Annotated in this window: 400 protein-coding genes, 1 tRNA gene, 5 pseudogenes and 1 riboswitch (2 of these 407 running past the window's edge); of the genes and pseudogenes, 237 read left to right on the top strand and 169 right to left on the bottom strand. The window is 62.5% G+C overall.

Annotation, left to right across the window (positions count from 1 at the left end; all coding sequences use genetic code 11):
- The 9 genes from ruvC to WDS16_RS10325 form a co-directional block, all read left to right on the top strand.
- Positions 1-438, top strand: partial view of a crossover junction endodeoxyribonuclease RuvC gene (gene ruvC, locus WDS16_RS10365; protein WP_338892524.1) — the 3' portion only. Its footprint begins 192 nt before the window's first position; only the last 438 of its 630 coding nucleotides appear in the window; its start codon lies off the left edge, out of view; its stop codon occupies positions 436-438.
- On the top strand, positions 435-1043 hold the full coding sequence (gene ruvA, locus WDS16_RS10360) for a Holliday junction branch migration protein RuvA (protein WP_338892523.1): 609 nt from the start codon (positions 435-437) through the stop codon (positions 1041-1043). The genes ruvC and ruvA overlap by 4 nt, the downstream gene beginning before the upstream one ends.
- 41 nt (positions 1044-1084) lie before the next feature.
- Positions 1085-2116, top strand: coding sequence for a Holliday junction branch migration DNA helicase RuvB (gene ruvB, locus WDS16_RS10355; RefSeq protein WP_338893329.1), 1032 nt, complete (start codon positions 1085-1087; stop codon positions 2114-2116).
- A 128-nt stretch (positions 2117-2244) separates the two neighbouring features.
- A complete protein-coding gene (gene yajC, locus WDS16_RS10350; protein WP_338892522.1) occupies positions 2245-2652 on the top strand; it encodes a preprotein translocase subunit YajC in 408 nt (135 codons plus the stop codon).
- A 155-nt stretch (positions 2653-2807) separates the two neighbouring features.
- A complete protein-coding gene (gene secD / locus WDS16_RS10345; protein ID WP_338892521.1) occupies positions 2808-4535 on the top strand; it encodes a protein translocase subunit SecD in 1728 nt (575 codons plus the stop codon).
- Between the two features lies 1 nt (position 4536).
- On the top strand, positions 4537-5730 hold the full coding sequence (gene secF, locus WDS16_RS10340; RefSeq protein ID WP_338892519.1) for a protein translocase subunit SecF: 1194 nt from the start codon (positions 4537-4539) through the stop codon (positions 5728-5730).
- A complete protein-coding gene (locus WDS16_RS10335; protein ID WP_338892517.1) occupies positions 5730-7442 on the top strand; it encodes an ABC transporter substrate-binding protein in 1713 nt (570 codons plus the stop codon). The genes secF and WDS16_RS10335 overlap by 1 nt, the downstream gene beginning before the upstream one ends.
- A complete protein-coding gene (locus WDS16_RS10330; RefSeq protein ID WP_422395775.1) occupies positions 7409-7996 on the top strand; it encodes an adenine phosphoribosyltransferase in 588 nt (195 codons plus the stop codon). The genes WDS16_RS10335 and WDS16_RS10330 overlap by 34 nt, the downstream gene beginning before the upstream one ends.
- A gap of 193 nt (positions 7997-8189) precedes the next feature.
- Positions 8190-10454, top strand: a complete 2265-nt coding sequence (locus WDS16_RS10325) for a RelA/SpoT family protein (protein ID WP_338893328.1) — start codon at positions 8190-8192, stop codon at positions 10452-10454.
- A 226-nt stretch (positions 10455-10680) separates the two neighbouring features.
- On the opposite strand, the gene WDS16_RS10320 is transcribed toward WDS16_RS10325, so the two are convergent.
- Positions 10681-11469: a peptidylprolyl isomerase gene (locus WDS16_RS10320; protein ID WP_338893327.1), complete on the bottom strand. Its 789-nt coding sequence runs from the start codon at positions 11467-11469 to the stop codon at positions 10681-10683.
- Positions 11466-12323: a peptidylprolyl isomerase gene (locus tag WDS16_RS10315; protein WP_338893326.1), complete on the bottom strand. Its 858-nt coding sequence runs from the start codon at positions 12321-12323 to the stop codon at positions 11466-11468. Before WDS16_RS10315 ends, WDS16_RS10320 begins: the two co-directional genes overlap by 4 nt.
- 219 nt (positions 12324-12542) lie before the next feature.
- Here WDS16_RS10315 and WDS16_RS10310 point away from each other — a divergent pair, with 219 nt between their 5' ends.
- The 3 genes from WDS16_RS10310 to WDS16_RS10300 are packed head-to-tail and all read left to right on the top strand — an operon-like array spanning position 12543 to position 15137.
- A complete protein-coding gene (locus WDS16_RS10310) occupies positions 12543-13235 on the top strand; it encodes an MBL fold metallo-hydrolase (protein ID WP_338892514.1) in 693 nt (230 codons plus the stop codon).
- A gap of 2 nt (positions 13236-13237) precedes the next feature.
- On the top strand, positions 13238-14509 hold the full coding sequence (gene hisS, locus WDS16_RS10305) for a histidine--tRNA ligase (RefSeq protein ID WP_338892513.1): 1272 nt from the start codon (positions 13238-13240) through the stop codon (positions 14507-14509).
- The gene (locus WDS16_RS10300; protein ID WP_338892511.1) at positions 14499-15137 is read left to right on the top strand and encodes a hypothetical protein; all 639 of its coding nucleotides are present in this window, start codon (positions 14499-14501) and stop codon (positions 15135-15137) included. Before hisS ends, WDS16_RS10300 begins: the two co-directional genes overlap by 11 nt.
- A gap of 4 nt (positions 15138-15141) precedes the next feature.
- On the opposite strand, the gene WDS16_RS10295 is transcribed toward WDS16_RS10300, so the two are convergent.
- Positions 15142-15609 (bottom strand): DUF3237 family protein, encoded by a 468-nt coding sequence (locus WDS16_RS10295; RefSeq protein WP_338892510.1) that lies wholly within the window; start codon positions 15607-15609, stop codon positions 15142-15144.
- A 110-nt stretch (positions 15610-15719) separates the two neighbouring features.
- Between WDS16_RS10295 and WDS16_RS10290 the strand changes: the two genes are divergently transcribed.
- A complete protein-coding gene (locus WDS16_RS10290; protein WP_338892509.1) occupies positions 15720-16751 on the top strand; it encodes an Rv2578c family radical SAM protein in 1032 nt (343 codons plus the stop codon).
- Between the two features lie 6 nt (positions 16752-16757).
- On the opposite strand, the gene WDS16_RS10285 is transcribed toward WDS16_RS10290, so the two are convergent.
- Positions 16758-17693, bottom strand: coding sequence for a KPN_02809 family neutral zinc metallopeptidase (locus WDS16_RS10285; RefSeq protein ID WP_338892507.1), 936 nt, complete (start codon positions 17691-17693; stop codon positions 16758-16760).
- Between the two features lie 174 nt (positions 17694-17867).
- On the opposite strand from WDS16_RS10285, the gene aspS reads away from it, so the two are divergent.
- Positions 17868-19664, top strand: coding sequence for an aspartate--tRNA ligase (gene aspS, locus WDS16_RS10280; protein WP_338892506.1), 1797 nt, complete (start codon positions 17868-17870; stop codon positions 19662-19664).
- 76 nt (positions 19665-19740) lie between these two features.
- On the opposite strand, the gene WDS16_RS10275 is transcribed toward aspS, so the two are convergent.
- The 3 genes from WDS16_RS10275 to WDS16_RS10265 all read right to left on the bottom strand — a co-directional run bounded on the left by WDS16_RS10275 (position 19741) and on the right by WDS16_RS10265 (position 22653).
- The gene (locus WDS16_RS10275; RefSeq protein WP_338892505.1) at positions 19741-20733 is read right to left on the bottom strand and encodes a hypothetical protein; all 993 of its coding nucleotides are present in this window, start codon (positions 20731-20733) and stop codon (positions 19741-19743) included.
- Positions 20734-20932: 199 nt separating this feature from the next.
- Positions 20933-21922, bottom strand: a complete 990-nt coding sequence (locus WDS16_RS10270) for a hypothetical protein (RefSeq protein ID WP_338892504.1) — start codon at positions 21920-21922, stop codon at positions 20933-20935.
- A 146-nt stretch (positions 21923-22068) separates the two neighbouring features.
- Entirely contained in the window at positions 22069-22653 is a 585-nt protein-coding gene (locus WDS16_RS10265; RefSeq protein WP_338892502.1) for an RDD family protein, read from the bottom strand.
- Between the two features lie 206 nt (positions 22654-22859).
- Between WDS16_RS10265 and WDS16_RS10260 the strand changes: the two genes are divergently transcribed.
- From WDS16_RS10260 to aroB, 13 genes are all read left to right on the top strand, one after another.
- Positions 22860-26261 carry a transglutaminase family protein gene (locus WDS16_RS10260; protein ID WP_338892500.1) on the top strand — a complete coding sequence of 1134 codons (3402 nt, stop codon included), beginning with the start codon at positions 22860-22862 and terminating at the stop codon, positions 26259-26261.
- Positions 26262-26379: 118 nt separating this feature from the next.
- Positions 26380-29061, top strand: a complete 2682-nt coding sequence (locus tag WDS16_RS10255) for a circularly permuted type 2 ATP-grasp protein (protein WP_338892499.1) — start codon at positions 26380-26382, stop codon at positions 29059-29061.
- Entirely contained in the window at positions 29058-29954 is an 897-nt protein-coding gene (locus tag WDS16_RS10250) for a transglutaminase family protein (protein WP_338892497.1), read from the top strand. The genes WDS16_RS10255 and WDS16_RS10250 overlap by 4 nt, the downstream gene beginning before the upstream one ends.
- 122 nt (positions 29955-30076) lie before the next feature.
- The gene (locus tag WDS16_RS10245) at positions 30077-31237 is read left to right on the top strand and encodes a kinase (RefSeq protein ID WP_338892495.1); all 1161 of its coding nucleotides are present in this window, start codon (positions 30077-30079) and stop codon (positions 31235-31237) included.
- A gap of 4 nt (positions 31238-31241) precedes the next feature.
- A complete protein-coding gene (locus WDS16_RS10240; protein ID WP_338892493.1) occupies positions 31242-32654 on the top strand; it encodes a replication-associated recombination protein A in 1413 nt (470 codons plus the stop codon).
- A gap of 64 nt (positions 32655-32718) precedes the next feature.
- Complete coding sequence (gene alaS / locus WDS16_RS10235) at positions 32719-35388, top strand: alanine--tRNA ligase (protein ID WP_338892491.1); 2670 nt, start codon at positions 32719-32721, stop codon at positions 35386-35388.
- Positions 35389-35390: 2 nt separating this feature from the next.
- Positions 35391-35948: a Holliday junction resolvase RuvX gene (gene ruvX / locus WDS16_RS10230; RefSeq protein ID WP_338892489.1), complete on the top strand. Its 558-nt coding sequence runs from the start codon at positions 35391-35393 to the stop codon at positions 35946-35948.
- Positions 35945-37255, top strand: coding sequence for an endolytic transglycosylase MltG (locus tag WDS16_RS10225; protein ID WP_338892488.1), 1311 nt, complete (start codon positions 35945-35947; stop codon positions 37253-37255). Before ruvX ends, WDS16_RS10225 begins: the two co-directional genes overlap by 4 nt.
- 3 nt (positions 37256-37258) lie before the next feature.
- On the top strand, positions 37259-38068 hold the full coding sequence (locus WDS16_RS10220; RefSeq protein ID WP_338892486.1) for a shikimate dehydrogenase: 810 nt from the start codon (positions 37259-37261) through the stop codon (positions 38066-38068).
- Positions 38069-38160: 92 nt separating this feature from the next.
- The gene (locus WDS16_RS10215; RefSeq protein ID WP_338892485.1) at positions 38161-38613 is read left to right on the top strand and encodes an A24 family peptidase; all 453 of its coding nucleotides are present in this window, start codon (positions 38161-38163) and stop codon (positions 38611-38613) included.
- 12 nt (positions 38614-38625) lie between these two features.
- On the top strand, positions 38626-39813 hold the full coding sequence (aroC, locus tag WDS16_RS10210; RefSeq protein WP_338892483.1) for a chorismate synthase: 1188 nt from the start codon (positions 38626-38628) through the stop codon (positions 39811-39813).
- Positions 39810-40346, top strand: coding sequence for a shikimate kinase (locus WDS16_RS10205; RefSeq protein ID WP_338892482.1), 537 nt, complete (start codon positions 39810-39812; stop codon positions 40344-40346). The genes aroC and WDS16_RS10205 overlap by 4 nt, the downstream gene beginning before the upstream one ends.
- A gap of 9 nt (positions 40347-40355) precedes the next feature.
- Positions 40356-41468: a 3-dehydroquinate synthase gene (aroB, locus tag WDS16_RS10200; RefSeq protein WP_338892480.1), complete on the top strand. Its 1113-nt coding sequence runs from the start codon at positions 40356-40358 to the stop codon at positions 41466-41468.
- A 58-nt stretch (positions 41469-41526) separates the two neighbouring features.
- Here aroB and WDS16_RS10195 read toward each other — a convergent pair whose 3' ends face one another.
- Entirely contained in the window at positions 41527-42159 is a 633-nt protein-coding gene (locus WDS16_RS10195; RefSeq protein WP_338892478.1) for a B-4DMT family transporter, read from the bottom strand.
- Positions 42160-42265: 106 nt separating this feature from the next.
- Between WDS16_RS10195 and WDS16_RS10190 the strand changes: the two genes are divergently transcribed.
- The 19 genes from WDS16_RS10190 (at position 42266) to WDS16_RS10100 (ending at position 62441) form a co-directional block, all read left to right on the top strand.
- Positions 42266-43369 carry a Xaa-Pro peptidase family protein gene (locus WDS16_RS10190; RefSeq protein ID WP_338892476.1) on the top strand — a complete coding sequence of 368 codons (1104 nt, stop codon included), beginning with the start codon at positions 42266-42268 and terminating at the stop codon, positions 43367-43369.
- A gap of 47 nt (positions 43370-43416) precedes the next feature.
- A complete protein-coding gene (efp, locus tag WDS16_RS10185; protein WP_338892474.1) occupies positions 43417-43980 on the top strand; it encodes an elongation factor P in 564 nt (187 codons plus the stop codon).
- Between the two features lies 1 nt (position 43981).
- Positions 43982-44515: a transcription antitermination factor NusB gene (gene nusB, locus WDS16_RS10180; protein ID WP_338892472.1), complete on the top strand. Its 534-nt coding sequence runs from the start codon at positions 43982-43984 to the stop codon at positions 44513-44515.
- Positions 44516-44631: 116 nt separating this feature from the next.
- A complete protein-coding gene (gene pyrR / locus WDS16_RS10175; protein ID WP_338892471.1) occupies positions 44632-45213 on the top strand; it encodes a bifunctional pyr operon transcriptional regulator/uracil phosphoribosyltransferase PyrR in 582 nt (193 codons plus the stop codon).
- Positions 45210-46154, top strand: coding sequence for an aspartate carbamoyltransferase catalytic subunit (locus WDS16_RS10170; protein WP_338892469.1), 945 nt, complete (start codon positions 45210-45212; stop codon positions 46152-46154). The genes pyrR and WDS16_RS10170 overlap by 4 nt, the downstream gene beginning before the upstream one ends.
- Positions 46154-47455, top strand: a complete 1302-nt coding sequence (locus tag WDS16_RS10165) for a dihydroorotase (RefSeq protein ID WP_338892467.1) — start codon at positions 46154-46156, stop codon at positions 47453-47455. Before WDS16_RS10170 ends, WDS16_RS10165 begins: the two co-directional genes overlap by 1 nt.
- 2 nt (positions 47456-47457) lie before the next feature.
- Positions 47458-47970 (top strand): transporter, encoded by a 513-nt coding sequence (locus WDS16_RS10160; RefSeq protein WP_338892466.1) that lies wholly within the window; start codon positions 47458-47460, stop codon positions 47968-47970.
- Positions 47967-49100, top strand: a complete 1134-nt coding sequence (carA, locus tag WDS16_RS10155; RefSeq protein ID WP_338892465.1) for a glutamine-hydrolyzing carbamoyl-phosphate synthase small subunit — start codon at positions 47967-47969, stop codon at positions 49098-49100. The genes WDS16_RS10160 and carA overlap by 4 nt, the downstream gene beginning before the upstream one ends.
- Entirely contained in the window at positions 49100-52441 is a 3342-nt protein-coding gene (gene carB / locus WDS16_RS10150; protein WP_338892463.1) for a carbamoyl-phosphate synthase large subunit, read from the top strand. The genes carA and carB overlap by 1 nt, the downstream gene beginning before the upstream one ends.
- A complete protein-coding gene (gene pyrF, locus WDS16_RS10145; RefSeq protein ID WP_338892462.1) occupies positions 52438-53262 on the top strand; it encodes an orotidine-5'-phosphate decarboxylase in 825 nt (274 codons plus the stop codon). The genes carB and pyrF overlap by 4 nt, the downstream gene beginning before the upstream one ends.
- Before the next feature lie 158 nt (positions 53263-53420).
- Entirely contained in the window at positions 53421-53741 is a 321-nt protein-coding gene (gene mihF, locus WDS16_RS10140) for an integration host factor, actinobacterial type (RefSeq protein ID WP_068376129.1), read from the top strand.
- Between the two features lies 1 nt (position 53742).
- Positions 53743-54336 carry a guanylate kinase gene (gene gmk, locus WDS16_RS10135; protein WP_338892461.1) on the top strand — a complete coding sequence of 198 codons (594 nt, stop codon included), beginning with the start codon at positions 53743-53745 and terminating at the stop codon, positions 54334-54336.
- A gap of 79 nt (positions 54337-54415) precedes the next feature.
- Entirely contained in the window at positions 54416-54721 is a 306-nt protein-coding gene (rpoZ, locus tag WDS16_RS10130) for a DNA-directed RNA polymerase subunit omega (protein ID WP_068376118.1), read from the top strand.
- A gap of 22 nt (positions 54722-54743) precedes the next feature.
- Positions 54744-55982, top strand: a complete 1239-nt coding sequence (gene coaBC, locus WDS16_RS10125; protein ID WP_338892459.1) for a bifunctional phosphopantothenoylcysteine decarboxylase/phosphopantothenate--cysteine ligase CoaBC — start codon at positions 54744-54746, stop codon at positions 55980-55982.
- A 107-nt stretch (positions 55983-56089) separates the two neighbouring features.
- Entirely contained in the window at positions 56090-57307 is a 1218-nt protein-coding gene (gene metK / locus WDS16_RS10120; protein WP_338892458.1) for a methionine adenosyltransferase, read from the top strand.
- Positions 57253-59325: a primosomal protein N' gene (locus tag WDS16_RS10115; protein ID WP_338892456.1), complete on the top strand. Its 2073-nt coding sequence runs from the start codon at positions 57253-57255 to the stop codon at positions 59323-59325. Before metK ends, WDS16_RS10115 begins: the two co-directional genes overlap by 55 nt.
- Before the next feature lie 100 nt (positions 59326-59425).
- Positions 59426-60058 carry a PadR family transcriptional regulator gene (locus tag WDS16_RS10110; RefSeq protein WP_338892454.1) on the top strand — a complete coding sequence of 211 codons (633 nt, stop codon included), beginning with the start codon at positions 59426-59428 and terminating at the stop codon, positions 60056-60058.
- A 44-nt stretch (positions 60059-60102) separates the two neighbouring features.
- Positions 60103-61026 carry a methionyl-tRNA formyltransferase gene (fmt, locus tag WDS16_RS10105; protein WP_338892453.1) on the top strand — a complete coding sequence of 308 codons (924 nt, stop codon included), beginning with the start codon at positions 60103-60105 and terminating at the stop codon, positions 61024-61026.
- Entirely contained in the window at positions 60981-62441 is a 1461-nt protein-coding gene (locus tag WDS16_RS10100; protein WP_422395824.1) for an RsmB/NOP family class I SAM-dependent RNA methyltransferase, read from the top strand. Before fmt ends, WDS16_RS10100 begins: the two co-directional genes overlap by 46 nt.
- Here the strand turns inward: WDS16_RS10100 and WDS16_RS10095 are convergent.
- A complete protein-coding gene (locus tag WDS16_RS10095) occupies positions 62434-63711 on the bottom strand; it encodes an HNH endonuclease (protein WP_338892449.1) in 1278 nt (425 codons plus the stop codon). The two genes, WDS16_RS10100 and WDS16_RS10095, sit on opposite strands and share 8 nt — an antisense overlap.
- 296 nt (positions 63712-64007) lie before the next feature.
- On the opposite strand from WDS16_RS10095, the gene WDS16_RS10090 reads away from it, so the two are divergent.
- The 16 genes from WDS16_RS10090 (at position 64008) to ppc (ending at position 80787) form a co-directional block, all read left to right on the top strand.
- Positions 64008-64472 (top strand): hypothetical protein, encoded by a 465-nt coding sequence (locus WDS16_RS10090; RefSeq protein ID WP_338892448.1) that lies wholly within the window; start codon positions 64008-64010, stop codon positions 64470-64472.
- 310 nt (positions 64473-64782) lie between these two features.
- Positions 64783-65460 carry a ribulose-phosphate 3-epimerase gene (rpe, locus tag WDS16_RS10085; RefSeq protein ID WP_338892447.1) on the top strand — a complete coding sequence of 226 codons (678 nt, stop codon included), beginning with the start codon at positions 64783-64785 and terminating at the stop codon, positions 65458-65460.
- Complete coding sequence (ribD, locus tag WDS16_RS10080; RefSeq protein ID WP_338892446.1) at positions 65460-66524, top strand: bifunctional diaminohydroxyphosphoribosylaminopyrimidine deaminase/5-amino-6-(5-phosphoribosylamino)uracil reductase RibD; 1065 nt, start codon at positions 65460-65462, stop codon at positions 66522-66524. The genes rpe and ribD overlap by 1 nt, the downstream gene beginning before the upstream one ends.
- An 8-nt stretch (positions 66525-66532) precedes the next feature.
- Positions 66533-67147 (top strand): riboflavin synthase, encoded by a 615-nt coding sequence (locus WDS16_RS10075; RefSeq protein ID WP_338893325.1) that lies wholly within the window; start codon positions 66533-66535, stop codon positions 67145-67147.
- Positions 67148-67224: 77 nt separating this feature from the next.
- Positions 67225-68478, top strand: a complete 1254-nt coding sequence (locus WDS16_RS10070) for a bifunctional 3,4-dihydroxy-2-butanone-4-phosphate synthase/GTP cyclohydrolase II (RefSeq protein ID WP_338892445.1) — start codon at positions 67225-67227, stop codon at positions 68476-68478.
- On the top strand, positions 68475-68972 hold the full coding sequence (gene ribH, locus WDS16_RS10065) for a 6,7-dimethyl-8-ribityllumazine synthase (protein ID WP_338892443.1): 498 nt from the start codon (positions 68475-68477) through the stop codon (positions 68970-68972). Before WDS16_RS10070 ends, ribH begins: the two co-directional genes overlap by 4 nt.
- Positions 68969-69424, top strand: coding sequence for a PH domain-containing protein (locus tag WDS16_RS10060; RefSeq protein WP_338892441.1), 456 nt, complete (start codon positions 68969-68971; stop codon positions 69422-69424). Before ribH ends, WDS16_RS10060 begins: the two co-directional genes overlap by 4 nt.
- Before the next feature lie 10 nt (positions 69425-69434).
- Positions 69435-71537: an excinuclease ABC subunit UvrC gene (gene uvrC, locus WDS16_RS10055; protein WP_338892439.1), complete on the top strand. Its 2103-nt coding sequence runs from the start codon at positions 69435-69437 to the stop codon at positions 71535-71537.
- Complete coding sequence (rapZ, locus tag WDS16_RS10050; RefSeq protein ID WP_338892437.1) at positions 71534-72418, top strand: RNase adapter RapZ; 885 nt, start codon at positions 71534-71536, stop codon at positions 72416-72418. Before uvrC ends, rapZ begins: the two co-directional genes overlap by 4 nt.
- Positions 72415-73428 carry a uridine diphosphate-N-acetylglucosamine-binding protein YvcK gene (locus WDS16_RS10045; protein WP_338892435.1) on the top strand — a complete coding sequence of 338 codons (1014 nt, stop codon included), beginning with the start codon at positions 72415-72417 and terminating at the stop codon, positions 73426-73428. The genes rapZ and WDS16_RS10045 overlap by 4 nt, the downstream gene beginning before the upstream one ends.
- Entirely contained in the window at positions 73419-74402 is a 984-nt protein-coding gene (gene whiA / locus WDS16_RS10040) for a DNA-binding protein WhiA (RefSeq protein ID WP_338892433.1), read from the top strand. The genes WDS16_RS10045 and whiA overlap by 10 nt, the downstream gene beginning before the upstream one ends.
- Before the next feature lie 119 nt (positions 74403-74521).
- On the top strand, positions 74522-75541 hold the full coding sequence (gap, locus tag WDS16_RS10035; RefSeq protein WP_068368482.1) for a type I glyceraldehyde-3-phosphate dehydrogenase: 1020 nt from the start codon (positions 74522-74524) through the stop codon (positions 75539-75541).
- A gap of 4 nt (positions 75542-75545) precedes the next feature.
- Positions 75546-76757: a phosphoglycerate kinase gene (locus tag WDS16_RS10030; RefSeq protein ID WP_338892431.1), complete on the top strand. Its 1212-nt coding sequence runs from the start codon at positions 75546-75548 to the stop codon at positions 76755-76757.
- 6 nt (positions 76758-76763) lie between these two features.
- Positions 76764-77549, top strand: coding sequence for a triose-phosphate isomerase (tpiA, locus tag WDS16_RS10025; protein ID WP_338892430.1), 786 nt, complete (start codon positions 76764-76766; stop codon positions 77547-77549).
- A 126-nt stretch (positions 77550-77675) separates the two neighbouring features.
- Entirely contained in the window at positions 77676-77909 is a 234-nt protein-coding gene (secG, locus tag WDS16_RS10020) for a preprotein translocase subunit SecG (RefSeq protein WP_338892428.1), read from the top strand.
- A 46-nt stretch (positions 77910-77955) separates the two neighbouring features.
- The gene (gene ppc, locus WDS16_RS10015) at positions 77956-80787 is read left to right on the top strand and encodes a phosphoenolpyruvate carboxylase (RefSeq protein ID WP_338892426.1); all 2832 of its coding nucleotides are present in this window, start codon (positions 77956-77958) and stop codon (positions 80785-80787) included.
- 224 nt (positions 80788-81011) lie between these two features.
- On the opposite strand, the gene pgl is transcribed toward ppc, so the two are convergent.
- Genes pgl through tkt form a run of 5 tightly spaced genes read right to left on the bottom strand, consistent with a single transcriptional unit; the run spans position 81012 to position 87446 of the window.
- A complete protein-coding gene (gene pgl, locus WDS16_RS10010; RefSeq protein ID WP_338892425.1) occupies positions 81012-81758 on the bottom strand; it encodes a 6-phosphogluconolactonase in 747 nt (248 codons plus the stop codon).
- Complete coding sequence (gene opcA / locus WDS16_RS10005) at positions 81751-82659, bottom strand: glucose-6-phosphate dehydrogenase assembly protein OpcA (protein ID WP_338892423.1); 909 nt, start codon at positions 82657-82659, stop codon at positions 81751-81753. Before opcA ends, pgl begins: the two co-directional genes overlap by 8 nt.
- Entirely contained in the window at positions 82656-84212 is a 1557-nt protein-coding gene (gene zwf, locus WDS16_RS10000; protein ID WP_338892422.1) for a glucose-6-phosphate dehydrogenase, read from the bottom strand. The genes opcA and zwf overlap by 4 nt, the downstream gene beginning before the upstream one ends.
- Before the next feature lie 3 nt (positions 84213-84215).
- The gene (gene tal, locus WDS16_RS09995; protein ID WP_338892421.1) at positions 84216-85340 is read right to left on the bottom strand and encodes a transaldolase; all 1125 of its coding nucleotides are present in this window, start codon (positions 85338-85340) and stop codon (positions 84216-84218) included.
- Positions 85341-85346: 6 nt separating this feature from the next.
- Entirely contained in the window at positions 85347-87446 is a 2100-nt protein-coding gene (gene tkt, locus WDS16_RS09990; RefSeq protein ID WP_338892420.1) for a transketolase, read from the bottom strand.
- Between the two features lie 274 nt (positions 87447-87720).
- Here tkt and WDS16_RS09985 point away from each other — a divergent pair, with 274 nt between their 5' ends.
- Positions 87721-88734 carry a heme o synthase gene (locus WDS16_RS09985; protein ID WP_338892418.1) on the top strand — a complete coding sequence of 338 codons (1014 nt, stop codon included), beginning with the start codon at positions 87721-87723 and terminating at the stop codon, positions 88732-88734.
- 16 nt (positions 88735-88750) lie between these two features.
- On the opposite strand, the gene WDS16_RS09980 is transcribed toward WDS16_RS09985, so the two are convergent.
- Positions 88751-89716 carry a quinone oxidoreductase gene (locus WDS16_RS09980; RefSeq protein ID WP_338892416.1) on the bottom strand — a complete coding sequence of 322 codons (966 nt, stop codon included), beginning with the start codon at positions 89714-89716 and terminating at the stop codon, positions 88751-88753.
- 73 nt (positions 89717-89789) lie between these two features.
- On the opposite strand from WDS16_RS09980, the gene WDS16_RS09975 reads away from it, so the two are divergent.
- Positions 89790-90173: a hypothetical protein gene (locus tag WDS16_RS09975; protein ID WP_338892414.1), complete on the top strand. Its 384-nt coding sequence runs from the start codon at positions 89790-89792 to the stop codon at positions 90171-90173.
- Between the two features lie 115 nt (positions 90174-90288).
- Here WDS16_RS09975 and WDS16_RS09970 read toward each other — a convergent pair whose 3' ends face one another.
- From WDS16_RS09970 to mptB, 4 genes are read right to left on the bottom strand one after another with little or no spacing between them, the layout of a single operon-like run.
- Positions 90289-91248, bottom strand: a complete 960-nt coding sequence (locus WDS16_RS09970; RefSeq protein WP_338892412.1) for a heme A synthase — start codon at positions 91246-91248, stop codon at positions 90289-90291.
- Between the two features lie 55 nt (positions 91249-91303).
- The gene (locus WDS16_RS09965; protein WP_338892410.1) at positions 91304-92104 is read right to left on the bottom strand and encodes an ABC transporter permease; all 801 of its coding nucleotides are present in this window, start codon (positions 92102-92104) and stop codon (positions 91304-91306) included.
- Positions 92101-93063 (bottom strand): ABC transporter ATP-binding protein, encoded by a 963-nt coding sequence (locus WDS16_RS09960; RefSeq protein ID WP_422395774.1) that lies wholly within the window; start codon positions 93061-93063, stop codon positions 92101-92103. The genes WDS16_RS09965 and WDS16_RS09960 overlap by 4 nt, the downstream gene beginning before the upstream one ends.
- On the bottom strand, positions 93060-94787 hold the full coding sequence (gene mptB / locus WDS16_RS09955; RefSeq protein WP_338892408.1) for a polyprenol phosphomannose-dependent alpha 1,6 mannosyltransferase MptB: 1728 nt from the start codon (positions 94785-94787) through the stop codon (positions 93060-93062). Before mptB ends, WDS16_RS09960 begins: the two co-directional genes overlap by 4 nt.
- 168 nt (positions 94788-94955) lie before the next feature.
- Here mptB and WDS16_RS09950 point away from each other — a divergent pair, with 168 nt between their 5' ends.
- The 7 genes from WDS16_RS09950 to WDS16_RS09920 are packed head-to-tail and all read left to right on the top strand — an operon-like array spanning position 94956 to position 101437.
- Positions 94956-95792 carry a metalloregulator ArsR/SmtB family transcription factor gene (locus tag WDS16_RS09950; protein ID WP_338892406.1) on the top strand — a complete coding sequence of 279 codons (837 nt, stop codon included), beginning with the start codon at positions 94956-94958 and terminating at the stop codon, positions 95790-95792.
- 53 nt (positions 95793-95845) lie between these two features.
- Positions 95846-97252: a Fe-S cluster assembly protein SufB gene (gene sufB / locus WDS16_RS09945; RefSeq protein ID WP_422395823.1), complete on the top strand. Its 1407-nt coding sequence runs from the start codon at positions 95846-95848 to the stop codon at positions 97250-97252.
- On the top strand, positions 97253-98482 hold the full coding sequence (gene sufD, locus WDS16_RS09940; protein WP_338892403.1) for a Fe-S cluster assembly protein SufD: 1230 nt from the start codon (positions 97253-97255) through the stop codon (positions 98480-98482).
- A gap of 30 nt (positions 98483-98512) precedes the next feature.
- Positions 98513-99289, top strand: a complete 777-nt coding sequence (sufC, locus tag WDS16_RS09935; RefSeq protein WP_338892401.1) for a Fe-S cluster assembly ATPase SufC — start codon at positions 98513-98515, stop codon at positions 99287-99289.
- Between the two features lie 2 nt (positions 99290-99291).
- Positions 99292-100581 carry a cysteine desulfurase gene (locus WDS16_RS09930; RefSeq protein ID WP_338892399.1) on the top strand — a complete coding sequence of 430 codons (1290 nt, stop codon included), beginning with the start codon at positions 99292-99294 and terminating at the stop codon, positions 100579-100581.
- A gap of 1 nt (position 100582) precedes the next feature.
- Positions 100583-101047, top strand: a complete 465-nt coding sequence (gene sufU, locus WDS16_RS09925) for a Fe-S cluster assembly sulfur transfer protein SufU (RefSeq protein WP_338892397.1) — start codon at positions 100583-100585, stop codon at positions 101045-101047.
- 12 nt (positions 101048-101059) lie between these two features.
- Positions 101060-101437: a metal-sulfur cluster assembly factor gene (locus WDS16_RS09920; protein ID WP_338892395.1), complete on the top strand. Its 378-nt coding sequence runs from the start codon at positions 101060-101062 to the stop codon at positions 101435-101437.
- Positions 101438-101443: 6 nt separating this feature from the next.
- Here the strand turns inward: WDS16_RS09920 and WDS16_RS09915 are convergent, their stop codons facing one another.
- From WDS16_RS09915 to WDS16_RS09905, 3 genes are read right to left on the bottom strand one after another with little or no spacing between them, the layout of a single operon-like run.
- Positions 101444-102388 carry a Ku protein gene (locus WDS16_RS09915; protein WP_338892393.1) on the bottom strand — a complete coding sequence of 315 codons (945 nt, stop codon included), beginning with the start codon at positions 102386-102388 and terminating at the stop codon, positions 101444-101446.
- 51 nt (positions 102389-102439) lie between these two features.
- Positions 102440-103558, bottom strand: coding sequence for a lycopene cyclase family protein (locus WDS16_RS09910; RefSeq protein WP_338892391.1), 1119 nt, complete (start codon positions 103556-103558; stop codon positions 102440-102442).
- Positions 103555-104343: an SDR family oxidoreductase gene (locus WDS16_RS09905; RefSeq protein WP_338892389.1), complete on the bottom strand. Its 789-nt coding sequence runs from the start codon at positions 104341-104343 to the stop codon at positions 103555-103557. Before WDS16_RS09905 ends, WDS16_RS09910 begins: the two co-directional genes overlap by 4 nt.
- A gap of 175 nt (positions 104344-104518) precedes the next feature.
- Here WDS16_RS09905 and WDS16_RS09900 point away from each other — a divergent pair, with 175 nt between their 5' ends.
- Entirely contained in the window at positions 104519-106150 is a 1632-nt protein-coding gene (locus WDS16_RS09900) for an ABC-F family ATP-binding cassette domain-containing protein (protein ID WP_338892387.1), read from the top strand.
- 173 nt (positions 106151-106323) lie between these two features.
- Positions 106324-106557: a helix-turn-helix domain-containing protein gene (locus WDS16_RS09895; protein WP_068368392.1), complete on the top strand. Its 234-nt coding sequence runs from the start codon at positions 106324-106326 to the stop codon at positions 106555-106557.
- Here WDS16_RS09895 and WDS16_RS09890 read toward each other — a convergent pair.
- Entirely contained in the window at positions 106554-107129 is a 576-nt protein-coding gene (locus WDS16_RS09890) for a helix-turn-helix domain-containing protein (RefSeq protein WP_338892385.1), read from the bottom strand. The two genes, WDS16_RS09895 and WDS16_RS09890, sit on opposite strands and share 4 nt — an antisense overlap.
- Before the next feature lie 122 nt (positions 107130-107251).
- Positions 107252-110062 (bottom strand): aconitate hydratase, encoded by a 2811-nt coding sequence (locus WDS16_RS09885; RefSeq protein WP_338892384.1) that lies wholly within the window; start codon positions 110060-110062, stop codon positions 107252-107254.
- Positions 110063-110387: 325 nt separating this feature from the next.
- On the opposite strand from WDS16_RS09885, the gene WDS16_RS09880 reads away from it, so the two are divergent.
- The 8 genes from WDS16_RS09880 (at position 110388) to WDS16_RS09845 (ending at position 119196) form a co-directional block, all read left to right on the top strand.
- Positions 110388-110939 carry a DUF6676 family protein gene (locus tag WDS16_RS09880; protein WP_338892382.1) on the top strand — a complete coding sequence of 184 codons (552 nt, stop codon included), beginning with the start codon at positions 110388-110390 and terminating at the stop codon, positions 110937-110939.
- A gap of 418 nt (positions 110940-111357) precedes the next feature.
- The gene (locus WDS16_RS09875) at positions 111358-112851 is read left to right on the top strand and encodes an NlpC/P60 family protein (RefSeq protein ID WP_422395773.1); all 1494 of its coding nucleotides are present in this window, start codon (positions 111358-111360) and stop codon (positions 112849-112851) included.
- 145 nt (positions 112852-112996) lie between these two features.
- Positions 112997-114388 carry an AAA family ATPase gene (locus WDS16_RS09870; protein ID WP_338892380.1) on the top strand — a complete coding sequence of 464 codons (1392 nt, stop codon included), beginning with the start codon at positions 112997-112999 and terminating at the stop codon, positions 114386-114388.
- Positions 114385-115377 carry a DUF58 domain-containing protein gene (locus WDS16_RS09865; RefSeq protein ID WP_338892378.1) on the top strand — a complete coding sequence of 331 codons (993 nt, stop codon included), beginning with the start codon at positions 114385-114387 and terminating at the stop codon, positions 115375-115377. The genes WDS16_RS09870 and WDS16_RS09865 overlap by 4 nt, the downstream gene beginning before the upstream one ends.
- Positions 115374-116366, top strand: a complete 993-nt coding sequence (locus tag WDS16_RS09860; RefSeq protein ID WP_338892377.1) for a VWA domain-containing protein — start codon at positions 115374-115376, stop codon at positions 116364-116366. Before WDS16_RS09865 ends, WDS16_RS09860 begins: the two co-directional genes overlap by 4 nt.
- A 66-nt stretch (positions 116367-116432) precedes the next feature.
- Entirely contained in the window at positions 116433-117155 is a 723-nt protein-coding gene (gene fabG1, locus WDS16_RS09855; protein WP_338892375.1) for a 3-oxoacyl-ACP reductase FabG1, read from the top strand.
- Positions 117156-117203: 48 nt separating this feature from the next.
- Entirely contained in the window at positions 117204-118028 is an 825-nt protein-coding gene (gene inhA, locus WDS16_RS09850) for an NADH-dependent enoyl-ACP reductase InhA (RefSeq protein ID WP_068368688.1), read from the top strand.
- A 103-nt stretch (positions 118029-118131) separates the two neighbouring features.
- Complete coding sequence (locus tag WDS16_RS09845) at positions 118132-119196, top strand: ferrochelatase (protein ID WP_338892373.1); 1065 nt, start codon at positions 118132-118134, stop codon at positions 119194-119196.
- On the opposite strand, the gene WDS16_RS09840 is transcribed toward WDS16_RS09845, so the two are convergent.
- A complete protein-coding gene (locus WDS16_RS09840; protein ID WP_338892372.1) occupies positions 119193-120014 on the bottom strand; it encodes a hypothetical protein in 822 nt (273 codons plus the stop codon). The two genes, WDS16_RS09845 and WDS16_RS09840, sit on opposite strands and share 4 nt — an antisense overlap.
- Before the next feature lie 75 nt (positions 120015-120089).
- Between WDS16_RS09840 and WDS16_RS09835 the strand changes: the two genes are divergently transcribed.
- The 3 genes from WDS16_RS09835 to WDS16_RS09825 are packed head-to-tail and all read left to right on the top strand — an operon-like array spanning position 120090 to position 122573.
- On the top strand, positions 120090-120899 hold the full coding sequence (locus tag WDS16_RS09835) for a DUF3097 domain-containing protein (RefSeq protein ID WP_338893322.1): 810 nt from the start codon (positions 120090-120092) through the stop codon (positions 120897-120899).
- 41 nt (positions 120900-120940) lie between these two features.
- Positions 120941-121372 carry an NfeD family protein gene (locus tag WDS16_RS09830; RefSeq protein ID WP_338893321.1) on the top strand — a complete coding sequence of 144 codons (432 nt, stop codon included), beginning with the start codon at positions 120941-120943 and terminating at the stop codon, positions 121370-121372.
- Between the two features lie 4 nt (positions 121373-121376).
- Positions 121377-122573: an SPFH domain-containing protein gene (locus WDS16_RS09825; RefSeq protein ID WP_338892371.1), complete on the top strand. Its 1197-nt coding sequence runs from the start codon at positions 121377-121379 to the stop codon at positions 122571-122573.
- A 7-nt stretch (positions 122574-122580) separates the two neighbouring features.
- On the opposite strand, the gene WDS16_RS09820 is transcribed toward WDS16_RS09825, so the two are convergent.
- The 3 genes from WDS16_RS09820 to WDS16_RS09810 are packed head-to-tail and all read right to left on the bottom strand — an operon-like array spanning position 122581 to position 124479.
- On the bottom strand, positions 122581-123126 hold the full coding sequence (locus WDS16_RS09820) for a hypothetical protein (protein WP_338892370.1): 546 nt from the start codon (positions 123124-123126) through the stop codon (positions 122581-122583).
- Positions 123123-123749, bottom strand: coding sequence for a hypothetical protein (locus WDS16_RS09815; RefSeq protein ID WP_338892369.1), 627 nt, complete (start codon positions 123747-123749; stop codon positions 123123-123125). The genes WDS16_RS09820 and WDS16_RS09815 overlap by 4 nt, the downstream gene beginning before the upstream one ends.
- Positions 123750-123780: 31 nt before the next feature.
- The gene (locus WDS16_RS09810; protein WP_422395772.1) at positions 123781-124479 is read right to left on the bottom strand and encodes a TVP38/TMEM64 family protein; all 699 of its coding nucleotides are present in this window, start codon (positions 124477-124479) and stop codon (positions 123781-123783) included.
- 171 nt (positions 124480-124650) lie between these two features.
- Between WDS16_RS09810 and WDS16_RS09805 the strand changes: the two genes are divergently transcribed.
- Genes WDS16_RS09805 through meaB form a run of 3 tightly spaced genes read left to right on the top strand, consistent with a single transcriptional unit; the run spans position 124651 to position 129821 of the window.
- On the top strand, positions 124651-126525 hold the full coding sequence (locus tag WDS16_RS09805) for a methylmalonyl-CoA mutase family protein (protein ID WP_338892366.1): 1875 nt from the start codon (positions 124651-124653) through the stop codon (positions 126523-126525).
- Between the two features lie 2 nt (positions 126526-126527).
- Positions 126528-128810, top strand: a complete 2283-nt coding sequence (scpA, locus tag WDS16_RS09800) for a methylmalonyl-CoA mutase (RefSeq protein ID WP_338892364.1) — start codon at positions 126528-126530, stop codon at positions 128808-128810.
- A 3-nt stretch (positions 128811-128813) separates the two neighbouring features.
- Complete coding sequence (meaB, locus tag WDS16_RS09795) at positions 128814-129821, top strand: methylmalonyl Co-A mutase-associated GTPase MeaB (RefSeq protein WP_338892362.1); 1008 nt, start codon at positions 128814-128816, stop codon at positions 129819-129821.
- Between the two features lie 26 nt (positions 129822-129847).
- Here meaB and WDS16_RS09790 read toward each other — a convergent pair whose 3' ends face one another.
- The 6 genes from WDS16_RS09790 to WDS16_RS09765 all read right to left on the bottom strand — a co-directional run bounded on the left by WDS16_RS09790 (position 129848) and on the right by WDS16_RS09765 (position 135909).
- A complete protein-coding gene (locus WDS16_RS09790) occupies positions 129848-130891 on the bottom strand; it encodes a nucleoside hydrolase (RefSeq protein WP_338892360.1) in 1044 nt (347 codons plus the stop codon).
- Positions 130888-132153 (bottom strand): saccharopine dehydrogenase family protein, encoded by a 1266-nt coding sequence (locus WDS16_RS09785; RefSeq protein WP_338892358.1) that lies wholly within the window; start codon positions 132151-132153, stop codon positions 130888-130890. Before WDS16_RS09785 ends, WDS16_RS09790 begins: the two co-directional genes overlap by 4 nt.
- Before the next feature lie 19 nt (positions 132154-132172).
- Complete coding sequence (locus WDS16_RS09780; RefSeq protein WP_338892356.1) at positions 132173-132553, bottom strand: DUF2784 domain-containing protein; 381 nt, start codon at positions 132551-132553, stop codon at positions 132173-132175.
- Positions 132554-132569: 16 nt separating this feature from the next.
- A complete protein-coding gene (locus WDS16_RS09775; protein WP_338892354.1) occupies positions 132570-134066 on the bottom strand; it encodes a glutamate-cysteine ligase family protein in 1497 nt (498 codons plus the stop codon).
- Positions 134067-134155: 89 nt separating this feature from the next.
- Entirely contained in the window at positions 134156-135553 is a 1398-nt protein-coding gene (locus tag WDS16_RS09770; RefSeq protein ID WP_338893320.1) for an SDR family NAD(P)-dependent oxidoreductase, read from the bottom strand.
- 267 nt (positions 135554-135820) lie between these two features.
- Positions 135821-135909, bottom strand: a tRNA-Leu gene (locus WDS16_RS09765).
- Between the two features lie 113 nt (positions 135910-136022).
- Between WDS16_RS09765 and WDS16_RS09760 the strand changes: the two genes are divergently transcribed.
- Together WDS16_RS09760 and WDS16_RS09755 are read left to right on the top strand one after the other, a co-directional pair.
- The gene (locus WDS16_RS09760; protein WP_338892352.1) at positions 136023-137384 is read left to right on the top strand and encodes a M20/M25/M40 family metallo-hydrolase; all 1362 of its coding nucleotides are present in this window, start codon (positions 136023-136025) and stop codon (positions 137382-137384) included.
- A gap of 17 nt (positions 137385-137401) precedes the next feature.
- Complete coding sequence (locus WDS16_RS09755) at positions 137402-137929, top strand: YbhB/YbcL family Raf kinase inhibitor-like protein (RefSeq protein WP_338892351.1); 528 nt, start codon at positions 137402-137404, stop codon at positions 137927-137929.
- A gap of 57 nt (positions 137930-137986) precedes the next feature.
- Here WDS16_RS09755 and WDS16_RS09750 read toward each other — a convergent pair whose 3' ends face one another.
- From WDS16_RS09750 to WDS16_RS09740, 3 genes are all read right to left on the bottom strand, one after another.
- A complete protein-coding gene (locus WDS16_RS09750) occupies positions 137987-139054 on the bottom strand; it encodes a quinone-dependent dihydroorotate dehydrogenase (RefSeq protein WP_338892349.1) in 1068 nt (355 codons plus the stop codon).
- Positions 139055-139066: 12 nt separating this feature from the next.
- Positions 139067-139288, bottom strand: coding sequence for a DUF5703 family protein (locus WDS16_RS09745; RefSeq protein ID WP_338892348.1), 222 nt, complete (start codon positions 139286-139288; stop codon positions 139067-139069).
- Between the two features lie 76 nt (positions 139289-139364).
- Positions 139365-140393, bottom strand: a complete 1029-nt coding sequence (locus tag WDS16_RS09740; protein ID WP_338892346.1) for a hypothetical protein — start codon at positions 140391-140393, stop codon at positions 139365-139367.
- A 150-nt stretch (positions 140394-140543) separates the two neighbouring features.
- On the opposite strand from WDS16_RS09740, the gene WDS16_RS09735 reads away from it, so the two are divergent.
- Complete coding sequence (locus WDS16_RS09735) at positions 140544-140915, top strand: hypothetical protein (protein ID WP_338892344.1); 372 nt, start codon at positions 140544-140546, stop codon at positions 140913-140915.
- Here WDS16_RS09735 and WDS16_RS09730 read toward each other — a convergent pair.
- The 4 genes from WDS16_RS09730 to WDS16_RS09715 all read right to left on the bottom strand — a co-directional run bounded on the left by WDS16_RS09730 (position 140912) and on the right by WDS16_RS09715 (position 144789).
- On the bottom strand, positions 140912-141742 hold the full coding sequence (locus WDS16_RS09730) for a heme ABC transporter ATP-binding protein (RefSeq protein ID WP_338892342.1): 831 nt from the start codon (positions 141740-141742) through the stop codon (positions 140912-140914). The genes WDS16_RS09735 and WDS16_RS09730 overlap by 4 nt on opposite strands.
- Positions 141733-142779, bottom strand: a complete 1047-nt coding sequence (locus WDS16_RS09725; protein WP_338892340.1) for an iron ABC transporter permease — start codon at positions 142777-142779, stop codon at positions 141733-141735. The genes WDS16_RS09730 and WDS16_RS09725 overlap by 10 nt, the downstream gene beginning before the upstream one ends.
- On the bottom strand, positions 142779-143795 hold the full coding sequence (locus tag WDS16_RS09720; RefSeq protein WP_338893319.1) for a heme/hemin ABC transporter substrate-binding protein: 1017 nt from the start codon (positions 143793-143795) through the stop codon (positions 142779-142781). The genes WDS16_RS09725 and WDS16_RS09720 overlap by 1 nt, the downstream gene beginning before the upstream one ends.
- Before the next feature lie 61 nt (positions 143796-143856).
- Complete coding sequence (locus WDS16_RS09715) at positions 143857-144789, bottom strand: aldo/keto reductase (RefSeq protein ID WP_338892339.1); 933 nt, start codon at positions 144787-144789, stop codon at positions 143857-143859.
- Positions 144790-144990: 201 nt separating this feature from the next.
- Here WDS16_RS09715 and WDS16_RS09710 point away from each other — a divergent pair, with 201 nt between their 5' ends.
- From WDS16_RS09710 to mshC, 5 genes are all read left to right on the top strand, one after another.
- Entirely contained in the window at positions 144991-145833 is an 843-nt protein-coding gene (locus WDS16_RS09710) for an undecaprenyl-diphosphate phosphatase (protein ID WP_338893318.1), read from the top strand.
- A 26-nt stretch (positions 145834-145859) separates the two neighbouring features.
- Positions 145860-146540 (top strand): histidine phosphatase family protein, encoded by a 681-nt coding sequence (locus tag WDS16_RS09705; protein ID WP_338892338.1) that lies wholly within the window; start codon positions 145860-145862, stop codon positions 146538-146540.
- Between the two features lie 74 nt (positions 146541-146614).
- Positions 146615-147208: a DUF3090 domain-containing protein gene (locus tag WDS16_RS09700; RefSeq protein WP_068368609.1), complete on the top strand. Its 594-nt coding sequence runs from the start codon at positions 146615-146617 to the stop codon at positions 147206-147208.
- A gap of 35 nt (positions 147209-147243) precedes the next feature.
- The gene (locus WDS16_RS09695) at positions 147244-148029 is read left to right on the top strand and encodes an SCO1664 family protein (protein ID WP_338892335.1); all 786 of its coding nucleotides are present in this window, start codon (positions 147244-147246) and stop codon (positions 148027-148029) included.
- 44 nt (positions 148030-148073) lie between these two features.
- The gene (gene mshC, locus WDS16_RS09690) at positions 148074-149315 is read left to right on the top strand and encodes a cysteine--1-D-myo-inosityl 2-amino-2-deoxy-alpha-D-glucopyranoside ligase (protein WP_338892333.1); all 1242 of its coding nucleotides are present in this window, start codon (positions 148074-148076) and stop codon (positions 149313-149315) included.
- Positions 149316-149336: 21 nt separating this feature from the next.
- Here mshC and WDS16_RS09685 read toward each other — a convergent pair whose 3' ends face one another.
- The 8 genes from WDS16_RS09685 to WDS16_RS09650 all read right to left on the bottom strand — a co-directional run bounded on the left by WDS16_RS09685 (position 149337) and on the right by WDS16_RS09650 (position 161887).
- On the bottom strand, positions 149337-150566 hold the full coding sequence (locus tag WDS16_RS09685) for a DUF2399 domain-containing protein (RefSeq protein ID WP_338892332.1): 1230 nt from the start codon (positions 150564-150566) through the stop codon (positions 149337-149339).
- Positions 150556-154746, bottom strand: coding sequence for a TIGR02680 family protein (locus tag WDS16_RS09680; RefSeq protein ID WP_338892330.1), 4191 nt, complete (start codon positions 154744-154746; stop codon positions 150556-150558). The genes WDS16_RS09685 and WDS16_RS09680 overlap by 11 nt, the downstream gene beginning before the upstream one ends.
- Positions 154747-156126 carry a TIGR02678 family protein gene (locus WDS16_RS09675; protein ID WP_338892328.1) on the bottom strand — a complete coding sequence of 460 codons (1380 nt, stop codon included), beginning with the start codon at positions 156124-156126 and terminating at the stop codon, positions 154747-154749.
- Entirely contained in the window at positions 156123-157625 is a 1503-nt protein-coding gene (locus WDS16_RS09670; protein WP_338893317.1) for a TIGR02677 family protein, read from the bottom strand. The genes WDS16_RS09675 and WDS16_RS09670 overlap by 4 nt, the downstream gene beginning before the upstream one ends.
- Before the next feature lie 78 nt (positions 157626-157703).
- Positions 157704-158033: a Rieske (2Fe-2S) protein gene (locus tag WDS16_RS09665; RefSeq protein ID WP_338892327.1), complete on the bottom strand. Its 330-nt coding sequence runs from the start codon at positions 158031-158033 to the stop codon at positions 157704-157706.
- Positions 158030-160519, bottom strand: a complete 2490-nt coding sequence (gene nirB / locus WDS16_RS09660) for a nitrite reductase large subunit NirB (protein WP_338892326.1) — start codon at positions 160517-160519, stop codon at positions 158030-158032. The genes WDS16_RS09665 and nirB overlap by 4 nt, the downstream gene beginning before the upstream one ends.
- Entirely contained in the window at positions 160519-160866 is a 348-nt protein-coding gene (locus tag WDS16_RS09655) for a molybdopterin oxidoreductase (protein WP_338892325.1), read from the bottom strand. Before WDS16_RS09655 ends, nirB begins: the two co-directional genes overlap by 1 nt.
- A gap of 106 nt (positions 160867-160972) precedes the next feature.
- Positions 160973-161887, bottom strand: a complete 915-nt coding sequence (locus WDS16_RS09650) for a PAC2 family protein (protein ID WP_338893316.1) — start codon at positions 161885-161887, stop codon at positions 160973-160975.
- 172 nt (positions 161888-162059) lie between these two features.
- Here WDS16_RS09650 and metH point away from each other — a divergent pair, with 172 nt between their 5' ends.
- The 4 genes from metH (at position 162060) to hisG (ending at position 167531) form a co-directional block, all read left to right on the top strand.
- A complete protein-coding gene (metH, locus tag WDS16_RS09645) occupies positions 162060-165629 on the top strand; it encodes a methionine synthase (RefSeq protein WP_338892324.1) in 3570 nt (1189 codons plus the stop codon).
- Complete coding sequence (locus WDS16_RS09640; protein ID WP_338892322.1) at positions 165622-166338, top strand: HAD family phosphatase; 717 nt, start codon at positions 165622-165624, stop codon at positions 166336-166338. The genes metH and WDS16_RS09640 overlap by 8 nt, the downstream gene beginning before the upstream one ends.
- Positions 166335-166616: a phosphoribosyl-ATP diphosphatase gene (locus WDS16_RS09635; RefSeq protein WP_156520128.1), complete on the top strand. Its 282-nt coding sequence runs from the start codon at positions 166335-166337 to the stop codon at positions 166614-166616. Before WDS16_RS09640 ends, WDS16_RS09635 begins: the two co-directional genes overlap by 4 nt.
- 63 nt (positions 166617-166679) lie before the next feature.
- Positions 166680-167531, top strand: a complete 852-nt coding sequence (gene hisG / locus WDS16_RS09630; RefSeq protein WP_338892319.1) for an ATP phosphoribosyltransferase — start codon at positions 166680-166682, stop codon at positions 167529-167531.
- A gap of 2 nt (positions 167532-167533) precedes the next feature.
- Here hisG and WDS16_RS09625 read toward each other — a convergent pair whose 3' ends face one another.
- The gene (locus WDS16_RS09625; RefSeq protein ID WP_338892317.1) at positions 167534-168349 is read right to left on the bottom strand and encodes a thioesterase family protein; all 816 of its coding nucleotides are present in this window, start codon (positions 168347-168349) and stop codon (positions 167534-167536) included.
- Positions 168346-169215 (bottom strand): RecB family exonuclease, encoded by an 870-nt coding sequence (locus tag WDS16_RS09620; RefSeq protein WP_338892315.1) that lies wholly within the window; start codon positions 169213-169215, stop codon positions 168346-168348. The genes WDS16_RS09625 and WDS16_RS09620 overlap by 4 nt, the downstream gene beginning before the upstream one ends.
- Before the next feature lie 121 nt (positions 169216-169336).
- Between WDS16_RS09620 and WDS16_RS09615 the strand changes: the two genes are divergently transcribed.
- A complete protein-coding gene (locus WDS16_RS09615) occupies positions 169337-170215 on the top strand; it encodes a tRNA (adenine-N1)-methyltransferase (protein ID WP_338892313.1) in 879 nt (292 codons plus the stop codon).
- A 1-nt stretch (position 170216) separates the two neighbouring features.
- Here the strand turns inward: WDS16_RS09615 and WDS16_RS09610 are convergent, their stop codons facing one another.
- A complete protein-coding gene (locus WDS16_RS09610) occupies positions 170217-170702 on the bottom strand; it encodes a hypothetical protein (protein ID WP_338892311.1) in 486 nt (161 codons plus the stop codon).
- A gap of 184 nt (positions 170703-170886) precedes the next feature.
- Here WDS16_RS09610 and arc point away from each other — a divergent pair, with 184 nt between their 5' ends.
- The 5 genes from arc to prcA all read left to right on the top strand — a co-directional run bounded on the left by arc (position 170887) and on the right by prcA (position 176205).
- Positions 170887-172659: a proteasome ATPase gene (gene arc / locus WDS16_RS09605; protein WP_338892309.1), complete on the top strand. Its 1773-nt coding sequence runs from the start codon at positions 170887-170889 to the stop codon at positions 172657-172659.
- Between the two features lie 105 nt (positions 172660-172764).
- Positions 172765-174264, top strand: a complete 1500-nt coding sequence (gene dop, locus WDS16_RS09600; protein WP_338892308.1) for a depupylase/deamidase Dop — start codon at positions 172765-172767, stop codon at positions 174262-174264.
- Between the two features lie 95 nt (positions 174265-174359).
- Positions 174360-174554, top strand: a complete 195-nt coding sequence (locus WDS16_RS09595) for a ubiquitin-like protein Pup (protein WP_019666269.1) — start codon at positions 174360-174362, stop codon at positions 174552-174554.
- Positions 174551-175459: a proteasome subunit beta gene (prcB, locus tag WDS16_RS09590; RefSeq protein ID WP_422395771.1), complete on the top strand. Its 909-nt coding sequence runs from the start codon at positions 174551-174553 to the stop codon at positions 175457-175459. Before WDS16_RS09595 ends, prcB begins: the two co-directional genes overlap by 4 nt.
- The gene (gene prcA, locus WDS16_RS09585; protein WP_338892300.1) at positions 175456-176205 is read left to right on the top strand and encodes a proteasome subunit alpha; all 750 of its coding nucleotides are present in this window, start codon (positions 175456-175458) and stop codon (positions 176203-176205) included. Before prcB ends, prcA begins: the two co-directional genes overlap by 4 nt.
- 59 nt (positions 176206-176264) lie before the next feature.
- On the opposite strand, the gene WDS16_RS09580 is transcribed toward prcA, so the two are convergent.
- On the bottom strand, positions 176265-177713 hold the full coding sequence (locus tag WDS16_RS09580) for a bifunctional phosphatase PAP2/diacylglycerol kinase family protein (RefSeq protein ID WP_338893315.1): 1449 nt from the start codon (positions 177711-177713) through the stop codon (positions 176265-176267).
- Positions 177714-177820: 107 nt separating this feature from the next.
- Between WDS16_RS09580 and pafA the strand changes: the two genes are divergently transcribed.
- The 8 genes from pafA (at position 177821) to WDS16_RS09540 (ending at position 185256) form a co-directional block, all read left to right on the top strand.
- On the top strand, positions 177821-179179 hold the full coding sequence (gene pafA, locus WDS16_RS09575) for a Pup--protein ligase (protein WP_338892298.1): 1359 nt from the start codon (positions 177821-177823) through the stop codon (positions 179177-179179).
- A 32-nt stretch (positions 179180-179211) separates the two neighbouring features.
- Positions 179212-180201, top strand: coding sequence for a YafY family protein (locus tag WDS16_RS09570; RefSeq protein WP_338892296.1), 990 nt, complete (start codon positions 179212-179214; stop codon positions 180199-180201).
- 119 nt (positions 180202-180320) lie between these two features.
- Positions 180321-181094 (top strand): site-specific integrase, encoded by a 774-nt coding sequence (locus WDS16_RS09565; RefSeq protein ID WP_338892294.1) that lies wholly within the window; start codon positions 180321-180323, stop codon positions 181092-181094.
- A gap of 1 nt (position 181095) precedes the next feature.
- Positions 181096-181557 carry a hypothetical protein gene (locus WDS16_RS09560; RefSeq protein WP_338892292.1) on the top strand — a complete coding sequence of 154 codons (462 nt, stop codon included), beginning with the start codon at positions 181096-181098 and terminating at the stop codon, positions 181555-181557.
- A 36-nt stretch (positions 181558-181593) separates the two neighbouring features.
- Positions 181594-182049, top strand: a complete 456-nt coding sequence (locus tag WDS16_RS09555; protein ID WP_338892290.1) for an Lsr2 family DNA-binding protein — start codon at positions 181594-181596, stop codon at positions 182047-182049.
- 136 nt (positions 182050-182185) lie between these two features.
- Positions 182186-182494 (top strand): hypothetical protein, encoded by a 309-nt coding sequence (locus tag WDS16_RS09550; protein WP_338892288.1) that lies wholly within the window; start codon positions 182186-182188, stop codon positions 182492-182494.
- Positions 182495-182787: 293 nt separating this feature from the next.
- Entirely contained in the window at positions 182788-184035 is a 1248-nt protein-coding gene (locus WDS16_RS09545; protein WP_338892286.1) for a hypothetical protein, read from the top strand.
- A gap of 717 nt (positions 184036-184752) precedes the next feature.
- Positions 184753-185256 (top strand): hypothetical protein, encoded by a 504-nt coding sequence (locus tag WDS16_RS09540; protein WP_338892284.1) that lies wholly within the window; start codon positions 184753-184755, stop codon positions 185254-185256.
- A 30-nt stretch (positions 185257-185286) separates the two neighbouring features.
- On the opposite strand, the gene istB is transcribed toward WDS16_RS09540, so the two are convergent.
- Complete coding sequence (gene istB / locus WDS16_RS09535) at positions 185287-186090, bottom strand: IS21-like element helper ATPase IstB (RefSeq protein WP_338887200.1); 804 nt, start codon at positions 186088-186090, stop codon at positions 185287-185289.
- On the bottom strand, positions 186087-187718 hold the full coding sequence (istA, locus tag WDS16_RS09530) for an IS21 family transposase (RefSeq protein WP_338887198.1): 1632 nt from the start codon (positions 187716-187718) through the stop codon (positions 186087-186089). Before istA ends, istB begins: the two co-directional genes overlap by 4 nt.
- Before the next feature lie 166 nt (positions 187719-187884).
- Here istA and WDS16_RS09525 point away from each other — a divergent pair, with 166 nt between their 5' ends.
- From WDS16_RS09525 to WDS16_RS09510, 4 genes are all read left to right on the top strand, one after another.
- Positions 187885-188991, top strand: coding sequence for a hypothetical protein (locus tag WDS16_RS09525; protein WP_338892282.1), 1107 nt, complete (start codon positions 187885-187887; stop codon positions 188989-188991).
- A 21-nt stretch (positions 188992-189012) separates the two neighbouring features.
- Complete coding sequence (locus WDS16_RS09520; protein ID WP_338892280.1) at positions 189013-190764, top strand: hypothetical protein; 1752 nt, start codon at positions 189013-189015, stop codon at positions 190762-190764.
- 63 nt (positions 190765-190827) lie between these two features.
- Positions 190828-191975 (top strand): IS3 family transposase gene (locus tag WDS16_RS09515; RefSeq protein ID WP_422395690.1). Its coding sequence is split into 2 segments (ribosomal slippage): positions 190828-191095 and positions 191095-191975, totalling 1149 coding nucleotides; the frame shifts between segments, so codons are not numbered across the junction.
- A gap of 13 nt (positions 191976-191988) precedes the next feature.
- Positions 191989-193065, top strand: coding sequence for a hypothetical protein (locus tag WDS16_RS09510; RefSeq protein ID WP_338892278.1), 1077 nt, complete (start codon positions 191989-191991; stop codon positions 193063-193065).
- A 14-nt stretch (positions 193066-193079) separates the two neighbouring features.
- Here the strand turns inward: WDS16_RS09510 and WDS16_RS09505 are convergent, their stop codons facing one another.
- Positions 193080-193661, bottom strand: a complete 582-nt coding sequence (locus tag WDS16_RS09505) for a hypothetical protein (protein ID WP_338892276.1) — start codon at positions 193659-193661, stop codon at positions 193080-193082.
- A gap of 113 nt (positions 193662-193774) precedes the next feature.
- Between WDS16_RS09505 and WDS16_RS09500 the strand changes: the two genes are divergently transcribed.
- The 5 genes from WDS16_RS09500 to WDS16_RS09480 all read left to right on the top strand — a co-directional run bounded on the left by WDS16_RS09500 (position 193775) and on the right by WDS16_RS09480 (position 199739).
- On the top strand, positions 193775-194743 hold the full coding sequence (locus WDS16_RS09500) for a YafY family protein (protein WP_338892274.1): 969 nt from the start codon (positions 193775-193777) through the stop codon (positions 194741-194743).
- A gap of 122 nt (positions 194744-194865) precedes the next feature.
- A complete protein-coding gene (gene tatA, locus WDS16_RS09495; protein ID WP_338892272.1) occupies positions 194866-195141 on the top strand; it encodes a Sec-independent protein translocase subunit TatA in 276 nt (91 codons plus the stop codon).
- Between the two features lie 66 nt (positions 195142-195207).
- Positions 195208-196152 (top strand): twin-arginine translocase subunit TatC, encoded by a 945-nt coding sequence (tatC, locus tag WDS16_RS09490; protein WP_338892270.1) that lies wholly within the window; start codon positions 195208-195210, stop codon positions 196150-196152.
- Between the two features lie 9 nt (positions 196153-196161).
- On the top strand, positions 196162-198885 hold the full coding sequence (locus WDS16_RS09485) for an RNA helicase (protein WP_338892269.1): 2724 nt from the start codon (positions 196162-196164) through the stop codon (positions 198883-198885).
- Positions 198882-199739, top strand: a complete 858-nt coding sequence (locus WDS16_RS09480; RefSeq protein ID WP_338892266.1) for a DUF4333 domain-containing protein — start codon at positions 198882-198884, stop codon at positions 199737-199739. Before WDS16_RS09485 ends, WDS16_RS09480 begins: the two co-directional genes overlap by 4 nt.
- 14 nt (positions 199740-199753) lie before the next feature.
- On the opposite strand, the gene WDS16_RS09475 is transcribed toward WDS16_RS09480, so the two are convergent.
- Positions 199754-200725 carry a 5'-3' exonuclease gene (locus WDS16_RS09475; protein ID WP_338892264.1) on the bottom strand — a complete coding sequence of 324 codons (972 nt, stop codon included), beginning with the start codon at positions 200723-200725 and terminating at the stop codon, positions 199754-199756.
- 27 nt (positions 200726-200752) lie between these two features.
- On the opposite strand from WDS16_RS09475, the gene WDS16_RS09470 reads away from it, so the two are divergent.
- A complete protein-coding gene (locus WDS16_RS09470) occupies positions 200753-201898 on the top strand; it encodes a Xaa-Pro peptidase family protein (RefSeq protein WP_338892262.1) in 1146 nt (381 codons plus the stop codon).
- On the opposite strand, the gene WDS16_RS09465 is transcribed toward WDS16_RS09470, so the two are convergent.
- A complete protein-coding gene (locus WDS16_RS09465) occupies positions 201888-202292 on the bottom strand; it encodes a TIGR03618 family F420-dependent PPOX class oxidoreductase (protein WP_338892261.1) in 405 nt (134 codons plus the stop codon). The two genes, WDS16_RS09470 and WDS16_RS09465, sit on opposite strands and share 11 nt — an antisense overlap.
- A gap of 23 nt (positions 202293-202315) precedes the next feature.
- Here WDS16_RS09465 and WDS16_RS09460 point away from each other — a divergent pair, with 23 nt between their 5' ends.
- Genes WDS16_RS09460 through WDS16_RS09450 form a run of 3 tightly spaced genes read left to right on the top strand, consistent with a single transcriptional unit; the run spans position 202316 to position 205022 of the window.
- Entirely contained in the window at positions 202316-203077 is a 762-nt protein-coding gene (locus WDS16_RS09460; RefSeq protein WP_338893314.1) for an SDR family NAD(P)-dependent oxidoreductase, read from the top strand.
- A complete protein-coding gene (cbiE, locus tag WDS16_RS09455) occupies positions 203056-204282 on the top strand; it encodes a precorrin-6y C5,15-methyltransferase (decarboxylating) subunit CbiE (protein WP_338893313.1) in 1227 nt (408 codons plus the stop codon). The genes WDS16_RS09460 and cbiE overlap by 22 nt, the downstream gene beginning before the upstream one ends.
- Positions 204261-205022 carry a cobalt-precorrin-6A reductase gene (locus WDS16_RS09450; RefSeq protein WP_338892259.1) on the top strand — a complete coding sequence of 254 codons (762 nt, stop codon included), beginning with the start codon at positions 204261-204263 and terminating at the stop codon, positions 205020-205022. The genes cbiE and WDS16_RS09450 overlap by 22 nt, the downstream gene beginning before the upstream one ends.
- On the opposite strand, the gene WDS16_RS09445 is transcribed toward WDS16_RS09450, so the two are convergent.
- From WDS16_RS09445 to WDS16_RS09430, 4 genes are read right to left on the bottom strand one after another with little or no spacing between them, the layout of a single operon-like run.
- Positions 205019-206506: a precorrin-2 C(20)-methyltransferase gene (locus tag WDS16_RS09445; RefSeq protein ID WP_338892257.1), complete on the bottom strand. Its 1488-nt coding sequence runs from the start codon at positions 206504-206506 to the stop codon at positions 205019-205021. The genes WDS16_RS09450 and WDS16_RS09445 overlap by 4 nt on opposite strands.
- Complete coding sequence (locus WDS16_RS09440) at positions 206503-207129, bottom strand: precorrin-8X methylmutase (protein ID WP_338892255.1); 627 nt, start codon at positions 207127-207129, stop codon at positions 206503-206505. The genes WDS16_RS09445 and WDS16_RS09440 overlap by 4 nt, the downstream gene beginning before the upstream one ends.
- 31 nt (positions 207130-207160) lie before the next feature.
- A complete protein-coding gene (gene cobG, locus WDS16_RS09435) occupies positions 207161-208297 on the bottom strand; it encodes a precorrin-3B synthase (RefSeq protein ID WP_338892254.1) in 1137 nt (378 codons plus the stop codon).
- Between the two features lie 10 nt (positions 208298-208307).
- On the bottom strand, positions 208308-209705 hold the full coding sequence (locus WDS16_RS09430) for an alanine--tRNA ligase-related protein (protein ID WP_338892253.1): 1398 nt from the start codon (positions 209703-209705) through the stop codon (positions 208308-208310).
- A 174-nt stretch (positions 209706-209879) separates the two neighbouring features.
- Between WDS16_RS09430 and cobN the strand changes: the two genes are divergently transcribed.
- Genes cobN through WDS16_RS09415 form a run of 3 tightly spaced genes read left to right on the top strand, consistent with a single transcriptional unit; the run spans position 209880 to position 215526 of the window.
- Positions 209880-213485: a cobaltochelatase subunit CobN gene (cobN, locus tag WDS16_RS09425; protein WP_338892252.1), complete on the top strand. Its 3606-nt coding sequence runs from the start codon at positions 209880-209882 to the stop codon at positions 213483-213485.
- A 15-nt stretch (positions 213486-213500) separates the two neighbouring features.
- Positions 213501-213878 carry a PPOX class F420-dependent oxidoreductase gene (locus WDS16_RS09420; RefSeq protein WP_338892251.1) on the top strand — a complete coding sequence of 126 codons (378 nt, stop codon included), beginning with the start codon at positions 213501-213503 and terminating at the stop codon, positions 213876-213878.
- 22 nt (positions 213879-213900) lie between these two features.
- Positions 213901-215526 (top strand): amidohydrolase, encoded by a 1626-nt coding sequence (locus WDS16_RS09415; RefSeq protein WP_338892250.1) that lies wholly within the window; start codon positions 213901-213903, stop codon positions 215524-215526.
- On the opposite strand, the gene WDS16_RS09410 is transcribed toward WDS16_RS09415, so the two are convergent.
- Positions 215518-216117, bottom strand: coding sequence for a TIGR03086 family metal-binding protein (locus WDS16_RS09410; protein WP_338892249.1), 600 nt, complete (start codon positions 216115-216117; stop codon positions 215518-215520). The two genes, WDS16_RS09415 and WDS16_RS09410, sit on opposite strands and share 9 nt — an antisense overlap.
- Before the next feature lie 61 nt (positions 216118-216178).
- On the opposite strand from WDS16_RS09410, the gene WDS16_RS09405 reads away from it, so the two are divergent.
- Positions 216179-217126: a YafY family protein gene (locus WDS16_RS09405; protein WP_338892247.1), complete on the top strand. Its 948-nt coding sequence runs from the start codon at positions 216179-216181 to the stop codon at positions 217124-217126.
- Here the strand turns inward: WDS16_RS09405 and WDS16_RS09400 are convergent.
- Positions 217108-217746 carry a hypothetical protein gene (locus WDS16_RS09400; RefSeq protein ID WP_338892245.1) on the bottom strand — a complete coding sequence of 213 codons (639 nt, stop codon included), beginning with the start codon at positions 217744-217746 and terminating at the stop codon, positions 217108-217110. The genes WDS16_RS09405 and WDS16_RS09400 overlap by 19 nt on opposite strands.
- Positions 217747-217845: 99 nt before the next feature.
- Between WDS16_RS09400 and WDS16_RS09395 the strand changes: the two genes are divergently transcribed.
- A complete protein-coding gene (locus tag WDS16_RS09395; RefSeq protein WP_338892243.1) occupies positions 217846-218277 on the top strand; it encodes an SgcJ/EcaC family oxidoreductase in 432 nt (143 codons plus the stop codon).
- Positions 218278-218363: 86 nt separating this feature from the next.
- Here WDS16_RS09395 and WDS16_RS09390 read toward each other — a convergent pair whose 3' ends face one another.
- From WDS16_RS09390 to WDS16_RS09380, 3 genes are read right to left on the bottom strand one after another with little or no spacing between them, the layout of a single operon-like run.
- Entirely contained in the window at positions 218364-219722 is a 1359-nt protein-coding gene (locus tag WDS16_RS09390; RefSeq protein ID WP_338892242.1) for a metallopeptidase TldD-related protein, read from the bottom strand.
- Positions 219719-221275, bottom strand: coding sequence for a TldD/PmbA family protein (locus WDS16_RS09385; protein WP_338892241.1), 1557 nt, complete (start codon positions 221273-221275; stop codon positions 219719-219721). The genes WDS16_RS09390 and WDS16_RS09385 overlap by 4 nt, the downstream gene beginning before the upstream one ends.
- Entirely contained in the window at positions 221257-222024 is a 768-nt protein-coding gene (locus WDS16_RS09380; RefSeq protein ID WP_338892239.1) for a TSUP family transporter, read from the bottom strand. The genes WDS16_RS09385 and WDS16_RS09380 overlap by 19 nt, the downstream gene beginning before the upstream one ends.
- A 17-nt stretch (positions 222025-222041) precedes the next feature.
- On the opposite strand from WDS16_RS09380, the gene WDS16_RS09375 reads away from it, so the two are divergent.
- From WDS16_RS09375 to WDS16_RS09345, 7 genes are all read left to right on the top strand, one after another.
- Entirely contained in the window at positions 222042-223202 is a 1161-nt protein-coding gene (locus WDS16_RS09375) for a sensor histidine kinase (protein ID WP_338892237.1), read from the top strand.
- A gap of 15 nt (positions 223203-223217) precedes the next feature.
- The gene (locus WDS16_RS09370) at positions 223218-223877 is read left to right on the top strand and encodes a response regulator transcription factor (RefSeq protein ID WP_338892235.1); all 660 of its coding nucleotides are present in this window, start codon (positions 223218-223220) and stop codon (positions 223875-223877) included.
- 81 nt (positions 223878-223958) lie between these two features.
- On the top strand, positions 223959-224444 hold the full coding sequence (locus WDS16_RS09365) for an FxsA family protein (RefSeq protein ID WP_338892233.1): 486 nt from the start codon (positions 223959-223961) through the stop codon (positions 224442-224444).
- 17 nt (positions 224445-224461) lie between these two features.
- Positions 224462-226057 carry an amidohydrolase gene (locus WDS16_RS09360; protein WP_338892231.1) on the top strand — a complete coding sequence of 532 codons (1596 nt, stop codon included), beginning with the start codon at positions 224462-224464 and terminating at the stop codon, positions 226055-226057.
- Positions 226047-227600, top strand: a complete 1554-nt coding sequence (lnt, locus tag WDS16_RS09355) for an apolipoprotein N-acyltransferase (protein ID WP_338892229.1) — start codon at positions 226047-226049, stop codon at positions 227598-227600. Before WDS16_RS09360 ends, lnt begins: the two co-directional genes overlap by 11 nt.
- A gap of 687 nt (positions 227601-228287) precedes the next feature.
- The gene (locus WDS16_RS09350) at positions 228288-255098 is read left to right on the top strand and encodes a non-ribosomal peptide synthase/polyketide synthase (RefSeq protein WP_338892227.1); all 26811 of its coding nucleotides are present in this window, start codon (positions 228288-228290) and stop codon (positions 255096-255098) included.
- A 96-nt stretch (positions 255099-255194) separates the two neighbouring features.
- A complete protein-coding gene (locus WDS16_RS09345) occupies positions 255195-255794 on the top strand; it encodes a hypothetical protein (RefSeq protein WP_338892225.1) in 600 nt (199 codons plus the stop codon).
- A gap of 28 nt (positions 255795-255822) precedes the next feature.
- Here the strand turns inward: WDS16_RS09345 and pabB are convergent, their stop codons facing one another.
- The 3 genes from pabB to WDS16_RS09330 form a co-directional block, all read right to left on the bottom strand.
- The gene (gene pabB, locus WDS16_RS09340; protein ID WP_338892223.1) at positions 255823-257886 is read right to left on the bottom strand and encodes an aminodeoxychorismate synthase component I; all 2064 of its coding nucleotides are present in this window, start codon (positions 257884-257886) and stop codon (positions 255823-255825) included.
- Positions 257887-257894: 8 nt separating this feature from the next.
- Positions 257895-258212 (bottom strand): chorismate mutase, encoded by a 318-nt coding sequence (locus tag WDS16_RS09335; protein ID WP_338892221.1) that lies wholly within the window; start codon positions 258210-258212, stop codon positions 257895-257897.
- 295 nt (positions 258213-258507) lie between these two features.
- Positions 258508-258846 carry an RNA polymerase-binding protein RbpA gene (locus tag WDS16_RS09330; protein WP_338892220.1) on the bottom strand — a complete coding sequence of 113 codons (339 nt, stop codon included), beginning with the start codon at positions 258844-258846 and terminating at the stop codon, positions 258508-258510.
- A gap of 150 nt (positions 258847-258996) precedes the next feature.
- Between WDS16_RS09330 and WDS16_RS09325 the strand changes: the two genes are divergently transcribed.
- Positions 258997-259320 carry a hypothetical protein gene (locus WDS16_RS09325; protein WP_338893312.1) on the top strand — a complete coding sequence of 108 codons (324 nt, stop codon included), beginning with the start codon at positions 258997-258999 and terminating at the stop codon, positions 259318-259320.
- A 7-nt stretch (positions 259321-259327) separates the two neighbouring features.
- On the opposite strand, the gene WDS16_RS09320 is transcribed toward WDS16_RS09325, so the two are convergent.
- Entirely contained in the window at positions 259328-260224 is an 897-nt protein-coding gene (locus WDS16_RS09320; RefSeq protein WP_338892218.1) for an MBL fold metallo-hydrolase, read from the bottom strand.
- 97 nt (positions 260225-260321) lie between these two features.
- Here WDS16_RS09320 and WDS16_RS09315 point away from each other — a divergent pair.
- The 3 genes and pseudogenes from WDS16_RS09315 (at position 260322) to WDS16_RS09305 (ending at position 263657) form a co-directional block, all read left to right on the top strand.
- Positions 260322-261249: pseudogene (locus WDS16_RS09315) on the top strand (IS5 family transposase).
- A 27-nt stretch (positions 261250-261276) separates the two neighbouring features.
- Complete coding sequence (locus tag WDS16_RS09310; protein ID WP_338892216.1) at positions 261277-263109, top strand: phage holin family protein; 1833 nt, start codon at positions 261277-261279, stop codon at positions 263107-263109.
- 92 nt (positions 263110-263201) lie between these two features.
- A complete protein-coding gene (locus WDS16_RS09305) occupies positions 263202-263657 on the top strand; it encodes a tellurite resistance TerB family protein (protein ID WP_338892213.1) in 456 nt (151 codons plus the stop codon).
- Positions 263658-263677: 20 nt separating this feature from the next.
- Here the strand turns inward: WDS16_RS09305 and WDS16_RS09300 are convergent, their stop codons facing one another.
- The 3 genes from WDS16_RS09300 to WDS16_RS09290 all read right to left on the bottom strand — a co-directional run bounded on the left by WDS16_RS09300 (position 263678) and on the right by WDS16_RS09290 (position 266954).
- Positions 263678-264541 (bottom strand): aldo/keto reductase, encoded by an 864-nt coding sequence (locus tag WDS16_RS09300; protein ID WP_338892211.1) that lies wholly within the window; start codon positions 264539-264541, stop codon positions 263678-263680.
- A gap of 61 nt (positions 264542-264602) precedes the next feature.
- Positions 264603-265616 (bottom strand): GGDEF domain-containing protein, encoded by a 1014-nt coding sequence (locus WDS16_RS09295; RefSeq protein ID WP_338892209.1) that lies wholly within the window; start codon positions 265614-265616, stop codon positions 264603-264605.
- 648 nt (positions 265617-266264) lie between these two features.
- Positions 266265-266954, bottom strand: coding sequence for a GntR family transcriptional regulator (locus tag WDS16_RS09290; RefSeq protein ID WP_338892207.1), 690 nt, complete (start codon positions 266952-266954; stop codon positions 266265-266267).
- Positions 266955-267114: 160 nt separating this feature from the next.
- On the opposite strand from WDS16_RS09290, the gene WDS16_RS09285 reads away from it, so the two are divergent.
- The 9 genes from WDS16_RS09285 to WDS16_RS09245 all read left to right on the top strand — a co-directional run bounded on the left by WDS16_RS09285 (position 267115) and on the right by WDS16_RS09245 (position 275578).
- Positions 267115-267999: a fumarylacetoacetate hydrolase family protein gene (locus WDS16_RS09285; protein ID WP_338892205.1), complete on the top strand. Its 885-nt coding sequence runs from the start codon at positions 267115-267117 to the stop codon at positions 267997-267999.
- An 11-nt stretch (positions 268000-268010) separates the two neighbouring features.
- Positions 268011-268931, top strand: a complete 921-nt coding sequence (locus WDS16_RS09280) for a VOC family protein (protein WP_338892203.1) — start codon at positions 268011-268013, stop codon at positions 268929-268931.
- 25 nt (positions 268932-268956) lie between these two features.
- Positions 268957-269394 (top strand): cupin domain-containing protein, encoded by a 438-nt coding sequence (locus tag WDS16_RS09275; protein WP_338892201.1) that lies wholly within the window; start codon positions 268957-268959, stop codon positions 269392-269394.
- Positions 269391-269702 carry a hypothetical protein gene (locus WDS16_RS09270; RefSeq protein WP_338892200.1) on the top strand — a complete coding sequence of 104 codons (312 nt, stop codon included), beginning with the start codon at positions 269391-269393 and terminating at the stop codon, positions 269700-269702. Before WDS16_RS09275 ends, WDS16_RS09270 begins: the two co-directional genes overlap by 4 nt.
- Positions 269703-269879: 177 nt before the next feature.
- Positions 269880-271544 (top strand): sodium:solute symporter family protein, encoded by a 1665-nt coding sequence (locus WDS16_RS09265; protein ID WP_338892199.1) that lies wholly within the window; start codon positions 269880-269882, stop codon positions 271542-271544.
- Positions 271545-271565: 21 nt separating this feature from the next.
- The gene (locus WDS16_RS09260; protein ID WP_338892197.1) at positions 271566-271931 is read left to right on the top strand and encodes a hypothetical protein; all 366 of its coding nucleotides are present in this window, start codon (positions 271566-271568) and stop codon (positions 271929-271931) included.
- 192 nt (positions 271932-272123) lie between these two features.
- A protein-coding gene (locus tag WDS16_RS09255) for an IS3 family transposase (RefSeq protein ID WP_422395690.1) occupies positions 272124-273271 on the top strand; the annotation gives its coding sequence in 2 pieces (ribosomal slippage) (positions 272124-272391 and positions 272391-273271; 1149 coding nt in all).
- A gap of 79 nt (positions 273272-273350) precedes the next feature.
- Complete coding sequence (locus WDS16_RS09250; protein WP_338892196.1) at positions 273351-274286, top strand: zinc-dependent alcohol dehydrogenase; 936 nt, start codon at positions 273351-273353, stop codon at positions 274284-274286.
- A 146-nt stretch (positions 274287-274432) separates the two neighbouring features.
- Positions 274433-275578 carry a Gfo/Idh/MocA family oxidoreductase gene (locus WDS16_RS09245; RefSeq protein WP_338892194.1) on the top strand — a complete coding sequence of 382 codons (1146 nt, stop codon included), beginning with the start codon at positions 274433-274435 and terminating at the stop codon, positions 275576-275578.
- 24 nt (positions 275579-275602) lie between these two features.
- On the opposite strand, the gene WDS16_RS09240 is transcribed toward WDS16_RS09245, so the two are convergent.
- Positions 275603-275761, bottom strand: a complete 159-nt coding sequence (locus WDS16_RS09240; RefSeq protein WP_338892193.1) for a hypothetical protein — start codon at positions 275759-275761, stop codon at positions 275603-275605.
- Between the two features lie 77 nt (positions 275762-275838).
- On the opposite strand from WDS16_RS09240, the gene hisD reads away from it, so the two are divergent.
- The 4 genes and pseudogenes from hisD to WDS16_RS09220 all read left to right on the top strand — a co-directional run.
- Positions 275839-277158, top strand: coding sequence for a histidinol dehydrogenase (gene hisD / locus WDS16_RS09235; protein ID WP_338892191.1), 1320 nt, complete (start codon positions 275839-275841; stop codon positions 277156-277158).
- 88 nt (positions 277159-277246) lie between these two features.
- Positions 277247-277984, top strand: coding sequence for an SDR family NAD(P)-dependent oxidoreductase (locus tag WDS16_RS09230; RefSeq protein WP_338892190.1), 738 nt, complete (start codon positions 277247-277249; stop codon positions 277982-277984).
- A 125-nt stretch (positions 277985-278109) separates the two neighbouring features.
- Positions 278110-279037 (top strand): annotated as a pseudogene (locus tag WDS16_RS09225) (IS5 family transposase).
- A 22-nt stretch (positions 279038-279059) separates the two neighbouring features.
- Positions 279060-279170 (top strand): annotated as a pseudogene (locus tag WDS16_RS09220) (NAD(P)(+) transhydrogenase (Re/Si-specific) subunit alpha); the annotation flags it as partial.
- A 220-nt stretch (positions 279171-279390) separates the two neighbouring features.
- Here the strand turns inward: WDS16_RS09220 and WDS16_RS09215 are convergent.
- Positions 279391-280611 (bottom strand): IS110 family transposase, encoded by a 1221-nt coding sequence (locus tag WDS16_RS09215; RefSeq protein ID WP_338886216.1) that lies wholly within the window; start codon positions 280609-280611, stop codon positions 279391-279393.
- A gap of 487 nt (positions 280612-281098) precedes the next feature.
- On the bottom strand, positions 281099-281887 hold the full coding sequence (locus WDS16_RS09210) for a siderophore-interacting protein (RefSeq protein WP_338892188.1): 789 nt from the start codon (positions 281885-281887) through the stop codon (positions 281099-281101).
- A gap of 400 nt (positions 281888-282287) precedes the next feature.
- Between WDS16_RS09210 and WDS16_RS09205 the strand changes: the two genes are divergently transcribed.
- Entirely contained in the window at positions 282288-282935 is a 648-nt protein-coding gene (locus WDS16_RS09205; RefSeq protein ID WP_338892186.1) for a CatB-related O-acetyltransferase, read from the top strand.
- A gap of 92 nt (positions 282936-283027) precedes the next feature.
- Here WDS16_RS09205 and WDS16_RS09200 read toward each other — a convergent pair whose 3' ends face one another.
- Entirely contained in the window at positions 283028-284170 is a 1143-nt protein-coding gene (locus WDS16_RS09200) for an IS630 family transposase (protein WP_338890234.1), read from the bottom strand.
- Between the two features lie 100 nt (positions 284171-284270).
- On the opposite strand from WDS16_RS09200, the gene WDS16_RS09195 reads away from it, so the two are divergent.
- Positions 284271-284618: a hypothetical protein gene (locus tag WDS16_RS09195; RefSeq protein ID WP_338890235.1), complete on the top strand. Its 348-nt coding sequence runs from the start codon at positions 284271-284273 to the stop codon at positions 284616-284618.
- A 12-nt stretch (positions 284619-284630) separates the two neighbouring features.
- Here the strand turns inward: WDS16_RS09195 and WDS16_RS09190 are convergent, their stop codons facing one another.
- From WDS16_RS09190 to WDS16_RS09180, 3 genes are all read right to left on the bottom strand, one after another.
- Positions 284631-286268: a cation:proton antiporter family protein gene (locus WDS16_RS09190; protein ID WP_338892184.1), complete on the bottom strand. Its 1638-nt coding sequence runs from the start codon at positions 286266-286268 to the stop codon at positions 284631-284633.
- Positions 286269-286431: 163 nt separating this feature from the next.
- On the bottom strand, positions 286432-286950 hold the full coding sequence (locus tag WDS16_RS09185) for a DinB family protein (protein WP_338892183.1): 519 nt from the start codon (positions 286948-286950) through the stop codon (positions 286432-286434).
- Positions 286951-286985: 35 nt separating this feature from the next.
- Entirely contained in the window at positions 286986-287345 is a 360-nt protein-coding gene (locus WDS16_RS09180) for a MerR family transcriptional regulator (RefSeq protein ID WP_338892181.1), read from the bottom strand.
- Between the two features lie 75 nt (positions 287346-287420).
- On the opposite strand from WDS16_RS09180, the gene WDS16_RS09175 reads away from it, so the two are divergent.
- Positions 287421-288209 carry an alpha/beta hydrolase gene (locus WDS16_RS09175; RefSeq protein ID WP_338892180.1) on the top strand — a complete coding sequence of 263 codons (789 nt, stop codon included), beginning with the start codon at positions 287421-287423 and terminating at the stop codon, positions 288207-288209.
- A gap of 4 nt (positions 288210-288213) precedes the next feature.
- Here WDS16_RS09175 and WDS16_RS09170 read toward each other — a convergent pair whose 3' ends face one another.
- The 4 genes from WDS16_RS09170 to WDS16_RS09155 all read right to left on the bottom strand — a co-directional run bounded on the left by WDS16_RS09170 (position 288214) and on the right by WDS16_RS09155 (position 291165).
- Positions 288214-289395, bottom strand: coding sequence for a phytanoyl-CoA dioxygenase family protein (locus WDS16_RS09170; protein ID WP_338892179.1), 1182 nt, complete (start codon positions 289393-289395; stop codon positions 288214-288216).
- Between the two features lie 160 nt (positions 289396-289555).
- Positions 289556-290524, bottom strand: a complete 969-nt coding sequence (locus WDS16_RS09165) for an NAD(P)-dependent alcohol dehydrogenase (protein ID WP_338892178.1) — start codon at positions 290522-290524, stop codon at positions 289556-289558.
- Positions 290525-290533: 9 nt separating this feature from the next.
- Positions 290534-290752 carry a helix-turn-helix transcriptional regulator gene (locus WDS16_RS09160; protein WP_338892175.1) on the bottom strand — a complete coding sequence of 73 codons (219 nt, stop codon included), beginning with the start codon at positions 290750-290752 and terminating at the stop codon, positions 290534-290536.
- On the bottom strand, positions 290746-291165 hold the full coding sequence (locus WDS16_RS09155) for a hypothetical protein (protein WP_338892173.1): 420 nt from the start codon (positions 291163-291165) through the stop codon (positions 290746-290748). The genes WDS16_RS09160 and WDS16_RS09155 overlap by 7 nt, the downstream gene beginning before the upstream one ends.
- A gap of 234 nt (positions 291166-291399) precedes the next feature.
- Here WDS16_RS09155 and helR point away from each other — a divergent pair, with 234 nt between their 5' ends.
- Entirely contained in the window at positions 291400-293559 is a 2160-nt protein-coding gene (helR, locus tag WDS16_RS09150; protein ID WP_338892171.1) for an RNA polymerase recycling motor ATPase HelR, read from the top strand.
- Positions 293560-293574: 15 nt separating this feature from the next.
- Here helR and WDS16_RS09145 read toward each other — a convergent pair whose 3' ends face one another.
- The 3 genes from WDS16_RS09145 to WDS16_RS09135 form a co-directional block, all read right to left on the bottom strand.
- The gene (locus WDS16_RS09145; RefSeq protein ID WP_338893311.1) at positions 293575-293928 is read right to left on the bottom strand and encodes a VOC family protein; all 354 of its coding nucleotides are present in this window, start codon (positions 293926-293928) and stop codon (positions 293575-293577) included.
- 98 nt (positions 293929-294026) lie between these two features.
- On the bottom strand, positions 294027-294584 hold the full coding sequence (locus tag WDS16_RS09140) for a hypothetical protein (protein WP_338892170.1): 558 nt from the start codon (positions 294582-294584) through the stop codon (positions 294027-294029).
- Positions 294585-294604: 20 nt separating this feature from the next.
- On the bottom strand, positions 294605-294937 hold the full coding sequence (locus WDS16_RS09135) for a hypothetical protein (protein ID WP_338892169.1): 333 nt from the start codon (positions 294935-294937) through the stop codon (positions 294605-294607).
- On the opposite strand from WDS16_RS09135, the gene WDS16_RS09130 reads away from it, so the two are divergent.
- Positions 294936-295730, top strand: a complete 795-nt coding sequence (locus WDS16_RS09130; RefSeq protein ID WP_338892168.1) for a HugZ family protein — start codon at positions 294936-294938, stop codon at positions 295728-295730. The two genes, WDS16_RS09135 and WDS16_RS09130, sit on opposite strands and share 2 nt — an antisense overlap.
- A 19-nt stretch (positions 295731-295749) precedes the next feature.
- Here the strand turns inward: WDS16_RS09130 and WDS16_RS09125 are convergent, their stop codons facing one another.
- The 8 genes from WDS16_RS09125 to WDS16_RS09090 form a co-directional block, all read right to left on the bottom strand.
- On the bottom strand, positions 295750-296157 hold the full coding sequence (locus WDS16_RS09125) for an MmcQ/YjbR family DNA-binding protein (RefSeq protein WP_338892166.1): 408 nt from the start codon (positions 296155-296157) through the stop codon (positions 295750-295752).
- Positions 296158-296241: 84 nt separating this feature from the next.
- Complete coding sequence (locus WDS16_RS09120; RefSeq protein WP_338892164.1) at positions 296242-297060, bottom strand: ATP-binding cassette domain-containing protein; 819 nt, start codon at positions 297058-297060, stop codon at positions 296242-296244.
- Between the two features lie 3 nt (positions 297061-297063).
- Positions 297064-298122 (bottom strand): ABC transporter permease, encoded by a 1059-nt coding sequence (locus WDS16_RS09115; protein ID WP_338892163.1) that lies wholly within the window; start codon positions 298120-298122, stop codon positions 297064-297066.
- 60 nt (positions 298123-298182) lie between these two features.
- Positions 298183-299217, bottom strand: coding sequence for a substrate-binding domain-containing protein (locus WDS16_RS09110; protein ID WP_338892161.1), 1035 nt, complete (start codon positions 299215-299217; stop codon positions 298183-298185).
- 155 nt (positions 299218-299372) lie between these two features.
- Entirely contained in the window at positions 299373-300698 is a 1326-nt protein-coding gene (locus WDS16_RS09105; RefSeq protein WP_338892159.1) for a hypothetical protein, read from the bottom strand.
- Entirely contained in the window at positions 300695-301129 is a 435-nt protein-coding gene (locus WDS16_RS09100; protein WP_338893310.1) for a hypothetical protein, read from the bottom strand. Before WDS16_RS09100 ends, WDS16_RS09105 begins: the two co-directional genes overlap by 4 nt.
- A complete protein-coding gene (locus tag WDS16_RS09095) occupies positions 301129-301326 on the bottom strand; it encodes a hypothetical protein (protein WP_338892157.1) in 198 nt (65 codons plus the stop codon). Before WDS16_RS09095 ends, WDS16_RS09100 begins: the two co-directional genes overlap by 1 nt.
- Complete coding sequence (locus WDS16_RS09090; protein WP_338892155.1) at positions 301323-303221, bottom strand: hypothetical protein; 1899 nt, start codon at positions 303219-303221, stop codon at positions 301323-301325. Before WDS16_RS09090 ends, WDS16_RS09095 begins: the two co-directional genes overlap by 4 nt.
- Before the next feature lie 260 nt (positions 303222-303481).
- On the opposite strand from WDS16_RS09090, the gene WDS16_RS09085 reads away from it, so the two are divergent.
- Positions 303482-304873, top strand: coding sequence for an NAD(P)/FAD-dependent oxidoreductase (locus tag WDS16_RS09085; protein ID WP_338892153.1), 1392 nt, complete (start codon positions 303482-303484; stop codon positions 304871-304873).
- A 30-nt stretch (positions 304874-304903) separates the two neighbouring features.
- On the opposite strand, the gene WDS16_RS09080 is transcribed toward WDS16_RS09085, so the two are convergent.
- The 9 genes from WDS16_RS09080 to WDS16_RS09040 all read right to left on the bottom strand — a co-directional run bounded on the left by WDS16_RS09080 (position 304904) and on the right by WDS16_RS09040 (position 312494).
- Positions 304904-305278 (bottom strand): metalloregulator ArsR/SmtB family transcription factor, encoded by a 375-nt coding sequence (locus WDS16_RS09080; RefSeq protein ID WP_338892151.1) that lies wholly within the window; start codon positions 305276-305278, stop codon positions 304904-304906.
- Positions 305275-305937, bottom strand: coding sequence for an urease accessory protein UreD (locus tag WDS16_RS09075; protein ID WP_338892149.1), 663 nt, complete (start codon positions 305935-305937; stop codon positions 305275-305277). The genes WDS16_RS09080 and WDS16_RS09075 overlap by 4 nt, the downstream gene beginning before the upstream one ends.
- Positions 305927-306619 (bottom strand): urease accessory protein UreG, encoded by a 693-nt coding sequence (gene ureG, locus WDS16_RS09070; protein ID WP_338892147.1) that lies wholly within the window; start codon positions 306617-306619, stop codon positions 305927-305929. The genes WDS16_RS09075 and ureG overlap by 11 nt, the downstream gene beginning before the upstream one ends.
- 35 nt (positions 306620-306654) lie before the next feature.
- Positions 306655-307296 carry an urease accessory protein UreF gene (locus tag WDS16_RS09065; RefSeq protein ID WP_338893309.1) on the bottom strand — a complete coding sequence of 214 codons (642 nt, stop codon included), beginning with the start codon at positions 307294-307296 and terminating at the stop codon, positions 306655-306657.
- An 11-nt stretch (positions 307297-307307) separates the two neighbouring features.
- A complete protein-coding gene (locus tag WDS16_RS09060) occupies positions 307308-309029 on the bottom strand; it encodes an urease subunit alpha (protein WP_338892145.1) in 1722 nt (573 codons plus the stop codon).
- Positions 309029-309661, bottom strand: a complete 633-nt coding sequence (locus tag WDS16_RS09055; RefSeq protein WP_338892143.1) for an urease subunit gamma — start codon at positions 309659-309661, stop codon at positions 309029-309031. The genes WDS16_RS09060 and WDS16_RS09055 overlap by 1 nt, the downstream gene beginning before the upstream one ends.
- 94 nt (positions 309662-309755) lie before the next feature.
- Positions 309756-311027, bottom strand: a complete 1272-nt coding sequence (locus WDS16_RS09050) for a DUF6986 family protein (RefSeq protein ID WP_422395770.1) — start codon at positions 311025-311027, stop codon at positions 309756-309758.
- 4 nt (positions 311028-311031) lie between these two features.
- On the bottom strand, positions 311032-311433 hold the full coding sequence (locus WDS16_RS09045; RefSeq protein WP_422395822.1) for a PaaI family thioesterase: 402 nt from the start codon (positions 311431-311433) through the stop codon (positions 311032-311034).
- A 299-nt stretch (positions 311434-311732) separates the two neighbouring features.
- Positions 311733-312494 carry a hypothetical protein gene (locus WDS16_RS09040; protein WP_338892140.1) on the bottom strand — a complete coding sequence of 254 codons (762 nt, stop codon included), beginning with the start codon at positions 312492-312494 and terminating at the stop codon, positions 311733-311735.
- A gap of 209 nt (positions 312495-312703) precedes the next feature.
- Here WDS16_RS09040 and WDS16_RS09035 point away from each other — a divergent pair, with 209 nt between their 5' ends.
- The 3 genes from WDS16_RS09035 (at position 312704) to WDS16_RS09025 (ending at position 316166) form a co-directional block, all read left to right on the top strand.
- Positions 312704-314179, top strand: a complete 1476-nt coding sequence (locus WDS16_RS09035; protein ID WP_338892139.1) for an iron chelate uptake ABC transporter family permease subunit — start codon at positions 312704-312706, stop codon at positions 314177-314179.
- Between the two features lie 107 nt (positions 314180-314286).
- Entirely contained in the window at positions 314287-315279 is a 993-nt protein-coding gene (locus WDS16_RS09030) for a FecCD family ABC transporter permease (RefSeq protein ID WP_338892138.1), read from the top strand.
- Positions 315276-316166 (top strand): ABC transporter ATP-binding protein, encoded by an 891-nt coding sequence (locus WDS16_RS09025; protein WP_338892136.1) that lies wholly within the window; start codon positions 315276-315278, stop codon positions 316164-316166. The genes WDS16_RS09030 and WDS16_RS09025 overlap by 4 nt, the downstream gene beginning before the upstream one ends.
- 2 nt (positions 316167-316168) lie before the next feature.
- Here WDS16_RS09025 and WDS16_RS09020 read toward each other — a convergent pair whose 3' ends face one another.
- Positions 316169-318676 carry a bifunctional lysylphosphatidylglycerol flippase/synthetase MprF gene (locus WDS16_RS09020; protein ID WP_338893306.1) on the bottom strand — a complete coding sequence of 836 codons (2508 nt, stop codon included), beginning with the start codon at positions 318674-318676 and terminating at the stop codon, positions 316169-316171.
- 104 nt (positions 318677-318780) lie between these two features.
- Positions 318781-320082 carry an alpha/beta hydrolase gene (locus WDS16_RS09015; RefSeq protein ID WP_338892134.1) on the bottom strand — a complete coding sequence of 434 codons (1302 nt, stop codon included), beginning with the start codon at positions 320080-320082 and terminating at the stop codon, positions 318781-318783.
- A 193-nt stretch (positions 320083-320275) separates the two neighbouring features.
- On the opposite strand from WDS16_RS09015, the gene WDS16_RS09010 reads away from it, so the two are divergent.
- From WDS16_RS09010 to gndA, 4 genes are all read left to right on the top strand, one after another.
- Positions 320276-320692, top strand: a complete 417-nt coding sequence (locus tag WDS16_RS09010; protein ID WP_338892132.1) for a BlaI/MecI/CopY family transcriptional regulator — start codon at positions 320276-320278, stop codon at positions 320690-320692.
- Between the two features lie 24 nt (positions 320693-320716).
- A complete protein-coding gene (locus WDS16_RS09005; protein ID WP_338892129.1) occupies positions 320717-321679 on the top strand; it encodes a M56 family metallopeptidase in 963 nt (320 codons plus the stop codon).
- Between the two features lie 263 nt (positions 321680-321942).
- A complete protein-coding gene (locus WDS16_RS09000; protein ID WP_422395769.1) occupies positions 321943-323607 on the top strand; it encodes a DEAD/DEAH box helicase in 1665 nt (554 codons plus the stop codon).
- Positions 323608-323759: 152 nt separating this feature from the next.
- Positions 323760-325211 carry an NADP-dependent phosphogluconate dehydrogenase gene (gene gndA / locus WDS16_RS08995; RefSeq protein ID WP_338892127.1) on the top strand — a complete coding sequence of 484 codons (1452 nt, stop codon included), beginning with the start codon at positions 323760-323762 and terminating at the stop codon, positions 325209-325211.
- Positions 325212-325305: 94 nt separating this feature from the next.
- Here gndA and WDS16_RS08990 read toward each other — a convergent pair whose 3' ends face one another.
- Positions 325306-325953, bottom strand: coding sequence for a DUF4262 domain-containing protein (locus WDS16_RS08990; RefSeq protein ID WP_338892125.1), 648 nt, complete (start codon positions 325951-325953; stop codon positions 325306-325308).
- 22 nt (positions 325954-325975) lie between these two features.
- On the opposite strand from WDS16_RS08990, the gene WDS16_RS08985 reads away from it, so the two are divergent.
- The 10 genes from WDS16_RS08985 to WDS16_RS08940 all read left to right on the top strand — a co-directional run bounded on the left by WDS16_RS08985 (position 325976) and on the right by WDS16_RS08940 (position 338424).
- A complete protein-coding gene (locus WDS16_RS08985; RefSeq protein WP_338892123.1) occupies positions 325976-327265 on the top strand; it encodes a DEAD/DEAH box helicase in 1290 nt (429 codons plus the stop codon).
- Positions 327262-328128, top strand: coding sequence for a DMT family transporter (locus tag WDS16_RS08980; protein WP_338892121.1), 867 nt, complete (start codon positions 327262-327264; stop codon positions 328126-328128). The genes WDS16_RS08985 and WDS16_RS08980 overlap by 4 nt, the downstream gene beginning before the upstream one ends.
- Before the next feature lie 18 nt (positions 328129-328146).
- On the top strand, positions 328147-329583 hold the full coding sequence (locus WDS16_RS08975; protein WP_338892119.1) for a GuaB1 family IMP dehydrogenase-related protein: 1437 nt from the start codon (positions 328147-328149) through the stop codon (positions 329581-329583).
- 129 nt (positions 329584-329712) lie between these two features.
- Positions 329713-329895, top strand: a complete 183-nt coding sequence (locus WDS16_RS08970; protein ID WP_338892117.1) for a hypothetical protein — start codon at positions 329713-329715, stop codon at positions 329893-329895.
- Between the two features lie 2 nt (positions 329896-329897).
- Positions 329898-331280 carry a hemolysin family protein gene (locus WDS16_RS08965; protein WP_338892116.1) on the top strand — a complete coding sequence of 461 codons (1383 nt, stop codon included), beginning with the start codon at positions 329898-329900 and terminating at the stop codon, positions 331278-331280.
- Positions 331273-332373 (top strand): hemolysin family protein, encoded by a 1101-nt coding sequence (locus WDS16_RS08960; RefSeq protein WP_338892114.1) that lies wholly within the window; start codon positions 331273-331275, stop codon positions 332371-332373. Before WDS16_RS08965 ends, WDS16_RS08960 begins: the two co-directional genes overlap by 8 nt.
- Positions 332374-332375: 2 nt before the next feature.
- Positions 332376-333305: a 3-methyladenine DNA glycosylase gene (locus WDS16_RS08955; RefSeq protein ID WP_338892112.1), complete on the top strand. Its 930-nt coding sequence runs from the start codon at positions 332376-332378 to the stop codon at positions 333303-333305.
- Between the two features lie 51 nt (positions 333306-333356).
- Positions 333357-335531 (top strand): malate synthase G, encoded by a 2175-nt coding sequence (locus WDS16_RS08950; protein ID WP_338892109.1) that lies wholly within the window; start codon positions 333357-333359, stop codon positions 335529-335531.
- A gap of 22 nt (positions 335532-335553) precedes the next feature.
- Positions 335554-337281 carry a substrate-binding domain-containing protein gene (locus tag WDS16_RS08945; protein ID WP_338892107.1) on the top strand — a complete coding sequence of 576 codons (1728 nt, stop codon included), beginning with the start codon at positions 335554-335556 and terminating at the stop codon, positions 337279-337281.
- 3 nt (positions 337282-337284) lie between these two features.
- On the top strand, positions 337285-338424 hold the full coding sequence (locus WDS16_RS08940; RefSeq protein ID WP_338892106.1) for a metallophosphoesterase: 1140 nt from the start codon (positions 337285-337287) through the stop codon (positions 338422-338424).
- Between the two features lie 24 nt (positions 338425-338448).
- Here the strand turns inward: WDS16_RS08940 and gcvP are convergent, their stop codons facing one another.
- From gcvP to WDS16_RS08880, 12 genes are all read right to left on the bottom strand, one after another.
- Positions 338449-341301 (bottom strand): aminomethyl-transferring glycine dehydrogenase, encoded by a 2853-nt coding sequence (gcvP, locus tag WDS16_RS08935; protein ID WP_338892105.1) that lies wholly within the window; start codon positions 341299-341301, stop codon positions 338449-338451.
- Between the two features lie 182 nt (positions 341302-341483).
- Positions 341484-341581, bottom strand: a riboswitch (glycine riboswitch).
- Between the two features lie 13 nt (positions 341582-341594).
- Positions 341595-342278, bottom strand: coding sequence for a MerR family transcriptional regulator (locus WDS16_RS08930; protein ID WP_338892104.1), 684 nt, complete (start codon positions 342276-342278; stop codon positions 341595-341597).
- Between the two features lie 270 nt (positions 342279-342548).
- Positions 342549-343022 carry a bifunctional nuclease family protein gene (locus tag WDS16_RS08925; protein ID WP_068374407.1) on the bottom strand — a complete coding sequence of 158 codons (474 nt, stop codon included), beginning with the start codon at positions 343020-343022 and terminating at the stop codon, positions 342549-342551.
- Between the two features lie 130 nt (positions 343023-343152).
- The gene (locus WDS16_RS08920; RefSeq protein WP_338892101.1) at positions 343153-343890 is read right to left on the bottom strand and encodes a MerR family transcriptional regulator; all 738 of its coding nucleotides are present in this window, start codon (positions 343888-343890) and stop codon (positions 343153-343155) included.
- Positions 343887-344384 carry an oxoglutarate dehydrogenase inhibitor Odhl gene (odhI, locus tag WDS16_RS08915; protein WP_068374352.1) on the bottom strand — a complete coding sequence of 166 codons (498 nt, stop codon included), beginning with the start codon at positions 344382-344384 and terminating at the stop codon, positions 343887-343889. The genes WDS16_RS08920 and odhI overlap by 4 nt, the downstream gene beginning before the upstream one ends.
- A gap of 194 nt (positions 344385-344578) precedes the next feature.
- Positions 344579-344983 (bottom strand): glycine cleavage system protein GcvH, encoded by a 405-nt coding sequence (gene gcvH / locus WDS16_RS08910; RefSeq protein ID WP_338892098.1) that lies wholly within the window; start codon positions 344981-344983, stop codon positions 344579-344581.
- Between the two features lie 46 nt (positions 344984-345029).
- Positions 345030-345761 carry a DUF881 domain-containing protein gene (locus WDS16_RS08905; protein WP_338892096.1) on the bottom strand — a complete coding sequence of 244 codons (732 nt, stop codon included), beginning with the start codon at positions 345759-345761 and terminating at the stop codon, positions 345030-345032.
- A gap of 6 nt (positions 345762-345767) precedes the next feature.
- Positions 345768-346088 (bottom strand): small basic family protein, encoded by a 321-nt coding sequence (locus WDS16_RS08900; protein WP_338893304.1) that lies wholly within the window; start codon positions 346086-346088, stop codon positions 345768-345770.
- An 89-nt stretch (positions 346089-346177) separates the two neighbouring features.
- The gene (locus tag WDS16_RS08895; RefSeq protein WP_338892095.1) at positions 346178-347014 is read right to left on the bottom strand and encodes a DUF881 domain-containing protein; all 837 of its coding nucleotides are present in this window, start codon (positions 347012-347014) and stop codon (positions 346178-346180) included.
- On the bottom strand, positions 347007-347627 hold the full coding sequence (locus WDS16_RS08890; RefSeq protein ID WP_338892094.1) for a CDP-alcohol phosphatidyltransferase family protein: 621 nt from the start codon (positions 347625-347627) through the stop codon (positions 347007-347009). Before WDS16_RS08890 ends, WDS16_RS08895 begins: the two co-directional genes overlap by 8 nt.
- A gap of 87 nt (positions 347628-347714) precedes the next feature.
- Positions 347715-348335: a CoA pyrophosphatase gene (locus WDS16_RS08885; protein WP_338892093.1), complete on the bottom strand. Its 621-nt coding sequence runs from the start codon at positions 348333-348335 to the stop codon at positions 347715-347717.
- 28 nt (positions 348336-348363) lie between these two features.
- Entirely contained in the window at positions 348364-348771 is a 408-nt protein-coding gene (locus WDS16_RS08880; RefSeq protein ID WP_338892092.1) for a nitroreductase family deazaflavin-dependent oxidoreductase, read from the bottom strand.
- 346 nt (positions 348772-349117) lie between these two features.
- Here WDS16_RS08880 and WDS16_RS08875 point away from each other — a divergent pair, with 346 nt between their 5' ends.
- From WDS16_RS08875 to WDS16_RS08865, 3 genes are read left to right on the top strand one after another with little or no spacing between them, the layout of a single operon-like run.
- Positions 349118-350257: a M4 family metallopeptidase gene (locus WDS16_RS08875; RefSeq protein ID WP_338892091.1), complete on the top strand. Its 1140-nt coding sequence runs from the start codon at positions 349118-349120 to the stop codon at positions 350255-350257.
- A 35-nt stretch (positions 350258-350292) separates the two neighbouring features.
- The gene (locus WDS16_RS08870; RefSeq protein WP_338892089.1) at positions 350293-350610 is read left to right on the top strand and encodes a protealysin inhibitor emfourin; all 318 of its coding nucleotides are present in this window, start codon (positions 350293-350295) and stop codon (positions 350608-350610) included.
- Complete coding sequence (locus tag WDS16_RS08865; RefSeq protein WP_338892087.1) at positions 350607-351377, top strand: PIG-L family deacetylase; 771 nt, start codon at positions 350607-350609, stop codon at positions 351375-351377. Before WDS16_RS08870 ends, WDS16_RS08865 begins: the two co-directional genes overlap by 4 nt.
- 34 nt (positions 351378-351411) lie before the next feature.
- Here the strand turns inward: WDS16_RS08865 and WDS16_RS08860 are convergent, their stop codons facing one another.
- Together WDS16_RS08860 and gabT are read right to left on the bottom strand one after the other, a co-directional pair.
- The gene (locus WDS16_RS08860) at positions 351412-352866 is read right to left on the bottom strand and encodes an NAD-dependent succinate-semialdehyde dehydrogenase (protein WP_338892085.1); all 1455 of its coding nucleotides are present in this window, start codon (positions 352864-352866) and stop codon (positions 351412-351414) included.
- A gap of 1 nt (position 352867) precedes the next feature.
- On the bottom strand, positions 352868-354232 hold the full coding sequence (gabT, locus tag WDS16_RS08855) for a 4-aminobutyrate--2-oxoglutarate transaminase (RefSeq protein ID WP_338892084.1): 1365 nt from the start codon (positions 354230-354232) through the stop codon (positions 352868-352870).
- Positions 354233-354364: 132 nt separating this feature from the next.
- On the opposite strand from gabT, the gene WDS16_RS08850 reads away from it, so the two are divergent.
- The gene (locus WDS16_RS08850; RefSeq protein ID WP_338892082.1) at positions 354365-355876 is read left to right on the top strand and encodes a PucR family transcriptional regulator; all 1512 of its coding nucleotides are present in this window, start codon (positions 354365-354367) and stop codon (positions 355874-355876) included.
- Between the two features lie 14 nt (positions 355877-355890).
- Here WDS16_RS08850 and WDS16_RS08845 read toward each other — a convergent pair whose 3' ends face one another.
- Entirely contained in the window at positions 355891-357267 is a 1377-nt protein-coding gene (locus WDS16_RS08845; protein ID WP_338892081.1) for an MCE family protein, read from the bottom strand.
- 187 nt (positions 357268-357454) lie between these two features.
- On the bottom strand, positions 357455-358390 hold the full coding sequence (locus WDS16_RS08840; protein WP_338892079.1) for a CPBP family intramembrane glutamic endopeptidase: 936 nt from the start codon (positions 358388-358390) through the stop codon (positions 357455-357457).
- 183 nt (positions 358391-358573) lie between these two features.
- Here WDS16_RS08840 and WDS16_RS08835 point away from each other — a divergent pair, with 183 nt between their 5' ends.
- The 3 genes from WDS16_RS08835 to katG all read left to right on the top strand — a co-directional run bounded on the left by WDS16_RS08835 (position 358574) and on the right by katG (position 362223).
- Complete coding sequence (locus WDS16_RS08835) at positions 358574-359419, top strand: DUF4436 family protein (RefSeq protein WP_338892077.1); 846 nt, start codon at positions 358574-358576, stop codon at positions 359417-359419.
- 90 nt (positions 359420-359509) lie between these two features.
- Positions 359510-359935: a Fur family transcriptional regulator gene (locus tag WDS16_RS08830; RefSeq protein ID WP_338892075.1), complete on the top strand. Its 426-nt coding sequence runs from the start codon at positions 359510-359512 to the stop codon at positions 359933-359935.
- A 53-nt stretch (positions 359936-359988) separates the two neighbouring features.
- A complete protein-coding gene (gene katG, locus WDS16_RS08825; RefSeq protein WP_422395768.1) occupies positions 359989-362223 on the top strand; it encodes a catalase/peroxidase HPI in 2235 nt (744 codons plus the stop codon).
- A gap of 62 nt (positions 362224-362285) precedes the next feature.
- Here the strand turns inward: katG and WDS16_RS08820 are convergent, their stop codons facing one another.
- Both WDS16_RS08820 and WDS16_RS08815 read right to left on the bottom strand, forming a co-directional pair.
- On the bottom strand, positions 362286-363311 hold the full coding sequence (locus tag WDS16_RS08820) for a Gfo/Idh/MocA family oxidoreductase (RefSeq protein ID WP_338892073.1): 1026 nt from the start codon (positions 363309-363311) through the stop codon (positions 362286-362288).
- A 292-nt stretch (positions 363312-363603) separates the two neighbouring features.
- On the bottom strand, positions 363604-364167 hold the full coding sequence (locus tag WDS16_RS08815) for a dihydrofolate reductase family protein (RefSeq protein WP_338892072.1): 564 nt from the start codon (positions 364165-364167) through the stop codon (positions 363604-363606).
- Positions 364168-364367: 200 nt separating this feature from the next.
- Between WDS16_RS08815 and WDS16_RS08810 the strand changes: the two genes are divergently transcribed.
- Positions 364368-365321, top strand: coding sequence for a ferritin-like domain-containing protein (locus WDS16_RS08810; RefSeq protein WP_338892071.1), 954 nt, complete (start codon positions 364368-364370; stop codon positions 365319-365321).
- Positions 365322-365414: 93 nt separating this feature from the next.
- Here the strand turns inward: WDS16_RS08810 and WDS16_RS08805 are convergent, their stop codons facing one another.
- The 3 genes from WDS16_RS08805 to WDS16_RS08795 all read right to left on the bottom strand — a co-directional run bounded on the left by WDS16_RS08805 (position 365415) and on the right by WDS16_RS08795 (position 368165).
- Positions 365415-366686, bottom strand: a complete 1272-nt coding sequence (locus WDS16_RS08805; RefSeq protein WP_338892070.1) for an MFS transporter — start codon at positions 366684-366686, stop codon at positions 365415-365417.
- A gap of 38 nt (positions 366687-366724) precedes the next feature.
- Entirely contained in the window at positions 366725-367363 is a 639-nt protein-coding gene (locus WDS16_RS08800) for a GyrI-like domain-containing protein (RefSeq protein WP_338892069.1), read from the bottom strand.
- A 136-nt stretch (positions 367364-367499) separates the two neighbouring features.
- A complete protein-coding gene (locus WDS16_RS08795; protein ID WP_338892067.1) occupies positions 367500-368165 on the bottom strand; it encodes a TetR/AcrR family transcriptional regulator in 666 nt (221 codons plus the stop codon).
- A 70-nt stretch (positions 368166-368235) separates the two neighbouring features.
- On the opposite strand from WDS16_RS08795, the gene WDS16_RS08790 reads away from it, so the two are divergent.
- The 7 genes from WDS16_RS08790 to WDS16_RS08760 all read left to right on the top strand — a co-directional run bounded on the left by WDS16_RS08790 (position 368236) and on the right by WDS16_RS08760 (position 378135).
- Positions 368236-369942 (top strand): ABC transporter ATP-binding protein, encoded by a 1707-nt coding sequence (locus WDS16_RS08790; RefSeq protein ID WP_338892065.1) that lies wholly within the window; start codon positions 368236-368238, stop codon positions 369940-369942.
- Positions 369939-371669 carry an ABC transporter ATP-binding protein gene (locus WDS16_RS08785; protein ID WP_338892064.1) on the top strand — a complete coding sequence of 577 codons (1731 nt, stop codon included), beginning with the start codon at positions 369939-369941 and terminating at the stop codon, positions 371667-371669. Before WDS16_RS08790 ends, WDS16_RS08785 begins: the two co-directional genes overlap by 4 nt.
- Entirely contained in the window at positions 371666-372655 is a 990-nt protein-coding gene (locus tag WDS16_RS08780) for an ABC transporter substrate-binding protein (protein ID WP_338892062.1), read from the top strand. The genes WDS16_RS08785 and WDS16_RS08780 overlap by 4 nt, the downstream gene beginning before the upstream one ends.
- A gap of 126 nt (positions 372656-372781) precedes the next feature.
- Complete coding sequence (locus WDS16_RS08775; RefSeq protein ID WP_338892060.1) at positions 372782-374131, top strand: NAD(P)/FAD-dependent oxidoreductase; 1350 nt, start codon at positions 372782-372784, stop codon at positions 374129-374131.
- Entirely contained in the window at positions 374128-375042 is a 915-nt protein-coding gene (locus WDS16_RS08770; protein ID WP_338892058.1) for a fumarylacetoacetate hydrolase family protein, read from the top strand. Before WDS16_RS08775 ends, WDS16_RS08770 begins: the two co-directional genes overlap by 4 nt.
- Before the next feature lie 159 nt (positions 375043-375201).
- A complete protein-coding gene (locus WDS16_RS08765; RefSeq protein WP_338892057.1) occupies positions 375202-376401 on the top strand; it encodes a serine hydrolase domain-containing protein in 1200 nt (399 codons plus the stop codon).
- Positions 376402-376521: 120 nt separating this feature from the next.
- Positions 376522-378135, top strand: a complete 1614-nt coding sequence (locus tag WDS16_RS08760) for a DASS family sodium-coupled anion symporter (protein ID WP_338892056.1) — start codon at positions 376522-376524, stop codon at positions 378133-378135.
- 28 nt (positions 378136-378163) lie between these two features.
- Here the strand turns inward: WDS16_RS08760 and WDS16_RS08755 are convergent, their stop codons facing one another.
- Positions 378164-378871, bottom strand: a complete 708-nt coding sequence (locus WDS16_RS08755; protein ID WP_338892055.1) for an enoyl-CoA hydratase-related protein — start codon at positions 378869-378871, stop codon at positions 378164-378166.
- Positions 378872-378994: 123 nt separating this feature from the next.
- Between WDS16_RS08755 and WDS16_RS08750 the strand changes: the two genes are divergently transcribed.
- From WDS16_RS08750 to WDS16_RS08735, 4 genes are all read left to right on the top strand, one after another.
- A complete protein-coding gene (locus WDS16_RS08750) occupies positions 378995-379270 on the top strand; it encodes a hypothetical protein (protein WP_338892054.1) in 276 nt (91 codons plus the stop codon).
- A gap of 226 nt (positions 379271-379496) precedes the next feature.
- Positions 379497-381563 (top strand): AMP-binding protein, encoded by a 2067-nt coding sequence (locus WDS16_RS08745; protein ID WP_338892052.1) that lies wholly within the window; start codon positions 379497-379499, stop codon positions 381561-381563.
- A 193-nt stretch (positions 381564-381756) separates the two neighbouring features.
- Positions 381757-383046 carry a YhgE/Pip domain-containing protein gene (locus tag WDS16_RS08740; RefSeq protein ID WP_338892050.1) on the top strand — a complete coding sequence of 430 codons (1290 nt, stop codon included), beginning with the start codon at positions 381757-381759 and terminating at the stop codon, positions 383044-383046.
- Positions 383015-384751 carry a hypothetical protein gene (locus tag WDS16_RS08735; protein ID WP_338892048.1) on the top strand — a complete coding sequence of 579 codons (1737 nt, stop codon included), beginning with the start codon at positions 383015-383017 and terminating at the stop codon, positions 384749-384751. The genes WDS16_RS08740 and WDS16_RS08735 overlap by 32 nt, the downstream gene beginning before the upstream one ends.
- Positions 384752-384766: 15 nt before the next feature.
- Here WDS16_RS08735 and WDS16_RS08730 read toward each other — a convergent pair whose 3' ends face one another.
- Positions 384767-385186 carry a hypothetical protein gene (locus WDS16_RS08730; protein ID WP_338892047.1) on the bottom strand — a complete coding sequence of 140 codons (420 nt, stop codon included), beginning with the start codon at positions 385184-385186 and terminating at the stop codon, positions 384767-384769.
- Positions 385187-385346: 160 nt separating this feature from the next.
- On the opposite strand from WDS16_RS08730, the gene WDS16_RS08725 reads away from it, so the two are divergent.
- Positions 385347-386228, top strand: a complete 882-nt coding sequence (locus WDS16_RS08725) for a sensor domain-containing diguanylate cyclase (RefSeq protein WP_338892045.1) — start codon at positions 385347-385349, stop codon at positions 386226-386228.
- Positions 386229-386237: 9 nt separating this feature from the next.
- Here WDS16_RS08725 and WDS16_RS08720 read toward each other — a convergent pair whose 3' ends face one another.
- Both WDS16_RS08720 and WDS16_RS08715 read right to left on the bottom strand, forming a co-directional pair.
- A complete protein-coding gene (locus WDS16_RS08720; protein WP_338893302.1) occupies positions 386238-386996 on the bottom strand; it encodes an SDR family oxidoreductase in 759 nt (252 codons plus the stop codon).
- A 47-nt stretch (positions 386997-387043) separates the two neighbouring features.
- Entirely contained in the window at positions 387044-389845 is a 2802-nt protein-coding gene (locus tag WDS16_RS08715) for an AAA family ATPase (RefSeq protein ID WP_338892043.1), read from the bottom strand.
- 146 nt (positions 389846-389991) lie between these two features.
- Here WDS16_RS08715 and WDS16_RS08710 point away from each other — a divergent pair, with 146 nt between their 5' ends.
- The gene (locus WDS16_RS08710) at positions 389992-390657 is read left to right on the top strand and encodes a response regulator transcription factor (protein ID WP_338892042.1); all 666 of its coding nucleotides are present in this window, start codon (positions 389992-389994) and stop codon (positions 390655-390657) included.
- A gap of 7 nt (positions 390658-390664) precedes the next feature.
- Here the strand turns inward: WDS16_RS08710 and WDS16_RS08705 are convergent, their stop codons facing one another.
- Complete coding sequence (locus WDS16_RS08705; protein WP_338892041.1) at positions 390665-391033, bottom strand: response regulator transcription factor; 369 nt, start codon at positions 391031-391033, stop codon at positions 390665-390667.
- Between the two features lie 72 nt (positions 391034-391105).
- On the opposite strand from WDS16_RS08705, the gene WDS16_RS08700 reads away from it, so the two are divergent.
- From WDS16_RS08700 to WDS16_RS08680, 5 genes are all read left to right on the top strand, one after another.
- Entirely contained in the window at positions 391106-392932 is a 1827-nt protein-coding gene (locus WDS16_RS08700; protein ID WP_338892039.1) for a sensor histidine kinase, read from the top strand.
- 132 nt (positions 392933-393064) lie between these two features.
- Positions 393065-393886 (top strand): alpha/beta hydrolase, encoded by an 822-nt coding sequence (locus WDS16_RS08695; protein ID WP_338893301.1) that lies wholly within the window; start codon positions 393065-393067, stop codon positions 393884-393886.
- 67 nt (positions 393887-393953) lie between these two features.
- The gene (locus WDS16_RS08690) at positions 393954-394133 is read left to right on the top strand and encodes a hypothetical protein (RefSeq protein WP_338892037.1); all 180 of its coding nucleotides are present in this window, start codon (positions 393954-393956) and stop codon (positions 394131-394133) included.
- Positions 394130-394483 (top strand): UBP-type zinc finger domain-containing protein, encoded by a 354-nt coding sequence (locus WDS16_RS08685; RefSeq protein WP_338892035.1) that lies wholly within the window; start codon positions 394130-394132, stop codon positions 394481-394483. The genes WDS16_RS08690 and WDS16_RS08685 overlap by 4 nt, the downstream gene beginning before the upstream one ends.
- 47 nt (positions 394484-394530) lie before the next feature.
- A complete protein-coding gene (locus WDS16_RS08680) occupies positions 394531-396177 on the top strand; it encodes an MFS transporter (protein ID WP_338892033.1) in 1647 nt (548 codons plus the stop codon).
- A 43-nt stretch (positions 396178-396220) separates the two neighbouring features.
- On the opposite strand, the gene dacB is transcribed toward WDS16_RS08680, so the two are convergent.
- Both dacB and WDS16_RS08670 read right to left on the bottom strand, forming a co-directional pair.
- The gene (gene dacB / locus WDS16_RS08675; RefSeq protein ID WP_338892031.1) at positions 396221-397702 is read right to left on the bottom strand and encodes a D-alanyl-D-alanine carboxypeptidase/D-alanyl-D-alanine endopeptidase; all 1482 of its coding nucleotides are present in this window, start codon (positions 397700-397702) and stop codon (positions 396221-396223) included.
- A 137-nt stretch (positions 397703-397839) separates the two neighbouring features.
- Positions 397840-398463 carry a TetR/AcrR family transcriptional regulator gene (locus WDS16_RS08670; protein ID WP_338892030.1) on the bottom strand — a complete coding sequence of 208 codons (624 nt, stop codon included), beginning with the start codon at positions 398461-398463 and terminating at the stop codon, positions 397840-397842.
- A 118-nt stretch (positions 398464-398581) separates the two neighbouring features.
- On the opposite strand from WDS16_RS08670, the gene WDS16_RS08665 reads away from it, so the two are divergent.
- From WDS16_RS08665 to WDS16_RS08655, 3 genes are read left to right on the top strand one after another with little or no spacing between them, the layout of a single operon-like run.
- Entirely contained in the window at positions 398582-399217 is a 636-nt protein-coding gene (locus WDS16_RS08665) for a VOC family protein (protein WP_338892028.1), read from the top strand.
- 41 nt (positions 399218-399258) lie between these two features.
- Positions 399259-400185 carry a fumarylacetoacetate hydrolase family protein gene (locus WDS16_RS08660; protein ID WP_338892027.1) on the top strand — a complete coding sequence of 309 codons (927 nt, stop codon included), beginning with the start codon at positions 399259-399261 and terminating at the stop codon, positions 400183-400185.
- A complete protein-coding gene (locus tag WDS16_RS08655; protein WP_338892026.1) occupies positions 400182-401966 on the top strand; it encodes an FAD-dependent monooxygenase in 1785 nt (594 codons plus the stop codon). Before WDS16_RS08660 ends, WDS16_RS08655 begins: the two co-directional genes overlap by 4 nt.
- A 29-nt stretch (positions 401967-401995) precedes the next feature.
- Here the strand turns inward: WDS16_RS08655 and WDS16_RS08650 are convergent, their stop codons facing one another.
- On the bottom strand, positions 401996-402661 hold the full coding sequence (locus WDS16_RS08650) for a GntR family transcriptional regulator (RefSeq protein ID WP_338892025.1): 666 nt from the start codon (positions 402659-402661) through the stop codon (positions 401996-401998).
- Positions 402662-402777: 116 nt separating this feature from the next.
- Here WDS16_RS08650 and WDS16_RS08645 point away from each other — a divergent pair, with 116 nt between their 5' ends.
- From WDS16_RS08645 to WDS16_RS08630, 4 genes are read left to right on the top strand one after another with little or no spacing between them, the layout of a single operon-like run.
- The gene (locus WDS16_RS08645; protein ID WP_338892024.1) at positions 402778-404019 is read left to right on the top strand and encodes a sarcosine oxidase subunit beta family protein; all 1242 of its coding nucleotides are present in this window, start codon (positions 402778-402780) and stop codon (positions 404017-404019) included.
- 14 nt (positions 404020-404033) lie between these two features.
- On the top strand, positions 404034-404312 hold the full coding sequence (locus tag WDS16_RS08640; RefSeq protein WP_338892022.1) for a sarcosine oxidase subunit delta: 279 nt from the start codon (positions 404034-404036) through the stop codon (positions 404310-404312).
- The gene (locus tag WDS16_RS08635; RefSeq protein WP_338892020.1) at positions 404309-407173 is read left to right on the top strand and encodes a 2Fe-2S iron-sulfur cluster-binding protein; all 2865 of its coding nucleotides are present in this window, start codon (positions 404309-404311) and stop codon (positions 407171-407173) included. Before WDS16_RS08640 ends, WDS16_RS08635 begins: the two co-directional genes overlap by 4 nt.
- Positions 407166-407744, top strand: coding sequence for a sarcosine oxidase subunit gamma (locus WDS16_RS08630; protein WP_338892019.1), 579 nt, complete (start codon positions 407166-407168; stop codon positions 407742-407744). Before WDS16_RS08635 ends, WDS16_RS08630 begins: the two co-directional genes overlap by 8 nt.
- Positions 407745-407766: 22 nt before the next feature.
- On the opposite strand, the gene purU is transcribed toward WDS16_RS08630, so the two are convergent.
- The 3 genes from purU to WDS16_RS08615 all read right to left on the bottom strand — a co-directional run bounded on the left by purU (position 407767) and on the right by WDS16_RS08615 (position 410610).
- Entirely contained in the window at positions 407767-408612 is an 846-nt protein-coding gene (gene purU / locus WDS16_RS08625) for a formyltetrahydrofolate deformylase (RefSeq protein ID WP_338892017.1), read from the bottom strand.
- Between the two features lie 138 nt (positions 408613-408750).
- Positions 408751-409929: an acyl-CoA dehydrogenase family protein gene (locus tag WDS16_RS08620; RefSeq protein ID WP_338892015.1), complete on the bottom strand. Its 1179-nt coding sequence runs from the start codon at positions 409927-409929 to the stop codon at positions 408751-408753.
- A gap of 129 nt (positions 409930-410058) precedes the next feature.
- Positions 410059-410610 (bottom strand): TetR/AcrR family transcriptional regulator, encoded by a 552-nt coding sequence (locus tag WDS16_RS08615; protein WP_338892014.1) that lies wholly within the window; start codon positions 410608-410610, stop codon positions 410059-410061.
- A gap of 182 nt (positions 410611-410792) precedes the next feature.
- Between WDS16_RS08615 and WDS16_RS08610 the strand changes: the two genes are divergently transcribed.
- On the top strand, positions 410793-411092 hold the full coding sequence (locus tag WDS16_RS08610; RefSeq protein WP_338892012.1) for a hypothetical protein: 300 nt from the start codon (positions 410793-410795) through the stop codon (positions 411090-411092).
- A 72-nt stretch (positions 411093-411164) separates the two neighbouring features.
- Entirely contained in the window at positions 411165-411731 is a 567-nt protein-coding gene (locus WDS16_RS08605; protein WP_338892011.1) for a dihydrofolate reductase family protein, read from the top strand.
- Between the two features lie 126 nt (positions 411732-411857).
- On the opposite strand, the gene WDS16_RS08600 is transcribed toward WDS16_RS08605, so the two are convergent.
- Complete coding sequence (locus tag WDS16_RS08600) at positions 411858-413840, bottom strand: TerD family protein (protein ID WP_338892009.1); 1983 nt, start codon at positions 413838-413840, stop codon at positions 411858-411860.
- A gap of 447 nt (positions 413841-414287) precedes the next feature.
- Here WDS16_RS08600 and WDS16_RS08595 point away from each other — a divergent pair, with 447 nt between their 5' ends.
- From WDS16_RS08595 to fbaA, 7 genes are read left to right on the top strand one after another with little or no spacing between them, the layout of a single operon-like run.
- The gene (locus WDS16_RS08595; protein ID WP_338892007.1) at positions 414288-415289 is read left to right on the top strand and encodes a substrate-binding domain-containing protein; all 1002 of its coding nucleotides are present in this window, start codon (positions 414288-414290) and stop codon (positions 415287-415289) included.
- An 8-nt stretch (positions 415290-415297) separates the two neighbouring features.
- Positions 415298-416293: an ABC transporter permease gene (locus WDS16_RS08590; protein WP_338892005.1), complete on the top strand. Its 996-nt coding sequence runs from the start codon at positions 415298-415300 to the stop codon at positions 416291-416293.
- Complete coding sequence (locus WDS16_RS08585) at positions 416290-417072, top strand: ATP-binding cassette domain-containing protein (protein WP_338892003.1); 783 nt, start codon at positions 416290-416292, stop codon at positions 417070-417072. Before WDS16_RS08590 ends, WDS16_RS08585 begins: the two co-directional genes overlap by 4 nt.
- Positions 417050-417997 carry a PfkB family carbohydrate kinase gene (locus WDS16_RS08580; RefSeq protein ID WP_338892002.1) on the top strand — a complete coding sequence of 316 codons (948 nt, stop codon included), beginning with the start codon at positions 417050-417052 and terminating at the stop codon, positions 417995-417997. The genes WDS16_RS08585 and WDS16_RS08580 overlap by 23 nt, the downstream gene beginning before the upstream one ends.
- 7 nt (positions 417998-418004) lie before the next feature.
- Positions 418005-418655: a nucleoside/nucleotide kinase family protein gene (locus WDS16_RS08575; protein ID WP_338892001.1), complete on the top strand. Its 651-nt coding sequence runs from the start codon at positions 418005-418007 to the stop codon at positions 418653-418655.
- Between the two features lie 36 nt (positions 418656-418691).
- Positions 418692-419693 (top strand): LacI family DNA-binding transcriptional regulator, encoded by a 1002-nt coding sequence (locus WDS16_RS08570; protein WP_338892000.1) that lies wholly within the window; start codon positions 418692-418694, stop codon positions 419691-419693.
- A 36-nt stretch (positions 419694-419729) separates the two neighbouring features.
- Positions 419730-420752, top strand: coding sequence for a class II fructose-bisphosphate aldolase (fbaA, locus tag WDS16_RS08565; RefSeq protein ID WP_338891999.1), 1023 nt, complete (start codon positions 419730-419732; stop codon positions 420750-420752).
- Positions 420753-420837: 85 nt separating this feature from the next.
- On the opposite strand, the gene WDS16_RS08560 is transcribed toward fbaA, so the two are convergent.
- Entirely contained in the window at positions 420838-421206 is a 369-nt protein-coding gene (locus tag WDS16_RS08560) for a helix-turn-helix domain-containing protein (protein WP_338891998.1), read from the bottom strand.
- A 79-nt stretch (positions 421207-421285) separates the two neighbouring features.
- Between WDS16_RS08560 and WDS16_RS08555 the strand changes: the two genes are divergently transcribed.
- Positions 421286-421696 (top strand): RidA family protein, encoded by a 411-nt coding sequence (locus WDS16_RS08555; protein ID WP_338891997.1) that lies wholly within the window; start codon positions 421286-421288, stop codon positions 421694-421696.
- Positions 421697-421716: 20 nt separating this feature from the next.
- On the opposite strand, the gene WDS16_RS08550 is transcribed toward WDS16_RS08555, so the two are convergent.
- The 6 genes from WDS16_RS08550 to benA all read right to left on the bottom strand — a co-directional run bounded on the left by WDS16_RS08550 (position 421717) and on the right by benA (position 431917).
- Complete coding sequence (locus WDS16_RS08550; RefSeq protein WP_338891995.1) at positions 421717-422964, bottom strand: benzoate/H(+) symporter BenE family transporter; 1248 nt, start codon at positions 422962-422964, stop codon at positions 421717-421719.
- Positions 422961-424310, bottom strand: coding sequence for an aromatic acid/H+ symport family MFS transporter (locus WDS16_RS08545; protein ID WP_338891994.1), 1350 nt, complete (start codon positions 424308-424310; stop codon positions 422961-422963). Before WDS16_RS08545 ends, WDS16_RS08550 begins: the two co-directional genes overlap by 4 nt.
- A gap of 152 nt (positions 424311-424462) precedes the next feature.
- The gene (locus tag WDS16_RS08540; RefSeq protein ID WP_338891992.1) at positions 424463-427165 is read right to left on the bottom strand and encodes a helix-turn-helix transcriptional regulator; all 2703 of its coding nucleotides are present in this window, start codon (positions 427163-427165) and stop codon (positions 424463-424465) included.
- Positions 427166-427225: 60 nt separating this feature from the next.
- A complete protein-coding gene (gene benC / locus WDS16_RS08535; protein WP_338891990.1) occupies positions 427226-429958 on the bottom strand; it encodes a benzoate 1,2-dioxygenase electron transfer component BenC in 2733 nt (910 codons plus the stop codon).
- Positions 429959-429990: 32 nt separating this feature from the next.
- A complete protein-coding gene (gene benB, locus WDS16_RS08530) occupies positions 429991-430530 on the bottom strand; it encodes a benzoate 1,2-dioxygenase small subunit (protein ID WP_338891988.1) in 540 nt (179 codons plus the stop codon).
- A gap of 1 nt (position 430531) precedes the next feature.
- Positions 430532-431917: a benzoate 1,2-dioxygenase large subunit gene (gene benA / locus WDS16_RS08525; protein WP_338891986.1), complete on the bottom strand. Its 1386-nt coding sequence runs from the start codon at positions 431915-431917 to the stop codon at positions 430532-430534.
- 207 nt (positions 431918-432124) lie between these two features.
- On the opposite strand from benA, the gene WDS16_RS08520 reads away from it, so the two are divergent.
- The 4 genes from WDS16_RS08520 to catC are packed head-to-tail and all read left to right on the top strand — an operon-like array spanning position 432125 to position 435354.
- Positions 432125-433054 (top strand): LysR family transcriptional regulator, encoded by a 930-nt coding sequence (locus WDS16_RS08520; protein WP_338891984.1) that lies wholly within the window; start codon positions 432125-432127, stop codon positions 433052-433054.
- Positions 433051-434154, top strand: a complete 1104-nt coding sequence (locus tag WDS16_RS08515) for a mandelate racemase/muconate lactonizing enzyme family protein (protein ID WP_338891982.1) — start codon at positions 433051-433053, stop codon at positions 434152-434154. The genes WDS16_RS08520 and WDS16_RS08515 overlap by 4 nt, the downstream gene beginning before the upstream one ends.
- 43 nt (positions 434155-434197) lie before the next feature.
- A complete protein-coding gene (gene catA / locus WDS16_RS08510) occupies positions 434198-435064 on the top strand; it encodes a catechol 1,2-dioxygenase (protein WP_338891981.1) in 867 nt (288 codons plus the stop codon).
- A gap of 5 nt (positions 435065-435069) precedes the next feature.
- A complete protein-coding gene (catC, locus tag WDS16_RS08505) occupies positions 435070-435354 on the top strand; it encodes a muconolactone Delta-isomerase (protein ID WP_338891979.1) in 285 nt (94 codons plus the stop codon).
- A 93-nt stretch (positions 435355-435447) separates the two neighbouring features.
- On the opposite strand, the gene WDS16_RS08500 is transcribed toward catC, so the two are convergent.
- The 13 genes and pseudogenes from WDS16_RS08500 to WDS16_RS08440 all read right to left on the bottom strand — a co-directional run bounded on the left by WDS16_RS08500 (position 435448) and on the right by WDS16_RS08440 (position 444063).
- Positions 435448-435735: a hypothetical protein gene (locus WDS16_RS08500; RefSeq protein ID WP_338891977.1), complete on the bottom strand. Its 288-nt coding sequence runs from the start codon at positions 435733-435735 to the stop codon at positions 435448-435450.
- A 399-nt stretch (positions 435736-436134) separates the two neighbouring features.
- Positions 436135-436734, bottom strand: a complete 600-nt coding sequence (locus WDS16_RS08495; protein WP_338891976.1) for an AAA family ATPase — start codon at positions 436732-436734, stop codon at positions 436135-436137.
- 6 nt (positions 436735-436740) lie between these two features.
- Positions 436741-437019: an acyl carrier protein gene (locus WDS16_RS08490; protein WP_338891975.1), complete on the bottom strand. Its 279-nt coding sequence runs from the start codon at positions 437017-437019 to the stop codon at positions 436741-436743.
- Positions 436946-437476 (bottom strand): 3-oxoacyl-[acyl-carrier-protein] synthase III C-terminal domain-containing protein, encoded by a 531-nt coding sequence (locus WDS16_RS08485; RefSeq protein WP_338893300.1) that lies wholly within the window; start codon positions 437474-437476, stop codon positions 436946-436948. The genes WDS16_RS08490 and WDS16_RS08485 overlap by 74 nt, the downstream gene beginning before the upstream one ends.
- Positions 437477-437509: 33 nt before the next feature.
- A pseudogene (locus tag WDS16_RS08480) lies at positions 437510-437653 on the bottom strand (3-oxoacyl-ACP synthase); the annotation flags it as partial.
- A 10-nt stretch (positions 437654-437663) separates the two neighbouring features.
- A pseudogene (locus WDS16_RS08475) lies at positions 437664-438591 on the bottom strand (IS5 family transposase).
- 26 nt (positions 438592-438617) lie between these two features.
- Positions 438618-439043, bottom strand: coding sequence for a hypothetical protein (locus WDS16_RS08470; RefSeq protein WP_338891973.1), 426 nt, complete (start codon positions 439041-439043; stop codon positions 438618-438620).
- Entirely contained in the window at positions 439040-439747 is a 708-nt protein-coding gene (locus tag WDS16_RS08465; RefSeq protein WP_338891971.1) for an AAA family ATPase, read from the bottom strand. The genes WDS16_RS08470 and WDS16_RS08465 overlap by 4 nt, the downstream gene beginning before the upstream one ends.
- 28 nt (positions 439748-439775) lie before the next feature.
- Entirely contained in the window at positions 439776-440759 is a 984-nt protein-coding gene (locus WDS16_RS08460; RefSeq protein ID WP_338891969.1) for an AvrD family protein, read from the bottom strand.
- Positions 440760-440777: 18 nt separating this feature from the next.
- Positions 440778-441887 carry an NADH:flavin oxidoreductase gene (locus WDS16_RS08455; RefSeq protein WP_338891967.1) on the bottom strand — a complete coding sequence of 370 codons (1110 nt, stop codon included), beginning with the start codon at positions 441885-441887 and terminating at the stop codon, positions 440778-440780.
- On the bottom strand, positions 441884-442552 hold the full coding sequence (locus tag WDS16_RS08450) for an NADPH-dependent F420 reductase (protein WP_338891965.1): 669 nt from the start codon (positions 442550-442552) through the stop codon (positions 441884-441886). The genes WDS16_RS08455 and WDS16_RS08450 overlap by 4 nt, the downstream gene beginning before the upstream one ends.
- 14 nt (positions 442553-442566) lie before the next feature.
- Positions 442567-443037: a nuclear transport factor 2 family protein gene (locus WDS16_RS08445; RefSeq protein WP_338891962.1), complete on the bottom strand. Its 471-nt coding sequence runs from the start codon at positions 443035-443037 to the stop codon at positions 442567-442569.
- A 39-nt stretch (positions 443038-443076) separates the two neighbouring features.
- A complete protein-coding gene (locus WDS16_RS08440) occupies positions 443077-444063 on the bottom strand; it encodes an LLM class flavin-dependent oxidoreductase (RefSeq protein WP_338891960.1) in 987 nt (328 codons plus the stop codon).
- Here WDS16_RS08440 and WDS16_RS08435 point away from each other — a divergent pair.
- On the top strand, positions 444020-445084 hold the full coding sequence (locus WDS16_RS08435; RefSeq protein ID WP_338885902.1) for an IS630 family transposase: 1065 nt from the start codon (positions 444020-444022) through the stop codon (positions 445082-445084). The genes WDS16_RS08440 and WDS16_RS08435 overlap by 44 nt on opposite strands.
- On the opposite strand, the gene WDS16_RS08430 is transcribed toward WDS16_RS08435, so the two are convergent.
- The 4 genes from WDS16_RS08430 to WDS16_RS08415 form a co-directional block, all read right to left on the bottom strand.
- Complete coding sequence (locus WDS16_RS08430; RefSeq protein WP_338891958.1) at positions 445067-445309, bottom strand: LLM class flavin-dependent oxidoreductase; 243 nt, start codon at positions 445307-445309, stop codon at positions 445067-445069. The two genes, WDS16_RS08435 and WDS16_RS08430, sit on opposite strands and share 18 nt — an antisense overlap.
- A 44-nt stretch (positions 445310-445353) precedes the next feature.
- On the bottom strand, positions 445354-446019 hold the full coding sequence (locus tag WDS16_RS08425) for a thioesterase II family protein (protein ID WP_338891956.1): 666 nt from the start codon (positions 446017-446019) through the stop codon (positions 445354-445356).
- 188 nt (positions 446020-446207) lie between these two features.
- Complete coding sequence (locus tag WDS16_RS08420; RefSeq protein ID WP_338891954.1) at positions 446208-446990, bottom strand: helix-turn-helix transcriptional regulator; 783 nt, start codon at positions 446988-446990, stop codon at positions 446208-446210.
- Between the two features lie 81 nt (positions 446991-447071).
- Positions 447072-448490 (bottom strand): MFS transporter, encoded by a 1419-nt coding sequence (locus WDS16_RS08415; RefSeq protein ID WP_338891953.1) that lies wholly within the window; start codon positions 448488-448490, stop codon positions 447072-447074.
- 164 nt (positions 448491-448654) lie between these two features.
- Between WDS16_RS08415 and WDS16_RS08410 the strand changes: the two genes are divergently transcribed.
- Positions 448655-448990 (top strand): helix-turn-helix transcriptional regulator, encoded by a 336-nt coding sequence (locus tag WDS16_RS08410; RefSeq protein WP_338891951.1) that lies wholly within the window; start codon positions 448655-448657, stop codon positions 448988-448990.
- A gap of 12 nt (positions 448991-449002) precedes the next feature.
- Here the strand turns inward: WDS16_RS08410 and WDS16_RS08405 are convergent, their stop codons facing one another.
- From WDS16_RS08405 to WDS16_RS08390, 4 genes are all read right to left on the bottom strand, one after another.
- Complete coding sequence (locus WDS16_RS08405) at positions 449003-449380, bottom strand: hypothetical protein (protein WP_338891950.1); 378 nt, start codon at positions 449378-449380, stop codon at positions 449003-449005.
- Positions 449381-449510: 130 nt separating this feature from the next.
- Entirely contained in the window at positions 449511-449675 is a 165-nt protein-coding gene (locus WDS16_RS08400) for a hypothetical protein (RefSeq protein ID WP_338891948.1), read from the bottom strand.
- Positions 449676-449967: 292 nt separating this feature from the next.
- Positions 449968-450561 (bottom strand): SMI1/KNR4 family protein, encoded by a 594-nt coding sequence (locus WDS16_RS08395; RefSeq protein ID WP_338891946.1) that lies wholly within the window; start codon positions 450559-450561, stop codon positions 449968-449970.
- 114 nt (positions 450562-450675) lie between these two features.
- On the bottom strand, positions 450676-451161 hold the full coding sequence (locus tag WDS16_RS08390; RefSeq protein ID WP_338891945.1) for a hypothetical protein: 486 nt from the start codon (positions 451159-451161) through the stop codon (positions 450676-450678).
- A gap of 158 nt (positions 451162-451319) precedes the next feature.
- Between WDS16_RS08390 and WDS16_RS08385 the strand changes: the two genes are divergently transcribed.
- The 10 genes from WDS16_RS08385 to WDS16_RS08340 all read left to right on the top strand — a co-directional run.
- Positions 451320-451865: a hypothetical protein gene (locus tag WDS16_RS08385; RefSeq protein ID WP_338891943.1), complete on the top strand. Its 546-nt coding sequence runs from the start codon at positions 451320-451322 to the stop codon at positions 451863-451865.
- 263 nt (positions 451866-452128) lie between these two features.
- Positions 452129-452425: a DUF503 domain-containing protein gene (locus WDS16_RS08380; protein WP_338891941.1), complete on the top strand. Its 297-nt coding sequence runs from the start codon at positions 452129-452131 to the stop codon at positions 452423-452425.
- Between the two features lie 271 nt (positions 452426-452696).
- Complete coding sequence (locus tag WDS16_RS08375; RefSeq protein ID WP_338885902.1) at positions 452697-453761, top strand: IS630 family transposase; 1065 nt, start codon at positions 452697-452699, stop codon at positions 453759-453761.
- Positions 453762-454437: 676 nt separating this feature from the next.
- Entirely contained in the window at positions 454438-454911 is a 474-nt protein-coding gene (locus WDS16_RS08370) for a DIP1984 family protein (protein WP_338891938.1), read from the top strand.
- Positions 454912-455143: 232 nt separating this feature from the next.
- Entirely contained in the window at positions 455144-456406 is a 1263-nt protein-coding gene (locus WDS16_RS08365) for a hypothetical protein (RefSeq protein ID WP_338891936.1), read from the top strand.
- A gap of 128 nt (positions 456407-456534) precedes the next feature.
- Complete coding sequence (locus tag WDS16_RS08360; protein WP_338891934.1) at positions 456535-456963, top strand: hypothetical protein; 429 nt, start codon at positions 456535-456537, stop codon at positions 456961-456963.
- A gap of 137 nt (positions 456964-457100) precedes the next feature.
- Complete coding sequence (locus WDS16_RS08355) at positions 457101-458111, top strand: hypothetical protein (RefSeq protein WP_338891932.1); 1011 nt, start codon at positions 457101-457103, stop codon at positions 458109-458111.
- 600 nt (positions 458112-458711) lie between these two features.
- Positions 458712-459005 (top strand): hypothetical protein, encoded by a 294-nt coding sequence (locus tag WDS16_RS08350; RefSeq protein ID WP_338891931.1) that lies wholly within the window; start codon positions 458712-458714, stop codon positions 459003-459005.
- A gap of 277 nt (positions 459006-459282) precedes the next feature.
- A complete protein-coding gene (locus tag WDS16_RS08345; RefSeq protein ID WP_338891929.1) occupies positions 459283-460590 on the top strand; it encodes a barstar family protein in 1308 nt (435 codons plus the stop codon).
- 404 nt (positions 460591-460994) lie between these two features.
- Positions 460995-461373 (top strand): IS3 family transposase gene (locus tag WDS16_RS08340; RefSeq protein ID WP_422395690.1). Its coding sequence is split into 2 segments (ribosomal slippage): positions 460995-461262 and positions 461262-461373, totalling 1149 coding nucleotides (it continues 769 nt past the right edge of the window); the frame shifts between segments, so codons are not numbered across the junction.

The following is a 461373-nucleotide window of genomic DNA, read 5'->3' as shown; positions in this document are numbered from 1 at the left end:
GTTGCCATCGAGCGAGTATTCGCTCAGCACAACGTTCGAACCGCGATGGGAACCGCGCAAGCGGGCGGAGTCATCGCCCTTGCGGCGGCCCGCCGGGGGATAGACGTGTGTTTTCACACCCCGAGTGAGGTGAAGGCGGCTGTCACCGGAAACGGTAGTGCCGACAAGGCTCAGGTCACCGCGATGGTGATGCGCATTCTCGGTTTGCAGACGGCGCCGACTCCCGCGGACGCTGCCGACGCGCTGGCGCTGGGAATCTGCCATTGCTGGCGTGCTCCCATGATCGCCAGAATGGCCCAGGCCGAGGCGATGGCCGCAGAGCAGAAGCGGAAGTACGAGGCGCGTCTGGCCGAGGAACGCAAGACCAGGGCTGCTGCAGCGAAGAAGCTCGACAGCGCCACCAAGCTGAAAGCAAGGAAAGAGGCGGGCGCCCGATGATTGCGTCGATTCGCGGGGAAGTCCTCGAGATTGCCCTCGACCACGCCGTTCTCGAAGCGTCGGGAGTCGGCTACCGAGTCAACGCGACACCGGTGACGCTCGGAACACTCACTCGCGGTTCGGAGTCGAGGCTCCTGACGACGATGATCGTGCGTGAGGACTCGATGACTTTGTACGGGTTCGAGGACAGTGAGTCGAGGGATTTGTTCTCGCTGCTGTTGACGGTGTCCGGCGTCGGTCCACGAATCGCGATGGCAACGTTGGCGGTACTCGACCCCCATGCGCTGCGCACTGCCCTCGCGGACAGCAACATCACCGCCCTGACGCGAGTGCCCGGCATCGGCAAGCGCGGAGCCGAGCGCATGATCGTCGAACTCAGAGACAAGGTCGACGCCATTGTCGGCGGATCAGGCGCGATGTCTCTTCCATCGGGTTCGACCGGTGGGAACCCGGTTCGCGACCAGATCGTCGACGCGCTCACTGGTCTCGGCTTCCCGCCCAAGCAGGCCGAGGATGCCACGGATGCAGTTCTGGCCGCTCAGCCGGACGCGACCACCTCGGCAGCGTTGCGGTCGGCCCTCGCCTCTCTGGGTAAGAGCAAGTGAGCGACGCCGCAGAGTCCGAGGAATCGCAGTTGAGCGCCGAGATGATCTCGGACGACGGCGACGTCGAGACGAGTCTGCGGCCGAAGTCGTTGACCGACTTCATCGGGCAACCTCGAGTGCGAGAGCAACTCCAGCTCGTCCTGACCGGAGCCAAGCTGCGGGGCAGCACTCCCGATCACATCCTGATGTCCGGCCCGCCAGGCCTGGGCAAAACGTCGATGGCCATGATCATCGCTCAAGAGCTCAACACGTCGCTGCGGCTCACGTCGGGACCCGCCCTCGAGCGCGCCGGGGATCTCGCGGCGATGCTCAGCAATCTGGTCGAGGGTGACGTGCTGTTCATCGATGAGATCCATCGAATCGCACGCCCGGCTGAGGAAATGCTCTACCTGGCCATGGAGGACTTTCGGGTCGACGTGGTCGTGGGGAAGGGACCGGGTGCTACGTCGATTCCGCTCGAGGTCGCTCCCTTCACTCTCGTCGGAGCCACCACGAGGTCCGGTGCCCTCACCGGACCGCTGCGTGATCGCTTCGGGTTCGTCGCGCACATGGATTTCTACGAGCCCGAGGAGCTGGAGAAGATCCTGCTGCGTTCGGCCGGGATTCTGGGCGTCCCCATCGACAAGGAAGGCTGCGCCGAGATCGCCGGACGGTCGCGTGGCACTCCTCGGATCGCAAACCGTCTCCTCCGCAGAGTCCGCGACTACGCCGAGGTTCGCGGCGACGGAACGGTGACGAAGCAGACCGCGCAGGAGGCACTCGTGGTCTACGACGTGGATCAACTCGGTCTGGACCGCTTGGACCGGGCTGTTCTGAGCGCCTTGATCAGAAGCTTCGGCGGTGGGCCCGTCGGAGTATCGACTCTCGCGGTAGCGGTCGGCGAAGAGCCGGCGACGGTAGAGGAAGTCTGCGAACCGTTTCTGGTGCGCGCGGGGATGGTTGCCCGAACGCCGCGGGGGCGTGTCGCCACAGCGGCAGCATGGACGCATCTCGGTCTCGTCCCGCCGCCGGACCTCGCGATAGGTGGCATTTCCGTGCGAACCAACGAGGCTCAGCAGGGATTATTCGAATAATCTGCTGATAAACAGCGGGAGCCGGACAGATCACCGGTGAGGTAATGGCACACTAGAACCAATGCCCGGCACTTAATCACTGCCGAGACGACACGCCAACCGACACGATTTTAGGACTGACGTACAAGATGGAACTGCTATTTCCGCTGCTGATCGTGGCACTGCTCGTACCGATGTTTCTCAACGTTCGCAAACAGAAGAGAGTCCTTGCCGACACTCAGGCGTTGCAGAACTCGTTGAAGGTCGGCGACGAGGTCGTGACGACCGCCGGACTGTATGCCCGGGTAGTCCTGGTAGAAGAAGACACCGTCGACCTCGAGGTCGCGGACGGAATCATCACCACGTGGTCGCGTGCCGTGGTACGTGAGGTCCTTCCCACAGACATCGACGAGTCGACCGAGGTCGACCAGTTCGTCGCACCCGACGACCTGTCCGGTGTGGAAGGTGCGGGACCGTCGTTGGAGAAGAAGAGCCATACTGAGCCCGTCGCCGACGAGACGGTCGAGCAGAGCGCGCGTCGCCTAGACAAAGAGTGACCGAAAGATGACCGCAACCGCTGTCGGACACGTTCCGGCAGCGGTTTCGCGTGCGGGGGCCAGGGTGTCCGTTTTTCCCTGATCGGCGTACCCAGTCCTTCCTGATCGTCAACCGTCGTCACAATCGTCAATTGCCAAGAGGAGAATCACAGACCGTGGCAACTTCAAGCGGATCGGTGCATCCATCCCGCTATCTCGCCGTCTTCGGCGTCCTGATGGCCGTTGTGTATGCACTGGTCTTCTTCACCGGAGACAAGTCGCCCACACCCAAGTTGGGCATCGATCTCGAGGGCGGCACTCGGGTCACGCTGACCGCGCGGACCCCGGATGGCAGCGCACCGAGCCGCGAGAGTCTGGCGCAGGCGCAGCAGATCATCACCACCCGCGTCGACGGTCTCGGTGTCGCGGGGTCCGAGGTTCTCATCGACGGTGAAAACCTCGTCATCACGGTGCCCGGAGACGACAGCTCTCAGGCGAGGACACTCGGTCAGACCGCCCGCTTGTTCATCCGACCGGTCATCAAGGCCGCCCAGCCCACGGCGGGCGCGCCTGCCGGTCAGGCACCAGCGGAGGTACCCGCCGGTGAGACCCCCGCTGCTGAGACACCAGCGCCGGCAGGTGACGCGGTGCCGCAGGGACGTCCGTTCCCAGCCCAGGACCCCAGCACGATCGAGCCGGCGCCAGCCGTAGACGAGCCTGCTGCGGAAGAACCCGCTGCGGAGCAGCCGGGAACCGAAGCCCAACAGACGGCCGACGACATAACCGAAGCGAAGGCGCTGCGGCAGAGCGAGGACCAGCAGGTTCAAGAGGCCGCTCTTGCAACCATCGATTGCAACGCACCGGATCCTCTGCAAGGCAACGACGATCCGACCCTGCCTTTGGTGGCGTGCTCTACCGATGGGACAGCGGTTTATCTGCTCGCGCCGAGCATCATCGACGGCCAGCAGATTTCGGATGCGACCTCGGGATTCAACACCCAGCAGTCCCGCCACGAGGTGAGCCTGAGTTTCGATTCCGAGGGCAGCAACACGTGGGCGAAGTTCACCGCCGAGAACATCGGTAGCCAGGCCGCGTTTACACTGGACTCCAAGGTCGTCAGTGCACCGCAGATTCAGGGAGCGACGCCGGCAGGCAGCGCAACGTCCATCACCGGTCAGTTCACGGCGCAGGGAGCGTCCGAGTTGGCGAACACGCTGAAGTACGGCTCGCTGCCGCTGTCGTTCGCGTCCTCGGAAGCAGAAACGGTGTCCGCGACCCTCGGCCTCGCCTCGCTCGACGCGGGACTTCTCGCCGGCGCAATCGGTTTGGCGCTCGTGCTCCTGTACTGCCTTGCGTACTACCGCGCGCTCGGCTTCTTGACGGCGATGTCGCTGGTATTGGCCGGTGCGATGGTCTACGGCATCCTGGTGCTGCTCGGACGGTGGATCAACTTCACGCTCGACCTGGCAGGCATCGCCGGACTGATCATCGGCATCGGCATGACCGCGGACTCTTTCGTCGTGTTCTTCGAACGCATCAAGGACGAGATCCGTGAAGGCAGAAGCTTCCGTTCGGCGGTACCGCGAGGCTGGACGCGTGCTCGAAAGACGATCCTGTCCGGCAATGCGGTCAGCTTCATCGCCGCAGTCGTGCTCTACGTGCTGGCCGTCGGCCAGGTTCAGGGCTTCGCGTTCACTCTCGGTCTGACCACCGTCCTCGACGTTGTCGTGGTGTTCCTGGTGACCTGGCCTCTCGTCCACCTTGCTTCGAAATCGAAGTTCTGGTCGAAACCTGGGGTAAACGGATTGGGAGCCGTCGCCCAGATTGCGCAGGAGCGCAAACGCTCCGCCGCGCGAACGATGGCACGCAAAGCAGCAGCCGATGCATCGACGACGGGGGCCTGAGATGTCCGATTCTTCACAGAAGTCCACCGGCACAGGTTCTGCGTTGCTCGAGGACTCAGGGGTCGACCAGAGCGCACAGCCGACGCATAGTTGGCTGTCGCGGCTGTACACCGGAACGGGTGCCTTCGAGGTCGTCGGTCGCAGGCGGTTCTACTACACGCTGACCGGCGTCATCGTGCTGATCTGCCTCCTGAGCATGGTTGTTCGGGGATTCACGCTCGGTATCGACTTCGAGGGTGGTACCAAGATCCAAGTGCCGGCAGACGGCAGCATCACGTCCGAGCAGGTCGAGACGGTGTTCACCGACACCCTCGGTTTCGGTCCGGAGGCGGTGCAGACTGTCGGGTCGGGAGCTGCGGCGACTGTTCAGGTGAGATCCGAAGCGCTCGAGGCCGATCAGGTGGATCAGGTCCGAAACGCACTGTTCGAGACCTTTCAACCGGTGGACAGCACCGGAACGGCGTCGCCGAACGCCATCAGTTTCTCCGACGTCAGCGAGACCTGGGGCGGTCAGATCACCCAGAAGGCCCTGATCGCACTGCTGGTGTTCCTGGTGATCGTGAGTATCTACATTGCGATTCGATACGAACGAGACATGGCGATCGCCGCGCTCGCTGCGTTGTTCTTCGACCTCCTCGTTACCGCCGGTGTCTATTCGCTTGTCGGGTTCGAAGTCACACCTGCGACGGTCATCGGGTTGTTGACGATTCTCGGTTTCTCGCTGTACGACTCGGTCATCGTCTTCGACAAGGTCGAGGAAAACACTCGCGGAATTTTGCACCTGCATCGAAAGACCTACGCAGAGCAGGCGAACCTGGCCGTCAACCAGACTCTGATGCGCTCGATCAACACCACCGTCATCGGAGTTCTTCCCGTTCTCGCGCTCATGGTCGTCGCGGTCTGGCTTCTCGGTGTCGGAACTCTGAAGGACCTGGCACTGGTCCAGCTCGTAGGCATGATCGTCGGCGCTTATTCGTCGATCTTCTTCGCGACGCCACTTCTAGTCACCATCAAGGAAAAATGGGGACCGGTTTCCGTGCACACCAAGAAGGTTCTGGCCAAGCGCGCCGAGGCTGCCACCAGAGCAGGGTCGACGGGACTCGTCACTGCAGGCTCCGGCGTAGCAGCTGATGCGCCTGTCACACCGCGGGTCGGATCGCGGCCGACCGGGAAGCGCACCAAGAAGAGGCGTTGATGAACGTTCCAGTCGTGAGGTCGCGGGCGACGGCAGCTGCGGTGGCTGCCGGCGTCGCTGCCGGCGCCCTCGTGGGGTGCTCGTCGACGGATGACCAGGTGCCGTCCATCGGTTACGCCATCGACAACGCGCTGACCACCTACAACGCGCAGACCGTCGACGGCGCGGCATCGGGTGCCAGACAAGCCTTTCCTCGGGTCCAAACAGGCTTCAGCTACCTGGGGCCAGAAGGGGAAGCGCTCTCCGACAACGACATCGGTGGGGTTGCAGTCGTACCGGCAGACGTTCTGACGGTCAGCTACACAATCGCCCCGCAGGCTACCTATTCCGACGGCGTTCCGATGACATGCGATGACCTCGTCCTTACCTGGGCAGCGAACAGTGGCCGATTCGTCGCGGGCGAGAACGACCTTCCGCTGTTCGATTCGGCATCGAGCGCCGGGTACTCCGACATCGACCGCGTCGACTGCGTATCCGGAAGCAAGGAAGCCACGGTCGTCTTCCGTGCGGGCCGCAGCTACGAAGGGTGGCGAAGTCTGTTCGGTGCCACCGAACTGCTCCCCGCGCACGTAGTTGCCAGGGTCGCCGATGTCCCCAACGTCGTCGATCCGATTCAGACGGGAGACCTTGCCGCTGTCGGTCGTATCGCGGATTTCTGGAACGTCGGCTGGACTTTGACACCCGGGCAGGTGGATACGACGCTGCTGCCGTCGAATGGGCCGTACAAAGTCGATTCCTACGGCGAGGACGGCGGCCTCGTTCTCGTAGCGAACGACAAATGGTGGGGCGTTCCACCCGAGACCGAGCGGATTGTCGTGTATCCCAAGGGCACCGATGTGCAGGCGCAGGTGGACGCAGGTGACCTCGAAGTCATCGACCACGGCGCCGGCGGAACGATGCCTTCCGATGGATTCGAGCGCACCGACTACCCGTCGCACGGCGTCGAACAGTTGACTCTCGCCACCAGCGGCATGTTGGCGCCAGCTGCGGCACGACGAGCCCTCGCGCTCTGCGTACCGAGGGCGCAGCTGTTCGAAGAAGTCGGTCATCCCGGCTTCGACGAGCCCGCCGGAATCGGCTCCGGTCTCGTCGATTCCAGACTGGTTCAATCGAACACGTTGCTGTACGGACCGGTTGCAGCCACAGCCGACGGCCGGTATCGCGAACCTGACACTGGTGCATCCACTGCGGAATTGAACGGCGCGAACCTCGATGGAATCACCGTCCGGATCGGCTACCTAGCCCCCGACCCGAGACGGTCGGAGATCGTCGCCGATATTGCTGCGGCGTGTGCCCCCTCCGGTGTCGTCGTCGAAGATGCCAGTTCGCCCGAGTTCGGCCCAGGCGCACTGCGCGCTGGCGCCGTCGACGCGGTACTCGGCTCGACTGCCTCGGCCACTGGGCCTGCCGGAGCGGTGTCGGACGAAGCCGCGCGCTACAGCCTGCGCAGCGGCGTCGGCAGCAATATCGGGGGATACGTCAACGGCCGGGTCGATGCCATCATCGACCGACTTGCCGTCGAGACCGATGACGCCTCTGCGCTGTCCCTTGCCACTGAGGGCGAGCGGATCTTGTGGAACGACATGCCGTCGTTGCCGTTGTTCAACCAACCGCGCAGTCTGGCCGCGGCAGAGGGAATGAGCAACGTCGTCGCGAATCCGACGATCGCCGGTGTGGGATGGAACATGGATCGGTGGATACTTCACCGGTGAGCACCCAACCCTTCTCGCCCGAATCAGGTCTCGTCGCAGCCGCCACCGACAACATCGATCGGCTCGTTCGGTGGGCAGACGACTTTCCTGTCGATGGCGTTCGATTCGCAGATCTGACGCCGGTGTTCGCCGATTCGGACGGGCTGTCCTCGGTTGTGGCCGCGTTGGCGACCGCCGGATCGGGAGCCGATCTCGTGGCAGGTATCGATGCGCGCGGGTTTCTGTTGGGCGCAGGCGTCGCGCTCACGCTCGGCACCGGGGTCCTCGCAGTGCGCAAGGCCGGAAAATTGCCACCGCCCGTGGTCTCGCAGAGTTATCAACTCGAGTACGGCTCCGCTGAGTTGCAGATCCCGGAGGCCGTCGACGTGTCCGGCCGGAAGGTGTTGGTCATCGACGATGTACTGGCCACAGGCGGCACTGTCGCAGCCACCGTCGAACTACTCCGCACTCGCGGAGCGGACATAGTGGGAGCTGCGGTTGCCCTCGAGATATCGGCACTCGGCGGCCGGGGCAAGTGCGTGGGCTACCCGCTCGTCTGCCTCCGCCAGGTATGAGGACTAAAGTTGATCACTACTGCATTCGACGGCGGCGCGTGAGCCACGAGAGCAGCCAACGCGGCAGGAGGCGATCACTGTGACCCGTTACGTCGACCAACCCTTGCCTGATCGACCCTCGTCGGACACCGAGGCGGACTCCACCAACGAAGTGGCTGCCGAACCGGCTACTCAGGCCGAGAGCCGGAGCGCGATGTCCGCGGTTCCGACCTCCGCGTCACGTCGAGTTCGAGCACGTCTGGCTCGGCGAATCACCGCCGGCCGCAACGCCGCGGTCAAACCGGTGCTGGAACCATTGGTCAGCCTGCATCGCGAGTTGTACCCCAAAGCGGATCTGGCTCTGTTGCAACGCGCGTACGACGTCGCGGACGAGCGGCACGCCACTCAGATGCGGAAGTCGGGCGATCCGTACATCACGCATCCACTTGCGGTGGCCAGTATCCTCGCCGAGCTCGGCATGGACACCACGACGCTCGTCGCCGCCTTGCTGCACGACACCGTCGAGGACACCGGATACTCGCTGACTCAGCTCACCGAGGAGTTCGGCGAAGAGGTCGCCCACCTGGTCGACGGCGTGACCAAGCTCGACAAAGTCGTGCTCGGGACTGCTGCCGAGGGCGAGACCATTCGCAAGATGATCATCGCGATGGCCAGGGATCCGCGGGTCCTGGTCATCAAGGTCGCCGATCGTCTGCACAACATGCGCACGATGCGGTTCCTGCCGCCGGAGAAACAGGCGCGTAAAGCGAAGGAAACCCTCGAAGTCATCGCTCCGCTTGCGCATCGCCTCGGTATGGCGACGGTCAAGTGGGAGCTCGAGGACCTCGCGTTCGCGATCCTGCACCCCAAGAAGTACGACGAGATCGTTCGCTTGGTCGCAGACCGTGCACCCTCCCGCGACACCTACTTGGAGAAGGTCAGGGCAGAGATCAACGCATCTCTGTCGGCGTCGCGGATCAGTGCTGTCGTGGAGGGTAGGCCGAAGCACTATTGGTCGATCTATCAGAAGATGATCGTCAAGGGCCGCGATTTCGACGACATTCACGATCTCGTCGGAGTTCGAATTCTGTGCGACGAGATACGTGACTGCTACGCGGCAGTCGGCGTCGTGCACTCGTTGTGGCAGCCGATGGCGGGTCGATTCAAGGACTACATCGCCCAACCGCGGTACGGGGTCTACCAGTCGTTGCACACCACCGTCGTCGGCCCGGAAGGCAAGCCTCTCGAGGTTCAGATTCGGACGAGGGACATGCACCGAACTGCGGAGTTCGGAATCGCAGCGCACTGGCGATACAAAGAAACCCGCGGCAAGCACGGCAGTGACAACGCCGAAGTCGACGATATGGCGTGGATGCGTCAGCTACTCGACTGGCAGCGTGAGGCTGCAGATCCGGGTGAATTCCTCGAGTCGTTGCGCTACGACCTCGCGGTGAAGGAGATCTTCGTCTTCACCCCGAAGGGTGACGTGGTGACGCTGCCTGCAGGTTCGTGTCCCGTCGACTTCGCCTATGCCGTCCACACCGAGGTCGGGCACCGGTGTATCGGTGCCCGGGTCAACGGCAGACTCGTTGCGCTGGAACGGACTCTCGACAACGGCGAAGTGGTCGAGGTATTCACCTCCAAAGCTGTCACTGCTGGTCCGAGCCGTGATTGGCAGGGATTTGTCGCCTCTCCGCGGGCGAAGACGAAGATCCGTCAGTGGTTTGCCAAAGAGCGGCGTGAAGAGGCGCTCGAAGCAGGCAAGGACGCCATCGCGAAAGAGGTACGCCGCGGCGGGCTCCCATTGCAACGGCTCATGAACGCCGAGTCGATGTCCACCATTGCCCACGAGCTGCGCTACGTAGACGTGTCGGCGCTGTATACCGCGGTAGGCGAAAGTCATGTATCGGCGCAGCACGTCGTGCAGCGGTTGGTTGCCCACCTGGGCGGGGTCGGAGACGTCGAAGAAGAACTGGCGGAGCGGTCGACTCCGTCGACGATCCCGATGCGTCCTCGCCAGGTCGGCGATGCGGGCGTCCTTGTCTCGGGGATGGAGGGCGTTGTCGCGAAGCTCGCGAAGTGCTGCACGCCGGTGCCAGGGGACGAGATACTCGGCTTCGTCACTCGCGGGGGATCGGTCAGCGTGCACCGGACGGACTGCACCAACGCCAAGTCGCTCGGCGAGCAGTCCGAACGGTTCGTCGACGTCGAGTGGGCGCCGTCGGCATCGTCGGTGTTCTTGGTTGCGATTCAGATCGAGGCCCTCGATCGGCACCGGTTGTTGTCCGATGTCACCAAGGCGTTGGCTGACGAGAAGGTCAACATTTTGTCGGCCTCGGTCGCGACGTCGGGTGACCGAGTGGCGATCAGCAAGTTCACGTTCGAGATGGGCGACCCCAAGCATCTGGGCCACGTTCTCAACGTCGTCCGCAACGTCGAGGGCGTCTACGACGTGTATCGACTCACCTCTGCTGCGTAGGGCGGCTCCGCCGCCAGTGGCACGGTTAAGTGCATTGGGCGGGCTGTTGCTTTTTGAAGCCAACCGGTTCTGAGGACCGCGAACTAACGCTCTCAGATCGACGGAGAGTGGTTCGAGGGATCAAATCACTCTCCGTCGATTGGCCAACAGTCGTGATTCTCAGGCTTGGCTTTCATTTTGCAACAGCCCGTGGGGTGCACTCAACCGTGCCACTACGGTGTAGCCGCTACGTCGTCACGCTCTGAAGTGTGACCTCTGCGTTCGGCGGTCCATCGTTGCCCGGTGTCGATACGCCGGCCGCGGCTACGGCGTCGAGTGTCGCCAGGCCTTCCTCGTCGATCGTGCCGAACACCGTGTACTGCGGTGGGAGCACCGAGTCCTCGTAGACCAGGAAGAACTGGCTGCCGTTCGTGTCCGGGCCGGCGTTGGCCATCGCGACGGTGCCGCGCGGGTAGACGACCGGTTCGGATGCCGCAGGATCGCCGACGGGGTATGCGGTGGTCGGGTACTCGTTCGCGAATTCGTATCCCGGACCGCGGTTGCCTTGGCCGGACGGATCGCCGCACTGGAGTACTTCGAGTCCCTCGGTGGTGGTCAGACGGTGGCAAATCGTTTCGTCGAAGTATCCCTGCGACGCGAGCGAGGTGAAACTGTTGACCGTGCACGGGGCCTCGGCGCGATCGAGCGTCAGGCCGATCGGACCCTGGCTGGTCGTGATTGCCACGTCGACCGTTCCGACCGTCGACACGCCGTCGGTTGCAGGTGCTGTGTTGTCCCTGATCGCAGGCGTGGCCTCCGGGTACTCGCACGTGGTGGACGAGGCCTCGGGTTCAGAAACCGGAGGGAGGACACCGAACTGACTCATATCGAGTGGTGGCGCAGTCGTGGTCGGCGCCGCGCTGGTCGTGGACTGTGTAGTACTTGTCGTCGCGGTGTCCGACGCGTTCGAAGAACAGCCGGCGAGGAGGAAGACTGCGACTCCTGTCGCTGCGAGAAGCGTTGTAGTCCGCATCAGAAGTCGCTCACCATGCTGGTGATGTCCACCGGGAGGGCGGGCTTGCCGTCCGATGCGCCGCCTTCGACGCCGCCTGCGGCAACCTTGTCCAAGGTTTCGAGACCGGTCTCGTCGATAGTGCCGAACACTGTGTACGCCGGGGGGAGAGTGGAGTCGCCGTAGACCAGGAAGAACTGACTACCGTTCGTCCCAGGTCCTGCGTTGGCCATCGCAATGGTGCCGCGGGGGTAGGAGATCGGCTCACCGGCCGCAGGGTCGCCCTCGGCGTACTGATCGGCCGGGAACTCGTCGGCGAACTGGTAGCCAGGACCGCCCATGCCCGTTCCTGCAGGATCGCCGCATTGGAGAACCTGCAACCCGGCGCCCGTTGTCATTCGATGACAGCTCGTGCCGTCGAAGTAGCCCTGATTGGCCAGCGATACGAAGCTGTTCACGGTGCACGGAGATTGCGGGTTGTTCAGCGTGAGGCCGATGTTGCCCTGTGACGTCGCCATGCTGTAGCTCAAGGCCTCCTCGCTCGTCGGGATCCCGTCGGTGCGCGGTGGGGTGTTCTCCTTCGAAGCAGGCTGAGCGGACGCCGGGTACGCGCAGTCGACAGTCTCCGGAAGTGGCTCGGCGCGACCGTCTGCGATCAGAGTGTCACCGCTCGGCGTCTCGGATGCCGTCGTCTCCGGTTCGTCACTGCCGCGAGTGAGGGCGAAGACCACTGCAACGGCGCCCACTACGACGACGAGTCCCAGCACTGATCCGGCGATGGTCAGCTGTTTGCGCTTCTTCGCTCGCTCGGCTCGACGTTCGAGTTGTCGCTCGAGTTTTCGCTTCGCCGCTTCGCGCCGCTGCTCGTTGCTGGGCAATTGACGTGTCCTCCCGCTTGTGACGTTCACCGACTCGTTGATCGCCTCTGCGCCGGTCGGCGAGCCGGAACCGACCGTGAGTGAGTGTGCCATTACATCCTGAGAGCATTCTGACGGGCATCGGCCTTCGGCGCCCGTCCGGACACTGGCGACGGGCAGGTGAACACCATGCAACTACTCTGTCGATGACCTTGCCGTACCGAATTAGGAGCTACTGCTGTGCTCGTCACCGGATTCCCGGCGGGAATGTTCCAGACCAACTGCTACGTGCTTGCTCACGATGGCGCGGACGAGTGTGTGGTGGTCGATCCAGGGCAGGACGCGACCGAGCCGCTCTTTCGGTTCTTGAACGAGTCCGGTGTCACACCGGTCGCGGTTCTCCTCACCCACGGGCACCTGGACCACACATGGTCGGTGGAACCGGTATGCGAGAAGTTCGGTATCCCCGCATACATCCATGCCGAAGACCGATACATGTTGTCGGACCCGATTCGAGGCACCGGCCCGGCGTTGGCAGCACTGTTGGGCGACACCGAGTTCGCCGAGCCGGACGAGGTCGCGGAGTTGGTCGACGGTTTTTCGCTCGACCTCGCCGGCATCACGTTCGGCGTCGTACATACACCCGGCCACACGCAGGGTTCGGTGGTGTTCACCGTCGATGTCGACACTCCGGACGGGACACTGGCAGTGGCGTTGACCGGGGACACCTTGTTCGCGGGCTCGATCGGACGTAGCGACCTTCCAGGTGGGAACCACGATCAGTTGCTGCGTTCCATTGCGGGTTCGCTGTTGCCGCTCGCCGACGACACGGTGATCCTGCCCGGCCACGGCGGCCAGAGCACCATTGGTCAGGAACGTGCGTCGAATCCCTTTCTCGTTGGACTCTCGGGTACCGAACAGGGAAAACTGTGACCGTGAGCAAGCTGAGTACATTTTCTGCGCCCAAGGGTATTCCCGATTACTTTCCGCCGAACTCGGCAGAGTTCGTCGCCGTCCGCGAGGGACTGCTGGCCGCTGCCCGCAATGCGGGATACGGCCACATCGAACTTCCGATCTTCGAGGACACCGGGCTGTTCGCTCGCGGTGTGGGCGAGTCGACCGATGTGGTCAGCAAGGAGATGTACACCTTCGCCGATCGTGGCGACCGGTCGGTCACACTTCGCCCCGAGGGCACTGCAGGCGTCATGCGCGCGGTGATCGAGCATGGACTGGACCGTGGGGCGCTCCCGGTCAAACTTGCGTATGCGGGTCCGTTCTTTCGCTACGAACGGCCACAAGCGGGGCGCTACCGTCAACTTCAGCAAGTGGGTGTCGAGGCGATCGGTGTCGATGATCCCGCGATCGACGCGGAAGTGGTGGCCATCGCAGACGCAGGTTTCCGCAGTCTCGGGCTGAGCGATTTCCGGCTCGAGATCACCTCGCTCGGTGACGACACTTGCCGTCCGCAGTACCGTGAACTCCTCCAGCAATTCCTGTTCGCCCTGCCGCTGGATCCAGAGACACGTAAGCGCGCCGAGATCAACCCGCTGCGCGTGCTCGACGACAAGCGTCCCGAGGTTCGCGAGATGACGGCGGATGCGCCACTCATGTTGGACCACCTGTCGGAGACGGCGAAAGCACACTTCGACGAGGTGATCGGTCACCTCGATGCGCTGGGAGTTCCGTACGTCGTGAATCCGCGGATGGTGCGCGGCCTCGACTACTACACCAAGACGACGTTCGAGTTCGTGCACGACGGTCTCGGCGCTCAGTCCGGCATCGGTGGCGGAGGGCGGTACGACGGGTTGATGGCCCAGTTGGGTGGCCAAGAGCTGTCCGGCATCGGCTTCGGGCTCGGTGTGGACCGCACGATGCTTGCCCTGGCAGCAGAAGGCAAGTCCGCGGGCACGAGCGCCCGGTGCGCCGTGTTCGGGGTGCCGTTGGGAAGCGATGCGAAGGCGCGGGTCGTCGCGATCGCGGGTGCGCTACGGGCAAAGGGAATCAGTGTCGACATGGCGTACGGGAACCGCGGCGTCAAGGGCGCGATGAAAGCCGCGGACCGTTCCGGCGCTCGATTCGCACTAGTGCTCGGAGACAAGGAAATTGCCGACGAGGTGGTTGTCGTCAAAGATTTGTCGACGGGGGAGCAGCGTGAGGTCCCGCTGGCGGAGGTCGTGTCGCACCTGGAGGTGAACCTTGCCGGCTGACGGCTCCACCGGTGAGCGTGTCGAACTCGATCTCGTTCCGGTCGATCTGATCGCACCGCGATTGAAGAAGGTTGCGATCGGTGCGGTCGTCGTCGGTCTTGTGATCGGCGCGATCGCAAGCCTGTTCCTGCCCGTGGCAGTTGCGGTTGTTCTCGGCGTCGTTGTCGCCGTGCCGACGGCAGGTTCGGCGTGGATTGGGCTGAGGCGTCGAACATGGTTGAGTGACAACAAGATCCATGTTCGCGGTGGATTCCGGACCACGCATCTTTCGGTGGCCGAGCTGGTATCCGCCGAGGTGCAGATCCGAACGGCGAGGATCGACCAGATCTCGCTGCGACTGTACGACGGAAGCACGAAGGCGACCATCGCACTCGCGCTCTACACCAAGGGCGGCGGTCGTGAGTTGCCGATCCTGTCGCTTCGTAAGCTCGCCGACGCGCTCTGGACCAGCGAGCTCGTTCCTGCCGCTGCCGTCGCATCGGTCCTGGTAGATCAGCTCAAGGCCGAGGCTCGGGATGCGGGACTCGACGAGCGTCCGCTCTATCGCGCCGTTCAGTTGGTACGGGAAGCAGGGCGAACGCCCCTGGCCACGTTGACCGATCGGGAGGTCGCCGGCCTCACGAGCTGACGGCTCACGTCACCAGAAATGCGTCGATCACGACGGCCTGGGCGGATCTGGATCCCGAAGTCACCACGAGTGCGCGGTTGAGATACGTGAACTGGGGAGCCGACGTCGAGATGTCAAGGGTGCCACGAAAGTAGTAGGTGGCAGGGTCGACGTCCTCGGTTCCGCTCAGAGACTCGATGACGTCGGCCGGCCCGAACTGCAAACCTCTGTACGTCAGCGAGAGATAACCCCCGTCAGCGAGTTCCAGCGTCAGCTCGGTGGTGAACTCGGTGCAGCCGTCGGGCCGCGTGATCCCTACTATGGACGACGATCCGGCCAGTGTTCCCTCGATGTCGGGGCCCGGTGCTGCGCCGCCGAGAATCGGTGTCACCACGCGCTCGCCCGCAGGAACGGTTCCGACGTCGATCGGAACGCCGAGGGTGAGTCCGAGTCGCAGTATCGGTTCGAGGGTGGGCGCGATGGGGGCAGTCACGTGTGATGTCTCCTAAGGAAGTTCGGACTCTGCCCACACGCTATCGTGCGGCTGTTGCGCCCACTTCCTCGCGCCTTGACATGTTCTAGAACAGATGTTCGACTGTGCGTATGCGATGGTCCGGTCAGACACTCGACGCCGCGGACGAGGGCGCGCTGCCCGGCCTGGAGCGTTCGGGTCTGGTTCGCAGCGTACAAACGCCGGAATTCGAGGGCATCACTTTCCACGAAGTGCTGTGCAAGAGTGCCCTCAACAAGATTTCGAGCGACACGTCGCTTCCGTTCAGTTGGACCATCAATCCTGCTCGAGGGTGTTCACACGCGTGTCGGTATTGCTTCGCGCGCCCGACCCACGAGTACCTGGATCTGGACTCCGGCAAGGACTTCGACTCTCAGATCGTCGTGAAGACGAATATCGCGGCGGTTCTTCGCAAAGAACTGGCCCGCAGATCCTGGAAACGCGAACCTGTCGCTCTCGGCACCAACACAGATCCCTACCAGCGGGCGGAAGGGCGATATCGACTGATGCCCGGCATCATTCGAGCATTGGCCGAATCGGGTACCCCGTTCTCGATACTGACCAAGGGAACATTGCTGCGGCGTGACTTGCCCCTGTTGGCGCTCGCCGCCAGGCAAGTAGACGTGCACATCAGCATCAGCCTTGCCATCCACGATGCCGACCTGCAGAAGCAACTCGAGCCCGGCACGCCTAGTCCGCGTGCGCGGCTCGACCTCATTCGTGCCGTACGCGAGGCGGGTTTGCCGTGCGGGGTTCTTGTAGCGCCGGTCATCCCGTTCCTCACCGACGGCGCGCGGCAGTTGGACGGCCTTCTCGAGGCTCTCGCGGATGCGGGCGCCACCTCCGTGACCGCGATGCCTATGCATCTTCGTTCTTCGACGAAGGACTGGTTCATGTCATGGCTGGCGGAGAACCATCCAGCACTCATGCGTCGCTATCGCCAGCTGTACGGCCAGGGTGCCTACGTCACTCCCGAGTACACAACGTGGCTGAGAGGGAGAATCGATCCGTTGTTGGAGCGGCACGGCTTCGGCGTCGACGATCTCAGGTCGATGCCGGAGAACGTGCCTGCCGAGCCGGAAGTGGCCGAGCGGGCCCGTGATCCTGCTTTGACGCTGTTCTGAGGCCGGCTACCGGGGGAGGGCAGGCGGGCTGTCGAGATTCCGGGCCGAGAACGTGTCGCACGCCGACACCTGGCCGGTTCTGTAGCCGGTGAGGAACCACACCTGACGCTGATCCGAAGACCCATGGGTCCATCCTTCGGGATTGACTCTCCCACTCGACGCCTCCTGAATCCGGTCGTCACCAACCGAGGACGCGGCAGAGAGCGCGTCACGGATATCGGAGTCGGTGAGGGGTTCGAGAAACGGCTCGCCCGTATTCGGGTCCGGTATCACCGCGGCGTGATGCGCCCAGATGCCTGCATAGCAATCGGCCTGCAATTCGACGCGTACAGCTCCCGATTCGGCGCCCTGTGGGTCGGCCTGCGCGCGTCCGATGTCACCGAGCTGATTCTGGATGTGATGGCCCACTTCGTGTGCGACGACGTACTCCTGTGCGAGCGGACCGCCGCTCGAGCCGAATCGGTCGACGAGAACCTGGAAGAAGCTCGTGTCGAAGTAGGCGGTGGAATCCGCGGGACAGTAGAAGGGACCTACGGCGCTGGTGGCGTTCCCGCAGCCGGTGCTGATCGATCCGCTGAACAGTTCGACCTCCGGCTGAACGTAGGCGACGCCTGTCTGCGGTCCGAGTTCGGACTCCCAGACGGTGTCGAGGCTGCCGACGGTGAAGTTGACGCGGCAGTCGACCTGGGCGTTGGCCTGCGCGCCCGTCTCGCAGTTCTCCAGGGTGCCGCTCCCTGAGTCGTACTGGCCGCTGTTGTCGGTGCTACCGCTCAGTTGTCCGAGGATGGAACCGGGGTCACCACCGAACAGCAGGGCCAGGACCAGAATGACGAGTCCACCGGCGCCGCCGCCCAGCGCGATTTTGCCGCCTTTGCCGCCCCTGCCGCTTCCCCCGACCGAGACTCTGCCGGGCTGCATCCGAGCGCCTTCTCTGAACGTCATGTCTCGTTTTCCTTCCAAGGGAACGTGGCCATGCGCGAAATCCGAGGCCCGCTCGACGTCTGTCGAGTAGCAGCTTCCCATGCCGTGGTGGGATCGCGTTCACGGTCTCGACACCTCCTCCGTAGGATCGGTGACCGACGAACACGCTTTTTGGCATTTTGTGAAAGGAAACCAGTGCTGCGCACCCACCTCGCCGGCTCACTTCGATCCGAGCACGTCGACCGAACAGTTACCTTGACGGGTTGGGTTGCGCGTCGCCGCGATCACGGCGGAGTTATCTTCATCGACCTGCGCGACGCATCCGGTGTCTCGCAGGTGGTGTTCCGTGAGGGTGAGGTGGCCGAGAAGGCTCACCGTCTCCGCGCGGAATACGTCGTCAAGGTCACCGGCACGGTCTGCCAGCGTCCTGACGGCAACCAGAACTACGAGATTCCGACCGGTGCGATCGAGGTCGACGCATCCGACATCGAGGTTCTCTCCGAAAGCGCGCCTTTGCCCTTCCAGCTCGACGATCAGCCGGGTGAAGAAGCTCGCTTGAAGTATCGATACCTCGATCTCCGTCGTGAAGGTCCCGGCCATGCCATTCGGCTACGTTCGCATGTCAATGCGGCCGCGCGCGGTGTGCTCGCCCATCACGAGTTCGTCGAGGTCGAAACCCCGACCTTGACGCGATCGACGCCTGAAGGCGCTCGTGACTTCTTGGTGCCGGCACGCCTGCAACCGGGCAGCTTCTATGCCCTGCCGCAGAGCCCGCAGCTGTTCAAGCAGCTGCTGATGGTCGGCGGGATCGAGCGGTACTACCAGATTGCACGCTGCTACCGCGACGAGGACTTCCGCGCGGACCGGCAGCCCGAGTTCACTCAGCTCGATGTCGAGATGAGCTTCGTGACGCAGGACGACGTCATCCTGCTCGCCGAAGAAATTCTCGCCGCCGTGTGGAAGCTCGTCGGTCACGAGTTCACGACTTCGATACCCCGCATCACGTACGCCGAGGCCATGCGTCGATACGGTTCGGACAAGCCGGACCTTCGGTTCGACATCGAGCTGACGGAGTGCACGGACTTCTTCTCCGATACCGAGTTCCGGGTCTTCCAGGCGCCGTACGTCGGTGCGGTCGTCATGCCCGGTGGCGCGTCGCAGCCGCGCAAGCAGCTCGACAAGTGGCAGGAGTTCGCCAAGCAGCGTGGCCACAAGGGCCTGGCATACGTTCTCGTCGGTGAAGACGGAACGCTCGGCGGCCCGGTCGCAAAGAACCTGACCGACACCGAGCGTGACGGCATAGCGGCACACGTCGGCGCGAAGCCCGGGGACGCGATCTTCTTCTCCGCCGGCCCGATCAAAGCGTCGCGAGCTCTGCTGGGCGCAGTGCGCGGAGAGATCGCGCGCAAGCTCGACCTGATCGATCCCAAGGCGTGGGCGTTCGTGTGGGTCGTCGACGCTCCGCTGTTCGAACCTACGTCCGACGCCACCGCCAGTGGCGACGTGGCGGTCGGCTCTGGAGCGTGGACCGCTGTGCACCACGCCTTCACCTCGCCGAAGCCCGAGTCGATGGAGACGTTCGACACCGATCCGGGCTCTGCGTTGGCCTACGCATACGACATCGTGTGCAACGGCAACGAGATCGGTGGCGGCAGTATTCGTATCCATCGCAAAGACATTCAGGAACGCGTGTTCGCGATTATGGGTATCGGCAAGGTGGAGGCGCAGGAGAAGTTCGGCTTCCTGCTCGACGCCTTCAGTTACGGCGCGCCCCCGCATGGCGGAATCGCGTTCGGCTGGGATCGAATCACCGCACTACTGGCGGGCGTGGATTCCATCCGCGAGGTCATCGCATTCCCGAAGTCCGGTGGAGGCGTCGACCCTTTGACCGACGCGCCAGCGCCGATCACGCCGCTGCAGCGCAAGGAGTCCGGCATCGATGCCAAGCCGGAGAAGAAGGACGACAAGCCGGCGGCGCCCGAGGATCAGTAGCTCAGTGCACCAGTGCCCCCGGAATCGAGAGAGATTCCGGGGGCACTGGTGTATGCCGAATTGTCGGTTCAGCGAATCAGGTTGCAGGTGAAACGGTTCCGCCCGTCAGAACGCGGTACGCGTAGGTCGTGGCAATCATGGTCACCGGCACGGTGAAGATGAGCCCGATACCGCACAGGACTGCGCCGACCAGGTTGATTCCGATCAACGCCAGATAGAGCAGAGCCAATTGCCCTGGGCTCGATCCGAGAAGCCGCACGTTCGCGACTACCGCTGACCAGGCCGACATTCCGCGATCGAGGATGAACTGCACGGCGAACCAGATCGCGATGCCCAACACGAGGCTGATCGCCAAGGACACGAACGGGTCGACGGTGTTCACCACGCCTGAGATCACGGCGGTGACGACCGCGAACAGTGCGAGCTGACCGATATTGGGAAGCCGCCAGAATTCCCCGAAACCGGGCCGGACGCCGTCGATTTCGAGAAGCGCCCCACGAATGAGAACTGCACTGGCCAGGAATCCGAGAATGCCTGCAACAAAGGTCATCACCACGGTGCCGACCGAGAAACCGGTGCCGTCTCCGGCCGATGCAAACGTCGAATCCTCGATGTTCTCGGACGCTATCAACGTAGTGAGCACCACTGCCACCGCGATGATGTAGAAGGCGACCAGCACGCCTCCGAACAACGCCATGAACGCGAGCCACACGCCGATGTTGGCGACGAACTTCTTCCACCCGTAGGTCAATGCAGCACCCACACTGAGCGTCGTTGGCTGGGGTCCGTACTGCTGAGACCCGTACTGCTGGGGTCCCGGCGGGAACTGGCCGTATCCCTGCGGATAGCTCGGGTACCCGCCCGGTGGTGGGAAACTGCCGGGCGGCGGTGGGTAGTTGCCGGGCGGCGGTGGATATCCACCCTGTTGGTATGGGTGCTCCGCTCGTGGTCCGTACGGCCCCTGGGGCTGACCTGCGCCCGGCGCAGGTGGATACGGCTCAGGTCGATGGTCGGGTGAGTTCTGCTGTGGGTTGTGGCCACTGCCCCCGCTGGAGTGGTCGTTCAACATTTCCCTCTCGCTTGGATCGAGCACGCGACTGGCGGTACTGCATTCGCGCTAACGAACCATACGGTGTGAGGCTCCGGTTGGATACCGTCCGGTCTTGTCGGATCGTCGAGGGCAGTTCGAGAAGAAAGCCGACCCCGGATCGGCGATGATCGCGGGGTCGGCTCCGATGACTTCGTGGGAAATCAGACGCCGTGGGGAATTAGACGCCGGCTGTGCGCGACACGATGCGGTACGCGTACGTCGAGGCGATGATCGTGATGGGAATCGTCACGAGCAACCCGAGGCCGCAGGGGATAGCTCCCAGGATGTTGATGCCTACGAGCGCGAGTGCAAGAACGAACAACGTACCCGCATTCGATGAGATCGCCCGAAAGCTGGACTTGATCGCTGTAATCGCGTCCTCGTTGCGGTCGATGACGAATTGCAGAGTCCACCAGGTCAGGAACGTCAGAATGATCCCGGGGATGATCAGGAGCACAAAACCGACCGTCACCATGATCGCGACGAGAATGCTGGCAATGACGATCGACGCGACGTTGGCGAACTGGAAGAAGGACCCGATTGCGGGCTTGTTTCCATCGACCTCGTGGAGCGCGCCTCGAATCAGCGCAGCGTTGATGAGGTAGCCGACGATGGCACCGATCAGTGTGCCGAGAATTCGCCATAGGCTGAACGTCTCGGACAGGTCCGAAGTCGAACCGCCGAAGCCACCGAATATCAAGTTGATGACGATCTGGATAACCGCGGCGATCAGGACGATGCCTACCCAGACGCCGGCGTTGTCCTTGAACTTGTTCCAACCGAAGGAGATTGCGTCACCGACACTCAACGTCGGCGGAAGGCCGGCACCGAAGCCTGCGCCCCCGTAGCCCGCAGCGCCGTAGTTGCCGGGAGGTGGCGGGTAGTTGCCGGGAGGTGGTGGGTAGCCCCCGCCCTGGGGCGGGTAGTTGCCGGGAGGTGGGTAGTTGCCGGGAGGAGGCGTTCCACCCGGAGGTGGGTAGTTGCCGGGAGGTGGCGGGTAGTTGCCGCCCGGAGGTGGGTAGTTCCCGGGAGGAGGGTTTCCACCCGGAGGTGGGTAGTTCCCCGGCGGCGGATATCCGCCGGCTGGTGGGGGCGTCTGCGGCTGTCCGCTCGGGTCGGGTTCGGGTCCATCGCCGTACCGCGGTCCGGTGGGTGGGTTCTCGCTCACGTTGGTCTCCTGGTCGGTGGATGTCGACGAATTGTGCGCGCTCGATGTGCTCGGAGAGGGTGGTCTGGGGTGAATCGGCGGGTGAAAACGCATACAAGCGGACCACCGAGAACTCTCGATTGGTCCGCTTGCATGGGACTAACAGATCATTTGACGCTGATGACCTGGGTTCCGCCGGCGATCTCGTCGTGCTTGCCCTGCTTTGTGGGGCTCGAGTTGATGGTTACCGCGATTACGATGTACGCGACCAACACCAAGAAACCACCGAGGATCGGAACGATGTTCAGCAGCAGGAAGGCATTGCGCTTGGCTGCCTCCGCCTGAGTCGGGTTCCCGCCCGCCGCGCCGACGGTACGCAGGCCCAGAAGTTGCTTGCCGAACGTCTGTCCACGCGAGGATTCGAGGAACACGAAGTAGGCGAATCCGAGGAGGGCGGTCACCAGTCCGAGGATCCACTGCCCGATGAAACCGCCGGGCGCGATGGCATAGATGATGAACGCGACGATCGCGATGATGATTCCGTCGATGAACCGTGCTCCGAAACGGATGCCGAGGCTTCCGGGCTGTGCCCCACCGGGGAGCTGCGATCCCGCACCGTACCCGGCATTTCCTGCGACTGGGGGCGGCGGATAGTTGCCGGGGGGCGGGTAGCCCGATGCCGGATTCTGCGGATACTGGGGTTGGTTCGGATCGGAACCGTACTGAGGTCCGGTGGGTGGTTGCTCGCTCACGAAATTCCCCTTGGCTGGAAAGTTAGATGTGCTTTGGTCGAATTTGTCGATTTCTCGCTGAGCGAACCGCACGGGGAAGAGTGTGTCAAGCGCTACACGGCTTACATCGGTGCACGTTTCGGACACAATTTTCGCCGAGCGGTAGCGGCAGGTGACCTCTAAGGTTGGTGGTTCTTACCCATTCGAGATTTTGTTAGGGGCTCGCCGTGGGCATCAAGGTCGCGCTGGAACACCGGACCAGCTACTCGTTCGATCGCATGGTTCAGGTGCATCCGCACGAGATCCGGTTGCGGCCGGCACCGCATTCGCGCACACCCATCGAGGCATACTCGCTGAAAATCGAGCCTGCTGAGCACTTCATCAACTGGCAGCAGGACGTTTTCGGCAATTTCCTGGCGCGTGTGGTGTTTCCGGAACGCACGGATCACATGTCCATCACCGTCGGTCTCGTCGCAGACATGGCCGTCATCAATCCGTTGGATTTTTTCGTCGAGGATTGGGCCGAACACTTCGGTTTCTCGTACGACAAAGCCGATCTGCCGGATTTGGAGCCGTATCTCCGGCCGGTGGACGAAGCTGACGAGGGCACCGGGCCGGGACCGGTTGTATCGGCGTGGGTCGAAAAGCTCGAGGCAGCGGTCCGTGAACGCGGAGACAAGCTGCGCACCATCGACTTTCTGGTCATGGCGAATCAGGCGGTGCTGGGTGACGTCGGTTATTCCGTTCGGATGGAGCCCGGAGTTCAGACTCCCGATCACACCCTGACGACCGCTGTCGGATCCTGCCGCGACTCGGCTTGGCTGCTGGTGTCGATACTGCGGCAGATGGGGCTCGCCGCGCGATTCGTGTCCGGCTATCTGGTGCAGTTGGCGTCGGATATCAAGTCCCTCGACGGTCCCTCGGGACCCGCGGCCGACTTCACCGACCTCCATGCCTGGACCGAGGTATATCTTCCGGGCGCGGGTTGGGTCGGCATGGATCCGACATCGGGCTTGTTCGCCGGAGAAGGTCACATCCCGCTGTCGGCGACGCCGCATCCGTCGACGGCGGCTGCCATTTCCGGTGCCACGAGCAAGTGCAAGGCCGAGCTCGACTTTTCCAACACGGTCGTGCGGGTCCACGAGGACCCCAGGACAACGCTTCCGTACACGCAGGAGCAGTGGGAGGCGATCAAGGCGACAGCCGCCGTTCTCGACGACCGAATGGACGCGCAGGACATCCGATTGACGGTCGGCGGGGAGCCGACCTTCGTGGCTATCGAGAACCAGGACGCTCCCGAGTGGAACACCACCGCAGACGGCCCGCACAAGCGTCTGCTGGCATCCGCACTGGCGGAGCGACTGCGAACGATCTACGCACCCGACGGACTCGTCCAACGGAGCCAAGGCAAGTGGTATCCGGGTGAGCCGCTCCCGCGGTGGCAGGTCGGACTGTTCTGGCGCACCGACGGTGAATCGCTGTGGCATGACTCCGATCTGATCGCAGATCCCTGGTTGCCCGAGGACGAGCGACCCGCGGACGTCGATCCCTCGTCGTCCCGCGCTCTGGTGGAGAAGTTGGTCGAAGGACTCGGACTCCCAGTCGAACAGGCGCGGCCGGCATTCGAGGATCCGCTGGTGCGACTCCTCGATCTCGTTCGGCAACCGTACGGCGACCCACCAGCCGACGGTGACGACCTCGATCCGGGATCGGACACGGCGGAGGCGCGCGCTGCGTTGCTGGCCAAACTCGACTCCACGACCGACGAACCGGCGGCATTCGTGCTTCCGATCAGTCGAACGCCGGACGGCAATGGCTGGCAGAGCGCCGACTGGACGTTGCGGCGTGGTCGAATCGTTCTGCTCGAGGGAGACTCGCCTGCGGGTCTTCGGCTACCACTCAGCGCGATTTCCTGGACGGGTGGTCCGCCTGAGAATCCGGCCGATCCGACCGCGCCGAAGGAACCCTTGCCGAGTCGGCAGATGACGCAGCGGCCGCCGAGGCCTGTGGATCCGGTGGAGGCGCGCCACGCGCGTCTGGTCGAATCCAACGCAGCCGCAGCGGGATCGGTCGGTGGACACGATGTCACGGCGCTCGTGTCCGAGGTTCGTGACGGAATTCTCCATGTGTTCATGCCACCGATGAATCGGTTGGAAGACTTTCTCGAACTGGTCGAGCGAGTCGAGAATGCTGCCGCGGCGATCGACACACCAGTCGTCATCGAAGGGTATGGGCCGCCGTCGGATCCGCGTATCCAGACTCTGACCGTCACGCCGGATCCCGGCGTCATCGAAGTCAACGTGCAGCCGTCGTCGTCGTGGGCCGAACAGAACGACCTGATGGAGACTCTGTATCGCGAGGCGCGGTTGTCACGACTGAGCACCGAGGGCTTCGACAACGACGGTACGACTCGCGGAACAGGTGGCGGCAACCACATCACGCTGGGCGGTATCACTCCGTCCGATTCGCCGGTCCTTCGTCGCCCGGACCTTCTGGTGTCGTTGCTGACGCACTGGCAGAGACACCCTTCGCTGTCATACCTGTTCTCAGGGCGTTTCATCGGCACCACCTCCCAGGCCCCCCGAGCCGATGAGGGACGCGAGGAAGCCCTGTACGAGCTCGAGGTCGCGTTCAGCGAGATCGAGCGCCTCACCGCATCGGACCGTACGGCGTCGCCGTGGGTGGTGGATCGTGCTTTGCGACACCTGCTCACCGATATCACTGGAAATACACACCGAGCCGAATTCTGTGTCGACAAACTCTACAGTCCCGACAGCACACGCGGCAGGCTCGGATTGCTCGAACTCCGTGGATTCGAGATGCCGCCGCATCACCAGATGGCCATGGTGCAGTCGCTTCTCGTTCGATCGCTGGTGTCGAGGTTCTGGGATTCTCCGCTGAAAGCGCCTTTGATCCGTCATGGTGCCAACCTGCACGGCCGGTACATGCTGCCGCACTTCGTCATAGGCGATATCGGCCGGGTCGCGGAGGATCTTCGTGAGCATGACATCGAATTCGACACCAGCTGGCTCGACCCGTTCACCGAGTTCCGGTTTCCTCGAATCGGCACGAGCGTGATCGGCAACGCCGAGCTCGAACTGCGCGGTGCAATCGAGCCATGGAACACGCTCGGTGAGGAGTCCACCTCGTCGGGAACGGCACGGTACGTCGACTCGTCCGTGGAGCGCATACAGGTGAAGATCGCGGGCGCGGACGAGGGGCGCTACATGGTCACCTGCAATGGCGTGCCGGTGCCCATGCTTCGGACCGATCGTCAGGACGTACAGGTGGCAGGTGTCAGGTATCGGGCGTGGCAGCCGCCTAGCGCGTTGCATCCGACCATCGAGGTCCAAAGCCCACTCCGATTCGACCTCATCGAAAAGCAGACCGGCCGTGCCGTCGGCGGCTGCAGCTACCACGTGGTGCACCCCGGTGGTAGGTCGTACGACGGTCCTCCCGTGAATGCGGTGGAGGCAGAAGCACGCCGCAACGGTCGGTTCGAGGAGGGTGGGTTCACCTCCGGGAAAGTGGACGTAGCAAGATTGCTCGAGATGCATGCTCGACAATCGATCGACGTCACGGCTCCCGGAATGTTGGATCTTCGGCGCACTGGTGTGTACGCCAGGTAGTGGTGGCGCGATCGAACAACGAGTCGGACACGGTGACGACCACCGGCTGCTTGCGTGAAACCACCGTTTGGTGACCGGAAGCAGCCGTCAGTCGCCCGACGGAAGGAATGACGACTCGATGGTGCCCGTGGATGCGGTGGACTACGGCACGGCTGCCGGGGGAGGTGACTCCGGGACTTCTCAGCCGAGGACCGTGGATGCGCTTGCCGCGTACCGCAATCGAACTGGGTCAATCCCCGGCGTCGGTCGCCGTCACGACGAGCTGCTCGCCGCCGACGGCTCAGTCCGCCCGCACTGGGCGGAGTTGGTCGCCGGACTCGAGGAGTCGGGGCGAGGCGGGGAGCGCGCCTTGCAGTCGCGAGTACGCGGCCTCGTCGATGATCACGGCATCACCTACAACCCCATCCCGGCGGACGGTTCGGACAGTGTCGCGGCGCCGGTACGGTGGGGCCTCGACGGTATTCCACTGGTTCTGGGCGCCGACGACTGGGACAGTCTCGAACGAGGTCTCGTACAACGTTCCAGGCTGTTGGACGCTTTGTTGACGGACCTGTACGGGCCTATGAGGACTGTGTCGAAGGGCTTGATACCGCCGGCTCTGGTGTTCGGTGATCCCGGGTACATCCGTGAGGCGCACGGCATCACCATTCCTGGGCCGAGGCAGCTGTTCATCCATGCTGCCGACGTGGGTCGTGGCGCCGACGGTCGTTTTCGCGTCGTGGCGGACCGGACTCAGGCGCCGTCGGGTATCGGATATGCCCTCGCGGATCGACGGGTGATGTCGCGAGCAACTCCGGAACTGTTCCAGGACACCAACCCGCGGCCACTGTCGACGTTCGCACGCGCAGTGCGTCTGGCTCTGATCGATGCGGCTCCGGCCGCGGCCGAGGATCCCGTTGTCGTCGTCCTCAGCCCTGGCTCTCACTCCGAGACAGCCTTCGATCAGGCCTACCTAGCGACTGTCCTGGGTTTTCCCCTCGTGGAGAACGCGGATCTGGTCGTTCGCGACGGCTGCCTGTGGATGCGATCGCTCGGCAGGCTACGCCGTGTGGATGTCGTCCTGCGTCGTGTCGACGCCGAATTCACCGATCCACTCGACCTGCGACCGGACTCCAGGTTGGGGGTCGTAGGCCTCGTCGAGGTTCTACGACGCGGCGCGGTCAGCATGGTCAACACCCTCGGCAGTGGTGTCCTCGAGAACCCTGCGCTTCCGCCGCTGCTACCTGCGCTGTGTCGGGCGCTTCTCGACGAGGATCTGCTTCTGGAATCGACACCTGCCACGTGGGGTGGGGAACCTCACGGGGTGTCTCGACTGGTGTCGCGGGTGCGATCACTCGTGTTCCGTTCGGTCACCACTCGCGAGACCGTAGTAGGACACGACCTGGACGACGCAGCTGCGGACGCGTTCGCCGGGCGTCTTCGAGCGCAGCCGTGGACGTGGGTCGGACAGGAGGTGCCTGAGTTCTCCGTCGCACCGGCCGGATCCGGATTCGGCGGCACCATCGGCGCTGCCGAGGTCGGAATCAGGCTGTTCAGCGTCGCACAGCGCGCGGGATACATGCCGATGAACGGCGGGCTCGGGCAGGTGCTCGTCACGTCACCGGTCGCCGAACCGTTGATCACGGTCGCGTCGAAAGACGTATGGGTACGTTCGGCGGAACGGGTTACTCCTGCCGATTCGGCTCCGAACACCCCGCCCGCATCCGCCGAGGAGCTGCCGCACTACGCGGCGGCGTCGAACGTCGATGTGGTCAGTTCTCCTCGTGTGCTCGGCGACCTGTTCTGGTTCGGCCGTTACAGCGAACGTGCCGAGGACATGACTCGTCTTCTCATCGCAGCTCGCGAGCGGCACCAGGACTACCGCTCGATGCCGTGGCTCGACGGCAGCGACAGTCTCCCGATACTCCTCGAAGCAGTGACTCGCGTCTCGGGTGCGGGACCGGGGTTCTTGGTCGAGGCCACCAGGGCCGACGCGGTGACCGAGTTTCGATCGCTGACCCTCTCGATCGACCGTCTCGGGTCGGTTGCACAGTCCGTGGATCGGCTGCAGCAGGCTGCCCGGGGCGTTCGCGACCAGCTCTCCAACGACACTTGGGCGGTGCTGAGCCGTATCGACACTGCATTGGACGAGTTGTCTGCCTCCAGTGCCGCGGACGGCGCTCAACTCGCCGCGACTCAGTCGGCCGTGCTCCGCGGACTTCTGTCGTTGTCCGGTCTCGCGGCGGAGTCGATGGTGCGCGACCCAGGGTGGTACCTGATGGACTGCGGTAGGCGGATCGAGAGAGGTCTGCAATTGACCGCGCTGCTGTCGGCAACGCTCAGCCACGCACTGACGCCGTCGACGGAACAGGCGGTCATCGATTCGGTGTTGTCGGCCGCTGAATCGTCGGTCATATACCGCCGCCGCAACCGCGGTCGCGCCCGGCCTGCGGCAGTTGCCCAACTGTTGCTGTTCGACGAAGGCAACCCGCGCTCGCTCGTCTATCAACTCGCCCGCATCAAGGACGATCTCGGCGCACTGCCCGATGCGTCGGGAACCTCCCGCGGTGAAAAACTCGTCGAGCAGATCGCAGTTCGGCTGCGGCGTATCGACCCAGGTGACTTGGAATCGGTCGATGCCTCCGGCAGGCGGGTCGAACTGATCGAACTGGTCGACGGCATTCACCGACAACTCGAGGAACTCTCTCGTGTCGTCCTGGCTACGCATATGGTTCTGCCCGGCGGTACACAACCACTGTGGGGCACGGTTGGCAGGCGGCAGAAGCAATGGAACGGCACGAAGAACGGTGACCGGGCATGAGCAGGCGCTACCGGATTCGGCACATCACGACCTACACCTACTCGGATCGGGTGACTTCTTCCTATGGCCGCGGTTTCCTCGCGCCGCGCGAGTTCGACGGCCAGCGGTGCCTCGACAAGTCGGTGGAGGTCGAACCGGCGCCGACCGATCAGTCCTTCGGAGTGGACGTCTACGGCAACGAGGACGTCTATTTCCATGTCAACACCGACCACGAGAAGCTCGTCGTGACCGCGGACTCGGTCGTCGAAGTCGACGCGCCGAATGAGGCAGATCGACTTCTGGGCGCCACCACACCGTGGGAAGTGGCGAGACCGCAGGCACCAGGCGACTACACCGCGGACGGTAGCCGGGCGGCGGCAGTCGAATTCGTTCTCGATCTCGTCTCACCCGAGATCACCGACGCGGTCGCCGATTACGCCGCCGCCAGTTTCGCACCGGGGCGTCCGCTGCGCGATGTCGTGGTCGATCTGACGCATCGCATCTTCACGGACTTCACCTATCAATCGGGGTCGACGACGGTCTCTACCACGGTGGCCGACGTGCTGGAAGCCCGGTCTGGCGTGTGTCAGGACTTCGCGCGCCTGGCGATCGCGTGCTTGCGATCGCAGGGACTGGCCGCACGGTACGTCTCCGGCTACCTCGCGACCGAACCACCGCCGGGCAAAGAGAGAATGATCGGCGTCGACGCCACCCATGCGTGGGCTGCGGTGTGGACCCCCGACGACAAGTGGCTCGCGTTCGACCCCACCAACGACCAACTCGTCGACGAGCGCTACGCAACGGTGGCCTGGGGTCGCGACTACGCCGATGTCCCGCCGTTACGTGGCGTCATCTACACCGAGGCGGAGGAGAGCACTATTTCGGTGTCCGTGGACGTAGCGCCGATCGCATGATGCGTGTCAGGGGTGGTCCACACCGCCGTGACGAAATCGGTATAGACGTTTCCCCAGGTCGATCTGAAAATGGTCGGTGAGGCGGCCCAGTCCGTCGTACCTACCGGGTACCTTGGAGTCCGATGACCGCAACATTGGCAGACCCTGTCTCAGAGGTAGTAGCCGCCGCTCAGCAGCTACTCACCAGGCGAACCGGCGCACCCGTCACGTTGGTGGATCCCGTCGATCTCGGAGGAAGTGGCCAGGCGACCGTTCTTCGCGTTCGAGTGTCGGAAAATCCGTTTCAACTCCCGCGAACCTTGGTGATCAAGCAGGTCCGCGACGCAACCGACGAGTCGGCGCCGGGTGCCGAGATCGGCGGTCCGTCCGCGTTCCTCCGCGAGGCTGCGTCGTACCAGTTCGCCAACGCACTGGCCACCGACAGCAGGCCAGGGCCGGAATTGCTTGCCTACGACCTCGGGGCCCGATTGCTCGTCCTCAGCGACCTGGGTGATGCAAGTCCGATCACTGCATTGTTGAAACACTCGGACGCGGCGTCGGTGACCAATTCCTTGATGGCGATGGCACAGGCGCTCGGGCGCATGCACGCCGCGACGGTCGGCCGTGAAGACGATTTCGCGGCGCTGCTACGCCGCGTGGGCCTTCCCGATTCTGCTGACGGAATTTCGGCGCAGATCTCGGACGCGTTGGCAGTGGTGCCGCGAATGCTCGCGGACGACCTAGGTGTCGACGACGTGCCCGACGCGCTACTCGAACGCGTCGCGCGCAGCGGAAGACTGTTCGCACACGGCGCATTCCGCGCGTTCAGCCCATCGGATCTGTGCCCGGACAACATCATCGTCAACGACGAGGGTGTGCGATTCCTCGACTACGAATGGGGTGGGTTCCGGGACGCCACCCTGGACATCACGTACGCGCTCGCCTCGTTCCCCGGATGCCTGTGCCATTTCGACCTGTCGGCCGCCCGCGCCCAGGCGATGATCGATGCGTGGCGTTCCGAAGTCGTCGGAATCTGGCCGCATCTCGCCGACGACACGGTGCTTGCAGCCAAGATTCTGGACGCCGAGCTGATCTGGGTGTGGCTCACCACTTACTGGTTCCTGCCGAACGATCACACCCGCATCGCCGCAGCACGTGCCCACCATCTATCCGTCCCGCGTTCGGATGCACTTGTCTCCAGGTGGACCGTGCTGGTCGATCAGGCGACGCGAACCGGGGACTCCGATGTCGCCGAGTTCGCGCGTCGGGTCGTTGGAGCCCTGGAGACGAAATGGGAACACTGACCCTGTGAGTACAGGTTTCGGAGCCGGATTCGACAACGAAGCAGACGAGCACGGCCTGTTCGACGCTCCTGAGGACGCGGCCAACGGTTCGACAAGCGGTGCAACCCACCTCGACGAACCATCAGCACAGTCGCGTCCGTATGTTCGCCCGGAAGCGCCGTTGGCAGTGCGAATGCGTCCCATGACGCTCGACGAGGTCGTCGGGCAGGGTCATCTGCTGGCGCCCGGAGCACCGCTTCGACGGCTCGTGGACGGTTCGGGTGCGTCTTCTGTGATGCTCTACGGCCCTCCTGGAACCGGGAAGACGACGTTGGCGTCATTGATCTCCGGGGCCACCGGGCGCAAGTTCGAAGCCCTCTCGGCGTTGTCGGCTGGAGTGAAGGAGGTGCGAGGTGTCATCGATCTGGCTCGCCGACGTCTCACCGCCGGCGAGCAGACCGTGCTCTTCATCGACGAAGTGCACCGTTTTTCCAAGACTCAGCAGGATGCGCTACTCGCTGCGGTAGAGAATCGGATCGTGCTGCTGGTCGCAGCGACGACGGAAAATCCGTCGTTCTCGGTGGTCTCACCGCTTCTGTCTCGTTCTCTCGTGTTGCAGTTGCATCCTCTGAGCTCCGCGGACATCGAAGTGCTGCTCACCCGCGCGGCCAACGATCCCCGTGGGCTGAACGGTGCGGTGTCGATCGCTGAGGATGCGATGGAGCATCTGGTACGGCTCGCTGCCGGAGATGCTCGACGCGCACTGACCGCGCTCGAAGCCGCTGCGGGAGCGGCAACCGGATCGACACTCGACTTGGCGACGGTCGAAGCCAGTGTCGACAAGGCTGCTGTCCGCTACGACCGCGACGGCGATCAGCACTACGACGTGATCAGTGCGTTCATCAAGTCGATCCGTGGCTCGGATGTCGACGCCGCATTGCACTACTTGGCGCGCATGATCACGGCGGGTGAGGACCCTCGCTTCATCGCCCGGCGGCTCGTGGTGCACGCGAGTGAAGACGTCGGTATGGCAGATCCGACTGCACTTCAGACCGCGACCGCAGCGGCGACCGCCGTACAGATGATCGGTATGCCCGAAGCTCGGCTGGCGCTGGCGCAGGCAACCATTCACCTGGCGACGGCACCCAAATCAGGAGCTGTCATCGCTGCACTCGGCGCAGCCATGGCCGACGTGTCCGCTGGAAAGTCCGGCGCAGTCCCACCGCACCTGAGAGACGGTCACTACAAGGGCGCCGAAGGGCTCGGCAATGCGGTCGGATACAAATACCCGCACAACGATCCAGGTGGGGTGCTGCGGCAGCAGTATCCACCCGACGAGCTCGTCGGCGTCGACTACTACGAGCCGACCGATCACGGCGTCGAGCGCGAGATCGGCCCCAGAGTGGGCAAGCTCCGTCGAATAGTGCGGGGTAGCTGAGCGTAGATCGTCGCCGTTCGTGGGGACTGCACGAGGCGTAGCCGGCGCGCGTTAACCTGTACCTGTGCAGACCCATGACATCCGCAGGCGTTTCCTCGACCACTTCGTGAAAGCTGGGCACACCGAAGTCCCAAGCGCCTCGTTGGTGCTCGACGACCCGAACCTGCTGTTCGTCAATGCGGGCATGGTGCAGTTCGTTCCGTACTTCCTCGGTCAGCAGACCCCGCCCTTCGCGCGGGCGACCAGTGTTCAGAAGTGCGTCCGCACACTGGATATCGAGAACGTCGGAATCACGACGCGCCACAACACCTTCTTCCAGATGGCCGGAAATTTCTCCTTCGGTGACTACTTCAAGCGTGACGCGATCTCGCACGCGTGGTCCCTGCTCACCGGAAGCGTCGAGGCCGGTGGCTACGGGTTCGACCCGGAGCGGATCTGGGTCACCGCGTATCTGGACGATGACGAAGCCATCGAGTTGTGGAAGGAAATCGCCGGAATTCCCGACGAGCGCATTCAGCGACGGGGAATGGTCGACAACTACTGGTCGATGGGGATTCCCGGACCATGTGGTCCCTGTTCGGAGATCTACTACGACCGCGGTCCCGAATTCGGAGTCGATGGAGGTCCCGAGGCCGACGAGGACCGGTACATCGAAATCTGGAACCTCGTCTTCATGCAGAACGAGCGTGGACAGGGAATCAGCAAGGACGACTTCGAAATTCTGGGCCCGCTGCCGAAGCAGAACATCGACACCGGCATGGGCGTGGAACGCGTCGCATTCCTTCTTCAGGGTGTCGACAACGTGTACGAAACCGACCTGGTGCGTCCGGTCATCGCCAAGGCCGAAGAACTGAGCGGTCGACGGTACGGCACCGACCATGACGATGATGTCCGATTCCGGGTTATCGCCGACCATGCACGAACAGCAGCGTTGCTGATCTCCGACGGTGTGAACCCCGGCAACGACGGTCGCGGCTACGTGCTGCGCCGACTTCTCCGCCGCATCGTCCGATCGGCACGGCTTCTCGGTGCGCCCGATCAAGTCATGGCTCAACTGATCACCGTCGTCCGCGACACGATGGCCGAGTCCTACCCCGAGTTGGTAGCGGGATTCGACCGCATTCTCAACGTGTCCGTCGGTGAGGAGGCTGCCTTCCTCAAGACACTGACGTCCGGATCGAAGTTGTTCGACACCACTGCCGAGACCGTCAAGTCCGCCGGCGGCCGGACCATCCGCGGCGCAGACGCTTTCGCGCTGCACGACACCTACGGTTTTCCGATCGATCTGACGCTCGAAATGGCATCGGAAGCGGGACTGACAGTCGACGAGGCCGGTTTCCGCGCGCTGATGGCGGAGCAACGTCAGCGAGCGAAGGACGATGCGCGCTCCCGCAAACACGCGCACACCGATCTGTCGGTGTACAAGGACTTCGTCGATCGCGGTGCGACCGAGTTCACCGGATTCGAGGAACTGTCCACCGAGGCCACCGTTCTCGCGCTGATCTCCGGCGGGGTTCGCGTCCCGACGGCAACTGCGGGGGAGTCCGTGGAGGTCATCCTTGACCGGAGCCCGCTGTACGCGGAGTCGGGTGGACAGATTGCCGACATCGGCTCGATCACTGCACCGGGGCTGGCAGTGAAGGTGAACGACGTCCAGAAGATCGCGAAGAAGGTCTGGACGCACAAGGTAACCGTCGAGTCGGGACAGGTCACCGAAGGCGACATCGTGCGGGTCGACGTCGATCCGGCGTGGCGCAAGGGTGCGACCCAAGGACACTCGGGTACTCACATGGTGCATGCCGCGTTGCGGCAAGTACTCGGACCCAACGCAACGCAAGCCGGCTCGCTGAACAAGCCTGGTTACCTACGGTTCGACTTCTCGTGGCAGGGCGGATTGTCCGAGACGCAGCGAAACGACATCGAAGCAGTGACGAACGACGCCATCGGCGCCGACTATGCAGTCAATACGTCCGTCACCGATCTCGACAGCGCGAAGGCGATGGGCGCGATGGCGCTATTCGGCGAAAACTACGGGGACGAGGTCCGCGTCGTCGAGATCGGCGGACCGTTCTCGATGGAGCTGTGCGGTGGTACGCACGTGCAACACTCCTCGCAGATCGGTCCGGTCACTCTGCTGGGTGAGTCATCGGTGGGGTCGGGGATACGGCGTGTCGAGGCATTCGTCGGGCTCGATTCGTACCGCTACCTGGCGAAGGAAAGGGCCTTGCTGGCCGGTGTCGCTTCGTCGTTGAAGGTGCCGACCGACGAGGTTCCGGCGCGCATCGAGACTCTCGTGGAGAAACTGCGGCAAGCGGAGAAGGAGTTGGAGGCAGTCAAGGCGGCATCGGTGTCGGCTTCTGCCGGTGACCTTCTCGGGGGAGCCGAGCGAATCGGCAGTGTTCGCGCTGTCATTGCCACGGCGCCCGACGGGGTGGGCGGCAACGAACTGCGAGGACTCGCCTCCGACCTTCGTGGCCGGATGGGGAACGACCCGGCAGTCGTCGTCTTGTTCGGATCTGTCGACGGCAAAGTCCCGTTCGTCGTGTCCGCGAATACTGCAGCGCAGGATGCGGGTGTGAAGGCTGGCGAACTCGTGGCAAGCTTCGGTCCCGCGATCGGCGGCCGGGGTGGCGGCAAGGGGGACTCCGCGCAGGGATCAGGCTCGAACCCGGACGGGGTCGCGGAGGCGATGACCGCGGTGCGGGCACGTATCGCCGACGTGGCAACCACCTGATCGTGAACGATTCCGCACCCCGACCCGCCGTCAGCAGTGCTCCGGATCGGCCAGGGGCCGATGATCCAGGACCCGGCCGAAGGATCGGTATCGACGTCGGAAGCGTCCGGATCGGTGTTGCATCGTCCGACCCCGGTGGAATCCTCGCGACGCCGGTGGAAACGGTCCCGCGGACGAAAGCCAAGGGTTCCAGGTCTCCCGACGTGCTTCGTGTGGCGTCCATAGTCGAGGAATACGACGCTGTCGAGATCGTCGTCGGACTGCCCCGGACCTTGCGGGGAGAGAGCGGTTCGGCGGTGGACGCCGCTGCGGGCTTTGCTCGCGCTCTGGCCAAGCAGGTGCCGGGTATACCGATCCGAATGGCTGACGAGAGGCTGACCACGGTGACGGCGACGCGAGCGCTGCGTGAGAGCGGCGTCCGCGCGAAGTCACAGCGAGGCGTTATAGATCAAGCCGCAGCGGTGGCCATCCTTCAAGGGTGGTTGGACGAGCGGTCCTCCCACCTCGCTGCGCAGAAGAACCTGGCAGAGCAGGGTCACATCCCGGAGGTCGGCGAGTGAACAACAGACAGTACGAGGACGAGGCGCACACCGATCCGATCGGATACCGAACCGGTGAGGGCAGCGAGTTCCACCGTGCAGTCCATAGTGCGGAGCCGGCAGAAGTCGGACGCAGCCGGGCAGCGACGCGGCACGCTCGCGCCGCCGTCAGTAGGAAGAGGCGCGGGCGCATTCTGGGCGTTGTCCTGGGTCTGATCGTCGTTCTCGTGGTCGCCGGGGGAGGTTTTTTCGTGTTCGACAGGCTGTCCGGTGGCCCGGCGGCTCCGGATGATTTTGCGGCAGGTTCCTCGGGTGACTCCGTCGTCGTGCGCGTGCACCCAGGTGATACGGCTCAGCAGATCGGTGCCGAAGCAGTCGAGAAGGGCGTGGTGGCGAGCGCTGATGCGTTCATGGGCGCAGCTGTCCAGAACGCCGACATAGCGTCGGTGCAACCTGGCTACTACCTGATGCCGAGCAACATTCCTGCCTCGCAGGCGGTCAACACCCTCGTCGACCCGTCGGCGCGGGTGGGAAGCGTCGTCATCTCCGAAGGACGGCAGTTGCACGACGCCCGCGACGTCAACACCGACGCCGTCAAGAAGGGCATCTACACCCTGCTGTCGGAAGCAAGCTGCATCGACACCACCGGTAGCGGAACGCCTACCTGCATCTCGTACGACGAGTTCAACGCGGCCGGTGGAGTGGACGACCCCTCCGCACTCGGCGTGCCGGACTGGGCGAGTGATCGCGTTCGCGGTGTGCCAGATCGCGATCGACAGCTGGAAGGGTTGATCGCGGCAGGGAGCTGGGACATCGACCCGTCCGCGTCTGCAAGCGACATCCTGAGACAGCTGGTGTCGGAGAGCGCACAGACGTACGAGGACACCGGAATCCTGACTGCCGGCGCGGATTCGGGACTCGACCCGTATCAGACGCTGGTGGCAGCATCGTTGGTCGAACGAGAGTCGCTGCCTGCCGACTTCAGCAAAGTTGCTCGCGTGATCGTCAATCGTCTCGCTGAACCGCAGAAGCTCGAATTCGACTCGACGGTCAACTACTCGCTCGACACCACCGAAGTCGCGACTACCGACGCGGATCGCGCCACGGTGACCCCGTGGAATACCTATGCGATGGAGGGTCTCCCTGCCTCGCCCATCGCCTCGCCCAGCGTTGCCGCAGTCGAGGCCGTAGAAGCTCCGGCAGACGGGGACTGGTTGTACTTCGTGACCATCAACCAGGCGGGCGAGACGCTGTTCACCCGCAGTTACGACGAGCACCTGGCCAACATCGGCAAGGTCGAGGCCGGTTTCCTCGACAGCGGACGCTGACCGGTGCATGCGGCAGTACTCGGGAGCCCGATAGAGCATTCGAAATCTCCGCTCCTACACCGCGCTGCCTACGCAGCTCTCGGGCTTACCGGGTGGACCTACGAGCGCATCGAGTGCACGGCGCAAGAGCTTCCCCACCTCGTCGGTGGTCTCGGTCCGGACTGGATCGGTCTGTCGGTCACGATGCCGGACAAGGTTGCTGCCCTCGAGTTCGCCGATGAACGTACCGATCGTGCGGTTTTGGCGGGTTCGGCGAACACCCTCGTCCGGACGACGCGTGGGTGGCGGGCTGACTGCACCGATGTCGACGGCGTCAGCGGAGCGCTCGTCGAGAATGGAGTTCTCGACCTGTCGGGCAGTGCGGTGACCGTTGTCGGTGCCGGTGGAACGTCGCGGCCGGCGCTCATTGCACTGGCGGGTCTCGGTGCGGCGTCGGTGACCGTCGTTGCGCGGTCCGTCGAACGGGCGCGAGAGACGCTCGCATGCGCGGAAGCGGTAGGTCTCGTCACCGAATTCCTGCAGATGGACGACCCCTCGCTCGCGGACGTCGCTGCACGATCGTCCGTGCTTGTCAGTACAGTGCCCGCGGCAGGTGCGGCACCCTGTGCGAGCGCCCTTGGACACGCACCGATCGTCCTGGACGCAATCTACGACCCGTGGCCGACACCGCTGGCCGACGCTGTCCACGCCCGCGGCGGCCAGGTCGTCTCCGGACTCGCGATGCTCCTCAACCAGGCGTACGGACAGGTGGAGCAATTCACCGGGTACCCGGCGCCGAAGGAATGGATGCGAGCGGCAATCGCTACTAGGTGATTTTGTCCACAGGGCGGGGACTTGTCCACAGGGCAATACCTGACCGTTGTTTCCTTCGGTAGCAGTACCGGACGGTGCCTCACCATACGAGGATGGCGTGGACACTGGTGGCGGACGGCAACGTGGCGGTCGTGTTGTTCTCGATGTGGTGCGTGTGGCTGAGCTGGATCGACGTCGTATCGCGTCGTCTCCCGAACGCGCTGACCGGCATCGGAGCCGTGAGCCTTCTCGCCTACTCCTACGCCATCGATGCTGCCTTGGCAGCGCTGTCGGGCGCGGTCCTGCTGTCCTGCTGTTATCTCGCAGTACACCTCTGTCTCCCTGCAGCGTTCGGTGCGGGCGATGTGAAGCTCGCATTCACGTTGGGAGGTGTCGCAGCATTGGCAGGTACGGACGCGTGGGTGGCTGCCGCCCTGATTGCACCGCTGCTCACGGGCGCCGCGGGTATCGCCCTCATGGCAACCGGACGGGGCAACGCAACTGTGCCCCACGGACCGTCGATGTGCGCGGCGACCCTGCTGGCATCGGCTGTCGTCCCGACATGAAAAGATGATCGCGTGCTGCGCTGGATAACTGCCGGAGAATCTCACGGCCCTGCTCTCGTGTCCGTCCTCGAAGGGATGATCGCGGGCGTCGAGGTGACCTCCGAGGACATTGCCAACCAACTCGCCCGTCGACGACTCGGCTACGGCCGAGGCGCGCGGATGAAGTTCGAGGCGGACAAGGTCACCATCATCGGCGGCGTGCGACACGGACTGACGATGGGCGGGCCCATCGCCATCGAGGTCGGCAATACCGAATGGCCCAAGTGGGAGCAGGTCATGTCGTCCGACCCCGTCGACGAGAGCGTGTTGGCGGACCTCGCCCGCAACTCCCCGTTGACGCGGCCGCGACCGGGCCACGCGGACTACTCGGGGATGTTGAAGTACGGCTTCGACGACGCCCGTCCGGTGCTCGAGCGGGCAAGCGCGCGTGAGACCGCAGCGCGCGTCGCGATCGGTACCGTGGCGCGCCGGTTCCTGAAGCAAGCCTTCGGTGTCGATGTCGTGTCTCACGTGATCTCCATCGGTGCGTCCGACCCGTATGTCGGTCCGCCGCCGTCTGGCGAAGATCTCGACGTCATCGATGCGAGCCCCGTGCGCGCGTTCGACAAGGCGGCCGAAGAGTCGATGATCGCCGAGATCGAGTCGGCCAAGCGCGACGGCGACACTCTCGGCGGGATCGTGGAAGTTGTCGTGCACGGTCTGCCGGTCGGACTGGGCTCGTTCGTCAGTGGCGAGCGTCGTCTCGATTCGCGACTTGCCGCTGCCCTCATGGGAATTCAGGCCATCAAGGGCGTCGAGGTCGGGGACGGGTTCGAGACTGCTCGGCGGCGGGGAAGCGCAGCACACGACGAGATCACGCCTGGTCCCGACGGAATACTGCGTTCGACGAACCGCGCAGGCGGACTCGAAGGTGGCATGACCAACGGTGAAGCACTGCGGATCCGTGCAGCGATGAAGCCCATCTCGACCGTTCCGCGCGCGCTGGCGACCGTGGACATGACGACCGGCGAGGAAGCGGTGGCCATCCACCAGCGCTCGGACGTCTGTGCCGTGCCGGCAGCGGGCGTCGTTGCCGAGACGATGGTGGCGCTCGTGGTTGCGCAGGCCGCATTGGAGAAGTTCGGCGGCGATTCGTTGGCGGAAACGACCAGCAATGTCGACCACTACGTGAAGGGCACAGCCGCCCGACCACCGCGATGACTCCGTACGCGGTTCTGATCGGACCGCCCGGTGCCGGCAAATCCACCATCGGACGCAGGGTGGCCGCTGCGCTCGAACTGGAACTGTGCGACACCGATGCCTTGATCGAGCGCAGAACCGGGCGCACGATCGCTGAAATCTTTGCGCACGATGGGGAGCCTACTTTTCGCAGTATCGAGGAGCAGATCGTCGCCGAAGCGCTGGCTACCCACACCGGTGTCGTCTCGCTCGGCGGAGGATCCATTTTGTCCGAGCGGACCCGAGCGCTCCTGGAACCACTGCCGGTGGTCTACCTGGAGATCAGCGTGGCCGAAGGACTCAGGCGAACGGGTGCCAACTCGTCCCGACCCCTTCTTGCCGGGCCCGATCCGCGGGCCAAGTACCAGCACCTGATGCGAACCCGTCGGCCGTTGTACCGCTCGGTCGCGGCGATCCGAGTGCGAACGGACGGCCGCAGTCCGGCACGTGTGGTCGGGCAGGTCGTCGCGAAGTTGAAGCACTACCACGAGAAAGCAGGAAGCCCCAATGGATGAGCTGAACCGATGACCGAACCAGTACGAGTCATGGTGGAATCGGCCGCGCCGTACCCGGTGATCATCGGCAGGGGACTGTTGACCGATCTGGTCGCTGAACTCGCGGGTGTGCGAACCGTCGCGATCTTCCACCAGCCGCCGCTGGCGGATACCGCCGAAGCGGTCCGGGAGGCGTTGGCAGCTCAGGGGATCGACGCGCATCGCATCGAAATTCCCGACGCCGAGGACGGCAAAGAACTGGCCGTTGCCGGCTTCTGCTGGGAAGTTCTAGGCCGAATCGGTCTGACCCGCTCGGATGCCATCGTAAGCCTGGGCGGCGGCGCTGCGACCGACCTTGCCGGGTTCGTGGCCGCGACGTGGATGCGCGGAGTCAAGATCGTGCATGTGCCGACGACCTTGCTCGCGATGGTCGACGCGGCGGTCGGCGGAAAGACCGGCATCAACACCGAAGCAGGCAAGAATCTCGTCGGTTCGTTCCACGAACCGGCTGCAGTCTTGATCGATCTGGCAACACTCGAGACCGTTCCACGGAACGAGATCGTCGCTGGGCTCGCCGAGGTCATCAAGACCGGATTCATCGCGGACCCGGTGATACTCGATCTGATCGAAGCCGATCCCGAGGCTGCGCTCGATCCGACCGGCACGGTTCTGCCGGAGCTGATTCGTCGGTCCGTCGAGGTCAAGGCGCGGGTAGTCGCAGCCGACCTGAAGGAGTCGAACCTCCGCGAGATCCTCAACTACGGCCACACCCTCGGCCACGCCATCGAGCGCAGAGAGCGCTATCGGTGGCGTCATGGAGCTGCGGTGGCGGTCGGACTGGTTTACGCGGCAGAGCTCGGCAGGCTCGCTGGTCGGCTCGACGACGCCACCGCAGATCGGCACCGCTCGATACTCGAATTGGTCGGTCTGCCCGTCGGCTACGACGGTGATGCGTTCGGCGACTTGCTGAAGGGAATGCAGACGGACAAGAAGAACCGAGCTGGAATGCTGCGATTCGTCGTACTCGACGGTCTGGCCAAGCCCGGTCGATTGGAAGGCCCGGATCCGTCGCTTCTCGTCGCTGCGTACTCGGCTATCGCCAAGGACGACACTGGGTCATCGTCGACTGGAATCTTGCTCTAGGGACTAGGCGTGGGTGGAAATCCATGCGGCGCATGGATTTCCACCCACCTTGTCGGTCTCAGGAATTGTCGCGGTGCTTCGTGGCATTCCCGCGAGGCTCGGGCGCGTCGGGATCGACAGCACGAAATACCTCGGTATCGGAGTTGTCGCCCGACCACTGGGGCTCCTGAGCGGGAATCGTCGCAGCTGATGCAGAACCGGCTCCGACGAGGTGACGATCGTGGCGTTCTTTCTCCCGCTTCGCGTCCGACGCCGCCAACTTCTTCTTCGCGTCCCGACCTGCCAGGAGGCGTCCGAGGAAGACAGAAATCGTCGCCGGGATGAAGATCACCAGAATGGTGAAGGCGGCGCCGGAGGTCAGCTCGAAGAACAAGGAGTTCTGACCGACGCTGAAGTCGACGATCAATTGCACGAGCCAGGTGATCAACCCCGCCGCTAGGCCTCCGAGCGCTGCGGCCTTGAGCCACACCATCGTCAGGTCTTCGCCGTATTCGGGGTCGGGGTTCTTTCGACGGTCTCGGATACCGTCGAGCCCCGCCCACACCACGACCGCAAGCAACACTGCTGCCATCCCGAGCCACCGAAGCTGAGATCCGTGCAGCGGCCACTGCGTTACAGCGACGCCCAGAAGGATCCTCACCGCCACGTTGATCAAGCACATACCGATTCCGCGTACCACCCACCCTGTCATGGGGCACAGCCTATCCATACGAGGCGCGTGATGTGGGCGACCCCACAGAACCTGGGGTCGCGGTTTCGGTCATGGCTGTGCAACTCCACAACGGTACGTTGTACGAATGCCTGTAGATCACAGCAGTAGACGCGCTGCCCTTCGTCGCAGCATGGAATCGAACGATCTCGACGCCATGTTGGTGACCGACCTGCTCAACATTCGCTACCTCACCGGTTTCACCGGCTCCAACGCTGCTCTGATCGTGTCGGCGCACGACTCGCCCGACCGAGAGGACAACACCGTCGTCTGCACAGACGGTCGCTATCTGACGCAGGTCGCCGAACAGGTACCCGATCTGCGCGCTGTCATCGACAGGTCGTCTGCGGCGTATCTGTTGAGCAGCGATGTGACGCCGCGGCCGGGTTCGGTCGGATTCGAGTCGCACGTCGTGACCGTCGACCAACACAGAGTGTGGAGCGACATCGAACCCCAGGCGACGCTCGTGCGTGCACCCGGTCTCGTCGAGGAACTGCGGATGGTCAAGGACGAGCACGAGGTCGGACTGCTTCGGGACGCATGCCGTGCGGCCGACGACGCTTTCGCGGTGTTGATCGAACGAGGTGGCATCGCTGTCGGACGAACCGAACTCGACGTCGCCCGCGAGTTGGAGGCTTTGATGGTCGAGCACGGCGCCGACGGCATTTCGTTCGAGACCATCGTCGCAGCGGGTCCGAACTCTGCGGTACCGCATCACCGTCCCACCGCTGCAGTGTTGGCAGCCGGGGACTTCGTGAAGTTCGATTTCGGTGCGCTCGTCGGCGGCTACCACTCGGACATGACACGCACAGTGGTGCTCGGCACCCCGCAACAGTGGCAGACAGACCTGTACTCGTTGGTGCAGCGCGCACAGACCGCCGGCCGCGAGGCGCTCGCGCCCGGCGTGAGCACAGCGTCCGTCGATGCAGCCTCGCGGTCGGTGATCGAGGACGCCGGCTACGGAGAGTACTTTCTGCACGGACTCGGGCACGGCGTCGGACTCGAAATCCACGAAGCGCCGGGAATCGCGAAGACGAGCACCGGTACACTGCTGTGCGGTGCAGCTGTGACCGTCGAGCCGGGTGTGTACTTCTCGGGACGCGGAGGCGTGCGGATCGAAGACACGCTCATCGTTCGCGACGACGGTCCTGAGCTGCTGACCATGACCACCAAGGAACTTACTCTCGTGTGACGCACGGCGGTTCCTGCACACGAGAACACGAGGAGACGTAAAAGACTGTGGCTTCCACCAGTGATTTCAAGAATGGTCTCGTCCTCAGCATAGAGAATCAGCTGTGGACGATCATCGAGTTTCAGCACGTCAAGCCGGGCAAAGGCCCCGCCTTCGTGCGCACCAAACTCAAGAACGTGCTGTCGGGCAAGGTTGTCGACAAGACCTTCAACGCCGGAGTCAAGGTCGAGACCGCCACGGTCGACCGTCGCGACATGACGTACCTGTATCACGACGGTAGCGACTTCGTCTTCATGGACGGCGACACCTACGATCAGATCTCGATCACCGAAGCAGTCGTCGGTGACGGTGCTCGATTCATGCTCGAGAACATGCAGGTCCAGGTCGCCACGCATGAGGGCGTACCGCTGTACGTCGAGTTGCCGGTCACCGTCGAACTGGAGGTCAAGCACACCGATCCCGGTCTGCAGGGTGACCGTTCGACGGGCGGAACCAAGCCTGCGACTCTGGAAACCGGTGCCGAGGTGTCGGTGCCCCTGTTCATCAACACCGGCGACAAGCTGAAGATCGATTCGCGTGACGGCAACTACCTCGGGCGTGTGAACTCCTAAGGTGTCGTCGAAGAATTCGTCGAAGAAGAGTGCGGCGCGCAGCGAGAACGAGCCGGTCAAGAAGCTCGGTGCGCGGCACAAGGCACGTAAGCGGGCCGTGGACTTCCTGTTCGAGGCCGAAGCCCGTGATGCCGATCCGGTGCATTTGGCGAAGGAGCGAATCGAGCTGGCCCGCGCCGATGATTCGATTGCCCCGGTCAGTGAGTACACGGAGACTCTGGTCAGCGGCGTTGCGGAGAACCTCGACCGTCTCGACAGCGTGATCTCAGACCACCTCAACGATTGGACCTTGAACCGTCTGCCGGCGGTCGACCGAGCTATCCTGCGCGTTGCGGTGTGGGAACTCTTCCACGCAACCGACGTACCGCCGGTCGTAGCGGTCGACGAGGCCGTCGAGCTCGCCAAACAGTTGTCCACCGACGATTCGCCGTCGTTCGTCAACGGCGTCCTCGGCCAGATCGTGTTGGTGGCCCCTCAGGTCCGGGCAGCCGCCGCAGCTGTGTCCTCGCGCAGCGACGACGCCGTCGACGAGTAATTCGCCTCACGCGACGCTCCCCGAATGAGACGTTCGGGGAGCGTCGTTGCTAGGCTGGTGCACTGTCAGACATCCTTTAACGATCCGTCCAGAGAGGCGGAGAAGGAGGTCGTAGTTTGCCTGCGTCCGAACCACCGCCCAGCTCGTCTCGCGAACTTCTGTCCGCCGCTGATGTAGGCCGGACCATCGCGCGGATGGCGCATCAGATCATCGAGAAGACCGCGCTCGACTCAGCCGACGCACCTCGGGTGGTCCTGCTGGGAATTCCTACCCGCGGCACAACTCTCGCCGAGCGACTCGCCGAGCGTATCGACACCTTCTCCGGGATCAAGCCGCCGGTCGGCTCCCTCGACATCACGCTCTACCGCGATGATCTTCGCGGTAAGCCCCACCGCCCGCTCGAACGCACCTCGGTCCCCTCCGGCGGGGTCGACGATGCTCTGGTCGTGCTGGTCGACGACGTTCTCTTCTCCGGCCGTACGGTGCGCTCGGCGTTGGACGCGCTGCGCGATCTGGGTCGTCCGCGCGCAGTCCAGCTGGCAGTGCTGATCGATCGGGGTCATCGAGAGCTTCCGCTCCGAGCCGATTACGTGGGCAAGAACGTCCCAACCGCCCGTACCGAAGACGTGTCGGTGCAACTCGTCGAGCACGACGGACACGACGGGGTCAGCCTGGCCGCTACGAGGGAAGCCAAGTGAAGCATCTGCTGTCCGTATCCGATCTCACTCTCGAATCGGCGACCGAACTGCTCGACGAAGCCGACCGGTTCGAGCAGGCGCTGCTTGGCCGCGAGGTGAAGAAGCTCCCGACTCTGCGGGGCCGAACCGTCATGACGGTGTTCTTCGAGAATTCGACGCGGACGCGGGTGTCCTTCGAGGTCGCAGGCAAGTGGATGAGTGCCGATGTGATCAACGTCAGCGCGAGCAGCTCGTCGGTGTCGAAGGGCGAGTCTCTTCGCGACACCGCGATGACCCTGCGCGCAGCAGGCGCCGACGCGCTCGTCGTGCGGCATCCGGCGTCAGGTGCTGCCCACCAGATCGCCCAGTGGACAGCTGGACAGGGCGACGGCGGTGGACCGGCGGTGATCAATGCCGGCGACGGTACACACGAACATCCCACGCAGGCGCTGCTCGATGCGTTGACGCTGCGTCAGCGCCTCGGATCGATCGCCGGTAAGCGCGTCGGGATCGTCGGCGACATCCTGCACAGCCGGGTCGCTCGGTCGAACGCGATTCTGTTGTCGACTCTCGGTGCCGAGGTAGTACTCATCGCGCCCCCGACGTTGTTGCCCGTCGGTGCGTCGATGTGGCCGGTCCGGGTGTCGCACAACATCGACGCTGAGCTACCGGCACTCGATGCCGTACTGATGCTGCGGGTGCAGGCAGAGCGTATGAACGGTGGGTTCTTTCCGTCACCCAAGGAGTACTCCATAACGTACGGGTTGTCCCAGAAGCGGATGGATCTGCTGCCTGAGCACGCAGTCGTGCTGCACCCGGGTCCGATGCTGCGCGGGATGGAGATCGCGTCCTCGGTAGCTGATTCTCCCAGAACTGCAGTCCTACAACAGGTTACGAACGGGGTTCACGTGCGCATGGCGGTTCTGTTCCGATTGCTCGTCGGTTCGGACGGGGGTGCCTGATGAGCGTGCTGCTGAAGGGCGTACTCGTCTACGGCGAAGAACCCGCAACCGACGTACTGATCGACGACGGCCAGATAGCTTCGATCGGGCCCGATCTCGACCCCGGTGACGCAGAGGTCGTCGAAGGCCATGGTCAGATTCTGCTCCCCGGTTTCGTCGACCTGCACACGCACTTGCGTGAACCCGGCCGCGAGGACACCGAGACCATCGCGACCGGTTCTGCCGCTGCCGCGCTCGGTGGCTATACCGCAGTGTTCGCCATGGCCAACACCTCGCCGGTTGCCGACTCTGTCGTCATCACCGACCACGTGTGGCGACGGGGCCAGGAGGTCGGCCTGGTCGACGTGCACCCGGTCGGCGCAATCACCGTCGGGCTCGGCGGCACACAGCTCGCCGAGATGGCGACGATGGCGGCCGGAGTCGGCAAGGTGCGGATGTTCTCCGACGACGGCAAATGTGTCGACGACCCGCTGATCATGCGACGAGCTCTCGAATACTCCAGTTCGCTGGGCGTGCTCATCGCACAACATGCCGAGGAACCACGCCTCACGGTCAATGCGATCGCGCACGAGGGGCCGACGGCTGCCCGTCTCGGGCTCGCCGGATGGCCGAGGGCGGCCGAGGAGTCTATCGTCGCCCGCGATGCTCTGCTCGCGCGCGACGCCGGAGCGTCCGTACATATTTGTCACGCGTCGACCGCCGGCACCGTCGAGTTGCTGAAGTGGGCTCGCGGGCAGGGCATTTCGATCACTGCGGAGGTAACGCCCCATCACCTTCTGCTGGACGATTCGAGGCTCGAGACATACGACGCGATCAACAAGGTCAACCCGCCGTTGCGCGAGGCGTCGGACGTCGACGCGCTGCGGCGCGGTTTGGCGGACGGCACGGTCGACTGTGTCGCGACGGATCACGCTCCGCACGCCGAGCAGGACAAGTGCTGTGAGTTCGCGCAGGCCAAGCCCGGCATGCTCGGATTGGAAACGGCGTTGGCGATCGTCGTCCAGACGATGGTCGAACCGGGATTGCTGGATTGGCGCGGGGTTGCGCGCGTGATGAGTGAGCGCCCGGCCCAGATCGTCGGACTATCCGATCAGGGCAGACCCATCGAGGTCGGCGAGACTGCGAACCTCGTCCTCGTCGATCCGTGCGCATCGTGGACGGTCGTCGGCAAGAAACTGGCGAGCATCTCCGACAACACCCCATTCGAGTCGATGACGTTCTCGGCGAAGGTCACCACGACTCTTCTTCGCGGACGAATCACCGCTCGCGACGGCGTCACTCGGTCCAAGGTCGGTGACTGAGGGTGGACAGAATTCTCATCGTCATCGGCTTCATCGTCTTCTGGATCGCCATGATCGGCCTCATCTTCTGGGGTTGGCGCGGGCGTCAGAAGCGTCAGGCCGAATCCATCGGCTCCTTCCCGGAGGTGCCCGCCGACCTCGGCGAGACGCTCATCGAGGTCTCGACCGGGCTCTACGTCGGCAGCACGATCGCGCCGAGCTGGCAGGACCGAATCGCCGTCGGTGACATCGGACACCGCGCGACCGCGGAACTGTCGCGGTACACCGCAGGCATTCTGCTCACGCGCACGGGCGAGTCCACCATCTGGATTCCGCAGACGTCGGTGCGCGCGATCCGAACCGAGCGAGGGCTGGCAGGCAAAGTCATGAGTAAGGACGGACTGCTCGTGATCCGCTGGGTTCTCCCGTCCGGAACCGAGATCGACACAGGATTTCGAGCAGATGACAAGCTCGTCTACCCCGAGTGGGTAGACCCGGACACACATACGAACGACTCGAAGGAGACAACCGCGTGAGCAGCGCAGTTCTTGTTCTGGAGGACGGCCGGATATTTCGCGGCACTACCTTCGGAGCCCAGGGCCGGACGCTCGGAGAAGCCGTGTTCTGCACCGGGATGACCGGCTACCAGGAGACTCTCACCGACCCCAGCTACCACCGTCAGATCGTCGTCGCCACGGCGCCTCAGATCGGCAACACCGGCTGGAATCAAGAGGATGGCGAAGCCTCCAGCGCGCAGGATCCCAACAAGATCTGGGTTGCAGGTTACGTCGTACGCGATCCCGCGCGGCGCACGTCGAGTTGGCGAGCAACGGGATCGCTCCAGGATCAGCTCGAAGCTCAAAACGTCGTCGGAATTGCAGGTATCGACACGCGCGCGTTGGTTCGACACCTCCGCACCCGCGGCTCCATGCGTGCCGGGGTGTTCTCCGGTGACTCCCTCGGCACCGAGGGCGAGATGCTCGAGCAGGTGCTCGGCCAGCCGTCGATGCTCGGCGCCGATCTGGCCGGCGAGGTCACGACCGCTGTCGGCTACACCATCGAGCCGGCCGATACGGCCCGTTTCACCGTTGTCGCAGTCGATCTCGGGATCAAGACGAACACCCCACGTATGTTCGCCGAGCGCGGTATCCGCGTCCATGTCGTCCCCTCCGCCACCAGCGTCGAGCAGATCCTCGACCTGAATCCCGACGGAGTCTTCCTGTCCAACGGCCCCGGGGACCCGGCGACTGCGGATGCGAATGTCGCCTTGACCCGCGAGGTACTGGAACGGAAACTGCCGCTGTTCGGTATCTGCTTCGGCAATCAGATCCTCGGTCGTGCGCTCGGACGTTCGACCTACAAGATGAAGTTCGGACACCGAGGCATGAACATCCCGGTGATCGAGCACACCACCGGACGTATTGCCATCACCGCGCAGAATCACGGATTCGCGCTCGAAGGCGAAGCCGGTGAAGAGTTCGACACCGATTTCGGACGCGCCCGAATCAGCCACACATGCGCGAACGACGGCACCGTCGAGGGCGTCGAACTTCTCGACGGCCGTGCCTTCTCCGTTCAGTACCACCCCGAGGCCGCGGCCGGTCCACACGACGCCGCGTACCTCTTCGATCGGTTCACATCAGTGCTCGAGGGAGTTGACAAGTAATGCCACGCCGTACAGATCTGGGACACGTCCTGGTCATCGGCTCAGGACCGATCGTCATCGGACAGGCCTGTGAGTTCGACTACTCCGGAACCCAGGCTTGCCGGGTGTTGCGTGAGGAGGGCTTGCGGGTGAGCCTCGTGAACTCGAATCCGGCGACCATCATGACGGATCCGGAGTTCGCCGACGCCACGTACGTCGAGCCGATCACCGCCGACTTCATCGAGAAGATCTTCGCCCGCGAGGCGCTGCAAGGTAATCCCGTCGATGCTGTTCTGGCCACGCTCGGTGGTCAGACTGCGCTCAATGCTGCTGTCGCACTGCATGAGCAGGGGATTCTGGAGAAGTACGACGTCGAGCTGATCGGCGCCGACTTCGACGCCATTCAGCGCGGTGAGGATCGGCAGAAGTTCAAGGACATCGTCGCGAAGGTCGGTGGAGAGTCGGCCAAATCGGCTGTCTGCTACACGATGGACGAGGTTCGCGCGACGGTTGCCGAACTCGGGTTCCCCGTCGTGGTTCGGCCGTCGTTCACGATGGGCGGGCTCGGCTCGGGGCTGGCCTACAACGACGCCGACCTGACCCGCATCGCCGGTGGCGGCTTATCGGCATCGCCGACGGCAAACGTCCTGATCGAGGAGTCGATCCTCGGTTGGAAGGAATACGAGCTCGAGCTCATGCGTGACGGCCGCGACAACGTGGTCATCGTCTGTTCCATCGAAAACGTGGACCCTGTCGGTGTGCATACCGGTGACTCGGTGACCGTCGCGCCGGCGATGACGCTCACCGACCGCGAATATCAGAAGATGCGTGACCTCTCGATCGACATCCTCCGTGAGGTCGGTGTCGACACCGGTGGCTGCAACATCCAGTTCGCGATGGATCCGGCCGACGGTCGACTCGTCGTCATCGAGATGAACCCGCGGGTGTCGCGGTCCTCGGCGTTGGCGTCCAAGGCGACCGGTTACCCGATCGCGAAGATGGCCGCCAAGCTCGCCATCGGATACACCTTGGACGAGATCGTCAACGACATCACCAAGGAAACCCCGGCCTGCTTCGAGCCGACTCTGGACTACGTAGTCGTCAAAGCACCGCGCTTCGCGTTCGAGAAGTTCCCCGGCGCCGACGGCACCCTGACCACGACGATGAAGTCCGTCGGTGAGGCGATGTCCATCGGCCGCAACTTCACCGAGGCGTTCGGCAAGGTGATGCGTTCGCTGGAGACCAAGCGCGCGGGTTACTGGACCGGCCCCGAGGTGGAGGCAGAAAGTCTCGACGCGTTGCTCGAGGATCTCAGCGTCCCGCAGGACGGTCGCATGTATGGGATCGAGAAGGCATTCGCACTCGGGGCGACTTTGGAGCAGCTGTTCGACGCCACCAAGATCGACCCGTGGTTTCTCGACCAGTTTCAGCAGATCCATGAACTCGGCAACGAACTCCGCGCGGCGACCGACTTCGACGAAGCTCTGTTGCGTCAAGCGAAGTATCACGGCTTGTCGGATCGCCAGATCGCTGCGCTGCGACCGGAACTGGGCGGCGAGGACGGCGTGCGCGCACTGCGTGATCAGCTCGGAGTGCATCCGGTCTACAAGACGGTCGACACCTGCGCTGCCGAGTTCGAGGCGAAGACCCCGTACCACTACGGCACGTACGAGCTGGACCCCACAGCCGAGTCCGAGGTCGCCGAGCAGCGTGAGCGGGACAAGGTCCTCATCCTCGGTTCCGGCCCGAACCGAATCGGTCAGGGCATCGAGTTCGACTACTCCTGCGTCCATGCGGCACAGACGTTGTCGGAGGCCGGCTACGAGACCGTCATGATCAACTGCAACCCCGAGACCGTCTCGACCGATTACGACACCGCGGACCGCCTCTACTTCGAACCGTTGACGTTCGAGGACGTGCTCGAGGTGTACCGGGCGGAATCGGCGTCCGGCACGGTGGCCGGCGTCATCGTCCAGCTCGGTGGCCAGACCCCGCTCGGCCTCGCCAAGCGATTGAAGGCCGCGGGTGTGCCGATCGTCGGTACCAGTCCGGAGGCGATCGATCTCGCGGAAGATCGCGGGGAGTTCGGGCGGGTTCTCACCGAAGCCGGATTGCCGGCACCGAAGTTCGGTACGGCGACGACGTTCGACGGCGCTCGCGAGATCGCAGGCGGCATCGGCTACCCCGTGCTGGTCCGTCCGTCCTACGTTCTCGGCGGACGCGGAATGGAGATCGTGTACGACGAGGCATCGCTCGCGGACTACATCTCGCGCGCAACCGAGATCTCGGACGACCGTCCGGTGCTCGTCGACAGGTTCCTCGAAGACGCCGTCGAAATCGATGTCGATGCTCTGTGCGACGGTACCGAGGTCTACCTGGGTGGCGTCATGGAGCACATCGAAGAGGCCGGGATTCACTCCGGTGACTCGGCATGCGCGCTTCCGCCGATCACGTTGGGCCGCTCCGACATCGAGAACGTCCGTCGCTCGACGGAGCTGCTGGCAAAGGGTATCGGCGTCAAGGGTCTGCTCAACGTTCAATACGCGCTCAAGGACGACATCCTGTACGTGCTCGAGGCGAACCCGAGGGCGAGCCGCACGGTCCCGTTCGTGTCCAAGGCAACGGCAGTGCAGTTGGCGAAAGCCTGCGCCCGCGTCATGTTGGGCGAGTCGATCGCCGACCTACGCGCGAGCGGAATGCTCCCCGCCGAGGGAGACGGCGGCACGACGCCGCTCGGCGCTCCGATCGCCGTCAAGGAAGCTGTGTTGCCGTTCAACAGGTTCCGACGTGCGGACGGTACCGGAGTGGACACGTTGCTGAGTCCGGAAATGAAGTCGACGGGCGAGGTCATGGGTATCGACGCCGACTTCGGTACTGCATTCGCAAAGAGTCAGACGGCGGCCTACGGCTCGCTGCCCGCGTCGGGTGCCGTGTTCGTGTCCGTCGCGAACAAGGACAAGCGTTCGCTGATCTTCCCGGTCAAGCGGCTCGCGGACCTCGGTTTCACGATCCTGGCCACCGAGGGCACCGCCGAGGTGCTGCGGCGAAACGGAATCACGTGCGAGCAGGTTTACAAGCAGTCCGGAGAAGAGGTGCCCGAAGGTGCCGTCACCATCGTCGACCGGATCCTTGCCGGAGATATCGCGATGGTGATCAACACGCCGTACGGTAATTCCGGACCGCGCGTCGACGGGTACGAGATCCGCAGCGCAGCCGTCGCGCAGAACATTCCGTGCATCACGACCGTGCAGGGCGCATCGGCGGCAGTGCAGGGTATCGAGGCCGGCATTGCCGGAGACATCGGTGTGCGGTCGTTGCAGGATCTGCATGCGGTACTCACGGCAGGAGTGGGACAGGCATGAGTGCGCAGGGATGGCTGGATCGGCTCCGCGCGGCGACGTCCGCTCGTGGGCGTCTGTGCGTGGGGATCGATCCGCATCCTGCGTTGCTCGAACAGTGGGGTCTGCCGAGCAACGCCGACGGGCTCGAGAAGTTCGCCGAGATCTGTGTGGAAGCGTTCGTGGGCGAGATTGCGGTGGTCAAGCCTCAGGTCGCATTCTTCGAGGCTTACGGCAGCCCCGGGTACGCCGTGCTCGAACGGACCATCTCGGTGCTGCGCGACGCCGGAACGCTCGTGATCGCCGATGCGAAACGCGGCGATATCGGCAGCACCATGAGCGCGTACGCGCAGTCGTGGCTCGGTGCGGACTCTTCATTGTCCTCGGACGCCGTGACGGTCTCGCCGTACCTGGGCTTCGATTCGCTGAACGAGACGATCGCGCTGGCCGAGGCGGGCGGTAGGGGAGTGTTCGTCCTGGCCCGCACCTCCAACCCCGAGGGGGCTTCGCTACAGCAGGCGATCACGACCGGTCGCACCGTCGGTCAATCGATCGTCGACGCGGGGGCCGCGGTCAATTCGAACGGTTCGGCAACTGTTGGCTTGGTTGTCGGCGCGACCCGCGATCACGGTCTGGATCTGTCGGGTTTCACCGGACCGATCCTCGCTCCTGGACTCGGAGCGCAGGGCGCCAGTGTCGAGGATCTGGCTCAGATTTTCGATGGCTCACTGAAGTTGCTGCTGCCCAATTCTTCTCGAGGTGTTCTCCGCGCCGGTCCCTCGGTCGGAGCGCTTCAGGATGCGGCCAGGACCCTCCGGGACGAGATCGAAGCAGCGCTGCCATAGATGATCGCTGATCTGCCCCCGGCCACGGGGGTGGGTTCGCGGTCGGGCCGATGCGTCGGTACCGTCGCTGTAGTTGCTGGTAACCGCTGGTCTTTCAGCAGCGACGTGCACCACAACCGATGAGTGCATTGTTCACCGACGAACGATACGGAGGAAACGTGGCGCTTCCCCAGTTGACCCCAGAGCAGCGTGCTGCCGCTCTCGAGAAGGCGGCTGCTGCCCGCAAGGTCAGGGCCGAGCTCAAGGAGCGTCTCAAACGAGGCGGCACTGATCTCAAGCAGGTGCTCGCGGACGCCGAGACCGACGAGATCATCGGCAAGATGAAGGTGTCGGCGCTGCTGGAGGCTCTGCCGAAGGTCGGCAAGGTCAAGGCCCAGGAGCTGATGACGGAGCTGGAAATCGCGTCGTCTCGGCGTCTGCGCGGCCTCGGCGACCGACAACGCAAAGCTCTGTTGACCAAATTCGATTTCGAAGCCTGAGATGACACACGACCCGTCACCGCACGGGAGGGGCAGACTGATTGTCTTGGCAGGTCCTTCCGGTGTCGGTAAGTCCAGCGTCGTTCGAGTCCTCCGGCGGGTGCTGCCCGAACTGTGGTTCAGCGTGTCCGTCACCACGCGCGCACCGCGGCCGGGCGAAATAGACGGTGAGGACTACCACTTCGTCACGTCGGAGGAGTTCGACCGGATGATCGAAGCGGACGAATTGTTGGAGTGGGCGAGTGTGCACAGCGGTCTGCACCGCTCCGGTACCCCGGCTGCTCCCGTCGAAAAGGCATTGAACGAGGGCAAGCCGGTACTGCTCGAGCTCGATCTTGCCGGTGCGCGTGCGGTCCGCATCTCCAAGCCGGAGGCGACGCTCGTGTTCATGGCGCCGCCGACGTGGGACGATCTGGTCCACCGATTGACCTCCCGGGCCACCGAGGAAGGTGCCGTGACCGAGCGCAGACTCGAGACCGCGAAGGTCGAGTTGGCAGCGCAGGAAGAGTTCGACACGGTCATTGTCAATACCGATGTCGACCATTCGTGCGAAGAGTTGGTATCCTTGTTGGTCGGTAGGTCGTCGGTCGGTTGATTCCGGCTTTTGTGACGTCCCGAATAGTCGCCGAACAGCGTTTTCGCAGCACCAACGATGCAATTTCAGGAGATCAACAGTGAGCAGCACTTCAGTGGCCGGTTCCGACTTCGACGCGCACAGCGCACTCCCGGCTTACGACACGCCGCTCGGTATCACCAACCCACCGATCGACGAGCTCCTCGCTCGGACGTCGTCGAAGTACGCGCTGGTGATCTACGCAGCCAAGCGTGCGCGCCAGATCAACGATTACTACAACCAGCTCGGTGACGGCATCCTCGAGTACGTCGGACCGCTCGTCGAGCCCGGCCTCCAGGAGAAGCCGCTGTCGATCGCGCTGCGCGAGATCCACGAAGACCTGCTCGAGCACACCGAAGGCGAATGAGAATCGGTAAGGACTAGAGCCGTTGCGCGTAGTCGTCGGAGTGGGCGGCGGTATTGCCGCCTACAAGAGTTGTTCCCTCATCCGTAGCTTCACCGAGAACGGTCATCACGTTCGCGTCGTGCCCACCCAGTCCGCTCTGGAGTTCGTGGGCCGGGCAACCTTCGAGGCGCTGTCCGGAAGCCCGGTTCACACGGGTGTTTTCTCCGACGTGCCGGAGGTGCCGCACGTCCGTCTGGGCAAAGAAGCGGACCTCCTCGTCGTTGCGCCCGCGACTGCGGACCTGATGGCTCGCCTTGCTGGTGGCCGGGCAGACGACCTGCTCGCTGCCACACTGCTCACCGCTCGCTGCCCGGTGCTGCTCGCTCCGGCGATGCACACCGAAATGTGGGAGCACCCTGCGACGGTCGCCAACGTCGAAACGTTGCGCAGCCGCGGGGTCACTGTGCTCGAGCCTGCGTCGGGACGGTTGACGGGCCGCGACACCGGTGCCGGGCGTCTACCTGAGCCCGACGAGATCTACGGTCTCGCGATGCTCCTCGCTGAACGCGCCGATGCACTGCCTCGGGATCTGGTCGGGCGCAAGCTCGTCATCACCGCAGGTGGAACCCGCGAACCCCTGGATCCTGTTCGGTTCCTCGGCAACAGAAGTTCGGGCAAACAGGGGTATGCGCTCGCTCGGGTCGCGGCGCAGCGCGGCGCCGACGTGACGCTGATTGCAGGCTTCACGACCGAACTCGCCGATCCGGCAGCCGTCGACGTGGTCCGTGTAAAGACCGCGCAGCAGATGCAGACGGTGGTTCGTAAGTTCGCTCCGGATGCCGACGCGATCGTCATGGCCGCTGCCGTGGCCGATTTTCGCCCGGCAACAATCGCAGGAAGCAAGATCAAGAAGGGTGCGAACGAGCCGGACTCGATCCCGCTGGTACGAAACGACGACATTCTTGCGGGTCTCGTCGATGCGCGGACGGCCGGAGAGATCGAATCATCGACTGTCATAGTCGGTTTCGCAGCCGAGACCGGTGACGAACACGGCGATGTGCTCACCTACGCGCGTGCAAAGCTCGCGAGGAAGGGCTGTGATCTCCTCGTGGTGAACGCAGTCGGCGACGGCAAGGCCTTCGAGGTCGACCACAACGACGGTTGGCTTCTGGGCTCCGACGGTTCCGAGGCCGCACTGGGCGAGGGATCCAAAGCTTTGCTCGCTGGTCGAGTACTCGATGCGGTGGTCGCTGTCTTCGAGTCGGCTTCGAATCAGCGGTGATTTCAAAGGTGCACACGCGCTGTGCGCACGACTAGTGTCTATATGCGCCGCGCGTCCCCAACAACTTGGCCGAAACGAATGCGATGACACACGTCGAGAGGAAATCCGTGAGCAAGCCCGGCAGTCGGCTCTTCACCAGTGAATCGGTGACAGAGGGTCACCCAGACAAGATCTGTGACGCGATCAGCGACTCGATTCTCGATGCACTGCTCGCCGACGACCCCCGGTCACGAGTCGCCGTCGAGACCTTGGTCACTACCGGGCAGGTCCATGTCGCGGGCGAGGTCAATACGACTGCATGGGCGGACATCCCCAAGATCGTCCGCGAGAAGGTCCTCGAAATCGGGTACGACTCGTCGGCCAAGGGATTCGACGGCAATTCGTGTGGGGTCAACGTCGCAATCGGCGCGCAGTCGCCTGAGATCGCTCAGGGCGTCGACAATTCCCACGAAGCGAGAGTCGAGGGTCTGTCCGACGACGAGATCGACCGTCAGGGTGCAGGCGACCAAGGACTGATGTTCGGCTACGCCAACACCGACACCCCCGAGCTGATGCCGCTGCCGATTGCTCTGGCGCATCGGTTGGCGCGTCGACTCACCGAGGTTCGCAAGAGCGGTGTGCTGCCGTACCTACGTCCGGACGGCAAGACCCAGGTGACCATCGAATACGACGGCGACAGGGCAGTTCGTCTCGACACCGTCGTGGTGTCCACACAGCATGCAGCCGACATCGACCTCGACAACCTGCTGACCCCCGACATCCGTGAAAAGGTGCTCGGAGCGGTCCTCGCCGAGCTCGACGTACCCACTCTGGACACGTCGAACGTTCGACTTCTTGTCAATCCCACCGGCAAGTTCGTCCTCGGCGGACCCATGGGCGACGCGGGACTGACAGGCCGCAAGATCATCGTCGACACCTACGGGGGCATGGCGCGCCATGGTGGCGGAGCGTTCTCGGGCAAGGATCCGTCGAAGGTCGACCGTAGCGCCGCGTACGCGATGCGCTGGGTCGCCAAGAATGCCGTCGCTGCTGGCCTTGCGGACCGCATCGAAGTGCAGGTTGCCTACGCAATCGGCAAGGCAGCTCCCGTCGGGCTGTTCGTGGAGACGTTCGGCACCGAGAAGACCGACCCGGCGCGTATCCAAGCTGCCATTTCCGAGGTCTTCGATCTACGTCCGGGCGCGATCATCCGCGACCTCGATCTGCTTCGTCCGATCTACGCGCAAACCGCTGCGTACGGCCACTTCGGTCGTACGGATATCGATCTGCCATGGGAGTCGACCGACCGGGCCGACAAGCTTCGCGCGGCCGCGGGACTCGCCTGAGCGGGGTAACTTCAGCGGCAGCACCCGAGCTTCCCATTGCTCGGGTGCTGCCGCTTTTGCCTCTCCCGCACCTCGACCGCGAGTTCGACTACCTCGTTCCCGCGCAGTTCGACTCCGATGCGAAACCTGGTGTTCGCGTTCGCATTCGGTTCGCCGGCAGGCTCGTCGACGGCTACATTCTCGAGCGTGCGGCGACCAGTGACCACACTGGCAAACTCGGCTTTCTCGACCGTGTCGTGTCATCGGAACGGGTGCTGACCCCCGAGATCACCGAGTTGGTGTCCGCGGTGGCGCATCGGTACGCGGGTACCAGAGCCGATGTCCTGAGATTGGCGGTGCCACCGCGGCACGCGAAGGTGGAATCAGAACCTGTTGCGGAGCTGCCCACCATCACCGCGCCCACAGACGTCACCGGGTGGGATCGGTACACCCACGGCGGCGCGTTCGTCGATGCTGTTCGCGCCAATCGAAGTCCCCGCGCGGTGTGGCAGGCGCTCCCCGGTGAGGACTGGCCTCGCCGCATCGCCGAGATCGCTGCAGTCACGGCAAGTTCCGGACGCAGTGCGGTCGTAGTCGTTCCCGATCAACGTGATCTCGACCGGATGACGGCTGCGTGCGAGTCGGTGGTGGGAGCGGATTCGGTGGTCGCGTTGTCGGCTGGCCTCGGCCCTGCGAAACGCTACCGTCGGTGGCTCGCGGCGTTGCGCCGTGAGGTTTCGATCGTTGTCGGTACCCGAAGTTCGGTGTTCGCACCGGTGCAGAACCTGGGGCTGATGGTGTTGTGGGACGACGGTGACGACGGATATGCCGAGCCACGGTCGCCGTATCCACATGCCCGCGAGGTTGCGCTTCTGCGTGCGCATGGAACCGGGTGTGCGGTCGTGCTCGCCGGGCACGCCCGAACCGCAGAAGCCGAGGCTCTCGTCGACGCCGGTTGGGCACACGACCTTCTCGCGCCCAGAGAGACGGTGCGTGCACGTCAACCTCATATCGTGGCCTTGGCGGACAGCGATCACGCGTTGGCTCGGGATCCAGGTGCACGCGCCGCCCGATTACCTGCAATCGCATTCGAAGCGGCTCGTGCGGCGCTGAAGGACGGCCTTGGCGTTCTCGTCCAGGTTCCTCGCGGCGGGTACGTTCCGTCGCTGGCATGCGGCAAGTGTCGCAATCCGGCGCGATGCCGACGATGCAACGGGCCTCTGTCGCTACCGTCGGCTCCGGGCGCCGACGGGGCAGGTAGCCCCACGTGTCGATGGTGTGGAATAGCGGACACGAACCACAAGTGCACCGTCTGCGGTTCGCGGACGCTTCGCGCCGTCGTGATCGGTGCGCACCGCACTGCAGAAGAACTGGGCCGCGCGTTTCCTGGTGTGCCGGTGCACACTTCGGGTGGTGCGTCGGTTCTGGACTCGGTGGCGCCCGGTCCGTCGCTGGTGATTTCCACGGTGGGTGCGGAACCGAGGACTCCTGGCGGTTACGGCGCGGCACTGCTTCTGGACGGTTGGGCGTTGCTCGGCCGCGCGGATTTGCGCGCTGCCGAGGAGACGCTGCGACGATGGATGACCGCGGGCGCGCTCGTTCGGTCGGGTGCGGACGGTGGGCGAGTCGTCGTCGTGGCCGAATCGGAGATCCCGACGGTTCAGGCGCTTGTGCGGTGGGACCCGGTCGGCCATGCACGCAGCCAGCTCGACGAACGAGTCGAGGTCAGATTTCCGCCCGCCGTCCACGTCGCAGCCATCGATGGAACGACTGCCGCAATCACGGCTCTGGTCGATAACACTGCGCTGCCGGAGGACACCGAGATCCTTGGGCCGGTCGAGCTTCCCGAGGGACAGCGGCTGCCTGCGGGTGGCGGTGAGGACAGGATTCCGGGAGACGTGCAGCGAATTCTGCTCCGAGTACCTCGTCGGGACGGCGGCGCCCTGGCTCGAGCGTTGGCCGACTCGCAGGCTGCGAGCAGCGCGAAGAAGAACACCGAAGCAGTCCGGGTGCAGATCGACCCGATCAGAATCGGCTGACGTAGCGGCGTAGCTGGCTGCCGGCCGACGACGCAGGCTTGTCAAAGATGCATTGTCGATATATCGTCAATATGTCCAAGCAACTATGAAGGAGACGGACATGGATAACTTTTACGAAGCACAACGGTGGCCCTGGGCAGGAGGCGAGCAGCCTCACCCACATCGACGCGGCAGGCACGGCGGTCACGGAGGGCCGGGGGGATTTGGAGTAGGTGGCAGTCTCGGGCGCGGCAGAGGAAGAGGAGGGCGTGGCCGTCGGGGAGACGTACGGGCGGCCGTTCTGCTCCTGCTCGACGAGTCGCCGATGCATGGCTACGAGCTCATCCAGCAAATCGTGTCCAAGAGTGACGGTGCATGGAAGCCGAGTCCGGGCTCCATCTATCCCGCTCTGTCGCAGCTCGAAGACGAGGGTCTGGTCCTCATCGAGAAGGTGGAGGGTCGCAAGACTGCTCGTCTGACCGAGGCAGGTCGGAAGTTCGTCGACGAACACCGCGCAGATCTCGGGTCGCCCTGGGACGACGTTCGCAGCAGTGTCGGCGGTGATGCCATGGACCTTCGCGGGCTGATCGGTCTGTTGATGGGCGCGGCTGGGCAGGTTGCCGCAGTGGGAACGACAGACCAGGTGAAAGCGGCGAGTGAGGTACTGACGGACGCTCGGCGACGCCTGTATCGGATCCTGGCGGAGGAGGATCGGCCCGACTCGGACTCGACCGACCGAGGATCCTTAGAATAGGTGGTTCGTGATAATCCGTTCTACTTATTCGTGGGAGTCCACTGGTGCGAGTTGTGTTCGCAGGTACGCCTGACCCGGCAGTTCCGTCGCTGAAGCGACTGATCGAGTCGGATAGGCACGAAGTGGTCGCCGTGGTCACGCGTCCCGACGCAGCTGCAGGGCGTGGGCGACGAGTCAGTCGCTCACCCGTCGGCATCCTCGCGGATGAGCACGGCATTCCGGTACTGACCCCTGACCGACCGTCCGACCCGCAGTTCCTCGAAGCACTCACCGAGCTCGCCCCAGACGTCTGCCCGGTAGTCGCGTACGGTGCGTTGCTGCCGCGTCCGGTGCTGAACATCCCGAAGTTCGGATGGATCAATCTCCACTTCTCCCTCCTGCCTGCCTGGCGCGGTGCGGCACCGGTGCAGGCTGCCATCGCCGCAGGGGACGACGTCACCGGTGCGTCCACGTTTCTGCTCGAGCAAGGCATGGACACCGGTCCGGTCCTGGGGGTGGTCACAGAGTCCATCAAGCCCACTGATACTGCCGGGGATCTTCTCGCCCGGCTCGCCGTCAGCGGCGCTGAGCTGCTGACCGCCACACTGGATGCAATTGAATCGGGAGAAGCGTCGGCCATCGCTCAATCCGAGGATGGCGTGTCCTATGCGCACAAAGTGACCGTGGACTCGGCTCGAATCGATTGGTCTTCCTCTGCTGCCGCAGTCGATCGGCATGTTCGCTCGGTGACCCCAGCACCTGGTGCATGGACGACGATCGGCGACATTCGGCTGAAGGTTGCGCCGGTGGCGCACTCCGACGTGGTACTCGAACCCGGCCGCATCGTGGTCAGAAAAGACGGTGTGTTCGTGGGAACGGCGACCAACGCCGTGTCGCTCGGTGACATCCAGCCACAGGGCAAGAAATTGATGAACGCACTCGACTGGGCACGTGGTGCCCGTCTGACCGAAACGGCGGTAGCCCTGTGAACAAGCGGCCGGCATCTCGGAGTGCGAAGGGTAACCGCCCCGAACGCGGCAACGGTCCATCGTCCGCGCCGCCCGTCGACAAGGCCAGGTTGGCTGCCCGCGATGTATTGAAGGCTGTCCGTGAGCGCGACGCGTACGCGAACCTGGTACTCCCTGGGCTGCTGCGCGACCGCAAGCTGGACACTCGCGATGCCGCGCTGGCTACCGAGCTTGCGTACGGTGCGTCGCGTGCACGTGGCCTCCTCGACGCGGTGATCGAAAGCGGTTCGGGTCGAGCGATTTCCGAGATCGACGGGGGACTGCTCGACATTCTGCGTCTGGGTGCCTATCAGTTGCTTCGCACGAGGGTCGCTCCGCACGCGGCGGTAGCAACGTCCGTCGATCTGACGCGCGCTGAATTCGGCAGCGGCAAAGCCGGTTTCGTCAATGCCGTACTCAGGCGAGTGTCCGAGAAGACCGCTGGTCAGTGGGTGGACGAACTCGCTCCGGACGCGGCCAAGGATCCGGTCGGACATCTCGCATTCGAACACGCACATCCCAAGTGGATTGCGCAGGCCTTCGCGGACGCTCTCGGTGCCGATGCAGCCGAACTCGCCGATGTTCTCGAAGCTGACGACACCAGGCCCGCAGTGCATCTGGTCGCCCGCCCCGGCGAGATTTCGGCCGAGGAGTTGGCACTCGTCACCGGCGGTGAGGAGGGGCGATACTCGCCGTATGCGGTGTATCTCGACGGTGGTGACCCGGGGAAGCTGGACGCGGTGCGTGACGGTCTGGCGGGAGTGCAGGACGAGGGAAGTCAACTTGTCGCACGCGCACTGACGCTTGCGCCCCTGGATGGACCTGACAGCGGCCGCTGGTTGGATCTGTGTGCAGGGCCAGGCGGAAAAGCTGCATTGCTCGGTGCAATCGCCGAAATCGACGGCGCACATGTAGACGCTGTCGAACCGACCCCGCATCGTGCAGAGCTCGTTCGCAAGACGACCAAGTCCTTGCCGGTCACCGTGCACGTCGTCGACGGCCGTGACACCGGGCTCGACGGCGGATACGACCGTGTTCTCGTCGATGCGCCGTGCACCGGACTCGGTGCCCTTCGGCGACGTCCCGAGGCCCGTTGGCGCCGGGAGGCGAAGGACGTCGCCGCCCTCGTCTCCCTGCAGAGGGAGCTTCTTGCGTCGGCGTTGAAGCTCGTTCGGCCGGGTGGTGTCGTCGTGTATTCGACGTGCTCGCCGCATCTTTCGGAAACCGTGGCCGTCATTGCGGACGCAATTCGTCGGTACGGTGCCCTCGAGCTCGACACCCGGACTCTGGTGCCTGAGGTTCCCGGCGTCGGTGATGGACCTTCGGTGCAATTGTGGCCGCACCGGCACGGCACGGACGCCATGTTCATGGCGGCCCTGCAGCGGCCTGTCAGCTAGCTCTACGTTCCACATCGAGCGGCCTCGGCGTCGGATCGGCGGTGGAGCGATATCGATGACCGGTCGGGGTCAGCAGTTCGAAGGAGTGCAGCTGTCCTGGTGTGCCGTCGGTGCGTGCGGACCATCCGGGCGTCTCCTTGGTGTAGTTGCAGGCTTCGCACAGGCCGGCGCCGTTGTGTTCGCTCGTCGCACCGCCTGCGTGATGTGGGGTGATGTGGTCGTGGTGTCGAATCGGGGCGTTGCAGTACGGCGTTCGGCACCATCGGTCTCGGAGATCGATCAAGGTGGCCAGGGATTTCGGGAAAGCCCGCGCGGTCGACTCCATGGCGGTGACGGAACCAGAGCTGGGTTTGCTGTACAGCCTGCGTAGCGTCACCGCAGCGTCGTTCTCGATCGCGTCCGCTACGACGTCACGGGCCAGTGCCGCCGGGATCGGGCCGTACCCGTGCGCGTGTGCCGGCTCGTGTCCTCCCGCCAACAACGCTTCGTCGGAGATCACGATGACGACTCCCACGGGCACGGTTGTCGCTGTGGCCGCGCCGGTGCACCTTTCGACGAGGAGGTCGGCCATGATCTGGTTCTTGCTGCGTTCGACGACATCGTGGGTGCAGATGATGGTGTCGGCGTCTCGACTGAGCGTGGCGTGTACCGCCACTGCGTCTTTCATCGGCAACAAGGCGGTCAGGTATGCCATCGAATCCGGTGCGGGCCGCGAGGTGACTGCACGCTGACCTGGTGCCTTCTTGGCGCGTTCCACTATGGCAGCGCAGTCTCGCTCGACGGCCAAGGCATAGGCTTTGCCACGAACTCTCTTGTCTCCCAGTCCACGTAGCGTTTCAGGGTCGGCGCACAGTTGCTCGTCGATGTAGCGACGGTCCTCTCGGTCGAGGCAGATGATCTCTTTGATTATCAACGATGTGCGCCATTCGTTCAGGACGCCCGTTCGTAGCAGTTCCAGCGCGTTTGGCATGTCATCGACCAGCATCCGGGCTTGGCCGAGCAGATGACCTCCACGATTCGGGGATTCCCTGCGAGCCAACGCAATCTGCGCAGAAACCCCCTTGGACAATCGTTCGTTGGGAACGCCGCGACGTCTACGTTCGTCGCGCACCGCGTTCTCGAAATCGATACTGATCACCGCCTGGGCGGCGCATACCGCTGATTTCAAGCCCTCGAGTGCACTGATCTGGTCGATGCGCTCGACGTTGGAAACGTCTGGATTGATTTCTCGAACTGCTACCGCGAACGCTGCAATGCCTGAGCTGTCCACAATTCGCCCCCTTCGAATGTATGTTCGAGTTTAGCAAAGAGGCTGGGCTGCAGCAAGTTTCATCGCTGTGAATGCATATTCATAGCTTCAGGGTCGGCGTCTGCTAGCCATACAGGTGGTCGGTGAGGATGGCGCGATGACTGCGAGTTGTTCGGACGAGTGTGCACCCGGCTGGACATGCGAGTATTGGTCGATGAGTAGTTGGCGGCAACAAGTCGCTGTGCGACGGCGTGTTCTGGGTCAGCTCGAGTATGAGTAGGCAGACGATCCGGGTGTGGTTGACGAGCTTGTGTGCGGTGGCAGCAGTGGCAGCACTCGCCGTTTCTCTCGTGGTCGGCTATCGCGACGATCAGACGAGCGCATGTTCACCAGTCGATCCGGGACTCAGTGAGATGATCGCGAGTCGTTCGACAAACGACCCCGTCAACTTCACCGTCGCCGTGGCGGTCGAGAACTCGTTCGCCCGAGGAGCGTCGAAGAACTACGAGCGCTACTTCGTCGTCGCCATGCAGTTCGCTAGCGCCGACGGCGTGCTCCGCGAGGGAATCTGGGGAGTAGGTACGAATCAGCCGGAAGCGACCAACAGCCTCGTGACTCTGCGTCGCGATCCCGATGGGGCCTCAGCATCTATCACCTCGATCGACTCCGAAGCGCAGGCGTTCACCGACTGGTCGAACGGCCAGGTCATCATCGATCCCGTTGGTGCTTCGGTGTTGGAGGCCAGAGAATGTTTGCACGAAGCAGTTGCAGCGACTATCTAGGTCCTCTGGGATCAGGCTCCTGTCCCGGGCGGAGCGCTGCTATTTGTAGAACACCCACCAGGTGACGAACGATGCGGCAACGACTACAAGCAACAACAAGACTGCGTTGGACCAGTAGACACCACCGCTCAACCAGTAATGCTGCATCGACCTGCATCCTTCTCTCGCTCGATCGGACTGTTCTAGCGTAAACCGGACCAAGCGGCCGAGGACACCAGTCGTCCGATCATGCACATGCCATCGAAGCAGCAATGGCCCAACCGTCAGGTCAGAGGCAGAGTCCGTCGAAAGACGCACTAGGCTCGTAACCGTGGCAGCCCCGATGATCGCACCGTCCATTCTTTCCGCCGACTTCGCTCGCCTGGGCGAGGAAGCCGAGGCCGTAGCCGGCTCGGACTGGCTTCACGTCGATGTCATGGACGCACACTTCGTGCCGAATCTGACGCTCGGGCTTCCCGTGGTGCAGAGCTTGCTGAAGGCGACCGACATCCCGCTCGATTGCCACCTCATGATCGAGGACCCGGCGCGGTGGGCGCCGCCGTACGCCGAGGCCGGTGCGTACAACGTGACGTTCCACGCGGAAGCGACCGACGATCCGATCGCAGTCGCGAAGGATATTCGCGCGGCAGGCGCGCGGGCTGGCCTGAGCGTCAAGCCGGGAACCCCGATCGAGCCGTATCTCGAGATCCTTCGGGAATTCGACACGTTGCTCGTGATGAGTGTCGAGCCAGGGTTCGGCGGCCAGTCGTTCATGCCCGAGGTGCTGAGCAAGGCGCGTGCCGTTCGCAAGCTCGTCGACGCCGGTGAATTGACGCTGGTCGTGGAGATCGACGGCGGGATCAACACCGACACCATCGAGCAGGCAGCCGAGGCCGGAATCGACTGCTTCGTCGCGGGTTCTGCGGTGTACGGCACTGCGGATCCAGCCGCCGCCGTCCGGGCTCTTCGAGCCAAAGCCGCTGGGGCGTCCAAGCACCTGTCGCTCTGATGGTGACGGACGGCCGCGTCAGTGAAGGCGACGCGATGGCGATCGCCATCGAAGCCTCCGAAGCGGCACGAGGCCGAACGAGTCCCAATCCGCCGGTCGGCGCAGTCGTTCTCGATGCCGACGGTGTCGTCGTCGGAGTCGGTTCCACCCGTCCGCCTGGCGGGGCGCACGCAGAAATCGTTGCGTTGCAGAGAGCAGGGGAGAAGGCGCGTGGCGGCACCGCGGTAGTGACGTTGGAGCCGTGCAACCACACCGGCCGTACCGGTCCGTGTTCTCAGGCCCTCGTCGAAGCGGGAATCGCCCGGGTTGTCTACGCTGTGTCCGATCCGAATCCCCTGGCCAGAGGCGGCGCCCGGACGCTCGAAGGCGCAGGAGTGGACGTCGAGTCGGGGCTGGGGGCCGATGCCGCCGAGCAGGGCCCGTTGAGGGCCTGGTTGCACAAGCAGCGAACCGGCCGTCCTCACATCACCTTCAAGTACGCCGCCAGCCTCGACGGTCGAAGCGCGGCGCAGGATGGCACGAGTCAATGGATCACCGGCCCCGACGCTCGAGCCCATGTCCACGCGCAGCGAGCCAAGCTCGACGCCATCATCGTGGGGACCGGGACCGTCGAGGCCGACGATCCGCTGCTGACTGCGCGCTTTCCCGACGGGTCGAATTCGCCTCATCAGCCAGTTCGGGTCGTCGTAGGTGAACGCGACATTGCTGCGTCTGCGCGCATTCGCAACGCCGATGCCCCCACGACGTTCCTGCGCACCCGCGATCCGCAAGTCGTGATCGATGCGCTGGCCGAGCACACCGACGTTCTGCTCGAAGGTGGCCCCCGACTGGCAGGTGCGTTCCTTGCCGCAGGCCTCGTCGACCGCGTCGTGGCGTACATCGCCCCGGTCGTCCTGGGCGCCGGGTCCGCAGCGGTGGAGAATGCGGGAGTCGGAACAATCTCCGACGCCAAGAGGTTCTCGATCGAGAGCGTTGCCGTACTCGGGTCGGACGTCGTCGTCAGCGCGGTTCCCATCCGAGAAGGTGCAGTCCGCGAGCCAGACCGGCTCGCCGAAGAGAAGTGAGAACAACAGTGTTCACCGGAATAGTCGAAGAACTCGGCGAGATCGTCGGCAAAGAAGACCTCACCGACGCGGCACGTTTCACCGTCAAGGGCCCGATTGTGACCTCGGATGCCGGTCATGGGGATTCCATCGCAGTCAACGGCGTCTGCCTCACGGTCGTCGATGTCCTGGCCGACGGCGCGTTCACCGCTGATGTCATGCAGGAGACGCTGAATCGGTCGAGCTTGCAACGTCTGGAGGTCGGCAGCCGGGTCAACCTCGAACGCGCGGCATCCCTCGGCAGCAGGCTCGGTGGTCATCTCGTGCAAGGTCACGTCGACGGAACGGGCACCGTCGTGAGCCTCGCGCCCTCCGCGAACTGGACTGTCGTGAGGGTCGCGATGCCGACGTCGGTCGCCCGGTACGTCGTGGAAAAGGGATCGATCACAGTCGACGGAGTGTCGTTGACGGTGTCGGGCCTCGGTCAGGACGACAACGCCGAACACTGGTTCGAGATCTCGTTGATTCCCACCACACTCGACCTGACCACATTGGGCCGTTCCGACGTCGGAACCCCGGTCAATCTCGAGGTCGACGTTATCGCCAAGTATGTCGAGCGACTGCAGACCCTCGCCGCAGACTAGGTGTGCCGGAAAGTACTGTGAAGATGTATCTGCACCGCATATTCCGGGTCCAGAACAAGACGTATGGAGCGTAGGACGTGACTAGGTTCGACAGTATCGAGCGTGCGGTCGCCGACATAGCCGCAGGTAAAGCGGTGGTGGTAGTCGACGACGAAGATCGCGAAAACGAAGGCGATCTGATTTTCGCAGCAGAGAAGGCAACACCCGAGCTCGTGGCGTTCATGGTGCGCTACACCTCCGGTTACCTCTGTGTACCGCTGTCGGGCGAAGATTGCGATCGCCTCGGTCTGCCGCCGATGTTTGCCACCAACCAGGACAAGCACGGCACGGCGTACACCGTCACCGTCGACGCACGAGAAGGAATCGGTACCGGAATCTCGGCGTCGGACCGTGCCGCGACGATGCGGCTTCTCGCCGATGCGAACACGGGCGCGAACGACTTCACCCGGCCGGGCCACGTCGTTCCACTGCGGGCCAAGGAGGGCGGAGTGCTTCGCCGACCCGGCCATACCGAGGCAGCCGTCGATCTCGCGCGCATGGCAGATCTACGTCCGGCGGGGGTCATCTGCGAGATCGTCAGCCAAAAAGACGAAGGCGCGATGGCACAGACGGACGAGCTTCGGGTGTTCGCCGACGATCACGACCTGGCGCTGATCTCCATTGCCGATCTCATCGCATGGCGTCGCAAACACGAGAAGCACGTCGTGCGTATCGCCGACGCTCGAATCCCGACCGCACATGGCACCTTCCGAGCCGTCGGATACCAGAGCGTCTACGACGAGGTCGAGCACGTAGCACTGGTACGCGGCGACATCGCGGGTCCCGACGGCGACGGTAGTGACGTCCTCGTACGAGTTCACTCCGAATGCCTCACCGGCGATGTGTTCGGTTCGCTCCGCTGCGACTGCGGACCTCAGCTGGATGCGGCCCTCGACATGATCGCGCAGGAGGGACGCGGCGTCGTGTTGTACATGCGTGGACACGAGGGACGCGGAATCGGATTGCTGCACAAGTTGCAGGCCTACCAATTGCAGGATGCCGGTTCGGACACCGTCGATGCCAACCTCCAGTTGGGGCTGCCCGCCGATTCCCGGGATTACGGAATCGGCGCACAGATACTCGTCGACCTCGGTATTTCCTCGATGCGACTGCTGACGAACAACCCGGCCAAGCGCGTCGGACTCGACGGGTACGGACTGCACGTCACCGAACGTGTCCCGATGCCGTTGCGGGCCAACGCGGAAAACTTGACCTATCTGCGCACGAAGCGAGATCGTATGGGGCACGATCTCGTCGGTCTCGACGACTACGAAAGCGGACGGCTCTCGTGAGCGGCGAAGGCGAACCGAGACTCGAATTCGACGGAGCCGCAGGCCTCAAGATCGCCATCGTCGCCGGTCAGTGGCACCGAACCGTATCCGAGGCTCTCCTCGACGGCGCACAGAAGAAGGTCGCCGAAGCCGGCGTCACCGATGTGACGGTGGTGCGGGTCGCAGGCGCCATCGAGCTACCCGTCGTCGCGCAGGCTCTCGCACGTGATCACGACGCGGTCATCGCGCTCGGTGTCGTCATCCGTGGCGGCACCCCACACTTCGAGTACGTGTGTGACGCCGTGACAGCCGGTCTGACACGAGTGTCTCTCGACGAGAGCACACCCGTCACCAACGGTGTCCTGACCACCGACGACGAGCAGCAGGCACTCGATCGCTCGGGCCTGCCTGGTTCGAAGGAGGACAAGGGAGCACAAGCGGCGGCTGCGGCGATCGACACCGCGTTGACGCTCAAGCATCTGCGCCAACCGTGGACGAACCAGGACTTTCGATGAGCGGCCGCGACTGGGATCTCGAGGTTCGTTCGAAGAAGTCCGCCAGGTACGCAATCGCCGCCGCAGTGCTGCTCGTCGTGGCGCACACGACGGTTGCAATCCTGCTGCGTGTATCGCCGACCGGGGTCTACTTCAGGACTGCGGACCAAGTCGCGATGGCCGGAATCGGCTTCCTGCTCGCCGGAGTCGCTCTGCTACTTACTCGACCACGGGTCCGTGTGGGGAAGAGCGGCGTCGCGGTACGAAACATTTTCTCCGAGCGGCTCATCGAGTGGGATCTCGTGCGTGGGCTGTCCTTCCCGGACGGAGCGATGTGGGCGCGAGTCGATATCCCCGACGACGAGTTCATACCGGTGATGGCCATCCAGTCGAACGATCGCGACCATGCCGTTGCTGCCGTTCGCACCTTCAGGTCGTTGGAGGCCAAGTACTCCGTCGGACCCAACGACTAGCCTGGGTTTCGTGTCCGATCCAGCTACATATCGCCCGGCGACCGGAACCATCCCGGTCGAACCCGGCGTGTACAAATTTCGTGATCCCCATGGACGCGTGATCTACGTCGGCAAGGCCAAAAGCCTGCGAAGCCGCCTCAATTCGTATTTTGCCGACATCGCCTCGCTCCATCCTCGTACCCGTCAGATGGTCACCACCGCGGCATCGGTCGAGTGGACGGTCGTCACCACCGAGGTCGAGGCACTACAACTCGAGTACAACTGGATCAAGGAGTTCGACCCCCGGTTCAACGTTCGGTACCGGGACGACAAGAGCTATCCGATGCTCGCGGTCACGATGAACGAGGAATACCCCAGACTCTTCGTGTACCGCGGTCCGCGCCGCAAAGGAGTGCGGTACTTCGGTCCGTACGCGCACGCGTGGGCTATTCGCGAGACACTGGATCTGCTGCTGAGGGTTTTTCCGGCACGCACTTGTTCGACCGGGGTTCTCAAGCGTCACAAGCAGATCGGTCGGCCCTGCCTTCTCGGATACATCGACAAGTGCTCGGCGCCGTGCATCGACCGAGTGACCGCCGACGAACATCGACGGATAGTCGAGGACTTCTGCGACTTCCTGTCCGGCAAGACCGACAAACTGGTTCGGCAACTCGAGAAGAAGATGCAGGACGCGTCGGAGAATTTGGACTTCGAGACGGCTGCACGGTTGCGCGACGATGTCGGTGCACTGAAGCGAGCACTCGAGAAGCAAGCCGTGGTGCTCGGTGACGGCACCGATGCCGATCTCGTTGCGTTCGCCACCGATCCGCTCGAGGCGGCCGTCCAGGTGTTCCACGTCCGCGGTGGCCGTGTGCGAGGTCAGCGCGGATGGGTTGTGGAGAAAGCTGGTGAGGTCGTCGAGACACGACGCGACGATCAGTCGGATCTACCGGCTCTCGTCGAGCAATTCCTGACCCAGTTCTACGGACAGGAGGCCGCGCTGTCTTCCCAGACCCCGGGCAATGAGGACGGCAGTTCCAATGCGGTGCCGAAGGAAGTTCTCGTGCCCGTGCTGCCGGCCAATGCGGACGAAGTGCAGCTGTGGCTTTCCACGCTTCGCGGATCGAACGTGCAGTTGCGGGTGCCGCAGCGCGGCGACAAGAAGGCGTTGGCTGAAACCGTCGAGCGCAACGCCAAAGAGGCTCTGCAGCAACACAAATTGAAGAGGGCCGGTGACTTCACATCCAGGTCCGCTGCGCTGCAGGGGATCCAGGAAGCGCTCGATCTCGATTCCGCGCCCCTACGTATCGAGTGCATCGACATTTCGCATGTTCAGGGGACCGATGTGGTCGCCTCGCTCGTGGTGTTCGAAGACGGCCTGCCACGCAAGAGCGATTATCGGCACTACGCCATCAAGGAGGCTGCTGGGGACGGTCACTCCGACGATGTCGCGAGTATCGCCGAGGTGACCCGTCGCCGATTCCTACGACACAGCTCGGATGCCGGCGAAGCCGACTCGGGTGGCGATCTGTCTCCCGAAGCGTCGCTGGACCCGCAGACCGGCCGTCCTCGTCGCTTCGCGTATCCGCCGAATCTGTTCGTCGTGGACGGCGGCGCACCTCAGGTGGCCGCTGCTGCCGAGGTGCTCGACGAGCTGGGCGTGACGGATGTCGCCGTCGTCGGGCTCGCGAAGCGTTTGGAAGAGGTATGGGTGCCCGGCGAATCCGATCCAGTCATTCTGCCCAGAACAAGTGAATCGCTGTACTTGCTGCAACGAGTGCGCGACGAGGCGCACAGATTCGCCATCACCTTCCATCGCAGTAAGCGCTCTCGGCGGATGACTGCATCGGCTCTCGATTCGGTTCGGGGACTGGGGGAGACCCGGCGTACCGCGTTGGTAACCCACTTCGGGTCTGTCGCCAACTTGAAACAGGCGACGATCACCGAGATCACCGAGGTTCCCGGGATCGGCGAAACCACCGCCAAAGCAGTTCTCGATGCCCTCGGCGCCGGTGACCCGGAAGCCGGACAGGAGGTAGGTTTGGCCACGTCGCTTCCGCAGGTGGGCAATGATGACGTCGAGCAGGTTCGGGGTCGGCCCGAGACAACTTCGACAGGGCAGGCGTTCACGTGAGCGAATCGGACAATATCGAGGTCGCCCTGGTTACGGGACTGTCGGGCGCCGGACTCCGTACGGCAGCCAAGGTTCTGGAGGATCTGGGCTGGTACGTCGCAGACAACCTACCTCCCGAACTCATTTCCAAGATGATCGATCTGGGGCTGGAGTCCGAGCCGCGAATCGAGCGGCTCGCGCTGGTCATGGACGTGCGCAGTCGGCTGTTCACCGGTGATCTCGGTTGGGTAGTGCGCGAGCTGGACACGAAGGGCGTGCGCAATCGGGTTCTGTTTCTCGACGCGACCGATGCCGTTCTGATTCAGCGGTTCGAGTCCAATCGTCGAAGCCATCCGTTGCAGAACGACGGCCAGGACGGAACCTTGACCGAGGGCATAGCGGCGGAGCGGGAACGTCTGGCCCAGGTCAAGGCGGCCGCCGATCTTGTCATCGACACCACGTCTCTGTCGGTGCATCAGCTCAGGCGCAGGGTGGAGGCATCGTTCGGCGGAACGGACGCTGCCATGATCGGTGTGACGGTGCAATCGTTCGGGTTCAAATACGGCTTGCCGATCGATTCCGATCTCGTCTGCGACGTCCGATTTCTGCCGAACCCTCACTGGGTTCCCGAATTGCGCGAGCACACCGGGCGGGAGGCGGCGGTTCGTGACTACGTACTCGGTCAGGACGGTGCCCAGGACTACCTGGAGACCTACCACCACCTTCTGCAACTGACGGTCGAGGGGTACCGCAGAGAGGGCAAGAGTTACATGACCGTGTCGGTTGGATGTACCGGTGGCAAGCACCGGAGTGTGGCCATGACCGAAGCGCTGGCAGCCATGCTCGATCGGCACGACGATCTGTCCGTGCGCGTCTTGCACCGAGATGTGGGCCGCGAATGACTGGATCGACACGCTCCGGAATGAAGGTTGTCGCACTGGGTGGCGGCCACGGTCTGTACGCGACGCTCAGCGCCGCTCGGATGCTCGCATCGGACGTGACTGCCGTCGTCACCGTTGCCGACGACGGCGGATCGTCGGGACGCCTCCGAACCGAGCTCGGAATGCTCCCACCGGGCGACCTCCGAATGGCATTGGCGGCGTTGTCGTCGGAGGAACCGCGGACTCGGATGTGGGCCGACGTGATGCAACACCGGTTCGGCGGGTCGGGCGCATTGGCGGGCCATTCCGTCGGCAACTTGATCCTCGCAGGGCTCACCGAAGTGCTCGGGGACACGGTGCTGGCGCTGGACGAGGCAGCGCGGCTGCTCGGAATCGACGGGCGAGTGGTGCCGATGGCGCCCATACCGCTCGACATCGAGGCGGATGTGTCGGGACTGGAAGAAGACCCGCGAGTCAGCCGAGTCATCCGCGGTCAGGTCGCGGTAGCGACGACCCCTGGAAAGGTCCGACGCGTTCGACTGCTGCCGTCGGATCCACCTGCGACCCCGGAGGCGGTGGCGGCAATCGCGGCCGCCGATCTCGTGGTACTCGGACCTGGGTCGTGGTTCTCAAGTGTGATTCCCCACGTTCTCGTACCGGAGCTGCTCACCGCGCTCGATCGGTCCTCGGCGCAGAAGGTACTGGTCCTCAATCTCGCTCCGGAGCTCGGCGAGACCACTGGATTCTCCGCGGAACGACATCTGCACGTACTGTCCCAACACGCACCCGAATTCGGCGTCGACCATGTGGTGGTCGACTCGGCGTTCGTGCCTCCCGGCGGCGAGCGCGAACATCTCGCGCGCGCGGCGGCACGCTTGGGCGCCGAGGTCGTGTACGTCGACGTCGCCGAATCGGGTACTCACGCTCATCATTTCGGAAAGTTGGCTGCGGCCCTCGGTAGCATCGTCTCTTCACAGGGAGATGCCGCGTCGAGTGTGCCGCGCAGAGAGGGGATCACTTCGTGGCCATGACAGCGGAGGTGAAGGACGAGCTGAGCAGGCTCGCGATCACTCAGGTGAGTTGTAGACGAGCCGAAGTTTCGGCTCTTCTGCGGTTCGCCGGTGGGCTTCACATCGTTGCCGGACGAGTCGTGGTGGAGGCAGAGGTCGACCTCGGTTCGATCGCTCGACGTCTACGCCGGGAGATATTCGACCTGTACGGGTACTCCTCCGACGTGCATGTTCTCAGTGCCGGCGGACTGCGCAAGAGTTCTCGGTACGTGGTACGTGTTGCCAAGGACGGCGAGGCTCTCGCGCGGCAAACAGGGCTGCTCGACATGCGTGGACGACCGGTTCGAGGTCTCCCGGCTCAGGTGGTCGGTGGGACGGTCGGCGACGCCGAAGCGGCGTGGCGCGGCGCCTTTCTGGCGCATGGATCGCTCACCGAGCCCGGCCGGTCCTCGGCGCTCGAGATCAGCTGCCCCGGTCCGGAGGCCGCCCTGGCGCTCGTCGGAGCGGCTCGCAGGCTCGGGGTTGCGGCAAAGGCTCGCGAGGTGCGGGGAACAGATCGAGTCGTGGTGCGCGACGGTGAGGCAATCGGCGCACTGCTGACACGGATGGGCGCGCAGGACACCCGGCTGGTGTGGGAGGAACGCCGCATGCGACGAGAAGTTCGAGCGACCGCGAACCGGCTCGCCAACTTCGACGACGCCAATCTGCGGCGATCGGCTCGCGCAGCAGTCGCAGCAGCGGCGAGGGTCGAACGGGCGCTGCTGATACTCGGGGAAGACGTACCCGATCATCTTGCCGCTGCCGGTTCGCTTCGGGTCCAGCACCGGCAGGCGTCTTTGGAAGAGCTCGGGCAACTCGCGGATCCACCCATGACGAAGGATGCCGTCGCCGGACGAATCCGGCGGCTGTTGTCGATGGCGGATCGGAAAGCGAAGGACACGGGTATTCCGGACACCGAGTCCGCAGTCACCGCTGAGTTGCTCGACGAGGCTTGAACCACAGGTTGCGGGTGATGCGCGCGCAACCGCAGCTCGACCACTAGGGTGGAAACCGCATGTGGGGATGTACCTACGTGCAGAACACGAAAATTGGTTCAACAACTTAGGAGCGAACAGTGACGATCCGGGTAGGCGTGAACGGCTTCGGCCGCATCGGACGCAACTTCTTCAGAGCGGTCGATGCGCAGAAAGCACTGGGCACCACCGACATCGAGATCGTGGCTGTCAACGACCTGACCGACAATGCGACGCTCGCTCACCTGCTGAAGTACGACTCCATCCTCGGCCGTTTGCCGTACGAGGTCTCGCTCGACGGTGACGACACCATCGTCGTCGGCGATCAGCGCATCAAGGCCCTGGCGCACCGCGGACCGTTGAACGAGCTTCCGTGGGGCGAGCTGGGCGTCGATGTCGTCGTCGAGTCCACCGGTATCTTCACCGATGCGGCAAAGGCCAAGGGGCACCTCGACGCCGGCGCCAAGAAGGTCATCATCTCGGCTCCGGCCAAGGGTGAGGACATCACGATTGTCATGGGCGTCAACGACGACAAGTACGACGGCAGCCAGAACATCATCTCCAACGCCTCGTGTACCACCAACTGCCTCGGCCCCATCGCCAAGGTGCTCGACGACGAGTTCGGCATCGTCAAGGGCCTGATGACGACGATCCACGCATACACGCAGGACCAGAACCTGCAGGACGGCCCGCACAGCGACCTCCGTCGTGCGCGTGCAGCTGCCCTCAACGTCGTGCCGACCGGAACGGGTGCAGCCAAAGCGATCGGCCTGGTTCTCCCGCAGCTGCTCGGCAAGCTCGACGGATACGCACTTCGGGTTCCGATCCCGACGGGTTCGGTCACCGACCTCACGGCGAACCTGAAGAAGTCCGCTTCGGTCGAAGAGATCAACGCTGCGATGAAGGCCGCTGCCGAAGGCCCGCTGAAGGGCATTCTGAAGTACACCGAGGATCCGATCGTGTCCTCGGACATCGTCACCGATCCGCATTCGTCGATCTTCGATGCAGGCCTGACCAAGGTCATCGACGACCAGGTCAAGATCGTGTCCTGGTACGACAACGAGTGGGGCTACTCCAACCGCCTCGCAGACCTCATCGGACTCGTCGGAAAGTCTCTCTGATCACATGGCAGTCAAGACTTTGCAGGACTTGATCGACGCGGGCGTGTCCGGTCGCGCGGTGCTCGTGCGCTCGGACTTCAACGTCCCGATCGAGAACGGTGTCATCACCGATCCCGGTCGGATCGTCGCGTCGCTCCCCACGTTGAACGCGTTGCTCGACGCCGGCGCCAAGCTGATCGTCACCGCGCACCTCGGCCGGCCGGACGGCAAGCCGGATGCGAAGTACTCGTTGGCTCCGGTGGCATCGAAGCTTGCCGAGCTACTCGGACGCCATGTCCAGTTGGCGGGCGACGTCGTCGGTCAGGATGCCCAGGCTCGCGCCGAAGGTCTCACCGACGGCGACGTGTTGCTGCTCGAGAACATTCGATTCGATCCTCGCGAAACCAGCAAGGACGAAACTGAACGAGCGAAGCTGGCAGCCGAGTTGGTCGCACTGACCGACGGTGAGGGCGCATTCGTGTCCGACGGCTTCGGCGTCGTGCATCGCAAGCAGGCGTCGGTGTACGACGTAGCGCAGTTGCTGCCGTCGTACGCGGGTGGCCTGGTGGCCACCGAGGTCGACGTGCTCGCCAAGCTCACCGAGGATCCGGCCCGCCCGTATGCGGTGGTTCTCGGCGGTTCGAAGGTGTCGGACAAGCTCGGTGTCATCGAGGCGCTGGCTCCGAAGGTCGACACCCTCGTCATCGGCGGGGGCATGGCCTTCACATTCCTTGCAGCGCAGGGCTATTCGGTGGGTTCCTCGCTGCTGCAGGAGGATCAGATCGACGTCTGCAAAGACTTGCTGGAGCGCTTCGGCGACGTCATCCACCTGCCGGTGGACATCGTCGTCGGTGACAAGTTCGCCGCGGACGCAGAAGCGAAGACGGTCGAAGCGTCGGCGATCGAAGACGGTTGGATGGGTCTGGACATCGGACCCGAATCGGTCCGCCGATTCAGTGTTGTGTTGTCCAACGCCAAGACGATCTTCTGGAATGGCCCTGCGGGCGTGTTCGAGTTCGAGAAGTTCGCAGCTGGAACCAAAGGCATCGCAGAGTCGATCGTCGGTGCAACGGCGAAGGGCGCATTCAGTGTCGTCGGTGGTGGCGATTCAGCCGCAGCCGTTCGGGCGCTCGGACTGCCGGACGACGGTTTCTCGCACATCTCGACCGGGGGAGGCGCGTCGCTCGAGTACCTCGAGGGCAAGCAGCTTCCCGGTCTCGCTGCATTGGAAGGCTGATCGACCATGGCACGTAAGCCGCTCATCGCAGGCAACTGGAAGATGAATCTGAATCACCTCGAGGCAATCTCGCTGGTGCAGAAGATCGCTTTCTCGCTGCCGGCGAAGTACTTCGACAAGGTTGACGTGACGGTCATCCCGCCGTTCACCGATATCCGTAGCGTGCAGACGCTGATCGAGGGCGACAAGCTTCTGCTCACCTTCGGTGCGCAGGACGTGTCGGCCCACGATTCGGGCGCGTACACCGGCGAGATCAGCGGCGCGATGCTGGCCAAGCTCGGCTGCACCTTCGCCGTGGTCGGACATTCCGAGCGTCGTACATTGCACAGCGAGGACGACGCTGCAGTACTGGCCAAGACGAAGGCCGCGCTCAAGCACGGCTTGACCCCCATCGTGTGCATCGGTGAGGGCCTCAACATCCGCGAGGCCGGTGAGCATGTGTCCTACAACGTGGCGCAGCTCCGCGGGTCGCTGGCAGGGTTGTCCGCCGACGACATCTCGAAGGTCGTCATCGCGTACGAACCCGTCTGGGCTATCGGCACTGGGCGGGTTGCCAGCGCGTCGGACGCACAGGAAGTGTGCTCGGCGATTCGTGAAGAATTGAAGACCCTTGCCTCCGCTGATGTCGCTGCGGGTGTTCGTATTCTCTACGGCGGCTCGGTCAACGCCAAGAACGTCGGCGAGATCGTCGGCCAGCCGGACGTAGACGGCGCACTTGTCGGTGGCGCCTCGCTCAAGGCGGACGAGTTCTCGACGCTGTCGGCTATCGCCGCCGGTGGGCCTCTGCCCTGATCAGCAATATAGGCCGGAAGTAGCTCGACGCTGCCGTGTCACGTGCCCGTGAGGGGCGTGGCACAGCAGCGTGCGCGCGGCAGGTAGGCTGTCATGGGTTGTGAGCTGAATCGATGTGAGGCGGATATGGATCTGTTCCTGGATATTTTGCTGGTAGTCACCAGCCTGGCGCTCATCCTGCTGGTGCTGCTGCACCGGGGTAAGGGCGGCGGCCTGTCCAGTCTGTTCGGTGGTGGTGTTCAGTCGTCGCTGTCGAGTTCTACCGTCGTCGAGAAGAACCTCGATCGGTTGACCATCTTCACAGGCATCGTCTGGCTCATTGCGATTCTCGGAATCGGTCTCGAGATCAAGTTCTCCTGACCTCCCTCGGACTGCGTCCGGGGTTCACGTGCACGATAATCGATTCATGAGCGAAACCCCTTTCGAGTCGGCCGGATCTCCGGCGTTCGTCACCCCAACGGCACACGGCCGCGAGTTGACCGAACCGCTCCGGGAAGACATCCGCTATCTCGGCGGAATTCTCGGCGAGATCATTCGCGAACACGAGGGCGACGAAGTCTTCGAACTGGTCGAGCGTGCTCGTGTCGAATCGTTCGCGGTTCGTCGTTCCGAAGTCGGACGTGACGATTCCCTCGGCATCTACTCCGATGTCGAAGTAGCCCGGGCAATCCCGCTGATTCGGGCCTTCAGCCATTTTTCCCTCCTCGCAAATCTTGCCGAGGATCTGCACCGTGAGCGTCGACGCGCCATCCACCTCGACCGCGGGGATCCGCCGCAGGACAGCAGTCTCGACGCCACGTGGAACAAGCTCGATGCCGCGAATCTGACCAGGACGCAGGTCGCCGAAGCGCTGACCGATTCGCTTGTCGCGCCGGTGATCACAGCACACCCGACCGAAACTCGCCGTCGCACGGTGTTCGATGTGCAGTCCAAGATCACCGAACTCATGCGCAGGCGCGAGGTTGCGACCTCAGCGCACTCGGCGGGTGGTCCTCGGGCCGCGAAAGAGCTTGCCGTCATCGATGCGTCGATTCGCCGTCAAGTGTTGACGTTGTGGGAGACCGCGTTGATCAGGCTCTCGCGCCTCCGTATTCAGGACGAGATCGAGGTCGGCCTCCGCTATTTCGAGACCTCGCTGTTCGATGTCATTCCTGCACTCAACGCCGACGTCAGGGAGGCGCTGAGGCAGCGATGGCCGGAGGACGATCTCCTTCCGCGGCCGATCCTGCGGCCCGGTTCGTGGATCGGTGGTGACCGCGACGGAAACCCCAACGTCACCGCTGACGTTGTACACACTGCAACCCATCAAGCAGGCTTCGCCGCCTTCTCGCGCTATCTCGATGAATTGGTAGCGCTGGAGAAGGAACTGTCGATGTCTGTTCGTCTGGTATCGGTCACTGACGAATTGGCCACTCTCGCAGCAGAATCCGGAGATCCAGACGATCGGCGCAACGATGAGCCGTATCGAGTGGCCGTGCGTGGTATCCGTGCCAGGCTCACCGCGACGGCCCTGAAGGTCCTCGATTCGGTGCCCGTCGCAGGACTCGATCTGGGCTCGACTCCCTACACCGCGCCCCAGGACGTACTCGATGATCTCGACACGATCGACCGGGCCTTGCGTGCCGACGGTGATGCTCTGATCGCAGACGACAGGCTGCTGTCGCTTCGCCAATCGGTGGAGACGTTCGGATTTCACCTGCAGGCCTTGGACATGCGACAGAACTCGGAAACCCACGAGGAAGTGGTCGCCGAGCTGTTGGCGTGGGCGGGCGTGCATCCAGATTATGTGTCGTTGGCCGAAGACGAGCGTGTCGCTGTCCTCTCGCGTGAACTCACGACGCGTCGACCGCTCGTCGGCCCGACCGCAGAGCTGAGCGAACTCGCTGCCAAGGAACTGGGCATCGTGCGCGCGGCGAAGGAAGCGATCGACCACCTGGGTCCCGACACGATTCAGAACTACATCATCAGCATGTGCCAGTCGGTCAGCGACATGCTCGAGGCCGCGCTGCTTCTCAAAGAAGCGGGAATTTTCGATCCCGGCGTCGATGGCACGGCACCCACGTCGACGGTCGGTGTCGTCCCGCTGTTCGAAACCATCGAAGATCTACAGCAAGGTGCTGCCACTCTCGTAGCTACGCTCGATGTTCCCGTCTACCGTGCCTTGGTTGCAGGCCGCGGCATGAACCAGGAAGTCATGCTCGGATACTCCGACTCCAACAAGGACGGTGGCTACCTCGCGGCGAACTGGGCGCTCTATCGTGCCGAGCTCGACTTGCTGGAGGCTTCTCGCAAGACCGGAATCAGGTTGCGGCTCTTCCATGGTCGCGGCGGTACGGTCGGTCGCGGCGGTGGACCGAGTTACGACGCCATCCTTGCGCAGCCTCCTGGCGTCGTGCAGGGTTCGCTTCGGCTCACCGAGCAGGGCGAGATCATTGCCGCCAAGTACGCCGAGCCGTCCATGGCTCGTCGAAACCTGGAATCGCTCGTCGCGGGCACGCTGGAGTCGACACTGCTGGACGTCGAAGGTCTCGGCGACGGAGCCGAACCCGCCTACGAGGTCCTCGACGACCTGGCGGCCAAAGCACGTGCGGCATACGGCCGTCTGGTTCACGAGGAGCCTGGTTTCGTCGAGTATTTCCGCACGTCCACCCCCGTCGCCGAGGTGGGGGAGTTGAATATCGGAAGCAGGCCCGCCTCGCGTAAGCCGACGAATTCGGTGTACGACCTCCGCGCAATTCCGTGGGTGATGTCGTGGAGTCAGTGCCGCGTGATGCTGCCGGGCTGGTACGGCACCGGATCGGCGTTCGCGGAGTGGGTCGACGGCGACGACGCCAAGCTTGCCGTGTTGACCGACCTGTACCGGAAGTGGCCGTTCTTCCAGACTGTGCTGTCCAATCTTGCGCAGGTGATGGCGAAGTCGGATCTCGGGATCGCTGCTCGGTACGCCGAGCTCGTTCCGGACGAGGAGTTGCGCCGGCGAATCTTCGGAATGATCGAAGCCGAACACGCCAAGACCATCGACATGTACCTGAAGATTACCGGGTACTCCCGGTTGCTCGAGGACAATTCCTCGCTCGAACGATCGGTCCACAACCGGTTCCCGTACCTCGAACCGCTCAATCAGATGCAGGTCGAGATGCTGCGGCGCTACCGAGCTGGCGACGACGACGAGCGCGTCAAGCGTGGAATTCTGCTCACGATGAACGGCCTCGCGACGGCGCTGAGGAACAGCGGTTAGTCCGATCCTCTGCGTTGAATGGAACCGGACGGTTGCCGGCCGCGTCCAAAGAAGTATGAGGCAATGCACCGACAGCGCAGGGGGATGGCGCGACGGAACCGCCTACCGCGGGCAGGGTAGGCGGTTCGTCAGGTCCAACACCGCGCACGAAGAACGCTGCGAGGGTGACGACGCAGAACAGCAGCGAAGAGATATCGACGGAGCGGAACCGAATTAGCGGCGTGCTATTTCTTGTCGAGCTTCGATGCAGCGGCGGTGTCCAGGAACCACACAGTCGATTCGGACCCGACCGCGCCGGCCGACGGAACGTCGTCCGAATCGGCTCCGCCCACTGCTGATGCAACGGCGTCGGCCTTGTTCGCCCCCGACACGAGCAACCACACGTGTTGGGCCCGGCGGACAGCAGGGAGCGTCAACGTGATTCGAACCGGAGGAGGCTTGGGGGAGTCCTCGACCGCGACTACATATCGGTGCTGCTCACGCACTGCATCAGTATGTGGGAACAGCGAATTGATGTGGCCTTCGCCTCCCATTCCGAGGAGGTGAATGTCGAACGCTGGAGTGTGCTCGCCGCTCGAACGTGACCCGAGAACCTGTGCGTACGCCGCCGCGGCCACCTCAGGATCACTCCCGTGCGGGCCGTCGGACGCGGCCATCCGAAAGACACGATCCGGGTGCACGCCGACGTGATCGAGCAACGCCTCCGACGCCTGAACCTCGTTGCGCTCGGGATCACCCGAGGGCAGGAAGCGTTCGTCGCCGAAAAAGATGTCGACGTTGCCCCAGTCGATGGCTCCCGAGTCCGCGCGAAGAGCTTCCAACAGCGCGATCCCGGTTCCACCACCCGTGAGCACGACGGACGCCGAACCACGCTCGGCCTGGGCCGACGTCACAACCTCTACGAATCGAGATCGAGCGGCGTCGACCAACGCCTGCGCGTCCAGAAACTGAAGAACCGATGTCTTACTCATAACTCACTTTCGACAGTCCGTTCAAAGCCAGCTCGTAGATCTCGTCGGTGTCGAGACGACGCAACTCCTCGGCGAGGCATTCACGCGTCCCTCGCCGCGCCAGAGCTACTTCCGCGTCCGGTTGACCGGTACGACGCAGCGTCGCGGTCTTGCCGGTCTGCGGACGAGTGATCGAGATACTCGTGGTTTCGCGCTGCAGCTCGACCCGAAGCTCCCCGGTTCGACGATGGACTTCGATTCCGAGCTTCGCTGCAAGCCAACCGGCGAGGATGTCGAGAGCTGGCTCCTCACTGAGGCCGGATACCGTTGCGGACAACACCTTCTCGTGCGGAGCCTGATCGAGCGCAGTCGCGAGAAGACCACGCCAATAAGTGATTCGGCTCCACGAGAGGTCGGTGTCACCGTGGTTGTAGCTGGACAGGCGACTCTTGATCGCCGCAGTGGTGTCGGGCGCGTTCGTCGCATCAGTGATTCGACGAATGGCCAGGCGTCCCAACGGATCCTTGGCTGGAATTTCGGGCGCCTCGTCCGGCCACCACGCAACGATCGGCGTATCCGGCAGAAGAAACGGAATCACCACACTGTGTTCGTGGTTGGCCAGCTCGCCGTTGAGGCGCAACACCACAACCTCGGATGCACCGGCGTCGCCGCCGACTCGAATCTGCGCATCGAGACTGGACTCCGCGGAGCTGTCACCGTGCGTCAGGACGATGACCCGGCAGGGGTGTTCGCGACTTGCCTCGTTCGCCGCAGCGATGGCGCGTTCAGCCTTGCCCGAGTCTCGGCTGGCCACGATGAGCGTGAGTACCCGGCCGATGGTGACAGCGCCCCCCGACTCGCGCAGTTCGACCAACTGTTTGCCGACCTCGGCCGTCGTGGTGGCGGGAATGTCGACAATCACGGCCTTCTCCATTCTCGTCCGGTGCGTTCCATCATTTCGTCGCCCGACGACGGACCCCAGGTTCCGGCCTCATAAGGTTCGGCGGTACCGCCCGAAGCCCAGAATTCGAGAATCGGGTCGAGGATCTTCCACGACAGCTCGACCTCGGCGTTGACCGGGAACAGTGATGGTTCACCGAGCAGGACGTCGAGAATCAAGCGTTCGTACGCCTCGGGTGAGGATTCGGTGAACGCTTGTCCGTAGCTGAAGTCCATGCTGACGTCACGCACCTGCATGCTCGAGCCGGGCACCTTGGAACCGAACCGCATGGTGACACCCTCGTCGGGCTGAACCCGGATGACGAGAGCGTTCTGACCTAGTTCCTCGGTCATCGTGGCGTCGAACGGCAGGTGTGGTGCGCGTTTGAAGACCATGGCGATCTCGGTGACACGACGCCCAAGGGCTTTGCCGGTTCGTAGGTAGAACGGCACCCCGCCCCAGCGGCGAGTGTCCACCTCGAGTGTGATGGCTGCGTAGGTCTCGGTGTTGGATTCGGCGTCGAATCCCTCTTCCTCCTTGAGCCCCTTGACCTTCTGGCTTCCCTGCCATCCCGCTGCGTACTGCCCACGCGCTGACGTCTGATCCAACGGTTCGGCCAGTTTGGTGGCGGACAGAACCTTGATCTTCTCCGACTGAAGCTCGGACGGGCTGAAGCTGACAGGTTCTTCCATGGCCGTGATCGCCAGAAGCTGTAGCAGATGGTTCTGGATGACGTCGCGTGCGGCACCGATGCCGTCGTAATACCCTGCACGACCGCCCAATCCGATGTCCTCGGCCATCGTGATCTGCACATGGTCGACGTAGTGAGCGTTCCAGATCGGATCGAAGAGCTGATTGGCGAACCGCAACGCCAGAATGTTCTGGACGGTCTCTTTGCCGAGGTAGTGGTCGATGCGGAACACCCGGTCTTCCGGAAACACACGGTTCACCACCGCGTTGAGTTCCTTGGCGCTCGCCAGGTCATGGCCGAACGGCTTCTCGATCACCACGCGTCGCCACTTGTCGTCTTCACTCCGAGCTAGACCGGAACGCGAAAGTTGCTCCAACACAACAGGAAACGCGCCAGGCGGAATGGATAGATAGAAGGCGTGATTGCCGCCGGTGCCGCGAGTGGAGTCCAGCTCGGCGAGCGTCGACGCGAGCGTGTCGAAGGCGGCGTCGTCGTCGAAGGATCCCTGGACGAATCGGAATCCCTCGGCGAGGGTGTCCCAGACTTCTTCACTGAACGGGGTGCGCGCGTGATCCCGCACCGAATCGTGCACGATCTTGGCGAAATCCTGATCTGCCCAGTCCCGGCGGGCAAAACCGACCAGGGCGAAACCGGGGGGCAGAAGCCCCCGGTTCGCCAGGTCGTACACCGCAGGCATGAGCTTCTTTCGTGCCAGATCGCCTGTGACACCGAAAATTACCAGGCTGCATGGTCCGGCAATTCGAGGGAGACGCTTGTCACGAGGGTCACGGAGCGGGTTGTGCCACTCCGCATGATCCTTGAGGTTCGAGTCTGCGGCGCTCACGTATCAGCTCTTCTGGCTCGCTTGGCGAAGCTGCTCGCCAGTGGCCTCCAGCAGTTCGTTCCACGATGCCTCGAACTTCTCGACGCCTTCGTTCTCGAGGGTGACGAAGACGTCGGTGATGTCGATGCCGATCGCCGACAACTTGTCGAAGACCTCCTGGGACTCGACGCCCTTGCCCGAGATGGTGTCGCCCGTGACCTCGCCGTGGTCGGCGACGGCGTCGAGTGTCTTTTCCGGCATGGTGTTGACAGTGTTGGGGGACACCAGGTCGGTGACATACAGCGTGTCCGGGTACGCAGGATTCTTCACACCCGTCGATGCCCAGAGCGGACGCTGTGGGCGCCCACCGGAGCCGGCGAGCTCGTGGAAGCGAGGCCCGACCTCGAACGTCTGCTGGTACGCGACGTACGCCAGCCGCGCATTGGCCAATGCAGCCTTGCCCTTGAGCGCTTCGGCGTCGGGCGTCCCGATCTTGTCGAGTCGTGCGTCGATTTCGGTATCGACACGCGAGACGAAGAACGATGCAACCGAGTGGATCTTGTCGAGGTCGTGTCCGGCTGCCCGAGCAGCTTCGAGACCATCCAGGTACGCGCCGATGACGGCCTCGTAGCGCTCCACGGAGAAGATCAGTGTGACGTTGACGCTGATGCCCTCGCCGATCACCTTCGCGATCGCCGGGATGCCCGCCTCGGTAGCCGGGATCTTGATCAGCACGTTGGGACGGTCGACGATCTTCCACAGCTCGATTGCCTGAGCGATCGTCTTGTCGGTGTCGTGAGCCAAACGTGGGTCGACCTCGATCGAGACCCGGCCGTCGACTCCCGCCGACGACTGGAAGACCGGAGCGAAGATGTCGCAGGCGTTGCGTACGTCGTCGGTCGTGACGGTACGGATCGTGGCATCCACGTCGGCCCCGCGCTCGGCCAACTCGTTGACCTGTGCGTTGTAGGCATCACCCTTGCTGAGTGCTGCCTGGAAGATCGACGGGTTCGTCGTCACACCGACGACACTCTTTGTGTCGATCAGTTCCTGCAGGTTGCCGGACGAGATGCGGTCGCGAGAGAGATCGTCGAGCCAGACGGATACGCCTGCTGCGGACAGATCTGCGAGGTTCTTGTTCTGAGTCATTGGGGGTTATCCCTTCACATTGGTGATCGAGCGCTGCGCGGCCGCGGTCACGGCCTCGGCAGTGAATCCGAACTCACGGAAGAGCGTCTTGGCGTCCGCGGATTCGCCGTAGTGCTCGAGGGAGATGATCTCGCCGAAGCCGCCGACGATCTTCCACCACGGCATCGCGATGCCGGCTTCGATCGACACACGAGCCTTGACGGTCGGCGGGATGACCTGGTCGCGGTAATTCTGATCCTGGCTTTCGAACCATTCGACGCACGGCATCGACACGACACGCGCAGCAATTCCCTGTGCTTCGAGTTGCTTCTGCGCCTCGACGGCGTACTGCAATTCGGACCCGGTGCCGATGAGCACGACGTCGGGTGCTGCCTTGGAGGACTCGGAGAGGATGTAGCCGCCCTTCGATACACCCTCGTAGCTCGTTCCCTCAAGAATGGGGATGCCCTGACGCGTCAGAGCCAAACCGACAGGACCGCTGCTGCTGGATCGCGCGAGAACCGCCTGCCACGCGTAGGCAGTCTCGTTTGCGTCACCTGGGCGAACCACCGACAGGTTTGGGATGGCGCGCAGCGCGGCGAGGTGCTCGACCGGCTGATGCGTCGGACCGTCTTCACCGAGTCCGATGGAGTCGTGAGTCCAGACGTAGATGGGATCGATGTCCATCAACGACGCCAACCGGACTGCCGGACGCATGTAGTCGCTGAACTGCATGAACGTGCCGCCGTAGGCGCGGGTCGGTCCGTGCATGACGATGCCGGACAGAATTGCGCCCATTGCGTGCTCGCGAATGCCGAAGTGCAGCGTGCGACCGTAGGGCTCGGCATCCCAGTCGTCTGTCGAGATCGACGTGGGACCGAACGACTTCGCTCCCTTGATCGTGGTGTTGTTGCTACCGGCAAGGTCGGCGGATCCGCCCCACAGCTCGGGTAGGACCGGTCCCACGGCATTGAGGACCTCGCCGGACGCCGCGCGGGTTGCGATGGCTTTGCTGCCCGGTTCCCAGGTAGGGAGGACGTCGGTCCAGCCCTCGGGGAGGTCTCCGGCCGTCAGTCGGTCGAGAAGCTGCTTGCGCTCGGGCTCGCGTACGGCCCAGGCGTCGAATTCGGTGTTCCACTCGGCGTGCGCCTTGCGTCCGCGTTCGGTGAGCGCACGGGTGTGCGCGATGACCTCGTCGGTGACCTCGAACTTCTTCTCCGGGTCGAAACCGAGGGCCTTCTTGACCTTCTCGATTTCCTCGTCGCCGAGTGCAGCGCCGTGCACTGCACCGGTGTTCATCATGGTCGGTGCGGGGAAACCGATGATGGTGCGCAGAACGATGATCGACGGCTTGTCGGTGACGGCCTTGGCCGCCTCGATGGCTTCCTCGATCGCAGTGACGTTCTCGCCGCCTTCCACTACCTGAACGTGCCAGCCGTACGCCTCGTAGCGCGCGGCCGTGTTCTCCGACAGTGCGATGTCGGTCGAGTGTTCGATCGAGATCTTGTTGTCGTCGTAGAACAGGATCAGGTTGCCGAGCTGCTGCGTTCCGGCCAGCGACGAGGCCTCGGAGGTGATGCCCTCCTCGATGTCCCCGTCGGAAGCGATGACGTAGATGAAGTGGTCGAACGGGCTGTCTCCGAGGGCGGGCTCGGGATCGAACAGTCCACGCTCACGTCGCGATGCCATCGCCATACCGACTGCCGAGGCCAATCCCTGGCCGAGAGGGCCGGTGGTGATCTCGACGCCGTCGGTGTGGCGGAATTCTGGGTGGCCGGGAGTCTTCGACTTGTAGGTGCGCAACGACTCGATGTCGATCAATTCGAGACCGAAGCCGCCCAAGTACAGCTGCAGGTAGAGGGTCAGGCTCGAGTGACCGCACGAGAGAACGAATCGGTCGCGACCGATCCAGGTGGTGTCGGTCGGATCGTGACGCATCGTGCGCTGAAAGAGCGTGTAGGCGAGCGGCGCCAGGCTCATTGCGGTGCCGGGGTGACCGTTGCCGACCTTCTGTACCGCATCCGCCGCGAGGACTCTGACGGTGTCGACCGCCCTGGTGTCCAGGTCCGTCCAGTCGCTGGGGTGGTGCGCCGTGGTGAGGACGTCAATATCGTCTGTGATCGACACGAGCAGAGATCTCCTGACATTGGTACGAGTGAGGCCGTAACGCGACCGATCGCGATGTGGATCTTTCGCGTCCGCTACCAGCCTAGTTCCGTCCGCGCCCGCTGTCGTGCCTTCCCCCCATTGGACGGCTGCAACGCACTTTGGGTGCCCTGAGAATTGGAGACGGGGTACTCGACGTCTACCATCGCCTGTAGTAGTGCGCGCCGCACCGATGATCGGTGGAGATGTGCGCGCTGACGATCATGTGTGTTTCGAGCCCGTGCAAGGAGACGTAGTGCGAATTGGGCAGCAGCCGGGCGGCCACGGATTCGCAGGCGGCCCTGGTCATCCCGACGACCACGAGCTCGAGGACTTCGGCGACGATGGTGCTCCCGTGAAGTCGGCGCCGCGCCGGGCGCTTGCCCTGGTCATGGCCTATATTGCCTTGACCAAGCCGCGAGTCATCGAACTTCTGCTCGTCACAACCATCCCGGCGATGCTGTTGGCCGATCGCGGCCAGGTGCAGCCGGGCCTCATTCTGACGACGCTGTTCGGCGGCATGCTTGCTGCAGCAAGTGCGAACTGCCTCAATATGGTTGCGGACGCAGACATCGACAAGGTCATGGCTCGTACCGCGAAACGACCGCTCGCGCGCGGTGCGATGCCGGTCTCACACGCGTTCGTGTTCGGTGTGACGCTCGGGATCGTGTCGTTCTTCTGGCTGTGGGCCACCACGAACCTGCTCAGTGGAATCCTCGCTGTCGTCACCATCTGCTTCTACATCTTCGTATACACACTCGTTCTCAAGCGTCGGACGTCGCAGAACGTGGTGTGGGGTGGTGCGGCCGGCTGTATGCCCGTGATGATCGGCTGGTCTGCAGTGACCGGAACGATCGGCTGGCAGGCCGTGGTGATGTTCATGGTCATCTTCCTGTGGACCCCACCTCATACCTGGGCTCTCATGCTTCGGTACAAGGAGGACTACCAGGCGGCGAATGTGCCGATGCTGCCTGCGGTGGCGTCGGAGACCAAGGTCACCAAGCACATCGTGGTGTATGCATGGGCCACTGTCGCCGCGACTCTTGCGCTGGCTCCCGGGTCGGGTGTGATCTACGCCGTCGTGGCACTGGCGTCGGGGATCTGGTTCCTCGTAGTAGCGCATCGACTCTATGCAGGGGTGCGGGCCGGGACCCCGGTCAAACCTCTCAAGCTCTTCATTCTGTCCAACGAATACCTGGCGCTGGTGTTCTGCGGTCTTGCAGTCGATTCCGTCCTAGGTTGGGACACTCTCGCCCAGCTGTTGACCTGAGGCGCGTACTCGAGGATCAGGGGATCAGCACGATGGACCCTGTCGTACGACGCGCTTCGAGGTCTTCGTGCGCAGCAGCGGCATTCGCCAGCGGATAGCGTGCGCCGACTCGGATGTCGAGAGTGCCGTCGGATACCGCCTTGAACACCTCACCCGCACGCCATTCCAGTTCACTGCGGTCACGAACGTAGTGGGCAAGTGTAGGGCGCGTCAGGAAGAGTGAACCTGCCGGGTTGAGTCGCTGCGGGTCGAACGGCGGCACTGGACCACTCGCAGCACCGAACAGCGCAAGTGTTCCGCGGATGCGCAACGACGCCAGGCTTTGCTCGAAAGTCGCAGCGCCGACACCGTCGTAAACGGCGTGGACACCCTCCCCGTGGGTGAGTTCGCGGACCCGTGCGGCGATGTCGTCGTCGTACCGCACTACATCGAATGCGCCTGCGGTGCGCGAGAGTTGTTCCTTCTCGTCCGTGGATACGGTGCTGACGACCCGGACACCCCGAGCGACCGCAAGCTGGGTCAAGATCAGCCCGACGCCACCTGCGCCGGCATGGACGAGGACGGTCTCACCGGACCGCGCCGGGTAGGTCGACCGGATCAAATAGTGCGCAGTCATGCCCTGGAGCAGCGTCGACGCGGCCTGATCGGCAGGCACACATTCAGGCACTGCCACGGCGCCGCGCGCGGGGACCAGGACTTGCTCGGCATAGCTGCCGGGGGCGCTCGCCCAGGCGACGCGCTGGCCGACGAAGAACTCACTCACCTCGGCGCCGACATGCTCTACGACGCCGCATCCCTCGTCACCCGGCACATAGGGAAGTTCACGGCTGTACAACCCACTGCGGAAGTACGTGTCGATGAAGTTGACTCCTGCCGCCTCGACCCGGACGAGCAGTTCTCCTGGCCCGGGGACCGGCTCTGGAAGGTCGACCGTAGTCATCACCTCGGGGCCACCGGGTTCGCGAATCTCCACTGCGCGCATGCTCCCGTTCTACACGGGCGACAAATGCGGGTAGCGGCGCGGATGAAGTTACCGGCGGGTATCCTTCCCAGGTATGGCGACCGAAGCAGAGAACACGACATCGGACACGGACGCGGGCACCGACACCGCGGTGAAGGTTCCGCCCCATGCATTGTCCGCGATCAAGGCATTCGTCGGCGAACACGGTGGCACCGGGAACGTGGTCATCCAGCCGATCGGCCGTGTGGGCACACGGGTGACTCTCGTCGGCGCCGATGGCGTTCTCGGTGATCAGGTCGTGGAGAACAACGACATTGCCCACGCACTCGTCGACGCGGTTGGGGGACTTACCGAGTCGGAATGGGATCGCGAGCTTGTCAGCTCGGTGAACCCTGCTCCCGGGCACTACCGCAAGATGGCTGGGTGGGTTGCTCGACAGACGCGATTCCCCAAAGCGCGCAATGCTGCGATGGAATAGAGCTCGAGGAAAAAAATAGTTCGGCACTTCAGGGAACCGTTGGACGGCTTGTTGCGTCGAAACATATGGAGAGGTAGTCGGTCGTCTGAGGGGGAGACCGGCTACCTCTCCTCTTTCACGCTCTGCTCGGCTCGACCGATGGCGTTCGCACTCGGCATGCGGCCCACACGGCTGCCGTTGCGGCGGTGCACGCTCCGGCTCCCGCAACGTGCACCGCGACCAGCGCGGCGGGCACGTCGGTCAAGTACTGAACGATGCCGACGAGCGACTGCGCGAGAACAATTGCGACGACGATCTTCAAGCGTCTCTTGACTATTTCCGGAGCCTTGACGGCGTAGAGCGCAAATCCGAGGCCGATCAGCAACGCGAGATATCCCACCAAGAGTTGTGAGTGCAGGTGGACTAGCGTCACGACCTCCACCTGGAAGCGGGGGACCGGTTCATCGATGCTCTTGTCTCCGGCATGCGGGCCGGCCCCGGTCACCATCGTGCCTGCGATGAGAACACCGGCGAGCAGTATTCCCGACAGCCCGGTGAGAAGTCGCAGAGGTTCGGGAACCGTCTTGGTCACCAGCAAGTCGGAATCGCGTTCACAGATCTTGAAGTACAGCAATGTCGCCAACCACACCATCGCCATCGATGCGACGAAGTGGATCGCAACGGTCCACCACAGTAGGCCGGTGAGCACAGTGACTCCACCGAGAATGGCTTGTACGACGGTGCCGAGGGGCATCAGCCACGCAAAAACGAGGACCCCGCGGCGACGGCGGGCGCGAGTGACCGCGAGCACGACCGCGGCGGCCGCGAGTACCACGACGAACGTGAGCAGCCGATTTCCGAATTCGACGGCTTGGTGCAGGACCGGAACTTCGGAGACACCGACGGGTGTGAAGCTGCCTGGAAAGCACTGCGGCCACGTCGGGCACCCGAGACCGGACGCGGTGACCCGAACGATCGCTCCGGTCACGGCTATCCCGCCCTGGGTGAGGATCACGATGATCGCCAGGATCTTCTGCATCCGCAACGACGGCAGTGGCAATCGGTCGACTAGACGCAGGAACACTCGATACAGCACGTGACGATGGTAAACGGCGATCAACTACACGCTGTCGTTGACCCCGTCTGCCTGTTCAGGTGAACCGGAACGTGCGGACCGCGAGCCAGCCGCACAGAAGCGCCCACCCGGTGAGGACAGCGATCCCGAACCAGTCGAGCGAGCCGGTCACGGCTTGCCCGAGCGCTTCGGCCAGGGCGCCGGACGGCACAAGGCGAGCAATGGTGTGTAGTGCGGAGGGTAGGTCCTCGGCTAGCACGACGAGCGAGCCGATCCCCAGCATGACGAACCAGAGGATATTCGCGAGCGCGAGAACGATCTCGGCCCGCAGAGTGCCGCCGAGCAGCAGGCCCATTGTCGCGAACGTCACGGTCCCGAGTGCGATCACCACTGCACCCAGAAGTAGCCCAGCCGCGGCGGGGCGCCAGCCGAGTGCAAGGCCGATCGACCCCAGCACGACCGACTGCAACACGACGACCAGCAGTACGGCGGCTGCCTTGCCCCCGATGATTCCCCACTTTGGTAGCGGCGTCGCACCCAGACGTTTGAGCGCACCGTAGCGGCGGTCGAATCCGACTGCAATGGCCTGACCGGTGAAGGCCGTCGACATGACGGCCACCATCATCACGGCCGGAACGACCTGGTTCACCGGTTCGGTGCCCATCGCGCCCAGCGGTAGCAGCGTCAGCCCGACCAGGAGGGTGATCGGTATGAACATGGTGAGAAGGAGTTGTTCACCGTTGCGGAGCAACAGCTTCAATTCGAGGAAAGACTGCGCCGTCAACATGACCATCGGCGAACTGGGCTGCGGCTTCGGGGTGAAAAGTCCGACTTCGAAGCGATTGTCGGCCACCCGGACATCCCTGCGCGCCGTCATCGTCTCAGCTCCCTGCCGGTCAGTTCCAGAAATACGTCTTCCAGGCGCCGTTGGTCGACCTGGAGTTCGGTTGCCAGTACGTCTTGTTCGGCGCACCACGACGTGACGGTGACCAGGATCGGCGGCTCGATGACTCCCTCGATCACATACGACCCTGGAGTCTCTTCGATCGGGTGGTACCCCGCAGGGAGAGCCGCATCGAGCAGAGACAGCTCGAGGCGCGGAGGGGCGCTGAATCGCAACCGACCTTCGGCGCCTTGTTTGGTCAGCTCGGACGCTGTCCCGGAGGCAACGATCTTGCCGTGATCGATGATGACCAGTTCGTCGGCGAGTTGCTCTGCCTCGTCCATTAGGTGTGTGGTGATGAGGACGCTGACACCGTCACGGCGAAGTGCGTCGATCAACTCCCAGACAAGCAGCCGTGCCTGCGCGTCGAGCCCTGCGGTCGGCTCGTCGAGGAAGACCAGTTCAGGTCGGCCGACGATCGCGCAGGCCAGTGCCAGTCGTTGCTGCTGCCCACCGGACAGGCGTCGGTATGGGGTCTTGACTGCGTGCTCCAAGCCGAGACAGTCGAGAAGCCAATCGGGATCGAGCGGGTCGGCCGAGTACGACGCGACGAGTCGGAGCATTTCCCCGGCTTTCGCGCCCGGATACGCACCACCGCCTTGCAACATGACGCCGATGCGCGGGCGAAGCTGAGCGGATTGGGCGATGGGATCGAGACCCAGTACCCGGACCGTGCCCGAGTCCGGAGTGACGAACCCTTCGCACATCTCCACGGTCGTGGTCTTGCCTGCGCCGTTGGGACCGAGCAGTGCAAGTACCTGCGCTTGACCGACCTCGAGTCGGAGCCCGTCGACTGCCGGCACGCCGTCGTACGTCTTTCGTACGTCGGTCAACTGCACTGCGGGCTGGGTCGACGTCGACGCACCGCTTCTTCTCTGCGCACCGGCGATCACGAGGAACCAGCGTATTCCTCGCCCGCTCGGCCCGGCACCGGTGGTCCGGTCGTGCCGCGCCACGGCAGACGTGAGCGGGTGAGCAGAAACAGAATTCCAATGGTCAAGATGGTCATCACCGCAGCTTGAACGATCTGGAACGGCTGGTATTCGCTCCCGTTCGGCATCAGGATGACACTCACGATCGAGGAGAAGACGATTGCGGGTCCGCGGAATGCACGCGTCGTCGCCCACGCCGCGAGCGGCGTGACTGCCCACAGCAGATACCAAGGCTGGACCACCGGGAACAGCAGGACCACCGCGCCCAAAGTCACCCCGAGAGCGCCGACCGGATGCAGTCTTCCCTTCAGCACCGCAACCAGCATGCGCAACGCGACGAACCCGGCGACGACGGCGGCGATCGGACGAGTGAGTCCGAGCACAGCGGTCGTATGGTCTCCCAGCCCGAGAAGAACCCCTGCGAACCCGGTACCGAGACCGAGGATCGTCGGTATCGACATCCAGCTCCGCACGACGCCCGCCGTTCCGAGCGTGTTTATCCACCCGAAGCCCAACCCGCTGACGACGCTGACCCCGCCGATGATGACGATGCTGACGGCCCCGAGAAGTGCCGCAGACGACAGAACCGCCCGCGGCGTTCCGCCCCATCTCTTGGCAAGTGCCATTCCGACGAAACCGAGTGCGAGCAACGACGGAATCTTCACCGTCGACGACAACGCTATGAGACCGGCACCGGCTATCAGGAGCAGCAGTGGTTTTCCGTGCAGCGCCTTCGCGGATCCGATCGCACGCAGACCCAACTCGGTACCCGCCAGCATCAGGCCGATCATCAATGCCTCGTTGTGGATGCCCGCCACAAGGTGAAAAAGAAGGAGGGGGTTGGCGGCGCCGAGCCACAGCGCGCTGACCGAGGCGACACCACATCGACGTGCAAGGCGGGGAAGCGCCCACACGATCAGTGCGACGCCGGCCAGGGCGAGCAGGCGATGAAAGAAGATGCCGGCGACGATGTTCTCACCGGTCAACCAGGTGATTCCTCGACCCATCCAGAGAAATAGCGGGCCGTAGGGGGCCGGCGTGTCGCGCCAGATGTTCGGCACCGTACGAGTGAGGACGTTGTCGACGCCTAGGGCCCCAGCGGGGCCGATCGCATAGGGATCGAGTCCGCGTGCGGTGATCTCGCTCTGCGCGAGATACGAGTAGACGTCGCGGCTGAACATCGGGGGCGCAACACACAGCGGCAGAATCCACAAGAGGAGCGTCCGGTCCAGCTGAGAGCGCGTCAGCCGTCGGGGCACGTTGCCGTCGCGGAGCCGACCGACTGCGAATCTGCCGAGCAGCAGCCAGGCCAGCACTACCATCACCGTGCCGATCATCGTCACGGTCAGTGCGGTGGTCGCCATCCGAGAGGGCAGGCTGAGTATCCGAATACCGACGACGGGGTTCTGAAGCACCGGCTGTGCGCCTGCTCCGAGCGCACCGAGAGACATCATGATCGCTCCGGCGGCCCCGAAACGTCGGATTCCTCGCAGTTGCCCGGTCTCGGCTTCGTTCAGGCCGGGCGCTTCGGCCTCGTCGCCGTGAAGTACCGAAACACTCGAGGAGGGTTGGTTCGCATCGAGGCCGACGACCCGCCTGACGGCGTGGGTGACGCGCGCGCGAAACGGCGGTTCTGCGTCCGGCCGAGTCTCGTTGGAGTTCTGCTCGTCTGCGGTCGGTGGCACGTTGGCAGCGTAGCCGTGACCACTTCGAACCTCTGACGGCCATTCGCGATGGCGGGCTCGAGGAGATGTTCAACTCCCCACGAGCGCGAAGTATTCCCTGGTCCTGCCATCGGGTGAAGAAGGGCACCCTTGCTGGACCGGTGTCCACAATTCCGTCACACTGGTGTTGTGAAAACAGCAACGAGCTCTACGCGTGCGGATGGAAGTGTCGATGACGGCACGACTCCTCCGTCGGAAGTCGAGGCTGTGCTGAGTTCTTCTGCCGCTGGTCAGGGTACCGCGGGTCAGGAAGGACACACTCGTTCCGCCGTCGTGACGCTGCTTCTCGAAGAGGGTCCGATCACCGCATCGGATATCGGTAATCGGCTCGGCTTGAGCGCAGCAGGCGTTCGCCGCCACCTCGAAGCTCTCATCGACAACGGTGAAGCACGTATCGCGCCGGTGCGCGCACTCCGTCAGCGCGGCCGTGGCCGCCCCGCCAAGCACTTCCAGCTGACCGCCGTAGGGCGCAACAAGCTCGGCCACACGTACGACGACCTTGCCGGTGCCGCGATGCGTCAGCTTCGCAAGATCGGTGGTGACGCTGCAATCGAGACCTTCGCACGTCAGCGGGTCGATGCCATCGTGGCTGACGTCGAACCAGTGGACGGTGACCGCCCCGCCGACGTCGAGGAAGCCGCCGACCGCATTGCGGACGCATTCACCGCTGCTGGGTTCGCCGCATCGACGCGGGTCGTGGGCAACGGTGTCCAGATTTGCCAACACCACTGCCCGGTGTCACACGTCGCCGCAGAATTTCCCGAGCTCTGCGACGCGGAGCGTGCGGCGTTCACCGAGTTGCTCGGCACCCACGTGCAACGCCTTGCGACCATCGCGAACGGTGACTGCGCGTGCACAACTCACGTACCCCTCAACATGCCGACAAGACGATCCACCCCCTCCACAATGTCCGGTGCGCAGCCCCGCGCCGGAGAACGCACAAGCCTCCGGAAGGAGCTCGCATGACCGTCACACCAGATCAGGTGGCACCAGCAGCACCGATGACCCCCGCAGTGCCGATGACGCAGGACGAGACCATCGCCTCGCTCGGCACCTACGGCTACGGTTGGTCCGACTCGGACGCCGCCGGTGAAAGCGCGAAGCGCGGCCTGTCGGAAGCAGTCGTGCGGGACATCTCCTCCAAGAAGAGCGAGCCCGAGTGGATGTTGGAGGCTCGGCTCAAGGCGCTGAAGACCTTCGACCGCAAGCCGATGCCGAACTGGGGTTCCAACCTCGACGGAATCGACTTCGACAACATCAAGTACTTCGTTCGCTCCAGTGAAAAGCAGGCCGCGACGTGGGACGACCTGCCGGAGGACATCAAGAATACGTACGACAAGCTCGGCATCCCCGAGGCGGAGAAGCAGCGCCTGGTCTCCGGCGTCGCAGCTCAGTACGAGTCCGAGGTGGTCTACCACTCGATTCGTGAGGATCTCGAAGCGCAGGGCGTCCTGTTCCTCGACACCGACACCGCGCTCAAGGAGCAGCCCGAGCTGTTCCGCGAGTACTTCGGCACGGTTATTCCTGCCGGCGACAACAAGTTCTCCGCGTTGAACACAGCCGTGTGGTCGGGTGGCTCGTTCATCTACGTGCCGCCGGGTGTGCACGTCGACATCCCGCTGCAGGCGTATTTCCGGATCAATACCGAGAACATGGGTCAGTTCGAGCGCACGCTGATCATCGTCGACGAAGGTGCATACGTGCACTACGTCGAGGGTTGCACCGCACCGATCTACAAGTCGGACTCGCTGCACTCCGCAGTTGTGGAGATCATCGTGAAGAAGGGTGGTCGGTGCCGCTACACGACCATCCAGAACTGGTCGAACAACGTGTACAACCTGGTCACCAAGCGAGCCAAGGCCGAGGCCGGCGCCACGATGGAGTGGATCGACGGCAACATCGGGTCCAAGGTCACCATGAAGTACCCGGCTGTATGGATGACCGGCGAGTACGCGAAGGGCGAGGTTCTCTCCGTCGCGTTTGCCGGCCCGGATCAGCACCAGGACACCGGTTCCAAGATGCTGCACCTGGCGCCGCACACCTCGTCGAACATCGTGAGCAAGTCGGTGGCGCGTGGCGGAGGCCGCACGTCGTACCGCGGCCTGATCCAGATCAACAAGGGTGCATATGGTTCACGCTCGACAGTGAAGTGCGACGCGCTCCTCGTCGACACGATCTCGCGTTCGGACACCTACCCGTACGTGGATATCCGCGAGGACGATGTCTCGATGGGGCACGAGGCAACCGTGTCCAAGGTCAGCGATGATCAGCTGTTCTACCTGATGAGCCGTGGTCTGACCGAGGACGAAGCGATGGCGATGGTCGTGCGAGGTTTCGTCGAACCGATCGCTCGCGAGCTTCCGATGGAATACGCGCTCGAGCTCAACCGGCTCATCGAGCTTCAGATGGAAGGGTCGGTCGGATAAGTGAGTAATTCTCATACAGGAGTTCCACTCGACGGCGTGATCGGCGCCGTCACTGGCGAGAATCCGACCTCGGGCAGGGAAGACAAGTCGAAGCTCGTCGCCAACAAGGGTGCTCAGTTCACCTCCTACGACGTCGACGCCTTCGAAATTCCGTCCGGTCGCGATGAGCTGTGGCGCTTCACACCGCTGCGGCGGCTGCGTGGTCTTCACGATGGATCCGCGTCGGCCAGCTCGGCCGCCGATATCGCGGTGTCCGCACCCCAGGGTGTGACGATCGAGAAGGTCGGTCGTGACGACAAGCGTCTCGGCGTCGCCGGTGTCCCCGCCGACCGCGTCGCAGCCCAGGCGTATTCGGCGTTCGCCGAGGCGACCGTAGTGACTGTTGCGTCGGAGGTCGAGGTGGACGGGCCCGTCGACATCACGGTCACCGGACCCGGCGTCGATGCAGTCGCGTACGGGCACCTGCAGATTCGACTCGAGAAGTTCGCGAAAGCGACCGTGGTGATCGATCAGATCGGTAGCGGTACGTACGCCGAGAACATCGAGTTCGTCGTCGACGACAGTGCACACCTGACAGTCGTGCTGATTCAGGACTGGGAGACCGATGCTGTGCACGTGGGTGCGCATCATGCTCGCCTCGGTCGCGACTCGGTGCTCCGCCACTTCAACGTCAGCCTCGGCGGCGACCTGGTTCGCGTCAGTCCGACGGTGCACTACGACGCTCCGGGCGGCGACGCCGAGCTCTTCGGTCTGTACTTCGCGGATGCCGGTCAGCACCTCGAACAGCGGCTGCTGGTGGACCACACGGCTCCCAAGTGCAAGTCGAACGTGCTCTACAAGGGCGCACTTCAGGGTGAGACCGGACCGGGAAAGGTCGACGCACACACCGTGTGGATCGGGGACGTGCTCATTCGCGCGGAAGCCGAGGACACCAGCACGTTCGAGTTCAATCGCAATCTCGTCCTCACCGACGGCGCACGCGCGGACTCCGTGCCGAACCTCGAGATCGAAACGGGTGAGATCCTCGGTGCCGGACACGCAAGTGCCACCGGCCGATTCGACGACGAGCAGTTGTTCTACCTACGCGCTCGCGGAATTTCCGAAGAAGCGGCTCGCCGTTTGATCGTGCGCGGGTTCTTCCACGAGATCATCGACCGGATTCCGGTGGCCGCGGTACGCGAGCGACTCGACGCCGCCATCGAGACCGAACTCGCCATCACCGGCGCCTAGTCATACACACGAACTTCGTAAGGAAACGTCATGTCCACGCTTGAAATCCGCGACTTGCACGTCAGTGTCGCAAACTCTGACGCCACCGCAGATCCGATCGACATCCTCAAGGGAGTCGACCTGACGGTCAAGTCCGGCGAAACCCACGCCATCATGGGTCCCAATGGATCCGGCAAGTCCACGTTGTCCTATGCGATCGCTGGACACCCTAAGTACACCATCACCTCGGGGACCATCACCCTCGACGGCGAGAACGTTCTCGACATGAGTGTCGACGAGCGCGCTCGCGCAGGCTTGTTCCTCGCGATGCAGTATCCCGTCGAGGTGCCCGGCGTGTCGATGTCCAACTTCCTCCGCACGGCCGCCACTGCGGTGCGTGGAGACGCTCCGAAGCTTCGCCTGTGGGTCAAAGAAGTGAAGAACGCGATGGGCGAGCTGGAGATCAAGGACGAGTTCGCCGACCGTAGCGTCAACGAAGGGTTCTCCGGTGGAGAGAAGAAGCGCCACGAGATCCTTCAGCTCGGTCTGCTCAAGCCCAAGATTGCCATCCTCGACGAGACCGATTCAGGGCTCGACGTCGATGCGCTCCGCGTGGTGTCCGAGGGAGTCAACGCATACAAGGAGCGTGAGGACGGCGGAGTTCTGCTGATCACGCACTACACGCGAATCCTGCGCTACATCAAGCCGGACTTCGTACACGTCTTCGTCGGCGGCAAGATCGTTCAATCCGGCGGAGCAGAGCTCGCCGACGAGCTCGAGTCGAATGGCTACGCCGGATTCACGCAGGCTGCAACGACCGGAGCGTGACCATGGCCAGCCCTGCGCCAGCAGCCCTGCACGAGAGTGCATTCGACGTCTCGTCGGTCCGAGCGGATTTTCCGATTCTGGCTCGGACAGTACGCGATGACAAACCGCTGGTGTACCTCGATTCGGGTGCAACGTGTCAGCGTCCGGTGCAGGTGTTGGACGCCGAACGTGAGTTTCTTCTGACGTGCAACGCCGCTGTCCACCGCGGTGCGCATCAACTCGCGGAGGAAGCCACCGACGCGTACGAGGGCGCTCGCGCGCTCATCGGATCGTTCGTCGGTGCACATATCGACGAGTTGGTGTTCACCAAGAATGCGACCGAGTCGCTGAACCTGATCGCCTACGTTCTCGGAGACGATCGCTTCGACCGTCATGTCGGGCCCGGTGATGAGATCGTGATCACCGAGCTGGAGCATCACGCGAATCTGGTTCCCTGGCAAGAACTTGCTCGGCGTACCGGGGCGACCCTGCGCTGGTACGGCGTCACCGAGGACGGGCGGATCGACCTCGACTCGCTCGAGTTGACGGACGCGGTGAAGGTTGTCGCATTCACTCATCAGTCGAACGTCACCGGCGCCGTGGCACCTGTCGAGGAACTCGTGCGTCGTGCGCGTGCGGTGGGTGCGTTGGTTGTCCTCGACGCCTGCCAGTCGGTTCCGCACATGGCTGTCGACTTCCACGCTCTCGATGTCGACTACGCTGCGTTCTCCGGTCACAAGATGCTCGGACCGTCGGGCGTCGGTGTGCTGTACGGCAAGGCTGCGCTGCTCGATGCGATGCCTCCGTTCATCACCGGCGGGTCGATGATCGAGACCGTCACCATGGAAAAGACGACGTACGCGCCGCCGCCTCAACGATTCGAGGCAGGAGTGCCGATGACGTCGCAGGTCGTCGGGCTTGGCGCTGCAGTGCAGTACTTGGACAAGATCGGCATCGAGGCCATCGCAGCGCACGAGAAGTCGCTCGTGGCAGCAACTCTCGCCGAATTCGACGCAATCGACGGGCTCCGTGTGATCGGACCGAACGACAACGTGAACCGCGGTTCTGCCGTGTCCTTCGTCGTCGACGGTATCCACGCCCACGATCTCGGCCAGATCCTCGATGACGAGGGTGTAGCGATACGCGTCGGACACCACTGCGCGTGGCCACTGCACCGCTGGTTCGGTGTTGCAGCAACCGCGCGCGCGTCGTTTGCGCTGTACAACACCGTCGACGAGGTAGCGGTTCTCGCCGACGCGATTCGGCGTGCACAGCGCTTCTTCGGGGGGACCCGCAGCACAGGAGAGGCCTGACATGCGAATGGAACAGATGTACCAGGAAGTGATCCTCGATCACTACAAACATCCGCACGGGCGCGGCCTCCGTGAACCGTTCGGTGCCGAGGTCCATCACGTCAATCCGACGTGCGGCGACGAAGTGACACTGCGTGTTCACATCGACACCGATGGCATCGTCGCCGACGTCTCCTACGACGGCCAGGGATGTTCCATCAGCCAAGCGGCCACGTCCGTTCTCACCGACCAAGTGGTCGGGCACTCGGTAGAAAGAGCACTCGAAATCGTCGAAGCGTTCAGTGCGATGGTCGGGAGCCGGGGTAACGTCGAGGGGGACGAGGACGTCATCGGTGACGGGATCGCCTTCGCCGGAGTCTCGAAGTACCCGGCACGCGTCAAGTGCGCACTGCTCGGGTGGATGGCTTTCAAGGACGCAGTTGTTCGAATAGAAGAAGCTCTGCACGAAGAACCCGCACGATCGTAGAGGACTGCAAGCATGACCGAAACACCCGTTACAGGAACACCCGAGACCGCGCCGGTGTCACTCACCGCCGAAGAGATCAAGGTCCTCGAGGACCTCGAAGAGGCGATGCGCGACGTCGTCGATCCGGAACTCGGCATCAATGTCGTCGATCTCGGCCTGGTGTACGACATCAAGATCGACGACGAGGACGTCGTCACAGTCGACATGACCTTGACCTCGGCGGCCTGCCCGCTCACCGATGTCATCGAGGATCAGGCTCGTGGCGCCCTCGTGCGCAGCGGTCTGTGCTCCGACCTCAAGATCAACTGGGTCTGGTTGCCGCCATGGGGCCCGGACAAGATCACCGACGACGGCCGCGAGCAGCTCAGGGCGCTCGGCTTCACCGTCTGACGGATTTCAGGCGCCTTTGCGTTCGGCGGTCTTCTTGGCGGGTGTCTTCTTTGCCGGGGCCTTCTTTGCCGGTGTCTTTCTGGCCGCGGTCTTCTTGGCGGGTGTCTTCTTTGCCGGGGCTTTCTGCGCGTCCGTCTTCTCGGTCGACGCCGAACTCTTCGCGTTCTTGCCTGCCGCTTCCACACTTCGCTGCAAGGCCGCGACCAGGTCGACTACCTCCGCGTCTTCTCCGTCGTCGGAGGACTCTTCCTCGGTGCGGATGACCTTCTCACCACCGTTGGCGATCGTGTCGTCGATCAGTTTGCGAAGTTCGATCTGGTAGTCGTCGGTGTACTCGGTCGGATCGAAGTCCGAGGACATGCTCTCGACGAGCGACGTCGCCATCTTCACTTCCTGCGGGCGGGCGTCAGGCGCGTCGTCGAGTGACGGAAACTCCGCGGCGCGGACCTCGTCGGGCCAGAGCAGAGTCTGAATGACCAACACATCGTCCCGTACGCGTAGTGCAGCGAGCCGTGTCTTCTGCCGCAGCGTGAAATGAACCAGTGCTGTGCGTTCGGTCTCCATGAGCGTCTCGCGTAGGAGTACGTACGCCTTCGGTGACGACGAATCCGGCTCGAGGAAGTAGCTTTTGTCGAACAGGATCGGGTCGATCTGGTCGGTCGGGACGAATTCCAACACCGGGATCTCGTGCTTCTCGGCGGCTGGCAGCTTGTCGAAGTCTTCGTCGGTGATGATCACCCGTTCGCCGTCGGGGGAGTCGTACGCCTTGTCTATGTCGGCGAACTGCACCGACTTGCCGCATTCGGAGCACACGCGGTCGTATTTGATACGACCGCCGTCCTTCGCATGCACCTGGTGGAATCTGATGTCGTGTGTCTCGGTAGCTGAGTACACCTTCACCGGGACGTTGACGAGCCCGAAGGCGATCGAGCCCTTCCAAATGGAACGCATGGGGTTCATGATTCCCGAGATACGTGTCTCAGTCGACCCATAGCTCGAAATTCACCGCCCCAACACAGTCCTCGCGATGGCGAGACGAGCCGCGGACGGCAGGGCCGGAAACATCCTGGTCATGGCGAGCGCAGTACCCGTCGCATCGGATCGGCCGGACAGGTACGACCTCTGCAGTGCCACCGGCAGGTCGAAAAAGCTCGCGAAGAAGTGCGGCACCAACTCGGGATCGAGGCCGAGGGCGGTACGAAGCCCCAGATTCCGCAGACGCTGAACGGTCCACGTGGAGAACGTGCCGACATGTTTTCCTTGTCGTAGCGCGTCGACGACACTGTCCGCCGCCGCCAAGGAGGCAGCGACGCTGTATCCAGTTGCAGGATGCATCATCGATGATCGTGCGCCGAACCGCACCGAACCCTGATCGGAGCGTGTACGCGGTGGCGGTTGGACCGGAAAGCGGACTCGTTCGACAGGCTCGGTGCCGGACAGCGTCAATCCCCGATTCGCCAATCGCGTGTTCAGTCTTCGCTGCAGTTCCCGGTAGTGAAGTGGGGGTCTGCCGACCAGACAGGTCTCTTCGAGCAGCAGCTTGTGTCCGTCGAGCGGGACGGCATACAGAAAGCTGGGCACAGCCGAGGTCGCGGCGCCGTTGTCGTATCGCCAGTCCATGAACCACGCACCCGCGCCCTCCAGGAGCGGCTCGGCCTGCTCACGGTCGACCACGACGCCATACGCCGTCTGTTCCGCCAGTCCGGTCAGACCCATCGAACCCCGAGCATCGACGACGGTCCGGCCTCTCAGTTCCCGACCGTCGGTGAGGCGGACCGAAGTGGACGCCACCGACACGGCAGTGCCCGCCAGCACGCGAACCTTCTCGGTCTCCAGAGATTTTTGCAGCGCAGCTGTATCGAGTACGCAGTACGTCCGATCGATCGGTTGCCGCTTGGTCGTGAACGCGGCGGGCATGTCGGTGATGGAACCGACCACCGATGTCGGCAACCACTCCGGGAGTTCATCGGCCCAAGCAGAATAGGTCGGCGTCCATTGCCGATCCGGATGGGTATCGACGGCGATGACGTCCATGCCCGCGACCGAGGCTCGGTTGCTCAGGGCTCGGCCCGCCGGTCCGAGCCCTACGACAACGAGGTCGGCGGACAGCAGTCGGTTCACAGTCCGCCGGTTGCCAGCAGGCCGCCGTCGACTCTGATCGTTTCGCCGGTGATCCATGACGAAGAGTCGGACACCAGGAATCCGACAAGGCTAGCGACGTCCTCGGGAGTCCCGAGACGCTGCATCGGGTACACGGCAGCGGCCTTGTCCTCACCCGCCGCGACGAGAGCTTCGGCGAACTTGGTCTTCACGACGCCTGGCGCGACCGCGTTGACACGAATCGTGGGGCCGAGTTGCCACGCGAGTTCCTCGGTCAACCGGATCAAAGCGGCTTTGGACGCTCCATAGGCGGCGATGACGCCGGTCGAACGCAACCCGGCGACGCTCGCCAGGTTGACAACTGCGCCACCGTGCTGGCCCATCCATCCGCGATAGGCCTCCTGCACGAACCCGAGTGTCGCTACGACATTCGTGTCGAAGATCTTCTTGACCCCGTCGAGGTCAGCGTCCATGAGCGATCCGTACACCGGATTGATGCCGGTGTTGTTGACGAGGATGTCGAGGGAGCCCAACTGCTGAACCGTCCGATCGACTGCGTCGCGACGAGAGTCGGCGTCACCTGCGTTGCCCGGCAGATCCAGAACCTCGGCCCCGTCAGGGGCGCCCGCGAGCAGATCGCGTGCGGCCTCCGCGAGCGCTTCAGGCTTACGGGCGGTGATGGCCACTTTTGCGCCTCGGCTCAGCAGCTCGGCCGCAATTGCCTTGCCGATTCCGCGACTGGCTCCTGTGACAAGTGCAACTCGGCCGGTCAAATCCCTGTTGTGTGCAGTGTTCGCAGCGGTCATGCGCGAGACGTTACCGGTGTCACGGCTGTTCGTGTCCGGAGCACACCGTTGGAGGGGCTAAAATGAGTGGTTGCTTGGGACCCTGAACCATAGTCTTCTCTTTCTGGCAGCCAGCCAGTCGGGTTTTCGGCCCTGACACTTCTGCACTTCATCCGCAATCGCTAGGAGCCCCCGCGTGATCACCGCCACCGACTTGGAAGTTCGTGCCGGTGTCCGCACGTTGCTCTCGGCCCCGGGACCTGCGCTTCGCGTGCAGGCCGGCGATCGGATCGGGCTCGTCGGGCGCAACGGCGCAGGCAAGACGACGACCCTGCGCATCCTGGCAGGCGAAGGCGAGCCGTACGCAGGTTCGGTCGTCCGTACAGGCGATCTGGGCTACCTGCCTCAGGACCCGAAGGAAGGCGACCTCGACGTACTTGCCAAGGATCGTGTGTTGTCTGCGCGGGGTCTCGACACGCTTCTCCATAAAATGGAGAAGCAGCAGGCGCTGATGGCCGAGGTGGCCGATGAGGACCGACTCGATCGTGCGGTGCGCAAGTACGGCGATTTGGAAGAGCGATTCGCTTCCCTCGGCGGATACGAGGCCGAAAGTGAAGCGGCGCGCATCTGCAACAGTCTCGGACTCGCCGATCGCATTCTCGCGCAGCCCCTGCGAACGCTCTCCGGCGGACAGCGACGACGCGTCGAACTCGCCCGCATCCTCTTCGCTGCGTCCGACGGCAGCGGCGGACGCAGCGACACCACGTTGCTTCTCGACGAGCCCACCAACCACCTCGACGCGGACTCGATCACCTGGCTGCGCGGATTCCTTCAGAGTCACGAAGGCGGCTTGATCGTCATCAGCCACGATGTCGAACTGCTAGGCGACGTGGTCAACCGGGTTTGGTTCCTCGACGCCGTCCGCGGTGAAGCCGACATCTACAACATGAACTGGAAAAAGTACCTCGACGCACGCGCAACGGACGAGCAGCGTCGACGTCGCGAACGTGCAAACGCGGAAAAGAAGGCCGGCGCCTTGCGCGTTCAAGCCGCAAAGATGGGCGCCAAGGCCACCAAAGCTGTTGCAGCGCAGAATATGGCCAAGCGTGCAGACAAATTGATGGCCAACCTCGATGCCGAGCGGGTGTCCGACAAGGTTGCCCACATTCGCTTTCCCGATCCCGCACCCTGCGGTAAGACGCCACTCATGGCCAAGAACCTCACCAAGATGTACGGGTCACTCGAGATCTTCGCCGGCGTCGATCTCGCCATCGACAGGGGGAGCCGCGTAGTAGTCCTCGGTCTCAACGGTGCAGGTAAGACCACGCTGTTGCGGATCCTTGCAGGCACAGAGAAGGCCGACACCGGAGAGATCGAACCCGGCCACGGAATGCGCGTCGGATACTTCGCGCAGGAGCACGACACACTCGACGACAACGCGTCCGTGTGGGAGAACATTCGTCACGCAGCGCCCGACACCGGCGAGCAGGAACTGCGATCGTTGCTCGGGGCGTTCATGTTCACTGGACCTCAACTCGAGCAGCCGGCGGGGACGTTGTCCGGCGGCGAGAAGACACGTCTTGCTCTCGCCGGGCTAGTGTCCTCGGCTGCGAACGTGTTGTTGCTGGACGAGCCGACCAACAACTTGGATCCGATCTCACGTGAACAGGTCCTCGACGCTCTCCGTAGCTACAAGGGTGCGGTCGTTCTCGTCACTCACGATCCCGGTGCTGCCGAGGCACTCTCGCCCGAGCGCGTGATTCTTCTTCCCGACGGCACCGAGGACCACTGGTCGCAGGAGTACCTGGAGCTCATCCAGCTGGCGTGATCGCTACCGGATATTCAGCTGTTCGCCCGTGGAGGGGGTCTGTGTCATCTACCCTTTAGCACCAGGGGGGAATTCGGTGAGTGAAGAGCCACCGGGTCGGGATCGAAGGCTCCGCAAGCGGAGTTTCAGATCGCTCCGCGGGCTCCGCTCCAGCGTCGCTGACTGGAGGACCTATGGCGCGGTCGAATGCACCGTCGTACGTGAAAGGTGCTCGGATCACGGGTGATTCACGCGACCGACTGCAATCCACCCTCAAGGAACTCTACGAGGCCGGCGCCAGCATCAGATCGTTGGCAGACCGGACCGGGCGATCGTACGGATTCGTCCACAAGGTGCTCGCCGAGTCCGGTACCGTCCTGCGATCACGGGGCGGCCCGAACCGCAAGAAGGCGGGAGTACAGCCCTAGCTCGCCGAGTCCGGCTTTCGAACTGATTCCTCGACGAGATCGAGAACTGCGGACAGATTCTGTCCGCCCTGCCCCGACGCAATGCGTGCGACCAGTCCGTCGAGGATCAAGTCGAGATAGTCGACCATCACTTCCTGCGCCACGTCGTCGCGCAATCGACCTGCTGTCTTCTGACGCTCGAGTCGTGCGGCTGTTGCATCGGTGAGCTCGGCCGACTGCTCGGCCCAACTCCTTCTGAAGTCGAGATCGGTGCGGAGTCGTCGGGCGATCTCGAGCCTGGTACCGAGCCACTCGAATCGGTCTGGTTCCTCGAGCATGTCCCTCATAACCTGGACGAGACCTTGGTTCGATGCCACCTCGGCCATCCGACGCGCATCCTCCTGCGCGAGCGCGAGAAACAACCCATCCTTGTCCTTGAAGTGGTGGAAGATCGCTCCGCGGGACAACCCGGTAGCTTCTTCGAGGCGCCGAACCGTTGCGCCTTCGTATCCGAACTCGCCGAAGCATTTGCGTGCGCCGTCGAGGATTTCGCTCCGCCTCGCGGCCAATTGGTCTTCACTGACCTTCGGCACTGTGTGTTGTCCCCACTCTCGCTGAGATGTCCTTCGAATGACGATGGACCCGGAAGAGACATGTCTTTTCCGGGTCCATCGTCATCCGAGAAGGATCAGTACATCGAACTGGTAAAGCCCGATCAGCCCCTGATCATGTTGCGGAGCACGTACTGCAGGATGCCGCCGTTGCGGTAGTAATCGGCCTCGCCGGGGGTGTCGATACGGACGACTGCGTCGAATTCGACCGTGCTGCCGTCGGTCTTGGTAGCTGTGACAGCCATCGTCTTCGGCGTGATGCCCTCGTTCAGCTTCTCGACCCCGACGATGTCGAAGGTCTCGGTGCCGTCGAGCTTGAGCGACGCTGCGCTCTCGCCGACCGGGAACTGCAGCGGAACGACGCCCATGCCGATCAGGTTGGAGCGGTGGATACGCTCGAACGACTCGGTGATGACGGCCTTGACTCCGAGGAGCGAAGTGCCCTTCGCCGCCCAGTCACGCGAAGAACCCGAACCGTATTCCTTGCCGCCTAGTACGACGAGCGGGATGCCGGCGGCCTGGTAGTTCTGCGACGCGTCGTAGATGAACGACTGCGGTCCACCGTCTTGCGTGAAGTCGCGGGTGTAGCCACCCGAGACGTCGTCGAGGAGCTGGTTCTTGAGACGGATGTTCGCGAACGTTCCGCGAATCATGACCTCGTGGTTTCCGCGACGCGATCCAAGCGAGTTGTAGTCCTTGCGTTCCACACCGTGCGAATCGAGGTACTGCGCAGCAGGCGTGCCTGCCTTGATCGGGCCTGCGGGGCTGATGTGGTCGGTGGTGACCGAGTCGCCGAGCAGGGCGAGGACGCGGGCGCCCTTGATGTCCTTGACCGGAGCCGGATCCATCGTCATGCCGTCGAAGTATGGAGGCTTCCGCACGTAGGTGGACTTCGGATCCCATTCGAAGGTGTCACCCTCGGGAGTGGAGAGGTTCTGCCAACGGCTGTCGCCGGCGAAGATCGTCTCGTAGGACTTGCTGAACATGTCCCGGCTGATCGACGACTTGATCGTGTCCTCGATCTCCTGCGACGACGGCCAGATGTCCTTCAGGAACACGGGGTTGCCCTCGTGGTCGTTGCCCAGAGCGTCTGTCTCGAAGTCGAAGTCCATCGTGCCCGCGAGACCGTAGGCGATGACCAACGGAGGCGAGGCCAGGTAGTTCATCTTCACATCGGGGGAGATGCGGCCTTCGAAGTTGCGGTTGCCCGACAGTACTGCGGTGACCGACAGGTCGTTGTCGTTGATCGCCTTCGAGATCGGCTCGAGCAGCGGGCCGGTGTTGCCGATGCACGTCGTGCAGCCGTAGCCACCGAGGTAGTAGCCGAGCTTCTCGAGGTACGGCCACAGGCCGGCCTTCTCGTAGTAGTCGGTGACCACCTGCGAGCCGGGCGCCATGTTGGTCTTGACCCACGGCTTGGTCGAGAGGCCCTTGTCGACGGCGTTGCGGGCGAGCAGGGCTGCGCCGAGCATGACCGACGGGTTCGAGGTATTGGTGCACGAAGTGATACCGGCGACGACGACAGCCCCGTGATCGAGTACGAACTCGCCTGCTTCGTCGGTGATGACGCGAACAGGCTTGGTCGGGCGACCTTCGGAACCGTATGCAGCCGACCGCACGTCGACTGAATCTTCTTCCGCGAAGCTCAGCGATGCGGGATCGCTGGCAGGGAACGACTCGTTGAGGGCCTCGTCGAGCTTGCTGTCACCCTCGTGCGCCGGGTGGTTCTCCTCGACGTAGTTGTGGATGTCCTTGCGGAAGGCAACCTTGGAGTCGGACAACAGGATTCGATCCTGCGGACGCTTCGGCCCTGCGATGGACGGAACGACCGTGTTGAGGTCGAGCTCGATGTACTCGGAGTACACGGCTTCGTTCTCGGGGTCGTGCCACATACCCTGTTCCTTCGCGTACGCCTCGACGAGTGCGAGCTGCTCGTCGCTGCGGCCGGTGAGGCGCAGGTAGTTGATGGTCTCTTCGTCGATCGGGAAAATCGCTGCCGTAGAACCGAATTCCGGGCTCATGTTGCCGAGCGTGGCGCGGTTGGCCAGCGGAACCTCGGCTACGCCCTTGCCGTAGAACTCGACGAACTTGCCGACGACACCGTGCTTGCGCAGCATCTCGGTGGCGGTCAGAACGACGTCGGTTGCCGTGACGCCTGGCTGGATCTCACCGGACAGTTTGAAGCCGACGACGCGGGGGATGAGCATGGAGACGGGCTGGCCGAGCATGGCTGCCTCGGCTTCGATGCCGCCGACGCCCCAGCCGAGAACGCCGAGTCCGTTGACCATCGTGGTGTGCGAGTCGGTTCCGACGCAGGTGTCAGGGTATGCCTGGCCCTTGCGGGTCATGACGGTCGGTGCGAGGTACTCGATGTTGACCTGGTGGACGATGCCCATGCCGGGAGGGACCACTTTGAAGTCGTCGAATGCGCCCTGGCCCCAGCGCAGGAACTGGTACCGCTCGCCGTTGCGTTCGTACTCGAGGTCGACGTTGCGCTCGAGTGCGTCGGCGCGACCGAATACGTCGAGGATCACCGAGTGATCGATGACCATGTCTGCGGGGGAGAGAGGATTGACCTTGTTCGGGTCGCCACCAAGGGTAGTGACAGCCTCACGCATGGTGGCGAGGTCGACGACACAGGGGACACCGGTGAAGTCCTGCATGATGACACGTGCAGGTGTGAACTGGATTTCGATGCTCGGATCGGCCGAGGGGTCCCACGACGCGATCGAACGAATGTGGTCGGCGGTGATGTTGGCACCGTCTTCGGTGCGAAGGAGGTTCTCCGCGAGGACCTTCAATGCGTAGGGCAACTTCTCGGCGCCAGGCAAGGCCGACAGACGGAAGATCTCGTACGAGTTCTCTCCGACTTCGAGGGTGCCCTTTGCACCGAATGAATCATTACTGGCGGTCACTTCAGCTCCACTCGTCTTGAGGCACACCGCCGACAGGGCTGTGTCGACGGATGAAGCGAGACTCATCCTCGCGCAGCTTTCGCCGCGGGTGATCATCTCGTGGTCGAGTCTAACAGTACGCTTGTCCTGTTGAAACGAAGGGCAGCCTACATTGCAGTACGCTGCTTTCGCACTCCCGATTGTCGTGCAGTTCCGACACCTTCGCAATGCAGGGGAGCCTCACTCGAAGACGATCGCCTTCGGCTGGGTGCACGCGGCCGGTGCGACGAGTGACGTAGGGTTCGTCTCGCCCATAACGCGACGCTCTTCGACTGGAACTTCTGTGATGCCTGAACCGATACTCGCTTTCGTTCCCTTGTTGGCCGACGTGCCACCCGGGATCGACGTCGACGACATCGTGGCCGACGTAGCGGCGACGGGTGTCAGTGCGCCCGCATCGCTCGAAGGCGATCTGCAATCGGCCGTCGCCCGCGCCGAGGAGCATGGGATCGACCTGTCCATCATCGTGGTGGAACGAGATCCGCGGCACGACTCGCAGTTGCGCGACCTCGCGACCGCAGTGGGAGCCGAGGACGGTGGCACCGTGCTGGTGCTCAGCCCCGGCCAGGTCGGATCCTTCAGCGACAGTGTCAGCCGCGTGACCCTGGAGGCGGGACAGGATCGGACGTACACCGGAAATCCTGTGCTGGCCGCAGACAACTTCGTCGACACCTTGGTGGGCCCCCAGACTCCGTGGACGCTGATCACTGCCGTGGTGATTCTGATCGTCGCTGGGTGCGGTGCGGCCACCGCGTTCGCCAAGGTACGTCGCCGGGCGCGCGCGGAAGAGTCGAATCGAGTCCAGTCCACGACCCGTGAGACCACAGAGCCACACTGACGACCTGCTCGATCGATCTGCCCCCGACGTTTCCGTTTGTCGGGGGCATTTTTGTGTCCGACCGAAAAAAGTCGAAAAAACTGTTTCCGGCAAATGCCGAGATCAGCGCGTTTTCGCAGGTCGAATTACAAATGTGTCGTTTGTGACTGGAGTTTCCTTAGTGTGCAAAGTGTCGTACGGTGCCATTGGCACTGCTGGGGAAGGAGTGTCGCAGAGGGCACAGGTCTATCCGGGGCGACCCGGGAGGCCAGTGCTTCGGGTGTGGCTGACGTGGCACACCCGTCGTGTTGCTGCGCGCTTTCTCCCTGCCCGGCGAATGCGACGGTGACACCCGGATCGAGGTGTCGACGATCCGCTCGTCCGGCGTCGAAGCTTCCTCACAGGAGCATCGCGAGTGCCGGGACCGAGGGAGACATTTGTGAGGCGAAGGACATTCCGCGGCAGTCGCCGCAGCGCGTTCTCGAACACAGCTCGAGCACTGATATGTGCAGGTGTCGTCGTCGCACTGATGGGTGCGGTGTCCGGTACTGCGGCGGCCGTGCCGCCACCCCCTCCCAACCCGTCGGACTCCGACATAGCCGCGGCGGGTTCACGCGTCGACGAGCAACTCGGTGCAGTCGGTCAGCTGATCAACCAGGTTGCGGCGGCGAATCAGCAGCTTGCCCAGCTCGACGCCGAAGTCGCCATCAGGCGCGAGGACGTCAACAAGGCCCTGGTCGACCTCCAGAACGCGCGTGATGCCGCGGATATCGCAGCTCAGTTCGTCGTGACCGCCCAACAAGCCCTCGCCGACGCCGGCACGCAGATTCAAGCTGCTCAGCAGAAGTTCAACGAGTTCGCGGTCTCCAGCTACACCCAGGGAACGGGCGTGGCGTCGGTGTCCTCGTTCCTCGGGTCGAACGGGCCCGAGGACGTTCTCGACCGCGCGCAGGTGCTCAAGGTCCTGTCGAACAGCCAGAACGCTGTGCTCGACGGACTTCAGCGAGCACGCACCGAGCAAGCCAACAAGGATTCCGCAGCGCGCGAATCCAAGCAGCAGGCCGACGCCGCTGCAGCGGAAGCCGACGCGCAGAAGGTCCAGGCAGAGCAGGCCATTGCTACTGCCCGTGCCGCATTGCAAGCGCAGGCCGACCAGAAAGCCGCGATCGAATCGCAGCGAGATGCTGCGCAGAGTCAGCTTGACGTGGCGCGGACGGATGTCGCCGGTCTGGAAGGACAGCGCGTCGCGTACTCGGCGTGGGAGCAGCAAAAGGCTGCCGAGGACGCCGCCATTGCGGCAGCCGCCTCTGCAGCGCGCGACGCGGCCGTGCAGGCAGCTGCGCGAGTGGCAGCGAATCAGGCGGCTGCGGCCGCAGCCGCCGCGGCCGCAGCAGGGCAGCGATCGCACACCGACATCGACGGAACGGAGTCCGACTCGGAAACGGGCACGACGACGCCGACGACGCCGAAGAAGCCGCGCAGTTCCACCCAAACTCCGTCTGTGACCGGAAGTGCAGCAGTCGAACTGGCTATCGACCGCGGTATGTCACAGCTCGGCGTGCCCTACTCGTGGGGTGGCGGTGACGAGAACGGCCCCACGAAGGGAATTCGAGATGGTGGGGTTGCCGACAGCTTCGGCGACTACAACAAGGTCGGCTTCGACTGCTCGGGCCTGATGATCTACGCGTTCGCCGGACTCGGAATTTCGTTGCCGCACTACACCGGTTACCAGTACACCGCGGGCAAGCAAGTGCCGTCATCGGATATGAAGCGCGGAGACATGCTGTTCTACGGACCGAACGCCAGCCAGCACGTCGCGCTGTACCTGGGCGACGGCAAGATGCTGGAAGCGCCACAATCCGGCAGCGTCGTCAAGGTCTCGCCAGTGCGGTACGACGGGATGACACCGTACGCAGTTCGGATGGTTTCCTGACCCTTGGCCTCGCGTGCTCTCGGCTTAGGGAAGGTACGACTAGGCTCGCGAGCGAACGCCGGTAGCCTGGGGTGGGACTGTCGGCGCGTGTAGTTCATTGCCTTGAATCCAGGGGCAGCGGACCTGCAAGGACGTGCCCCCCAACATGTCGAGTGAAAGCGGTGGATTCTTGGTGGCATCACGTGACAGCAGTGTGTCGGACAGCAGCGTGTCGAATGGCAGCAGCGAGTCGAATGGCAGCACGTCGGACAGGGCTGGGGCCAAAGGCGGCAGCGCACCCGTGGGCGGTGGTTCGGGATCTGCGGACGTGACCGGGCTCGCCCAGGACGTTCAGATCCTCGAGAAGGCCGTCTACGAAGTGAAACGCGTGATCGTCGGTCAGGACCGACTGGTCGAACGCATCCTCGTAGGATTGCTGGCGCGTGGGCACGTTCTACTCGAAGGTGTTCCCGGTGTCGCCAAGACGCTGGCCGTGGAGACGTTTGCCAAAGTCGTCGGCGGGTCGTTCTCGCGGGTTCAGTTCACTCCTGACCTTGTGCCGACCGACCTCATCGGTACTCGTATCTACCGCCAAGGTCGTGAGGAGTTCGACACCGAACTCGGTCCCGTCGTCGCCAACTTCGTCCTTGCCGACGAGATCAACCGCGCTCCCGCCAAAGTGCAGTCCGCGTTGCTGGAAGTCATGGCCGAGCGGCACGTGACCATCGGCGGTAAGACCTTCCAGATGCCTGATCCGTTCCTGGTGATGGCCACTCAGAACCCGATCGAAAACGAAGGTGTCTACCCACTTCCGGAAGCACAGCGAGATCGGTTCCTTTTCAAGATCGTGGTCGACTATCCCTCGGTGGAAGAAGAACGCGAGATCGTCTACCGGATGGGAACTGCGGTCCCGACGCCGAAGCAAATTCTCGACCCCGAAGAGCTAGTTCGTCTGCAGACGGTGGCGAGCACAGTCTTCGTACACCACGCGCTGGTCGACTACGTTGTCCGCGTCATCGCCGCCACACGAACGCCGGAGCAGCTGGGCCTCGACGATGTCGCGAGCTGGATTGCCTACGGAGCGTCGCCCCGTGCGACGCTCGGAATCATCGCGGCCTCGCGAGCGCTGGCGCTGCTGCGTGGTCGTGACTACGTCGTTCCGCAGGACGTGCTCGAGGTGATTCCGGACGTTCTTCGCCATCGACTCGTGCTGTCGTACGACGCGCTTGCCGACGAGGTCACCCCCGAGGACGTCATTACGAGAATCCTGCAGACCGTCGGGCTCCCGCAGGTTGCCCCGCAAGCCGTGGTGGGTGCCCCGCAGCCTCCGCTTCCTCCGCAGGGGCAGCCGAATTACCAGGGTCACCCGAACCAGCACGGCCAGCCGAATCACCAGGGGCAATTTTCTTATCCGAACCAGCCTGCCGCTCCCGGCCAACAGCCCGGCCCGGGTCAGTTCGGCGGCAACGCAGCACCCCAGGGTCACAACGGCCCAGCGGCGCCTTCGCTCGACAAGTCGACAGTCAACGAGTCGACTGCAGGTAGCCAGAAGCAGTGAGCGGGGCATCAGCCGATGGTTCGGCAGGCCGTCACGACCCGAGACCGCCGTCGTTCCGAAGCGGTGAGCTGCGCGATCCATCTCTCGGGGCTGCCCTTCGGACCCTGGAACTGACGGTCCGTCGGCGCCTGGACGGTGTACTGCACGGGGACCATCTCGGACTGATACCAGGGCCTGGATCAGAACCGGGCGATGCCCGTGAATACCAACCAGGCGACGACGTCCGGCAGATGGACTGGTCCGTCACCGCGCGCACGACGCACCCTCACGTTCGCCAGTCCGTCGCGGATCGAGAGCTCGAGACCTGGATGGTGCTCGATCTGTCCTCGAGTCTCGATTTCGGAACCACCGGATGCGAGAAACGCGACCTTGCTGTTGCAGCGGCCGCAGCGATCACTCATCTGACCAGTGGCGGCGGAAACCGCATCGGTGCAGTCGTGGCCACCGGCGCGAAAACGACACGTATCCCTGCCCGCGGAGGACAGGCCCACAGGCAGGCGATGCTGCGCGAAATCGCCACGACGCCGAGCGCTCCCGACGGGGTGCGGGGGGATCTTCGAGGTGCCATCGAGTCGCTGCGACGACCTCAACGTCGCCGTGGTATGGCGGTGATCATCAGCGACTTTCTCGGCCCCATCGACTGGGAACGTTCGCTACGCGCGATCGCTGCGCGCCACGACGTCCTGGCCGTCGAGGTCGTCGACCCTCGCGACCTCGAGTTGCCCGACATAGGAGATGTGGTGCTGCACGACCCCGAATCCGGGCGCACCCGCGAATTCAGTACGACACCGCAGTTGCGTGCCGACTTCGCCGAGGCGGCGCATGCACATCGACAAGATGTCGAGCGGGTGTTGCGTCGATGCGGCGCCCCCCGGCTGACGCTTCGAACCGACGGTGACTGGATTGCGGATGTCGTGAGGTTCGTGTCCGCGCGTCGACATACCCTCGGTGCGAGCGCGGTCAACACGGCACGGGCGGGTCGCCGGTGAGCCTGTCGGACTTCGCCTCTCCCTGGTGGCTGCTCTTCCTGCTGGTCGTCGTTGCCCTTGTCGTCGGCTACGTGGTGGTCCAGCGTCGTCGGCAGAAGCACACGTTGCTTTTTTCGAACATGGAGCTGCTGGAAACTGTCGCGCCGACGCGTCCTGGGTACTGGCGCCACGTTCCGACAGCGCTGGTCCTGGTCGGGTTGATGTTCCTGACAGTTGCGCTGGCCGGTCCGACATCGGATCAGCGAGTCCCGCGCAATCGTGCGACGGTCATGCTTGTCATCGACGTGTCGTTGTCCATGGAGGCAACCGACGTCGAGCCGTCGCGCCTAGCCGCTGCGCAGGAGGCAGGAAAGTCGTTCGCCGACGGGCTGACTCCTGGAATCAACCTGGGGCTCGTCGCCTTCGCAGGCACTGCCTCGGTGTTGGTGTCGCCCACCGCCAACCGCGAGGCAACGAAGGCTGCGATCGACAAGCTGCAGCTGAGCGAACGGACAGCGACAGGCGAGGCGATCTTCACGTCGCTGCAGTCGATCGACACACTCGGAGCTGTGCTGGGTGGGGGCGACGCGGCTCCTCCTGCACGCATCGTTCTGTTGTCCGATGGAAAACAGACCGTTCCGGAGAACCCTGACGATCCTCGCGGGGGTTACACCGCCGCACGGTCGGCAGCGGAGAAGGACGTCCCGATCTCGACGATCTCGTTCGGTACCAGCTACGGCACCGTCGACATCGAAACCGAGTCGGGGTCCGAGCGTGTTCCGGTGCCGGTCGACGACCCCTCGCTTCGGGAGATCGCCGCCCTGTCCGGTGGAAGTTTCTTCACTGCGTCGTCACTGGAAGAACTTCGGGCCGTCTACGACACGCTCGAAGAACAGATCGGCTTCGAAATCACCCGCGGGGACGCGAGTAGGCCATGGTTGATTCTCGGAGTTCTTTTCACAGCAGCAGGATTGGGCACGGCACTGGTGCTGCGTCAAAGATTGCCCTGAATCGCTGTCACTACTCACCAGTAGGTTTCACTTTGTCATCGCAGAACGAACAGATAGGTTGCAGGCATGTCCAAACCCGACTTCATCGCCCGATCGGTACTCGTCACCGGAGGTAACCGAGGCATCGGTCTGTCCATCGCACAGCGTCTCGCCGCGGACGGCCACAAAGTTGCCGTCACCCATCGTGGTTCGGGAGTGCCGGACGGGTTGTTCGGGGTTGTCTGCGACGTGACGGACTCGGACTCCGTGGACAAGGCGTTCAAAGAGGTGGAAGAGAAGCACGGCCCTGTCGAGGTGCTGGTGTCGAATGCGGGAATCACCGACGACACACTCATCATGCGAATGAGCGAGGACCAGTTCTCGAAGGTCATCGATGCAAACTTGACCGGTGCGTTCCGCGTGGCCAAGCGAGCAAGTCGCTCGATGCTGCGCGCCCGCTACGGTCGCTTCATCTTCCTCGGCTCCGCAGTTGGTCTCATGGGAACGCCGGGCCAAGCGAACTACGCCGCCTCCAAGGCAGGCGTCATCGGTCTCGCGCGATCGCTGACGCGTGAGCTCGGTTCGCGGTCCATCACGGCAAACGTTGTGGCACCCGGCTTCATCGACACAGAGATGACTCAAGCGCTCGACGAGAAGTACCAGGAATTGGCCGTCAGTGCTATCCCTCTTTCTCGCAAAGGCAAGACCGAAGAAGTGGCAGGTGTCGTCAGTTGGCTGGCTTCCGAGGATGCGTCCTATGTTTCCGGCGCAGTAATCCCGGTCGATGGCGGACTCGGCATGGGCCACTGATTCATCGTCAAGATTTTCTCGTTTCTATTCGATCGTTAAGGAATGCACATGGGCGGACTGCTCGAAGGTAAGACAATTCTCGTGACCGGCATCATCACCGATGCATCGATCGCATTCCACGCGGCCGCGATGGCCCAGAACCAAGGTGCGAAGGTCATCATCACCGGCTTCGATCGGCTGCGGTTGATCGATCGGATCGCACAGCGCCTGCCGCAGCCGGTTCCCCCGGCGATCGAGCTGGATGCCACCAACGAGGAGCACCTCGCAGCGCTCGCTGACCGTGTGCGTGAACTTGCGCCTGAGGGCGTCGACGGAGTGCTGCACTCCATTGCTTTCGCGCCGCGCACGCTGATGGGACCAGGCGCTAAGCCTTTCCTCGAGGGCCCCGGCCCCGATGCTGCACGTGCGTTCGAAATCTCGGCGTGGAGCTACGCCTCGCTCGCCCGCGCTGTGCTACCCGTCATGAACGAGGGTGGATCGATCGTCGGTATGGACTTCGATCCTCGCACCGCGATGCCGTACTACAACTGGATGGGCGTGGCCAAGGCTGCGTTGGAATCGGTCAACCGCTACGTTGCCCGCGAGGTCGGAGAGGCGAAGCGTATTCGCTCGAATCTTGTTGCTGCTGGACCGATCCGGACGCTCGCAGCGAAAGCCATCGCAGGTACGGCTACCGGTGACGCGCAGAAGATGCAGCAGCTCAACGAGTATTGGGACGGCGCATCGCCGATCGGCTGGAACTACGACGATCCGACCGTGGTAGCCAAGTCGATCGTTGCGCTGTTGTCCGATTGGCTGCCCGGCACCACGGGTTCGATCATTTACGTGGACGGCGGTGCGAGTCACAACACGTACCTTCCCGACAACATGTAGTTTCCGCGCTCGGCGCCAAGATCGGCCCGGATGGACGGCAGTACTCGTCCATCCGGGCCGATGTGCGTGAAGGACTCCCGACAGCCGAGCGCACAATGGAAGCATGACGACGTCCACAGATTTCGACGCTCTACTGGTTCTCTCGTTCGGTGGCCCCGAAGAACCCGCACACGTCAGGCCGTTTCTCGAGAACGTCACGCGCGGGCGCGGTGTGCCACCCGAGCGACTCGACGCAGTCGTGGAGCACTACATGCATTTCGGGGGAGTCTCACCGATCAATGCACTCAATCGCGACATCATCGCTGCAGTCGAAGCCGAATTGGCTTCTGCCGGAATCGACCTGCCTGTCTATTTCGGCAACCGAAATTGGCACCCCATGGTCGAGGACACCGTCGCTGATATGGCTGCGAATGGCGTCGAACGTGCGCTCGTGTTTCCCACCTCTGCGTGGGGCGGATACTCGGGCTGCCGCCAGTACCACGAGGATCTAGCTCGTGCCCGTGAGTCCGTGGGTTCGAGCGCACCGGATCTTGTGAAGATTCGCCAGTACTACGACCACCCGCTGATGGTTGCAGCGTTCGCCGACGCCATCACCGCGGCACTCGACGAGCTTCCCGCCGAGCGAAGGGCAGGGGCTCGTCTGGTGTTCACTGCTCATTCGATCCCCGACGCGGCCGATGCGAACGCCGGCCCGCCTGCCGACGGCGGTCACCTCTACAGCCGCCAGGTCGCCGACGCGTCCGCACTCGCAGCAGCCGCTGCGGGGATCGACGAGTACGACCTCGTGTGGCAGTCGCGGTCCGGACCGCCGCAGGTGCCGTGGCTCGAGCCGGACATCTGCGATCATCTCGATGCGCTTGCGGACAAGGGCGTAGATGCGGTGGTCGTGTGTCCGATCGGCTTCGTGTCCGACCATCTCGAGGTCGTATGGGATCTCGATACCGAGGCCGAGGAGAAGGCAAAGGAACGTCGGATGGCATTTGCGCGGGCCTCGACCCCCGGTACCGATGAACGGTTCGCGAAAATGGTGGTCGAATTGGTACGTGAGCACGTCGCAGGCGCCGCGGCGCGGGGTATCGGTTCGGTTCCGAGCTACGGCGAGACGCTCAACGGCCAGCGGTGTGCGCTCGGGTGCTGTGAACAGCCAGTTCGGCCGACCCGAAACTAGGTGCGGGGCACGCTCGATGCGATCCCTGCGGCGACGGCACTCAACCGCGCCGAACGCACCGCTGCCCACAGTGGCCTGATCAGCTCTTCGCGAGCCATTGCTGCCGCCGCTGTGGGCGCCTCGGTCGGCGCGAACGTCCGTGCGACGGAGAGAATCGCCGAGACACGGTCGGCTGACTCCAGGACTCGCAGCGCTCGTTCAGGGACATCTACCGGGTAACGATGGCGCATCAGCTCAGACAACTCGTTCGCGATCCGGGTGCGGGCGTCGCCCCCGGTGCTTCTCGTGGGCAGAGACTGCATCGATCCGAGTGCGTCTGCCGCACCCCGAACGGCATCACGCATGGCGAATTCAGCCTCACCGAGCGAGAAGTCGTGTACGTAGTGGCTGAGTACGTCGACTGTGAACACAGTCCAGCGCATCACATCGGGGCCCTCGACGGTGGGTACGAAGGCGAGCCCGTCGGTGCCTGCGAGGCCGACCACTACGGCCTGGCCGGCGTTCAGTGCAGCACGCGCGAATCCGGTGCTCGGAGGGAGATTCTCGACAGCCCCCGGCCCGGGCAGAAGAAGTTCGATGACGGCGTCGGAGCTCGGGCTCGGGATCTGCGCGCGGATTGCCGTCAATACCGACGCGACGCCGTCTGCTCGTGGGCTCGGCCAGGACAGACCGGTGAGCTGAGCACTCGCTTCGTCGGCCGCGACGAGGAGGTGCATCGGAGCCCAGTCGGCCATGGCGTCGATGACGTCGTCGGGCGCGCTGACGCCCGCCAGCCACGAACTGGCCCACAGGGCGAGGCTTGCGCTTGGAGAACTCACGACTCCTGAGTTTAGGTCGGCGTGGCGCGGTGTGCTCGGTCACGGGGGTCGCTAAAGTCGTCGCCCGTGGCGGATATGTACGGCGGAGACATTCTTTCTGGGCACAGTCGAATGCGGAAGGTCCCTGCACCTCGGGTCCCCGCGGAGCGCGGCCTTGTTGTCGAGGATGCAGGTAGTGGTTTCTGCGGTGCGGTCGTCGGGTTCGAAAGGACCTATGACGGCGACTTCGTCAGGTTGGAGGATGCGGCTCGAACCACCCGGCTCTTCGCGCTTCGAGAAGCTGCATTTCTCATCGACGGCAAGCGGGTCACACTCGAACGTGCTGTGGCAGCGCCCAAGCCGAAAGGTGCCACTCGATCTGCATCCGGATCCACCAAGGTGGATGGGTTGCGGGCTCGTACGGCCCGCGCGAGTCGGATCTGGGTGGAGGGCGTTCACGACGCGGCGCTGGTGGAACGAGTATGGGGGCACGACCTGCGCGTAGAAGGTGTCGTCGTAGAACATCTGGAAGGTCTCGACAATCTGGGTGGGCGCCTCGCGGAATTCGAACCGGGGCCGAACCGTCGGGTAGGTGTACTCGTCGACCACCTGGTGACGGGATCGAAGGAATCCAAGCTCACGACGTCTCTCGGGCCACATGTTCTGGTCACGGGACATCCGTACGTCGATGTATGGGAAGCAGTGCGGCCGGGGGCAGTCGGCATCGCCGCGTGGCCGAAGATCCCCCGTGGACAGGACTGGAAGACGGGTATCTGTCGTGAGCTCGGTTGGGGTACCCCGAAGGAAGGGTGGCGGCATGTGTATTCGTCGGTCTCGAGCTTCCGGGATCTGAAGGCACCGTTGATCGGCGCGGTCGAACAGCTGGTCGATTTCGTGACGGAGTGAGATCCACCGTCCAGTGTCCGATTTCTGGTTAGATGGACATTGTGGCGGCGATCATCTGGCTCATTGCAGGAATTGCACTCGCGGCAGCCGAAGCGCTGACGGGAGATTTCTTCTTGCTCATGCTCGCCGGTGGTGCATTGGCAACAGCCGGTATCTCCGCCATCACGGACTTCCCGGTGTGGGCGGACGCCATCGTATTCGGACTCGTCTCACTCGTCCTTGTTCTGGGTGTAAGGCCGATTCTGTTGCGGCGCTTCGCATCTCCGCCTGCGCTCGCGACCAATGCCGCTGCGTTGACGGGCAAGAGTGCTGTTGTGCTGGAACAGGTTGCAGCGAATGAGGGTCAGGTCAAGCTCGGCGGCGAGGTGTGGACTGCACGTCCCCTCGACGAATCCGAGGTATATGCGCCGGGAACCACCGTGACCGTGATGGAAATAGACGGCGCTACAGCCGTCGTGTGGAGGGGACCGTAGTTTTATGGCAGCACTGATCGTTCTCGGCGTAATCGTTCTTCTCGTGGTCGTTCTCGTGGCCAAGTCCGTGTCGATAGTCCCGCAGGCCGAGGCCGCAGTGATCGAGAGACTCGGCCGGTACGTCCGGACCGTGTCCGGGCAGCTCACTTTTCTCGTTCCATTCGTCGACCGGATCAGGGCCAAGGTCGACCTTCGTGAGCGGGTCGTCTCCTTCCCTCCGCAGCCTGTGATCACCAAGGACAACTTGACGGTCTCGATCGATACCGTCGTGTATTTCCAGGTGACCAATCCTCAATCCGCGGTGTACGAGATCAACAACTACATCGTGGGCGTAGAGCAGCTGACCACCACGACACTTCGCAACGTTGTCGGCGGCATGACGCTCGAAGAGACGCTGACATCACGCGACTCGATCAACGGGCAGCTGCGGGTCGTCCTCGACGAAGCGACGGGACGATGGGGCCTGCGCGTTGCGCGGGTCGAATTGAAGAGCATCGATCCACCGCCGTCGATCCAGGAGTCGATGGAAAAGCAGATGAAGGCCGACCGTGAGAAGCGGGCCACCATTCTGACTGCCGAGGGCCATCGTGAGTCCGCGATCAAGACTGCCGAGGGCGACAAGCAGAGCCGAATCCTCGCAGCCGAGGGCGGCAAGCAGGCTGCCATCCTGACTGCCGAGGGCGAGCGCCAGTCGCGCATCCTTCGCGCAGAAGGCGACCGAGCAGCAAAATACCTTCAGGCCCAGGGCCAGGCAAAGGCGATCGAAAAGGTATTCGCGGCGATCAAGAACGGTAAGCCGACGCCGGAACTGCTTGCGTACCAGTACATGCAGACGCTTCCGCAGATGGCACAAGGTGATGCCAACAAGGTTTGGATGATTCCCAGTGACTTCGGTGATGCGCTGAAGGGCTTCGCCAAGACGCTGGGTGCACCGGGCGAAGACGGCGTCTTCCGTTTCGAGCCGAGCGCGAACACCGGCAACGACTCCGTATCTGTCGACGATTCCGAAGAGATCGCCGAATGGTTCGAAACCAAGACCGATCCAGCGGTGGCCGAGGCAGTCGCGGCTGCCGAGGCAGTTGCCAGAACTCCGGTCGACACTTCGCTGGCTCCCGACCCCAGTCTGACGAAAGGGTCCGATCTAGGGCAGCTGGGCGGACCATCGCCTGCACCTGCCTTCGAGACGGAGCCGGAGCGGTAGGCGTACTTCAGCTCACCAAGGCGTATCCGACACCGCACACTGCCGCTGCCCACACGACGCTGGTGAACGTTCCGATGATGAATTGTTCGGAAGCCGAGGTGGCGGCAGGATGTGTGGGCACAGTGTGCGTTTCGGCGGCGCGTAGCTCGGGGTAGCGGGCCAGGCCTTTGACGGCCAGCACGATTGCAATGCCCTCAGGCCATCCAGCGAGGATCGATGCTGCCACAGCAGTCCGCTCCAATACGCCGATTGTTCGACCGCCGTGAAGGGGGCCGGCACTGCCGTCGGGTTCGGGCGTTCCGTTTCGGCGGGCGAGGCGGAAGACAGCCGTCACGATCGCCGACCCTCCTGCCGCGGCGGCGATTACGGTCACGACGTAGGTCGCCGCCATGGCGACGCCGTGTACACGGTCGGCTTGCAGTCCCGTGACTGCGGCGATGCCCAGCAGCGTCGCCGACGCGAGTGCGGTGGTCCAGTGTGGGAGCGGTGGCCGGGACGGCAGAACCGACAGAGCTGCGGCGAGTGCGAGCAGTACGAGGGTGGCTACTGTCATGGGTTCTCCGATTTCGGTGTGCCGACACCGACGTCGGCGAGGAGGTGTGTGGCCAGTTGTCTTCCGTCCGCCTCGATGCTCCACCTCGCCACCGACAGTCTTTGAGACATCGCCTGCTTACTGATTCCCAGACGTTCGGCTGCTTGTGTCTGGGTAAGGCCGGCGGCCATCAGGTCAACCGCCTCGTGTCCCTGTTCCGTGCGATCGGTGATGAGAATCGCAACGAGTGCAAGCGCGGTTTCGGCGTCGCGACATCGACTCGCGCGATCTGCATCGGCCGTGTTGATTGCGACGCCACCCGGCGCGTTCTTGGCGCGCGTGACCGCCTCGCGTGCCGCCTCGAACGCCGCGCCGCGTCCTGCTCGGGTGGTTTTCGGCAGCGGCTCTTCGACCGCTCCGATCCCGATTCCTACACTCCAGGTTCGGAGTCGAACCAGTGTCAGTGCGATATCGATCACAGTGCAGGCGCCCGCACTGGTCCCTTCGACCACCGCTTGAACCTCGTCACCTGCGGTTCTGTCGAACGGCCGTAGTAGTGGAACGTTGTGCATCGAGTCGAGCAGCGACTCCACACGATCGACATCACGTCGGCTTCGCCGCTGGTCGACGGTCATCACGAACATCTGACAAGGCTATTGCGTTGATAGGGTGATTTCAAGTCTTATGGCTTGACTTTTCAAGATCAAGCTTCGGAGGCTGACCCGGTCGTTCGCGCCGTGCGGTCGAGATCCGCCAATCGATCACCAATCCGATAATGCCGACGGCTATGCACGAACCGGACAGCGCGAGCATCAACGGATCCGCATTTCCTCCCAGGGCATCGCCGAGGACGACGATTCCCACGGTTCCGGGCACGACGCCGACCGCCGTCGCAACCGCGAACGGCGTGACACGAATGGACGACACTCCACAGCAGTAGTTCACGACCGAGAACGGAACGGGGGCAATAAGACGCAGTGACCCCACTGCCAGCCACCCTCGCCTCGCGAGACTGTCGTCGATCATCCGAGCGGCGGGGTGGGTCATTCTTGTCGCGAACCACTCTCTTCCGACGACACGAACCATCACCAGAGCCAACACAGCACTGACGGTCGAGGCGCCGACGGTCACAGCGAGGCCGGTAACCGGACCGAACAGCACGCCCGCCGCCAGGGTGAACAGTGTGCGGGGAATCGGGGCTACGGTCGCAATTGCGTGTACCGCGAAGAACGCGAGCGGAAACGCCGGACCGATCGAATGGGACCATTCGCGCATCTGCTCGATCGACGGATGTGGCGCGAGCACTCCCACGAGTGCGAGGGTTACGAGGAGTGCGACGAGGCCGATCAGCCGTGGATCCCGAAAGCGCCTCATCACAACCACCGACACTACCGGTGAGCACCCGAGTGGCGAACGCCACGAAACCACCTCCTATGCAAACGTGAGGTGATCCTCACGATAGTGTCGAAGCAATCGCGGTTAACATCACAGAAGTCGCAATTTGTCGATCGACCGAAAGTCGATTGAGTCGAGGGAGCATTCACCGTGTCCGTTGCTTCACAAGAAGATGCTTCACAAGAGGACGCCGCACGAAGCGCATATGCAACGTGGCAGAAGGCGGTCGCCGGGGTTCTCGCGAAGTCGCGAAGAGTCGACATCGAGGATCTCCCGAGCGATCCCGAGCATTTGCTCGACACCATTACGTACGACGGGGTCACCATCCACCCGCTCTACGGCACACGAGACGAACACCCCGAGGCTCCACTGCCCGGCGCGTTTCCGTACGTCCGCGGCCGCGATGCCGCACGTGACGTGAACGCAGGTTGGAAGGTCAGTGCGCGATTCGGCGCCGGACAGTCCGACCCCGAGGCGGTCAATCAGTCGATCCTCGACGGATTGAACAACGGCGTCAGCGCTCTCTGGCTCTGCATCGGCGAATCCGACCTTCCAGTCGGTAATATCCAGCGCGCACTGAGTGGGGTTCTGTTCGACCTCGTACCGATCGTCCTCGACGCCGGGACGGATACGGTCGACGCTGCCGATGCCCTGCTGGAAGCGCTCGACGCCGTCGAAGGCGCGGACCGCTCCGCCATCGACGTCCGGCTCGGTGCGGCAACGTTGACATCGAAATTCTCCGGTCGCGGGGCACCTTCGTTGGACGCCGTCGTCGCACTGGCGCGTCAGTCGATCGAACGAACCGAACGGGTGCGTGCGATCACTGTCGACGGCACGGCCTTCCACAATGCGGGTGCGAGTGACACACAGGAAATCGGTGCAGCAGTCGCGGCAGGGTTGGAATACCTCCGCGCTTTGACCTCGGCCGGAGCGACGGCCGGTCAGGCCCTGAGCCAGCTCGAATTTCGGTTCGCTGCAACCGATGATCAGTTTCAGACGATCGCCAAGTTCCGTGCAGCGCGCATGGTGTGGGCGCGGGTGGCCCAAGTGGTCGGATCGCCGACCTTCGGAGGTGCACCGCAGCATGCGGTCACGTCGGAAGCGATGATGGCGCAACGTGATCCATGGGTGAACATGCTTCGCACCACGCTCGCGGCATTCGGTGCGGGCATCGGTGGAGCCGATGCAGTCACCGTCCTTCCGTTCGACGTGGCCCTCGACGGTGGTGCCGCGGGTGTGTCGAAGACGTTCTCGGCGCGAATCGCCCGGAACACGCAGCTGCTGTTGCTCGAGGAATCGCATTTGGGGCGCGTACTCGATCCCGGCGCCGGATCGTGGTACATCGAGCAACTCACGGACGAATTGGCCGAGACGGCATGGAAGTTCACCCAGAAGATCGAGGCCGACGGTGGATACCTGGCCGCGCTGGACTCGGGGTCGCTCGCTGCCTCGATCAACGAAGTGAAAACGGCACGCGATTCGGACATAGCGCACCGGCGAACACCTCTCACCGGTGTGAACGAATTCCCGAATCTCGCCGAGGCGCCCCTGCCTGCCAGCACTACGAGTTCCGTCGTGCACCGGTACGGCGCGGCATTCGAGGCGCTGCGGGACAGGTCCGATGCATATCTCTCAGAGCACGACGTCAGGCCGTTGGTACTGCTTGCGCCTATCGGTTCGGTAGCCGAGCACAACGTCCGTACGACCTTCGCGGCCAATCTCCTTGCTTCCGGCGGTATTCACACCGAAAACCCGGGTCCGTTGACCGCCGAGACCATTGCGGGCGCCGTCACCACCTCGGGCGCGCGAATCGCTGTCCTGTGTGGAACCGACAAGCGGTATGCGGCCGAAGCGGGAGCCGCGGTTGTTGCGCTACGCCAAGCCGGAATCGAGCGAGTCCTCCTCGCCGGGTCCGACAAGGTCCTCGCCGATGTCGTAGGCCCCGAGCGACCCGACGATTTCCTGACCGCCCAAGTCGACGCCGTTGCCGTCCTGACCGATCTTCTCGAATCCCTTGGAGCCTGACGATGACTACTCATGACTCCCGGACGTCACACATCATCGGCAGTTTCGCAGATGTGCCACTGAAGGATCCGCACACCCCGATGCCGACGGGACCGACCGAAGCGGACGTTTCCGCCCATATAGAGGCGGGCGCGGCGTCGAACAACTACACCACCGAGCAGGTGGTCTGGTCGACGCCGGAAGGCATCGACGTCAAGCCGGTCTTCACCAAGGCGGACCGCGACAGCGCCGAGGCAGAAGGCTACCCACTCGACAGTTACCCGGGCACTCCGCCGTTCGTACGCGGACCGTATCCGACGATGTACGTCAACCAGCCGTGGACGATCCGGCAGTACGCCGGATTCTCGACCGCGGCCGAGTCCAATGCGTTCTACCGACGAAATCTCGCCGCCGGGCAGAAGGGCCTGTCGGTCGCGTTCGACCTCGCGACGCACCGCGGCTACGACTCCGATCATCCGCGTGTACAGGGTGACGTCGGAATGGCCGGTGTCGCCATCGATTCCATCTACGACATGCGGCAGCTGTTCGACGGTATCGATTTGGGCAGTGTGTCGGTGTCGATGACGATGAACGGGGCGGTGCTGCCGATTCTGGCTCTGTACGTCGCCGCCGCTCAGGAGCAGGGTGTCGGTCCCGAGAAGCTGGCTGGGACAATTCAGAACGACATCCTCAAAGAGTTCATGGTGCGCAACACCTACATCTATCCGCCGAAACCCTCGATGCGGATCATCTCCGACATCTTCGCGTACACCAGCGCCGAGATGCCCAAGTACAACTCGATCTCGATTTCGGGCTACCACATCCAGGAAGCCGGAGCGACAGCCGATCTGGAGCTGGCATACACCCTCGCGGACGGTGTGGAGTACATCCGCGCCGGCCTCGACGCCGGGATGGACATCGACACGTTCGCTCCGCGCCTGTCGTTCTTCTGGGCGATCGGGATGAACTTCTTCATGGAGGTGGCCAAGCTTCGCGCCGGTCGTCTTCTCTGGTCCGAGCTGGTACAGAAGTTCGACCCGAAAAGTGCGAAGTCGCTTTCCTTGCGAACGCATTCACAGACATCGGGCTGGTCGCTGACAGCGCAGGACGTGTTCAACAACGTCGCTCGAACGTGCGTCGAAGCGATGGCGGCAACTCAGGGACATACGCAGTCATTGCACACCAACGCGCTCGACGAAGCGCTTGCACTGCCGACCGACTTCTCCGCGCGCATCGCGCGCAACACGCAGTTGCTGATCCAGCAGGAATCGAACACGGTCCGGCCGATCGATCCGTGGGGCGGATCGCACTACGTGGAGTGGCTTACCCATCAGCTGGCCAATCGCGCCCGGGCGCACATCGAAGAGGTCGAGGCAGCCGGCGGCATGGCTCAAGCGATCGGGGAGGGGATTCCCAAACTCCGCATCGAGGAAGCTGCCGCGCGTACCCAGGCACGTATCGACTCGGGGCGGCAGCCACTCGTCGGCGTCAACAAGTACGTGCCCGATGAGCCCGACACCATCGAAGTGCTCAAGGTCGAGAACTCCAAGGTGCGCCGCGAGCAGATCGAGAAGCTGGAACGGTTGCGGGCGGAACGCGACACCGATGCAGTCGAGGCAGCTCTGGCAAACCTGACCCGCGCGGCCGCGTCGACCGAGTCCGGCATGGAGAACAACCTGCTCCATCTTGCGATCGACGCTGCGCGCAAGATGGCCACCGTCGGGGAGATTTCCGACGCACTGGAGAAGGTGTACGGGCGCCACCAGGCCGAGATCCGGACAATCAGTGGTGTGTACCGCGACGAAGCAGGCAAAGCGAAGAACCTGACCCGAGCGACCGAGTTGGTCGAGCAGTTCGCCGAAGACGAAGGACGACGCCCACGCGTACTCGTCTGCAAAATGGGCCAGGACGGTCACGACCGTGGTCAGAAAGTCATCGCGACCGCGTTCGCGGACATTGGATTCGACGTCGACGTCGGCCCGTTGTTCCAGACGCCGGAGGAGGTCGCCCGTCAGGCAGCGGACAACGACGTCCACGTCGTAGGCGTCTCCTCGTTGGCAGCCGGTCACCTGACCCTGGTTCCCGCACTGCGTGAGGCGCTCGCAGCCGTGGATCGACCCGACATCATGATCGTCGTCGGCGGCGTCATCCCGCCGGGGGACTTCGACGAGCTGTACGAGGCAGGTGCCGCAGCGATCTTCCCCCCGGGAACAGTCATCGCCGACGCAGCTATAGGGCTGGTCGAGAAGTTGTCGGAGCAACTCGGACACCGTCCGAGTACGGACACCCACGAGGCATCCGCGTAAAGAATGACTGATCCGAAGAAGCCAGCAGGTCGGAACATCGACATCGACGCCGTGGCTGCGTCCGTGTTGGCCAACGAGAGATCAGGATTGGCCCGCGCAATCACTCTGGTCGAGTCGAGTCGTACCGACCACCGTGATCTGGCGCAGCAACTGCTGTTGCAGTTGCTGCCGAAGGCCGGTGGGTCGCACCGTGTCGGAATCACCGGCGTTCCAGGCGTCGGCAAGTCGACGTTCATCGACGCACTCGGCATGTACCTGATCGACAAGGGACACAAAGTCGCGGTGTTGGCGGTCGACCCCTCCTCTACCCGTACCGGTGGATCGATCCTGGGCGACAAGACGCGTATGGCGAATTTGGCCGTCCAGAAGAACGCGTACATTCGCCCTTCGCCTACGTCGGGCACACTTGGGGGAGTTGCTCGGGCGACGCGCGAGACGATCGTGCTACTCGAGGCGGCGGGATTCGACGTCATTCTCGTCGAGACGGTCGGTGTCGGGCAGTCCGAGGTGACTGTTGCGAACATGGTGGACTGCTTTGCGTTTCTCACGCTGGCGCGCACGGGCGATCAGCTACAGGGCATCAAGAAGGGCGTACTCGAACTCGCAGATCTGGTCGCGGTGAACAAGGCCGACGGCAAACATGCAGTGGAGGCGAAAAGTGCAGCGCGCGAACTCGCCGGTGCACTCCGCATGATCTATCCACACTATGCGATCTGGCAACCTCCGGTTCTGACGATGAGTGCGCTGGAAAAGACCGGGATGGACGAGTTCTGGGACACTGTGCTCAGACATCGGCAAGTGCTGACCGATGCAGGCGAGTTCGCCGAGAAGCGTCGTACGCAACAGGTCGACTGGACGTGGACGATGGTCAACGATCAGCTGCTACGCCGACTCGCACAGAACCCTGCCGTGAAAGCCATCCGATCGAGCGTAGAACTCCGTGTCCGCGACGGTTCGCTGACCGCTGCACTGGGAGCTCAGGAACTGCTCGATGCGTTCGATGGGGCATAGTGCGTTGGACGGGGCGTAGGGGAGTCTCAGTAGAGGCGGGACGCGAGCGCTCCGACCCGTTCGATCAGGTCGTCGAAGAACGCCGCGGGATCGGTTGTGGTTGCGACCACCGAGTTCTGGGGGCGCCCCCACATCCCGCGCCAGTCCGCCACCGTCGTTCCACGAGTCAACGTTCCGTCCAGTTCGACGTCCACCGTCGCCGGACGGACGGTCGCGATACCCGGGTTCAGTGCGACGGCGGCGGCGAACGGATCGTGCATGTGTGCGAGGAATCCCTGGTCGTGGTCGCGATGGAACTCCATGTAGAACCGCACGGCATCGGAAAAGTGGCGGACGAGCGGATTGGATGCGGTCGATCTCGTCGTCGACGAATCGGTCGCCGCCACGACCTCGGCGGGAGTGCTGCCGGCCCGAGCAGCGAGCCGCGCGACGTGCGCGGGAGTCATTTCGATGGTTTCGGTGATGTCGAGTGGGCAGATGATCGGTAGCCGGTCCTGTGGAAGGCCCGAGAATGCCGCGAACACCTCCGATGCTGCTTCCGGATCAACGGCAACATTCCATTCGCTGGTCGGCGTCGTGTTTCCTGGATGCTGGAACGCGCCACCCATCACCACCAGTCGCTTCAGCAGCTGCGGTAGCTCTGGCTCGACGCGAATTGCCGTCGCCAGATTCGTCAGCGGTCCGGTCACGAGCCCAGTGAGCTCACCCGGCCGTTCGCGCGCCAACTCCACCCATGCGGTGGCCGCATCGCGTTCGGACACCACGCGGGCCGAGCGCGGGAGTTCGGCGTACCCGATACCTTGTGGCCCGTGTGTGTCCTCGGTGGTCATCAGCGGAGCGACGAGTGGCGCTTGCGCGCCAAGGGTGACCTCGATATCGACGGCCCGGCACAAATCGAGCCACGCCAGGTTGTTGGCGGCAACCTGGTTCACCGGAACGTTGCCTGCGGTGGACGCGATCGACACGATCTCGGCCTCTGGACTGGCCAGAAGGTAGAGCAGCGCGAGTGAATCGTCGATTCCGGTGTCGACGTCGACGATCAGGGGGACCGAAACGGGGGTGTCGGTCAAGCTTTCTTCGCCCAGATCTCGAAACCGGCGTCGCGGAGCCGAGTCACCAAGGCATCACCGATCCCGGTCGCCGGGGTGAGAACGCCTGCCGCGTCGGGCAACTCACTTCGGTTGTGCACCAATGCGAGCGCGGATTCGCCGAGCATCACCGACGTGGCCTTGTACCCGGGATCCCCGGTAGCCTTCACTCGCGATCGGTAGTGGGCACCCGAGGTCGTAGTCGTGTACAGGTCCATGGTGAAGTGCCCACTGTCCTGCGCTTTGGGACTCGGCCCCTCTCCAGGCTTGGGCAGCACGCGATCGAGAATCTTCTTCGGCAGTACGGTCATGCCGACTACCAACGCGCCGAGGCCCGCTGACACAGCACCGGCGAAGACGGGCGATGCAATCGACGAACCGACGGACATCACTTCCCGATAGCGAAATTCCTTGCCGTAGGCCCATTCTCGCAGCGCATTGCTACGCCTGACGACGCGTGTGTTGTACGACGCCATGACGAACGGCGCCTTCCAGCCGCGTACGCCTGGCGCGATGTCCTTGCCGTTGACAAGTACGACGTCGGACTGACGGCCCAGGTCCGGTTCGAGTGACCGATCGGGACTCAAGGAGTAGGGACGTGCTGCGAGGCGGCGCAGTTTGCCGTCCTTCTTGACCTCGTCGATCTGGGTTCGCAGCGAATCGATGGTGCCGCCGCTCACCCCGCCGCGCATCGCGCTGACGACGAGTGTGGTGTCGGTGAGTTCGCCCGCTCCAGCGTCGGTGACAGCGGAGTACAGTACGTGCACCCCGATATCCGACGGAATCGAATCGAAACCGCACGAGTGGATGATTCTGGCACCGGTGCGCCGAGCGATCTCGTGGTTGGCGTCGATGCTCTTTCTGGCGAAGAGCACCTCACCGGTGAGGTCGACGTAGTCGGTGCCGGATTCCGCACACACCGTGGTCAGCGGTAAGCCGTACTTCGCGTACGGTCCGACAGTGGTGATCACGACGCGCGTGCTGACGGCCAGTGCACGGAGTGAGTCGATGTCGTTTGCGTCGGCCTCGACGAGCGGCCACTGCGCGGCACTGGCTGGTAGAGACTTTCTGACGGCCTCGAGCCGCGTCAGCGAACGACCGGCGAGAGCGACTTTCGTGTTCGCGGGCGCATGTTCGGCCAAGTACGCGGCAGTGAGACGACCGACAAATCCGGTGGCGCCGTACACCACGATGTCGTAGTCACGTTGCGTAGAAGTGCTGTCGGTCGGATCGGTCGAAGTCATGTACGGACACTAACGCGTATCACTTCGTGAGTCGAAGAGCCGAGCGTGAGCGCGATCGGATCACGAAAAATCCGGCCCAGGAAAGCAGGACAGCGCAGGCTGCAGTGAGTCGCACTGCGGCGAGCGCGCTGTCGGGGTAGATCACCCCGGTGAGGTAGTAGTCGATGAAACCGGTCGACGGGAGTGTTGCCCCGCCTGCATGCTGGCGCGCCCAGTTCTCCAGTGAGGTCAGCGGGCAGTCGATACCGACGACGATCGACGCGAAACCCCACGCGGCCGCACAGGCGTGCAGCCAGATCGTGCGTGGCCACCGCCACGCAACGAATCCACCTACGACGACGTAGCCGATGAATGCCAGGTGAAGCACCATCGTCACGTCCGCGAGCACTCGATAGAGCATGACCGAATCGTATGCCTCAGAACGACCACGTGTGCACTGGTCTGCCCTCGTGCATCAGCGTGAGGTAGTCGGACAGCATGCCTGCCAATGCGGACTCGCGGTCGTCTCCTGCGCGTTCCCGGGCGACGACGGCATCGCGTTGCCACACCGAGCCGGATCTCTTGCTCAGGCAACGGCCTTCGATCACACCCAGGTACCGATCTCGCACCGAGCTGTCGACGCCGTATGCGGCGAGCCCGGCGTCGGCCATCGGGAGCAACCGGCGGAGCACCAGCTCCTGGGGGCTCACCCAGCCCACCTCCGGCCAGTAGAGTCGAGAGCCGAAGCCGGAACGGGCCGCAGAGTGAAGGTTCTCGACGGCTGCGTCGTAGGACATCTGGGTCCACAGCGGACGGTCGGCATCGGCGAGGGTGCGGACCGTGCCGTAGTAGAACGCAGCGTCGGCAAGGGTGTCGATGATCGAAGGACCGGCGGGGAGCACTCGGTTCTCCAGCCGTAGATGATGGCTGCCACCGGAGCGGTCGTAGATCGGCCGATTCCATCGGTAGACCGTCCCGTTGTGCATCCTCAGCTCCGACAGATCGGGCGTACCACCCTCGGCGAGAACAGCTTTCGGATCCTCGTCGCTGCACACGGGAAGGAGTGCCGGGAAGTAGCGGGAGTTCTCCTCGAACAGGTCGAAGATCGACGTGATCCATCGTTCGCCGAACCACACCCGAGGCCGGACGCCCTGATTCTTGAGTTCTTGAGGCCTGGTGTCCGTCGCTTGTTCGAACAGCGGAATCCGTGTTTCGTGCCAGAGGGCACGGCCGGCGAAAAACGGTGAGTTCGCGGCGAGGGCTACTTGCACGCCGGCAAGTGCCTGTGCCGCATTCCAATACGAGGAGAACTCGTCCGGAGCCACCTGCAGATGGAGCTGCACCGAGGTGCACGCGGCCTCCGGGAGAATGGTGTCGGTGATCGTCGACAGTTCCTCGGCTGCCTCGGCGCCCGGCAGAGCGACACCGCTGATCTGAAGTTCGATGTCTTCGCCGCGAGCGGCGAATATCTGCTGGTTCAGGAGGCCATAGCGTGGGTTGGCCGACAGCCACCGGTGTTCGAAGTGCTCTTCGGACAGCGTAGGGAGCATTCCGATCATTGCCAGGCGACTGCCGGACTCGCGTGCGCGTGAGTCTGCAGCGTTCAGGGAGCGCCGCAGGTCGTCCTCGAGCTCTCGAACGCTGGTACCTCGCAGAGGCCGCGGCGCGACGTTGATCTCGATGTTGAACTGTCCGAGTTCGGTTTGATAGTCGGGATCGGCGATGGCGTCGAGCACCTTCGCATTCGCCATCGACGGTGCCATCTTCTCGTCGACGAGGTTGAGTTCGACTTCCATCCCGATCTTGGGCTCGCCGATCTCGAACGTCTCGTCCGCCAGCATGATCGCGAGTGCGTCCAGGCAGTCCTGCACCTTCTGCCTGAACTGGTGCCTGTCCTGCCGAGAGAACTTCCGCTGTTCGACGTCGTCGCCCATCTCTGCCCCACCGTTTCTTTCCCCGACGGTCACCCGAAGAAATGAAGGTATATCCGGCAGTATTGCAGGGCAAACGCCGTGCCATGGGGTTACCAGGGTGACGGGGAGAAGTCCTTGAGGAATTGACCGTGGACGTCGACGCCGAGTTCGCCCTGCACGATGGGGTCGTAGACACGCGCAGCACCGTCCACCAGGTCGAGGGGAGCGTGGAATCCCTCGCCTGCGAGCCGCATCTTCGTCGGATGCGGACGCTCGTCGGTGATCCACCCGGTATCGACCGCGCTCATCAGAATGCCGCTCTCCAGCATCTCCTTCGCACTCGTGCGGGTCAGCATGTTCAGTGCTGCCTTCGCCATGTTTGTGTGCGGATGTCCGGGCCCCTTGTACGCGCGGCTGAACTGGCCTTCCATCGCAGAGACGTTGACGACGTACTTGCGTCTTGCGGGCGACGCTTCCATTGCGGCGCGGAGCCTGGACACGAGAATGAACGGCGCGACCGAGTTGCACAGTTGCACTTCGAGTAGTTCCACGGGATCGACCTGCTCGACGGTGTGAATCCAGCTGTTCGTATCGGCGAGGTCCGGGACCAGCCCGCCCGCATCGATCGCGATTCCCTTCTCGATCCTTTCTGCAGTTGCCGAACCTGCAAGCAGTGCAAGGGAACTCACTGCCTCCGCCGACAGAGCATCGCCTGAGACTGCGCCGGTGTCGGAATGGGGCAGGGAACTCGCGAGCGATGCTGGATGTGCTTCGCTGGTCTTGCCGAACGTGATGACATCGGGCCGAGCACCCGACGGCAGTGCTTCGGATTCGGCATCGATCAACGCGCTGTAGGACCCGGGGGAGCGCTTCACCGTTTGCGCAGCGTTGTTGATGAGGATGTCGAGCGGTCCCTCGGCTGCGACGGAGTCCGCGAGGGCCACGACCTGCGCCGGGTCGCGTAGGTCGATGCCGACGATTCGTAGACGGTGCAACCAGGTATCGCTGTCGTCCATGGCGGAGAATCTGCGGATCGCGTCGCCAGGGAAGCGCGTCGTGATGGTCGTGTGTGCACCGTCACGTAGTAGCCGAAGAGCTATGTACATTCCGATTTTCGCGCGGCCTCCGGTGAGCAGGGCCCGTCGACCCGACAAGTCCGTTCGGGCATCACGCTTGCTGCGATTCAGTTCTGCGCAGTCGGGGCACAGTTGGTGGTAGAACGCATCGACGAGTGTGTAGCGCTGCTTGCAGATGTAGCAGGGCCTTGCGCGAATCAGCGTTCCGGCATACTCACCCGATGTTCGCGTCGTCAGCGACAGACCAGCGGTCTCGTCGTCGATCCGATTGGGTGAACCTGTTGCGGTCGACTCCACGACTGCTCGATCCGCTTCGGACTTAGCGTTTCGTGCTGCGATCCGCCGTGATCGTTTGAGGTCCTTGAACAGCTGGCCCGAGGCGCGTTGGACGACAATCGAATCTGGATGATTCTTGTCGAGGGCTCCTGCCATTCTCAGCACTCGCAAGCAGGTATTTAGATCAGCCGAATCGATGCCGGCCGAATGCCCGTCGGTTTCGGTTGAAGCCCTGCCGGATGAAGCTCCGCAGACTTCATCGACGTCGTACTCGGGCTCGGTCATCGGTTCGTCCTTCCAGGCGGTCACACAGCCGGTCGAGGACGACCGGGCTCACACAACGACCTAGGCCCCGATTCCAAAGGAACCGGGGCCTAGGTCGTCTGTCTCAACTCAGAACTTGCGGATCGAAATTTCGATCTCTGGTGTCCGAGGGGGGACTTGAACCCCCACGTCCGTTAATAGGACACTAGCACCTCAAGCTAGCGCGTCTGCCATTCCGCCACTCGGACCAGTTGCACACCTGCTCGCTGCGTGCTGGACAAAGATATACGACGGGTACCCGATCGCCCAAATCCGCACGTCAGTTCATCCGAAGGACTGCAATCGGTGGTAGGAAAGTGGAGTGTCTTCCGTTGAGAACTCCCCGAACGACCGTGTCCGTACGACTGCCCTCGACGAGGTCGTCGATCTCGTCAGTGCTCTGATCCGTTTCGACACCTCGAACACAGGCGAGTTGGAAACCACCAAGGGTGAGAAGGAGTGCGCCGAGTGGGTGGCGCTCAAGCTCCAGGAGGTCGGTTACGAGACCGAGTACGTCGAATCCGGCGCTCCGGGACGCGGCAACGTCTTCGCGACTCTGCCGGGTGCCGATCCGACACGCGGGACGCTCTTGATCCACGGTCATCTCGACGTCGTGCCCGCCGAGCCCGCGGACTGGAGCGTGCATCCGTTTTCCGGCGCCGTCGAGGGCGGCTACGTGTGGGGCCGTGGGGCGGTGGACATGAAGGACATGGTCGGCATGGCGCTGGCACTTGCACGCCAGTTCAAATCGAACGGAATCATCCCGCCCCGCCCGATCATGTTCGCGTTCCTCGCCGACGAGGAGAACGGGGGGAAGTGGGGATCGCACTGGCTGGTGCAACATCGACCCGACCTGTTCGAAGGCGTGACGGAGGCGGTCGGAGAAGTAGGCGGATTCTCGTTGACCGTAGCTCGACCGGATGGAACCGAGAAGCGTCTCTACATGGTGGAAACTGCCGAGAAGGGTCTCGGCTGGATGAAGCTCACAGCCAAGGCCCGCGCCGGACACGGATCGTTCCTGCACGACGACAACGCCGTGACCTATCTAGCCGAGGCGGTCGCGAAGTTGGGCAACCACACGTTCCCGCTGGTCATTTCCGATTCTGTCGCAGAATTTCTGGCCGCGGTGGCGGAGGAAACCGGTCTGGATTTCGACCCGGCGTCGCCTGATCTGGACGGAACTCTGCAGAAACTGGGAAGCATCGCGCGAATCGTCGGAGCAACGCTGAGGGATACCGCGAATCCGACGATGCTCGAGGCCGGCTACAAAGCGAACGTCATCCCGCAGTCCGCCGAGGCGGTGGTGGACTGCCGTGTCGTTCCGGGTCGGCAGGCAGAGTTCGAACGCGAGGTCGACGAGCTGATCGGCCCCAACGTCGAACGTGAGTGGATCACCAAGCTCGATTCCTACGAGACCACGTTCGACGGTCATCTCGTCGACGCGATGAACGACGCCGTCCTCGCACACGACGAGAACGGCCGTACGGTTCCGTACATGTTGTCCGGCGGAACAGACGCGAAGGCGTTCGCGAAGCTGGGGATCAGGTGCTTCGGTTTCGCTCCACTCAAACTTCCGCCCGAGCTCGATTTCGCGGCCCTGTTTCACGGCGTCGACGAGCGTGTTCCGGTGAGTTCGCTCGAGTTCGGTACACAGGTACTAGAACACTTCTTGCTGCACAGCTGATTCGAAAGGAACTGATCTTGACGTACGACCCATACGACGCGCTGCCCGATCTACCCTCGTTCGAACTGACGTCCGAGGACATCACCCCGGGATCGAAACTCGGTCTTCAACAGGTCAGCGGGATCATGGGCGCAGGCGGACACGACAATTCGCCGCAGCTGTCCTGGTCCGGCTTCCCCGCGGAGACGAAGAGCTTCGCGGTAAGCGTTTACGACCCCGACGCGCCGACGGCGTCCGGATTCTGGCATTGGGCGGTCGCGAACATCCCCGTGTCCACCACCTCCCTGGTCTCGGGGGCGGGCGACGACGGGGGCACCGGCATTCCCATCAGCGCTGTGACGCTGAAGAACGATGCGGGGCTGTTTCGCTACATCGGCGCAGCTCCGCCCGCAGGGCACGGACCGCACCGCTACATCGTTGCGGTGCATGCAGTGGACGTGGAGCGTCTCGAGGTCGACGAAACGGCCACCCCGGCGTTTCTCGGGTTCAACCTCTTCTCCCACGCCATCGCACGCGCGACGCTGACGGGTGTGTACGAAGCCTGAACAGCAACAGTGCCGAGGCCGTACGAGGGTTCACCCCGCGTACGGCCTCCGCGCGTGTCAGCGGTTCTCGCAACCGACAGCGTCGGCCAACGAGTCGAACCCTGCGGCCCGCGCACGTTGTGCGATGCCTCTGTTGAGCGAGCGCATCCAGAACGGGCCACCGTAGATGAAGCCCGTGTAGCCCTGGATCAGCGAGGCACCGGCGGTGATTCTCTGCCACGCTTGATCGGCGGTCTCGATGCCGCCGACCGAGATCAGAGCAATCTGCGTGCCGACTCGTCCGTAGAGCCGTCGTAGCACCTCGAGCGATCGGTCGGCCAGCGGTGCTCCCGACAGGCCGCCCATACCTGCGTCGTCGACAACGGCGGCAGGCGTGCGAAGGCCAGACCGTCCGATCGTCGTGTTGGTGGCGACGATTCCGGCGAGCCCGAGCTCGACGGCCAGGTCCGCGACAGCGTCGATGTCCTCGTCCGACAGGTCGGGTGCAATCTTCACCAACACCGGTACGGACGCGACTGCGAGCACAGCTGACAGGATGGGGCGCAGGGACTCGACGGCCTGTAGGTCGCGAAGCCCAGGGGTGTTGGGTGAGCTGACGTTCACGACGAGGAAGTCCGCGAGCGGTCCGAGGAGCGTTGCGCTCGCGGTGTAGTCGGCGGCGGCATCCGCAGCAGGCGTCACCTTCGTCTTGCCGATGTTGGCACCGATCGGAATTTCACCTCGACGGGTGCGCAGAACGTTGGCAGCTGCCCCTGCACCGTGATTGTTGAACCCCATTCTGTTGACCAGGGCCCGGTCGTCGGGGAGCCGGAACATTCGTGGCTGCGGATTGCCGGGCTGCGCCTGGGCGGTGACTGTCCCGATCTCGGCGAAGCCGAAGCCGAGGGCACCCCATGCGTCGACTCCGTCGGCGTTCTTGTCGAAGCCGGCGGCCAGCCCGAGGGGGTTGGGAAATTCGATCCCGAACACGGTGCTTCTCAGCACCGGATCCTTCACGACGAGCAGCCGAACCAACAACGACCGAAGCGGTGGAAATGCTGTCGCTGCTCGCATCGAACGGAACGCAATGTGATGAATGCGTTCCGGTGCGATCAGAAACATCAGTCGACGCAGTGCCTGGTACACAGTCCTTCTTTCCTACTTGATTCCCGGCTCCGGGATGTGCTGGCTGGTTTTCTTTCGTTTGAGCAGTACCTTGCGGCTTCCATCGGTGTAGAGCCGAACACGGGACAGTTCCCAGCCGCCGAACTCGGCCTGGATCGCCAACCGCATGGACGCGGTCACCCTGGTCACATCAGGCGGAAGCCGAAGCGGGACATACTCCCAGTCGTCGGAAGCGGACTCCCATTCGGCTGGCATTCGGTTTCGTGTGCTGTTGTTCTTCGACACCGTGGCCTCTCGCATCTTCTCGCGTGCTCGTGCTCGCCGATCGAATTCACATCGTGTCGCCCGGGGCGACTTTCTGGAGACCTTCTCCGACCGCCGAACCGACGTACAGGTCACCTGTCTCCGGATCGACAGCGATCGAGTCCGGCTGCCTTACCGTGGAGAACCTGCGGGTCTCGACAGGAATTCCGGTGTCAAGCGTGTATCCGACCACCTCGTTGTCTCCCGGAGTGCTTACCCACACGATGTCGGATTCGTCATCGTAAGTCAGCGCCCAGGGTTGCGCACCGACTGGAAAGCGCTGCCTCAGGAGCAAATCCTCGGACGAATAGACGACAAGCTCGCTTCCGGCCGCGTCGGTCACGAGGATCCGTCCGTACTCGTCGGTGTCTAACCGGGCTGCGCCCGTACCTGCGCGCAACGCCAAACCGAGGGATCCGCTGTCGACGTCGATCTGTGTCAGTGACGTCTGGTGGCGATCCAAGGCGGCGAGGCCGTACCGAGTCGAGGCCAAGGCATCGACCGACGACAAACCGGTGATGGTCTGTGATTCTTTCGTCTCGGTGTCGATGATGTGAATGGTGCCACCGTCGTCGCCGGTGGCGACGCGCCCGTCCTGGAGTCGTGCGGCGCTGAGGAGGGTTCCGTCCACGGAAACCGTCTGCACCTCCGAACTGCGGAGATCGACCATCGCCAGCTCGCCGTCCATCGGCAGCAGGAGCGATCCATCACCAGCTGGAACGATATCGGCGGGTGCAGAAGGGAGCGTCACGCTGCGCGGACGAGCGTCGATATCGTCGGCGTCGAACACCAGGAGCGTCGCCCGGGAGTCGTCGAGAGCAACCACAGAGCGCGTGCTCGCATCGAATGTGGTGAAATGCAGTCCGGAGGGGAAAGCAGTCACCGAACCACTCGGGGGAGTGGACAATTGCGGGGAATCGACTCCCGCCAACGGTTCGACACTCACCGAGTCGGGTTCGTCGGGAGAACTGTTGTCGGAGCACCCGGTCAGCAGCACACACGCCGATGCGGAAGCTACCGCGACAACAGTTCGCCACGGGGTACGTCGGTCTTTCATGGATCCGCCAGTTCCTTGATCGTTCGGGTTCGCCTTCGATGGTCGGTCCAGCCTGCCTGATCGGTTCGACGGAGACCGCGCCGGAGTACCTGATCTGAAACAGGCCGTGAAAGCTGTACCGTGTTCACGGGGAAACAACGAGGAGTTCAGTTGGTTGCCGAGGAAAGATTCAGCGCGGCCCCGTCGGGGCCGAAGTTCGACGTCGAGCAGGTCACCACCGGCGCGCAAGCGAGTGGGTTCGGCAGCACCGAGGACAATCGGCCCTTCGCCTTTCGCGTCTACAAGAGCACTCTCTACCTCGAAATCTATCGGGCCGACCTCCCGACACCGGTCCCGGACCAGTCGGATGTGACGGCGGTCTCCGAACAATCGGTGACCGAGATCGACCTCACCGACGAGCGGAGCATCGTGGCGGCAGTTCGAGATGCTGTCAGCAATGCCGACGATCTGATCGCTGGACCGAAGGAATCGGCTGTACGGTCGTTTCTCGGACGCGTTGGATCCGTCATCGAGAGCATCTAGTCGTCACGTACGGGCAGTACGAGCAGTCCTCCGGTCCGCGGATGGTCCAGCACCTCCACGCGGTGGTTGTACACCCGTGTCAACAGGTCGGCGTCGAGCACCTGCCGTGGAGGACCGAGCGCATCGAGGGATCCGTTGTCCAGGATGGCAATTCTGTGCGCGTATGCAGCGGCAAGCCCTAGATCGTGCAGGACGACGACCACCGCATCTCCCTGTGCGGCACGTCCACGTGCTACTTCCATCACCGCCTCCTGATGGCCGAGATCGAGCGCCGCAGTCGGTTCGTCCAACAGCAGGGTGGACGTTCGTTGCGCGAGCACTCGAGCGAGCGACACCCTGGCTCGTTCGCCTCCGGACAGGCTTGCGAACGCGCGATCTGCGAACACCGCCACGTCGCACTCGTCCATCGCCGATACCACCGCGTCGTCGTCGTCATCGGCGAACTCGGTTCCCTGCCAGGGCGAGCGGCCCATCCGGATCACCTGCTCGGCGGTGAACGAGAAACCGACCGTGTGTTGTTGGGGAAGAACTGCGCGTCGGCGGGCTGTGCGGACATTCGACCACTCGCGTAGCGGGCGGCCGTGCAACTCGACCGTGCCGGCGTGAGCGGGAAGCTCACCCGCGAGTACTGCAAGCAGTGTCGACTTGCCTGCGCCGTTAGGTCCGACCAGACCGAGAACCTCGCCTGCCACGATGTCGAGGTCGATCCCGTGCAGAATCGTCCGGCCGGACCGAACGGCATCCACTTTCCGCAGGCTCATGGTCACCGAGCCGTTGGTCACCGGCTGGAGAGAGTCGACGGTTCGCCTGAACGGGTTCATGCCCATCCGCCTTGTTTCGCACGTGTTCGACGCAGCATCCAGAAGAAGAACGGCGCACCGAGGAGCGAGGTGATCATGCCGAGGGGCATATCCACGTTGTCCACCAAGCTGCGTGCCAGGAGATCCGACGCGAGGAGCACCACTGCACCGCACAGTGCGCTGGCCGGAACGAGGGTGCGGTGCGCCGGCCCGAGCAGCATCCGCATGAGGTGCGGCACCACGAGCCCGACGAACAGAATGATGCCGGTGAACGCGACCGAGGACGCAACGAGTATCGCGACGACGACGATGGCGATCTGACGAAGGCCTTCGACGTTCACACCGAGGTGTCGCGCGACGTTTTCGCCGAGTGCGAGCAGATCGAGGCGTCGCGACAACGCGACCGATGCCCCGATTCCCACGGCGGCGAGCGGGGCGACCACCGACACGGCCTGCCAGGTGGCGCCGGCAAGGGAACCTAGCTGCCAGAACACGATCTGATCGCGTGCAGCAGGTGATGCGATGAACGTGAACAACGCGATCAACCCGCCCGCGAACGCGTTGATCGCGACACCCGTCAGGATCAGCGTGACCACTTCGGTTCGACCACCTCCGCGTGCAAGTGCATAGACGGCGATGGTCGTGATCAGTCCGCCGACAAACGCGGCCGTGGCCACCGACCACACACCAGCGAACGCGCCGCCGAGCACGAATACGGACGACGCCCCTACTGCCGCACCCGACGAGACTCCGATGATGCCCGGCTCGGCGAGAGGGTTCGCGAATACACCCTGCAGAAGAGCGCCAGCGCACCCCAGGCCTGCGCCGACGACTGCACCGAGGGCAATCCGCGGGAACCTGACCTGCCACAGCGTGACCTCGCCGCTCGGATGCGCGGGAATGGGTCCGATGTCGAGGCCGATCCGGTGGAGCACGCTACCCACGACCTCCCACGGAGTGGTCGGAACTTGGCCGACGCACGCCGAGAACACCGCGAGACCGAGACCGAGCACAAGGAGGGCAGCGAATACCGACACTGTGCGTGATCGTCTGTCGATCGACATCACTGCGCGGGGTCGTAGACGGCTCTGGCCAGGGCATCGAGAACCTTGCCGGTGTTGGGTCCGAAACTCAGGACGACTCCGTCCGCCATATCGACCACCCGCTCGGACCGGCCGGCCGGAGTCTGCGCGATTCCGGGTACCTGTTCGAGGCCGGAGATCCCGCCGATCGATTCCAAGCCACCGGTCATCATCAGAATGACGTCGGGAGCTGCTGCTATGAGGGCCTCACTGGTGATCGCCACGAACTGCTCGGACACCCCGGACGCGGTACCGGCATCGGTGGCACCGAGCGCCTCGATAAGCGCGTCTGCGCCGGATCCTGGGCCGGCCAGCATCTTGATGGCAGGTCCGCGCATGTACAGGAACGCGATCTTCAACGGTTCGCCGTCCGTCGGCGCGAGTGCGCGTGCAGCGGCGATCTCGGACGTGGTTCGTTCGGCGAGCCGATCACCCTGTTCCGGCACACCGAGCGCGGCAGCGACTGCCTCGATCTGGTCTGCTACACCGTCCAGCGAACGTGTTGGATCGAAATAGACCACGGCGATTCCCGCCGCGCGCAGTTGATCCTGAACTGCCCGGGGCCCGATGCTGGTGTCGGTGAGGACGACAGTCGGATCGAGAGCGAGGATTCCCTCCGCGCTCAGTGAGTGTCCCGTCGGTGTGACATCGGTGACGTCGGCTACCGCGGGAAACGAAGCTGAGGTGTCGCGCCCGACGAGATTGTCGCCGAGACCGAGCGCGTAGACCGTCGTCGTGAGCGTTCCGTATTGATCTGCCGCGACGATCCTGCTGGTGTCGGTGATCGTGACATCGACGCCGTCGAAGCTGCGCACCGTCACAGGAAGGGACGGCTCCGGCGACGCTGCGATGGGTTCCGGATCGGGGTCGGAGATCTCCGCGGTCCGTGGACCGAAGTCCTGGTCGGCTGTGGCGACCTCAGGTCCTGAGCAGGCGACGAGAGCGCAGATCGCCGTCGCGGCGATCGAGGCCTTCGCGATTCTCGCGAGGAACGTCATGCGACTCGGCAATTCTCGGGCTTCTTCGACGTCCACGGGGACAAGGTTAGCCTGTGCAGGGTCAGCTGCTGACGTCGTCCAATGCGGCGGCGATGGCGGGAGGAAGTTCCAGATCCTCGGAGACGAGGATGCCGGTCAACTGGGCCAGATCGCGGGCGCCGACTATTGCCGACGCGACACCAGGGCGGTCCCGAGCCCATGCCAGCGCCACGGTGAGCGGGGATGTCTTCAGCCCGCTGGCTGCGGTGACTGCGGCATCGACGACGTTGACAGCGGTGTCGGTGAGATATCCCGCGATCGCGTCCGCGTGTGCGTCGTCCGCGCCGCGCGAGTCGGCTGGAGTGCCCTGGCTGTACTTGCCGGTGAGGACGCCACCTGCCAACGGCACCGCGGCAAGAACTCCGACGCCATGATGGAGAGCAGCAGGAAGAAGTTCGTCCTCCACGCCGCGCGCCAGCAGCGAATACTCGGCCTGAGTGGCGACGATCCGACCGGAGCCTGCAGCGCCCGCCGCCGTCGCCAGCTGCCAGCCGAGGTATCCGCGTGCCCCGACGTAGCGCACCTTCCCGCTGGTGACTGCGTAGTCGAGGGTCGCCGCGACCTCCTCGACCGGGGTGTATCGATCCCAGGTGCCGATCTGCCACAGATCGAGATAGTCGGTTCCGAGCTCACGAAGAGTTGTCTCGAGCTGGTCGAGGAGCGCCCGCCTCGAACAATCGATCTTGTACCGGCCCTTGGCGGTCGTGATTCCAGCGGATCCGCTCACGATCAATTCGCGGCGGGGCACGACGTCGTCGAGGACTTCTGCAAGTACCCGTTGCGCGCGGCCTTCGCCGTACGACGGCGAGGTGTCGACGAGAGTGCCTCCGGCCTCGGCGAATGCCGACAGCTGGGCTGCAGCGTCATCGCCGTCGGTCCTGCTGCCCCAGCCGAGTGTTCCGAGACCCAGACGCGACACGCGTAGGCCGCTCGAGCCGACAGATCTCTGTTTCATGGTGTTCGAGGATTCCTCACGTATTTTTCGGGCCACGTATTTGCGGGCGCAGTGGCACCAGGTGAGCAGACTAGTGCGCGAGAGGCGGTCGTGCGAGCTTGCCGCGCCGCGCACCGATGGTCTCGGCCGGTACCGTGCGTCCTCGCCGGGTACGGTCGTGGCCGTGAATTATGTAGACGGTGCCTCGGCGGTGCGATTGTGATCGGCGAATCGATGACCTGGGTACAGGCGATTGTCCTCGGAGCGGTGCAGGGCCTGACCGAGTTCCTGCCCATTTCGTCGTCCGGCCATCTGCGCATCGTGTCGGAGGTGTTCTTCGGGGACGATGCCGGTGCCTCGTTCACGGCGGTGAGTCAACTGGGGACCGAGGCAGCGGTGCTGCTGTTCTTCTGGCGAGACATCGTTCGCATCGTGCGTGCGTGGTGCGTCGGTCTGCTCGACAGGACGAAGCGAGAACTCGATTATCGATTGGGTTGGTATGTGATCATCGCCACCATTCCAATCGGCATTCTCGGGTTGTTGTTCAAGGATCAGATTCGCACCGGTGCACGAAATCTGTGGCTCATCGCCACGATGCTCATCGTGTTCGCCATCGTCATCGCTGTCGCCGAGTACGTCGGAACCAAGCGCAGGCCGATCGAGAAGATCACGACGAAGGACGGTCTCATCATGGGTGCCGCACAGTGTCTGGCATTGATTCCGGGGGTCTCTCGTTCCGGCGCGACGACGAGCGCTGGCCTCTTCATGGGCCTCGAACGCGAGGCCGCGGTGCGATTTTCGTTCCTGCTGGCGATTCCGGCGGTCACCGCCTCTGGCCTGTTCTCGCTTCCCGACGCCTTCGAGCCGGCCGGAGAGGGCCTGAACGCATCAGGAGCTCAACTCGTCGTCGCGACGATCATTGCGTTCGCACTCGGCTACGCGTCGATCGCGTGGCTGCTGAAGTTCGTTGCGAATCACTCGTTGTACTGGTTCGTCGGGTACCGGATCGTGCTCGGTGTCGGAGTGATGGCGCTGCTGGCCGCCGGAGTCGTCTCGGCTACGTGAGCGCAGGCCGCAACTAGGGTGGTGTCATGACGGTGATCTTGCTGCGGCACGGCCGCTCGACTTCCAACACAGCAGGAACATTGGCAGGACGGTCGCTCGGCGTCGAGTTGGACGACAGAGGACACGAGCAGGCAGCTCTCGTTGCCGATCGCCTGGGTTCGTTGCCGATCGAAGAAGTCGTTCGTTCGCCCCTGCAGCGATGCGAGCAGACGGTTCAGCCCTTGTCCGAACGACGAGGATTGACACCTGTAGTGGACGACAGGTTGGTCGAGGTCGACTACGGATCATGGACCGGCCGAACGATAAAAGAACTTCTCGCCGAGCCGCTGTGGAAGGTCGTCCAGCAACACCCCTCGGCTGCAGTGTTTCCTGGCGGCGAGGGCTTGGCTGCAGTACAGGCGAGGGCGGTGTCGGCAGTCCGTGAGCACGACGCTCGACTTGCGGAGGAGTACGGACGCGACGTGCTGTGGGTTGCGTGCTCGCACGGAGACGTCATCAAGTCGATCGTCGCCGACGCCGTTGGATGTCATCTCGATTCATTTCAACGAATCGTGGCGGACCCGGCTTCGATCAGTGTGATCAGGTACACCACGACCAGACCGTTCGTAGTGCGCACCAACGACACGGGACTCGACCTGTCCGGATTGGTCGCGGCACCGGCAAAAGCCGAGTCCGACGCCGTCCCGGGTGGAGGTTCCGGGATGTAGCGCCGAGATAGCGGATAATGGAACTTCGAGGCCCCGAAGCGGAGGGTCCTCGAAAACGAAACGCAGGAGGTGCAATGCCACGCGCAATACATGTTTTCCGCACCCCTGATCGATTTGTCGCGGGAACCGTGGGCGAGCCGGGCGACCGATCGTTCTTCCTTCAGGCCGTCCACGACGCCCGTGTGGTGTCGGTGGCGCTCGAGAAGCAGCAGGTGCAGGTTCTCGCGGACAGGATGGGTCTGCTCCTGGAAGAAGTCCACCGTCGGTTCGGCGCGGACGTTCCTCCGGAAGAGACCGAGGTAGGCGACACCAGTCCTCTGCTGACCCCGATCGACACCGAATTCAGAGTCGGCACCATGGGGCTCGGTTGGGACGCCGATGCAGGCGCAGTGGTCGTGGAACTGTTGGCGGTGAGCGAGTCGGAGATCGACGAGTCCGTCGTGCTCGACGACACCGAGGAGGGGCCCGACGCGGTTCGTGTGTTCTTGACCCCGATTCAGGCGCGGGAGTTCGCTCTGCGTTCGGAGCGGGTCATCGCAGCCGGACGAGCACCGTGCCCGCTGTGTGGGCAACCGCTCACCCAGGACGGGCACATCTGCATCCGGACCAACGGCTACCGGCGCGACGCGACCTTCGGGTCGGCGGCAGAACTCGGCGACGAGCTTTGACCGAAGGCCGACCGCTGTTCGAGGGGCGGCACGCGATGGAGACTGGCGACCTCACGGTGGTCGGTCGAGTGGTGTCTGCAAGCAACGCGACGTTGGTGTGCGAGGCAGCGGCCGGAGAGAACGAGGCGCCGGTCCGGTGCGTCTACAAGCCCGTCAGGGGAGAGGTGCCGCTCTGGGATTTTCCGGACGGGACGCTTGCGGGCCGCGAAGTCGCATCGTACGAGGTATCCGACGCGCTCGGATGGGACGTCGTTCCGACGACGATTCTGCGGGACGGCCCGTTCGGTCCGGGCATGGTGCAAAGGTGGATCGACACACCGGAGCGGCACGGTGAGCACGGCGACCGAGTCGATCTCGTCGACATCTGCCGACCGGACCTCGTACCGTCCGGATGGATCCCGGTGTTGGAGGCGTACGACGGCGAGGGCCAGGAAGTTGCTCTCATTCATGCCGACGACCCACGACTGCAGCGCATGGCCGTTCTCGACATTCTCCTCAACAACGCGGACCGCAAAGGTGGCCACGCGCTGGAGGGTCTGGACGGGTACGTCTACGGTGTCGATCACGGCATCTGTCTGCATCACGACGACAAATTGCGGACGGTGCTGTGGGGTTGGGCAGGTGCAGCCGTCGACGATGCACTGATGGCAGACGTCGTCGCTTTCGTCGATTCGTTCGCCGATCGGGTCGAGCCACGAGTGCGTGGTCACATCACCGAATCGGAGACGGAAGCGTTGCTCGCACGCGCACGCGCGCTCGTGCAGAACCCGGTCATGCCGCAGCCTCGTTCCAGTAGACCGATACCGTGGCCCGCCTTCTGATCCCTCGGCCCGCCTTCTGATCCCTCTCGGATAGGCTCGAGCGCATGCATTCCTGGTCCGATACAACCGTTCCGTCGATCCCTGGTCAGGGGCCCCCGCTTCGGTTGTACGACACTGCTGATCGCCAAGTCAGACCGGTCACTCCCGGTGCCCGAGCGAAGATGTACGTCTGCGGAATAACGCCGTACGACGCCACCCACCTCGGCCATGCCGCCACGTACCTCACCTTCGATCTGATCAATAGATTGTGGCGCGACGGCGGACACGACGTGCACTACGTCCAGAACGTGACTGACGTGGACGACCCGCTGTTCGAACGCGCCAACAGAGACGGCGAGAGCTGGATCGCCCTCGGTAACCGCGAGATCCAACTGTTCCGCGAGGACATGGAAGCGCTCCGAATTCTTCCCCCGCGCGACTACATCGGTGCAGTCGAATCGGTCGACGAGGTCATCGAGTTGGTGGAAAAACTGATTGCGTCCGGTGCCGCATACGTCGTGGACGATGCCGAGTTCCCGGATGTCTATTTTCGAGCCGACTTCAACGCGGAGTTCGGTTACGAATCCGGCTACGACCGGGCGACGATGGACAAGTTCTTCGCCGAGCGCGGAGGAGATCCGGACAGGGCAGGTAAGCACGATTCGCTCGATGCGTTGCTGTGGCGTACCGAACGCGAGGGCGAGCCGTCGTGGCCCTCTCCGTTCGGTGCCGGCCGACCCGGCTGGCACGTCGAATGTGCCGCGATTGCACTGAACCGCATCGGCACCGGCTTCGATATCCAGGGCGGTGGAAGTGACCTCATTTTCCCGCACCACGAGTTTTCCGCCGCGCACGCCGAAGCGGCCACAGGTGGCGAGCGGTTCGCGCGGCACTACGTACACACGGGAATGATCGGTCTCGACGGCGAAAAGATGTCGAAGAGTCGTGGAAACCTGGTGTTCGTCTCGAAGCTGCGGGCGGCAGGCGTGGACCCGGCGGCGGTCCGACTCGGCTTGCTGTCCGGGCACTATCGCCAGGACCGGGCGTGGACCGACGAGGTCCTCGAGCGCGCGCACACCCGACTGTCGCTGTGGCGTGCTGCAGCTGTTCTCGATTCGGCTACCAGTGCGGACGACGTGATCATGCGGCTGCGGCAACACCTTGCCGATGATCTGGATACCCCCAAAGCACTCGACGCACTCGACGCCTGGGCCAGTTTCGCTGTGGAACGCGGGGGTTCGGACACCGCTGCACCTGGCGCGTTCGCCGATGCGGTCGACGCCTTGCTCGGCATTCCGCTGCGCTGAAGTACCAAGTCAGGCTGAGGTCTAGATCAGGTCGCGCAACAGGTCCGGGATCGAGCGTTCCTCCATCACTGCGCGGCCGGACTCATGCATGGCGACGGCGAGTGCCGGATCCCAGGGACTCGTCGTAGGGGCCCCTTTGAGCGGCTCGGAGTTCCGTGCGTCGAGGGCGTGGAGGTAGGACTCGCTGTCCATGCGCCATGGCTTCGCACCGTATCGCGCGATCGCACGCGAGGTCATGTGCAGCCCCGCCCAGTCGAAGTCGTTACGCCAGTACACTTCTGTCCCTGGCCTCAGGCCCGACAGTAGTTTGTGCACCGCAGCCGAGGGCTGGCCGTCCGTGCAGACGATGGTCGCCGAACCGGCAACAGATGTGCGCGCGGCCGCGGCGACGACGGCGATGTTCTCGCACACGAAGATTCGGTTCGCAGTGTTGGTGAGTGCTCCTCGTCCGATCATGTCGAGCGTGAGAGGGAACGGGATCCCTTCTGCCGCTGCCTCGTTCAGCCACTTGCCCACGATGTGGTCCTCGGCGACACGGTAGCGGAGAACGACGACGCGGCTCGAGAGCGCGTCTACCGACACGCCTGCGGTTTCCCAGAGCGACCGGATGCCGACCGGGTCGGCTGGACGCGGTACTCCCTCGCGAAGCGACAGTGCGTCGAGTACCAGTTTCGGTGCGCCACCGGATGACAGGGCCTTGGTATCACCGACGGCGAGTTCGGCGAGTTCGGTGAGTGAGAGCCCGTCGACGGGGAGAACGGCGAGCACGCGGGCGGCCGTTCGTAGGGAGTCGACTGCAACCCGACCGCCCAACGTTCCGTCTTGGTTGAGCAGTGATGACAGCCATCGATCGGCCCAGTCGCCGTGAGTGCTGTCGGCGAGGAGGGTTCGCGCCTCGGCGAGAGCACTGGCCTTGACTTCGGCCTTGTCGGCTGCCAGCCGCTTCTTGTCCTGAAGCGGGACTTCGGCGCCGAGGGTGTCGAGCAGGCCCAGGCCACCGTTGAGCGGATGGGCCAGCCACTCGTCGAAGCGCGCGAGATCGAGCCTGGTGGTTTTCGCGCGGCTGTGCAGGCCTGCATTGGATCGCGAGATCGCGCTACACAACCGCCACAATTCCGGGGGATCACCGAGATGAACGGTGATGTTTCCGCCCACCTTCAGCCAATTCGACTCCACCTTCTTGCGAGCAGCGGCCAGGAGAGCGTCGAGCTCGGCGGTGCCACGCCAACCGGCCGTACGGTCATCGGACAAATTCGAGACCACCTTCCGCTCGGGTGGGCACCCGTCTGGTGAGCGGCGAACCCAACGCGGCAGCGAGATCGGTGCCGTCGTGCTCGGCGAACAGCTCGCCGTTCTCCCACACCAACAATGCCGCACTGACGGTGTTCTCAGCCGTGGAATGCGCGAGATCGTAGTGTGCGCAACCGGGTACGTCGGAGTACGTGATCCACAGGTCGTACCCGGTCATGAACAGATCGAGATCGAACTGCACACTGAGACCGAGCAGCTCACTCCGTCCGTTGTCGTCGACGCCCGCGAACGCTTCGTCGAGGGCGAGTAGGCGAGGGGAATGCGGATCAGCCGAGGACAGCATCACGTGCGCGGCCGCGAAGAGCGGGAGATGCAGTGAGACCGATTGTTCGCCACCCGACAGCGCACTGTGCCTGGCCACAGTGAGGCGATCTTCGGTGCCGTCGCCACGGATGAGATTGAACGAGAAGACCCGCCAGCGGCGGTAGTCCAACGTCGACGCCAAGATCTCCGGATAGGACCGTTCGGGATGCGCGGCGCGCGCAATGCGAATCTCCGAAGCGAAGTGCGCGCGCATCGACGCGAGGTCGTCGGCGCCGAGTGAGGACGCGTCGCGGTCGAGCAATTTCGACACCTCGCGGGCGCCCTCCTCGAGATTGTCCGCGAGGATCCAGTGCACCCCGATGGTGTTGCCCGAGGACATCTTTCGCTGCTTCATCTCCGATGCCATCTGTGCGATGAGCTCGCGAGCGTCGACAGTGCGTTCGTGGATTTGCTGAGCCAATCCGGTGAGCAGCGCGTCCTCGAGGATACGGCGCTCATGTTCGGTCAGCAGCGTCTCCTGATTGGAGCGAGCTTCACCGATTCGATCCGCGAATTCGCCGATCGACGAATAGCCCTGTTCGTCCTGCACCCGCACGACGGTCAGTCCGTCGGGCGCATCCCACTGCAATCGGTAGTCCTGCCCCGACGACGCGAGCTGTGAGTCGAACTCCTGCAGCGCACTCGTCAGAGCCGTTCGAGTGCTCTTGCGATACGACTCGCTCGCCTTTACGGAACTCGTCGCCTCGTCCAACGCCGCGTGCAGCCGATGCACCGCCGGGGGGAGCACCTGTATCTCGTCGTCGGGAGATGTCGCGTTCTGGATGCGGTACAGGATTTGTTCGACGCTGAGCCACGCGGATTCGCTCGACGGCCAGGAATATACGTCGGAACTCGTGGATTGGCCCATGGGGACACCGAGGATGGTGAGGAGATCCTTGCGCGCGTACGGCGCCAATCGCGCGGCGTCGCCGATGCCCTCGGTCAGTGCAGCGCGCAGGCTCTCCTGCGCGGTGTTGCACGCCCCCTCGGCTTTACCGATGGCTTCACCGGCTTCCTTGTCCGCCTTCCGGGCCGCCCGCTGCTCGAGCTTGCTCGCCTCGATCTTCTCGCGAGCCTTCTCGAGATCGGCGTTGATCTGATCGGCGGTGGAGCCGAGCTTGTCGCTCAAGATCTCCAAACGCGTCACCTGCTGAAGGTAGTTCTCCTCGGCTATCGCCGCTTCTTCGGCGAGTTCCTCGGCAAGCCCGGTCGTCTCCTCCAACCGGTTCAATGCCTCGCGGGCGCGTTCGGCCTCGCGTACGTGCTCGCTTCGTCGACGAAGGACGAGCTCGCCCTGGTTCTGGAAGTGCCGAATTGCAGCTGCGAGCGAGTCGATCTCTCGCGCCGAGTGTGGCGTCCGGTGCGCGACCGCGGTGGTCCGCAGCTGCTTCTCCTTCGCGGACAGCTCTGCGATCGCCTGGTCGAGCTCGGCCGCGGCCGCAGTCGCACCCGCCTGGGACGTCCGCAACGCTCCGGCGGATTCGGTCACCGCTTTCTGAGCTTTGATGATTGCAGACGCCCGTGGAAGCTGTTTTGCCGCGACAGCAAGACCTCGAAGCAACTCCGCTGCTGCTCGTTCTTCCTCGCGTGCTGCGGTGGCCGATGCCTCCGTCGATTCGATGGAGGCATCCAGTTCGGCGATTCGAGCCGCACGGCGGCGTGCACGGGCGGTCGCACCGATGTACTCGGCATCGGGTTTGGTGTGACGTCCACGCTGGACTCCTTGCCAGAACCGTCCGTCTACGCCGATCGAGGTCACCGCGTCCTCGGCGGGTCCCAACGCGATCGAGGCGAGTACGTCGCGGACCAGAGATTCGGGAACACCTGTTCCCGGCTCGGGAGCGAGAACGTCGGACAGGGTACGGCCGGTCGGGCGTGCATCCTCCGGCGCAGGAACGAGGTACTGCTCTGAACGCATGGACTCGGGAACGTCCGTCGGCGATATCCAGCCGTCGAGCAGATTGGCCGCGTGGAGGGCGGATTCTATGCCTGCCGCTTCGGCTGGATCGACGCCGTCGACGAATCGGACCAGTTTCCACAGTGGTGCGCCGTCGCGATCGTCACGGGAAGAAGTTCGTGCGGCGAACGGCGGGGGAGCGTCGTCGTGCTGAGCGCTGACGAGGTCGCGTTCGGAACGCATGGACGCCAATTCCTCGACCAGGGCCGACGCGGTGACACCCGCCTCGGTGCGCCGACTGCGGACGGACTCGAGTCCTTCGGCCGACGCGTCGGCGAGGACGGCGTCGAGGCTCGGTGCATCGTCTTCACCGATGTGCGGCACCGCGGCGTCGAGAGCGTCGAATGCTGCCGCGGTGACACCCGCGGCCAGGTAGCGAGCCGAGTTCTCGGACCACCACGACCGCAGGGCCGAACTGTATTGCGCACGTGCAAGTTCCACGGAGGCTTCCGCCTCGATGACCGAGGCGCGGGCAGAATCCAGGAGTTCTTGGGCTCGGGCGGCACTCTTGTCCGCACGTGCACGTTCGGTGGACGCCTTCTCCACCGTGCCGAGAGCTTCGCGCACCGCGCGGACATCGCCGTCGCGCTCTTCGGCGTGCCCTCTCAACGCTGTGCTGAACTGGTCGGTACGCGCACTCGCAGGCATCGATGCCCATGCGATTCCGGCATCCTCCGCCGCGGTCTGCAGGTCGTCCTCCGCCCGGGTGAGTGCAGCGACCGCGTCCGCGAGCGCTGCGTCGGCGCGTGCCGATTCGGTAGCACGCTTCTCGAGATCGGACTGGGCGCCTCGGGCTCGCTCGGATTGCTGGGCCGCCGAGACCTTCAACTTCGCAGCCGATTCGGCCAGATCGTCGAGCTGCTGTTTGCCCTCGTAGGCACTGGAGCGCTGCAGTGTCTCGCGGTCCGCGACGGCCTGATCGAGTGCGCGTTCGGCCTCGTCGAACCGCTTCTCAGCTGCCAGGCGCTCCTGCAGTCGTCGCTCCTTCAGCGCGGACGCGGCGAAATGCGCGGTCGTGGCATGTGTGACGGCTTCGAGCCTGCGGGAGACCTGCTCCACGTCCGAGCGAACCTGTACCCGAAGGTATTTCGAGTACACGCCGACGAAGTTCTTGGCTGCCTGATCTGCTTGGGCAAGCCCTTCCAAGGCCCGTCCCACTTCTTCCATGTCGCTGAAGGAGCGCGCAGCCTCGAGTACGAGCTGCTCGTCGAGCGGGCGCAAACCGTCGGTCAGCGCCTGCGACAACCCCTTCGGGTCGAGGTTCTTCGCCAGCTGAGGTCGGCGGAGGGTCAAGATGAGGTTGATGAACTGGTCGTAGCGCTGCGCGCCGAGGCCGAACATTCGGGCGTCGATCGCTGCCCGGTAGTCGACCGGACGGTCGGTGAGCGCATCCGTTCCGAGCTGATCTGCCAGTTGTTTCTTGGTAAGCGGACGATCGTCGCTCCCGAGCAGCGAGAAATCGACGCCGACGCGTCCATCCGCGACGAAGTACCAGCGCGTGACCTTGTCGTTCTGTCGGCTCGCGCGCATGCCGATACCGACGGTCACCGATTCCGGATCCTCGCGCGATCCCCGGCCGAACTCCATCCATACGTACGAGTGAGCGCTCTCCTGACCGCGGTAGAGCAAGTTCGACTTCATCGTGCGTTCTTCGCCGGCGAACGGGTTGAGACGCCGCGGCTCGATTCGGCCGTCGAGGACGAACGGAAACAGCACCTCGAGCGCCTTGGTCTTTCCCGATCCGTTCGGACCACGCAGCACCAGCCGTCCGTCGGCGAAGGAAAATTCCTGGTCGCGGTAGTCCCAGAGATTGATGATGCCGGCGCGGGTGGGGCGGAAGCGCTGCGAATGTGCGGTCATCTAGTGCGCCTCTATTTCTGTGTCCGGTGAAGTGCCGTCGAAGAGGGAATCTTGAGGGGCGCGGTCGCGCACGCTCACCATCACGTCACGGTAGCGAGCGATGGCAGGAAGAACGATGATTCCTCCGGATACGATGCTCACCAGTCGAAGTCGGTGAAGCATCGTCACTGCTCGTTCTCGCAGCCCGTCCGGGTCCGCTTGCCACTGAGCGGCAAATGTTCGTCCGAATCTTTCGACCAAGTCGGCCACTGTTCCCCTGAGCCAACTGTTCTCGATGAACGGATATTTATCGGAACCGATTCCGTCGTCGACTTCGCTCGATGCTGTGCCGAACTCAGCGAGGTCGTCGAATATCCCGCCACCGGGGATTGCGCTGTCCAAGCGCTCGATCAGGTCCCCGTCATCGGGAATCGAATGGTGCGTGAGCTCCGCAGCATCGGGATCGACGACGCGATCCGAAATCTCGCCGGCGAGAAGGAGTGCTACCTGCGCAATGGTTCCGGTGCTGGGAAAGCGTATGTCGGACAGTCGTCCCGACGTGTCGATCAACGTGACCCCCTCGGCTCGCCGTTCGGCAACGAGGCCCGTCAGCAGCTCGACGTCGATGACGGTCCGCTCGGCGGCCAATGCGGTCCGGCCGTCCTGATCCAGGTCGTCGAAGTACACCACGGGGCGCTCGATCAAGGCGCGCCGTACTTTTCGGAGCGTTTCCTTCGGGTCCGTCGGCTGACGGGTCTCCTCGTCGTCGAGAGGTGCCTCTGCGCCGGCAAGCAGGCCGGTGACCGAACGCAGGTGCTGGACTGCTCGCGGTGGTCGGAACATGGCCACGACCACAGACCGTTCGATGTCGTACAGCGCCTCGCCGGACGACGGATTGTTGGCCCAACCACCGGCGTCGCCGTCGGCCAGCGAGATCGCACCGCGTGCGGCCAGCCACCCGACTGCATCGACGAAGGCATCACGGTCCGAGGCCCGGTCGGCTTCGAGGTCGACACCGTCGACCTGTCCGGCCTCGGCGGCAACATGATCGGCCAATTCCGACAGGGTGATTTGGTTGCCGGCGCGTCCGAGCGCAGCCAACGCCAACGCAAGGTAGGCGTAGCGGCGTCGATCGAAAATGCGATCGGTAGCGGTGCGCGCAGGTTGGCTCGGATCGAGGGCGTCGAGGACCGGGAACAACCGCGCGGTCGTCTCCGTCACCTCGAGGCGGTAGCCGAAGAGGTCGAGCAGATCCTCGCGCAGTTCGGTCGCCCAGCGCCTCAGTAGCGGAAGGGCGATCCGATCGGGATATGTGGAGGTCACCAGGTGGTTCGCCAGTGCGACTCTGGCGGCACGCTGGTAGGAATCGAGTGCAAGAGACGGGATTTCGCGCGCTCTCATCGGCGAGTCACCTCGGCAACCTCGAGCTGCAGGCGGTCCAGGTGCAACCGTCCGCGGGAGGTCCGTACGACGGTGGAGGTGTCACTGGCGCTCAGCGTCAGCTTCACACCGCTGTCGGAGCCGGTGGATCCCGACGTCTGGCCGCTGACCCGAACCCGGGCGGTCAGCGCGGCATTGAGCAGGCTGAGCAGCACCTCGGTCTCCTCTTCGTCCAGGATGCGGTCGTACACACCCGTCGTTGCCAACGATTGCGCGGCGGAACTACGGATCCGCTGTGCGTGCAGCTGCTGCTCCCGGAGCCGACGGATTCCACCGTCGTTGCGCTGAACCCGACCAGGTAGACCGGGCGACGGCGTTCGACCGGTTTCGGCCAACGTTCGTGAGATCTCGACGGGGGGAGCCTCCCACCAGGTTCGTGAGGTCGGGATGATGTCCGCGTCCGGGTGCACCATCGACAGGTGCCTGGGGCGACCGAGTCCGAACACGGCGTGGAAGAGGGCATGGGCGCTGTCCTCGGTCGGGGTGTTCGCGAACCAACCCGCGAGGTGGCGCAACTGACTCTCCCGTGAGACTCCGCCCTTGCGGGTTTCGGTGACACGACGCAGCAGCGAGAGCACCGCCGCGATCGCGCTCATCGTTCCCTCCCGAAGCCGTTCCGATTCGCTGAGTTCCGCTTCGGCGGCGACGAACCAGTGTGAGAGACCGGTCCATCGAGCACGCCAGTCGGCCTCACGCTCCGCAGTCGAGAGGAACACTCGCTCGTCGCTGACCGCTGCGCGCGCAATGAGCTCCGATATCCCGGTGGACTCGACCACTGCGATCGCGTCGGCCAGTTTCGGCGCATACCGCGTCAGATCGGAGCTGAACTCACGCATGTGCGTGAGCAGGGCGTCCTTGTGGACGAGGAACGTCTCAGGTGTGATCTCGGTGGTGCGGACCAGGTCACCCAACACCAGGTAGAAGTGCGCGGCGCGGGTGGCCATTTCGGACAGGGTCGAGTCGAGGCGGCTGAGTTTGCGGTAGATGCGGTCACCGTCGGCCTGACGGTTTGCCTCGGCGAGCTCGTGCATGTCGGCCAGCAGCTCGGGCAGGACCAGTCGTGACAGCGATGCATCGTCGAGTCGCGCACCGAGCACGTCCTCGACTGCTCGGAAGGCCTTGTACCCCGCCTGGCTGAACTGATAGACGAAGTGCCGGTTACGGTACTCGGCCAGCGTTGCCGCCCGGGATCCGTCGTAGCTACGCTCGAGAAGCTCCCATGCATGCAGTTGCTCGAGCAGCGGAGCGATCTCGGCCGTACCGAGCTCCAGGTCGTCTGGGCCGTTCCTGGCCAGGGTGTCCGCAATATCGGCGGCGTGTAGGAGCACGACATAGTTGGCCCGCGCGATGTCGAAGGCCCGTAGCACCCAGAGGTACTCGTTGTGCTTTTCGGCGACGGTGAACGCAAACAGCTTGAGGCGATCTTCCTGCAGAAACGCAGCTGCCGCACCCAGCCGCACGTTGTCACCCGATTCGCTCACTGGAACAGGGTAGGCGCCCACCACGTGCGAGTGAAAATACAGTTGCACGAGCAGCGATCACACCTGGATCGTCACCTTCCCGTCGACGACGGCTGCGGGGTAGGTCCGTACCGAGTCGATCCCGCTCGGACACGCCCCGGTATCGAGAGAGAAGGTGTACTGGTGCAGCGGGCACATGACGACCGATCCATCGATCTGACCGTCGGCCAGGGGACCGCCTTTGTGCGGGCAGACGGCATCCATTGCCCGCACGGTTCCGTCGGCGAGCAGGAAGACCGCCACCTGCTTGCCGTCGACCACGTAGGCGCGGCCCTCGCCCGGCGTCAGATCGTCTATCGACCCGACTGGGATGGCACTGACTGGGATGGCACCGGCTGGGATGCTCATCGGACCGGCACCTGGGGCAGCGGCAACAGCGGCAGCGACGGTGTGAACTGGGCGGGCGACTTCTGCTCCACCCGGTCCTGCCATGGATCCCGGTATCCGTCGACGGAGGTCTGCATGCGCTGCTCAAGTCCTTCCACAATTCCCTCGGCGTCTTCGATCAATGTCCGCTGCAACACCTCGAGGCCGATTCGGGGCACCCAGGCGTACGTACGCTCCAGCCACTGGGCGCTCTCGCGGTAGTGCTGAATGAAAATTCCCGCGACCCGAAGGACCTCGCCGGCGCCGACGACCGTCGCCAGCAGATCGCCCTTCCTGATGTGGGCCCCCGCGGCCCCGCCGACGTAGATCTCCCACTTGTCCTCGCCGACCGATACGACACCGAAGTCCTTGCACAGGGCCTCGGAGCAGTTTCGAGGGCATCCGGCCACCGCCAGCTTGAGCTTGGCCGGCGTCTCCAAACCCTGGAAGCGATCTTCGAGCGCAATACCGAGCGCAGTCGAATCACCGAGACCGAAGCGGCAGAAGTCACTTCCGACACAGGTCTTGACGGTCCGCATGCTCTTGCCGTAAGCGAAGCCGGAGGGCATGTCGAGATCGCCCCACACCTTCGGTAGATCTTCCTTCTTGATGCCGAGCAGGTCGATGCGCTGCCCGCCGGTGACCTTGACCAGCGGCACGTTGTATTTGTCCGCGACGTCCGCAATCTTGCGCAGTTGGCCCGGCGTGGTGACGCCACCTTTCATCTGCGGCACCACCGAGAACGTGCCGTCACGCTGGATGTTGGCGTGAACACGATCATTGATGAACAACGCACCGCGCTCGTCGACCCAATCGGGCCCCCAGATCGTGCGTAGCAACGACGCGAGCGGCATCTTCGACGGAACGTCCTCGCTCCCGTCGGTCGCGAGTTCGGTGAACACCTGCGATACCGAACGCAGACCGCGCTCGCGTATGACATCGATGAGAGCGGGCTTGGACAATGGAATCGATGGGACGTACCAGTCTGCTGCCGGGTCGGCCTCGAGTGCGCCACCGGCCGCGCACGCGAGAATGTCGGCCACGAGTCCCTTGCACGACCCGCAGCCCTTGCCTGCACGGGTTGCGGCGGTGACGTCGCCCATCGACTTCGCCCCGGCATGTACGCACGCGACGATCGCGCCCTTCGTGACGCCGTTGCAGTTGCACACCTGGACGTCGTCCGCGAGCTCGGCTGCACCAGTCGCCGCAGTCGGTGTCCCCATGTCGAAGAGCATGCTGATCCGCTCGTCCGGAAGCGGCACCTTCTCGTCGAACGCCTGGGTCAGGAAGTTGGCTTTGCTGATATCGCCGAGAAGCGTTGCTCCGATGAGCTTTCCGTCCCGGACGACCACGCTCTTGTAGGTTCCGCTTCTGGGTTCGTAGAACTGGACGAACTCGTCATCCTCACGTTCGGGGCCCTTCACGCCCATCGCCGCGACATCGACGCCCGCGACCTTCAGCTTCGTCGTCAATCGTGAACCGTGATATGCGGCGGAAGGATTCGCTCCAGAGAGATGTTCGGCGAGCACGACGGCCTGCTCCCACAACGGTGCCACCAACCCGTACACCTCGCCGCGATGCTGGCAACACTCGCCGACGGCATAGATGGAACCTTCGTCCTCGCAGCGCAACTGATCGTCGACGACGATTCCGCGTTCGATGACAAGGCCGCCACCTCGTGCGAACTCGACGCTCGGTCTGATTCCGGCCGTGACGACGATCATGTCTGCGGGAAGTGACGTGTCGTCGTTGAACCCGACGCCGGCGACGCGTCCTGATTCGTCCCGAAGCACCGAGGTCGTCCGTTTGGAGGTGTGCACACCGACACCGAGTGACTCGATCTTGTTGCGTAGCAGGCGACCCCCACGCTCGTCCAACTGCTGGTTCATCAGATGACCGGGGGAGTGCACGACATCGACGTCGAGGCCCTGGGTACGTAGTCCGTACGCAGCCTCCAATCCGAGCAGCCCACCACCGATCACCACGGCACGCAGATCGTCCTGGGATGCCGCCATCTGAAGCATTCCGTTGGTGTCGGCGATCGTTCGGAATCCGAATACTCCGCGGGCCAAGCGACCGTCAGGTTCACGGAGGCCGTCCATGTTGGGGAAGAACGTGTTGCTACCCGTGGCGATGATCAGAACGTCGTAGTCGACGATGCGGCCACTTTCGCAGCGGACCGACTTCGCAAACCGATCGAGTGCGATCGCCCGGTCCCCGGCGAACAGGGTGACACCGTTCTCGCGGTACCAGCTCATCGGATTGAGGAGCAGATCCTCGTCGTCGACTCCCGACTCGCCGGCGAGTACATGCGAGAGCATGATTCGGTTGTAGTTGCCGTACGGCTCGTCGCCGATCATCGTGACGTCGAACTTCTCGGCCCCGCGCTTGAGGATCTCCTCGACGGTCCGGGCTCCCGCCATCCCGTTCCCGACGACAAGTAACCGCGTTCTGGGAGCGCCGTTCATCAGATCAACACCAAACCGAAGTCGACGACGACCTCGCCCGTCGTGCCCTCGGGCGCCGCGACGACGAGCTCGAGCACCGAGTCGGGATCGACGTCCTCGACGACACGCAGCGGAATGTTCACCCCGCTCTTGGCTCCCATAGGGAACATCCGCATAGGCTGGCCGTCTTTGAGCAGCGACACCACGATCAGCTCGTCGGAGGAGTTGCCGCCGCGAAAGTACAGCGGCTGGGCGATCGATCCCGAGGGCACGACGAAGATCGTGGACGAATCCACCGCCTCGGGTTTGTCGAGTCCGTGTCCGGTGAACGGGAAGACGCCCTGAAGGAACCGCGGTGTGCTTGCCATGGACACCAGGTTGCGGTGCCCGGGTGACACCGCCGCTGCGCCTGCGTTACGTGGGGATCAGAAAGAACTCACCGAACCGCAGGAGTCCCTGTGCGGGTGTGTGCAGTCACAGACCGAAGTTACCTGGTCCACGGCGTCGTAGGTACCGTTCGAACTCCGCCGCGATCGCGTCGCCGTCGATCTTCGAGATCGCCTCGGAGATGTCCACCTCCGCGTCGCCTCGTTCCTCGAGGGTACGTACGTACTCGCTGATCTCCTCGTCTTCCTTCGTCATCTCGGTGACCGCTTCCTCCCAGTCCTCGGCCTGGGTAGGAAGCTCGCCGAGCGGCACCTCTATGTCGAGGACATCTTCGACTCGCTGCAACAACGCGACGGTCGCCTTGGGATTGGGCGGCTGCGACACGTAGTGCGGGACTGCTGCCCAGAACGACACGGCCGGAACGCCTGCCTTGACGCATTCGTCCTGCAGGACCCCCGTGATGCCGGTCGGCCCTTCGTACCGCGTCTGTTCGAGGTTGAAGCGCTCGGCTGCTTCGACGCTGTAGGCGCTACCGGTGACCGGAACGGGACGCGTGTGCGGCGTGTCGGCCAAAAGCGCGCCGAGTATGACCACAGTGTCGACACCCAACTGGTCGACGAACTCGAGCAGGTCGTCGCAGAAGCTTCGCCACCGCATGTTCGGTTCGATCCCACGCAGAAGGACCACATCACGGACACTGCCGGGGGGCGAACACACCGACAACCTGGTCGACGGCCACGCAATCTCGCGGGTGACGCCGTCGACCTGCCGGATTGTCGGCCGATTCACCTGGTAGTCGTAATAATCCTCGGAGTCCAATTCGGCCAGCGGGGTCGCATCCCAGATCAACTCGAGATGTTCGACGGCGCCACTCGCGGCGTCGCCCGCGTCGTTCCATCCCTCGAACGCGGCGACCAGAATGGGATTACGTAGCGACGGAAGTTCGAGATCCTCGTCGGAGTCGACCTCGGAATCGGACGGAAAAGGTGTTGCGTTCGACACAGCCGAGGACACCGCGGCCAGGAGCGATTCGGCTGCACTGTCCGAATTGCCGTGTCCGGTGTCGTCTCTGTCGGCGGGAAAGTTGCCGTCTCGGTTTCGGGGACTCACCACGACAGCCTACGACCAGCCCTCGCTGTCGTGGTCACGGCATGAAGCCCACTAGTCTGTAGTGATGCCTGCGCTACACAAGACAAGTCTGCTCGATGCGATCGAAACTCGCGTTGTCATCGGCGACGGGGCTATGGGAACGATGCTGCAGGACGCCGACCTCACGCTCGACGATTTCCTCGGCCTCGAGGGATGCAACGAAATCCTCAACGACACGCGACCCGACGTGCTACGTGAGATCCATCGCGCGTACTTCGACGCAGGTGCCGACGCAGTCGAAACCAACACCTTCGGCTGCAACCTGCCGAACCTCGCGGACTACGACATCTCCGATCGAATCCGGGAACTGTCGGAGAAGGGCACCAAGCTCGCGCGGGAGACCGCCGACGAGATGGGACCTGGACGCGACGGTATGGGCCGCTTCGTTCTGGGATCGATGGGTCCCGGCACCAAGCTACCGACGCTCGGTCACGCGCCGTTCGCAGTCCTGCGTGATGCGTACACCGAGGCCGCGCTGGGGATGATCGACGGCGGCGCCGACGCCATCCTCGTCGAGACCTGCCAAGACCTTCTGCAGGTCAAAGCCGCAATCATCGGTAGCCAGCACGCCATGGACAAACTTGGTGTGCGGATTCCGATCATCACGCATGTGACCGTCGAAACGACCGGTGCGATGCTCCTGGGCAGCGAAATCGGCGCGGCATTGACCGCGTTGGAACCCCTCGGCATCGACATGATCGGGCTGAACTGCGCGACCGGACCGGCCGAGATGAGCGAGCACCTCCGCCATCTGTCCAAGCATTCGACACTCCCCGTCTCGGTCATGCCCAATGCAGGCTTGCCGACGCTGGGACCCAAGGGCGCGGAGTATCCGTTGACGGCGCCCGAGCTGGCAGCTGCCCTCGGCAGCTTCGTCTCGGAATACGGCCTGTCCCTGGTCGGGGGTTGCTGCGGCACCACTCCCGAGCACATTCGGCAGGTTGCCGATCTCGTTCACGGAACTACGAAGGCGACGCGAGTTCCGACACCCGAGCCCGGGGTCGCATCGTTGTACTCTGCCGTCCCGTTCGAGCAGGATGCCAGCATTCTGATGATCGGGGAGCGGACCAACTCCAACGGTTCCAAGGCGTTCCGCGACGCGATGCTCGCCGAGGACTACGAGAAGTGCCTCGAAATCGCCAAGGATCAGACGCGCGACGGCGCCCACATGCTCGATCTCAACATCGACTACGTGGGCCGCGACGGCGCAGCGGACATGTCTGCCCTCGCGTCCCGTCTGGCGACGGCATCGACGCTGCCGATCATGCTCGATTCCACCGAACCGGCGGTTCTGGAAGCTGGACTCGAACACCTCGGCGGACGCAGTGCGGTCAACTCGGTCAACTACGAAGACGGCGACGGACCGGACTCCCGCTTCCACAAGATCATGAAACTGGTCAAAGAGCATGGCGCTGCCGTCGTCGCACTCACCATCGACGAGGAGGGTCAAGCGCGTACCGCCGAATGGAAGGTGCGGGTCGCCGACCGGCTCATCGAGGACATCACCACCAACTGGGGGCTGAGCTACGAGGACATCATCGTCGACACCTTGACCTTTCCGATCTCGACCGGGCAGGAAGAGGTCCGGCGCGACGGCATCGAGACGATCGAGGCCATCCGTCAGCTCAAGGCGAAGTACCCCAAGGTGCACACCACCCTCGGGTTGTCGAACATCTCCTTCGGTCTCAATCCTGCTGCGCGCCAGGTCCTCAACTCGGTGTTCCTGCACGAATGCACCGAAGCCGGACTCGACACGGCCATCGTGCACGCGTCGAAGATCCTGCCGATGAACAAGATTCCCGACGAGCAGCGTGAGACTGCACTCGACCTGGTCTACGACCGCCGCTCCGAAGGTTACGACCCGTTGCAGAAGCTCATGCAGCTCTTCGAGGGTGTATCGGCGGCGTCGGCTCGTGAATCTCGGGCCGAGGAACTCGGTCGGTTGCCGCTCTTCGAGCGGCTGGAACGCCGCATAGTCGACGGTGAGCGCAACGGGCTGGACACCGACCTCGACGCCGCGATGACCGAGAAGCCGCCGCTGGAGATCATCAACGAGACGCTGTTGTCCGGGATGAAGACTGTCGGCGAGCTGTTCGGTTCAGGGCAGATGCAGTTGCCGTTCGTGCTGGCCTCCGCCGAGGTCATGAAGGCCGCTGTCGCCTACCTCGAACCGCATATGGAGGCCACCGACGACGACGGGAAGGGCCGCATCGTTCTGGGGACCGTCAAAGGCGACGTCCACGACATCGGCAAGAACCTGGTGGACATCATCCTCAGCAACAACGGCTACGAGGTTGTCAATCTCGGTATCAAGCAACCCATCTCGACAATTCTCGAAGCGGCGGTCGACAAGCGTGCCGACGTCATCGGCATGTCGGGGCTGTTGGTCAAGTCGACGGTGGTCATGAAGGACAACTTGATCGAGCTCAACAACAAGGGCGTCGCCGAGAAGTTCCCCGTGCTGTTGGGCGGTGCCGCCCTGACTCGGTCCTATGTCGAGAACGACCTGCAGGACGTCTACCAGGGCGATGTGCACTACGCGCGTGACGCATTCGAAGGTCTGCGGTTGATGGACACGATCATGACCACCAAGCGCGGCGGGGGGCCGGCGCCCGACAGCCCGGAGGCGCTCGAAGCGCGAGCCAAGGCCGAGGAGCGGAAGGCTCGACACGAGCGGTCCAGGCGGATCGCCGAGCAGCGTAAAGCGGCAGCGGTTCCGGTCGTCGTTCCGGAGCGATCGGACGTCGCTATCGACGTCGAGACTCCAGTTCCGCCGTTCTGGGGCACTCGCATCGTCAAGGGTGTGTCGTTGGCGGAATACTCGGGACTACTCGACGAGCGGGCTCTGTTCCTAGGTCAGTGGGGTCTTCGCGGCGCACGCAAAGGCGAAGGCGCCACGTACGAGGACCTGGTGGAGTCGGAAGGCAAGCCTCGACTCCGGTATTGGCTCGACAGGCTCAGTACCGACGGAATTCTCGCGCATGCGGCTCTGGTCTACGGATACTTCCCGGCCGTGTCCGAAGGCGACGATGTAGTCGTCCTCACCGAGCCGACCCCCGGCGCACCCGAACGCTTCAGGTTCACCTTTCCGCGCCAGCAGCGAGATCGATTCCTGTGCATCGCCGACTTCGTTCGCTCTCGCGTGTCAGCTCGCGAGAGCGGTCAGGTCGACGTCCTGCCGATGAACCTCGTGACAATGGGGCAACCCATCGCCGACTTCGCCAACGAACTGTTCGCGGCCGATGCGTATCGCGACTACCTCGAAGTGCACGGAATCGGCGTTCAGCTGACCGAAGCGCTCGCCGAGTATTGGCATCGACGCGTTCGCGAGGAACTGAAACTCACCGGCGGCCGCACCGTCGCCGCAGAAGATCCCAAGGATGCGGAGGGGTACTTCAAGCTCGAATATCGCGGTGCCCGTTACTCGTTCGGGTACGGCGCGTGCCCGGACCTGGAGGATCGCATCAAGCTCGCGGCACTACTCGAACCAGAACGAATCGGAGTCAAACTGTCCGAGGAGCTGCAGTTGCATCCCGAGCAGTCCACCGACGCATTCGTTCTGCACCACCCGGAGGCCAAGTATTTCAATGTTTGAGTCAAATGCGTCGTCTGAATCAGATGCGTCCGAACTGCGGGGCGTCCTGTGGGACATGGACGGAACCTTGCTGGACTCGGAGAAGATCTGGGACGTCGCAGTTGCCGAGCTGTCGCTCGAACTGGGTCGTGTGCTGACCGCGGAGGTTCGAACGAGCACGCTCGGCAATTCGATGCAAGGTGCGCTTCGGAAAGTGTTCGCACACACGGGAACCGAAGCGACCGAGCAGTCGCTGGGTTGGGCTCGCGACTGGTTGACGGACCGCGTCGGGCACCTGTTCTCCGAAGGTATTCCGTGGCGGCCCGGCGCGAAAGACGCCCTCGGACTCGCGCGGGAGATGGGCCTGGGTACCGCATTGGTGACCAATACCGAACGAGGTCTCGTCGAAACAGCGCTCGAGACGATCGGGCGTGAGTATTTCGACTTCACCGTCAGCGGTGACGAGGTCGAGGAAGGCAAGCCGCACCCTGCGCCTTACCTCCTGGGCGCGTCTCTGCTCGGGCTCGACCCGTCGCACTGTCTCGCGGTCGAGGATTCCCCCACCGGTTCGCTGGCCGCGCGCCGAGCCGGGTGCTCGGTCCTGCTCGTGCCCTCCGAAGTCGAGGTGTCGGCGGAGCCTGGGTATGTCCTCCGCGATTCGCTCGTCGGGATCAACGCGGACGAGTTGCGATCCGCGTGGTGCGATGCACGCTCGGCCACCTCGTCATGAAAGAATCGCTAACTGTGAAGACCTTCGACTCCCTGTTCGCCGAGCTGACCGACCGCGCTGTCACCCGCCCAGAGGGCTCCGGCACCGTTGCTGCGTTGGATGCAGGCGTGCATGCCCAGGGTAAGAAGATCATCGAGGAAGCAGGTGAAGTCTGGATCGCCGCCGAGCATGAGGGTGACGAGGCCCTCGCCGAGGAGATTTCGCAGTTGCTGTACTGGGTTCAGGTACTCATGGTGGGGCGCGGTCTGACGCTGGACGATGTCTACCGACATCTGTGAGCGTGCTCGTTTCGAGCGGCACGCCCCCTCGCCTCGTACTTCTTCTGACCTAAGGACCTCGCAATGTTGCGTGTAGCAGTTCCCAACAAGGGCGCCCTCTCCGAATCCTCCGCCGAGATCTTGCAGGAAGCCGGCTACCGCCGGCGGAGCGACTCGAAAGATCTCACCGTCCTCGATCCGGCCAATGGCGTCGAATTCTTCTTCCTGCGCCCGAAAGACATCGCGATCTACGTCGGGTCCGGCCAGCTCGACCTCGGTATCACGGGACGCGATCTTGCGTTGGACTCAGGGGCTCCGGTCGACGAGCTGCTTTCTCTCGGTTTCGGCCGTTCGACGTTCCGCTATGCGGCCCCGCAGGGCAAGGACTGGTCCACTGAGGATCTCGGCGGGCTGCGCATCGCCACGTCGTATCCCAATCTCGTCAAAGCAGACCTCGCGGCCCGGGGTCTGGAGGCGACCGTGATTCGTCTGGACGGTGCGGTCGAGATCTCCATCCAGCTCGGGGTGGCGGACGCTATCGCCGACGTCGTCGAGTCGGGTCGATCGCTTCGTCAGAACAACTTGGTCGCGTTCGGCGAGTCGCTGTGCGACTCCGAGGGTGTACTGATCGAGCGAGCCGGAGGCGGCAGTACAGACAAGACTCGCAAGCAGCTGATCGCGCGGGTGCAGGGTGTCGTATTCGCGCAGCAGTACCTGATGCTCGACTACGACTGCCCGAAGTCCATCCTCGACGAGGCCGTGAAGATCACTCCCGGCATCGAGTCGCCCACGCTGTCTCCGATGGCGGACGAGAATTGGATCGCGGTGCGCGCCATGGTGTCTCGCAAGGTTCACAACACGGTGATGGACGATCTCGCCGACCTCGGCGCGAAGGCCATTTTGGCCTCGGACATCAGGTCCTGCCGAGCTTTCTGACCTCAGTTTCGGTCGCGCGGACGTACCAGCACGGTCTGTGCGATGCGTCCCACAGGTCCGAGATGGTCGTGAAGAACTCCTGCCGACATCGCGAAACCATCCGGACCGGTGGATGTTTCGGCCGACAGGCCGATCCATTCGCCGTCCGGGATGCGAAACAGGTGAACGGTGAGATCGGTGTTGAGAAATGTCCACCGGTCGATGTCGAGCTTGGCGCCGATTCCGTTGGCGATGTCTGCCACGGAGAACAGCCGCTCGAGTGGTGTCATGGTCTCGCCCAACACCAGACTCGTTGTCGGAGTGGCCCATACCTGACCTGGTCCGACCCCACCGATCTCGGTTATCGCGCGGATGTCCACGTTGTCGATGTATCCGCTGTTCCACGACTTGCCCCACACGTGGGGCGTGGTTTCCGAGAGGGGCCTGAGCGGAACGTCCGCTGCATGCACGACATGTGTGGTGTCCTCGGTGGCCAACCTCCATGCAGTTCCTCGGGCGACTGCGCGTTCTGTACCGCTCTCGGTGCGTGCCCACAGCTCGGCAACGACGAGTTCGATATTCTTGCCCGGCCGTTCGACCCACGATCTGACTTCGATGTCCGCGATGGGAACCGGGCCGAGAAGCTCGATCACGACTCTGGTGACGCGTACGTCCTCGCGTGCGCCGATCCGCTCCATGGCGCGCACCAGCAGCGCCGACGGTGGTGCGCCGTGCTGCATGGTGGAAGACCAGGTGCCGATGGACCGTTCGGTAGCGCCGAACACCTCGTTGCCCGCCGCATTGACGCCGAGAGGTACGAAGAACGCGTTCTCGGTCATGCCTGGGTGCTCGATGTTGCTGCCACCTCGGGCCAACCGGGGTAGGTCGGGGGAGTTCCGCCGAACTCGGGGCACAGAGCTTGGTGATCGCACCACGCGCACAGCTTGCCTTTCTTGGGCTGAAAATCACCCGATTTCCCGGCAACGAGAATGGCTTTCCAGATCGCCGACAGCATCCGTTCGAAGCGAAGTAGCTCGCCCTCGTCCGGGGTGTAGGTCAGGGACTGTTTGTCGGCGAGGTACATCAATTTGAGCTGAGCCGGGACTATGCCACGCATGCGCATGACGACCAAGGCGTAGAACTTCATCTGGAACAGCGCCTTCGCCTCGGTGAATTCCCGAGGAGCCTTGCCTGTCTTGTAGTCCACCACACGCACCATTCCGTTGGGTGCCACGTCGATGCGGTCGATGAAACCGCGCAGTGGCGTCCCGTCGTCGAGATCGATCTCGACGCGCTGCTCGCACGATTCTGGATCGAATCGAGTCGGATCTTCCATCTCGTAGTATCCCGCGACGAGGTTGCGCGCCTGCTCGAGCAACGTAGCGAGGTCGTTGTCGGAAATGAAATCGGCGATGTCCGGAGATTCTGCGCGGACACGATCCCACGCGGGCTCGACGAGACCGACTGCAGTGTCCGAATGCCGTGCCGCAGTGGGCATTCCGTACAGCGCTTCGAGTGCTGCGTGAACCACGGTGCCCTTGACCTGAGCTGTGGTCGACTTCTCTGGGATTCGATCGATGGCCCGAAACCGGTACAGCAACGGACACTGTTTGAAGTCGCCGGCGCGTGACGGTGAGAGTGCCGGCTTGCTACGCCTGAGGGGGCTGATCGGGGCAGACTGTGCGGGCGTCTCGGTAATACTCACGCCATGCACACTAAGCCCGTGGACCGACAGAACTGCGCAAGGCCGTAGTCTGGGCAGCCGAGTCGCCAGTCCATCCCGGACCGACTGCACCAATTCAGTTCATCGAAAGAGGTAGTCGGCTGTGTCTTCGGACGAGACCACGCAAGCCGTGCCCACCGGCGCCGCACGCAGCGGCCCGTTCCGGGTCGGAGATCGCGTCCAGCTGACGGACGGCAAGGGTCGGCATTACACGGTCGTTCTCGACGCCGGCAAGGAATTTCATACCCACCGCGGTGGCATCACGCACGACGCGTTGATCGGCGCGGACGAGGGCAGCGTAGTCACCTCGGTGAATGGAACGCCCTATCTCGCTCTTCGGCCGCTGCTCACCGACTACGTGCTGTCGATGCCGCGCGGCGCGCAGGTCATCTACCCGAAGGATGCAGCGCAGATCGTGCACGAAGGTGACGTCTTCCCCGGCGCACGTGTACTCGAGGCCGGTGCGGGTTCGGGCGCGCTCACATGTTCCTTGCTCCGTGCAGTGGGGACGTCAGGGACTGTCATCTCGTACGAGATCCGCCAGGATCACGCCGATTATGCGGTGAAGAACGTCGAGACGTTCTTCGGGGAGCGCCCACCGAACTGGGACCTCACCGTCGCGGACATCGATCAGTTCGGTGTCGATCATCCGGGGGAGACCGTCGATCGGGTGATCTTGGACATGCTCTCGCCGTGGGATGCGCTACCCGCGGTAGCGGATGCTCTCGTACCCGGCGGCGTCTTGATCGTCTACGTCGCCACCGTGACGCAGTTGTCGCGTGTCGTCGAGGCGCTTCGTGCACAGGAATGCTGGACCGAGCCACGGTCGTGGGAATCCATCGTTCGGGGGTGGCATGTCGTCGGTTTGGCGGTGCGTCCCGAGCATCGGATGCAGGGACACACCGCCTTCCTCATCAGCGCTCGTAAGCTGGCAGCCGGGACAGTGACTCCGAAACCGCAGCGAAGGTCCGGCAAGGGCTGAGTCAGACGCAGGGAGCCTGGCCCATCGCCAGTAACTGGCATGCACTGGCGTCGGACACCTTCCAGTCGCCGTCGATCAGGACCCAGGTGTTGGGTGTCGGTGCGGCTGTCCCGCGCGGGGTCGCAATTGCGACCAGCGCAGTGGCGGTCTCGCCTTCGACCGTCGGCTCGTCGACCTGGAACGTGATCTCGCCGTAATTGGCGAGTGCGGCCGTCATCTGCTCCAGATTCGCCAGGCGAGCTTGCCCGTTCTCGATGTCGGCCGCCTTCGTCGCGGCGTCGACGTTCGGGGCGACCACAAGGGCCAAGGACTCGGTGAGTTCCTCGACGGTCGGGGCAGTCGCGTCGGCCGCAGACGCTGTCGTGGGCGCCTCGGACGTCGTCGCCGCCGAAGATTCCGAACTGTGATCGGAATCTTCTCCCGAGCTGCATCCAGCCGCGACGAGCGCGGCGGCCGCGAGCGCGACGAAAGCGGAAGATGTGCGCATTTTCACTGGTGAAGCCCCTTTTCTGTGCAGCACGTACGCATGCATTTCAGGTGAGGCTAACATGGCAAGGACGCCGGTCCTCAGGCTAACTCGCGCTAGCGAGTACCCCTGCAAGAACGTGTCCCCACGCACTTTTGCGTATGTGCCGGTAGCGTTGACAGATCGGGACTGGGAGGAGTCGCTCATGAGCTCAACAGACAATCCGGATTCGGCTGCGGCCAGAGCGGAACTCGAGGATCTACGCGCCGAGGCAGCGTCCCTACGGCGTCAACTCGGTCAACTCGGAGAACCGCCCGAGCAGGTCCGCGAGCTGGAGGCCCGCATCGACTCGTTGTCGTTGCGCAATTCCAAGTTGATGGACACGCTCAAGGAAGCCCGCCAACAGCTGATCGCGTTGCGGGAGGAAGTGGATCGGCTGGGCCAACCGCCGAGCGGCTACGGCATTCTGATGGCGGTCCACGAGGACGACACCGTCGACGTCTTCACCTCGGGGCGCAAGATGCGTTTGGCATGCTCGCCCAATATCGAAGCCGCCGTCCTCGCCCCTGGCCAGACCGTTCGGCTCAACGAGGCTCTCACCATCGTCGAGGCAGGGACGTTCGAGCAGGTCGGTGAGATCAGCACGCTGCGTGAACTTCTCGGCGATGGGACCCGCGCGCTCGTGGTGGGCCACGCCGACGAGGAACGTGTCGTGTGGTTGGCCAAGCCGCTGTACGAGATGGCCAACGACGAGGCACCGGAGGATCCCGACGAGCCGTCGCGAAGGCTGCGTCCGGGCGACTCACTCCTCGTCGACACGAAGGCGGGATATGCCTTCGAGCGTGTTCCGAAGGCCGAGGTCGAGGACCTCGTGCTCGAAGAAGTGCCCGATGTCGGCTACGAGGACATCGGTGGTCTCGGACGTCAGATCGAACAGATTCGCGACGCGGTCGAGTTGCCCTTCTTGCACAAGGACCTGTTCCGCGAGTACTCACTGCGGCCACCGAAAGGTGTTCTGCTCTACGGGCCTCCGGGATGCGGCAAAACGCTCATAGCCAAGGCGGTCGCGAATTCACTCGCGAAGAAGATCGCGGAAGCACGTGGTCAGGATGCGAAGGAAGCCAAGTCGTTCTTCCTCAACATCAAAGGCCCGGAGCTGCTCAACAAGTTCGTCGGCGAGACCGAACGTCACATTCGGATGATCTTCCAACGCGCGAGAGAGAAGGCGTCGGAAGGCACACCGGTCATCGTGTTCTTCGACGAGATGGACTCGATCTTCCGCACCCGTGGTTCCGGAGTGTCCTCGGACGTCGAAACCACGGTCGTTCCGCAGCTCCTTGCCGAGATCGATGGTGTCGAGGGGTTGGAGAACGTCATCGTGATCGGCGCGTCCAACCGCGAGGACATGATCGACCCGGCAATCCTGCGTCCCGGCAGGCTCGACGTGAAGATCAAGATCGAACGACCGGACGCCGAATCTGCTCAGGACATCTTCTCGAAGTACCTGACCGATTCTCTGCCGGTCAATGCCGACGATCTCGCCGAATTCGGTGGCGATCGTGTCGCGTGCATTCGAGCGATGATCGAGCGCGTCGTCGATCGCATGTATGCCGAGAGCGAGGACAATCGATTCCTCGAGGTCACCTATGCCAACGGTGACAAGGAGGTCTTGTACTTCAAGGACTTCAACTCGGGCGCGATGATCCAGAACATCGTCGACAGGTCGAAGAAGTATGCCATCAAGTCGGTCCTCGAGTCGGGAACTCCAGGCCTTCGTGTTCAGCACCTCTTCGATTCGATCGTGGACGAATTCGCCGAGAACGAGGACCTGCCCAATACGACGAACCCGGACGACTGGGCACGGATCTCGGGCAAGAAGGGCGAAAGAATCGTGTACATACGGACGTTGGTCACGGGGAAGAACGCGAGCGCCTCGCGCGCGATCGACACCGAATCCAACACGGGTCAGTACCTGTAATTTCGCAAACCGTTATCGCTGCCCGCGACCATCTGGATGGTCGCGGGCAGCGATGTCTCCCGCTCGGTTCGGGTCCGGCGTCGCCGATCACCTAGGCTCGGGCCTATGGAGCGCATCATCGGCATCGAGGTCGAATACGGAATTTCCTCACCGACCGAACCGACGGCCAATCCGATCCTTACATCCACCCAGGCTGTGCTCGCTTACGCGGCGGCGGCCGGCGTTCCGCGAGCGAAGCGAACGCGATGGGACTACGAGGTCGAATCGCCGCTGCGAGATGCCCGTGGTTTCGACCTGGGTCGGTTCAGCGGCCCAGCGCCGGTGATCGATGCTGACGAGGTCGGGGCGGCGAACATGATCCTCACCAACGGCGCTCGCCTCTACGTCGACCATGCGCATCCCGAGTATTCCGCCCCTGAGGTTCGGGACCCGCTCGATGCAGTCATCTGGGACAAAGCCGGTGAGCGGGTCATGGAAGCCGCCGCCCGCCACGCGTCCAGCGTGCCCGGCGCACCTCGACTGCAGCTGTACAAGAACAACGTCGATGGTAAGGGCGCCTCGTACGGCACTCACGAGAACTATCTGATGTCGCGAGCTACTCCGTTCTCGGCGGTCATCGCAGGGCTGTCGCCGTTCTTCGCCTCGCGCCAGGTGATCACTGGATCAGGCCGCGTCGGTATCGGGCAGTCCGGCGACGAGGCCGGGTTCCAGCTGTCACAGCGAGCCGACTACATCGAGGTCGAGGTGGGGCTCGAAACGACACTCAAGCGCGGGATCATCAACACGCGCGACGAACCGCACGCGGATGCAGACAAGTACCGCCGGCTGCATTGCATCATCGGCGACGCAAACCTTGCAGAGATGGCCACCTATCTCAAGGTCGGCACCACGGCTCTGGTTCTGGACATCATCGAGGCGGGCGTCGACCTGTCCGATCTGCAGCTGGCCCGACCTGTGACTGCAGTGCACCAGATCAGCCACGATCCGACACTGCGTCAGGCGGTCGCACTTGCCGACGGTCGGGAACTCACTGCCCTTGCGTTGCAGCGGATCTATCACCAGCGAGTGGCAAAGTTCGTCGCCAGCGAGGGCAAGGACGACCCCCGCGTGGCCGACATCCTGGACAAATGGGCAATGGTGCTGGATCTGTTGGAACGCGATCCGATGGAATGCGCGAACCTGCTCGACTGGCCCGCCAAGCTGCGCCTTCTCGAAGGCTTCCGCCAGCGTGAGGGTCTCGGATGGTCGGCCCCCCGGTTGCACCTGGTCGACTTGCAGTACTCGGACGTTCGCCTCGACAAGGGGTTGTACAACCGGCTGGTTGCGCGCGGCTCGATGGAGCGCCTCGTCACCGAGCAGCAGGTCCTGGACGCTGTCTCGACCCCGCCGTCGGACACACGCGCCTACTTCCGTGGTGAGGTGTTGCGCAAGTTCGGCGCCGACATCGCGGCTGCGAGTTGGGATTCGGTCATCTTCGATCTGGGAGGCGATTCCCTGGTGCGCATCCCGACGCTCGAGCCGCTCCGAGGCAGCAAAGCACACGTGGGCGCCCTCCTGGAGTCAGCCGAAACTGCAGCGGAACTGGTCGAACAACTGACGACCTGACCGATTCCGCAGTGTCTTGCCACCCCAAGAGGGAACCTAATCGGTAGGGTGAAGGTCCGAGCAGGTACTGCGAATACGTAAGGAGGTCGGCGACTATGGCTCAAGAGCAGACACGGCGCTCTGGCGGTGGCGACGGCGACGACGAGGTCCCCGGCGAGGCCGGTGGTGGTCAGGAACGTCGCGAGAAGCTGGCGGAAGAGACCGACGACCTCCTCGACGAGATCGACGACGTGCTCGAGGAAAACGCTGAAGACTTCGTCCGTGCGTACGTTCAGAAGGGCGGCCAGTGACGGTGGATCGCCCAGTGAACCCAGCTGCGGGCGATCTGTTCCCGCAATTCGGTTCGCGTCATTCTTCGTTCACCGATCATCTACGTGATCACGCACCACACCTGCTTCCGGAGAACCGTGTGACTCCGATCGACGGCTCTATGGCGGGTAGCTCGATGTCCGGTGGTAGCTCGATGTCGGACATTGCGCCGCACGGCACGACCATCGTCGCCGTGACGTACGCGGGTGGGGTCTTGATCGCCGGTGATCGGCGCGCGACGCAGGGAAACCTGATCGCGAATCGCGACATGCAGAAAGTGTTCGTGACCGACGACTTCTCGGCGGCTGGAATTGCGGGTACCGCCGGTATCGCGATCGAACTAGTCAGGTTGTTCGCCGTCGAGCTCGAACACTACGAGAAGATCGAAGGCGTGCCGTTGACGTTCAACGGCAAAGCCAACAAGTTGTCCTCGATGGTGCGCAGCAACCTGGGCGCAGCGATGCAGGGCCTGGCTGCAGTTCCTCTCCTCGTGGGCTTCGACGTCGACATCGCCGACCCCGAACGTGCCGGCAGAATCGTCTCGTACGACGTCGTCGGTGGCCGCTACGAGGAACAGTCCGGCTATCACGCAGTCGGATCCGGTTCGCTGTTCGCGAAATCGGCGATGAAGAAGTTGTACAACCCAGGTCTCGGTGAAGACGACGCACTCAGGGCTGTCGTGGAGTCGCTGTTCGATGCCGCCGACGACGACTCGGCGACGGGTGGCCCCGATGTCACTCGCGGGATCTATCCGACCGCGGTGACCATCACCAGCGTTGGCGCGAACGAGGTCGCGCAGTCACGGATTGCCGAAGCCGCACATGCGGTGATCGCGGAACGTGCAGGGGCCGCCGAACGTGCAGCGAAAGGGGGGACGGCGTCATGACCATGCCGTATTACGCATCGGCCGAGCAGATCATGCGCGACCGTTCGGAACTGGCGCGCAAGGGTATTGCTCGCGGTCGAAGTGTCATCGTGCTGTCGTATGCAGACGGCGTCCTCTTCGTCGCCGAGAATCGCTCGTCCGCGCTGCACAAGGTCAGCGAACTGTACGACCGCCTCGGTTTCGCAGCGGTAGGTAAGTACAGCGAGTTCGAGAATCTGCGCAAGGCCGGGATTCTGCATGCGGACACCAAGGGCTACACCTACGATCGCCGAGACGTGACCGGTCGTTCTCTTGCCAAGACGTACGCACAGGCGCTGGGAACGATTTTCACCGAGCAGCTCAAGCCGTACGAGGTCGAGATCTGTGTCGCCGAGGTCTCGCACTCGGACGAGCCGGTGTCGAGTCAGTTGTACCGGATCACGTACGACGGATCGATCGTCGACGAGCAGGATTTCGTCGTCATGGGTGGAACTACCGAGCCGATCGTCACCGCATTGAAGGAGTCCTACCGGGCCGGGTTGGATCTCGCAACGGCGGTCGAGGTTGCGGTTGCCGCACTGGGTGCCGGTGCGGCCCCGGCTGCGAACGGCGCGGCCGAACCCGAGAAGAAGGCTCTGGAAGTGAGTTCGCTCGAAGTTGCAGTCTTGGATCAGGCTCGTCCGCGTAGGGCTTTCCGCCGCATCGCCGGCGCGGCCTTGCGGGACATGCTCCCCGCTGAGCCGGAACCTGCACCGCCGACTGAGTAGTCAGAACACGCGACACGGGCTTTTCACGACACGGCCTTCTCACGACACGGCCTCGGCTTCTACTGTTCCCGGTAGAGGACGAGGCCGTTGTCGTCGACGCCGAACTCGAAGTTGCGACCGTCCGCTGTCACTTCGCCATCGGTGGCAAGCGCGACCTCGGGTCCGACGACGTCCACCACCAATGTGCGGACCGAGGAATGTACATAGGTCGACGATGCGCCCAGCGTGCCGGTCAACGCAGCGAAGACAAGCCTCGTGCGGGACAGGAAGGGCGTCGACGGCAGGTATCGCACGTCGAGGGTCCCTGATGCGATGGATGGCCGCGACATGGGAACTTGGTCCGCGGGAGCGTACTGACCGTTGCCGACGAAGAGCATCCACACGGACTCTTGTCGTCCGTCGAGCATGATCTCGAGCGGACGGGCATTGCCCAGCACTCGAATCATGGCGAGTGCGGCAGCCGGCCACTTTCCGATGCGGCCCTGCAACTTCTCACGAAGTCGAACCGAGTCGGGATATCCGCCGAAGGTCGCGGTATTGACGAAGGGCACCCGCTCGTTGCCGTCGACGAGAACTCGCGCGAGATCCACCTGAGCTGCGATGCCGCTCTCCACGGCGGAGGCAGTCGAGTCGATGTCGGCGACGCCTGCGTCCCGCGCGAAGTGATTGAGCGTCCCGCCGGGAAACACTGCCAGCGGCAGGTGGTGCCGCACGGCGGATTCGGCAACACTGACGATTGTCCCGTCGCCGCCGCAGACCCCCAATGCGCTGGGAGCCAACCGGTCGATGTGATCTTCGAGTTGTTCGTTGAAATCGTCTCCGGGTTCCGGTTCGAAGATCTCGGCGTTCGGGAGGCGATCGCGGATCGTCTGCGCGATCCCGTCGTCGGAACCGGAACCGGGATTGACGAGAACCAACAGTCCTCGGCCGCCAGGGAGCGCTGGGAGATCCACGCGCTTACCCAGAACGGCCGGCTCTTCGGTGCGAACCGCCCACCACCGGCGCGTCGACAGGGCAATGCCGGCTCCAAGCGCAGCACCGGCAAGAACATCTGAGGGCCAGTGAACGCCGGTGTGCACTCGCGAATAGCACACTGCTGCCGCCAGCGGCGCCAAAGCTGCTCCCGCGAGCGGTGATTCGAGTGCAACCCCGGTGGCGAACGCGGCGGCCGATGCCGAGTGCCCGGACGGGAACGAGGAGGACACCGGGGGTGAGAGCACCCTACGGACGAACGGCGTCCGCTCGAAGCCTGGGCGTATCCGCGGAAACATCGGTTTGAGAATTCCGTTGGCGAGCACACTTGCGCCTGCCACTGCCAGCAATCCCCGCACTGCACCTCTTCGGGTCGGCCCGGGACGCGCCGCAAGCAGGCCGGCTGTCGCACCCCAGAGGAAGCTGTGATCGGCGGCCTTGCTCAACCTTCGCAGGGCCGGATCGGCGATGGAGGCGTGACTTGCCGCTGTGCGATCGAAGAGTCGAACGTCCCATGCGTGGATCCGATCGGGCATGGTTCTCGGTGTCTCGGTCACCGGTCCAGCCTATGCGCCGTATCGACACAGCGTTTCTCGCCTCTCTCGAACGCTCCATCAGCGCGTATGCGTTGTACTGTCGAAGTGTGCAGCGACGAATTATGGGCATCGAGACCGAGTTCGGTGTCACGTGTACTTTTCACGGGCACAGGCGGCTGAGTCCGGACGAGGTGGCCCGCTACCTGTTCCGCAGAGTCGTGTCCTGGGGCCGAAGCTCCAACGTGTTCCTCCGCAACGGTGCACGGTTGTACCTCGACGTGGGCTCGCACCCCGAGTATGCGACGGCCGAATGTGACTCACTTCTACAGCTGGTGACTCATGATCGGGCAGGGGAGCGGGTGTTGGAGGAGTTGCTGATCGATGCCGAGCAGCGCCTCGCCGAAGAGGGTATCGGCGGTGACATCTACCTGTTCAAGAACAACACCGATTCGGCAGGAAACTCGTACGGCTGCCACGAGAATTACCTTGTTCAGCGCGCCGGCGAGTTCTCGCGAATTTCCGATGTGCTGCTGCCGTTCCTCGTCACGCGGCAGTTGATCTGTGGCGCCGGCAAGATCCTGCAGACGCCCAAGGCGGCCACGTTCTGCCTCTCTCAACGCGCGGAACACATCTGGGAAGGTGTGTCCTCGGCTACCACGCGGTCCCGGCCGATCATCAACACCCGTGACGAACCCCATGCGGATGCGGAAAAATATCGTCGTTTGCATGTCATCGTCGGCGATTCGAATATGTCCGAGACCACCACGATGCTGAAGGTCGGTACAGGCGCGCTGGTGCTGGAGATGATCGAGGCCGGCGTCTCGTTCCGAGATTTCGCGCTGGACAATCCGATCAGGGCCATCCGTGAGGTCAGCCACGACTTGACCGGGCGTCGACCGGTACGGCTTGCGGGCGGACGTCAGGCGAGCGCACTCGAAATCCAGCGCGAGTACTACTCCCGGGCAGTCGAGCACTTGAAGACGCGTGAACCCAATACACAGATCGAGCAGGTCGTCGACCTATGGGGAAGAACGCTCGACGCCGTCGAGGCTCAGGATTTCGCGAAGGTGGACACCGAGATCGACTGGGTCATCAAACGTAAGCTGTTCCAGCGCTATCAGGACCGCTACTCGATGGAGCTGTCCGATCCCAAGATCGCGCAATTGGACCTGGCGTACCACGACATCAAGCGCGGACGTGGTGTGTTCGACCTGCTGCAGCGCAAGGGTCTGGCCAAACGTATCACCGAGGACGAGCAGATCGACGAGGCCGTCGATCTGCCGCCGCAGACGACACGCGCCAAGCTGCGTGGCGAATTCATCACCGCCGCGCAGGAGGCGGGCCGTGACTTCACCGTCGACTGGGTCCATCTCAAGCTCAACGACCAGGCCCAACGGACTGTTCTGTGCAAGGACCCCTTCAGATCCGTCGACGAACGTGTGGAGCGCTTGATCGCGTCGATGTAGCCGACGCGGCGCGGACCGATAGGGTTCGTCAGGTGGCGATCACCAAAGTCGAGCGGTTGATGAACCTGGTCATCTGTCTGTTGTCGACCCGTCAGTTCGTGACGGCGGAGCGCATCAAGGACAGTGTGGCCGGATACGGCGACTCGGGGTCCGACGAAGCCTTCAGCCGGATGTTCGAGCGCGACAAGAACGAACTACGCGACTTGGGTGTCCCGCTCGAGACCGGCATCTCGGTGGGCAACGGCGGTGTCGAGGGATACCGAATCAACAGAGATGCCTACGAACTGCCCGAGATCGACCTGACACGCGAGGAGTCCGCTGCGGTTGCAGTCGCCGTCCAACTGTGGGAGTCGCCCGAGCTGACATCAGCAGCGCAGAGCGCGCTGGTAAAGCTTCGTGCAGCGGGTATCCAGGTGGATCAAGACGAATCCGCTGCGTCGGTCACCGCGGTTCCAGCCCGGACCAGGGGATCGGAGCCTGCGCTGGGAGCTCTGCTTGCCGCCGTCGACGCCGGAAGGTCGGTTCGCTTTCAGCACCGAAGCTCTGCAACGGATCCGTTCACCGTGCGGACAGTCGAGCCATGGGGAGTGGTTACCTTCCGCGGTAGGTGGTACCTCGTCGGACACGATGTCGACCGCAACGACACCAGGACCTTTCGGCTTTCCCGCATCGGCGACGACGTCGAAGCGTTCGGTCGTACGGGCACCGTGCACAAGCCGGACGACGTCGATCTGCAGTCGATCGTCGAGCGAGTGGCAGGCACGGCGGAGGTCAGCGGTACGGCGACGGTGTGGGTCGCACACGATGGCGCGGTGGAAATCAGAAGAATGGGCACGATCATCGAGGACCGAACGGTGGGTGAGCGTGGCGGTTCGGTCGTCCGGATGCCGGTTCGGTCCTGGGAATGGGTGACGCGACTGATTGCAGGTCACGGACCCGACGCACTAGTTCTCGATCCGCCCGCATTGCGCGCCGACGTCATCGCAGCGTTGCGTTCGGCAGTGTCCGAGGGAGTCCGATGAGCGCGCGGTTGTCGGTCCGGCTCGCTCGATTGCTCAACATGGTGCCGTTCTTTCTCGCCAACCCTGACACTATGTGATGTAGATCACTACCAGGATTCACGGAGACCAAAGGGGTTTCTGTGACTGTTGTGACGCTTGAGACACGATTGAAAGAAATGATGGATGCGGGGAAGCAAAAACCGCAGACCATCTGGGGCTACGAGAAGTTTCTGAAACGAATCGGTGCTGTCGACAACACGATGGACCGGTATCAAGCTGAGTCGCGTCTGTTCGCTCTGACTAGTGCGAACTGCCGTAGAAGCACGATCATCGCCTTACGGTCGGTCTGGGGCATCAAGATACCGATCCCAGCACCGACCCCACGACGCTACGAACTGCCGTCCGAGGAATCTTTGCGGTTCGTGGCAATGCAGTCCTCACATGAGACCAGAATCTTGACCATGATGTATGAGGGATTGCGGCTCGGTGAGGCAGCAGCTCTAACGGGGACACAGCTTCGCAAGGATCGGCTGTTGGTGGATCGCCAGGTCATAGAGCTAAGCATCACAGCGGATTCTGTTGGTGGACGACAGCGCATCGTTCGTATCGGTCCACCCAAATATGGAGTGGCAGAGGTGACAGTTCCCAACTGGTTGCAACCGCGCATCGAAGCATTGACTGCGACTGTTCTTCCTACGAGCATTCAAACGACATTGCAGAAGGCAAGCAAGAAAACGGGGATCAAAGTGAACCCGCATCTTCTACGTCACTGGTTGTGTACTGATCTTATTGACAAAGGTGTTCCATTACCTTTGGTTCAGAAGCAGATGAGACACAAACGACTTGAGACCACAATCGGAATCTATCACGAGTATCAAGAAGAACTACTTCACACACTCTACGACAAGGATTGACGTGAAATATCTACTGATAATAGTTGCTTTGTTGATGACTGTTGGTTGTTCTCAGAGTGAACCAAAGGCAATCGCTGTAATAGAAACTTCTGTCACCCCGCCGGAACCAGTGCAGGTGGATACCCTGATATACAAATTCATCGAAGCCGAACGCATGGATAGAGTCGAAAGCTTGCAACCACGAGGATACTTTGTTCGCGCTCGATACCGCGTAACCAATACGGGTGACCCAATCTGGGTTTCTTACCAGTACAGCCAGTTGGAAACCGACTCTGCAACTTACGAGCAGGACAACATAGCGGGATACGAAGTCGAAGGTACAGCCATGCGCTTCATGCCACAGAACGACTGGAACGAAGTAGATGTGTACTTCGACATACCGAATGACGAGCAAGCCAGACAGATCTTGATCAAAAATGGAAAGGATTCCTTACCTGCCAAGTTTGATATAGATCTAACTTAAGACTAGTCTCTGCATCACTCAACGTAAGGAAATGGAATGGCCAAGTTCGAAATCAAGAGCATCTACACGTTCACCGATGAACTGACAGGTGAGCAGGTCACGCAGGATTCGGAGCCGACAACCTTCAAGATCAAGCTGACAGGTGATGCGAAGACCTACGAGAAGGTTATGTCCGTGGAGAACGAGCAGTTTTTCCGTGACTGGCTCGACAACGATGGTGCTGACCTTGTGGGGCGGTATCAAGACAAGATCGACAAGCTCAACCGTGAGATTGCAGACTTGGTTGCCGAGAACGAGAACCTTGATGCAGCTCGAAGCAAGTCTCGTTCGAAGACCGTAAAGCGTGATCCTGAACAGCTCAAGGCCATGCGTGAGTGGTTGAACGCCAATGGCTACAAGGTGTCGGATCGTGGGCGCATTCCCGCTGACTACGAGGCCGCATACAACTCGAAGACACCTAATACGGAGGTCAAAGCAGGCGCAGACGCTTAGCAAATGTAAGCAAATGTAAGCATCTAGCCCCCATCGTTGCTGGTGGGGGCTTTGTGCTGTCTGAGAGCTTTTTGAGCGTTTGGGGGTACCTGTACCCCTTGGAGTCAAAGTTATTTCGTCTACGTTGAACCCAGCAATGCATCTTTTGATCGAAACAATGATTGAATTGCATGTAAATCTGGACAACATAAAACAATCATTCTTTGATGATAAATTGCCAAAGAAAGATATATTGCGACTATTGACTATGGGAATGCGCCGCGCTAACCTCGACTCAGGGACACTTCTTAGAGAGGCAGCTATGTGCAGTCATGAGCATTTCGAGTTCCGCGAGTTGCAGCAGTTGGGCTTTCTGGGAATGAATGCAGAAGGTCAAGTGTTGTACATATCGAAGGACGTAAGTGTCTGTCAAGGGCAGCTCTACCTGACAGAAATAGCCACATAAATTTGCTATACTAGTAAAAGAGAAACACCCACCGATGACCAGCGGAAGGATAGCTCACAGAACTTTCTTTTGATACGAGAAATAATCGAGATTTCCCCTAACTGTCTGGTCACGGTTAGGGGATTTTTCGTATCACAAAGAAAGAAGTTGAACAATTTGATTGACATTAACACAGAACAATATTTGCAAGATCAGCAGTTGTGCATAGAAGACCGCATCAAAGATTCCAGCCGATACAGCCGTTGGTTTCTCGGTGTAGATATTTCCGATACAGCAAGTGAGCGTGATTGCTCATGAGCGAAACCTTGGATGCGTGTGAGGTGTTAAACACATCAACTGACGATTGGGACTTGCCGATCAATGTACCCTCTCAACCTGAGTTCGAGAAGCAGGCTCACCAGCAGCTTCAAGAACGTTTCATCCTGCTACGACAGAGCTTCTATGACAGCTATGGACCGGGCGAAGAGATAGACCTCAAGCTACAACGTAACCATATGGCCAAGGTTGATAACCAAAAACGTCTAGCTCTCATAGATTTTCCAGAGTCCATAGAACTTATAGATGATTGGTTAGACATCTATCTCCCTGTATCTAAGATAGTCTTACCACCCGTAGACCTTGAAGAAGAAGAGGAATGTGCTACTTATATATTTCCCTTATCTACTAAGTACAACGTAAAACAGGGCGGTTTTGGCACACTTTTTTCAGAACTTTCTGAAAAAGATTTGTGGGAGTACAAATACGATCAGCCGGGGGAGGAGCCGGAACCGATCAGGATACTCAGAAAGATGTACAGGGGATTGCCTTATACTGAGATAGACGAGAATGTGTCGATGGGCTTGGAGTTCTACGCTCAGATGCTCAATGAGATTCCCGGTGGCATAGGTCCACATCTGAGACCACAGCAATACGCTCGAAGGATCTATCACAAGATTATCGACAAATACCGATGGGACAATGCCGAGAAACGAAAGGAGGTAATCATGGATTTTGTAGGTGATGAAGAACTATATCCGTCTAATCTGGTCATCAGCCAGGACATAGAACTGTTGGAGATGGTGAGCAATCTCAAGAAAACTGATGTTAAGACCATCATGGCGGCATGGAGTTGGGCAGAGAACGCACCGGAAGATGCTGTGATGCCAAAATCTCTCAGACAGCGTTTGAAGCGTTTGAATCTTGGTCAGGCACCGGAGCAGGTCACGCAGTACAACAAACCGGTTGTGGTCAGTAATACACCACGAGGGTTGCGCGGGGACCATAAGGATTATATCTACCCCGAACAGTTCCCGGTAAATATTAAGCAAGGCCGCAAGAAGATCAAGCTTGCTGTGAATCATCCGAAGCAGGTTGCAGGCTCAGATCTAGAATCAGTACCTAAGAATCAAGTTCAGCCTGAGACGCCAAGCCATGACTCAAATCTTTCAGACAGAGACAGACGCGAGTACACAAGGTGGTTCTACGACAATGGCGGGGAAGGTTTGAGTCTTGAAGACTTCATTCAGAAGTGCCATAGAGAAGCAAAAGAATTAGACTGGTAGTTTTGCTACAATTGTATTGCTACTAACGTCACTCATTGCGTTTGAAGCTCCCTAGGCCCCATGAGATCATTATGGATTTCATGGTGCCGCTCCCTTTTGATGGTATAATTGCAAGTGAGTCATTCCCATTGATTCAACTCACCGATTGGTGTTGTACTGCCTAAGTCATATCAATCACTATCAGGACCCCGACCTTTAAACTTTGTTGGTTTGCCAAGGTCGGGGTCCCTTTCTGTCTTAGCGTAAAGCAAAAGAAATATTTCCTCTTTAATGGTAAAATTGATACATAATGAATAAGAAGTGTAGTGGTTGTAAAGAAGTCAAAGAGTTCGATGCGTTCGGCATCAGCAAAGCAATGGCAGATGGACGTAATCCATACTGTCGTAGTTGTGCGCGAGAGCGAGAGAGACGTTATTACGAACGCAATGCGGACAAGATCAGAGCGCGAAGAAAAGCGTCGTATGCCAACGATGAGAACTACAGAAATCGTTCACGCCAATATACTAAGGACTACTACCAGAAGCATCGTGACGAGATCCTTGCGAAAGCAGCTCGTAAAAAAGCGGGGGCAAAGAAATAGTGCCTTACATTTTGACAGAAAAATATACATGTAAAGAACATGATAATAATGAAGAAGAAGATTGCACGTGCAAGACCAAAAAACTATGGCTCAGGCAGTGGGATCTAGAAAATTATGAAGGAGACAATGAAAACTAAATGGCTTTAGTTGACGACATCAATGCATTGCCCGATGCAGTAACAGAGGGACAATCAGGGCACAGAACATATCACGGAACGATTCATCAGGGTTTGAAGAATCATGAATCACGATTGACAGCAGAAGAGGCACGATCATATTCATGGTCTCAGATCACCGGTAAACCATCGACCTTTGCTCCATCAGCACATACGCACACAATCGCAGACATCACTTCATTGCAGACCACATTGGATGGCAAAGCCAACACTTCTCACACTCACAGCATTGCCAATGTGACTTCACTTCAAGCAGCTCTTGATGCTAAAGCGTTGGATTCGGCAGCGGTGCACAAGACTGGCAATGAAACGGTGGATGGTGTGAAGACCTTCACCACTTCTCCACGATTGACGACATCGAGCACCAGCGGTTACGTATGGTCAGCAACAGGAACAGATGGTTCAGGGTCATGGGTGTCACCAAGCACAGCAGGTGTCGCTTGCCAGGTTGATGGGACCACCTGATTGCCAGAGGGTAGGGACCACCGTGGCGCGTTATTGAGGATGCGTGTTGTCGGTGTTTTCGTCAACTGTTCCGGGGCGGGTGCGTTGGCGGTAGGACGGTCCTTCGATGATGAGGGTGTGCGCAGCGGAGGTCAGTCGGTCGATGGCTGACTGGGCGAGGAGGGTGTCGGCGGTCATGGTCAGCCACTCTGATGGCTCGCGGTTCGAGGTGACGATCGTGGTTTTCTTCCGGTGGCGCTCGACGATCAGTTCGTAGAAGTCGCTGGTCTCGGTGGCGTCGAGTGGTCGCAGCGCGAAGTCGTCGATGATCAGGACTTCGATTGCGGTCAGTCGCCGGATTTCGGCGTCGACGGTGTTGTCGAGTCGCGCTGCTCGTAGCCTGGTGAACAGTTTGTCCGATCGAGCGAACAGCACACTGTGTCGTCTTCGGATTGCCATGTGTCCCAATGCTGTTGCCAGATGAGTTTTGCCGACCCCGACCGGCCCGAGGATGATCGCGGACTGGTGGGCATCGAGAAAGCGCAGTGACGTCAGATCGCCGAGCAGTGTCCGGTCGTACCGGAGATCGTCGAGTGCGTTCCAGGAATCGAAGGCCATCGCCGGATCGAGCCCCGCCTTGGTCGCCCGTAGCATCGCCGAACGGGAGTCGCGGCGATTCACTTCGTCGGCAAGGAGTACTTCGAGGAATCCGATGTGACTGAGCTTGTGTTGGCGGGCCAGAGCAGCGCGTTCGGGCAAGGTGTCGGCGAGCGCGCCGAGTTTGAGGGCTTTGAGTAGTCGGACGAGGTCGGTGCCGACCGGTTCGGTCGTGCCTGCGGTGCGAGTGGTGGTCATGGGCGTCCCTCCGAAGGTGCGGTGCTGCCGTCTACGACGGACAGTGAAGTGGTTGCAGTAGAACGAAATTCGGTTGGATCGCGGGAGAACCGCGTTGATGATTGTCCGACTGCTTTCGGTAGATCCGGCGTGGTGGATTCGGTGGCGCGCTCGAGCATCGAGGCGATCTTGGTGACGGAGACGACATCGAGATCGAGCGAAAGCGCGCAGGCCTGTTCCACCCGTTCGGCTCCGTAGCGGCGGACCAGTCCTTGAAGTCGGTAGACACTGCGGATCCTCGTCCACGGCAGTGGGTCATCGAGTATTCGTTCGGCGTAGATGCCGATGTTCGGCCCGTGTGAGGTGCATTTCGCGATGAGTGAGGCGACATCGCGCAAGGCGTAGTCGGTTTTGTGTTCGGGGAGATCGTCGCGGTCGGTACTGCGGCCACCTGGAGGCTGACGGGGGTGAATCTTGACCAGGGTGCCGCGGTGATAGAACTTCACCAGTTCGGTGTCCGCGCGCACCGACAAGGTCGATCCGATCCACTGCTGCGGCAGCGAATACAACGCGCGTGCGACTTCGGCGTGGAAATCGCGGTGGACCTTGACGTCCTTGAAGATCGGCACGTCGTAGACCGCCGGAACCGGCAGCAATACCGGCAGTTCAAAGTCCTCGAACACTTCCAGCGGCCGTGCACAGGTCGTGCCGTGAATGCGCATGCCCGCGGTGCTGGCGCACCAGCGGACCACCGCCTCCTGCGCTTGCGCGAGGCTGGTGAATCGTTCACCGGCCCAGAAGTTACCGCGCACGTATTGCACGGTGCGTTCGACCCTCGGTTTGTCCTTCGGCGACCGGACCCGCGCTGGATCGGTAATGAACCCGACATGATTGCTGTAGTCGAGCCAGCCATCGGTGAATCGCGGAGTGATCGGGTCCGCCTCGTTGACAACGGGTTTGAGGTTGTCCGGGATCAGGACCGCGAAGACTCCGCCGAAGAACTTCCACGCTGCTTCGCAGCCGGCGATCACCGCCACCAACGTCTGCGAGTACGTCAACCACACGAACATGTGCCGGCTGTAGACCGCGGTGAAAATCAGGGCGTGGACCTTGCGAGCGCGACCGTCCTCGGGGTCTGTGAGCATCCCCAGGTAGCCGAAGTCGACCTGGCATTCGATCCCCGGGTCACCGTCGACGACGCGGACCGTCAGGTTCTTGCGGCCGAAACCGCACCGCTCGGTGGCGAAGCGGTGCAACGTCCGATACGGCACCACGCAGCCCTTACGGGCAAGCAGCACTTCGATTTTGGTGATAGTGAGCGGCTTCTGTTCACCATCGCCTGCCACCCACTTGGTGATCTGCTCTTCATGGGGCACGAGCTGCTCCCATGCCGCGCCGTGACCGTGCGGTCGGTCGGGACGGACAGCATCGACGACCGCGGCGATGAGATCATCGTTCACCGCAGCGGCAGTGTCGGTTCTCTTGAGGCCACCTCCTTGGGCTGCCTCGACGTACCGACGGACGGTCTTACGGTCCACCCCGGCATGCTCGGCGATCTTGCGTGAACCGGGAGCCGGCAATGCTGGCGTCCCGAGCCACAACCGCAGTACTTCTCTGATTTCGTTCACACTGATCTCCCGAAAAGCCATGCTCACCGACCTCCGTGACGTGCTTGGTGCTGTCACAGACGATCGAACGAGCAAACGACGAGACCACCGGCAAGGCGCGCCGGTGGTCCCATAACTGGCAATCCAGGTGGTCCCATCACCCTGGCAAAATCAGGTCAAGCTGGTCCCATGCTCATGGCAGACGACAATGGGTTTCTTCGATGCAGGAAAGATGGATGGTTTCACACAAGGGCTTTCAACTCTCATGCAAAGTCTGGGTGGTGCTGACTGGTCACAAGTAACCGAAGGTCTATCAGGTGCTGCATCAGCATTCGGTCAGTTCTTAGGTTCTATTGATGGTCAAGCGGTTGCCGATGGTATCCAAGGAATCACAGGTGCATTGACTGATCTGACATCGGTTGCTACTGGTGTCAGTGAAGCTTTCAATGTTGTCAATGATGGTTTGAAGAATCTGTCATCGATGGGTGGCAAAGAGGGTAGAGGTCTTATGGACTTCCTCTCAACTGGTTTGGGTTTCAACAACCAGGCTATTCAGGATTCATGGACAGCAGCATTGGATGGTTTATCCGGGGGTGCAGCTCAAGAAATTCCAGTCAAGATAAAGCCTGAGTTCGACAGTGAAGGAATGACTGATCTTCTAGCGCCAGGGCAAGAAATTGTTGTTCCGGTCAGACCTGAAATTCAGGGTGAGATGGCAGCTTTGCCACCAGCACCGTTGCCTATCGATCTGTTGCCACCAGCAGCTCCACCAGAGTTACCTGCTGCAACGTTGGAAACATTGCTCAATCCTCCAGCAGCAGCACCAGCTATGCCACCAGCAACATTGGAAACAATGCTCTTACCACCAGCAGCACCAGTTATTCCACCTGTTGAACTAACGGCAGGTCCGATTGCTCCACCTGCTCCACCACCACCTGTACCTGTTGACATTCAGGTTGCAGACGGTCAGATCACCGTTCCACCACCACCACCAATTCCGGTGACATTCGATGTCACTCAGCCCACATTGAATCTATCGGTTCCACCAGTACCGATCACTTTCAATGTGTCGTTGCCGCAGATCAGCATTCCACCGGTGGAAGCAAATGCGTTCGTAACTGTCTCAAGCAATGCTTCTCAGGTTGCAGCAGAGATATCTTCTTTGGGTTCACCGACCAATAGCACTCATACCGTCAACAGCAATGTTGCAGATGTTGTCGGTGAGATCAACTCATTGAATGGCCAGAACACATCAAGCACACACACAATCAATGTGGTTCAAGTTGGTGCAACAGGACCAGGAGCACCACGATAATAATGGAAGAAGGTTATACACATGGTTAGACCTATCAATGGTTTCAATAGCACGAAAGTTCAGATCGAGTCATCGAAGACCGATGTTGCGGTACCCAATGGGATTGCGATTAGTAATGGTATCTATGACAAACCTCTGTCTTACGATTTGCCGCCGACTACCACAGTGCCGATGCAGATGAACAAGTCTGGTAACCAGTCATGCGCTAATAAGACGTGGGTTGATGTGACTGGCTTTGTAGCTGATGGAGCGTTTCCCGGTACAGTCATTGTCAATAACTCGCTGGTTGTATCGGAAGCACAGCGTGCCAATATCTCTGTGTGGCTCAAGTTCAACAAGCAATCGGGAATGATTGCCGAGCATATTGCTCAAGGTCGAATCTTGGTCAATGGGGAAGTGGTGCGCGAGACAACCAAAGAGTCTATTAATTTCACAGGTCAAGTGTTCTCGATGGGACACACTATGGACTTGAAACCAGGTGATTCCATTCGTGTTCAGGTCTGGACTAACTTTTTCACGTTGAATTTCAGTACCTTGCAGTACATCTTCTATGCGGGAACATTGCTTGCTACAGGTTCCTATGTAGGGTTTTCACGTGCCAAGCCGGGTGCAGTGGACTTTCACAATGATCTTGCTTTTGCTAATGATTCCAAGACTGTGGAAACTGGTGGTGCGGTCTATGTGATGCCAGAAGGTTTGAAGAAGACTCTACCGATTTACAAGGTTACTCAGAGCAACAACTTTATTACAACTTACAATGCAGCAACCATTGGCCCGATCATTGCTCAGAGCAAGACACCGTATCCGGTTGAAGAGGGAATGCTGGTCAACTTCGGCGGTACCTTCTATGTCCGTAGAACCGGCACAGCAGAGAAGACCGAAGATGATGCGTATACAGGCATGAAGGTCAGATTTGCTTTGTGGGGGCATGGGGAGAAAGGTAACGAATACGGGGGAGAAGATGTCGACGTTGAACTCATGTTCTATGAAGCAGAGTTGCAGCCTAGCGGTAACTTGACCAGAACGATGATGACCTACACCATCCCTGCTATGACTGACTTTGTCATTCCTGCTGACATAACGCAGGTCTACTTTGCTGCATCATTGAAGCAATCTGTAAGCGATGAGTATGCAAGCGGTACGTTCGACAACTATGAACGAGGTGGATTGCAGGCTAGATACTTCGGTACATCATTGACCGATCCATTCTATGTGAAGATCGAACAGCCAACAGCGGAGAATAACACCTATAGGCATCCTTTGAGTACAACAGGCGTAGCTTTCAAGAATCGCACATATTTTGACAACATGACACTTCCCAAAGCTTTGACGTTCTTCGGCAATGACTCATCGGTTGCATTGAACATCTACAAGTCAACCAATCATGTTCGTGGTGCTTTGATCGGTACCTTCAATGCAGCAGCAGGTGAACGAAAGACCGTTGTCATTGAATCCGATACAGGTCAGATAGAACTTGCATCATCGAATGCATATTGGGTGGAACGCTGTGCACCTATCGAGTATGACAGCCTCAATGAGACGCAAACGTCATTGGATTTGGTGCAATGGCAGGACATCAGTGATCCATTGAGCGGCATCATCGCCACACGAGAAGAGTATGCGATTGGCAAGATGCAACTCAAGTTTGTTTCGGATGAACTTGGCAACGGTGATCTCTTGGTTCCGGGCAAGAGGGTGAGAATGCTCATCAATCATTATGGCAACAATCGTTTGCCTGCCGATGGCTATGCGGACTTGGCGTGTCCCCGGTGAACGGGGCCATCTCGTTTTAGAGTCTTGTTGCCCCTGAAGTGGGCGGATAGGACGATGGAGAACATGGCTGGACGGAAGCGCAACTCTGCCGAGGACATCGTGCGCAAACTGCGCCGTGCCGATGAGCTGACCGCTGCAGGCAAGACGCAAGAGGAGATCGCGGCGGAGCTCGAGGTGTCGGCGGCGACGTTGTACAACTGGCGGCGTCAGTACGGCGGGATGGACACCGATGCCGCGAAGGAACTCAAGGAGCTGCGCGAGCAGAACGGCAAGCTCAAACGCCTGCTCGCCGAGGCCGAGCTGGAGAAGGACGCACTGCGGGAGGTAGCGAAGGGAAAATTCTGAGCCCAGCCGCCAAGCGCCGCGCCGTCGACATGCTCGTCAACACCATGAGTCTGTCGAAACGTCTGGCGTGCAAAGCTGTTGGGCTTGCCCGCTCCACCTACGCACGAACACCGATCGCCGACACACCCGCGGATCCCGACGCGGCCCTGAGGGCGTCGCTGCGGACATACGCAGGCTCGCATCCACTGCACGGCTTCCGTCGCGCCTGGGCGCATCTGAGGCACGACCAGGGCATGTCGGTGAACAAGAAGAAGGTGCACCGGCTCTGGAAGGAGGAGGGTCTGCAGGTTCGGATCTATCATCCCCGCAAACGCGCCGGCATCAGCTCCTGCCCGCAGATCGAAGCCGATGCGCCGAAAGTGGTGTGGGCTATGGATTTTCAGTTCGACTCCACGGTGGATGGGAAAGCGATCAAGATCGCGTCGATGATCGACGAACACACCCGGCAGTCCCTGTTGAACATCGTGGAGCGCTCGATCACCGCGCAACGACTGACCGACGAGCTCGACAAGACGTTCGCGCTGTGGGACGGACCGCCGATGGTCCTGAGAATGGACAACGGTCCGGAGTTCATTTCGCATGTGCTGCAACAGTTCTGTCGCGACCGTGTCGGTATCTCCTACATCCCGCCGGGGACGCCGTGGAACAACGGACACATCGAATCGTTCAACAACCGACTACGGAAGGAGTGCCTGAACCGCAATCACTGGACGAGCCTTCTCGAAGCGAGGGTGGTGATCGAGGACTTCAAAGACGACCACAACCATCGACACCGGCACTCATCACTCGGCTACCTCACGCCGTCCGAGTACGCTGCCCAATGCACCCACAACCACCAACCGGTCGAGGGTTGCGAGATCGACTGAAATCAATCACACCGTGGCTCTAGAACACGGTGGCCCGACTATCGGGGACCTGCCAGACTCGTATGAGGATACCTACGGTGTTGATGCCGGATACAATGTGGTGTTCACTGGAATCATTAGAGACTACAAAGTCAAATACGATTACAAGAATCGTCCGTTTATCGAAGTGACTGTCGAGGATGCTCATAGAACATTGACCGATGCAACAGGTCACTACTTGTATGATTTGCCAATGGAGTATGCGCCGATGCTCAATGGTCTTGGTATCTGTGCGTCAATCGCCGGGGTAGATGTGTCAGGAAGATGGAAAGCCAAGACAGATAGCCCTAAGAATCAACCATCTGCATATGTCGATGCCATGAAGGTAGGTAGATCTCTAGAAGCTATGCGCAATACCAACAAAGGTTTCATCTATGTTGACCGCATGAATCGTATGCATTATAAGTCCGATATAGCCGGTCAGCCTCAGCTTGTCTTCGCTGATTCATTTTCCAGAAGTGATTTGAGCTATGGAAAGATCGACAAAGGTACAGATACGCAAACAGTCATCAATGGTGTTGAACCTAACGAATACAAACTTGATCTCGATGAGTACGAGGAGCGTACAACTTCCTCCGAACTACCAGCCAAGGTGGAACCGATAGCCAGCAAGTCAGAGATCGCACAGTGGTGGTACGACCAAGCGTCGATTGATTCTTACGGTGAACGCAAGGAAACTTTCCCGGTGGTTCATGGAACAGGCAACATCGAGGACATTCGAGCTAAGGAGTTCGGACCGGGTTTTCATGATTGGGCAGATGCCATCATGGATGATCATGTATTGGCAAAGAACAGAATCTCCAAGGTCATGCTCATTCCGAATGACTTCTATGATCTGATGCGTTTGAGTTCATTGGAGATCTTCGATCCAATCACCATCTTGTACAAGAACGAAAGCCATGTTGCCTACATTCGTAAGATGGAATGGACCATTCATGAAAATCATGTTCGATTAGAAGTCTTCTTCTCTAGAGAATCCGGCGGTGTAGCGTGGGTTCCCGAGTATGAACTAGAGGACATCTTCACAGATATCTTCTATGATGTGTTCTGATCTCTTTCGCGTATTTACTGCAAAACTTCTGCATGGTCTCTGACGATAGGTTCCGACACGTTCTGCTTTAGCTCACGTTGTGTAGCTCGAATGAGTTCATGATGCAAGACAGTTTTGTCGAACCACTTCATGTGTAGCGTTGCCTTAGTATCAGAGAATTCCATTTCCCAATCACGCACTAATGTTATGGCACCATCGCTTTGTTGATGTTTGCTAAAGATTTCAACCGCTCTGTCCTCGACATCTGTGTCGGCAGCCGAGATTTGTATCTGGTATCGGCATAGCTCTATTTGGCTGAATATCTTTTTGGACTCTGCTTCGCGTTGCAATTGATCAGAGTCACCGCTGGACTTGCGGATAATTTCAAAGCGCTTCTCGGATGCTTCGATGAGTTCGGTTACCGCTTTGGCTACTGCCGTTCTGCGCCAGTTCTCAAGATCCCGCGATTGGCTTTTTCTGTGTACGTAGATCCAACCTGTCACTGCGATGCCGCCAGCTACGAGCGCACCCAGTACTGCGGCAATTATGTTCCACCAGGGTGGAGCGGCTTGGATGGTGATGTTCTGTACAGCAGGCTCTTGGGCCAAGATCAACATTGCCGAAGCCTAGCGGTCGGTTTCCCAGTGATCACCCAAGATGCTGATATGGTGTCGCATGTGAATCCCGGTACCTACCCAACAGGTACCAATCTACAAAAGTGCAGGTCAGTATGAGCGCGCGGTTGTCGGTCCGGCTCGCTCGATTGCTCAACATGGTGCCGTTCTTTCTCGCCAACCCTGGGCTGAGCGCGGCCGAGGCAGCTCAGGAGCTCGGGGTGACGACCACGACACTGATGACAGATCTGAACCAGCTGTGGATGTGTGGTCTGCCCGGATACGGGCCCGGCGACCTCATCGACCTGTCGTTCTCCGAGGAGAGCATCGAGGTCACCTTTTCGGCCGGCATCGATCGACCGCTGAGGTTGACCTCGACGGAGGCGACTGCACTTCTCGTTGCTCTACGGTCGTTGACGTCGATGCCAGGAATGGTCGATCCGAGCGCCGCGCAAAGCGCGATTGCCAAGATCGAGGACGCGGCCGGGTCCGCGGCGGCGAACGTACCCCGATCGTCGACCAGCGAGACGGATGCGAACACAGCGATCGGCCCAGCGGCCGCAGCAGTGCGCGCCGCCCTGCGCAATCAACATGCGCTCGAGTTGACTTACTACTCGGCGTCACGAGATGCGGTCTCGGAGCGCATCGTAGATCCCATTCGCACCGTGTTGATCGACGATCACACCTACGTGCAGGCCTGGTGCAGACGAGCCGAAGGCGTTCGCCTGTTCCGATTCGATCGGATCGACCGGGCAGTGGAGTTGGCCGAGCCGTCGCGGCCACCTCAGGATGCCCCACAGGACGACAGCTTCGAGATCTTCAACGACGATCCGTCGCTGCCGCAGGCCCGGCTCCGTATTGCCCCGGGTTATGCATGGGTCATGGACTACTACCCGATGACTCAAATCGGCGCAGACGACGACGGCTCGATCGTGGTGACGATGCGCTTCGCCACTCAGGCGTGGATGACACGCCTGACACTGGGCTTCGGTGAGAGCATCGAAGTGCTGGGCCCCCCGGAGTTACGGCGAAGTGTCGCCGATCGCGCGCGAAGCGCACTGACCGCGTACTCGCTGCTCGAGTGACCGTGAAGTGCCTCGCATGACCGTGAAGTGCACTGTGAACGCGCGGAAAACGTCCGGTGACGGGGGAGGCTCCGTGCCGATATGTCGGGTAGTCTCGAATCATCTGATCTTGGGAGGTACACATGGGAGCCATGAGCCCGTGGCATTGGGCCATCGTCGCTTTGGTCGTCGTTATTCTGTTCGGCTCGAAGAAGCTGCCCGACGCAGCTCGCGGGCTCGGCCGGTCGCTTCGCATCTTCAAAAGCGAAGTCAAGGAGATGCAGAACGACGGCAAGGCAGACACTGCGCCGACTCAGCCTTCCGCTCCTGCCCAGCTCGATCCGCAGACCAACGTGCAGGCGAGCGACATTCATGCCACCAATGGCGTGAATGCGCAGCCGGACTCCAAGTCCGCCTGACGACTGAACTGTGGCAAACCGGGGTGCTGACCAGCACCCCGGTTCACTGCTGAGCGAAGACAGAGAATGCGAATCCCGTTCGATCCACGGCGCAGTAAGCGCCGCTTGAATCCTGACGGCACCATGTCGTTGGTCGATCACCTGTACGAACTGCGTACCCGGCTCATGTGGGCGCTCGTGGCCATGGCGTTCACGACGGCCTTCGGCTTCTTCTGGTACTCGCACACGATCCTTGGCATCGAAAGTCTGGGCGATCTGCTCCGAGGGCCCTATTGCTCCCTCGACCCGAGCCTGCGGGCCAATCTCAGCAATGACGACGAGTGTCGCTTGCTGGCCACCGGCCCGTTCGACCAGTTCCTTCTTCGGTTCAAAGTCGCTTTCACTGCCGGTGTCGTCATTGCCTGCCCGATTTGGCTCTACCAAATATGGGCTTTCGTCACCCCGGGTCTGTACAAGCAAGAACGCCGATATGCGATCTCTTTCGTGACCTCGGCCGCGGTGCTGTTCGTCGGCGGTGCGGTGCTGGCGTACTACATCGTCGCCAAAGGCCTGCATTTCTTGCTGTCGATCGGCGACAACGTGCAGATCACCGCGCTGAGCGGCGAGCAGTATTTCGGCTTCGTCATCAATTTGTTGATTATCTTCGGAGTGAGTTTCGAGATTCCGTTGCTGGTCGTGGCGCTGAACTTCGTCGGGGTGCTGACCTACGAGCGCTTGAAGGCGTGGCGACGCGGCCTCATCATGGGGTTGTTCGTGTTCGCGGCGATCGCCACCCCTGGTCAGGACCCGTTCTCCATGCTCGCGCTTGCGCTAGCGCTGACATTGCTCTTCGAAATCGCGGTGCAGATCGCTCGGCTCCACGACAGGCGTAAATTGCGCAAGAGAACCGACGAATGGGGTGATGTATCCGATGACGAAGCAACGTCTATCGATTCCGCGAGTCCACTTGCATCCCCGAATCCCGTCTCACCTGCAGCACAATCGAATCGGGACTACACCGACACCATCTGATGTGATCATGTGACGGTGTCGACGTCGCAGCTTCAACGGTTCGCAGGAGATCTGAGTTTTCCTCTCGACCGGTTCCAGATCGACGCATGTACGGCGTTGGAGGCCGGCCATGGCGTGTTGGTGTGTGCGCCGACCGGCGCAGGCAAGACGATCATCGGTGAATTTGCTGTTCATCTAGCCTTGGCTGCCGGCCGAAAGTGCTTCTACACCACACCCATCAAGGCTCTCAGCAACCAGAAGTTCGCCGAGCTCACCGCCCGGTACGGCCGGGACACGGTCGGCTTGCTGACCGGTGATTCGAGTATCAATCCCGACGCCCCGATCGTCATCATGACGACCGAGGTCCTCCGCAACATGCTTTATGCGTCTTCCGACGCTCTCCGTGGCCTGTCCCACGTGGTCATGGACGAAGTGCACTACCTCGCGGACCGCTTCCGTGGCGCGGTGTGGGAAGAAGTAATTCTGCACCTGTCGCAGGACGTCCGTCTGGTGAGCCTGTCGGCAACGGTCAGCAACGCCGAGGAGTTCGGTGCATGGATGGAGACCGTCCGCGGTGACACCACAGTGGTCGTGGACGAGAACCGCCCGGTACCTCTGTCGCAGCACATCATGGTCGGCCGACGGCTGTTCGACCTCTTCGACAGCCGGTCGCAATCGCGTGACGGCGCCGCAAAACTCGTCGTCGACCGCGAACTGATTCGGCACGTCAAACAACGGCAATCATTGGACCACGCTGACCGCTGGCAGGCTCCACACGGTCGTGGCCGTGGGCGGGGTGGACACAATACGAGCGCAGCCAATCGACCACTGCCCAGGCCGGAAGTCATCGCCAAGCTCGACCAGGAGGGACTTCTCCCGGCGATCACATTCATCTTCAGCCGCGCAGGATGTGACGGTGCGCTCACTCAGTGCCTGAGATCCCGATTGGTACTGACGACGCCCGAGCAGGCCGAGGAAATCCGCTACATCATCGACAAACACACCTCCGAACTGCCTCGTGAGGACCTCGAAGTGCTGGGCTACTGGGAGTGGCGCGAGGCGCTGGAGCGCGGCCTTGCCGCCCACCACGCAGGGATGCTGCCCGTGTTCCGGCACACCGTCGAGGAGCTGTTCGTCAAAGGCCTGGTGCGAGCGGTCTTCGCGACGGAAACACTCGCACTCGGCATCAACATGCCTGCACGCACAGTCGTTCTCGAGAAGTTGGTCAAGTACAACGGTGAGACTCACGCGGAACTGACACCGGGGGAGTACACCCAGCTGACCGGCCGAGCGGGCCGGCGCGGAATCGACGTCGAAGGACACGCGGTCGTCCTGTGGCAGCCAGGCACCGAACCGACGGAAGTTGCGGGGCTTGCGTCGACACGCACGTTTCCGCTGCGGAGTTCGTTCCGCCCGGGCTACAACATGTCCATCAACCTCGTCGAACAGTTCGGCGCCGCCGAGTCCCGTGAACTGCTCGAGCGATCATTTGCACAGTTCCAGGCCGACCGCTCGGTGGTCGGATTGGTTCGCGGGATCGACCGCAACGCCAAGACTCTCGAACAGCTGCTCGCCCGTCTGGGAGGTGCCGATGGGGAGTACTTCGAATATGCGGCGCTCCGAGAACGACTCAAGGACCGAGAGAAGACACTCGAGAAGCAGGGCAGGCAGGATCGTAGAGATCGCGCCGTCGACTCGCTGCGTGGCCTCTCGCGCGGTGATGTCGTGTCGATTCCGAGTGGTAAGCGCAGCGGACTGGCAGTCGTCCTCGAACCTGACGACGATCGCGCCGATCCACGACCTCTGGTTCTGACCGAGGACGCTTGGGCGGGACACCTGTCGGCCTCGGACTTTCCTTCGCCCGCAGAGTCTCTGGGACGTATGCGTTTGCCTAGGTTCGTCGATCATCGCACTGCGAGAACCCGCCGTGACCTGTCGGCTGCGTTGAGGTCGACCGGCATCTCGGCCGCATCGGATCGGAAGCGGCGCAGGTCGACTGCGGCCGATGACCGGGAGCTGGCTACATTGCGACGCAGTATCAGATCGCATGCGGTGCACTCGCGGCCCGATCGGGACGAACTCGGGCGCATCGGGGAGCGGTACAACAAGTTGGCCCGGGACACCGAGTCCATGCGGCAGAAGGTGTCCGCCACGACGAACTCGCTGGCACGCACGTTCGACCGCATCCTGTCGTTGCTGAACGAACGCGACTACATCACCTCCGGACGCACTCCGTCCGTGACCGAGCACGGCTCCCGGCTGTCCAGGATCTACTCCGAGTCCGACTTATTGGTAGCAGAGTGTCTACGCCAAGGCCTCTGGAGAGGCCTTGCGCCGGCAGAACTCGCGGCCGTGGTGTCCGCCGTGGTGTTCGAATCCCGACAAGAAGGTGACACGACGCCGCAGGGCCCGACCGGGCCGATCCGTCACGCACTTGCCGAGACGGTCCGCGTGTGGGGCGAGTTGCGCGCCGACGAAGTTCGCCACAAGCTGCCGCCTACGAGGGAGCCCGAGATGGGCTTCGTCAAGGCCGTCTACCGCTGGGCGAGTAACAACACTCTCGCCGACGCACTGCTCGCTGCGGGAGACCACGGAAAGGCCTTGTCGGGAGGCGACTTCGTACGCTGGTGCCGACAAGTGATCGATCTGCTCGACCAGGTGCGGCTCGCGACGCCGGATCCGGAGCTTTCCAAGACTGCTTCGCGCGCTGTCTCGGCGCTACGCCGAGGAGTTGTTGCAGTCGACGCTGCATGACCGTGTCCGATATGGTTGCGGCCGATCAATCGAATACCAGTGGAGGCGAGATGAGCGGCCCGTACGGTCCGAACAACCCTGACGATCAATGGTCTCGCGATCAGGGCAAGCCGGAAAGTGGATCACCGGAGACGGAGAAGTGGAGCCAGCCCCAGGCAGACCCCACCGGTGCGGATCAAGGATGGGGGCAGGCCCAGAATCCCCAGGTTCAGAGTCCCCAGGGCCAGTATCCGCAGCCGCCGTACGGCCAACCTGGATATCCGCAGGGGCAGTATCCACAGGGGCAGTATCCTCAGGGCCAGTACCCGGGAGCTCAGGGCGGGTATCCGCAGGCCGGATACCCGCAGCCAGGTCAGCCTCCACAGCCAGGCCAGTACCCCCAGCAGGGTCAATATCCCCAGCAAGGGCAATACCCTCAGCAGCAGTACGGCCAGGGTCAGTACCCGGGGCAGACTCAGCAGCCTCCGTGGAACCAGGGCCAATACCCGCAGCAAACTCCGGGACCGCAGGACCAGTGGAACCCAGGTCAGCAGCCCCCGTCCGGCAGCAATTCCAAGATCCCGCTTTTCGTTATCGGTGGACTGATTCTCGCGGTCGTCGTGATTGTGGGACTCGTCTTCGCATTCGGCGGATCCAAGAATCTGGATCGAGCGGCGGCCGAATCAGGTGTCGAGGAGATCGTCACCGGAACCTATGGAGCGTCGTCGGTGTCCGACGTGTCGTGCCCCGATGGTGAAAAGATCGAAGAGGGCGCGTCGTTCGAGTGCTCGCTGCAGGTCGACGGCTTCGACAGGACCGTCACGTTGACTTTCACCGACGACAACGGCACGTACGAGGTCTCGCGTCCTCGTTGAACCAGCGCGTGCAGTCAAGCGCCGTGGACCGCCAGCGCAGCTACGAGTCGGTCCACAGCGCCCTTGATGCCCAGCTCCTCGGCGAGTTCGCCGAGGCGTTCCGCGTCAGCGGGCACCGCCGGAATCACGTCCGATCGCGACAAGTCGACCTCGGCATCCGTTACCACTCTGACCACCGGAAGCGCCGCGTCGAGGTAGCCGGCGGCGGCCGAAAGTTTTGCTCGAACGCCCTGCGCCATATCCGAAGTGGGATCCAGCGCAGCCGCCCTGAGCGCGGTGACCGACCCATACCGAAGCATCAGCGTCGACGCTGTCTTCTCTCCGACACCCTTCACTCCGGGTAGACCGTCGGATGCGTCGCCGCGGAGGAGTGCAAGCTCTGCGTACGCCTCTCCTGCTCGATCGAGTGGCACCCCGTACTTCTCGGCTACCTCGGCGGGGCCGAACAATTCGGCCTTGGCGAGACCACGACCCACGTAGAGCACCTTGACCTGATTGGGTTCGTCGGCCGCGACCTGAAGCAAATCGCGATCACCACTGACCACAACGACAGGGTCCTGGCGTTCGCGAAATGCCAAGGTACCGAGAACATCGTCGGCCTCCAGTCCTTCGGCGCCCGCAGTAGCGATGCCTGCGGCCGCCAGGACCGCCATGATCATGTCGACCTGTGGCGAGAGACTGTCCGGGACTTCTTCGCTTTCGGGTGTGCCCGGTGCAGCCTCGGCGACTCGGTGCGCCTTGTACGACGGAACGGCATCGACACGAAACTGCGGCCGCCAATTCAGGTCGAGGCACACCACCAGTCGGCTCGGCTCGGTTCTGGCCATCAATGCGGCCACCATGTCGACGAATCCGCGTACCGCGTTGACCGGCCGCCCATCCGGTGCCGTAATCGATTCCGGCAGTGCGTAGTAGGCGCGGAACCACAGGCTTGCTCCGTCGAGAAGGAGCAGAGGCGACTTTCCTGGGGCAGTCATGGACATCATCTTGCCAAACGCCGATAGCCTGTAGGAATGAGTTCCGATTCGACGACGACCGCAGCCAGATTCTCCTCCGAGATCTACGCCTCACGACTGTCACGAGCTGCCGAGTATGCAGACCAGGCGGGGCTCGACGCCCTGCTCGTAACCCCGGGCCCGGACCTGCAGTACCTCCTCGGTTCACGAGCAGGTTCGTTCGAGCGCTTGATATGTCTCGTGATCCCCGCAGACGGAACGACTCCGACCGTAGTGGTGCCAAGATTGGAGCTTGCCGCGCTGAAAGAGTCGGCGGTGGCGGATCTCGGTCTGACGGTCTCGGACTGGGTGGACGGGGTCAGCCCATATGACATCGTCGCAGCCAGTCTTCCGGCAGGCGCGGCCACTGCGGTCGACGATGCCATGCCTGCACTGCATTTCGTGCCCCTCGCAAACCGTCTCGGCCGAACCCCCATTCTGGCGACGGCGGTCCTCCGTCGACTGCGCATGCTGAAGGACGACGCCGAGATCGACGCACTTCGGCGGGCCGGGCAGGCCATCGACCGTGTGCACAGCCGAATGAGTGATTTCCTGGTTGTGGGCCGAACCGAGGCCGCAGTCGCAGAGGCTATTGCTGCTGCGATCCTCGAGGAAGGCCACACCGAGGCCGCATTCATCATCGTCGGTTCTGGCCCACACGGTGCCGATCCGCACCACGAGGTGTCCGATCGGGTCATCGAGGCGGGCGACGTAGTCGTGATCGACATCGGCGGGCCGGTTGCACCTGGATACAACTCGGACTCGACGCGAACGTACGTCATGGGTGAGCCGTCAGCCGAGGTTGCCGCGCAGTACGCCACGCTCGAACGAGCGCAGCAGGCTGCCGTGGACGCGGTCAAGCCTGGCGTGACCGCCGAGTCGATCGATGCTGCGGCCCGCGACATTCTCGTTGCCGAAGGGCTGGGCGAGGCCTTCCTGCATCGCACCGGGCACGGGATCGGGCTGTCCGTGCACGAAGAGCCCTACATCGTCGAGGGCAATGACATCGAACTCGCCGAGGGCATGGCGTTCAGCATCGAACCGGGTATTTACTTCCCGGGACTGTGGGGCGCGCGGATCGAAGACATCGTGGTGGTGACCGCCGGCGGGTGCGAGTCCGTCAACCTACGACCGCATGGACTGACGGTTCTGCCTATAGGTTGAGCAACGACCTCGAACCCAGAATTCGTCGGACCGCGATTCGAACGACCACGCGCTCGGGATTCTCCCGTGGAACGCGGTAGCGCTGCGCGTATCGCTTCTCGGCGTCCACTACGTCGTCTGCTGCAGTGAGCACGTCAGATGTGCCTTCGAGAGTGAGCCATCGTGCCCCATCGACCTGACTCACTGCAGCGTAGCCACCGCGCGCAGCGTTGAGCGCCTTCTGGGACGCTCGACTGGTGATCACACGGACGACGGAGCTCTCCGGATCCCACGTGAATCCGACTGCAACGACATGCGGCGTTCCATCTTTGCGGAGCGTCGTCAGTGTCGCGAGATGACGCTCGGTGAGGAACTGGGTTGCGTCCGATGTGAGGGACGCGGGGGTGGTAGCCATGCCGCAAACGGTAATCGGCGAGACTGTCGGGTGTGACACCCACTCGCGAAAACGGCACTCTCCTGGTCCTCGGCGGACGCAGCGAGATCGGACTGGAAGTCGCCACGCGCCTTGCGCCCGGCAGAACCGTCGTGCTGGCCGCGCGGCGGAGTAGCGACCTGAGCGAACAGATCGAGCGGGTCACTGCGGCGGGCGCCAGCGAGGTGGCCACCGTCGAATTCGATGCCGACGACCTGGGCTCCCATGCCGAGTTGCTGCGATCTGTCCGCCAGTCGCACGGAGAGTTGGCTACGGTCGTGCTGGCGTTCGGGATACTCGGCGACCAAGCGAGGGCCGAAGTCGACGCCGCTCACGCGTTGGCGATCGTCCATACCGACTACGTTGCGCATGTCTCCGTCCTCACCCATGCCGCGAACCTGATGCGGCAGCAGGGGAGGGGACAGCTGGTGGTGTTCTCCTCGGTAGCAGGCGTCCGCGTGCGCAAGGCCAACTACGTCTACGGTTCCGCGAAGGCAGGTGTGCACGGTTTCGCCAGCGGTCTGTCCGACGCCCTCCACCGAACCGGTGTCGAACTACTGCTGGTCACACCGGGATTCGTCATAGGGTCGATGACCGAGGGAATGAAGCCCGCGCCGTTCTCCAGTACTCCGGGCCAGGTCGCGGACGCTGTGGTGCGTGCACTCGGTAAAGGTCGCACAAGTGTGTGGGTGCCGGGGATTCTGGCACCCATCTACCTCGTCCTGCACATGGTGCCGGCGTGGTTGTGGCGAAAGCTCCCCCGTTGACGGCACTTCCGATCGATGTCGTCGGTATCGGCGCCGACGGGTGGGATGGGCTCACGGAGTCGGCGCGGAGGGTCGTCGCAGAAGCGGACATGGTGTTCGGTTCGGCGCGGCAGCTCGCTTCGCTGCCACTGAGCGCCGAGCGCCGTCGCTGCTGGCCGAGCCCACTGCTTCCGAGCCTGCGGCCCTTGATCGACGAGTTCGACGGCAAGCAGATCTGTGTACTCGCGAGCGGCGACCCGATGTTCCACGGGATCGGCGTCAGCCTGGTTCGAGAGTTCGGTGCGGCCCGGCTACGAGTGATTCCTGCGCCGTCGTCGCTGTCGCTGGCCTGTGCTCGGCTCGGATGGGCGGTGCACACCACGACGACCGTGAGCGTCGTTAATTCACCTGTCTCGACCTTGTTGCCCGCATTGTCCAACGGAGTACGAGTATTGGCCCTCTCCCGAAACGAGCAGACCCCTGCAGAAGTAGCCGCGTTGCTTCGCGATGCCGGTTTCGGTCGATCGAGTGTCACCGTGCTGGAACAGCTCGGCGGCCCCGACGAGAGAATCCTGTCCGGCACCGCGGCGCTCTGGGCACACGCAGCCGGACATGCGCTGAACGTCGTTGCCATCGAGTGCGTTGCGGATCCTCGTGCTGTTCGAGCGACTCGTGTTCCCGGGCTACCGGACAGTGTGTATTCCGGCGACGGGCAGCTCACCAAGTCAGAGGTCCGTGCTCTCACGCTCGCTGCGCTGGCACCGGCTCCCGGTGAACTTCTCTGGGACGTCGGTGGGGGTTCGGGGTCTATTGCGATCGAGTGGATGCGTACCGACCCGAGATGTCGTGCAACGGTGTTCGAATCGTCGCCGAGCAGGTGTGCGCAGATCGACACCAACGCGACGGCGTTGGGCGTACCGGGACTGAAGATCGCTCCCGGTAACGCGCCGAAGTCCTTCGACTCGTCGATCCCCGATGCGGTGTTCATCGGCGGCGGCCTCACCGCACCGGGCATGATCGATGGCTGCTGGGAGCGCCTTGCGTCAGGCGGTCGATTGGTGGCGAACGCTGTCACCGTCGAGTCCGAAGCGCTTCTGCTGACATGTGTGACGCGCTTCGGCGGTTCGCTGCGCAAGTTCCAGATCTACCGCGCAGAGCCTCTCGGTTCCTTCACCAGCTGGCGCCCACAGCTTCCCGTTGCGCAATGGATCGCCGTCAAGCCGTGAAAGTCCTGCTACTAGGAGGCACGACGGAGTCGAGGGCTCTCGCCGAGTTACTCGAGGCAGATAGACGAATCGTCGTCGTGACGTCGCTGGCAGGGCGCGTGCGCCGGCCGACGGTGCCGGGTGGTGCATGGAGACTCGGCGGATTCGGTGGGGCCGAAGGCCTCGCAGAATGGATCGAGGGCAACGGCATCGACGTCGTCGTCGATGCCACCCATCCATTTGCTTCGGTGATATCGGCGAATGCCCGCGCCGCCGCGACCGCCACCGACGTTCCCCTCGTCCAGCTCGTGCGACCGCCATGGCAGCCCGACACGGCGGACGACTGGGTAGCCGCCGCGTCGATGACCGATGCGGCTGTGATTGTCGAATCGACCGCGCAGCGGGCCTTTCTGGCAATCGGACGGCAGAGTGTGGACGCATTTGCACACATCGAGCGGACATGGTTTCTCGTTCGCAGTATCGATCCGCCCGAGGTTCCGATGCCTCCGAATCACCGATCTCTACTGGCGCGAGGACCTTTCGACGTCGACGACGAGATTTCTCTTCTGCGCGATCATCGCATCGACGTGGTAGTCAGCAAGAACAGCGGAGGAGCGATGACAGAAGCGAAGATCATCGCAGCACGCGCCCTCGGCGTCACCGTCGTGATGATCGAGCGACCGCAGTTACCCCTCGGCGATGTCGCCACCGAGTCCCCGGAGGCGGTAGTGGACTGGCTGCGATCGACCGATTCGACCTAGGGATACCGTCGGGACGTGAAAACCTGAGCACCGCAGCCGGTCCGAACGATTCTAGTCTGCGAGGACCCGATGATCAGCAGGCATCGCATGTCGATTTCACTCGGTTCGAGATCGGCCAGGCGGACGGTACGGACGGATTCCTCGTCGCTGCCGACGGCCCGCCCAATCACCACCGGGGTATCCGGCCCTCGGTGTTCGAGTAGAAGATCGCGCATCGCCCCGACCTGCCACGTTCGAGACTTGGAAGCGGGATTGTACACCGCGATCGCCATGTCTGCGGCAGCTACGGCGGCCAGTCGTGTGGCCACGATGTCCCACGGCTTCAAGCGATCCGACAGCGAGATGACGGCGTAGTCATGTCCGAGCGGGGCCCCTGCTCGGCTCGCGACCGCATTGGCCGCCGTCATACCCGGTACGACCCGAACCGGGACGTCGGACCATTCGGGTTCTGCCGCAACTTCGAGGACGGCGGCCGCCATCGCGAACACACCCGGGTCACCGGACGACACCACGACGACGCGCTTACCCCGTTTGGCCAGGTCCAGCGCAAAAGCCGCGCGCTCGGATTCCACCCTGTTGTCGCTTGCATGACGGATCTGCCCGGTGCGCACTGCCACCCGGTCCAGATAGGTCACGTACCCGACGAGATCCGTTGCAGTGGAGAGCTCGTGGCGAACCTCGTCCGTCGTCCACCGGTCGGCGCCAGGCCCTAGGCCGACGACGACGACCTCGCCGCACGATGGCTTCTCGGTTCGATTGTTCGAGGGACTCGGAACCACTGCGATCGAGAAGTACGGCACGGCTGAAGCGTCGACGTCCGCGACATCGAGAACGCGTTGCTGTTCCGTACTCGCGCGCTCCACATACTTGGCCTCGCCGAGCCTCCCCGACATCTCCAGTGCTTTCACCACGGTCGGAAATGTTCTACCGAGCTTCATGATCGCAGCGGCATCCGTTGTGCGCAGGCGCCGCGCGAGTTCCTCTGCCGGCAACGTTCCCGGCAACACCGTGAAGACTTCGTCGCGTTCGACCAATGGAGTCGCCAACGCGGCCGACGCCGCACTGACCGATGTCACGCCCGGAACGACTTCCACGTCGAAACGGTCGGCGAGCCGCTTGTGCATGTGCATATACGAGCTGTAGAACAACGGATCACCTTCGGCGAGGAGAGCCACTGATCTGCCGGCCTGAAGGTGCGCGGCCAACCGCCCCGCTGCACGTTCGTAGAACTCGTCTATCGCGCCCTGGTAGCCGCCAGGGTGATCGGTGGTCTCGGTCGTCACCGGATACACGAGATGTTCTTCGGTCTGATCGTCTCGCATGTATCGGTCTGCGACACCTCGAGAGATGCTGCGCCCGTGTTGCGCGCTGTGGAAGGCGATCACGTCGGCTTCGCCGATGACTCGAGCAGCCTTGACTGTCACGAGTTCCGGGTCGCCCGGTCCGAGACCTACACCCCACAACTTTCCCGGTGTCACTGTCATTCTTCTTCACTCGCAATGGCATTCACTGCGGCGGCGGTGATCGCGCTACCACCGCGGCGACCGCGAACCACGAGGTACTCCACGCCCAGTCCGGACGCGATCAGATCCTCTTTGGATTCCGCTGCACCGATGAACCCGACAGGTCCACCGACGATGGCGGCAGGCTTCGGAGCGCCACCGGCGAGCATGCCGAGAAGTTGGAACAGCGCGGTCGGTGCATTGCCGATCGCGACAACAGCGCCGCCGAGTCGGTCGCCCCATAGTTCCAGTGCGGCGGCGGTGCGAGTGGTGCCCATCTTCTCGGCCAGAGCGTGGACCGTCGGGTCGGACAACGTACAGACAACCTCGTTGTCGGCAGGTAGGCGTCTGCGAGTCACGCCGGCTGCCACCATGTTCGCGTCGCACAGTATCGGTGCGCCGGCGTTCAGAGCCGCGCGTGCATCGCGCACGACATTCGGCGTCGCGGCCACCACCTCGGTCAGATCGACTTCACCGCTTGCGTGGATCATGCGGACGACGACCTGGGCGATGTCGGGGGAGAACGACGATAGATCTGCTTCGGCCCTGATGGTTGCGAAGGACTGTCGGTAGATCTCCGCACCGTCGCGGATGTAGTCGTGCATAGTGCTCACGATAGGTCAGGTACGCAGCACGTCAGGACACCCGGTAGCCGGAAGGTCCGGCAACGACATCGAGTACATCGCCCTTCGGTTTGCCGCATCGACGCTCGCAACCCGACCAATGTTGACGATCGCCGCGTGTGACGGCGCCGGTCTCGATCGCTTCCCTCAAGTCGGATCGAACGTCTGCCTGCGACTTCTCGCACCCCGGAGATCCGGTACATGCGCTGGCGTCGATCCACGGCGAATTCTCGTCGAAGATCAGGCCCATCGGTGCGAGGACTCGCACGACGGCCTCGGCCGTATTCTCGTCGAGATCGCAGATCACGAGACTGCGCCAGGGAGTCATGACGAGCGGGGTGTCGATCGCAGCCAAGAACTCGCCGAGGCGGGCGTCGAGGGTGCCGTACGCGAGCGCGCCGCCGAGGGACACCCGGCCGTCGTCCTGGGGTAGCCAGCCGATCGGCGGAACACCGTCCGCCGCGACGAGGGGCTCGACGGTCTCGGTCGGTGTGAGACCCAACTCGCTGAGTACACGTGCGCGACCGTTATCGAGTTCGCTCAGCCGCCACTCGGTGGTGCGCATGCGGACGAAGGCTCTCGCTGACGCCACCAGGACGTCGACGACGTCGCTGCCAGCGACTCGCACGTGCGAGTCGATTCCGGACAACATCAGTGCATAAGCCGTGGGGGTCACGGCGCGCACCGCGAAATCCGGGATGGACGTGATCACGTCACCTCGGCCGTCGTCGAGTGCAAACAACGTCCGTCCGGGAAGGTCGGCCAACTCGCGGTCGGCGCACACGGCGATGTCCAGCATCGATATCAGCTCGCGTACATCGACGAGACCGCCTACGCGGCCGGTCAGGGGCGACGCGAGTATGTTCCGCACGCGCTCGTGCGTCGGGGACGGCAACAACCCGGCGTCGGCGAGTCTGCGGGCCAACTCGTCACTGTCCTGCACCGCGCGGAACTGAATGTTGCCGCGGGAGGTCAGCTCCATCGATCCGTTGCCGAGATCACGGGCGGCGTGGGAGAGAACGAGCATCTGCCCGGGCGTCAATTGTCCGCCGGGTAGGCGAACCCGAGCCAGCGGACCGTCGGCCGCCTGATGCGTCGACAGCGCACCAGGGCATCTGTCGGGTACAACTCTGGGATCGGTCGAACTCACGACACCCAGGCTACAAGTGCATCTTGTTCGCAGCTCTCGACCGTTCACGCTGCTCGCGCATTTTCGTGTCGAACTCTGTTCGCCACTGGTCGCTGACCGAGATCGAGTTGCTGCGAGCCTCCTCGACGCTGAGCTCGACCGGGAATCCGTATGTGTCGTACAGAACGAAGAGTTCCTCCCCGGTCACGAGCCGATCCGACATTCGGACGAGCTCTCGTAGCCCGCGTCGCAGGGTCTGCCGGAAAGCTTTCTCCTCTTTGACCAGCGCGGCGACGACGTCGTCGTGGTGCTCGGCCACCTCGGGGTATGCGTCGCGATAGAGATCAGCGATGACGGGCACGATCTTCTGCAGAAAGTTCTCCTCCACCCCCAACTCGAAGGCGTATCGGATCGCACGCCGAACAAGGCGGCGCAAGACGTAACCCTGCTCCTTGTTGCTCGGACGTACGCCGTCGACCGCGAGGAAGACCGCGCCGCGAAGGTGGTCGGCCACCACCCGCATCGCTGTCGTGTGCGTGTCGTAGGTCTTGCCCGTCACGCTTTGCAGCTCTTCGACGATCGGCCACAGAAGGCTGCTTCGGAACACATCCGGACTGTTCAGGGCTGCTGCGGCGATCCGCTCGAGGCCGCCCCCGTAGTCGACATTCCTGCGTGGCAGGGACGCGAAACCGTCCTCGGTACGGGCGTACTGCATGAACACGGAGTTGCCCAGCTCGATGTATCGGCCGCAGTCGCAGTTCTGGTGGCAGTACTGACCGTATGCAGTGTCGTGTTGGACGTCCGGGTAAAGGTAGAAGACCTCTGAGTCCGGTCCACCAGGCTCGCCGACCGGCATCGCTTCGGCTGCCCCGGCCCGGCACCACCAGTTCTTGCCGCCGTAGAACGCGATGCGAGCGCCGTGGTTGCCCAGAGCGCCGCCGAGATGCTCGGTTCCGAGGTCGACCTGGTCGGCATCGATGCCCGCAGCGCCGAACAGCGAGGACCAGATTTCGGCGCTTTCGGTGTCCTTCGGGATGCCGTTCCGCTCGTCTCCGGCGAAGCAGGTCACGTAGATCCGGGCGGGATCGAGCCCGACGACTTCGGTCAGAAACTCCCAGAACCACGGAATCTGCTCGGACTTGAAATAGTCGCCCAGGCTCCAATTGCCGAGCATTTCGAAGAAGGTCGTATGGCGGTTGTCGCCGACTTCTTCGATGTCCTGGACGCGGACGCACGGCTGACTGTCGGTCAGGCGCGTTCCGTCGGGATGCTCTGCGCCCAACAGATAGGGCAGGAGTTGTTGCATTCCACTGCCGTTGAAGAGTGTTGTCGGATCGTTTCGCGGCACGAGATTCGCCCGCTCGATCGGATGATGTCCGCGTGCCGAGTAGAACTGCAGGTAGGCGCTGCGTATGGCTCTGGCATCCATTCGAAGGATGCTACGTCCGTTCGGTAGAGTTCGAGGTTGGAACGGCTCAGGCCGAGAGGAAGCCGGTGTAACTCCGGAGCGGTCGCGCCACTGTCACAGCCAGACCCTCTCCCGCGAGCTCGAGAACTTCATGGCAACCGAGGGGCGCGAAAACCCCTCAGGAGGGCGTTACCTGTGATCCTGCTGCTGTCCACGTCGGACACCGATCTACTCAGCGCGCGAGCAAGCGGCGCCGACTACCGCTGGGGGAATCCGTCCAGGCTGCTCGCCGACGATGTTCCCGAGCTGGCTGCGGCTGCCGACCTGATCGTTCTACGAATCCTCGGATCCAAACGTTCATGGGAGGAGGGAGTGGACGCAGTACTCGCCACGGGGCTTCCCGTAGTCGTACTCGGTGGCGAGCAAGCACCCGACGCAGAGTTGATGGAATTGTCGACGGTTCCGGGGAACGTCGCCGCACAGGCACACAACTACCTCGCCGAAGGCGGGCCGGAGAATCTAGCGCAGCTCTTCGCCTTCCTCTCCGACACTGTGCTCCTCACCGGCCATGGATTCTCCGCTCCGGCGCACACACCGACCTGGGGTGTTCTCGAACGCACGCAGCAGGCAGATGCAACGGGCCCCGTCATTGCGATTCTGTATTACCGCGCCCAACATCTCGCCGGGAACACCGCCTACATCGACGCGCTGAGTGCGGCCGTCGAGACGGCCGGCGGTCGGGCGCTGCCGATATTCTGCGCGTCTCTTCGGACTGCCGAGCGAGAGCTTCTGGACACACTGAAGTCGGCCGACGCGATGATCGTGACCGTGCTGGCGGCCGGCGGGACCAAGCCTTCGGGTGCGTCGGCGGGAGGGGACGACGAGGCATGGGACGTCGCGGAGTTGGCAGCTCTCGACGTACCGATCCTGCAGGGACTGTGCCTGACCAGTAGTCGCGCGACATGGGAGGAGAACGACGACGGTCTCTCGCCGCTCGATGTCGCCACTCAGGTCGCCGTTCCCGAGTTCGACGGGCGACTCATCACAGTTCCGTTCTCGTTCAAGGAGATCGACGGTGATGGCTTGACTACGTACGTCCCCGATCACGAGCGGGCGGCGCGAGTGGCAGGAATCGCAGTTCGGCACGCGAAGCTGCGGCACATTCCGGCGTCGGATCGGCGGATTGCGCTCATGTTCTCGGCGTACCCGACCAAGCATGCCAGGATCGGCAACGCAGTCGGACTCGATACTCCGGCCAGCGCGATCGCCTTGATGGCCGAGATGCGCGGCGCTGGCTACGATCTCGGACCCGTAGACGGTCCGGATTCAATCCCGGGGTTGGCAGCGCGCGACGGTGATGCCCTCATCCACGCGTTGATCGCCCGTGGTGGTCAGGATCCGGACTGGCTGACAGCCGAGCAACTCGAGGGCAACCCGATTCGCATCTCTGCTGCGCGGTATCGGTCGTGGTTCGCTCGTTTGCCCGAGGACCTGACGTCCGCGGTCGAGGAGCATTGGGGTCCCGCGCCGGGCGATCTGTACGTCGACCGATCTTCGGATCCCGACGGTGAGATCGTGATCGCAGCGATGCAGTTCGGAAACGTCGTCATCATGGTGCAGCCGCCGCGCGGTTTCGGCGAGAGACCTGTTGCGATCTACCACGATCCGGATCTTCCGCCGAGCCACCACTACCTGGCAGCCTACCGCTGGATTCAAGCCTCGACCGTCGACGGCGGATTCGGGGCGGACGCGATGGTGCATCTCGGCAAGCACGGCAATCTCGAATGGTTGCCCGGAAAGACACTCGGGATGTCCGCATCGTGCGGTACCGATGCCGCGCTCGGCGACCTGCCGCTGATCTACCCGTTCCTCGTCAACGATCCCGGTGAAGGAACTCAGGCCAAGCGCCGTGCGCACGCAACCCTCGTCGACCATCTCATACCTCCGATGGCCCGCGCAGAGAGCTACGGCGACATTGCACGTCTCGAGCAGCTGCTCGACGAGCATGCCAACATCTGCGCCCTCGACCCCGCAAAACTGCCTGCCATTCGTCAGCAGATCTGGACACTGATGACAGCAGCTCAGATGCACCACGATCTCGGTCTGGAGGAGCGGCCCGACGAGGAAGTATTCGACGACATGCTTCTTCACGTCGATGGTTGGCTATGCGAGATCAAAGACGTGCAGATTCGAGACGGACTGCACATTCTCGGGCAGGAACCTGTTGGCGACGCCGAAGTCGAGCTCGTCCTCGCCATGCTGCGAGCACGTCAGATGTGGGGCGGTGAGCAGTCCGTTCCCGGTCTGAGGGAAGCTCTCGGCCTCAGCGAAGACGGCGACGAGGAACGTGTCCGCGTCGACGAAGTCGAGTCGATCGCACATGGTCTTGTCGCGGAGATGCAGCAGACTCAGTGGAACCCAGCCGAAGCTGAGCGGGTTGCCGGCACGCACGGTTCTACGGTCGCGGAGATTCTCCGGTTTGCAGCCACCGAGGTGGTGCCTCGTCTGCGGGGAACCTCTCGTGAGATCGATCAGGTTCTGCATGCGCTCGACGGCGGTTTCATCGCCGCGGGCCCGAGCGGTTCGCCGCTGCGAGGCTTGATCAACGTGCTGCCGACCGGTCGCAACTTCTATTCGGTCGATCCGAAGGCCGTGCCGTCGAAGCTTGCGTGGGAAACAGGTCAGGCGATGGCCGAATCGCTGTTGGCACGATACCGACAGGACCATGGGGACTGGCCGAAGTCGGTCGGGCTCTCGGTGTGGGGTACATCGGCCATGCGTACGTCCGGGGACGATGTCGCCGAGGTCTTCGCGCTTCTCGGAGTGTCACCGGTGTGGGACGAGGCATCTCGCCGCGTCACGAGGCTTGCGGTGATCGAGCTCGAGGAACTCGGCCGACCGCGCATCGACGTCACGGTGCGCATCAGCGGTTTCTTCCGCGATGCGTTTCCCCATGTGCTGGCGTTGCTCGACGACGCAGTGCGACTCGTCGCAGCACTCGATGAGCCCGCGGATCAGAACTTCGTTCGCGCACATGCCCAGGCCGATCTTGCCGAGCATGGCGATGAAAGACGTTCGACGACAAGAATCTTCGGATCGAAGCCGGGTACCTACGGTGCGGGCCTGCTGCAGTTGATCGACAGCAAGACCTGGCGCAGCGATACCGATCTTGCGCAGGTGTACACGACGTGGGGCGGTTTTGCGTACGGACGAGGGCTCGACGGGGTCCCCGCATCGGACGACATGCGAACTGCATACAAACGGATCGCAGTAGCGGCGAAGAACACCGATACTCGAGAGCACGACATCGCCGACTCGGACGACTACTTCCAATACCACGGGGGCATGGTTGCCACAGTCCGTGCGTTGACAGGCAAGTCGCCCGAGGCGTACATCGGGGACAGCACGAGGCCCGAGTCCGTACGCACCCGCACGTTGTCGGAGGAAACTGCCCGCGTGTTCCGTGCACGCGTGGTCAATCCGCGGTGGCTCGAGGCGATGCGCCGACACGGGTACAAGGGCGCGTTCGAGATGGCAGCGACTGTCGACTACCTATTCGGGTACGACGCCACCACCAACGTCGTTGCAGACTGGATGTACGAGAAACTCGCCGAGACCTATGTCCTCGACGAGCAGAATCAGAAGTTCATGCAGCAATCGAACCCGTGGGCGCTGCACGGCATCGCCGAGCGGCTGCTCGAGGCCGCCGAACGCGAGATGTGGGCAGAACCGGATGCTCAGATCCTCGACGGGCTACGGCGGATCTATCTGGAAACAGAAGGAGATTTGGAAGGGGATTAGCCGTACTCTTGGCCCATGGCCACGTTTGAAGAGATCGCAGACGGAAAGTACGTCTCGCTCACGACGTTCAAGAAGGACGGCACGACCGTCGCGACACCGTTGTGGGGAGCGCGGGACGGCGACAGGCTATTGGTCTGGACCACCGCGGACTCGTGGAAGGTCAAGCGGATCAAGCGAAACGCCACGGTGACTGTTGCGCCGTGCTCGGCTCGTGGGAAAGTTACGGGCGATGCCGTCGACGGTGTCGCCGAATTGCTCGACTCGGCCGGTACGGAGAAGGCGCGAGCTGCGATCTCTTCGAAATACGGCATCCTCGGATGGTTGACGGTCAAGGGCAGTTCGCTACGACGCGGCAAGTCGGGCACTGTAGGCATTTCGGTCGTACCGGCCTGAACTTCGACGCATACTTCTCAGGGTGCCCCCTTCATCGGTAGCTGACCTGGTACTGCTCGGAACCGTGCTGACGGTCGATCCGTCACTTCCCACCGCCGGGGCGGTCGCTGTTCGTGCCGGCAAAATCGTGGCGGTAGGTTCCCGAGACGAGATCGAAGAGCAGATCGGGCCCGATACACACGTTGTCGACGTCGAAGACGGATGCGTGATGCCGGGACTGGTGGAGGCACATGGGCATCCTCTGATGGAAGCACTGGTGTTGTCTGACCGCATGGTCGACATTCGTCCCGTCACGATGAAGGATTGCGATGACGTGGTCTCGGCAATTCGGAGCGAAGTCGCTCGCCGAGGCACGGAAGGTGCCTTCTTGAGCGGATGGGACGCACTGCTGCAGAACGGGCTACCTGAACCTTCGCTGGCATGGTTGAACTCGATCGCGCCTGAGACTCCGCTTGTCGTGCTGCACAATTCGGGCCATCTCGCGTTCTTCAACTCGGCCGCGGCCGCGAGTGTGGGCCTGGACCGGAACACGCCGGATCCAAAAGGGGCGGCCTACGGTCGCGGTGCAGACGGCGAGTTGGACGGGACGGCGCGCGAAACAGGAGCTGTGTTCCCTCTTGTCGCGGGTGCCATGACCGCCGGCGCGTACCCGGCAATGCTCGTCGCCGAGTGCGCACGATTGAATCGCGCAGGGCTGACGACGTGTTCCGAGATGGCATACGACCCCGACTTCGGTCCCGTGGTCGAGGCGCTGAATGCATCCGGTGCGCTGACCGTCCGACTCCGGACCTACGAGATGTCCAACCCGTCGATGACAGCACACAACGACCCCTCGAGCGGAGACGACACAGTGCGCCACACGGGCATCAAGATTTGGGTCGACGGCTCGCCGTGGATCGGAAATATCGACCTCACGTTCCCGTACCTCGACACCGAAGCAACGAGGGTCATCGGCGTCCAGCCCGGATCCTGTGGACACGCCAACTACACCCGCGAGCAGTTGACCGAGATCGTCGACGCATACTTCCCCCGGGGGTGGCCGATCGCCTGCCACGTCATGGGGGACAACGGGATCGATACCATCCTCGACGTCTACCAGAGCGCCCTCGAGCGTCATCCGCGTCCCGATCATCGCTTGCGTCTGGAGCATGTGGGCGCCATTCGCCAGGATCAGTTGGAACGTGCAGTCGCGCTGGGCGTCACGTGCAGCTTGTTCGTCGATCAGATTCACTACTGGGGTGATGTTCTGGTCGACGGACTGTTCGGACCCGAGCACGGAACACGGTGGATGCCAGCGGGTTCTGCAGTTGCGGCCGGCATGCGAATCTCGCTACACAACGACCCGCCTGTCACGCCCGAGGAGCCGCTGCGCAATATTTCGGTCGCAGTCACACGAACCACACCGAGCGGACGAGTGTCCGCACCCGAAGAACGGCTCACCGTCGAGCAGGCAATTCGCGCGCAGACGATCGATGCTGCATGGCAGTTGTTCGCGGACGACATTATTGGGTCGATCGAGGTAGGAAAATACGCGGACTTCGTGGTCTTGTCGGCAGACCCACGTCAAGTACTCCCGGAGAAGATCGCCGAACTGGACGTTCGTGCGACCTTCCTCGGCGGAGTGCAGGTCTACGACGGGTCAGCCTAGAAGTGCCGGAATCCACGGATCGCTCACCCTGCCCGACCAATTAGCGAGGCGTTCGGTCGGTCCGGCACCCGGTCGTGCCTCGACCACTTCGTCGAAGGGCATGAAGTTGCGAGTCTCTGCTGGGATTGCCGTCGTTGCAGCGGTCAGCACATGCGTCACCATCTCGGGGGGTGCTTCGTACGATTGGCCGGTTGCGACAGCGAGATCCCACCCGTGCACGAGTGTTTCGTTCAGATAGGCCCACATCGCTGCGCGGCCGGGAACCACACCCCATGGCGCGGCGACCGTCGTATCGAGCTTCGCGTCGTCTTCCCAGGCTTTCATTGCGGCTGAAGCTTCGGCCAAGTACGCGGAGGTGGGATCGCCGAACCCTTCCAGCACGAACGGCACCGATTCTGCACTCCCACCATTGCCCATCGTGGCGGCGCGCCGAACACCGGCGAGCTGATGCCCGATCAATGTAGCCACGTCGAACTCCGTGCACGGCGTGGGGAGCGGCAGCTGCTCGGTGCGCACTTCTCTGATGAGTGTGGCGACCCAATCGAGGGCATCGCGGTAGAGGGGACGGGGATCGATGTCTGGTGTGGTCATGAGGACAGTCAAATCGCCATATATGACACCTTCTGTCATATATTTCTGCGAAGATTGCTCGATGCGGGCAGACAGGTTGATTTCGTTGGTCCTCCTCCTGCGGAATCGCGGACGAATGTCGGCGTCACAACTCGCGGTCGAGTTGGAGGTGTCCGAACGGACGGTAATGCGTGATATCGATGCACTGTCGATCTCAGGCTTTCCCGTCTTTGCCGAACGCGGACGACACGGTGGATTCGAGCTACTACCGGGCTTCACGACCGACCTGACTGGACTGACAGTCGAAGAGGCCACCGCACTGATGTCGGCCGACGCATCCGCATCACTCGGAATGTCGACTTCGTTCGCCTCTGCGATGCGCAAGGTCGCTGCGTCGCTTCCGGACGATCAGCGGCGTGCGGCTACCGGGGTGGCCGATCGCGTTCTGGTTCGTCCGGACGGATGGCTCCGAGACGGTCCGAGGGATGTGCACCTATCTGTGGTTCAACAGGCGGTGTTCGAAGGCACGCGCCTGCGGATCGAATACGAGGGGCGCGCCAAACCTGCACGCGTGCGCACAGTGGACCCTCTCGGGCTTGTGTATGCCGCGGGCAGTTGGTATCTGTTGGCGACCTGTGACGGGCAGGATCGGACGTATCGGGTGGGACGAATTCTGTGTGCGGAACTCACCGACGAACCGGCAGAACGAAGCGCTTCCATCGATCTCGCTTCGATGTGGGACGCCAGACGCGCGCAGTTCCGGGAGACCCGAAACGTCCTCACCGCACGAATTCGTGTCCGCGCTGAGCGTATGAGGGAGGTCGAGGCAACAGCAATTCAGGTCGGCGACGTCCTCGTCGAGCGCGACGGATGGCTGGAACTCGACGTCGTTCTCGGCGGCTCGGGCCACACGGGATCGCTCGTCTGGATGCTCGGTGACGACTGCGAAGTATTGGGCCCCGCAGAGGTACGCGCGGAGATCCACCTCCGCGCAGAACGGATGATGGCGAGTCACGCTCCCAAAGCTTGATTGTGCCAACGCCATTCGCTGCGATACGGGTTGCCCGGTAGCTCTATCCGGCCCGTTGCCCACAGCAGTTCGGAGTAGCTACCGGCGTTCAGCGTGCCCGCGACATCAGGAAAGAGCCTCAGTACTGTGCGTCTACACAGTGCTTCGTCAGGTGCCCAGTCGACCTCGGTGCCTGAGAAGATGTCGTGACCGTGGACGATCAGTTCCACGCACGCCATTGCCGCAAAGCCCTCGCTGCCGGTCCGGCCGAAAACGTGGTCGGCAGTGACGTGCGGGGGAGTTGCTTCTGCGATCGCGATCAGTACATTCGAGGCCGAGCGGATCACGGCAGCAATTCCTGGAGATCCCGCAGCCCGCCTGGAGTGCACGAGTTCGTCGGGTGCGCCGTCCCGCCGTCTCGTGGTCTCGAACGGGAGGTCGGCGGGATACGTCGGCGCAGCCAACGTCGCCGCATAGACGAAGAGGTCGTCTGCCAGGTGTTCTGCGGTCTCCCACCGTGTCCAGGTGAGTCTTCCTGCCTGTTCATCCCACTGATCCATCGGAAAGCGCACGGCACCATCGAGGAGTGTGTCGACCAGATGCCGGACATCTTGGGTGCGCGTTGCCACCGTGTCGATCATGGATTGCATGCTGCCTTCGAGTGCCCGGTGTTGTCCAGCCCATTTGGGACTGAAGGCTGGACTTGACCTGGACCGAACTCGAGGTTGCATGCTTCGCACATGACCGAACCGATACCCAGAGTGACCGTGCAATTGTCGCCACGCGACGACGCCGAAATCCGTGCCATCATCAGCGACGTCGAGAGGGGCTTCAACGACAACGACGTCGAGCTTTCTGTCGCACACTTCGCCGAGGACGCGATCGTCGTCACGGCCGTCGGAGTCGTACTCGAAGGCGTGGCCGCGATTCGAGAGGCAACGACACTGAGCCTCGCCGGTGCGCTGGCCCACGCGACCGCCTACTACGAGCCCTTCGCTCTCGCCTATGTCGGTTCCGATGTCGCGGTAGCCCAGAAGCGTGCATGGTCCTCGAAGAAGTTGGCCGAATCCGGCGAATCGGCCGCCGAGATGACAGCGCTGTACGTTCTTGTACGCCACGGCGGCCGATGGTGGATAACTCGGCGCGAGAACACCCTCGTGGCTCGCTTCTGAGCATCGAAGATTCGGTCTGCGTTCAACGGGTGCACACGCAGTCGGCCGACAACATAGCGCTCGAGCTATCAGATCCGAACGAGCAACTATTGAGCTGCACTCACCGAGGACATGTGGAAGTCGGGAACTCGCAACGGCGGCATCGCAGTGCGTGTGAACCAGTCTTTCCACTCCCGGGGCAGCGTGGGCCGAGTTGCCCCGGCCTCGGTGACGCGGCGCAATAGATCGAGTGGACTTTCGTTGAATCGAAAGTTGTTGACGGCGCCGGTCACCCTCCCGTCTTCGATCGAGTACACCCCATCTCGCGTGAGGCCGGTCAGCAACAGCGTTGTGGGATCGACTTCGCGTATGTACCAGAGGGTGGTCAACAGCAGTCCACGCTCGGTGCGGGCGATCATGTCGTCGATGCCGGCCTCCGCGCCCGTCAGGATGAGGTTGTCTCCGGGCACAGTGATCCGAGCATCGAACCGCTCCGCCGCGAATCGTGGGTAGGCGAGCGCGTTGACGACGCCGCCCTTGATCCAATCCACACGCGATGTCGGCATCCCGTTGTCGAACAGGGACACCGAATCGTTCGAGGATTCGGTAGCGAGGAAGGGCGAGTACTCGAGGCCAGCCGCTTGCGGATCCGAGTAGAGGGTCAGGGGGAGGCGCCCGAGTCTCTCACCGATCCTCGTTCCGCCCGCACGAGACAGTGCGGTGTGACCTTCTTCCGCACCGCGCCCCTCCATGGTCCACATCAGATAGATCATCAGGTCCGCCACCGCAGAGGGCGGCAGGATTGTCTCGTATCGTCCCGCTGGAAGTTCGATGCTCGTCGAAGCCCAGTCGAGGCGCGTGGACAGTTCGACGAGCAACGTTTCGATGGCAATGCCGTCGAAGAGCGGAGCGCCCGCGCCGACCCAAGCGCTGCTATCGCCTCGCTTGCCGTTGATCTCGACCGAACCGGTGGGTTGTGTGTAGCGCTTTCTGAGGCCGGTCGACGAGCCCAACCACACAGTTTCGATCTGATGATGGGCAAACCCGTAGAGCGTGTCGGCACCGTCGAATCCGGATGCGAGACCTCCGGTCAGCGAACTGAAAACGTCGATGCTGGTTCGTTCGGAAGGGGCATCCCATGAAGCAGGGGCGTCGTCACCGGTGATCAACGGCATCGCATCTTCGGCGAGACCGGCTGCGCGAGCCGCTGTTTCGGCGGCCTTCACCACAGCGTCGATGTCCTCGGGATCGACCGACGTCGAGGAAACGGTGCCTACGCGAGCACCGGAGCTGTCCCGGACGATCGACACCACTGTCCACCGTCGGAGTACGGAGATACCGTTGGTCGTCATCGAATTCCCGGCCCACCGCAGCGAGGCCTCGCTCGAATCGGTCACGATGACGATCGTCTCTTCGACGGTGGCAGCGCCGAGAGCGCGTTCCACGACTTCGTGGCCGGGAATCATGCGCCCGCCTCAGTTCGGGTGTTCAATACGTTGATTCCGCGAAACAACGCTGCGGGGCAACCGTGGCTCACCGCAGCCACCTGACCCGGCTGCGCCTTCCCACAGTTGAACGCACCGCCCAACCGTCGCGTCGATCGGCCTCCCACGACTTCCATCGAACCCCAGAAGTCCGTCGTCGTGGCCTGGTACGCGACGTCACGAAGTTGTCCCTCCAGGCGTCCGTTGCGGATTCGGAAGAACCTCTGCCCGGTGAACTGAAAGTTGTACCGCTGCATGTCGATCGACCAGGACTTGTCTCCCACGATATAGATCCCGTCCTCGACCCGGGCGACCAGATCGTCGATTGTGCGATCGACGGAAGAATCCGGCTGCAGCGATACGTTCGCCATCCGTTGTATCGGAACATGGTGTGGTGAGTCCGCGTAGGAACAGCCGTTCGAACGTTCGAGACCTAGGCGCGGCGCGAACACACGATCCAGCTGGTAGCCGACGAGAATGCCGTCGCGGACCAGGTCCCACTGCTGTGCGGCGACGCCGTCGTCGTCGAATCCGGTACTTGCGAGTCCATATTCTTCGGTGCGATCGGCCGTGACGTGCATCGGCGTACTGCCGTACTTCAGCTTTCCCAGTTTGTCCGGTGTCGCGAAGGACGTCCCTGCGTACGCCGCCTCGTAGCCGATGGCCCGGTCGTATTCCGTTGCGTGTCCGATGGACTCGTGAATGGTCAGCCACAGGTTGGTCGGGTCGATCACGAGATCTTTCGGTCCGGGTTCGACCGACGGAGACTTGACCTTTTCCGACAACCAATACGGGATGCGCTCGAGTTCGTCTGCCCAGTCCCACGTGCTTTCCCGGCCCAGGTACTCCCAACCTCGGCTCACCGGCGGCGCCAGCGTGCGCATGGACTCGAAGGCGCCCGCCTCCTGGTCGACCGTCGTTGCCTCCAGCTGTGGATGCAGACGCACGCGCTGTTGTGTAATCGCGCTACCCGCCAGATCCGCGTAGAAGCTTTGCTCTTTCACTTGGAGGACCGACGCGGTGACGTGGTCGATCCCTTCGGCGGATCGCAGCGAGTCCGAGTACGCGGCAAGGAGGTCGACCTTCTCGTTCGTCGGTACGTCGAACGGATCGATGTCGTACCGCGATACCCACATGGCATCGGTATAGACGGGCTCCGCTGCCAGCTCGACAAACTCGCGGTTGAGGGCGCGCAACGCCGTTGCCACTCCCACAGCTGACCGCGCTGCGTCGACCGCAGCAGCGACCGACAATTCGGATTGTGATGCGAAGCCCCATGTTCCATCGACGATGACGCGCACCGCCAGACCTATTTCAGAACTGTCGACGGCGGACTGCACGACGCTGTCTCGGAGGTTGAGCGACTGGGTGACGAGGCGGTGAACACGGAAGTCCGCGTGTGCTGCGCCCGCCCGCTTCGCGGCGTCGAGCGCGGCGTCGGCGAGCTCCCGTAGCGGAAGCGCGAGAAAGTCCGGATCGACGTGTCGTTTCGACAACTGAGTCACAGGGACCGAGATTAGCCGAATTGTTGCCATCCCAGTCGTACAACCATGCCGATGACCACCACGAGCAACACAATTCTGACGAAACCGGACCCCTTGGACAAGGCGGTACGCGATCCGATCAGCGCTCCGACCACGTTGCACGCGGCCATTGCGGCTCCCAACTGCCACATGACATGCCCGGTGACCGCAAAGAACGCGAGTGCCCCGACGTTCGAACCCAGATTCAGTACCTTCGCCATCGCGGCGCTCCGCACGAACTCGGTGCCCAGCAGAGTCGCGAACGCGATGATGAAGAAGGTCCCCGTTCCTGGGCCGAGAATGCCGTCGTAGAAGCCGAATCCGCCGGCGGCCAAGAACACCACGAGCACGAATTTTCGGCGAGTGGGAGGGTGATCACCGGCGACAGTTCCGATCGTCGGGCGCGCAGTGACCAGGGCCGCGACACCCACCAGGACAACCATGATGATGGGGATGAACAAATCCCGGTCGATCAACGACACCGCAGCCGCGCCACACGCAGAGGCGGCAGCAGCGGCGATGCCTGCCGGGGCCATGATATGCCAGTCGAGTTTGATCTTGCGCGAGAACGTGAGCACCGCCGCGAACGTCCCGAAGACGGCAGTCATCTTGTTGGTGGCCAATGCCGCCTGAGCGGTGAGGCCGGGCGCGACGACGAGAATCGCGGGGAGCAGGATGAGACCTCCACCGCCGACAACGGCGTCGACCCCTCCTGCCGCGAGTGCAGCAACCATCAACAATCCCCAGTCGGCTGCCGTCATGCGGCAAACTCAACCACATGCGTAGGTTCAGCTTGTGGCTCAGGGGTAAGCCCTTCGTGGCGGATTCGCTCTTGGCCGGCACGCTCTTCTTGTTCGACGCGATTGCGTTCGTCGGCAACTCCGAGATGCGAAGCTGGCCGCTCTACATTCTTGTCGCGGTGGCAGTATCGGTTCCGGTCGCTTGGCGGCGTCGGCACCCGCGCATCGTCGCCGCATCGGTGTTGACAGCATCGCTCTTCAGCAGCCTCGCAGGCATGGCGGTCGGAGAGTCCACCAATCTTCATCCGTCGCTGCTCGCGCTGCCGATCATGCTTTATACCCTCGTGGTGTACGTCGGGCGTCGTGACGCCGCGATCTACCTGGTCGCGCTGACCGGCGATGCGATCGTGGCTTTGCTCGCTTTCGGTCAGGAACCGATATCCGCCGTGCTGTTCACCGTGCTGATGTATGCACTTGCTTGGGTCGCCGCCGAGTTTCTCGGCGCAAGAAGGGCATACGACGAAGCGGTCGAAGCTCGACTCGCGGTGGCGGAATACGATCGTGATCGCCGCGCGGAAGAAGCGGTCGCGATGGAACGAACGCGTATCGCGCGCGAACTCCACGACGTCATCGCGCACGGGGTCAGTGTCATGGTTGTGCAGGCCGACGGTGCGTCCTATGCGATCCGGAAGGACCCCGATCGGGCGGAGCAGGCCGTCGCGAACATCTCTGCGACCGGCAGACAAGCTCTCGCTGAACTCCGCCGAACCGTGGCGCTTCTTCGCACAAATCCCTATGTCGACGACATGCCGCTGTACGGGACCGCGGGTCTGGCCAAAGTCGTGGACATGATGTCCAGGGCGGGGCTCAACGTGGAGATCGAGCAAACAGGAAACCTCGACGACATCAGCCCGGCAATCAGTCTGGGAATCCATCGATTGGTGCAGGAATCTCTGACGAACGTACTGCGGCACGGCGGCCACGCACCCAGGGCGAGGGTGTCCGTCGTCCGACGAGATGAGGACGTCCTCGTCGAAATCGTCAACAACGGGGTCGGGGTGTCCACGAGCACGGTTCAAGGCACCGGCAACGGGCTCCTCGGCATGCGAGAGCGAGTCGCAGTGCTGCAAGGCACGCTCGAAGCGGGACCCGCCGAGGACGGTCACTGGCGCGTACGAGCGGAGTTACCCCTCGAATAGCGTTAGGTTGTCTCGGTGCCGATCTCTGTGCTCATAGTCGACGACCAACAGCTGATGCGGATGGGACTTGCGATGGTCCTCGATGCCCAGGACGACATCGACGTCGTAGGTGAGGCAACCGACGGTGAAGCCGCGGTCAAGGCCGTATTCGAACTCACCCCGGACGTCGTCCTCATGGACGTTCGTATGCCCGGCATCGATGGAGTGACCGCGACGTCGGAGATCACCAGTTCCAACTCCGCCTCGCGCGTGCTTGTCATGACGACGTTCGACCTGGACGAACACGTCCTGGGTGCGTTGCGAGCAGGTGCAAGTGGATTCCTACTCAAAGACACCCCGCCCGAGGACCTCATCTCGGCCATTCGAAGCGTTGCCGCCGGTGATGCGGTCGTGTCACCGAAGGTCACGAAACGGCTGCTCACGAGATTCATCGCGGAAGAATCGGCCCCGATCCAGGATCCAGGTGTGCTCGACACGCTCACCGACCGCGAACGGGAAGTGCTCGGGTTACTCGCCACTGGTATGTCCAACGCCGAGATCGCGAGGGGACTGGTGTTGTCCGAGGCAACCGTCAAGACACACGTCGGTCGGATGCTCACGAAGTTGGGCCTCAGAGATCGAGTGCAAGCGGTAGTGCTCGCGTACGAAACCGGTCTGGTCAGGCCCGGCTCCTGATCGTTACCCGATTGCCATGAAGCTCGGGGAGCAATTCGACGGTGCCGTCCGTTGTCAGTACAGGCAACGAAAGGAACGACAGTGTTTGCTCTCTTCATTCTCTACGTGATCATCGAAGTCGCGGCCCTCGTGGCCGTCGGCAGTGCGATCGGCGTGCTGTGGACCGTTCTTCTCCTTCTGGCAGGTTCCGCGCTCGGCCTGATCCTGGTGCGTTCACAGGGCAAGCGGGTGATGGAGGGCCTCCGAGCAGCTTCTCGCGGCGAGCGTTCTCCAGGCGTTGCCGTGGCGGACGGTGTGCTCTTCGCCATAGGTTCGGTCGCTCTGTTCGTTCCTGGATTGGTCACCTCGGTCTTCGGAATTCTCTTGCTGATGCCGGTCACCCGATGGGCATTGCGGCCGTTGGTGCTGCTCGCCGCGGCGCGCTGGATGCCGACGGTTGCCGCCACGACGAGCAGAATGCGTCCGATCGTCATCGATGGGGAAGTGGCAACCGAGTCGGCGGGTGCGCCGAGCTCAGCTCGAATCATCGAGCTCGACGGGCGGGATTTCGAGAAGCCCACCCGCTGAGGGCAGACTTGACTGTTGTGCGTACACAACTTCTTCTCGGTGGACGGATTTACAGCTCGTCGGCTCCGGACGCAACGGCAATGGCAGTCACCAACGGAGTTGTTACCTGGACAGGCGAGGACCGGACGGGTCGAGCTCTGCATCCCGGAGCTGACGAGTTCGATTTGGCGGGAGCGTTCGTCGCCCCGTCATTCGTCGACACTCACGTTCATACGACCGCCCTCGGCCTTGCGTTGATCGGCTTGGATCTGCGCGACTGTTCCTCGCGAGAAGAGTGCTTGGCACGTCTCCGAGCGTACGTCCAGCGTTCCGAGGACGAGGTGGTATGGGGGCACGGGTGGGACGAATCCAGCTGGGCCGACGGCGTCGCGTTGTCGACGGCCGACCTCGACGAAGTGGCTCCCGGCAGGCAGGTTTACGTCTCCAGAATCGACGCGCATTCGGCAGCATGTTCGACGCCCTTGCGTCGGGCAAGCGAGTTGACCGAGTCATCGATCGGATTTCATCCACAACGTCCGTTGACCACCGACGCGCACCACGCTGTGCGATCGACAGCTCGTTCGCTGCTGACTGTCGCCGCGCGTTCGCGGGCCCGACAGGCAGCCCTCGACCACGCCGCTTCGCGTGGGATATGTGCCGTGCACGAGTGTGGCGGTCCCGATATCGCCGGGCGTACCGACTTCGCCGAACTGATGAGTACCGACCACGGCGTCGAGGTCCGCGGCTACTGGGGTGAGGCCGTCGCCAGTGCGTCGGATGCGCACGCGCTGCTGGCCGACACCGGAGCGCACGCCCTCGGCGGCGACCTGTTCGTGGATGGTTCGATCGGCTCGCACACGGCCTGGCTCACCGAACCGTACGCAGACCATGCCGGCACGGGGGTCTCCTTCCATAGCGCGGACGCGATCCAAGCGCACCTCGTCGCATGCACCGAAGCTGGGATCCAATCAGGGTTCCACGCGATCGGAGACGCTGCGGTCGGTGCTGTCGTGGAAGGTGTACGGCGTGCCGCTTCCGTTCTCGGCGGACCGGCGGTGGCGTCGCGTGGGCATCGAATCGAGCACATGGAAATGGTGCTGCCGCGTCAGGCCGAGGCACTCGCGTCCTGGGGCGTCATCGGCAGTGTGCAGCCGATGTTCGATGACCTGTGGGGTGGGGAAAGCTCGCTGTATGCCACGCGGTTGGGCGCCGCCCGCGCGCTCACGCTCAATCCGTTCGCGCTACTCGCCTCGGCCGGGGTGTCGCTTGCGTTCGGCTCCGACGCCCCGGCGACGTCGATCGATCCGTGGGCGATGTTGAGAGCAGCTGTCAACCATCGGACTCAGGGAAGCGCGATCTCGCCGCGGGCAGCGTTTTCCGCCGCAACACGCGGTGCCTGGCGTGCGGGTGGAATACGGGACGGAATGGCGGGCACTTTGGCACCCGGAGCTCCCGCCAGCTATGCGATCTGGGATGTCGACGAACTGGTGGTGCGTGCGCCGGCCGACACAGTTGCGCGTTGGTCGACCGACCCTCGCGCCGGGGTACCGCCACTACCGGCACTGGACACCGATTCCCGCAGTCCGCGCTGCCTGCGCGTCGTGCACCGTGGCCGGGTCATCCATGAAGGGTGAGCCTCGTGAAGCCGCCCGCATTGCCCTGAGCTGCATCGCGGCAGTCGTTTCCGGACTCCTCGTGTTTGCGAGCTTTCCACCTCGTCAGCTGTGGTTCCTGGCGCCCGTCGGGATCGCGTTGCTCGTGGCCGTGTTGCTCGGGTTCGGTCGGGAAGAATCGCCGACCAAGAAGGGCGGGTTCGGGTACGGCTTCCTGGCGGGCCTCGGCTTCTTCGTGCCGCTGCTCCCATGGATCGGTGTGTACGTCGGACCACTGCCGTGGCTTGCACTCGCAGCCGCCGAATCGGTATTCATAGCGATCTTCGGGGTGTTGGCCGTCGTGCTGTCCCGATCTCGATGGTGGCCGCTGTCGATTGCTTTGGCATGGAGCCTCGTCGAGTGGGCAAGGTCTTCGTTTCCCTTCGGTGGATTCCCTTGGGGGCGTCTGGCATTCGGCCAGCCTGACGGTTGGCTTCTTCCGCTCGCGAGCATCGGTGGTGCACCGCTGCTGAGTTTCGGTGTGGCGCTGACCGGATGCGGACTTGCTACAATCGGACACTGCGTATTCGTGCGCCGAACACCGGCGATGTGGCTGTCCGCAGTGGCGAGCACCGTCACCGCGTCGGTCGTGGCCGTCGCCTTGCTTCCCACACTGACGTCCGACGATCCGGAACCGGGAGACCGCACTATCACGGTGGCAGCCGTGCAGGGGAGTGTGCCGCGACTCGGCCTCGACTTCAATGCGCAGCGCAGGGCTGTGCTGGACAACCACGTCCAGGAAACGCTGCGGCTCGCAGACGACGTTTCGGCAGGTAAGCAACCCGCGCCTGATCTGGTGATATGGCCCGAGAATGCCTCCGACATCGACCCTCTGCGAAACTCCGACGCCGCCGCCCTCATCACCGAGGCTTCGGAAGCGGTCGGCGCACCTATCCTCGTCGGGTCGGTTCTCGTGAACGACGACAGAACGACGACGAACTCGGTGATCGTGTGGGACGGAGCAGCCGGACCAGGCGAACGGCACGACAAAAAGATCATTCAACCGTTCGGTGAATACCTGCCCTACCGGAGTTTCTTTCGGCTGTTCTCCGAGTATGCAGACCGTGCAGGGTACTTCGTGCCGGGAACGGGCAACGGAGTGGTGCATGCCGCGGGAATCGCAGTCGGAATTGCGACGTGCTACGAAGTCGCGTTCGATCGCGCCCTGACCGAATCAGTACGATCCGGGGCCGAATTCATCGCAATACCGACGAACAATGCGACGTTCGGGGACACCGAGATGACATATCAGCAACTCGCAATGTCGCGAATACGGGCGGTCGAGCACGGAAGGTCAGTCGTGGTTGCGGCGACGAGCGGTATCAGTGCAACTGTCTCGCCCAGGGGGACGGTAATGCAGGAAACGGATCTTTTCGTTCCGCAAGTGCTGGTCCAGCAGATATCGCTGCGATCCGATACCACCGTTGGGACAGACCTCGGCCGGATACCGGAAGTGCTGCTGTGCATCGCGGCAGCGCTGTTCGTTTCGGCAAGAATCCTCAACCGGAGGAAAACAAACCTATAGATCGAATCCGATCCGAAAAGCGGTTTCAGTTCTTTTTATATCTGAATACGATGCTCGGCGGAATGTTATAGGCCGTTGAGGTCGGCGAACTCGCGGATCGACGTGCCGGCACGGTGCAGTCTGTAACGGAAGCCGAGGAACGTTCGATTCTTGATTAGTGATCTGTGACAAAACGGGCAGGTCTCTATTGTATGTTTATGGATCGCGAAGTGTAGGAGCGCGCAATTCCACGCTGAATTGCGCACTTGCTGTCGTATTTGCACGGGAGGGGGTCGTCAATGCTCAGCGTTCTGGCCGAACCGGCCAAATATAAACCTGCTGGTAGTAGGATCTTGGCGCTTGAAAACGGTACCGAGTCGGCTGTGGATATTGGAGTCATGCCAATCCCTCGAGTGGCGTGCAACGAACCAATCTAAGAGACGGGTGCGGCCGCGTGCCGTACCGGTCACTCGTACGGGACCGAAGAACCCGCACGAGAACGAGAACACAGTTGCCATGGACGCACGCTCGGGAACGGATTGAACATTGACCGACTCTGCCGTTAGTACTACTCCCGGAAAGATGTCGCAGCCGGCTTCGGCGCGATCGCTTCCGGTGACTCCGTTTTCGGCACTTACGGCTGCGGTATCGCCCTTTTCGGCATCCCCGTTCACGGCACCGTCGGCTTCTACGCAGAAGGACTTGTAAATGCGGGCCGCAGTTTCAGGCGAGTCTCAAGGTTCACTTCCGCCGCGTGACGGCGCATCGGAGGCATTTCCTCTGTCGTCGGCGCAACGTGGAATGTGGTTCGCGCAGCAACTTGCACCCGAGGTGCCGGTATGTATCGCGCAGTACGTCGACCTGCGTGGAGATCTCGATGTGGAACTTCTGCGTAAGTCCACACGACAGGCAGGTCATGAGTTTCAGTCGGCATTCCTCCGACTGACCGAGATCGATGGTGAACCCCTCCAGGTGGTCGATCACGACATCGACGACAGTGTCGACTACCTGGATCTGCGTGCAGAACCCGAGCCGATGGTCGCGGCGCGGACGTGGATAGATGCCAACTACACAACGCCGGTCGATCTGACTCGGGACCGGTTGGTCGACGTGTGGATCCTGCACGTCGAGGACCATCGGTACCTGTGGTACAGCAAGATTCACCATGTTGCGCTCGACGGGTACGGCGCCATGACCATGGTGAACCGGACGGCAGAGCTCTACACAGCAGAGGTCGACGGGCTCGAAGCGCAGCCCGCGAAAGCAGCGGACCTCAGGAAGCTCTACGACCTGGACCAGGAGTACCGGTCGTCCAGCCGCTTCGAAGCCGATCGTGAGTACTGGGCTGAGCATGTCGGCGGAGCTCGGAGCGGCGGCACGCTGGCGTCGACACCAGGACCGACCGTGGCTGCAAGCAAGCTCGAAAGTGCCGCCCTCCGAACTGAAGTAGTGGAAGCGCTGGAGGATTCCGACGCCACCAAAGGAGCGACGGCAGCAGCCGTCGTGATAGCAGCATTCGCGTGCTACCTGTCGAGGATGACAGGCCAGGACGAAGTACTTGTCAACATCCCAGTGTCGGCAAGAACGACCGCGCTTCTGCGTCGGTCCGGCGGAATGCTGGTCAATGTTGCTCCGCTCTCAATTCGGGTCGATCCGCAGGGTAGCGTGGGAGACCTTGTCCAGCAGGTCCAGTTGGAGCTGATGGGTGCGCTTCGTCATCAGCGATTCAGCATCGAGGACATTCGTCGCGATCTGGCCAGCCGTGGTCGAGACGGCGCGCTCGTGGCTCCCATGGTCAACGTCATGTTGTTCCATCAGGAGATCAATCTGGGTTCCATCGTCGGCGAATTCAACATCGTCACCTCGGGTCCAGTGGAGGACCTTCTGGTCAATATCTACCAAAGTGGTTCACCTGCAAAGACATTTGTTGATTTCCGCGGCAACCCCAACCGCTACGCAGACGAAGACCTCGCCGCACATCATCGCAACTTCATCGAGGTCGTCGACGCGTTCGTCGCTGCGAGCCCGCACGTCGCTGTCGATGAAGTCCACAGAGCCAGTGCAGCGACGGGAGCTGCGCGCAGGGCTGAACGCGCCGAGTTGGCTTACTGGGCTTCGGTTCTCGCCGACGCACCTGACCCTGTGGGGTTTCCAGGTACCTCGAGTGCCGATTCTGACGCAGAACCGGTCGAACGTACGCTCACCACCACCGTCGACGCAGCTGTCCACCGCGGGCTGCTCGCCGCTGCACACCAGCAGAACTCGAGTGTGCTCGTCGCGGTCCATTCCGCCCTCTCCGTGCTTCTGTCTCGGTTGTCCGACGAACCGGATGTGTCGATCGGAGCGCGAACCCGGTTGTCCGACGGCAATGTCGTGGTCCTGCGCGCATCGGTCGAACCGTCGGAGTCGTTCGTCGACCTCGGTGCGCGTCTGCGAGACGTCGACTCCGAGGCTCTCTCGCACGCAGGTTCGTCCCTCGAGAGGGTCTCACGGACCGTGAACACCGCTCGCACTACCCGCTCCGGTCTGATCCGCGTCCTTCTGACTTTCGGCGTAAGACAATCGCCCACCGACCTGGACAGTGTCGACGTCGTGGTGTCGGTGGAGGAGACATTCGACGCGCTCGGTGTGCCCGCAGGGCTCGCCGTGGACTTCGTCTACGACGCGTCGGCCGCGACCGAAGAAACGATCCGCCGCCACAGCGACAGGTTCGCCAATCTCCTTGGTTCGATGGCAGCGAACCCCGCAGCAATCGTCGGCGATGTGGACATTCTCACCGAGTCCGAGCGTGAGATGTCGGTGCCGATGCGTGGGGGCGCGTCTGTCGGTGGTCGGGTGTTGTCGGAGGTGTTTTCTTCGGCGGTGGGTGTGGCTGGTGTCGATGGTGTGGCGTTGGTTGCTTCTGGGGTGTCGGTGTCGTATGGGGAGTTGGATGTTCGGTCGTCGGTGTTGGCGGGGTTGTTGGTTTCTCGTGGGGTAGGTGTGGGGTCGTTCGTTGCGTTGGGGTTGCGGCGGTCGGTGGAGTCTGTGGTGGCGGTGTGGGCGGTGGCGAAGGCGGGTGCTGCGTTTGTGCCGGTGGATCCGTCGTATCCGGTGGATCGTCTGGCGCATATGTTGTCGGATTCGGGTGCTGTTGTGGGTGTGACGGTGTCGGAGTATGTGGGTGTGTTGGGTGAGGCGGGTCCTGGGGTGGGGTGGTTGGTGCTCGATGGTGTCGAGCTCGATGTGAGTGTGGATGTGTCGTTGCCGGTTCCGTCGCTCGATGATGCGGCGTATTTGATTTATACGTCGGGTTCGACGGGTGTGCCGAAGGGTGTCGTCGTCACCCACCGAGGGCTGGCAGACATGGCCGAACTCGAGCGCAGTCGATTCGGCGTAGGTGTCGGGTCGCGAACTCTGTCGTTCGCGTCGACGAGTTTCGATGCGTCGGTGTTGGAGTTGGTGATGGCTTTCTGTGGTGGGGCGACGATGGTGATTGCGCCGACGGATGTGTACGGCGGGGTGGAGTTGGCGCGGTTGTTGGGTGAGGAGCGGGTCTCGCATGCGTTCGTGACGCCTGCTGCGTTGGCGTCGGTGGATCCGGTTGGTTTGGATGCGTTGCAGGTGGTGGTGACCGGTGGTGAGGCTGCTGGCCCGGAGTTGGTGGAGCGGTGGGCGAGTGGTCGGTCGATGTTCAACGCGTACGGTCCCACGGAGGCAACCGTATTCGCATCGGTGAGCACGCCCATGGTCCCTGGTTCGCCGATCGACATCGGTTCACCGGTGCTCGGATTCTCCGTAGTGGTGCTCGACTCGATGCTGCGTCCGGTTCCGGTGGGTGTGGTGGGTGAGTTGTATCTTGCGGGTGTCGGTTTGGCTCGTGGGTATCACGATCGGGTGGGGTTGACGGCGGAGCGGTTCGTTGCGGCGCCGTTCGGTGTCGGTGTGCGGATGTATCGCACGGGTGATCTTGTGCGGTGGAGTGGTGTCGGTGCGCTCGAGTATGTGGGGCGTAGTGATTTTCAGGTGAAGGTGCGTGGGTTCCGGATCGAGCTCGGTGAGATCGATTCGGTGATCGGGGCGCGTGCGGAGATCGATTTCGTGAGCACTGTCGGTGTCGATGGTCCTGGTGGGAATACTGTTCTGGTGGCGTATGTGCTGCCGGTGGCGGGTGCCGATGTGGTGGTGGAGTCGGTGCGTGAGTATGTGGCGTCGGTGTTGCCGGGTCATATGGTTCCGTCGGCGTTCGTTGTGTTGGAGTCGATTCCGTTGACGCCGGCCGGCAAGTTGGATCGCCGTGCACTACCGGCACCAGAATTCGGTCGTACGTCCGAATTCCGTGCACCTCGTACCGATCACGAACACAAGATTGCGGACATATTCGCCGAGTTGCTGGGCGGTGAATCCATCGGAATCGACGACAGCTTCTTCGATCTCGGTGGCAACTCACTGGTCGCCACTCGTGTGATCGCCAGGGTGAACGCCCAGCTCGGTTCTGCACTGAGGGTGCTCGACCTGTTCGAGGCGCCGACCGTCGAGGCACTGTCCGCGCGAGCCGAGCACACTGCCGGTTCGTCGAGTCGACCGGCGTTGGTGTCGGTGGTGCGTCCTGAGGTTGTGCCGTTGTCGCAGGCGCAGCAGCGGATGTGGTTCATCAATCAGTTCGATACGTCTTCGCCTGCGTACAACATTCCGTTGGCGGTGCGGTTGACGGGTGTGTTGGATGTGGCGGCGTTGGGTGCTGCTGTCGGTGATGTGGTGGCTCGTCACGAGAGTTTGCGGACGACGTTCCCGACGGTGGGGGAGTTGCCGCGTCAGTTGGTTCATCCGGTGCCTGATGGTGGGTACGTGTTCGATGTTGTGCGGATCGGTGAGGGTGAGTTGTCGGCGCGGGTGTTGGCCGATGCTTCGCGTGGGTTCGATGTCACTGTCGATGCGCCGTTCCGGGCTGTGTTGTATCAGCTCGATCCGCAGGGCGGTGTCGATGAGCAGGGTGGATCTGATCGTTTCGTGTTGGCGATTGTGGTGCATCACATTGCTGCCGATGGGGCGTCGATGGCGCCGTTGGCGTCGGATGTGATGGTGGCGTATTCGGCTCGGGTGCTCGGTGTCGAACCGGGGTGGGTGCCGCTCGAGGTGCAGTATGCCGATTATGCGTTGTGGCAGCGGTCGTTGTTGGGGGAGGAGTCCGATCCTGAGTCGTTGGTGTCGCGGCAGTTGGGGTTCTGGTCGCAGGTGTTGGCGGATGTGCCGGATCTGTTGCCGTTGCCGATAGATCGTCCCCGCCCGACCCAACAATCGATCGCAGGTGCCACGCGGCGATTCGAGATTCCAGCCGAACTTCGCAGCGATCTCGCTCGGCTCGGCGCCGACAACGATGCAACTCTGTTCATGGTTGTTCATTCCGCTCTCGCGTTGCTTCTCGCCCGTGTGAGCGGCACCGAGGACATCGTGATCGGAACACCGATCGCAGGCCGCGGCGAAGCCGGACTGGACAACCTCGTCGGTATGTTCGTCGGCACCCTGGTCCTGCGGACACACGTGTCCCCGCACGCCAAGTTCACCGAACTGCTCGCCGCCACTCGCGCCGCTGATCTGGCCGCATTCGACAACACCGACATCCCCTTCGAGCGTCTCGTGGACACTCTCGCCCCGACACGATCGACCGATCACTCACCGCTCTTTCAGGTACTCCTCGAATTCCAGAACAACGAAACAGCACACCTGGAACTACCGAACCTGCTCGTCGACTTCGATGAACTCGATACCGGCACCACCAAGTTCGACCTGCAACTGCGCGTCGACGAGCAGGTGTCGGCCAGCGGCTCCTCGAGCGCGGCATTCACATACTCGACAGCTCTGTTCGATGCTGCCACCATCGATAATTTCGTCGACCGATTCCTTCGACTGCTTCGGTCCATCACCGAATCGCCTACCTCACCGCTGCGTGATGTAGACGTGCTGTCGATCAGAGAACGGGAAACTGTCCTCCAGAAGTGGAATTCGACCGACCACGCGCTTCCCGCCGTCGTTGGAACCGACCCGACACTCAACAGCTTGTTCGATCTGCAGGTCGCTCGGAGCCCGTACTCGATCGCACTGGTATTCGACGACGAACATGTGACCTACCGAGAACTCGACGAACGCGCCAACCAACTCGCACGGCACTTGGTGTCGCTTGGAGTCGGGCCGGAATCCCATGTGGGACTTGCCATCAGGCGCTCCATCGATCTCCTTGTCGGAATGTACGCGATCATCAAAGCCGGTGGCGCGTACGTACCGATCGATCCGGATCACCCCGTCGATCGGTCCGCGTACGTGCTCGACAGCGCACGCCCGGTGTGCATTCTGACGACCAGCCGAGATTGGATCGACGTGTCGGTGGCGACACCGGTACTCGCAGTCGACCTCATCGACGTGTCGGACAGGTCCACCACACCACTGGGCGCGGGCGACCGTCGCGGTGCCGTCTCCGGCCGCAACACTGCCTATGTCATCTACACCTCGGGTTCGACCGGTCGTCCGAAAGGCGTGGCAGTCACCCACGAAGCAATTGTCAACCGGCTCCTGTGGATGCAGGACGAGTACAAGCTCGAACCGTCGGACACTGTCTTGCAGAAGACTCCGGCGACCTTCGACGTGTCCGTGTGGGAGTTCTTCTGGGCACTGCAAGTCGGCGCGAAACTGGTGATCGCGACGCCCGACGGTCACCGCGACCCGGAGTACCTGTCCCGCGTGATTCTCCGCGAGCGGATCACCACGATGCACTTCGTTCCGTCGATGCTCGCAGTGTTCGTCGACGGTGCGCATCCAGAGGACTGCGACTCGCTTCGCCTGGTGTTCTGCAGCGGTGAAGCACTGCCACCCGCCACGGTCGACGCGTTTGCCGGCTTCTCGAATGCGTCTCTGCACAACCTGTACGGACCGACAGAGGCTGCTGTCGACGTCACCTACTACCACTGTGCCACAACTGAACTGACAGCGATTCCCATCGGCGCACCGGTATGGAACACACGTGTGTTCGTGCTCGATGCCTCGCTGAAGCCTGCGCCCATCGGTGCACCAGGCGAGTTGTACCTGGCGGGCATCCAACTCGCACGCGGATACGTAGGGCGCGGAGATCTGACCTCGGATCGTTTCGTCGCCGACCCATACGGCGATCCGGGGGCGCGGATGTACCGCACCGGAGACCTCGTCAGATGGCGCGCGGATGGCACCATCGAGTACATCGGCAGAACCGACTTCCAGGTCAAGCTCCGCGGACTGCGGATCGAACTGTCGGAGATCGAGGCCGCATTACTGCGACACCCCTCCGTCGCGCAAGCAGTCGCGCTCGTCCACAGCACCGTCTCCACCGGTGAGGTCCTCGTCGCGTACGTCGTACCCACCCGCGATTCCGTCTTCGAGCCGACGGTTCTCACCGATGCGGTTGCGGAGTCCCTTCCGGCCTACATGGTGCCGACGCTCGTGATGGAACTGTCCGAGTTCCCGTTGAACGCCAGTGGCAAGCTCGACCGCAAGCTGCTGCCGCCACCGATGTTCGCGTTGTCCGACGACGAGATCGTGGCACCGTCGAATCCGGTCGAGCAGATCATCGCCGCAGAGTTCGCCGGTCTACTCGGCGGCGAACAGATCGGTGTCACGCAGAACTTCTTCGCAGTCGGTGGCAACTCGCTGGTCGCGATGCGCCTGGTGGCGAGGATCAACACTGCAGTCGGATCGTCGCTGACCGTCCGCGATCTGTTCGATGCGCCGACCGTCCGCGCGCTGGCGTCGACAGTGGAATCGCAGGGCTACCGGACCGATTCGAAGCCGGCCTTGGTACCGGTCGACCGACCGACGGCAGTACCGGTCTCGCTCGCGCAGCAACGTATGTGGTTCATCAACCAATTCGACACGACGTCCGCTGCCTACAACGTGGCGTTCGCCATGCGCATGACCGGCCGACTGGACCTGGACGCGCTACGAAACGCGGTCGGGGACGTCATCGACCGACACGAGTCCTTGCGCACAGTGTTCCCGCTCACCGACGACGGCCCGGTTCAGTCGGTTCTCGAGTCCCACCAGGCGCTGCCCGATCTCACCGCAGTGCGCGCCGAGTCCCAGTCACACATGCATGAACTGGTGGCCGAGGTCGTCACCACCGGCTTCGACGTGTCGAGCAGCGTTCCGGTCAGAGCGAGACTCATCGAGATCGACGAGAACGAACACGTCCTTGCCTTCGTCGTCCACCACATCTCCTCCGACGGATTCTCCACAGCGCCACTGGCACGCGACTTGATCGTGGCGTACAGCGCGCGGATACAGGGGGAAGCCCCCACCACCTCGCCTCTGCCGGTGCAGTACGCGGACTATTCACTCTGGCAACGCGAGTTCCTCGGCTCGGAGTCCGACTCCTCGTCACTCATGTCGGCGCAACTGGCTTTCTGGGTCGACGCGCTGTCAGGGGCGCCGGAAGTGCTCCAACTTCCGACCGACCGCCCTCGCCCGACGGAATCCTCGTTCCGCGGCTCCCAGGTGGAATTCTCCGTCGACTCCGCCGTGCACGAGCGGATGGCGCAGCTGGCTTCCAGCCACGATTCCAGTGTCTTCATGATCGTCCATGCGTCGCTGATAGTGCTGCTGTCGGCTTTGTCAGCGTCGACCGACATCTCGATCGGCACGCCGATTTCCGGTCGCGGGGACGCGGCCCTCGACGAGTTGGTCGGTATGTTCGTCAACACCTTGGTGCTCCGCGCCGAGGTCGACCCCGCAGGGTCCTTCGAAGACTTGCTCGCCGAGGTTCGTTCCACCGACCTGGCTGCGTTCACGCACTCGGACATACCGTTCGAACGTGTCGTCGATGCTCTCGATCCGGCCCGGTCCACCGCGCATACACCGCTGTTCCAGGTCATGCTCGAATTCCAGCACACCGACCGCCCCACAATCGAACTCCCGGGTTTGAACGTCGAGGCAATGGAGCTCGAGAACGATGTCGCGAACTTCGACCTTCAGCTGACGATCTCCGAGTCGTTCGATTCCGACGGCAACCATGCTGGCATCGAGGCGTCGTTTCGGTACGCGATGGATCTGTTCGACGAATCGACGGTTCAGACATTCGCGACACGGTTCGCCGCGATTCTGACTGCTGCGACCACTGATCCCAGTGTCGCCATCGGTGACATCGATCTGCTCTCACCGGACGAGCACGGCGCGCTGAGCCCTGTCCGTGGGCCTGAATCCGTCGCGCCGCGACTACTACCGGAGATTCTCGCCGACGCCGTCGCTGCCGCAGGGATCTCGTCCCAGGCACTCGTGTTCGACAGCGGCGTCATGAGCTACGGAGAACTGGATACACGCTCGTCGCAATTGGCACGCATGATCACCGATCACGGGGTCGGCCCCGGCGATGTGGTAGCGCTTGCGTTGCCCCGTAGCTACGAGGCGATCGTTGCCGTGTGGGCGACGGCCAAAGCGGGAGCAGCCTTCCTCCCGGTCGACCCGACCTATCCTGCTGATCGCATCACGCACATGATGAGCGACTCGGGCGTGACGCTCGGCCTGACGACGATGGCGGACACTGCATCGCTCGCGACGCTGTCCGACGCCACGGTCTGGATCGTCGTGGACGACCCCCGGTTCCGTTCCGTCACCGCGGAATTCTCGGACGAACCAGTGACGGATGCGGATCGAGTCGAACCGCTTCACCTGGATCACCCGGCATATCTGATCTACACATCCGGTTCCACCGGCGTACCCAAGGGTGTCGTCGTCACACATCGCGGTCTGGCGAATCTGGCTGCCGAAGAACGGGTTCGATTCCAGGTATCACCCGGATGCCGCACTCTCGCTTTCGCTTCGCCCAGCTTCGACGCGTCCATTCTCGAGTTCGTGCTGGCCTTCGGCGCCGGCGCGACGATGGTGATCGCACCACCCGACATGTACGGCGGCCCGGATCTGGCCAAGTTGATGAAAGACCAGGACGTCTCGCACGCCTTCGTGACACCTGCGGCTTTGGCGTCGGTGGATCCGACAGGGCTGACGGCACTACGTGTCATCGCGACCGGTGGAGATGCGTGTCCTCCTGATCTGGTCGCACGGTGGGCCCCGGGCCGAAAGATGTTCAACGCGTACGGGCCGACGGAAGCGACGATCTTCTCCTCGATCAGTGACCGGCTCCAGCCGGGCGCACCGGTCGATATCGGCTCGCCGACAATCGGTTTCGCCGAGGTAGTACTCGACAAACGTATGAAGCCCGTCCCGGTGGGCGTGCCGGGTGAACTGTATCTGGCGGGCCCCGCCCTTGCTCGTGGATACCACGGCCGTCACCCACTGACAGCCGAACGCTTCGTCGCGAACCCGTTCGGAGAGCCGGGTGGTCGCATGTACCGCACCGGCGATATTGTCCGGTGGAACCGCAGTGGTGCACTGGAATTCGTGGGACGCAGCGACTCTCAGGTCAAGGTCCGTGGTTTCCGTATCGAGCTGGGCGAGATCGACGCAGTTCTCGCGGCGCACCCTGCCGTCGAGTTCGTGACGACCGCAGGCGTGAAAGGCCCTGCAGGCAACACCATCCTCGTCGCATGGTTCGTTCCCTCCTCTGGTGCCACCGTGGATACTCAGGTGTTGCGCAGCCATGTCGCCGATTCCTTGCCCTCCCATATGATTCCGACGTCGTTCGTCGCGTTGGAATCGATACCGCTCACTCCCGCGGGCAAGCTGGACCGCAGAGCGCTGCCGGATCCGACGTTCGATCACCATTCGGAGTCGAGCCGGAGTGCAAATACACAGGTCGAGAAGCTCCTCGCCGGTTTGTTCTCGGAGGTGCTTCGGCTCGACAACGTCGGAGTGGACGACTCTTTCTTCGCGCTGGGCGGCGACAGCATCATGTCCATCCAGCTGGTCGCGCGAGCCAAGGCAGCCGGGCTCGTCCTGTCACCTCGGGATGTGTTCGAACGCAAGACGGTCGCGGCACTTGCCGAGGTGGCGCTTGCCGCCGACAGCGCGTCGGTCGCCGTCCTGGACGAGTTGCCCGGCGGCGGTGTCGGAGAGGTTCCTCTTACTCCCATCATTCGATGGATGATCGATCGAACGCAGGTATTCGATCGCCACACGCAGACGGCATTGCTGTCGATGCCCAGCGGCATCGACCGCTCCGCCCTCGAAGGCACCGTGCAGGCTGTGCTCGATCATCACGACATGCTGCGCGCGCGTCTGCGTCATCACGACGACGCATGGACGATGGACGTGCAACCGGTCGGTTCCGTCGCTGCCGCAGCAGTGCTGCATCGAGTCACCGTCGATTCGACGACAGGGGACGAGTTCTCGTCTTTGGCAGCGGCCGAACTCGACAGGGCTGCAGCACGACTCGATCCAGCGTCGGGTGCCATGATTCAGTTCGTTTGGTTCTCCTCCGAGACCGACTCGGGACGCCTGCTGATCGTCGCCCACCACCTCGTCGTCGACGGCGTGTCCTGGCGTGTCCTTGTTCCCGATCTCGCCACTGCGTGGTCACAGATCAATGCAGGGGACGAGCCCGCGCTGCTCCCCGTCGGAACGTCCATGCGACGGTGGGCCCACGGGTTGGTCGAGACGGCAGAATCACGCCGTAGCGAACTCCCGATGTGGGAACACACACTGAGCGGATCGGATCCATTGGTCGGATCTCGGCCTCTCGACCCCACGGTCGACGTCTATTCGACGGTCGATCACGTCGAGGTCGAACTGCCCGCCGATGTCACCGAAGCGTTGCTGACCACCGTCCCGGAGAAGTTCCACGGCAGTGTCAACGACGGATTGATGGCAGGGTTGGCTCTGGCTATCGGTGCCTGGCGGCGCGCCAACGGAGTGGCCACCGAAGATTCGCTGATCAGCCTGGAGGCTCACGGCCGTGAGGACCACGTGGTCCCCGGAGCCGATCTCTCTCGGACGATCGGCTGGTTCACGACGATCTATCCCGTCCGGATCGACCTGCACGGAATCGACCTCGACGACGGTCTCGCGGGCGGGCCGTCCGCAGGGGCACTGGTCAAAGCGGCAAAAGAGCGACTGCTCGGCGTTCCGGACCACGGTATCGGGTACGGCATGCTGCGGTATCTCGACTCGGACTCCGGTGATGTACTGGCGCAGTACAGTGCCCCGCAGATAAGCTTCAACTATCTCGGTCGCTACAGCGCCGGGATTCCTGAGAATCTCCGTGGTGTCGGCTGGTTGCCGGTCGAGGACGACGAGATCGGCGATGTCCAGAACCAGGATCTGCCGGTGTCGGCGGCGCTCGACATCAACGCAGTCACCACTACTGGCCCCGACGGTGACGCGCTGAAGGCGACGTTCGCATACCCATCGGGCGTATTGCGACGGGAAGACATCGAAGAGTTGACGGGGCTGTGGGTCACCGCGCTGACCGCACTGGCTCGCCACATCCACGATCCGAGCGCGGGCGGATTCACGCCGTCCGATCTCGATCTCGTTGCGCTCGATCAGAGGTTGATCGACGACGTCGAACGTCGATACCCCGCGCTGGTCGACATCTGGTCGATGTCTCCGCTGCAATCCGGCATGTTGTTCCATGCCGAGTTGTCCGACCAGACCGTCGACGCCTACGTCGTTCAGCTCGTGATTGCTCTCACCGGTTCGGTGGACAAGGCGAGACTTCGACGTGCCGCACAGGCATTGCTCGACCGGCACGCCAATCTTCGAACTGCGTTCGTGCACGACTTGGAAGGTGAGTCCATTCAGGTCGTCGAGCGTGACGTCGACGTCCCTTGGCACGACCACGACTTGACGTCCCTGAACGAGACCGAGACTGCCGAAGAGCTCGAACGAATCATGGCAACCGATCGGGCTACCCGATTCAACATGGCCGCGGCACCGCTTTTACGCTTCACGTTCATCGAGGTGGGCGACGCAGACTGGCGTGTAGTGCTGACCAATCACCACATTCTCATCGACGGGTGGTCCACGCCCCTCATCATTCGCGAGCTACTGACGCTGTACGCGACCGACGCCGACGACTCGGTATTGCCCCGGGTTCCTGCATACCGCGACTACCTCGCGTGGATGAGCCGACGCGACAGCGCGAGCGCGCGCGACGCGTGGGTATCCGCACTGTCCGGGTTGTCGGAACCTACGTTGCTCACTCCCGTCGAGAGTCGTCGTCAGGAGTCGACGCGGGCGGGACGTGCACTGACCTCCCTCGATGCTCCGTCGACTGCGCGTTTGAGAGCCGTTGCGCGCGAACGTGGAGTCACCGTGAACACCCTCGTTCAGGCTGCGTGGGGAACCGTGTTGGCAACGTTGACCGGCCGGACGGATGTGTTGTTCGGTGCGACAGTGTCGGGACGGCCGCCAGAGATCAACGACATCGAGTCGATGATCGGCCTGTTCATCAACACCCTGCCGGTAAGGGTGACGCTCGATCCGCGGGAGACTCTGAGCGAGTTCATCGTTCGTCTCCAGTCCGAGCAAGCAGGACTCCTCGACCACCACTACCTGGGTCTGACCGAGATTCAGCGGGCCGTCGGACCGGTCGTCGCGTTCGACACACTGACGGTGTTCGAGTCCTATCCGGTCGACCGTGCCGGATTGTCCGACGAAACCGACATCGCAGGGTTGCGCGTATCGGACATCGTCGACGGCAGTGACACGGCTCAGTACCCACTCACTCTCGTCGCGATGGTCGACGATCGCCTTCACCTCGAGGCCAAGTACCTACCGGAGTTGTTCGAGGCGCACGACGTCGACCTGATCGTCGCGCGGATCGTGCGGGTGCTCGAAGCGTTTGCGACGCAACCCGAACTTCGCGTCGGACAGTTGCAGTTGCTCTCGGACTCCGAACGCGCGTCGTTGATGCCAGTGCCCAGTGCTGCATTGCCCAGTGCCGTTTCGGTGGGTGGTCGGGTGTTGTCGGAGGTGTTTTCTTCGGCGGTGGGTGTGGCTGGTGTCGATGGTGTGGCGTTGGTTGCTTCTGGGGTGTCGGTGTCGTATGGGGAGTTGGATGTTCGGTCGTCGGTGTTGGCGGGGTTGTTGGTTTCTCGTGGGGTAGGTGTGGGGTCGTTCGTTGCGTTGGGGTTGCGGCGGTCGGTGGAGTCTGTGGTGGCGGTGTGGGCGGTGGCGAAGGCGGGTGCTGCGTTTGTGCCGGTGGATCCGTCGTATCCGGTGGATCGTCTGGCGCATATGTTGTCGGATTCGGGTGCTGTTGTGGGTGTGACGGTGTCGGAGTATGTGGGTGTGTTGGGTGAGGCGGGTCCTGGGGTGGGGTGGTTGGTGCTCGATGGTGTCGAGCTCGATGTGAGTGTGGATGTGTCGTTGCCGGTTCCGTCGCTCGATGATGCGGCGTATTTGATTTATACGTCGGGTTCGACGGGTGTGCCGAAGGGTGTCGTCGTCACCCACCGAGGCATCGCGAACCTCGCGGAGGAGCAAAGAACTCGGTTCGGGGTCACCACGGACTCGCGAGTTCTCGCTTTCGCGTCGACGAGTTTCGATGCGTCGGTGTTGGAGTTGGTGATGGCGTTCTGTGGTGGGGCGACGATGGTGATTGCGCCGACGGATGTGTACGGCGGGGTGGAGTTGGCGCGGTTGTTGGGTGAGGAGCGGGTCTCGCATGCGTTCGTGACGCCTGCTGCGTTGGCGTCGGTGGATCCGGTTGGTTTGGATGCGTTGCAGGTGGTGGTGACCGGTGGTGAGGCTGCTGGCCCGGAGTTGGTGGAGCGGTGGGCGAGTGGTCGGTCGATGTTCAACGCGTACGGTCCCACGGAGGCAACCGTATTCTCCTCCGTCAGTTCGGAACTCGAACCAGGCCAACCGGTGAACATCGGAACGCCCATCAACGGATCCGAACAGATCGTTCTCGACTCACGGTTGCGTCCGGTTCCGGTGGGTGTGGTGGGTGAGTTGTATCTTGCGGGTGTCGGTTTGGCTCGTGGGTATCACGATAGGGTGGGGTTGACGGCGGAGCGGTTCGTTGCGGCGCCGTTCGGTGTCGGTGTGCGGATGTATCGCACGGGTGATCTTGTGCGGTGGAGTGGTGTCGGTGCGCTCGAGTATGTGGGGCGTAGTGATTTTCAGGTGAAGGTGCGTGGGTTCCGGATCGAGCTCGGTGAGATCGATTCGGTGATCGGGGCGCGTGCGGAGATCGATTTCGTGAGCACTGTCGGTGTCGATGGTCCTGGTGGGAATACTGTTCTGGTGGCGTATGTGCTGCCGGTGGCGGGTGCCGATGTGGTGGTGGAGTCGGTGCGTGAGTATGTGGCGTCGGTGTTGCCGGGTCATATGGTTCCGTCGGCGTTCGTTGTGTTGGAGTCGATTCCGTTGACGCCGGCCGGCAAGTTGGATCGCCGTGCCCTACCGGCACCCGAACTGATCGGCGCCGCCGAGCATCGGGAGCCGACAACCGACGCCGAACTTGCTATCGCCCAGGTGTTCGCCGAGGTTCTCGGACTCGAGGCTGTCGGACTGGACGATAACTTCTTCGATCTCGGTGGCGATTCGTTGAGCGCCACCCGCGTCACGTCACGCGTGAACTCCGCGCTCGACCTGACGATCACAGTGCGTGCATTGTTCGAATCACCCACTGTGGCATCACTTGCCGCTCGCGGACGCGTCGAGAGTTCGGGCAGCGCGCGTCCGGCGTTGGTGTCGGTTGTGCGTCCTGAGGTTGTGCCGTTGTCGCAGGCGCAGCAGCGGATGTGGTTCATCAATCAGTTCGATACGTCGTCGGCGGCGTACAACATTCCGCTGGCGGTGCAGTTGACCGGTCGTCTCGACATCGCAGCCCTCGGTGCCGCGGTCGACGATGTCGTCGCCCGGCACGAGAGCCTGCGCACGACGTTCCCGACGGCGGGGGAGTTGCCGCACCAGTTGATTCATCCAGCCGACACCGACGTGCACGTCTTCGATGTCGTGGAGGTCGAGCAGGATCAGGTTTCGGCGCGCGTGTTGGCCGATGCCGCCCGCGGCTTCGATGTGACCGTCGATCGCCCGTTCCGGGCATCGCTCTACCGCATCACCGACACAGACACAGACATCGACACAGGCACGGATTCGGACACCGACGCCGGTGGACGGGGCCGGTACGTGTTGGCGATCGTGGTCCATCACATCGCGGCCGACGGCGCGTCGATGGCCCCGCTGGCGGCCGATATGATGGTCGCGTACTCCGCTCGTGTGGCGGGGTTCGCTCCTGCGTGGGCACCGCTCGAGGTGCAGTACGCGGACTTCACGCTGTGGCAGCGCTCGCTGCTCGGCGACGAGAGCGATCCGGATTCGCTGGCGGCACGGCAGCTGGCATTCTGGTCGCAGACACTCGCCGACGTCCCCGATCTGCTTCCCTTGCCGACCGATCGTGCTCGCCCGAGTCAGCCTTCGCTTCGCGGCCGGTCGGTCAGCTTCGACATTCCCGCCGAGACGCACGCGTCGTTGGCGCGTATCGCGCGGGAGCAGCAGTCGACGATGTTCATGACGATGCATGCGTTGTGGGCAATGTTGATGGCAAGGCTCAGTGGTACCGAGGACATCACCGTTGGCACCCCCATCGCCGGCCGCGGCGAAGCAGGCCTCGACGGCCTCGTCGGCATGTTTGTCGGAACACTCGTCCTACGCACCAAGGTCTCCCCACACCACACCTTCACCGAACTGCTCGCCCGCACCCGCACCACGGACCTGGCAGCATTCGACAACACCGACATCCCCTTCGAACGACTCGTCGACGCATTCGCACCCTCACGCTCGACCGACCACTCACCCCTGTTCCAGGTACTCCTCGAATTCCAGAACAACCAGGCAGCTCACCTCGAGCTCCCCGAACTCGACGTCCGAGGACTCGAGTTCGACGCCGGCATCGCAAAGTTCGATCTGCAGCTGACGGTGTCCGAGAATCAGGACAGCGACGGCTCGCCGGCAGGGATGTCCGTGGCCATCACCTACGCCACCGATCTGTTCGACGACTCGACCGTTCGCGAGTTCGCGGATCGGTTCACTGCACTGGTCGACGGCGTGACCTCCGACCCCGGTACAGCAATCGGCGACATCGAGCTCGTCACACCGCGTGAGCTCGAGGCGCTACGAGTCGAGTGGAACCATCCGAGCGTCCGGCCGGCAGCGCAGACATCGGCAGTGGACACACTCATCACCCGTTTCGAGGCGGCGTCCGATCGATTCCCCGACGCCGCAGCAGTTGCCTACGGCGACAGGACGCTCACCTACGCCGAGCTGAACGCACGCGCCAATCAGCTTGCCCGGCATTTGGTTTCGGTCGGCGTGCGACCCGAAAGCCTCGTCGCCGTGGCCATGCCGCGCAATGCCCACCTCGTCGTGGTGCTGTTGGCTGTCCTCAAGGCCGGCGGCGGCTACCTTCCTGTGGACGTGACCTACCCGGCCGAGCGGCTGGCGTTCATGCTCGACGACGCACAACCGGTGTGCGTCGTGTCCACCGTCGACGACATCGGTTCGGTGCCCGACGGCGACCTGCCACAGGTTCTCGTCGACGAGCCCGACACGGCCCAGACGATCGATCAGCTGTCGCCGTCGAACCTGTCCTCGACGGACCGGCACGGCGACGCGACGGCGGAGTCCATCGCGTACGTCATCTACACCTCGGGTAGCACCGGTCGACCGAAGGGTGTCCAGGTCAACCATTCGACGGTGGCGACTCTGTTCGACAACACCTTCGACAAGTTCGGCTTCGATTCGCACGACGTGTGGACGATGTTCCACTCCTATGCCTTCGACTTCTCCGTGTGGGAGCTGTGGGGCCCGTTGCTTCACGGCGGCAAGCTCGTCGTGGTGGACTACTACACGGCACGTTCGCCGGAACTGTTCCGCGAGTTGCTCTTCGCCGAACAGGTCACCGTACTCAACCAGACACCAACGGCGTTCTACCAATTTGCCGAAGCAGACAGGGCAGCGTCGGCAGAATCCGACCGGCTCGCGTTGCGGTACGTCGTGTTCGGAGGCGAGGCACTCGATCTCGGCCAGCTGGGACGCTGGTATGCGCGCCATCCGGAGGATTCGCCGACGTTGGTCAACATGTACGGCATCACCGAGACCACCGTGCACGTAAGTCATCTTGCGCTCACCGAAGAGTTCGCGGCCTCTGCATCGGCAAGCGTCATCGGGCAGGCAATTCCGGGTCTGACGGTGTCCGTTCGCGACAACCGCCTACGCCTGGTTCCTCCCGGTGTCGTCGGTGAGATGTACGTAGCCGGTGGACAACTCTCTCGTGGCTATCTCGGCCGTGCGGCACTGACGTCGACGCGGTTCGTGGCCGATCCCGACACCTCGTCCGGGGCGCGGATGTACCGCACCGGTGATACGGCGCGCTGGAACCGCAACGGCCAGCTCGAATACCTCGGCCGTAGTGACATGCAGGTGCAACTGCACGGATTCCGAATCGAACTGGGCGAGATCGAATCGGCTCTGCTCGGCTCCGCCGGCGTCGCACAGTCCGTTGTCGTCGTCCGTGACGACGGCACCGGTGAGCGACTCGTCGGGTACGTGGTCCCCGAAGCGGGGCGCACTCTCGACACGACGACGATTCTCGACGACATAGCTACGACCCTGACCGCCTACATGGTCCCGGCTGCACTCGTCGTACTGGCGGAACTGCCTCTGACCGCAAACGGCAAACTCGACCGGAAGTCGCTCCCGGCACCGGACTTCGCCTCTCGTGTGACACACAGCCGCGCCCCAGCGTCCGAGGTCGAGCAGAGCCTGGCAGCACTGTTCGCGGAAGTTCTCGGTATCGATGCCGTCGGCGTCGACGATTCCTTCTTCGCACTCGGCGGGGACAGCATCATGTCCATTCAACTGGTGTCTCGTGCGAAGGCTGCCGGCCTCGTCATCGCGCCTCGCGACGTGTTCGAGCGCAAGACTGTCGCCGGGTTGGCCGAGGTTGTCGCCCTGGCCGAGGACACTCAGATCGTCGTTCTCGAGGAGTTCGACGGACGCGGCGTCGGCGATCTACCCCTGACTCCGATCGTGCACTGGATGTTGGAACGAAGCTCCGAGTTCGGGCGTTACACACAGACAGCCCTGCTGCAGCTGCCGCCAGCGATCGAACGGTCGGTGCTCGAGCGCACGGTGCAGGCGGTCCTCGACGCCCACGACATGCTCAGGGCACAGCTGTATCGCGGTTACGACGGTGTCTGGATCGAGACCGTGGCTCCCGTCGGCTCTGTCGATGCGTCGTCGGTGCTGCACCACGTAAATGTCGATGCAATTGCAGGAGAAGAGTTCTCGCGCTCAGCGGCCATGGAACTCGACGCGGCAGCAGATCGGCTGGATCCGACCGTCGGACGAATGATCCAGATGGTGTGGTTCGAGGAGCCATCGGGTGCCGGCCGATTGCTCATCGTCGCACACCACCTGGTCATCGACGGTGTGTCCTGGCGAATCCTGGTACCGGATCTCGCTTCGGCATGGTCGCAGGTAGTCGCAGGCGGGGACCCGGTCCTCGCGGAGACCGGAACCTCCATGCGGCGCTGGGCGAGCGGCCTCGTGGACGTGGCCCAGGCCCGCACGGACGAAATGGCGCTCTGGACCGGAATTCTGTCCGGCGAGGACCCGATCATCGGCTCACGTCCGCTCGATCCGACAGTCGACGTCGATGCGACAGTCCAGCGCGTCCGGACATCTCTGCCGACGGCGGTGACCGAGCGGCTGCTCACGACGGTCCCGGAGAAGTTCCACGGCAGCGTCAACGACGGTCTTCTGGCAGGCCTGGCCATGGCTCTCATCGCGTGGCGACGTGAACGTGGATCCAGTGTCGGCGACGCACTCGTGAGCCTCGAGGGACACGGCCGTGAGGATGGAGTTGTGCCCGGCGCCGATCTCGGACGGACGATCGGCTGGTTCACGACGATCTTCCCGGTCAGGCTCGATCTTGCTGCCGTCGACATCGACGATGCGTTGGCGGGCGGGACGGCCGCGGGTGAGGCGATCAAGGCCGTCAAGGAACAGCTGCTGGCGATCCCCGACCATGGGATCGGCTTCGGAATGGCGCGGTACTTGACGGACGAGGGACGCGAGGCTCTGGCACAGTTCGCAAAGCCTCAGGTCAGCTTCAACTATCTCGGACGGTTCGCGACGGGATCCTCCCAGGGCATGGAGGCCGTCGGCTGGATTCCAGTGTCCGACACAAGTCTCGGCGACGCTCAGAACCCGAACATGCCGGTCCCGGCGCTGCTCGACATCAACGCTGTCACGAACACCACCGAGGCCGGACCCGTCCTCGACGCCACATTCGCATTCCCGGCCGGCGTCCTGTCGACGCCGGACGTAGACCGCCTGGTCGAACTGTGGATCCAGGCTCTCACGGCCCTGACCACGCATGCCGACGCATCCGACGCGGGCGGGTACACACCCTCCGATCTCGATCTCGTCGACCTCGACCAGTCGACCATCACACAGCTCGAAAATCAGTTCCCCGGCCTCGACGACGTCTGGTCGATGTCGCCGCTGCAATCAGGACTGCTGTTCCACGCACGTCTGGCCGGTGAAGTCGAGGGCGAACTCGACCTCGGTGTCGACGCGTACATGGTTCAACTCGGACTCGAATTGCGTGGAGTCGTGGATGCGCAGCGTATGAAAGCTGCGGTCCAGGCACTACTGGACCGACACGCGAATCTACGCACAGCGTTCGTGCACAACGCGAACGGTGAGTCCGTGCAGGTCGTACAGGCTGGCATCGAGGTTCCGTGGGCACACGTCGACCTACGCGGCTCCGATGATCCCGAAGCCGCCCTCGAATCGGTACTCCGCGAAGACCGGGCAACTCGCTTCGCGCTGGATCGTGCTCCCTTGCTTCGGTTCACGCTGATCACCAAGGCCGAGGGGGAGTGGCGCCTGCTGCTCACCAACCATCACATTCTGCTCGACGGATGGTCGACTCCGTTGTTGATCAAGGAACTGCTGACGCTGTACGCGACAGCGGGTGACGCCTCGATGTTGCCTCGCGTTCCCGCATACCGTGACTACCTGAGTTGGATGCGTCGGCGTGATGTTGCCGCATCCCAAGCGGCGTGGACCAGGGCGCTGTCGGGCGAGCTCGAGCCGACACTTCTCGCCGACGCAGATCGCGGCCGCGAGCTGTCGAGCACCTCGGTCGAGACGACGCACTCGCTTTCGCGGGAGGTCACCGCGTCGCTTCGCGACCTGGCTGCGCACCGCGGCGCCACCCTCAACACCATCGTGCAGAGTGCGTGGGGTGTGGTCCTGGCGACGCTGACGGGTCGAGACGACGTCGTGTTCGGTGCGACCGTCTCCGGCCGTCCGCCGGAGATCCCCGGCATCGAATCGATGATCGGACTGTTCATCAACACCCTCCCGGTGCGGATCTCGGTCGACCCGTCGGAGTCGCTGGGTGATTTCGTCGACCGCGTTCAGGGGGAACAGGCGTCACTTCTCGATCACCACTATCTCGGCCTCACCGACATCCAACGTGTCGCAGGAAACGGAGTGTCCTTCGACACGCTGACCGTGTTCGAGTCGTACCCAGTCGACCGCGCGGGCCTGTCGGAAGAAACCGACATCGCCGGACTTCGTGTTGCCGACGTCGTCGGAGCCGATGCTGCGCACTATCCCTTGACGTTGGTCGCGTCGGTGGACGACCGGCTGCACCTCAAAGCCAAGTACCTTCCGGATCTGTTCTCCGACAGAGATGTCGAGCGCATAATTGCGCGCGTCGTTCGAGTCCTCGACGCGATCGTCGAGGACGACCGGACACCGCTGGCCCGAGTCGGACTACTGAGCGATCTCGAACTCTCGGCGCTCGCGCCGGTGTACGGTGCCGCAGGCGGTTCCACGATGCTGCTTCCGCACATATTCGAGAACGCGGCAGCGCACTCGTCCGAACGCAGTGCTCTTCGCTTCGGTGACGTTTCGATGACGTACGACGAGCTCGATCGGCAGTCGAGCCGCCTCGCCAGGCTGTTGCTGGCGCGAGGTGTCTACGCCGAATCCTTCGTCGCTCTCGGACTTCCGCGGTCCATCGAATCAGTGGTGTCCGTGTGGGCCGTCGCCAAGACCGGGGCCGCATTCGTTCCGGTCGATCCGAATTATCCCCGCGATCGCATCGAGCACATGCTGTCGGATTCGGGCGCAGCGTTCGGCATCACCGTGCGCGGTCACGCTGCGGATCTCCCGGACTCACTCGCCGATGGTAGGTCGTGGATCGTGCTCGACGATGCCCAACTCGTCGAGGAACTCGATACGTTCTCTTCCCTGCCAATCCAGGAACACGAGCGGGTATCGGGCGTCTGCATCGACAGCGCTGCGTACGCGATCTACACGTCCGGATCCACCGGTCTACCCAAGGGCGTCGTGGTCACGCACAGCGGTCTGGAGAATTTCGCAAACGAACAGGCCGAGCGCTACCGCATCACCGCCGAGTCGCGGACGTTGCACGTCTCGTCACCGAGCTTCGACGCGTCCGTACTCGAGTATCTGCTCGCCTTCGGACGCGGCGCGACCATGGTGATCGTTCCGCCGACCGTCTACGGCGGAGAGGAGTTGCACGACATCCTCTCCCGTGAACGCGTGACGCACGCGTTCATCACTCCGTCCGCGTTGGCTTCGGTAAACCCAGCGGGCCTGGACACCTTCCGACACGTCGTCGTCGGGGGTGAGGCGGTACCAGCTGAGCTCGTGTCGCGATGGGCTCCCGGACGTCGCCTTTACAACGGCTACGGTCCGACCGAGGCGACCATCATGTCGAACATCAGTGACCCGTTGGACGCGACTGGGGCGCTCACCATCGGTGGCCCTGTCAGGGCCGTACACGAAGTCGTTCTCGACGGCCGTCTCCAACCGGTTCCGGTCGGAGTCAAGGGCGAGTTGTATCTCGCCGGGGCAGGGCTCGCTCGCGGTTACCACGATCGACCCGGCCTCACCGCCGAGCGTTTCGTGGCCAACCCTTTCGGCGCGCCAGGCGAGCGCATGTACCGCACCGGTGACGTCGTGCGGTGGACCCCGGAATTCACTGTCGAGTACGTCGGACGAAGCGATTTCCAGGTCAAGGTCCGTGGATTCCGCATCGAACTGGGCGAGATCGACGCGGTTCTCGCAACGCACTCGAGCGTCGACTTCGCCGCGACGATCGGGACCGAATCGCCCTCTGGAGCAACGATTCTGGTGGCGTACGTTCGAGCAGCGAACGGCGCGACGATAGACCAGACGGAACTCACCGCGCACGCGTCGGCGAGCCTTCCCGGGCACATGGTGCCCTCGGCCATAGTCCAGCTCGACGAGATTCCGTTGACTCCCGTCGGCAAGCTCGATCGGCGGGCGTTGCCGGTTCCCGAATTCGCTGTCGGCGCCGGAGACTACCTCGCTCCGCGAACTCCGACGGAGGTCGCTGTTGCCGAGGTCTTCACCGACATTCTCGGTACCGAGCCGATAGGGGCCTTCGACAACTTCTTCGATCGAGGGGGAGACTCGCTGTCGGCGACGAGAGTGATCGCGCGGGTCAACTCTGCGCTCGGCACCCGCCTCGGTGTGCGGGCCATCTTCGAGTCACCGACGGTGGCGGGGCTGGCCGCACTGGCCGGCGATTCCACAGGACACGACGCACGACCGGTTCTACGCGCCGTCGAGCGTCCTGCCAGCATCCCGTTGTCTCTCGCCCAGCAGCGAATGTGGTTCATCAACCGATTCGATCCGGCCTCGCCTGCATACAACGTGCCTCTCGTGGTGAAGCTGACTGGTGCTCTCGACGAATCTGCTCTCCGCGGTGCGGTGGCAGACGTACTCGAGCGCCACGAGTCTCTGCGCACGACGTTCCCGTCGCTGGGCGATGCTCCCGAACAGCACATTCACGACGCGGCCGACGTGTTGCCCGCCGTCGAGGTCTCCTCGGTCGGTCAGAGTGACCTACGGGAGAAGATCGGCCACTTCGCTGGGCTCGGCTTCGATGTCACGTCGGAGATTCCGATTCGTCTCGCGCTGTACCGCGTCGAGGACCCCGAGAACGACTCCGCAAACACGACTGCGACGACCCACGTACTTGCTGTCGTCGTTCACCACATCGCGGCAGACGGTGCGTCGATGGCACCGCTGGCACGGGACGTGATGGTCGCCTACTCGGCGCGAACCTCGGAGACCGGGCCATCCTGGACGCCGCTGACGGTGCAGTATGCGGACTACACGCTGTGGCAGCGTGAATTGCTCGGCACCGAGGACGATGCGAGCAGCGTGGCGAGTCGCCAACTGAGCTTCTGGCGGGAGACTCTCCGCGGGATACCCGACCTGCTGCCGCTGCCGACCGATCGCCAGCGTCCCACCACGCAGGATTTCCGCGGTGGGCGGGTGAAGTTCGACATCGACGCCGATCTGCACCGCCGTCTCTCGGCATTCTCACGTGACCGCAACGCCACGATGTTCATGGTCGTGCACGGCGCGTTCGCAGCGACGTTGTCGCGGTTGAGTGGCCTCGACGATATCGCTATCACGACGCCGGTCGCTGGTCGTGGTGCTGCCGCACTGGACGATCTGGTGGGAATGTTCGTGAACACACTCGTTCTGCGGACTGTCGTCGACGGCAGCGAATCGTTCGATTCGTTGCTCGCTCACGTGGTCGAGTCGGACCTGGAAGCGTTCGGGCACACCGACATTCCGTTCGAACGGATCGTCGAGGTCATGAACCCGGCGCGTTCGACGTCGTATGCACCGTTGTCGCAGGTCGCACTGTCCTTCCAGAACAACACGAAGGCCCAGCTCGAACTGCCGGGACTGACAGTCGAAGGATTCGACTTCGATGTTCCGGTCGCCAAGCAGGACTTGCAGCTTCTGCTCTCGGAAACGTTCGACGACAGCGGCGAGCCGGCGGGGATCGAGGGAGCATTCGACTATGCGAGCGCGCTGTTCGATCCCTCGACGGTGCAGTCGTTCGCGGACCGCTTCGTACGCATCCTTGATTCGGTCACTCGGGATCCGGCGGCACCCGTCGGCGACGTCGATATCCTCGGGTCGACCGAACGTCCGATGTTCGCACCGGCTCGGGGTGAAGTAGGTGGCGAGCCCAGGACGTGGCCGCAGATCCTGGCCGCTGCAGCCGCCGCAAATCCCGACGGCACCGCCGTCGAATACGGTGACGTCGGACTGACCTATCGCGATCTCGACGAGTGGTCGACGCGGATCGCGCGGATGCTCATCGACTTCGGAGTCGGACCCGAGACCTTCGTCGCGTTGGCGTTGCCACGGTCGATCGAGTCGATTCTCTCGATTTGGTCCGTCGCGAAGTCCGGCGCGGCGTTCCTGCCCGTGGATCCGAACTATCCATCGGATCGCATCGCGCACATGCTCGATGATTCGCAGGCCCCGATCGGCCTGACCGTCCGAGCGCATCGTGAGTCGCTCCCGGATACGATCACATGGCTCGTGGTCGACGACGAGGACTTCGCTTCGGACGTCAAGCGGTACCCGACGCATCCGGTGACCGACGCCGATCGCACGGCGACACTGCACCTGGACCACCCTGCGTACCTGATCTACACCTCGGGTTCGACCGGTCGCCCCAAAGGTGTTGCCGTTCGGCATCGCGGACTGTCAAACCTGGAGGACGAAGTCACCCTCCGTTTCCATCCGACACGTTTGTCCCGCATCTCGCACCTCGCGTCGCCGAGTTTCGACGCCTCCGTCTACGAATTGACCATGACGTTCGGTGTCGGCGCCACCATGGTCATCGTTCCGCCCGGCATCTTCGGCGGCGACGACTTGGCAGATCTGCTCGAACGCACTCACGTCACGCATGCGTTCCTGACGCCGGCCGCTCTCGCGTCGATCGACCACTCGCGGCTCGCGGAGGTCGGCGTCCTCGCCGTGGGCGGTGAGGCGTGCACGGCGGAACTGGTGTCACGGTGGGCGCCAGGCCGAATGATGTTCAACGGCTACGGTCCGACGGAGACCACGATCCAGGCAAGCGTCGGAGGCCCACTGCGGCCAGGAAAGATCATCGACGTCGGCCGTCCGGCACTAGGATTCCGATTCCTGGTCATGGATGCTCGTCTTCGCCCGCTGCCCGTCGGCGTGCCGGGAGAGTTGTACATCGCCGGACCAGGTACCGCTCGCGGCTACGTGGATCGCTTCGGTCTGACCGCCGAGCGCTTCGTCGCCGATCCGTACGGCGAACCTGGTGAGCGGATGTACCGGACAGGCGATGTGGTGCGCTGGACGGTCGATCACACGATCGAGTTCGTCGGACGTAGCGACTTCCAGGTGAAGGTGCGCGGTTTCAGGATCGAGCTGGGGGAGATCGACTCGGTGCTCACCGATCACCCGGCGTTGAATTTCGCGGCTACGGTAGGCCACACCGCTCCGTCCGGGGACACCGTGCTCGTGTCGTATGTTCGCGTATCCGACAATCGACGCGTCGAGGTAGCCGAATTGATCGAGCACGTTGCGGCTGCGCTGCCGCGACACATGGTCCCGACTGCAATAGTCGTACTCGACGAGATTCCACTGACCCCGGTCGGCAAGCTAGATCGTCGTGCACTCCCGGTGCCCGAGCTGGCCTCCAGTACGGTGCCGTATCGAGCGGCGTCCACAGCGACGGAACATTCTGTCGTGGGCGTCTTCGCCGACGTCCTCGGCGTCGAGCGAGTCGGCGTCGACGACAACTTCTTCGACCTCGGCGGTACCTCGCTCGTCGCCACACGTGTCGTGCCGGCGCTCGAAGCGGCGACGGGTGTCCGAGTGCCGTTGCAGTCGCTGTTCCTCGATCCGACGGCGGCCGGGCTCGCGGCTCGGATCGACGGACGCGACGCCGATACCTCCAGCGGACTCGACAGTGCCTTCGGGGTAGTGATTCCGCTGCGTGCGCAGGGGACAGGTACTCCGTTGTTCTGCATACACCCGGGTATCGGTCTGTCCTGGGGCTACTCGGGCATCGTTCGGCATCTTTCCGAGGACCGACCTGTCTACGGTATTCAGTTGCCCAGCATCGCCGAGGGTGGAACCTTCGACTCCATCCAGAGTCTGGCGCAGCGTTACGCGACAGAGATTCGGAGAGTTGTTCCGCAAGGCCCGTACAACGTGCTGGGTTGGTCTCTCGGCGGTGCGATCGCCCACGCTGTCGCCGTGGAACTGCGTCGGACAGAGCAGATGGTGGAGTCGCTGACGATCCTGGACAGCTACGTGCACGATTCCGGTGACTCACCTCAGGGACGACTCAGTGTGGAAGAGCTCCTCGCCGGTCTCGGCCTCGACCTTGCCGGAGCCGAATCGGAATCTCCGCTGACGTACGAGGGCGCGGTGGCATTGCTGAACGAATCGTTCGGACAGGAAACTGGCTTGACGCCCGCGCACCTCGAGCGAATCAACGACGGTTTCGCCAATTCGACCGCCATCATGGCAGAGTTCGTTCCGGACGTTTTCGACGGCGATCTTCTGTTCTTCGAAGCCGCACACGGAGCGGGTGACGGAATTCGACGAGATCCTGCGCAGTGGCGTGCATTCGTGACCGGAGAAATACTCACCCGTTCTATCGAGTGCGCGCACAATCAAATGATCGAACCGGACGTGTTGAAGCAAATCGGCACAGCCTTGGAGAATTACCTCGCGAATTGATCGGCTTTACACACTCGAGGCGGTGGTCAAGGAATACCATTGGCTTCGGAATGTAATAGCTCGTCCGACGACGGTCTGGGGATGCTTGTGAAAAAGATGAAGTCTGTGGCTGCCGCGGCAGTAACACTGTTGGCAGCCACTTCGGTGACGGTTGCATTGGGTGGGGGAACGGCGAACGCAGATCCCACGGAGTCCATCGGTTACGAAACCTCGGTCACCACGGAAGGTGCTGTCAGCACCGTCCTGGACGCGGGCGCGTTCCGCATCGAGAGCGGGGCCGACTCCGTCGAGATCGTGGGCAATTCCGGAACGGTTCTGGCGAGTGTGCCGCTGACGTACTCGGTGAACGGAGCGCAATATTCGATCGTCCCTGCGCTGGTAGGGGATAGGCAACTGTTGCTGACTCCGCAACCTGCCGCGTTGGTGAGCGAGGTCGCCGGCCCGGTCAGCAAACAGGCAGCGTTCGACAACATGATCAACCAGATCGTCATCGGCTACACCAACGGCGGCGCCGTTGGAACCGCGATCGGGGCAGGGCTCGGCTTCGCCATCGGCTGCGTATCGATCTTCCCGAACTTCATCGCAGGCTGCATCATCGGTACGGCCATAGGCGTCGTGGCAGGCACCATCATCGGTACGGTCAATGCCAATCCGAATGTCCAACCGGCAGTGTTCGAATACTTCACAACACCCTGACGACCGGAACAGAAAGCCGGAGGGACTGCTACTTGTCCTTCCGGCTTTCTTTCTGCGCAGAACCGGTCAGCGCACGCCGCATCGACACTGCTTTGACCATCGTCTCCTGAAACTCTTCTTCCGGGTCCGACAACGCGACGATCGCGCCACCCACCCCGAAAGTCACCTCGTGCTCGGTGGACACTATCGTCCGAATCACGATGGAGAAGTCTGCTGTGCCGGTCAGCGAGAAGTAGCCGATAGCGCCTGAATACACACCGCGTGGCCCATCTTCGAGCTTGTCGATGATGGCCATCGTCCTGATTTTCGGGGCGCCTGTCATCGATCCTCCGGGGAAGGCCGCGCTGATGCAATCCACCGCCGAGGCGTCGTCACGCAGTCTGCCGCGTACGGTCGAGACAAGCTGGTGCACCGGCGCATAAGTCTCGACGTCGAACAGCTTCGGTACGTGCACCGAACCCGGGACACACACCCGCGCCAGATCGTTGCGCACCAAGTCCACGATCATCAAGTTTTCGGCTTTGTCCTTCTCGTTGCCGAGAAGGTCCGCCCGTAGCAGCGAGTCCTGTTCCGGTGTGCTGCCCCGGGGACGCGTGCCCTTGATGGGCTTCGACTCCACAACTCGGTCCGCATCGATCCGAAGGAACCGCTCGGGAGACGCGCTGGAGATCGACAGGTCCGCGAATCCGAGGAAAGCACTGTAGGGCGTCGGATTGATCTCTCGGAGATAGGTATACGTCTCGAGCGCGTCGATCGGGCCCGGGAACGAGGCAACATTGGTCAGACACACCTCGTATGTCTCCCCGGACCTGATCTCGGCTAGGCATTGCTCGATGAGCCCGAGGTACTTCTCACGATCGTGCCGAAGTTGCAGGTCCTGTTCGAACTCCGGTGCCAACAACGGACTTTCCTGCGGCTGGGAACTGTGGGCGCCCTCCCGAAGCGAGGTGAGTGCATCGACAACATCCTCGAACCATGCTGCCGTTGCAGCATCGCCGTGCTCTTCCACCAAGGCCATCGCATAACAGCATCCCGACTCGTGGTCGAAGACGAGCGCGCGATCGGCGAACACCATGGAGGCATCCGGAGTCGGCGCAGTGTGAACAAGTTGTCCACCGACGTCGGCTTTGAGCTCGTAGCCCAGATATCCGACGTACCCCAGAGCGAAGGCGAACGGCAGATCGTGGCGTGCGTGAACCGCCCGAGCCTTCAGTTGCCGATCGAGGTAGTCGAAGAACGTCGAATCCACGGACTCGGTGGTTCCGTCTGCGCGACTCACCTCGACGTGTCGCTCGGCAACTCGATAGGTGATGTATTCCGCAAGCGGTCCAGAACAGTCGCCCATGATCGTGAAGCGGGAGTCAGGTTCCACGGCGGCACTTCCGTCGAGCCAAAAGCTGTTCGGGCCGGTTGCGAACAGCTCACCGAACACCTGCTCGGTGTCGAAGTCGCCCTCGATGCACTGGCTTTCGAGAAAATAGGGCGTACGGGTGGGCGCAGCGAACGGGTGCAGTATCGATCGAGTGAGATCGCGGAAATTCGACAACAACTCCCTCCCGTACTCCGTGCTGACGGACTCGGGATGGAACTGCACGCCCCACATGGGGCGACTGCGATGGCGTACGGCCATGACGATGCCGTCGGCGGTCCACGCGCAGGCTTCGAGCTCATCGGGTAGATCCAATGCCGTCAGCGAGTGGTAGCGAACCACGGAGTAGGGGGAGGGGATCCCGTCGAACAGCCCGACTCCGTCATGAACTATCTCGGAAATTCTGCCGTGCATCGGCTCCGGAGCCAGGTCGACCTCGCCCCCGAATAGATGGCAGATGGCTTGGTGTCCGAGACAGACTCCGAGGATCGGTAGGTCCGAATCGACGATTGCGCGCGCACTGATTCCAAGATCGTGCGAGGTACTCGGGCGCCCGGGACCCGGTGAGACAACGATGTTGTCGAACTTCGCGAGGTCGAGTGAATCCCAATCGACGTCGTTCCGAACCACAACGGGCTCCACACCATTCACTTCGCACAGCAGGCTGTAGAGGTTGTACGTGAACGAGTCGTAGTTGTCGATCAGTAGCGTGCGGACAGTCATCGAGAATCTCACCTACCGCGTTTGCCGACGGCGGAGTCCGCGTCGATGATCAGGTCTTCGACGCGGCAGGCCTCACCGATCAGAAGGTCGTACACCGAAGCCAGAAAATCTTCGGACATACCGTGTTTGCGTGCGAATTCGCGTGCCCGGTCCTGGACGACCCCTACGCGATCGGGCTGCATCATCGGAATGTCGAACTCGCGTTTGACGAGAGCGACCCGTGAACATATCTCGATTCGATCGCGGATAGCCACGAGCAGACCTGCGTCGATGGAATCCAGTTCGGCTCGAAGCGACGCGAGTTGAGTACAGGGCTCTTCGGTCACGTGTGGTTGCCCCCTCGTTATGCCGACGAATACAGCGTCGTGCTTTTACGCGCTCGACATTTCATCGTGCGTTCACCCCCGACCGTTACCCATGGGGGTCGTTCGCGCCGGGTCCACAATAATCCCACTGCAGACGGCAATCTTCATCCCGATCGCTGCAGAATCCATCGTATTGTTTCGGGATTGCAGCACAGACTGTAAGGAAACAAACCGAAGAATATGAATCAAGACAAAAAACTGCGCCGAACGAATGTTTTGTAATTCGTTCGGCGCAGAAGAAAAGCTATTTCGGCTCTCAGGCTCCGCGACGTTTGACCTTGAGCAGGTCCATCCGCTCCTTGAGCAACTCTTCGAGTTCGTCGACCGAGCGGCGCTCGAGGAGCATGTCCCAGTGGGTGCGCGGCGGCTTGACCTTCTTAGCCTCCGGAGCAGTTCCCTCGAGCAGGGAACCTTCCAGGCCGTTGCGGCACTGCCACGTGCCGGGGATCTCGGCGTCGTCCGCGAACGGCACGTCGAACTCTTCACCGTTGTCGCATCGGTAGCGAGCGACTCGACGCGGCGCAAGGTCGTGGTCGCGGTCGGTCTCGTAACTAACGGCGCCGAGGCGGCTACCTCGTAGAACGCGATCTGCCATTGTGAAGTCCTCTCCCTCTGTCGTACATGTTCCTCAACGCTCCACCGGTGCGAATCGTTCCCGACCCGAATCGACGACACGGGTGGACCCGCGCATACGCCGACGTCATTCTACCGTCATGCTCCCCGTAGGCTCGAGACCATGTCAGTGATGTCACGTCGGGTACACGCGTGTGCATGGTGCGGACGCGAGGTCGCCGATTCCGGGATGGGCCGGCGCCGGCGCTATTGCAGACAATCCTGCAGGCAGCGAGCCTACGAACACCGGAGTGCAATCAAGGGCACCTCGATCCCCGAGGATGCCGTCGTCCTGTCTTCCGAGGAGGCGTCCGCACTTATCGATCGAACATTCGAGGTCAGGTGCGCGGCCGAGGATGTCGCTACGGCGGTGACGGAAGGAGCAGGGCTCGACGAGCTCACGCGCCTGTGCGAGGAGTTGGTCACGCGAGCAAAGGACGCGGAACGCCTGCGCTGATCATCGCTCAGTCCGACATCTGCCAGGGTTCGCCCGGGTCGAGAAGGGTAGCCGGCACGTCGAGTGAGGATGCCTCGACGACGAAGTCCGCGCCTGGTTCGTGAAACAGATGCGGGCGAAACCGATCGAGCCCCACCGGCCACAGTGTCCCGTGGTGAATGGGGATCGACATGCCCGCGTGCATTGCCGACGCTGCGCGCGCGGCATCTCGAGCGTTCATATGTCCGTCGCCGAGCGTCGGGCCCCATCCTCCGACCGGGAGCAACGCAAGGTCGCACCGCGGCACCCACTCGGCCATCGCGTCGAACATCGCGGTGTCGCCGGCGAAGTAGACGATCGAGGAGCCTTCGATGACGTAGCCCAGGGCATCCACATCGCGGGGTCCGTGGCGCCATCGGCGGCCGTCATGGTCGGCCGGAACCGCGGTGATACCAAGGGTTCCGACATCGACGCTCTCGCCGACGGAGATCTCGATGAGGGGATTCCCGAGCTTGCGCAGACTGCCGAACCGTCGGGATGCGCCTCGTGGCAGCACGATCGGCGTAGTCGGGGACACCTTCGCCAACGACGGAAGGTGGGTGTGGTCACTGTGCAGATGGGAGAGCAGAACTGCGTCAGGGGAGTGCACTTCGATCGGAGGGCACCCGCCGCGTCGGCGAACCAGGTGGGCCACGCGGCGCGTCAGGACAGGGTCGGTAAGCACCGTGACCCCGTCGAGGTGAATCTCCACCGTGGCGTGGCCCCACCACACCACGCTGCCAGGTTTCCTTCGGCCTTCGGCCATGGGGTCTACCATTCCAGAAATCGAACAGACCCTCTCGGCTACAGGGGAAGCGACAATGGCGTGGCGGCTGGGCATCGAGTACGCAGTTCTGGCGGCGATCTCGGCGGCCATGTTGGTCATTGCCGATCTCCTCATGCCTGGGTTTCGACTCGATCGAGTCGGAACGACTAGAGCGTGTCTCCCAAATTTGAGAGGTGCTGTCAGCGATGATATTTCGATGACGCGCGTGGGAGTGATCAGTGACGAGTTCTGGGAGATCGTCGAGCCAGTGATACCCACCGACGTGGGAAAACGTGGGCGGCGGTTCGCCGAGCACCGGCGAATTCTGGAGGGCATCGCATACCGATTCCGTACCGGGTGTCCGTGGCGAGATCTGCCGGAGGACTTCGGTCCGTGGCAGACGGTGTGGAAACGCCACCACCGATGGTCCTTCGATGGCACCTACGACGAGATGCTTGCCGCGGTGGCCGAGGTGTTCGGTCTCGACCCGGAAGAACTCGACGGCGATATCGGGGCGGTGCTCTCGATCGACTCGACCAGCGTCCGGGCGCATCAGCATGCGGCCGGTGCGCGAGCCGACACTCTCACAGGGGGCCTTGTCGAATTACAAGAAATCCGTCGACGAACCCGCTGACCACGCGTTGGGTCGATCTCGCGGAGGATTCACCACGAAGATCCATGCACTGACCGACCTGACGTGCTCGCCGGTGACGATGCTGCTGACCGGTGGGCAAGCCGGGGACAATCCACAGTTGGTGCCGTTGCTCGATGCCCACCGAGCTGCCGGTGGGGACCAGGACTACCGATTGCTCGCCGACAAGGCGTACACCCATCCCAGTACCCGCACCGAACTGCGTCGCCGCAAGATCAAACACACCATTCCCGAGCGCAGCGACCAGAAGCAGCGACGGGCCGACAAGGGGTCCGCCGGTGGTCGTCCACCGGGTTTCGATCCGACGATGTACAAGCACCGCAACACCGTCGAGCGTGGCTTCGGGCGGCTCAAACAGTGGCGTGGTGTGGCCACTCGATATGACAAGTACGCCATGACATTCCTCGGGGGCGTTGTCCTGTGCGCGGCAGTTCTGCACTCCCGCAACCACAACCACCGCCCGGCGATGAAAACGAAAACGGACCCAATTTAAGAGACACGCTCTAGTCTTCTCGGGGTCGTGCCGAGCGCGGTAGCTCTTGCCATCGTGTTCGGAGCGCTCAATGCACTTCTGTGGCCGCTGTTTCTCCGGGCCATGATGTGGGTCGGTCCGGCTCTTCTCTTCGTCTCGGTCTTCGTCGCCAGTGGCCTGTTGATGTTGCTCAGCGTCACGCTCGCGCCGGTCGCACACTTCGACGGTCCGATGGACATCACGATCCTCGCACTGATCCTGTCTGCGACGACCTCCGTCGTATCGGGGGCCATTGCAGCGCGACGTGACAACACCTATCGCATGATGGTCGTACGACGCCATCGCCGGTCTCAGCACGGGTCGTCCGGGCAGGTGGACGCTCCAGGCCTAGTGTGTATACAGATTGACGGGCTCGGTCACGATGTACTTCGTCGCGCGATGTCGTCCGGAGTCGTACCCACGATGGCAAGTCTCGTCTCGTCCGGCACTCATTCGCTCACTGCGTGGCATACCGATTGGAGCAGCCAGACCGGGGCAAGCCAGCTTGGAATCCTGCACGGTTCCAACCACGATGTCCCGGCATTTCGATGGTACGACAAGTCCTCTCGAACGATCGCGGTCTTCAGCGATCCCGCCAGCAACGCCGAACGCGAACGGGAACGCAGCAAACTCACCGGGCTGCTGGCGGACGACGGCGCAAGCCGAGGAAACCTGTTCACCGGCGGAGCGCAAGACAACGTACTGGTGGTCAGCCGCATGAGGGGTGCACGAATGGGTGGCGGGGGTACCGGTTACTCCGGTTACTTCATCGACCCGGCGAACACTGTGCGCACCTTCGTTGGTTTCGTTGCCGAGATCGTCCGCGAGATCAGACAGAGCCTGATCTCGCGCAGCCGTGGGATCGTGCCGCGGGTACCGCGCGGCGGGATCTACCCGCTGGTGCGCGCATTCACGACGGTGGTGGAGACCGACGTCGTAGTCGCAGCTGTGATCGGCGATCTAGTGCGCGGTCGGTCGATCGTCTACGCCGACCTGGTCGGATACGACGAGGTCTCGCACCACTCGGGCGTCGAGCGACCAGAGACGCTCGCAGTTCTCCGTAAGCTCGATGCCGAAATCGCAATGATCCATGCGGTGGCTCAGAGCAGCGAGCGGTCGTATCACCTGGTGTTGCTCTCCGACCACGGGCAGAGTCAGGGCGTCACGTTCAGGACCCGATACGGCGAGTCGCTGCAATCGCTCGTTCTCCGCGGGTGCGCTCTTGCCGAAACTTCGGACCGACCGATGCACGGCGGCGGAGCAGAAGGCGCCGCATTCGCCGCCGCGAGTGTCGGCATCGGATCGTCCGGCAGCTCGGAGTCCGACGTCGACAACGTCATCGTGCTGGCGTCTGGGAATGTCGGACTGGTCAGCTTCGTCGACAATCCCGCTCGAGCAACGCGCGAGTGGATCGACGCCGTGTATCCAGGATTGATCGAGACGTTGATCGGCCATCCAGGGATCGGCTTCGTGCTGGTTGCAACGGAGTCCGGTGAATCCGAGGTCCTCGGTGCGCACGGAAGCGTGTCCCTCGATACGGGATCCGTCGTGGGGGAGGACCCGCTGGCAGTCTTCGGGCATGGCGTACTGGACTTGATTCGTCGGACGGACTCGTTCGGCAACGTGCCCGACATGATGATCAACGGGACGTACTGGCCGGATACCGACGAAGTCGCTGCATTCGAGGAACAGGTGGGCTCACACGGTGGTCTGGGTGGCGAGCAGTCGCGGCCGTTTCTACTGCATCCAGTCCAGCTTTCGACCCCGCCTGGTCCGATTCACGGCGCCGAGTCCATCCATCGCATTCTCGTGCACTGGCGAACGGTTGCCGCACGGTCCTAGCAGCGGGTCCGGGTTTTTCGAAGGATCGACGTGCACAATGGTGGCGATCGCACGGACGGTGCGGTCCAAGGAACGCAACACAAAGGAATTCCATGGCTTTCTGGGACCAGCTCAAGGCAAAGGCCACCGAACTCAACGGCCAACTGCAGACGAAGACCGTCCAGTTCAAGAACAAGGAGTTCGCCAACGGCAGCATGGCAATGTGCGCTCTCATCGCTGCCGCAGATGGCACCATCGATCCAGCCGAGCGACAGAAGACCGCTGCACTCATCTCGAGCAACGAAGCCCTCAAAGTGTTTCCGGCAGACGAGCTTCGCCAGAAGTTCGATTGGTACTGCGACAAGCTCGCTGGCGATTTCGATTTCGGCAAGGTCGAGGCCACGGCCACCATCGGCAAGCTGAAGAGCAAGCCCGATCAGGCGCGTGCTGTGATTCAGATCGGAATCATCATCGGTGGCGCCGATGGCAAATTCGACGACGACGAAAAGAACGCTGTCAGGAACGCGTGCTTCGCGGTGGGAATCGACCCGGTCGAATTCGAACTATGACAGCTCGGCGTGACCGATCCTCACAGTGAGGCAAGAGCGTCGAGGCGGTCCAGTTCGAACGGTTCGAGGACGAGGGAAGCGGCTGCCACATTCGCCAGCAGGTGGCTGATTCGGGTCGTGCCGGGAAGCGGAACGACGGGTTGATCGCGTCCAAGGCTGCTGCCGTGAACCCACGCCAACGCGACCTGTCCCCGGGTAACCCGATGCCGTGTGGCGATCTCGTCCAGTGTGGTTGCGAGCGGGCTGTCGGTGGGTGAATGGAGCGATCCGTGGCCGTGCGGCGAGTGCGCCACGAGGGTGATGCCTAGTTCGGCAAGTGTTGGCAGCATGGGTTCGACATTTCGCTGCGTCACCGCCCACTGCTCCTGCACGGCCGTGACTGGGTGGACCAGATGAGCTCTCCGAACGTCATCGACTGTGACATTGGACAGCCCGATCGCTCTGATCTTTCCGGCGCGAACCAACTCGGCCATAGCTAGGACAGTGTCCTCGATCGGCGTCACGTTGCTGCGATGATGAAGGTAGTACAGGTCGATCGTATCGACGTTCAACCGACGAAGGCTGCCCTCGATTGCGGTCCGCACTGTCGCCGGATCGGCACGAACGCTCCAGTCGTCGCGATCACCCGACGCGCCCCAATAGACCCCGAACTTGCTGCACAAGGTGACTCGATCTCGCACCGGCCCCACGATCCGGCCGACGAGTTCCTCGTTGCCGTACATTTCGGCGGTATCGAGCAGAGTCACACCGGCGTCGACCGCCGCACGCACCAGAGCGAGCGGATCGCGGTCCGGTTGTCCCCATCCCTCGTCGGCCAATCTCATGAGACCGAGTCCCTGCACCGGGAGCCGCCCGAAGACCCACTCCGTGGTTGTCACATCCATCGCGCAAACGTACAACCTCGAGCGAAGTCGACGTCAACGGTCGTACCGGAACAGGCACCGTCTAGAGGTACGCCGTGCCGCTGTGGCCGCGAATCTGCTTGCGGCTGTTCTTCACCCGATACATCTCAGCATCGGCAACTCTGAGCGCGTCGCGTGCCGACTGCTCTTCGTCGTCCCCGATAGAGATGCCGACAGTGGCCGCACCAACACTGACGGTGAGTCCAGAGATCATCCGAGCGCACGCGAGGTTCGACACGAGCTCATCACTACGAGCAGCGATATCCGCGGGTCGGCCGATCGAGACGCACGCAAACTCGTCACCGCCGAGCCGAGCTACAACCCAGTGGTTGACAGCGAGCGCCCTCAGGTGTTGGGCCAGGTCGACGAGCACTGCGTCGCCAGTGTGATGCCCGAAGGTGTCGTTGACGCCTTTCATGCCATCTACGTCGATGACGACGGCGGACAGGACGATCGGTTCGACCTTCGGCGTCGTCACAGCGATCGCAGTCACCGCAGCAAACAACCCGCGGCGGTTGTGCAGACCGGTCAGTGAATCCACCAGGGACTCCCGCGCACGCGATCGAAGTTCGCTCACATAGACCATCAAGATGAGCGGCGCCGAGAACATCAACAGCATGGTCAGACTGTGGGCGGCAACGACCCATCCGCTTGCGGTGTCGGAGTGGACAGTCATCAGCGCCACGATGCCGAGAACGACGGCGCCGTACATCATGTGAAGGACACAGGGGAGTAGAGGCACTGCCACCACGGCCAGCGAGGTGACCACCGCGAACAGCACTGTTCCACCGATCGCCGTCATGTCGGTGTCTTTCAGCAGAAGACACACTGTTATCGACACGTCCGAGTAGACGATGAACGCGATCAGCCAACGAGGGCTCGGCCATCTGCCGACGAACCAGCGCGCAGCAACCGGCAGGGCAGAAATGCTGACAGCCACTACGACCAGACCGCGCCAGCCGCTGTATTCCTCCGAGGGCGCACTGACGAGCCCGATTACGCCGATCGCCAGCACACCCAGACCCACCAGCAATTGTGTGGCCCGAGTGCGACGCACATTGAGGTCCAGGAGCCCGGAGTCAGGGATCGAACCACCCCGATGGCGAGGCGTGGAACGTTGGTCTGTGGAGAAAAGGGAACGCACGGCGAACATCGAAACCTCTGGATGGAAAGTTGGGCCACAAACAATGGCTGACTCGGAGCGTAACGGGCCATATGACGTTTGCATCGTCGAATACTCGACCAACTTACTGTTTTCATCACGCATACAGTCCATGAAAACAACCTCAATACGTCACAGTGACGAATTAGATCGAGGCAGCTATAGGTTACGGCGACGGCAATAGCCTTATAACGGCACAGGTTCCCGACAATCGACACGATTCGGCCGCCATGTTGGAGATCATTCAACCGGAAACGTCCATGCGATCACGCCAAGAGCGAACTGGATCCCGAACGTTGCGCGCCCCAACACGCGGTCACCGAAGCGGACATCGACCAGAGTCGCGTAGCGACCACAGCGATCGACGTTCGCGATGTTTGCCGAGGTCGAAATTATGCCGATAATCTACATTATGTCAACTTGACTACTGCATGTTGCATTCGATCAATCAATTGTCCACCGCCGCCGGTTATGTACGGAGGTGAGATGCCAGGATCTCAACCGAAAGCTATTGCTGGTGGGCGGATGGCGCTTCCAGGCGACCTACCCTGAGGCATTCTGTTGGCCGACCAGCAGCGCATCTGTGGTCCGCTGAATATGTCGGGTCAAGAGTTCGGCAGCATGGGCCTCATCACGTCCGACGGCGGCGGCCATGATGTCGCGGTGTTCACCCTCAATATCGCGGGATCGATCGTGCTGGGGCGCCGACCACATGCGATACAACTCAGCCGAATCCCTCAGTGTGGTTGCACAGGAGAGAATTCGAGTATTCCGGCATCCGCCGAGGAGTGCTTCGTGGAACCGGGTGTGCGCGGCGACCCATTCATCTCCGAAACGTCTCGGGTCGCGAGGCTCGAACTGATCGGCCCGTTCGAGCATGTGATGAGCCGCAATGACATTTGCTTCCCACTGAGTGTCGCCCTGCCGAACTGCGTATCGAAGGGCCAGTACTTCGATCTCGCAGCGCGCTGTGGTGAGGTCACGTAGGTCGTCGGTCGAGATTGCCATTACGCGGAACCCGCGCTTCGGCTCAGTGGTCACCAAACCTTGTTCGAGCAATCTATTGAGGGCCTCACGAATAGCGCCGATGCTGCTTTCGTAGGTCTCGACCAGGCCTGCGAAGCCCAACCGCGATCCAGGGGGCACGCGACCAGCCAAGATGTCACCCCTGATGGCCTCGTAGACGCGGGTTGTTCTACTTCGGTCCGCGGCAAGCGGTAGTTGAGTCGTCACGCTTTCCCCGTTTCGTTTGATCTACTCCCCGAACGCTATCACGTAGCGAAAGAAAACTAAGTTTTCGAAAACTATTTGACTTTTCGCTCATCGGGTGTGATGGTCGTCTCAGGCCTTCGAAGCCATCTTCGGGCCACACCATGAGGAACAGGAGCTTTCAGTGCGTTTGATCAATCTCGACGGTCGACTACACCTCGTGGACGGCGACCGTGTCTCCGATGTCGAACAGGCCAGCAACGGCACGTTCTCAGCGGATCCGCAGCAGATCTACTCCCGGTGGGATGAATTTACGACGTGGGTTCAGACGCAACCGAAACCATCGACGTCACTGCCCCAGAGGGCTCATGTCGGTGCACCTGCACCGTCACCGCGTCAGATTTTCGCCGTAGGTTTGAACTATCTTGCTCACGCAGACGAATCCGGGTTCGTGCGTCCTGACAACCCGGTGATTTTCACCAAGTTCGCTTCGTCGATCACCGGTCCCGAGTCGTCTGTGGAGCTACCCTCCAAATCGGTGGACTGGGAAGTCGAACTTGTCGTTGTTCTCGGCCGTGGCGGCCGCAACATCGCCTCCGCCTCCGCATGGAATCACGTAGCCGGTCTGACAGTCGGCCAGGACATTTCCGAACGCGAACGCCAGCACTCGGGGCCGGCTCCGCAGTTCAGCCTGGCGAAATCACACGCCGGGTTCTCACCGGTCGGTCCAGTTCTGGTCACACCGGACGAGCTGGACAACCCCGACGATCTCGAACTCGGCGCGGAGATCAACGGTGAGCAAGTTCAGAGCGGCAGAACATCACAGTTGATCTTCCCCGTACCCACGCTGATCGAGCATCTCTCCCGAATCGTCGAGCTCTACCCGGGTGATGTCATCTTCACTGGCACCCCCGCCGGAGTAGGCGCGGGACGCACACCCCCTCGCTACCTCAAGGCCGGGGACGTCCTCCGCAGCTACATCACCGGCATCGGCGAGATCACCCAGACCTTCACCGCGCCCGCATCCGAGCACACCAAGCCGAAAACCGACCTCGCCCCGGCAGAGTAGAAGGAGATCCGATGTCGCTACATCGCCTCGACTCCATCGTCCTCGGTGTCCCCGACCTGGCACGTACAGCTCACTTCTACGAAGATTTCGGACTCACTGCTGTCGGCGATGGACAGTTCTCTACTTCAGAAGGCGGAGTCCAGCTGCGGCTGGTCCCCGCGTCCTCACGAAGGCTCGTCGCTGCGGTGTTCGCCGTGGACGACACCGACGACCTCCATCGCATCGCAACACAGCTCAGTGCAATCGACGCCGAGCACGTTATCGTCGGTGCCGCCCTGCATACCCGTGAGCCGAGTACGGGAACGGCCATCGAGCTGACGGTCTCGCCTCGTTTGAATCAGACACCGTTCCCGGCGGCCAAGGTGAACGCTCCAGGGCGCATCGATCGACTCAACGCACGGGCCGAGGGCATCATCGCCGAGGCGAAAGTGACGCCGCGCAGGCTGGGTCACATCGTTTTGGGCACAACGAATTTCGACACCGCATACACGTTTTTTACAGACGGCCTCGGCTTCAAGGTCAGCGACATAGTGAAAGGAAGCGGCGTCTTCCTTCGGTGCTCGACCGACCACCACAACATCCTCGTTCAACGCTCACCAGTTCAGTTCATGCACCACAGCAGCTGGCAGGTCGACGATGTCGACGCCATCGGCCGCGGTGCAATGGACCTGCTCGACGGGCATCCAGAACGCCACATATGGGGACTTGGACGCCACTACGCCGGATCGAACTTCTTCTGGTACTTCAAAGACCCCGCCGGCAATTTTGCCGAGTACCACAGCGACATGGACCACATCCCCGAAGACGCCCTGTGGACACCCGAAGAACTCGAAGGCGCCCGCGGACTGTTCCGATGGGGCCCACCTCCCCCACCGTCCTTCATCGACCCCGAAGACCTCGCCGACCTGATGATCCACGGACACAGTTCATGACAGCACACACGAAAGAAGCGAGCACATGCCGAGCGTAATAACCGGACACACCGACAATGCAGGCAAAGTAATGGGTGTTCACGGCGGCGAAGGAGCCATGCTGTGGACCCGATTCGCGACCGGCGCACACCTTCACGGAGACTGGGACGGAATCGAATGGGTCGCATTCGACCCAGGCGGACGGGCTGGACTGCATACCCACAGCCACACCGAAGAGATCTGGTTCATCCTGCGCGGAAGCGCCGACATCGAACTCGACGGCGAAAAGTTCCACGTCGAACCAGGCTCCATCGTCATCACCCCACTCCACAGCCAACATGCCCTGTGGAACACCGGCGGTGAGCGTATCGAATACGTCGTCATCGAAGTCTTTCCGCCCGAAATCTCTGGAAAATTGCCTCCCCGCAGACCCACCGAAGAACACCAAATCGCCATTTCAGCGGAAGGAGCCAACTCGAAATGAGAGGCTACGTAGGAAAAATCGAAAAAGGCGACGAGCTCGACGCCACACAGTACTTCGACGGTCCGTGGAAAAGCTTTCGCCGAATCGAACTCGCACCGGACCAACACGAGCGATTCACCGCAGATACCGTCGAACATTCGGTGTTCGTCATGTCCGGGCACGGGAAGTATCTTTTCGGAGGCCAAGATCACCCGTTGACTCCCGGGCATGCGGTAACGGTCGGATACGGATCCGAAATCCTCGTCACCGCAAGCACAACCGAGCCACTCGAACTGTTCGTCACCGCACTCAGCGTCGACCTGAACTGACAACCAACGTGAACCTGGCCGCGGGCAACCGGCGCCGCAGCCAGCTTCACCGCGCCTCCGGCGACCGGTTCGTCCAGTCAACTACTCGCGTTTCGCCCACTCGCTCCCTCTCATCCACCACTCAGCGCACGCTGAGCGACCGGAACAGCGCCGTTCCGGTTCACAAGGAGAACCAGAATGGCCCTAGCGGCTGATATCCGCCTCGACACCAACATGGCGGACTACGTAATGATCGCGGCTTACTTCGCCGTCGTCGTCGGAGTGGGCTTCCTCGCCAGACGCTCCGTCACCACCAGCATGGACTTCCTTCTGGCTGGGCGCAGCTTACCGGCATGGGTCACCGGGCTGGCATTCCTCTCTGCCAATCTGGGCGCCATCGAAGTTCTCGGAATGACCGCCAACGGCGCCGCCTACGGATTTGCACCAACCCACTACTACTGGATCGGCGCTATACCGGCAATGGTCGTACTCGGCCTGATCATGATGCCCTTCTACTACGGATCCAAAGTCCGCAGCGTCCCCGAATATCTCCGTCTCCGATTCAACAAACCCACACACCTGCTCCAATCGATTCTGTTCGCGGTAGCGTCGATCTTGATCGCAGGCATCAATCTCTACGCACTGGCATTGATCGTGAACGCGCTCATCGGCTGGCCGATTTGGATCTCCATCGCCATGGCCGCAGTCGTCGTGCTCGGATACACATTCTTCGGTGGCCTGTCCGCTGCGATCTACAACGAAGTACTTCAGTTCTTCGTCATCGTCGCCGCGCTGCTTCCATTGACACTGATCGGCCTGCACCGTGTCGGCGGATGGGACGGCCTGAAATCGAATGTGGGAGACAGTCGACTCGGAGAAACTGCGCTGAATGCCTGGCACGGAACAGGACTCGACAACACCACCAACCCGTACGGCAACTGGATCGGCATCGCGCTCGGACTCGGATTCGTACTGTCCTTCGGGTACTGGACTACCAATTTCGCCGAAGTGCAACGGGCACTGTCGGCCAAGGACATGTCAGCAGCGCGCCGCACCCCGTTGATCGCAGCGTTCCCCAAGATGGTGCTCCCGGCGATCGTGATCTTACCGGGCGTACTAGCGGTCATTCTCGTGCCCGGAATCGGAGACGGCTCGCTGACCCCCAACGAAGCACTCCCCGCCTTGATCAACGAACTGCTTCCCAACGGACTGGTCGGGCTCGCAATCGCCGGGCTCCTGGCATCCTTCATGGCCGGCATGGCCGCCAACCTCAGCGCGTTCAACACAGTCGTGACCTACGACCTCTGGCAGCCCTACATCCAGAAGGACAAGGAAGACAGTTACTATCTCAGAATCGGACGGACCGCCACCGCAGTCGGTGTCTTCATCGCCGTCGGCGCAGCCTTTCTCGCGTCTGGGTACAACTACATCGGCGACTACATACAGACGCTGAATTCGTTCTTCAACGCTCCACTCTTCGCCACCTTCATCGTCGGAATGTTCTTCAGCCGCATCACCCCATGGGCCGGATTCGCAGGACTGGTCGCCGGAATTCTCGGCGCGGCCGGGGTATACGGGGCCAACAGCACTGGCCTTGTTCAATTCAGTTCCGACCAAAGCGCCGCATTCTGGGGCGCAGGTGTCGCCTTCACCGTCGACGTCGTGGTCATGCTCGCAGTCTCGGCCGTGACCGTTCCCAAACCCATCCACGAACTCACAGGTTTGGTATGGCGAACCACAGATCGAAGTGCCTTACGGAAACCCCTTCGGTGGCATTTGAGCCGCAACTGGTATCAGTCCGTACCAGTCTTGAGCGGCATAGCCCTCACATGCTGCGTGGGCCTCAATCTCTGGTTCGCCTGACCCACCGACAACGGAGACACCATGTCCACATCCAGTACACCCGACAGCAACTTCGACAGCGGCTCCGCCGCCACGCCAGACCAGGCATTCGACTCGATCATCGCTGCCAGCGAACGAGCGGAACGCGCCCAGGGATCAGCGAGCAAACTGTTCGATCTTCGAATCATCATCGCTGGCTTGTTCGCTTTCTACGGAATCTTCCTGCTGATACTCGGAGTAGTGAACACCACAACCGAGGAGCTGGATAAGTCCGGGGGTATCAGAGTCAACCTCTACGCAGGCATCGGATTACTGCTATTTGCAGGGCTGTTCGGAAGTTGGGCAATGGCCCGGCCATTGATTGCTCCCGACTCGACCGACTCGGATCAGTTTCAAACGCATCCCTAGGAGATCGCTATGCCGACGCACACTCTCGACACCATGTTCTCGAGCGCCACGATGTTGGGCTTGGTGATGACCGCACCCAATACCATCGAGACACAGTCACTCCCGGTGCCAGTGGCGTGTCCCCGGTGAACGGGGCCATCTCGTTTTAGAGTCTTGTTGCCCCTGAAGTGGGCGGATAGGACGATGGAGAACATGGCTGGACGGAAGCGCAACTCTGCCGAGGACATCGTGCGCAAACTGCGCCGTGCCGATGAGCTGACCGCTGCAGGCAAGACGCAAGAGGAGATCGCGGCGGAGCTCGAGGTGTCGGCGGCGACGTTGTACAACTGGCGGCGTCAGTACGGCGGGATGGACACCGATGCCGCGAAGGAACTCAAGGAGCTGCGCGAGCAGAACGGCAAGCTCAAACGCCTGCTCGCCGAGGCCGAGCTGGAGAAGGACGCACTGCGGGAGGTAGCGAAGGGAAAATTCTGAGCCCAGCCGCCAAGCGCCGCGCCGTCGACATGCTCGTCAACACCATGAGTCTGTCGAAACGTCTGGCGTGCAAAGCTGTTGGGCTTGCCCGCTCCACCTACGCACGAACACCGATCGCCGACACACCCGCGGATCCCGACGCGGCCCTGAGGGCGTCGCTGCGGACATACGCAGGCTCGCATCCACTGCACGGCTTCCGTCGCGCCTGGGCGCATCTGAGGCACGACCAGGGCATGTCGGTGAACAAGAAGAAGGTGCACCGGCTCTGGAAGGAGGAGGGTCTGCAGGTTCGGATCTATCATCCCCGCAAACGCGCCGGCATCAGCTCCTGCCCGCAGATCGAAGCCGATGCGCCGAAAGTGGTGTGGGCTATGGATTTTCAGTTCGACTCCACGGTGGATGGGAAAGCGATCAAGATCGCGTCGATGATCGACGAACACACCCGGCAGTCCCTGTTGAACATCGTGGAGCGCTCGATCACCGCGCAACGACTGACCGACGAGCTCGACAAGACGTTCGCGCTGTGGGACGGACCGCCGATGGTCCTGAGAATGGACAACGGTCCGGAGTTCATTTCGCATGTGCTGCAACAGTTCTGTCGCGACCGTGTCGGTATCTCCTACATCCCGCCGGGGACGCCGTGGAACAACGGACACATCGAATCGTTCAACAACCGACTACGGAAGGAGTGCCTGAACCGCAATCACTGGACGAGCCTTCTCGAAGCGAGGGTGGTGATCGAGGACTTCAAAGACGACCACAACCATCGACACCGGCACTCATCACTCGGCTACCTCACGCCGTCCGAGTACGCTGCCCAATGCACCCACAACCACCAACCGGTCGAGGGTTGCGAGATCGACTGAAATCAATCACACCGTGGCTCTAGAACACGGTGGCCCGACTATCGGGGACCTGCCACCAGCAGCGACACCAGGGCATTGCGTGGTGCGCATCGCTTACGTTGGACTGTGCGGTGTAGACGCAAGCCTGTACAAGGGCACCAGCACCTACATCCACACCGGCGCCAAGACCTACCCATTCGTTTTCGGCCACGAATGGAGCGGAACGATCGTGGAGGTAGGTGCCGGAGTAAAAGAACTCGCACCGGGAAACAGGGTCGTCGGACACAACTTCATCACGTGCGACGTGTGTAGCCAATGCCGACGGGGACACCGAGTGAACTGTGCACGTCGCATCGAGGTCGGAGTCCTCGGCGACTCCCCAGGTGCTGCATCGCAGTACTTCTCCGTCCCTGCGAAGGTACTCGCGCACATCCCGGACGAGTTGTCCGACCTCGAAGCGGCACTGCTCGAACCAGGTGCAACTGCACTGCACGCAGTCGAGCGCGTCGGCGTCATCGAATCCGACAACGTTGTGATCTTCGGTACCGGAACAGTAGGCCTCATAGCGCTCCAGATCTGTCGCGCTTTCGGCGCTACAGTCGATGTCGTCGGGATCGACCCCGCAGGACTCGAACTGGCATTGTCGATGGGTGCGCGGTCGGCACTTCGCCCGGACAGTGTCACCCCGGATACCTACTCCGTAGCCATCGAAGCATCAGGCGCACCCAACGTCGCAGCGACTATCCCTGGAGCCATCTGCGATGGTGGACGAGTCTCACTGGTGGGAGTCCCCAACTCACCTGTCCCCTCCTTCCCCGTGGCCCCCTTGGTGCTCAAGAACGCCACCATCCATGCAGTTCTGTCAGGAATAGATCACTGGGACAGACTCATCGGCCTGGTCGCGCGAGGTTCGGTCCTGCTGAAACCATTGGTAGAAAACACGTTTCAACCGCACCAGGCAACCGATGCGTTCAATGCACTCCTGTCCCCGAACAAAAAACGACCGAAAGTGCTGATCGACTTCACAACCCACTGACCGTCGACGCGTCCAGAATATGGCCGCGCGAGGCTCCCCTACGCCCCAACGAAGCACATCCAGCCACACCGCTGAAAGGAGCCTCTCATTGCCCTCGGAGAGAGCATCCCGAACACCATCACGAACCACACCAGAAGGATCTTCCCGTGACTCGTCTCAAGCTCGGCTTCGTAGGAGCCGGCGCAATAAACTCCCGGCTGATGCCGCATTTCCTCGTCGACGACACTGCGGCAACAGTCGAAGTCATCGGCGTCTGCGACCCGGTTCTGCCCAGAGCAACCGCCGCAGCGGAACGGTTCGACAACTGTAAGGCCTACGACTCTCTCGATGCAATGCTCGCTGACGACCGTATCGATGCCGTCACTATCGGCTCACCCATTGGCCTGCACTACCAGCAGGTTCGCGCCGCCCTCATCGCGGGAAAACACGTACACGTCAACAAGACAATGACCATTACAACCGACGAGGCAGACGACCTCATCGAACTTGCTCGATCCAAGTCCCTGGTTCTGCTTCCGTCACCCGGCGAGATGCTCCGCCCACACAACCGGCGAATCAAAGAACTCATCGACACCGGCGAGATCGGCCAGCTGTCCTGGGCCGTATGCGGCGCAGCATTCGGTAACTACCACGTTGCCGAGCCCGAACGTCAAGGACACGACGCCACCACCAACGTCGACCCCACGTGGTATTTCAAGAACCCCGGCGGGGGGCCTCTCTACGACCTGACAGTCTATTCCCTGCACGGCTTGACAGGCATCCTGGGGCCCGTCAAGCGAGTGACCGCGCTGTCCGGGACGCTCGTTCCCCAGCGAAGTCTGAACGGCGCAACGGTCGATGTCGACGTGCACGACAATACCGTCATGCTGCTCGACTTCGGAGCCAACAAATTTGCTCTCGCATACGGAACAGCAGCCGGAAACATCACGCCCGGTGTCGAATTCGACTTTTCCGGCCGATACTACGGTACTGACGGCGAGATCATCGGACTCGAACTCAACGGTGAGCCCTTCGACTACGAAGGACGAACCACCGCCCGCCAAGCCCCAGACGGGGGAATTCACCCCAACTTCGGCGGCAACGAACTCATCTTGCCGCACACCACCGAAGGCCACTGGGGCCTCCAAGAACTCCACGTTTTCGAGGACATCATGCAAATGGTCGACTGGGTACGAGACGGAAAGGCCTCCGTAGTCACCGCTGAGCACGCTCGACATGTTATCGAAATCATCGAACTTGCGTACCTCGCGGCGGAAACCGGACAAACACAGGCTCTCCGAACACAGTTCTGACCCGTAAAGCTGTTGTGCACCGCGTCACCGTCCGTTGAAAGAGCGCAGCGCAGCATCCGAGTATCCGTCGATGGAAAGCGTTGCGCGTATTTCTGACATTGGACCGATCAGCGTAGAGCTGACGCTTTGCGCTTCGCGCACACTTTCGTCGACAGTTTGTGCCGAACTCTCGATCATTGCCATCCCAGCACCGTCTATCGGGTGCTGAGGTCACCAGGGCGCCACCGTTTCAGAATCACCAATAGACAAGGGAGAAAACAATGTTAGATCCGCTCTACCTCAAGACTGCTGCTACTGCTCCATCGTCAGCCGGCGATCCGGCTGTGGCGGAAACTGTCCGCACGGTCCTGGCCGATATTCGGGACAGAGGTGACGCGGCGGTGAGGGAATATTCGGAAAAGTTCGACAAGTGGTCACCGGAAAGTTTCAAACTGTCGGATGAGAAGATCGAAGAGATCATCTCATCCGTCCCCATCGAGGTTCTCGACGACATTCGGACGGTGCAGGAGAACGTCCGGGTATTCGCACAGCACCAGCGGGACTCGCTGCACGACTTCGAAATCGAAACCGCGCCAGGAGTTCACCTCGGCCAGAGGAACCTTCCGGTCTCCGCTGCAGGAGCGTATGCGCCCGGTGGTCGATATCCACTGGTCGCCTCGGCGCACATGACGACGGTGACCGCGAAGGTGGCGGGTGTTCCCCATATCACCGCGTGCACACCCCCGATCCGCGGTGAGATCCCCGCGGCGACCGTGGCAGCATTTCATCTTGCCGGCGCACACGAGATCTACCTTCTCGGCGGTGTGCAGGCAGTCGGAGCAATGGCGCTCGGTACCGAGACCATCAGCAAAGTCGATATGCTTGCAGGCCCGGGCAACGCGTTCGTGGCGGAGGCCAAGCGTCAACTGTTCGGGGAAGTAGGGATCGACCTGTTTGCAGGGCCTACCGAGGTCCTGGTCGTAGCAGATTCTGACGCAGATCCCTTCATCGTTGCGGTGGATTTGCTCAGCCAAGCCGAGCACGGACCCGATTCCCCAGCCATTCTCATCACAGAGTCCGAAGCTCTGGCACGGGCGGTCATCGAGCATATCGATGCCCTCCTGCCCGACATGCCCACCCGAGACTTCGCAGGAGCGGCGTGGCGCGACCACGGACAGGTCATCGTTGTCGCCGATATCGAGGCTGCCTACGCACTGGCAGACACTTTCGCGTCGGAGCATGTACAGATCCTCACCTCCGAACCGCGCCGCGCGTTGGATGCGATGACGAATTATGGCGCGCTCTTTCTCGGCGAAAAGACCTGCGTCTCATACGGAGACAAAGTGATTGGCACGAATCACACTCTGCCGACGCGGCATGCAGCTCGGTACACCGGAGGTCTGTGGGTGGGCAAGTACATCAAGACTGTGACCTATCAAGAAGTCACCGACGCGGCCGCGTCCGCCGAGCTAGGGCGACTATGCGGACGCGCGGCACGAGTGGAGTACTTCGAAGGACACGCTCGTTCCGGCGATGTACGGGCCGCGAAGTTCGGTGGCGACAACCTGAGCTGGAAGCCCAAGACACCCGCCGCCATCTAGGACACGAACGTCCGCCGACCAACGAGCGGTGTCGAGATCCTTTCGGCCTCGACACCGCTCTGCCCAACCACTACTCGATCGGAACACGATGGTCAGTTTCTCCCTCGCCGGGAAGACCGCTCTGGTCACAGGCGCCAACAAAGGACTCGGCCGAGCGATCGCACACGCACTGAGCAGCCTCGGTGCGGAAGTCCACGGAACTTCGCGCACCGAAGCCGGGCAACGGGCCATCGAATCCGACGGTCACGCTGTCGGCCACCTGCTCGATATCGCCAATGCTCAGAACATCTCCGACTTCGTTCGCCGACTGCGACCGTCGATCGACATCCTGGTCAACAACGCAGGAGTCAACGCCCCATCCGCGGCACTCGATGTCACGGAGGACCAGTGGGATACTGTTCTCGACACGAATCTGAAGGGCACATTCTTCCTGAGCCGTGAGATCGCTCGGCAATGGATCGCCGGCGGTATCTCAGGAGTCATCGTCAACATCGGATCGCAAGCAGGCACAGTCGGCATCGAAGAACGAGCAGCATACTGCGCCAGCAAGGGCGGGCTGGACCAACTCACCAAAGTACTTGCCATCGAATGGGCTTCACACGGAATTAGAGTCAATACCGTAGCCCCCACCTTCGTACGCACGGACCTGACCGCTGGCACCTTGGACACACCCGGGTGGGGCCAGGTGTTGCTCGACCGCATACCGATGGGCCGCTTCGGGGAAGCCGAAGACATCGTTGGCGCGGTTGCCTTTCTCGCTGGCCCCTCAGCTCAAATGATCACCGGCACCACGCTTCTCGTCGACGGCGGATACACGGCTCGATGACACCACGACAGGACAAGCAGAATTCGGCCACCGAAGAGAAGAACCGAGGTGTTCAGCAGAGAGCAAAGGCCGTCCTTAGAGCGTGTCTCCCAAATTTGAGAGGTGCTGTCAGCGATGATATTTCGATGACGCGCGTGGGAGTGATCAGTGACGAGTTCTGGGAGATCGTCGAGCCAGTGATACCCACCGACGTGGGAAAACGTGGGCGGCGGTTCGCCGAGCACCGGCGAATTCTGGAGGGCATCGCATACCGATTCCGTACCGGGTGTCCGTGGCGAGATCTGCCGGAGGACTTCGGTCCGTGGCAGACGGTGTGGAAACGCCACCACCGATGGTCCTTCGATGGCACCTACGACGAGATGCTTGCCGCGGTGGCCGAGGTGTTCGGTCTCGACCCGGAAGAACTCGACGGCGATATCGGGGCGGTGCTCTCGATCGACTCGACCAGCGTCCGGGCGCATCAGCATGCGGCCGGTGCGCGAGCCGACACTCTCACAGGGGGCCTTGTCGAATTACAAGAAATCCGTCGACGAACCCGCTGACCACGCGTTGGGTCGATCTCGCGGAGGATTCACCACGAAGATCCATGCACTGACCGACCTGACGTGCTCGCCGGTGACGATGCTGCTGACCGGTGGGCAAGCCGGGGACAATCCACAGTTGGTGCCGTTGCTCGATGCCCACCGAGCTGCCGGTGGGGACCAGGACTACCGATTGCTCGCCGACAAGGCGTACACCCATCCCAGTACCCGCACCGAACTGCGTCGCCGCAAGATCAAACACACCATTCCCGAGCGCAGCGACCAGAAGCAGCGACGGGCCGACAAGGGGTCCGCCGGTGGTCGTCCACCGGGTTTCGATCCGACGATGTACAAGCACCGCAACACCGTCGAGCGTGGCTTCGGGCGGCTCAAACAGTGGCGTGGTGTGGCCACTCGATATGACAAGTACGCCATGACATTCCTCGGGGGCGTTGTCCTGTGCGCGGCAGTTCTGCACTCCCGCAACCACAACCACCGCCCGGCGATGAAAACGAAAACGGACCCAATTTAAGAGACACGCTCTAGTCGGCGTCGTGCGTGAGTCCGGGGAGGGCGAGCGCCGCGTTGCGTTGGTTCCCAAGGTCGTCGCGTCGTTGACATCTAAGGGCTTACGCGTTCTCGTCGAATCGGGAGCGGGGCCAGGGTTACCAGTAGTTCCGTCACTCGCATGTTCGCCTGTGTCGCCCCAGTGACAGCGTCGACCTCAACCATTACTCTTTCTGGCGACGAATTCGAAGTCCTAGATGGTCAGTCCAGAGAGCGCCACCGCGTGCACGAGTGTCGTCAGATCGCGACGCGCGGATCAGGTCGCGACGTCGATCGCAATCAGAACCTCGAGGTTAGACATCCCAGGGCCGTAATTTGTCAAGCGGCGGTGGGTTGTTGTTCAGTTCGGTGTGCCCAGGCGATGTGTTCGTCGTATTTGGTGCGATGTCGTAGGCAGCCGTGCAGTAGTCCGACGAGTCGGTTGGCGAGCGCGCGGAGTGCTTGGTGGTGGAGGTCCCCGGCGGTGCGGTGTTGGTCGTAGAACGCGCGAGCTCCCGGGCTTTGGCTTATGGCGCAGAATGCCCATTGGTCGATTGCGTCGTAGAGCCGCCGGTTGCGCACGTGCCTGGACAGAACGGCCCGTTTTTTGCCGGACGCGATCGTCAGCGGTGACGTTCCGGCGTAATTTTTGCGAGACTTGGCGGTGGTGTACCGGTTGACGTCGTCACCGAATTCACCGAGCACCCGGGCGCCGAGGATGACACCGAGTCCTGGCAGGGAGAGGTAGATGTCGGCGTCCGGGTGTGCTTCAAAATGGCGTGCGAGTTCGGCTTCGAGGTCGCCGATCTGACGGTTCAGTTCCGCGATCAGCGCTACCGCCGAGCGGGTGGTGGCCGCGAATGCAGCCGCAACGGGCGGCGGTGCTGCGAGGTGCTCGGTGCGTAGCGCAGCTTGGATCTCTGCAGCTCGTGATTCGATATTGCGTTGCCGCCCTGCCCTTTTCAGTATCGCTCGGATGCTCGCTGCACTCAGGTGTGCCGCTTCGGCGGGCGAGGCGGCACGCGAGAGGACGGCGACCGCGTCGCGGTGGTGGAGACTGTTGAATGCTTCGAGTGCGGCGGGGTAGTACTCGAGGAGCGCTGAGCGCAGTGCATTGATTTGTCGGTTGCGGGACCAGATCAGGTTCTGGTGCCCGCGGGCCAACACCTTGATCGCGGCGGCGTCTGCGGTGTCACCGGCGATGGTGCGGTGGTTGTGTCGGTCGGTGCGCACCAGGTCGGCCAAGAGTTTGGCGTCACCGGCGTCGGATTTCGCACCCGAGAGGTGGTGGCGGTCTCGGTAGCGTGCGGCGGCGAGCGGGTTGATCGCGTAGACGGTGTATCCAGCTGCGAGCAGAGCCGATACCCACATGCCTCGGTCGGTTTCGATGCCGACGACGACGTCGGCAGGTTCGCGGGCATGGGAGGCCACCACGTCGTGAAACCCGCTGATGCCTGCCAGACCTTCGGGTAATCGGCGGGACGCCAAACGTTTTCCGTCGGCGTTCATCACGTGGATGTCGTGGTGGTCTTCGGCCCAGTCGTCTCCTACGAAAATCACGGGCAGTTCTCCTCACGTCCGTTTCGGTCACTGGCGGTGAGCCTCGAGGGATCCGGACGGCGACCTAATGGATCAGTGCTCGACTGGCACGACACCCCATCAGCGTTCTGGGAACCCTCGCCGGCCGGTGGGGCCACGATCTAACCTTAGGAGTCGATCTTCTCTCCGGGGCCATATAGTTATCACCCACCAGCGGCTCGGTGATCAGCTTTCTCCGACTAACTTCGCTACTGTCGAAGACTCGCCGATCAAGTCCCATTAGGGCCGGGCATCGCAATGGTTGGGCGCTGCAAAGATGCTGTTCTACTGATCGCGACACGAGCGCAACAACGGTCATCTACGTCGGCGGCGAGGTGCGGGGCGTTCAGTTGCAGGGTGATTCCGGTCGGTTCGACGGCCGTAGGGTGAGCACGACGCCTGTACTACGACAGCCCGGACAATCGGATCTTCGGAACCCTCTCGACACCGACCGCTCTGTTCGCGCGGACTAGCCTGGGCTACTCTTACCGTCCCGCCAATAACCACCGAAGGTGATGTCGGACTTCGGGATTCCTCGCTCGTTGACGAGATGTCGTCGCAGTCCTGTCGGTAACTTATGTTCACCGGCAACCCAGGTGTAAAACCTCCCCCGAGGAAGGGTCGCATCCTTCATCTTTCCCAGCAGCTTGGTCCCGGGCACTTCGCTCGGGTCATCGCGAATAGTCCAGTGGATCTGCGCGGACTTCGGGGCGTACACCTTCTCGGGGATGTCGGACGCTAGAGGAACTTCGAGGAACACCTCGGCATGCAGATCATCAGGAACACACTCCAGGATCGACAAAATGGCCGGTACAGCACTTTCCTCACCCGCCAACAGATGCCACCGAGCATCCGATGGCGGCAAGTAGGTGTAACCCTCGTCGAAGATTCCCACCGGATCGCCCGGCTGCGCGTGCTCGGCCCATTCCGAGGCCGGACCGGCGACGGATGCATGATTGGCGTCTCCGTGACGTACGAAGTCGACGTCGATCTCGGAGTCGCCGGGCCTGAACCGCCGGATGGTGTAGTTGCGCACCCAAGGACGCCGGGACTTCGGCTGGAGGAGGAACTGCCCCAACCACGCGTCATTGGACACTGTCGGCATTCGCAACTGCGTCTGACCGTCTCTGGGAAAGAACAAGCGAACAGTCTGGTCGAAGCCGACGTAGTCCAGGTCGGCGAGGCCTTCGCCTCCCATACTGACTCGCCGAAAGCTTGGACTGAGTTGAACGTTGCCGGTGACTGCCAGGGCGGTCATCCGGCGGCTCTTCGGACGTCGTACTTTCGGAATTACACTCATTGGACTAAACCTTCGTAGCTGGTCCGGCACCCCTAGGAGGCCTATTTCCACTAGGTTAGGCTAACCTATGTATGGTAGTCAAGAGGTCGTCGACGTGGACTGAAGGCAATACGACGAGTGTTGACATGCAGGATTACCAGTGCCACTGGCCGACGTGTGGCGGGATGCGCACGTCTCGGCGGGCGCCGATGTGGGAGTGGCGCAAAGCGCCGCAGACCGCACCGTCGCGGCCTACACAACATCGAGCGTCTAGCGTTCCATCGCCAAAGCCACTGCACGTCAATACACACGGCCAGTGACAGACCCAAGCCATTCAGGCACCGGATCCATGGAGCCGGGCGCCCCGTATTCTCGTCGAATGTCTGTCCTACGTGCTCCTGATCCCACACAACTCCACCCCGTCGCCGGTCAGCAGCGGGTGGTATTTCTCAAGCCTCTCATCACGAGCCCGTTGATCGAGGTCGGCGAGTACAGCTACTACGACGATCCTGATCACGCGACCGAGTTCGAAACGCGAAATGTCACACATCATTACGGGCCGGATCGACTTCTCGTCGGCAAGTTCTGCGCCTTCGCAACGGGTGTCACATTCGTGATGAACGGCGCGAACCACCGCATGAACGGCGTATCGACCTACCCTTTCCCGATAGTGGGCGGAGCTTGGGGCGAACATGCGGATCTGATCTCGGACCTACCTTCACGCGGAGACACGGTCGTCGGTAACGACGTGTGGATCGGCGGCAACGCGACGATAATGCCCGGAGTTCGCATCGGTCATGGGGCCATCGTGTCGACCGGCGCTGTCGTGACCAAGGATGTGCCCGACTACGCGATCGTGGGTGGAAACCCGGCCACTGTCATTCGCATGAGGTACGACGCGGACGAGGTCAGCCAGCTCGTGGCATTTGCGTGGTGGGACTGGCCGATCGACAAGATCACCACTCACCTTCGCGCGATCGCGGATGGGTCGGTTGCGGATCTCCTACGCGCAAACGACAAGGCGTAGCTCGCGACTATGGCGACCTACTGGGCGTCGTTTCACCGGTGGGCACACGTGCAACAGTGACTAAGTGGTCTGAGCCGTTAGTTCGTCGGGGGTCACGCCGCAGCGGCTGATTCGTCGATTTGTTCGAGTTGTCGGTTCAGTTCGCGGCGGGTGTATCTCCATGCGAACGGTTCCGCGGTGCGGTTGTACCGTTCGGCGAATGCGTGCAACCTGTTCTCGACGGCAGCGAGATCGGGGAAGTCGTTGGGTGTGAGTACTTTCCGTTGGACAATGGAGAAGTAGATCTCGACTTGGTTGAGCCACGATGCATGTACTGGGGTGTGCACCATGACCGCGTTCGGGTACCGGTCGGTGAGGCGGTCGATCGATGCTTGTCCGCGGTGCGAGGATCCGTTGTCGACGACCCAGAAAACCCGGTCGGCGGAGGCGTACGGTTCGCGCGTCATGACCTGATCGACGAGTGCGGTGAACTCGGTGATGCCGGTACTGGCCTCGCAGCGTCCGAAGACCTGCGCAGCGTGGACGTCGTAGGCGGCGAGGTAGGTGAGCGCGCCACGACGGTGGTAATCGTGACTGACCCGCATCGGGCGGCCTGGGGCGGCGGCGGTGGTGGGGTGGCATCGGTCGCGGGCTTGGATCGACGGCTTTTCATCGGCCGAGATCACGAAGTCGTTGCTGCCCAATGCTTGTCCGGCGTAGCGGCGCGCGTACAAGTCGAGAACGACAGATGCTTTCACCTCGAAGTTCGGGTCGCGGACAGCGATCCAGGAACGGTACTGCCACGGTTTGAGCGCATCCTCGGCGAGCCATCGGCGCACCGTCGAGACCGAGACGGTCATGCCGTCGCGAGCAAGCTGGGCGGCGAGTTCGGGGGTGGACCACCGGGCGATCGGGATGTCGTGATGGGCCGGGATCTGGCACGCCCACGCTTTCACGGCGGCGATGTCGGTGGCGTTGTAGATCGGTGGCCGGCCCGACCGTGGCGCGTCGGCGAGGGCGTCGATGCCGTGGCGGTGGAACCGGGTGCGCCACTTGCGGACCGTGTCGATATGGATGTCGAGTTCGCTGGCGATGGCAGAGTTGGTGTGTTCGTCGGCGGCGAGGAGCACGATCAGAGACCGCAGCACCATCTTCTGCGGTGTCGACCCAGACCGCACCCGGCGTTCGAGAACCTGACGGTCGGCGGTGGACAGGATGATGGGGCGGGCCGAGGGTCGAGCGGCTTTGTCACTCATGCCTCGAGAGGACACTCGAGTCACACCTGTTTCGGGCCGCGGCACGCCGACGATCCGCGAAATGTTGGGTGGTCCACAAGGGTCGGGCACGATCGGATGTGTGCCGACACCACCGGAATCGACGAAAAGCTCGTTGCGCCTCAAGCTCAGCGGCCACGCCCGTACGAGGTGGCCGCAACTCGCGCGGGTCGATGTCCGGTTTCGTGGAGCGTTCGCCTATGTCGACGGTGTCCTACCTGACGAGTCGGTACTGGGCCTGATGCGGCTGCGATACAACGGCTCAGCCAGCAGATGGGGCTTCGCGATCCACCTCGCGTCCAACGGCAAGTACGAAGATTCGATGCTGCCTACCGGCGACTTCACCGGCAGCCCCGAAGATGCACTCGACACCGCATGCGGGCTCTACCTCGCCGACCCGACCGCCTGGCAACTACCCCCGACGAATTAACGGCTCGCACCACTAAGCATTGCCGTTCGCTCCCCCGTCGGGCTCTGCAGTGTCAGGCTTGGATTCGATGACGCCAGGCGGACTACCTTGCGCTACCTGATCCGCTAGCTCCAGCCCTGCGCCTGCATAGACGTTGAAGGCGATGTCCACTCCGTGTTCTGTGGCCCACTCGACCTCGTCGTCGTAACGGGCCACTGCCGCTACCCTTCCGCTGAACCCCGACTCTCGTAGACAGGCGAGCGCGGTGACGTTGGCGCCATGGCGAGGCATGGCGAGTACGGCAATGCGCACGGATTCCGAGCGCCGCAACTGATTCCAGAAGTCGAGGTCGGTAGCGTCACCCTCGATTACCCTCAGCCCCTCCGAAGCCAGACGTTCTATTCGGGGCCCGTCGTAATCGACGCCGACCACTCGCAGTTCGTAGTGACTTGTCAGTCGTTGGTACGCGGCGAATCCGACTCTGCCCATTCCGATCACAACGACTTCGGCATCACCGGCGTCGCTGGGGCGCTCTTCTGGGTGCAGACTTTGCTCGTCTTGAGCAGGCAGCCGAGCCGCAATCTTCTCGACCATCAGGTGGCCGCGGCCGTTCACCAGCGCCGACACAACGAAACTCAACGCCACGGCGATCGACATCTCCACTAGCCACTCTGGCGCCAACAAACCATTGGTCACCCCGACCGCCACAACGATCAAGCCGAACTCGGAGTAATTCATCAGGCTCAACCCGGCAAGCAGCGCTGTACGGTGTCGCAGCTTCATGAGCGTGAACAAGATGAAGTACAACCCTGCTTTGAACGGCAGGAACAGCAACATCAGCACGGCGACACCGATGGTGGGCAAGTCCGGCAGTCCAGTCAGCCCGATGGATACGAAGAATCCCACGAGCAGAAGTTCTTTGATATGGAACAACGAACGAGAGAGTTCCGACGACGCTGAGTGGGACGCCAGCAGCACGCCGATCACCAGCGCACCCAGGTCGCCCTTGAGGCCGAGCGCAGAGAACAACGCGTAGCCAGGCACGAAAGCCATCACGATGCCGAACAGAGACTGCATTTCTCCGTGTCCGAGTCCGCTCCAGATCCTTCGGAGAACGCGAGTGAGCGGCCAGAGTCCCACCAGAGTCAGAGCCCACAGGCTCGGCAGCGTTCCGCTGGTGGCCGTCAGGAAGATCACTGCAATGATGTCCTGCATCACCAGGATGCCGATCGCGACGCGACCGTAGAGCGAGTGGGATTCGCCCCGCTCCTCGAGGACCTTGACCACGAACACCGTGCTGGAAAACGACAGCGCAAAGGCAAGAAGCGCAATCGTCGTCAGGCTCTGCCCGGCCAGCATCGAAACACCGATCAGGGCAAAGAGCCACATCGCGACAGTGCCGAGGACGACGCTGATCACCATGTGCGCGGACGTGGTCAGCCAGACCTCCCGGCGCAGCAATATTCGAATGTCGAGTTTGAGGCCGATTGCGAACAACAAGAGGGTCACGCCCAGATCGGCAATCGTCGCGAGTTGGGGAACCTCCTCGACGTTCAATGCGTTGATGACGAACCCTGCCGTCAGAAATCCGACCAAGGGAGGCAGGCGCACGGCCATGGCGAGTCCACCAAGGCCGAAGGTGATGACAAGATATATCGCAACTACGGTCATGCGCGTCCCTTGCTGTTCGGGATTGAGTCGTCTGCACCAGCACCGACGAACCCACATGGTGCCGGATTTGGAACAGTATCCCGGCAACTCGCAATATTCTCAGTGGACACGAACCATCCACCGCCCGCGAAGGCCGGACGACTGTACATCTCACAACGGTGCGCTACTGCGCCGCACGACCTCCCGACCGGACCTCGATCTGCTCCACGAGAATGTCCGCGTGACCCGCATGTCGGGCCAACTCGGCAATCATGAACAAGTAGATGAAACGGAGGCTGACCGTTCCGAAGATGCGATGGTGGCCTGTGTCGTCCAGGACGTACTTCGCAGCGATGCGCCTTGAAACATCGCAGGCCGAATCGAATTCGGCGATCACGTCTACAAGGAGCTCATCCTCGGTCACGTGGAAGCTGGCGTCGCCACCGGTGACGGCGAAACCGTTGCAGTCCTCTGCGCCGATTCCTGCAAGTGTTCGCTGAAACCAGATCCGTTCGGCCACAGCACAATGCTTGAGCAGCGATATCGGGGTCGTGAGCGACGGAACCAACTTCTGACGGGCTTCGGCGTCGGAGAGGCCATCGACGGCCTTCACAAGCTCGGCACGATGAAGGTCCAGAGTGTTTTCGAGAAGTACTCGTTCGCCGCCGGTGAGCGGGCGCTCCGAATCGAATCCTGCAGTCATCGTCCTTCTTCCTCCCGCACTGGCTGACATCGACATCACAGTCGCGGTCGAGCGATGCGCTGACTGGCAAGGAGAGCGTCGACACGCTGCAGCTTGTCCACCAGATCCTCCATTGCGGTCTCGATTCCGGCAAGTGTTCGTCGGACGAGTTCGACCACCCTCGGGCACATGTCGACGTTGGTTCCGTTCACGCACGGAAGCACTTCTCGAATGGTGTCGACCGAGAAGCCTGCGTCGATCAATGATCGAATCTGTGCGACCGACTCGATCGACGACGAAGCAAACTCTCGGTAGCCATTCGCATTCCGATGCGCGGTCAGCAAGCCCTGGGCGTCGTAGTACCTAATCGATCGCGTCGACACTCCACTGTGCCGCGCGAGTTCACCGATGAGCATTGCTACCTCCGGTCCGTGATCTGGGCCTCACGCTGTTGACCTTGACACCAATGTCAACCTCTAGCGTCTGACTTTATGCCAATCACTCAGCTCGTCGCCGATCCCAACGTCGTGATCGTCGGCGACGGTCCCCCACTCGTGCTGGCCCACGGGGCGGGCGGTTCTGTCGCCGCGAACTTCACCGGCGTCATCGAGTCGATGTCCGAACAGCGCAGCCTGATTGGAATCGATTATCCCGGTTCCGGGGGTACGCCGGTCGACGCCGCATCGCTGGATCTCGATGTGCTCGCCGATTCACTTGTCGCGGCGGCAGTCGATGCTGGGTTCGACCGCTTTCCGATCCTCGGCCTGTCTCTCGGTTCGGCGGTAGCGGTCACTGCAGCGATCCGTCATCCCGAGCGAGTAACCGGTCTGGTCTTGACGGTGGGCTTCGCCTCCGCCGATCAGCAAATCCGCATGGTGGTCGACACCTGGATCACCCTGGCCGACGTCGATCGCATCGCATTGGCCAAGTATCTGGTGAGCCTTGGGTCCCCCGCCGTACTCGCTCAGCTCGACGATGCCTCGGCGGCGCTGGCCATCGACGCGACGCTCGAGAACTATCCCGAGGGCGGCGCCGATCAGGCCCGCCTCGCCGCGTCCGTCGACATCACCGGTCTACTCGGCGCTATCGATGTTCCGACTCTCGTCGTCGCTGCCGGACAGGATCGGATCGTCCTCCCAGCCACCACTCGAGCTCTCGCTCACCTGATCCCGAATGCAGAGCTGGTGGAATATCCGGAGGCCGGGCATATTTTCAGCGCAGAAGAAACTGGGCGCTGGATACACGATGTCACCGTGCACCTTCACACTCATCACCTGTGAGCGGTCACGCTCGGTGACGTCCGAACAGTGCCTGGGCGGCGGCGTCGAATTCCCGAGAACTCATGCGAGTAACCAATGCATGCCTGACCAGCTCGGCGTGGGTCTCCCCTGCCAGACCCCTGACCGGCTGATCCAAATCCAGATTCGACGGAAACGCATACCCCTCGGCTGAGGCTGCAACGGCGTTGTCCACCTCTTTCCCCTTTCCGCGTTCGGTCCACTCGAGGAACGTGGGATACAAGGCCGACACGACCGTCTCCCGATCGATACTCTCCAAAGCGCGACCGAACGGCGACGAGATCTGCAGGAGGTTCGCCATCCGATGGATGTCCGACGAAACATTGCTGCCGGCAGCATGAAACAGCGCGGGATTGAAGAACACTGCGTCACCCTCCTCCAACGGAAGCTGAACATAGTTCTCGGCGAAGTACTGCCGAAATTCCGGCAGATTGAACGCGATGTATCCGGGTTCGAATTTCTGTGAATGCGGAAGATACATCGTCGGGCCGCTCTCGATCGGCATGTCGCAATGCGCCACTGCACCCTGCAGCGTCAACGCAGGCGACAACCGGTGAATGTGCGTACGAAACTTCGCGGCGGAATCGGCGGACATGAAACCGAGGTGATAGTCACGATGCGGGTTCTGCGCAGCACCACCGGGATTGACGACGTTGATCGCCGACGTGACCTGATACATCGGCCCAAGCCATGCTTCGGACACCAACGCAAGTGTGTCGTTGGAGTAGTACCGCACGAACAATTCCGGCTCCGCCAGCGCCAACTTCTGCAGCGCCGACCAGATCCGGTCGTTGGCGCCAGGCTTGGCGAAATGGTCACCACCGGCTATACCGCTCTCGTGCTGGAGAGCAATGATGTCCCGATAGACAACCGTCGTCTCCGCGACAGCGTGGTCGCTGGTGAACGCTCCTTTGAACACAACGATGCCAGGTCCGTCGAGCAACGCACCGGCGAGTTCGTCCTGAACCTCGGCGCGTGCAGAAGCATCCATCGTCTCCGCCGACAAACCCGCAGCGTCGTAGATCAACACATTCTGCATGACCGCGACCGCGTACGGATACTCCGCCAGCACGGTTTCCTGCGATACCAGAGCGCGCAGATCCTCAACCCTGCAGTCGGATTCGATGATCCGACCGGTCCGCCGAGTCTGCCCGGTTCTACTGGTCATGACGCCATCCTCTACGCAGTGAAGGTTCCAGCGCTGAGTCGAACGCGTGAAGCGAACCGACTCCAGCTTGTCAAGAACGGACAGTCGGACACAACCCGCGTATCCATCAAATTACCCTCGAGGATCGGCCGATGAATGCTGCCCTGGAACTTCGCTGACGTCACACTGCGACGAGCACTTTCCCGAGTGAACGGCCCGACTCGACGTATTCGATCGCATCGGGCACCTGCTCGAATCTGAACGTCCGATCGATTACAGGAGTGATCACTCCTGCGGAGGCGAGATCGCACAAGATCTGAACATCGGATGCGCATTCCTTCGAGATCAGCCCGGCAAGACGGTGGTGGACGAAGGGTGACAGTAGAGCCGCTCTCAGCACCCTGTCGAGACCGCCGAACACCGATTCCTCGGTTTCCGATCCGACGATCACCAATGTCCCGGCGTCGGTAAGCGCCCTGCGCAGAACTTTCAGCGGTCGATTGCCCGCGGTATCGACGATCAGGTCGAAGCTGCGGGTGCCGTCGAATGCATCGATAGCCGTGTAGTCGAGCACTTCGTCTGCACCCAGTTCGTAGACGAGCTTCATCTTGCTGCCACTGCAGAGGCCGGTGACATGGGTTTCGAAGTGCTTCGCGAGTTGGACGGTGTAGCGGCCCACCGCGCCGGCGGCACCGATCACCAGCACGCGGTCACCGGACTTCACGCGTCCGGCATCTCGAAGTGCCTGAAGGGCGGTGAGTCCCGATATCGGGAGCGCGACTGCGCTTTCGACACTCAACGACGCCGGTCTGGGAATCAACTTCTTTACTGGCGCAACGCACACTTCCGAGAACGCACCGACCCCGATTCCGACCACCTCGTCTCCGACTGCGAACTCAGCGACGCCGGGCCCGAGTGCCATCACTCTGCCCGCCATCTCGCTACCTGGGCGCTTCTTCGGGCCCCTTACTCCGAAACCCATGGCGCGCATCAGATACGGCTTACCTGTCATCATGTGCACATCACCGATATGCACCCCCGCCAGCTGCACGTCGACGAGCACCTCCCCCGGTCCCGGCGTCGGAGTGGCGACGTCCTGGAGCTCGATCTGTTCGCGCGTCCCATATCTGTGCTGCACAAAAGCTTTCATTGCGAGCTCCTATCGGCTTGGGTACTGGAAGACGTCGTCGAGCGGGACTTGGAATGCTGCCGCGATCTGGAACGCCACTTCCAGAGACGGTGAGTACCGACCGCTCTCGATGGCGATGATCGTCTGACGGGTGACTCCGATCCGTTCCGCGAGTTCGGCCTGGGTCATCTCGTTGGTTGCAGATCGGAGCGCTTTGATCGAGTTGGTGACCCGGGTCGGCTTCACCATCGTTCGATCCCGAAGCGGTAGGACAGGATTCGTACAGTGCACGACAACACCGAGGACAACAGGAAGGCGAGGTAGATGGTGTTCGCGATCCAGAATTGGTCGATATCGGCGAGCGCGAGCCCTAGTGCAGCGATCGCGCCGATCACCAAGAGCGATTGGCCTGTGTACTCGCTGAATTGGCCGATTTCGTCGTCGCGCTGATCGGTTCGGGTCTCACTTTTCGGTGACATCGAACCGACAACGATGTTCAGCACGATAGTGACAACGACCGTGGCAATGATCGTGCCGAGCATCTTGGGTACATACGACTCTTCGATCGGACCCGACGAGTTGAGCAGAAGAACGAGATACGCCACGGCCCCACCGAGTGCCGTGACGAGCACGATCCACGTGCGCTTCTCTTCGAATGCCATCGCCACTCCAATGTAAGAAATGTTTGACATCACTGAACATAGGCCGTCGCTGGTGTGAAGTCAAAGATTTTTTACAAGGCGTGTTGGCACATGACGTATATATCGCCGACGCGACGTCGTGGACCAGTCCTTCCACCTTCAATCTATAGCCGACCTGGGGTCTTGACGCAAGACCCCGGTCCTGTCGCAGAATTACGCGTCGAACGCCCAGAATCGGCAGGAACAGGAGATCGAGTGCACAGTCATTCGTCAACGCCATCAAGTATTTTCGATCTTCCAGCCAACCGTGCTGCCAAGCTGGCACCTGGATTGATCGACGCAGACGAGCATCATTTTGCTGCGATCGCACAGAGCCTGACGGACTCGATCGCCGATACCACCGATCGGCTGGCCAGTGCCCGCACGTCGACCGGACGGCTGGGCCAGGAGATGATGGAGAGGGACTTCGAGATTCACCGTCTCACCGCTCGGTTGCGTTCGCTCCGAAAATTCGGCGCAAATCTCTGCCTGGGTTACACCGTGTCATCGAACGACGGAGAGCGCATCTACATCGGCCGAGTCGGACTGCTCGACGGGTCCGGCGAACAGCTCGTCGTCGACTGGCGGTCCCCTGATGCCGAACCGTTCTTCGGGGCGACTCACGCGAACCCCATGGGACTCTCGCGGCGTCGGCGATACCGCTGGACCAATGGCCGAATCGTCGACTACTGGGACGAGGTCTTCTCCGCTGACGCTGCGCTGGACTCGGAGCAGGCTGCCCTCGACGACCAATCGTCGTTCATCGCCAGTCTGGGTGGTGCCCGATCGCCGAGGATGCGTGACGTGCTCGGGACCATCCAATCGGATCAGGACGCCATCATCCGATCAGGGTCGGGCGGCGCACTCGTCGTGGACGGTGGCCCCGGCACAGGCAAGACTGTCGTCGCTTTGCACAGAACTGCGTACCTGCTCTACTCGGATTCACGCCTTGGCCACAACCGCGGTGGCGTACTGTTCGTCGGTCCTCACGCGCCATATCTTGCGTACGTGTCGGACGTGCTGCCCAGCCTCGGGGAGGACGGAGTCCTGACCTGCACGCTCGGTGAACTAGTTTCCGAAGGAGAGGGTTCCGGCGACGAGGTCGATCCCGAAGTCGCACGTCTGAAGTCGACCGTGAACATGGTGGCCGCAGTCGACGCCGCCGTCAGGTTCTACGAGCAGCCTCCCATCGAAGGGATGACCGTCGAATCCGACCTCGCCGATATCTGGCTCAGTCCGACGGATTGGAAGGAAGCATTCACAGCACCGGATCCTGGCACTCCACACAACGAAGCTCGCGAAGACGTCTGGGACTTACTCCTGGACATCCTCGTGGACAAGTACGACGGCGACGCCTCGCGCGAGTCCGTCCGTGCATCTCTCGCTCGAAGCGAGGAACTCCGCAGCGCACTCGACAAGGCATGGACACTTGTCGACGCAGCGGATCTCGTCGGCGATCTGTGGACCGTCCCCGCCTACCTTCGGATGTCGGCACCGTGGCTCTCTGCGGAGGAGATCAGAATTCTTCAGCGCACCGACGCGCAACAGTGGACCACGTCGGATCTGCCGATTCTCGATGCAGCGCGACGCAGACTCGGCGACCCCGAACACGGTCGTCTACAACGTCGGCGAACTGCAGCGGTCATCGCCGAACGGCTCAGAATGGACAGGGTCGTAGACGAAATGCTCCAACTCGATGACGACGACGGCTTGATCGCCCAACTTCGGCAAGACGGAATTCGTGACGCTTTGGTCGACGACGCGGCGCTGCCGACCAAGGAAGCGGATCGACTGGCCGGACCGTTCGCGCATATCGTCGTCGACGAAGCACAGGAACTTACCGATGCTCAGTGGCAGATGCTGTTGTTGCGCTGCCCTTCTCGGAGCTTCACCATCGTCGGGGACCGGGCGCAGGCCCGTCACGGTTTCACCGAATCGTGGCAAGAGCGCCTTACCCGGGTCGGGTTCGATCACATCCATTCGGCGTCGCTCACCATCAACTATCGGACACCGGAGGAGATCATGACCGAGGCCGAGCCGATCATTCGAACTGCACTGCCCGACGCCAATGTCCCTACCTCCGTTCGACGCAGCGGAATCCCATTCTCGTACGGGCACGTGTCGGAACTCGAATCGATCGTCGACCGATGGCTCGTGCAGAATCGTGACGGAATTGCGTGTGTGATCGGGCAGCCGACCTACCCTCCGACGGACCGAGTCCGGTCTCTAACGCCGGCGCTGTCGAAAGGACTCGAGTTCGACCTGGTCGTCATCGTAGATCCCGAATCCTTTGGCGCGGGAACCGAAGGCGCCGTAGACCGATACGTGGCCATGACTCGCTCCACGAGAGCCCTGGTCATTCTGACCCGCGAGTGATTCCGTCCGCAGAAATCACGAGTGGTGGTGCACGATGTTGATCACGTTTCCGTCAGGGGCGCGGACCAAGAACCTCCGCACACCCCAGGTCTCCGTCGTGAGGGGACGCACGATGTCGAACCCGCGGCTGAGAGCTTCCGCGTATGCAGCGTCGACGTCATCGGTCATAATCGATACCACCGAGTCGGAGGGTGACGTCTCGTCCCGGGTGACGAGTTGGATGCAGGCGCCCGAGTCCGGTGCTGTGAAGCGAGCGACCCATCCCAGATTGAACTCCTCGCTCCCCAGGCCCAGAAAGTCGCGGTAGAAGTCTTTCGAGTCCTCGATGTTCGGAACCGTCAGGTTCGCCACGATCTTGATCGGTCGCACGGGCACTCCTCGTCTCGCCTCCCCCACGATTCTGGACCCGGCGTTGATCCCAGGCAACCAGCCGACGTCGCGTAGCGACGAACAATGGTCGGTGTCGTTCACCAGACCAGAGTTTTGCCCTCCGCGCGGACGCTGCCGAAGAAACGCTTGTCGATGTCGGAACCGTCGCGGTTGTACGCGTACATGATGTCGGCCAACTCGTCGGCGAGCGCGCGCAAGGCCGGACTCGCAACCGCGATGCCGGACTCCGTGGACCACCCCCACTGCTGCGGAACACCACCGAGCGTTATCGCAATCGACATCGAGTTCAGCGCCTCGACGCCAAACGAGATCTCTTCAGGAGCATCGCCGATCGGATCTCCTAGGACGGGCCCGTCGAACTTGGACTGCGGCGCCCCAAACTGCTGGGACCCGACTGTACGTGCACACGCGATGTCGAACCTGATCATCTCGACAATGGTGTCGATCCCTGCGTGACGCCCTGCACGGTCATGACGAGCGCCATATGTCCGATCGCCGCTCGGCCGATCACTGGAGTGCTTTCCGAGTATCCGATCCAGCATCCTCTGCGCTGCGTCTTTCTCGCCGGGTCCCGTTCTAGGGTGGTCGATCAGAGCCCTCAACCGTGCGATCCGCAGCGCGGGGTTCGAATTCACCCTGCCAGCGTAGCCACAAGTCAGTTGTCCTGGGTGCTGTCCCGGCGCCGAGCCCGGAGGCGCAGAACCTTGATCGCTACCGCACCGAGTACTGCAAGCCACCCAGCGGCCAGAACGCACAGGCCGATCGTCGTGGCCGACTCCGCCTTCCGGTCGTCTGCGTAGACGTATCCGACCCCCGCCCAGATGGCTGCCACGACGGCGAAGAGCGCCATGGCCGCAAGAACTGCTCGCACCGTCCGATTGGTGCGTATCACCCGTATCACCGATACCGCATGCCCGTGAATATGTCGCACGAAACCGAATCCCGACGTTGCCCCCGACACAGTCGAACTCCGTAGACTTCCGGTCATGGCACTCGATCATGGAGACCCCGGTGACGCACCCTCGACTCCTCCCCCACTGGCAAGCCTGGAACCGGCGCGGCGGCCGACGGCAGCCGAAGAGGCGCGCACCGTGGCAGCCTCGACGAATATTGCGACGCTGGCCAGCCTCACCACCGACGGCGATCCCTGGGCGTCGTACGTGACTTTCGGTCTCCTGGACGGTTCGCCGGTCCTGTGCGTATCCCGGATGGCAGAACACGGGCGCAACCTGCACCATGACCCGCGTGCCAGTGTGTCCATCGTGGCGCCGGAATCTGTCAGCGACCCTCTCGCGGTCTCGCGCGTGACCCTGGCCGGCAAGGTCGAATCCCCGCAGGAGGGCGAGCTCGACGCGGCTCGCGCTGCTCACCTCGCCGCGGTTCCCGCGGCCAAGTACTACATCGACTACAGCGACTTCTCACTCTGGATACTTCGAGTGAAACGGGCGCGTTGGGTCGGTGGCTACGGCCGAATGGACTCGGCTGCGGCCGAGGACTATGCCGCGGCCTCGGCGGACCCGGTCTCACCCAACGCTGCCCCAGCAATAGTTCACCTCAATGAGGACCATTCGGACTCGCTGCTTGCCATGGCCCGCAACCTCGGTGGCTATCCGGACGCAACCATCGCTTCGTGCACATCCGCCGACCGTTACGGTCTCGATTTGAGCGTCTCCACACCGAGGGGCAAGGCCACGACACGAGTGGGCTACGCACATCCGATCGGGGACATCGCCGAACTTCGATCGGCAACAGTGGAGCTCGCTCGACTCGCGCGCAACTGAAATCGCCGATACCTGGTCTTCACGTCGGCCGGTCTACCACTGCCGCCAACTTTTTCGGCGCCAGTAGGCAGTAACTGTCGGTGAGCAGTTCACGCACCTCGTCAGGGTCGAACTCGTCGACGATCATGCCCACCGTGTCCTCGCCCCACGGAGTGCGAAAGAACGGCGGGCCGGACCGAAGCAGGACGTCCAGTTCGGGGGCCTCGGATCGAAATGTCAGAACCGTTGCCGGCGCGCTTAGCCGCGCGGCCTTGGCGTACGCCTCTGGTCGACCGGGCTCGACCACCAGAACGTGCGCAAATGTTCGGGACCGTATCCGCCACCGGATGCCCGTCCACGCGCGTTCTTCGACAACCTCGGGGAGTGCGGTACATACCGCACTGACCACGGTCAGCACCTCGTCAGGAACATCTGGATAGTCATTCATGATCGCCTCACCGGACGTGTTCGAGTGTCAGCGAGTGAACGTTATCTCGCTGCACCGACACACGCACGGGCGGCGGAACTGCGGTCAGCGACGCAGTTCATGGGTGAGGGTTTCGAGTTCGTCCCCGCCCGCCATTTCCTTGGTCAGATCGTCGAGGCTGATCTCGTCGTACGTGCAGTCCAGCTTCTGTCGCCCACGATTCAGCAGCACGAAATGGTCTCCGACCATGTACGCATGGTGCGGGTTGTGGGTGATGAACACGACCCCGAAACCTTGCTCTTTCGCCGCCGAGATGTATCGCAACACCATCCCGGACTGCTTGACACCCAACGCTGCCGTCGGCTCATCCAGAATCAACACACGCGCACCGAAGAAAATCGCTCGGGCAATCGCCACACACTGACGCTGACCACCGGACAGCGACCCGATCGGAGCATCGACATCGGGTAGGTCGATGCCCATCTTGTGTAGCTCCTCGATGGTCGTTGCCCGCATCGCGTTCACGTCCAACGACTTGAACAGGCCCTTCTTCTGCAGCTCCTGACCGAGGAAGAAGTTGCGCCACACCGGCATCAACGACACCACCGCAAGATCCTGGTACACCGTCGCGATGCCTTTGCCGAGAGCATCTTTGGGGGAATCGAACTTCGTGTCGGCTCCGTCGACGAGCAGCTCACCTTCGCTCTGCTGATGCAACCCGGCCATGATCTTGATCAACGTGGACTTGCCTGCACCGTTGTCGCCGAGCACTCCGGTCACCTCCCCCGCGCCGACACGCAAGTTGATTCCCGACAGCGCAATGATGTTGCCGTAGGACTTTCCGACGTTCTTCAGCTCGATCAGCGGAGTCTTGCCTCCGCCCGACGGTGCGGGATCTACCGGTGTTTCAGCATGCGTAGTCATCAGTCACCTTTTCGCCGCGTAGGAACGGAAGCTGTTGTTGGCGATGACCGCGAAGAGCAGCATCGCGCCGAGGAAGAACTTGAACCAATCCGGATTCCAGCCGGCATAGACGATGCCCTGATTGGCCATACCGAAGATGAAAGCACCGATCATCGCACCGACAGTGGTGCCATACCCACCGGTGAGCAAGCAACCACCGATGACAGCGGCGATGATGTAGAGGAACTCGTTACCCACACCCTGCCCGGACTGGACTGTGTTGAACGCGAACAACAGGTGCATGCCCACGAACCAGGCACAGAACCCCACGAACATGAACAACCCGATCTTGACCTTGGTGACCGGAACACCGATCGCACGAGCCGAGTCCTGGTTGCCACCGACGGCGAAGATCCAGTTTCCGATCTTCGTCTTCATCAGCACGTAGGTGGAGATGGCAGTGAACAACAGCCACCAGAGAACCGTGATGCGGATGGATACGTTTCCGATCTGGAACGACGAGGCGAATACTCTCTTCGCCGAATCGAACCCCTGCATATCCGAAATGGATTGTGTCGCAACCTGACCGGTGACGAGCTTGGTGACTGCAAGGTTGATGCCGGTGAGCATCAGAAATGTCGACAAGGTGATCAGGAACGAGGGAATCTTCGTCTTCATGACCAGATAGCCGTTGAAGAATCCAACCCCCAGTGCAAGTACCAACGCCAGCGCGGAGCCGAGCCAGACATTGAGGTGCAAGTTGTAGGCAATCATCGAGGCCATGATCGAGGAGAAAGTAACCGCGACGCCGGTGGAGAGGTCGAATTCACCACCGATCATCAGCAACGACACCCCGATGGCCATGATCCCGATCGTCGATGATGCGTAGAGCACCGTCGCGAGCGCTTCAGGAGACCGGAACGGTGGTGCAACGATACAGAAGAAGACGAAGATCACGATCGCACCGAACAATGCGCCGATTTCTGGTCTGATCAACAACCGCTGCAACGGCTTCTGCTTCTTGACCCGCTCATCGGCGACGACGGTGTGTTTCGACAGATCCAGATCGGCCTGTGTACTCATGACAATCCTTCCGTGCGGAATGCGGACGGTCTTGCCCGGGCGGGCGGACCGTCCGCTGTCCTAGCGAGTTCCGTTCTGGGCGTAGTCGGCGATGGCGTCGATATTGGACGAATCGATGAACGCCGGACCGGTCAGAACCGGAGTACCGCCACCGATGGTGTTGCCGTTGTTCAGGTACAGCCACAGCGAATCCACCGCGAGGTAGCCCTGCAGGTAAGGCTGCTGGTCGATTGCCCACGCGACGTCACCGGACTTGATGGCGTCGACGAGTGCAGAGTTGGTGTCGAAGGTGACAACCGTGGCGTCGCTGCCTGCGTTCGCCTTGGACTGCACAGCTGTCAGCGCGATCGGAGCGCCGAGTGCGACGATGTGATCGATGCTCGGATCCTGTTGCAGTTTCGCGGTGATCGTGGCCTCCACCGACGGCATGTCCTTGCTGTTGACGTTCAGAATCTCGGTGCTGCCCCCGGTGAACCCCTTTGTCACACCTGCACAACGAGATTCCAACGCTACCTGGCCCTGTTCCTGAATGATGCACAGAGTCTTCTTCGCACCATCAGTGGTCAGGCGAGCACCTGCTGCTTCACCGGCAATGGTCTCATCCTGGCCGAAGTACTGCTGGACACCCTGGTCTTTCCACGAGTCGTACCCGGAATTGAATGCGACGACGGGGATCCCTGCGGCCGTCGCAGCTTCCACGGCCGGCGCCATAGCGTCGGGCTTCGCGAGAGTGATGGCGATGCCGTCGACCTTGGAATCGATCGCGCTCTGTACGAGGTTGGCCTGGTTCGGCGCCTCGGGATCGGCAGAGTAGCGCAGTTCGATGTTGTCCTTTGCTGCTGCGGCCTCGGCGCCCTTACGGATCAGGTCCCAGAAGGTATCACCGGGTACCTCGTGAGTGATCATCGCGATCGTGGCACGAGGTGTGTCAGCAGTGCCGGCGCCCGAACCCTCGTCCGAGCTCTCGGGCGCGCCGCCAGTGCTCGAGCAGCCGGCGGCCACAGTTGCACAAAGCGCAAGCCCGAGGGCTGCACCGGTCCGAAGCCTACGACGCGACGCAGCGCGACCTGTGCCATGACTCGTGTGATGTGTCATCAATCTTCTTTCTCGACGCCGGACCCCGGATGGACCGGTGATGAATCAATCGATCTCGCGATCAATATGTAATCCACATCACAAGCAATGTCAAGCATTTGTCCTGACATTAAGAAGATTGACCATTTGCGCTGAAGCACCGGACGCCGACTCGTCTACCCTCCGAACAAGAGAAACAGGCCACCGAACGTGAAAAAGACCATCAGAACCATCAGCGCCAATTGACCGGTGAGTCGATGACCGGCAGGTAGAAGGCGGAGCGACGCGTCGTGTGCAGCGACGACACCGAGCACATGGCCTGTCAGCACACACATCACCTTGATGGCCGCGACCCACCCTGGGTGCTCCGAGAGAGCGTAGGACACTTCCCAGCCCTGCTGGCCAACAAGATTCCACCCGTGGTCGAGCGGATCGGCCAACAGAATCACGGTCCCTTGGCCCTTCTCGACCAAGTAGGTGAAGTAGTGCGCAAGAACGTAACCGACCGCAATGGGAACCAGCGAATGCGCAAGCGCGCCGGGCAATTGCGCGCGGGCCGACTTGCTCACTCCCCCGGTTGCACGGCATGCGAGCCAGAAGGAAAGCCCGACGAACGAGATGAGCAGAATCAGTCCTCCCGTCCGCCACACCGTTGCACCGGCGTTCGTCGACGCCATCGAATCAACCAGATTTCGCCACGCGGGTATCTGCGATGCACTGTCGAACGCGGTTGAACCCAGCAGGACAGCAACGACCGCAACGGTTCCGGGCAGGACCGGTAACGTTCGGAGACCGTCGAGTGGATTGCGCAAGACAAGAGACCTGTCACCACTGCGGGCGAGAACTGCCATCGTCGCCACCGTGTCGCTGAACTTTTCGAACGGGTCGGCGCACTCGAACCACCGATCGCCGAACATAATCGACCCGATGACCATGATCGCGACATACGCGCTGCACCACAGTCGTATCGCCGTGAGAGAACCCGGATCGCCGTAGGCCAGCTCCAGCCAGACGAAAGCAAACAACCCCAGGACTACGGGCCAGCAACCGAGGCGTTCCGGGTACTCGAGCAGACCCCGCGACGAGGGCCGGCCGAGGACGGAGCACACTCCAAGCCGGAGTGTCCGCAATGGAGACACTATTCGCCACACCGGGCCGAACAGTATCGACACCACGGGAAGTCCGACCCAGAGCAGGACGTAGAACACGCCCGGGAGCACGTTCGTCGAGTCGTTCGGACCTGCGACCGCTGCACCGGTCACGTACACGGCGAATGCCAGGACGACCATGCGGAGCGCAAGCCGCACAGGAGCGGCGTCGACGACGCCGACGATCCGCTGCGACACGGTGACCCAACGGTGGGACGGGTCCAGTCGTGGTGTGCGCCAGGCGAACATCAGGACCGCGAAGGAAATCGACAGCGCCCACGCACCGCCGATGAGGACGTATGTGGCCGGGATCGGCAGGTCGGTCGATCCGCCGAGTCCGTGTGCCAGTATCACGGCCTGACGAGGAGAGTCGCGACAGTCTTCCCGGCGTCGTGTAGCTCCAGTGCAACCGTGCCTGGTACGTCGACGACGAACTCGAACGACTGGCCCGCTGCGGCCTCGACGGCGAACGAGTGGTCGGGCACCGAGTGCACGTGGAGTTCGTCGGCGACGTCACTGTCGATGCGCACCGTGATCGTCTCGCCGACTACTGCCTCGATACGCTCGTTGGTGGGAGTGACGGAACCGCCGGAGATCTGCACGTCGATCGACAGTGCGTCCGACTCCTCTTCCGCCACCGAGGACGCAGCAGCGCCCTGCGGAGCAGACGATTCGATGCTCTGTTGCGCTTCAGGTTTTGCGTCCGTGGAGCACGCGAGCGTGACACAGAGCATTGCCGCACTCAGGGTCACACTCAGTGCAGCGACTTTCGAGCGGGATTTCATCACGATTCCTCCTGGTTCGACGGGTCGAGCCCGTCGGAGTCGGAGTCACTCGCTGTCCCGTCGTTCCGTTCGGCACGGCGATCACGCGCCACGACGAACAGCACGACGCCGACGATCACGAATGCCGGCACCAAGGCGGGAAGAGCGAGGACGACGGAGTGGTCGGCTAGATAGACAACATTGTCCGAAGGAGTCACGTTCTACTCGGAACCTTGGTATTCGCGTTGTTGCGCAACGCATCTCGGGGCGTTACACCCGAAATGCGCACGGTGCCCCAGGACAGTGCCCACACCAGCAGCAGGGTGCACACTAGAACGACCAACGATGCGGCGGCGAACAACCAGGTTGGATGATCGAAGTTCCGCTCACGCTGAAGCAACGTGATCTCCGAGACCAGATCGCGAGTGAACGACGGTTCGGCCGACACCTCCTCGGCGCCGATTCCCTCGTCGGCTGCCATGAAGATGGGTGCTGCAGTAAGGGTGCGCCCGTCATGGATTCGCAGAACCGTCTTCCACGTCCCGTCGACCGGAACCGCCTTCGTCGACCGGTAGGTTCCCTCGCCGGTCCGTTCGAGCCTGTCGACCACAAGGCCGCGCAACGTCTCTCCTCCACCCTGCCAAGCCAGGATCGACACCCATTCCGGATCGTCGCTCACCAGCGTCGGCGGGTCGATGGTGACCTCGGCCGTCACCATTCGGAATCCGTCGACCGACGCTGCTTCCTCCAGCCGGACAGAGGCCGTCGCGTCGACGGGGACCGCGAAGGTAAGACCATTGGCGACGGTGCCGCCGAGGGCCAGGAGCATCACGACAACCACCGCGCGTCTGATTGCTGGACGGGGAAGCCCGTCGCCGCTCAACGCCTGCGCGAACAGACCTGCGCAGAGACCGGTGGTGATGCCCACCGGGACGGTCATCCACAGCGTGTCCAGCCACATGCTCGAAGTCCACGGGAACAGGTAGACAGCGTCGATCCACAGCGATTCTCCCCAGACACCGACTGTGCCGACACCAAGACCTGCAATCGCGCCGAACGCGAGTCTCCGCTTGGCGAGGGGAGTCAAGGCGATGACCTCCACGACGACTGCGGCGCCGAGGTAGAGGGCGAACACGTTGTGTGGCTCGCCGAAGATCGGACCGACGAGCAGGGCAGTGATCTCACGGACGATTGCAGCGAATGCGACGGCGAAGAGAGCGGCGCCTCGTCCGACCATGAGCCGTGCGGCGACGAGAGCGAACGCGCCTGCTCCGACGATGAGCATCGGCTGAAAGATCAACTGGAACTGCTCTACGCCGAAGTCGAATTCGATCTGGAACACCGACAGGCCGATCAGAAGACCACCGAAGGCCGATCCACGGATCATCCAGGTCAGAATGGGGCTTCGGGTCCAGCGGGGATCGGGCCCTTCCGTGTCGGAGGCCATCGCGATACGGCCCTCGTGTTCCAGCAGGATCACTCCGATGAGCGATAGTCCTGCACCGCCGATAAGCATGAGGTGGGTCGGACCCCAGAGGGTGACGTCTTGGCCGAAGATGCGATGCCAGATGTCGTCCAGTGGAAATCCGATCAACGCGTACAGACCCGCTCCGGCGATGAGAATTCCACCGGTCGGGACGTACCAGGTCCTGGTCAGTTTGATGGCGGCTCGTCCAGGTTTCTCGTCCAGAGGCAGAATCATCGAGAGCGCGCCGGCGATGAACAGGAAGAACAATCCCACCAGGATGAAGTAGTGGGCAGGATTTGCCAGCGGACCCTCGTCACGCCCGCGTCCGATATGCAGGCTCACGTCCCAGATGAAACCTAGGAACGCTGTCAGAATCGTCGAGATGAACAGTACGAGCGGCAGCGCGGCCCAACCGGGAAGATTCGTCTTCGAGCCCGCGAAGTCTGCAAGTCGACCCAGCCAGGTGATCCGGCGAGTACGGTGAAGAAAGGCCAGGTACAGCAAACCCAGAGAGATCACACCGGCCGCGGCACTCATGCCAAAAACTTGATCGAGCGCAGCCCCACCACCCTGCCCGCCGCTTTCCTGGGCAGCGACTTCGAACGCCGCGTTGTGGTTACCCGCAGTAACATGTATCTCGAACATGGTTCAGAGTATGAACTCGCGGTGTCCGAATTACCAGCCTTTGCCCGAAACGTTCCGGACACAATCTCTGAAGCGATACAGAGAGCTCGACTCGACGCCCGGCTGGGGCACACTCCACCCTCTCGCGAACCCGCGCAGGTCAACGCTGGTGCACACCGCGCGCACAACCGGAGAGCCCGCGCCACGGGAACCTTGCGAAGACACCTGGAACCACGACGACTACCGTTGCAGCTACATCTCAATCTTCAAGGGAGCGGGTAATGAGCATCCAACCGGTCGAATCGAAGCGTCACCGTGTCGTTGTCATCGGTTCCGGGTTCGGAGGTCTGTTCGGTGTCAAGGCCCTGAAAAAGGCCGACGTCGACATCACTCTGGTCGCCAAGACCACGCACCATCTCTTTCAGCCACTCCTTTACCAGGTCGCAACCGGCATATTGTCCGTCGGCGAAATCGCGCCGACGACGAGGGTCATCCTGCGCAAGCAGAAGAACGCCGAAGTGCTCATGGGTGAGGTACTGAATATCGACCTGACTACGAAGACGGTGACCTCGAAGCTCCTCGAGCGGATAACGGTCACACCGTTCGACAGCCTCATCGTCGCAGCTGGGGCACAACAGTCCTATTTCGGCAACGACCACTTCGCCGAGTTCGCACCGGGCATGAAGACGATCGACGACGCCCTCGAGCTTCGCGGCCGCATTCTCGGCGCGTTCGAACAGGCGGAACTGTCCGACGACCAGGAAGAGCGCGACCGCCTGATGACGTTCGTGGTCGTCGGGGCCGGGCCGACCGGAGTGGAGCTCGCAGGTCAGATCGCCGAGCTCGCCGACCGAACATTGGACGGAGCGTTCCGCAACATCGATCCTCGCGATGCACGAGTGATCCTCCTCGACGCAGCTCCGGCCGTACTCCCCCCGATGGGTGAAAAGCTCGGCAAGAAAGCTGCAGCTCGCCTCGAGAAGCTGGGCGTGGAGATTCAGCTCAACGCGATGGTCACCGATGTGGACAACGACGGCCTCACCGTCAAGGAGAAAGACGGCACCACACGCCGCATCGAAGCACAGTGCAAGGTGTGGTCTGCCGGTGTCCAGGGAAGCCCGCTGGGCAAGCAACTCGCCGATCAGTCCGGCACCGAGACCGACCGGGCAGGACGTGTCATCGTCGAGCCCGACCTGACCGTCAAAGGTCACCCCAACGTCTTCGTTGTCGGCGACCTCATGCTGGTCAAGGATGTACCGGGAATGGCGCAGGGTGCGATCCAGGGCGCAACATATGCAGCCAAGCAGATCAAGGCCACGCTGAAGGGCGAAGACCCGGCACAGCGGCAGCCGTTCAAGTATTTCGACAAGGGGTCCATGGCCACCGTGTCGCGTTTCAACGCGGTCGCAAAGGTCGGCAAACTCGAGTTCGGCGGCTTCATCGCGTGGTTGATGTGGCTTGCGCTCCACCTTTACTACCTGGTCGGTTACCGCAGCCGCATCACCACCGTGATCTCGTGGTTCGTGACCTTCCTCGGACGCGGACGCGCTCAGATGGCGTCGACCGAGCAGCAGGTGTTCGCGAGGCTGGCCATCGAGCAACTCAACTCGCTGGAAGCGCGCGAAGCAACAAGCACCGACGACGACGATCAGCGAGCAAAAGCAGCGGGCTGAACCGCTGAGAAGACAGTCGACGACTCGGCGTCATTCGTGCACGTGATGTGCATGGGTGGCGCCGAGTTCGTGCAGCATGCGGTGAACGATCTCGTCGTCGAGACGGTAGGTCATCTTTTTTCCGTCGCGCTGGACCGCAACCCATCCCTCGTTCCGTAGCAATCGCAGCGCGTGCGACACCGACGTCGCAGTCATGCCGAGTGCGAACGACAAATCCGTGACACAGATGCCGGGTGCTCGGTGCATGCACAGCAGAATACGGAGCCTGGTGGGGTCTCCGAGCAGGTCGAACCGCTGGACCCAGTCACCGAGATCGTCCACCGCATCCAGGGCGGCACGCGCCTGCGCGACGTGCTCGGGATCGAACGCATCCATGGGAGAACCATCGGAGTTCGGCTTCGTCATGCCTGCCACGCTAACGCGTCCAGTCGAGTACCGGTCGATGTAAAGAGGCTTCCGCCTAGAGCGAGGGGCAGTCGAACCGACGACCGACTCGTTGCCGGTTCCCTGTCGTCCGGATACGTCAGCGTGCTGGACAGCGCCATAGGGGCAGACAACACGTCGTGGCCAACCGTTCCCGTACCTAGCTCCAGACGGTGGCGCAAGTGTGGCCGACCGTCGATATCGGCGTTGGTCGTGCCACACCACCTGCCGGCGTCCTCCCCTGCGCGGCCGATCTGAACACGCTCGGAGAACGCGATGGTCGCCGAAGCTGCGAACTCGATCGTCGTCACCGAGTGATGGATGGCGTCCGAGGCGACGATCATCGGCTGCGGATCGAAGATCAACGACCCGCCCTCCTCGACGTGAAACGACCACCGCGAGGACGAATCCCGGCGAACTGCGCTCGGCAGAGCCAGCGTTGCTGCAACGCTGTGAACGCACAACCGAGCATCTGCACCTACCACGACGTCGATGATCAGAGTATCGCCGCCCAATGGGGTTGCGGCAGTTCCGATCATATGCACCGTGTCCGGTCCGGTGAGTCGGCCCGAGAGCCCACCTGAGGACATGATGCGCGGACTCCGGTTCGCGCTCGCCACGATGGTGAGCTCAGTGCGCATCGGCCGCGGCCGTCTCCTTCAACTGAGTACGAACCCATTCCAGTACCTGGGTTGCGGCCGGGTCTTCGGTCAACGAGATCAGCGCTGTCGGACGTCCGTCGCGTACCTTGCGCGCATCGTTCTCCATCACGGTGAGGTCGGCCCCGACGTACGGTGCAAGATCGGTCTTGTTGATCACCAACAGGTCCGAGAACGTCACACCCGGTCCACCTTTCCTTGGGACCTTGTCTCCGCCTGCAACGTCGACGACGAAGATCTGCACGTCGATGAGGCCCGAGGAGAAGGTTGCCGTCAGGTTGTCGCCGCCCGACTCCACCAAAATCAAATCCAGTGGTGGATTTCCGTCGACGAGGTCGTCGATGGCGTCGAGATTGGCGGTGATGTCGTCACGGATCGCGGTGTGGGGGCACCCACCTGTCTGCACCGCCGTGATGCGCTCGTCGGGTAGCACCGCGTGCCTGCGCAGAAAGTCTGCATCCTCGGTCGTGTAGATGTCGTTCGTCAGGACACCGAGTGAAAGCTCTTCTCGGAGTTCACGACACAGCGCCGCCACCAACGCGGTCTTACCCGAACCGACCGGCCCGCCGATGCCGACACGAAGAGCCTCGCCTGGGATTCGACTGCGCTTCGGCCGGTCGAGGCTGTGATCGTGCGGCTCTCCATCGATGAGATGCGGAGGCATAGGTATCGCCTTTCGAGATCGATTGTGCGTTGATGTCAGGATACGAACAGGGGGCGGTCGCGCTGTGCGTGGGACTCGGCCAGGACGTCGAGCAGTGGATCAGACAGGTCGACCAGCTTCGGCAGGCCCGCGCATACCAGATCGGCCACCTCGTCGCAGGTCTGGGCCAGTCGCAGGGTGCACGCGGCGACATCCGATGGATCCAGCGCAAGGAGTCTCTGCGCGGCGATCGCGGAGCCCGTCATCGCCGTGTAGATCTGAACCGACGCCAGATCCTGAGCGGACAGGTCGGCGACCCGTCCGACGATCCCGGCGACGACGGCCAGGTGCGGTCTGGCAGCAACCTGTGTCCAATCGAATTCCGGCCAACTTGCGCGTGCGAGGCGAAGTAGTCCTCTCCCCTGCGCTCTGGATGCCGCACGGGAGGCCGGTGACGGGGTTCGTGCGTCGCACTCGGCGTCGGCGGCGTCGATGTCGATCATCGACTCGCATACTGCCGCCGCGACCGAGGCCGCGACCGCGCCGCTTGTGCGGACTCGACGAGTCAAGAACGCTTCCACAGTCGGGATGTCTCGAACGAGACCCTGCTCGATCGCTTCCTCGACGCCGCCGGAATGAACGTGTCCTCCGGTCGGCAACCGGGAGTCAGCCAACGACAAGACGGTGGAAACCCGCATTACGACGGCGCTCAAAAGAGGAAGTACCTCTGCGCCATGGGTAGCTCGGTTGCTGGTTGTTCCGCCCAGACTTCACCATCGATCTTGACGGTGAAGGAGTCCGGATCGACCTCGATCCGGGGCTGCGCATCGTTCAGTGGCATCTCGGCCTTGCCGACCGAACGTACGTTCCCGACTGCGACCAGACGCCTATCGCAGTTCAACCGGTCGGCCAGTCCATCCTCGATCGCCTGCGGAGCGACGAAGTGGACAGACGTTGCGGCTGCAGCTTTGGCGGAGGCTCCGAACATCGGTCTCGGTAGCTCCGGCTGAGGGGTCGGTATGGATGCGTTGGCGTCACCCATCTGTGCCCACGCAATCATGCCGCCTTTGATGACCGCATGGGGCCGCACTCCGAAGAACGCTGGGTCCCACAGCACCAAATCGGCAAGCTTGCCCGGCTCCACCGAGCCGACCTCGTGGTCCAAACCGTGCGCCACCGCGGGGCAGATCGTGTACTTGGCGATGTACCGTCTGACTCGGTTGTTGTCGGCATGTACGTCCCCTGACAACAGCCCACGCCGCTTCTTCATCACGTGCGCGGTCTGCCATGTTCGGAGTACTACTTCCCCGATCCTGCCCATCGCCTGAGCGTCACTGCCGATCATCGAGATCGCTCCCATGTCGTGGAGAAGATCCTCGGCAGCGATGGTCGACGGGCGGATCCGACTCTCGGCGAAGGCGAGGTCCTCCGGAATCGACGGGCTGAGATGGTGGCACACCATCAGCATGTCCAAGTGTTCATCGAGAGTGTTGACTGTGTGTGGCCGGGTCGGGTTCGTCGAACTCGGCAGAATATGCCCGTACGACGCGACAGTGATGATGTCCGGCGCGTGCCCACCGCCCGCTCCCTCGGTGTGATAGGCGTGGATCCCACGGCCTGCGATTGCTCCGAGGGTGCTCTCGACGAACCCTGCTTCATTGAGCGTGTCCGAATGCAACGCGGCCTGGACACCGGCGTCCTCACATACTCGGAGGCACGCATCGATCGCCGCCGGGGTCGAACCCCAATCTTCGTGCAGTTTGAAACCCGATGCACCGGCGCGTAGTTGCTCCCACATCGAGTCGCTGCTGACGGTGTTGCCCTTGCCGAGGAGGACGATGTTCATCGGCCAGTCGTCGAGCGCTTCGAACATGCGCGCGAGGTGCCAGGCACCCGGCGTCACCGTGGTGGCTTTGCTGCCCTCGGCCGGCCCGGTTCCACCGCCGATGATCGTCGTTATTCCACCCCCGAGAGCTTCTTCCATGATCTGTGGGCAGATGAGGTGTACGTGGCAGTCTATGCCGCCTGCCGTGAGGATCTTCCCGTTGCCCGCGATGATCTCGGTGGATGGTCCGATCACCAGATCCGGGTGGACTCCAGTCATGGTGTCGGGGTTGCCGGCCTTACCGAGAGCAACTATCCGACCGTCGCGAATACCGATGTCCGCCTTGATTATTCCCCAATAGTCGACGACGACTACTCCGGTGATGACGGTGTCAGGTGCACCGTCGGCCCGGGTCGCCCGCGATTGCCCCATCGACTCTCGAATGACTTTGCCGCCTCCGAAGACAGCTTCTTCACCCGCCAGGCCTGGGCCACCGCTTCTGTCCTCGGTGACCTCGATGAGAAGATCGGTGTCGGCCAGTCGAATTCGATCGCCAGTGGTCGGTCCGAACAACTGCGCGTAGCGAGATCGGCTCAAGTTCGCCATCAGGCATCCAGCTTTCCGGGAGGTGTGAGGCTCAAGCCATGGACTTCGCGGGTACCGCCGAGCGGAACCAGTCGGACCGTCATCGTGATGCCGGGTTCGAACCTGACCGCAGTTCCAGCCGGAATGTCCAGACGCCGCCCGTAGGCAAGGGCCCGGTCGTAGGACAGCGCGTCGTTGGCTTGGGGGAAGTGGACATGGCTTCCGACTTGCACCGGTCGGTCGCCGGTATTGACGACCTCGACGCTCACGCTGTCTGCGCCTTCGTTGATCTCGATCGTACCCTCGACGGTGATCACCTCACCGGGAACCAGGTGATCGTCGCCGCGCTTCGGCGAAATCGGTTGGTGCACGGTGATGAGTTTGGTGCCATCCGGGAACGTCGCTTCGACCTGCACCTCCGGCAGTAGTTCAGGGACTCCGCTCATGACGTCGTCGGCTGTCAGAACCTCGCGGCCCGTGGACATGAGCTCGGCAACCGATCGTCCGTCTCGCGCACCTTCGAGGAGGTGGTCGGTTATCAGCGCGACAGCTTCGGGATGATTGAGCAGTAGTCCACGCGACCGCCGTGTTCGCGCCAATTCGGCTGCGTAACTGAGGAGCAGTCGGTCCTGCTCGTGCGGAGTCAGCCGCATTCGGTTCTCCATCTGTTCTTCACTCGTACCCGTTTCGGACGCCAACGGTAATACTGGCACGGTTTCGGCTCACGAGCAGCGGAGAGGAACACTGCTACGTCGACGGACCACCGACCGTCCGAGTCAGAAGGCCCTGCAGTACTTCCCGCGTGACCGAACTCGACACCGTCTGTAGGTCGCGCTCGTCCACGGCGCCACAGTCCAGTCCGCGAACGAGGACTCCGGCCAGAGCTTGCGCGGTGGCGGGCTCGTCCATCATCCCGCCGGACGCACTGTCCAGATACGCTGCTACCCGCGCTGCCGCGGCCGGCATTGCGGATCTGAAAAACGCCAAAGTCGCAGTCCACCGTGTTGCGAGGTGCGCGGGATGCATGTCCCAGCCTTGATAGAACCCACGCTCGAGAGACCGTGTCACCAACTCGAAGTGACGTCGGATCGCACCCTCCACCTCGACCTGCGTACCAGCCGGCACCACCTGGGTCGAACCGTCACACACCCACACGCCGGTTTGCGCAGCAGCCGCCAACATGACGTTCTTGGCATGATCGGCAACCGGATGCGCGAGGGACTGTTGCGCGGAGGTGATTCCACATGCTGCGCTGTAGTCGTACGTCCCGTAGTGCAGAGAGGTGCACCTACCGTCGGCCGAGTGCAGCGCACGGGCCAGCGTCGCGGTGCCGTCGCTTCCGACGATGGCCTGGGGACTCTCGATCTGGAGCTCGAACTTCAGAGTCCGTTCAGGCAGACCATGGGCGCGCTCGAGTTCCTCGCACAAGGCCACCACTGCGTCGACCTGCTCTGTGGCCCGCAACTTCGGCACGGTGAACACAAAGCCGTCGGGAACACCACCGGCGGAGTCCAGAACCAGTTCGAGTGTTCGGAAACCGCGGGCACGTTCGTGCGGCGCAAGGCCTTTGGATCTGATTCCTAACCAACGCGGGCCGTTCGGATCCGACGCAAGTGCAGCCAACACTCTTCCCGCGCGGCGAGCGTCGTCGTCTTCGATGGAGTCCGCCCGCCAGCCGTACCCGTCCTCGAAGTCGATACGGAGATCCTGAATCGGAGTATGCGCGAGTATGCGCCGAACCGTCGGCAGCACACCCGACGAGTCGAGCGATTCGAACACCTCCGCGTTCGAATCGGCGAGCGACTGCGCTTGGCGCCCCCATTCGGACGGAATATCCACCGTCGCAGCCGATGCCGGAACGTAGACGGTGTGTATCGGTTGCCCACCGATCCGGTCTCCGGGAAAGTCGCGTTCGAGCGCTGCATCGACCGGCGCGAGAATCGCCTCGATTCGTGCGCGGGCGCGATCGTCCAATCGGGTACTTACAGGAACGGATTCCGAGAAAGGTGCGCTACTCACTCCGCTAGTGTCCCAGAGATCCAGTGTCGACGATATTCGCGAGCCGAACCTTCCCCTGTGCCACGTGCTTTCCTTCGTCGTTCGTGATGTCGACCTGCCACAGCTGCTGCGTCCGACCTCGGTGGATCGGCCGAGCTTCGGCGACGAGTCGACCGCGTCTCGACGCTCGGAGGAAGTCCGTGTTGTTGTTCACCCCGACGACGTGGCCGCGCTCGCCCAACCAGATGCTCGCACCGATACTGGCCAACGACTCGACGACCGAGCACAGGACACCGCCGTGCATGATTCCCGCCGGCTGATGCAGGCTGGGAGTCACTTCCCACGTTGCTCGGACCAGGTCGGCGGACGTCTCGGTGTATACGAGACCGACCGCGCCGTCGAAACCTCGAGCGCAGATTTCCGTCATGGCCGCGGGATCCGCGTGTGGAATCGACGTCACTGTCGTCCCGGCATCGCCGCTCGTCGACGGTGTGTTTTGCCCCTCGGTGTCGCTCATCGTTCTCCTGGATCTACCTGTTCGGATTGCAGCACGTACTCCGACCAGAACTACACGAGAACCCGCTCACAAAAATCGGCGGGCCTCACATTCTGTCGAATGTGAGGCCCGCCGTGGCAAGGACCGGGAGTCTCTGCAGCCCTCAGGACTCCGGCGCGGTCCGTTGGTCCTCAATCAGTATAGGCAAGCCTTACCTGATAGAACAAGGGCTACGACGCCCGTAGCCGGAGTCGTCCGAAGCCCGCCGGACGCGACCGCACCGGCGCCCCTGCTGCAACGAAGGCATCGAGCAGAGCCTGCCCCCGTCGTGCGCTACTGGTGGCATTCGTGGCCGCAAGAACAGGGATATATGTGGATGCACCCAGAACCGAATCGCCGACGAGACTCCAGAACGTCCGGCTGTCCAGTGGAGCTCGCTCGGAGATGGAACGCAGGATTGCCTCGAGAGACGTGATGCAGCGATGCGCAGTCCATACCAGCAAGGCCTCCTCGCACGGAAGCGACACCGTACCGGGCGCAGAGTAGAGCGAGTCCCCGTCGACGACGCGCACGAGCGGCGACGAGACTCCCGCCCAGTCGATTCCGCCGTCGCTGTCCATGTGGATCCACACATTGTCGACACCGGGATCCCACGCACGCGCTTCCAGCACTAGAAGTGCGGCCACGCGTCCCACGACCGCGTGAATCAGAGCGGTTGCGACCTGAACTGCCGCGGCCTCGGGAACCTTGAGATCCTCGAGCGAGCGACTGATCATCTGGTCGACCCGACCATCTTCCAAGCCCACCGCAAGCTGCCACCAGCGACGTTTGCCCTCGTTGGCCATCGCCGCCACCGCGTACATCCGCGGGTAGTCGGGGTTGAGCAAGCGCAGGCGAGTGCACGATCGCGCCAGCGGACTTCCCTCTCGACCGCTTCCGTACGAACGATGCACATCGGCCCACGCATCGGACGTCGTAGTTGCAAGAGACACTTCGAACACTCCCTTCGTCGACGAGACGACCCCGCCGGGCCGATTCAACATAGGTTAGCCTAACCACCCTGGCTGGATCCCGGCAGATGCTGAAGTGTCTTCTGCGTCACCGATTCGGCTTGGCTTGCCTTACCTGAACGCGCAGAATGAACAAGGGTTCCGTAACCTAATACTTGACGCATTGACCACAGTGAGGAGTCACGGGCATAGTGACGACGGCACCATTGCTTGGTTCGGGAGGTTCTCATCCGACTCCCGACAAGGACTTCGCCAAGGAACAGATACCCACTGGTGTCGCTCCGTGGCCGCCTCGAATCGCGGCTACGGTCGTCGATCTCGGCATCATCCTGATCCCACTGGTCATCGGATGGTCGATCGTCGACTCGCTCCGAGACGACAACGGCGGCGGCGAAGCGGACCGGTTCGTGTTCGGCTCCATCGCACTATCGGTCGCACTTGGACTGTTTCTGTGGAATCAAGGCTTCCGCGAAGGCAAGGACGGCCAGAGCACAGGCAAGCGATGGACCGATCTCATCGTTCGCGATGCCGACAGCGGTGACGCGATCGGTGTTCGCCGCTCGTTGCTTCGACACTTGGGTATCGGGCGGAGTTCTACCGAGGTCGTCCGCGAGAAAACCGCACGTCACGAGTTGTTCGTACCTGTCCCACAAGATAATTCGGTTGCAGGCATTCGGAAGCGCAGAATTCTCGGGCTCGTCATCCTTGCGGTTGCGCTGGCCGCAGCCATTCTGGCAAGCATCGCAATCGGCGCGAGGCCGCTGACGTTCGACGAAATCGGACACGCACTTCTCACCCCGACCGGCACGGACACCGACATCATCGTGCGTACATTGCGGATCCCGCGGACGTTGCTCGCTCTCGTAGTCGGAATCGCTCTGGGGATCGCAGGCGCACTCATTCAAGGGCATACCCGAAACCCTCTCGCCGACGCCGGCCTCCTCGGGCTCAACGCCGGCGCTGCATTTCTGGTCGTCCTGTCGATCTACTTGTTTCGCTTCGATTCCCCAAGTCAGTATCTGTGGTTCGCCTTCGCCGGATCGGCGTTGGCGAGCGTCGTGGTGTTCGGGCTCTCGTCCATAGGCAACGGCAAGGCGAGTCCGTTGAACCTGGCACTTGCCGGAGCCGGTGTCGCGTTCTTTCTCGCCGCGATGACCAACGCGATCGTTCTGCTCGACCAGACGAGTCTCGACGGCTACCGCTTCTGGTCAGTGGGCTCGGTGGCGGGTCGGGGACTCGACATCCTGTGGCAGGTGCTCCCATTCCTGATTGTCGGTGTCCTCATTGCGTTGGCAAGCACTCCTGGGCTGAACGTCATGAGCCTGGGCGAGGACGTCGCCAGATCGCTCGGGACCAACATCGCACTCACACGGACCATCGGAATTGTCGCGATCACCCTGCTCACCGGCGCGGCCACCGCAGCTTGCGGTCCGATCGCGTTCATAGGGCTCGTCGTTCCTCACGTCGCCCGGGTGGTCACCGGTCCCGACTATCGGTGGCTCGTCCCCTACGCCGGGCTCATGGGCGGGGTCATGCTGATGATCGCGGATGTGATCGGACGCGTCGTCGTACGCCCTGGCGAGCTACAGGTCGGGATCGTCCTCGCGCTGTTCGGCGCTCCATTCTTCATCGCTCTCGTACGTCGTCGGAAGTTGGCAAGTCTGTGACCGCGAATGTGGATGCGCCAAGATCGACACCGGGCGATCACCATGATGGAGTCCCGTCGAGGCCGGCATTTCGGGTCGGTCCGGTGTCGTTGGTCAGGCGGCCCCTGATGGTGTTGATCAACGTAGTCACATTGATCGCACTCTTCCTGGTCGTCTGCATCAACATCGGACGTGGTGACTTCCCCCTGTCGGTCGGCGAGGTGACCGAGGTGCTCTTCGGAGGCGGTTCTCGGATAGAACGGTTCATCGTGATGGACCTGAGGCTTCCCCGATCTCTCACGGGCCTGCTCGTCGGGATGGCGCTCGGAATCTCCGGTGCGGTGACTCAGTCCATCTCCCGAAACTCGCTGGCAAGCCCGGATATCCTCGGCATCACCGCAGGAGCCAGCGCTGCGGCTGTCGCGATGATCGTGCTCGGTGGCGGCTCGCTCGCCGGGATCCTCGCCACCCTCGGTCTCCCGCTCGCTGCTCTGCTCGGTGGCATTGTGACCGCGGTGCTGATCTATGCGCTTGCCTGGAAGCGCGGCGTCGAGGGGTTCCGATTGATCCTCGTCGGGATCGCGATCAACGCCATGCTCACGGCTGTGATCGGTTGGCTGCTGATCAGTGCCGACATCAATGACGTGTCCCGAGCGCAACTGTGGCTGACCGGTTCTCTGAACGGCGCCAACTGGAACACCGTATGGCCGGTTCTCGTAGCTCTCGTTCTGGTCGGCGGAGTTGCCGTTGTCTCCACTTTCACGCTCGGCGCGCTCAGACTCGGTGACGACAATGCCCGCTCGCTCGGTGTACGTCTGCAGTACGGGCAGGCATCACTGCTGCTCGCGGCGGTCGCCCTGGCCGCCATCGCCACCGCTGCTGCCGGCCCGATCGGTTTCGTCGCGCTCGCAGCTCCGCAGATCGCGCTGCGCCTCTTGCGAACTCCTGGTCCGCCGATCATCGCATCCGCCCTCATGGGCGGACTGCTCGTCGTCGGCAGCGACCTCATTGCCCGGACCATCCTCCCGGTCGAGTTGCCGGTGGGAATCGTGACCTCTGCCCTGGGCGGACCGTTTCTTCTCTATCTGCTCGTCCGTAGTAATCGAAAGGTTTCCGCATGACACTGAAAGAAGAAGCGCGGACAGAAGAAGCGCGGACAGAGCCGTCTCGTCTCATAGCCGAGGACCTGTCGCTGGGCTACGGCGACCGCATCATCGTCGAGAACCTGGATTTGAAGGTCCACACCGGTGTCATCACGACCGTGATCGGGCCGAACGGCTGCGGAAAGAGCACACTACTCCGCGCACTCGGTCGATTGCTCAAGCCCAAGGGCGGCAAGGTGATTCTCGACGGCAAAGCCATTTCGTCGATGCGGACGAAAGAGGTGGCGCGAGTGCTCGGAATGCTGCCGCAGGCCCCGACCGCACCCGAAGGATTGACCGTCGGCGACCTCGTGTCGAGGGGCCGGCACCCCCATCAGTCGTGGATCCGCCAATGGAGTTCCGACGACGAGTCCGAGGTAGCGAGTGCGCTGCAGTTGACCGGTGTCGAGGATCTCGCGGACCGGCCGGTCGACGAACTCTCCGGAGGTCAGCGGCAGCGAGCCTGGATATCCATGGCGCTGGCACAGGGCACAGACATACTCCTGCTCGACGAGCCGACCACCTATCTGGACCTGGCGCACTCGGTCGAGGTTCTCGATCTGGTCGATCGATTGCACGAGGAAATGGGCCGAACGGTCATCATGGTCTTGCACGATCTCAACCTGGCGGTCCGCTACAGCGATCAACTGATTGTGATGTCGGAGGGCAAGATCGTGGAGTCGGGCCGACCGCAGGACGTGATTTCGGAGAAGCTGTTGATGGACGTGTTCGGACTCGAGGCCACCGTCATCGCAGACCCGGTCTCCGACCGTCCGTTGATCGTTCCGATCGGCACTCGACACGTCTACGGCGCAGTCGGCGGCCCTGTCGAGGTCTCCCCCGGGGCTCGCGCTGAGTCGAGGTAGCGCTAGCGCTCGATCATGGTGCGCACCAACCTGTATCCCTGTCCGATGGAGACGTCGGGAAGGTAGGCGCGGCCGATAGCGTTTCCGATGCTCGGCAATGCAGCAGGGTCCGCGAAGGTCATGTGCATCGGTTCGTACCGCGGCTGGAACTTCGACTTGAATGCGAGCAACGACCGGAAGCCGTAGACGGGTTCGAGTGTCTTGCCCAGTACGTCGAGCAAACGGTCCAAGAGCCGCGAAAAAGTCAACTCCTCCTCGGTCGGATCTGATTCGGCGCCGCTGTCGTCCACCTTGGCGAGTGGAGCACCGGACAGACTCAAGAACCGGATTCCCTCGTCCTTGAGGAGAATTGCAGCGGATGCGATCAGGAACTCCATAGCCGGCCTGAACCCCTCCGATCGACGTCGCATGAAATCCAGTGTCCAGCCGACGATCTCTCCGTCTTCGTACACTGGCATCCACGATGTGATCCCATGCACGGTTCGGTGTTCGTCGATGGCTACGAGGCAGCGGACCTGTGGGTCGTCGACTTCCTCGAGTCCGCCGAGCGTGAAGCCCATCTCGGGCATCCCTTTGTCGGCCACCCACTCTTCCGAAATCGCCGTGATCTGGTCTGTGATTGCAAGCGGCGCATCCGGGAACTTGATCCATTCGGCTTCGATGCCGACCTTCTTCGCTCGATTCAACGCAGTGCGTACGTCTTGGAAGCGTTTTCCGGTGAACGCCAGATTTTCCAAATCCAGAACGGTCTCCTCCCCGACCTGAATACCTCCCCACCCGATACTGTCGGTGATGTCACGGACCTGGGGCGTCACCGAGTAGAAACACGGTATCCATCCGTTCTCCGAAGCGAATTCGGCGAAGTCGACGACGTTCTCGCGCAGTCGGTCCCGTGGACCGACCGGGTCTCCGGTTGTGAGCGCCACACCTGAGATCACTCGGTAGGCGACGAAGCTACTGCCGTCGGCCGAGAACCAGTACGAGTTGCCCTTCCAAGTGGTCATCCACGACAGTGCACTGCCCGTGCTCGACATCAGTACCGAGCGCGCGCGTTCGGCGGCGTCGCTGTCGGTGCCTGCATTCGGCGTCAGGAAGGTCCCCAGCACCAACAGACAGAGTGCAGCCCAGAAGATCACGCCGGTCCACTCGAACAGCAGAGTCGTGAAGATGCTGTCGGGAAGAAAGCGGGGCTCGAGCCACTGCAGATACACGGGCGGGATCAGGCGTTGCGGAAAATCGGCCACGAGACCGAGAACGGTCGGCTCTTCATCGAACCCTGCACGCCCGACAAGCCCACCGAGCACGTACAGGACTCCGAGACCCACCAGCGATCCAGCGACGTACGCCGAGAACTTTCGATATGTTCCTCGCGGTGCCGTTACGTCGAAGTACTTGCGGGTCAGCACGAGCAGGACGAGGACTGCGAGTGGAAGTAAGAACGGCACGATCGTCCGATACGCCGTCGGCGATTCCAGTCCGTAGAAAACGGATTCGTCGTCCCCTGCTTCGATGAACCGGATGGCGTAGTTGGCGATCGACACGATGAGCAGCACGACCTGTGCGAAAACCGTCGCGCCCCATGCGAACCGGCGCCCGCGGCGCAACCCATCCGCCAGAAACAGGAGGAGAATCGACGGCATCAGCGACAGGATCGTCGGTCCGACGCCTCCCAATCGCAGTTCGAGAAGACCGGTTCTGCACTCGGGATCAGTTGCAGAATCCGCACAGATTTCGCGAACCTCCGCTGCTGTATACGGAACGCCGCTCACCACATCTCGAAGAACCGCGAACGGACCGACCGCGTCCGGGCTCAGCGCGGCCAGCACCGGTCCGAGAGCGCTCGCCGCAACGACGAGTGCCACCAGAACACGACCCTCTCGTTGCGTTCCAGCCAAGCGCGGTCCCCGGGCCGACCGGCCGACGATGGTCGGGCCGAGAAGGAGTCCTACGACTGCGGCAGCAAGTCTGACGACATCCTGCAGATGCCCACTGAACAGCGCCGAGGTGATCAGCAGCGCGAGCAACCCGACCCGGATCCTTCGGCGCCACAACGTATCCATTCGCGCGCTCGCCACCATGACCACCCCGACGATCCAGGTCGTCGGTCCGATCGCGGTTCCAACGTGCAGACGAAATCCCCAATCGGCATCGAACAATTTTGCCAGTGCGGCGATGCCGAGTCCGAGCACCGCGCCGAGTGCCTGGGTAAGTACCGCCGACAGCGCGAACTTCGCAGATCCGATTCTGCGCTCGATCGGCGCCGCCGCCACGAACACAGCGAGAACGAAAACCACGTAGCCGAGAACACCGGGCGCGAAGAGACCGGCGGTGAGGACCGTCCACAGCCGAAGTTCCTCGATCGGCATGATTCCGAGCGCGAACTCGCGGTGCAGAGTGCCGCCACCTACTACCAATGCGAGGATCCCGAGGCCAAGCACAAGGATCAGCAAACCTATGCTCACCGGTGCGCCCTTGACCCCGAACACGATCAGCGACCACAAGCGCACCATCTGCCGAACCGCTGTGCGCCATCCGTGGGCGATCCGCTCCCGCCGCTTGTCGAACCACGATGGCTCGGACGGCTCGACCGGGGCAATTTCTTCGACGGTCTCGTTCACGAGATCAATCCCACTCTCTGCATCAGCCAGGGCAATTCTTGTTTCAGACCCTCGGACCAGACAGCGAAACTGTGTCCGCCTGGTACCTCGAGATACCGCACATCCATTCCGGCGGCCTTGGCGGCGTTGTACATCGCCTGCTGGCCGGGTCGGTAGTCGTTGTCGTCCGCACCGACGACGAACGCACCCCCCGAATTCGGGTACTTCTTCGTTTTCAGCAGGTCCATCGGGTTGACCGCGACGAAAGCGGCGTCGTTGCCACCGAACGCGTCCGCCACCGTGCGTCCGCGATCACCGAGAGTGGGCTCGGCCTGCCCCGATAGATCGAGGAAGGTCGGGTAGACGTCGGGGTGGTTGGTGGCCAGTTGAATGGAACAGGTCCCCCCGTAGGAGAGCCCACCGATGATCCAACTCCGCCGGTCCGGGTTGACCTGCAGGGTCGAATTGATCCAGTCCGGCACGTCCTTCGACAGATAGGTGTCGACGTTGCCGAGCGGAGAGTCCACGCAGAGCGGATTTGCGAGTGTGGACCCGGTCCCGTCCGCGACGACCACTACCGGGGCCAAGCCCGCGTGATCACGCGCGAATGCGTCCATGGTGTTGGCAAGCATGCCGCCGTTCAGCCAGTCTTCTGGTTCGCCGGGCTGACCGGCAAGCAACACGAGCACCGGTAGTAATGGGCGGGGATCGGTGAAGTACGCCGGAGGGAGGTACACCTCGGCCGGGCGAGCGGAGAAACCCGAAGCCGTCGGTGGAATGGAAACCGAGGTCAATTTGCCCTCGGTAGGCATCGATTCCGGCGCTGACCATGCGGAATCGAGGGGGTCCCCCGTCACCGGGTCGGACTGCGGACCCGGCAGTTCACCCAGGTCGACACGATCGACATCCTCGACACCGACGAGCGTGCCGAGCGTCGGGTACGCCGAGAACACCAGGTTTATCTGCGCCGAGGCGGCCACCACCACCAGAATCGCTGCGACGACGGAAACAACCTTCGTCAAGGTGCGGCCGGACGCCATCACTCTCGGCACGACCAACGCCACTGCGCCGAGCGCAACGCCGATCCAGGCATAAATTTCGGGTTCGATGGGATCTGGAAACGGCCGCCACACCTTTTCCACGATGAAATACAGGGCCATTGCGAGGACAGTTGCCAGCGCGATGCATATCGGCAGAGCCCGAAGCAGATACCAGCGCTTCGAACAGATCACCAGCCAGATGGCGCCGAGCAGGCCGAGAAACACCGTGACCCACGAGGTCGTATCACTGACCAGGGACAGCGACACGACCCAGTTCAACGGTGACCTCCCGACCGTCTTCGCAATGGCATGAAAGCAGAATATGCACAGAACCGCTCGGATCGATGCAAGGCGTGCGATCTGGATCTCAAAGTCACCCTCCGGGTGTGTATGACCGATCCCACACGCCCAGGATGCCCGTACTACCGGGAGTAGTACGCATTTGTGTCGGACTGGCCGTAGACTCGGTGGAATGGCTGGTCTAGGCGAACTCGAGCGTGCAGTGATGGATCATCTGTGGGATTCCTCGGAACCACAGACGGTGCGGCAGGTCCACGAGGCGCTCGCCGCCCATCGAGAACTCGCGTACACCACAGTTATGACCGTTCTCCAACGGCTCGCCAAGAAGCAGCTCGTCGTTCAACAGCGAGACGATCGCGCGCACCGGTACGTCCCGCTGCACAGCCGCGACGAACTCGTTGCGAGCCTGATGGTCGACGCGCTGTCCCAGGCGCCGGAGTCCGGAGGCCGCGCAGCCGCACTGGTCCACTTCGTCGGACAGGTGGGTGCAGACGAAGCTGCGGCGCTCCGAGAAGCTCTTGCAGCCTTGGAAGTGGCACAATCGGGCGGACACCCGTCGTCTCCGAACGAAGATCGACAATCCGACTGATTCCTGCCCGCGGTTAGTGAGGAAATGAACTCCACCACAGCGCTGGTATTCGCAGTACTTGCCCTGCTGTTGACGGGGCCAGTTCCTGCTGTTCTGAGCCATGCCACCTGGCCGTATCGTGCGCCTCGAGCGGCGCTCGTGCTGTGGCAGGCGATCGCTGTCGCCGCTGTGTTCTCCGCGTTCAGCTCCGGTCTGGCAATCGGCGGTCTGTTGCTAGTCCCAGGCCCGGACGGAAAGCCGACGACGGCACCGACCGACGAAATCGAGGCCCTCGGTCTGCCGTTGTGGATCTTGTACGTGGTCGTGCTCGCCATCACGCTCGGGATCGGCGCCAAACTCATGTTCTCCGTCGTCCAGGTGGCGATACGAACGCGGCGTCGACGCGCACGGCACCGTGTGCTCGTGGATCTACTCGACCGAAGCAGCAGCACCGGCCGGCCGTTCCCCGGTGTGCGTGACGCCGACATACGCGTGCTCGACGCAGTCGAACCCATTGCGTACTGCCTACCGGGCCTGCGCCAACGGGTGGTGCTGAGCGAAGGAGTACTGACCAATCTCAGCCGCGCCGAGCTGAAAGCAATCCTCAGCCACGAGCGTTCTCATCTCCGCTCACGACACGACTTGGTCCTCGAAGCGTTCACCGCGGTGAACGAAGCGTTTCCTCGCATCGTTCGTAGCAAGTCGGCGCTGGGCAGCGTGCAGCTTCTCGTCGAGCTGCTAGCCGACGATTCCGCAGTCAAGGTGACCGGGCCGACCCCTCTCGCCAGAGCATTGGTCACCTGCGCAGGCTCGACTGCACCCCGAGGCGCGCTGGCCGCCGGTGGGCCGAGCACGCTGATCCGCGTCCAGCGGTTGAGCGGTCCCCGCGTCGATCTCCGAACCAGTGTCGCCGCGTACGGCGCGGCCGCGATAATTCTGGTCGTGCCCACTATCTTCGTCGCCATGCCGTGGCTGGAAGAACTGAAACGTCTGATGAGCCACGGCTGACGAGTAGGCCAGCTCACACCTGTTCGAAGCGGTGAATCGAAGCCTCGTGACGTACACTCGAACACGGTCGCCATTGCGGCCTAGAAATTCGAAAAGGCACAAACAGCCCCACTATGCGCAGTGTTTTCCACGCGCACGGATGGCCAGGTGACAGTGCCCTGGCTCGTCATATATGTGTTCTAGCTGTTGTTTGTGCCCCTCTCGCGGGTGTTTCCCCAGCTGTAGCTTCGTGGCGTGCCCGTAATCCGGAGAGGTTCAACTGCGTGACTCACGCTGTCTCGACTAGTACATCCACCCCTGCCACCACGGACGCCGTAAGCGATTCGCCCGTGGTGACCTTTGCCGAACTCGGTCTACCAGAACCGGTCGTCGCCGCATTGGCTCGAAATTCCATCACCGTTCCTTCGCCCATCCAGGCGAAGGCGCTTCCCGACGCCATCGCGGGCAAGAACGTCCTCGGTCGCGCGCAGACGGGGTCCGGCAAGACTCTGGCCTTCGGCCTGCCGATCCTCGCTCGCTTGGCTTTGCACACTGACCGCCCGGCAGCCAAACGCCCTCGTGCGCTCGTTCTCGTACCGACTCGTGAACTCGCGTTCCAGGTCGTCGAATCCCTGGCCCCCTACGCAGGCGCTCAGGGGCTGACCGTTCGCGCAGCGGTCGGTGGCACTCCGTTCAACAAGCAGGTCGAGCAGCTTCGCCGCGGCGTCGACGTTCTCGTCGCAACGCCCGGTCGGTTGGCAGACCACCTGCGCCAGGGAACTTGCGTGCTCGATTCGATCGAGATCACCGCGCTGGACGAAGCAGACCAGATGGCCGACATGGGATTCCTTCCCGAGGTCCGCGCAGTGCTTGCCGACACACCGGCAGACGGGCAGCGGATGCTGTTCTCTGCCACCCTCGATCGGGAAGTTCAGTCGCTCGTACGTCAGTTCCTGCCGGACCACGTGGAACACTCCACGCAGGACGGCAAGGCAAGCGTGCGGACGATGGACCACTACATGTTGATGGTCGACCGTGGTCAGAAAGACGTCGTCCTGTCCGAAATCGGAGCACGCGACGGCCGCACGATCATGTTCGCACGCACCAAGCTCGGCTGCGACGGAATCACAGACCGCCTTCGCGCCCTCGGTATCGCTGCAGAGTCGCTGCACGGCGGCAAAGCTCAGAACCAGCGCACCCGGGTCCTGGAGCGATTCAAGAACGGCCGCACACCTGTTCTCGTTGCGACAGATGTCGCCGCCCGCGGAATCCACGTCGACGGAATCGATCTCGTCGTCCACGTCGATCCGCCAGCCGATCACAAGGACTACCTGCACCGCGCGGGTCGCACGGCCCGCGCAGGCGAAAAAGGCACCGTCGTCGCAATCGTTCTGCCCAATCAGCGTCGCCAGGTCCAGAAATTAACTGGAATGGCCGGCGTCAAAGCAACTTCGGTGAATGTCGCGTCCGGCTCGGCAGAGCTGTCCAGCATCACCGGGGCCAAGAAGCCGACGGGTGAGCCGTTGCGAGCGGAAAGCTCGGCTCCACGCGATCGTCGCGACAGCCGTCCCCGCACCGGCGGCTACCAGGGTGACCGTCCCCGCACCGGCGGCTACCAAGGTGACCGTCCCCGCACCGGCGGCTACCAAGGTGACCGTCCCCGCACCGGCGGCTACCAAGGTGACCGTCCCCGCACCGGCGGCTACCAAGGTGACCGTCCCCGCACCGGCGGCTACCAAGGTGACCGTCCCCGCACCGGCGGCTACCAAGGTGACCGTCCCCGCACCGGCGGCTACCAGGGCGACCGTCCCCGCACCGGCGGCTACCAAGGCAGCGACGACCGTCGTCAGTCCGCAGTCGTGCGTGAGGACACCAGGTCGGGTGGCTTTCGTAGCCGCACCGATCGTCGCGAGTACGACGGATTCGACGGGCCTGCCCGCAATCGCTGAAGCTCGACGCTTGCTGATGTGAAGTAGTACCGACCCGAGACCGGGGCGTCGTTCCGAATTCGAGACGACGCCCCGGTCTCGTTCTGTCGAGTCCGTACACGAAATGCGGCCCCCAACTTTCATTCACTCGCTCCGCAAGGAAAGCTGTACCCATGACTTCAGGAGTGGATTCGTCAGAACTTGCCCAGATCGGTGTCACCGGACTCGCTGTGATGGGTTCGAACATCGCCAGGAACTTCGCGCGCAACGGGCACACTGTTGCGCTGCACAACCGCAGCATCGCCAAAACCGATGCTCTCTTGGCGGAGCACGGTAGCGAAGGGAAGTTCATTCGCACCGAGACGATCGAAGAGTTCGTCGCTGCGCTGCAGAAGCCTCGCCGCGTGTTGATCATGGTGAAGGCCGGCGACCCCACCGATGCAGTAATCGAGGAACTCGCAGGCGCCATGGAAGAGGGCGACATCATCATCGATGGTGGAAATGCGCTCTACACCGACACCATTCGCCGCGAAGCGTCGCTCAAACAGCGCGGACTGCTCTTCGTCGGCGCCGGGATCTCCGGAGGCGAGGAGGGGGCGCTGAACGGGCCGTCGATCATGCCCGGTGGCCCAGTGGACTCGTACAAGGCGCTCGGCCCGTTGCTCGAATCGATTGCAGCACAGGTGGATGGCACGCCGTGTTGCACACACATCGGTCCGGACGGATCCGGCCACTTCGTAAAGATGGTGCACAACGGCATCGAGTATGCAGACATGCAACTCATCGGTGAGGCCTACAACCTGTTCCGTGACGCACTCGACTACACACCGCAGCAGGTGGCCGATGTGTTCACCGAATGGAACGCGGGCGACCTCGAGAGCTACCTCGTCGAGATCACCGCCGAGGTGCTGAAGCAGGTCGACGCGAAGACCGGCCAGCCGCTCGTAGATGTGATCGTCGATGCTGCCGAGCAGAAGGGCACAGGCCGCTGGACGGTCAAGGCTGCCCTCGACCTCGGTGTGCCGGTCACCGGCATCGCCGAAGCTGTCTTCGCACGTGCACTGTCCGGATCGCGTAGCCAACGCAAGGCCGCAGTCGGTCTTGCGTCGGGAACTCTCGCTGCCAAGCCCTCCGACGCCGAACAGTTCACCCACGACATCAGTCGCGCGCTCTATGCGTCCAAAATCGTTGCATATGCACAGGGCTTCGACCAGATTGCAGCGGGCAGCGCAGAGTACGACTGGAATCTGCACCCCGGTGATCTGGCCACCATCTGGCGCGGCGGTTGCATCATCCGTGCTCGCTTCCTCAACCGCATCAAGGATGCCTACGACGACAACGCCGATTTGCCGAGTTTGATCCTCGCACCGTACTTCCGGGACGCGATCGAAGACGCTATCGACAGCTGGCGTCGTGTCGTCATCACCGCAGCATCGCTCGGTATTCCGGTTCCCGCATTCGCGTCCTCTCTCGCCTACTACGACGCATTGCGCGCTGAGCGCCTGCCTGCTGCCCTTACTCAGGGACAGCGCGACTTCTTCGGCGCGCACACCTACGAGCGCATCGACTCCGAGGGCAAGTTCCACACGCTGTGGAGTGGCGACCGTAGCGAGATTCAGGCTTAACGGGATTCAGGCCTAGTTCTACCTGCTCGCGACCGTGCGCTCGGTAATCACGATCTCTCCGAGCACACGGTCGCGGTTCCAGGAACCGGACGGTTCAGTCGAACTCGTCGTACCAGCCCGGTGGCGGCCCGAGGACAGGCTGCACGATGGACGACGGGAAGTCCCCTTCCCAGGGAAGGTTGCCGTCCGAGTCTCGCCACACCGCTTGAACTGCCGACACGTTGTCACCGGAATAGATCCGGCACGCCATCAGAAGCCAGTCCTCGGACTCCGCTACGTCGACAAACGACAGCTCGAAACCGCCTGCGCTGCACTCGGTCCCGGCCTCGAAGCGGACACACCCGAACAGAATGCGACGAGCGAGCACGTTAAGTACCGAGGCGGACTCGCCTGCCGAACGGCCCGTCAATATCAACTCAGGATGACCGTGAGCAGTCAGGCCGACGGTGTAGCAGAACGCCGGCACGATGTCCTCCAAGTGGTCCCGGTCATCCCCGTCGTCCGCCTGAATCCCTGAGCCCTCCAACTCTGCGTCCGCCCGCGAACTCACGTACTGCAGCGCCCATCCGTACCGATCTATCAGCCCCTCCACGCCGACGACGTAATCCTCGATCGATCGACCGTCACACATCGCGCACATGACTCCCCCATCTCCGCCGAACATCGTGATCTCTGCCGATACAGAAACTCGAACGTATGTTCGTGCCAGTCGAATGATGGCAAGCACCACCGACACGAACACGACGGGGCGGTACTGTTCCGCTATGCCTGGATCGACTTCTTCGTTCGCAGATCTAGGGCTGCGTCCCGTCGTAGTACACGCCTTGCGACGGCTCGGCGTTCAGGAGCCCTTTCCGATCCAATCCGCAGCAATTCCCGACGCTCTGGCCGGTCGCGACATCCTCGGTCGAGCCCCCACCGGCTCCGGGAAGACACTGGCCTTCGGACTGCCACTCCTACACCGCCTGTCAGGCCGAGCAAGCGTCCCAGCCCGTCCCCGAGCCATCGTGCTCGTTCCCACTCGCGAACTCGCCCTCCAGATCAGCACGTCCCTCGAGGAGCCGGCTCTGGCGTCGGGAATTCGAATTGCAAGCGTGGTCGGCGGAGTTCCACTCAAGCGACAACTCGACGTACTTCGCCGCGGAGTAGACGTCGTCGTTGCCACTCCGGGACGTCTCGAGGATCTCGTGTCGACAACGGCGGTGTCCCTCGCAGATGTGGAAATCGCAGTAATAGACGAGGCCGACCGCATGTCCGATCTCGGGTTTCTGCCTCAGGTCGAGGCGCTGCTCGACCGAACTCCTGGCGATGGACAGCGAATGTTGTTCTCTGCCACCCTCGACGGCGAGGTGAATACTCTCATCGAGAAGTACCTACGCACACCTGCATTTCATCGAACGGTCGGTGCGCCGGTCGCAGACTCACCCGTCGAGCACCATTTCTTCCGTGTCACAGCGCAGAACAAGGATTCGGTCGCAGCTGCGATCGCATCCCGTGACGGCAGCACCATTCTTTTCCTGCGAACCAAACACGCGGTGGATCGACTTACCGAGAAGCTTCGATCGGAGGGTGTTTCAGCAGCGGCACTACACGGAGACAAATCCCAGGCCAGCCGCGTGCACACCATGGCGGCGTTCACCGACGGATCGGTACCTGTACTGGTGGCTACGGACGTCGTTGCACGAGGAATCGACATCGACGGTGTCACCCTCGTCGTACACGTCGATCCACCCGTCGATGTGAAGGACTACACGCATCGCGCCGGCCGCACCGGTCGCGCGGGCCGAACCGGCGTCGTCGTGACACTGCTGACCGAGAACCAGGAAGAACACGTCACCTCCCTCATCGACCAAGCGCACCTCGACGCCCCCATCGCGGACGTCGTGCCGTCGAGCCCAGCTCTCGTGGCGGCTACCGGCGCGAGGAAGCCGACCGGAATACCTGTCGGCGCGTCGACACCGCCGAGTGGCGCCACTGCCACGCGTACCGGTTCTCGCCGGGCATCCGGCTCCACTCCTCAACGCACACGGTCTCGCAGGCCGGGTCGTCGATGAGCAGCTCACCGATTCTGCCTGTCGTTCTCGCGCTCATCGCGGCGATGTTGTTCGCCTGCGCCTCCGTCGCGCAGCAGAGTGCGGCCGCCGCCGTACCCGAGGGAACCTCACTGATATCCGCACTCCTGCGAAGCCCACGCTGGTGGGCAGGCGTGATCGGCGATATCGGTGGTTACGCAATGCAGGTCGCGGCGCTGTGGGTGGGCTCGGTCCTCCTCGTCCAACCGCTTGTGGTGTCCATGTTGCTGTTCGCCCTGCCGCTGTCCGCCAAATTCTCGGGTTTCACGATGACGCGGACCACCTGGATGCTGGCCATCTCACTTGCGCTCGCCTTGGCTGTGTTCATAGTCGTGGGCGATCCCACCGAAGGTCATTCGAACGCACCGTTTTCCGAGTGGTTGGTTCCGCTGGTGATTTCGGCTGCAGTCATCTCGACGTGTGCGGTCGCCGGGCTCGTGTTGAAGAATCCTGGTCACCGAGCCCTGCTGCTCGGTGCGGCGGGTGGCCTCTTGTTCGGTGTTGCAGTTGCGTTCACCAAATTCGTATCGGATCTGGTGGAGAACGACTTCGTCGGAGCTCTGACCGCGTGGCAAACCTATGCGCTCATCGGGTGCGGCGCGCTCGGGTTCTACCTCCAACAAGTTGCATTTCAAGCCGGTCCGCTGTCGGCGTCGCTGCCCGCAGTCACGATCGGCGAACCTTTCGGCGCAGCGTTCCTGGGTATCACCGTCCTGGACGAGCGAGTACGCGACGGCCCTCTCGCTCTCGTGGTCATCGCGGTGTGCGTTGCCGTCATGATCGTCTCGACCATTGCGCTGTCGCGGTCACAAGCAATGGTGACCGAGGGCGCCGCCGCCGGCTGACAGGTAGGCTGACGCAACGTGCAGTTCCTCGATGGCCACCGGCCCCCATACGACCTGACCTACGATGACGTGTTCTTCGTCCCGAACCGGACGGATGTCACCTCCCGGTTCGACGTCGATCTCTCCACTGTCGATGGCACAGGTACAACCATTCCGATCGTCGTCTCCAACATGACCGCGGTGTCCGGCCGTCGCATGGCAGAGACCGTCGCCCGCCGAGGCGGAATTACGGTCCTCCCCCAGGATTTACCGATCGATGCCGTCAGCGAGACAGTTGCGTTCGTCAAGAGCCGTGACCTCGTGGCCGATACACCGGTGGTCCTCGGACCCGATGCATCGGTCTCGGACGCACTCGCGCTGATGCACAAGCGTGCACACGGCGGTGTGATCGTCGTCGAAGGCGGCAAGCCGGTCGGGGTCGTCACCGAGGGCGCCTGTGCCGACGTGGACCGATTCGCGAGGCTTCAGTCGATCGCCGCAACCGATTTCGTCACCGTGCCCTCCGACGCGACCCCACGCTCGGTTTTCGAAGCCCTGGATTCGGCACACGAGAATCTAGCGGTCCTGGTCGACGCCGACGGAAGCCTCGCAGGTGTGCTCACGCGCACTGGAGCAGTTCGCGCCGGCATATACTCGCCCGCCATCGACGATGCGGGACGACTGCGCGTCGCTGCCGCAGTCGGAATCAACGGCGATGTCGCTGCGAAAGCGCAGTCGCTCGTCGAGACCGGGGCGGACGTCCTCGTCATCGATACCGCGCACGGACATCAGGAGAAAATGCTCGATGCGCTGGCAGCCATCGCGGCACTCGACCTCGGCGTCCCATTGGCGGCGGGAAACGTCGTGTCCGCAGCAGGTACGCGCGATCTCATCGCTGCGGGCGCGAACATCGTCAAGGTCGGTGTCGGGCCAGGAGCCATGTGCACCACGCGAATGATGACCGGCGTCGGCCGCCCGCAATTCTCCGCGGTCGCCGAATGTTCTTCGGCCGCAGCCGAGCTGGGGGCTACCGTCTGGGCGGACGGCGGGGTCAGGCATCCACGTGATGTGGCACTCGCGCTGGCCGCAGGCGCGTCGAACGTCATGATCGGATCGTGGTTCGCCGGGACCTACGAGTCACCAGGAGATCTGCGCGTCGACGCCGCCGGCCACGCGTACAAGGAGAGCTTCGGCATGGCCTCCAAGCGTGCGGTTGCTGCCCGCACCGCGACCGACAACGCGTTCGACCGGGCGCGCAAGGGTTTGTTCGAGGAGGGGATTTCGAGTTCCAGGATGCGATTGGACCCGGATCGCCCAGGCGTGGAGGATCTCATCGACCACATCTGCGCGGGTCTGCGGAGTACCTGCACGTACGCAGGTGCTCGAACTCTCCCAGAGCTTCATCAGCGCGCAGTGCTTGGCGTTCAGTCTGCAGCCGGGTTCGCCGAGGGACGTCCGCTTCCGAGTGGGTGGTGAGACGTCCCACTTTCCCTGTCACCGCATCGGTCGGGCGAGCAGATAAGATAGGGCCTTCGGTAATCGCGAGTACTTTCTGCGACCGTGTTCTCACGAGCACGGTCGCAGAAGACGAGAGAAAGGAACCAGGTGCCTGAGGCACCCGTTATCAACAACGCCCCGGTCGCATCGAGCGACCTCGGCGACGAGGGCTCCACTTCGGAGGGCTCCTCTATCGAGCCGGGTGACCAACCCGGCGACATTCGTTCGACACGTCAGCTGCACGGCGCAGGACACGGTGCGGTACTCCTGTCTCAGCTCCGGCGGCGATGACGGTGGACATCGCAATCAGCATTCTCAGTCTGTTGGGATTTGTCGCCCTGACGGCGGGCACAGCCTTGTTCGTGGCGGCAGAATTCTCGTTGACCGCTCTGGAAAAGAGCTCGGTCGATTCCGCTGTCTCGACATACGATGACACCCGCTCACGTCAGGTCCAGCACGCACATCGGACCTTGTCTTTCCAGCTGTCCGGCGCGCAGCTCGGAATCACCATCACTACCCTGATCACCGGGTACATTGCCGAACCTGTGCTCGCCGGTTTCTTCGTACCGGTGGCCACCGCCGCCGGTGCGTCCGAGAGTGTCGCATCGGGTATCTCACTTGCTGCGGCATTGGTCATCGCGACATCGTTCTCGATGATTTTCGGCGAACTCGTTCCCAAGAACATAGCCATCGCGTTGCCGATGGGGACTGCGCGCGCGACAGCCGGCGCGATGTCGGGATTTTCGGCGATCTTTCGCTGGGCCATCAGAGGTCTCAACGGGTCGGCCAACTGGCTTGTACGCCGGCTCGGTGTCGAACCCGCCGAAGAGCTGAGATCCGCACGTTCCCCCCGCGAGCTTGGTTCCCTGGTGCGTACTTCAGCGCAGCAGGGTTCCCTCGACGAGGGAACGGCACGGCTCGTCGACAGGTCGCTCCAGTTCGGCGAGCGGACCGCGGAGGAGCTGATGACTCCACGGGTGAAAGTGGAGTCGTTGTCGGTCTCCGACACCGCGTTCGATCTCATCGAAACCGCGGCACGAACCGGATTCTCGCGTTTCCCTGTCGTCGACGGCGACCTCGACGACACGGTCGGAGTCGTACACATCAAACACGCGTTTGCCGTGCCTGCCTCGAATCGGCGATCGACTCGCCTCGATGCACTCGCGCAGGATGTACCCGTAGTGCCCTCCAGTCTCGACGGCGACACCGTCATGGAGCGTGTTCGAGCCGATGGGATGCAGGTTGCTTTGGTCGTCGACGAGTACGGCGGAACAGCCGGAATGGTCACGATGGAAGACCTCATCGAGGAGATAGTCGGAGAGGTCAGAGACGAACACGACGAGCCCGAGGTGGACGTACAACGAGTGGGCGACAGCTGGATCTGCTCCGGTTTGCTTCGGATCGACGAGGTCGCGTCCGCAACGGGATACCGCGCGCCCGACGGTGAGTACGAAACGATCGGTGGGCTCGTACTCACCGAGCTGGGTCGAATCCCCGTCGAAGGAGATTGCACGATCCTGCCCGCCCCCGAGTTCGACGAACCGTCCGAGTCCGACGGCGGATGGATTGCGAAGGTGACGCACATGGACGGGCGCAGAATCGACCGGATTCTGTTGCAGCCGGTTGCCTCCGACCGACTGTCCGAGCTCAGATCGGAGGACAAAGCCCGTGGGTGACCTACTCGCTGTTCTGCTCGCGGTCTTCCTGCTCGCCGGAAACGCGTTCTTCGTCGGGGCGGAATTCTCGCTGATCTCGGCCCGCCGTGACCGACTCGAATCCTTGCTCGCGCAAGGCAAAAAGCGTGCGAAGTTCGTGATCGAAGCCGGCCAGAACCTGTCGCTGATGCTCGCGGCAGCCCAACTCGGCATCACGATCTGTTCGATTCTGCTGGGCCGAGTGGGCGAACCGGCCGTAGCCCATCTGATCGAGAAGCCAATGGAGCTCGTCGGAATTCCCGAGGCGCTGCTGCACCCGATCTCCTTTGCACTTGCGCTCGGGCTCGTCGTTGTGCTTCACATACTCGTCGGCGAGATGGTTCCGAAGAACATCGCGATCGCAGGACCGGAACGCACCGCAATGATCCTCGTTCCGATCCATCTGATGTTCATCAAGATCGCCAAGCCACTGATCTCGTTCTACAACGTCTGCGCGAATCTCGTGTTGCGTGCACTGCGAATAGAGCCCAAAGACGAGCTCGATTCGTCGGTCTCCGCGGACGAGCTGTCTCAGATGATCGGCGAGTCGCGATCGGAGGGCCTTATCGACGAAGAGGAACACCGTCGGTTGACGCAGGCGCTCGACACCTCCGGTCGCACTGTGGCCGAGGTGCTCATCCCGTCCGATCAGGTTCGTACCGTCCGGCTATCGGGGTTCGACAGCGCCTCCGGGCCGACCCTGGGTTCGGTCGAAGAGGCCGTCATCGCCACTGGATTCTCGAGGTACCCCGTCGAGGCACCCGATGGTGCTCTGGTGGGTTACCTGCACTTGAAGGACGTGCTCGAATACATGGTCGACGATTCTGCGGGCCCGGATTCGGTCATCCCCCGGTCGGAAGTGAGAGCATTGCCTGTGGTCTCCGCGGACACGATGCTCGACGATGCTCTGACTCGCCTGCGACGCACGAGAAGTCACCTGGGCGCCGTCCAGGATGCCACCGGAACCACCGTCGGTATCGTTGCGTTGGAGGATCTCGTCGAAGAGTTCGTCGGAACAGTTCGCGACGGCACTCATCGCATCGCTGGGCCCGCGCCGGGCGGGCTGCGTCGATAGACGTGGTCACCGTTCTACCGGAATCAGACTGGACAGCGAGTCGGGCGGCGCACGCCAACCGAGTCGAGCTGCTGATCGGCGACTACCTTCAGGAACGAGCGCGGGGCGCGTATCACCCCGTCCTCGACTTTCTCTTCACGTACTACAGCTTCAAACCAGGTCATCTCAAGCGCTGGAACCCGGGCTATGGAGTTGTACTCACGGGGGCGCAGGCCGAGGACTACGCGGGGTTGGCGTCGTACGAACCAGTACCCGCCGAAGAGTATCAAGTCCGCGGGTATCGAGTCCGCGAGGCATTGGTCGACCAGCGCAGATCGGCGATCGAATTCACCCTGGGGTTGCTGACTGCGACACGCGATCGGCCACCCAACCTGGGCTGCTTCGGCCTGCACGAGTGGGCCATGGTGTACCAGGGAGGCGTATCGGCGCTGCGGCACGGCACGGTGCCCTTGAGATTGGGGCACGACGGTACCGACGACGTAGTCGACTCCATGAAGCTTCGGTGCACGCACTACGACGCATTCCGGTTCTTCACCGATGCCGCAGTCCCGCGCAATGCACTCTCACTGGAGCCCTCGGGGAGAACCGATCGCGAACAGCCCGGATGCGTGCACGCGAGCATGGATCTCTATAAGTGGAGCTACAAACTATCGCCGCTCGTCGGATCGGATCTGGTGACGGACTGCTTCGAGCTGGCGCTCGTCGCACGAACTGTCGACATGCGAGCGAGCCCCTACGATCTGACGGCATACGGACTCGCACCGATCGCGATCGAAACCCCCACCGGGCGCGCCGACTACGTACGTGCGCAGACCGACCTGACGGCCAGGGCAGCCCCTCTCCGATCGGAACTGATAGCACGGTGCCAGAATCTACTCGTGAACGGCGGTGTCTCGTCTCCGACCTACCGCCGAGTAACATCGACAAAGTAGTCGTTTGGGGCACTGATACAGGTGCCTGTGACCGGAAAGAGCGAGGGATTCATGACCGAACGCGAACGAGTTGGTGGTCTTCAGGTTGCCAAGGTGCTGTACGACTTCGTGCAGAACGAGGCCCTTCCGGGAACCGGTGTCGACCTCGAGCAGTTCTGGACAGGCGTCGAATCGGTGATCACCGACCTGGCACCGAAGAACAAGGCGCTACTCGCGGTGCGGGACGAAATCCAGGGCAAGGTCGATGCTTGGCACGGCGAGCACGCGGGCCCGAACTACGACCGCGCCGCCTACAAAACCTTCCTTCAGGAGATCGGCTACCTCCAGAAGGAGCCGGCCGACTTCCAGATCAGCACTTCCGGTGTCGACACCGAAATCACTTCCACGGCGGGCCCGCAGCTCGTCGTGCCGGTTCTCAATGCTCGCTTCGCGATCAACGCCTCCAACGCACGTTGGGGATCGCTCTACGACGCCCTGTACGGCACCGACGCCATCTCCGAGGACGACGGCGCGGAGAAGGGCAGCAGCTACAACAAGGTCCGTGGCGACAAGGTCATCGCGTTCGCCCGCGACTTCCTCGACGAAGCCGCACCCCTGTCGGTCGGCAGCCACGTCGGCAGCACGAAGTACGTCATCGACGGCGACTCGCTGACGGTAACCCTCGCGGACGGGTCGGCAACCGGTTTGGCCGACCCATCGCAGTTGCTTGGATACCAGGGCACAAAGCAGGCGCCGACCGCAATTCTCTTGGTTCACAACGGGCTGCACTTCGAGATTCAGATCGACGCAGAGAACCCGATCGGGAAGACCGACGCCGCAGGTGTCAAGGACGTCCTGCTCGAGTCCGCCGTCACCACGATCATGGATTTCGAGGATTCCGTCGCGGCCGTCGACGCTGATGACAAGGTCCTCGGTTACCGCAACTGGCTCGGTCTGATGCGAGGCGACCTCACCGAGGAGGTGGCCAAGGGTGGAAAGACGTTCACTCGCACGCTGAACAAGGACCGCACCTACACCACGGTCGGCGGCGGTGAGATCGCCCTGCACGGTCGGTCTCTGCTGTTCGTCCGCAACGTCGGGCACCTGATGACCTCCGATGCGATTCTCGACGCCGACGGCAACGAAGTTCCCGAAGGCATCCTCGACGCATTGTTCACCTCGCTCGCCGGGATGCACTCGCTGGCCGCGGACAATGTGTTGAAGAACTCGCGTACCGGGTCGCTGTACATCGTCAAACCGAAGATGCACGGACCTGACGAGGTCGCGTTCACCGCCGAGTTGTTCGCACGTGTCGAGCAGGTTCTCGGCCTGCCGGTCAACACCCTCAAGGTCGGCATCATGGACGAAGAGCGCCGCACGACGGTCAACTTGAAGGCCGCTATCGAGGCCGCAAAGGAGCGGGTTGTGTTCATCAACACCGGCTTCCTCGACCGCACCGGCGACGAAATTCACACCTCGATGGAGGCGGGACCCGTTGTTCCCAAGGGCGAGATGAAGGCTCAGAAGTGGATCTCGGCGTACGAGAACTTCAACGTCGACACCGGTCTCGCTGCCGGGCTGGAGGGCAAGGCGCAGATCGGCAAGGGGATGTGGGCCATGCCCGATCTGATGCACGACATGCTCGAGCAGAAAATAGCTCACCCGATGGCTGGGGCGAACACCGCATGGGTGCCGTCCCCGACGGCAGCGACGTTGCACGCGTTGCACTATCACAAGGTGGACGTCTTCGCCCGCCAGGAGGAAATCGCTCGATCCAAGCGCGCCACCGTCGACGAGATCCTCGAGATCCCCCTCGCCCCGTCCACGGACTGGTCCGATGAGCAGAAGCGCAAAGAACTCGACAACAATTCGCAGTCGATCCTGGGCTACGTCGTCCGCTGGATCGACCACGGCGTCGGGTGCTCGAAGGTTCCCGATATCAACGACATCGCGTTGATGGAGGACCGTGCGACTCTGCGTATTTCGAGCCAGTTCCTGGCGAACTGGATTCGCCACGGAATCGTGACCGAGGACGAGGTGCGCGAGTCGCTGCAGCGGATGGCTCCCGTGGTGGACCGACAGAACGCATCCGATCCGACGTACAAGAACCTGGCACCCGACTTCGATTCCAACATCGCGTTCCAAGCTGCCAGTGACCTGATCTTCCAGGGCACCAGCCAGCCGAACGGCTACACCGAGCCGATCCTGCATCGCCGTCGACGGGAGTACAAGGCAGCTAGTAACTAGCTGAGCCTTGTAACCTTCTCTCGTGGGTGAACATCGGACCTCAGGGGGGGTCAGAGGCATCAGCAAGGGCCCGGTGATTGCGGTGGGCATCGTCGTAGTGATGGTGCTCGCCGTACTCGGGTGGTTTCAGCTGCGCGAGCGAATCGCGGACCAGGGCGTCGAGGCCGCCGATACGTGTGTCGAGGGGACGGCCGTCATCCCGGTGACGGTCGACCCCGACATCTCCTCTCAGGTGACTCGCATGGCTGCCGACTTCACGGCAACCGCGCCCGTGGTGCGAGATCACTGCATCTCGCTCGAGGTCACCACACGCGAGTCGACTCAGGTGGCCGGTGCATTTGCTGCCGATGTCGCGAGCTGGGACGAGTCGATCCTCGGCCCAGCCCCGGCGCTCTGGATTCCCCGCTCCTCGGATGCGCTCGTGGATCTACCCGCTGGAACTGTCGACGGGACTCCCCGTTCGGTTGCGAGCACGTCGATCGTCCTTGCTGTGCCCGGTGTGGTTGCAGAAGCATTGGAGGCGGCCGGTATCGGGTGGGCGGACCTTCCTCGCCTGCAGTCTGCGCCCGACGGTCTGGACACTCTCGGTCTCCCCGGCTGGGGCGGGCTTCGCATGCGCCTTCCCGTCGGACCCGAGTCGGACTCGTCGGCTGCCGCACTCGGCGCAGTGGCGGCGACCACCTACGACAGTCCGACGCCGGTGTCGGCGTCCGAGCTTCCCCGACGCAGTTCCACTGCCACCGCACTGTCCGCGTTGGCCACGACCGACCGCGGAATACCGTCGACTACAACGGAATCGACCGACAGCGCACTCGGTTCGCTGAGCCGTGATTCGGCGTCCACATCCGATGTGCACGCTGTTCCGGTGACCGAGCAGCAGCTCGACGCCTCGGCTCAGTCCGGCCTGACTGCGTACGCACCGAGTGGATCGACCCCGATCGCGGACCATCCGGCGGCGATCCTCGCCACGGAATGGACGGACGAGACCAGCCGACGCGCGGCAGCTCAGTTCGTCGACTTTCTACGCCAACCCGCGAATGCGCAGATGTTCGTCGATTCCGGCTTCGATGTCGGTGACCCACCCTCGGGAGCTCCCGCTGTCGGTATTACCGCCCAACGCGCGCTCGTCGACGCTGTTCTCGATCCCGCAACACCGCGTCGCGTCACGGCACTGTTGGACATATCCGGCTCGATGGACACAACCGAGGGCTCGAACACCCGATTGAAGAACACGGTCGCTGCACTCGATCAGCAGTTCGGATCGGTCATCGACTCGTCCGAACTGGGACTGTGGGTCTTCAGCAAGGATCTCGACGGCACCCGAGCCTTCCGAACCCTTGTCTCGACCGGTCCGGTCGACGAGCCGTTGGACTCGCGCACTCGCCGCGAGCAACTGATCTCTGCAGCCGGGGAAGTCCGACCTGCCACTGCCACGTCGACGTACGAAGCGGTGACCGCTGCGTTCCTGGACGCTCGAGAGACGTATTCGCCCGGCAAGCCGAACAGCGTCCTGTTGCTGACGGACGGACCGAACGACGACCCGACGATTGCGTCCAGTCGATTTCTGTCGACGCTGTCCGAGATGGTCGATCCGACTCGACCTGTCACGATCGACGTCGTGTCCATCGGAACCAATTCCGACGAATCGACGTTACAGTCCATGTCCGGTATCACCGATGGATCGTTCACCACCGTCGGTTCCTCCGATGGCGCCGAGCTTCCCGACCTTCTCCGAAAGCTGCTGTACTGAAATATGATACGACTTCTTGCATTCGGCACAGTGCTCGCTCTCATCGGACTGTTGCTTCATTTCAGATACGTGCGCGCAACACGGTTGACCCGCCCGTACTCCGTTGTCGCCGATGCCGTGCTCGTCGTGATGTGGATCCTGGCGCTCATCGGCACCGGATCCGGTGAAGTGTTCGACCCAGCGTGGTCGCGACTGCCCGCGTTCATCGGCCTCACTTGGCTTGCAGTGGTCCTGTATCTGGTGCTGGGGACTCTGGTGGTAGGCATCGTCACCTTCGGCATCCGGCTAGTGATGGCGGCGCGTCGTCGAGAGTCGGTCGCAGTGCGACTACGCGTGACCCGAGTCGGATCTGCCATGGTCGCGACAGCATCGGTTGCAGCAGTCGCGTACGGACTGTTCGAAGCGGCACACCCGAAAGTCACCGAAACCACCGTCGCGCTGGACCGGCTGCCGACCGAATTCGACGGCACTCGAGTCGCGTTGGTGTCCGATCTGCACGTCGGCCCTGCACGAGGAGCAGGCTTCGTTCAGAAAGTGGTGGACGAGGTCAATGCCCAGTCCCCCGACATCGTCGTCCTCGACGGCGACCTGATCGACGGCACCGTCGAACTCGTGGGATCCGATCTGTCGCCGCTCTCGGAACTGTCCGCGCCCCTCGGAGTGTTCGCGGTCAGTGGCAACCACGAATTCTATGCCGGAGACGGTGGCGAATGGCTCGACCTCTTTCAGACTCTCGGCGTGACGGTGTTGCGGAACGAACACCAGCCCGTCACCACCTCGGGTGCAACCATCGATATCGCGGGAATCAACGACGCGACGGCTCCTGCACCCTACGAACCGAATCTGACGGCGGCACTGGACGGCCACGACCCCGACAGATTCGTGATGCTGCTGGCGCACCAACCGTTGCAAGCGTTCGAAGCATCCGATCTGGGTGTCGACTTTCAGATGTCGGGTCACACTCACGCCGGACAGATCTGGCCGCTGCGGTATCTCGTCCCTCTGCAACAGCCCAGCATCGAAGGTCTCGACACCGTAGGTGAGACCACGCTCTACACAACCGGGGGTGCGGGTGCCTGGGGACCGCCGGTCCGAGTTGCAGCACCGCCGGAAATCGCGATGCTGCAACTCGTTTCGAACTAGCTCAGGCGAAGGACGCCCTGCCCGTCAGGCGAACGATTCGATAGGCGGGCACGAGCACACGAGGTTTCGATCTCCGTGCGCACCGTCGATTCTCCTGACCGAAGGCCACACCTTGGCGCGGCCGCTCACAGCCTCCGGGTACACGGCCTCTTCCCGCGAGTACGGATGAGTCCACTCACCGACGAGGCACCGAGCTGTGTGCGGCGCTCCACGCAGCGGGTTGTCCGTTGCAGGCCACTCCCCCGTCCCCACTCGGTCGATCTCCGCGCGGATGGCGATCATGGCGTCGCAGAACGCGTCGATTTCGTCGAGGTCTTCGCTCTCGGTGGGCTCGACCATCAGCGTTCCCGCGACGGGAAAGCTCATGGTCGGAGCATGAAATCCGTAGTCAGCCAGACGTTTTGCCACGTCGTCGACGGTAACGCCGGTCGCTTTGGTCAATCCGCGGAGATCGAGAATGCACTCGTGCGCCACCATTCCGTTGTCTCCGGTGTACAGGACAGGAAAGTGCTCGTCCAGCCTGCGGGCAATGTAGTTGGCCGACGCAATCGCCGTCAGCGTGGCGCGACGAAGTCCTTCCGCACCCATCATCCGCACGTACGCCCATGTGATCGACAGAATCGACGCGCTGCCGAACGGCGCAGCCGCGACCGGGGCTCCGCCGCCGAGCTCCGGTCGCAGTGGGTGGCCGGGCAAATAGGGTGCGAGGTGAGACCGGACCCCGACAGGACCGACGCCCGGTCCACCACCACCGTGCGGGATGCAGAACGTTTTGTGCAGGTTCAGATGGCTGACGTCGCCGCCGAAACGACCCGGGCGCGCCAGACCTACGAGGGCATTGAGGTTTGCCCCATCGATGTAGACCTGACCCCCGGCGTCGTGGACCGCAGCGCAGATGTCGTCGATTTCGTGCTCGTATACCCCGTGGGTGGACGGGTAGGTGATCATGATCGCGGCGAGGGTCGTCCTGTGCTGCTCGATCTTGGCGCGTAGATCGTCGACGTCCACGTCTCCGTTCGCCCGGCAGCTCACCACGACGACTTTCATCCCCGCCATCACCGCCGAGGCCGCGTTGGTTCCATGAGCGCTCGACGGAATCAGGCAGATCTCGCGGTGAGACTCTCCTCGATCACGGTGGTAGCTGCGGATTGCAAGAAGTCCGGCGTATTCGCCTTGACTGCCCGCATTGGGCTGCAGGCTGACCGCGTCGTAACCGGTGATGTCGACGAGCCACTTCTCGACGTCGGCGATGAGCGAACGGATACCGACGGTGTCACTGTCGGGAGCGAACGGGTGCAATCGTGCGAAACCAGGCCAGGTGATCGATTCCATTTCCGCTGTGGCGTTGAGCTTCATCGTGCACGATCCGAGCGGGATCATGCTGCGATCGAGCGCAATATCCTTGTCCGACAGCGCCCTGAGGTACCTCAGCATCGATGTTTCCGTGCGGTGTCGAGTGAAAGCCGGATGGGTGAGGTACTCCGACGTGCGGACAAGCGTGTCGGGAATCGAGGAATGACCGTCGGCGACGGAGTACCCAGCCCCGAATGCGGCCAGCACTGCCTCGACGTGCGCCGGCGTCGTGGCTTCGTCGCATGCGACGCCGACCCTGTCCTCGTCGACGAATCGTAGATTGATCCCCGTTGCTTTCGCGGCGTCGACCACAGCACCTGCACGTCCGGGGACCACGGCGGTGACGGTGTCGAAGAAGGAATCACCGGCAAGCTCGACGCCAGCGTCCCTCAAACCACGAGCGAGGGATCGAGCATGCCCGTTGACCTGCTGGGCGATTGCACGTAAACCGGAGCTTCCGTGGTAGCTCGCATACATCGCAGCAACGATCGCCAAGAGCACCTGTGCCGTGCAGATGTTGGAGGTCGCCTTCTCGCGACGGATGTGCTGCTCTCTGGTCTGCAGCGCCAATCGGTAGGCAAGGTCGCCGTCGGCATCGACCGATACTCCTACCAACCGTCCGGGGAGTTGACGTGCATGTGCGGACCGAACTGCCAGATAGCCGGCGTGCGGGCCGCCGTACCCCATGGGTACCCCGAACCGCTGGGTGGTGCCGAAGCAGACGTCGGCGCCGAGCTCACCCGGTGGCGTCGCGATCGTCAACGCCAGGAGATCGGCCCCGATGGCGACGAGCGCCCCGCGCTCATGCGCTTGTTCGATCAGGTGTCGGTGGTCCATCAGGATTCCCGAAGCACCAGGGAATTGAACCAGAACGCCGAAGAAGTCGCCGTCGGGCAGACCCTGAGACACATCGCGTCGGACCAACTCGATCCCCAACGGCTCGGCCCGGGTCTCGAGCACTGCGAGTGTCTGCGGGAAGACATCGGTGTCCACCACGAACCTAGGCGAAGCAGAACTGCGGTTGGCGCGACGTAGGAGCGTCATCGCTTCGGCCGCCGCCGACGCCTCGTCGAGCATCGAAGCGTTTGCGACGTCCATGGCAGTCAGATCGGACACCATCGTCTGAAAGTTCAGCAACGCTTCGAGGCGGCCCTGGCTGATCTCCGGCTGGTAGGGCGTGTAGGCCGTGTACCACGCGGGATTCTCGAGAATTCCCCTGGTGAGCACCGGCGGCGTCAGGGTGTCGTAGTAGCCGAGGCCGATCATCGACGTTGCGACGGTGTTCTGTGCCGCGAGATCGGCCAGTTCGGCGAGTGCGTCGTGTTCGCCGATCGGTTGTGGGAGGACGTCGAGCCCATCGGAGATGCCGTCGGCGGCGTTGTCGAGAATGGACGCGGGTACAGCACGCGTAGCCAGTTCTTCGAGGGAAGCTACCCCGACGGTCTCCAGTATCCGCGCCAATTCCTGGCGATCGGGACCGATATGACGATCGGAAAACGACGGGCGAGAGGTCTGCTCGGTCACGGGCACTCCAGTGGCTTCATGCTGACGGTGGTGGTACGACCGCGCGTATGTGCGGCCGTCCTCCCCCTCTGTCGCATGCTCACCGAAACGAGCGCCTGAGAGATTCACGTCCTACGACCGAAACAGCCGCACGAGCTTTCCCCTTGGGCGGATGGGTGATCCCATCACTTTCCAGAGTCGTCGAAGCTCACACGGTCCGTGTGCCTGAGAGATTGACGGGGAGGTATTGCTCCTTCGGCGTCCGGGACTGGCGGCCCCGGAACTCTCCCGCGCAAGCGCGACTGACTCGAATCTTAGCCGGTCTTGCGGTTGGCGCGACTCTTGCGCCGCGAAGCCAACTCGTCCTCGGGGCTGGTTTCGGCTTCCCCACCGTCGGCCCGCTCCGCGGGGAAGTCGGCGATGAGTCCTGTGAGCTCACGCATCGCGCCGTTGACAGCAATGCCGAAGACGCCCTGTCCACCCTGCAGGAGGTCTACGACCTCTTCTGCAGACGTGCATTCGTACACGGTCGTGCCGTCCGAGAACAACGTGATGTTGGCCAGATCGCCCACACCTCGTTGACGAAGATGGTCGACCGCGACGCGGATGTTCTGCAGCGAGATGCCGGTGTCGAGCAATCGTTTGACGATCTTCAGGACGAGCATGTCCTTGAAGGAGTACAGGCGCTGGCTACCCGAACCCGCTGCCCCGCGAATGGACGGGACCACCAGCCCGGTGCGAGCCCAGTAGTCGAGCTGGCGATAGGTGATGCCTGCGATCTGGCACGCACTGGGAACGCGGTACCCGACCAGTTCGTCAGGAATGGAGTCGTCGGGGAACAACCCCGGCTGGAAATCTCCGACCGGAGTCGCAACGGCGCTCGAGTCCGAGGCGCTGACCGCGGCCTCATCGGTCGGAGTCTCAACTCCGACCGTGAGACTCGCCTCCGGTGCAGCTGTCGCTGAACTCTGGTGGCGCTCCTGCGGCTGATCTCCCACTGACTGCTCCCTCTTCGGATGTCTCGACACTGCGTTCGGAACGAGTGACCTCGGTCCCGTCGAGACGGATCCCGACGTACTGCCGCGTGAAGTTCCACTCCGCGTACCAGGGAAAGACTACGCCCCGCTGCGGTTCGGCGACATACGATCACCGAAGGCGTGCTTCACAACCGGAACGCTATGGGTCGTTCGATTCGAAATCAACGCAACGCGCCGTAAACCTGAACCTAAAGTTGAGGTTGAGACTCTTCCGTTATCAAGTCGAGGGTTTCAGCCGTCCGTGGCCTTGAAATCGTCCGGCGACACCGACTCGAGAAACTCCTTGAACTTCTCGACCTCGTCCTCTCGCTCGTCCGGCATCAAAAGTCCTGCCTCGGCCAAGACCGGCTCTTCCGCAATGATCGGCACTCCCGCGCGCAACGCGATCGCTATCGAATCCGACGGACGAGCAGAAACTCTGATGTCCTTGTCGAACACCAAGTCTGCGTAGAAGGTGCCCTCCTGCAGATCGACGATCCGGACTTCTTTGAGCCGATGACCGAGCGCGCTGATCAGTTCTTTGATCAGATCGTGAGTCAGAGGTCGCGCGGGTTGGACGCCTTGCTGTTCGAGGGCGATAGCCGCCGCCTCCGTCTGGCCGATCCAGATCGGCAGGTAACGCTCACCGTCCGACTCGCGAAGCAGCAACACTGGTTGATTCTGTGGCTGCTCGACACGAATGCCGACTACGCGCATTTCACTCACGGTGACTGCCTCCCACATGCGTTGAAGATCGGGCCGCAGGTCCGAAACGACTCGACTGCAGCCGATTCTATTGGAATCGGCGACCACACGGAGTCACCGATTTTGGGTCACCGGCTTTCGGGCGGTGGAGTCACCGGTCCAGCGCGCCGCGGACTGCAGCTTTGACGAGACAGGTGTGCAAGGTCAGAGACAGCGCCGCCAGTTCGCGGATCATCTCCTCGGCTCGGTCACGAGCGCCTGCGTCCCGGCCCTTTGCGACCGGACCCGCGATCTGCGCGACCAGCCCGGCCTCGCGGTCCGCGGCCAGCTTGAACGCACGTAGGTGCCGTACCTCGAGTCCGAACTGGGACATGGCATACGCGGTCCGCGCCAGTACCACTGACCCTTCGTCGTAGAAGCCCGCCTGGCCCGGAACAATTAGCCCGGCGCGAAGAAGTTCGGTCATGAAGGTGTCGTCGATGCCTGCCCGTTCCATGAGGTCGGACTTACTGATCCGAACTTCACGGTCCGCCAGGAACTCCTCGGGTGACACCTCCCCCGGCGCCACAGACAGTGTCCGAGGCCTGCGAGGTGACGGATCGGCGCTTTCGACACGCGCCACTCCGCTGTCGATGGCCTCGAGCTGTTCTTTGATCACCTTGAGCGGAAGGTACTGATCTCGCTGCGCGGTCAGGACGAACCTCAGTCGCTCGCAATCCGCGACCGAAAAGCGTCGATACCCCGACGGAGTCCTTTCGGGCGAGATCAGTCCCTCGGCTTCGAGAAATCTGATCTTCGAGATGGTCACATCAGGAAAGTCGGGTCTGAGCCGATCCAGGACGGAGCCTATCGACATCCCCCCGGGAGACTGCTGCCCGACGGCGGTCACTGGCTTCCTGCACCCGCAGACGATTCGCCGACCTGCGAACCGGCGCCACCGCGTGGGCCAGTGAGGAACACGAGGCGGAACTTTCCGATCTGCACCTCGTCGCCGTTGGCGAGGACTGCCGAATCGACAGGCTCACGATTGACATACGTGCCGTTGAGGCTGCCGACGTCGACGACCTGGAACTCGTCCTCGTCCTGGCGGAACTCTGCATGCCGACGGCTCACGGTCACGTCGTCGAGAAAGATGTCACTGTCGGGGTGACGTCCAGCCGAAGTGGTCGGCTGGTCGAGAAGGAACCGAGATCCGGCATTGGGTCCCCTCTTCACCACGAGAAGTGCCGATCCGACCGGCAAGCCTTCCACGCCCGACACCGGAGCCTCGGTGGACTGACTCGTCGCCGAGTTGTCCAGCTCCTGGAGGAAGTCCGCACGGAACACCGAAGTGGTCTCCGCCGGCGACTCTCCGTAGATGCCGTCGTTGTCGTTCTCGCTCACCGTTTCTCCTTCTCAGTCCGATCGCCCGGGCTTGGTACCACCCGAGTTACGCAGTAGCTAACTTGCACGTTCTTCAGTTTTTCCGGACCTGCGCCACGTCGCCCACCTGTTCGGCCTCGGCGACTGTCGCAACATTGACCGTACCTTGCGCACGGACCCACGTGTAGACGCTTCCCCCCGGCCCGTCAGCGAAGTTACGTGGCCGTAATTCCAGCATATCCGTCGGCGTCGAGCATCTGTGCCATCGACGCGTCCAGAGACTCCCCAGACGCGACTTCCAGCTCCACCAGCCATCCGTCCGTGTACGGTCCCGAGTTCACCTTCTCCGGCGCGACGTCCAGATCTGTATTGACGGCAATCACTTTCGCTGTCAAGGGTGAAAACACGTCGGACACGCTCTTGGTCGATTCGACTTCTCCCAGCGAAGCGCCGGCGTTCACCTCGTCACCCACTGCGGGGAGCTGGACGAATACGACGTCACCGAGCTGCTCCTGTGCGTAGTCGGTGATGCCTATCCGGACCGTTGTCGGTCCCAGTCGCTGTACCCATTCATGCTCGGGCGTGTACAGCAAGTCGTCCGATGGCTCGGTGTCGCTCAATTCGGCTGTCCTTTCACAAGTGGCAGCTCGTCCGTTCGAGGCAGAGCTAGTTTCCGGGCTGAGAGTATTGACGCGAGCGTGCTTCTCGCAAGGCGGACACTTCGACCTGGGGTGATTGCGACACCTCGCACTGTCCGCCGAACCGCGAGACAGTGTCGACCACGCCGCCTGGAATATCCAGCGCAGCTGCCAGAGTAGCCGGGTCGCCGATGGCGGTGTAGACGAACGGCTCCGACATCTCGCGCCCGTCGATGATCACTGCCCCGGCGTTGCCTGCAATCCACGACTCCACACCGATCCGTACCGGATCTGCACCGACACCCGCTATCTCGATTGCCTCGGCGCCGGCTGCCCTCAGTTCTTGCAAGGCATCGAGCAGGACCTCCGATCCGACGCCGGCGCGGGGATCCCTCACCGTGACGATCACTCCAGGCCCTGTCGCCGGTACGGTACCGACCTGAACGGCGAGCGATGCGAGTCGCTCACGTGCTTCCGCCAAAGCAGCTCCAGAACCGCCGTCGGATTGTTCGAGCGCTGCCAGGGTGTCTTCCAACTCCGAGATCTCGGCACGCAACGCGGCCTCACGACGCCCGACGTTGTCCAGGACCACGAGCAGATCGGCCGGTCTCGCCGTGTCGAGAGCATCGCCGCTCGTGTTCTCCCGAACCTGTACGACGAGCACGAAGCCCAACAACACCATCAGAAGAACTGTGAGAGCCCCGAAGACGGTCGATTTCGATCGACTACGGCGAATGTGATGCTTGCCTTCGGTGGTCATCTCGATTCACGCACCGAGGAGCCGACGCCGCAGTGCCGCCGCATTGCCGAAGATCCGAATTCCGAGGACCACCACGATTGCCGTAGAGAGCTGGGTCCCTACACCGAGTTGATCACCGAGCCACACGATGAATGCTGCGACGAGCACATTGAACACGAAGGAGACCACGAAGACCTTCGCGTCGAAGATTCCGTCGAGATAGGCGCGTGCACCGCCGAAGACCGCGTCGAGCGCGGCGACGACGGCGATGGGGAGGTACGGCGCAACGCCGACAGGTACCTGCGGACCGGACACGGTACCCAATGCGATTCCCACGCCCAGTGCTATGACCGCGAGGAGTACGAGTCCACGTCCGCGGCGAGAAGGCGATGTCGCGGGTGGGTGCCCCTCGGGCCGCACTTCGTGTTGATTCTCTGTCACGGTTCACCTACCTGCGTCGCTGATCGAACTGTGCGCACCGACGAAGCCGGCACCTCGAGCGCCTCCGCGGCAGACACGTCGAAGCCGATGTCGTACAACTGCTCCAGCCCCGACATTCGCAGATAGGCATCGCTGACGGAGAACTGGGCCTGCATCCGGTTCAATGGACCGATAGCCGAGATCGTGTAGGGCGAGAAGACCGGACGGTTGTCGACCAACATCGCTCCGCCGGCCTGTCGGATCGTGACCCCTGGCCCGATCCGAACATCGTTGACCGACACTGCTTCTGCTCCGCAGACCCACAACGAATTGACGACGGACTGCAGGTCGCGGTCCAGAACAGCCGCTTCGGAGGATCTGCGGGCGTTCTTCGACACGTCGGACAGATCGGACGGCGTCGGGGGTTCGGAAATCGTCACCACGATGCCAGGGCCCGCACCACGCTCGGCGCCTGCTGCAGCTTCGAGTTGCTCGAGTGACGACAAGACGGAAGCACCACCGGAATCGTCTTGCAAAGCAGCTGCACGAGCAGCCTGCACTTCGTCGCGAAGCGAGTTTCGATCGGATTCCAACGACGCAGCCCGGCTGTCGGCATCACGGACTCGCATCAGGGTGTCGCTGCCGCTCTGGTCCGAGAAGCCCGCAGCCTGAGCCAACGCGACACCGAAGACACAACCGACCAGTACGACGCCGAGAATCAGAACCACCGTGTCGAAACGGCCCGGGGGTTTCGAGCGTGTCGCCGACGCCGCCGCGTAGCCGGGATCGAGGTGGTCGGTCATCAGTGAACGAAGCAGCGACGGAACGGGGTTTCGAATGACCGGATCAGCCATCACGTGAGGCTTCGGTCTGTCGCGGCGGGACTCGCCGCGCTACGAGCAATGCCTTGTACGAATACAGAATGCCCGTCCACACATACAAGACCGTTCCCCACACCAACAGCGCGTAACCGATGGGCGAGAACACGTCGGCTACAGCGGACTCACCGGTGGACGCTAGAAGCACCGGGAGCGCAACCATGATGACGAACGTTGCTGCTTTGCCCAGGTAGATCACTTGCGGCGGTGGCAACCCACGACGCCGATAGATAAGCATCGTTGCAGCCAGCACAAGGTCACGACCGACGAGAATGAGTGCCACCCACCAGGGAATGATCCCCCTGATCACGAACGCTGCCAGTGTGGACACAACCGACAACCGGTCCACCAACGGATCGAGCACGGCGCCGAGTCGAGACGACTGGTCGAGAACGCGGGCGAGCTTTCCGTCGAGCCAATCGGTCGCTCCGCTCGCCAGAAGCACCGCCAGTGCGAGTCCATCGGCTCGAGGACCGAGAAGCAGATAGAGAAACAGTGGGATCAGGAGCAGTCGAACGGCACTGAGCACGTTGGGGATGGTGAGTACCCGGTCGCTGAGGGCGCGGTCGTCGGCGGCGGATGAGCTCACAGCGTCCGCCTCGATCCCCTACTGAGCAGCGTCGCCGGCCGAGCTGCGGTGTCGTTGCGGCGCCGTCGCGTGATCATCTCCACGTCGTCATCTCCATGCGAACACCGGCTGTTCGAAGTCTGCCACACGTGTGTGGCGCCGATGCAGAACGACTTCACGGAACTGGTGCACGATCGCGCCCGTCGGAGCATGGACGAGAGAATCACGGAAGGGCCATTGCACGACAGGCCGGTCCGACTGTGCGATCGAGACGAACCTCGCGTCGACGTCGAGCTCGGTGACGTCGACCTCGTACACGACGTCTACCTCGCCAGCATTCGGCACCATCGTGTCCAGGGTGTCTCCTATCCACACGATGAACGGAGTGATCGTGTAGCCGGATCGAGTCCGGTAGTCGTCGAGTCGTCCGAGAATGTCCGACTCCGATGCGACGAGACCGAGTTCTTCGTCGAGCTCGCACAGACAGGCGTGTTCGATGGTCTCTCCCGGATCGACACGGCCGCCCGGAAGGGCAAACTGACCCGGGTGTGCACGCATGCGAGGCAGGCGCTTCGTGAGCAGCATTCTGCGGGCGTACTCCGAGCCGCCGATCGCCACTGCCACCGCGGCAGCGCGAGTGTCCCCGAGCTCGTCGCGGCGCGGGACGAAGTCGGTGAAGGCTGCACTGATCGCGGCCCGTTCGAGGCGGCTGTCCCGATCATCGGTCATACGGACGAGCGTAAAGGGGGCGATCGATCTACGATGCGGCGGACAGTACGACTACCGGAATGACCCTGGTCGTCTTCTTCTCGTAATCCGCGAATCCGGAGTACAAATCCGCCTGTTTCGCATAGAGCACGTCTCGGGCATCGCCCGTGACCTCCTCTGCGACGACGTCGATGGTGTCGTCGCCGACTTCGATGGTGGCGCGCGGATCAGCCTTGAGATTGTGGTACCACGCCGGGTTCGTGTCCGCCCCCGCCTTGGAGGCGAAAATGACGTAGCGATCGTCGTCAGGGAGGTACATCAACGGACTGGTCCGCCGCACACCGGACTTGGCTCCGGTGGTGTGCAACAACAGCAACGGAGCTCCCTCGAAAGGTCCACCGACCTTCCCGTGATGTGCCCGAAACTCAGCGATCACCTGCTCGTTGAAATCTGGCATCGACTCTCCTGACCTCGCGCCGTCACATCGACTTGTCACCCTACTATCGGCCGCGGACCGCATCAGCGAATCGGACGGAAGACCACCTGACGTGTTTGCGCTGGAGGCTTTGGCCAGTTGGGACCGAATGAGACATTCGCTCCGGTACGGCGCACCGCGCGCACCTTCCAGCGACAGCGCACGTTGCAACCTGAGCCCCGGCTGCAACGTGCGCTGTCGGCAACCCAAGAGACCGAATGAGACATTCGGTGCAGGCCGGCACACTACGCGAGTGCGCCCCGGCACGAACCGTGCATGTCGGCGCCGTCGTCTACTCTCCTAGCGACGTCGACCGGAAGGTGCTCGGATGCCCAGTCGTTCAAGCTCGCCAACAGAGTTCAGCCAGTTCGTCTCTCGTGCGGTAGTGCCCCCGTTCCTGCTCGAACGCATCGCCCAGCACGGGTCGCCGAGTTCTGGGCAGGGCGTCGCCGTCGACCACGCGTCGTCGAGTGCTGCGCGGACGCTCGCCATCGACCGTGAACTCGTCCGCGGCCGCATCGACGCACCCAGGCCGACCGCAAGTGCAGGCCGGGCGGCAACCAGCGGACCGCGGCGCTCGATCCACGATGCCGAGAACGATCGAGTGCTGCCGGGGCGATTGATCCGTGCCGAGGGACAGCCCTCTTCGGGAGACGTCTCGGTCGACGAGGCATACGAGGGACTCGGAACTACCTTCGAATTCTTCCGTGACGTGTACGGGCGCAACAGCCTCGACGACGGAGGCCTGCCGCTCGACGCGACCGTGCACTACGACCGCGACTACGACAATGCGTTCTGGGACGGCGAACGCATGGTGTTCGGCGACGGAGACGGAGAGGTGTTCGGACGTTTCACCGCTTCCCTCAGCGTCATCGCTCACGAGTTGGCGCACGGATTCACCCAATACGCGTCCGGGCTCGAATACTCAGGACAGTCGGGGGCACTCAACGAATCGTTGTCCGACGTATTCGGGGTTCTCGTCGAACAATTCGCGCTCGGGCAGAACGCCGATGACGCATCCTGGCTGGTCGGCCAAGGCCTGTTCCTTCCAGCGGTCGAGGGCCGAGCACTACGGTCGATGATCGCACCAGGAACCGCGTACGACGACGACGTGCTGGGCCGGGACCCGCAACCAGCCGACATGGACGGATACGTCGAAACCAGGTCCGACAACGGCGGAGTGCACATCAATTCCGGTATCCCCAACCGCGCGTTCGCGTCCGCGGCGATCGAACTCGGTGGACATGCCTGGGACAGAGCCGGACAGGTGTGGTTCGACGTGGCGACCGATTCTTCACTCTCACCGACGATAGATTTCGACGGTTTTGCGGCAGCGACCGTGGCGGCGGCAGCGGCCCGCTTCGGCATCGAGTCCGACGTTCGGCGCGCGGTATCTTTCGGCTGGTCTACGGTGGGTGTGGCAGTAGACGACCAGGAGCCGACGGACTCGACTTCTCGGCGAGTATGAGACAAGTAATACTGCCCGGAGACAGCCACTGGCCCATGGACACTAAGGATGCGGTGATGTTCATCGAGGTGATTCGAGTGGGCGGTGTTGCGGGACTGACCAAGAGGGCGCAGATCGACACCGATGCGATTGCCGACGAGGCGTCGGTCCGTGAGTGGCGTCAGCTCGTCGAGCAGGCCCGGCCTCTCTTGGTGTCGCAGCCGAATGTGCAGTCGTCTTCGACGCGTGAACGCGATACATTCGTGTGGACTGTATCGGTCGACGACACGACGTGTCAGCTCGGCGATTCCTCGATCACGGGCCCACTCCGCGACCTTGCGCAGCGCACGCTTCGGGAAGGTCGGCGACCATGACGGCAATCCCCAGTGTCATGTGTGTCCATGCACACCCGGACGACGAGGCGCTGTTCACAGGCGGGATTCTCGCGCGCACCGCCGAGGCGGGCGGGCGAACGTCTGTGGTCACCTGCACGTGGCGCGAGGGCGAAGTCCGCGTCGAGGAACTCCGGCGGTCCCTGTCTGTGCTGGGCGCAGGAGAGCCCCGACTGCTGGGGTACACCGACAACGCTTTCGACGGCGGAGTTCTGTTCGGCACGTCCCCATTCGACGAAGCAGTCGGCAAAGTGGTCGCACACATTCGTGAATTTCGACCCGACGTCGTCGTCACCTACGACGCGTTCGGGACCTACGGTCACCCCGACCACATCCACGCACATCGAGTCACCCTCGCCGCCTTCGAAGCATCGCCGTTCGCGCAGCTCTTTCCCGAGGCCGGAGATCCGTGGCAGCCGAGCCATCTGTGCCAAGCGACTATTCCCCGCAGCGCGATCGAGGCCACCTGGGACATTCTGTTCGGCAATTCGGCGCCCCCGCCCGGTCCCGGAATCCCCGGGATCCCGGACGAGGAAGTGGATCTCGCGATCGATGTCGGACAGTGGTACGACAAGAAGTGGTCGGCGTTCGCCCAGCACGAGTCGGAGATCGCGCGGGGTGGCGGAGCAACTCGAATCGCGAAGATGTCCGAGGAGGACCGTCGGGACACCCTAAGAACCGAGTGGTTCCTGCACCGTGCCCATCGTGGATCCAGACGACTCGGCGAAGATCCGTTCCTACCTCGCTGAGCACCACGCGAGGACACGAATGGTCAGTCGAATTTCACTGTAGAGCTACATATTTGGTTTCGAGATACTCATCGATTCCTTCTGATCCACCCTCGCGCCCGAAGCCGGATTCCTTGACTCCACCGAAGGGGGCCGCAGCGTCGGAAATGGCTCCCCTGTTGACTCCCACCATGCCCGAATCGAGTGCGGCGGACACCCTCATTGCACGGTCCAGATCACGGGTGTAGAAGTAGCTGACCAACCCGTACACCGTGTCGTTCGCAGCCGAGATTGCCTCGTCTTCCGTGTCGAAGCCGATGATCGCTGCCACTGGTCCGAAGATCTCGTCGCGGACGAGATCTGCGTTCTGCGGAACCTCGTCCAGCACGGTCGGGGTGTAGAAGAACCCCTTCCCCTCCAGAGAGTGTCCCCCGGTTCGTACACGTGCACCCTTGGACACGGCGTCGTCGACGAGGGCGCTGACCGTGGCCAACTGCTTCGCGTTGATCAGCGGTCCGATGTCGGTGCCATCCGTGTCACCAGGTCCTACTGACAGGGCCTCGATTCGGGACGTCAACTTGCTGGTGAACTCTTCACGCACGCGATTGTGCACGTACAACCTGTTTGCCGCCGTACATGCTTCCCCACCGTTCCGCATCTTGGCGAGCATTGCTCCGTCGACGGCCGCATCGACGTCGGCGTCGTCGAACACGATGAACGGAGCGTTCCCGCCGAGCTCCATCGACGTACGAAGGAGCCGGTCTGCGGCACTGCGAACCAACATCTTGCCGACTCGGGTGGAACCGGTGAAGGTGATCTTCCGCAGCCGATCGTCCTGCATGAGTGGGCCGCTCACCTGTGCCGCGTCGGACGTCGGAAGTATCGACAACACGCCGGAAGGCAGTCCTGCATCGATGAAGACCTGGCCCAGAAGCAGCATCGTCAACGGTGTGTCTTCCGCCGGCTTGACGAGAACGGTGCACCCGGCAGCAAGAGCCGGTCCGATTTTCCGAGTGCCCATTGCCAGTGGGAAGTTCCACGGAGTTACCGCCAGAACCGGCCCGACAGGCACTTTCGTCACCAGAATCCGTCCATTGCCTGCGGGCGCCGCAGTGAATCGGCCGCCGATTCGGACAGCTTCTTCACTGAACCAGCGCAGAAATTCGGCGCCGTAGACCACTTCACCACGACTTTCCCGGATCGATTTACCCATCTCCAGCGTCATCAACAAGGCGAATTCCTCGGAACGTGCAGATAGCAGCTCGAAAGCCCGTCGCAGGATCTCGCCTCGCTCGCGCGCGGGGGTAGCAGCCCATGACGCCTGGACTGCGGATGCTGCATCCAGCGCCGCGAGCGCGTCGGAACTCGTCGCGTCGGCGACGGTTGCGAGCTGCTCACCGCTTGCCGGATTCAGCACAGCGAAACGCTCGCCCGTGGATGCAGCCGTCTGCTTTCCGCCGATCCAGATGTCGGTGGGAATGGAGTTGAGCAACTGCTCGGCATGTGACATTTCAGTTCTCCATGGCGACGGTTCGGATGGACTCTTGCAGGATGTCGAGGGCCTCGTCCAGAAGCTCGTCGGAGATCACCAGCGGCGGGAGCAGCCGGATCACGTTCCCGTACGTCCCACATGTCAGAACGATGACCCCTGCCGCGAGTGCGAGTGCCGCTACGGCCTTGGTGGCGTCGGGGTTCGGTTCACGCCCATCACCCTTCACCATTTCGATTGCAAGCATTGCCCCCCGTCCGCGGATCTCGCCGATGATGTCGACCTCGCCGGCGAGTGCGTTCAACCGCGACGTGACGGTCCGTTCGATCTCACGAGCTCGCGCGTTCAGGTCGAGTGTCTTCATTTGATCGATCGACGCCAACGCCGCTGCACAGGCCACGGGGTTGCCACCGTAGGTACCGCCGAGGCCGCCAGGGTGGACTGCGTCGATGAGATCTGCGCGACCTGTCACTGCTGCCAACGGCATGCCTCCCGCGATGCCCTTGGCCATCGTGATGAGGTCGGGGACGACGCCTTCGTGCTCGCTGGCGAACCAATCGCCGGTGCGGGTGAAGCCGGACTGGACTTCGTCGGCGATGAACACGACGCCGTTCGCCGTGGACCACTCTGCAAGTGCAGGCAGAAAACCCTCGGCGGGAACGATGAAGCCGCCTTCTCCCTGGATCGGTTCGATCAAGATCGCCGCTACGTTGGAGGCGCCGACCTGCTTCTCGATGATCGAGATCGCACGAGCTGCCGCCTGTTCGCCGGTGATCGGAGATCCGTCCGCGTTCAAGCCCTCGCGGAAGGGATAGGACATCGGCGCTCGGTATACCTCCGGGGCGAACGGCCCGAAACCGTGCTTGTATGGCATCGACTTTGCGGTGAGCGCCATGGTCAGGTTCGTCCGACCGTGGTAGGCATGATCGAACACGACGACGGCATCTCTACCGGTGGCGTGACGAGCGATCTTCACAGCGTTCTCGACTGCTTCGGCACCACTGTTGAACAGAACGCTCCGCTTGGCGTGGTCTCCAGGCGTCAATTCGGCCAGCTTTTCGGCTACCTCGATGTAGCCCTCGTAGGGCGCAATCATGAAGCATGTGTGAGTGAAGTGCGCGACCTGATCCTGCACTGCTGCCACAACTGCGGGGTTCGACGCTCCCACCGTGGTCACCGCGATACCGGCACCGAGGTCGATCAGTGAATTTCCGTCGACGTCGACGACTACACCTCCGTCCGCATCGGCTACGTACACCGGCAATGTCGAAGCAACACCAGCGCCGACAACTGCCGTCCGCCGCTCCGCAAGAGCGGTGGAACGTGGTCCAGGGAAGTCGGTCACGACTCGTCGCTCCTGAGGAAGCCGATACTCGAATGTCGTCATGCCCACACGTCCTTTCGAAAAGGTGATTTCATCGAGTATGCGACCGATCACGCGACCGCTGACCTGACATTTCGTACAAGATCGTGAAGTTGTCTGCACCATTTCGGCAGATCCGGTCTAGTCTCGACATTCGTGACCGTTCAGATCTCGTGGTTGTTGAGTCAGAAGCAACTGTCCCTGTCGAGACGAGGCGTTCGGACCGCACACCCTGCGCCCATCACTTTTGTCCACGCAACCGAGCTCACCGACCCGAGCCCATGGTTGTCCGGTGGCGAGCTCGTCCTTACCACCGGCCTCGGCTTGTCCGACGATGCCGACGAACTTCGTTCGTACATCGACCGCCTTCATGGCGTGGGCGTCTCGTGCCTCGGTTTCGGAATCGGCCTGTCGCACAGCGTCGTTCCTGATGCTCTTGTACAGCGTGCCAACGCGGTGGGCCTCGAAGTTCTGGAGGTCCCCTTCGAGATCCCGTTCGCTGCGATCGTCCGCACGGTCATGAACAAGATCGCCGAGCAGGAATACGAAGAGGTTCTGCAGGCCGCGAAGGTACAGAACCGAATCACGCGGGCGGCGTTGCACGGCGGCGTGGACGCCATCGTCAAAGAACTTGCGACCGCGACAGCAACCACGATCACGTATGTCGGTCGCCGTACACACGCTCTGCATCCGCGCTCCGAACAGGCGTTTCTCGACGAGGTCAGGCAACTGGTAGTCGCGCGCGGAGGCTCCGGAACCGCCGCGTCCATCTCGGTCAGCGAACCTGGACGAAGTGTGACCGTGCAATCGGTCGGGCTGTCCGCTGCATCGTCCGGGCATGTCGCAATGATGTCGACCGGCCCGATCAGCAGTGTGAACCGAATACTCCTCGGACACGCGGTATCACTCGTCACATTGGAATTGGAACAGCCGGCACGCTTGAGAGTCGAGCGGTCGACGCTACACGCACTAGCGCTCGCCTCGATGTTCGACAGCCGATTCGATCAGCTGCCCGCTCCGACCGTGTTGAACGATGCAGCAGGAGCAGACGGCCTCGTCCGAGCACTGGTACTTCGCTCCGCCGCGATACAAGACACGATTCGCCATCTCGACGGGTTACTCTTCCGAGCCGGACGCGGCCTGTATGCACATGTCGACGGAGATGAGGCGACCATCCTATTGCGCGGGGACGACGACGCGTCCTGGGTCGATGCGCAGCTGCCCGACGAACCGACCCTCCGAGCCGGATTGAGCACGCCACACTCACTTCTCGATATTCGGAAAGCGGCAACGCAGGCACGGATGGCTTTCGGGATGGCGGGCTCGCAGCGGACCGATCGGCTCGTCGAATTCGGGAATGCACGCGCATCGGTGGTACTGCAGTCCGCACCCGCCAGGGAGGCATTCCTCACCCTTGCATCCTCGACGATAGACGTGCTCGCTGACCACGACCGAGAACACGGCGTCGAACTGTTGGCTTCGTTGCGCAGCTACCTTGTAGCACACGGACATTGGGAAGGTGCCGCCGCACAGCTCGGCGTCCACCGACACACGTTGCGGGGACGAATCGCTCGTGTGCAAGACATACTCGATGTGGATCTGACAGACGCCCGTGTACGAGCCGAGCTACTGCTCGCCATTCTCGTGTCCGACGGACGTTGCCCCTGACCCACAGGGAAAGCTCACCGATCGGCCGCCTCGGTGAACGACACCTCCGCACCCCTCAGTGCCGGCGCCCCCGCCGATGTCACCCATGAGGGAACGTCCCCCGGTGATATTCCTGTCGCCTGGCCGTAAATCACGGCCAACGTGTCACGCTCGAAATCCGAACCCTCGTAGCTCGCCGGAGCGGCCCGACCGGCACTGATGTCGGCGCCGGGAAGAATCGAGTACTGCGGCGCCGGAAGCTCCGGAACATTCTGCGGCCCCGGGTTTCTCGACGGTACCTGGTAGGACCCATCGTTGGCGGAACCACCCGGGTACTGCGGGAAGAACTCCCCTGCCGCGGTATCGGCCGGCGTGTAGCAGCGAGGACCACGATCGTCGAACAACCGCGGCTCGTCCTGATTGGGCAGGTATCGTCCCCTCGGATTGACGACGGGCATGTGCACGTTGATTCCTTGGTATTCGTCTCCGACGCCGATGACGTCCTGCGCACGCTCGACGATGGGAACGAACTGGCTGAACGTACAACCGAATGACGGCGAGTACTGAGCCAGCAGTTCCAATGCCTCTCGTGAATCGGCAGAGATCCGAATCAGGTTGTTCGCGTTGACTTCCAGGAAGTCCGCCGTCGACGCACCCGTCGCAGTCAGCGAGGAGATCAACGTATCGACCGCAGGACGCTGCTCGACCAACGTGTTGCCCGTGACCGTCAGATTGTCCAACGCGTCGATCAGCTGCGGACCGGCATCGGCGTACGTCTGCGAGAAGTCGGCAAGACCGCGCAGGTCTGCCTGAATGTTCGGCAACTCAGTGTTCAGACCTCTGAAGATGTTCTCCAGCCGATCGATCGTCAGCCCGAGTTCCTGTCCACGACCGGACAGGCCCTGCGCCAACGCGCCGAGCGTGCTCGCCAAATCCTGCGGCGGGATCGCCTCGAGCAACGGCAGCAGGTTGTCCAGCAGCTGACCGACCTCGATCGCGCTGCCGCTGGTGTCCTGCCGAAGCACGGTGCCGTTCGTGATCGGCGACGCAGTGTCGTTCTCGGGAATCATCAGTGCCACATAGCGTTCACCGAACAGAGTCTTCGGCAACAACCGAGCGGTGGCGTTCGACGGAATCAGCTCCGCCTTGTCCGGATCGATGGCCAGCTTCGCGGTGACGACACCATCGACCGAGGATGCCGACCTGACCTCGCCCACGATCAGACCACGAACCTTCACATCGGCGTTCGACGGCAACGCATTGCCGACGGAATCGGTCACCAGATCGACACCGACGACCTCGTCGAAAGTCTTCATGTACGAGGTGACAGACCATCCCACGAACACGATGATCATCGCGAACAGCATCAAGCCGAGCAACCTTCGCTTCACCGCGGACGGTGAGTGGATCACAGGGTGCCGCTCGGGAGCAAAGCTCGCTCGAATTCGGACACGACGAATGAAGCGAACGAGGGGGGATCGATCATGGACCGAACTTTAATGTAACCGTGGGTAACGCACTGAATTGGAAGTCGGTAATCTACGTCACATATTGCCGCTCAAGAGACCGACGACACCATACTCCTGGAACGGACAGAGCTCAAATGCTCCCGGTCGGCGTATTCGGGCGCATCTCGTCGGGCGGCACGAAGGGCAATTCAACGGCTGTGTCCGCTGCGACGGCGGTCGATGGGGCAGCTTCTGCCTTCACTTCTCCCAGATGGAGGGTGTCGAGTGCACGCGGGACAATCCACAGTGCGAGCGCGCCGAACAGAACGAGTATGTTCCCCCACTGCAACACCATCGCAGCGCTGTCGAAATCGAGGATGCGGTCCAGCGCTTGAATGTTCATGACGAATCCATGCACCACCACGAGCACCCAAAGGCGACGGTATTTGCAGTACACCCACACCGCCGCAGCGCCCCACAGTGCCGCCCACACGAACCCGCCACCGCCGAAGTACAGATACAGCGATCCGCGCATCGCGCCGGCAAGGATCATGATCCACCCGATAGGTATCCGTCCGACCAGAAGTAGAACCGGTAGCGCGGCCAGCAGCGGTTCTTCTCGCAGACCGGCCGACACGGCGGAAACGGCCGCCAACGCGGGAGACTCGACCACGGCCGGAATCGACAGATCGAATCGTGCCATCCCGAGCCGGTCGAGCATCAGGGCACATGCCGAGGATGCAGCAATGGCCGCGCACCACGCTATAGCCGCATCTGCTGCGCTCCCACTGCGGCGGGGTAGGACCGTCACCAGAACGCGTCGGCGCAGGAACAACACCGTGAGGATCGCCACGACGCCTATTGCGAACTGAAGAGTCAACACAACGAGGTCCGCGACCTGATCAGCCCTTGTGAGCTCAGAAGTGGGGGCATCCGGATGCCCCAACCTCCAGAACGATCCCAGAATGCTGATCGAAAACAGGCCCAGCCACGCGCACACGAGCGCAAGCACGAGCACACTGGTCCCGAGCCTGCTGGGTCGATAGGACAGGTCTGATCGACCCCATATGCGGGTTTCGTTCGACACCCGACCACCTCGTTCGCTCTTCACCACAACCGAAATCTGTCTACCACGGCTGCCGACCGAACGTTGTACCCAGAAAAACATGATGCCGAATTCGCCCGCGTGCTCATCTATTCCGCACCTACACTGACCCGACAACGGAGGCTTCGATTCAACGCAGGACGCAGGCCAGAGAGGCGCCCAACAGTGGAGACAGTCGACAAGCCGAAGTCACTCCGCACGACAGCAGCCATTGCAGTGGCTGTGATCGTCTGTTACATCACAGTGCTGATTGCGTACGCGATGGCGCATTCGAGCGAACCGACAGACCAACGTGACCCGGATCCCGATGGCGCCCTCGTCTACCTCGACGTGAGTTCGGTCGCGGGAGCGGATTTTTCGATCGGTGCACGAGTGTCCGTGTATCCCGGGCGCAATCTGGTGGACGACAACGGATTCCTTGCGACCGACGTAGTCGTCGACGTCACCCCGATAGCCACCGACGATCGACTGGCGTTTTCGGCGGGAAGCGCCGTGGGACCGATTGCCGCAACAATCTATGCCGATGGCGACGTCCGGACATGGCCCTTCGACCGATACATTGCCGATTCTGTGATCGTGCGGGTGTTCGCTCAGACCACGGATGGTCCGGTGTCGATTCCCGCCGACGTCGTCGTCACCAACTCTCTGACCGGGTGGGACGTCGATGCAGGACCGTCCGATACCCGCAGCGGTGATGCGTTCGACATCTCCGTGAACCGGACCACCGTGTCGAAGATCTACGACCTTGCAATCTGTCTCGTCCTGGTGGCACTTCCGGCGTGCGCCCTCTTCGTCTCCGTCTCCACGGTGCGCAGTCGGAAGAAGTTTCAACCACCGATGGTCACATGGTTTGCCGTGATGTTGTTTGCCGTTCTTCCGATCAGAAATCTGTTGCCCGACGCACCACCGGTCGGTTCGTGGGTGGACTACTCGGTGATCCTCTGGGTCGTGCTGGGCCTGGTCACCGCGATGATTCTGTACATCCGAAGCTGGTGGCGCGACGCACCGTAACCGTCCGTGGCGCTCCCGCTCGGAACTATTTCGCACAGAATTCTCCCGCAAGACTTGACTTGTTCAAGAAAAGGGTGTGATATTCCACTCATGCCACCGACGACGGAACACTCGGAGATGCTGCGCGCAGCCTCACTTCGCGTCACCCGTCCGCGATTGACTGTTCTCGACGCAGTGCTTGCCAACCCACATGTCGACACCGAAACCGTGTATCGCACCGTGCGCGACACCCTCCCGGTTGTGTCGAGGCAGGCGGTGTACGACGTGCTTGCGGCATTGACCACGGCCGGACTGCTTCGGCGAATCCAGCCGTCCGGTTCGGTAGCCCGCTACGAGTCACGAGTGGGCGACAACCACCATCACCTCGTGTGCCGATCGTGCGGCGCCATCGAGGACGTCGATTGCGCTGTCGGCGAGGCACCGTGTCTCACCGCGTCGCAACCGCACGGCTACACCATCGACGAGGCCGAGGTCGTCTACTGGGGCACATGCCCCCGATGCTCGGTCCCCCAATAGTTCGCGACTTCAGGTCGTGATCAGTCCGATCCGCCAGCCCCGGAAGGAATCTCGTGTCCGAAGACCACACCACTCGCGAAAAAGAAATGAACGAGGATCAGCCCCAGGACGGGGGCAAGTGTCCCGTTGCACACAATTCCATGCCCTTCCCAGCAGAGGGCGGCAGCAACCGTGACTGGTGGCCGAAGAGTCTCAACCTACGGATTCTGAAGAAGAATCCGGCCGTCGGGAATCCGATGGAGGACGACTTCGACTACGCGGCCGAGTTCAACACCCTCGACCTTGCAGCCGTGAAGGCCGACATCGAAGCCCTCATGACCGACTCGCAGCCATGGTGGCCAGCCGACTTCGGGCACTACGGCCCGTTCTTCATTCGCATGGCGTGGCACTCCGCAGGCACCTACCGGATCCAGGACGGACGCGGCGGCGCCGGCGCGGGCATGCAGCGCTTCGCGCCCCTGAACAGCTGGCCCGACAACGCGAGCCTGGACAAGGCACGCCGTTTGATCTGGCCGATCAAGCAGAAGTACGGCAAGAAGCTGTCCTGGGCCGACCTGATCATTCTGACCGGCAATGTAGCGATCGAGTCGATGGGGCTGCCCACCTACGGTTTCGCCGGCGGACGAGTCGACGTCTGGGAGCCCGAAGAAGACGTGTACTGGGGCCCCGAACAGACGTGGCTCGGTGACGAGCGCTACACCGGCGACCGTGACCTCGAGAACCCTCTTGCTGCAGTCCAGATGGGACTGATCTACGTCAACCCAGAAGGGCCCAACGGTCAACCGGACCCGGCCCGGTCGGCCATCGACATCCGCGACACATTCGGCAAGATGGCGATGAACGACATCGAAACCGCGGCTCTCGCGATCGGCGGCCACACCTTCGGAAAGGTGCACGGCGCAGCAGATCCCGAGCCACACATCGGACCGGAGCCCGAGGGCGCGCCGCTCGAGCAGATGGGTCTCGGCTGGAAGAACAGCTACGGCACCGGCGTCGGCGCCGACGCGATCACCAGCGGCCTGGAAGGCACCTGGACGCCCACTCCGACCAAGTGGGACAACACCTTCCTCGAAACCCTCTACGGCTACGAGTGGGAGGTTCACAAGGGACCAGGCGGGGCGTGGCAGTGGCGACCGACCGGTGGAGCAGCGACGGATCTCGTTCCGGACCCGGCGGACCCGAACAAGCGTCACGCACCGATGATGCTGACCAGCGACATGGCGATGCGCGTCGATCCCATCTACGAGCAGATCACTCGTCGCTGGCTCGATCACCCGGAAGAGCTCGCCGAAGAGTTCTCGAAGGCCTGGTTCAAGCTGACCCACCGTGACCTCGGACCCGTTTCGCGGTACCTCGGTCCAGAGGTTCCTTCCGAGACCTTGATCTGGCAGGACCCGATTCCTGCCGTCGATCACGACCTCGTCGGAGACGCGGAGATCGCCGATCTCAAGTCGAAGCTCCTCGAGTCGGAACTGACGAGCGCACAGCTGATCTCGACCGCGTGGGCGTCGGCGTCGTCATTCCGTGGCAGCGACAAGCGCGGTGGCGCAAACGGCGGACGTATTCGCCTACAGCCGCAGGCAGGTTGGGAAGTCAACGAACCTGACACACTCGCGCAGTCGATCCGCGTGCTGGAGGGAATTCAGGAATCGTTCAACTCCGCTGGCGGAGCGAAGATTTCGTTCGCCGATCTCGTCGTACTCGGCGGGGTCGCAGCTGTCGAGCAGGCGGCCAAGCAGGCCGGCCTCGACATCGCGGTGCCGTTCACTCCCGGCCGCACCGATGCGACGCAGGATCAGACCGATGTGGAATCGTTCGCGGCGCTCGAGCCGAACGCCGACGGATTCCGCAACTACATCGGAAAGGGCCAACAGCTGCCTGCCGAGTACGCACTGGTCGACAGGGCGAACCTCCTCACCCTCAGCGCACCGGAACTGACCGTGCTCGTCGGCGGACTTCGCGTCCTCGGGGCCAACTTCAACCAGTCGGCGCACGGCGTTCTGACCGCGAATCCAGGTGCGCTGACGAACGACTTCTTCGTCAACCTGCTCGACATGGGCACCGAATGGGCGCCCACCGCCGAGGAGGGCATCTACGAGGGTAAGGATGCCGCAACAGGAGAAGTCAAGTGGTCCGGCACCCGAAACGATCTCGTGTTCGGCTCGAACTCCGAGTTGCGTGCTCTGGCTGAGGTGTACGCGTGCGATGACGCCAAGGAGAAGTTCGTCAAGGACTTCGTCGCGGCGTGGGACAAGGTCATGATGCTCGATCGCTTCGATCTCGCCTGATCCACCTACCACTGCGGCGCCGCGCGAGTTCTCCTCGCGCGGCGCCGCGGTCGTGCAGCAGGTCAGATGGACGTCCGATCCACCATCTCCACTGCGACGCGCTCACCGGTCTCGAGTGACTTCACACCTGCCGCGCATACGGCAGCAGCTGCGTACCCGTCCCACGCGCCTGGGCCGTCGATGTAGTTTCCCGTCTCCCCGCCTACCTTGACTGCGTCCACCCAGCGCTGGATCTCGGTATCGTAGGCCTGCCCGAACCGCTCCTTGAACGACGGTGCGATGGTGCCACCCCATACACCTGGCGCGCTCTTGCGGACCAACCCGACATCGAGTCCGATCATGGCGCTGCCGAGTTCACCGACGACTTCGGTACGCACCTCGTACGCGACCCCGGTGGTGACGAACACCTCGGCATCGACGTGGCGTCCGGACTCGGTGGCGAAGAGCGCGACCTGCGGATCCTGCAGTCCCGCAGGCGCGTGAGCATTCGCCGAAGGCTTGATGATCTGTACCGAGGTGATTTCCTCGTCGAGCAGAAAACGCGTGACGTCCACCTCGTGCACGAGGGAATCCTTGACGATCATTGCGCTGTCGAAGTTCGGGGGTACTGCCGGGTTCCGATGTGCACAGTGAACAACCAACGCCCGACCGATGTCACCGGAATCGATGAGTTGTTTGAGTTCGGCGTACTCGGCGTCGAACCGGCGCATGAATCCGACCTGAATGAGCTTTTTGCCCAGTTCGGCCTCTGCCTTCACCACGGCGAGGGACGTCTCGACGTCCGTGGTCAGCGGCTTCTCGCACATGACGGGCTTGCCGTGCTCGAGACACGCAAGCAGCTGCTTCTCATGCGTCGGGCCGGGAGTGGCCAGCAGCACAGCGTCGACCTCGGGGTCGGCGATCGCCTCCAGCGGATCTGCAACTGCGCGGCATCCGGGGATCGACGCGGCGAGGTGCTCGGCACTGTCGACTACGTAGTCATTGACGACCGCGACGCGTGCGCCGGCAATCTTGGAGGTGATGCGCGCGACGTGGTCAGCACCCATCATCCCTACGCCCAGTACGGCGATACGCAATTCGTTCGGCATGTCGGCCCTTTCGATCGGGTGGCCACTCACAGGGTGAACAGGTTCAGGAGAAGGTGACGGAGGGAATCCCCCTGACCGAAGCCGAAACCGATTTTCGACGCATCTGGGTCAGGGCTCATCGAGGACCGCATTTACAGGTCAACTCCCTCCGAGAAGCTGAGCGCTGAGCAACTCTCTGACCAGTCTCTACTCCTTGTGATGGAGGGGCTGCAGGCTTCGGGCAGAGGGAAGCCGAGATCCACCGCGAAGCGGACAACGAACAACTGACGGTCCCGGCGCGCCCGTCCGACACCTACCGAACGACGTCGAAGACCTGCTTCTGCACACCGTTCCCGTACGTCTCGTGCTCCACGAGAACCAATTTCGTCGTGTCCTTGTCGGCCTCGCTGAACAGCCGGTTTCCGGCTCCGAGCAGCAGCGGGAAAGTCAGCAAGTGGTAGCGGTCGACGAGGCCCGCGTCGGCGAGACTGTGTCCGAGCGTTGCACTCCCATGCACTGCGATAGGGCCGCCCTCGGTCTGCTTGAGAGCCGCGACCTCGTGGAGTGAGCGCAGAATCGTTGCCGGCCATCGGGAGTCCTCGCCCTCGAGCGTCGTCGATACCACATACCGAGGCATCGCGTTGTACCCAGCGAAGTCGTCCATGGTCGGCCAGATCGGCGCGAACGCCTCGTACGATGTCCTGCCCAGCAGCAGCGCTGTTGTCTCCTCCTGCTCACGACCTTTGATCTCGTAGGCTGCTGCATCGAACTCGACATCTTTGAATGTCCACCCGGAGTTGCGGTAGCCCACCTCGCCACCCGGACCTTCCATAACTCCGTCCAAGGACATGAATGCAGTCACGATCAGAGTGCGCACGGGGAATTCTCCAAAAGCTCTAGGTCGACAGCGGCAAAGGCGAATATTACGGCGTCGATCACATCCAGACTCGACGAACTGAGATGCAGGTCACGCACCACCTCGGGGTTTGGCGAATTTACCGACGGGTAACAAAATCTGGAGTGCCTTGACTCGAGTACAGGCACTGACGACGACCCATTCGACCGAAGGAGCGCACGATGACCACATCAACACTGCTCGCACAGTTGCGGGCCGTACTTCAGCTGACCAATACCGAAATACAGATCGCCGAGACGCGCGTCGCGCAGGCACGAACCGAAGCCGTTCGGGCGGAGCTGACGCAGAATGCGTCCAATGGCCGTGCTCGTGCAGACGCCATCGAATCGACCCTCCGCGACCTCGGCGGCTTGCCTGACGTAGTCGGACCACTTGTCGGCCGAACCCTGGCGCTGTTCAAGACCCTCGCCGAGCAGGCCCAACCGTTCGATGAAGCACTACTCGGAGATCTAGCACTCGAGCAGCAGCTTCTCGGCAGATCCAAGTACATCAAGGCCCTTGCCACGGCAGCGAAGGAACCTGCCGCGGTTACCCTTGCCGACCGGCTGATCAAGGCGCACAGTGCGACAGTCGAGTGGCTCGAGACAGTGCTCGCCGAGGATGCGCTCGGTGGTCCCGCAGCATTGCGCCGGACCCCGTTGCAGGCTGCGGCCGGCGGTGCCGTGAAGATCGTCAACGCGCCCGCCAGCTGGTCCGCGCGCGGACTCGACCGTGCGCTCGATGCAGCACGCTCGACCCCGAACCGTCTCGGTGAGCTGCTCGGCCGCGGCGCACATGCAAGCGACATTGCGGCACGGACGCTGGCCGCCAGCCGCGACGCAGCACTCGAAGCTGCCGAGGAGGTCACCCGGGAGGAGGGTGTCGACGGCGTCGCCGACGCCATTCACTCCGCCCGCGCTGCCGGTGGCATTCTCGAGGTCGACGAACTGCCGATCGCGGACTACGACGCACTCAACGTGTCCGAGTCGGTCTCAGCGATCAAGAACCTTACCGATTCGAGCGACATCAGGACGATCGTGGCGTTCGAGGAAGCACACGAGAACCGCCATGGCGTCGTCTCTGCTGCGCAGACGCGACTTGCGTCCATTGCGCAGGACGTCATTTCGGTCGACTGATTCTAAGCTTTCCGATCCGGCCCACATCGTCGATGTGGGCCGGATCGCTCGAATCACCCATCTCGAATCTCACATCTCGAATCACTTATGTGGTCACGATGTGCGCGCTGCTAGTACCTTTTTCAACCCGCTCGGTCCGACACCTCGGTCCAGTGCGATCAGCAGGACTGCGCAGCCGATGCCCGACAATACGAGCGCAACGCAGAAGAGTGCGGTGAATCCGAACATGTCACCCACGATTCCGGCGGCGAGTCCGGCGATCCCCTGAGCGAACACCACTGCGCACGCGACAAGCGTGTAGTCGCTTCCAGCGAAGCGCTTGTCGGCTGCATCCATCATCAGCGCGAAAATTGCCACGGTTGCGGCACCGCCGAGAACATGCTCGGCAATACTTGCGGTCACCACCAACGGAAAGCCGCCGATACCCAACGACGCGACTACGTACAGGCCGAGGCTGAGGGTCTGCGTCACCCCACCGACCAGCAGGGCGTGTCGCCGTCCGAAGCGGTACGACAGCCACGCGCCGAGACCGGCACCGACGAGGGCAGCCACCGACGACAGCGCGCCATCGACGAGAGCGATCTGGCCCAGGGTGAGACCGCTGTCGGACATGAACGGCCCGACCAGTGCGGAGCCCATCGAGTTGCCGAATTTGAAGCCTGCGATCAACAGGATGAACGCCACCATGCCTGGTCGACGCAGTCGTGACCACCACGTGATCGGAAGACGGGTCGCCGATTTCTCGGCCGTGCGATCCTGCGTTCCGGTCTCGATGTCGGCGGCATCGAGTTGCGCACGCAGCCGCCACACCGGGATGGTTGTGAGAATCAGCAACGCCGCCATCGCGATGAACAACGCGCGCCACCCGGCAAAGCTGAACAGCCACAACAACAGTCCCCCACCGCACACCATGCCGATCCGATACGCGCCGACCTGAATTCCGTTGCCGACTCCCCGTTGCTTCGCGTTCAGGAGACGCACCGCAATTCCGTCGGTTGCGACGTCTTGCGTGGCAGACAACAGATTGACGACAAAGACGCCCACGAAAAGCCATCGAAGTGTCGTGGACAGGTCCAGCATCGACAACCCGAGTGCGACGCCGGCGGACGCACACTGCAAGGACAACAGCCACCGTCGTCGGGTTCCGTATCGGTCCACGTAGGGTGCCCACAGGAACTTCAGAGCCCATGGCAGGAAGAGCACGCCCGTCGCGCTGATCTTCACCAGCGAGTAGCCCGACTCCCGCAAGACGACAGGGAGAGCTCCGGTGAAGAATCCGTAGGGAATCCCTTGTGCGAGATACAACGCGCTGAGCAGTGTGAAAGTACCGACCGTGAAGGTGTTCGGTCGCAACGCCTTCGTCATGCCGGATATCGTGTCAGAGCGGGGACCGAAACGCTCGCTCACGGGTTGTCGACACCGACAACCTTCGCTTCTTCGATCGGCTGCCGCAGAATGGTTCGCAACTTGGACGGTTCGACCCGTCGGGGATCGCTCAGATAGATTTCGTGATGGCGCCCGGTCATCGTCGCGCCCGCTGCCGGAATGAACTCGTGATGCAGGCGGTGCAGCACTTCGGCCTCGTCGTCGTACGAACCGATGTGCAAGGTCTGCACACACCGCCCTTCGTGAAGGACCTCCATTCGCAGATCGACGTGAACACTGGTGTGCCGCTTCGCCATCGACTCCGCTACTGCTGTGTCGAACATGTCCTGCTCGATCCAGTCGGGCACCATGTTCAAGAGAGTCCAATTCCACTGCGATTTGTCTCGCTCAGTGGTGAATACATCCATGTTCGACGCAGACCACAGCGCCTCGAGGGGCATGACTACATAGTCTCGGCCGAGTTCGTTCTTGCTGAGGAATTTGAGTGCATATGCAACTGGATAGACGGCAGCAATCGCATCGGCGTAGCTCTGCGCGGTGTTCGGATCACCTCGTCCGTCGACCATCATGTATCGGAGCGGCGGAACATCGACAAAGTCGAATGTGCCACGCTTGGCTGTGTAGCACGCAAGTGTCTTCTTGAAATCGGTCTTCATCGGCCACCCTTGCTATTCATCGACAACCCCATGCTCCCGAACCGGCCTCGCCGACGACTGTGGTGAAGACGTTAGTGGCGAGACGATTCACTCGCAATGCTCGCGTGGCTGAGCCAACTGGCCGAATGCACGTTGGTCAGCGACGAGCACGCTGAGCGTCGATGCCGTCGAGCGCACACTCGAGCGTGTACGCGTAGTGATCGCTCCGGCTGAAGCCTGCGATCATCTCTACCATCGCATCGAGTCCGCGCCCACGTTCCCCCGCCGGAGGCAGACCGTACAGCATTGCACCGTGTCCGGCATTCGTCGTGCGACGGGCATCACCGAGGGCGATTTGGGACACACACACGGTGAACACGACTGCATAGGCGCGCGCAGCGTCGTCACCGAATCCAGCGTCCAGCAACACCGTCACGGCCGCATCGACAACGGGCGCTATCGCATCAGTGACGGGTCCGTGTAGAAGCGTCCATTGCGCGACGCCAGGATGCGATTCGAAAGCCTCACGGAGACTGGTGAACAATTCAGTCAACCAGGACCGCCACGAAAGATCGGGCGACGGAACGGAAATCGATCCGGCAACCCGATCGACCACCGCAGCAGACAAGGCCTGCCGATCACCGATGTGGTGCGCAAGCACCGACAGCGAAGTATCGAGCGATGCAGCGAGCGTCCGCGTCGTCCACGCCTCGAGACCATGCTGCCGAGTGAGTGCGACTGCAGCGTCGACGATCGTCCGCGAAGTCATACCGGTCCTATAGGCGCGCTTGCCGCCCGAACGTACGTCTTTACCGTCCACCATGCCGCTGGTACCTTTCACGCGTAATAGATCACTGATCCAATCATAGACGGGTACGCATGACTCCCCCGCAATGTCGTTGTCCACGTTTCTCCGCCCGGTCCGGGCGCGCCTCGCGAGCGGTGCTGCACTGGCAGCGGTTTCGGGTGGGTTGGCCGTCGTTCCGTTTATCGCTGTCGCCGAGGTAGGGCGCGCATTGCTCACCGGACGAGACAAAGATGTGTGGACGTGGGTGGCAATCGGCATTGCCGGCGCACTCGGACGCATCGCGTTCTACGGGATCGCCACTGTGCTGTGTCACTACGCGGATGCGGACTTTCGTGCGCTGACCCGGAAGTCGATTGTGGCAGTGTTGGCGGCGGCCCCTCTGGGCTGGTTCGCAGAGTCGGGGTCTCCCGAAATCGAGAAGGCCGTATCCGACGACGTCAAGCGAATGCACGTCATCGTCGCGCACTCGTTTGGGGAGTTGGCGGGAACGATCGTCACGCCGATCATGGCGTCGGCGTACCTCGTCGTCATGGATTGGCGAATGGCAACTCTTGTGATCGGCTACGTGGTCGTGACGTTCTTCGCAGTCCTTCCCCCGATGCAGGCCTCGTTCAGAAAGCACATGGACGCCTACAACTGCGCCCTGGCCGGGGTTTCGCGGACGACGGTCGAATTGGTCGACGGTATCGAGGTGGTCAAGGCGTACGGGCCAGAGACTGCCATGTTCACCCGCTTCACCCGCTCAGTCGACAGCCTCACAGAGATCTGCCGTACGTGGATGAAGGGAACCGGCATCCCGGTGACTGTCCTGAACCTGCTGTATTCGCCTGCAGTACTGATGGTCTGGATCGTTACTACCGGCTCCGTCCTGGTAGGCATCGGCACTCTTCCTGCCGTCGATCTGCTGCCGTTCCTCGCCGTCGGAGTGGGCCTGCCCGGCCCGTTCATGAACCTCACTCAGATCGTCGGGGCAATCAGCAGCGCCGCGGTCGCGGCAGCACACCTCGGCACAGTGCTGGCCACAGAACCGCTTCCGCGCCCGACACGACCGCGCCGTCCTGCCGACGGATCGGTGGAGTTCGACCACGTGTCGTTCTCCTACGACGGCCGGCGCAGCGCCCTCGACCGTATCGACCTGGTGTTGAAGCCCGGCACAATCACCGCACTCGTCGGACCGTCCGGATCGGGGAAGACGACCGTCGCACGGCTGGTGCCCCGGCTCTGGGACGTCACTGGCGGCGAGGTCCGGGTGGGCGGCGTCGACGTGCGCGACATCGACGAAACCGAACTTCTGTCGACGGTCGCGATGGTCTTTCAGGACGCGCAGGTGATGCGCGCCACCGTGCGCGACAATATCGCGTTGTCCCGGCCGACGGCGGAGGACGGCGATGTAATTGCTGCTGCGAGGGCAGCTTTCATCCATGACAGGATCGTCGCCTTGTCCGACGGGTACGACACGATGCTGGGCACAACGGCTTCAGGTTTGTCCGGCGGAGAACTTCAGCGCATCACGATCGCTCGTGCGGTGCTGCAGGATGCGCCGATCCTCGTCCTCGACGAAGCCACCGCGCACGCAGACCCGCACAGCGAAGCCGAAATCCAACGTGCACTATCAGCGTTGGCCCGCGGACGGACCGTATTGGTCATCGCGCACCGCCTCAACACCATTCGAGGCGCCGACACCATCGTGGTCCTCGAATCCGGGCGCATCGTCGAGCGCGGCACACATAGCGAACTACTCGCTCACGATGGCCGGTACGCGAAGATGTGGGACTCGGCGGGCGCAGCATGATCGGACGGACCGACGCGTTGTTGGAGGAGCCCAGCGGGCTGAGGCAGCTGGTGTTCGGATACGCGGTCGCGGGCGTATCGCAGGGACTGGTGTTCGGGACGCTGATTCCCATTCTGCGAGCTCTGCTCGATGGAACGGTACCGTGGAATTGGCTCGTGGTGGCCGCTTTGGGAGCGGCCGTGTCGGGCATTTCGTTGGTGACGACGTCGAACGTCGGTTATTACGTCGGAATCGAAGCGGTAACCGACGCGTTGATGCGCCGCGTGTCGTCGCATGTGGCGACGTTGCCGCTCGGATGGTTCACCAGCGCTCGCGCAGGGCAGCTTTCCTCGATCATGTCGACGTCGCTGCAGAACCTCATGAACGTGCCCTCGGTGTTCCTCCAGCAGATGACGGTGGCTGTGACGACACCTGCCACCGTCGTCGTACTGATTGCGTTCGTCGACTGGCGCATCTCAGCTGCGTTGTTGATCCCTGTTCCGTTGCTGTACTACTACTTTCGCGCGATCAAGAAGGTCTCCGGGCCCGAACACGACCGCGAGGAACGCGTCAACGCCGACGCGTCGGAGAAGGTACTCGAGTTCGCTCGACTTCAACCGATCCTGAGAGCGTCGGGCACGCTCGTCGGGGGTTGGGGCGAGCTGAACGACGCGATCGATGCAAGCCGTGAGTCCACTCGCCGCAGCCTCGATCGGCAGAACGCACCGCTCGCCCGCTACGCGGCGACAGTCGTCCTGACGCTGGCTCTCGGTCTCGTGTGCGTGGCATACCTTTCGATGGGCGGTGCGCTGCAACCCACAGACGCCGTCGTGATCATGTTGTTCGCGGTGCGTTTTGTCGAACCCCTGTCACTCGTGGGGGCATACGCGTCCGGACTGCAGCTTGCCGACACGGCGCTCGACAGCGTCGAGGCCGTACTCGACGCGCCCGCACTGCCCGAGCCGGCACATCCCCGTACGCCAGCGGACGGTTCGGTCGAATTCGACCACGTTGCGTTCGGGTATGCCCCGGACCGGCCGGTAGTGCACGACATATCGTTCCGATGTGCGCCCGGCACGGTCACGGCTTTGATCGGCCCATCCGGGTCCGGCAAGTCGACACTGACTCGGCTGATCGCACGGTTCTGGGATGTCGACGCCGGGTCCGTGCGGATCGGTGGCGTCGACGTTCGCGAGATGTCGACGACCTCGATCATGAACATGACTGCCATGGTTTTTCAGAATGTCTACCTGTTCGACGACACGGTGCTCGAAAACGTGCGCCTGGGGAAGCCCGATGCGACGGACGAGCAGATCCATACCGTGGCCCGCGCAGCCAGACTGGATTCGGTGATAGATGCACTTCCCGATGGGTGGGACACACGGGTCGGAGAAGGAGGATCGCTTTTGTCGGGCGGGCAGCGACAGCGGGTGTCCATCGCGCGAGCATTGCTGAAGGATGCGCCGATCGTCCTCTTGGACGAGGCCACCGCGGCGCTGGACGGTGAGAACGAAGCGGCGATCACTGCGGCTGTCGCTGAACTCGCTGTCGGCAGGACAGTCATCGTCATCGCGCATCGACTGTCCACCGTCCGAGGCGCCGATCAGATCGTCGTCCTCGATGGCGGTGGCGTCGAAAATATCGGTACACACGACCAGTTGATCGGCCGTAACGGCATCTATTCAGACTTTTTCCGAGACCGCAGCGACGCGGCCGGATGGACTTTCGGCCAGGAGATCCCCAGATGAACAAGACAGTTCGCATATCGATGACAACGCTTGTAGTTGCGATGGTCGCTGCAGGGTGTTCGAGCTCGGTCGACGGAGGCGTCGGCGAGGAGGCGCAGACGCGGACAGTCACACACGACTACGGAATCACCGAGGTACCCACTGACGCGCAGCGGATCGTCGCCACCGACGAGACGGCCGCCATGGCGCTCTTGGCCGTCGGTGTCGTACCCGACGTGGTGTTCACCGGCTTCGGCTCACCTATCGGCGACGCCCTACTGGCCGAAGCCGGTTCGAAGGTGATCGATGTACCGCCCGTCGGAGCGCCACCCACGGAGGACGTGCTGAGCGTCAGTCCCGATCTGGTGGTGGGCAGCAACTACGGTGACGACACCCTCTACCGGGCCATCTCGGATACGGTGGCCACCGTTCCCATGCCGTATCTCGCACCGTGGCAGCAATCGCTGGCCTTCGTCGCTGAGATGTTCGACCGTCACGACGAGGCCATCCGGCTCGAGTCGGTCTTGAACGCGCAGATTGATTCTCTGCGCGCGAAGGTAGAAGACAGGCCGATGTCGCTTTCGGTGCTGATGTACGCATCAGACATACTCGCGATCGCCACCGCGTCGGCGCCCTCGTCCGTTCTCGCCGAGTCGGTCGGGCTCGATGCACCCGAAATGCAAAAGGCTGATCCGACCGAATCAACGATAGGCCCGTGGACCGCGCTGTCGCCCGAGCATCTGGCCAGCCAAGATGCCGACGTCATCGCGGTCTTGGACGAAGGTGTGTACTCCGCAGACACCGTCCGATCGACCGGTGGTTTCGGCGAGGTGCTCGGCGCTAGGGCCCTCGATGTCAACGGAGACATGTGGACGGCCGAACATCCATTTGCAACGTACTGGCTCCTCGAAGACCTCGATGCGATCGTGGCAGGGAGATTGGGCGACATCGGCTCCGAGGCGACGGCGCAGACGCGCTACGCCAATTTCACTTCCGAGATCGCATAAGGCGCATTAACGTTGGAGGAGGGTGTACACACCACGTTTCACCACAATGGCAGCCGCTCGTCCCAGCGCCGATAGCAACCTCACCGCACCTTCACCACCGACCTCAACAGACAGATCGGAACGACGTTGACCGACTTCGGCACGCTGATCGTGGGGGCCGGGATCGCCGGGCTGACGGCCGCAAGAATTCTCACCGACGCAGGGCGGCATGTTGTCGTCCTGGAAGCCCGCGACCGGATCGGCGGGCGGGTCTGGACATCACGCTCCGACGGTGAAGTCCTCGACTACGGCGCCTCCTGGATTCACGGAGTCGACGGCAACCCTCTTGCCGATGCAGTCGAGGCCTACGGCATGCGCACCGTCGAGTTCACCGTCGGCAGCTATCAACCCGACGGTCGCGCAATTGCGTACTACTCCCCTAGCGGCACGCGACTCAGCGACGAGGCCGCCGAGCGATTCGCCTCGGACGTTCACTTCTTCGACGCTCGACTGGCGACGACCATCGCCGCATCGGAGCCGATGACATCCTTCGGCAGTGCCGTGGAAACCACGCTCGGCGAGCTGGACTGGGACGAAGAACGTTCCGCGAGGGTCCGCGAGTTCCTGCAGCACCGATCCGAGGAGCAATTGGGCGTCTGGCTCGACGATCTCGACGCGCACGGGCTCGACGACGATGCCATCGAGGGCGACGAGGTCGTATTTCCCGATGGCTACGACGAGCTCGCCACGCACCTCGCAGACGGGCTCGACCTGCGTCGGCGGCACGTAGTAACCCGTGTGCGGTGGGCTCCGACCGGCATCGTCGCGGAAACGGATCGCGGTGAATTCTCAGCCGACAGGGTTGTCGTCACGGTCCCGATCGGGGTATTGAAGTCGCCGGAGTTCGTGATCGATCCGCCGCTGCCCCAACGATTGACGCGAGCCTTGGATCGGCTCGAGATGAACGCATTCGAGAAAGTCTTCTTGCGATTCCCCGAGAAGTTCTGGGACCAGGACGTCTATGCCATTCGACAGCAGGGTGAGGCCGGTCGATGGTGGCACTCGTGGTACGACGTGAGCGCGGTGCACGGTTCTCCGACACTGTTGACGTTCGCAGCGGGTCCATGTGCTCGAGATACCCGTCACTGGTCGGACGCGCGTATCGGAGATTCCGTCCTCGACGCGCTGCGGAGACTGTACGGAGACCGTGTATTACAGCCCGATCGAATACACGTCACGCGTTGGCAGGACGATCCGTTCTCGCATGGCTCCTATTCCTACATGACGGTCGGATCGATACCCGAGGATCACGACAACTTGTCCACGCCGATAGGGGATGTAATGTACCTGGCCGGCGAAGCAACATGGACCGACGATCCAGCCACCGTGACTGCGGCCTTCAAATCAGGGCACCGGGCCGCAGAACGGATCCTCGGACGTACAGTACCGTTCGAGGACATCTGGATCAGACGAACAGCGGGGGCTGGGGAGAAATGAAGATTCGCAGGGTTCACACGTCGAACGGCGTCGTCGCCGAATTTCAGTCGAAGCAGGACTCGACCTGGCAACCGTTGAGCGACACCAGCGCTCTCGGGGGCACTCCATTCAGCGACGCGTGGCTGACCTCGGTCGACAACAGGCACCGGCAGCGTTCCCCTGACGCCCTTCCGTTCCATCCCGTCTCGTTTCGGGATTTCCTGCTGTACGAACAACACAACATCGACGCGAGCCGAGGGCTGGTTCGACGCTTTCATCCAGCTCAGTTTCGGGCAACTGCTGTGGTCGAACGATTGACACGGCGGCCATTCCCGATGTTCAAGCCTTCACCACTCTTCTACCAGCAGCCTGTCTACTACATGTCCAACCATCTCACTCTTGTTCCGAGCGGCACTTCGATCGAAATCCCCTCTTACTCAGCAGCATTGGACTACGAGCTGGAGATCGGCTTCGTGCTGTCCGCGCCGCTTCGCAATGCCACACCCGAAGAGGCGACGTCAGCGATCGGATCCTTCGTTCTGTTGAACGACTTCAGTGCGCGAGATGTCCAGCGCCGAGAGATGGCATCAGGATTCGGACCACAGAAGTCCAAGCACTTCATGTCGTCGATGTCGACGACGGCAGTCACCGCCGACGACGTCCTTCCCCGCATCGACTCGTTGACCGGAACGGTATCGATCAACGGCAATACTGTCAGCCGAGTCAGCAGCGCTGGAATGAAGTGGAGCCTCGGCGAAGTGCTTGCTCACGCATCCCGTGACGAACAGCTTCTCCCCGGCGAACTGTTCGGAACGGGAACACTCCCCGGCGGCAGCGGCATGGAAACCGGAAACTGGCTGGCACCCGGAGACACATTGACACTGTCCCTGGACGACATCGGAGTGGTCGAACACACCATCGTGGACTCCTGAACGCGTAAGTCGCGGACTCGCGGAACATCCGTCGCCGTCGTGATCGCCGCTGTTCGAAACCGCGTTTCGAGATCCGGTCGGGAGGTAGGATCACCTGGTCGACGCTACCGTGACTGGCAGCCGCCGCCCAACTTTCCGTGCACGAAAGGGACCGGGCCGATGAGGATTTCACCTGACAGTCTGTTGCGTCGAAGTGCCACCGCGGCACTCACTGCCGTCCTCGCCTCTGTTTTCGTTGCCTGCGGATCGGCCGGTAACGAAAACGGCAGCACAGAGACCAACAGCGCCGAGCCCCAGGCGCCCACCCAGAGTTCCGACTCCGTGGATGTCGACAAGATCACCGACATCGTGACGAACCAACTCGCCGCACTCGATCTCAGCGCCGCCGTGTTCGGGGTGTGGCAAGGCGACGAACAATTGGTTCTCGGCGCAGTCGGCGAGTCGCCGATCGGCGTACCCGCTACGCCGAACATGCAACTTCGCGTCGGACAGCCAATGGAGCCGATGCTGTCGACTGTCCTCCTACAACTCGGCGACGACGGAACACTGAGCCTCGACGAACCGATTGCCAGGTGGGTTCCCGATTTTCCACGCGCCGACCAAATCACGCCGCGGATGCTGGCCAACAGCACCAGCGGCATCTCGGACTATGTAACAAATCCCGATTTCCTGAAAGCCTTCTACGCGAACCCGATCGAGGGATTCACGGCGCAAGAGATCTTCGACCTGGCCAATTCTCGCCCGCCGCTGTTCGAACCGGGCACCAGCTTCGGCTACTCCCACAGCGATCTATGCCTACTCGGTGTGGTGCTCGAAAGGGCGTCGGGTGAACCGCTGGGCGAGCTGTTGAAGAAGCGAGTCTTCACCCCGCTCGGAATGAGCGAGAGCAACCTGATGCTGACTCCCCAGATGGCCGATCCTGCCCTGCATGGCTACACCAACGAGCGTGGCGTATTCGAAGACTCGACCTTCTGGAATCCCACCGCATTTCTCAACAGTGGAAACATGAACTCCACGGTTTCCGATGTCGGGCGCTGGGTTCGCGCACTCGGAACCGGTGAACTACTGCCCGACAGTGTGTTTCAAGAGATGATGGCGCCCGAGACAGCCGGTCTCGGCCCACTGACCGCCGAACGATTCTTCGCTTTCGGAACTGCTCACCTCGGCAGCTGGTTGTTCATGAACCCGTCCTTCGGTGGCTACAACGGAGTCGCCTTGTACGACACGGAATCGAAAACCACGATCGTCATCTACGCAACCCTCGGACCGACTTCGAACGCGGACACCAACAACACGGTTCCGATCGCCAGCGCTATCGGCGCACTCCTGTTGCCGGACAATCCGCCGAAGCTGTCCTGAGCGGCACGTCGCGACAGAGTAGCCCTTGGCGAAAACCGCGACCCACCATCGGCATCGATTACGACTTTTCGGACATTCAAGGCGATACGCTGGTGACACGCCGAGCACGAGGAGGCCCCTATGTCGCAGCTCAGCGACGAGGAGGAGTCAGGTCGCCGAGCCGACCCGAACGAATTCGACGAAGTCGACCAGCGATCGGCTGGGGAACGTGACCACGAGGTCAAGTCAGGGCGGCGTACACGGCAATGGGTCGGACTCGCTGCAGGACTGCTGCTGGCGGTACTCGTGTATGCGGTCATGCCCGACGATGTGGACCACACTGCGCGGCTGACTGCCGCGACCGCTGTACTCATGGGTATCTGGTGGATGACCGAGGCAGTACCGATCCCTGCGACAGCCCTGTTGCCACTCATCATCTTTCCCGTCCTCGATGGCGACGTCGACATCAACGATGTGGGCGCTTCATACGGCAACAACATCATCTTCTTGTTCATGGGCGGCTTTCTGCTGGCTCTGGCAATGCAACGGTGGAACCTGCACCGTCGGATAGCCCTTCTCACCGTCAACGCCATGGGTACGAAGCCGACAATGGTGATCGCAGGGTTCATGATCGCAACCGGCTTCTTGTCGATGTGGGTGTCGAACACAGCCACCGCAGTCATGATGATCCCGATCGGTGTCTCGGTTCTGGTATTGGTACTCGATATCGGGAAGAAGGCGGGCGCGGTTCCCGGTGCTGATGCTGATGCTGATGCTGATGCTGATGCTGATGCCACGATCACGGAGGCGGTGATCAAGAGCAACTTCGGTACCGCGATGATGCTCGGTATTGCCTACGCGGCGTCGATCGGATCGCTGGGGACGATCATCGGCACTCCTCCGAATACTCTGCTGGTGGGTTACCTCGAGGGCCAGGGCATCACGATCGGATTTCTCGAATGGATGATCGCGGGTGTGCCACTCGCGGTGGTCCTGCTGTTCATAGCCTGGTTCTTGCTCACCCATGTCTTGTTCAAACCCGAGATCGATGACATTCCGGGCGGCAAGCAGCTCATCAAGGGCGAACTGGATGCCCTGGGAAAGATGTCGCAGGGTGAGATCCGAGTGGCAATCGTCTTCTGTCTCGCTGCCGCATCGTGGGTCGCGGTTCCACTGATCTTCGACGCGCCGCCGATCTCCGACACCGGGATCGCAATGACGGCAGCGCTTCTCCTGTTCCTGCTACCCAGCGGAGGAAAAAAGGGGGTTCGTCTGATCGATTGGGAGACGGCGGTCAAACTGCCCTGGGGTGTCCTGCTGCTGTTCGGTGGAGGACTTGCACTGTCGGCGCAATTCCAATCCAGCGGCTTGACCGACTGGATCGGGACCATCGCGGCGGGTCTGGATACCATTCCTGTGGTCTTGCTGATCGTCGTGGCAACCACGGCAATCATCTTTCTGACCGAGATCACGAGCAATACAGCGACGGCGGCAACGTTCCTGCCCGTGGCCGGCGGGGTCGCGATGGGCATGGATATCGATCTATTGGTTCTGACCATTCCGGTTGCGCTGGCGGCTACGTGTGCGTTCATGCTGCCGGTGGCAACGCCACCCAACGCGGTCTCGTACGCCAGCGGGTACATCACCATCGGCCAGATGATGCGGGGTGGGTTGTGGCTCAACCTTATTTCCATAGCCTTGATCACGCTGGCGGCCTACACCGTGTTCGCATGGTCGTTGGGCATCGAGTACTGACCCCGGATTCCTGAGCCGCCGAGGGCGCCTAGCGCATAGTCCACTCCTGCTTCTCCACGCCCGCTACAGGCGCCAGGAGGGACTCGACGACGTCTGCATACATGGTGCGTTTGATGTCGCCGAGAACACTGCCTCGTGTTTCGGTCAATTCCGTCGCACGAGCGATGGCATCGTCGAGCAGGCGATCTTCCGGGGAGGAGGAGTCGACCAGGCCGAGCGTGGCGGCGTCGTCACCGCCGTATCGGCGTCCCGTCGTCAGTGCCTCATGGAACGCCAGAGGTGTCAGCTTGGCCGCAACCATCTGCACTGTCCCTGGGCTGTAGCTGGCACCGATACTCACGCCGGGGAAGCACAGAAAGCCGCGGTCGGCTCGCATGATCCGGTAGTCGTGCGCCATGGCGAAAAACGCCGCGCCGCCGAACGTATGCCCTTGTAGTGCAGCGACTGTCTGCATCGGGAACGTCAGAACACGTGCCAGCAGCGACTGCACCGCGCCGATGAACAGGTTCACCTGGTCGAGGTTCTCAGCGCCCCAGGAGAGGTCGACACCGGTGGAGAAGTACTTGCCTGTCGCCGTGGTAACCAGTGCCGCCGGCCCTGTGGCTGCCTCGACCTCGTCGAGGAGCGCTGCGACGTCGGCAACCCAGGCTGGTCCCATTCGGTTCTCGCCATCGTCTCCATCTCGGTCCCCGAGGTTCAGCACGAATACGTCGGCAACACGGTCCACATAGGGCATGTCTCTAACGTACGCACACATTCATTGGTAGATGTACCAGTGTTCGAGGATTCCGCATTGCCTCGGCGACGAGCAAAACGCACGACCGACAGCGTTGCCGAGTGCGTGCTAGCGTCGGATCGCATGGACCCGAGGAGCTACACCTCCGGTGAGCGCGTGTTCGGCCCACCGAACGGAACCTTCGATGCAGATTGGGCCGCAACGGCTTTGCGATCGATGAGGCCAGAACTGGATCACCCGACGTCGGTCCGACTGATGGAACGCGCGTGGGAGCTTCTCCGGTCCCGTGGACTTCGAGACGAGACGCTGACGAACGCACTCGATCTCGAACCAGGACTCGCTGCTGCTGTGTCGGCGGTTGCCACCGAGACGGCCCAACTCTACTTGGACCGTAACTAGCTGGACCGCACAGTGGCACCCGCATCCAGTTCCTGCACGCCCATCTTGAATCGACTGCTCCACCGGCGACTCAATTATGCCGATTTCGTGCGCGTAACTATCCGTCACGGTTAATATATCGACTTCATCCAGGCGGATGACCCGTTCGAGTGCGCGCGGCAATCCCCTGGTCGGTGCTGTGCGGCGGCGTAGCTGATCGACTCGGCGGGGTAACGGGGGGAACGCGATGGTTTCGGACGTCATCGACTGCAGCATGGTCTTCGCACACGACGCCGATCAGGTATGCAGCGTCTTGAGTGCGGTCGAGCTGTACCCGCGGTACTTCCCTGGGATCGAGGCGTGCGTCCTCCGCGACGGTGCTGTCGACGGGTACTGGTGCCGGGTGGGCGGTGTGGACCACGCCGTGCAACTCGTCGTGAACCGACGCCACCGCGCGATAGTCACGATCGAACATGTCGAAGCGGGCGGATTCGTCAGGTTCACCCTCACCGAAATCTCGGCGAACGAGACCAAGGTCGATGTCACCGTGTTCAAAGCGGGGCTCAGTGGCTGGTATGCACCCCAACCTGAACACAACAAAGCTGTGGTCGATTGGGTTCTCGGCGGTCTACGGCGGCTCGACGACGCTCTGACCGGTACACCGACCTCGATCGTGTCCAGCACCGGCGACTCCCGCTCGCTGCAACTGGCGATCGCGAAGACGATGATCAGCACCGGTGTCGTCCGGGCCGCACGACCCGACCGTGCCTACAAGCAGCTCAGTTCACTTGCGAAGTGGGGTTTCACGCTTGGAGGCGGATTCGCCGCCGCGGCGGCGAAGTCGCCGGACGAGATCGCTGTGATCGACGACCGCGGGACCCGCACTTTCGCGGAAATCCATCAGCGATCTCACCGAATCGCCGCGGGCTTGAGCGCATCCGGAATTCGTCCGGGCAGCACAATCGGGATCCTGGCGCGCAACCACACGACGATGACCGAGTGCACCGTCGCATGCGGCATGCTCGGTGTCGAAGTCGTCCTCCTCAACACGGGCCTGGCTGCCCGCCAGATCGAGTCGATCGCCGCCCGCCAACGCTTCGACGTGTTGTTCGTCGACGACGAATTCGACTCGATCGTCCGCTACCTCCCCGACGACGTCACCCGCGTCAGTTTGTCGGCGCACACCGCTATTCCACATCGGCGGACCCTCGAACACTTCGTGGCGCCGCCGTCGACGACGTTCGAAAGGCCCGAGCGTCCCGGCACCGTCGTCGTGCTCACCTCCGGGACCAGCGGCTCCCCGAAAGGTGCACTGCGTCCCACCCCGCGAGGCTTCGGCACTGTTGCAGCGATGCTGTCCCGAATGCCGCTGCAGATGAACGAGCGGATGTTGATCGCGGCCCCGATGTTCCACAGTTGGGGCCTGGCGGCTTTGCAGATCAGCACTCCGCTGCGAGCAACGGTGGTGTTGCAGGACAGATTCGATCCCGAGGACTGCCTTCGCGCCATCGAAGCTCATCGCTGTACCTCGTTGATCGCCGTACCGATCATGCTGCAACGAATACTCGACCTGCCCGATTCGGTCCGATCCCGCTACGACACGTCGAGCCTGCGTGTCGTAGCGTGCAGCGGATCAGCACTCACCGGATCGACGGTCAACCGGTTCATGAGTGTTTTCGGCGATATTCTCTACAACTTCTACGGGTCCACCGAAGTATCGTGGGCGACGATCGCAACCCCCGACGATCTCCGCGCTTCACCCGCCACCGCGGGCCGACCGCCGCTGGGGACCACGGTCGCGGTCCTCGCGGCCGACGGCAACGTCGTTCCGGTCGGAACCCTCGGCCGCATCTTCGTCGGCAACGACATGCTGTTCGACGGGTACACCAACGCCGATCCGCCGTCGACCGTGTCTGCCAAGGGTTCGGCCTTGATGGATACCGGCGATCTCGGCTACCTCGACTGCAACGGACGACTGTTCGTGTGCGGCCGCGACGACGAGATGATCATCTCCGGAGGAGAAAACGTCTTCCCTGGTCCAGTGGAGGATGCCATTGCCAATCTCCCCCAGGTAGGCGAGGTAGCAGTCGTCGGAGTGCCCGACAACGAGTACGGCCAACGACTGGCGGCATTCGTCGTCGGCCGAGGATCCGCTGGTCTCGATGCAGAGATGGTCCGGGCGTACATTCGAAATCGTCTGAGCCGCTTCTCGGTTCCGCGTGACGTCACGTTCCTGGACGAACTCCCTCGAACCGCTACAGGCAAGGTCGTCAAGCGGCTGCTCATCGAACCCACTCCGGCGGCGGGTACCTGAGCCGCGGGCTCCTCGAAGATTCGCTCGGATCGTCACCGGCTGCGGTCATGGCGGCCCTTTCTGCAGCCAGGATTACACATCCGACGCGTTGGATAGGCACGAATCGGCAACTCGAACGCAGGTATGCTGGCACGCCCAAGCACTGAGCACCAAGAAGGAACCGAAGATGCCGGATGCGCGTTCTCCTCGGTCGATGACAGATGTACTCGGTTCGCCCCGATTCTGGCTTGCTCCGATATTCGTCGTGTCAGCGCTGATGTCACTGTTGGCTGCGCTGTATCTCGGCGGAATCCTCAATCCCCAGGACAACCTGCGCGACTTCCCGGTCGTTCTTGTCAACCAGGACGAGGGTGACACCGTCGAATCCAACGGTACGACCACGGAGCAGAACATCGGCAACGACATCGCTGACGCGATCCGGCAGGGTATCGATCCCGGGCAGATCGAACTTCTGGAGACCGGACCTGCCGAGGCGCAAGATCTTCTGTCATCGGGAGACGCCTACGGTTCCATTGTCATTCCATTCGATTTCACCAAACGTGCCTTGATATTCGCTCGCGCGAGCGTGGTGCCAGGTGACGTCGAGAGACCGGTCATCACCGTCAACACCAACCCCCGTGCGGGAACATTCACTGTGGCATTGATGCAGCGCGTTGCCACCGAGGCACTCGCGCAGGCCAATTCGCGGGTTGGATCCGCGCTCACGGCCGAAGTCGATGCGCAACTTCAACCTTCGGGCGGTCAACTGACCGGAGCGGCCAGACTTGCCCTCGCCGAACCGATCAACGTGATCGTCACACCGTACGACCCGCTGCCCGACGGCACGGGCAGCGGCCTTTCCGCGTTCTACTACGCGTTGCTGCTCGTCCTCGCCGGATTCACAGGTGCCACGATTGTCAGTGCGCTCGTCGACGGACTCCTCGGTTTCACCCCGACCGAATTCGGTCCGCGAGTGATTCATCGAGGTCCCACGAACATCAGCCGTACCGGCACTCTGGCCGTCAAGTGGCTGATCATGTGCGTGGTCGCCGCTGTCGTCTCAGGGCTGTACCTGTGGATCAGCACCTCTCTCGGAATGCCGTCGCCGCACTCGTTTGCGTTGTACCTGTTCGGAGTGTTCGTGATCATCGCAGTCGGTATCACTGCATTGTCGGTGATGTCGGCGTTCGGTACAGCGGGGCTGCTCATCAACCTCGTGGTGTTCATCGTTCTGGCTCTGCCGTCCTCCGGAGGTACCTTGCCGCTCGAAGCCAGCCCGGCGCTGTACGGCTGGCTGGCACAGTTCGAACCGATGCACCAGATCTTCCTCGGCACCAGATCTATCTTGTACTTCAACGCACGACTCGATTCCGGACTTCTGCATGCCGTTGTGATGACCGGAGTCGGTTTGTTGATCGGTCTGGTCGGTGGTCTGCTGTTCACGCGACTGTACGACCGCAAAGGCTTCGATCGTGCGCCTGCAACCGGCCGAATCGAGGCCTGACAACGTGGACGACTACTACGACTTGGGTAGCCATTCCCGACGGATCACAACTTCGGTTCCCGATGCGCAAACCTGGTTCGACCGGGGGCTCGTGTGGTCGTATGCGTTCAATCATGAAGAGGCCGCGACGTGCTTCCAGAACGCGATCGATGCCGACCCGTCCTGCGCAATGGGCTATTGGGGATTGGCGTACGCACTGGGACCCAACTACAACAAACCTTGGGAGTTCTTCGACGACGCCGAATTGACGACGACCATGGCTCGTACTCACTGTGCCGTCGACAAGGCCGCCGAGCTGGTCGGAGGTGATCACACGATCACGGAGATCGGGCTCGTCAAGGCACTGCAGCAGAGATTCCCCACCGATCGAAGCGAGCATTCGGAACAAACCCCCTGGGCTGCGTGGAATGTCGAGTACGCCGACGCCATGCGCGAGGTCTACCTCATCGATCCGGCCGATCTGGACGTCGCGACGTTGTTCGCAGACGCACTGATGAACCTCACACCCTGGGAACTCTGGGATCTCCGCACCGGCGAACCGGCGCCGGGCTCGTGCGCAGTGGAGGCCAGAGCCGTTCTGGACCGCGCGCTCGAATCCGACCGCGGTCGTGTGCACCCAGGAATACTGCACATGTACATCCACCTCATGGAGATGTCCGGTGTACCCGAACAAGCATTGGTCGCTGCAGACAGACTGCGCGGACTGGTTCCCGATGCCGGCCACCTTCACCACATGCCGTCGCACCTGGATGTTCTGTGCGGGGACTATCGCCGCGTCGTCAGCGCGAACACGGACGCGATCGTTGCAGACGAGAAGTTTCTGCAGCGTGCGGGACCGATGAACTTCTACACTCTCTACCGCGCCCACAACTACCACTTCAAGATCTACGGGGCCATGTTCCTCGGGCAATCGGCGGTTGCCATAGACACCGCGAGCCAGCTCGAAGCCGCAGTTCCGGACGAACTGCTCCGAGTCGAAAGTCCGCCGATGGCAGACTGGCTCGAGGGTTTTCTGGCGATGCGCGTACATGTCTACATCAGATTCGGTCGCTGGCAGGACATCATAGACCTGCAGATGCCATCGGACGACAGCGTGTACTGCGTCTCGACTGCGATGCTGCACTACGCGAAAGGCGTTGCTTACTCGGCAACCTCACAGATAGAACAAGCCGAACGCGAGAGTGAATTGTTCGCGGCCGCACTGACACGGGTCGCTCCGACTCGAATGCTCTTCAACAACACCTGTCTCGATATCCTTTCTGTCGCAGCTGCAATGTTGGAGGGCGAACTCGAATACCGTAAAGGCAATTACGACAATGCCTTCGACGCCCTACGACGATCGATCGAGTTGGACGACGGCCTACCCTACGATGAGCCATGGGGATGGATGCAGCCCACTCGGCACGCGTACGGCGCCTTGCTCCTCGAACAGGGGAATGTCGAGGAAGCTGCGGCGGTGTACCGTGCCGATCTCGGACTCGACGCCACTTTGCCTCGCGCACAACAACATCCGTCGAACGTATGGGCTCTACATGGCTACCACGAATGTCTCGTACTACTCGATCGCGTCGACGAAGCCGCGATTATCGGGCAACAGTTGAAGCTCGCCGTTGCGATGGCCGACGTGCCGATCGAGTCATCGTGCTTCTGCAGGCTCACCGCACCGCCGAACGAAGAACCTGGCGGTCACTGTTGTTCGGTATAGTCCGGACACGGAGACCTACGGAACGAAGAAGCTGGCGACACCTGGGGTGATGGTTCCACCTGAACCGAGGACGGTGACGACGACCTGCCCGATCCCGGTGTGCAATGTGACCTGGCCCGGGATTCCATTCAGCCCGTCCGACATCCGCGCGTATCCGGTTGCACCGGTCGACAGATTCAACCAGCGCACGTCCGATGAGACCAGGCATCCCCACCGACCCTCGTCGCCTCCGGCGATCGTGACTGCACCGGGTTGTTCGCCGACCACTGCCGCGCACCGGAACGCAGGCAGATCGAAGCTGCCGTTCGGATTCCCGAACGCCGCCGGGGCGACCTGGAATGGAACAGTCACCGACGCGGACGCAGTCCCCGTGGACGCCACGGCGGCGCCGATCACGACGAATGCGCAAACCACCAGCTTGCGAGCAACACTCATACGACAGCCTCCGGTAGACGGGCGAACACCTGACGCCCATCCTTCACCCGACGTACGTTCCACAGCAAGGCCGGTTCTCGGACTGTCTCGGCACTCACCGTGGCTCCGTCCGATACCAGGCGAGTGCAGGTCCGCGAGTCCACTGCCCGATACTAGGTGGGTGAGGGAAGACCCGCCCGTGTTCGAAGGCATCTCCGATGAATGGTTCAGAAGCATCTTCGAGGCAAGCACGGTACCGATTGCCCTCGCTGACGAGGAGGGCTTGCTGACCGCGGCGAACAGTGCATACTGCGAGATGATCGGCCGCTCGTGGACCGAGATTGCCGGCAAGTCGTCCCGTGAGTTCACGCATCCCGACGACCTATCTCAGCACTCCGCGATGGAGAATCTGATGGACACCGCGAAGAATCGCGGCGAGACCCTGCGTCTCGAGAAGCGCTACGTCCGCCCCGACGGAGCCATTCGATGGGGATGGGTATCGGCCAGCACCGTTACCGTCGGCGACCGATCATGGACCATGGCAGTCATCCACGACACCACCGACCGCCGCGTGGCCGAGGAAAACCTGCAGACGGCAGCATCGACCGATGAACTGACCGGATTGTTGAATCGACGCGGATGGCGCGAGCATCTGCTCACGCTGCATCAACCGCCGACGCGTGTTTCACCACTGGTGCTGGCGATGATCGACTTCGATCGTTTCAAGGCGTACAACGACTCTCGCGGGCACCTTGCGGGCGACAATCTGTTGAAGACGTTCGCGGCGCGCGCAATGTCACTCCTCGACCCGGCGGCATCCCTGGCACGGTGGGGCGGCGAGGAATTCGCGCTGGCTCTTCCGAAGTACGACCCGCGGTCGGCTGCGAAGGTTCTCTACGAATTGGCGTCGAAAGTTCCTGACGGTCAGACGTTCTCGGCAGGTTTCACGGAACTCCGAGCAGGTGAAACCCTGTTCGACTGTTTCGACCGCGCGGATATGCTGTTGTACCGAGCCAAGAGAGATGGCGGCAATCGATTCTACGGCGACAACGATCATTGCTGAGGCTTGGCGTCAACCGCGCCCCATGTAGGGCATCCGGTTGGCCATGATGGTCATCGTCGGAACCGAGACGTCGAGTGGCAATTCGACAAGATGCGCGACGGCGTCGGCGACGTGTATCGGATCGAATGTGGGTTCTGGTCGGGTCGTACCGTCGGCTTGTCTGGCCGAATGTGCGAACCCTGTCGTCATGTCGGTGGAAGCATTGCCGATATCGATTTGGCTGCAGCAGATGTCGAAGTCGCGGCCGTCGAGTGAGATGGACTTGGTCAGCCCCGATACCCCGTGCTTCGTCGCCGTGTATGCGGCACTGGCGGGTCGTGGGGTGTGTGCGGAGATCGAACCGTTGTTGATAATCCGACCCCCGCATGGGGTCTGGGCTTTCATGATCCGCACAGCTTCGCGTGCGCACAGAAACACACCGGTGAGATTGGTGGCGACGGTCTCCGACCACGCTTGTGGGTCGATCTCGTCGACGCTTCCAGACGGCCCGAATGTACCGGCGTTGTTGACGAGCACATCGAGTCGGCCGAACTGCGAGGACACCCACTCGAACAGCTCGTGCACCGATTCGGCCGAGGAGACATCACACCTGAACACCGCTGCCCTCGCGTGTCCTGCGGCCGTGTCGTCCAGGCTCTGTACGTTCCTGCCGACCAGCACGACATGATGGCCGACTTCGAGGAGTCGGACAGCCATCGCCTGTCCCAGCCCTGACCCTGCACCCGTTACGACAACGACGCGCGGAGCACGTCCTGTAGCTGTCACCATCATCTCCAATCCCACGAGGTATGAGAACGACTGGCGGGTTCGCCGCCCTATCGCTGTGCAAACGTGTCGATGACACCGCGCAGTTCGTGCCGCTTGCTGACCCCGAGTTTCGGATACACATGGTAGAGATGCGAACCGATTGTGCGAGGAGAGAGCTGCAGCTGCTCACCGATCTGCCGGTTGGTCAAGCCCTCTGCGGCGAGAGATGCGATGTGCTGCTCCTGCGCGGTGAGTGAGCTCCAGCCGCCCGCAGATTCCCTCACCAGCGAACCGCGTGATCCCCCGGCTGCACGTAGCTCGGCGCGCGCGATGTCGGCGAACATGACGGCTCCGACATGTTCGAAGGTCTCGAGCGCCGCTGCCAGGAGCGGACGCGCATCGGTGGGACGACGGGTGCGGCGCAACCACTCGCCGTAGTGCATCTGCGCTCGTGCTCGTTCGACGGGCCACTCGTCTGCGTCGGGGTCCAATGCCGCAAGCCGGTAATGGCGTTCCGCAGTTTTCGTCGTTTCACTGACCAATGCGGCGGCCACGTGGCGCAACAGCCGAATCCGCACCGGCGGGCGCGATCCCAGCGCGCGACCGATAGCCGTCACCGACCGTCTGGCAGTTGCATGCCGACCGCTCCGGGCTCCAGCCCATGCGAAATCCGCTAGTGCACGAGCAGATTGAACACTGTGTAGGGGTGTACCGTCGGTGCCGAACAGGCCCTGCAGCCGCTCGAAGGCACCCTCGAAATCTCCCCGGGCACACGATATCGTCGCCAACACACGTTGCAGGTCGACCGCGAGCGCGAGGTTCACACGCGATTCGAACAGCGACGCAGCCCGTGCGACATGATTGTCGGCACGATCGAGGTTGCCCCGATACGTCTCGATCATCGCCCGGTGCGTTTCGACCGTGGCGTCGACAAGCGCCATCCTGCCGACTGCCGCGACATCGGAAGCCTCGTCGGCGGCCGCGTCGACCTCGGCCCAACGACCGGTGTCGATCAGCGCAACGACACACGCGGCCATTCCCATCGCACCCACTCCGAGACTCCCGGACTCACGGAGAGCACTGATCCCCTTGGTGAAGTAGGTCAGCGCGTCGACGCTGTTCTCGCTCAGATACGCGCGGGTCCCCTCCGACAGAAGAACCGAAATTTGCGCCGAGATCGACACTGCCTCGGCGCGGCGTTCCACGGCCCCCGTTCCCAGTGTCGACGTGGAGTATTCGGCGATCAGGCGACGCACGGACTCTTTTGCGGCATCCGGCATCGGAGACATGAAGTCGCCACCGTCGGATATCGATTCGGGTAGCTTCTCGACCAGCCGTCGAAGCTCCTCGCGCCGCGTCTCTCCGCCACTGAAGTGCGCGGCACCGACAGCTGTGAACAGAAGCGCCAGCACGAGACTCTCGTCGGTTGGCTCGTCCTCGGTGAGCGTCTGGCGGATGACGTCGAACGACTCATCCGGATGCGCGGTCTGCAGAAGGATCGAGGCGGTGGGTAATGCCGCTGCACTACGGATATCGGCCACGTCCGTTGTTCGACGGGCCAGACGGGCCAGCGCGAGCCCCCATTGGGGATCACCCGCCATGTATGCCGCGTTCGCTGCCATGGCATATCGTCGCGCTGAATCGTTCACATCCGGTGAGCACCGCGCCGCCCGTTCCAAGGCGCGAGCCACCTCGAAGAACCCGCCCCGACGCTGTGACAGTTCGGCGGCATCCTCCAGCTCGCGCGCAACGGACTCGTCCGCGCCCTCCGAAGCGGCCGCCCGATGCCAGGCGCGACACGGCGGATCATCGTGAAGTTGCTCGGCGAAATCCTCGTGCGCACGGCGGCGGGCGTCGACGGTACAGTCCGCGTAGGCCGCAGCGCGGGCCAGCGGATGGGTGAACTGGACCCGCCGATCGTCGACAGTGATCAGACCCGAGCGTTCGGCCTCGGCCCACACCGACAGGTCGGCTCCGAATCCCGCGGCTTCGGTGACGATATCGATACTCTCGTACCCCGAACCGGACGCGGCATACAACAGCAGTGTGCGCGTGTCAGGAGCCAGAGCGGCGAGCCGATCCGAGAAAATGGACTGCACTCGGCGAAGTCGGTCCAGTCCGGCACCCGCCAGCATGCCATTGCCGGATCGCACGACCGCGCGTCCGAACTCGATGAGCGCGAGCGGATTGCCCTCGGCCTGAAAGATGATTTCCAGCCGAGCGGCATCAGACGGGATCCCTGGCTGCCGGTCGAGCAGCACCGCCGACTCGGCGTCGGTCAGACCTGGAACTTCGACTGCGGGCACTGCGGGGTCGACGCCGTCGGGAACTCGATGTCCGCGTGCACTGCACAGCGTTGTCATCGGACCGGCGACGCGGCGTGCCGCGTAGACGACCAAGTCGAGCGAGTCCCTGTCGAGCTGATGTGCGTCGTCGACGATCAGAACCAGGCCTCGTTCGGAGGTCAACAGTTCGAGGAGAAGGAGCACGGCATGTCGGCAAGCGAACATGTCGACAGCGGCGGGCATGGGCGCCCGTCCGAGCATCTCGTCCAGTGGCCTCCTGATCGCTGCGGGGAGCCGGTCGACGTACGTCAGGACAGGCCACAGAAGCTGATGTAGTCCGGAGAACACCTGCTGGGTTTCCGCATCGACCCCGGATGCTTCCAGGACACGGACTCCCGCGCTGGTTGCTTCGTCACGCGTGTACCTCAACAGAGTGCTCTTGCCGATTCCCGCCTCACCCAGAAGCCACAACACCCGGTGCCCGCTCCCGGGTTCCCGGGCGAGCCGCGCCAAGGACTCGACCAGGTCGCCCCGACCGATCAACGGTGCTCCGAGCGTAAATCCGTCGATACGATTGCCCGCCATGCTCACCGCCCGGTAGTTCTAGCCCTCGATCGCCGAAGTCGAACCATTGTGGCACCAGCCGCCAGTGCGACGACAGTCGATCGACTGATGACCGGCCTAGTGGTCGCCACGGATACTTGGTCTTCGGTTCAGGTCGGGGGAGGGTGATGTCCGAAATTCGAGTGGTGATCGCTGACGACGACGTGCTGTTGAGAGAAGGCCTGTCGAGCCTGCTCACGCAAGCAGGTCTCGAGGTCGTCGGCCAAGCCGGTGACGCAGACGAACTTCTGGCGGTGCTCGGCCAGGAGGAACCCGCGTTGGCGATCATCGATATCAGGATGCCTCCGACGTACACAGCCGAAGGACTCGATGCCGCGTTGCGAATTCGAACCGAATACCCGGGCGTCGCAACGTTGCTGTTGTCAGCTCACGTGGAGGTGGATCATGCGCTCGAGCTGCTCGAAGGCGGTGACGGCCAAAAGGGAGTCGGTTACCTTCTCAAGAGTCGAGTGACCGATATCGCCGACTTCGTCTCCACCATCGACCGGGTCGCGGGCGGAGCGTCGGTCATCGATCCAGCACTCGTCTACGAGCTGGTAGCGGCCAGGCGACGGAATGACCCGCTGGGAGCGCTGAGTGCCCGTGAACGAGACGTACTGACCCTCATGGCCGAAGGCCTTTCCAACGGGGGGATCGGCCGAAGACTGTGGATCACCGAGGGAACCGTCGAGAAGCACGTGCGCAGCATCCTCACCAAGCTGAACCTGTCGGAGACGTCCGACGACCACCGCCGAGTCCGCGCGGTGATCATGTACCTGGACACAGTCGGTTGAACAGCTGTCACCGGAGCATGTTCTCGATCGAGATCGCCGATAGCTCGAACTTTTGCAGGTACCCGATGGCTGAGCTGGTTTCGACCAGGTCTGCAAAGTCCTCCTCGTCGTGCGTCGACACCAGAATGATCGACGGCTTCGGGCGCAACGCGGCAGCATCGAGAGCTTCCACGACGTCGAACCCGCTTTCGGCTCCGAGGTCGATGTCGACCAGCACGAGATCCGGGTGTGCCATGACGGCCGCGTCGATTGCGTCGGCCAGGGTCGACGCAGTTCCAACGACGGTGATGCCGGCCTCCTCCAGCACTCGGCGAGCCGCGACGCAGAACGCGTCGCTGTCATCGACGATCAGACAGCTGAACGATGTGGACCTCACCTTGTCGAGAGTGTCAGAGATCGTGAGACCCGACATTGCGGCTAGCGGTAATTCCACCCGCCGGATTCGTCGATGACCACCGAGGTCGCGCTCCGTGACCGCCTCATCGCGAAGGTGCTTCGACCGAGCTCACCACCGGTGGCATGGGGAATCATCGCGGCCGCTGCCCTGATTGCCACGGAGATCCTGGTCGTTCTCACGCTCAAACGAATCGCACCCGAAAACGCCTTCGGAGCCGTATTTCTGTTCGGAGTGCTCGTCGTTTCGGCGGGTTGGGGCTTCCGGATGTCGATCGCCACCTCAGTGGCCAGCGCCACCGCATACGCCTACATCCACGTCATCGAGAGCAGCGAGAGCCTCGTTCCTGCCGTCATCGTCTTCCTGGCACTGGCTCTGCTCACCAACACACTCGTCGGTCAATCGAGGCTGCGCGCCATGGAATCCGACCAACGTCGGCGGGAAGCAGACCTGTTGGCGTCGCTGGCGCGCACAATGCTGCGGTCGAACTACAGCCCGAAGATGCTCGACGCAGCTGGGACCCGGTTGTCCGACGTGCTCGACTTGCCCTATGCGGTGTTGGGGCGGGAAACCGCATCGGCTTCACCAGGTCAGAACAAGATTGTTCTGCGAGACGGTGACGTCGCCGTTGGATCCCTGCTCGTGCCGTCGACACTCGAACCGACCGACGATCGCCGGATCCGTCGCCTTGTGCCGTCGCTCGAGGCCTTGCTCGCCGCCGCGCGGGATCGACAGGCAATGCACGAGCAGACCGTCGCGCTCGGTCGCCAACAAGAATCGCTGCGCCGCGTCGCTACTCTCGTCGCACTACGGGCCGAACCGGACGACGTGTTCCCCGCCGTCGCTCACGAGCTCGCCGACGGTCTGGACATCGAGCATGTCTCCGTGGTTCGTTACGACGCAAACGGGTGCTGCACAATCCTCGCCCTGCGCGACGACAACGCGGACGAACACAGTTTGATCGTCGGGGATCGACTGCCGCTCGGTGGACACAACGTAGCCACCCTCGTCGCGACAACCGGCGGGGACGCGGACATCGATTTCACCACTGCAACAGGTGACATAGCTACACGATTGGACGGTCGCGGCATCCATCGGTCCGTCGGCGTCCCCATCGATGTGGACGGCACCATCTGGGGTGCGGTGATCATTGGCGCAACCTCTACCCCTCACCCTGCGGACGAGGGTATTCGCGATCGGTTGAGCGACTTCGCCGACCTTCTCGCAACAGCCATCTACAACCATGAGACTCGGCTCGAGCTCACTCGATCCCGGACCCGCGTGGTCACTGCGGCAGACCAGGCGCGGCGCACCATCGAGCGGGATCTGCACGATGGTGCTCAACAGCGAATAGTGTCTCTGGGCATGGAGTTGCGGGCGGCGCAAGCCGCTGTTCCCGACAATCTAGTCGGGCTGCGAAACAGTCTGGATCGCAGTGTCGAAACCTTGTCGCACGTGCACTCCGACCTACGCGAACTCTCTCGAGGAATCCATCCCGCAATCCTTTCCCGCGGCGGTCTCGCTCCCGCGCTGAAGACGCTCGCGAGGCGCAGCCCCGTCCCGGTGTCGCTGGTCGCCGAGATCCCCACTCGTCTCGACGATTCCATCGAAGTGGCCGCGTATTATGTTGTGGCCGAGGCCTTGACGAACACCGCCAAGTACGCCGACGCTTCGGAAGTCGACATATCCGCACGCGTGACGGATCATGAGCTCGAACTCACTGTGGCCGACGACGGTCGAGGCGGCGCGGACCCGAATTCTGGGTCCGGTTTGATCGGCCTGCAGGATCGAGTTGCAGCCGTCGGGGGTAGCTTGACCATCTCCAGCCCACCCGGCACCGGAACCGTGCTCTCGGTGCGAATCCGCCTCACTACCGGGTAGCAGGTAATGACGCAGCCGGGATCCCCTCCCCCACGTTGGACGCCAGCAGCGACGATTTCGCCTCCGACACGGACGAATGTTCTCGGTACACCCCAGCAGCACACCGAGGCACTCGACAAGCAGGAGACCACCATGCCGTACATCACCACCACCGACGGAACCGACATCTATTACACCGAGCAGGGAACCGGAAAGCCGGTTCTGTTGAGCCACGGTTGGCCTCTGTCTTCGGACGCATGGCAGCTCGAGCTCAAGCTGCTAGCCGACGCCGGCTACCGCGCCATCGCCCACGACCGCCGCGGACACGGCCGTTCGTCGAGGACCTACACCGGCAACGACATGGACACGTACGCCCGCGACCTCGCCGAACTGGTCGAAGCACTCGACCTCCAGGAACTCACGCTCATCGGCCACTCCACGGGAGGCGGCGAAGTGGTGCGCTACGCAGCGCAGCACGGTGGCAGCCGCGTTGCCCGCGTCATCACGGCCGGCGCTGTCCCACCCATCATGCTGAAATCGGAGTCCAACCCGGAGGGCACCCCGATCGAAGCCCTCGACGACATTCGCAACGGCGTCCTCACTGATCGCTCGCAGTTCTACAAGGACCTCGCCGAGCCGTTCTTCGGAGCCAACCGCGACGGTTCGAACATCTCGCAGGGCGCCAAGGACGACTTCTGGCGTCAGGGCATGCTCGTCAATCTGGCCGCTGCCTACGATTGTGTGAAGGCTTTCTCGGAGACCGACTTCACCGAGGATCTGAAGGCGCTCACCGTCCCCATCTTCATCGCGCAGGGTGACGACGACCAGATCGTCCCTATCGCCGCTGCCGCGCTCAAGACAGTGGAACTGGTCAAGGACGGCACGCTGAAGATCTACCCCGGTGCACCGCACGGCATCTACGGCGAGTACCAGAAAGCCTTGGACGCAGACATTCTCGACTTCATCTCGAAGTAGCGCGGCACTGTCCGGGTGGCGATCGATCGGTCGCCACTCGGCCCTCCTCCGGAAGCGAGTGACTTTCATGACCTCCAGACATGTGCGGTCTCTGCTCGACGCGGCCCCGCAACATTCGAGCGAGCTCGGCTCGATCACCAGGCTCACAGCGGAGGACTTTCCCCTGCTGACCGGGTTCACTCCGTCGGATCCGCTGGTCGCGCCGCGAACCAATCCGGTGGATCCCGTGGAGGATCCCGAATCATGAGCGACCTCGCATCGTTCCTCGATCCCACGGTGCCGCCCAGTGGTACGGGCTGTGTCGAATGCAACCTCAGCGGTAGCTGGTGGGTTCACCTACGCCGGTGTGCCAAGTGCGGCCACATCGGGTGCTGCGACGATTCACTCAACCAGCACGCGAGCGGGCACGCCCACACCACTGGGCATCGGGTAATTCAGAGCTTCGAACCCGGCGAGGACTGGTTCTGGGATTACGGATCGAACCAATTTGCCTATGGGGGGCCGACACTCGCGCCCCCTGAATCCCATCCGACCACGCAAACCGTCCCTGGTCCGGCCGAGCGGGTTCCGCGAAACTGGCAACGGCTCCTGGGATAACACGTGTGTTCAGCGCACCCGCCAGGCGAGTAACGAAAGAGGCCAGGATGACATTCTCTGCGACGACATCGGGTTCCGACCCGACGGACACGGTGTCCGCGTGGGCACCTCTGCGCAATACTCTGTACCGCAGCCTGTTCCTCGCGCAGCTCGTATCCAATATCGGTGGCTGGATGCAGACGGTCGGAGCACAGTGGTTCCTGGTCGAGCGCGCGGCATCGACGACCATCATCGCGGCAGTGCAAACCGCCAGCCTTCTGCCTACGCTTCTCTTAGCACTGCTGGCGGGTGCACTGGCCGACGCGCTGGACCGACGAGTACTGCTGATCGTGGTCGGTCTCGGTTCGCTGCTGACCGGAGGAGTACTCACAGCACTCGCGTGGACTGACGCCCTGTCTCCGTGGGGTCTGCTCGCGTGCACGTTCGTCCTGGGATGCTGGTCTTCGCTCGCGGCTCCCGCGTGGCAGGCAATTCAACCAGAACTGGTTCCTCGAGAACAGATTCCAGCCGCGTCGGCATTGGGCGGCGTTACCGTCAACGGAGCACGAGCCATCGGACCTGCGCTCGCCGGCGTCTTGGTTGCCGTAGCTGGACCTACTTTCGTATTCGCCATCAATGCGTTGACGTTCTTGGCCACGGTGGGCGTACTGACCAGGTGGAAGCGCCCCACCCGAGAACACGCCGATCGAGAAAGGCTCACGGAGTCGATCGTCACAGGCATCCGCTATATTCGGTCGGGCCCGATAGTCCGCCGAATCATCCTGCGCTCGGCGCTCTTCGCTTTTCCCGCCTCCGCCTTGTGGGCACTTCTTCCCTCGGCCACATCGTCTGTTCTGCGACTGGGGTCTATCGGGTACGGCATCGTGTTGGGCGTCCTCGGTGTCGGGGCCGTCATCGGCGTGGCAGCCACACCGATGTTGAGGGACCACTTCGGTGCGAACACTCTATTGGCCGGATCTGCCGTGGCCTATGCGGTCGGAATGGCGGCGCTCGCGTGGCTGCCTGTCTGGTTGGTGATTCCGGCACTCATGGTGTCGGGAATAGCATGGATCACAACCCTGACCACGTTGAACGCGTCGATTCAGCTTTCCCTCGCATCGTGGGTGCGGGCTCGCGGAATGTCGATCTATCTGCTCGTGTTCATGGGATCTCAGGCAGTCGGTTCGCTCGCGTGGGGGTGGTTGGCATCGAGAATCGGCATTGTCGATTCACTGGCGCTAGCAGTGGGTGCATTGATGCTCGTGGCTGCGAGTGTGGCGGTGCTGCCGCTGCACCCCGAGACTGGCGTTCTCGACCGTGCGGTTTCGATGGCGTGGCCAACCCCGACAATTGTCTTCGAACCTGAGCCCGATGACGGCCCGATACGGGTCACCGTCACGTACCGCGTCACCGACGACGCCAGAGGGCAGTTCATCCAATCGATGTCCTCGGTTGGCGTGGCGCGTCGACGGACCGGGGCCTACTCGTGGAACTTGTATCGCAGTCTCGACGACGGCGACATGATGGTAGAGCAGTTCACCAGCCCGTCCTGGGGCCAGTATCGGCGGCAACGAGAAGAACGTTGGACCGGTTCCGACCACGAAGCCATCGACAACGCACTGAAGTGCGTGGTCGGCGGATCGACTACGACCGAGACGCACGACATCGCGGTGTCATTGCGAGCGAACACGCGGAGCGTGGCCAGACACAGCTGATCTGGCTCACTAATTGCGCTGTACACGGCTCGGATCAGTCCCCTCAGCTACCGAGCTGAATCTGGGTAAGGACCTTTGCGGTCGGGGGAAAGGAAGCCAACCCGTCGGCGAACGTCGGGTAGACGCCGTTGAGCGCGTAAAACGCAACAACCAGTTCCTTTCCACTCGCCGTCGTCATATACCCGGCCTGCCCGGCGGCGACGAACATCGACTGCATCGCTCCGACATCGGGACGCGCGCTCAATCCACTCTTGACCAATATCTTCCCGTCGTGGTTGATGTCGGGAAGCCCTTCTTTGAGCTTGTCGCCCCACGGCTGGTCGTGGATCCAGGTGAGCCAGCGAACCATCGCCGACGGGGTGGCCGAAGCCGGGTCGGACCCTTCACCGTCGTAGATCTCCACCGTGCCCGGGTCGATGCCGGCCGGTCCGAACTTGTCGATCACCGTCGTCAGACCGTCTTCGCATTCGCGGGATCCAGCCTTGACCGCAAGGAGGCAGAGCAGTGTTTCCGCTCCCCGGTTGTGGCTGATCTTCAGGACGAGTTTGGTCAGAATGCTGGTCGGCGGGGATTCGAGCGAGGCGACCTTGCTTCCGTCGGTGTACGCGGAGTCGGCAGGAAGCGTGCCGGTGGCGTTGTCCAGTGGCGTGTCGATCGTGACGCCCGCGCGTCGGAGCGCCTCGATGAACAGCGCTCGGGCGTAGGCCGCGGGGTCGGGAGCGAAGACGGTCAAATCGAGCTGCTTGGAGTCGACGGGTACGTTGCCGCTCACCACGACGCGGTTTCCGGCTCCGAGTGTGGCCGTCGCCGTGGATGCGCTCCCGGTCGCGCTGGTCACAGCCTCGTTGACCACCTCGTAGAAACCGGTCTGCGGGCGCGTGATCATGGCGATCGGATCGCCCGCATTCGCGCCAGGATCGACCAGAATGTCGAGCAAGTTGTCGTTGACCATGATCGAGGTCACGACTCCTTCTTTGGTCTCGAACGGATCCCACAGCCTGTCGTCGACGAGCACATCGCCTTCGATGGATGTAATCCCCTTGGCGACGACGTCCTTGGCCAGCTTGTCGAGTCCGGCGAGTGGATCGGCTTCGACGGGTTGTGAGGTCGGGATCGCGTAGGCATAGATATGGTCGTCGGGATCGATGTACTGCAAGTCCCCGTCGAGCACTCCCCGACTGCCCAAGATGAAGTCGCCGGCGCCGACGAGCACCAGGTCGCCCGTGAGAGTGGAGCCGTCGCGCGCGCCGACGGAATAGACCGGTGTTTCGAGCGTCGAATCCGCGGCGAACTCGTCGAGATACGTACCTGTGCTGAATAGTTTGGTCGTAGAACCGAGAAAGTTGAGAGTGTTCTCGTTGCTCGCATAGAGAGTGTCACCGCTGCCGAGCTCGACGGCGTTCCAATGCCACGATCCGTGAGTGAACGGTGCAGAATTCACCACTGCGAGTGCGTCGTCGGGCAATTCCCCTGATGTCGTCGAGTCGCCCGATCCACACGCAGCGAGTATCAGCACGCCGGACATGAAGGCTGAACCGAACAACCGCGAACGGAAGCGGAATTTTGCCGAATGTCCTGCTCTGTAACGGTTCACTGAACGTACAGGCAACATGGTCGACTTCCTTTCGGCAGGAAATCTGACAATACGCCTGTTTGACCACGTCAGAGGCGGTTCCGAGGCGTCGAGGCATCGACGACAGCTTCGAAGGTGTCCACCGCCAGCTCGATCACTTCGTCGAGTTCGAGGCCGGGAGTATCGAAGTATGCATCTGCCGTCCTATCGAGAAAGCCGGTCCATCCCGAGATTGCCGCACCTTGCAGCGAGGACAGAGGATCCGGCAGGCCTGCCAAGGCCGCGACCTGTCGTGCGCCGTCGACCCTGGCCTCTCGGACGGCATGTTCGACGACTGAATCGCCGAGCTCACCTTCGCGGACGACGCGGATGTACAGGGCGCGATGGCGCTCGAGAAACTCGATGTGGCGGCGCACGAAACCCTCGATGCGATCTCTGACGGAGAGCTCACCGTCTTCGGGCTCCTGAGATTCGGCCAACTTGGTCAGTACGTCGGCCAGGGCTGCTGCCACCAGGCCTTGTTTGTCGGTGAAGTAATAGAACAGCAACCCGTGAGCTACGCCTGCTCGGCGCGTGATCGCACCTGCGCTGATGTCGACGCTGTTGCCTTCGGACAGCAGTTCGATAGCTGCGTCGATCAACGCCTGGCGCCGATCTCGCCTGGGACGGGCGCGGCGTGACCGCTCTGCACCGTGGGATGCGTTCGTCGACACCGATCCGACTGTAGTGCACGAGAGAAGTCACCTATTGACCTTCGATCAAATTATTGACTGGCAGTCAAAGCAGACGTAGCGTCGGCCACACACAGGTGACCGGATGGAAGGTCGTTCGATGAAAACGACGCAGGAAGCGCACAGTACGACGACGCCGCGGGTGGCACCGGACTACATCGCCCACTGGGTGGTGAAGTCCGCCCGAACCAAGGAGATGGTGAGTTGGTACGGCACGGTCTTCGGTGCCGAGATCGCTTACCAGGATGACGGGATCACCTTCTTGACCTGGGACGACGAGTCGCATCGTCTGGCAATCATTGCCGTGCCCAAGCCGGTGCGGTTCCTCTTCCCTTTGGCCAAGTTCAGGCGCAAGGCATACGGGATCGACCACATCGCGTTGACTTTCGTCTCGCTCGAACGGCTCCTCGAGAACTACGTACGACTCAAGCGTCTGGGCATTGTCCCGGTGTGGTCCATCAACCACGGGCCCACTATCTCGCTCTACTACGAGGATCCTGACGGGATTCGCCTCGAGTTCCAGGTCGAGAACTTCGACCCCGACAACACCGCAGCGTTCTTCTTCACCGAAGAGTTCGCGAAGAACCCGATCGGCGTCAACATCGACCCCGACTACCTGCTCAGCCAGCTACGCAACGGCGTGCCCCACGAACAACTTCGTCGGCGGGAAGCAGGCACTCGGCCAGGGCATCCGGTGATCGCGAACAAGAACACCATCACGCCGAAAACTCTGTGATCGAAGTAGTCCGTGAACGAACAAGGGGGAGAAATACTCACATGCCAGTCAACGTAGTCCGCACAGCCGACGGTTGGTGGCGTCTCGATGGCGACCGCGCAATACGCATCGACACCGCGGCCCAGACCACCGGACAGCTGCTCGCCGAGCGCGAGGCCATCACTGCCGCGTCGGGCCCCGGCACGAGTGTCGCCGAACTCGAGCTCGTCTCTCCCATCACTGCCCCGTGCCGGGTGGTGGCGCAGCTGCTCAACTATCGGTCGCATGCCATCGACGCCGGGTCCGACGCGAAGACTCTGCAGCCCACATTCTTCCGTAAGTCGTCGGCCTCGATCAGTGGACCCAACGATCCCATCAGACAGCCACCTGAGGTCGCTTTGCTCGATTACGAGATCGAGTTGGGGATCGTGGTCGGAGCAGAGATTCCGATCGGAACCACGGTCACCGACGACACGCTGTCGAAGTACGTCGCTGGGTTGGTGGTGGCCAACGACGTTTCTGCACGTGAGATCCAGCTGACCAAAGTGCAGGTCTACGAGAGCAAGTCGTATCCCACGTTCACGCCACTCGGTCCGCGGTTGGTGCTCCTCGACAACGACGAACTGCGCCGAATTCCCGAGTTGCACATGAGCCTGGCCGTCAACGGAGAATCGCGTCAGGATCAGACGATCGGCAACGACCTGATCACGCCGCCTGCAGAAGCGCTCACCAGGTTGGCCCGGTTCCAGAACATGACCGCAGGTGATGTGCTCCTGACCGGCACCCCCATCGGCACCGCCATTTCCGCACCACCGAGGATCGTGCAGAAGGTCGGCGAGTTGATTCCGCCCGCGCTGAAGTGGAAGTTCTTCTTCGCCCGTCAGGCGAAGAACCCCAAGTACCTGTCGGTGGACGACGTCGTGACCGCTGGCATCCGGACCGCCGACGGTGCCATAGATCTGGGCATGCAGAGGACCGTCGTCCGATGACCGCACCCGTCGTCATCGTCGGAGCGGGGCCGGCGGGAGCCACTGCTGCACTTCTGCTGGCTCGCAGAGGGATTCGGAGCGTGGTTCTCGAGCGTCGGGAGAAGCCCCTGTTCCATCCGGCCGCGCATGTCATCAATGCCCGAACGCTCGAGATCTGGAACGAGTACAGCCCGGAGTTGGCGAAGTCGATCGCTGCGATGTCACCGCCGCACGAGACCGTCAACCTGATCAGCTGGTACGGCGCTCTGGCCGAGGACGTGATCGGGTCGATCGACCTGCTCTCGGACCCCGAACGCAAAGCCATCGTCGAGAGCCAGAGCCCCTTCATGGTTTCGCACATCGGCCAGCACATCCTGATGCCTGTGCTGTGGGATGCACTCGAGGCCGAGCCGCTGGTCGAGTTCCGCCGGGGGCTGAGCGTCCAGTCGATCGACTCGACCGCAGACAGTGTTCGTGTCACGGTGCCAGGAGGATCCTCCGAGGTACGGGGCCAGTACGTGCTCGCGTGCGACGGCGCGAACAGTGCGACCCGCGATGCGGCCGGAATCTCTTTGTCCGGGCCGGTGCTGGCGAACATGGGTAGCGCGTTCTTCACGTCGAAGACGCTGTTCCCCGACGATGCTCGCCCGTTGCTGAGTTGGATCTACACTCCCGACCTCTGCGGGGTGCTGATTGCGCACGCCGACCACCGGTACATCCTGATGACGGCGTACCTGCATCCCGACCAGGAGATCGCCCGGGAGAGCCGGCAGTACTGGCTGAAGATGCTGCCGAAGGTGCTGAACGGCAACGACTTCGAGTTGGAATCCACGGGAACATGGGTGATGACGTCGCAGACCGCCGATAGTTTCCGGCGGGGGCGGCTACTACTACTCGGTGATGCTGCACATCGCTTTCCGCACACCGGTGGGTTCGGTCTCAACTCGGGAGTGCAGGACGCTCACAATGTCGCATGGAAGCTCGACGCCGTCCTGTCGGGGACCGCCTCGGATTCACTGCTCGATACCTACGACACCGAACGTCGTCCGGTTGTGGAGAAGTTCGCGGAACAGAGTGTGGCGAACCACTTTCGGATGGATGCCATCGGCAAAAAGGTGGGAATCACCAACGTCATGCTGGCAAAGGCCACTCAGGCGATGGGCCGCGCACCGCTGAACAAGATCCCCGGTCGATTCATCGCCCCTCTCGCGGCCGCGGCAACGCGGAAGCAGATGGGCCGCTCACGAAGGCTGAATCCGCAGATCACCGAATCCGCCCGGTTGCGGCAGCAGATCGCCGACGCCATTCCGCTGCAGGTGGAACACTTCGTGTCCACCGGTTTGCAGTTCGGCTACCTCTACGCCAGTCCACTGATTGCACAGGACCCGTCGGCCAAACCGGCCGAGGATGTGGTCGACTATCTGCCCACGTCCTATCCAGGTGCCCGCCTTCCGCATGCGGTGCTGTCGGTGGACGGGACACTCCTGGACGCGCACAACGCACTCGATCCGAACAAGTTGACACTGTTGACATTTGCCGGTGACGAATGGGTACCGGTGGTCTCCGAGCTCGTCGCTGCCGGTCCTGGGGTGGTTCCTGTCGTAGCTGACGCGCCGACGGGGGCGGACCGCGAACAGCTGGTCGGACTGTACGAGGTCGGAGACGTCGGTGCGGTCCTCGTCCGGCCCGATGGGCATGTCGCTTGGCGTACAAGCAGATCGGCGTCCGAGGCTCGGGAGTCGCTCGCCGAATTCTTACGCTCGCATTGGGGCGGCTACTTCACTGCACCTGCTGCCCAGTGACGTGACGGCGACTGCACGTCGCCGCACTGTCACAGCAGACTCCGCACTGCGTGTTCGAAACCATCGACGTGCGCGAGGGTGAGTTCCGACGCTGTTTCCTCGTCGCCGTCGACGATTGCCCGCAGCAGCGCTTCGTGCTCGCGAACGTGCAGTGCGATATGCGGAAGGCGGTCGATGAACAAGGACCAGATACGCGTGGCATGGGCGTCGAGGCCGATGAGAATATCTTCGAGGTGCGCGTTGCCTGCAGCGTAGTAGATCGCGCGGTGGACCTGGACATCTTTCCGCAGCACGTCTTTCGGATGTTCGTCATCACCGATCCCGGCGACCTCGTCGGCCAAGTGAAGCAGGTTCTCACGAGCATCGGGAGTGGCTGTGCGGGCGGCACGGGCAGAAGCCAGCGGTTCCAAGTGTCGTCGTATCTCGGAGATCGACGAAAGATCCGTCATATCGACCGCCGTCGCAAACGTTCCTCGACGCGGGTACGCCACAACGAGGCGATCTCGTTCGAGGCGCTTGAGCGCCTCACGTACGGGAGTCCTACCATAGCCGAGGTCTGCACCTAGTTTTTCGTCGTTGATCGGATCGCCGGGCTTGATGTCGAGCAGCACGAGCCGTTCCTGAATGATGTCGTAGGCGTGGTCGGCGCTCGTCTTGTCGGTGTCGGTCGCCGCAACAGTCGTTGCCCTCGTCATCGTCATCTCCCCAGGTCCATTTCTTCGCCTCGTCTTGACCCCGCTCCGATCTGACCATACTCTACGGGGAAGTTGATATATCAGTCTACTTTCACTGTTCGCCCAGGAGGGGTTTGATGACTGCCGAAGCGCCCCAGCCTCCCGGTTCGCAATTGCCCGAGCACCCGGACTTCCTTTGGCGAAATCCGCAACCGAAGAAGAACTACGACGTCGTCATCGTCGGCGGTGGCGGCCATGGTCTCGCTACCGCGCACTACCTGGCCAAGAATCACGGCATCACAAGTGTCGCGGTGCTCGAGAAGGGGTGGCTCGCAGGCGGCAATATGGCTCGCAACACCACGTTGATCCGATCGAACTATCTGTGGGACGAGAGCGCGAACATCTACGAGCACTCGCTCAAGCTGTGGGAGGGTCTCGAAGAAGACCTCGACTACCCGATTCTGTTCAGTCAGCGGGGCGTTCTGAACCTCGCACACAGCCTCCAGGATGTCCGCGACAGTGTCCGACGCGTCGAGGCCAACAAGCTCAACGGTATCGACGCCCAGTGGGTCGATCCGGACGAGGTCAAGAAGCTGTGTCCGGTGGTGAACATTTCCGAGGACATCAGGTATCCGGTTCTCGGCGCCACGTACCAACCCCGGGCCGGAATCGCCAAGCACGACTACGTCGTGTGGGGGTTCGCGCGCCGCGCCGACACCGCAGGCATCGACATCATTCAGAATTGCGAAGTGACCGGTTTCGTTACCGACGGCAACACAGTGACCGGCGTGCGTACGACGCGCGGTGACATCGGCGCCGGCCAGGTCGCGTTGTGCGCCGCCGGGCACACCACGACGCTGACCGACATGCTCGGCTTCAAGACCCCTGTTCAGTCGCATCCACTGCAGGCACTGGTATCGGAACTCCTCGAACCCGTACATCCGACGGTGGTCATGTCGAATGCAATCCACGTGTATGTCTCCCAGGCGCACAAGGGTGAACTCGTAATGGGCGCTGGGGTGGATTCGTACAACGGGTATGGACAGCGCGGCGCCTTCCACATCATCGAGCGTCAGATGGCTGCAGCGGTCGAGCTGTTTCCGGTGTTCGCGCGAGCGCACCTACTGCGCACGTGGGGTGGCATCGTCGATGTCTGTCCCGACGCCTCGCCCATCGTCGGCCGGACCCCGTATGACAACCTCTTCCTCAATTGCGGTTGGGGCACAGGCGGTTTCAAGGCAACCCCTGGGGTGGGGTGGTGCCTGGCGGACACCATCGCGAACGACGAACCGCACCCGTACCTAGCGCCGTTCGGCCTCGACAGATTCGTCACCGGTGCCCTCGTCGACGAACACGGCGCCGCCGCCGTCGCGCACTGAGAAGGAGCGAAGACATGCAACTCATCGAATGTCCGTGGTGCGGACCGCGCGAGGAAACCGAATTTCACTACGGCGGACAAGCTCACGTCGCGTATCCAGCCGACCCGGACGCTCTCTCCGACGAGGACTGGGCTCACTATGTGTTCTTCCGCAGCAACACCAAAGGGCGCTTCGCCGAGCGGTGGAGCCATAGCGCAGGATGCCGACGATGGTTCAACGCTGTTCGTGACACTGCCACCTACCAATTCCACAGTTTCTACCGTGTGGGCGAGCAGAGGCCGGCGACATCGTGACCGCGTCACACAGGGTCGAACAAGGTGGGCGGATCGACCGCGCCACGTCTCTGGCGTTCACGTTCGCAGGGCGCGAGCTCACCGGATACCGCGGTGACACCCTCGCATCGGCGTTGCTGGCCAACGGCATACACCAGGTCACCACCAGCATCAAGATCGGACGCCCCCGTGGTATCACCGCCGCGTGGGCCGAGGACACGGGCGGCCTGGTCCAGATCGAGGAGCCGTTTCCGGAGCCGATGTTGCTGGCGTCGACCGTCGAATTGTACGAGGGCCTTGTCGCACGAGGCATCCCAGGTCAGGGCCGCCTCGCCGACGTCGCCGACTCGGCGCAGTACGACTCCGTGCATCAACACACAGATGTCCTGATCGTCGGGGCCGGGCCCGCCGGTCTTTCGGCGGCACTGGTGTCCGCGCGAGCAGGATTGCGCGTCGTGTTGATCGATGAGCAGTTCGAAGCGGGCGGAACACTTCTCGGCACCACCGATCGCATCGACGACGCCCCCGCGATGGACTGGGTGTCCGCGGTCGCGACCGAGCTCGCCACGTACCCAGATGTACTGCACCTGCAACGGACGACTGCGTTCGGGAACTACGACGATGGTTTCGTTCTTGCATTGGAACGCCGGACCGATCATCTCGGCGCCGGCGCTCCCGCGCATGTGTCGCGTCAGCGGGTGTGGCGCGTGCGGGCGAAGCAGATCCTGGTCGCCACGGGCGCACACGAACGACCGATCGTGTTCACCGACAACGCCCGTCCCGGAATCATGCTCGCCGGCGCGGCCCGAACGTTCCTGCACCGCTATGGTGTCACGGTCGGCGAGAAAGCAGTCGTATTCACCACCAATGACAGTGCATACGCTGCCGCCGTCGATCTCGGACGCGCAGGCGTCCACGTCACCGTGGTCGACGCCCGACCCACTGCGCCCGAGGCATGGGTGTCGCAGTGCCACGAACTCGGTATCGACGTGCGGTCGCAGTCGGTCGTCACCGGTACGCAGGGCAGCGACCGCGTCACCCACGCCCTCGTGGCATCCACCTCGAACGGCGATCTCGACTCCTCGGTCTCACTCGAGTGCGACGTGCTGCTTGTCAGCGGCGGCTGGAACCCAGCGGTGCACTTGTTCAGCCAGGCACGCGGGAAACTGCGCTACGACGATCGACTCGGTGCCTTCGTGCCCGGTGAAGATCTGGCGGGCATTCATGTCGTCGGTTCGGCCGCAGGCCTGTTCTCTCTCGGCGCGTGCATCGATGCGGGCCAGGATTCGGCCGCAACGGCAATCGCAGAATTGGGACATTCCGCGGGAGCGGCGCTGACGACAGTGCGGACGGTGAGCACCGACCGCGCATACCAAGACCCGGTCGTGCTGTGGCGTGTTGCCGATGTTCGCGGCGAACACACCCAGTTCGTGGATTTGCAGCGCGACGCCACCGTCGCCGACGTCGCCCGAGCAGTGGGCGCCGGTATGACGGCGATGGAGCACATCAAGCGCTACACCACGATCGGTACGGCACACGATCAAGGAAAGACGTCGGGCGTCATCGCATCGGGCATCACTGCAGAACTGCTAGGCCGCCCGATAGAGACGCTCGGAACCACCACGTTCAGGCCGCCGTACACGCCAGTCGCGTTCGCTGCGCTGGCGGGACGCTCGCGCGGCAGGCTGTTCGATCCGGAACGCGTTACAGCACTGCATGATTGGCATGTGGCCCGGGGGGCGGTGTTCGAGGACGTCGGGCAGTGGAAGCGTCCGCGCTACTATCCCCTCGCAGGTGAGGACATGGGCGCTGCAGTGTTGCGCGAGTGTGCCAGTGCCCGAAGCGGTGTCGGGATCCTCGACGGTTCCACGCTGGGCAAGATCGACGTCTCGGGCCCCGACGCGGGTGTTCTGCTGGACCTGCTCTACACGAACATGATGAGTACGCTGAAGGTCGGAATGGTTCGCTACGGCCTCATGTGTGGTGTCGACGGCATGGTCATCGACGACGGGACCGTGATGCGGCTCGACGACGAGCGGTTCCAGGTGTTCACCACCACCGGCGGTGCGGCGAAGATTCTGGACTGGATGGAGGAATGGCTGCAGACCGAGTGGCCCCACCTCGTCGTACGTCTCACATCGGTCACCGAACAGTGGGCGACGTTCCCCGTCGTCGGACCCAAGTCTCGAGCGGTCGTCGGCGCGGTGTTTCCCGATCTCGATGTCACCCAGGAGTCGTTTCCGTTCATGGCCTGGCGCGATGCCCGCCTCGGTGGAGTGCACGTGCGCGTCGCTCGCATCAGCTTTTCCGGCGAGCTGGCTTTCGAGGTGAACGTCGACGGTTGGCACGCACCGGCAGTGTGGACGCGACTGCTCGAAGCCGGTGAAGAGCACGGGATCACGCCGTACGGCACCGAGACGATGCACGTGCTACGCGCCGAGAAGGGGTACCCCATCATCGGACAGGACACAGACGGAACGGTCACCCCGCAGGATCTCGGGATGAGCTGGGCAGTGTCGAAAAAGAAGAAGGACTTCATAGGCAAGCGGTCGTTCGCGCGTACGGAGAACCGCAATCCGTTGCGCAAGCAGTTCGTTGGTTTGCTCCCCGTCGACAGGACGACAGTCCTCCCTGAAGGCTCCCAGATCATCGAGACCGTCGACGACGGTATTCTCCCGCCCCCGCCCGTACCGATGCTGGGCCACGTGACATCGAGCTACGCGAGCGCGGAACTGGGTAGGCCGTTCGCACTGGCCCTTGTCAAGGGAGGACATTCCCGCATCGGAGACACCGTGCACATCCCCGTCGATGACCGTCTTGTCGCAGTCGAGATCACCGGTTCCGTACTTGTCGACCCCGAAGGAGCGCGCCGAGATGGCTGACATCCTGGTACCGATCAGTCCGTTGCACAGCCTGGGTGAACGCTGTGCTGCACAACCAGAATCGGTGAGGCTCGCCGAGGAGGCCTTCACTGCGATGGCCGACCTATGGGTCGACCCGGGAGGACCAGGCGGAGCGGCCGTTGCTGCCGTCATCGGTGCAGACCTGCCGTCGACTCCCGGCACGTCCGTGAACACACCGTCGGCGACGGTCATTTGGCTGGGCCCGCAGGAGTGGCTGGTTACCACCCGGTCGCAGCCCGGAGTGGAGTTGGAGTCGGAACTTCAGGACGCGGTCCGCCGCCACGGCGGCGCTGCTACCGATGTATCGGCGCAGCGCACGGTCTTCCGGCTGTCGGGTAAGTATGCGCGACTGGTGTTGTCGAAGGGATGCTCGCTGGATCTGCACCCTTCCGTGTACCCCGAAGGTACCGCCCAGCAGACCATGCTTGCGCTTGCCGCAGTGCTGATCGTCGCGATCGACGACGTCGGCACCGACTATCGACTTCTGGTTCGGTCGTCCTTCGCACGGTATCTGGCCGAATGGCTGCTCGACGCATCCGCCGAGTTCTGAACATTTTCGCCGAGGCACTCCCCTACTTGAACACGACGGTTCGGTGTCCGTGCAGCAGCACGCGGTTTTCGCAGTGCCACCGCACTGCACGAGAGAGCGCCAGGGCCTCGGCATCCTGGCCGACGGTCGCCAACCGTTGCGGATCGTAGCTGTGGTCGATGCGAATCACTTCCTGCTCGATGATCGGGCCTTCGTCGAGGTCCGGCGTCACGTAATGTGCCGTTGCCCCAACCTGTTTCACGCCGCGGTCAAATGCCTGGTGGTACGGTTTCGCACCCTTGAATCCGGGCAGAAACGAGTGGTGAATATTGATGGCGCGGCCATGCAACTTCCTACAAGCGTCGTCGGACAGGATCTGCATGTAGCGGGCGAGGACAACCAAATCGGCATCGAATTCGTCGATGATCTCGAACAATCGCGCCTCTGCCTGCCCTTTGTTGGTGGGGTCGACAGGAACGTGCAGGAACGGCAGGCCGGCTGCCTCTGCCATCGGCCGCAGATTTTCGTGATTGGAGATGACGGCAACCAGTTCGGCGCCCAGTATTCGACCACGCCACCGAAAAATCAGGTCGTTGAGGCAGTGACCCATCCGCGAGACCATCACCACCGCACGCGGCAGACCGTCACCGGCAATGGTGAACGTCATCCCGAAGCGAGAGGCGACTTCGACGAACCGGTCGGTGAGTTGTGCGCTGTCGACGTCGTCGGAGGCGAACGACGTGCGGAGGAAGAACTCCGCTCCGAGTGCGTCGTCGAATTGTTGATGCTCGATGATGTCGCACGAGTTCTCGAAGAGGAACGAGCTAACCGCATGAACGATGCCGGAGCGCTGCCGGCAGCTGAGCGTGAGCGTGTAGGTCTGACTCATGACAGCCTCCTCCGGATTGATATACCAGTGTGAGACTACAGACCTATCAGCATTTCGCAAGGTAGAGGGATCAACACTCGTGATTTCGTGCCCCGCTGGTCCGCCGCAACATATTCCTTACCGTGGTTGCCACGTTTATCACGACATGCGCTTCTGTTCTGCGCGAACCAATCCCCCGCCGACGATCAACCTCTGAATCTCGCTTGTGCCCTCGTACAGCCGGAGCAGTCGCACATCGCGATAGATACGTTCGACCGGAACTTCACGCATGTATCCAGCGCCACCGTGAATCTGGACGGCGAGATCAGCGACGTTGCCCACCATTTCGGTGCAGAACAGTTTGACGGCCGACGGTGCGATACGACGGTCGGTTTCCTCGACCCATGCCCGAGCTGTTTCGCGGACCATGGCTCGCCCGGCCATGACCCCAACCTGTTGATCGGCGATCATCGCCTGAACGAGCTGAAAGTTGCCGATAGGCTCGCCGCCCTGGGTGGATGCAGCCGCGTACGACACGGATTCGTCCAACGCTCGTTGCGCCTGCCCGACAGCAAGAGCCGCAATGTGCACGCGCCCGCGCGCCAACGACGTCATCGCCGCCCTGTACCCGATGTCGCCGTTGCCGCCGACCAAAGCGTCGGCGTCGATCCTGACATCGGTGAACGACACGTCGGCGGTACCGGAGCCCTGCTGGCCCATCTTGGCGTCCTTGACGCCAACCTGGATCCCCGCTGTGTCGGCAGGAACGAGGAAAACGGCAATACCGTTGCCGGTGTCGGGCTGTGGATCCAACCTGGCGAAGACGACGAACATGTCCGCTATGGGCGCGTTGGTGATGTAGCGCTTGCTGCCGTTGATGATCCAGCCTGTGCCGTCGACCCGTGCTGTTGTCCTGAGCCCTGCGGGGTTGGATCCTGCCCCGTCCTCGGTCAGGGCGAAGGAGGCGACGATATCTCCGGTGGCCATGCCTGGAAGCCACTTCCCCTTCTGCTCGTCGGTGCCGAAACCGACGAGTACCTGTCCGGCAATCCCGTTGTTGGTTCCGAACATCGACCGCAGAGAAAGTGAGGTGTAGCCGAGTTCCATGGCCACTTCGACATCCTGAATCAGGTTGAGACCGAGGCCACCCCACTCCTGCGGTATCGCGTAGCCGAACAACCCCATGTCGGCGGACTGCTGACGCAAGTCCGCCGGAATGGAGTCGGTGTTCATGATCTCCAGTTCACGCGGAACGACCCGCGACCGAACGAACTGGGAGATCTGTTCCAGAACGTCGGCAAAGACGTCGTCAGGTACGTCGGGGTTCAGTGTGTCCATGCCACCACTATCAGCCGATCAGCCTCATCAGTCCACTACTCGATCGGTACTGCTGTCTAGCGGATCGTACAAGGAGGGCGGATGAGTGAACATCGGTCAGCCCGTAGCTGAAGGTGCACCGAACTTCGTTCAACATCGGACGGGTAGCGGTTCGGGAAAGAGCAGCGCGACTATTCGGTCCTCCCATCCTGCTTCGATTCTGCCGGTGCGAGCCTGTTCCATCGCATACGTGCCCACGATCGAATCGACGAGGGTGTCGATCGGGATGTCTCGTCGAATCAACTCGCTGTCGATGGCGGCGCGAATGGCTGCCGACAAGTGCGATCGGTGCTCTGCGAGAACGTCACGAAACAATTCGCAGAATTCTGGGTCGTCATCTACCAGCAAGGCCGCAAGGCCCCCGAACCCGATACCGGCGTGAACAGCGCCCGCGGCATAGTGAACGAACGACCGCAGCTGGTCGCGAGGGTCCATCTCCATGTCGACCCGAGGTGGATCGGAAATGGGCGCCAGAGCCGCAGTCAGCATTTCGCGTCGGTTTCGGTAGCGTCGATAGATCGTCGTTTTTGCAACCCCGGACAACGCCGCAACACCCTCGATCGTCGCCGATCGTGGTCCTCCACTCCGCAGCAGCTGCAGTGCGGCAGCGCTAATCCTGTGATCGCTCGATGTGTGTGCCATGGTCTCCCTCGGTTGCTTCGCGAGATTATCGAGTCTTCCCGCAGATCCGTGTATCTGCCGTCCAGAAATTGATGAAACGCTACGGGTAGCGTAGCATTGGCCGTGCCGAAGATTCTCTCGGCCTGCCGATGCCAGCTTGCAATGCGGTTTCGGTCGGATGGACAAAGGTGGTTACGTTCTCGATGAAAAATTTCGTACGCAAAATTCCGTTCCCTTTCGTGGGGTACGTGTTGATGCTTCTCGGGTTTATTTGCCTTGGAATGTTCGTGTACTCGATGGCGATCGACGGCAGGTGGGCGCCCGCGTTGGGAATTCTCGTGATCGCGGCATTCGCAAGCTGTGTCGGTTGCTTCTATGTGCGGGCATTGCAGATTTCGATGACCGCAGACGGCGACGGCGACGGTTGGATTCTCAACAATGATCCGTTTCAGCCCGACAGAGAGCAGGACGGGCGAGAACTCTATCTGCACCGTTACCGGTAACTACCGGAGAATTGACAGGCTTCTTCGTGGTGCGAAGCGATGAGTTTTTCCCTCCGGTGCAGTCTGTTCTGCATGGGCAAACTCATCTATGGCTTCACCGTCTCGGTGGACGGGTACATCAACGACGCACAAGGCAGCATCGACTTCTCCGATCCGAGCGAAGAATTGCACCAGTATTGGAACGACTTCGAGCGGGAAACAGCCCTGTCGTTCTACGGGCGGCGGCTCTATGAACTGATGGCTGACTACTGGCCGACCGCCGACGCGGCCCCGGATGCCACACCTATGATCCTCGACTTCGCGCACATCTGGCGCAACATGCCCAAGGTCGTGTTCTCGCGCACCCTGGAGTCCGTCGACTGGAACTCCCGCCTGGAACGCGGCGACCCGGTCGAGGTGGTAACGAAGCTGAAAGCCGAAACCGACGGAAGGTTGGAGGTCGCGGGCGCGACTCTGGCCGCACCGATCGTGCGGGCCGGACTGGTGGATGAGTACAGGATCGTAATCTCCCCCACCGCCGTGGGCGGAGGTACACCGTTCTTCCCGACACTGCCGTCATGGATCTCGCTACGACTGTTGGAGAACCGTACCTTCCCAGGCGGCACGGTCCTGTTGCGCTACGAGGCGAAACACGATTGATCGAACACGCACAGCCAGGTGGCGTTCGGATTCGCTACGAGGCGGACGATTCGCGCAGCTTCCCGTTGCTGCCGAACGGCGGCCTGCTAGCTGCGGATCCGCCGTACACGGCGTTGCCTTCCTCGTTCATTCCGATCCGATCGCCGACTCCGGCGCCGACGGCACCCAAGGCTTCAGCGGTTGCACGACATCGCGGTAGAACGCATCGACCGCAGCGGTGACACTGACGATGAAACCTGCAGCCGACCCCGAACGCTTGCTTCCCATTTTCGTCGGCGACGTCAGTGTGAACCGTCGCAGCTCGCTGACCCGCCCGGACGTCAAGGACTTCGTATCGGCTCGAACAGTCGCCAGGTTCTCACACGAAACCTCACTGACGTCGGCAAATACAGCCTCGACGAGGATGTCCGCCGGCGCGTCCTCGAGTTGCTTGAGCAACCACGATGCACGCCGAAGCGCCGTACCATCGTTGGGAGCTTCGATGGTCGTGCTGCACTGAATCTTGTTGGTACGCAAATCTGCTTCGACGCTGACATCCCCGGCCGCATCGGGGATCCGTAGAGTCGCGGCCAGGCAGCCACTCGTAGCGAGTTGCTCGACAATGTACTCGTTCCGCGCCTGAGGATCCCCGCTCAGCTTCCTCGGCAGGTGGTGCTTCACCGTGACCCCGAGATCAGCCGTCATACGCAATGCCAGATGCCGTGACAACGACGCCCACGTATTCGCAACCGACAACGCCTTGACGTCGCTGGGCCGAAGGGTCCCGGCGGTCACCGAATCACGCACCGCCACCCAATGACGACCCATATCCACGAACTCGGTCGCACCGGACTTCGGATGCGTCAGATATCGAACGAACTCGCTAAGAATCCATACCTGCAGAGAATCCGCGAGATCACCGTGCGACAACAACATTCGAGCTTCATGAATCACCTCTGACCACGAAATGTGCCTCAGTGAAACCCTGTTGAGTTTGGCCTTGTTCACCTGGACCGGAAGCTCACCCACCGACGCCGGAATGTCGTTCGACAGACTCAGCACGACCTCGTACTTGTGCCGTCTGGCTACGTCGAGGTAGTTCTCGAGCTGTTCCTTCGTCAATTTCCCCGTTCCGGTCTTGACCTCCAGCAAAGCAGTCCACACGTGACCGGCGCGGGACACCCGAAACACCCCATCGGGGATCACCTTGCCCTCGCCCTTGACGAACGGCACCTCCAGATATCCCTCGAACGGGCCCGAAGGTGCCCCCGCGCGAGCGCAAATCGCCCGAGCGAACGGACGTACGGCCTGCATCGTCGCAATCAACGCCGAGGTCGCGCGCTTCTCTTGTTCCTCCCCTGAACCGACACCGGACACCGAAAACAAGCGAGCGGTGTGCCACCCTTCCCCGCCTGCGAGAGTGAACTGAGGCGGTGTCACCTTCTTCGCGGCCGGCTTTTTCGTTCGCACAGCCCGTTTCGGTGGATCGACATCGACGATCGAGACGTCCACAACCTCACCGGTCGGTGTCGTGGCCTGCGCATGCGAGTCCGCAACCTCCACCACGACTACATCATCGATCGATTCGTCCTGCTCGCTGTCGTCGACGTCGACACCGAAATCTTGTGCCAAACCGGCTAGACCCGACTCCCATCCTTGTCCGACCGCTCGCAGCTTCCACGCACCATCTCGTCGGTACACTTCCCCGAATACGAGCGCGCGTTCCGATGTTGCGTCCGCGGTGAAGAATTCACCCAGTACCGAACCGGACTGATCTCGCACCTGCAATGCCAACTTGCCGAATTCGCTCAGACCGTGCTCGTCCGAACTGCCGGCGATGACGACTTTTACAACATCCAATGGCAGCGAGTTCAGATGGATCGACACCCGTTCTTGTTTGCCTTCATCGGTGCTACTGCTACCTAGGTACCGTACGGCTGCGTCGGGTGACTCCGGTTGGTTGTAGAAGACGAAGTCCGCGTCCGACCGAACACGGCCGTCCTCGTCCACCAGCAGGGCAGAAGCATCGAGATCACGCTCGGGGTCGACCCACGACACGATGACGTCCAGCTCCGTCACTTCAGCCGGTAGCGTGATGTTCTGTCCCTTGGTCAGAAATGGTGAACTCACCTGTGCACGCTCCTGTCGGACAAAACGGACTCCGACTGGTCAGACTATGCACAGCGCGCAAACGCCGAGGGCTCCCGCACAAGATTCATTCGTTTGACCGACTGATCGTTCTTTGAAGTCCCCGCCCGCGGGCAGACCCTTGCTGACAAATGGAACCCCGCCAGCGCAGGCGGATTTCCTCGCGCGCATCGAAGTCGCGTCTGTACATGTGCCCGTACACGAACTTTCAGCGGTGGGAACGGGCGACGGAATGGCCCCTCGCCCTACTCCCCGGTCTCGAGAGCGCACAGGAGACCTTCGCGCACGCGCGATCATTGCGGTAAGGAACACCGCCGCGCAAGGCCAGAATCAATTTCGCGAAAGCGCATGCGCAAGCGCTTGTATAGGTTTTAAGCTCCTCCAATCACGCAACGCGAACAGCGTCGCAACGGGGACAAGGGAGTCCACATGTTCACTCTTCGCCGCAGGACCACGCTCACGATCGGAACGGTCGTGATGGCCAGTTCGCTGGTCCTGGGCCTGACTGCGTGCAGCAGCGGTTCCGACTCCGACAGCGTGAAAGTCGGCCTGATCACCAAGACGGACTCGAACCCGTACTTCGTGAAGTTGCGCGAGGCCGCGCAGGCCCAGGCCGACAAGAGCGGCGCCGAGCTGGTCGCGCTGGCGGGCGCTTTCGACGGTGACAACGAGGGACAGGTTTCGGCCATCGAGAACATGGTCGGCCAGGGCGTCAAGGGGATCCTGATCACGCCCAACTCCTCGACGGGTGTGCTCGATGCGATCCAGAACGCGCGCGACGCAGGCGTCATCGTCATCGCACTCGACACGGCAACCGACCCTGAGGACGCGGTCGATGCCACCTTCGCCACCGACAACAGGGCAGCCGGCGTCAGCCAGGGCGCGTGGGTCAAGGCCGCGCTCGGCACGACGGCACCGCAGGTCGTGATGCTCGACGGAACGGCAGGCGGAACCGTCGACTCCTTCCGTCACGACGGATTCCTGGAGGGAATGGGCCTCACCAACGATTCGCCGGAGATCGTCGGTCAGGAGAACACCAACGGCGATCAGACCAAGGCGCAGACCGCGATGGAGAACCTCATCCAGCGCGCACCACAAACCAACGCGCTCTACACCATCAACGAGCCGGCAGCAGCGGGCGCCTACCAAGCCATCCAGTCTGCAGGCAAGGAAGCTCAGGTCACCATCGGCTCCATCGACGGCAGCTGCACGGGCGTCGCGGACGTCAAGGCCGGAAAGATCGGCGCGACGGTCATGCAGTTCCCAGCCAAGATGGCCGAACAGGGCGTGGATGCCGTGGTCGCGTTCGCGAAGGACGGAACCAAGCCCAGCGGATTCAACGACACGGGCTCGCAGCTCATCACGGACAAGCCAGTAGCCGGGCTCGAGTCGCAAGACACCGCCTGGGGCGAACAGAACTGCTGGGGCTGATCTCCAACATGACCTCTGGCGCTCCAGCGACAGCGAAGCCGACGGTGGCGAGCCGGTTCAACGTAGACAGCATCTTGCGTGAACCGTTGCTCGGTCCGTTGGCCGCACTGTTCATCGCAATCATCGTCTTCAGCTCGGTCTCGGATTCATTCCTCAATCCGCAAAACGTCTCGCTGATCCTGCAACAGTCCGTCGTGGTCGGCATTCTCGCCGTCGGCCAGACACTCATCATCCTCACCTCCGGTATCGATCTCTCGATCGGTGCGGTCGCCGTGTTCGGAACGATCGTGATGGCGCAGAGCGCTGGAGCGAATGGTCCGGTCGTCGCATTGGGGTCGACGCTGCTGGTGTGCATGGCGTTCGGTGCCCTCAACGGCGGGCTCGTCACGATGCTGCGACTCCCACCGTTCATCGTCACTCTGGGTACGTTCACTGCGATCCAGGCGGCCACTCGCCTCCTCGCGGGTTCCGAGACGTACCGCGTGGAAGAGGGACCGCTCACTTTCCTCGGCACGTCGTTCAAAATCGGCTCGTTCTCGACCACCTTCGGCGTGGTCGCGATGGTGCTGGTCTACATCGTCGTGTGGTACGCGTTGTCTCAAACCTCCTGGGGCAAACACATTTACGCGGTAGGTGGAAACCCGCAGGCGTCGGCTCTGTCGGGCATCAAGACCGGGCGGGTGCTGTTCTCCGTCTACATCGCGACGGGAGTCATCGCGGCCATCGCCGCCTGGGCGGCACTGGGTCGTATCCCGAACGCCGATCCGAACGCGTACCAGAACGCCAACCTCGAGACGATCACCGCGGTGGTCATCGGCGGAACGAGTTTGTTCGGCGGGCGCGGCGGCGTCGGCGGAACTCTGGTGGGAACGCTGATCGTCGGCGTTCTCCGTAACGGACTCACCCAGGCCGGTGTCGACAGTCTGTACCAGAACATCGCGACCGGAATTCTTGTGATCGTCGCGGTGGCCGTGGATCAATTCGCACGCAGGAGATCACAATGAGCGGTGAACCTGTTCTCGAAGCACACGGTCTGGTCAAGAAGTACGGCAACGTGACTGCCATCAACGGTGCCGACTTCGAACTCCGAGCGGGCGAAGTTCTTGCCGTCATCGGCGACAACGGTGCGGGAAAGTCCAGTCTCATCAAGGCTCTGGCGGGTGCGGTGGTACCGGATGCCGGCGAGATCCTGATGAACGGTTCGCCCGTATCGTTCAAGAACACCCGAGACGCCCGAGCCGCCGGTATCGAGACGGTCTATCAGGACCTCGCGGTGGTGCCGGCACTCGACATCGCCTCGAACCTCTACCTCGGACGAGAGGTGCGACGAAAAGGCATCGCGGGCAGTGTGTTCCGGAGGCTGGACATGCCGCGGATGCGTCAGGACGCGTCCCAGCATCTCGTGGATCTCAAGATCGGCATCAAGTCGGTGAATCAGGCCGTCGAGACTCTGTCCGGTGGACAGCGACAAGGCGTCGCGGTGGCACGTGCGGCGGCATTCGGGCGCGGCGTGATAATCATGGACGAGCCGACCGCTGCTCTGGGCGTTCGTGAGTCGGGTCAGGTAATCGACCTGATCCGTTCGATCCGCGACCGCGGCATTCCCGTCGTTCTCATCAGTCACGACATGCCGCACGTGTTCGAGGTCGCGGATCGCATTCACATACACCGTCTTGGCAAACGCGCCGGGGTCGTCGATCCGAAGAATCGGACGATGTCCGAGGTCGTGGCGCTGATGACCGGCGCCGAGGAGCCGTCCGATGAAGAACGTGCCGGAATCTGAACCGAAGCGACCCACCGGCGTTTTCGTGGGACTGGCAACTCTCGATGTAATCCATCGAATTGCTCAGCCCCCCGGACCGAACGAAAAGATCACCTCGCTCGCCCAGTTCGTCGCTGCTGGAGGTCCGGCTGCGAACGCAGCCGTCACCTTCGCTGCGCTGGGCGGCGACGCGATCCTGGTCACCGCACTCGGCGACGGTCCGGTTGCCGAATTGATCAGGGCGGATCTGGCCGAGTTCGGCGTCAGCGTCGTCGACGCCGCTGTGGGCAGCATCCGCACGGTCCCAGTGTCGGCAGTATCCGTCGTCGACGCCACAGGCGACAGGTCGGTGGTGTCTGCGGACGGCGTGGACTCGGCGGCGACACCACCGGACGATCTCACCGACGTTGTGGCCAAGGCCGATGTCGTTCTGGTGGACGGCCATCATCCCCTTATCGCTCGTGCCGCAGCCGAATGTGCTGCGGCACGAGAAATCACGGTGGTAGTCGATGCAGGTCGCTGGAAGCCCGTCATGGAAGAACTAATCCCGTTCGCGTCGGACATGGTGTGCTCGGACGACTTTCGGATGCCAGGTTCCGAGGACACGAGCACGACGGCCACCGCATTGGTGAGCGCCGGGGTACGCATCGTCGTCACCACACACGGCGGTGCACCCGTCGAATGGTGGTCGGGCGAAAAGTCCGGTTCGGTGCCCGTCGAGCCCGTGACGGTGGTTGATACATTGGGTGCCGGAGATGCTTTTCACGGTGCCTACTCGTACTTCTGCACCCAGCAGGGCAGCTCTACCCAGCACGACAGCTCTGCACAGCACGACGGCCTGGTGTCCTGTATCGATCGGGCAGCTCGTGTCGCTGCCCTCCGATGTTCCGTGGTCGGGCCCCGCGCCTGGCTTCACCGACTCCCCGCCCCACAGACCTGGAAGTAGAGTGATCGTGACGATCGACCAAGACGTGCACAGCGCCACGCTCGACGAGTTGGTGGAGCTGGCCCGGACGCTCGCGGTCCCAGGAGAACGTCACATCCTCGGACTCACCGGCGCTCCCGGTGCCGGGAAGTCCACTGTCGCGGACCAACTCGTCACGGCGCTCGGTCCCGAACTCGCCATCCTGGTGCCGATGGACGGCTTCCACCTGGCCAACGAAGTATTGCTCGCGCTGGGCCGCCTCGACCGCAAAGGGGCGCACGACACCTTCGACGACGACGGGTACGCGCGTCTGATCTCCGCGATCCGCGGTCAGCAGCAGAACGATCCCATCGTGTACGCACCCAGATTTCACCGCGAAATCGAGGAGTCGATCGGATCGTCCATTCCGGTGCTGCCGACGGTTCCACTTGTCATCACCGAAGGCAACTACCTACTGATGGACAGCGATGCCTGGCCGAGGGCCTGCGCTCTGATCGACGAGGTGTGGTTCTTGGCACCGACAACCGAATTGCGACACGAAAGACTTGTGCGCCGGCACGAGGCGTACGGCAAGTCTCCAGAGGAAGCAGCGTTCTGGGCCCTGGGGTCCGATGAGAGGAACGCGGAACTGATCGATTCGACGGCTGGTCGCGCCGATCGAGTTGTGCGTCTGCGATGAGCCCATCGAGGCCGGCCGCGGCACGGCGGAACTGACATGGCGACGATGGACGATGTCGCACGGATCGCGGGTGTGTCGGTCTCGACCGTCTCGCACGTGCTCAACGGAACGCGCAAGGTCAACCCGGCCACTCGGGCAAACGTCGAAGCGGCGATCGACAAGATCGGCTATCGGCGGAATGTGGTTGCGCGATCGCTCGCGGCCGGTAAGACGCACACCATCGGACTGTCTATTTCCGCGTTCACCAATCCATACTTCGGTGGTCTCGTACACGCTGTGGAACAGCGTCTTTCCGCGGCCGGGTTCGTGCTCATCCTCGGCGACTCCCACGACGAGCCTGAATCCGAAACAAAGGTCGTCGACTCGCTGTTGGATCGACAGGTGGATGGGCTGATATTGGCCCCCGCCGCGGGATCGGAGAGAGTCACCATTCCGAATATCCTTGCGTCGAATACCCCGCTGGTGCTGCTCGACCGCGCGCTCGACATCGACTGCGATTATGTCGGTACCGAAAACTACACTTCTGCATATGATTTGACAGCGCACTTACTCGATCGTGGCCATAGTCGCGTCGCCGTCGTGCGCGGCCTCGTGGGTATCTCGTCGACCACCGAGAGGTTCGACGGATACGCGGCCGCGCTGGCAGATCGAGGTATCGCGTTGGACCCAGTTCTGGTTCTGGAAGGTAATTCGAGCGTCGAGGCGGCCGAGACGGAGGTCCGTCGGCTGATGGCGGGGCCCGATCGACCCACCGCGTTGGTGTCGATGAACAACTCGATGACCATCGGTTCCCTCAAAGCTGCTCGCAGTCTGAGTCTTTCGATACCGGAAGACCTGGCCTTCGCCTGTTACGATGACTTCGAGTGGTCAGAGTTGTTCGAGCCCCGACTGACCGCGTCGGCGCAAGACGTCCGAACAATCGGCTGCACCGCCGTGGAGCTGTTGCTCGAACGTATAGAGGGGTACGACGGCCCGCCTCGAAAGATTGCCGTACCGACGACGTTCCATCACCGAAATTCGTGCGGCTGCGACCACTGATCCCCCTCCCCTCTCCCTCCCCTGATTGGACACCTCATGCCGATAGCAACCCCGGATCAGTACGCTGCGATGTTGGACCGTGCGAAAGCTGGTGGCTTTGCTTATCCGGCAATCAACGTGACGAGCTCGCAGACACTCAATGCCGCGCTGCAGGGCTTCGCCGAGGCAGAGAGCGACGGCATCATTCAGGTGTCGCTTGGGACCGCACAGTATCTGTCCGGCAACAAGGTTCAGGACAGGTTCTCAGGATCCAAGGCGCTGGCGTTGTACGCCCATGAGGTTGCGCGGCACTACTCGGTTTCTGTTGCCCTGCATACCGACCACTGCCCCGTCGAGAATCTCGACGATTGGGTACGACCGCTGCTCGCCGACGCGATCGAACGCCGAGGGCGGGGACTCGATCCGCTGTACCAGTCACACATGTGGGACGGATCTGCCGTTCCCCTCGACGAAAACCTCCGTATTGCCGGAGAACTGCTCGAAGAGTCCATCAAAGCGAACACCATTCTCGAGATCGAGGTGGGAGTGGTGGGCGGTGAAGAAGACGGTATCTCACACGAGATCAACGAGCAGCTGTATTCCACGGTCGACGATGCACGCGCAACGATTGCCGCGCTGGGAGCGGGCGAGCGAGGTCGATACATGACGGCGCTGACGTTCGGCAACGTCCACGGTGTCTACAACCCCGCGTCGGTGCATCTGCGGCCTGAGATTCTTGCGGACATCCAAGCCGTGATCGGCGGTGAGACGGGGAAGGACAAGCCCTTCGACCTCGTCTTCCATGGTGGTTCGGGTTCGAGCGCCTCGGATATCGCCGCTGCGGTCGGCAGCGGCGTGGTCAAGATGAACGTCGACACCGATACCCAGTACGCGTTCACCCGGTCCATCGCGGGGCACATGATGAGCAAATACGACCAGGTACTGAAAATCGATGGCGAGTACGGCAACAAGAAGGCCTACGACCCACGATCCTGGGGCAAGCCTGCCGAAACGGCGATGGCGGGACGCGTCATCGAAGCGGCTCAAAGCCTAGGATCCGCAGGACGGGCCATGCGCTGATCCGGTCGCAAAGCCGTGATGACAGCGGTGAGCACTGACCGAGCTCGGGTTCCACTGTGTGTCGGCGTGCTGGGCCAGTTCATGGTCATGCGAGGTCGAAGCGCTCGCGAGCTCGTTCGATCTCCGGCATATGGTCGGTTGCCCAGTGCAGGATGACGTCGATCGGTGGCCGGAGCGTCTTGCCCAGAGGAGTGATTCGGTACTCGACGGCGACGGGACGCGAACTGAGCAGAACCCTTTCGATAATCCCGTTTCGTTCGAGTTTGCGCAGTGTCGCGGTGAGCGACTTCTGTGTCACGGTCGGGATCGCGCGACGCAGTTCGTTGAAGCGACAGGGTTGTTCGCAGAGTTCGTTGAGGACGGCCAGCGACCATTTGTCGAGAACCTGATCGAGCAGCTCGCGGTGGGGTGCGCTGACAGTGAGTTCACCCGGCGCGGCCGAGGTATCCGTCATGAAACCACGTCTCCTTGAAGTTCCTTTGGTGTACCAGGTATCAATGCTATACCTAGCCGCAACCATCGAAGGGAACTCCATGTCCGTCACCTATTCCAGTCCAGAAGGCATGACCCAGCACGTGCCTTACCATCACGTCGCTGTAGGCACCGGAACGCGCCACGTACACGTCAGCGGCCAGATCGCAGGCCGGACCGACGGAACCCCCGTGGCCCCGGGCGACCTTGCGGGTCAGGTTGCACAGGCACTGCATAACACCGCGCTCGGCTTGGCGGGTGCGGGCGCGACGTTCGGTGACGTATTGCGGCTGACGTTCTACGTCACCCAGTGGGCACCCGAGAAGATCGCCGAGTTCATGGCAGGTGTCGAACAGGTCGCTGTGGAGATCGGACTACCTGTTCCCATGCCGCCCGCCTCGCTCATAGGCGTCGACTATCTCTTCGAACCAGACGTACTGGTAGAGGTCGAGGCAACCGCAATCCTCGACTGAATTTCGGCAGAACAACGCCTCTACTGTCGGCGGTCGAGCAGGAAAGTCACTGCAACACCTGCGACGAGTCCCCAGAACGGTGCGCCGAGCCCTCCGACATCGGTACCGGAGATGGTGACCAGCAAGGTGATCAGGGGCGCCAGTACCGGCCGACCGGTCGAGCCGGAGAACGCGGCAGTGAATGCACCGCGCAGCGCCTCGAGCATGGCCAGGCCTGCGAGAGCGGCTATGAATGTTGCGGGTACCACGGCCAGACCTCGCACCAGCAGCGGCGCGAGGACACCTACCACGATGGCCAATACGCCGCAGGTCATTCCCGCGATGTACTGCCGCGACCGGTCACCCACAGCGACGAGCAATGCGTTGGTCGGACCGGCAAGACATGTCGACACCGCACCCAGCGGCGCGACCAGAAGTGACCAGACGCCGCAGGCGATGGTGACGACGGTCATCGGCGGCCGGTGGCCCGCAGAATTCAATACTGCAGCACCCTGCCCGTTCTGTACTGCGACCACGGTGATGGCGAGCGGTATCACCAACTGTGCCATCGCTGCCCCGCTGAACGACGGCGCAACGAGTTCGGGAAGACCGACCAGGGGCAGTTCGGTCGCCGGGCCGCTCACTCGGGCGTATCCGCCGGTCAGTGCGAGAGCACCGAGCCCGGCGACCAATGCGGCGAGAACTGGAGGTACCCGTTTCGACCAAGTATCAGATCGGGTCAGGGCCAACCACGCCACGACCATACTGCCGGCGACGAGCACGTTGGACGAAACAGACTGTACGACTCCGGTTCCGAACGACAGAAACGCTCCGGCGACCATCGCCATCACCACGCTGTGCGGCAGAATGGCCATCAGCTTCGAGACCACACCGGTGGCTCCGAGCACGATGATGAGTATCCCGGTGGCGAGGTAGGCCCCGACTACTGCCGGCCAAGTCAACGATGCCAGCGACTGACCGACCAGAACAGTGCCCGGAATGGTCCAGAAGAAACTCAGCGGCATCCGGTACACCCAGCTCGCCACCACAGTGAGGATGCCGTTGAGCACGAATACTCCGAAGACCCACGACGCCGTCTGCGCGGCGGTGAGCGACCCGGCTGCTGCGGCACCCATGATGACCGCAACGGGCCCGGTCGCGCTGAACAGCACGCCGGTTGCCCCCGCTCCGACGTACTGCCAGCCGAAGTCGGCGCGCAGGGTACGCAGACTCGGCGGGCGACGTTCCGGCAGTTCGCTCGATGCCAGTCTCTCGAAAATATCCGTCATTCAGCCACTTTCACCGGTTCGCTGGATACTCGATCGGACTGGCGCAGTGCCCGAACCGCGGGGACAGCGGTCGTGACGAGTGCTCCGAGCAGCGCCACGACAGCAAAGATGTAGAACGCCGTCGACGACGCGATGCCGGCTCCGAGCAAGATGCCGCCGAGTAGCGGTCCGAGTATGCCCCCGAGCCGGCCGAATCCGGCGCACCACGCAACACCTGCTGCGCGGGCGGTGGTGGGATAGTAGTTCGAGACGAATCCGTAGATCAAGACCTGGGTGCCGATGGCCCCGATGCCTGCGCCTGCAACGGCGACCAGTAGGACACCGAGCGGGAAATTCAGCGTCAGCAGAACCAATGACAACGCGGCGAGGCAGAAGGTGACCGCGATGACGCGTTGCGGTCCGGTGCGGTCGGCGACACGAGAGGCAATCAGCCCGCCGATGATGGCACCGCCGTTGAGCACCAACAGGAATGACAGTGAGCCCTTGGCGTTGTATCCGGCCTCGGACATGATCTGTGGAAGCCAGGTGTTGAGGCCGTAGGTCAGCAATAGGCCGGAGAAGCTCATCAGACCGAGAAGGGCCGTCGGGCGCAGCAGCGGTTTGCGAGCCAGAGCGGCGAACCCGACGCGATCCCCGGTGATGGCGGGTTCGGCCTCAGGCATCGGAATGCCGGTTCGAGCACAGATCTGCTGAGCATCGGCGACGCGTCCGTGCGCCAACAGCCACCGCGGTGACTCCGGCATCCGAAGCAGAGCCAGCGGCAGCAGCACGAACAGCGGGAGTGCGCCGATCCAGAACAGGCCGCGCCAGCCGATCGAATCCTGCAGGGTGATCGCGGCCAGCGATGCCAGCACGCCGCCTGCCGGGATGCCGCTGTAGACGATGGCGTTGAACAAGTTTCGTCGTCCGGGCGGTGCGAACTCGGCGATCATCGCTCCGACGGTGGCGACGAGGCCGCCGACTCCGATACCGGTCAAGAACCGAAGTATCCCGAACATCGTGATGTTCTGTGCGAGTGCGGTCGCCCCCATCCCCACCGAGAACCAGACGATGCACGTCAACATCGTTCTGCGTCGACCGATCCGATCACCGTAAGCACCGGCCGTCAACGCGCCGACCATGACTCCGATGAGGGCGTAGGAGCCGAGCGCACCTGCCGTCTCTGGATCCAGCGCGCCCAGCTGAGCTGAATCTGCGAGTAGAGTCGGCAACACGGTGCCGTAGACGACGAGATCGTAGCCGTCGAAAACAATGGCTGCCGTGGACAGTGCAACGATCCACAACACACTTCGGCGGTGTCGGTCGCTGGCCCAACTGGTGTTTTCGGTGGAGTCCGGGGCATTCATCGGGGATCCTTTTCGGTCAGGGAGTACCGCTTGGAAACTGAATCGGCGCTGACGGCCGAGCGGGTTGAATCACTGTCTCAAACTGTGTGCTGAATCACACCAGGGCTTTGCCTAGCGCTTACCTCGGCATGACGAAAGCTGTTGTCTTCCAATCACGTTGACGAGGCCTCATCGGTCGACCGGGCAGCTGCCAATTCAGCTCTCGAACGGATGCCCATCTTGGCGTACACCCGGGTCAGATGAAACTGAACAGTCTTGACCGACAGAAACAATTCGGCGGCGACCTCGCGATTGGTCATTCCTGTGGCGACCAGACTCGAGACGGCATCCTCTTGCGATGTCAACGCGTCGTGAGCCCGGTTCTTCAGAACAGCGTGCACACCGCCTGCCTTGAGCTCACGGTCGCACCGCCGAACGTACGTGGTGGCACCCAGTGCGAGATAGCCCTCGCGAGCGGCGCTGACGACGGCATCGGCATCGCGTCGCTTCCCGGCTCTGCGCAGGTTCTGACCGTAGGCATAGTTGACTCGGGCGCGATCGTACGTCAGGGGTAGTGGTGCCAACGAGGCCAGCGCGTCCTCGAATGATGCTCGCGCAGAATCGAGGTCGCCGATGGCGCCGTGTAACCGGCCACGCGCGCAGGCAAGGCGAGCGTGTCCAGATCGATGGCCTCGCTCGCGCACCTTGGCCTCGTGCGGAATCAAGAACTTGTCGGCCTCGTCGAGTCGGCCCTCGACTATCAACGCGTTGGCGTATACGTCGGGCCACGCCCAGAAGCCGGGTTCGGAGACGTCGGCGTGGGCCCACTGCTCTGTCAACGGTGCCAATGCTCGAATGACCCCGGCATAGTCGGCGCGAGCCTCCGCGATCGCAGCACGTCCCAAGGCTGTGGGCACTCGCATGATCGCGTAGTCACGCGCGCCGGATTCCCCGCGGTGCGCGCTTGCCGCGGCGGCTTCCCAGTCCCCGCGCAGCGCGTGAATTTGCGTGGCGGTCCACTGTAGAAGTGGAACGATCAATGCCGCACCGGAACGATCCGCCAGGTCGCTACCTGCACCGACCAGCCGAAGCGCGGCATCCCACTCGCCGGTGACGAAGTAGGTGCGAGCCAACCATCCGTGAGCCCACAACGAGATTCGAGTCGAACCGCCGAGGAAGTCGGTCGGTGCTGCGGCTTCGAGTTCGGAGCGTGCGAGATCGATGTGGTCCGTGGCGAAGTGCAGCCAGCCGGCACCCATCTGCACGCGCTGTCCGACGGCCCCGGTGCTGGCGTGGCCCCACAGGTCTCGGTAACTGTCGAGTGCCTCTGCGACACGGCCAGTGCCCGCGAGCCCGAGACCTCGAATCGACTGCGCCTCCACCGCCGTTGCGTGGTCGGCTCCGACGAGTTCGACTGCGCGGTCAGCCCACAACACGAGGTTGGCACCGTCGCAGCGGGCCAGGTTGTGCAGTACCTGTCGATGGCAGATCACGGCAGCGACCTCGGGATCGTGCCGCGTCCGCACCATCTGCCAAGCCCGAGTGAGCCGGGCTTCAGCTTCGTTGGGCCGTCCCCGCAGAATTGCCAGGTATCCGAGAACGGCATTGCGAGTCGGGGTTTCGCGAAGACTTTCGATCTCGGCGATGTAATCCGAAGCTGTGCGCATGTCCCCGGCGCCGATGAGGGCGTCCACTGCGCGAACCAGGCGATCCTCTCGCGCCTGTGGTTCCTCGGTCGACCGACTCGACAGGAGGTAGAGCCGCGCTGCCGTTGCCCATTCACCTTTCCCGGCACGGGACGCGGCGAGTGCGTCCAAGCGGTCCGACACCAGCGGATCGGGCAGCGGCGATGCTTCGACCAGATGCGCGAGCTGGTCGGCCGGGTCGGCCTCGGCTGCGGCAGCCGCTCGGTGCACGTGCGCGCGCTCGACTCTGCTCATCGTCGCGAGCACGGCCGCGCGGACCGTCCGATCGGGAGCTTCGAGGATTGTCGCAGCGGAGCTGCGCCTGACGACTACAAGTCCGAGCTGCTCTGCGAGATCGACAGCCGGCCAGGGGTCGTCGATGTCGGCGACCTCGCACACCGTGGTCAGCGGGCGGCCGCTGTCGAGGACGGCGACGGCTCTGACCAGACGCCGCGCCTCGTGTGTGCAGAGCTCGAGCGTCGACCGAACATCGGCCTCCACGAAAGCAGGTGCGGGTAGATCCGGACGAACACTCTTCCAGGTGTCGCGTGGCACCTCGTCCAGCAGCGCCAGTGCGTGTCGAGGACGTCCTCCGGTGTGACGCGTCAAGTGCGCAGACGAGGACGGTGACAGAATTATCCCCTGCAGTGCGGCGAGCTCGGCTATGGCCGATACCGTCAGTGCCGGTACGGCCAACGACAGGTCTGCGGCGCGATCGAGAACCCGATGGGCCTCGATATTTCCGTCCGGCAACACTTTTCGGATACACACCACTGCCAGACCAGCAGCTCGGTGGTGTCGGACGGCCGAGGAGAGCGCACGTAGCGAGTCGGGGTCGGAGTCGTGCGCATCATCGATCAGCAGGACTGTTCCCCCATCCCTCGGCAACGCGTCGGCGATGCGGTTTCCCCAGTCGACCGGATCGGACCCACTGAAGTCGATTGCGGGGACGAGCTGCGTGACGAGGCCGAACGGCACCTGTGTTTCCCATGGCACTGCTCCGGTGCGCCGTACGACCGTGCGGTGCCCCTCGGTGCCTACAGTCCGTTCCAGCTCTCGAAGAATCGACGATGCACCGATGCCGGTCGGTCCGGTCATCACCACGAAGGTCGACGTCGTCCCGGAGGCGTCGACTGCCCGGACCAGGACGTCCAGCAGTTCACCGCGACCGATCAACGGTGAGGGTGACATCACGTCACCGTATCTGCGGAACGAGAGTGCGTCCGGAGATCGAACCAAGATAGTCATGTCTCAGCCCGGATCGCCGCCGGCCACCGGGAGTACGGTGCCGGTGATGTAGGACGCCTCGTCGGAGGCGAGGAAGCAGATCGCTGCGGCTTGCTCGTCGAGTGTTCCGTAGCGTTTGAGCAGCGAGGACTCCACGGTTTGGTCGACGATGGCCTGGTACCAGTCTTTTTCCTGCTCAGTCGAGGGTGCGGGCCCACGAGCGACGCGTCGTGCCGGTGCGTCGGTGCCGCCTGGAGCGGTGGCTACAACACGAACACCGTGCGGTGCCGCCTCGAGGGCAAGAGTCGCAGTGATGGCATTGACGCCCCCCTTCGCTGCTGCGTAAGGGACCCGGTGGATGCCGCGGGTGGCGACCGAGGAGACGTTGACGATGGTGCCGGCACCACGTTCGATCATGCGCGGAATCACGGCTCGGCAGGACCACAGCGTCGGGAAGAGCGACCGGGAGATTTCCTTCTCGACCTGTTCGGGCGGGTACTCGGCAAACGGTTTGGCCCAGATGGTGCCGCCGACGACGTGAATGGAGACGTCGACGCGTCCGTGTGCTGCGAGTGCGGCGTTCACCACCGACGAAGCACCTTCCCACGTTTCGAGGTCGGCGATCACGGGGGCGGCCTCGACACCGTCTCGGTGAAATTCCTCGGTCAGCTGTTCGACCAACTCGGATCGGTCGGCCAGGATCAGAGATCCCCCTTCGGCAGCGATCCTTCGGGCGACGCATTCGCCGATGCCCTGAGCCGCGCCGGTGATCAGCACGATCTTGCCTGCGAATCGGCCCGGGCTGACGAACTTGGGACGTTTGTTCGTCTGGGATTGGTGCATAGCGCGTTTCATCGTCGCCTTCGAGCGGTCGGCGTGATCGGCGATCAGTGTCCGGGCGCGCTCACGGTCCCCGGCCTCGAACGCGTCGACGATATCCAAGTGGTCCTGGGCGCAGAGCGGATCGCACCAGGTCGCGTTGCGCAGCACGTCCTCCATCGCCGCTTTCACTCCGAGGGCTCGATAAGCCTGCAGCAGATGCTCGTTGCCCGTCTGGGTGAAGAGGTAGTCGTGGAAGGCAGCGTTGGTTTCGGTGTATGCGGCGGCGTCGACGAAACGATCACCGTCGACATAGCGGGTGGTGGTCTCGGCCAGCAACCGGTAACCGGAGATCTGCTGTGACGACAACCGGCCTATCACCAGTTCCAGGGCACCGAGTTCGAGAGCGCGCCTGGCCTCGAACACCGCATCCGACTCGTGCACCGAGGGATGTTCCTCGCCGATCTCGTACCCCGAACCCGAATCAGACGCCGGTACCGATTCCGGAATGCGCTCGACCAGCGGCTGGACGTCTCGGGCGGTCCAGATACGTTGCGCGGCGACGGAGTGCGCTTCCGGCGTGAGCAGGAGATCGGAATTGTCGTCCAACTGGCTGCGATCGGCCGCCGAACCGGCCACCGCGACGCGCTGTCCCGCGATCGCGCGCATGGTGTCCACTTCCTCGGACGCCGAGAAGCCCGTGCTGTGCGGGTGTAGAGGTTCCGCTACGCGTGGACCGAATACTGCTCGACCGAAGATGCTCCGCGCCTCGAAGGCAGGCGTCCAGGCAGCTCCGTCGGCGGCCTGTTCCGTGGTGACGACCTTCGCGTCGACCGATACATCTATCGGCTCGTCGACCGTCGTCCGGTGGTCGTCCGCCACATCCTCGGTAGCCGATTTTGTTTCGTCGCCGAGACTTTCTTTCGCGGCTGCCAACGAGGGTGCGAACTTCTCGTAGTAGAAGCCAGTGGGTTCGATGCCGGCCTCGGTGAAGTGCGTTCGAACGGCCTCGACCATGGGAGGCGGACCGCAGAGGTAGACCGCGACATCACCGCCGTTGAGGTGTGCGTCGGTCAACAGGGCAGTGACGTACCCCTTGTTCGCAGCGGTGGTCGAGGGATCCGAGACGCAGTGATCCCACGTGAACGAGTCGAGCGTCCCGGCCAGGTCGGCGAGTTCGTCCAGCTGGACGACGTCGTCGTCGGTGCTCGATCCGTACACGAGATGCACTGGACGAGTACTTGATTCGGCCGCCAAGGTACGCAGGATCGACAGGATCGGGGCCAGCCCGGTACCGCCGGCCAACAGCAGCGCAGGTCTCTGAGCTTCGCGCAGAAAGAAACTTCCATGTGGGCCGGTGAACGAGATCTTGTCGCCCACGGCCGCCGTGTCGCTCAGGTAGGTGGACATCAGGCCGCCCGGTGTGAGTTTCATCAGGAACTCGAGTTCGTCCGATCCCGACACGCAACTGAACGAGTAGGACCTGGTCTCCTCGGACCCTGGGACGGTGATGTTCACGTACTGGCCGGGGAGGAAGGCGAGTGTGCCGCCTGCCGGGGCCTCGACGGCAAGTCGCACGGTCGTGGGAGAGAGTTTCTCGACGGCGGTCACGACCGTCTCATGCGTCGCCGCTTGGGTTTTCGCCACCGCCGAGGTGCTGGCGATCTGAAGAACGAGATCGGACGTGGGCTTCATGCTGCAGGGAAGGCAGTAGCCCTCGTCGGATTCGGACTGCGAGAGCGCGTCGTCGAGGTAGGTACCGCCGTCGTACTCACCGGATTCGCACAGGGCCTTGCATGTTCCGCACGCACCGTCTCGGCAGTCGAGGGGGATGTTGATCCGCGACCGGTAGGCGGCGTCGGCGACGGTCTGTTCCTCCTCGCAGGTGATGAAGCGGGTGACGCCGTCCTCGAAGGACAGTGCGACAGAATGACTCACGGTGGAACTCCTCGGGGGTTACGGCAGACGAATCAGAAGTGATAGATGTCGACGACGTGGTGGATGTAGTCGTTCTTCAGCACCACGGTCTTGCGCCGGATGAGCGGCGAGTCGCCGGAGAAGTCGATCGTGTAGAACGATGTTCCGTAGTACGGATCGATGGTCTTGTAGCGGAAATACATCGTGTGCCAATTGAATCGGACGTCGACGATATCTCCCCGACGCTCGATGACCTCGACGTTGCTGATGTTGTGGCTGGTCCTCGGTTCGGGTATCGACGTGGCACTGGACCGTTCGGTCCGGATGCGAAACACGCGATCTTCCAGCCCACCCTTGTTCTCGTAGTAGATCAGCGAGATGTCGGTCTGGGGATCCTCGGTGAGCAGGTCGTTGTCATCCCAGCAGGGCATCCAGTACTCGACGTCGTCCGCGTAGCACGTGAGCCATTTCTCGAACTCACGATCGTCGAGGTAGCGCGCTTCGCGGTAGAGGAACTGCTCGATGGACGTCTGCGTGATCAGCCGCGATGAGGCGGGCTGCGCGGTATCGGTGTTGACGACGGTGGCAGTCATGTCAGACCTCCTGTGCTGCAGCGGGTGCGGAGTTGGCTGCGCGTTGCTTGTCGAGAGCGGACAGCAGGGTTTTGCGCCAGTAGCCATGCTGGACTGGGAACAGCCCCTCGTCTTCGTTCTTGACACCCGCCGAGATGACACCGGGCATGTCGAGTGCCTCGGCCACGGGGTCGGGTCCGGTGAGCCAGTGCTCCGCACCGCGGCTCATGTCGTTCCACGGCGCATTGGTCGCCTGGAAGGTCAGCTGGCACGAGCGAAACTCCTCCAGGTCGTCGGGGGTCGCCATGCCGGAAGCGTTGAAGAAGTCCTCGTACTGCCGGATCCGATGTGCGCGCGCTTCTTTGCTCTCGCCCTTGGGTGCGATGCAGTAGATGGTGACCTCGGTCTTGTTCGGTGCGATCGGCCGGAAGTGCCGGATCTGAGTGCTGAACTGGTCCATCAGATAGACGTTCGGGTACAGGCACAGGTTGCGGGAACCCTTCACCATGAATTCACCCTTGGCATCGCCGAACTTCTCTTTCAGCGAGTCCATCTGATCCCACAGCGGGCGGTCCTGGGGGTTGGCCGCCCAGGTCCACAGGCACAGATGGCCATTGGGATAGGACCAGTAGCCGCCACCGGACTTGCCCCAGCCGCCGGCGTCGAGCGCCTTGGTGGTGTTCTTGGATTCACCGTTGTTGCGACGTGAGGTGGTCGCGGCGTAATTCCAGTGCACGGCGCTGACGTGATAGCCGTCGGCCCCGTTCTCCGCCTGCACTTTCCAGTTTCCGTCGAAGGTGTACGACGAAGATCCGCGGAGCACTTCGAGGCCTTCGGGTGACTGGTCGACGAGCATGTCGATGACCTTGACGGTGTCGCCGAGATGTTCGGCAAGGGTCGAAACGTCGTCGTTGAGGCTCGCGAAGAGGAATCCGCGGTAGCTCTCGAAGCGTGGGACCTTGGTGAGGTTGTGCGATCCGTCGACGTCGAATGTGTCGGGGTAGCCGGCACCGTCGGGATCCTTGACCTTGAGCAGTGTGCCGTCGTTTCGGAACGTCCAGCCGTGGAAGGGACAGGTGAGAGTGGTGCGGTTGTCCGTCTTGCGGCGGCACAGCATCGCGCCGCGGTGCGCGCAGGCGTTGATGAGGCAGTGCAGCTCGCCATCCTTGTCTCGGGTGATCACGACGGGCTGACGACCCATGTGCACGGTGAAGTAGTCCCCGTTGTTTGGGAGCTGACTCTCGTGGGCGAGGTATATCCAGTTGCCCTCGAAGATGTGCTTCATCTCGAGCTCGAACACCTCCTCGTCGGTGAAGATACTGCGGTTGGCGCGGTAGATGCCCGCCGCGACATCGTCGATCACCGCTCCGTCGATTCTGTTCTGCACGTGATCCAGCATTTCGGTCATAACGGGTTCCTCCAGGTGCCTCGAGTTGGATTACAAGTGACTGTGTCAGGGAGTGGTTGCCGTCACACCAGGGCTTTGCCTAGGCCCAACCTGGATGTCTATTGATCAATCTTGCTTATCAATGAGACGTAAATAGGTCTTTGTCAACGATGGATTCCATCTCTACTGTGGTCAGGGTCACCCCACAAAGCACAGAAAGGCTCGGTCATGGAACTGCGGCACCTGTACCACTTCGTGGCCGTCGCCGAGACTCGGCACTTCGGGCAAGCCGCCACCCGGCTACATCTGGCTCAACCTGCGCTGTCTCAATCGGTTCGCCAGTTGGAGGCCGAATTGGGTGTGACGCTCCTGGCCAGGACAACCCGGCAGGTGAGCCTGACCCCGGCGGGAGAGTTCTTCTACCGCGAGACGCTCCGCAACCTCGACAATCTCGAGCAGAGCGCGCGAGGAGTACGAAGGATCGCCGAGGGCCGATACGGCTTGGTACGCATCGGCTTCACCGGCACGGCCGCCTTCGACCAACTACCTCCGATTGCGCGCGCGATCAAGCAGAGACTGCCCGGAATCGCCCTGGAAATTCACGGCGACCTGCTCACCCCGGCGCAGGTCGAAGGTCTGCGCTCGGAACATCTCGATGTTGCGGTGCTGCGACCTCCTGTTGCCGGTGACGATCTGGTGTTACGGAAAATCACTACGGAATCGTTGGTGCTCGCATTGCCCGTCGATCATCGGTTCTCCACCGAACCGGCGCTCGACGTCGCCGATTTGGCCTACGAGGACTTCGTCATGTACTCCGACACTCATTCGGTCGTCAACGAAGCTGTGGTGACAAGCTGTCGCGCTGCAGGTTTCAGCCCGAGACGTGAACACGAAGCCCCGGACACTTCGGTGCTGCTGGCACTCGTCGCGGCGGGGTTGGGTGTTGCGTTGGTTCCCGAATCCGTTCGCGCCCTGCAGTTGAACGGCGTCGTCTTCCGCGATATCGCCGGCGCGAGCACCATCGACCTTGCGTTGGCCTGGCACCGAGACCGACCGTCGGCACTCGTCGATGCGCTCGTCGGTGCCCTCGAGGACGCGGAAGTGCTGCCGCGTATCGAATCATCCGTTCCGACGTCCGAGCTGAAGGACATGTCATGAAGATCGTCGCAGTCGACGCAATTCCGTACTCGATTCCATACCGAAAGCCGTTGAAGTTCGCCAGCGGTGAGGTCGCTGCGGCCGAGCACGTACTCGTTCGGGTACACACCGATGACGGTGTTGTGGGTATCGCCGACGCTCCCCCCAGGCCGTTCACGTACGGCGAGACCCAGCGCGGCGTGGCTACGGTGATCGAGACCCTCTTCTCCCCCGCGATCATCGGCCTCACCCTCGTCGAGCGTGAGGTGGTACATGCCAAACTTGCTCGCACCGTGGGTAATCCGGTAGCAAAATCCGCGGTGGACATGGCGATCTGGGACGCGCTGGGGCAGACACTCGACCTGCCCGTGACCGAATTGCTCGGTGGATACACCGACCGAATGCGGGTGAGTCACATGCTCGGTTTCGATACCCCGGCGGCGATGGTCGACGAAGCCACGAGGATGCGAGAGACGTACGGAATCGACGTGTTCAAGGTCAAGGTCGGCCGTCGACCGATAGCCCTCGATATCGCGGTCGTCCGAGCACTCCGTGAAGGCCTCGGTGCCGACACCGAACTGTATGTCGACGGCAATCGAGGCTGGACCGCCGCCGAATCGGCACGCGCCATGAAAGAGATGTCCGATCTCGGACTGACCCTCGCCGAGGAACTGTGCCCGGCCGACGATGTCCTCGGCCGACGCTGGCTCGTCCAGCAACTCGATGTCCCCTTCGTGGCAGACGAATCCGCGACCACCCCGGCCGAGGTAACCCGCGAAATTCTCGGCGGATCCGCAACCGCGGTGAGCATCAAGACCGCTCGCACCGGATTCACCACGTCGCAGCGCACCCACCACCTATGCGAGGGCCTAGGCGTCGACGTGGTGATGGGGAACCAGATCGACGGGCAGCTCGGCACGGCATGCACCGTCGCCTTCGGTGCCGCTTTCGACCTGACGTCGCGTCGGGCAGGCGAGCTGTCCAACTTCCTCGACATGAGTGACGACCTACTCACCGAGAGTCTCGAGATTCGGGACGGCACTCTCAGCGTCCTGCCGGGATCGGGACTCGGTGTTCGTATCGACCCGGACAAACTCGCGAAATACCGAACCGACCAATGATTTTCAGCCCCGAAGAGCACAACCTTCACCCAAGGAGTTCTCCATGAGTATCGACCACGCCCCCTCGACAGACTCGGCTACCGAAGTGGCCACCGCGGCCGCTTCCGGCGCGAACGCCACCCAGCGCTTCACTTCCGACAAGCAGGCGGCTGCCCACACTCCACCCGAGCGCGTCAGCCTGCTTGCCCGCCAAGTTCTCTCAGCCGTCCATGAGACGGTCCGCGAACACAAGGTGACGTACGACGAATACAACGCACTCAAGGCATGGCTCATCAACGTGGGCCAGACCGGTGAATGGCCGCTGTTCCTCGACGTCTGGGTAGAGCACGTGGTCGAAGAAGTGGCCGGCGAATCCCGCGAGGGCAGCAAAGGCACAATCGAGGGCCCGTACTACGTTCCGGACGCTCCTGAGCTGGGTTCGGCCGCAATCCTGCCCACCCGCGACGGCGAGAAGGGCACCCCGTTGCTGTTCCAGGGACAGGTGCGCGGCGTCGACGGCACCCCGCTGCCGCATGCCGTCATCGAGATCTGGCACGCCGACGCCGATGGTTTCTACTCGCAGTTCGCACCCGGAATCCCCGAATGGAATCTACGCGGAACGGTGACCACCGACGATCAGGGCCAGTTCTGGATCCACACCATGAAGCCAGCGCCATACCAGATTCCGACCGACGGGGCATGCGGGAATCTCATCTCTGCCGCAGGCTGGCACCCGTGGCGTCCGGCACACCTGCACCTCAAGGTCGCGGCCGACGGCTACCAGCAAATCACCACCCAACTCTACTTCCCCGGTGATGCGCACAACGACGACGACGTCGCCAACGCCGTCAAGCCGGAGCTCATCCTCGACCCGCACGACGTCGACGGTGGCCAAGAAGTGACGTACGACTTCGTACTCGACAAGGACTGAGACACATGCTTTTTGCCGTGAAGATGGACGTCGCGCTGCCGCAGGATCTGGATGCGGACGTACGAGCCGACACTCTCGCCCGAGAGAAGGCGTACTCCCAGCAGCTGCAGCGCGACGGCGAGTGGGTCAGCATCTGGCGACTCGTCGGCCAATACTCCAACCTCAGCATCTTCGAAGTGCGGGACAACGAGCGACTCCATGAGATTCTATGGAATCTACCGCTGTTCCAATACATGAGCATCGACGTGACCCCGCTCGCCCAGCACCCGTCGGATATTTCTGCGGTGTGAGACGGCCCGTAAGACCGAGCAGTGGCGACGATCGCATGCCAGAGGAGCTCGGCACGGCGTTCGCGGGGATGGTGCCCCAGTGCATCGGGTGAGCTAGGCGCATGCCAGGTCGCGGGCTCGCTCGGAATGTGCGACGGACCCGCTCGAGTGTGTGCCAGCAACCTTGTCCGGCGAGACGGCGACGGTCGACACGCGACGACTTGCCCACCCAAGGTGGACCGGTGGTCGCCAGGGCGGGAAGCACACGATAGTCCTCATCGTCGAGGAGATCCCGGCATGTTCTATCTGATTCCATGACGCCCGCACGTAGCTCTCCCCCGCCGGGTCGTCGACCGCGTCGTGTCCGAACGTGTACGGCCACGTGACGAGTTCGGCGACCATCGCATCATGATTGACTATGTTGACGGCCAGCACTTCGCGTGGGCCGCGTGCCGCGGGGTCAATCGCAGCTTCTCGACGATGCGGCCCACTTGAGGCCGGGTGACCGCCAGGTTGTTGGCGGTCGCACGCTGCGGGACGTGATTGTCGGTGGCGCGGGCGACCGCCCGCAAGAGCTTGAGCTACAGGAGTTCACGTTCGGCGGGTATCGCCCGCAAATCGCGTTCCATGTCATGAGCACGCACAGTTGCTTCCAGCCGCCGTCGCCAGGTGAACCTCTTCGGTGTGCAGGGTGTGCACCTGGTCAACGACGCCGGATCTGCGACCGAACGGCGCCGGGACACTCTCGACCATGTTCCTCGCCGCCTACCGTCCCCACCGCGATAGGGCACACACGCCATGTTATGAATCGCACATCAGTATGCCGAGTCGGTCAACCGCCTGCTTGAGCCTGTCGGTCTCGTCACCCGCGACCCCGACGTACGGGAGGCCGAATTTCCTGAGCAGATTGAGCATAGACGCGTCGAGTATCGAGCGAAACGGTTCACTGATCGGAGGCGGGGTGTCCACCAGGGGGCGTTCGTTGGGAACGGCAATCACCATGTCATAGGTCTGTTCGGCGTACGCGACGACCTCTTTGGCAATGGCGCCGAGGGCGGTGGACTCCGGCGAAACGGCGTCAGTCGGAACGGCGTCCGCGCTGTCGGGATGTAGGCCGAATCGAAGTCGAGTATCGGCATAGACGAACTCGTGCAACACCGAGCCGTCGGAAACGAACCCGGCGTCGCGCGCCGACGATTCGGCCGTGACGCGTTCGATGAGCCGACGGCTGACAAGTTGAACCAGCTGATGGTCGTCGCACTCTTCGAGCGAGGTGCGCAGGGCGCCCTCTCCCAAAGCCATCGGGGTGGCATGAACGCGCGGGATTCCGAGACGGTCGGCCAGTGCCGTCGACAAAGTGGTCTTGCCGTTGCCGTACGAGCCGACGATCGCGATTCGCACGTCGCATCACCCCTGAACCGCTGCGGTCGGAGCTCCGTCGTCGATCGACGTGCTGATGTGTTCCGCCGCGGCGGAGACAGTCTCGAGGTTAGCGAGTTCTTCATCGGTCACCACGACCGTCAGGTCTCTTTCGACGAGAAGCGCCAACTCGACGAGGTTGAGCGAATCCAGTCCCAACTCGTCGAAACGGGTCCCAGCCTCGACCGGATCGTCAGGCAGGTCGACGTTCTCGAGACGGTTCTCGATGGCGTCCTTCAGATACGCGACTATCTTCTCTCGAGACATGTGCTTCTCCTGTCGTGGAAAGTGAGGGAACGAGTACGGGGACGTCGACATCAATGGCCGGCCAGGACAGTGCCGCCGAACCCCACGTCGTCCCGCCTCCGAACGCGGTCAGCAGCAACCTGTCACCCGCCGTGATGGCACCCGTCGTCGCTCCGTGGATCAGGGCGAGCGGAATAGACGCGGCAGAGGTGTTGCCCACTTCATGCAAATTGATCACCAACTTGGTTCGGTCGACGTCGAGTTGATCGCCGACCGCGTGCAGAATTCGTTCGTTCGCCTGGTGTCCGACAATCCAATCGATCTGGTCGGCAGACCATCCTGCCCGGGCCAGCGCCGCGCGAGACGACTCCGCCATGTGACCGACCGCGCTGCGAAACACTTCGCGGCCTTGCATGGTGAAGAACGGGTTTCGGTCAGCGGAGGGATGGGTGGCTTCGTAAGCTCCGCCGCCCGGCACACAGATCAATCCAGCGTCGGCACCGTTGCTGCCCAAGTCGACGGCCTGCACGGAACCGTTGACGGTCGCGGTTCCCGATCGGAGCAGCATGGCGCCCGCTCCGTCCCCAAAGATTACCGAGGTGGTGCGGTCCGTCGGGTCCAGAATCGTCGAATAGGTCTCCGCGCCGATGACTAGAGCGTGTCTCTTAAATTGGGTCCGTTTTCGTTTTCATCGCCGGGCGGTGGTTGTGGTTGCGGGAGTGCAGAACTGCCGCGCACAGGACAACGCCCCCGAGGAATGTCATGGCGTACTTGTCATATCGAGTGGCCACACCACGCCACTGTTTGAGCCGCCCGAAGCCACGCTCGACGGTGTTGCGGTGCTTGTACATCGTCGGATCGAAACCCGGTGGACGACCACCGGCGGACCCCTTGTCGGCCCGTCGCTGCTTCTGGTCGCTGCGCTCGGGAATGGTGTGTTTGATCTTGCGGCGACGCAGTTCGGTGCGGGTACTGGGATGGGTGTACGCCTTGTCGGCGAGCAATCGGTAGTCCTGGTCCCCACCGGCAGCTCGGTGGGCATCGAGCAACGGCACCAACTGTGGATTGTCCCCGGCTTGCCCACCGGTCAGCAGCATCGTCACCGGCGAGCACGTCAGGTCGGTCAGTGCATGGATCTTCGTGGTGAATCCTCCGCGAGATCGACCCAACGCGTGGTCAGCGGGTTCGTCGACGGATTTCTTGTAATTCGACAAGGCCCCCTGTGAGAGTGTCGGCTCGCGCACCGGCCGCATGCTGATGCGCCCGGACGCTGGTCGAGTCGATCGAGAGCACCGCCCCGATATCGCCGTCGAGTTCTTCCGGGTCGAGACCGAACACCTCGGCCACCGCGGCAAGCATCTCGTCGTAGGTGCCATCGAAGGACCATCGGTGGTGGCGTTTCCACACCGTCTGCCACGGACCGAAGTCCTCCGGCAGATCTCGCCACGGACACCCGGTACGGAATCGGTATGCGATGCCCTCCAGAATTCGCCGGTGCTCGGCGAACCGCCGCCCACGTTTTCCCACGTCGGTGGGTATCACTGGCTCGACGATCTCCCAGAACTCGTCACTGATCACTCCCACGCGCGTCATCGAAATATCATCGCTGACAGCACCTCTCAAATTTGGGAGACACGCTCTAGAACCGACCGTGCAACACCCGAACCGATGTATGCGTTGGCCGTAGCCAGACCGAACACGAAACCGCTGCACACGGCCGATATGTCGAAAGCAGGAACCGGGCCGAGGCCCAAACGCGCCGCAACGGAGGGAGCGGTTGCGGGACAACGGAAGTCCGGTGTAGTTGTAGCTACGATGACCAGATCGACGGCGTCCACACGCGCCGATGCCAACGCGCGTGAACCGGCTGCAACGGCTAGGTCAGAGGTGGACACCCCGCTCGACCAGTACCTCGCGCCGATACCGGTTCGGGCTCGGATCCATTCGTCCGTGGTTTCCATCATCGCTTCGAGCTCGCTGTTGGTCACCCGGCGATCCGGGAGTGCACCACCTAAGCCTGCCACCACAGCGGACGGTCCGGTCATGTGGCCGCGCCCACGCCGGCCCGTTCCGACTCCGACGTTGTATCGAGGTGCGCGTAGTCGTGCTGCGCACGCGCGATCGCTTCGTCGATCGACAGCTGAGGGGTGAAGTCGTAGATGTCGAGGATCTTCTGGAGACGCTCCGGAATGGTGCCGCCGACGATGTGGACCGGAATGCTCAACTCCTGCAACGTGTCCAACAGCATCTCGTCCGCGAGCGAGCGGAATCGTTCGCTCACTGGTCGGTGACCGTCCTCCACCAACGGAAACTCGATGGGCAGGTGCACGAAGGAGTCGTACGACTGAAGGGCGTGCTGCTTGGCCGGCACACCGATCTGCTTCATTACCTCGGCGTAGAACCCAAGTTCTTTCGTCATCGGGACGTTTCCCAGATCGACTGAATCGTTCGGGTTGATTCCGACCAGGACGCGGACGGTACCGTAGCACCACTCGTGCAGCGACGAACCATCGGACACGAACCCGTCGGTAAGGTGGCTCTCGTTCACTGCCCGCCCTTGGTTGCGGCGAGTGATCAACATAATGATCTCTGCGGCCGAGCACTCCTCCAGCGTTTTGCCCGGGACAGAGATCGGTAACAACTCTCGCATGGTGAGTGCGGAGCTGCGAGGCAGGCCCGTGAGGTGGGCTACCGCCATCGTGGTCAGAGTTTTGCCTACCGAATAAGTTCCGGAAATTGCCAATCGCATTGTGAACTCCTTTGGTTCGAAGGGGGTGTCAGCAGGGCAACCGGTGAGCGACCGAGCATCGGGTTGTCACTCCGTAGACGTCGCCGACGATGTCGGCAACACGCCACCTGTGGTCGCCACGGTCGAGGACTCTGGCCCGGTCCAGATGGTAGGTACTCTTCCCGAGGACGTAGGATGTGTCCTCCGACCAGGAGAAGCTGGTTTGCCTCATCCACAGCGTGTTGCTGTGCGCCCGATCGATCGAGTCCATCTCGTACAGAAGGATCTGCCCCAGCTGCAACGTCATCACGAACGAGTCCACGATGAGGTCTGCGGCGCGGGTACCGGCGACTATCGGTGACGGTGCCGACTGCGCCGTGGCAGTGTGCGATTGCCGATCGATGTGTATGTCGGTGGCAGTGTTACGACGTTCCGCCCAATCCGTAGCAAACGGATGGCGGTGGGCGTCGCGCACATCTCGGCATGAATCGAGCTTCGCCGACGTCGCCGCCACGACGACGAGGTCCCGGGCAGCGACCTCGGGGTGGCGCATCGTCAGTGACAGCTTCAGGGTACCGATCGAGCAGTTGAAGGCGGTTTCGATCGTCGAGGTTCCGACCAACGGTGCCGACCTGGCCGACACCACGACCGGGAAGGCATCGAGTTCGTCCTCGACCGCGGATGTGCCTGCCGACACCTTCACTGCCCCAACGAGCTGGACACCCGGATCGGCGGGTGAAAGGCCAAGAGCACCAGATAGATAAAGAGACGTTGCCTCTTGTCCCAACGCAATGACGTCGACGGTGCTGAGGTGCGGCGACTGATCGTTGAGTCCTTTTCGGGACCAATCAGTCGGGTAGGTGACCCGAGCGGTCGCTGTCAATCGACCGACTCCGGTCGCATCGGTGACCAAGGTGAGATCCGTGAGCTCTCGGGTGGAGCGGCGATAACCGCCCCCGAAGAAGCGTCTTTCGGCGGGGCCGAGATACACATCTGTCGAAGCGAGTTCCAAAGGCTCGAGCGTTGCCGTCATCAATGTTCTCCAATCGCTCTATACGAGTGTGTCCAGCATTGCGGCGTCAAAAGGGCGGGTCCGTTGTTGCCGTTCGATCAGTCGCGGCCAATCCGGGTTCGCGACGAGCGCACGCCCGACGGCTACCAAATCGAACTGGTTGTCGTGTAGTCGTTTACAGACGTCGTCGACGTCGGACGGCGCTGCGCCGCCACCGTCGAGGTATGTGAGAAAGTCGCTGTCCTCCAGACCAACCGAGCCGACGGTGATGGTGGGCTGACCGGAGAGTTTGCGGGTCCAGCCAGCCAAATTGAGCGGTGACCCGTCGAACTCGGGTTGCCAGAACCGCCTCTGCGAGCAGTGGAAGACATCGACGCCGGCTTCGGCCAGAGGCTCGACGAGCTCCGCCAGTTCATCGGGTGTGTCGGCGAGTCGTGCCTGGTATTGCCCCACCTTCCATTGCGACAGCCTGAGGATGATCGGGAAGTCGGGTCCGACTTCTGCCCTGCACGCTTCCACGATCGCGATGGCGAAACGGGCACGCTCCCTGACAGATCGGCCGCCGAACTCATCCGTTCGACGGTTGGTTTCCTGCCACAGAAACTGGTCGATGAGGTATCCGTGCGCCGCGTGGAGTTCGATGCCGTCGAACCCCAGTTTCTGGGCCGTTTTCGCTGCAGAAGCGAATCCGTTCACCACATCAGTGATGTCACGCAACGACATCGGGTCTTGTATGGCCGTGCCGCTGGGGTCGATGCCACTCGGGCTGCTCGGGTAGGGCGCCGGGCGGTCGAAAGTTTTGCCACCCCAATGCATGGGGTCCCAGCCGACGTGCCAGAGTTGCGGAACGATCGCAGCTCCATGAGCGTGGACACCGTGTACCACCTCAGCCCAACCGGCCAGCGCCGGCTCGCCGTAGAAGTGTGGGAGATCGTCCCGGCTCGAGGACGATGGGTGATCGACAACTGTGCCTTCGGTAATTATCAATCCCACTCCGCCTTCGGCGCGTCTCGCGTAGTACCGGGCTACATCGTCGCCCGGAACACCGCAAGGCGACATCCCACGAGTCATGGGAGCCATGACTATTCGGTTACGCAGCGCAAGATTGCCGATGGTCAGTGGATCGAACAGTGCGGCCATTTCCGTCATCGACCTACTGCGACCGGTATGGACACACCCGCGGTTATCCGAAGGTCCTCGGGCGTGAACATGTTGGGAAACAGTGCGCCCCCGGGGTCGAGGGGTGATGACTCCGCCAGCGTGCCGATATCGACGGGCTCGAATCCAGCGTCGCTGATCAACCCTGAAGTTACAGCCTTCGCGTTGTAGTCATCGCCCGCAACTGCCATTCCCCAGAACTTGCTCTGGCCAGTGCCGCGGGGCCACAGCAGTTCCTCCATGACGTGACTGAACGCTCGCACCACGGTCGAACTGGGCAACAGCTCGGCTGTGTGCACTCCTGACGCTCGACCGTCGTCCAGTGTGGAGATAATTCGGCCGTCATCGGCCAAGCCCATCGGATTTGTCGCGTCGATCACGATGGTGCCGTCGAGGTCGGTCGCAACGGCCTCGGCTAGCTCCGCAAGCGCAGGATACGGAACCGCTAGGAGCGCGATGTCGGCTCGGCGGGCGGCCTCGCTCGGCGTCACGATATCGGCAGTGATGCCGAGGCTCTCGATGCCGCTGCGGAGTCGATCGGGTGTGCGAGATCCCAACACCAGTCGGTGTCCGGCGCGTGACCACAAGCGTGCGATCGGAAGCCCGATCCCGCCGACACCGAGGATCGAAACGGTGGGATGCGAAGGAAGAGTCATGCTTTTTTTCCTCTCTATCGAAGGTCTCGAATATTTCGGTTTCCGTCTGCCCACAGAATGTTCATCGCGAGACCACCGATGAGCCAGGTGCCGCCGCCCGCGCTGAAGGTGTAGTGATATTCGCCGCCCAGCGTCCACAGAGGACCGCCTTGGTCGTTCGCTTTGCGATGCGTCGCTTGAAACATCGCCGTTCCATGCGCGGACTCATCACCGGTGAAGGTCACGAGATGGTTCGACAGAAGGTGTTGTGTGGCGTCGAGCGGCGTTCTGTTCTCGCGCCATTTGCCGATCATGACGTCTCGTGAGACCGCGGTGACCTCACCTCCGTTCAGGCTGGTGTAGTCCAGACTGACTTCGGGAGTGAATAGCGTCGGCATTAGATCCCACTGTTGGTGGTCGAGATACCACGCCATCCTGACGGTCAGATCCACTAGGTGTTGTCGCACAGCCAGTTCGACCTTGACGGGTGATTCGACTGAAGTCATTGCTGCTCACTTTCAGCTCGTTCTCGGATTTGCCGAGCGCTAGGGCGTCAATTGGCTGAACGTGTGACGGTTCTCCTTGAACCAGTCCATCGATTCGTTCAATCGGCGCGTGGATCCGTTGAAGTGAGGTGCCACGTAACGCGCCAGGCGTTCGTAGCTCCGCTTGGTCTTGTCCCAGTCGGCCCAATCCTGGGCATATACGAGGAGTTTTCCGAAACCACCCGTGATGTCGATCAGGTTCTCGATGCCGGCGATCACGTCGTCGACCGATCCCACGAGCGCGCCGCCGAGCTCGATCGAACGGTCGAGCAAATGCTCGTCTCGCACTCCGTCGATGCTGATGTTCAATCCGCGAAGGTCGCGCCAGTACTGGCTGGTCCAGCGGTCGTACCCTTCCCGAACATCGGCGATCGCTTGCTTTCGGTTCTCGCCCACATACACTGGCACGGTGATGCGCCACGTGCTGCGATCCATGGTGTTGCCGTTCTCTGCGGCAGATTCCTCCGCGTACTTCCACTGCTTTCCAAGGTCCACCGGGGGGTGGCCCGGACGGGGAGCTCCGAACGACACGACGCTGATGCCGTGCTGTCCCGCCAACCGCATGCTGTTGGGCGAACCAACACTGGCCGTGACGATTTCGAGCTTATCCCGGAAAGGAGCGATCTGCATTCGCGCTTCGTTCAAGGTGAACCACGATGTCTTGCGTGTGATCCGCTCATCCGAATTGATCAGATGGACGACCGCATCGAGCGACTCGCCCATCATGGCCCGAATGTCCGTCATTTCTATTCCGAGTGTGCGTGCGTCGACCGGGATGGAACCTGCGCCGACACCGAGGACGAATCGACCGCGAGTCAGGTGATCGAGGTGCAATGCGCGGCTCGCCACCATGAACGGGTGGTGGTAGGGCAGAGTTGCGACCCCCGTCGCTAGTGTCGCGTGTTTGAATTGGTTTGACAGTGTCGGGATGCGAAAATGAGGGATGCGAATCGCACCTCTCGGGTTGATCGACGGCGACAGGGACAAGCTCGAAGCGATCTTGCGGGCACCGACCGCGCCTGCAGGGTTGGCGTTGCGGGCGAGGATCGTGTTGCTCGCCGCCGATGGGGTGTCGAATTCGGAGATCGCACGCAGGTGCGGCGTTTCGCGTCCGACGGTGATCACCTGGCGTGGACGGTACGGCGAACGAGGCATCGACGGCCTGTCGGACCTGCATCGATCGGGCCGGCCGCGGACGCTCGATCACTCGGCGATCGTGACAGCGACGTTGATGCCGCCACCGAAGAAACTCGGTGTCACACATTGGAGTTCGAGGTTGCTAGCCGACCATCTCGGGATAAGTTTCTACGCTGTAGCCAACGCTTGGCGTGAGTACGGTGTGCAGCCGTGGCGGGCGGAGACGTTCAAATATTCCACCGACCCGGAGCTCGTCGCCAAGGTCCACGATGTCGTCGGTCTGTACCTCGATCCACCCGAGAACGCGATCGTATTGTCACTGGACGAAAAGTCCCAGATCCAGGCCCTCGACCGCACCCAACCGATGCTCCCGATGCAGCCCGGTTCGGTCGAGAGGCACACCCACGACTACAAACGACATGGCACCACAACACTGTTCGCAGCACTCGATATCGCCACCGGCAAGGTCACCGCCTCCTGCAAACCGCGCCACCGCAGTACCGAATACCTGGCGTTCCTCAAACAGGTCGCACGGGCCTACCCCAGCCAGGAGCTGCACCTGATCGCCGACAATTACGCCACCCACAAGACCCCCGAAGTCAAAGCCTGGCTAGCCGAGAACCCCCGCATCGCAGTCCATTTCACTCCGACATCAGCGTCGTGGCTCAATCTCGTCGAAGTGTGGTTCGGGGTCATCCAACGTCAAGCACTCGGCCGCGGCGTCTTCACCTCCGTCACCGATCTGACATCGAAAATCCGTGCGTTCATCAACGGCTGGAACACCCGCGCCACACCATTCGTCTGGACCAAAACCCCGGAGGAAATCCTCAAGAAAGCGACCCGTAAAACGACTTCAAACACGAGCCACTAGCGTGATCCGAGACGTACGTTGCGCGGCGGCGGCGATCAGCAACTCGGGAGCACCGATGGTGTTCCATCCCATCGAGTGGTGTTCGCCCACCCAATACTCATCGTAGTTGAGTCGGTCCAGCAACTCGGCCAACTCGAGGTCCCGCTGATAGAGAAGCGTGAGGTCTTCTCCTGGTGGGTGCATGGGAGACATGAAGACTCCGAAGTCGATACGCCTGGCGGCCATGACGATGCCCTTCTCTCGAGGAATACGAACGGCTTTCTCGGTCTTTATGCGACAAGTAGGTCCGAGCAGTGTTGATCGACGCGTCCGATGAATTCCGGATTTCTATGGAAGAAATGACCGCCATCGATCCTCTCCACCTGTACGCCGCGCGCGCATACTGTTGCCCACGATTCCGGGTTCGCCGACAACGGGTCGTCAGACCCTGTGAACACGCGTATCGGGAATTGGGCAGGCTGATCGAAATTGGTCGTGCAGTACGCGCGCACTCGATCAAGCAGCAGAAGGTCTTCTGCCAACTGTCGGCGCTTGATCGCGGCAACTCCAGTCCCGACATGACGCTCAGCGCCACCTGCCGCGCCACCGATCTCCGATGGTGGGACAGGAAGGACAGATGTCGGTGCGACGCAAGCACCGACCATCAATGCACGGGGTGCCGTGCGTCCATGCGCGGCCTGGTGCATCGCGAATGCGAAACCGATGGTCCCGCCCATACTGTGGCCATAGATTGCGTATGGTGCCGAAGTCTCACCACGCAATTGCTCCGCGAGATCATTCAGAATAGATCCGACATCGTTCGAGCCGTACGAATTCAGTTTTTCCCGACCTGGAAGTGATGCCGAGACAATGCGGATATTCGGTGAGAAACGGCGTCGCCAGGTGGTGAAAGCTGCTGGCGAACCTCCCGCGTGATGGAACGCAATCAAGGTCATAGAGTTGATGGTTTGCATCGCACCCCCTTTCGCATACGCAACGTTATTACGCACAACGAGATATCGGGAGTGGGCGTTCAACCTAGGAGTGAGAACACCAGTTAAAGGTGGATCTCTTCACGATTCAACCAAATGGGAGGGTGTGGTGGGTTGCTGTTCGAGCATTCGCCAGCTTTCCTTGCGTAGCGCTACGCGTCGTCCTCACGCGGAATGTAGCTGATGAGCTGCAGGTCATCGCATCCGCTGAGATCGAGTGCAGCGGCGTCGAATGTCTGCGGTCCGTCGTTCCGCAGAAGTACGACTTTGCGCGCTTTCCTGTGGGCGGTCGAGTGCTCCTGCCACAGCGTTGCGAAGAACGAATTCGAACTCAGCGATGCCACTAGGTCTTTCAGGTTCTCGTCGTCCGTCGTTGCGCCAGCGCGTACTCGAAGGCTCCCAACGAAGCACTCGGCCATTTCGGCCCAGTTCACGAACAGGGTTCGGTAGTACTCTTCGAGAAAGAAGCACTCCAGGAACGTCCGATATCCCTCCCGAAGATGCAAGATAGTCGACGCAGAGTCATTGACGTACAACACATTCCAGCCCTTGTCTACGACAAATGCCGGACTGGGGAAATCGCGTGCGAAGCGAACGAGAAGCGAGCGTTCGGTGCTCGACGACGCGGCAGTCGACGCGGGAGGGTTCATGTCTGCCAAATTGTAGAGGTGTGCTCGATCGATCGCGTCGAGCCGAAGAGCGGATGCAATGGCATCCAGAATGGCCGGGGACACTCTGATGTCGCGTCCCTGTTCGAGCCACGTGTACCACGAAGCGCTGACCCCGGCGAGAACAGAGACCTCTTCACGGCGAAGCCCGGGTGTGTTTCGGCGCCCGTACTCCGGAAGGCCAACGTCTGCGGGCTTCACCCTCGCCCGCCTAGAGCGCAGGAAATCGCTCAGCTGTTGCCTCTTGCCAGCGAGTGCGGACGTCATGGAGACAAGGTACCGCCAGCAAAGACGGCGTGCCTCGCAGATTCCAGACAATCCGGACGGATGGTTGGTTTGTGATGGACATCATGAATGTTGGGCCAGATTCAGCTTCGGTCGCCACACGAGCCTCCATGCGCACAGAGCGCCGAGGGCGTAAGCGATGGTGATGAGGACGAACGCGGTGGATGCGCGGGAATACCAGTCGCTCCCAATAGTGATGACCACTCCAATCGCTGCGATGCCGAACAGTGAGCCGATCTGACGGTTGGCGTTGAGCACCGACCCAGAGACAGCAGCGTGGTCGACGCCCGCGGAATCGACCAGTACTGCGGTCATGGCCGGTGAGATGACACCGGCTCCGACATTGGCAAGTCCAACGGCGATTGCCAAGACCCAGTACGGGGTGCCGGGTGAGATAAAGATCAGTCCGAACGTGGATCCGGCGGCGACAGTGAGGAAGGCGGTGAGCAGGACTCCGTTGGAGAAGCGGCCAGAGATCTTGGAATAGACAATGTTCGAGATGGGGAAGAACATCGTCATCGGAAGCAGTTGGAGTCCGGCTTGGAAAGGGCTGGCGCCGCGGGCATTCTGGAGGAACAGTCCGAGCATGAAGATGCCTCCGAACAGGGAGAAGTTGAACAGGAACCCGATGAGGTTCCCGCCGGCGAAGGCGGGGCGGCGGAACAGCGACCACGGCATGACGGTGGCGGTGGCGCGGCGCTCACGTGTAACGAGGGCAATTGCTGCGGCCGCGGCGAGAGCGAATGCGACTACGACCAGGGCCGAACCCCACCCTGCTTTCGGGCCCTCGATGATCGCGTAGCAGATGGCGGCGAGCACCGAGATCGCGAGGGCGTGACCGGCAAAGGGCACCGGCGCGCGAGTGGGGGCAACGGGCGCAATGAGCTTGTAGGTCATAGCTGCACCGATTGCGCCGATCGGCAGGTTGATCAGGAAGATGCTGGGCCAGCCGAAGGCCGACACCATGATTCCGCCGACGGTGGGCCCGATACCGGATGCGGTGGCGACGATCGCCGACCACAGTCCGAGCATTCGGGTTCGTTCCGATGGGTCGGGAAAAGAGTGGACCAGTAGGGCAAGGGAACTCGGCATGAACAGCGCGGCGCCGACACCTTGCACGAAGCGGGCACCGATGAGAATTTCGCTCGTGGGAGCGAGCGCGCAAGCCAGCGATGCGGCGGCGAAGACGGCCATGCCGATCATGTAGACGCGCAGGCTGCCGATCCGGTTAGCCAGCCCGCCCGCGAGCAGTAGCAACGCAGCGAAGGTGAGGACATAACCATCTACGATCCAGGTCAGCTGGGTGATTGTCGCGCCGAGATCGGTTTGGATTCGAGCGCCGGCGACGTTTACAACGGTGGTGTCGAGTGACGCCATGACGAAGCCCGCCGCGAGTGCGGTGATCTTCAGTCCGCGGCGCTCACCGGGCCTGGATTCGACTGTCGAAGAGTGCTTTTCGGAATCAGTACTTGGGACGGCCATGATGGCTTTGCCTCCGTGGTGAGAGTTCCGCGGCGCGGGGCCGACGCAACTGGGTCAACTGGCTCGCAGACTCCATGGAAACAGATATGTCGACGTCCGTCAAACTTTGACGAACATCAACAGATGACGACGGTGGTAGTATTGAGTTCAACGGAAGGATCGACGTGACTGCTGGAACCGACAATCGCATCACCGGGCATATCGAGACAGACGAGATCACAGCGCAAGGGCTGCTGGATGCGCTGGTGGATCCTGTGCGTCGCAGTATCGTTCGTCAGCTCGCCGCGTCCGATCACGACATTGCCTGCGGAACGTTCGATATTTCCGTCAGTCGTTCGACGGGTACCCACCACTTCAAGGTCTTGCGTCATGCCGGAATCATTCGGCAGTACTACGTCGGCACGTCCAAGATGAACACACTCCGACGTGCCGATTTGGAGTCTGCTGCTCCAGGTCTGATTAAGGCCGTGCTGGCCACCCGCGAGCAGCCCATCAAGTAGAGCCCAAGGCTCTCACTGCGATGGGCCGATCACCTGCGCGAGCGAGCTTTCTTCGCTCCGAACGACCGCGACCAACAGCTGGTGTGTGTGAACCGAACCAGCCGCAGCCAAGCCGCACCTGGATATTGACAGTTTTCGAATGCGTTCATAGGCGCGCACTCGATAGAACCCAAGGCCTTTCGCTGTGACGGACGACGCGAGCACGCCCGAGCCGCCGGCGGAGAAGGGGGAGTACTCGCCCGACGCAGGCATCGTGTACGCGCTCAGGGCGCGGAATCCGATCTCCTCGATGGTGTCCCAGATGCCGGGTGCGAGCGCGGATGGTTCGTCGTCGAGTACGCGGATCGTGAGGTCCACTTTGCCACGTATCGCGCCGGTCGTGACGGTCACGACCCCTAGGGGCGGCGGTCAGTAGGTCGAAACCTTCAGGCGGGCCCGGAGGCGGGAGATAGTCGTCGACATCGAGAACGGATAGTTCGCAGAGTGTTCGACCGGTAGGCCCTGGTATTCGCGGGGCCGGCTACCGTCGTGGATGAACATCCCGCCGGTTGGCCTTCCGCTCGCGGATGGCTTCGTTGCGAGCAAGGTGTGCCCGCAGCTCGGAAGACACTTCACCACCGACGCTGGACCCAGGGTCGCGCCGGACTCCGGGCTCGTTCGGATCGATGCCTTCTACGAACTCCATACCCGCCTCCACCATTGGCCCGATCACCGTACAGCCTCAAACCAAGTTATCGCACGCGAGCTCCACCCGCCTTGGAAGTACGGGACAGTTGAACCGCTTCTGCTGTTCGAGCAGCTGAGCTATACCACCAGTATTGATATGCAGGCATACCAGCAACATTTGTTGTGCCATAACGCTTTCCGTCTGCAACGGCCTGGCGTTCATTGCTTATCCGCCCGTTTCGACCACTGCACATCCGCCGGTTGAGATGGAGACATACGGTTGAGCGAAGGCGTGGGTTCGCGTGTGACTGTCACGGGAAGTCCCAGTCTAAATATCCGTTTTCAACAATAGGAACCCAGCCCCGGCACGGACTATCGGAGTCGAGGGCATCGGCGACATCTTTGATCATGGCTGCGAGCGATGGCCAGCGCATCAACCCCTGGTCGGTGTCCTCACCGATGAACTCGACAACGCAGCCCATTTCATCACCGCTACGAGTGTCGATGACCACGTACTCGCTGGAGTCGTTGGCCGCGATTGGAATGTAAGACTCCAGAAAGGTGAACGCGGTGGTGCCAGCTGGAGCGGCCAGCAAACCATCGCCCCCTACTGCCGCTGTGGTGGGTGCCCAAATGCGGCACAGTGAAGTCCACTCCTGTTCGAGTTCCACGAGAGTCACTGGCCGGTAACCGGGGATCACCTGAGGATAGGCTCGGCCTTGATCGCTACCGTTGTGGAGCAAGAACCATGTCCGCAAGTCCGAGGGCCATTGCCTCCCGGTTGCGGATTCAGCTCGAGCAACCTTCTCGGCCTGTGCCGGTGGGTTGAGGCTGGCTGCGGTGACCGGCGCTCGTTTTTGGCACCACGAGATGATGCGGGCCCATTCGTCGGAGAGTTGGTCCATGAGCGAACTCTAGCCATGGAGTACAGCACGTTTCGAGTAGGTCGACGGGCGTTTGGGCACGGCCGTAGCGTGAGCACATCTGCAGCTATGCGCTGTCGCGACCTGATGTGGCGTCTACCATCGGCCGCAGAGGGATCCGATATCGGCGACGACGGTTCCATCATGCAAGTCGACCCATTGCGCGCCGGTTTTGCCGGCCTGTGCACTCAGCAGATGCCGTCCCTTACTCAGCCACTGCACGAACTCATAACCAGCCAGCTCCATTTGCACTGCCTCCGCAACCCACGCGGCCGCGTCTGCGTACGACGCATCCATCGACATGCCCTCGCCCCGATTGAACCCACCGATGCTGTCGACACTTCCCCAACCGATACCCACGTGATAGTCGGAGTTGATCTCGAACTCCCACACCAGGCGATCCAGTGTGACCTCGCGTCCCGCTCGAAAAGACTTCAGATCGCGGGCGACCGCATCGAGCGCACGCATCCATCCTTCGGGCGGCTCGAACTCAGGATTACCCATCGGCTGACCTGCACCCTGGTAGAGGGGGAATCGCCAGATCAGACTGTCGTACCGCATCCAATCGAAAAGGCTGTCCATAGTTCCTTTCGTTCGTCTTTGCTAATGGGACACAAGTCCCAGCCCACCTGAGACTTGTGAGCATAGAACTCGCCTCCCGGCGTTGGACTACACCAGCAGAGTCGGTCGAACACCTGACCAAGCAGGTACCCGCCCCCGAAGACTGACATGATGCCCAGATGACGACACTGGCCCGCATGATCGGACAGTCCCGACAGGGACGGTCGTGGTGGTACACGACGGCATTTTGGCTCGTGTTCCTCGTGTGCCTGTATCTGGCGCTGCGGATGGCCGGCTGGTGGTGGTTGATCATCGTGGCATTGATCGGCGTAACCATCAATTATTGCTGGTGGTCGGTGGGGCGAGAGCAGCGTAGATTCCGTTTGGTCTTCTCGGCGGTACTCGGTGGGTCGACCCTGCTGGTTTTGGTGGCTGCCGGTTGGCTCGTCCTCCACACGATCTCCGTACCCCTCGACAGCGTCGGAGACAGACGAGCGGTCTGTGGCACAATGCTCAACCCTCTGCCTGCGGACCAGTTGCGCGCGACGTGGTCTCGATCGGGCGAGCCCCTTCTCGACGCAGATCAAGTGTCCACCAACAGGTTACAGCAGAGCTGCGATAGTCGAATCCGCTACGAGGCCGGTGACCTGCCCCGAGTCCTCATCGTCGCGCTTCTTCTGGGATCCCGGGCAGCGGGACATCTGACGGCGCGACGACCGGCTTGAGATCGGTTGCCGAGTCGCCCCGCTTCTGGGGCTGCATCGAAGGTGTGCGGCTGTTCATCCGCACCGGGCGTCGACGCTGGGCATTACGACGAGTTTTGATATGCAGGGTTACCTGTAAACGTCTGCATGTTGCATCTGATGAATCATTGAGCTCCGGCGGCCGGCTGCGGGAATCTGCGCGCGCTGCGCACTCCACGACGACCTCACCTCGCTGCTACTCGATAACCCCGCCGATCTTGCCGCAACCGTATGCTTGGGTCGATATGTGGATCGGATGGATAGAAATAGACCTCCTCCTCGGCGACGTACATTCGCTCAAGGAGAAACGCTCGATGGTGCGCCCTGTCGTCTCCGAGTTGCAGCGGAAGTTCGCGATCGCTGCCGCAGAAGTGGACTACCTCGACCTGCACCGCCGAACGTGCATCGGGGCCTCGGCCGTAGCTGCGGACGCAAACCACGTCACCGATGTGATCGACAGAATCGAGAGATCTGTCTCGAGCAGGCCCGAACTACAGATAGTCGCTGTGCGACGACGAATCATTAAAGTGGACGACGTCTAGCAGTACTCCGCAGGACGGACTTCAAATAGAAGTCCCTGTACACCGGTGATCGAGTTGCTCCGGTGTCCCACGCAGTCACTCTTGGGAACTTACAGCCGGACCGTCTCCCCTCGATCGAGCAGGTCATCGGATGGGCGGAGGCTGGAGCTCGAAGCCTGGAGCTAATTCGGCGACGAGGCGGAACACTCTGGAACCCACGCAGGCGATCCGGCAGCTACCTAGTGTCGCGTGTTTGAATTGGTTTGACAGTGTCGGGATGCGAAAATGAGGGATGCGAATCGCACCTCTCGGGTTGATCGACGGCGACAGGGACAAGCTCGAAGCGATCTTGCGGGCACCGACCGCGCCTGCAGGGTTGGCGTTGCGGGCGAGGATCGTGTTGCTCGCCGCCGATGGGGTGTCGAATTCGGAGATCGCACGCAGGTGCGGCGTTTCGCGTCCGACGGTGATCACCTGGCGTGGACGGTACGGCGAACGAGGCATCGACGGCCTGTCGGACCTGCATCGATCGGGCCGGCCGCGGACGCTCGATCACTCGGCGATCGTGACAGCGACGTTGATGCCGCCACCGAAGAAACTCGGTGTCACACATTGGAGTTCGAGGTTGCTAGCCGACCATCTCGGGATAAGTTTCTACGCTGTAGCCAACGCTTGGCGTGAGTACGGTGTGCAGCCGTGGCGGGCGGAGACGTTCAAATATTCCACCGACCCGGAGCTCGTCGCCAAGGTCCACGATGTCGTCGGTCTGTACCTCGATCCACCCGAGAACGCGATCGTATTGTCACTGGACGAAAAGTCCCAGATCCAGGCCCTCGACCGCACCCAACCGATGCTCCCGATGCAGCCCGGTTCGGTCGAGAGGCACACCCACGACTACAAACGACATGGCACCACAACACTGTTCGCAGCACTCGATATCGCCACCGGCAAGGTCACCGCCTCCTGCAAACCGCGCCACCGCAGTACCGAATACCTGGCGTTCCTCAAACAGGTCGCACGGGCCTACCCCAGCCAGGAGCTGCACCTGATCGCCGACAATTACGCCACCCACAAGACCCCCGAAGTCAAAGCCTGGCTAGCCGAGAACCCCCGCATCGCAGTCCATTTCACTCCGACATCAGCGTCGTGGCTCAATCTCGTCGAAGTGTGGTTCGGGGTCATCCAACGTCAAGCACTCGGCCGCGGCGTCTTCACCTCCGTCACCGATCTGACATCGAAAATCCGTGCGTTCATCAACGGCTGGAACACCCGCGCCACACCATTCGTCTGGACCAAAACCCCGGAGGAAATCCTCAAGAAAGCGACCCGTAAAACGACTTCAAACACGAGCCACTAGTTACTAGAGTTCATTCCATTTGCGGGCCTCGACAGCTACTTCTATTCGTCGATTCCATGACCAGGCTCCTTGTGTGGCTGTGTGAGCGAGTTCGAGAAAGTGGGTGCCGACGATCGAGGACGCACTGGATTTTCTTGAGCGCCATGCTCACCGATCGAGCAGATGCCCTCGACACCGGCGGCGAATTCGGTGAGATGTGGCTGCCCGAGCATCGTCAACGGCCAGCTGGGCTGGACGTACGACGCGACGGATAGCCCAGCCGATCATCATTGCGGTCCTAGAACAGTTCGCATCACAGTCCCTGGATGGCGATTGCCGCCGTACTCCCCGCGGATGGTCCGTGTTGGGCCGTCTCGACGGGGCCGTACGCTGATTCCACGGTAGCCGTAACCGTCCGGATGCACCTTCTCCGACTCGAAATCTACGGTCTCTCCCCGACCAAATCGGCAGTCGAACCGGTGATGTGGACGGTTTCGTTCTCGCGTGTCAGAGCCCGGGTCATCACCCACAACAGAATGTAAAGGGGTCCACGGCGCTCGCGTGCGCTCAGACTAGGGGTAGACCACTACGCCCTGACTATGGTACTTGTTGTCTATGAACACATTCGATACGTCGAAAGGCGCATGAGCGCCCGTACGTTTTCCGCTCTCGGTGCCGACACACCGGGGTGTAGATCATGAAACTCGCAGAGGCCCTCGCAGAACGAGGGGAACTCGTACAACGCACCGAACATCTGAAGGTTCGGATTCTTGCCAATTCTCGGCACCAAGAAGGCGAATCACCGGCAGAAGATGCTGGTCAACTGTTGTCCGACCTCGATGGCGCACTCGACAGGCTGGAAGTGTTGATTCGTAGGATCAACCGAACCAACAGTGCTGCTCAGGTACGGGACGGAACTGTCACCGACGCACTCGCACACCGAGATGTGCTACGTATCAAACACAAAGTCATCACCGCCGCCGCAGACGCGGCATCGGGACGAGAGCGAGAACGCTACGGTCCGCGGCAACTGCGCTCGGAGCTGACCTACATCTCCGCATTGCCGGTATCCGAGCTTCGAGTGTCTGCCGACGACCTGGCTACAAAGATCCGCCGCATAGATCTCGAAATACAAAGCGTCAACTGGGAATACGACCTCATCGAAGAATAACGCACTGCCAGGTAGTGGGTAGCTTTCGTTCGGAGCGAGCACGTTCCGCGGTCGGCGGACATCCGACCAACCTCCTGCGCGATGAGCAGCGCCCGAAACAAACACTGCAGCTCAGTACATCTCACGCATGACGGTGAACCGCGCACATCTCATCACCGTGTGCTGGTCGAACGATGGCGAGGGTGGGCATGGGGCCACCTGGCAGAAGAAACCCGCAACAACGAGGAAAAAAATGGATCCACACCTGATTACGGAGGTCGAGGCGCTGATGCCGGAGAGGCCGCAGCGTGAGCTAAGGCAGTACGAGCTTTCCGGCCCATCGCCACTGGTGGCGGACACCCGCGTCGATGTTCGCGTCGGAAGAAGAGGCGCTGGTGACCTAGGTTCTTTCCCGAACAATGTGAAACCGTTTGCCCTCACCGCCGTCGTTCACGCCTATCCCCACGAGCCAGGCCAGAATCGGCCGGGTCGGGTGCGAACCCCACTCTCCGATGACGAAGCCGAAGCTTGGGCCCGAGTCGCGTTCGGAGAGAAACTATCCGACTACGCCTACCAACTCGACGTGCAGATCCCCGATCGCCTTCGAAGCCAAATACCACCGCACCAAAAGTGGTTCGTCGTCCTCGTCGACAATCACGACGAACCGATGCTCGCGCCCGACAACTTTCGCTGGGGACTGATCTTCTACACCCGATCCGAACCCCGAAAGTTGCACGCGGTGAACGACTCTGTACGAGAACATCTGGCGTCTTGCGGGCCGTATATCGACACCTCTACCTTCCGCGATGCACGCACCGACCCGGACGGAGGCTGGACGATCGATGTCGTCGGCGACACCGAGAGCCTCACACCCGTCGCCCGCGACGCCGTCGAGTCCGCCCGCCGAATCTTTCGACGTCGCGGAGCGGTCACGACCGACTTCCAGACTGTGCGTCTCGTCGTCGAAGAAACTTCACTGCAGATTCACTTCCGATGGAAGAGGAACCCGAACACTTTCTCAACCACAGTTCGTATCCCCCAGTTCGACAGTGACTTCACGAGCCCACCAGGCCACAACCCGTCGGCATGGATGTCTACGGCCGCACAGGAGCTGAGCGAGGAGTTCCACACCGGCTACATGGTGCGGGCGACACGAACTGTAGTCGACGGCATCGTCCACCTCGGCAAGGCGGATCGGGGCGGCGGCACCGAGTACCACCTGCGCGACGACATCAAAGATCCGCTCCGTCTGCATCTTCAGCGAGGAGGAGAATGCGTCGCACATGCCGTGTCATCGTTGCAGGCTGACGAGATAGCAGTTCTCTATCAGTTTGACGCACGACCCGACATTCCTACTCCCGAGTTGCGCCGGCTGGCGTGGGTGGCCCTTAGCAAAGCCGTCGATACCGGGGCGCGGTACATCGTCACGCATCTCGATCATCCAGTGCTCGAAGATCTCGGGTTCGCACCGGACGGACGAGGCCGGTTCGTGTACGACGTCGTCCCCACGACGTAGCCCGTCAGTCAACGTCGCTGCTGTTGCGAGACCGGCCGTGCGTCGTCGATCAGTACTGCGGCCAGACTCGCGAGTGTCGTCAGCGTAAAGCCAGTACGGCCAGTTTTGATACGCAGGGTTGTTGCTCGATGTCGGCACGCGTGGTGTTGACTGGATACATGAGTGATGTGAATGAAGGGGACGACGCCGAGGTCACCTACAGCGGCATCTACGAACAACTCCCCGACTGGCTCGATGTTTCAGACCTCGTTGCTGGTCAGTACGTCGCTTACTCGGGACCAGATAGTTCCCAAGGAATCTACAACCCGAACAGCACCATAAAGGTCCTCAGACGCGGCCATCCAGGAATTATTTACGATGCCACGCCTCAACACGTCAGAGTGGAATGGGCCGGCCTGGAAGAAGAGCCCGCTAGCTTCGCGGACGGATTTTGCTGTGAACCCCTGCAGCACGGGGACAGGACCGATGTAGGAGTTCCAGGCTTGGTCAAAGTTTCGCATGATGATTACGCACGGTTGGCCGCCCGGTTTGCCGCTGGCCCACCGACACACCAGTAGCCCACCGTGGCCATGGGACACAGCCGTATTTACATACGGCATTATTCGCCGGACCCCTGCACGTCCGCCGGTCCCCAAATACAAGGCCTTCACGAGCGCTGCACCATATGATGTGGTGATGACGAACCCACGAAAGAATGTCACCCGCTGATCGTGCACGTGGTGCGGCGTCTCTGGCCGACACCGTCCGTCGCCGTCATCCTGAACGGGTCCAACGCATCCGAGGTGTGATCGAACGTCAGGTTGCTTCCGACCTCGAGCTGGACGAGCGCATCGCACCCGGCGAGCATTTGCAGGGAACTGCACTACAGGCAGGTCCGGATACTACTGTCGCTGTTGGGCACAGCTTTTATCCACACACGAGCGACCTCGGCACGTTCCCGTCGGACGCTGCGCCGCACCTGATGCGGATCAAGGTCGGCGGGTTCGATTCACCCCACATCCGAAGCCTGGCGCACGCATCCACACCGATCACGTCCATCGAGGCCGAAGGTTGGATGCGGGCCGCGCTGGGCGACGAATGGGCGGACTACGCCTACCGGGTCGACTACAGAAATAAGGTCGATTTCGATGCGCCTGCAACGATGTTCCGGTTCGCAGTCGTCGTCGACCGCTCGGGTACGGCACTACTGGCACCGACTGATTTCGACTGGGCAAGAGTGGATCTGAATGATGCGCGCACTGTGCGCAAAGTCGAACCGGTCGCGCCGAACCACACCCTGAGTGCCCACCTCGCCGAGCACGGCTCCTTCGTCGATGCCGCCTCGTATCGGCCGCCCGGCATCGACTCGGACGGTCGATGGGAACTGGCAGTGACAACGGTTAATCCGAATCCAGGATCGATGCCAGCCTTCGCAGCGCTGGGCACCGCTCTGTGCATTCGTGGAAACGTAGACACGGGATTCATCCCCGAAGCCCTCGACCTGACCGGAACGACCGGGACGCTTCAATACCGCCGGCGCGGACGAGATGGAATCTTTCACAGGACCTTCCCGATACCCGACGCGGAGCCAATCGCTGGTGAGTTATCACCGAATCACGAGCGCAGCTGGAGCTACCCGGCAATGGTCACGCCAACGACACCCGTTCAGTGGGCAAGTGGACTGATCCCCCATTGGCGGGAAATGTTCGCGTATGGACCACTATGACGTGTTCAGGCGGCGCCCATGGCACGCGGGGTCGTGATCTGACCGCTGTGACCACGAGGTCTGTGAGTTCACGGGCGGGTGCACCTGCAGGGTCGTAGCGTGCGTCGTAGGACGCTGCGCTCACCGATGTCGACTGCCGAACGCTGCGTGGTGTCGTCGCTCAAGTGATTCGCCTCGTGCGGCGAACTATTTTCGATGTCGGTGGCTCGGCGTGTGCGGGTGGTCGTCGTGGGGTGCTCTGTGTGCGCAGTTTCGTCAGGGGTGAGCTTCGGTCTCGAGCTGGACGGGTATTCCAGCTTCACGGGTCCAAGGACGGTCCTGTGGCGGGCCCATCGAAACCCGTCCCCACGCACCGCCAGTTGCGGGCCCGAAAGGAGCCTAGCCGAGCCGGAAATCGGTTTGTCCCGGACGAACGGGTCCGAGGGTGGCCGTCGACGGCCGAGTGTGTCTGCCCGTGGAGTCCGGGTAGCTGACACGCGTGATCAGCCGGCCGACAATCCCGAGTGCGACCCGCCTGGGCCGTGGATGCGTGCGCTCGACGCCGTCGCACGCGACTTGAAGTGTCTCCGGGTGGGGCGTGAGGTGGAAATGCATCGGCTCATGTGGGAGTTAGAGATCGACCCCGCCTGCACCGTGACCATCGGCTGGTACAGCGCAGACGGCTTCGGTGGGTTCGGTCGCGGCGAAGGCATGTCGATGGACGCGGCCTACACCGACGCTGACGCATGGGTGGCGGATACGGTGCAAACGCATTTTGCTGGATACGAATTCGTGCAGTGGCTCAGTTTGGGGCGGTATTTGTTGACGCCGCAGGCAGACGAGGGTGGCGCCCGTTGCGTCGACCCGCACGGAGAGACCGTGGTTGCTGACATCGGATCTCTCTGCCACCGTTGATCTAGTCGACGAGAGGTCACCGTATTGTTCCGACAGTTCTCGGTGCCTGGAGGTGTATCGACGGGCCGATGGAGAATAAGCCTGAGCAGCAACGGCACCGACCGGAAAGTAGTCTTCGAGCAGTCCGTCCTGGTGTCGATCCGTAATCAGCAGCATAAGACGAACCCAGCGGCGGCGGGCCGAGCCCATTCCTCGCGTCGGCCAAGTGTCACCGCGCCCATCTGTATCGCACATACCTGGAGCGCCGACGCGTCGTTCTCGTGACATGCTCGGGTATATGTCGATGCCCTCGTCACAGGATCAGCCGGCCAGTCGGATCGACAAGGAGAAGCTCACTGATTTGGAGATGCCGCTGCCACGTTGGTGGCCTGGCCGATTAGACGCCGAGGTCGTCGGCGGTGACCTCGAGACTGGTGCTGTCATCGTGCAACTCCCCATCGAGGGCAACCCCTACCTGGCGAGAGTGCCAACAGAGGGCACCCCTGGAGGGGATACGGCCGCGACGATGGCCGAACTCGACCGCACTTTGACTCGGTACGAGTGGATCGAGGGTGACTGGAAGTACATCGTGTTCAGCGGCGAGTACCTTTCCTACGAGGATCTCGGCCATATGAAGGTGTCGATGCGGCCGACGCCACTCGAGACGTCCAGCCGGTCGGTCGTGTTCGATCCCACCGATGACGAAGTCTTCAACCTGCAACGGCAAGGGTTCGACTGGGGACTACTGCAGAACGGTTTCGTTCACACGTGCCGAGACCGGTTCACTCTCGACACGGCGGCCAGCAACCTCGCCGACCTCAATTACCTGATCCACACCTTCGACGCCGGTTCGTGGAGCGACGTCGCTGACATGCACACGGCATTCGCCGAGACGATGTCGTTCCCGGCCTATTACGGCCGCAATCTCGATGCTCTCAACGACGTCCTCAGCGACGTAAGCCGCTACAGCTACGGCAGTGACCCGCACAGCGCCGGAACGGTGGTAACGATCGCCGGGTTCGATTCCCTGCTCCAACTCGACAGACGTACGGCGCTCCTCGTGCTCGACATCTTCGCCCGTCAGGCGCGACTGGCGGCACTGTACGGGCACGCCATGCTGTGTCTGATCGAGACGTCCAACCGTGATTTTGACCGGGTGGGAGGCATGGGAGTCTTCGGCGTGAGCGTGAGTGAGTCTCCACCCGATCCGCCTCGGCCGTTCGACGAGTCGGTCATCGTCGTATTCGGTTTCGACATCTACGCAGCACCCGCCGAAGCCGAACAGTACGCAGCCGATCTGCGCTCGTCGGTAGCGCCGTTGCTCGAAGAGATCGGGCGCCACCAACTGCGCATCGAGGTCGCATCATCGAAGCGCACAACCGAATTCGAGGCGTTTCATTCCAGCTCTGGTCCCCAACGCACGCCCGGTCAGGATCTGGTCTATGTGAGCATCGGCGTCCGTGGCCGCGGTGACTGGAGTGTGCTCGGTGAAGAGATTTATCATGCAGTGACGGCGGCGAAGCTGCAGTTCGTGCAGATGAGAGACAGGATTGCCGCAGGCCCGGACCTCGAATTTGCGCTCGATTTCTACCCGGACCTCGCCTGAGTACTGGATCCGAAGCCCCTGCCGCAGACAGTCGATAATCGCGTCTTCCGTCAGCTCGCGGCCGCGGGGAACCGATAAACCGGTATTGGGTCAAATCGCGGCCACGGTCTTACGTCGACTTGCGTCCCGTTCGGATCTATGACCGATAAGCCGGTTTTATGTCAAGCCACGCCGCCGTCAGGGACCCCTGACAGCGGATGCGTTGCGGCATCGAAGCAATACGACCAGTTTCGATGCGCGGGGTTACCAGCAAAGTTCTGCATGCTGCATTCGATGAAACAGTACGCGTGCGCCTTCATCAGAAGCTAGCTCGCCTCATGAGTGTGGCGTGTCCCCGGTGAACGGGGCCATCTCGTTTTAGAGTCTTGTTGCCCCTGAAGTGGGCGGATAGGACGATGGAGAACATGGCTGGACGGAAGCGCAACTCTGCCGAGGACATCGTGCGCAAACTGCGCCGTGCCGATGAGCTGACCGCTGCAGGCAAGACGCAAGAGGAGATCGCGGCGGAGCTCGAGGTGTCGGCGGCGACGTTGTACAACTGGCGGCGTCAGTACGGCGGGATGGACACCGATGCCGCGAAGGAACTCAAGGAGCTGCGCGAGCAGAACGGCAAGCTCAAACGCCTGCTCGCCGAGGCCGAGCTGGAGAAGGACGCACTGCGGGAGGTAGCGAAGGGAAAATTCTGAGCCCAGCCGCCAAGCGCCGCGCCGTCGACATGCTCGTCAACACCATGAGTCTGTCGAAACGTCTGGCGTGCAAAGCTGTTGGGCTTGCCCGCTCCAC

Origin of the sequence: Rhodococcus sovatensis (assembly GCF_037327425.1) — a bacterium.
Lineage (GTDB): Bacteria > Actinomycetota > Actinomycetes > Mycobacteriales > Mycobacteriaceae > Rhodococcoides > Rhodococcoides sovatense.
The sequence above is the reverse complement of the archived record's forward strand: the minus strand, read 5'-3'. Positions and strand labels throughout refer to the sequence as shown.

Excerpts from the sequence above, each read along its gene's own strand:
- WDS16_RS09320 (WP_338892218.1), bottom strand. The coding sequence starts at position 260,224 with ATGACCAACATGGCCGCCGAGATCGCCGCCAGAACTGCGTACTCGATG.
- WDS16_RS09010 (WP_338892132.1), top strand. The coding sequence starts at position 320,276 with ATGGCTGGTCTAGGCGAACTCGAGCGTGCAGTGATGGATCATCTGTGG.
- dop (WP_338892308.1), top strand. The coding sequence starts at position 172,765 with ATGGAGCGCATCATCGGCATCGAGGTCGAATACGGAATTTCCTCACCG.
- gabT (WP_338892084.1), bottom strand. The coding sequence starts at position 354,232 with ATGACGACATTCGAGTATCGGCTTCCTCAGGAGCGACGAGTCGTGACC.
- WDS16_RS09520 (WP_338892280.1), top strand. The coding sequence starts at position 189,013 with ATGGTTAGACCTATCAATGGTTTCAATAGCACGAAAGTTCAGATCGAG.
- WDS16_RS08540 (WP_338891992.1), bottom strand. The coding sequence starts at position 427,165 with ATGTCACCCTCACCGTTGATCGGTCGCGGTGAACTGCTGGACGTCCTG.
- sufB (WP_422395823.1), top strand. The coding sequence starts at position 95,846 with ATGACGCAGGACGAGACCATCGCCTCGCTCGGCACCTACGGCTACGGT.
- WDS16_RS09775 (WP_338892354.1), bottom strand. The coding sequence starts at position 134,066 with ATGGGCGACGACGTCGAACAGCGGAAGTTCTCTCGGCAGGACAGGCAC.
- WDS16_RS09505 (WP_338892276.1), bottom strand. The coding sequence starts at position 193,661 with ATGTTGATCTTGGCCCAAGAGCCTGCTGTACAGAACATCACCATCCAA.
- WDS16_RS08620 (WP_338892015.1), bottom strand. The coding sequence starts at position 409,929 with ATGGACACACTGAACCCCGACGTACCTGACGACGTCTTTGCCGACGTT.
- meaB (WP_338892362.1), top strand. The coding sequence starts at position 128,814 with ATGACTGATCCGAAGAAGCCAGCAGGTCGGAACATCGACATCGACGCC.
- WDS16_RS09165 (WP_338892178.1), bottom strand. The coding sequence starts at position 290,524 with ATGAAAGCTTTTGTGCAGCACAGATATGGGACGCGCGAACAGATCGAG.
- WDS16_RS08455 (WP_338891967.1), bottom strand. The coding sequence starts at position 441,887 with ATGACGGAAATGGCCGCACTGTTCGATCCACTGACCATCGGCAATCTT.
- WDS16_RS08595 (WP_338892007.1), top strand. The coding sequence starts at position 414,288 with ATGTTCACTCTTCGCCGCAGGACCACGCTCACGATCGGAACGGTCGTG.
- WDS16_RS09185 (WP_338892183.1), bottom strand. The coding sequence starts at position 286,950 with ATGACTGCAGGATTCGATTCGGAGCGCCCGCTCACCGGCGGCGAACGA.
- WDS16_RS09545 (WP_338892286.1), top strand. The coding sequence starts at position 182,788 with ATGAGCGAAACCTTGGATGCGTGTGAGGTGTTAAACACATCAACTGAC.
- WDS16_RS08570 (WP_338892000.1), top strand. The coding sequence starts at position 418,692 with ATGGCGACGATGGACGATGTCGCACGGATCGCGGGTGTGTCGGTCTCG.
- WDS16_RS08355 (WP_338891932.1), top strand. The coding sequence starts at position 457,101 with ATGTCACCCGCTGATCGTGCACGTGGTGCGGCGTCTCTGGCCGACACC.
- WDS16_RS08555 (WP_338891997.1), top strand. The coding sequence starts at position 421,286 with ATGTCCGTCACCTATTCCAGTCCAGAAGGCATGACCCAGCACGTGCCT.
- WDS16_RS09325 (WP_338893312.1), top strand. The coding sequence starts at position 258,997 with ATGTCACGTCGGGTACACGCGTGTGCATGGTGCGGACGCGAGGTCGCC.
- WDS16_RS09055 (WP_338892143.1), bottom strand. The coding sequence starts at position 309,661 with ATGCGGCTGACTCCGCACGAGCAGGACCGACTGCTCCTCAGTTACGCA.
- WDS16_RS09470 (WP_338892262.1), top strand. The coding sequence starts at position 200,753 with ATGAGTTCCGATTCGACGACGACCGCAGCCAGATTCTCCTCCGAGATC.
- WDS16_RS08460 (WP_338891969.1), bottom strand. The coding sequence starts at position 440,759 with ATGACGGCAACGCTCGAGCCTTTGGAACTCGCTTCGACAGATGTGTAT.
- WDS16_RS09785 (WP_338892358.1), bottom strand. The coding sequence starts at position 132,153 with ATGACTTCGACCGATCCGACCGACAGCACTTCTACGCAACGTGACTAC.
- WDS16_RS09895 (WP_068368392.1), top strand. The coding sequence starts at position 106,324 with ATGGCGCGGTCGAATGCACCGTCGTACGTGAAAGGTGCTCGGATCACG.
- WDS16_RS09230 (WP_338892190.1), top strand. The coding sequence starts at position 277,247 with ATGGTCAGTTTCTCCCTCGCCGGGAAGACCGCTCTGGTCACAGGCGCC.
- WDS16_RS10060 (WP_338892441.1), top strand. The coding sequence starts at position 68,969 with ATGAGCGGCCGCGACTGGGATCTCGAGGTTCGTTCGAAGAAGTCCGCC.
- WDS16_RS09170 (WP_338892179.1), bottom strand. The coding sequence starts at position 289,395 with ATGACCAGTAGAACCGGGCAGACTCGGCGGACCGGTCGGATCATCGAA.
- secG (WP_338892428.1), top strand. The coding sequence starts at position 77,676 with ATGGATCTGTTCCTGGATATTTTGCTGGTAGTCACCAGCCTGGCGCTC.
- WDS16_RS09400 (WP_338892245.1), bottom strand. The coding sequence starts at position 217,746 with ATGATCGACACGGTGGCAACGCGCACCCAAGATGTCCGGCATCTGGTC.
- WDS16_RS08560 (WP_338891998.1), bottom strand. The coding sequence starts at position 421,206 with ATGACGGATACCTCGGCCGCGCCGGGTGAACTCACTGTCAGCGCACCC.
- WDS16_RS08580 (WP_338892002.1), top strand. The coding sequence starts at position 417,050 with ATGAAGAACGTGCCGGAATCTGAACCGAAGCGACCCACCGGCGTTTTC.
- WDS16_RS09265 (WP_338892199.1), top strand. The coding sequence starts at position 269,880 with ATGGCCCTAGCGGCTGATATCCGCCTCGACACCAACATGGCGGACTAC.
- WDS16_RS08515 (WP_338891982.1), top strand. The coding sequence starts at position 433,051 with ATGAAGATCGTCGCAGTCGACGCAATTCCGTACTCGATTCCATACCGA.
- WDS16_RS08415 (WP_338891953.1), bottom strand. The coding sequence starts at position 448,490 with ATGGCCGTCCCAAGTACTGATTCCGAAAAGCACTCTTCGACAGTCGAA.
- yajC (WP_338892522.1), top strand. The coding sequence starts at position 2,245 with ATGGAACTGCTATTTCCGCTGCTGATCGTGGCACTGCTCGTACCGATG.
- WDS16_RS09705 (WP_338892338.1), top strand. The coding sequence starts at position 145,860 with ATGACGGTGATCTTGCTGCGGCACGGCCGCTCGACTTCCAACACAGCA.
- WDS16_RS08800 (WP_338892069.1), bottom strand. The coding sequence starts at position 367,363 with ATGAAGACCGATTTCAAGAAGACACTTGCGTGCTACACAGCCAAGCGT.
- WDS16_RS09445 (WP_338892257.1), bottom strand. The coding sequence starts at position 206,506 with ATGACAGTGACACCGGGAAAGTTGTGGGGTGTAGGTCTCGGACCGGGC.
- WDS16_RS09110 (WP_338892161.1), bottom strand. The coding sequence starts at position 299,217 with ATGACACATCACACGAGTCATGGCACAGGTCGCGCTGCGTCGCGTCGT.
- WDS16_RS08660 (WP_338892027.1), top strand. The coding sequence starts at position 399,259 with ATGCCAGTCAACGTAGTCCGCACAGCCGACGGTTGGTGGCGTCTCGAT.
- WDS16_RS10325 (WP_338893328.1), top strand. The coding sequence starts at position 8,190 with ATGTCCGCGGTTCCGACCTCCGCGTCACGTCGAGTTCGAGCACGTCTG.
- WDS16_RS08985 (WP_338892123.1), top strand. The coding sequence starts at position 325,976 with ATGCCTGGATCGACTTCTTCGTTCGCAGATCTAGGGCTGCGTCCCGTC.
- WDS16_RS09260 (WP_338892197.1), top strand. The coding sequence starts at position 271,566 with ATGTCCACATCCAGTACACCCGACAGCAACTTCGACAGCGGCTCCGCC.
- WDS16_RS09405 (WP_338892247.1), top strand. The coding sequence starts at position 216,179 with ATGCGGGCAGACAGGTTGATTTCGTTGGTCCTCCTCCTGCGGAATCGC.
- WDS16_RS08870 (WP_338892089.1), top strand. The coding sequence starts at position 350,293 with ATGGACACTAAGGATGCGGTGATGTTCATCGAGGTGATTCGAGTGGGC.
- WDS16_RS09640 (WP_338892322.1), top strand. The coding sequence starts at position 165,622 with ATGTTTGAGTCAAATGCGTCGTCTGAATCAGATGCGTCCGAACTGCGG.
- WDS16_RS09880 (WP_338892382.1), top strand. The coding sequence starts at position 110,388 with ATGCCTGAACCGATACTCGCTTTCGTTCCCTTGTTGGCCGACGTGCCA.
- WDS16_RS09975 (WP_338892414.1), top strand. The coding sequence starts at position 89,790 with ATGGCGACCGAAGCAGAGAACACGACATCGGACACGGACGCGGGCACC.
- WDS16_RS09275 (WP_338892201.1), top strand. The coding sequence starts at position 268,957 with ATGCCGAGCGTAATAACCGGACACACCGACAATGCAGGCAAAGTAATG.
- sufC (WP_338892401.1), top strand. The coding sequence starts at position 98,513 with ATGTCCACGCTTGAAATCCGCGACTTGCACGTCAGTGTCGCAAACTCT.
- WDS16_RS09870 (WP_338892380.1), top strand. The coding sequence starts at position 112,997 with ATGTCGAGTGAAAGCGGTGGATTCTTGGTGGCATCACGTGACAGCAGT.
- tpiA (WP_338892430.1), top strand. The coding sequence starts at position 76,764 with ATGGCACGTAAGCCGCTCATCGCAGGCAACTGGAAGATGAATCTGAAT.
- WDS16_RS09180 (WP_338892181.1), bottom strand. The coding sequence starts at position 287,345 with ATGCTCATCGGTGAACTCGCGCGGCACAGTGGAGTGTCGACGCGATCG.
- pabB (WP_338892223.1), bottom strand. The coding sequence starts at position 257,886 with ATGACTGTCCGCACGCTACTGATCGACAACTACGACTCGTTCACGTAC.
- WDS16_RS10045 (WP_338892435.1), top strand. The coding sequence starts at position 72,415 with ATGACTGGATCGACACGCTCCGGAATGAAGGTTGTCGCACTGGGTGGC.
- WDS16_RS09080 (WP_338892151.1), bottom strand. The coding sequence starts at position 305,278 with ATGACGAAGCCGAACTCCGATGGTTCTCCCATGGATGCGTTCGATCCC.
- WDS16_RS10205 (WP_338892482.1), top strand. The coding sequence starts at position 39,810 with ATGACTCCGTACGCGGTTCTGATCGGACCGCCCGGTGCCGGCAAATCC.
- WDS16_RS09500 (WP_338892274.1), top strand. The coding sequence starts at position 193,775 with ATGAGCGCGCGGTTGTCGGTCCGGCTCGCTCGATTGCTCAACATGGTG.
- WDS16_RS08760 (WP_338892056.1), top strand. The coding sequence starts at position 376,522 with ATGTCGCAGCTCAGCGACGAGGAGGAGTCAGGTCGCCGAGCCGACCCG.
- tal (WP_338892421.1), bottom strand. The coding sequence starts at position 85,340 with ATGACTCAGAACAAGAACCTCGCAGATCTGTCCGCAGCAGGCGTATCC.
- WDS16_RS08655 (WP_338892026.1), top strand. The coding sequence starts at position 400,182 with ATGACCGCACCCGTCGTCATCGTCGGAGCGGGGCCGGCGGGAGCCACT.
- WDS16_RS09525 (WP_338892282.1), top strand. The coding sequence starts at position 187,885 with ATGGGTTTCTTCGATGCAGGAAAGATGGATGGTTTCACACAAGGGCTT.
- WDS16_RS09810 (WP_422395772.1), bottom strand. The coding sequence starts at position 124,479 with ATGAGGCGCTTTCGGGATCCACGGCTGATCGGCCTCGTCGCACTCCTC.
- WDS16_RS09980 (WP_338892416.1), bottom strand. The coding sequence starts at position 89,716 with ATGCGCGCAGTGGAGATTCGCGAACCCGGTGGCCCCGAGGTGATGACT.
- WDS16_RS08605 (WP_338892011.1), top strand. The coding sequence starts at position 411,165 with ATGGGCAAACTCATCTATGGCTTCACCGTCTCGGTGGACGGGTACATC.
- fabG1 (WP_338892375.1), top strand. The coding sequence starts at position 116,433 with ATGTCCAAACCCGACTTCATCGCCCGATCGGTACTCGTCACCGGAGGT.
- WDS16_RS09175 (WP_338892180.1), top strand. The coding sequence starts at position 287,421 with ATGCCAATCACTCAGCTCGTCGCCGATCCCAACGTCGTGATCGTCGGC.
- WDS16_RS08545 (WP_338891994.1), bottom strand. The coding sequence starts at position 424,310 with ATGAATGCCCCGGACTCCACCGAAAACACCAGTTGGGCCAGCGACCGA.
- WDS16_RS08400 (WP_338891948.1), bottom strand. The coding sequence starts at position 449,675 with ATGGAGTTCGTAGAAGGCATCGATCCGAACGAGCCCGGAGTCCGGCGC.
- WDS16_RS09045 (WP_422395822.1), bottom strand. The coding sequence starts at position 311,433 with ATGACGGAAATCTGCGCTCGAGGTTTCGACGGCGCGGTCGGTCTCGTA.
- WDS16_RS09375 (WP_338892237.1), top strand. The coding sequence starts at position 222,042 with ATGCGTAGGTTCAGCTTGTGGCTCAGGGGTAAGCCCTTCGTGGCGGAT.
- pgl (WP_338892425.1), bottom strand. The coding sequence starts at position 81,758 with ATGAGTAAGACATCGGTTCTTCAGTTTCTGGACGCGCAGGCGTTGGTC.
- WDS16_RS08740 (WP_338892050.1), top strand. The coding sequence starts at position 381,757 with ATGACAGATGTACTCGGTTCGCCCCGATTCTGGCTTGCTCCGATATTC.
- gmk (WP_338892461.1), top strand. The coding sequence starts at position 53,743 with ATGACACACGACCCGTCACCGCACGGGAGGGGCAGACTGATTGTCTTG.
- prcA (WP_338892300.1), top strand. The coding sequence starts at position 175,456 with ATGACCATGCCGTATTACGCATCGGCCGAGCAGATCATGCGCGACCGT.
- WDS16_RS08700 (WP_338892039.1), top strand. The coding sequence starts at position 391,106 with ATGACCACCGAGGTCGCGCTCCGTGACCGCCTCATCGCGAAGGTGCTT.
- WDS16_RS09345 (WP_338892225.1), top strand. The coding sequence starts at position 255,195 with ATGAAGTCTGTGGCTGCCGCGGCAGTAACACTGTTGGCAGCCACTTCG.
- WDS16_RS09550 (WP_338892288.1), top strand. The coding sequence starts at position 182,186 with ATGCATCTTTTGATCGAAACAATGATTGAATTGCATGTAAATCTGGAC.
- tatC (WP_338892270.1), top strand. The coding sequence starts at position 195,208 with ATGCGAATCCCGTTCGATCCACGGCGCAGTAAGCGCCGCTTGAATCCT.
- hisD (WP_338892191.1), top strand. The coding sequence starts at position 275,839 with ATGTTAGATCCGCTCTACCTCAAGACTGCTGCTACTGCTCCATCGTCA.
- ruvA (WP_338892523.1), top strand. The coding sequence starts at position 435 with ATGATTGCGTCGATTCGCGGGGAAGTCCTCGAGATTGCCCTCGACCAC.
- gndA (WP_338892127.1), top strand. The coding sequence starts at position 323,760 with ATGACTTCAGGAGTGGATTCGTCAGAACTTGCCCAGATCGGTGTCACC.
- WDS16_RS08350 (WP_338891931.1), top strand. The coding sequence starts at position 458,712 with ATGTGGGAGTTAGAGATCGACCCCGCCTGCACCGTGACCATCGGCTGG.
- WDS16_RS08665 (WP_338892028.1), top strand. The coding sequence starts at position 398,582 with ATGAAAACGACGCAGGAAGCGCACAGTACGACGACGCCGCGGGTGGCA.
- WDS16_RS09210 (WP_338892188.1), bottom strand. The coding sequence starts at position 281,887 with ATGACCGCCCTGGCAGTCACCGGCAACGTTCAACTCAGTCCAAGCTTT.
- WDS16_RS08390 (WP_338891945.1), bottom strand. The coding sequence starts at position 451,161 with ATGGACAGCCTTTTCGATTGGATGCGGTACGACAGTCTGATCTGGCGA.
- WDS16_RS09905 (WP_338892389.1), bottom strand. The coding sequence starts at position 104,343 with ATGACCGCTGCGAACACTGCACACAACAGGGATTTGACCGGCCGAGTT.
- WDS16_RS09385 (WP_338892241.1), bottom strand. The coding sequence starts at position 221,275 with ATGGCAACAATTCGGCTAATCTCGGTCCCTGTGACTCAGTTGTCGAAA.
- WDS16_RS08470 (WP_338891973.1), bottom strand. The coding sequence starts at position 439,043 with ATGACCGGACCGTCCGCTGTGGTGGCAGGCTTAGGTGGTGCACTCCCG.
- fbaA (WP_338891999.1), top strand. The coding sequence starts at position 419,730 with ATGCCGATAGCAACCCCGGATCAGTACGCTGCGATGTTGGACCGTGCG.
- WDS16_RS08585 (WP_338892003.1), top strand. The coding sequence starts at position 416,290 with ATGAGCGGTGAACCTGTTCTCGAAGCACACGGTCTGGTCAAGAAGTAC.
- WDS16_RS10115 (WP_338892456.1), top strand. The coding sequence starts at position 57,253 with ATGGGAGTCGACCGACCGGGCCGACAAGCTTCGCGCGGCCGCGGGACT.
- WDS16_RS09085 (WP_338892153.1), top strand. The coding sequence starts at position 303,482 with ATGAGCATCCAACCGGTCGAATCGAAGCGTCACCGTGTCGTTGTCATC.
- WDS16_RS08590 (WP_338892005.1), top strand. The coding sequence starts at position 415,298 with ATGACCTCTGGCGCTCCAGCGACAGCGAAGCCGACGGTGGCGAGCCGG.
- WDS16_RS09930 (WP_338892399.1), top strand. The coding sequence starts at position 99,292 with ATGGCCAGCCCTGCGCCAGCAGCCCTGCACGAGAGTGCATTCGACGTC.
- WDS16_RS09915 (WP_338892393.1), bottom strand. The coding sequence starts at position 102,388 with ATGCGTTCCATTTGGAAGGGCTCGATCGCCTTCGGGCTCGTCAACGTC.
- WDS16_RS10215 (WP_338892485.1), top strand. The coding sequence starts at position 38,161 with ATGGCGTGGACACTGGTGGCGGACGGCAACGTGGCGGTCGTGTTGTTC.
- WDS16_RS09815 (WP_338892369.1), bottom strand. The coding sequence starts at position 123,749 with ATGTTCGTGATGACCGTCGACCAGCGGCGAAGCCGACGTGATGTCGAT.
- WDS16_RS09555 (WP_338892290.1), top strand. The coding sequence starts at position 181,594 with ATGGCCAAGTTCGAAATCAAGAGCATCTACACGTTCACCGATGAACTG.
- WDS16_RS08640 (WP_338892022.1), top strand. The coding sequence starts at position 404,034 with ATGCAACTCATCGAATGTCCGTGGTGCGGACCGCGCGAGGAAACCGAA.
- WDS16_RS09725 (WP_338892340.1), bottom strand. The coding sequence starts at position 142,779 with ATGTCGATCGACAGACGATCACGCACAGTGTCGGTATTCGCTGCCCTC.
- WDS16_RS09475 (WP_338892264.1), bottom strand. The coding sequence starts at position 200,725 with ATGATGTCCATGACTGCCCCAGGAAAGTCGCCTCTGCTCCTTCTCGAC.
- ruvB (WP_338893329.1), top strand. The coding sequence starts at position 1,085 with ATGATCTCGGACGACGGCGACGTCGAGACGAGTCTGCGGCCGAAGTCG.
- WDS16_RS09720 (WP_338893319.1), bottom strand. The coding sequence starts at position 143,795 with ATGACGTTCCTCGCGAGAATCGCGAAGGCCTCGATCGCCGCGACGGCG.
- WDS16_RS10165 (WP_338892467.1), top strand. The coding sequence starts at position 46,154 with ATGAGCGTGCTGCTGAAGGGCGTACTCGTCTACGGCGAAGAACCCGCA.
- lnt (WP_338892229.1), top strand. The coding sequence starts at position 226,047 with ATGAAGGGTGAGCCTCGTGAAGCCGCCCGCATTGCCCTGAGCTGCATC.
- scpA (WP_338892364.1), top strand. The coding sequence starts at position 126,528 with ATGACTACTCATGACTCCCGGACGTCACACATCATCGGCAGTTTCGCA.
- WDS16_RS09120 (WP_338892164.1), bottom strand. The coding sequence starts at position 297,060 with ATGACTACGCATGCTGAAACACCGGTAGATCCCGCACCGTCGGGCGGA.
- WDS16_RS09700 (WP_068368609.1), top strand. The coding sequence starts at position 146,615 with ATGCCACGCGCAATACATGTTTTCCGCACCCCTGATCGATTTGTCGCG.
- WDS16_RS09065 (WP_338893309.1), bottom strand. The coding sequence starts at position 307,296 with ATGCGGGTTTCCACCGTCTTGTCGTTGGCTGACTCCCGGTTGCCGACC.
- WDS16_RS09580 (WP_338893315.1), bottom strand. The coding sequence starts at position 177,713 with ATGCCCGATCGGATCCACGCATGGGACGTTCGACTCTTCGATCGCACA.
- WDS16_RS08710 (WP_338892042.1), top strand. The coding sequence starts at position 389,992 with ATGTCCGAAATTCGAGTGGTGATCGCTGACGACGACGTGCTGTTGAGA.
- WDS16_RS08450 (WP_338891965.1), bottom strand. The coding sequence starts at position 442,552 with ATGACTCTTCCTTCGCATCCCACCGTTTCGATCCTCGGTGTCGGCGGG.
- WDS16_RS08885 (WP_338892093.1), bottom strand. The coding sequence starts at position 348,335 with ATGACCGATGATCGGGACAGCCGCCTCGAACGGGCCGCGATCAGTGCA.
- WDS16_RS09820 (WP_338892370.1), bottom strand. The coding sequence starts at position 123,126 with ATGACAGTAGCCACCCTCGTACTGCTCGCACTCGCCGCAGCTCTGTCG.
- WDS16_RS09680 (WP_338892330.1), bottom strand. The coding sequence starts at position 154,746 with ATGACCGCACATTCGCAGCGCTTCCGCCCCACCCGCGCCGGCATCATC.
- WDS16_RS09665 (WP_338892327.1), bottom strand. The coding sequence starts at position 158,033 with ATGAGCATCCCAGCCGGTGCCATCCCAGTCAGTGCCATCCCAGTCGGG.
- inhA (WP_068368688.1), top strand. The coding sequence starts at position 117,204 with ATGGGCGGACTGCTCGAAGGTAAGACAATTCTCGTGACCGGCATCATC.
- WDS16_RS09625 (WP_338892317.1), bottom strand. The coding sequence starts at position 168,349 with ATGACCGAGAACGCGTTCTTCGTACCTCTCGGCGTCAATGCGGCGGGC.
- WDS16_RS08500 (WP_338891977.1), bottom strand. The coding sequence starts at position 435,735 with ATGGTCGCCGAACTCGTCACGTGGCCGTACACGTTCGGACACGACGCG.
- WDS16_RS09160 (WP_338892175.1), bottom strand. The coding sequence starts at position 290,752 with ATGGTGAAGCCGACCCGGGTCACCAACTCGATCAAAGCGCTCCGATCT.
- WDS16_RS09075 (WP_338892149.1), bottom strand. The coding sequence starts at position 305,937 with ATGCGCACTGAGCTCACCATCGTGGCGAGCGCGAACCGGAGTCCGCGC.
- arc (WP_338892309.1), top strand. The coding sequence starts at position 170,887 with ATGAGCTCAACAGACAATCCGGATTCGGCTGCGGCCAGAGCGGAACTC.
- WDS16_RS09965 (WP_338892410.1), bottom strand. The coding sequence starts at position 92,104 with ATGACGGCGCGCAGGGATGTCCGGGTGGCCGACAATCGCTTCGAAGTC.
- WDS16_RS09125 (WP_338892166.1), bottom strand. The coding sequence starts at position 296,157 with ATGAATGACTATCCAGATGTTCCTGACGAGGTGCTGACCGTGGTCAGT.
- WDS16_RS09025 (WP_338892136.1), top strand. The coding sequence starts at position 315,276 with ATGACACTGAAAGAAGAAGCGCGGACAGAAGAAGCGCGGACAGAGCCG.
- WDS16_RS08630 (WP_338892019.1), top strand. The coding sequence starts at position 407,166 with ATGGCTGACATCCTGGTACCGATCAGTCCGTTGCACAGCCTGGGTGAA.
- WDS16_RS08940 (WP_338892106.1), top strand. The coding sequence starts at position 337,285 with ATGATACGACTTCTTGCATTCGGCACAGTGCTCGCTCTCATCGGACTG.
- WDS16_RS09635 (WP_156520128.1), top strand. The coding sequence starts at position 166,335 with ATGAAAGAATCGCTAACTGTGAAGACCTTCGACTCCCTGTTCGCCGAG.
- WDS16_RS09090 (WP_338892155.1), bottom strand. The coding sequence starts at position 303,221 with ATGTTCGAGATACATGTTACTGCGGGTAACCACAACGCGGCGTTCGAA.
- ppc (WP_338892426.1), top strand. The coding sequence starts at position 77,956 with ATGAGCGAAACCCCTTTCGAGTCGGCCGGATCTCCGGCGTTCGTCACC.
- WDS16_RS08465 (WP_338891971.1), bottom strand. The coding sequence starts at position 439,747 with ATGCGATTGGCAATTTCCGGAACTTATTCGGTAGGCAAAACTCTGACC.
- WDS16_RS09305 (WP_338892213.1), top strand. The coding sequence starts at position 263,202 with ATGGCTTTCTGGGACCAGCTCAAGGCAAAGGCCACCGAACTCAACGGC.
- WDS16_RS09825 (WP_338892371.1), top strand. The coding sequence starts at position 121,377 with ATGGCAGCACTGATCGTTCTCGGCGTAATCGTTCTTCTCGTGGTCGTT.
- WDS16_RS08430 (WP_338891958.1), bottom strand. The coding sequence starts at position 445,309 with ATGGCCGCCAGGCGTATCGACTTCGGAGTCTTCATGTCTCCCATGCAC.
- WDS16_RS10190 (WP_338892476.1), top strand. The coding sequence starts at position 42,266 with ATGCCTGTAGATCACAGCAGTAGACGCGCTGCCCTTCGTCGCAGCATG.
- WDS16_RS08360 (WP_338891934.1), top strand. The coding sequence starts at position 456,535 with ATGTCGGCACGCGTGGTGTTGACTGGATACATGAGTGATGTGAATGAA.
- WDS16_RS09240 (WP_338892193.1), bottom strand. The coding sequence starts at position 275,761 with ATGGCAATGATCGAGAGTTCGGCACAAACTGTCGACGAAAGTGTGCGC.
- secF (WP_338892519.1), top strand. The coding sequence starts at position 4,537 with ATGTCCGATTCTTCACAGAAGTCCACCGGCACAGGTTCTGCGTTGCTC.
- istA (WP_338887198.1), bottom strand. The coding sequence starts at position 187,718 with ATGGCTTTTCGGGAGATCAGTGTGAACGAAATCAGAGAAGTACTGCGG.
- WDS16_RS09270 (WP_338892200.1), top strand. The coding sequence starts at position 269,391 with ATGAGAGGCTACGTAGGAAAAATCGAAAAAGGCGACGAGCTCGACGCC.
- WDS16_RS09190 (WP_338892184.1), bottom strand. The coding sequence starts at position 286,268 with ATGACCGTAGTTGCGATATATCTTGTCATCACCTTCGGCCTTGGTGGA.
- carB (WP_338892463.1), top strand. The coding sequence starts at position 49,100 with ATGCCACGCCGTACAGATCTGGGACACGTCCTGGTCATCGGCTCAGGA.
- catC (WP_338891979.1), top strand. The coding sequence starts at position 435,070 with ATGCTTTTTGCCGTGAAGATGGACGTCGCGCTGCCGCAGGATCTGGAT.
- WDS16_RS09280 (WP_338892203.1), top strand. The coding sequence starts at position 268,011 with ATGTCGCTACATCGCCTCGACTCCATCGTCCTCGGTGTCCCCGACCTG.
- WDS16_RS09675 (WP_338892328.1), bottom strand. The coding sequence starts at position 156,126 with ATGAGAGCGCGCGAAATCCCGTCTCTTGCACTCGATTCCTACCAGCGT.
- WDS16_RS10030 (WP_338892431.1), top strand. The coding sequence starts at position 75,546 with ATGGCAGTCAAGACTTTGCAGGACTTGATCGACGCGGGCGTGTCCGGT.
- WDS16_RS08860 (WP_338892085.1), bottom strand. The coding sequence starts at position 352,866 with ATGTCACATGCCGAGCAGTTGCTCAACTCCATTCCCACCGACATCTGG.
- ribD (WP_338892446.1), top strand. The coding sequence starts at position 65,460 with ATGGTGACGGACGGCCGCGTCAGTGAAGGCGACGCGATGGCGATCGCC.
- WDS16_RS09845 (WP_338892373.1), top strand. The coding sequence starts at position 118,132 with ATGACGACGTCCACAGATTTCGACGCTCTACTGGTTCTCTCGTTCGGT.
- WDS16_RS08345 (WP_338891929.1), top strand. The coding sequence starts at position 459,283 with ATGTCGATGCCCTCGTCACAGGATCAGCCGGCCAGTCGGATCGACAAG.
- WDS16_RS08645 (WP_338892024.1), top strand. The coding sequence starts at position 402,778 with ATGACTGCCGAAGCGCCCCAGCCTCCCGGTTCGCAATTGCCCGAGCAC.
- WDS16_RS10290 (WP_338892509.1), top strand. The coding sequence starts at position 15,720 with ATGCGATGGTCCGGTCAGACACTCGACGCCGCGGACGAGGGCGCGCTG.
- WDS16_RS10110 (WP_338892454.1), top strand. The coding sequence starts at position 59,426 with ATGGATAACTTTTACGAAGCACAACGGTGGCCCTGGGCAGGAGGCGAG.
- pyrF (WP_338892462.1), top strand. The coding sequence starts at position 52,438 with ATGAGTGCGCAGGGATGGCTGGATCGGCTCCGCGCGGCGACGTCCGCT.
- WDS16_RS09130 (WP_338892168.1), top strand. The coding sequence starts at position 294,936 with ATGGCACTCGATCATGGAGACCCCGGTGACGCACCCTCGACTCCTCCC.
- WDS16_RS09480 (WP_338892266.1), top strand. The coding sequence starts at position 198,882 with ATGACCGTGTCCGATATGGTTGCGGCCGATCAATCGAATACCAGTGGA.
- WDS16_RS09060 (WP_338892145.1), bottom strand. The coding sequence starts at position 309,029 with ATGGCGAACTTGAGCCGATCTCGCTACGCGCAGTTGTTCGGACCGACC.
- WDS16_RS09770 (WP_338893320.1), bottom strand. The coding sequence starts at position 135,553 with ATGGCAGGAGCCCTCGACAAGAATCATCCAGATTCGATTGTCGTCCAA.
- WDS16_RS09395 (WP_338892243.1), top strand. The coding sequence starts at position 217,846 with ATGACCGAACCGATACCCAGAGTGACCGTGCAATTGTCGCCACGCGAC.
- WDS16_RS08610 (WP_338892012.1), top strand. The coding sequence starts at position 410,793 with ATGAAAAATTTCGTACGCAAAATTCCGTTCCCTTTCGTGGGGTACGTG.
- WDS16_RS08720 (WP_338893302.1), bottom strand. The coding sequence starts at position 386,996 with ATGGTGACAGCTACAGGACGTGCTCCGCGCGTCGTTGTCGTAACGGGT.
- sufU (WP_338892397.1), top strand. The coding sequence starts at position 100,583 with ATGCGAATGGAACAGATGTACCAGGAAGTGATCCTCGATCACTACAAA.
- WDS16_RS09450 (WP_338892259.1), top strand. The coding sequence starts at position 204,261 with ATGGATCGCCGTCAAGCCGTGAAAGTCCTGCTACTAGGAGGCACGACG.
- WDS16_RS08780 (WP_338892062.1), top strand. The coding sequence starts at position 371,666 with ATGAACAAGACAGTTCGCATATCGATGACAACGCTTGTAGTTGCGATG.
- ureG (WP_338892147.1), bottom strand. The coding sequence starts at position 306,619 with ATGCCTCCGCATCTCATCGATGGAGAGCCGCACGATCACAGCCTCGAC.
- WDS16_RS10245 (WP_338892495.1), top strand. The coding sequence starts at position 30,077 with ATGACCGCAACATTGGCAGACCCTGTCTCAGAGGTAGTAGCCGCCGCT.
- WDS16_RS09715 (WP_338892339.1), bottom strand. The coding sequence starts at position 144,789 with ATGAAACAGAGATCTGTCGGCTCGAGCGGCCTACGCGTGTCGCGTCTG.
- WDS16_RS09920 (WP_338892395.1), top strand. The coding sequence starts at position 101,060 with ATGACCGAAACACCCGTTACAGGAACACCCGAGACCGCGCCGGTGTCA.
- WDS16_RS08880 (WP_338892092.1), bottom strand. The coding sequence starts at position 348,771 with ATGCCAGATTTCAACGAGCAGGTGATCGCTGAGTTTCGGGCACATCAC.
- WDS16_RS08895 (WP_338892095.1), bottom strand. The coding sequence starts at position 347,014 with ATGGCTGATCCGGTCATTCGAAACCCCGTTCCGTCGCTGCTTCGTTCA.
- WDS16_RS08395 (WP_338891946.1), bottom strand. The coding sequence starts at position 450,561 with ATGGACCAACTCTCCGACGAATGGGCCCGCATCATCTCGTGGTGCCAA.
- WDS16_RS08730 (WP_338892047.1), bottom strand. The coding sequence starts at position 385,186 with ATGAGTGTTGCTCGCAAGCTGGTGGTTTGCGCATTCGTCGTGATCGGC.
- WDS16_RS08615 (WP_338892014.1), bottom strand. The coding sequence starts at position 410,610 with ATGGCACACACATCGAGCGATCACAGGATTAGCGCTGCCGCACTGCAG.
- WDS16_RS08650 (WP_338892025.1), bottom strand. The coding sequence starts at position 402,661 with ATGACGAGGGCAACGACTGTTGCGGCGACCGACACCGACAAGACGAGC.
- WDS16_RS09200 (WP_338890234.1), bottom strand. The coding sequence starts at position 284,170 with ATGAGTGACAAAGCCGCTCGACCCTCGGCCCGCCCCATCATCCTGTCC.
- WDS16_RS08690 (WP_338892037.1), top strand. The coding sequence starts at position 393,954 with ATGACCTCCAGACATGTGCGGTCTCTGCTCGACGCGGCCCCGCAACAT.
- WDS16_RS09350 (WP_338892227.1), top strand. The coding sequence starts at position 228,288 with ATGCGGGCCGCAGTTTCAGGCGAGTCTCAAGGTTCACTTCCGCCGCGT.
- WDS16_RS09330 (WP_338892220.1), bottom strand. The coding sequence starts at position 258,846 with ATGGCAGATCGCGTTCTACGAGGTAGCCGCCTCGGCGCCGTTAGTTAC.
- WDS16_RS08875 (WP_338892091.1), top strand. The coding sequence starts at position 349,118 with ATGCCCAGTCGTTCAAGCTCGCCAACAGAGTTCAGCCAGTTCGTCTCT.
- WDS16_RS09420 (WP_338892251.1), top strand. The coding sequence starts at position 213,501 with ATGGCCACGTTTGAAGAGATCGCAGACGGAAAGTACGTCTCGCTCACG.
- WDS16_RS08520 (WP_338891984.1), top strand. The coding sequence starts at position 432,125 with ATGGAACTGCGGCACCTGTACCACTTCGTGGCCGTCGCCGAGACTCGG.
- WDS16_RS09440 (WP_338892255.1), bottom strand. The coding sequence starts at position 207,129 with ATGCACGACTACATCCGCGACGGTGCGGAGATCTACCGACAGTCCTTC.
- WDS16_RS09030 (WP_338892138.1), top strand. The coding sequence starts at position 314,287 with ATGGTGTTGATCAACGTAGTCACATTGATCGCACTCTTCCTGGTCGTC.
- WDS16_RS09835 (WP_338893322.1), top strand. The coding sequence starts at position 120,090 with ATGTACGGCGGAGACATTCTTTCTGGGCACAGTCGAATGCGGAAGGTC.
- WDS16_RS10195 (WP_338892478.1), bottom strand. The coding sequence starts at position 42,159 with ATGACAGGGTGGGTGGTACGCGGAATCGGTATGTGCTTGATCAACGTG.
- WDS16_RS09390 (WP_338892242.1), bottom strand. The coding sequence starts at position 219,722 with ATGATTCCCGGCCACGAAGTCGTGGAACGCGCTCTCGGCGCTGCCACC.
- WDS16_RS10275 (WP_338892505.1), bottom strand. The coding sequence starts at position 20,733 with ATGTTGAACGACCACTCCAGCGGGGGCAGTGGCCACAACCCACAGCAG.
- WDS16_RS09465 (WP_338892261.1), bottom strand. The coding sequence starts at position 202,292 with ATGGCTACCACCCCCGCGTCCCTCACATCGGACGCAACCCAGTTCCTC.
- WDS16_RS09135 (WP_338892169.1), bottom strand. The coding sequence starts at position 294,937 with ATGACCGGAAGTCTACGGAGTTCGACTGTGTCGGGGGCAACGTCGGGA.
- purU (WP_338892017.1), bottom strand. The coding sequence starts at position 408,612 with ATGAGTCAGACCTACACGCTCACGCTCAGCTGCCGGCAGCGCTCCGGC.
- WDS16_RS09155 (WP_338892173.1), bottom strand. The coding sequence starts at position 291,165 with ATGGCATTCGAAGAGAAGCGCACGTGGATCGTGCTCGTCACGGCACTC.
- WDS16_RS08445 (WP_338891962.1), bottom strand. The coding sequence starts at position 443,037 with ATGACTTCAGTCGAATCACCCGTCAAGGTCGAACTGGCTGTGCGACAA.
- WDS16_RS09100 (WP_338893310.1), bottom strand. The coding sequence starts at position 301,129 with ATGAAATCCCGCTCGAAAGTCGCTGCACTGAGTGTGACCCTGAGTGCG.
- WDS16_RS10255 (WP_338892499.1), top strand. The coding sequence starts at position 26,380 with ATGGTGCCCGTGGATGCGGTGGACTACGGCACGGCTGCCGGGGGAGGT.
- WDS16_RS08865 (WP_338892087.1), top strand. The coding sequence starts at position 350,607 with ATGACGGCAATCCCCAGTGTCATGTGTGTCCATGCACACCCGGACGAC.
- WDS16_RS08765 (WP_338892057.1), top strand. The coding sequence starts at position 375,202 with ATGAGGATTTCACCTGACAGTCTGTTGCGTCGAAGTGCCACCGCGGCA.
- WDS16_RS09780 (WP_338892356.1), bottom strand. The coding sequence starts at position 132,553 with ATGCTCTATCGAGTGCTCGCGGACGTGACGATGGTGCTTCACCTGGCA.
- WDS16_RS08550 (WP_338891995.1), bottom strand. The coding sequence starts at position 422,964 with ATGACGGATATTTTCGAGAGACTGGCATCGAGCGAACTGCCGGAACGT.
- nirB (WP_338892326.1), bottom strand. The coding sequence starts at position 160,519 with ATGAACGGCGCTCCCAGAACGCGGTTACTTGTCGTCGGGAACGGGATG.
- WDS16_RS10285 (WP_338892507.1), bottom strand. The coding sequence starts at position 17,693 with ATGACGTTCAGAGAAGGCGCTCGGATGCAGCCCGGCAGAGTCTCGGTC.
- dacB (WP_338892031.1), bottom strand. The coding sequence starts at position 397,702 with ATGTCCGGCGTGCTGATACTCGCTGCGTGTGGATCGGGCGACTCGACG.
- WDS16_RS08685 (WP_338892035.1), top strand. The coding sequence starts at position 394,130 with ATGAGCGACCTCGCATCGTTCCTCGATCCCACGGTGCCGCCCAGTGGT.
- benA (WP_338891986.1), bottom strand. The coding sequence starts at position 431,917 with ATGACCGAAATGCTGGATCACGTGCAGAACAGAATCGACGGAGCGGTG.
- mshC (WP_338892333.1), top strand. The coding sequence starts at position 148,074 with ATGCATTCCTGGTCCGATACAACCGTTCCGTCGATCCCTGGTCAGGGG.
- WDS16_RS10250 (WP_338892497.1), top strand. The coding sequence starts at position 29,058 with ATGAGCAGGCGCTACCGGATTCGGCACATCACGACCTACACCTACTCG.
- WDS16_RS08490 (WP_338891975.1), bottom strand. The coding sequence starts at position 437,019 with ATGTCTCGAGAGAAGATAGTCGCGTATCTGAAGGACGCCATCGAGAAC.
- WDS16_RS08805 (WP_338892070.1), bottom strand. The coding sequence starts at position 366,686 with ATGACGAAGGCGTTGCGACCGAACACCTTCACGGTCGGTACTTTCACA.
- WDS16_RS09740 (WP_338892346.1), bottom strand. The coding sequence starts at position 140,393 with ATGAAAGACCGACGTACCCCGTGGCGAACTGTTGTCGCGGTAGCTTCC.
- WDS16_RS08385 (WP_338891943.1), top strand. The coding sequence starts at position 451,320 with ATGACGACACTGGCCCGCATGATCGGACAGTCCCGACAGGGACGGTCG.
- WDS16_RS08750 (WP_338892054.1), top strand. The coding sequence starts at position 378,995 with ATGGACCCGAGGAGCTACACCTCCGGTGAGCGCGTGTTCGGCCCACCG.
- catA (WP_338891981.1), top strand. The coding sequence starts at position 434,198 with ATGAGTATCGACCACGCCCCCTCGACAGACTCGGCTACCGAAGTGGCC.
- WDS16_RS08715 (WP_338892043.1), bottom strand. The coding sequence starts at position 389,845 with ATGGCGGGCAATCGTATCGACGGATTTACGCTCGGAGCACCGTTGATC.
- WDS16_RS08980 (WP_338892121.1), top strand. The coding sequence starts at position 327,262 with ATGAGCAGCTCACCGATTCTGCCTGTCGTTCTCGCGCTCATCGCGGCG.
- WDS16_RS08905 (WP_338892096.1), bottom strand. The coding sequence starts at position 345,761 with ATGACCACCGAAGGCAAGCATCACATTCGCCGTAGTCGATCGAAATCG.
- aroB (WP_338892480.1), top strand. The coding sequence starts at position 40,356 with ATGACCGAACCAGTACGAGTCATGGTGGAATCGGCCGCGCCGTACCCG.
- WDS16_RS08950 (WP_338892109.1), top strand. The coding sequence starts at position 333,357 with ATGACCGAACGCGAACGAGTTGGTGGTCTTCAGGTTGCCAAGGTGCTG.
- istB (WP_338887200.1), bottom strand. The coding sequence starts at position 186,090 with ATGACCACCACTCGCACCGCAGGCACGACCGAACCGGTCGGCACCGAC.
- WDS16_RS08810 (WP_338892071.1), top strand. The coding sequence starts at position 364,368 with ATGACCACATCAACACTGCTCGCACAGTTGCGGGCCGTACTTCAGCTG.
- WDS16_RS09300 (WP_338892211.1), bottom strand. The coding sequence starts at position 264,541 with ATGGATGTGACAACCACGGAGTGGGTCTTCGGGCGGCTCCCGGTGCAG.
- WDS16_RS08820 (WP_338892073.1), bottom strand. The coding sequence starts at position 363,311 with ATGCCGAACGAATTGCGTATCGCCGTACTGGGCGTAGGGATGATGGGT.
- WDS16_RS09020 (WP_338893306.1), bottom strand. The coding sequence starts at position 318,676 with ATGGTGCGCTTGTGGTCGCTGATCGTGTTCGGGGTCAAGGGCGCACCG.
- benB (WP_338891988.1), bottom strand. The coding sequence starts at position 430,530 with ATGACTGCCACCGTCGTCAACACCGATACCGCGCAGCCCGCCTCATCG.
- WDS16_RS09115 (WP_338892163.1), bottom strand. The coding sequence starts at position 298,122 with ATGAGTACACAGGCCGATCTGGATCTGTCGAAACACACCGTCGTCGCC.
- hisG (WP_338892319.1), top strand. The coding sequence starts at position 166,680 with ATGTTGCGTGTAGCAGTTCCCAACAAGGGCGCCCTCTCCGAATCCTCC.
- WDS16_RS08755 (WP_338892055.1), bottom strand. The coding sequence starts at position 378,871 with ATGCCCTATGTGGACCGTGTTGCCGACGTATTCGTGCTGAACCTCGGG.
- WDS16_RS08790 (WP_338892065.1), top strand. The coding sequence starts at position 368,236 with ATGTCGTTGTCCACGTTTCTCCGCCCGGTCCGGGCGCGCCTCGCGAGC.
- WDS16_RS09595 (WP_019666269.1), top strand. The coding sequence starts at position 174,360 with ATGGCTCAAGAGCAGACACGGCGCTCTGGCGGTGGCGACGGCGACGAC.
- WDS16_RS08745 (WP_338892052.1), top strand. The coding sequence starts at position 379,497 with ATGGTTTCGGACGTCATCGACTGCAGCATGGTCTTCGCACACGACGCC.
- WDS16_RS08370 (WP_338891938.1), top strand. The coding sequence starts at position 454,438 with ATGAAACTCGCAGAGGCCCTCGCAGAACGAGGGGAACTCGTACAACGC.
- WDS16_RS08680 (WP_338892033.1), top strand. The coding sequence starts at position 394,531 with ATGACATTCTCTGCGACGACATCGGGTTCCGACCCGACGGACACGGTG.
- WDS16_RS09745 (WP_338892348.1), bottom strand. The coding sequence starts at position 139,288 with ATGCCAGCCGAATGGGAGTCCGCTTCCGACGACTGGGAGTATGTCCCG.
- WDS16_RS09380 (WP_338892239.1), bottom strand. The coding sequence starts at position 222,024 with ATGACGGCAGCCGACTGGGGATTGTTGATGGTTGCTGCACTCGCGGCA.
- metH (WP_338892324.1), top strand. The coding sequence starts at position 162,060 with ATGCCTGCGCTACACAAGACAAGTCTGCTCGATGCGATCGAAACTCGC.
- WDS16_RS09540 (WP_338892284.1), top strand. The coding sequence starts at position 184,753 with ATGGCTTTAGTTGACGACATCAATGCATTGCCCGATGCAGTAACAGAG.
- WDS16_RS08435 (WP_338885902.1), top strand. The coding sequence starts at position 444,020 with ATGCGAATCGCACCTCTCGGGTTGATCGACGGCGACAGGGACAAGCTC.
- WDS16_RS09730 (WP_338892342.1), bottom strand. The coding sequence starts at position 141,742 with ATGGGCATGAACCCGTTCAGGCGAACCGTCGACTCTCTCCAGCCGGTG.
- WDS16_RS08785 (WP_338892064.1), top strand. The coding sequence starts at position 369,939 with ATGATCGGACGGACCGACGCGTTGTTGGAGGAGCCCAGCGGGCTGAGG.
- WDS16_RS09610 (WP_338892311.1), bottom strand. The coding sequence starts at position 170,702 with ATGCGCACATCTTCCGCTTTCGTCGCGCTCGCGGCCGCCGCGCTCGTC.
- WDS16_RS09005 (WP_338892129.1), top strand. The coding sequence starts at position 320,717 with ATGAACTCCACCACAGCGCTGGTATTCGCAGTACTTGCCCTGCTGTTG.
- WDS16_RS08830 (WP_338892075.1), top strand. The coding sequence starts at position 359,510 with ATGCCACCGACGACGGAACACTCGGAGATGCTGCGCGCAGCCTCACTT.
- WDS16_RS08375 (WP_338885902.1), top strand. The coding sequence starts at position 452,697 with ATGCGAATCGCACCTCTCGGGTTGATCGACGGCGACAGGGACAAGCTC.
- WDS16_RS08380 (WP_338891941.1), top strand. The coding sequence starts at position 452,129 with ATGTGGATCGGATGGATAGAAATAGACCTCCTCCTCGGCGACGTACAT.
- WDS16_RS08695 (WP_338893301.1), top strand. The coding sequence starts at position 393,065 with ATGCCGTACATCACCACCACCGACGGAACCGACATCTATTACACCGAG.
- WDS16_RS10335 (WP_338892517.1), top strand. The coding sequence starts at position 5,730 with ATGAACGTTCCAGTCGTGAGGTCGCGGGCGACGGCAGCTGCGGTGGCT.
- WDS16_RS08770 (WP_338892058.1), top strand. The coding sequence starts at position 374,128 with ATGAAGATTCGCAGGGTTCACACGTCGAACGGCGTCGTCGCCGAATTT.
- WDS16_RS09410 (WP_338892249.1), bottom strand. The coding sequence starts at position 216,117 with ATGACCACACCAGACATCGATCCCCGTCCCCTCTACCGCGATGCCCTC.
- WDS16_RS09655 (WP_338892325.1), bottom strand. The coding sequence starts at position 160,866 with ATGGCAAGCACACCGCGGTTCCTTCAGGGCGTCTTCCCGTTCACCGGA.
- tatA (WP_338892272.1), top strand. The coding sequence starts at position 194,866 with ATGGGAGCCATGAGCCCGTGGCATTGGGCCATCGTCGCTTTGGTCGTC.
- WDS16_RS09695 (WP_338892335.1), top strand. The coding sequence starts at position 147,244 with ATGGAGACTGGCGACCTCACGGTGGTCGGTCGAGTGGTGTCTGCAAGC.
- WDS16_RS08365 (WP_338891936.1), top strand. The coding sequence starts at position 455,144 with ATGGATCCACACCTGATTACGGAGGTCGAGGCGCTGATGCCGGAGAGG.
- WDS16_RS09430 (WP_338892253.1), bottom strand. The coding sequence starts at position 209,705 with ATGGATGCCAGAGCCATACGCAGCGCCTACCTGCAGTTCTACTCGGCA.
- WDS16_RS09205 (WP_338892186.1), top strand. The coding sequence starts at position 282,288 with ATGTCTGTCCTACGTGCTCCTGATCCCACACAACTCCACCCCGTCGCC.
- WDS16_RS08425 (WP_338891956.1), bottom strand. The coding sequence starts at position 446,019 with ATGACCTTGATTGCGTTCCATCACGCGGGAGGTTCGCCAGCAGCTTTC.
- WDS16_RS08795 (WP_338892067.1), bottom strand. The coding sequence starts at position 368,165 with ATGGTGGACGGTAAAGACGTACGTTCGGGCGGCAAGCGCGCCTATAGG.
- WDS16_RS08420 (WP_338891954.1), bottom strand. The coding sequence starts at position 446,990 with ATGACGTCCGCACTCGCTGGCAAGAGGCAACAGCTGAGCGATTTCCTG.
- WDS16_RS10330 (WP_422395775.1), top strand. The coding sequence starts at position 7,409 with ATGGAACATGGATCGGTGGATACTTCACCGGTGAGCACCCAACCCTTC.